This window comes from Candidatus Kryptonium sp. (genome assembly GCA_025060635.1).
Classification (GTDB): Bacteria; Bacteroidota; Ignavibacteria; order Kryptoniales; family Kryptoniaceae; genus Kryptonium.
On the sequence record JANXBN010000001.1, the window covers coordinates 115,344 to 576,716 of the forward strand.

At 36.9% G+C, this 461,373-nt stretch carries 423 protein-coding genes, 6 tRNA genes, 1 pseudogene and 1 riboswitch (2 of these 431 running past the window's edge); of the genes and pseudogenes, 293 read left to right on the forward strand and 137 right to left on the reverse strand.

Features of this window, described 5'->3' with window-relative positions; genetic code table 11:
* The 8 genes from NZ923_00580 to NZ923_00615 form a co-directional block, all read right to left on the reverse strand.
* On the reverse strand, positions 1–737 hold the 5' portion of the coding sequence (locus NZ923_00580; GenBank protein MCS7228513.1) for a hypothetical protein. Its footprint begins 415 nt before the window's first position; the window shows 737 of its 1,152 coding nt (coding positions 1–737); the start codon lies at positions 735–737; its stop codon lies off the left edge, out of view.
* Positions 718–1,404 (reverse strand): ABC transporter ATP-binding protein, encoded by a 687-nt coding sequence (locus NZ923_00585; protein MCS7228514.1) that lies wholly within the window; start codon positions 1,402–1,404, stop codon positions 718–720. The genes NZ923_00580 and NZ923_00585 overlap by 20 nt, the downstream gene beginning before the upstream one ends.
* 6 nt (positions 1,405–1,410) lie before the next feature.
* Positions 1,411–2,619: an ABC transporter permease gene (locus NZ923_00590; GenBank protein MCS7228515.1), complete on the reverse strand. Its 1,209-nt coding sequence runs from the start codon at positions 2,617–2,619 to the stop codon at positions 1,411–1,413.
* On the reverse strand, positions 2,616–3,842 hold the full coding sequence (locus NZ923_00595; protein MCS7228516.1) for an ABC transporter permease: 1,227 nt from the start codon (positions 3,840–3,842) through the stop codon (positions 2,616–2,618). Before NZ923_00595 ends, NZ923_00590 begins: the two co-directional genes overlap by 4 nt.
* 3 nt (positions 3,843–3,845) lie before the next feature.
* Positions 3,846–4,592, reverse strand: coding sequence for an outer membrane lipoprotein-sorting protein (locus NZ923_00600; protein ID MCS7228517.1), 747 nt, complete (start codon positions 4,590–4,592; stop codon positions 3,846–3,848).
* Positions 4,593–4,660: 68 nt separating this feature from the next.
* Positions 4,661–4,930 carry a hypothetical protein gene (locus tag NZ923_00605; protein ID MCS7228518.1) on the reverse strand — a complete coding sequence of 90 codons (270 nt, stop codon included), beginning with the start codon at positions 4,928–4,930 and terminating at the stop codon, positions 4,661–4,663.
* 19 nt (positions 4,931–4,949) lie between these two features.
* Positions 4,950–5,666 carry a DUF4013 domain-containing protein gene (locus NZ923_00610; protein MCS7228519.1) on the reverse strand — a complete coding sequence of 239 codons (717 nt, stop codon included), beginning with the start codon at positions 5,664–5,666 and terminating at the stop codon, positions 4,950–4,952.
* Positions 5,656–7,191, reverse strand: a complete 1,536-nt coding sequence (locus tag NZ923_00615; protein MCS7228520.1) for a 5'-nucleotidase C-terminal domain-containing protein — start codon at positions 7,189–7,191, stop codon at positions 5,656–5,658. Before NZ923_00615 ends, NZ923_00610 begins: the two co-directional genes overlap by 11 nt.
* 184 nt (positions 7,192–7,375) lie before the next feature.
* On the opposite strand from NZ923_00615, the gene NZ923_00620 reads away from it, so the two are divergent.
* Complete coding sequence (locus NZ923_00620; protein MCS7228521.1) at positions 7,376–7,975, forward strand: DJ-1/PfpI family protein; 600 nt, start codon at positions 7,376–7,378, stop codon at positions 7,973–7,975.
* 82 nt (positions 7,976–8,057) lie between these two features.
* A tRNA-Pro gene (locus tag NZ923_00625) sits at positions 8,058–8,131 on the forward strand.
* 6 nt (positions 8,132–8,137) lie between these two features.
* On the opposite strand, the gene NZ923_00630 is transcribed toward NZ923_00625, so the two are convergent.
* Entirely contained in the window at positions 8,138–11,563 is a 3,426-nt protein-coding gene (locus NZ923_00630) for a hypothetical protein (GenBank protein ID MCS7228522.1), read from the reverse strand.
* 181 nt (positions 11,564–11,744) lie between these two features.
* Between NZ923_00630 and rfbB the strand changes: the two genes are divergently transcribed.
* Genes rfbB through mnmA form a run of 5 tightly spaced genes read left to right on the forward strand, consistent with a single transcriptional unit; the run spans position 11,745 to position 17,154 of the window.
* The gene (rfbB, locus tag NZ923_00635) at positions 11,745–12,767 is read left to right on the forward strand and encodes a dTDP-glucose 4,6-dehydratase (protein ID MCS7228523.1); all 1,023 of its coding nucleotides are present in this window, start codon (positions 11,745–11,747) and stop codon (positions 12,765–12,767) included.
* Between the two features lie 33 nt (positions 12,768–12,800).
* Complete coding sequence (locus NZ923_00640; GenBank protein MCS7228524.1) at positions 12,801–13,394, forward strand: hypothetical protein; 594 nt, start codon at positions 12,801–12,803, stop codon at positions 13,392–13,394.
* A gap of 12 nt (positions 13,395–13,406) precedes the next feature.
* Positions 13,407–15,077: an SLBB domain-containing protein gene (locus tag NZ923_00645; GenBank protein ID MCS7228525.1), complete on the forward strand. Its 1,671-nt coding sequence runs from the start codon at positions 13,407–13,409 to the stop codon at positions 15,075–15,077.
* Positions 15,078–15,091: 14 nt separating this feature from the next.
* Positions 15,092–16,012 carry a DMT family transporter gene (locus tag NZ923_00650; GenBank protein ID MCS7228526.1) on the forward strand — a complete coding sequence of 307 codons (921 nt, stop codon included), beginning with the start codon at positions 15,092–15,094 and terminating at the stop codon, positions 16,010–16,012.
* Between the two features lie 35 nt (positions 16,013–16,047).
* Positions 16,048–17,154 (forward strand): tRNA 2-thiouridine(34) synthase MnmA, encoded by a 1,107-nt coding sequence (mnmA, locus tag NZ923_00655; protein ID MCS7228527.1) that lies wholly within the window; start codon positions 16,048–16,050, stop codon positions 17,152–17,154.
* On the opposite strand, the gene lptB is transcribed toward mnmA, so the two are convergent.
* Positions 17,151–17,942: an LPS export ABC transporter ATP-binding protein gene (gene lptB / locus NZ923_00660; protein MCS7228528.1), complete on the reverse strand. Its 792-nt coding sequence runs from the start codon at positions 17,940–17,942 to the stop codon at positions 17,151–17,153. The genes mnmA and lptB overlap by 4 nt on opposite strands.
* Positions 17,911–19,215, reverse strand: coding sequence for a hypothetical protein (locus tag NZ923_00665; protein ID MCS7228529.1), 1,305 nt, complete (start codon positions 19,213–19,215; stop codon positions 17,911–17,913). Before NZ923_00665 ends, lptB begins: the two co-directional genes overlap by 32 nt.
* Before the next feature lie 168 nt (positions 19,216–19,383).
* On the opposite strand from NZ923_00665, the gene NZ923_00670 reads away from it, so the two are divergent.
* Positions 19,384–20,487: a DUF4346 domain-containing protein gene (locus NZ923_00670; protein MCS7228530.1), complete on the forward strand. Its 1,104-nt coding sequence runs from the start codon at positions 19,384–19,386 to the stop codon at positions 20,485–20,487.
* On the opposite strand, the gene NZ923_00675 is transcribed toward NZ923_00670, so the two are convergent.
* Entirely contained in the window at positions 20,488–21,531 is a 1,044-nt protein-coding gene (locus tag NZ923_00675; GenBank protein ID MCS7228531.1) for a glycosyltransferase family 9 protein, read from the reverse strand.
* Between the two features lie 152 nt (positions 21,532–21,683).
* Between NZ923_00675 and NZ923_00680 the strand changes: the two genes are divergently transcribed.
* The 7 genes from NZ923_00680 to miaA all read left to right on the forward strand — a co-directional run bounded on the left by NZ923_00680 (position 21,684) and on the right by miaA (position 30,442).
* Positions 21,684–24,944, forward strand: coding sequence for a PDZ domain-containing protein (locus NZ923_00680; protein MCS7228532.1), 3,261 nt, complete (start codon positions 21,684–21,686; stop codon positions 24,942–24,944).
* Between the two features lie 108 nt (positions 24,945–25,052).
* On the forward strand, positions 25,053–26,126 hold the full coding sequence (rtcA, locus tag NZ923_00685) for an RNA 3'-terminal phosphate cyclase (protein ID MCS7228533.1): 1,074 nt from the start codon (positions 25,053–25,055) through the stop codon (positions 26,124–26,126).
* A complete protein-coding gene (folP, locus tag NZ923_00690) occupies positions 26,116–27,327 on the forward strand; it encodes a dihydropteroate synthase (GenBank protein MCS7228534.1) in 1,212 nt (403 codons plus the stop codon). Before rtcA ends, folP begins: the two co-directional genes overlap by 11 nt.
* A gap of 26 nt (positions 27,328–27,353) precedes the next feature.
* Positions 27,354–28,142 carry a diadenylate cyclase CdaA gene (gene cdaA / locus NZ923_00695; protein MCS7228535.1) on the forward strand — a complete coding sequence of 263 codons (789 nt, stop codon included), beginning with the start codon at positions 27,354–27,356 and terminating at the stop codon, positions 28,140–28,142.
* Positions 28,135–28,833, forward strand: coding sequence for a glycosyltransferase family 2 protein (locus tag NZ923_00700; protein MCS7228536.1), 699 nt, complete (start codon positions 28,135–28,137; stop codon positions 28,831–28,833). The genes cdaA and NZ923_00700 overlap by 8 nt, the downstream gene beginning before the upstream one ends.
* On the forward strand, positions 28,830–29,510 hold the full coding sequence (locus NZ923_00705) for a protein-L-isoaspartate(D-aspartate) O-methyltransferase (protein ID MCS7228537.1): 681 nt from the start codon (positions 28,830–28,832) through the stop codon (positions 29,508–29,510). The genes NZ923_00700 and NZ923_00705 overlap by 4 nt, the downstream gene beginning before the upstream one ends.
* A complete protein-coding gene (gene miaA, locus NZ923_00710; GenBank protein ID MCS7228538.1) occupies positions 29,507–30,442 on the forward strand; it encodes a tRNA (adenosine(37)-N6)-dimethylallyltransferase MiaA in 936 nt (311 codons plus the stop codon). The genes NZ923_00705 and miaA overlap by 4 nt, the downstream gene beginning before the upstream one ends.
* 23 nt (positions 30,443–30,465) lie before the next feature.
* Here the strand turns inward: miaA and NZ923_00715 are convergent, their stop codons facing one another.
* From NZ923_00715 to NZ923_00760, 10 genes are all read right to left on the reverse strand, one after another.
* Entirely contained in the window at positions 30,466–32,583 is a 2,118-nt protein-coding gene (locus NZ923_00715) for a prolyl oligopeptidase family serine peptidase (protein MCS7228539.1), read from the reverse strand.
* Between the two features lie 45 nt (positions 32,584–32,628).
* On the reverse strand, positions 32,629–34,053 hold the full coding sequence (rlmD, locus tag NZ923_00720) for a 23S rRNA (uracil(1939)-C(5))-methyltransferase RlmD (GenBank protein MCS7228540.1): 1,425 nt from the start codon (positions 34,051–34,053) through the stop codon (positions 32,629–32,631).
* A 161-nt stretch (positions 34,054–34,214) separates the two neighbouring features.
* On the reverse strand, positions 34,215–35,231 hold the full coding sequence (locus NZ923_00725) for an RluA family pseudouridine synthase (GenBank protein ID MCS7228541.1): 1,017 nt from the start codon (positions 35,229–35,231) through the stop codon (positions 34,215–34,217).
* On the reverse strand, positions 35,221–35,814 hold the full coding sequence (lspA, locus tag NZ923_00730; protein ID MCS7228542.1) for a signal peptidase II: 594 nt from the start codon (positions 35,812–35,814) through the stop codon (positions 35,221–35,223). Before lspA ends, NZ923_00725 begins: the two co-directional genes overlap by 11 nt.
* Positions 35,815–35,822: 8 nt before the next feature.
* Positions 35,823–36,446 (reverse strand): TraR/DksA family transcriptional regulator, encoded by a 624-nt coding sequence (locus tag NZ923_00735; protein ID MCS7228543.1) that lies wholly within the window; start codon positions 36,444–36,446, stop codon positions 35,823–35,825.
* Between the two features lie 23 nt (positions 36,447–36,469).
* On the reverse strand, positions 36,470–39,613 hold the full coding sequence (ileS, locus tag NZ923_00740; protein MCS7228544.1) for an isoleucine--tRNA ligase: 3,144 nt from the start codon (positions 39,611–39,613) through the stop codon (positions 36,470–36,472).
* Between the two features lie 101 nt (positions 39,614–39,714).
* Positions 39,715–39,957: a DUF2905 domain-containing protein gene (locus NZ923_00745; protein MCS7228545.1), complete on the reverse strand. Its 243-nt coding sequence runs from the start codon at positions 39,955–39,957 to the stop codon at positions 39,715–39,717.
* A gap of 8 nt (positions 39,958–39,965) precedes the next feature.
* Positions 39,966–40,793: a purine-nucleoside phosphorylase gene (locus NZ923_00750; protein ID MCS7228546.1), complete on the reverse strand. Its 828-nt coding sequence runs from the start codon at positions 40,791–40,793 to the stop codon at positions 39,966–39,968.
* A 21-nt stretch (positions 40,794–40,814) separates the two neighbouring features.
* Complete coding sequence (locus tag NZ923_00755) at positions 40,815–41,336, reverse strand: DivIVA domain-containing protein (GenBank protein ID MCS7228547.1); 522 nt, start codon at positions 41,334–41,336, stop codon at positions 40,815–40,817.
* Between the two features lie 11 nt (positions 41,337–41,347).
* Entirely contained in the window at positions 41,348–42,037 is a 690-nt protein-coding gene (locus NZ923_00760) for a YggS family pyridoxal phosphate-dependent enzyme (protein MCS7228548.1), read from the reverse strand.
* Positions 42,038–42,292: 255 nt separating this feature from the next.
* On the opposite strand from NZ923_00760, the gene NZ923_00765 reads away from it, so the two are divergent.
* The 12 genes from NZ923_00765 (at position 42,293) to mutL (ending at position 54,068) form a co-directional block, all read left to right on the forward strand.
* Positions 42,293–42,658: a hypothetical protein gene (locus tag NZ923_00765; GenBank protein MCS7228549.1), complete on the forward strand. Its 366-nt coding sequence runs from the start codon at positions 42,293–42,295 to the stop codon at positions 42,656–42,658.
* Positions 42,659–42,669: 11 nt separating this feature from the next.
* On the forward strand, positions 42,670–43,230 hold the full coding sequence (locus NZ923_00770; GenBank protein ID MCS7228550.1) for a hypothetical protein: 561 nt from the start codon (positions 42,670–42,672) through the stop codon (positions 43,228–43,230).
* A gap of 66 nt (positions 43,231–43,296) precedes the next feature.
* Positions 43,297–44,580 carry an exodeoxyribonuclease VII large subunit gene (gene xseA / locus NZ923_00775; GenBank protein MCS7228551.1) on the forward strand — a complete coding sequence of 428 codons (1,284 nt, stop codon included), beginning with the start codon at positions 43,297–43,299 and terminating at the stop codon, positions 44,578–44,580.
* Positions 44,564–44,830, forward strand: coding sequence for an exodeoxyribonuclease VII small subunit (locus NZ923_00780; protein ID MCS7228552.1), 267 nt, complete (start codon positions 44,564–44,566; stop codon positions 44,828–44,830). Before xseA ends, NZ923_00780 begins: the two co-directional genes overlap by 17 nt.
* Positions 44,831–44,838: 8 nt before the next feature.
* Positions 44,839–46,800: a 1-deoxy-D-xylulose-5-phosphate synthase gene (gene dxs / locus NZ923_00785; protein ID MCS7228553.1), complete on the forward strand. Its 1,962-nt coding sequence runs from the start codon at positions 44,839–44,841 to the stop codon at positions 46,798–46,800.
* Entirely contained in the window at positions 46,787–47,791 is a 1,005-nt protein-coding gene (locus NZ923_00790; GenBank protein MCS7228554.1) for a Gfo/Idh/MocA family oxidoreductase, read from the forward strand. Before dxs ends, NZ923_00790 begins: the two co-directional genes overlap by 14 nt.
* A 14-nt stretch (positions 47,792–47,805) precedes the next feature.
* Positions 47,806–48,429: a dTMP kinase gene (gene tmk, locus NZ923_00795; protein MCS7228555.1), complete on the forward strand. Its 624-nt coding sequence runs from the start codon at positions 47,806–47,808 to the stop codon at positions 48,427–48,429.
* Positions 48,426–50,081: a S41 family peptidase gene (locus NZ923_00800; protein ID MCS7228556.1), complete on the forward strand. Its 1,656-nt coding sequence runs from the start codon at positions 48,426–48,428 to the stop codon at positions 50,079–50,081. Before tmk ends, NZ923_00800 begins: the two co-directional genes overlap by 4 nt.
* Entirely contained in the window at positions 50,078–50,899 is an 822-nt protein-coding gene (locus NZ923_00805; GenBank protein MCS7228557.1) for a sulfite exporter TauE/SafE family protein, read from the forward strand. Before NZ923_00800 ends, NZ923_00805 begins: the two co-directional genes overlap by 4 nt.
* 13 nt (positions 50,900–50,912) lie before the next feature.
* Complete coding sequence (locus NZ923_00810) at positions 50,913–51,929, forward strand: dipeptide epimerase (protein MCS7228558.1); 1,017 nt, start codon at positions 50,913–50,915, stop codon at positions 51,927–51,929.
* Between the two features lie 4 nt (positions 51,930–51,933).
* The gene (locus tag NZ923_00815; protein ID MCS7228559.1) at positions 51,934–52,152 is read left to right on the forward strand and encodes a hypothetical protein; all 219 of its coding nucleotides are present in this window, start codon (positions 51,934–51,936) and stop codon (positions 52,150–52,152) included.
* Between the two features lie 86 nt (positions 52,153–52,238).
* Positions 52,239–54,068, forward strand: a complete 1,830-nt coding sequence (gene mutL / locus NZ923_00820; protein ID MCS7228560.1) for a DNA mismatch repair endonuclease MutL — start codon at positions 52,239–52,241, stop codon at positions 54,066–54,068.
* 1 nt (position 54,069) lies between these two features.
* Here mutL and NZ923_00825 read toward each other — a convergent pair whose 3' ends face one another.
* The 14 genes from NZ923_00825 to dnaN form a co-directional block, all read right to left on the reverse strand.
* A complete protein-coding gene (locus NZ923_00825) occupies positions 54,070–54,876 on the reverse strand; it encodes a class I SAM-dependent methyltransferase (GenBank protein MCS7228561.1) in 807 nt (268 codons plus the stop codon).
* Between the two features lies 1 nt (position 54,877).
* Positions 54,878–56,050, reverse strand: coding sequence for a HAMP domain-containing histidine kinase (locus NZ923_00830; protein ID MCS7228562.1), 1,173 nt, complete (start codon positions 56,048–56,050; stop codon positions 54,878–54,880).
* Positions 56,051–56,061: 11 nt separating this feature from the next.
* A complete protein-coding gene (locus tag NZ923_00835) occupies positions 56,062–57,351 on the reverse strand; it encodes an adenylosuccinate synthase (protein ID MCS7228563.1) in 1,290 nt (429 codons plus the stop codon).
* Positions 57,351–57,719: an STAS domain-containing protein gene (locus NZ923_00840; GenBank protein MCS7228564.1), complete on the reverse strand. Its 369-nt coding sequence runs from the start codon at positions 57,717–57,719 to the stop codon at positions 57,351–57,353. Before NZ923_00840 ends, NZ923_00835 begins: the two co-directional genes overlap by 1 nt.
* Before the next feature lie 14 nt (positions 57,720–57,733).
* A complete protein-coding gene (locus tag NZ923_00845) occupies positions 57,734–58,426 on the reverse strand; it encodes a hypothetical protein (protein ID MCS7228565.1) in 693 nt (230 codons plus the stop codon).
* A gap of 8 nt (positions 58,427–58,434) precedes the next feature.
* Entirely contained in the window at positions 58,435–58,605 is a 171-nt protein-coding gene (locus NZ923_00850; GenBank protein ID MCS7228566.1) for a hypothetical protein, read from the reverse strand.
* Complete coding sequence (locus NZ923_00855; protein ID MCS7228567.1) at positions 58,602–59,369, reverse strand: DNA methyltransferase; 768 nt, start codon at positions 59,367–59,369, stop codon at positions 58,602–58,604. Before NZ923_00855 ends, NZ923_00850 begins: the two co-directional genes overlap by 4 nt.
* Positions 59,370–59,549: 180 nt before the next feature.
* On the reverse strand, positions 59,550–60,503 hold the full coding sequence (gene secF, locus NZ923_00860; protein ID MCS7228568.1) for a protein translocase subunit SecF: 954 nt from the start codon (positions 60,501–60,503) through the stop codon (positions 59,550–59,552).
* 28 nt (positions 60,504–60,531) lie between these two features.
* Entirely contained in the window at positions 60,532–62,415 is a 1,884-nt protein-coding gene (secD, locus tag NZ923_00865) for a protein translocase subunit SecD (GenBank protein MCS7228569.1), read from the reverse strand.
* Between the two features lie 61 nt (positions 62,416–62,476).
* Positions 62,477–64,909, reverse strand: coding sequence for a DNA gyrase subunit A (gene gyrA / locus NZ923_00870; protein MCS7228570.1), 2,433 nt, complete (start codon positions 64,907–64,909; stop codon positions 62,477–62,479).
* Positions 64,910–64,987: 78 nt separating this feature from the next.
* Positions 64,988–67,054, reverse strand: coding sequence for a DNA topoisomerase (ATP-hydrolyzing) subunit B (gyrB, locus tag NZ923_00875; protein ID MCS7228571.1), 2,067 nt, complete (start codon positions 67,052–67,054; stop codon positions 64,988–64,990).
* Between the two features lie 10 nt (positions 67,055–67,064).
* Positions 67,065–67,385, reverse strand: coding sequence for a DUF721 domain-containing protein (locus tag NZ923_00880; protein MCS7228572.1), 321 nt, complete (start codon positions 67,383–67,385; stop codon positions 67,065–67,067).
* Positions 67,378–68,508: a DNA replication/repair protein RecF gene (locus NZ923_00885; protein MCS7228573.1), complete on the reverse strand. Its 1,131-nt coding sequence runs from the start codon at positions 68,506–68,508 to the stop codon at positions 67,378–67,380. Before NZ923_00885 ends, NZ923_00880 begins: the two co-directional genes overlap by 8 nt.
* Positions 68,509–68,511: 3 nt before the next feature.
* Positions 68,512–69,657: a DNA polymerase III subunit beta gene (dnaN, locus tag NZ923_00890; GenBank protein ID MCS7228574.1), complete on the reverse strand. Its 1,146-nt coding sequence runs from the start codon at positions 69,655–69,657 to the stop codon at positions 68,512–68,514.
* 311 nt (positions 69,658–69,968) lie between these two features.
* On the opposite strand from dnaN, the gene NZ923_00895 reads away from it, so the two are divergent.
* Positions 69,969–70,802, forward strand: a complete 834-nt coding sequence (locus NZ923_00895) for a transglycosylase SLT domain-containing protein (GenBank protein MCS7228575.1) — start codon at positions 69,969–69,971, stop codon at positions 70,800–70,802.
* A 539-nt stretch (positions 70,803–71,341) separates the two neighbouring features.
* Here the strand turns inward: NZ923_00895 and NZ923_00900 are convergent.
* The 8 genes from NZ923_00900 to NZ923_00935 all read right to left on the reverse strand — a co-directional run bounded on the left by NZ923_00900 (position 71,342) and on the right by NZ923_00935 (position 76,979).
* Positions 71,342–71,758 carry an archease gene (locus NZ923_00900; protein MCS7228576.1) on the reverse strand — a complete coding sequence of 139 codons (417 nt, stop codon included), beginning with the start codon at positions 71,756–71,758 and terminating at the stop codon, positions 71,342–71,344.
* Between the two features lie 18 nt (positions 71,759–71,776).
* Positions 71,777–73,255 carry a DUF92 domain-containing protein gene (locus NZ923_00905; GenBank protein ID MCS7228577.1) on the reverse strand — a complete coding sequence of 493 codons (1,479 nt, stop codon included), beginning with the start codon at positions 73,253–73,255 and terminating at the stop codon, positions 71,777–71,779.
* 27 nt (positions 73,256–73,282) lie between these two features.
* Positions 73,283–74,038: an energy transducer TonB gene (locus NZ923_00910; GenBank protein MCS7228578.1), complete on the reverse strand. Its 756-nt coding sequence runs from the start codon at positions 74,036–74,038 to the stop codon at positions 73,283–73,285.
* Complete coding sequence (locus NZ923_00915; protein MCS7228579.1) at positions 74,035–74,433, reverse strand: biopolymer transporter ExbD; 399 nt, start codon at positions 74,431–74,433, stop codon at positions 74,035–74,037. The genes NZ923_00910 and NZ923_00915 overlap by 4 nt, the downstream gene beginning before the upstream one ends.
* Complete coding sequence (locus NZ923_00920; GenBank protein MCS7228580.1) at positions 74,430–75,071, reverse strand: MotA/TolQ/ExbB proton channel family protein; 642 nt, start codon at positions 75,069–75,071, stop codon at positions 74,430–74,432. Before NZ923_00920 ends, NZ923_00915 begins: the two co-directional genes overlap by 4 nt.
* Positions 75,072–75,088: 17 nt before the next feature.
* Positions 75,089–76,285, reverse strand: coding sequence for a hypothetical protein (locus NZ923_00925; GenBank protein MCS7228581.1), 1,197 nt, complete (start codon positions 76,283–76,285; stop codon positions 75,089–75,091).
* Between the two features lie 13 nt (positions 76,286–76,298).
* A complete protein-coding gene (bcp, locus tag NZ923_00930; GenBank protein MCS7228582.1) occupies positions 76,299–76,841 on the reverse strand; it encodes a thioredoxin-dependent thiol peroxidase in 543 nt (180 codons plus the stop codon).
* Between the two features lie 48 nt (positions 76,842–76,889).
* A tRNA-Ser gene (locus tag NZ923_00935) sits at positions 76,890–76,979 on the reverse strand.
* 244 nt (positions 76,980–77,223) lie between these two features.
* Between NZ923_00935 and NZ923_00940 the strand changes: the two genes are divergently transcribed.
* From NZ923_00940 to NZ923_00995, 12 genes are all read left to right on the forward strand, one after another.
* On the forward strand, positions 77,224–77,607 hold the full coding sequence (locus NZ923_00940; GenBank protein ID MCS7228583.1) for a response regulator: 384 nt from the start codon (positions 77,224–77,226) through the stop codon (positions 77,605–77,607).
* Positions 77,608–77,609: 2 nt separating this feature from the next.
* A complete protein-coding gene (locus NZ923_00945; protein ID MCS7228584.1) occupies positions 77,610–78,131 on the forward strand; it encodes a hypothetical protein in 522 nt (173 codons plus the stop codon).
* Positions 78,118–79,989: a methyl-accepting chemotaxis protein gene (locus NZ923_00950; GenBank protein MCS7228585.1), complete on the forward strand. Its 1,872-nt coding sequence runs from the start codon at positions 78,118–78,120 to the stop codon at positions 79,987–79,989. Before NZ923_00945 ends, NZ923_00950 begins: the two co-directional genes overlap by 14 nt.
* A gap of 86 nt (positions 79,990–80,075) precedes the next feature.
* Entirely contained in the window at positions 80,076–80,597 is a 522-nt protein-coding gene (locus NZ923_00955; GenBank protein MCS7228586.1) for a chemotaxis protein CheW, read from the forward strand.
* Positions 80,575–81,897 carry a FapA family protein gene (locus tag NZ923_00960; GenBank protein ID MCS7228587.1) on the forward strand — a complete coding sequence of 441 codons (1,323 nt, stop codon included), beginning with the start codon at positions 80,575–80,577 and terminating at the stop codon, positions 81,895–81,897. Before NZ923_00955 ends, NZ923_00960 begins: the two co-directional genes overlap by 23 nt.
* A complete protein-coding gene (locus NZ923_00965; protein ID MCS7228588.1) occupies positions 81,894–83,177 on the forward strand; it encodes a HEAT repeat domain-containing protein in 1,284 nt (427 codons plus the stop codon). Before NZ923_00960 ends, NZ923_00965 begins: the two co-directional genes overlap by 4 nt.
* A gap of 30 nt (positions 83,178–83,207) precedes the next feature.
* A complete protein-coding gene (locus tag NZ923_00970; GenBank protein MCS7228589.1) occupies positions 83,208–84,074 on the forward strand; it encodes a protein-glutamate O-methyltransferase CheR in 867 nt (288 codons plus the stop codon).
* Between the two features lie 9 nt (positions 84,075–84,083).
* Positions 84,084–84,452 carry a response regulator gene (locus NZ923_00975; protein ID MCS7228590.1) on the forward strand — a complete coding sequence of 123 codons (369 nt, stop codon included), beginning with the start codon at positions 84,084–84,086 and terminating at the stop codon, positions 84,450–84,452.
* A gap of 16 nt (positions 84,453–84,468) precedes the next feature.
* Positions 84,469–84,852, forward strand: coding sequence for a chemotaxis response regulator CheY (locus NZ923_00980; GenBank protein ID MCS7228591.1), 384 nt, complete (start codon positions 84,469–84,471; stop codon positions 84,850–84,852).
* Positions 84,853–84,867: 15 nt separating this feature from the next.
* Entirely contained in the window at positions 84,868–85,656 is a 789-nt protein-coding gene (locus NZ923_00985; GenBank protein ID MCS7228592.1) for a protein phosphatase CheZ, read from the forward strand.
* A 14-nt stretch (positions 85,657–85,670) separates the two neighbouring features.
* Complete coding sequence (locus NZ923_00990; protein MCS7228593.1) at positions 85,671–87,389, forward strand: chemotaxis protein CheA; 1,719 nt, start codon at positions 85,671–85,673, stop codon at positions 87,387–87,389.
* A gap of 42 nt (positions 87,390–87,431) precedes the next feature.
* On the forward strand, positions 87,432–88,496 hold the full coding sequence (locus tag NZ923_00995) for a chemotaxis response regulator protein-glutamate methylesterase (protein MCS7228594.1): 1,065 nt from the start codon (positions 87,432–87,434) through the stop codon (positions 88,494–88,496).
* Between the two features lie 54 nt (positions 88,497–88,550).
* Here NZ923_00995 and NZ923_01000 read toward each other — a convergent pair whose 3' ends face one another.
* From NZ923_01000 to NZ923_01025, 6 genes are read right to left on the reverse strand one after another with little or no spacing between them, the layout of a single operon-like run.
* Entirely contained in the window at positions 88,551–89,150 is a 600-nt protein-coding gene (locus tag NZ923_01000) for a class I SAM-dependent methyltransferase (protein ID MCS7228595.1), read from the reverse strand.
* A complete protein-coding gene (locus tag NZ923_01005; GenBank protein MCS7228596.1) occupies positions 89,141–90,118 on the reverse strand; it encodes an NAD-dependent epimerase/dehydratase family protein in 978 nt (325 codons plus the stop codon). The genes NZ923_01000 and NZ923_01005 overlap by 10 nt, the downstream gene beginning before the upstream one ends.
* 15 nt (positions 90,119–90,133) lie before the next feature.
* Positions 90,134–90,913, reverse strand: a complete 780-nt coding sequence (locus NZ923_01010; protein MCS7228597.1) for a DUF3108 domain-containing protein — start codon at positions 90,911–90,913, stop codon at positions 90,134–90,136.
* A 1-nt stretch (position 90,914) separates the two neighbouring features.
* Entirely contained in the window at positions 90,915–93,899 is a 2,985-nt protein-coding gene (locus NZ923_01015) for a M1 family metallopeptidase (protein ID MCS7228598.1), read from the reverse strand.
* Between the two features lie 41 nt (positions 93,900–93,940).
* Positions 93,941–94,978 carry an aldo/keto reductase gene (locus NZ923_01020; protein MCS7228599.1) on the reverse strand — a complete coding sequence of 346 codons (1,038 nt, stop codon included), beginning with the start codon at positions 94,976–94,978 and terminating at the stop codon, positions 93,941–93,943.
* Positions 94,926–95,246 (reverse strand): cupin domain-containing protein, encoded by a 321-nt coding sequence (locus NZ923_01025; GenBank protein MCS7228600.1) that lies wholly within the window; start codon positions 95,244–95,246, stop codon positions 94,926–94,928. Before NZ923_01025 ends, NZ923_01020 begins: the two co-directional genes overlap by 53 nt.
* 103 nt (positions 95,247–95,349) lie before the next feature.
* Between NZ923_01025 and NZ923_01030 the strand changes: the two genes are divergently transcribed.
* Positions 95,350–96,750, forward strand: coding sequence for a UbiA family prenyltransferase (locus tag NZ923_01030; GenBank protein ID MCS7228601.1), 1,401 nt, complete (start codon positions 95,350–95,352; stop codon positions 96,748–96,750).
* A 28-nt stretch (positions 96,751–96,778) separates the two neighbouring features.
* Entirely contained in the window at positions 96,779–97,312 is a 534-nt protein-coding gene (locus NZ923_01035; GenBank protein MCS7228602.1) for a CDP-alcohol phosphatidyltransferase family protein, read from the forward strand.
* On the opposite strand, the gene NZ923_01040 is transcribed toward NZ923_01035, so the two are convergent.
* The 3 genes from NZ923_01040 to NZ923_01050 are packed head-to-tail and all read right to left on the reverse strand — an operon-like array spanning position 97,305 to position 99,992.
* Positions 97,305–97,916, reverse strand: a complete 612-nt coding sequence (locus NZ923_01040; protein MCS7228603.1) for a lactate utilization protein — start codon at positions 97,914–97,916, stop codon at positions 97,305–97,307. The two genes, NZ923_01035 and NZ923_01040, sit on opposite strands and share 8 nt — an antisense overlap.
* Positions 97,892–99,277 carry a LutB/LldF family L-lactate oxidation iron-sulfur protein gene (locus NZ923_01045; protein ID MCS7228604.1) on the reverse strand — a complete coding sequence of 462 codons (1,386 nt, stop codon included), beginning with the start codon at positions 99,275–99,277 and terminating at the stop codon, positions 97,892–97,894. Before NZ923_01045 ends, NZ923_01040 begins: the two co-directional genes overlap by 25 nt.
* 10 nt (positions 99,278–99,287) lie before the next feature.
* On the reverse strand, positions 99,288–99,992 hold the full coding sequence (locus tag NZ923_01050) for a (Fe-S)-binding protein (protein MCS7228605.1): 705 nt from the start codon (positions 99,990–99,992) through the stop codon (positions 99,288–99,290).
* A 233-nt stretch (positions 99,993–100,225) separates the two neighbouring features.
* Here NZ923_01050 and NZ923_01055 point away from each other — a divergent pair, with 233 nt between their 5' ends.
* From NZ923_01055 to NZ923_01110, 12 genes are all read left to right on the forward strand, one after another.
* Positions 100,226–100,525, forward strand: a complete 300-nt coding sequence (locus tag NZ923_01055; protein MCS7228606.1) for a metalloregulator ArsR/SmtB family transcription factor — start codon at positions 100,226–100,228, stop codon at positions 100,523–100,525.
* Positions 100,526–100,831: 306 nt separating this feature from the next.
* Entirely contained in the window at positions 100,832–101,506 is a 675-nt protein-coding gene (locus NZ923_01060; GenBank protein ID MCS7228607.1) for a thioredoxin family protein, read from the forward strand.
* 9 nt (positions 101,507–101,515) lie between these two features.
* Positions 101,516–102,877: a CoA-disulfide reductase gene (locus tag NZ923_01065; protein MCS7228608.1), complete on the forward strand. Its 1,362-nt coding sequence runs from the start codon at positions 101,516–101,518 to the stop codon at positions 102,875–102,877.
* 6 nt (positions 102,878–102,883) lie between these two features.
* Positions 102,884–103,132, forward strand: a complete 249-nt coding sequence (locus NZ923_01070; protein ID MCS7228609.1) for a glutathione S-transferase N-terminal domain-containing protein — start codon at positions 102,884–102,886, stop codon at positions 103,130–103,132.
* 29 nt (positions 103,133–103,161) lie between these two features.
* Positions 103,162–103,437 carry a co-chaperone GroES gene (locus NZ923_01075; GenBank protein ID MCS7228610.1) on the forward strand — a complete coding sequence of 92 codons (276 nt, stop codon included), beginning with the start codon at positions 103,162–103,164 and terminating at the stop codon, positions 103,435–103,437.
* A gap of 83 nt (positions 103,438–103,520) precedes the next feature.
* Entirely contained in the window at positions 103,521–103,886 is a 366-nt protein-coding gene (locus NZ923_01080; GenBank protein MCS7228611.1) for a NifB/NifX family molybdenum-iron cluster-binding protein, read from the forward strand.
* Positions 103,887–103,913: 27 nt separating this feature from the next.
* Positions 103,914–105,116, forward strand: coding sequence for an NAD(P)/FAD-dependent oxidoreductase (locus NZ923_01085; GenBank protein MCS7228612.1), 1,203 nt, complete (start codon positions 103,914–103,916; stop codon positions 105,114–105,116).
* 124 nt (positions 105,117–105,240) lie between these two features.
* On the forward strand, positions 105,241–105,489 hold the full coding sequence (locus tag NZ923_01090; GenBank protein ID MCS7228613.1) for a hypothetical protein: 249 nt from the start codon (positions 105,241–105,243) through the stop codon (positions 105,487–105,489).
* 15 nt (positions 105,490–105,504) lie between these two features.
* Positions 105,505–105,714: a DUF2892 domain-containing protein gene (locus NZ923_01095; GenBank protein ID MCS7228614.1), complete on the forward strand. Its 210-nt coding sequence runs from the start codon at positions 105,505–105,507 to the stop codon at positions 105,712–105,714.
* A 58-nt stretch (positions 105,715–105,772) separates the two neighbouring features.
* Positions 105,773–106,165 (forward strand): thioredoxin family protein, encoded by a 393-nt coding sequence (locus tag NZ923_01100; protein MCS7228615.1) that lies wholly within the window; start codon positions 105,773–105,775, stop codon positions 106,163–106,165.
* A complete protein-coding gene (locus tag NZ923_01105) occupies positions 106,162–106,545 on the forward strand; it encodes a DUF302 domain-containing protein (GenBank protein MCS7228616.1) in 384 nt (127 codons plus the stop codon). Before NZ923_01100 ends, NZ923_01105 begins: the two co-directional genes overlap by 4 nt.
* The gene (locus tag NZ923_01110; GenBank protein ID MCS7228617.1) at positions 106,538–107,122 is read left to right on the forward strand and encodes a TlpA family protein disulfide reductase; all 585 of its coding nucleotides are present in this window, start codon (positions 106,538–106,540) and stop codon (positions 107,120–107,122) included. The genes NZ923_01105 and NZ923_01110 overlap by 8 nt, the downstream gene beginning before the upstream one ends.
* Before the next feature lie 151 nt (positions 107,123–107,273).
* Here NZ923_01110 and NZ923_01115 read toward each other — a convergent pair whose 3' ends face one another.
* Positions 107,274–107,480: a hypothetical protein gene (locus NZ923_01115; GenBank protein MCS7228618.1), complete on the reverse strand. Its 207-nt coding sequence runs from the start codon at positions 107,478–107,480 to the stop codon at positions 107,274–107,276.
* Positions 107,481–107,518: 38 nt separating this feature from the next.
* Here NZ923_01115 and NZ923_01120 point away from each other — a divergent pair, with 38 nt between their 5' ends.
* From NZ923_01120 to NZ923_01150, 7 genes are read left to right on the forward strand one after another with little or no spacing between them, the layout of a single operon-like run.
* A complete protein-coding gene (locus tag NZ923_01120) occupies positions 107,519–107,965 on the forward strand; it encodes an OsmC family protein (GenBank protein ID MCS7228619.1) in 447 nt (148 codons plus the stop codon).
* A complete protein-coding gene (locus NZ923_01125) occupies positions 107,958–108,530 on the forward strand; it encodes a DUF3365 domain-containing protein (GenBank protein MCS7228620.1) in 573 nt (190 codons plus the stop codon). The genes NZ923_01120 and NZ923_01125 overlap by 8 nt, the downstream gene beginning before the upstream one ends.
* 4 nt (positions 108,531–108,534) lie before the next feature.
* Positions 108,535–109,101 (forward strand): class I SAM-dependent methyltransferase, encoded by a 567-nt coding sequence (locus NZ923_01130; GenBank protein ID MCS7228621.1) that lies wholly within the window; start codon positions 108,535–108,537, stop codon positions 109,099–109,101.
* Positions 109,098–109,505, forward strand: coding sequence for a rhodanese-like domain-containing protein (locus NZ923_01135; protein MCS7228622.1), 408 nt, complete (start codon positions 109,098–109,100; stop codon positions 109,503–109,505). Before NZ923_01130 ends, NZ923_01135 begins: the two co-directional genes overlap by 4 nt.
* Positions 109,502–109,732, forward strand: a complete 231-nt coding sequence (locus tag NZ923_01140; GenBank protein ID MCS7228623.1) for a DUF1858 domain-containing protein — start codon at positions 109,502–109,504, stop codon at positions 109,730–109,732. The genes NZ923_01135 and NZ923_01140 overlap by 4 nt, the downstream gene beginning before the upstream one ends.
* Positions 109,729–109,920: a DUF6132 family protein gene (locus NZ923_01145; protein ID MCS7228624.1), complete on the forward strand. Its 192-nt coding sequence runs from the start codon at positions 109,729–109,731 to the stop codon at positions 109,918–109,920. The genes NZ923_01140 and NZ923_01145 overlap by 4 nt, the downstream gene beginning before the upstream one ends.
* Positions 109,921–109,924: 4 nt before the next feature.
* A complete protein-coding gene (locus NZ923_01150; protein ID MCS7228625.1) occupies positions 109,925–110,188 on the forward strand; it encodes a Ykof family thiamine-binding protein in 264 nt (87 codons plus the stop codon).
* A gap of 79 nt (positions 110,189–110,267) precedes the next feature.
* Here NZ923_01150 and NZ923_01155 read toward each other — a convergent pair whose 3' ends face one another.
* The 8 genes from NZ923_01155 to NZ923_01190 all read right to left on the reverse strand — a co-directional run bounded on the left by NZ923_01155 (position 110,268) and on the right by NZ923_01190 (position 119,302).
* The gene (locus tag NZ923_01155; protein ID MCS7228626.1) at positions 110,268–111,179 is read right to left on the reverse strand and encodes a YncE family protein; all 912 of its coding nucleotides are present in this window, start codon (positions 111,177–111,179) and stop codon (positions 110,268–110,270) included.
* Between the two features lie 639 nt (positions 111,180–111,818).
* Positions 111,819–112,505: a Crp/Fnr family transcriptional regulator gene (locus NZ923_01160; GenBank protein ID MCS7228627.1), complete on the reverse strand. Its 687-nt coding sequence runs from the start codon at positions 112,503–112,505 to the stop codon at positions 111,819–111,821.
* A 6-nt stretch (positions 112,506–112,511) separates the two neighbouring features.
* Positions 112,512–114,800, reverse strand: coding sequence for a glycoside hydrolase family 15 protein (locus NZ923_01165; protein MCS7228628.1), 2,289 nt, complete (start codon positions 114,798–114,800; stop codon positions 112,512–112,514).
* A gap of 20 nt (positions 114,801–114,820) precedes the next feature.
* The gene (locus tag NZ923_01170) at positions 114,821–116,518 is read right to left on the reverse strand and encodes an alpha/beta hydrolase-fold protein (protein MCS7228629.1); all 1,698 of its coding nucleotides are present in this window, start codon (positions 116,516–116,518) and stop codon (positions 114,821–114,823) included.
* Positions 116,515–117,336: a purine-nucleoside phosphorylase gene (locus NZ923_01175; protein ID MCS7228630.1), complete on the reverse strand. Its 822-nt coding sequence runs from the start codon at positions 117,334–117,336 to the stop codon at positions 116,515–116,517. Before NZ923_01175 ends, NZ923_01170 begins: the two co-directional genes overlap by 4 nt.
* On the reverse strand, positions 117,329–118,273 hold the full coding sequence (locus NZ923_01180) for a flippase-like domain-containing protein (GenBank protein ID MCS7228631.1): 945 nt from the start codon (positions 118,271–118,273) through the stop codon (positions 117,329–117,331). The genes NZ923_01175 and NZ923_01180 overlap by 8 nt, the downstream gene beginning before the upstream one ends.
* The gene (locus NZ923_01185; GenBank protein ID MCS7228632.1) at positions 118,266–118,853 is read right to left on the reverse strand and encodes a Maf family protein; all 588 of its coding nucleotides are present in this window, start codon (positions 118,851–118,853) and stop codon (positions 118,266–118,268) included. Before NZ923_01185 ends, NZ923_01180 begins: the two co-directional genes overlap by 8 nt.
* A 95-nt stretch (positions 118,854–118,948) precedes the next feature.
* Complete coding sequence (locus tag NZ923_01190) at positions 118,949–119,302, reverse strand: hypothetical protein (GenBank protein MCS7228633.1); 354 nt, start codon at positions 119,300–119,302, stop codon at positions 118,949–118,951.
* 223 nt (positions 119,303–119,525) lie between these two features.
* Between NZ923_01190 and NZ923_01195 the strand changes: the two genes are divergently transcribed.
* Both NZ923_01195 and NZ923_01200 read left to right on the forward strand, forming a co-directional pair.
* Complete coding sequence (locus NZ923_01195; GenBank protein ID MCS7228634.1) at positions 119,526–119,783, forward strand: hypothetical protein; 258 nt, start codon at positions 119,526–119,528, stop codon at positions 119,781–119,783.
* 28 nt (positions 119,784–119,811) lie between these two features.
* A complete protein-coding gene (locus tag NZ923_01200) occupies positions 119,812–120,597 on the forward strand; it encodes an SDR family oxidoreductase (GenBank protein ID MCS7228635.1) in 786 nt (261 codons plus the stop codon).
* 31 nt (positions 120,598–120,628) lie between these two features.
* Here NZ923_01200 and NZ923_01205 read toward each other — a convergent pair whose 3' ends face one another.
* The 5 genes from NZ923_01205 to NZ923_01225 are packed head-to-tail and all read right to left on the reverse strand — an operon-like array spanning position 120,629 to position 127,037.
* The gene (locus NZ923_01205; protein ID MCS7228636.1) at positions 120,629–120,922 is read right to left on the reverse strand and encodes a hypothetical protein; all 294 of its coding nucleotides are present in this window, start codon (positions 120,920–120,922) and stop codon (positions 120,629–120,631) included.
* The gene (locus NZ923_01210) at positions 120,919–124,017 is read right to left on the reverse strand and encodes an efflux RND transporter permease subunit (protein MCS7228637.1); all 3,099 of its coding nucleotides are present in this window, start codon (positions 124,015–124,017) and stop codon (positions 120,919–120,921) included. The genes NZ923_01205 and NZ923_01210 overlap by 4 nt, the downstream gene beginning before the upstream one ends.
* Positions 124,018–124,037: 20 nt before the next feature.
* Complete coding sequence (locus tag NZ923_01215; protein MCS7228638.1) at positions 124,038–125,078, reverse strand: efflux RND transporter periplasmic adaptor subunit; 1,041 nt, start codon at positions 125,076–125,078, stop codon at positions 124,038–124,040.
* Complete coding sequence (locus tag NZ923_01220) at positions 125,075–126,361, reverse strand: TolC family protein (GenBank protein ID MCS7228639.1); 1,287 nt, start codon at positions 126,359–126,361, stop codon at positions 125,075–125,077. Before NZ923_01220 ends, NZ923_01215 begins: the two co-directional genes overlap by 4 nt.
* Before the next feature lie 55 nt (positions 126,362–126,416).
* On the reverse strand, positions 126,417–127,037 hold the full coding sequence (locus NZ923_01225; protein ID MCS7228640.1) for a TetR/AcrR family transcriptional regulator: 621 nt from the start codon (positions 127,035–127,037) through the stop codon (positions 126,417–126,419).
* A gap of 210 nt (positions 127,038–127,247) precedes the next feature.
* Between NZ923_01225 and mnmE the strand changes: the two genes are divergently transcribed.
* Genes mnmE through mfd form a run of 5 tightly spaced genes read left to right on the forward strand, consistent with a single transcriptional unit; the run spans position 127,248 to position 135,571 of the window.
* On the forward strand, positions 127,248–128,642 hold the full coding sequence (gene mnmE, locus NZ923_01230) for a tRNA uridine-5-carboxymethylaminomethyl(34) synthesis GTPase MnmE (GenBank protein MCS7228641.1): 1,395 nt from the start codon (positions 127,248–127,250) through the stop codon (positions 128,640–128,642).
* Between the two features lie 50 nt (positions 128,643–128,692).
* Positions 128,693–130,582: a tRNA uridine-5-carboxymethylaminomethyl(34) synthesis enzyme MnmG gene (mnmG, locus tag NZ923_01235; GenBank protein MCS7228642.1), complete on the forward strand. Its 1,890-nt coding sequence runs from the start codon at positions 128,693–128,695 to the stop codon at positions 130,580–130,582.
* Between the two features lie 27 nt (positions 130,583–130,609).
* Positions 130,610–131,362 (forward strand): 16S rRNA (guanine(527)-N(7))-methyltransferase RsmG, encoded by a 753-nt coding sequence (gene rsmG, locus NZ923_01240; protein MCS7228643.1) that lies wholly within the window; start codon positions 130,610–130,612, stop codon positions 131,360–131,362.
* A gap of 1 nt (position 131,363) precedes the next feature.
* Positions 131,364–132,305 (forward strand): N-acetylmuramic acid 6-phosphate etherase, encoded by a 942-nt coding sequence (gene murQ / locus NZ923_01245; protein ID MCS7228644.1) that lies wholly within the window; start codon positions 131,364–131,366, stop codon positions 132,303–132,305.
* A gap of 5 nt (positions 132,306–132,310) precedes the next feature.
* Positions 132,311–135,571 carry a transcription-repair coupling factor gene (mfd, locus tag NZ923_01250; protein MCS7228645.1) on the forward strand — a complete coding sequence of 1,087 codons (3,261 nt, stop codon included), beginning with the start codon at positions 132,311–132,313 and terminating at the stop codon, positions 135,569–135,571.
* Here mfd and lexA read toward each other — a convergent pair.
* Complete coding sequence (gene lexA / locus NZ923_01255; GenBank protein MCS7228646.1) at positions 135,521–136,150, reverse strand: transcriptional repressor LexA; 630 nt, start codon at positions 136,148–136,150, stop codon at positions 135,521–135,523. The two genes, mfd and lexA, sit on opposite strands and share 51 nt — an antisense overlap.
* A 224-nt stretch (positions 136,151–136,374) precedes the next feature.
* Between lexA and mraZ the strand changes: the two genes are divergently transcribed.
* The 23 genes from mraZ (at position 136,375) to hemN (ending at position 159,882) form a co-directional block, all read left to right on the forward strand.
* Complete coding sequence (gene mraZ, locus NZ923_01260) at positions 136,375–136,821, forward strand: division/cell wall cluster transcriptional repressor MraZ (protein ID MCS7228647.1); 447 nt, start codon at positions 136,375–136,377, stop codon at positions 136,819–136,821.
* Positions 136,818–137,744 carry a 16S rRNA (cytosine(1402)-N(4))-methyltransferase RsmH gene (rsmH, locus tag NZ923_01265; GenBank protein ID MCS7228648.1) on the forward strand — a complete coding sequence of 309 codons (927 nt, stop codon included), beginning with the start codon at positions 136,818–136,820 and terminating at the stop codon, positions 137,742–137,744. The genes mraZ and rsmH overlap by 4 nt, the downstream gene beginning before the upstream one ends.
* A 6-nt stretch (positions 137,745–137,750) precedes the next feature.
* Positions 137,751–138,038: an FtsL-like putative cell division protein gene (locus NZ923_01270; GenBank protein MCS7228649.1), complete on the forward strand. Its 288-nt coding sequence runs from the start codon at positions 137,751–137,753 to the stop codon at positions 138,036–138,038.
* 92 nt (positions 138,039–138,130) lie between these two features.
* Positions 138,131–140,059, forward strand: a complete 1,929-nt coding sequence (locus NZ923_01275) for a transpeptidase family protein (protein ID MCS7228650.1) — start codon at positions 138,131–138,133, stop codon at positions 140,057–140,059.
* A gap of 17 nt (positions 140,060–140,076) precedes the next feature.
* The gene (locus NZ923_01280) at positions 140,077–141,573 is read left to right on the forward strand and encodes a UDP-N-acetylmuramoyl-L-alanyl-D-glutamate--2,6-diaminopimelate ligase (GenBank protein ID MCS7228651.1); all 1,497 of its coding nucleotides are present in this window, start codon (positions 140,077–140,079) and stop codon (positions 141,571–141,573) included.
* Positions 141,570–142,970 carry a UDP-N-acetylmuramoyl-tripeptide--D-alanyl-D-alanine ligase gene (locus NZ923_01285; GenBank protein MCS7228652.1) on the forward strand — a complete coding sequence of 467 codons (1,401 nt, stop codon included), beginning with the start codon at positions 141,570–141,572 and terminating at the stop codon, positions 142,968–142,970. The genes NZ923_01280 and NZ923_01285 overlap by 4 nt, the downstream gene beginning before the upstream one ends.
* Entirely contained in the window at positions 142,970–144,085 is a 1,116-nt protein-coding gene (gene mraY, locus NZ923_01290; protein ID MCS7228653.1) for a phospho-N-acetylmuramoyl-pentapeptide-transferase, read from the forward strand. The genes NZ923_01285 and mraY overlap by 1 nt, the downstream gene beginning before the upstream one ends.
* A gap of 15 nt (positions 144,086–144,100) precedes the next feature.
* On the forward strand, positions 144,101–145,459 hold the full coding sequence (gene murD, locus NZ923_01295) for a UDP-N-acetylmuramoyl-L-alanine--D-glutamate ligase (GenBank protein MCS7228654.1): 1,359 nt from the start codon (positions 144,101–144,103) through the stop codon (positions 145,457–145,459).
* On the forward strand, positions 145,459–146,550 hold the full coding sequence (locus NZ923_01300; protein MCS7228655.1) for a putative lipid II flippase FtsW: 1,092 nt from the start codon (positions 145,459–145,461) through the stop codon (positions 146,548–146,550). The genes murD and NZ923_01300 overlap by 1 nt, the downstream gene beginning before the upstream one ends.
* 1 nt (position 146,551) lies before the next feature.
* The gene (gene murG, locus NZ923_01305; protein MCS7228656.1) at positions 146,552–147,649 is read left to right on the forward strand and encodes an undecaprenyldiphospho-muramoylpentapeptide beta-N-acetylglucosaminyltransferase; all 1,098 of its coding nucleotides are present in this window, start codon (positions 146,552–146,554) and stop codon (positions 147,647–147,649) included.
* Positions 147,642–149,039, forward strand: coding sequence for a UDP-N-acetylmuramate--L-alanine ligase (gene murC / locus NZ923_01310; protein ID MCS7228657.1), 1,398 nt, complete (start codon positions 147,642–147,644; stop codon positions 149,037–149,039). The genes murG and murC overlap by 8 nt, the downstream gene beginning before the upstream one ends.
* Entirely contained in the window at positions 149,026–149,943 is a 918-nt protein-coding gene (gene murB / locus NZ923_01315) for a UDP-N-acetylmuramate dehydrogenase (GenBank protein ID MCS7228658.1), read from the forward strand. Before murC ends, murB begins: the two co-directional genes overlap by 14 nt.
* Complete coding sequence (locus NZ923_01320) at positions 149,940–150,662, forward strand: FtsQ-type POTRA domain-containing protein (GenBank protein ID MCS7228659.1); 723 nt, start codon at positions 149,940–149,942, stop codon at positions 150,660–150,662. Before murB ends, NZ923_01320 begins: the two co-directional genes overlap by 4 nt.
* Positions 150,663–150,679: 17 nt before the next feature.
* Entirely contained in the window at positions 150,680–151,909 is a 1,230-nt protein-coding gene (gene ftsA, locus NZ923_01325; GenBank protein ID MCS7228660.1) for a cell division protein FtsA, read from the forward strand.
* Positions 151,910–151,932: 23 nt separating this feature from the next.
* Positions 151,933–153,117 (forward strand): cell division protein FtsZ, encoded by a 1,185-nt coding sequence (ftsZ, locus tag NZ923_01330; GenBank protein ID MCS7228661.1) that lies wholly within the window; start codon positions 151,933–151,935, stop codon positions 153,115–153,117.
* A 3-nt stretch (positions 153,118–153,120) separates the two neighbouring features.
* Positions 153,121–153,399, forward strand: a complete 279-nt coding sequence (locus NZ923_01335) for a 4a-hydroxytetrahydrobiopterin dehydratase (protein MCS7228662.1) — start codon at positions 153,121–153,123, stop codon at positions 153,397–153,399.
* A 40-nt stretch (positions 153,400–153,439) separates the two neighbouring features.
* A tRNA-Leu gene (locus NZ923_01340) sits at positions 153,440–153,521 on the forward strand.
* A 91-nt stretch (positions 153,522–153,612) separates the two neighbouring features.
* On the forward strand, positions 153,613–154,437 hold the full coding sequence (locus NZ923_01345; GenBank protein ID MCS7228663.1) for a cytochrome c biogenesis protein: 825 nt from the start codon (positions 153,613–153,615) through the stop codon (positions 154,435–154,437).
* 20 nt (positions 154,438–154,457) lie between these two features.
* Entirely contained in the window at positions 154,458–155,717 is a 1,260-nt protein-coding gene (gene hemA, locus NZ923_01350; protein MCS7228664.1) for a glutamyl-tRNA reductase, read from the forward strand.
* A 15-nt stretch (positions 155,718–155,732) separates the two neighbouring features.
* Positions 155,733–156,665 (forward strand): hydroxymethylbilane synthase, encoded by a 933-nt coding sequence (hemC, locus tag NZ923_01355; GenBank protein ID MCS7228665.1) that lies wholly within the window; start codon positions 155,733–155,735, stop codon positions 156,663–156,665.
* 3 nt (positions 156,666–156,668) lie between these two features.
* Complete coding sequence (locus NZ923_01360; GenBank protein MCS7228666.1) at positions 156,669–157,430, forward strand: uroporphyrinogen-III synthase; 762 nt, start codon at positions 156,669–156,671, stop codon at positions 157,428–157,430.
* A 2-nt stretch (positions 157,431–157,432) separates the two neighbouring features.
* Positions 157,433–158,500, forward strand: a complete 1,068-nt coding sequence (hemE, locus tag NZ923_01365; GenBank protein ID MCS7228667.1) for a uroporphyrinogen decarboxylase — start codon at positions 157,433–157,435, stop codon at positions 158,498–158,500.
* Positions 158,497–159,882, forward strand: coding sequence for an oxygen-independent coproporphyrinogen III oxidase (hemN, locus tag NZ923_01370; protein ID MCS7228668.1), 1,386 nt, complete (start codon positions 158,497–158,499; stop codon positions 159,880–159,882). Before hemE ends, hemN begins: the two co-directional genes overlap by 4 nt.
* A gap of 2 nt (positions 159,883–159,884) precedes the next feature.
* On the opposite strand, the gene NZ923_01375 is transcribed toward hemN, so the two are convergent.
* Together NZ923_01375 and NZ923_01380 are read right to left on the reverse strand one after the other, a co-directional pair.
* Entirely contained in the window at positions 159,885–160,400 is a 516-nt protein-coding gene (locus tag NZ923_01375; protein ID MCS7228669.1) for an HNH endonuclease, read from the reverse strand.
* Between the two features lie 81 nt (positions 160,401–160,481).
* Positions 160,482–161,486, reverse strand: a complete 1,005-nt coding sequence (locus NZ923_01380) for an NlpC/P60 family protein (protein MCS7228670.1) — start codon at positions 161,484–161,486, stop codon at positions 160,482–160,484.
* 178 nt (positions 161,487–161,664) lie between these two features.
* Here NZ923_01380 and NZ923_01385 point away from each other — a divergent pair.
* Positions 161,665–161,736 (forward strand) — tRNA-Lys (locus tag NZ923_01385).
* 2 nt (positions 161,737–161,738) lie between these two features.
* On the opposite strand, the gene NZ923_01390 is transcribed toward NZ923_01385, so the two are convergent.
* The 15 genes from NZ923_01390 to NZ923_01460 form a co-directional block, all read right to left on the reverse strand.
* A complete protein-coding gene (locus tag NZ923_01390; protein ID MCS7228671.1) occupies positions 161,739–162,725 on the reverse strand; it encodes an aminotransferase class IV in 987 nt (328 codons plus the stop codon).
* Positions 162,722–163,921, reverse strand: coding sequence for an aspartate aminotransferase family protein (locus NZ923_01395; GenBank protein ID MCS7228672.1), 1,200 nt, complete (start codon positions 163,919–163,921; stop codon positions 162,722–162,724). The genes NZ923_01390 and NZ923_01395 overlap by 4 nt, the downstream gene beginning before the upstream one ends.
* Positions 163,921–164,556, reverse strand: coding sequence for a dephospho-CoA kinase (gene coaE, locus NZ923_01400; protein MCS7228673.1), 636 nt, complete (start codon positions 164,554–164,556; stop codon positions 163,921–163,923). The genes NZ923_01395 and coaE overlap by 1 nt, the downstream gene beginning before the upstream one ends.
* Positions 164,557–164,660: 104 nt before the next feature.
* Positions 164,661–166,211: a ribonuclease Y gene (rny, locus tag NZ923_01405; GenBank protein MCS7228674.1), complete on the reverse strand. Its 1,551-nt coding sequence runs from the start codon at positions 166,209–166,211 to the stop codon at positions 164,661–164,663.
* A 282-nt stretch (positions 166,212–166,493) separates the two neighbouring features.
* A complete protein-coding gene (locus tag NZ923_01410; GenBank protein MCS7228675.1) occupies positions 166,494–166,787 on the reverse strand; it encodes a cell division protein ZapA in 294 nt (97 codons plus the stop codon).
* Positions 166,788–166,847: 60 nt separating this feature from the next.
* Positions 166,848–167,120 carry a cell division protein ZapB gene (zapB, locus tag NZ923_01415; GenBank protein ID MCS7228676.1) on the reverse strand — a complete coding sequence of 91 codons (273 nt, stop codon included), beginning with the start codon at positions 167,118–167,120 and terminating at the stop codon, positions 166,848–166,850.
* 9 nt (positions 167,121–167,129) lie between these two features.
* Entirely contained in the window at positions 167,130–169,562 is a 2,433-nt protein-coding gene (gene pheT / locus NZ923_01420) for a phenylalanine--tRNA ligase subunit beta (GenBank protein ID MCS7228677.1), read from the reverse strand.
* Positions 169,563–169,591: 29 nt separating this feature from the next.
* Positions 169,592–170,602, reverse strand: coding sequence for a phenylalanine--tRNA ligase subunit alpha (pheS, locus tag NZ923_01425; GenBank protein MCS7228678.1), 1,011 nt, complete (start codon positions 170,600–170,602; stop codon positions 169,592–169,594).
* A gap of 98 nt (positions 170,603–170,700) precedes the next feature.
* Positions 170,701–171,045, reverse strand: a complete 345-nt coding sequence (gene rplT / locus NZ923_01430) for a 50S ribosomal protein L20 (GenBank protein MCS7228679.1) — start codon at positions 171,043–171,045, stop codon at positions 170,701–170,703.
* A gap of 34 nt (positions 171,046–171,079) precedes the next feature.
* Positions 171,080–171,274 carry a 50S ribosomal protein L35 gene (gene rpmI, locus NZ923_01435; GenBank protein MCS7228680.1) on the reverse strand — a complete coding sequence of 65 codons (195 nt, stop codon included), beginning with the start codon at positions 171,272–171,274 and terminating at the stop codon, positions 171,080–171,082.
* Positions 171,231–171,827, reverse strand: a complete 597-nt coding sequence (gene infC, locus NZ923_01440) for a translation initiation factor IF-3 (GenBank protein MCS7228681.1) — start codon at positions 171,825–171,827, stop codon at positions 171,231–171,233. Before infC ends, rpmI begins: the two co-directional genes overlap by 44 nt.
* Before the next feature lie 49 nt (positions 171,828–171,876).
* Positions 171,877–172,224, reverse strand: a complete 348-nt coding sequence (locus NZ923_01445) for a hypothetical protein (protein ID MCS7228682.1) — start codon at positions 172,222–172,224, stop codon at positions 171,877–171,879.
* 1 nt (position 172,225) lies between these two features.
* Positions 172,226–174,145: a threonine--tRNA ligase gene (thrS, locus tag NZ923_01450; GenBank protein ID MCS7228683.1), complete on the reverse strand. Its 1,920-nt coding sequence runs from the start codon at positions 174,143–174,145 to the stop codon at positions 172,226–172,228.
* Between the two features lie 81 nt (positions 174,146–174,226).
* Complete coding sequence (gene eno / locus NZ923_01455) at positions 174,227–175,522, reverse strand: phosphopyruvate hydratase (GenBank protein ID MCS7228684.1); 1,296 nt, start codon at positions 175,520–175,522, stop codon at positions 174,227–174,229.
* Between the two features lie 194 nt (positions 175,523–175,716).
* Positions 175,717–178,497, reverse strand: coding sequence for a carboxypeptidase regulatory-like domain-containing protein (locus tag NZ923_01460; protein ID MCS7228685.1), 2,781 nt, complete (start codon positions 178,495–178,497; stop codon positions 175,717–175,719).
* 217 nt (positions 178,498–178,714) lie between these two features.
* Here NZ923_01460 and thiI point away from each other — a divergent pair, with 217 nt between their 5' ends.
* From thiI to NZ923_01500, 8 genes are all read left to right on the forward strand, one after another.
* Positions 178,715–179,947 (forward strand): tRNA 4-thiouridine(8) synthase ThiI, encoded by a 1,233-nt coding sequence (gene thiI / locus NZ923_01465; GenBank protein MCS7228686.1) that lies wholly within the window; start codon positions 178,715–178,717, stop codon positions 179,945–179,947.
* 3 nt (positions 179,948–179,950) lie between these two features.
* On the forward strand, positions 179,951–181,027 hold the full coding sequence (locus NZ923_01470; GenBank protein ID MCS7228687.1) for a peptidoglycan DD-metalloendopeptidase family protein: 1,077 nt from the start codon (positions 179,951–179,953) through the stop codon (positions 181,025–181,027).
* 17 nt (positions 181,028–181,044) lie between these two features.
* Positions 181,045–181,926 (forward strand): NAD(P)-dependent oxidoreductase, encoded by an 882-nt coding sequence (locus NZ923_01475; protein MCS7228688.1) that lies wholly within the window; start codon positions 181,045–181,047, stop codon positions 181,924–181,926.
* 13 nt (positions 181,927–181,939) lie between these two features.
* Positions 181,940–182,974 carry a glycosyl hydrolase family 18 protein gene (locus NZ923_01480; protein MCS7228689.1) on the forward strand — a complete coding sequence of 345 codons (1,035 nt, stop codon included), beginning with the start codon at positions 181,940–181,942 and terminating at the stop codon, positions 182,972–182,974.
* A gap of 176 nt (positions 182,975–183,150) precedes the next feature.
* Positions 183,151–185,163, forward strand: coding sequence for a S9 family peptidase (locus NZ923_01485; GenBank protein ID MCS7228690.1), 2,013 nt, complete (start codon positions 183,151–183,153; stop codon positions 185,161–185,163).
* Positions 185,164–185,196: 33 nt separating this feature from the next.
* Complete coding sequence (locus NZ923_01490) at positions 185,197–186,522, forward strand: insulinase family protein (GenBank protein ID MCS7228691.1); 1,326 nt, start codon at positions 185,197–185,199, stop codon at positions 186,520–186,522.
* A 23-nt stretch (positions 186,523–186,545) separates the two neighbouring features.
* On the forward strand, positions 186,546–188,012 hold the full coding sequence (locus NZ923_01495) for an insulinase family protein (GenBank protein ID MCS7228692.1): 1,467 nt from the start codon (positions 186,546–186,548) through the stop codon (positions 188,010–188,012).
* A gap of 36 nt (positions 188,013–188,048) precedes the next feature.
* Positions 188,049–189,107 (forward strand): radical SAM protein, encoded by a 1,059-nt coding sequence (locus tag NZ923_01500; protein MCS7228693.1) that lies wholly within the window; start codon positions 188,049–188,051, stop codon positions 189,105–189,107.
* A 4-nt stretch (positions 189,108–189,111) separates the two neighbouring features.
* Here the strand turns inward: NZ923_01500 and NZ923_01505 are convergent.
* Positions 189,112–189,186 (reverse strand) — tRNA-Arg (locus NZ923_01505).
* A gap of 145 nt (positions 189,187–189,331) precedes the next feature.
* Between NZ923_01505 and NZ923_01510 the strand changes: the two genes are divergently transcribed.
* From NZ923_01510 to NZ923_01595, 18 genes are all read left to right on the forward strand, one after another.
* Entirely contained in the window at positions 189,332–190,369 is a 1,038-nt protein-coding gene (locus NZ923_01510; protein ID MCS7228694.1) for a hypothetical protein, read from the forward strand.
* Between the two features lie 36 nt (positions 190,370–190,405).
* On the forward strand, positions 190,406–193,042 hold the full coding sequence (gene mutS, locus NZ923_01515; GenBank protein MCS7228695.1) for a DNA mismatch repair protein MutS: 2,637 nt from the start codon (positions 190,406–190,408) through the stop codon (positions 193,040–193,042).
* A 127-nt stretch (positions 193,043–193,169) separates the two neighbouring features.
* The gene (locus NZ923_01520; GenBank protein MCS7228696.1) at positions 193,170–193,952 is read left to right on the forward strand and encodes an IclR family transcriptional regulator; all 783 of its coding nucleotides are present in this window, start codon (positions 193,170–193,172) and stop codon (positions 193,950–193,952) included.
* Complete coding sequence (locus tag NZ923_01525; GenBank protein MCS7228697.1) at positions 193,952–195,454, forward strand: aldehyde dehydrogenase; 1,503 nt, start codon at positions 193,952–193,954, stop codon at positions 195,452–195,454. The genes NZ923_01520 and NZ923_01525 overlap by 1 nt, the downstream gene beginning before the upstream one ends.
* Before the next feature lie 71 nt (positions 195,455–195,525).
* The gene (locus NZ923_01530) at positions 195,526–196,305 is read left to right on the forward strand and encodes a fumarylacetoacetate hydrolase family protein (GenBank protein MCS7228698.1); all 780 of its coding nucleotides are present in this window, start codon (positions 195,526–195,528) and stop codon (positions 196,303–196,305) included.
* Positions 196,306–196,316: 11 nt separating this feature from the next.
* Positions 196,317–196,577: a hypothetical protein gene (locus NZ923_01535; protein ID MCS7228699.1), complete on the forward strand. Its 261-nt coding sequence runs from the start codon at positions 196,317–196,319 to the stop codon at positions 196,575–196,577.
* 8 nt (positions 196,578–196,585) lie between these two features.
* A complete protein-coding gene (locus tag NZ923_01540) occupies positions 196,586–197,551 on the forward strand; it encodes an acetaldehyde dehydrogenase (acetylating) (GenBank protein MCS7228700.1) in 966 nt (321 codons plus the stop codon).
* Between the two features lie 20 nt (positions 197,552–197,571).
* Positions 197,572–198,606: a 4-hydroxy-2-oxovalerate aldolase gene (gene dmpG, locus NZ923_01545; protein ID MCS7228701.1), complete on the forward strand. Its 1,035-nt coding sequence runs from the start codon at positions 197,572–197,574 to the stop codon at positions 198,604–198,606.
* 25 nt (positions 198,607–198,631) lie between these two features.
* On the forward strand, positions 198,632–199,438 hold the full coding sequence (locus tag NZ923_01550) for a 4-oxalocrotonate decarboxylase (protein MCS7228702.1): 807 nt from the start codon (positions 198,632–198,634) through the stop codon (positions 199,436–199,438).
* A gap of 19 nt (positions 199,439–199,457) precedes the next feature.
* On the forward strand, positions 199,458–199,697 hold the full coding sequence (locus NZ923_01555) for a 4-oxalocrotonate tautomerase family protein (protein MCS7228703.1): 240 nt from the start codon (positions 199,458–199,460) through the stop codon (positions 199,695–199,697).
* A gap of 15 nt (positions 199,698–199,712) precedes the next feature.
* A complete protein-coding gene (locus tag NZ923_01560; protein ID MCS7228704.1) occupies positions 199,713–200,741 on the forward strand; it encodes a hypothetical protein in 1,029 nt (342 codons plus the stop codon).
* Positions 200,742–200,756: 15 nt separating this feature from the next.
* Complete coding sequence (locus NZ923_01565) at positions 200,757–201,059, forward strand: MmoB/DmpM family protein (protein MCS7228705.1); 303 nt, start codon at positions 200,757–200,759, stop codon at positions 201,057–201,059.
* A gap of 33 nt (positions 201,060–201,092) precedes the next feature.
* The gene (locus NZ923_01570; protein ID MCS7228706.1) at positions 201,093–202,631 is read left to right on the forward strand and encodes a YHS domain-containing protein; all 1,539 of its coding nucleotides are present in this window, start codon (positions 201,093–201,095) and stop codon (positions 202,629–202,631) included.
* Between the two features lie 64 nt (positions 202,632–202,695).
* On the forward strand, positions 202,696–203,019 hold the full coding sequence (locus NZ923_01575) for a phenol hydroxylase subunit P4 (GenBank protein MCS7228707.1): 324 nt from the start codon (positions 202,696–202,698) through the stop codon (positions 203,017–203,019).
* A 3-nt stretch (positions 203,020–203,022) separates the two neighbouring features.
* Positions 203,023–204,090 carry a 2Fe-2S iron-sulfur cluster-binding protein gene (locus tag NZ923_01580; protein MCS7228708.1) on the forward strand — a complete coding sequence of 356 codons (1,068 nt, stop codon included), beginning with the start codon at positions 203,023–203,025 and terminating at the stop codon, positions 204,088–204,090.
* Positions 204,068–204,937 carry an alpha/beta fold hydrolase gene (locus tag NZ923_01585; GenBank protein MCS7228709.1) on the forward strand — a complete coding sequence of 290 codons (870 nt, stop codon included), beginning with the start codon at positions 204,068–204,070 and terminating at the stop codon, positions 204,935–204,937. The genes NZ923_01580 and NZ923_01585 overlap by 23 nt, the downstream gene beginning before the upstream one ends.
* A 51-nt stretch (positions 204,938–204,988) precedes the next feature.
* A complete protein-coding gene (locus NZ923_01590; protein MCS7228710.1) occupies positions 204,989–205,339 on the forward strand; it encodes a 2Fe-2S iron-sulfur cluster-binding protein in 351 nt (116 codons plus the stop codon).
* A gap of 23 nt (positions 205,340–205,362) precedes the next feature.
* Positions 205,363–206,286 carry a catechol 2,3-dioxygenase gene (locus NZ923_01595; GenBank protein ID MCS7228711.1) on the forward strand — a complete coding sequence of 308 codons (924 nt, stop codon included), beginning with the start codon at positions 205,363–205,365 and terminating at the stop codon, positions 206,284–206,286.
* A 68-nt stretch (positions 206,287–206,354) separates the two neighbouring features.
* On the opposite strand, the gene NZ923_01600 is transcribed toward NZ923_01595, so the two are convergent.
* Complete coding sequence (locus NZ923_01600; protein ID MCS7228712.1) at positions 206,355–208,358, reverse strand: T9SS type A sorting domain-containing protein; 2,004 nt, start codon at positions 208,356–208,358, stop codon at positions 206,355–206,357.
* A 292-nt stretch (positions 208,359–208,650) separates the two neighbouring features.
* Between NZ923_01600 and NZ923_01605 the strand changes: the two genes are divergently transcribed.
* The 7 genes from NZ923_01605 to NZ923_01635 all read left to right on the forward strand — a co-directional run bounded on the left by NZ923_01605 (position 208,651) and on the right by NZ923_01635 (position 215,030).
* The gene (locus tag NZ923_01605; protein MCS7228713.1) at positions 208,651–209,691 is read left to right on the forward strand and encodes a bifunctional oligoribonuclease/PAP phosphatase NrnA; all 1,041 of its coding nucleotides are present in this window, start codon (positions 208,651–208,653) and stop codon (positions 209,689–209,691) included.
* Entirely contained in the window at positions 209,688–211,205 is a 1,518-nt protein-coding gene (locus NZ923_01610) for a leucyl aminopeptidase (protein ID MCS7228714.1), read from the forward strand. Before NZ923_01605 ends, NZ923_01610 begins: the two co-directional genes overlap by 4 nt.
* Positions 211,206–211,329: 124 nt before the next feature.
* A complete protein-coding gene (locus tag NZ923_01615) occupies positions 211,330–212,265 on the forward strand; it encodes a cysteine synthase family protein (protein MCS7228715.1) in 936 nt (311 codons plus the stop codon).
* A complete protein-coding gene (locus NZ923_01620; GenBank protein MCS7228716.1) occupies positions 212,246–212,674 on the forward strand; it encodes a M67 family metallopeptidase in 429 nt (142 codons plus the stop codon). The genes NZ923_01615 and NZ923_01620 overlap by 20 nt, the downstream gene beginning before the upstream one ends.
* An 8-nt stretch (positions 212,675–212,682) precedes the next feature.
* Positions 212,683–212,961 carry a MoaD/ThiS family protein gene (locus NZ923_01625; protein ID MCS7228717.1) on the forward strand — a complete coding sequence of 93 codons (279 nt, stop codon included), beginning with the start codon at positions 212,683–212,685 and terminating at the stop codon, positions 212,959–212,961.
* A gap of 46 nt (positions 212,962–213,007) precedes the next feature.
* Positions 213,008–214,195: a molybdopterin-synthase adenylyltransferase MoeB gene (gene moeB / locus NZ923_01630; GenBank protein MCS7228718.1), complete on the forward strand. Its 1,188-nt coding sequence runs from the start codon at positions 213,008–213,010 to the stop codon at positions 214,193–214,195.
* 64 nt (positions 214,196–214,259) lie between these two features.
* Entirely contained in the window at positions 214,260–215,030 is a 771-nt protein-coding gene (locus NZ923_01635) for a tetratricopeptide repeat protein (protein ID MCS7228719.1), read from the forward strand.
* A 114-nt stretch (positions 215,031–215,144) separates the two neighbouring features.
* Here NZ923_01635 and NZ923_01640 read toward each other — a convergent pair whose 3' ends face one another.
* The gene (locus NZ923_01640) at positions 215,145–215,918 is read right to left on the reverse strand and encodes a c-type cytochrome (GenBank protein ID MCS7228720.1); all 774 of its coding nucleotides are present in this window, start codon (positions 215,916–215,918) and stop codon (positions 215,145–215,147) included.
* Between the two features lie 109 nt (positions 215,919–216,027).
* Between NZ923_01640 and NZ923_01645 the strand changes: the two genes are divergently transcribed.
* The 9 genes from NZ923_01645 to NZ923_01685 all read left to right on the forward strand — a co-directional run bounded on the left by NZ923_01645 (position 216,028) and on the right by NZ923_01685 (position 227,212).
* Complete coding sequence (locus NZ923_01645; protein ID MCS7228721.1) at positions 216,028–218,397, forward strand: hypothetical protein; 2,370 nt, start codon at positions 216,028–216,030, stop codon at positions 218,395–218,397.
* 88 nt (positions 218,398–218,485) lie between these two features.
* Positions 218,486–219,352 carry a Cof-type HAD-IIB family hydrolase gene (locus NZ923_01650; GenBank protein MCS7228722.1) on the forward strand — a complete coding sequence of 289 codons (867 nt, stop codon included), beginning with the start codon at positions 218,486–218,488 and terminating at the stop codon, positions 219,350–219,352.
* Between the two features lie 3 nt (positions 219,353–219,355).
* Entirely contained in the window at positions 219,356–221,680 is a 2,325-nt protein-coding gene (locus tag NZ923_01655; GenBank protein MCS7228723.1) for an HDIG domain-containing protein, read from the forward strand.
* A 28-nt stretch (positions 221,681–221,708) separates the two neighbouring features.
* Positions 221,709–222,620, forward strand: a complete 912-nt coding sequence (gene xerD / locus NZ923_01660) for a site-specific tyrosine recombinase XerD (protein ID MCS7228724.1) — start codon at positions 221,709–221,711, stop codon at positions 222,618–222,620.
* A gap of 26 nt (positions 222,621–222,646) precedes the next feature.
* Entirely contained in the window at positions 222,647–224,032 is a 1,386-nt protein-coding gene (locus NZ923_01665; GenBank protein ID MCS7228725.1) for a M20/M25/M40 family metallo-hydrolase, read from the forward strand.
* 134 nt (positions 224,033–224,166) lie between these two features.
* Positions 224,167–224,574, forward strand: coding sequence for an adenosylmethionine decarboxylase (gene speD, locus NZ923_01670; protein ID MCS7228726.1), 408 nt, complete (start codon positions 224,167–224,169; stop codon positions 224,572–224,574).
* 13 nt (positions 224,575–224,587) lie between these two features.
* On the forward strand, positions 224,588–225,439 hold the full coding sequence (gene speE, locus NZ923_01675) for a polyamine aminopropyltransferase (protein ID MCS7228727.1): 852 nt from the start codon (positions 224,588–224,590) through the stop codon (positions 225,437–225,439).
* A 14-nt stretch (positions 225,440–225,453) separates the two neighbouring features.
* Positions 225,454–225,780 (forward strand): hypothetical protein, encoded by a 327-nt coding sequence (locus tag NZ923_01680; protein ID MCS7228728.1) that lies wholly within the window; start codon positions 225,454–225,456, stop codon positions 225,778–225,780.
* On the forward strand, positions 225,758–227,212 hold the full coding sequence (locus tag NZ923_01685; GenBank protein MCS7228729.1) for a DUF2851 family protein: 1,455 nt from the start codon (positions 225,758–225,760) through the stop codon (positions 227,210–227,212). Before NZ923_01680 ends, NZ923_01685 begins: the two co-directional genes overlap by 23 nt.
* A 2-nt stretch (positions 227,213–227,214) precedes the next feature.
* On the opposite strand, the gene NZ923_01690 is transcribed toward NZ923_01685, so the two are convergent.
* From NZ923_01690 to NZ923_01700, 3 genes are read right to left on the reverse strand one after another with little or no spacing between them, the layout of a single operon-like run.
* Positions 227,215–227,976 (reverse strand): ABC transporter ATP-binding protein, encoded by a 762-nt coding sequence (locus NZ923_01690; protein ID MCS7228730.1) that lies wholly within the window; start codon positions 227,974–227,976, stop codon positions 227,215–227,217.
* Positions 227,973–228,947 (reverse strand): hypothetical protein, encoded by a 975-nt coding sequence (locus NZ923_01695; protein MCS7228731.1) that lies wholly within the window; start codon positions 228,945–228,947, stop codon positions 227,973–227,975. The genes NZ923_01690 and NZ923_01695 overlap by 4 nt, the downstream gene beginning before the upstream one ends.
* On the reverse strand, positions 228,948–230,138 hold the full coding sequence (locus tag NZ923_01700; protein ID MCS7228732.1) for a metallophosphoesterase: 1,191 nt from the start codon (positions 230,136–230,138) through the stop codon (positions 228,948–228,950).
* A gap of 208 nt (positions 230,139–230,346) precedes the next feature.
* On the opposite strand from NZ923_01700, the gene NZ923_01705 reads away from it, so the two are divergent.
* The 13 genes from NZ923_01705 to NZ923_01765 all read left to right on the forward strand — a co-directional run bounded on the left by NZ923_01705 (position 230,347) and on the right by NZ923_01765 (position 242,529).
* The gene (locus NZ923_01705; protein ID MCS7228733.1) at positions 230,347–231,213 is read left to right on the forward strand and encodes a 3'(2'),5'-bisphosphate nucleotidase CysQ; all 867 of its coding nucleotides are present in this window, start codon (positions 230,347–230,349) and stop codon (positions 231,211–231,213) included.
* A gap of 41 nt (positions 231,214–231,254) precedes the next feature.
* Positions 231,255–232,319, forward strand: coding sequence for an MBL fold metallo-hydrolase (locus NZ923_01710; protein MCS7228734.1), 1,065 nt, complete (start codon positions 231,255–231,257; stop codon positions 232,317–232,319).
* A 63-nt stretch (positions 232,320–232,382) separates the two neighbouring features.
* Positions 232,383–232,486, forward strand: a riboswitch (TPP riboswitch).
* A 142-nt stretch (positions 232,487–232,628) separates the two neighbouring features.
* Entirely contained in the window at positions 232,629–235,145 is a 2,517-nt protein-coding gene (locus NZ923_01715; protein ID MCS7228735.1) for a TonB-dependent receptor, read from the forward strand.
* Between the two features lie 90 nt (positions 235,146–235,235).
* On the forward strand, positions 235,236–235,874 hold the full coding sequence (locus NZ923_01720; GenBank protein ID MCS7228736.1) for a thiamine diphosphokinase: 639 nt from the start codon (positions 235,236–235,238) through the stop codon (positions 235,872–235,874).
* Positions 235,874–237,286 carry a sodium:solute symporter family protein gene (locus tag NZ923_01725; protein MCS7228737.1) on the forward strand — a complete coding sequence of 471 codons (1,413 nt, stop codon included), beginning with the start codon at positions 235,874–235,876 and terminating at the stop codon, positions 237,284–237,286. The genes NZ923_01720 and NZ923_01725 overlap by 1 nt, the downstream gene beginning before the upstream one ends.
* A gap of 57 nt (positions 237,287–237,343) precedes the next feature.
* Positions 237,344–237,817: a 50S ribosomal protein L13 gene (rplM, locus tag NZ923_01730; GenBank protein MCS7228738.1), complete on the forward strand. Its 474-nt coding sequence runs from the start codon at positions 237,344–237,346 to the stop codon at positions 237,815–237,817.
* 24 nt (positions 237,818–237,841) lie between these two features.
* A complete protein-coding gene (rpsI, locus tag NZ923_01735; protein MCS7228739.1) occupies positions 237,842–238,234 on the forward strand; it encodes a 30S ribosomal protein S9 in 393 nt (130 codons plus the stop codon).
* A gap of 232 nt (positions 238,235–238,466) precedes the next feature.
* On the forward strand, positions 238,467–239,189 hold the full coding sequence (gene rpsB / locus NZ923_01740) for a 30S ribosomal protein S2 (protein ID MCS7228740.1): 723 nt from the start codon (positions 238,467–238,469) through the stop codon (positions 239,187–239,189).
* Positions 239,190–239,213: 24 nt separating this feature from the next.
* On the forward strand, positions 239,214–239,819 hold the full coding sequence (gene tsf / locus NZ923_01745) for a translation elongation factor Ts (protein ID MCS7228741.1): 606 nt from the start codon (positions 239,214–239,216) through the stop codon (positions 239,817–239,819).
* Between the two features lie 68 nt (positions 239,820–239,887).
* Entirely contained in the window at positions 239,888–240,628 is a 741-nt protein-coding gene (gene pyrH / locus NZ923_01750) for a UMP kinase (protein MCS7228742.1), read from the forward strand.
* A gap of 22 nt (positions 240,629–240,650) precedes the next feature.
* Positions 240,651–241,223, forward strand: coding sequence for a ribosome recycling factor (frr, locus tag NZ923_01755; protein ID MCS7228743.1), 573 nt, complete (start codon positions 240,651–240,653; stop codon positions 241,221–241,223).
* Between the two features lie 8 nt (positions 241,224–241,231).
* Positions 241,232–241,810: a 5-formyltetrahydrofolate cyclo-ligase gene (locus tag NZ923_01760; GenBank protein MCS7228744.1), complete on the forward strand. Its 579-nt coding sequence runs from the start codon at positions 241,232–241,234 to the stop codon at positions 241,808–241,810.
* 56 nt (positions 241,811–241,866) lie between these two features.
* Positions 241,867–242,529: a PspC domain-containing protein gene (locus NZ923_01765; GenBank protein MCS7228745.1), complete on the forward strand. Its 663-nt coding sequence runs from the start codon at positions 241,867–241,869 to the stop codon at positions 242,527–242,529.
* Here NZ923_01765 and NZ923_01770 read toward each other — a convergent pair.
* From NZ923_01770 to pyrF, 4 genes are all read right to left on the reverse strand, one after another.
* On the reverse strand, positions 242,526–243,950 hold the full coding sequence (locus tag NZ923_01770) for an aldehyde dehydrogenase family protein (protein MCS7228746.1): 1,425 nt from the start codon (positions 243,948–243,950) through the stop codon (positions 242,526–242,528). The two genes, NZ923_01765 and NZ923_01770, sit on opposite strands and share 4 nt — an antisense overlap.
* Positions 243,951–243,964: 14 nt before the next feature.
* A complete protein-coding gene (locus tag NZ923_01775; protein MCS7228747.1) occupies positions 243,965–245,668 on the reverse strand; it encodes a proline--tRNA ligase in 1,704 nt (567 codons plus the stop codon).
* Between the two features lie 129 nt (positions 245,669–245,797).
* Positions 245,798–245,929 (reverse strand): hypothetical protein, encoded by a 132-nt coding sequence (locus NZ923_01780; protein ID MCS7228748.1) that lies wholly within the window; start codon positions 245,927–245,929, stop codon positions 245,798–245,800.
* Complete coding sequence (pyrF, locus tag NZ923_01785; protein MCS7228749.1) at positions 245,926–246,759, reverse strand: orotidine-5'-phosphate decarboxylase; 834 nt, start codon at positions 246,757–246,759, stop codon at positions 245,926–245,928. Before pyrF ends, NZ923_01780 begins: the two co-directional genes overlap by 4 nt.
* Positions 246,760–247,236: 477 nt before the next feature.
* Between pyrF and NZ923_01790 the strand changes: the two genes are divergently transcribed.
* From NZ923_01790 to NZ923_01840, 11 genes are all read left to right on the forward strand, one after another.
* Complete coding sequence (locus tag NZ923_01790) at positions 247,237–247,701, forward strand: Lrp/AsnC family transcriptional regulator (GenBank protein MCS7228750.1); 465 nt, start codon at positions 247,237–247,239, stop codon at positions 247,699–247,701.
* A 38-nt stretch (positions 247,702–247,739) separates the two neighbouring features.
* Positions 247,740–249,161: a type I glutamate--ammonia ligase gene (gene glnA, locus NZ923_01795; GenBank protein MCS7228751.1), complete on the forward strand. Its 1,422-nt coding sequence runs from the start codon at positions 247,740–247,742 to the stop codon at positions 249,159–249,161.
* Positions 249,162–249,212: 51 nt separating this feature from the next.
* The gene (locus NZ923_01800) at positions 249,213–250,424 is read left to right on the forward strand and encodes a hypothetical protein (GenBank protein MCS7228752.1); all 1,212 of its coding nucleotides are present in this window, start codon (positions 249,213–249,215) and stop codon (positions 250,422–250,424) included.
* A 123-nt stretch (positions 250,425–250,547) separates the two neighbouring features.
* Entirely contained in the window at positions 250,548–251,132 is a 585-nt protein-coding gene (locus NZ923_01805; protein MCS7228753.1) for a hypothetical protein, read from the forward strand.
* Between the two features lie 295 nt (positions 251,133–251,427).
* Positions 251,428–254,001: an Ig-like domain-containing protein gene (locus tag NZ923_01810; protein MCS7228754.1), complete on the forward strand. Its 2,574-nt coding sequence runs from the start codon at positions 251,428–251,430 to the stop codon at positions 253,999–254,001.
* 139 nt (positions 254,002–254,140) lie between these two features.
* Positions 254,141–255,292 carry a 1-deoxy-D-xylulose-5-phosphate reductoisomerase gene (locus NZ923_01815; GenBank protein MCS7228755.1) on the forward strand — a complete coding sequence of 384 codons (1,152 nt, stop codon included), beginning with the start codon at positions 254,141–254,143 and terminating at the stop codon, positions 255,290–255,292.
* Position 255,293: 1 nt separating this feature from the next.
* The gene (rseP, locus tag NZ923_01820) at positions 255,294–256,613 is read left to right on the forward strand and encodes an RIP metalloprotease RseP (GenBank protein ID MCS7228756.1); all 1,320 of its coding nucleotides are present in this window, start codon (positions 255,294–255,296) and stop codon (positions 256,611–256,613) included.
* A gap of 81 nt (positions 256,614–256,694) precedes the next feature.
* Positions 256,695–257,771, forward strand: a complete 1,077-nt coding sequence (locus NZ923_01825) for a hypothetical protein (protein ID MCS7228757.1) — start codon at positions 256,695–256,697, stop codon at positions 257,769–257,771.
* Positions 257,772–257,796: 25 nt separating this feature from the next.
* Complete coding sequence (locus NZ923_01830) at positions 257,797–258,480, forward strand: FecR family protein (GenBank protein MCS7228758.1); 684 nt, start codon at positions 257,797–257,799, stop codon at positions 258,478–258,480.
* A gap of 4 nt (positions 258,481–258,484) precedes the next feature.
* Positions 258,485–260,869 carry a hypothetical protein gene (locus tag NZ923_01835; GenBank protein ID MCS7228759.1) on the forward strand — a complete coding sequence of 795 codons (2,385 nt, stop codon included), beginning with the start codon at positions 258,485–258,487 and terminating at the stop codon, positions 260,867–260,869.
* A gap of 3 nt (positions 260,870–260,872) precedes the next feature.
* Positions 260,873–262,876 carry an adenylate/guanylate cyclase domain-containing protein gene (locus NZ923_01840; protein ID MCS7228760.1) on the forward strand — a complete coding sequence of 668 codons (2,004 nt, stop codon included), beginning with the start codon at positions 260,873–260,875 and terminating at the stop codon, positions 262,874–262,876.
* Here NZ923_01840 and NZ923_01845 read toward each other — a convergent pair.
* The 5 genes from NZ923_01845 to NZ923_01865 all read right to left on the reverse strand — a co-directional run bounded on the left by NZ923_01845 (position 262,866) and on the right by NZ923_01865 (position 268,879).
* On the reverse strand, positions 262,866–263,648 hold the full coding sequence (locus NZ923_01845; protein MCS7228761.1) for a type III pantothenate kinase: 783 nt from the start codon (positions 263,646–263,648) through the stop codon (positions 262,866–262,868). The genes NZ923_01840 and NZ923_01845 overlap by 11 nt on opposite strands.
* Complete coding sequence (locus NZ923_01850; GenBank protein ID MCS7228762.1) at positions 263,632–264,078, reverse strand: arsenate reductase ArsC; 447 nt, start codon at positions 264,076–264,078, stop codon at positions 263,632–263,634. The genes NZ923_01845 and NZ923_01850 overlap by 17 nt, the downstream gene beginning before the upstream one ends.
* 62 nt (positions 264,079–264,140) lie before the next feature.
* Positions 264,141–264,476 carry a thioredoxin TrxA gene (trxA, locus tag NZ923_01855; GenBank protein MCS7228763.1) on the reverse strand — a complete coding sequence of 112 codons (336 nt, stop codon included), beginning with the start codon at positions 264,474–264,476 and terminating at the stop codon, positions 264,141–264,143.
* A 16-nt stretch (positions 264,477–264,492) separates the two neighbouring features.
* A complete protein-coding gene (gene dnaE / locus NZ923_01860; GenBank protein MCS7228764.1) occupies positions 264,493–268,011 on the reverse strand; it encodes a DNA polymerase III subunit alpha in 3,519 nt (1,172 codons plus the stop codon).
* Between the two features lie 232 nt (positions 268,012–268,243).
* Positions 268,244–268,879, reverse strand: a complete 636-nt coding sequence (locus tag NZ923_01865) for a sterol desaturase family protein (protein ID MCS7228765.1) — start codon at positions 268,877–268,879, stop codon at positions 268,244–268,246.
* Positions 268,880–269,018: 139 nt separating this feature from the next.
* Between NZ923_01865 and NZ923_01870 the strand changes: the two genes are divergently transcribed.
* The 10 genes from NZ923_01870 to NZ923_01915 all read left to right on the forward strand — a co-directional run bounded on the left by NZ923_01870 (position 269,019) and on the right by NZ923_01915 (position 287,125).
* Positions 269,019–270,935, forward strand: a complete 1,917-nt coding sequence (locus NZ923_01870; GenBank protein MCS7228766.1) for a tetratricopeptide repeat protein — start codon at positions 269,019–269,021, stop codon at positions 270,933–270,935.
* A gap of 6 nt (positions 270,936–270,941) precedes the next feature.
* The gene (gene surE, locus NZ923_01875; protein MCS7228767.1) at positions 270,942–271,733 is read left to right on the forward strand and encodes a 5'/3'-nucleotidase SurE; all 792 of its coding nucleotides are present in this window, start codon (positions 270,942–270,944) and stop codon (positions 271,731–271,733) included.
* Positions 271,734–271,779: 46 nt separating this feature from the next.
* Positions 271,780–272,973 carry an alanine--glyoxylate aminotransferase family protein gene (locus NZ923_01880; GenBank protein MCS7228768.1) on the forward strand — a complete coding sequence of 398 codons (1,194 nt, stop codon included), beginning with the start codon at positions 271,780–271,782 and terminating at the stop codon, positions 272,971–272,973.
* Between the two features lie 25 nt (positions 272,974–272,998).
* Positions 272,999–274,582, forward strand: coding sequence for a phosphoglycerate dehydrogenase (gene serA / locus NZ923_01885; protein ID MCS7228769.1), 1,584 nt, complete (start codon positions 272,999–273,001; stop codon positions 274,580–274,582).
* Between the two features lie 410 nt (positions 274,583–274,992).
* On the forward strand, positions 274,993–275,499 hold the full coding sequence (locus NZ923_01890) for a hypothetical protein (GenBank protein ID MCS7228770.1): 507 nt from the start codon (positions 274,993–274,995) through the stop codon (positions 275,497–275,499).
* Between the two features lie 31 nt (positions 275,500–275,530).
* Complete coding sequence (locus NZ923_01895; protein MCS7228771.1) at positions 275,531–278,500, forward strand: TonB-dependent receptor; 2,970 nt, start codon at positions 275,531–275,533, stop codon at positions 278,498–278,500.
* A gap of 70 nt (positions 278,501–278,570) precedes the next feature.
* Positions 278,571–281,948, forward strand: a complete 3,378-nt coding sequence (locus tag NZ923_01900) for a hypothetical protein (GenBank protein ID MCS7228772.1) — start codon at positions 278,571–278,573, stop codon at positions 281,946–281,948.
* Between the two features lie 73 nt (positions 281,949–282,021).
* Positions 282,022–283,080: a PorV/PorQ family protein gene (locus NZ923_01905; protein ID MCS7228773.1), complete on the forward strand. Its 1,059-nt coding sequence runs from the start codon at positions 282,022–282,024 to the stop codon at positions 283,078–283,080.
* Between the two features lie 345 nt (positions 283,081–283,425).
* Positions 283,426–285,093: an FG-GAP-like repeat-containing protein gene (locus tag NZ923_01910; GenBank protein ID MCS7228774.1), complete on the forward strand. Its 1,668-nt coding sequence runs from the start codon at positions 283,426–283,428 to the stop codon at positions 285,091–285,093.
* A gap of 148 nt (positions 285,094–285,241) precedes the next feature.
* Positions 285,242–287,125, forward strand: a complete 1,884-nt coding sequence (locus tag NZ923_01915) for an FG-GAP-like repeat-containing protein (GenBank protein ID MCS7228775.1) — start codon at positions 285,242–285,244, stop codon at positions 287,123–287,125.
* 61 nt (positions 287,126–287,186) lie between these two features.
* Here the strand turns inward: NZ923_01915 and NZ923_01920 are convergent, their stop codons facing one another.
* From NZ923_01920 to NZ923_01930, 3 genes are all read right to left on the reverse strand, one after another.
* Complete coding sequence (locus NZ923_01920) at positions 287,187–290,423, reverse strand: glycosyl hydrolase-related protein (GenBank protein MCS7228776.1); 3,237 nt, start codon at positions 290,421–290,423, stop codon at positions 287,187–287,189.
* 117 nt (positions 290,424–290,540) lie between these two features.
* The gene (locus NZ923_01925; protein MCS7228777.1) at positions 290,541–294,059 is read right to left on the reverse strand and encodes a PAS domain S-box protein; all 3,519 of its coding nucleotides are present in this window, start codon (positions 294,057–294,059) and stop codon (positions 290,541–290,543) included.
* An 80-nt stretch (positions 294,060–294,139) separates the two neighbouring features.
* Positions 294,140–295,057 carry a class A beta-lactamase-related serine hydrolase gene (locus tag NZ923_01930; protein ID MCS7228778.1) on the reverse strand — a complete coding sequence of 306 codons (918 nt, stop codon included), beginning with the start codon at positions 295,055–295,057 and terminating at the stop codon, positions 294,140–294,142.
* A gap of 104 nt (positions 295,058–295,161) precedes the next feature.
* Here NZ923_01930 and NZ923_01935 point away from each other — a divergent pair, with 104 nt between their 5' ends.
* The 6 genes from NZ923_01935 to bshC all read left to right on the forward strand — a co-directional run bounded on the left by NZ923_01935 (position 295,162) and on the right by bshC (position 301,609).
* Entirely contained in the window at positions 295,162–295,695 is a 534-nt protein-coding gene (locus NZ923_01935; protein ID MCS7228779.1) for a peroxiredoxin, read from the forward strand.
* A 91-nt stretch (positions 295,696–295,786) separates the two neighbouring features.
* Positions 295,787–297,469, forward strand: a complete 1,683-nt coding sequence (locus NZ923_01940) for a methylmalonyl-CoA mutase family protein (GenBank protein ID MCS7228780.1) — start codon at positions 295,787–295,789, stop codon at positions 297,467–297,469.
* An 18-nt stretch (positions 297,470–297,487) separates the two neighbouring features.
* Positions 297,488–297,616, forward strand: a complete 129-nt coding sequence (locus NZ923_01945; protein ID MCS7228781.1) for a hypothetical protein — start codon at positions 297,488–297,490, stop codon at positions 297,614–297,616.
* 30 nt (positions 297,617–297,646) lie between these two features.
* Positions 297,647–298,567, forward strand: a complete 921-nt coding sequence (locus NZ923_01950) for a decaprenyl-phosphate phosphoribosyltransferase (GenBank protein ID MCS7228782.1) — start codon at positions 297,647–297,649, stop codon at positions 298,565–298,567.
* A 21-nt stretch (positions 298,568–298,588) separates the two neighbouring features.
* Positions 298,589–299,950 carry a DUF1446 domain-containing protein gene (locus tag NZ923_01955; protein MCS7228783.1) on the forward strand — a complete coding sequence of 454 codons (1,362 nt, stop codon included), beginning with the start codon at positions 298,589–298,591 and terminating at the stop codon, positions 299,948–299,950.
* A gap of 18 nt (positions 299,951–299,968) precedes the next feature.
* On the forward strand, positions 299,969–301,609 hold the full coding sequence (gene bshC / locus NZ923_01960; protein ID MCS7228784.1) for a bacillithiol biosynthesis cysteine-adding enzyme BshC: 1,641 nt from the start codon (positions 299,969–299,971) through the stop codon (positions 301,607–301,609).
* Between the two features lie 3 nt (positions 301,610–301,612).
* On the opposite strand, the gene NZ923_01965 is transcribed toward bshC, so the two are convergent.
* Positions 301,613–302,038, reverse strand: a complete 426-nt coding sequence (locus tag NZ923_01965) for a tetratricopeptide repeat protein (protein ID MCS7228785.1) — start codon at positions 302,036–302,038, stop codon at positions 301,613–301,615.
* A gap of 308 nt (positions 302,039–302,346) precedes the next feature.
* Between NZ923_01965 and NZ923_01970 the strand changes: the two genes are divergently transcribed.
* A complete protein-coding gene (locus tag NZ923_01970; GenBank protein MCS7228786.1) occupies positions 302,347–302,919 on the forward strand; it encodes a phosphatase PAP2 family protein in 573 nt (190 codons plus the stop codon).
* Here the strand turns inward: NZ923_01970 and ribD are convergent.
* Both ribD and NZ923_01980 read right to left on the reverse strand, forming a co-directional pair.
* Positions 302,916–304,028: a bifunctional diaminohydroxyphosphoribosylaminopyrimidine deaminase/5-amino-6-(5-phosphoribosylamino)uracil reductase RibD gene (gene ribD / locus NZ923_01975; protein MCS7228787.1), complete on the reverse strand. Its 1,113-nt coding sequence runs from the start codon at positions 304,026–304,028 to the stop codon at positions 302,916–302,918. The genes NZ923_01970 and ribD overlap by 4 nt on opposite strands.
* A gap of 3 nt (positions 304,029–304,031) precedes the next feature.
* On the reverse strand, positions 304,032–304,412 hold the full coding sequence (locus NZ923_01980; GenBank protein MCS7228788.1) for a hypothetical protein: 381 nt from the start codon (positions 304,410–304,412) through the stop codon (positions 304,032–304,034).
* A 200-nt stretch (positions 304,413–304,612) separates the two neighbouring features.
* On the opposite strand from NZ923_01980, the gene NZ923_01985 reads away from it, so the two are divergent.
* The 9 genes from NZ923_01985 to tadA all read left to right on the forward strand — a co-directional run bounded on the left by NZ923_01985 (position 304,613) and on the right by tadA (position 311,797).
* Positions 304,613–305,065 (forward strand): hypothetical protein, encoded by a 453-nt coding sequence (locus NZ923_01985; GenBank protein MCS7228789.1) that lies wholly within the window; start codon positions 304,613–304,615, stop codon positions 305,063–305,065.
* A gap of 148 nt (positions 305,066–305,213) precedes the next feature.
* A complete protein-coding gene (locus NZ923_01990) occupies positions 305,214–306,338 on the forward strand; it encodes a 4Fe-4S dicluster domain-containing protein (protein MCS7228790.1) in 1,125 nt (374 codons plus the stop codon).
* A gap of 21 nt (positions 306,339–306,359) precedes the next feature.
* Positions 306,360–306,824 (forward strand): cyclic nucleotide-binding domain-containing protein, encoded by a 465-nt coding sequence (locus NZ923_01995; protein ID MCS7228791.1) that lies wholly within the window; start codon positions 306,360–306,362, stop codon positions 306,822–306,824.
* A 31-nt stretch (positions 306,825–306,855) separates the two neighbouring features.
* On the forward strand, positions 306,856–307,671 hold the full coding sequence (locus NZ923_02000) for an FAD/NAD(P)-binding protein (protein ID MCS7228792.1): 816 nt from the start codon (positions 306,856–306,858) through the stop codon (positions 307,669–307,671).
* A gap of 2 nt (positions 307,672–307,673) precedes the next feature.
* Positions 307,674–308,450 carry an oxidoreductase gene (locus tag NZ923_02005; protein MCS7228793.1) on the forward strand — a complete coding sequence of 259 codons (777 nt, stop codon included), beginning with the start codon at positions 307,674–307,676 and terminating at the stop codon, positions 308,448–308,450.
* Positions 308,440–309,729, forward strand: a complete 1,290-nt coding sequence (locus NZ923_02010) for a Ni/Fe hydrogenase subunit alpha (GenBank protein MCS7228794.1) — start codon at positions 308,440–308,442, stop codon at positions 309,727–309,729. Before NZ923_02005 ends, NZ923_02010 begins: the two co-directional genes overlap by 11 nt.
* Entirely contained in the window at positions 309,716–310,186 is a 471-nt protein-coding gene (locus tag NZ923_02015) for a hydrogenase maturation protease (GenBank protein MCS7228795.1), read from the forward strand. The genes NZ923_02010 and NZ923_02015 overlap by 14 nt, the downstream gene beginning before the upstream one ends.
* Before the next feature lie 70 nt (positions 310,187–310,256).
* Positions 310,257–311,327, forward strand: coding sequence for a dehypoxanthine futalosine cyclase (gene mqnC, locus NZ923_02020; GenBank protein MCS7228796.1), 1,071 nt, complete (start codon positions 310,257–310,259; stop codon positions 311,325–311,327).
* A complete protein-coding gene (gene tadA, locus NZ923_02025) occupies positions 311,327–311,797 on the forward strand; it encodes a tRNA adenosine(34) deaminase TadA (GenBank protein ID MCS7228797.1) in 471 nt (156 codons plus the stop codon). Before mqnC ends, tadA begins: the two co-directional genes overlap by 1 nt.
* A 15-nt stretch (positions 311,798–311,812) precedes the next feature.
* On the opposite strand, the gene NZ923_02030 is transcribed toward tadA, so the two are convergent.
* Positions 311,813–313,249, reverse strand: coding sequence for a T9SS type A sorting domain-containing protein (locus NZ923_02030; GenBank protein MCS7228798.1), 1,437 nt, complete (start codon positions 313,247–313,249; stop codon positions 311,813–311,815).
* Positions 313,250–313,462: 213 nt separating this feature from the next.
* Between NZ923_02030 and NZ923_02035 the strand changes: the two genes are divergently transcribed.
* From NZ923_02035 to NZ923_02150, 24 genes and pseudogenes are all read left to right on the forward strand, one after another.
* Positions 313,463–315,040 (forward strand): mucoidy inhibitor MuiA family protein, encoded by a 1,578-nt coding sequence (locus NZ923_02035; protein ID MCS7228799.1) that lies wholly within the window; start codon positions 313,463–313,465, stop codon positions 315,038–315,040.
* Positions 315,041–315,069: 29 nt separating this feature from the next.
* On the forward strand, positions 315,070–317,091 hold the full coding sequence (locus tag NZ923_02040) for an oligopeptide transporter, OPT family (protein MCS7228800.1): 2,022 nt from the start codon (positions 315,070–315,072) through the stop codon (positions 317,089–317,091).
* 118 nt (positions 317,092–317,209) lie between these two features.
* Complete coding sequence (ndhC, locus tag NZ923_02045; protein ID MCS7228801.1) at positions 317,210–317,566, forward strand: NADH-quinone oxidoreductase subunit A; 357 nt, start codon at positions 317,210–317,212, stop codon at positions 317,564–317,566.
* Complete coding sequence (locus NZ923_02050; protein MCS7228802.1) at positions 317,557–318,054, forward strand: NADH-quinone oxidoreductase subunit B; 498 nt, start codon at positions 317,557–317,559, stop codon at positions 318,052–318,054. Before ndhC ends, NZ923_02050 begins: the two co-directional genes overlap by 10 nt.
* Positions 318,055–318,074: 20 nt before the next feature.
* Positions 318,075–318,581 carry an NADH-quinone oxidoreductase subunit C gene (locus tag NZ923_02055; GenBank protein MCS7228803.1) on the forward strand — a complete coding sequence of 169 codons (507 nt, stop codon included), beginning with the start codon at positions 318,075–318,077 and terminating at the stop codon, positions 318,579–318,581.
* A gap of 72 nt (positions 318,582–318,653) precedes the next feature.
* Positions 318,654–319,826: pseudogene (gene nuoD / locus NZ923_02060) on the forward strand (NADH dehydrogenase (quinone) subunit D).
* Between the two features lie 25 nt (positions 319,827–319,851).
* Entirely contained in the window at positions 319,852–320,328 is a 477-nt protein-coding gene (gene nuoE, locus NZ923_02065) for an NADH-quinone oxidoreductase subunit NuoE (protein ID MCS7228804.1), read from the forward strand.
* Positions 320,325–321,593, forward strand: a complete 1,269-nt coding sequence (nuoF, locus tag NZ923_02070) for an NADH-quinone oxidoreductase subunit NuoF (GenBank protein ID MCS7228805.1) — start codon at positions 320,325–320,327, stop codon at positions 321,591–321,593. The genes nuoE and nuoF overlap by 4 nt, the downstream gene beginning before the upstream one ends.
* A 60-nt stretch (positions 321,594–321,653) precedes the next feature.
* On the forward strand, positions 321,654–322,184 hold the full coding sequence (locus tag NZ923_02075) for a hypothetical protein (GenBank protein ID MCS7228806.1): 531 nt from the start codon (positions 321,654–321,656) through the stop codon (positions 322,182–322,184).
* A gap of 33 nt (positions 322,185–322,217) precedes the next feature.
* Positions 322,218–322,682, forward strand: coding sequence for a hypothetical protein (locus tag NZ923_02080; protein MCS7228807.1), 465 nt, complete (start codon positions 322,218–322,220; stop codon positions 322,680–322,682).
* Between the two features lie 18 nt (positions 322,683–322,700).
* A complete protein-coding gene (gene pheA, locus NZ923_02085) occupies positions 322,701–323,531 on the forward strand; it encodes a prephenate dehydratase (protein MCS7228808.1) in 831 nt (276 codons plus the stop codon).
* Positions 323,528–324,406 carry an ABC transporter permease gene (locus NZ923_02090; GenBank protein MCS7228809.1) on the forward strand — a complete coding sequence of 293 codons (879 nt, stop codon included), beginning with the start codon at positions 323,528–323,530 and terminating at the stop codon, positions 324,404–324,406. Before pheA ends, NZ923_02090 begins: the two co-directional genes overlap by 4 nt.
* Before the next feature lie 22 nt (positions 324,407–324,428).
* Positions 324,429–324,773 carry a histidine triad nucleotide-binding protein gene (locus tag NZ923_02095; GenBank protein MCS7228810.1) on the forward strand — a complete coding sequence of 115 codons (345 nt, stop codon included), beginning with the start codon at positions 324,429–324,431 and terminating at the stop codon, positions 324,771–324,773.
* A 20-nt stretch (positions 324,774–324,793) separates the two neighbouring features.
* Complete coding sequence (locus NZ923_02100; protein ID MCS7228811.1) at positions 324,794–325,222, forward strand: hypothetical protein; 429 nt, start codon at positions 324,794–324,796, stop codon at positions 325,220–325,222.
* 10 nt (positions 325,223–325,232) lie between these two features.
* Entirely contained in the window at positions 325,233–325,940 is a 708-nt protein-coding gene (gene trmB / locus NZ923_02105) for a tRNA (guanosine(46)-N7)-methyltransferase TrmB (protein MCS7228812.1), read from the forward strand.
* 195 nt (positions 325,941–326,135) lie between these two features.
* A complete protein-coding gene (locus tag NZ923_02110; GenBank protein ID MCS7228813.1) occupies positions 326,136–327,797 on the forward strand; it encodes a discoidin domain-containing protein in 1,662 nt (553 codons plus the stop codon).
* A gap of 22 nt (positions 327,798–327,819) precedes the next feature.
* Positions 327,820–328,740, forward strand: a complete 921-nt coding sequence (locus tag NZ923_02115; GenBank protein MCS7228814.1) for a hypothetical protein — start codon at positions 327,820–327,822, stop codon at positions 328,738–328,740.
* 21 nt (positions 328,741–328,761) lie between these two features.
* Positions 328,762–331,722 (forward strand): hypothetical protein, encoded by a 2,961-nt coding sequence (locus NZ923_02120; GenBank protein ID MCS7228815.1) that lies wholly within the window; start codon positions 328,762–328,764, stop codon positions 331,720–331,722.
* A gap of 18 nt (positions 331,723–331,740) precedes the next feature.
* Positions 331,741–334,896 carry a tetratricopeptide repeat protein gene (locus tag NZ923_02125; GenBank protein MCS7228816.1) on the forward strand — a complete coding sequence of 1,052 codons (3,156 nt, stop codon included), beginning with the start codon at positions 331,741–331,743 and terminating at the stop codon, positions 334,894–334,896.
* Between the two features lie 23 nt (positions 334,897–334,919).
* On the forward strand, positions 334,920–335,786 hold the full coding sequence (locus NZ923_02130; protein ID MCS7228817.1) for a MotA/TolQ/ExbB proton channel family protein: 867 nt from the start codon (positions 334,920–334,922) through the stop codon (positions 335,784–335,786).
* Positions 335,787–335,798: 12 nt separating this feature from the next.
* Positions 335,799–336,221 carry a biopolymer transporter ExbD gene (locus NZ923_02135; GenBank protein MCS7228818.1) on the forward strand — a complete coding sequence of 141 codons (423 nt, stop codon included), beginning with the start codon at positions 335,799–335,801 and terminating at the stop codon, positions 336,219–336,221.
* A gap of 7 nt (positions 336,222–336,228) precedes the next feature.
* Complete coding sequence (locus tag NZ923_02140) at positions 336,229–337,485, forward strand: DUF4159 domain-containing protein (GenBank protein ID MCS7228819.1); 1,257 nt, start codon at positions 336,229–336,231, stop codon at positions 337,483–337,485.
* Positions 337,486–337,531: 46 nt separating this feature from the next.
* Entirely contained in the window at positions 337,532–338,374 is an 843-nt protein-coding gene (locus tag NZ923_02145; protein MCS7228820.1) for a hypothetical protein, read from the forward strand.
* A gap of 41 nt (positions 338,375–338,415) precedes the next feature.
* Positions 338,416–339,864 carry a DUF4159 domain-containing protein gene (locus NZ923_02150; protein ID MCS7228821.1) on the forward strand — a complete coding sequence of 483 codons (1,449 nt, stop codon included), beginning with the start codon at positions 338,416–338,418 and terminating at the stop codon, positions 339,862–339,864.
* Between the two features lie 6 nt (positions 339,865–339,870).
* On the opposite strand, the gene NZ923_02155 is transcribed toward NZ923_02150, so the two are convergent.
* The 3 genes from NZ923_02155 to NZ923_02165 form a co-directional block, all read right to left on the reverse strand.
* The gene (locus tag NZ923_02155) at positions 339,871–342,048 is read right to left on the reverse strand and encodes a S9 family peptidase (GenBank protein MCS7228822.1); all 2,178 of its coding nucleotides are present in this window, start codon (positions 342,046–342,048) and stop codon (positions 339,871–339,873) included.
* 63 nt (positions 342,049–342,111) lie between these two features.
* The gene (locus tag NZ923_02160; GenBank protein ID MCS7228823.1) at positions 342,112–342,750 is read right to left on the reverse strand and encodes a MarR family transcriptional regulator; all 639 of its coding nucleotides are present in this window, start codon (positions 342,748–342,750) and stop codon (positions 342,112–342,114) included.
* Positions 342,751–342,813: 63 nt separating this feature from the next.
* Complete coding sequence (locus NZ923_02165; protein ID MCS7228824.1) at positions 342,814–343,305, reverse strand: cytochrome P460 family protein; 492 nt, start codon at positions 343,303–343,305, stop codon at positions 342,814–342,816.
* A gap of 169 nt (positions 343,306–343,474) precedes the next feature.
* On the opposite strand from NZ923_02165, the gene NZ923_02170 reads away from it, so the two are divergent.
* Positions 343,475–344,992 carry an AbgT family transporter gene (locus NZ923_02170; protein ID MCS7228825.1) on the forward strand — a complete coding sequence of 506 codons (1,518 nt, stop codon included), beginning with the start codon at positions 343,475–343,477 and terminating at the stop codon, positions 344,990–344,992.
* 188 nt (positions 344,993–345,180) lie between these two features.
* On the opposite strand, the gene NZ923_02175 is transcribed toward NZ923_02170, so the two are convergent.
* The 5 genes from NZ923_02175 to NZ923_02195 are packed head-to-tail and all read right to left on the reverse strand — an operon-like array spanning position 345,181 to position 351,663.
* A complete protein-coding gene (locus tag NZ923_02175) occupies positions 345,181–345,723 on the reverse strand; it encodes a hypothetical protein (protein MCS7228826.1) in 543 nt (180 codons plus the stop codon).
* A gap of 27 nt (positions 345,724–345,750) precedes the next feature.
* On the reverse strand, positions 345,751–346,914 hold the full coding sequence (locus tag NZ923_02180; GenBank protein ID MCS7228827.1) for a hypothetical protein: 1,164 nt from the start codon (positions 346,912–346,914) through the stop codon (positions 345,751–345,753).
* A gap of 16 nt (positions 346,915–346,930) precedes the next feature.
* Positions 346,931–347,665, reverse strand: coding sequence for a PEGA domain-containing protein (locus NZ923_02185; protein MCS7228828.1), 735 nt, complete (start codon positions 347,663–347,665; stop codon positions 346,931–346,933).
* On the reverse strand, positions 347,662–348,798 hold the full coding sequence (locus NZ923_02190) for a PQQ-binding-like beta-propeller repeat protein (GenBank protein ID MCS7228829.1): 1,137 nt from the start codon (positions 348,796–348,798) through the stop codon (positions 347,662–347,664). Before NZ923_02190 ends, NZ923_02185 begins: the two co-directional genes overlap by 4 nt.
* Positions 348,799–348,816: 18 nt before the next feature.
* Complete coding sequence (locus NZ923_02195; GenBank protein ID MCS7228830.1) at positions 348,817–351,663, reverse strand: BamA/TamA family outer membrane protein; 2,847 nt, start codon at positions 351,661–351,663, stop codon at positions 348,817–348,819.
* A 146-nt stretch (positions 351,664–351,809) separates the two neighbouring features.
* On the opposite strand from NZ923_02195, the gene ald reads away from it, so the two are divergent.
* The 15 genes from ald (at position 351,810) to polA (ending at position 375,924) form a co-directional block, all read left to right on the forward strand.
* On the forward strand, positions 351,810–352,937 hold the full coding sequence (ald, locus tag NZ923_02200) for an alanine dehydrogenase (GenBank protein MCS7228831.1): 1,128 nt from the start codon (positions 351,810–351,812) through the stop codon (positions 352,935–352,937).
* Entirely contained in the window at positions 352,934–354,229 is a 1,296-nt protein-coding gene (locus NZ923_02205; protein MCS7228832.1) for a 4-hydroxybutyrate CoA-transferase, read from the forward strand. The genes ald and NZ923_02205 overlap by 4 nt, the downstream gene beginning before the upstream one ends.
* Positions 354,230–354,262: 33 nt before the next feature.
* Positions 354,263–355,579 (forward strand): serine hydroxymethyltransferase, encoded by a 1,317-nt coding sequence (locus NZ923_02210; GenBank protein ID MCS7228833.1) that lies wholly within the window; start codon positions 354,263–354,265, stop codon positions 355,577–355,579.
* 9 nt (positions 355,580–355,588) lie between these two features.
* Positions 355,589–357,070 (forward strand): polysaccharide deacetylase family protein, encoded by a 1,482-nt coding sequence (locus tag NZ923_02215; protein ID MCS7228834.1) that lies wholly within the window; start codon positions 355,589–355,591, stop codon positions 357,068–357,070.
* A gap of 9 nt (positions 357,071–357,079) precedes the next feature.
* Complete coding sequence (locus tag NZ923_02220; protein ID MCS7228835.1) at positions 357,080–357,940, forward strand: EamA family transporter; 861 nt, start codon at positions 357,080–357,082, stop codon at positions 357,938–357,940.
* A gap of 15 nt (positions 357,941–357,955) precedes the next feature.
* Complete coding sequence (locus tag NZ923_02225) at positions 357,956–358,855, forward strand: DUF58 domain-containing protein (protein MCS7228836.1); 900 nt, start codon at positions 357,956–357,958, stop codon at positions 358,853–358,855.
* A gap of 161 nt (positions 358,856–359,016) precedes the next feature.
* Positions 359,017–361,713, forward strand: a complete 2,697-nt coding sequence (locus tag NZ923_02230) for a TonB-dependent receptor (GenBank protein MCS7228837.1) — start codon at positions 359,017–359,019, stop codon at positions 361,711–361,713.
* Positions 361,714–361,745: 32 nt separating this feature from the next.
* Positions 361,746–365,342 carry a hypothetical protein gene (locus NZ923_02235; GenBank protein ID MCS7228838.1) on the forward strand — a complete coding sequence of 1,199 codons (3,597 nt, stop codon included), beginning with the start codon at positions 361,746–361,748 and terminating at the stop codon, positions 365,340–365,342.
* Positions 365,343–365,363: 21 nt separating this feature from the next.
* Positions 365,364–366,389 (forward strand): PorV/PorQ family protein, encoded by a 1,026-nt coding sequence (locus NZ923_02240; protein MCS7228839.1) that lies wholly within the window; start codon positions 365,364–365,366, stop codon positions 366,387–366,389.
* Between the two features lie 18 nt (positions 366,390–366,407).
* A complete protein-coding gene (locus NZ923_02245; GenBank protein MCS7228840.1) occupies positions 366,408–367,349 on the forward strand; it encodes a hypothetical protein in 942 nt (313 codons plus the stop codon).
* 1 nt (position 367,350) lies between these two features.
* The gene (locus tag NZ923_02250; protein MCS7228841.1) at positions 367,351–370,242 is read left to right on the forward strand and encodes a serine hydrolase; all 2,892 of its coding nucleotides are present in this window, start codon (positions 367,351–367,353) and stop codon (positions 370,240–370,242) included.
* A 25-nt stretch (positions 370,243–370,267) separates the two neighbouring features.
* Entirely contained in the window at positions 370,268–372,025 is a 1,758-nt protein-coding gene (locus tag NZ923_02255) for a Na+:solute symporter (GenBank protein ID MCS7228842.1), read from the forward strand.
* Between the two features lie 281 nt (positions 372,026–372,306).
* Positions 372,307–372,747 carry a hypothetical protein gene (locus NZ923_02260; GenBank protein MCS7228843.1) on the forward strand — a complete coding sequence of 147 codons (441 nt, stop codon included), beginning with the start codon at positions 372,307–372,309 and terminating at the stop codon, positions 372,745–372,747.
* A gap of 24 nt (positions 372,748–372,771) precedes the next feature.
* Entirely contained in the window at positions 372,772–373,113 is a 342-nt protein-coding gene (locus NZ923_02265; protein MCS7228844.1) for a hypothetical protein, read from the forward strand.
* Between the two features lie 18 nt (positions 373,114–373,131).
* Positions 373,132–375,924: a DNA polymerase I gene (gene polA / locus NZ923_02270; GenBank protein ID MCS7228845.1), complete on the forward strand. Its 2,793-nt coding sequence runs from the start codon at positions 373,132–373,134 to the stop codon at positions 375,922–375,924.
* A gap of 1 nt (position 375,925) precedes the next feature.
* Here polA and NZ923_02275 read toward each other — a convergent pair whose 3' ends face one another.
* From NZ923_02275 to cmk, 8 genes are all read right to left on the reverse strand, one after another.
* Positions 375,926–377,140, reverse strand: coding sequence for an acetate kinase (locus NZ923_02275; protein ID MCS7228846.1), 1,215 nt, complete (start codon positions 377,138–377,140; stop codon positions 375,926–375,928).
* A 30-nt stretch (positions 377,141–377,170) separates the two neighbouring features.
* Positions 377,171–377,548, reverse strand: a complete 378-nt coding sequence (locus NZ923_02280) for a GtrA family protein (protein MCS7228847.1) — start codon at positions 377,546–377,548, stop codon at positions 377,171–377,173.
* Positions 377,539–378,723, reverse strand: a complete 1,185-nt coding sequence (locus NZ923_02285) for a DUF2029 domain-containing protein (GenBank protein ID MCS7228848.1) — start codon at positions 378,721–378,723, stop codon at positions 377,539–377,541. The genes NZ923_02280 and NZ923_02285 overlap by 10 nt, the downstream gene beginning before the upstream one ends.
* A complete protein-coding gene (locus NZ923_02290) occupies positions 378,720–379,661 on the reverse strand; it encodes a 3-hydroxyacyl-CoA dehydrogenase NAD-binding domain-containing protein (GenBank protein MCS7228849.1) in 942 nt (313 codons plus the stop codon). The genes NZ923_02285 and NZ923_02290 overlap by 4 nt, the downstream gene beginning before the upstream one ends.
* Before the next feature lie 120 nt (positions 379,662–379,781).
* Positions 379,782–382,205: a putative LPS assembly protein LptD gene (locus tag NZ923_02295; protein MCS7228850.1), complete on the reverse strand. Its 2,424-nt coding sequence runs from the start codon at positions 382,203–382,205 to the stop codon at positions 379,782–379,784.
* Positions 382,206–382,306: 101 nt separating this feature from the next.
* Positions 382,307–384,283: a 30S ribosomal protein S1 gene (gene rpsA, locus NZ923_02300; GenBank protein ID MCS7228851.1), complete on the reverse strand. Its 1,977-nt coding sequence runs from the start codon at positions 384,281–384,283 to the stop codon at positions 382,307–382,309.
* A gap of 71 nt (positions 384,284–384,354) precedes the next feature.
* Positions 384,355–385,263: a 4-hydroxy-3-methylbut-2-enyl diphosphate reductase gene (locus NZ923_02305; GenBank protein ID MCS7228852.1), complete on the reverse strand. Its 909-nt coding sequence runs from the start codon at positions 385,261–385,263 to the stop codon at positions 384,355–384,357.
* Entirely contained in the window at positions 385,244–385,954 is a 711-nt protein-coding gene (cmk, locus tag NZ923_02310) for a (d)CMP kinase (protein ID MCS7228853.1), read from the reverse strand. Before cmk ends, NZ923_02305 begins: the two co-directional genes overlap by 20 nt.
* Before the next feature lie 256 nt (positions 385,955–386,210).
* Between cmk and NZ923_02315 the strand changes: the two genes are divergently transcribed.
* The 44 genes from NZ923_02315 (at position 386,211) to NZ923_02530 (ending at position 415,271) form a co-directional block, all read left to right on the forward strand.
* A tRNA-Lys gene (locus NZ923_02315) sits at positions 386,211–386,284 on the forward strand.
* An 85-nt stretch (positions 386,285–386,369) separates the two neighbouring features.
* Complete coding sequence (rpsL, locus tag NZ923_02320) at positions 386,370–386,756, forward strand: 30S ribosomal protein S12 (protein MCS7228854.1); 387 nt, start codon at positions 386,370–386,372, stop codon at positions 386,754–386,756.
* Between the two features lie 12 nt (positions 386,757–386,768).
* Positions 386,769–387,236, forward strand: coding sequence for a 30S ribosomal protein S7 (gene rpsG, locus NZ923_02325; GenBank protein MCS7228855.1), 468 nt, complete (start codon positions 386,769–386,771; stop codon positions 387,234–387,236).
* Positions 387,237–387,275: 39 nt separating this feature from the next.
* Complete coding sequence (gene fusA, locus NZ923_02330) at positions 387,276–389,378, forward strand: elongation factor G (GenBank protein MCS7228856.1); 2,103 nt, start codon at positions 387,276–387,278, stop codon at positions 389,376–389,378.
* 28 nt (positions 389,379–389,406) lie between these two features.
* A complete protein-coding gene (gene tuf / locus NZ923_02335; GenBank protein ID MCS7228857.1) occupies positions 389,407–390,618 on the forward strand; it encodes an elongation factor Tu in 1,212 nt (403 codons plus the stop codon).
* A gap of 17 nt (positions 390,619–390,635) precedes the next feature.
* The gene (rpsJ, locus tag NZ923_02340) at positions 390,636–390,947 is read left to right on the forward strand and encodes a 30S ribosomal protein S10 (protein MCS7228858.1); all 312 of its coding nucleotides are present in this window, start codon (positions 390,636–390,638) and stop codon (positions 390,945–390,947) included.
* Positions 390,948–390,969: 22 nt separating this feature from the next.
* Positions 390,970–391,596 (forward strand): 50S ribosomal protein L3, encoded by a 627-nt coding sequence (gene rplC, locus NZ923_02345; protein MCS7228859.1) that lies wholly within the window; start codon positions 390,970–390,972, stop codon positions 391,594–391,596.
* A 77-nt stretch (positions 391,597–391,673) separates the two neighbouring features.
* Positions 391,674–392,303, forward strand: coding sequence for a 50S ribosomal protein L4 (gene rplD, locus NZ923_02350; protein ID MCS7228860.1), 630 nt, complete (start codon positions 391,674–391,676; stop codon positions 392,301–392,303).
* A 23-nt stretch (positions 392,304–392,326) separates the two neighbouring features.
* On the forward strand, positions 392,327–392,617 hold the full coding sequence (rplW, locus tag NZ923_02355) for a 50S ribosomal protein L23 (protein MCS7228861.1): 291 nt from the start codon (positions 392,327–392,329) through the stop codon (positions 392,615–392,617).
* 23 nt (positions 392,618–392,640) lie between these two features.
* Positions 392,641–393,474 (forward strand): 50S ribosomal protein L2, encoded by an 834-nt coding sequence (gene rplB / locus NZ923_02360; protein ID MCS7228862.1) that lies wholly within the window; start codon positions 392,641–392,643, stop codon positions 393,472–393,474.
* A 15-nt stretch (positions 393,475–393,489) separates the two neighbouring features.
* Complete coding sequence (rpsS, locus tag NZ923_02365; protein ID MCS7228863.1) at positions 393,490–393,780, forward strand: 30S ribosomal protein S19; 291 nt, start codon at positions 393,490–393,492, stop codon at positions 393,778–393,780.
* Between the two features lie 19 nt (positions 393,781–393,799).
* Positions 393,800–394,174 (forward strand): 50S ribosomal protein L22, encoded by a 375-nt coding sequence (gene rplV / locus NZ923_02370; protein MCS7228864.1) that lies wholly within the window; start codon positions 393,800–393,802, stop codon positions 394,172–394,174.
* Positions 394,175–394,189: 15 nt separating this feature from the next.
* Positions 394,190–394,834 (forward strand): 30S ribosomal protein S3, encoded by a 645-nt coding sequence (gene rpsC / locus NZ923_02375; GenBank protein MCS7228865.1) that lies wholly within the window; start codon positions 394,190–394,192, stop codon positions 394,832–394,834.
* A 24-nt stretch (positions 394,835–394,858) separates the two neighbouring features.
* The gene (gene rplP, locus NZ923_02380; GenBank protein MCS7228866.1) at positions 394,859–395,278 is read left to right on the forward strand and encodes a 50S ribosomal protein L16; all 420 of its coding nucleotides are present in this window, start codon (positions 394,859–394,861) and stop codon (positions 395,276–395,278) included.
* Between the two features lie 29 nt (positions 395,279–395,307).
* On the forward strand, positions 395,308–395,529 hold the full coding sequence (rpmC, locus tag NZ923_02385) for a 50S ribosomal protein L29 (protein MCS7228867.1): 222 nt from the start codon (positions 395,308–395,310) through the stop codon (positions 395,527–395,529).
* A complete protein-coding gene (rpsQ, locus tag NZ923_02390) occupies positions 395,529–395,858 on the forward strand; it encodes a 30S ribosomal protein S17 (GenBank protein MCS7228868.1) in 330 nt (109 codons plus the stop codon). Before rpmC ends, rpsQ begins: the two co-directional genes overlap by 1 nt.
* Before the next feature lie 15 nt (positions 395,859–395,873).
* Complete coding sequence (gene rplN, locus NZ923_02395; protein MCS7228869.1) at positions 395,874–396,242, forward strand: 50S ribosomal protein L14; 369 nt, start codon at positions 395,874–395,876, stop codon at positions 396,240–396,242.
* Positions 396,243–396,260: 18 nt separating this feature from the next.
* Complete coding sequence (gene rplX / locus NZ923_02400; GenBank protein MCS7228870.1) at positions 396,261–396,581, forward strand: 50S ribosomal protein L24; 321 nt, start codon at positions 396,261–396,263, stop codon at positions 396,579–396,581.
* A 22-nt stretch (positions 396,582–396,603) separates the two neighbouring features.
* Positions 396,604–397,245, forward strand: coding sequence for a 50S ribosomal protein L5 (gene rplE / locus NZ923_02405; protein MCS7228871.1), 642 nt, complete (start codon positions 396,604–396,606; stop codon positions 397,243–397,245).
* 23 nt (positions 397,246–397,268) lie between these two features.
* A complete protein-coding gene (locus tag NZ923_02410) occupies positions 397,269–397,454 on the forward strand; it encodes a type Z 30S ribosomal protein S14 (GenBank protein MCS7228872.1) in 186 nt (61 codons plus the stop codon).
* 29 nt (positions 397,455–397,483) lie between these two features.
* Complete coding sequence (gene rpsH, locus NZ923_02415; protein ID MCS7228873.1) at positions 397,484–397,879, forward strand: 30S ribosomal protein S8; 396 nt, start codon at positions 397,484–397,486, stop codon at positions 397,877–397,879.
* Positions 397,880–397,946: 67 nt separating this feature from the next.
* Positions 397,947–398,486, forward strand: coding sequence for a 50S ribosomal protein L6 (gene rplF / locus NZ923_02420; protein MCS7228874.1), 540 nt, complete (start codon positions 397,947–397,949; stop codon positions 398,484–398,486).
* Between the two features lie 73 nt (positions 398,487–398,559).
* The gene (gene rplR, locus NZ923_02425; protein MCS7228875.1) at positions 398,560–398,937 is read left to right on the forward strand and encodes a 50S ribosomal protein L18; all 378 of its coding nucleotides are present in this window, start codon (positions 398,560–398,562) and stop codon (positions 398,935–398,937) included.
* A gap of 28 nt (positions 398,938–398,965) precedes the next feature.
* Positions 398,966–399,499, forward strand: coding sequence for a 30S ribosomal protein S5 (gene rpsE / locus NZ923_02430; GenBank protein MCS7228876.1), 534 nt, complete (start codon positions 398,966–398,968; stop codon positions 399,497–399,499).
* 14 nt (positions 399,500–399,513) lie between these two features.
* Positions 399,514–399,717 carry a 50S ribosomal protein L30 gene (gene rpmD, locus NZ923_02435; protein MCS7228877.1) on the forward strand — a complete coding sequence of 68 codons (204 nt, stop codon included), beginning with the start codon at positions 399,514–399,516 and terminating at the stop codon, positions 399,715–399,717.
* Entirely contained in the window at positions 399,710–400,174 is a 465-nt protein-coding gene (rplO, locus tag NZ923_02440; protein ID MCS7228878.1) for a 50S ribosomal protein L15, read from the forward strand. Before rpmD ends, rplO begins: the two co-directional genes overlap by 8 nt.
* Positions 400,171–401,517, forward strand: a complete 1,347-nt coding sequence (gene secY, locus NZ923_02445; protein ID MCS7228879.1) for a preprotein translocase subunit SecY — start codon at positions 400,171–400,173, stop codon at positions 401,515–401,517. The genes rplO and secY overlap by 4 nt, the downstream gene beginning before the upstream one ends.
* A gap of 4 nt (positions 401,518–401,521) precedes the next feature.
* Positions 401,522–402,280: a type I methionyl aminopeptidase gene (gene map, locus NZ923_02450; protein MCS7228880.1), complete on the forward strand. Its 759-nt coding sequence runs from the start codon at positions 401,522–401,524 to the stop codon at positions 402,278–402,280.
* Entirely contained in the window at positions 402,281–402,499 is a 219-nt protein-coding gene (gene infA / locus NZ923_02455) for a translation initiation factor IF-1 (GenBank protein MCS7228881.1), read from the forward strand.
* 16 nt (positions 402,500–402,515) lie between these two features.
* A complete protein-coding gene (gene rpmJ / locus NZ923_02460) occupies positions 402,516–402,632 on the forward strand; it encodes a 50S ribosomal protein L36 (GenBank protein ID MCS7228882.1) in 117 nt (38 codons plus the stop codon).
* Positions 402,633–402,638: 6 nt separating this feature from the next.
* Complete coding sequence (gene rpsM, locus NZ923_02465) at positions 402,639–403,022, forward strand: 30S ribosomal protein S13 (protein ID MCS7228883.1); 384 nt, start codon at positions 402,639–402,641, stop codon at positions 403,020–403,022.
* A gap of 23 nt (positions 403,023–403,045) precedes the next feature.
* Positions 403,046–403,429, forward strand: a complete 384-nt coding sequence (gene rpsK, locus NZ923_02470) for a 30S ribosomal protein S11 (GenBank protein MCS7228884.1) — start codon at positions 403,046–403,048, stop codon at positions 403,427–403,429.
* Between the two features lie 23 nt (positions 403,430–403,452).
* Positions 403,453–404,082 (forward strand): 30S ribosomal protein S4, encoded by a 630-nt coding sequence (gene rpsD, locus NZ923_02475; protein MCS7228885.1) that lies wholly within the window; start codon positions 403,453–403,455, stop codon positions 404,080–404,082.
* A gap of 22 nt (positions 404,083–404,104) precedes the next feature.
* Positions 404,105–405,118: a DNA-directed RNA polymerase subunit alpha gene (locus tag NZ923_02480; protein MCS7228886.1), complete on the forward strand. Its 1,014-nt coding sequence runs from the start codon at positions 404,105–404,107 to the stop codon at positions 405,116–405,118.
* 21 nt (positions 405,119–405,139) lie between these two features.
* A complete protein-coding gene (gene rplQ / locus NZ923_02485) occupies positions 405,140–405,586 on the forward strand; it encodes a 50S ribosomal protein L17 (GenBank protein MCS7228887.1) in 447 nt (148 codons plus the stop codon).
* A 61-nt stretch (positions 405,587–405,647) separates the two neighbouring features.
* A complete protein-coding gene (gene yihA, locus NZ923_02490) occupies positions 405,648–406,289 on the forward strand; it encodes a ribosome biogenesis GTP-binding protein YihA/YsxC (protein MCS7228888.1) in 642 nt (213 codons plus the stop codon).
* A 157-nt stretch (positions 406,290–406,446) separates the two neighbouring features.
* Positions 406,447–409,437, forward strand: coding sequence for a tetratricopeptide repeat protein (locus tag NZ923_02495; protein MCS7228889.1), 2,991 nt, complete (start codon positions 406,447–406,449; stop codon positions 409,435–409,437).
* 2 nt (positions 409,438–409,439) lie between these two features.
* The gene (locus tag NZ923_02500; GenBank protein ID MCS7228890.1) at positions 409,440–409,856 is read left to right on the forward strand and encodes a c-type cytochrome; all 417 of its coding nucleotides are present in this window, start codon (positions 409,440–409,442) and stop codon (positions 409,854–409,856) included.
* A gap of 12 nt (positions 409,857–409,868) precedes the next feature.
* Positions 409,869–411,536: a TonB-dependent receptor gene (locus NZ923_02505; protein ID MCS7228891.1), complete on the forward strand. Its 1,668-nt coding sequence runs from the start codon at positions 409,869–409,871 to the stop codon at positions 411,534–411,536.
* Between the two features lie 17 nt (positions 411,537–411,553).
* Entirely contained in the window at positions 411,554–411,832 is a 279-nt protein-coding gene (locus NZ923_02510) for an HU family DNA-binding protein (GenBank protein MCS7228892.1), read from the forward strand.
* A 6-nt stretch (positions 411,833–411,838) separates the two neighbouring features.
* A complete protein-coding gene (locus NZ923_02515; protein MCS7228893.1) occupies positions 411,839–413,137 on the forward strand; it encodes an SPOR domain-containing protein in 1,299 nt (432 codons plus the stop codon).
* Between the two features lie 20 nt (positions 413,138–413,157).
* Positions 413,158–414,723 (forward strand): Na+:solute symporter, encoded by a 1,566-nt coding sequence (locus NZ923_02520; GenBank protein MCS7228894.1) that lies wholly within the window; start codon positions 413,158–413,160, stop codon positions 414,721–414,723.
* Between the two features lie 19 nt (positions 414,724–414,742).
* Positions 414,743–415,033 (forward strand): hypothetical protein, encoded by a 291-nt coding sequence (locus tag NZ923_02525; GenBank protein ID MCS7228895.1) that lies wholly within the window; start codon positions 414,743–414,745, stop codon positions 415,031–415,033.
* 109 nt (positions 415,034–415,142) lie between these two features.
* On the forward strand, positions 415,143–415,271 hold the full coding sequence (locus NZ923_02530) for a hypothetical protein (protein MCS7228896.1): 129 nt from the start codon (positions 415,143–415,145) through the stop codon (positions 415,269–415,271).
* Between the two features lie 36 nt (positions 415,272–415,307).
* Here the strand turns inward: NZ923_02530 and NZ923_02535 are convergent, their stop codons facing one another.
* The 3 genes from NZ923_02535 to rsmI all read right to left on the reverse strand — a co-directional run bounded on the left by NZ923_02535 (position 415,308) and on the right by rsmI (position 418,119).
* Positions 415,308–416,630 (reverse strand): inositol-3-phosphate synthase, encoded by a 1,323-nt coding sequence (locus NZ923_02535; GenBank protein MCS7228897.1) that lies wholly within the window; start codon positions 416,628–416,630, stop codon positions 415,308–415,310.
* Positions 416,627–417,355 carry a CDP-alcohol phosphatidyltransferase family protein gene (locus NZ923_02540; GenBank protein MCS7228898.1) on the reverse strand — a complete coding sequence of 243 codons (729 nt, stop codon included), beginning with the start codon at positions 417,353–417,355 and terminating at the stop codon, positions 416,627–416,629. The genes NZ923_02535 and NZ923_02540 overlap by 4 nt, the downstream gene beginning before the upstream one ends.
* Positions 417,356–417,447: 92 nt before the next feature.
* Positions 417,448–418,119: a 16S rRNA (cytidine(1402)-2'-O)-methyltransferase gene (gene rsmI, locus NZ923_02545; GenBank protein MCS7228899.1), complete on the reverse strand. Its 672-nt coding sequence runs from the start codon at positions 418,117–418,119 to the stop codon at positions 417,448–417,450.
* 222 nt (positions 418,120–418,341) lie between these two features.
* Between rsmI and uvrB the strand changes: the two genes are divergently transcribed.
* The 14 genes from uvrB (at position 418,342) to NZ923_02615 (ending at position 438,455) form a co-directional block, all read left to right on the forward strand.
* Entirely contained in the window at positions 418,342–420,372 is a 2,031-nt protein-coding gene (gene uvrB, locus NZ923_02550; GenBank protein ID MCS7228900.1) for an excinuclease ABC subunit UvrB, read from the forward strand.
* A gap of 8 nt (positions 420,373–420,380) precedes the next feature.
* The gene (locus NZ923_02555; protein ID MCS7228901.1) at positions 420,381–420,845 is read left to right on the forward strand and encodes a hypothetical protein; all 465 of its coding nucleotides are present in this window, start codon (positions 420,381–420,383) and stop codon (positions 420,843–420,845) included.
* 11 nt (positions 420,846–420,856) lie between these two features.
* On the forward strand, positions 420,857–421,765 hold the full coding sequence (locus NZ923_02560) for a phosphoribosylaminoimidazolesuccinocarboxamide synthase (protein ID MCS7228902.1): 909 nt from the start codon (positions 420,857–420,859) through the stop codon (positions 421,763–421,765).
* A gap of 1 nt (position 421,766) precedes the next feature.
* Positions 421,767–423,740: a cation:proton antiporter gene (locus NZ923_02565; GenBank protein MCS7228903.1), complete on the forward strand. Its 1,974-nt coding sequence runs from the start codon at positions 421,767–421,769 to the stop codon at positions 423,738–423,740.
* Positions 423,741–423,748: 8 nt separating this feature from the next.
* Positions 423,749–424,210 (forward strand): DUF2085 domain-containing protein, encoded by a 462-nt coding sequence (locus tag NZ923_02570; GenBank protein ID MCS7228904.1) that lies wholly within the window; start codon positions 423,749–423,751, stop codon positions 424,208–424,210.
* Between the two features lie 161 nt (positions 424,211–424,371).
* The gene (gene glcD, locus NZ923_02575; GenBank protein MCS7228905.1) at positions 424,372–425,820 is read left to right on the forward strand and encodes a glycolate oxidase subunit GlcD; all 1,449 of its coding nucleotides are present in this window, start codon (positions 424,372–424,374) and stop codon (positions 425,818–425,820) included.
* 18 nt (positions 425,821–425,838) lie between these two features.
* On the forward strand, positions 425,839–427,170 hold the full coding sequence (locus NZ923_02580; GenBank protein MCS7228906.1) for a (Fe-S)-binding protein: 1,332 nt from the start codon (positions 425,839–425,841) through the stop codon (positions 427,168–427,170).
* 28 nt (positions 427,171–427,198) lie between these two features.
* On the forward strand, positions 427,199–427,879 hold the full coding sequence (locus tag NZ923_02585) for a rhomboid family intramembrane serine protease (GenBank protein ID MCS7228907.1): 681 nt from the start codon (positions 427,199–427,201) through the stop codon (positions 427,877–427,879).
* A 30-nt stretch (positions 427,880–427,909) separates the two neighbouring features.
* Positions 427,910–429,049: a hypothetical protein gene (locus NZ923_02590; GenBank protein ID MCS7228908.1), complete on the forward strand. Its 1,140-nt coding sequence runs from the start codon at positions 427,910–427,912 to the stop codon at positions 429,047–429,049.
* Between the two features lie 20 nt (positions 429,050–429,069).
* Positions 429,070–431,040, forward strand: coding sequence for an HAD-IA family hydrolase (locus NZ923_02595; protein MCS7228909.1), 1,971 nt, complete (start codon positions 429,070–429,072; stop codon positions 431,038–431,040).
* A 6-nt stretch (positions 431,041–431,046) separates the two neighbouring features.
* Positions 431,047–432,078, forward strand: a complete 1,032-nt coding sequence (locus NZ923_02600; GenBank protein ID MCS7228910.1) for a Gfo/Idh/MocA family oxidoreductase — start codon at positions 431,047–431,049, stop codon at positions 432,076–432,078.
* A gap of 38 nt (positions 432,079–432,116) precedes the next feature.
* Positions 432,117–433,604, forward strand: coding sequence for a CCA tRNA nucleotidyltransferase (locus tag NZ923_02605; protein MCS7228911.1), 1,488 nt, complete (start codon positions 432,117–432,119; stop codon positions 433,602–433,604).
* Positions 433,579–436,044 (forward strand): carbohydrate binding family 9 domain-containing protein, encoded by a 2,466-nt coding sequence (locus NZ923_02610; GenBank protein ID MCS7228912.1) that lies wholly within the window; start codon positions 433,579–433,581, stop codon positions 436,042–436,044. Before NZ923_02605 ends, NZ923_02610 begins: the two co-directional genes overlap by 26 nt.
* A 17-nt stretch (positions 436,045–436,061) precedes the next feature.
* On the forward strand, positions 436,062–438,455 hold the full coding sequence (locus tag NZ923_02615) for a S9 family peptidase (protein MCS7228913.1): 2,394 nt from the start codon (positions 436,062–436,064) through the stop codon (positions 438,453–438,455).
* Positions 438,456–438,497: 42 nt separating this feature from the next.
* Here the strand turns inward: NZ923_02615 and NZ923_02620 are convergent, their stop codons facing one another.
* The 5 genes from NZ923_02620 to NZ923_02640 are packed head-to-tail and all read right to left on the reverse strand — an operon-like array spanning position 438,498 to position 444,265.
* A complete protein-coding gene (locus NZ923_02620) occupies positions 438,498–439,832 on the reverse strand; it encodes a hypothetical protein (protein ID MCS7228914.1) in 1,335 nt (444 codons plus the stop codon).
* A 9-nt stretch (positions 439,833–439,841) separates the two neighbouring features.
* The gene (locus tag NZ923_02625) at positions 439,842–440,642 is read right to left on the reverse strand and encodes a DUF3108 domain-containing protein (GenBank protein ID MCS7228915.1); all 801 of its coding nucleotides are present in this window, start codon (positions 440,640–440,642) and stop codon (positions 439,842–439,844) included.
* A gap of 1 nt (position 440,643) precedes the next feature.
* Complete coding sequence (locus NZ923_02630; GenBank protein MCS7228916.1) at positions 440,644–441,375, reverse strand: outer membrane lipoprotein-sorting protein; 732 nt, start codon at positions 441,373–441,375, stop codon at positions 440,644–440,646.
* 21 nt (positions 441,376–441,396) lie between these two features.
* On the reverse strand, positions 441,397–443,673 hold the full coding sequence (locus tag NZ923_02635) for an MMPL family transporter (GenBank protein ID MCS7228917.1): 2,277 nt from the start codon (positions 443,671–443,673) through the stop codon (positions 441,397–441,399).
* A gap of 13 nt (positions 443,674–443,686) precedes the next feature.
* Entirely contained in the window at positions 443,687–444,265 is a 579-nt protein-coding gene (locus tag NZ923_02640; GenBank protein MCS7228918.1) for a TetR/AcrR family transcriptional regulator, read from the reverse strand.
* A 272-nt stretch (positions 444,266–444,537) separates the two neighbouring features.
* Between NZ923_02640 and nadA the strand changes: the two genes are divergently transcribed.
* From nadA to NZ923_02655, 3 genes are all read left to right on the forward strand, one after another.
* Entirely contained in the window at positions 444,538–445,482 is a 945-nt protein-coding gene (nadA, locus tag NZ923_02645) for a quinolinate synthase NadA (GenBank protein ID MCS7228919.1), read from the forward strand.
* 18 nt (positions 445,483–445,500) lie between these two features.
* A complete protein-coding gene (locus tag NZ923_02650; GenBank protein ID MCS7228920.1) occupies positions 445,501–446,286 on the forward strand; it encodes a hypothetical protein in 786 nt (261 codons plus the stop codon).
* 81 nt (positions 446,287–446,367) lie between these two features.
* Positions 446,368–446,952, forward strand: a complete 585-nt coding sequence (locus NZ923_02655) for a copper ion binding protein (protein MCS7228921.1) — start codon at positions 446,368–446,370, stop codon at positions 446,950–446,952.
* Between the two features lie 36 nt (positions 446,953–446,988).
* Here NZ923_02655 and NZ923_02660 read toward each other — a convergent pair whose 3' ends face one another.
* Positions 446,989–448,356: a GWxTD domain-containing protein gene (locus NZ923_02660; GenBank protein MCS7228922.1), complete on the reverse strand. Its 1,368-nt coding sequence runs from the start codon at positions 448,354–448,356 to the stop codon at positions 446,989–446,991.
* A gap of 142 nt (positions 448,357–448,498) precedes the next feature.
* Here NZ923_02660 and NZ923_02665 point away from each other — a divergent pair, with 142 nt between their 5' ends.
* From NZ923_02665 to NZ923_02700, 8 genes are all read left to right on the forward strand, one after another.
* The gene (locus tag NZ923_02665; protein ID MCS7228923.1) at positions 448,499–449,284 is read left to right on the forward strand and encodes a 16S rRNA (uracil(1498)-N(3))-methyltransferase; all 786 of its coding nucleotides are present in this window, start codon (positions 448,499–448,501) and stop codon (positions 449,282–449,284) included.
* Entirely contained in the window at positions 449,281–450,069 is a 789-nt protein-coding gene (locus NZ923_02670; GenBank protein ID MCS7228924.1) for a dipeptide/oligopeptide/nickel ABC transporter ATP-binding protein, read from the forward strand. The genes NZ923_02665 and NZ923_02670 overlap by 4 nt, the downstream gene beginning before the upstream one ends.
* Before the next feature lies 1 nt (position 450,070).
* Positions 450,071–451,642 (forward strand): aldehyde dehydrogenase family protein, encoded by a 1,572-nt coding sequence (locus NZ923_02675; protein MCS7228925.1) that lies wholly within the window; start codon positions 450,071–450,073, stop codon positions 451,640–451,642.
* A gap of 133 nt (positions 451,643–451,775) precedes the next feature.
* The gene (locus NZ923_02680; protein ID MCS7228926.1) at positions 451,776–452,651 is read left to right on the forward strand and encodes a cobalamin-binding protein; all 876 of its coding nucleotides are present in this window, start codon (positions 451,776–451,778) and stop codon (positions 452,649–452,651) included.
* A gap of 13 nt (positions 452,652–452,664) precedes the next feature.
* Positions 452,665–453,324 carry a deoxynucleoside kinase gene (locus NZ923_02685; protein MCS7228927.1) on the forward strand — a complete coding sequence of 220 codons (660 nt, stop codon included), beginning with the start codon at positions 452,665–452,667 and terminating at the stop codon, positions 453,322–453,324.
* Positions 453,325–453,927, forward strand: a complete 603-nt coding sequence (locus NZ923_02690) for a 3'-5' exonuclease (protein MCS7228928.1) — start codon at positions 453,325–453,327, stop codon at positions 453,925–453,927.
* Positions 453,924–454,547 (forward strand): GNAT family N-acetyltransferase, encoded by a 624-nt coding sequence (locus NZ923_02695; GenBank protein ID MCS7228929.1) that lies wholly within the window; start codon positions 453,924–453,926, stop codon positions 454,545–454,547. The genes NZ923_02690 and NZ923_02695 overlap by 4 nt, the downstream gene beginning before the upstream one ends.
* Positions 454,544–456,973 (forward strand): hypothetical protein, encoded by a 2,430-nt coding sequence (locus NZ923_02700; protein MCS7228930.1) that lies wholly within the window; start codon positions 454,544–454,546, stop codon positions 456,971–456,973. Before NZ923_02695 ends, NZ923_02700 begins: the two co-directional genes overlap by 4 nt.
* Here the strand turns inward: NZ923_02700 and NZ923_02705 are convergent.
* The 5 genes from NZ923_02705 to NZ923_02725 all read right to left on the reverse strand — a co-directional run.
* Positions 456,902–457,567 carry a hypothetical protein gene (locus NZ923_02705; GenBank protein ID MCS7228931.1) on the reverse strand — a complete coding sequence of 222 codons (666 nt, stop codon included), beginning with the start codon at positions 457,565–457,567 and terminating at the stop codon, positions 456,902–456,904. The genes NZ923_02700 and NZ923_02705 overlap by 72 nt on opposite strands.
* Positions 457,545–459,203: an acyl-CoA carboxylase subunit beta gene (locus tag NZ923_02710; GenBank protein MCS7228932.1), complete on the reverse strand. Its 1,659-nt coding sequence runs from the start codon at positions 459,201–459,203 to the stop codon at positions 457,545–457,547. Before NZ923_02710 ends, NZ923_02705 begins: the two co-directional genes overlap by 23 nt.
* A 10-nt stretch (positions 459,204–459,213) precedes the next feature.
* Entirely contained in the window at positions 459,214–459,666 is a 453-nt protein-coding gene (gene rpiB / locus NZ923_02715) for a ribose 5-phosphate isomerase B (GenBank protein MCS7228933.1), read from the reverse strand.
* 261 nt (positions 459,667–459,927) lie between these two features.
* Positions 459,928–461,103, reverse strand: coding sequence for an ADP-forming succinate--CoA ligase subunit beta (gene sucC / locus NZ923_02720; GenBank protein MCS7228934.1), 1,176 nt, complete (start codon positions 461,101–461,103; stop codon positions 459,928–459,930).
* A 21-nt stretch (positions 461,104–461,124) separates the two neighbouring features.
* On the reverse strand, positions 461,125–461,373 hold the final stretch of the coding sequence (locus NZ923_02725) for a hypothetical protein (protein ID MCS7228935.1). 462 nt of this gene lie beyond the right edge of the window; only the last 249 of its 711 coding nucleotides appear in the window; the start codon falls outside the window, past its right edge; its stop codon occupies positions 461,125–461,127.

A 461,373-nucleotide genomic window follows, 5' to 3' on the forward strand; every position in this document is an offset into this window, starting at 1 on the left:
ATTCCTTCCCCTCTTATCCCAGCGTCAAGAAAATTTCCAGCGAAATCAAATCCTATTACCGCACGCTTGTCAAAGTATCCAGACATTATGGAAAAATCAAACGGTTTTAAATTTGATCTTAGGCGAAAACCAAGATTATTGTTTTTAAAACAATTTGTCGGATTAAAAACGAAGTGGAAATCAGTGAAATCTCCAAGATATATTTTCATAGTAATTGCATCTGCCCCATCTTTTTCAATTTTGCTAAAATCCGCTGGATTTATTGGATTAAAAAGATCCGTGGGATTCCATATCCTGCCCGTGCCCCATGAAATTCTTTGTCTTCCGATTATCAAATTTCCAAATTCAAAGTCTTTTCTGTAGTAAAATCTATCAATAAAATGGTATGCCTTAATGTTTTGCTTGCTGATTAATCTCCATCTTAATTTGTAAAGATGTCTTCTTGAATCTATTTCGGTCGGATTAAAAAATAAACTTGCGGAGTGGTAAAGCATTGAAATCTCATATTCAAGGTAAAGGTTGTTTTCAGAGCCAAATTTAAACTCGGGACGAAGACGAACTCGTCCAAGAAGTAGGTATAAATTTTTGTTTATGTTAAATAAACTCGCGAACTCGTCTTTGATGGTTTGATGTATTAAAAAATTCAAAACATAGCCAGAAAATTTGAACTCTTGTGAAAAACACAATTCAAGGGAGAAGATAAACAACAGGATAATTTTACCATAACTTTTTGTCATCTTCTATCATTCCATCTCTTAGTCTAATTAATCTGCCTGCCCTTTGGATTACTTGTGGATCGTGAGAACAAATCACAAATGTTATTTTTCGTTCTGAATTCATCTTTTGCATTATGTCAATTAACATTCCTCCAGTTTTAGAGTCAAGATGAGCGGTTGGTTCATCTGCCAAAACTAATGTCGGATTTGTTACGATGGCTCTTGCAACTGCAACTCTTTGCTGTTGCCCTCCGCTTATTTCGTTCGGTCTTTTGTCCGCAAGCTCTGAAATTCCAAGTTTAGTTAAAATTTCCATAACTAATTCTTTTCTTCTTTTCTCTTCTACCTTAAGTAAGGCAAGCGGGAGTTCCACGTTCTCAAACACGGTTAAGACAGGTATTAAATTATATGCTTGAAAGATGAAACCGATTTTCTTTAACCTTAAATCAGCAAGTTCATCTCTTTTGATTGTCGTTATATCTCTCCCCTCAAAATAAACTTTCCCGTTTGTTGGCTTGTCAAGTCCACCAATTAAGTTTAAAAGTGTAGTTTTACCAGAACCAGATGGACCAGCGACGACGATGAATTCACCTGAGTAAATCTCAAGATTGATATTTTTAAGTGCTATAACTTCAACTTTTCCATCTGTGTAAATTTTCGTCAAATTTTCTGTTGTAATTATCTTCATATTTCTTCAGATGTGTTTTAATGCTTCAATTGGCTCAAATTTCGTTGATTTAAAAGCTGGGTAAATTGCTCCTAAAATTGATATCAAAGGCATCGTAATCAACAATAGCAGAAGTGTAAACCAGGTCAAAACTGGATATATGATTCTTCCGCTCCCAAACCAAACTAAGCTTTCAGCGAAGATTCCAAGATCAATGCCATATTTTGAAAGTGGAATATAAACAGCAAAGCCGATTATAATTCCGATCACAGTCCCAAGAACACCGATCGTGAAAGATTCAAGCACTATCAGCGCAAAGATGTTTTTATTTTTCATTCCTATTGCTTTCAAAACCCCAAATTCTCGCATTCTTTCAAACACAGACATAAGCATTATATTTATAATCCCAAATACAACGGCTACACCGAAAATAAGATAGTAAATCCATATCAACTGATTATACATATCAATGATCAGACCTATAAACGGAACCACATCGGCATAAGTTAAAGCTTCATATGCTTCTCCAATCTTTTTTGAAACTTTCTCCTTCACTTCATTGACATATTTTTGATCTTTTAAAATGAGAGCAAATTCAATGACTTTATCAATTTTCAGCATTCTTTGAGCATCTGCAATCGTGATATAAATGTGAGTTTTATCAAATTCCGAATGTGGGGATTCAAAAATTCCAACAACTCTGAAAACCTCCGATGCAACATTTCCATCAATATCAGATGCCATTAAAACTAATTTATCACCTATCTCTGTGTTAAGTTTCTGTGCGAGTTTTTTACTTATTAAAATTTCCCCGTTTTTTTCTATGTATTTCCCTTCAACGATCAAATTAGATATTATCGTGATTGATTTCTCTTTGTCTGGTTGAATTCCAACTATGATGATTCCAGAAGAATTATATGCGCTATTTATCAATCCATAACTTATTACTCGCTTGCTGTATGATTTTACTTCATCAATTTCTTTAATTGCTTTTTCAACAGTTAATTCATCGGATATGTAGTTTTTCACAGTTTTGTCATCTTTATAGCCATTTTTATGTATCTGAATATGAGAGATGTGAAGGTTTATTTGATTATCAAGCATCTGTTTTAGCATTCCAATTGAAAGGGTATCTATGATCATAAGCACAACAACACTTACAATTATTGAGATCAAAACGACGAGCGTTCTTCGTTTATTTCTCCATATATTTCTCCAAGCAAGTTTCAAGATCATGTAAATCTTATCCCTTTTAGTGGTTCAAGTTTATAAACTCTATAAAGCGGGATTATTCCAGAAATGAGCGAGACAATCAGTATTGATATAGCGGTGTTTATAAATATCCTCGGTTTAAGGGAGGAAACAAGCTTTGGTTCAAAACCGAACTCCTCGTAGATTGATGCAAACTCCCCTCCGAAAACAATTGGATTTTTAATAAAGTAGTAATTCACAAGACCGCCCAGGAAACATCCGAGTGTGATCCCAATTATCGTCATGATGACAATTTCAAGAAAGACAATTAAAACGAGTTTGTTGTTCTTGAAACCTATTGCGAGCGATATTCCAAATTCATTAAATCTTTCAACGACGGACATAGAGACAGTATTTAAAATTCCAAATGCTACGACTATAATTAGAAATGCGAGAAATAAAATCCCAGATGCGTTATCAAAATCAATTGATTGTTTCAGCTCAACCATGATCTCATCCCAGGACATTACGACAAGACCTTTATTGTGCAATTTTTCAGAGAGTTTATCTTTTACTTCTTTTATTTTTTCAAGTTCTGGCAATAAAATCGGTATCACGCTAACTCTGTTTTCAGCAGATAGAAATTCTTGCGCGGTTTTTAAATTCATAAAAATCACCAGATTGTCAAGCTCGGTATAACCAAGTTTTACAGTCCCGACAACTTTAAATTTCATACTCCATAAAGCTCCATCAAAACCTTGGGCAAGTATAACGATGGTATCCCCGAGATTAATTTTCAGATTTTCAAATAGTTTAGCACCGATGACAATTTCATCATATGATTGATTGTTAAGAAATTTCCCCTGTTTAACTTTGGTGTGAAAACTTGAAAACTTTGATTCGTTCTCAGGAACGATGCCATAAATTATTGCACCATATGAATTCTCGCCCGAGCTTATCAAAACATCAGCATATAATCTTGTGGTGTATGCACTAATTTCAGGGATAGAGTTAAGTATATCTTTTATGTCATCTGTATATAAAAATGTTTTTCTTAGCGATGGATCATCCTTATACCCCTCTCGTTGAATTTGGACAAAGCCAGAGTAGTCACCAGCGATTGTTTTTATAAAGTAGTCATAGCTTCCAAGTTGTATTCCTCTCATAATAATCGTAAGCGTAGTAGCGAAAACGATTGCAAGTATGGTGATAACTGTTCTTCGCTTGTTTCTCCATATATTTCTCCAGGCAAGTTTTAGAAAGAGCATATCTCATCTTCTCTTTTCAAGTTCTCTGAACGAAAAAATCCTGTTATCTATTTTTATGTCAAATTTTATGTCTATTAAGACGAACTCTGTTTTTCTTCCTTTTTCAATGTTGTTATACATTACCCATTTTGCTGGAAGCTTTCTTCCGTGAAATTCTTTTACATCATAGAATTCCATATACCTAACAAGTTTCCCTTTTTCATCATAATATTCAATCCTTGCAGGCAGATAATCTGATTTCCTTACCCAGTAAAAAATCATTCCCCAGACGACGGGGGCTTGTGGTTTTGGAACAAGTTCTATTTTCCAGCATCTTTCAGAGTTTACGATATCATCAGGTGAAATTATTTTCATTTCATAATCTTTTTCAAGGTTTGATTCACGAACGAGGTCGTCGTATGTAAAATCAGAACCATTCCAAGATTGTAACATCATGGAGGGAGGAATCTTAATCAAACTTTCGGTATTACGAAGATATAACCAAATTTCCTTTCCAATTTTCAAAGTTTTATTTCCTTCCTCTTTCTTCGGATATTTTATCTCTATCAAAGCTTTTTCATTTCCGACCCACCAAGCTTCCATCTTCAAAGCCCTTTTGAACTCGGGGGTTATTATCGTCATTTCAACTATTCCGTATGAGGTTTTACCTTTTATTTGGTCCTCTGATTTTTTTATTATTTCTTGTGGGGTTTGGCAAATGATTGGGAAGGCGAAAAAAGCAAGAAATGTTAAGAGTATGAACAAACGCATTTTTACCATCAAAAGAGATTAATTTTGAAAATTAAGCAAAAGCATTTCTAAAACTTTTGACGAAGATTTCATTTCGTCGTTTCAGATTTCGTCTTTTCAATGTTGATAATTTTTCTGATATCTATTTTCATCTCCTCGGATATTTTCAAGAGCGAATCAATTTCATCTTCAAAAAGTTCTCTTAAAAGTTCAACGATCGCCTCTTTCTCTTCATCGCTTCTGCAAGTTGTCCAGATGCAACGACCCTTGAAATCTATTTCAATTCTTATATATTGATCGTTTAGCTTTTGAGTTCGCAGCTCAATGAAGCCAAATTTTCTCTTCTGAATTTTTTCCATTTTGAATTATAATTTGTTTTTAAGTTGTTAAAATTATTCTTGTCTCTGGCTTTGATGCTTTTTTAAAAAGTTCACCGTAAAGGTAATACTGAACTATGCTTGCCCAAAAACTGGTTAATAGTATCCCAACGAAGCAAAGTGCTAATCCAAGAGATGCGATAATCTGAAGGAAAATTGTAAGAAGAAAAACTATAAGAGCATCGCCAATGTTGTCTCTAAACATTGAAAAAATTTCGGATATCGCAAACGCATCATTTATTGATTCATTTTCTACAAATTTGCCGATGATAAACGGGAGAATTAGTGCGAAAAGAATTATGTAAACAAGCGACGACAAAAGAAACAAAAGCGAAATCCCAGAAAATTCTCCCTGGATAAATAAGTTTGATAAAAGCATTGGAAGAAAGGCGGTTATTTCTCTACCTTTGAAATCTTCAAATTCAAATTCAGTAAATGGAACAGAAATCACGAGGAGAACGAAAAGAGGAATTAGATAGATTATAATTATCACGACGAGCTTAAAGCCGCTTGCAAGTTTTCGTCCGATCTCATCCCATTCAGGAAGAAGTTGCTCTTCCCCTTTTATCGTTCGCCTTGTTACCTCAACAAGATAACCATAGTAAATTAAAATTGGAATTATCAAGAACGAGAAAAGTAGCATCAGCCCGCCGACGATTATTTTCCCAAGCCAATTTTTTTCTTGAAATACAAATTTGAAACCTCTTTCAATATTCATTTTTTGTTTCCTCTTTTTGTTTTGCTAAATCTATGATCCTTCCTTCAACTTCTGATTTTATTATCTTTTGTTTTTTGACTGCTTCAATGAAGATATCTCTATCAACTGCGCCAAGATTTTTTATCTCAACACTATTTTGGGGAATTCCGAATAAATCATAAAGATGCTCAGCTACCCAATTGTTCGTTGCTATGGAGTATTTCTTATTTTCGTCAAGAGGTTTACCATTGACTTCAATTGAAACGATTCTTTCACCGATATTTTTTCTGGAGTCAAAAACTACTTTTATTCCTGAAACTTGCATAAGTTCTACCTTGCCAGATGCTTGCCATTCCATCATTTTTTTCAATGTTCTACCGTCAACTTCAAAGACAACAATTGTATTGCCGAATGGATTTATTTCCCAGATGTCACGAACTTTTATATCTCCCTTTGGTAGATCTTTTCTCAAGCCCCCAGAATTTTGAAAAGCAATGTCCGTCTTTGCAAATTCACGCATAACATCTGCTTCCCAGTTTCCGAGATTGCTTTCGCCATAGAAGTTTCTCTTCCAATCAACTTCAAGTTTTCCGATCACTTGGCCAAGCTCTTTATCAACCATTTTTTCAAGTTCTTCAACTTTCTTTTGAGCGATCTTGTCTGGTTTTATAGTTCCATCAATTACGCGAATTAGCTTGCCCTTGTAGGAATAGACAGAATCGCCATTGATATCAATTAAAAGCTCAAGGTAACCAAGATATTCGCCCCTTGCTCCTGCTTGGCAGATTATAACTCCATTTACAATTTTAGGTTCTCGCAAGACAGTGTGGCTGTGTCCTCCGATTATTACTTTTATTTCTGGAAATTTCGTGGCGAGAATTGAATCACCTTGAACACCGATGTGTGTTAATGCAATTATTAAATCAACTTTTTCTTTGTTTTTTAAATCATTTATATGTTGCCTTACAACTTTTTCAAGATCAAGAAGTTCAAGATCTTTTAGATTTTCGCGCAATGAGAGCTTGAAGAGATCGGGAGTAATTAGACCTATTACCCCTATCTTTGCTTTGCCAAGTTTTTTAACGATATACGGTTCAACGAAGTGTTTTCCTTTTCTTTTGTCCCAAAGATTTGCAGCGAGAACCTTAAATTTTGCGATTTTCAATGCTTCTTCAAGTGCATCTCTTCCGTAATCAAACTCATGATTGCCAAGTGTCATTGCGTCAGGTTTTATAATGTTCATCAATTCAATTTGTGATCTTCCTTTTGTAATTGAAGAAATTGGTGTCCCTAAGAAATCATCACCAGCGTTTAAAACGAGGACATTTTTTTCTTCACTTCTAAATTTGTTTATAAAACCCAAAAGGTTTGCGGTCCCTCCGACATAGCAAACTGTATCACCGCAAGTTGATCGCATTGGGATATTTTGAGAATGAAAATCGTTCCAGTGTAAGATTAAAACTTTTTCTAAATTTTGGGAAAATAGAATTTGGGAAAATGTAAATACGAGAAGGAAAATTAGGGCTTGGATTGATAAACGTTTCATAGCATCGTGAGTTTTTTGTGTTAATATACAAAATTTAGCCTTTGCAGTCAATGAACAAGAGGTGTTAAAAATTGTCTACGATGAAAACTTGTATAGTATTAGTTAAGATGCAGTTAAACTTGACATTTATATTCAACTTTTTTAAATTGCTCTTGCGAAATTCAAATAAATAGGGAGGTCAACCATGGCAGGGAAGAAAATTTTGATGTTAGTTGGTGACTTCGTAGAAGATTACGAAGTCATGGTGCCATTTCAGGCACTTCAAATGGTTGGTCATACTGTTCATGCTGTTTGCCCGGGGAAAAGAGCAGGTGAGAAGGTAAGAACAGCAGTTCATGATTTTGAAGGAGATCAAACATATAGCGAAAAACCCGGGCATAACTTTACACTAAATGCGACATTTGATAACATTAAGCCTGAAGATTATGATGCTCTTGTTATCCCAGGTGGAAGGGCACCGGAATATATCAGAATGAATGAAAAGGTGCTTGAGATAGTGCGTCATTTTGCAAATGCCAATAAACCAATTGCAGCAGTTTGTCATGGTGCACAGGTTTTAACAGCAGCTGGCGTTGTTAAAGGAAGGAAAATCAATGCTTATCCAGCGGTTGGTCCAGAGGTAAAAGCTGCTGGCGGTGAATATGTTGAGCTTCCGTGGGATAAGGCAATCGTCGATGGGAACATTGTAACTGCTCCAGCATGGCCAGCCCATCCAGAATGGCTTGCGAAGTTTTTGGAGCTTCTCGGGACGAAGATAGTTCATGAAGAAAAAGTCGCTGTGTGAAAATTTAACCTCCCCACTTGCGTGGGGAGGTTTTTTAAATTTGTAAGTTTATTTTGAATTCTTTAATTTTTTAAACGAATAGCGGGGCGTAGCGCAGATGGTTAGCGCGCTTGGTTCGGGACCAAGAGGTCCCCGGTTCGAGTCCGGGCGCCCCGACTTCGCTTAAAAATATACTCTCACTTCTGCCTGCGCAATATGAATTGTTCCAGTTGAAAGAAAACGACCAGTGTAATTCCCATTTATTTGAATATAATCACCAACACTGTAATAGAAACTTAATCTCAAGAACACGCTTCTGCCCAAGTAATTCCCTTCAACAAGTTCATAAGGAAGGTTCCCGTTCACGCCATTTATCAAAACCTCATTTCGCTCAATTTCAAAATCTATTCTTCCCCTGCTCATCAAAAGCCAACTTACTTTAACTCCCTCGCGATTCAAATTTGCAATTCTATCTTTGACGGATCTATCTCTATTTTGAGCGATCCCCGTCTTGAAACTTAATTCAATGTAACTGAAAGGTTTGTAAAAAATCTCAAGGTTCAAAGATTTGCCGTGTATATCAAAAATATCGCTTTCTTTAAATCCACCGGTTGAAGTTCTCTTTTTAATTAGACCTTCTACTTGAAATCCAAGTTCTGTTTCTGGATACCATCGTATTCTGATTGAGTTTTCCGAGCCAGAAACTTTTCTTGTAGAAATGTTATAGCTAAACATTGAGCCAGTGCTTAAAAATCTATATCTTAAGGAAAATTTTCTGCTGTTTTCAAATAAATGAAGATCTTGCCTGAATGTGAGCGTTCCGCTTATCGTTTTATTCTCACGCTGGAAGTATCTCAATTTAAGAAGATAAATTTTTTCTTGTGATTCCGTGCTGTTTTCTGAAATTTGGAAATATGTATCGCTTGAGAAGGGGGATAAAAATTTTGTTAATCTCTCTGGATAAAATTTCAAATTAAAACTTGCCTCAACATTTGCAGTTGGTATAAGTTGATCTCCAGGCAATGTGAGCATGATATAATCACCATCAAACTTAGTTTGCTCAAACTCGCTTGCATCTTGTATCCCATTGCCGTTTAAATCCCCAAGGTATCTATAGTTTCCCGCTCCTTTTTGAACTTTTATAAAAACTGGTTCAAGGCGTGAAATCATCCTCGTCATTGCACGATAGATTAAATTTATTCTCACCGCTCTTTTTAAAATCTCAGCTCTGCTTTGAGTTCTTATCAAAACATTGTTAGTAGATTTAATAGAATCAATAAGATAGTTTTTCCTGTTTAGCGTTAGATCTCCGCTAAACTCAAATCGCTCGGCATTAATGTTTATTTTATAATTTTGATTTCTCATCACACTTAGGCGAGTGTAAGCTCCATTTCTCACGATGTCATCAAATCTTATTTCATAAGAGAACGAACTTTTAATTTTTTTGAAGTTTATTTCAACCCCCGGGATCAATCTCAAAAATCTAAAACTTCCAATGTTTTGTAAGTTGTCATTTATCAAATTCTCTCTCAATTCAGTTTCATAGTTTACGAATGGAGTTAAGATCCAAACTTTATACTTTCCAAGACCTTTGCTTCTTATCCATTTTGATTTTGAAGTATCAAATTTTGAGAACAAAATTTCGGTGATGCTTTCAATTTCAGGCAAGATGTTTTCATTAGATCTAAAGCTAATCACACCTCTATCGGTTTTGAATTTGTTTTCGTTTTTGAGAAATCCGTATCCAAGTCCAAGTGAGCTCTTTTCGGAAATTTCAATTTGAAGATTTGATTCAAAAATTGACTCGTCAAGTTGAGAAGTTTTATCTGTGATGTTCCATTTGCGGTTGAATTCAACGACATCAAATCTATCAAGAGCGGTGAAATTTTTATTTTTGTATCTTTGATAAAGGTTTAACTCAATTTTTCTCAATCCTTTTTCAAAAATTTTACCGCTTGAATAACCGAGACCGTATTTTAACGCAACTCCCTTGTTATCGCGATCATCTATTGTGGAGAACTGATTTTTATCAAAACTGCTCATTGCTGACTCAACGAAAAATTTTAAGTTTTGTGTTTCATATTTTGTCCTTATGTCAAGAATTTGTGAGGATTGTGGCATTGGAAGAAAAATTAAAGGTAGGTAATCTCCTTTGCCCTTGCCAACGAATTCGTATTTACCAATCCCGCGACGCACATAATCTCCTTTTCCAATCCCAACATATGAAAAACTTATTGAATAAAAAGCGTTTTTATCTCCTGGGGCGTAGACAAAAAATTCATATCTTTGAGAATCAATTATTGTATCTTTCTTGACATATTGTCCTTTCCCAATTCCCTTTGCTGAATCAAAGCCGACATAGATTATTCCGCTTTTTGTTGCTTTTAATCGGTCATCGCCACTGGTACGCAAGATTTCAATATCAGATTGTGAAAGAATAACATCAATTGGTGCTCTTTTGTTATCGGAATCGTAGAAGTAAGAGATTGATAAATTCAACTTATCTTGAAAAAAAAGGTTATCGGAGACAAGAGCCAGAAAGTTTCTCGTGAATTTTCTGTCAGTGTATTGAAAATCAACTGTTATTCTTGAAGCGGAGGTTATCAGGCGGTTTGGTGTAAATGTGATTTCGGCGGTTGAATAATCAATGATGTAATCGTTGCTTTCTCCTCTTAACATCAATTCTCCATCAATGTAAACTCTTTCTGTCCCGGCAATTACAATTATGTCTCTTTCACCATTTTGTCCAACCAATCTATACGGACCTTGAACCCCGTCAATCCCATTGAAATAATTTGTTGCAAATTTCCCTCTTGATGATGCAACTGCAAATGTGTTTTTGGTTTTTAGAAAGTCAAGTTGATAGTTTGCTTGAAATTTTCCGCCTTGTAATCTTCTTCTCACATTTGAAAATTCTGGATCTTCTGAAAAGTATAATCTTTGTTCATCGCTTAGTTGATAGCCTATATCGTAATCTCCGAATGTAGCGAAAAGATTTTTAGTTTTCACCTGAATGAAAATTTTATCAATTTCCTGTAATGTCTGTGTATTTCCCTCTGGTTGAATTGGAATATTTTCATCTGTAAGTGAAGCAATTATTTCAACATCTTTTGTCAAATTTCCAGATAGTTGAAGATTAAATCCTGATTGAAGCGTAAGGTCCCGATTGCTTCCGAATGTGAAACCACGAACTATGCTTCCATTTCTTTGTATGTTTCCCGAAAAAGAAGGTATTTCTTTATGCTTTTCAATTCTAAGAGTTTTTTCCTCTTGGTGGTTTGATTCTAAAAATTCAATTCCTCTATATTTGAAAAATAAAGTGTCAATTGGGATTGTTTTGTAGATCGCCTTAAGTTTGAACTTCGGGGAATCAATTTTTGAGATGATTGAGTTTTTTAGGTGAACTTTGCCGATTTGGTAATAAATCTGGTAATGTATTCCTTGGAGAAGAGCAAGCGTATCAATGATTAAAATCTCGGTGCGAGGGACGATAAAACGGTGAGGTAGGTGAACTATTGAATCTCCTTTTGAAATTTCAATTTCAACTTTTTGAACCTGTGCAAAGCATAGAGCTGGCAGTAAGGCTAAAACATAAATTATGCGTTGCATAATAAAGGCATTTTCGGGATTGATTGATTTTTTTAGCGTATTTTCATAGATTTAATTTAGCTTTTGATGAATTTTTACTTGCCCCCACCTTGATCCTCTCCCATAAAATGGGAGAGGTAAATTCTGGTGAGGGGATTTTGTAATTCTGAATCAATTTCAAATTAAAAAGGGAATTTTTCAAATGCAAAGTGTTTTAATAACCGGAGGTGCGGGATTTATCGGGAGCAATTTCGTAAGGTATATGATTCATAATCATCCTGAGGTTAAAGTCGTAAACCTTGATAAACTTACCTATGCAGGTAATCTTGAAAATTTAAAAGATGTTGAGGGAAATCCAAATTATCACTTCATAAAAGGTGATATTTGCAATCAAGAGCTTGTTGAGTATGTCGTTAGGGAATTTGAAATTGATATAATTGTAAATTTTGCTGCTGAGTCGCATGTTGATAGAAGCATACTTGGACCTGAAATTTTTATAAGGACTAATGTCTTTGGGACACAGGTTTTACTTGAAGTAGCAAAAAAGTTTGAGATAGAGAAGTTCATTCAAATTTCAACTGATGAAGTATATGGTTCGCTTGGTCCTGTCGGAAAATTCACAGAAGATATGCCACTTTTACCTAATTCACCTTATGCAGCAAGCAAAGCAAGCGCAGATCTTTTATGTAGAGCTTACTTTAAGACATTTGGGGTTCCTGTTGTGATAACGAGATGTTCAAATAATTTCGGACCATATCAATTTCCAGAGAAACTTATTCCTTTGATGATAATAAATGCATTGAATGATAAACCTTTGCCTGTTTATGGAGATGGTAAAAATGTGCGCGATTGGATTTATGTAATTGATCATTGTCGTGCGATAGATTTTACAATTCAAAAGGGGAAACCAGGCGAAATATACAATATAGGCGCAAGCAATGAGTGGCAGAACATTGATATTGTTAAATTAATTTTGAAAAAACTTGGAAAGCCAGAAACGCTTATAAAGTTCGTAAAGGATAGACCAGGACACGACAGAAGATATGCAATGGATTGGTCAAAGATCAAAAATGAACTTGGTTGGGAGCCGATATATTCGTTTGAAGAAGCAATTGATGAGACCATAAACTGGTATATTCAAAACGAAAACTGGTGGAAGAGGATAATTTCAGGTGAATATCAAAACTACTATCAAATTTGGTATGGTGAAAGGTTGAAAAGTTAAAGTCGTAATAAAAAATCTCGCGATCGCTTGGATTTGAAGAACAAAATAGTTAAAAAGAAAGCAAAAGTCGGAGTTATTGGGCTTGGCTATGTGGGTCTTCGTATTTTAGTTGATCCATATTATCTTGCGTGGTTTGCTAGAGCGTATGATTTTCATACGAACTTTATTGAGCTCGCAGCGGAGACAAATGAAGCAATGCCATTTTATGTAGTGAATTTAATCCTTCGTGAAATAAGCAAAATTCCGAAAAAATTGGAAGATGTAAAAATACTTTTTCTTGGCGTCGCTTTTAAGAAAAATGTTGATGACACACGACTTTCGCCAGCTCTTAAAATTATGGAGATACTTATTAGAGAAGGGGTAAGAAACATTTTTTACAATGATCCCTTCATTCCTGAAGTTTCATTAAATGGAGCAAAATTTAAATCTATTGAATTAACGGATGAAAATTTGCGAAGTTTTGATCTCGTTGTGATAACAACAGATCACAGCGCTTATGATTTTGATTTTATTGCTCGGAATTCAAGAATTATAATTGACACTAAAAATGCAACGGGGAAAGTAAAGAATAGCGTTGCTAAAATCGTCAAACTTGGTGGTGGAAATTATAATCAAAAACAAATTTAAATATTTATAATTATGCGAGCGATTTTGGTTTTTTTAATGTCTATGTGCTTTTTAAGTTTGAGCTTTGCTCAACTTCCCGAGGTTAAACCTGAAACGAAGGGGCTTGGGTTAAAGTTTGATGAATTTTTCAAACAAGCACAGACATTTCAATATCCATTGCTTGATCCAACGATCTTTTCACTGGATAAGCCAGTGGATCCTGAAGTTTACATTGTTGGGCCTGGCGATGTTTTAAGTGTAAATATATGGACATCGCCACCGCTTAGTTTTACGGTTCAAGTGACCCTTGAAGGAACTGTCATAATTCCAACGGTCGGTGAAGCAAAGGTTTCTGGATTGACGCTTTCGGAGGCGAAAAGGATTATGATTCAAAAGATAAAGGCAAAATATATCGCAAGCGAGATAACAATTACACTTATAGCACCTCGCTCATTTAATGTAACCGTGAGTGGTTATGTTTTAAATGAGGGTAAATATAAAGTTCGTTCAATTGATAGAGTTTCAACTGCGGTCATGCTTGCTCTCTCGCCGACCGATTCTTTTCAAATTCAAGCGATGCGGGAAATTATTAATAAAGTTAGTTTCAGAAAGATTTTATTGAAAAGAAATGGGGAATCGTTAAACATTGACCTTAGGAAATATCTGGCAACCGGTGATGATAGATATAATCCTTATCTTCTTGAGGGAGATTGGATTATGGTTCAAAGACAAGATCAATCTTCATTTGTTGCGGTATATGGTGCAGTAAATAAGCCAGGTGTCTACGAGTTTGTTCAAGGAGATAAACTTACAGACATTATACGGATAGCAGGTGGAATTATTGAAAGTGCTGAGCTTGACAATGTTGAAATCGTTCGCCTTGATGAGGAAGGAAAATTAAAAGAAAAAATAAAAGTAAATTTAGGGAAAATTTTAAACGGCGAGGAGCCTGATTTAGTTCTTGAGAACAACGATAAAATTTTTATTCCTGGAAAAAGAACATTGAAACAAAATTATGTGGTCACAGTATCAGGTGAGGTTAAATATCCTGGCACTTATCCGATCTCGCGCAATGGAACAATGTTAAGTGACATACTTGATAGAGTTGGTCTGCTTGATTTTTCTGACAAAGAAAATGCTTATGTAATAAGAGGAATGACTCAGTTTGATCCACAGAGGGAGTTCATTTTGGAATATCTGCTTCTTAAAAACTTTGCGTTTTCACGAGAGGATTCTTTGAACTTCAATCAAGAAATACAAATTCTGCGTTCAGCAAAATTTATCGCCGTTGATATTGGTAAAGTAATTGCTGGCATAGAAGATGTTGAATTACAAGATGGTGATTTTATTTACATACCGAGAAAGCAGATACCGATGATCTATGTCTTTGGACAGGTGAATAGTCCTGGTTTTGTTCTTTATGAATCTGGCAAGGATTATAGACATTATATCTCTAAAGCTGGGGGATTTGCCCAACTTGCACGCAGAGGTGATGTTAAAATCATAAAAAGAAAAACTTATGTTTGGTATGATCCCGAAGACACAAAAATTGAACCTGGCGATTTCATATTTGTTCCAAAGAAGGTTGTCAGAGAACCGATTTATTATTGGAATATATTTAAAGATGTAATTTTAACCGTTGGTTCGGTTGCCACAACGGTTGCCACGATAATTTTAATTTATAACCAAACAAAAGCGAAATAACCTACTGAAAATAGATGAAGCAGCAATATAAAGCCGAACTCTTGCTTTTATTTATAACTTTCATCTGGGGTGGAACTTTTAGCATCGTTAAGACAGCGCTTGAAAGCGTCTCGCCATTGATTTTTCTCGGTATAAGATTTGGAATTTCTATGGTGTTGTATCTTTTATTTTTTCCAGGTTCTTTGAAACATTTGAATTACACTTCTTTAAAGCATGGCTTGATCATTGCTTTCTTTTTATTCGCTGGATTTGCATTTCAAACGGTCGGATTAAAATATACAACTGCTTCAAAATCTGGTTTTATAACAGGTATGCTTGTGATCTTCACTCCCATCGCTCAAGTAATAATTGAGCGAAAAACACCGAAATTAGGTAATTTAGTTGGAATTGTTCTTGTAACTATAGGTCTTTTGTTTCTTACTTCAAAGGAAAGCTCAATTGAAAATTTTATCTTTTCTCTCGGTCGCGATTTTACAATTGGTGATTTTCTTACGCTCCTTTGTGCAGTTATGTTTGCTCTTTACATCGTTTATCTTGATATATATTCAAGATTGCATCCGACTTCAATTCTTGTTCTTATTCAACTTGCGACGACATCTATCGCTTCATTTTTAATTGCACCTTTTTTTGAGGATATAAAATTAAATTTTACATTTCAACTATTTTTTGCTCTTGTATACACTTCGCTTCTTGCGACAATACTTGCGACTTATATTCAAACTGAATATCAAAAATTTACAACTCCAACGCGTGCTGCTGTAATTTTTACGATGGAACCAGTTTTTGCTGGAGCCATTGCTTGGGTATTTTTAAACGAACATCTTTCTTCTTTCGCTTTGTTGGGTTCTGCGTTGATGCTTGGAGGGCTTCTAATTTCGGAACTATCGGATCTTATTTTTAAAAATTCATCTGGAAATCTTTTCCGCAAAAAGTGAGTTTTAATTTGAAAAAGTAAAAATTTGCTCAGAGGATGAGAAGACCTGAGGACATAACTGTTGTCGTTGCGATGAGCGGTGGAGTTGATTCGTCTGTTGCAGCTGCGGTTCTGAAAGAACAGGGTTACAATTTAATTGGAATAACCATAAAAACATACAATTACGAGGATATAGGAATACAAAACGAACATAGCTGCTGTTCGCTTGAAGGGATAAATGATGCAAGAACTGTTGCGACGAAGCTTGGATTCCCGCACTATGTGGTTGATCTTACTAAGGAGTTCCATCGCGAGGTGATAGATTATTTCATAAAAGATTATCTTGATGGAAGAACTCCAAATCCTTGTGTTATTTGTAATAGAAAAATAAAGTGGGAAGCACTTATTAAAAAGGCGATGTCGCTTGGGGCTGATTACATCGCAACAGGTCACTATGCACGAGTTAAATTTGATGAAGTAAGGAAAAGATATATCTTGATGCGCGGGGTAGATTCATCAAAGGATCAATCGTATGCTCTATGGGGATTAAGTCAGGAAAGTTTAAGTAGGACGATTTTTCCACTTGGTGAATTTACTAAACAGGAAGTTAGAGAACTTGCAAAGAAATACGGTTTGAAGATCGCAAATAAACCTGAAAGCTTTGAGATTTGTTTTGTTCCAGAGAATGATTATACGAAATTTCTTGAGAAGAATGTCAAAGGTCTTGCCGAAAAAGTTAAAGGTGGAGATATAGTTATGGATGGGAAAGTTATTGGGAAGCATCGTGGTTATCCATTTTATACAATCGGTCAAAGGAAAGGGCTTGGAATTGCGCTTGGATATCCTGTGTATGTAATCGGAATTGATCCGGAGAAAAATGTCGTAGAAGTTGGAAAGGAGGAGAAACTTTATCATAATGCACTAATAGCCGGAAGTGTTAATTTAATTTCAGTTGAAAGAATTGAAAACGGAATGAGGGTCACCGCCAAGATAAGATATTCTGATGAGGGAGATAGCGCAATTCTTGAAAATTGTTCGGATGGGAAGGTACTTGTAAAGTTTGAGAAGCCAAAGCGTGCAATCACACCAGGACAGTCGGTTGTGTTCTACGATGGTGATATTGTCATCGGCGGTGGTATAATTGAAAAAGCATTTGATGTTTAATATCTGTCAAGTTTAAATTTTTCACCAAGATATAACTTCCTTGCCTCTGGATCGTTGGCGAGAAATTCGGCTGTTCCTTCTTTTAAAATTTGTCCTTCAAACAAAAGATATGCTCTGTCTGTAATTGAAAGTGTCTCGTGGACATTATGATCAGTTATTAAAACTCCGATGTTTCTATTTTTCAAATTTGCGACGATATTCATTAAGTCCTCAACAGCAATCGGATCAATTCCAGCGAACGGTTCATCAAGAAGTATAAATTTGGGGTCTGTTGCAAGCGCGCGAGCGATTTCAGTTCTTCTTCTTTCTCCACCGCTTAACATATATCCTTTGCTTTTTCTAATGTGAGCTATACCGAAATCCTCAAGAAGTTTTTCAAGTTTTTCTTTCCTTTGTTCCGGTGTTAAATTCATAACTTGTAAAACAGCCATGATGTTTTCCTCAACCGTTAACTTCCTAAATATGCTTGCCTCTTGCGGTAAGTAACTTATACCTAATCTTGCTCTTTTATACATCGGTAATTTGGTTATCTCAATATCGTCAAGGAAAACCTTTCCAGCATTTGGTTTGATCATTCCAACGATCATGTAAAATGTCGTTGTCTTGCCAGCTCCATTTGGTCCAAGAAGCCCAACAACCTCACCTTGCCTTACTTCTATGCTGACATTTCGGACGACATATCTTTTCTTATATCTTTTGTAAAGTGACTCCGCTCGCAAGATGCTATTATTTGAGGTTTTTGAAATTTCGTCTTTTTTATTTGAGCCAAACAATTTCAAGCTTAGCATTTTTCTCTGGTTTTCTTTTCATATAGTTGAAACCTTCAAGATTAAAATTTGATTCCTTTCCAGCAACAAGTTCCTCTGGATAGTAAACGCCTTCAATCCCACCGACAATCTTTATCCGGTGCATTTTACCATCCTTGAATTTAATCCACACGCTATCTCCACTTACGAAATTGACACCATTTGGCTTTCGTTCGTTTGCTTCATTCGTTTCAAAAATATAATATAAACTCATCGCATTTTTTTCAACATAGAGCTCGTCAATTTCACCATCTCGGAATTTAATTCTCATCGTTTTTCCTTTTAATTGATTGAATCTTTCTGGATAAGCTGAGTCAGCTGGATCAATTGCGAATGCTGAACCGTAGATTAAAACTTCATCAAGTTTTCTGTCTTTTAACATAACAACTATTGAATCGCCAGAGATTTGACTGTTTTCATACCAAATAATTGGATTTCGCCACAAAATTATCAAATCCTTTTTATCGTAATAAAAAACATCCCCGCAAACCGCCGATAGATTCCCGCGAACTATCATAACGCTATCGGTTGCGGAAAACATACTTACATTCGTATCTCTAAATGCTTCCATAAACTTGCCAACAACTATCAAAGTATCAATTTCTCCATCGGAAGATGTGTCAATTTGGACAAGTTTCGGATTCGTTTTTATGACGCTGTATTTTGCACTATCGTAATTTTCAAAATAACCACCATATATCGTTATGTTGTTTTCAAGATTTTTGATTACGACATTTCCAATTGCGATTGATTTTTTATCTGTTCTGTAGTGGAAAAGTTCATCAGCTGTTATGATTGTTGTGGAATCTATGAGTTTGACATTTGATTTGAAAATTGCAAGTTTCTTCTGGACATCATAATTGCCGTATTTAGCTTCAAGCATTGTCCTTCCATCTGTTAATTTCACATTGCCTTCGCAAATTGCGATCTTTTTATCCCCAAGATAAATCCCTTGATCCGCTTGGAGTTGGAGTGTGTCTTGTCTTACTCGGAGGTTTCCGTATGCCTCAACTCTGTTTTCGTCAACATATTGAATTGCTCTATCGCACCAAACATAGATGTTTTCATGTTTGAGTTGAACATTACCGATCAATTCTCTAACGGTTTTTGAGTCATATCGTCTGCCAATTAAGCTATCGGCGTGGATTAGCTGGATAAGTTTTTGCTGTGAAAAGATTTGGGTCGCTATCGTTAGATTTATAAAAATTATCGCCGTATTTTTTAGAATTTTCAAAAACATCGCGGAAATAAACATTGATTGCCTTATAAATTTGATCAAAAATTTCACAAATCGCAAAATTAAATTGCTTGCGAATAAAAGATATCAAAGTAGAACTCTAAATAAAAAACTTCCGTGCAGGAACTTGAGATTTTGATTGATGTTATAAGCTATCAGAGATTCAAAAATTTGTTTGAAGTAAATATGGCGGAGAAAAAGTCAATAGATAAAATTGAATCGGAACTGCAAAAGGGGGTAAACCTTGCTAAATGCAGAAAATGTGGATGTATGAAGGAAACGCTTGAGTTGTTGTCAAATTCCCCTCAAATCGCAGGTTATGCCGATTTATTTAAGTGCGTTGAAAATTGGCTTTCTGAAATGCAAGATATAGAATATCAGTGCCTTGGGTGCAAGTATTGTTATCCAGCGATAGCTATGAATATCTTTTATGAAACTTTTCCTGAAACGATATTACGCTCACCTGATCACATTGTTAATGTTCAAAATCAAACTTGGCCACCGATTCCTGGGGAATATTTTGCTTTTTGTGAAGGTCAAAATTGTCCCGTTGCAGTTTCAACGCTTTCTAATGCTGAACTTGCGGAAAAGATTGCCAGGATAAAACCATATGGACTTTGCATTGTTGGTAAAACGGAGACGGAAAATATAGGGATGGAGAAAGTCATCAAGAATATAATAACTAATACAACCATTCGGTTTCTTCTCTTGGTAGGTAAAGATTCGGCAGGACATTTTAGCGGGGAAACATTTATTGCGCTATGGAAAAATGGCGTTGATGAAAATATGAAAATAATAGGCTCTCCTGGAAAACATCCAGTATTAAGGAATGTAACTAAACACGAAGTTGAATCTTTTCGTAAACAAATCAAAATTGTAAATATGATCGGATGTGAGGATGAAAATAAAATTGTTGGGGAAATTGAGAAACTTTCCCGAGAAGTTAAAACTTGCGCTTGTAAATTTGGTTCTTGGAAAATAAATCGTGAAGAAATTTCCGCTGTTGAAGTTATCCAAGCTGAGGAACCTGAAAAAATTGAGATGGATAAAGCAGGATACTTCGTTATTATACCACAACTACACAGAAATATCATAGTGGTTGAGCACTACTCCTATAACAATGAACTTTTGCATGTAATTGAGGGAAAAGACGCAAGAAGTATTTATTGGACTATAATCAAAAATGGTTGGGTTACTCAACTTTCACATTCCGCATACCTTGGCAAGGAGCTTGCAAGAGCTGAACTTTCGCTTAAACTTGGTTTCAAATATATCCAAGATAAAGCTTGATCAGGAACTAATTTTGTTTGCTTTTTTATTCTTTTCAATAAGTTTGAGAAATGCCTCGTAAACTGTTTCAACGCTCAAATCCCTCATGCAAACATTTCCAATTGGACATTTTGTTAAGTTACAAGCGATGCATTCAAGGGATTCTTTTCTTATCCATAGATGTTTTTCGCCATATGGACCTTGTGCGTAAGGATTTGTTGGTCCGTAAATTCCAAGCGTTGGGGTTCCAACAGCAGTTGAAATATGCATTGGACCTGAATCATTGCTTATTGTAAATGAGCACCTTTTTAAAATTGAAGCAAGCTGTTTCAAGCTTGTTTTTGGTGGGATTATGGGTTTTAAATTCATCATTGAATCTATTTTTTTAGCGTCTTCAAGTTCTTCAGCGTTGCCCCATAAAATCAAGATTTTCGCATTTAAATTTTTAGCTATCATATCACCGAGTTTTGCGAATTTTTCAAGCCCCCATCTTTTTGTTTCCCATGTCCCGCTTGGATTTATAGCAACGACCATTTCATTATTCAAATTATTTTCTTCCCAGAAATTTTTCGCAAAATTTTCAGATTCTTCGGAAAGTGGCATGTAAATTTTCTTATCAATGATCTCAAGACCTATAGATCTCAAGGCGTCAAGGTTGAACTCAACATTATGATGTACTTCTTTTCGTGGTTTAAGTTTGATATTATATGCATAGCCTCTGCCGCGAAATGCATAGCCGACTCGGTATTTCGCTCTAGTTATAAATGTCAGCAGGGCCGATCTCGGATTGCAGAAAAGGTCTATTACAAGGTCGTATTTTCTATTACTTAATTCCCAAAACTTTTTTAAGTCGTTTTTATGTCGTTCAAAGATTATAAGCTCGTCAACGAATGGATTACCTTCAATAATTTCTCTTGATGGGGGTTCGGTTAAAAAGTCAATTTTTGCGTTCGGGAAATTGTGTCTCAGGTTTTTTAGGACAACTGTTGATAAGAGAACATCGCCAATTGCGCGAAGTTTTATGACGAGAATTTTGTTAATTTTTTCCTTTTGAATTTGGAACAATTTTTATTTTTGCAAATTTGTTTTGAAATTTCAATTGTAAAAATCTTGCTTTGGCATAGTATTTTAAAAAAAGCGAGAAACTAATCCAAAGGAAGTTGCGTCAAAAAATTTTGAACAATTAATCTCACATCAAAAACAAAAATAACGAAGCCATGCTCAAGCGCGCACTTTTGTCAGTCCTTCTCATTTTATTCTTCACAACAGCAATTTTAGCTCAAGAAGAGGGTCGTCTCTTCAGATTTCCAGCAATTTATGATTCACAAATCGTTTTTAGCTATGCTGGGGACCTTTACATCGTATCTGCAAATGGCGGGATAGCCAGAAAGCTTACAAGCCATAAGGGTTATGAGATGTTTCCAAGATTTTCACCTGATGGGAAGTATATTGCATTTACAGCGCAATATGACGGAAACACGGAAGTTTATGTTATGCCGGCGGAAGGTGGGGTGCCAAGAAGATTAACCTATACCGCAACGCTTGAGCGTGACGATGTTTCAGACAGGATGGGTCCAAATAACATCGTTATGTGCTGGACGCCCGATGGTAAGTATATCGTTTTCCGTTCAAGGATGAAAAACTGGAATGCTTTTCATGGAAAACTTTACAAAGTTTCGCTTGATGGTGATATACCTGAAGAATTACCGTTGCCAAGAGGTGGTTTCTGTTCATTTTCACCAGATGGCAAAAAACTTGCCTACAATCGCATATTCCGTGAATTCCGCACTTGGAAAAGATACCGAGGTGGGATGGCTGATGATATTTGGATTTATGATTTTGAGACAAAGAAAATAGAGAACATAACCAACAATCCTGCGCAAGATATCATTCCGATGTGGTACGGTGATAAAATTTATTTTCTTTCGGAAAGAGATGGGAGAATGAATCTTTATGTTTACGATTTAAAAACGAAGCAAACGAGAAAGCTTACGAACTTTAAGGACTATGATATCAAATTCCCATCCATCGGTAAAAACGCTATCGTTTTTGAATATGCCGGATACATTTACAAGTTTGATTTGAAAACGGAGAAAATTGAAAAAGTGCCGATCATCATAGCTGACGATATGGCGAATGGTCGTGGTGGAATAGTTAAAGTTGCAGAATTTATAAATGATTATGATATCTCGCCTGATGGGAAGAGGGCTTTATTTGTTGCGCGAGGAGATATTTTCACCGTTCCAGCGAAGGAAGGACAAACGAGAAACTTAACAAATACATCTGGAGTTCATGAGCGCGACGCTGTATGGTCGCCCGATGGAAAATACATTGCTTATATTTCTGACGCGTCTGGAGAGGATGAAATTTATATAATCCCACAGGATGGAAGCGGGAAACCAATTCAGTTAACTTCCGGAAGCGATACATATAAATATCGCATCGTTTGGTCGCCAGATGGTAAGAAAATAATGTGGTCTGATAGAAAATTGAGGTTAAGATATGTTGATGTTCAAACAAAGAGAATAAAAGATGTCGCCAAGGCAACCGCCGGAGAGATAAGACAATATTCATGGTCTCCGGACGGCAAATGGATTGCATATGTAAAACCAGAAGAGGAAGGTCTTTCAAAGATTTATTTGTATTCGGTTGAAAAAGATGAATCGTATGAGGTTACCGATGGTTGGTATTCTTCATATAATCCTGTTTTCAGCTCTGATGGAAAGTATCTGATTTTTGTCTCCGATAGAGATTTCAATCCAATTTACGGTAGGACGGAGTTTAATCATGTTTATCAAGATATGGCACGAATTTATCTTATAACTCTTTCAAAAGCTGTTGAAAATCCATTTAAACCAACAAGCGATGAGGTTAAAGTAGCCGATGAAGCAAAGCCATCTGGTGGAGAGCAGCCGAAAAGAGAAACAGCACAAGAGAAGAAACCTGTTAATGTCGTTGTTGATCTTGATGGTATAAAAGATAGGATAATCGCTTTGCCAATTACACCTTCAAACTACACAAGGGTTGATTATGTTTCTGATAAAATTTATTACCTCAGAAGAGGGCTGAAAGATGAAAAAACATTGCTTTTTATGTATGATCTAAACGAGAAGAAAGAGACAGAAATAGGGCAGTTTGATAATTTCATAATTTCGTTTGATGGCAAGAAAATGCTTGTTGCTCGTGAGAGAACATATGCAATTATTGATCTTCCAAAGTCAAGGGTTGATCTGAAAGATAGACTTGATCTCTCAGGGCTTGAGGTAAATCTTGATAGGCGTGCTGAATGGACACAAATTTTCAATGAATGTTGGAGACAAATGCGTGACTTTTTCTATGATCCAAATCTTCATGGCGTTGATTGGGAAGGAGTTAAGAAGAAATATGAAGTTCTTTTACCATATGTTAATCATCGCGCTGATTTAACTTACATAATTGGTGAAATGATAGGTGAGCTTAACGCAGGGCATACTTATGTTGGCGGTGGTGATTTACCGAAGATTGAAAAAACACAGGTTGGTTTGCTTGGAGCTGAACTTGAAAGGGATAAGAAATCGGGATATTATAGGATAAAGAAAATTTTGAAAGGTCAAAATTGGGATAAAAGTCTTCGCTCTCCATTGACAGAAGTTGGAGTGAATGTAAAAGAAGGTTATTATATCCTTGCCGTAAATGGAAAATCCGTTAAGGAAATGAAAAACATCTATGAATCTCTCGTCAACACTGTTGGGAAGCAGGTTAAGCTTCGTGTTAACTCACAACCAAAGGAAGAAGGAAGCTGGGAAATTACAGTTGTCCCAACTGGTGATGAGACGCGACTTTATTATTATAATTGGGTTCAAAGCAACATTGAAAAGGTTGATAAGGCAACAAATGGCAGAGTTGGTTATATTCACATTCCAGACATGGGCGTGATGGGACTTAATGAGTTCGTGAAACATTTCTATCCACAGCTTAGAAAGAAAGCTTTGATAATTGATGTCAGGGGCAATGGCGGAGGTAATGTCTCGCCGATGATAATTGAAAGGTTGAGAAGGGAAATTGCAATGGTGAGTGTTTCAAGATATATGAGTCCAACACCGAATCCGAGAGATATGCACTACGGACCGAAAATCTGCATAATTGACGAATATTCTGCTTCGGATGGAGATATATTCCCATACAGATTTAAAAAATATGGTCTTGGAAAACTTGTTGGGAAGAGAACTTGGGGTGGTGTTATAGGGATAAGAGGAACATTGCCATTAGTTGATGGTGGATATTTGAATAAGCCAGAATTTGCGGTTTACGGTGCTGAAGGCGAAGGTTGGATAATTGAGGGATATGGGGTTGATCCAGATGTTTATGTTGATAACGATCCAGCGAAAGAATATGAAGGTATAGATGAACAGTTGAACAAAGCGATTGAGTTAATACTTGAAGAGTTAAAGACAAAAGAGAAAAAACTCCCACCAGTTCCACCATACCCGAAGAAGTAAAGCAAGAAGGGGCGAGCAAATCTCGCCCCTTTTTTGTTTCAAATTTCGTAAAGAGCATTTTTTTGTTTATCTTTAATTAAGAACGAAAAAATTTTCCCATGCCCTAAAATGGAGGAAGCGAAAGTTAGGACAAGCCAGCAAATAATTCAGATTGATGGTTCATATGGCGAGGGAGGTGGACAAGTGTTAAGAACATCACTTGCTCTTTCTGTTCTTTTTTTGAAGCCATTTGAAATAGTAAATATCAGAGCAAATAGACCAAACCCTGGAATACAGGCACAGCATCTTAAAGCAATTGAAGCATCAGCAGTTATATCTGATGCGATCGTTGAAGGAGCTCAACTAAAATCAAGCTGGATAAGGTTTATCCCGAATAAAATTAAAAGTGGAAACTTCAGATTTGATATTGGCACAGCTGGGGCAACATCGCTTGTTTTACAAACGCTTTATCTTCCTCTTTCATTTGCAAATGGAACATCAAGTTTAACAATCACTGGCGGAACCCATGTTTTATGGAGTCCGACTTTTGATTACATTAAAAATTGCTGGATTTATTTTATGGAAGTTCTCGGTTTTAAAATCAAAGTTGAGTTAAAAAGGGCTGGTTTTTATCCTCATGGTGGAGGAGAAATAAGAGCATTGATAAATCCTATTGCTGAAATCAAACCATTAAATCTCATTGACAGGGGTAAATTACTCAAAATTCAAATCTATTCCGCACACACTAACCTATCGGACGAAGTTGCGAAAAGACAGGCGAAAGCGGCAGAGAAAATTTTAAAAAGTTATGGCGAAGTAGAAACGATAATTGACGAACTCGTGTCTTATTCAAAAAACACTACAATTGCGATAACAGGAATTTTTGAAAATTCAGTTTGCTGTTATACGAACCTTGGTGAGAAAGGTAAAAGGGCAGAGATAGTTGCTGAAGAGGCGTGTGAAAATTTTTTAAAATTTATCAATTCAGATTCAACTATTGATGAACATATGGCTGATCAAATTTTGCTTCCGCTTTCAATAGCAAATGGTGTTTCTGAGTTCACAACCCCGAAGATCACAGAACATCTCAAAACGAACATGGAAATAATCAAGAAGTTCGTTGATGTTGATTTCAAAATCAGCGAATATAAAAATTCATACAAAATTGAAGTAAAACCAAGCAAATTTAGCCGTGAAAGTTAGGGTTCTTAAGATGAATAGCGTTGATGAAGTGCTTGAGGAGATCTCAAGATTTGGTGAAGTTGAGTCTTTTCTTTCTTCTGAACCTAAACCTGAAAAATTTGTTTGTGTAAACCTGAAGATTGAAGAAATTGATGAGGAAATTTCATCTCTCATCTCGCGCGAGGTGGCAAGATATCTTAACAGCGATGTCCTTGTTTCAAAACCTGATGAAAGCGGGAAAAGGAATTTGCTTGTTTCAATAAAACTTGAAAATCTTGAATATTTGAAGAACATCCTTGAAAACTTTTCCAGTGAAGGGCGGTTGCTTGCGGAGAAATTAACAAAAGCACTTAATTGTTTCTACTCTGATTTCGCTGTTTACAAATTTGGCGATAAAGAGTTTGATTTTTCAAAAAGAACTTACATAATGGGAGTTTTAAATGTCACGCCAGATTCGTTTTCGGATGGAGGAAAGTATTTCACGGTTGATTCAGCCTTAGCACACGCAATGAAAATGATTGAAGATGGCGCTGATATAATTGATATTGGTGGAGAATCCACGCGTCCTGGTTCAGAACCAGTCTCAGTTGAAGAAGAATTAAGAAGAGTTATACCTGTAATCAAGGAAATAGTCAAAAGAAGCGATATTCCAATTTCAATAGATACTTACAAAGCCGAGGTCGCAAGGCAAGCACTTGATAATGGAGCTGTGATCGTAAACGATATAAGCGGTTTAAAATTTGATGAAAAAATGGCTGAAGTCGTCTCAAGTTATAAAGCAAGCGTTATAGTTATGCACATAAAAGGGACACCGAAAACAATGCAACAAAATCCATATTATGACGATGTTATTTCGGAAATTTACGATTATCTAAATGAAAGTGTTAAGATAGCAAAAAGCGCAGGGATTGAACAAATAATTGTTGATCCAGGAATTGGCTTTGGGAAAAGATTAGTTGATAACCTTGAGATAATAAGACGGCTTAGGGAATTTAAATCACTTGGTTATCCAGTTTTGATTGGTGTTTCAAGAAAATCCTTCATCGGACACATTCTTAATCTGCCAGTTGATGAACGGCTTGAGGGAACCGCTGGAGCTGTTGCAATTTCAGTGTGGAATGGGGCAAACATTGTAAGAGTACATGATGTCAAAGAAATGGCAAGAGTTGTGAAAATTGTTGATGCGATAAAGCAAGTTATAATCAAACAAGGTCAGATTTGATGCTGGAAATTTTAAAAATAGGGTTTTTGCGTATCACATTTGTTGATGTGATTGATATTTTGATTGTGAGTTTGATAATTCGTCAACTTTACATTTGGATGAGAGGGACGATCGCTGCGCAGATTTTCCTTGGCTTGTTGTTTCTTGTTTTGCTATCATTCGTTTCTGAACTTGTAAATTTGAAACTACTTAATTGGTTATTGAAGTTCGTCAGCGATGTCTGGGTCCTTGCTTTTATAATTCTTTTTCAACCTGAATTGCGTCGTCTTCTTATGCTTGTTGGGAATAATCCCTTGTTTCGTCTTATCTTTAAGCCGAGCGTTACCGCCGTGATTGATGAGATAATTGAAGCAGTCAGCGAGATGTCACAAAAACAAATCGGCGCGTTGATCGTAATACCGAGGCAGGCTGGTATAAGGTCAATAGTTGAAACTGGTGTAACGATTCAAGCTAAAGTTACGAAAGAACTCCTTTTATCAATTTTTTCTCCTAAATCTCCGCTTCACGATGGCGCAGTTGTTATATCTGGTGATAGAATTGAAGCAGCAGCATGCACGCTTCCGTTAAGTGCTCAATCCAGAATTGGCAATTTTCTTCTTGGAACAAGACATAGAGCAGCTCTTGGTTTGAGCGAAATTTCAGATGCGATCGTCATAGTCGTAAGTGAGGAAACCGGGACTATTTCAATTGCAGAAGCTGGGAAATTAACTCGTGGATTATCCCCAGAAGGATTAAGGAAGCGACTTCTTATGGAACTTCAAGAAGAAACCAAATCTCCAAAAGAAATTTTTGAAGAGGTTTCACAAAGTGAATAATGTTTGTGCTGTAATACCTGCATATAACGCTGAAAAAAGTGTTGGAGTTTTGATTGAGAAGCTGAAAGAACATATTCCACTTGAGAATATAGTCGTTGTTGACGATGGCTCAACCGATGCGACTTATGAAGCTGCGGTGGATTCTGGAGTTAATGTTTTAAAACTTGATAAAAATTACGGCAAAGGGAGAGCATTAAAAGTTGGATTTGAATTTGCGAAAATCAATAATTATAACGCTGTTTTAACGCTTGACGCTGATCTTCAACATGATCCTGGCGAGATCCCGAAATTTTTTGATAAGTTTAAAGAAGGTTTTGATATGGTAGTTGGAAACAGGATGAAAAATTTGAAACCGATGCCTATTGAAAGGATTTTTTCAAACAAGACGACATCTTTTTTGATATCTTTGAGAACTAAGCAAAGAATTCCCGATAGCCAATGTGGATTTAGATTAATTGATATGAAGGTGATTCAAGAGATCAATGCGAAAAGCGATGGTTTTGAATTTGAGAGTGAATTTTTGATAAAGGCTTTGCTCGCTGGGTTTAAAGTTGGATTCGTTGATATTAAGACAATTTACAATAGCGAGAGAAGTTATATAAAACATCTTGACGACACATTTAGGTTTGTTGCGATTTATTTGAGAAGTTTTTGGGGAAAAGATTTTATTAACTTAAAAAACAAAAGGTGAAAGTTTTCAAATTGGGAAGGTTTGAAGATGAAAGAAAGGCGATGGTTGAATTATTGCGTAAGAGAGGGATAAGAGATGAAAATGTCTTACGCGCAATGGAAAAAGTGCCACGGCATCTTTTTGTCCCTGAAGCTTTTATTCATTATGCTTATGAAGATTCAGCTCTTCCGATAGGATGTTCCCAAACGATTTCACAGCCCTATACAGTTGCTATAATGACTGAGGCGCTTGAGGTTAAACCTGGTGATAAGATTTTAGAAGTTGGGACTGGCTCCGGCTATCAAGCTGCCATCCTTGCTGAAATGGGAGCACAAGTTTTTACAATTGAAAGATTTGAAGAGCTTTTAAAAAATGCTCTTGACACTCTTTCAAAACTTGGCTATAATGTCATCGGCATCGTGGGTGATGGCTCTATCGGTTGGAGCGAATTTGCTCCCTATGATGGAATAATCGTCACAGCAGCTGCGCCGAAGATCCCTAAGTCACTTGTTAAGCAATTAAAGATCAATGGGCGTCTCGTTATACCGATTGGTGATCTTGAAGTTCAGGAACTTTACATCGTAAAGAAAATTGATGAGCATAAACTTGATATAAAGAAGAAATTTGGTTTTAAGTTTGTTCCCTTGATTGGTAAGGAGGGATGGGCTGAAGAAAAGTTTAAAAATAACGGCAGATGAAGGAAAAGAAAGTTCTCGCAATTGTCGGTCCAACTGCCTCGGGGAAGACGAAGTTATCGCTTATCGTTGCGGATAAAATAAATGGCGAAATAATCTCCGCAGATTCTCGGCAGGTTTACAAATATATGGACATCGGAACCGCTAAACCTACAAAAGAAGAAAGGGAAAGGATAAAGCATTATTTCATAGATGAGTTAACTCCCGATCAAGAATTTAACGCTGGGATATTTGGGGAAAGGGGAAGGGAAATAATTGAAGATATTTTTTCAAGAGGGAAAATTCCAATTATCGTTGGTGGCTCTGGGTTGTATGTTAAATCTTTAATTGATGGATTTTTTCAAGGACCGAGCGCAAATTGGGAACTTCGTGAAATACTTTACAATAAAGCAAAGGAGCTCGGGAGTGAAGCACTCTACGAAGAACTTAAAAAAGTTGATCCAGAATCCGCTCAAAAAATTCATCCAAACAATCTGAAAAGGATTGTAAGAGCACTTGAAGTTTATTATTTAACTGGCAAGCCAATCTCTCAACTTCAAAAAGAAGAAAAACCTGAAATAAATTTCAAAACAATTCAAGTTGGGCTTAATTGGAACAGAAAAAAATTATATCAGCAAATTGAAAAAAGAGTTGACGAGATGATAAAACAAGGATTGATAGACGAGGTCAAAAATCTAAGAGCACTTGGATACGATAGAAACTTGAACTCGCTTCAGACAGTCGGATATAAGGAAGTTTTTGATTACCTTGATGGCTTGATAAGCTATGATCAGATGATATATTTGATAAAGCGAAATTCAAGACGATACGCGAAACGACAACTTACATGGTTCAAACAAGATAAAAGAATAATCTGGATCAATGTTGATGAAAACACCGATTTTGATAAGCTCGCCGATCAAGTTATAGAAATCTTCAGAAAATCATCCGAATAAACAAGTTCTGCGATCTTACCTTTTCAATAATTTATCCCGAGGACTTTAAACAGAAACGCATAAATGTCAGTTTGTTCTTCTATAACTTTCGTCGTTGGCTTTCCTGCACCATGACCTGCTTTTGTTTCAACTCTTAAGAGTATCGGTGTATCACCGCCATTTGCAGATTGCAATGTCGCTGTGAACTTATATGCGTGCGATGGGACAACTCTATCGTCGTGATCGGCTGTTGTAATTAAAGTTGGTGGATAAATGGTTCCTTTTTTAACATTATGGAGAGGTGAATAAGCATAGAGAAATCTAAAATGCTCTGGGTTTGCCTCAGCGTTTCCATATTCAGGTATCCAGTATCTTCCAACGGTGAACTTGTGATATCTTAACATATCAATTACAGGGACTTCGCATACGACAGCGCCGTAAAGATCGGGACGCTGAACCATACACGCAGCAACAAGTAATCCGCCGTTGCTTCTGCCATTTATTACGAGTTTCTTGGAATTAGTATATCCGTTTTTTATCAACCATTCACCAGCTGAGATGAAGTCATTGAAAACATTTTGTTTCTTATCCAACATTCCTGCCTGGTGCCATTCCTCACCATATTCGCTTCCACCTCTTAAATTTGCAACTGCATAAACTCCACCAATTTCAAGCCATAACAATCTAACTGCAGAAAACGAGGGCATGATGCTTATATTGAAACCACCATAACCATAAAGTAGGGCTGGATTATTTCCATCAAGTTTTAAACCTCGCTTATGAACTATATACATCGGTACACGAGTGCCATCTTTTGATTCATAGAAAATTTGCTTTACTTCATAATCGTTCGGGTTGAAACCAGTTAATTTCGTCTCAAAGAATAGCTCAAGTTTTCCAGTTCTGAAATCGTATCTGTAAACATTCAAAGGATACAAAAACGAAGTAAATCCAAAGAACATCTCTTTATCCTTTTGTCTGCCCGAAAGCCCTGAAACGGTTCCACTTCCAGGGAGTTTAATTTCTTTAATGAATTTACCATCAAGTGAGTAAATCTCAATTCTATGTTTCACATCTTCGTTGTAAACCACGACAAAGTGATTGTTGATAATCCTTGCATCTGAGATAACTGCTTTTTTATGTTCTGGAATTACATCCTTCCAGTTCCTTCTATCTGGTTTTTTCACATCAATTGCGATGATTTTATATCTTGGTGCGTTCAAGTCGGTAACGAAGTAGAAAATGCTACCATTATTTCCGATGAAATCGTAGCTTGCGTCGGCTTCGTCAAGTAAACGAACGAAATCCCCTGTGCTATTGAGCTCGCGGTAGTAAATTCTATTTTTGGGGCTTGTTCCGTGAGTGACAGTTAAGATCAGATATTTGCCATCTTCAGTTATACTTGGATAAAAGTTAAGTTCTTTAGCATCGGGTCTTTCATAGACAAGTTTATCTTCAGATTGAGGAGTTCCAAGTTTATGGAAATAAACTCTATTGTAATTGTTTTCATCTTCTTTGGGGACTGTGCCTGGCTCTGGAAAACGGTTATAATAAAATCCAGAGTTGTCTGGAAGCCAAGCGATGCTTGAGAATTTGCACCACTTTAAAACCTCGTCAAAATCTTTTCCAGTTGCGATATCTCTTATCCTGATCTCTTGCCAATCACTTCCGCTCACAGAGATCCCATATGCAAGAAATCTTCCATCTCTGCTATATGAAAGGTTCATTAATGCGATTGTTCCATCTTCGCTAAATTTGTTCGGATCAATTACAAGTTTATCTTTTCCTTTTAGGCCCTCTCGCATATATAGAACCGACTGGTTTTGAAGCCCATCGTTCTTGAAAAAGAAATATCTATTCTCCACTTTTGTTGGAACTGAAAACCTTGGATAATTCATCAGCTCCGTCAATCTCTTCTTTATTTTATCGTAGAAAGCAACGGAGCGAATATATTCAAATGTAAGTTTGTTTTGAGCATCAACCCATCGCTTAACTTCATCCGAATTAAAATCCTCAAGCCAGCGATATGGATCGGCAACTTTAACGCCGTGATAATTTTCAACAACATCAACGGTTTTCGTTTGAGGATAATTTAATTTTTGCGAAAGGGAGATTGAGATACTTAAAAGAATTGACAAAATCAAAATGAAATTTTTCCTCATGGCGCGTGAGCGATTTTATTTTAATTTTAGAGTGAGATTCATTTGCTAACGAACCAATTTCAACACTGCTATATTTTCAATGTGATAGGTATGTGGAAACATATCAATTGGTTGAACGAGCTCAATTTCATAGTTCGGATTATATTCAATCAACATCTTTATATCTCTTGCCTGTGTCGTCGGATTGCAACTTACATAAATAATTTTTTGCGGTTGAATTCTCGCAACCGCTTTCACTACATCTGGGTGCATACCTGACCTCGGTGGATCAATTATGATTACATTTGGTTTCCCAATTTCTTTTATCCAGTCTTTATCTTTGTAAAGTTTCCTTCTCAAGTCTCCAGCGATGAATTTGCAATTTTCAACGCCATTTATTTGTGCATTTCGCCAGGCGTCTTCAACTGCGCTTTCAACTATCTCAAGTCCAACGACGCTTTTTACATAAGACGAGATAAAAATAGAAATCGTTCCAGTTCCAGAATAGAAATCATAAACCACATCATCTGGATTGAATTCTGCAAATTCAACTATTTTTCTATATAGTTTTTCCGCTTGTCTTGTGTTCGTCTGGAAGAAAGAATTTGAGGATATTTGGAAGGTGAAATCGCCAAGTTTTTCAAATATGGTTCCATTGCCGTGATAAACTTTTTCGTATTCCCCAACCGCAACTTGTGCTTTTCTGGTGTTGATGTTGTTAATAACGGTCGTTATGTTCGGAAACTTTGAAAGAAGAGCGTCTGTAAAATCGCGCATCGTTTGAAAATTATCTTCAAATGTGACGAGATTAACCATCACATCTCCCGTATTCTTTCCTTCTCTTATTACGAGAAAGCGCAAGTAGCCCTCATTTTTTTCTGTTGAATAAATTTCAACCTTTCTTGATTTGAAATAATTTCTCGTGAAGTTCAAAATTTCGTTGCTTAATTCCGATTGAAGAAAACATTCGTCAATATCAAGCACTTTGTCATATCTATCAGGAAGGTGAAATCCGAGAGCAAAATTTGAATCAATCTCGTTTAGATTGTTTAACTCTTCATCAAGTAGCCATCGCTCTTTTGAGAATGAAAACTCAATTTTATTTCTGTAAAAGTAGATTTCATCAGATGGGAGAGTTCGCAGAACTATTTTGTCTATTCCTTTGAAACCACCAATCCTTTCAAAGCTTTCAATTACATGGTCTCGCTTGAATTCAATTTGTGCATTGTAATCAAGATTTTGCCATTTACAACCTCCACATATGCCGAAAAATTTACATCTTGGTTTAACTCGTAGATTTGAACTTTGAATTATTTCAATAGGTTCGGCTTCCGCGTATGACTTTTTTATTTTCGTAATTTTAACTCTGACGACATCGCCAGGGACGACATTTTTTACAAACAAAACAAATCCGTTTACTCTTGCGATGCTTTTACCTTCAAAAACGGTTTTTTCAATCTTTACCTCAATTTCACTTCCTACTTGAAACATTGCTCTTTGCTTGTGTTTTTTACTTACAACTGGCTTAATGTCTTACTTTTTTAAGCTGATTTTCTAAAAATTAAGAGTGGCAAGGTAAAAAATCAATTAGCGTTGAAACATAGGTTTTTTCGCTTCGCGCCAGGTTAAATCGGGAAGGGAAACGGAATGGATCATTGATGTTCTTTTTTCAAAATTTCAAGAAGTTTTTTCATATCTTCGGGCAGTTCCGAATCAAATTTCATAAATTCATTTCTTGCTGGATGGATGAAGCCGAGCGTTTTTGCGTGCAAAGCTTGTCTTTGCATGATTTTTAAAAGTTCATCCACAAATAATTTCTTTTTCCTATCAATTCCACCCCAAGCGATTCTTCTTCCTCCATATGTCGGATCTCCGAAAACTGGATGTCCTATGTGTGCAAGATGAACTCTTATTTGATGAGTTCGCCCCGTTTTGAGTTTTAATTTAACCAACGAAAGGAAATCAAATTTTTCAAGCACTTCATATTCGGTTATCGCTGGTTTACCGCCTTTTACAACTGTAAATTTTGTCCTGTCGCTTTTGCTTCTTCCAAGTTCTGCTTCAATGGTTCCCCTGTTTGAGCTGAAATGTCCCCAGACGATAGCCCAGTATTCTCTTTCAACTGTTTTGTGAAAAAATTGCCTTGCAAGATGTCTGTGAGTTTCATCATCTTTTGCGACCACAAGAAGTCCACTTGTATCTTTATCAAGCCGATGGACGATCCCAGGACGAACTTCGTCACCGGAAACATTCACTTTTGAAAGGTTGGAACAATGATACAAAAGGGCGTTTACAAGCGTCCCTGTGTAATTACCATGTCCGGGATGTGTGACCATTCCAGCGGGTTTATTTACAACAAGAAGATATTCATCCTCGTAAACTATATCAAGTGGGATTGGTTCTGCTACAAGTTCAGGTCTTGGTTCTTTGGGGATCTTTACGATTATCTTTTCCCCTGGAGAGATTTTATGACTTGGTTTAACTTTTTGACCGTTTACAAGGACAAGCCCCGATTCAATCAATTTTTCAATTTTACTTCTGCTTGCGTTTTCAATTTGGTTTGCGAGAAATTTGTCTATTCTTTCTCTTTTTTCAACATTGGGCACAACAATTTGAATTTCCTTCAAAATTTTTACCTTTCCCAAAATTTCAATTACTTCATCCTTCATTGGTGGTATTTTTCAGGGTATCTGGGTTTGTTTCTTCAACTGGTTCTTTGGCAGGTTTTTCGTGATGGCTGAAAAGTAAAATCAAGACCCCGATCGTAACAGATGCATCAGCGATGTTGAAAATCGGCCATCTATCAATGTGATATCCGAAAAGATTTATATCAAAAAAATCAATATCAATAAAATCAATCACTCTGCCGTGAAAAAGTTTTTCATAGTTGAAAATAACGCCGTGAAAAATTCTATCGGTCAAATTTCCGATCGCTCCACCGATTATCATCCCAAGCGAAAGGCGAAGCATCAAACTTTCATTTCTTACTTTGTAAAGGTAAATAAAAACAACGATCACAGCAACGAGGGCAAGAAGTGTAACATATAACTTATTTCCTAAATTTATGCCGAAAGCTATTCCTGGGTTTTCTGTATATGTTATTCTTAGGAAGTCGCCGATGATTTGTTTTGATTCACCTATTCTCATTCCCTTAACTTTAATGCCAAGGGATGGGATTTCAAAGCCCCGTATGAGTAATTTAGTCAATTGATCGCATATGACTATAAAAAGTGATAGAAAGAGTATCTTCACGGGTTTTTTCAGAATTTTTTCTTTTGTGCAAGCTTGCAGGTAATGCAAAGCTGAGTATGTGGCACTGCTTCAAGTCGTCGCTTGTCAATTAACTTTCCACAGCTTATGCAAACGCCATATGTCCCACGCTCTATTCTCATAAGTGCAGCATCAATATAGTTTAACATCTTTTCTTCCCTTGCTATAAAAAACATCGTTTTCTCTCTTTCTTCAGTTTCAGTTCCATATTCCATATGAATTGAATACGGCGTTCCAATTGGTTTATCGTTTTGTGTCGTTGATTCAATCAAAGATTGCTTGTGATATTCAAGCATTTCAAGGATTTCCTCGCGCTTTTTTAAAAGAATTTGCTTGAAATGTTCAAGATCTTCTTTTGAATAAGCGACTTTCGGAATTTGAGATTCCTTCTTCGGGGTTTGTTGTTCGCTTTGCGTTTGCTCTGGGGAAGTTTGAGCGATCGTATCTTGAGTTAATTCAATTACTTCACTTTTAACTTTCGGGGTTTTCTTTTTTGTCGTTTTTTTAGCGGTAATTCTCTTTGTCTTTTTGATCCTTGATTTGGCGGTTGATCTTTTTACCGCTTTTTTCGCGGTGGTTTTCTTCTTTGTTGATTTAACTTTTTTCTTCGCCATGTTAAACCTCGTTAAATTTTAAATTAATTAAGTCGCACTCTCTCAATTGAAATTTCACACGGCTCATCATTTACCTCCCAAGATTTCACATATTCAGCTTCTCTAAAGTTATCAGAAAGTTCAATCGCAAGGGTTTCACTTTTGATGTAATCACTCAAGGCAAAAACAGCTTTTCTCAATTTCTCCGATTCGGTTTTGAAGAAGATACGAATTCTATCCGTAACCTCAAAATTGGCTTCTTTTCTCATGTTTTGAACTCTATTTATGAACTCACGGGCGAAGCCTTCGTTTATCAGATCCTCGGTGAGTTCCGTATCAAGCGCCACAGTTATCACTCCGTCTGATTCAACGACCCAACCTTTTATATTTTCACTGTAAATTTCAACATCCTCTCTGGTAATCTCAATTTTTTCGTTATCAACTATGATTTCAATCTTCCCGTTTTCTTCAAGTTCTTTTATTTGTTTTCTTTGAAGCTCCTTGATGAATTGTGAAATTTTTTGTGCTTTCTTCCCAAATTTCGGACCTATTGATTTGAAGTTTGGCTTTGCTTTTTTCTCTACGATTTCCGAATCGTCATCAACATATTCAATCGCCTTTACATTGATTTCATCCAGGATGACATCTTTCATTATTTCAATTTTCTCTTTCTCGTTCTCGTCTGATATAGGTATAATTATTTTTCTCAACGGTTGACGAACTTTTAGATTTGTTTTGGCACGAAGCGATCTAACTATGTAAACAATTCGCTGGGCAAGCTCCATTCTCTTTTCAAGTTCTGGATCTATTTCGTTTTCATTTGGTTCAGGTATATAGGCAAGATGCACGGATTCGTAAGGTTCTTTCCTTGTGACGCTGTTGAGATTTCTATAAATTTCATCAGCAAGAAATGGTGCAAATGGAGCCATTAGTTTTGCTATCGTGATAAGGCATTCGTAAAGTGTTTGAAAGGCTGATATCTTATCTTTCTCAACGCCACTTTTCCAGAACCTTCTCCTGCTTCTGCGAACATACCAGTTGGAAAGTTGATCTATAGTAAAGTCGGAAATCAAACGAGCTGCTTTAGTTAAATCATAATCATCCATTGCTTCAATATAGTTTTTAATCAGCGAGTTTAAAGCCGAAATTATCCATCTGTCAATTTCAGGTCTTTCCTTAACAGGAATCCTTTCTTCTGAATATGTGAAGTTATCTATGTTCGCATAAAGCGTGAAGAAGGAATAGGTGTTAATAAGTGTGCTGAAGAATTTGCGTTGTATCTCAACTATGTCTTCTTCGTTAAAGAGTTTCGGCTTCCAAGGTGGGCTCACGGACATGAGGTACCACCTGACGGAATCAGCTCCGTATTTCTCAACGACTTCAAATGGATCAACGACATTTCCGCGTGATTTTGACATTTTTTGTCCTTCTTTATCAAGTATAAGTTCATTCACAACAACATGTTTATATGCTGGGGAATCAAACAGGAAGCTTGAAATTGCATGTAGAGAGTAAAACCAACCTCGTGTTTGGTCAATTCCTTCTGCGATGAAATCAGCTGGGAAATTTTCCTTGAAAAGTTCAACATTTTCAAATGGATAATGGAACTGCGCAAATGGCATTGCTCCTGAATCAAACCATACATCAATTACCTCAGGTGTCCTTCTCATTATTCCGTTGCACTTTTTGCATTCAAATGTTATCTGATCAACAAAAGGTTTATGAAGGTCAAGTGGTTCAGGCACATTCTTGCCTTCTTTCATTATTTCCTCAATGCTTCCAACAGATCTCATTTCACCGCAGTTTTCACAAATCCAAATGTTAAGTGGAGCACCCCAGAATCTATCTCTTGATAAAGCCCAATCTTTATTTTCCTCAAGCCAATTCCCGAATCTACCAGAGCCAACCTCTGGTGGATGCCATTGAATTTGTTTATTTAGCTCAATCATCTTATCAACATAGCGAGTGGTGCTTATGTACCAGGACTCACGAGCATAATAAAGTAGCGGTGTTTTACATCTCCAACAATGTGGATAGCTATGAACGATCGTTTCTTTTTTGTATAACAAGCCACGCGATTTTAGATTTTGAATGATTTCAGGATCAGCATCTTTGACAAATTTCCCTTTGAAGTCTGTAATCTCATCTGTAAACTCGCCACTTTTGTTAACAGGTTGAAGCGTTGGTAAATCATATTCGCGTCCGACTTGATAATCTTCCTCACCGAAGGCAGGTGCAATATGAACTATTCCCGTTCCATCCTCGGTGCTGACGAAATCTGCTGTCACGACATAAAAAGCTTTCTTATCAACAGGTATATAGTCAAAAAGTCGCTCGTATTCTTTGCCTTTTAATTGATGACCTTTATATTCAGCAAGAATTTCATAATCACCATCAATCACAACTAATCTATCTCTTGCGAGAATTAAATTTTCTCCTTTGTGTGAAATTTTAACATAAGTTACCTCGGGATGAACTGCAAGAGCAACATTTGAAATTAAAGTCCAAGGCGTCGTGGTCCAAACAAGAAAATATGTATTTTCTTCGCCTTTTGCTTTTATCTTAACATAAATTGATGGATCTTTGACATCCTCATAACCTTGAGCTACTTCGTGGGAAGAAAGTGGAGTTTCACATCTTGGGCAATATGGTTGGATTTTGTAGCCTTTATAGATGTAGCCTTTATCAAAGAACTGCTTTAATGCCCACCAAATTGATTCAATATATTCATTTGTAAAAGTTATGTAGGCATTTTCAAGGTCAATCCAATAGCCTATCCTTTCGGTCATTTCTTCCCAATCGTTGAGATATTCAAAGACCGACTTTTTGCATTCTTCATTGAACTTTTCAATTCCGTATTCAATTATTTCGTCTTTGTGTTTTATTCCAAGTTTTTTCTCAATTTCAATTTCAACAGGAAGTCCGTGAGTATCCCATCCTGCTTTGCGATAAACTTTGAAACCTCGCATCGTTTTATATCTACACACAAGATCTTTAATGGTTCGGCTCATTACATGGTGAATACCTGGGCGACCATTTGCAGTCGGAGGTCCTTCATAAAAAGTAAAACTTGGTTTCCCCTCCCGTGTTAAAATGCTTTTCTCAAAAATTTTGTTCTCCTTCCAAAATTTCAAAATTTCACGCTCAAGATCTGAATACTTGATTTTGTCCGTTAATTCCTTATACATCTTCGCATGCAATTTATTTTTAAAGTGTTATGCAAAAATTTTTTTATTGTTCTTTAGCGAACCTTAAACGCTTTCGTTTATTCTCTTCTTAGGTTTTTAGCTCAATGCTTCCTAAATATAAACGATAGAATCCATATTATCAGTGTCAAAATTATGCTAAGCAAAATGCTTGTCGTGATAGGGAAGTAGAAAGTGAAGTTTCTCTTTTGTATTAAGATATCGCCGGGTAATTTACCAATGAATGGAATTTTACCACCGATTTTATCTGCGATTAAAAGTATAGCACCGAAGATAAAAATCAATGCTCCTATGAGTAGTAAAACTTTCCCAAGCGATTGAAGCATAGCTGTCTTTAAAGGTTAATTTTTTCAACCAAACGCTTCATAAGTAAAGTTAATTTAGGTTCCGCTTCTGATGCAACTCTTATAACATCTTCAAGGCTTAATGGTTGAAGCGCATCTGGGAAGCACTCGTCAGTTATAACAGAAATCCCAAATACCTTCATTCCCATATGGTTTGCGACGATGTTCTCTGGGACTGTTGACATTCCAACTGCATCAGCTCCGATCAATCTCAAAAACCGGTACTCTGCTCTCGTTTCAAGGCTTGGACCTGTCATTGCAACATAAACACCTTTTTGAACCCTTATTTTTTCTTCAAGCGCTACTTGCTCCGCAAGTTCAATTAATTCTTTATTATACGGCTCGGACATATCAGGAAATCTTGGTCCAAGCTCATCGTCATTTGGTCCTATAAGAGGGTTATCCCCAAGTAGGTTGATATGATCTGTAATTATCATAAGATCGCCTTTTCTGAAGAGTGGGTTCAAACCACCAGCTGCGTTTGAAATTAAAAGATACTTAACACCCAAGAATTTCATCACCCGCACAGGGAAGGTAATTTGTTTCATCGTATATCCTTCATAGTAGTGAAATCTACCTTGCATTGCTACGACATCTTTTCCGCTTAGATTACCAAAAATTAATCTGCCGTGATGAGATTCAACTGTTGAAATTGGGAAGTGAGGTATATCGCTATAGTCAATTATTGTTTCAGCTTTGATTTCCTTTGCAAGTCCACCAAGCCCTGTTCCGAGAATTATACCAATTTTAGGTTCAAGCTTTGTTTTAGTTCTTATGAAATTTAATGCTTCCATTATTTGCTGTTTCAGCTCGCTCATATTTGGGATTCCACTTTTGTTTTATTGTTCCAAGTTTTTAATTATGTCGTCAAGTTTAATTTTTTCTTCTATTTTTTCCTGGGTCTCGGTTTTCGTGGGTGCTTCAAGAAGATTCAGTTTTTCCATCTCGGACATAAGAAAGTTTTTCAGTTCCTTTAAAATTCGTTCTTTTTCAATTTTCAAAGTTTGGATTTCGTTTTCAATTTTTATGCTTTCAATTTTTGCCTTGTCAATAATTTCCTTTGCTTTAAGTTCAGCTTCTTTTATTAAAAGCTCGGCTTGTTTTCTTGCGTTTTCAAGTGTTTTGGTTGCTGTTTCTTGGGCTTGTGTTACCGCAAGGTGTAAATTTTTTTCAATTTGTTTGTAAGTTGAAACCTCGGTTTCAAGCATCGCAATTTTTTCTTTGAGTTCTTTGTTCTCGTGAAGCAGATTTTCATACTCTGTAGCAAGCATTTCAAGGTAAACTCTCACTTCTTCAATATTATAACCTCTAAAAGATTTTTTAAACTGTTGCTTTTTTATAGCAAGCGGTGTGAATTTCATTTTATCACCTTTTAATTTCTTGGTCCGAATATCGCTGTCCCAATTCTTACGATCGTCGCTCCCTCTTCTACGGCGATCCAGTAGTCATTGCTCATTCCCATTGACAAATGTTTCATTTCAACATTTTTGAGATCAAGTTTTTTTATCTCGTCGCTTAGTTGTCTTAACAACTTAAACATTGGGCGAACATCTTCTGGGTTCGGCAGATATGCAGCAACAGTCATAAGTCCCTTTATCCTTACAAATTCACAACTTTCGGAAATCTGTTTGACAAGCTCGGTGGTTTCCTCTGGCTTTACTCCATATTTTGTTTTTTCTCCAGATGTGTTAACCTCAATCAATACATCAACAATGCGATTTATCCTTTTCGCTCTTTTTTCAATTTCAAGAGCAAGTTTCAAACTGTCAACAGAATGTATCAAATGAACGAAATCAACTATGTATTTAACCTTGTTTGTCTGTAGATGCCCAACGAAGTGCCACCTTACATTTTGAATATCTATGTAACTCTTTTTTTCAAGAAGCTCTTGAACCCTATTTTCGCCTATATCGTTGATCCCAGCGTTTATCGCTTCTTTTATTTTGTCAACAGGAACGGTTTTTGTAACTGCTACGATGGTAATTTCTTCTGGGTTTCTGCCTACCTTTTGACAGACCTCCCGAATTTTTTGCCTTATTTTATAAATGTTTTCGGCGATCATTTAGTTCAGAAAAATAAAAGTGTGCTTTTGGATTTTAAATATAAGTCATAACCTATAAAAAATCAAATTGAGCGTCGCTTAACAAAGAATGCTGTTATGAGGAACTTTTTGAGTGAAATTTTGCTTAAATCTTTCAGATTAAATAAATTTCCAAAAAAAGGGGATTCAAAATCCGAGAGGCGCATAGAGTTTTTTTCATTTTTCAATAAACAATGAAAAACTTTCCTAAAGGAAACAAAAGGAGGTAAATTAGCCATGTTCAAATCCGATTTATTTAACAGGGTTACAATTGGCGAAGCAAAGCAGTATGAAAATATGGTGGTTTATCCTTTGTTTTCGGTTGAGGATGGAAAGAACGAGTATTTAACTCTTGACGAAGCATTGAAGCAAAGTTTAATTAAAATAACCGAAGTCGGTGAAGAGGGGACTGTCAATAAGTTGAAAGTAGAAAATCTTGCCGACCTACCTATTTTAATACTTGAGGGGGAAGAGCTCATAGGAGCAAAGCAGAACAGAACTATTAATACGACTATTCTAATCAAAGAAAAAACAACGACTTTCATCCCCGTTAGCTGTGTTGAACAAGGGCGATGGAACTACAAAACAAGCATGATTTTATAACTCCCACATATATGCGAGCAAAGAAGGTTGCCTCCGTTACTAAATCAGTTAAAATGAAAAAAGAATTCGATTCAGATCAACACCTTGTCTGGTCGGCAGTTTCAGAACTGCTAATATCGTTCAATGTTGAAAGTTATAGTAAAGCAGTTGATGATGTTTATGCGGTAATGGAAGACAAACGATACGATTACCTACACATCTTTAAATATGAAGATGGACAAAATGGGATAATCGTGTTCATCAATGATAGAGTTTCTGGGGTTGAATATATCTCGTTAAAGCGTGCTTATAAAATTTATCACAGTGGATTTATTGCAAGCTACGCTCTTAATTCAATTTTTGAGGCGAAACGGGAGAAGAATGAAAATGGTTATAGAACAATAGATGAATTTATCTCTGAATTTGACAAATATCAATGGGAGATAACTAAATCCGTTGGGCTTGGTGATGATATAAGGTTTATGAACGACAATTATGTAGCAGCTGGTTTGATCTATCAAGGCGAGTTAATTCAAATGTCCATTTTAAATAATAATGAAGGAGGAGATAAAGGGTTGGAGCACACTTTTTGACATAATAGATGACTTCCTTGTGTAGTTGCATTTCTGTCCAGATTCAATTTTTTTAAGTTTTCTTTTTTGTTTAAATTTTCAAAAAACAAAATCACCTTCTTTGAAAGTCACGGGCAAATGTATAACTTCTATCCTTTGATCGCAAAAGAGAAAATTCTGACGGTTTCCGAATTAACTTATAAAATAAAGGAATTTGTTGAGCCAAATTTTCAAGATATATGGCTTCAGGGTGAGATATCAAATTATAAAGTGCACAGCCCTTCCGGACATGTTTATTTCACGCTTAAGGATCAAAATGCCTCAATAAATGCAGCGATGTGGAAAAGATATGCTGATAATTATTTAAGAGATCGTGATTACAAAGACGGGGATAAAGTTTTGGTTCACGGTAAAATTGAGATCTATGAACCACGTGGTGAATATAAGATCATAGTTGATTTTATTGAGCCTCTTGGAATTGGTGAACTTCAGATAAAATTTGAGATGTTGAAGCAGAAACTTGCAGCTGAAGGATTGTTTGATAAACGATATAAGAAGCCAATTCCGGAATATCCAAATAAGATAGGAATTGTCACAAGCCCAACGGGCGCAGCGATAAGAGATATAATAAACATAATCTCGCGCCGTTTCCCAGCGGTTGAATTAATTCTTTATCCCGTCAAAGTTCAAGGTGAAGGTGCAGCGGAGGAGATAGCACAAGCGATAAGGGACTTTAATTCTTATGGTGAAGTTGAAGTGATAATAGTTGGAAGAGGTGGTGGTTCAATTGAAGATCTTTGGGCTTTTAATGAAGAAATCGTTGCAAGAGCTATCTTTGAATCAAAAATCCCAATAATAAGCGCAGTTGGTCACGAAATTGATTATAGCATAAGTGACTTCGTTGCGGATTTAAGAGCTCCAACGCCGTCGGCAGCAGCTGAATTAGTCGTAAAAAATCGTGATGATGTTATTGAAAATGTTCAAAATATTTGGTATAATATCCATCAACTTGTGATTGATAAAATAAAAAATGCGAAAAAGGAGGTTGAACATCTCGTTAAAAGTTATGCTTTTAACCGACCGCTTGACTGGTTGAGACAATATACGATGAGAATTGACGAATTAACGCGAGCCCTTGATATTGCGATGTCCCATAGATTTGAAATTATAAAACAAGATTTCAATCAATGGTTGAAAAGATTTGAATCGGTAAATCCTGAACTTGCTTTGAAGCGGGGTTATGCGATTGTCTATAAAAACGGAAAGATCGTTCACAGCAAAAATGAACTCAAGATAAACGACGAGTTTAATATAAAATTATCAGATGGAACAATAAAAGGAGTGATGAAAGGTTATGGCGAAGAAAAATGAAATAACAGAAACTTCCATTGAAAATTTAACATTTGAGCAAGCGCTAAGGGAACTTCAAGATATAGTAGATAAACTTGAAACCGGACAAGTGACGCTTGAAGAGGCAATTGAGATGTATGAGCGTGGGATCAGACTTTCAAAATACTGCATTAGTAAATTAACACAAGCGGAAATCAGGATAAAAAAGATAATCAAAGATGAATCTCAAGGATTTACACTTATTGATTTTGATTTAAATAACAAAATTTAGAGGTCAAAATGGAGTTGCAAGATCTTTCCGCAAACTATAAAATTTTACCAAAGATAAATTCCCCTAATGATTTAAAGCAGCTTAGCATTCGTGAGCTTGAGATCCTTGCAAGCGAGATAAGGGAATTTATAATTGACACGATTTCAAAAGTTGGGGGACATCTTGGTGCAAGTTTAGGTGTTGTTGAGCTGACGCTTGCCGTTCATTATGTATTTGATACTCCCAAAGATAAAATAATTTGGGACACGGGACATCAGGGTTATGTTCATAAAATAATTACTGGGCGAAGAGATGTTTTTCATACGATAAGACAGTTTAAAGGTATAAGTGGATTTTTAAAGCGAAGCGAAAGTATCTATGATGTTTTTGGAGCTGGACATGCTTCAACTTCAATTTCAGCAGCTCTTGGAATAGCAACGGCGCGAGATTTTGATAAAGCCAACTATAAGGTCATCGCAATAATCGGAGATGGTGCGATGACGGCTGGGCTTGCTTATGAAGCAATGAACAATGCAGGAATGATGAAGAAAAACTTGATCGTAATCTTAAATGATAACAATATGTCCATTTCACCTAATGTTTGGGCTGTGTCAAAATACTTTACCGATTTGATAGCAAGTGCACAATATAATAAACTTAAATCATTCATTTGGGATCTAACAGGACAACTTGATGGAATAGGCGATAGAATTAGAAAGCTTGCTGCGAAAATTGAAGGTGGCGTTAAGGCAGTTATAACACCAGGGATGCTTTTTGAGGCTCTTGGATTTAGATATTTCGGTCCGGTGAATGGACATAACATTGCTAAGTTAGTGAAGATTTTAAATGAGATAAAAAATCTAAACGGTCCGATACTTCTTCATGTCATAACCCAAAAGGGCAAAGGTTATAAACCAGCTGAAGAAGATGAACAAAAGTATCATGGCGTGACCCCATTTGATAAAATCACGGGCAAGATGTACAAAAGCGATAAACCAGAACCCCCAAGCTATACAAAGATCTTTGGTCAAACCGTTGTTGAACTTGCCAAAATGAATAGTAAGATCGTTGGTATTACAGCGGCGATGCCTGAAGGAACGGGGCTTAACATTTTAGCTAAGGAGATTCCTGAAAGATTTTTTGATGTTGGAATAGCGGAGCAACATGCTGTGACATTTGCAGCTGGGCTTGCAACAGAGGGATATATCCCAATTTGTGCAATTTATTCAACATTTTTACAAAGAGCTTTTGATCAAATTGTCCACGATGTAGCGCTTCAGCATCTTCATGTGATTTTTGCAATTGACAGAGCTGGACTCGTTGGAGCGGATGGTCCGACTCATCACGGAGCTTTTGATTTGAGCTATTTGCGACTTATTCCCGGAATAGTGATAATGGCACCAAAAGATGAGAGCGAATTGAGAGATATGTTATATACTGCAACAATTTATAACAAAGGACCTGTAGCTATAAGATATCCAAGAGGCAGTGGTGTTGGCGTCCCAATTAAAAATAATTTTGATCTGATTGAAATTGGAAAAGCTGAAGTTTTGAAAGAAGGCAATGACATCGCAATACTTGCAATTGGAAATATGGTATATCCAAGTTTGAAATCCGCCGAGATACTTAAAAGATACGGAATAGATGCAATGGTGGTAAATATGAGGTTCGTCAAACCGCTTGATGAGGAACTTCTTGATATAATCTTTGATAAATTTGATAAGGTCGTAACCGTTGAAGAAAACACAATCCGTGGCGGGTTTGGAAGCGCAGTTCTTGAGTATGCAGCTTCAAAGGGGATTACAAATGTTAAATTCTTAATCCATGGGATACCAGATGAATTTATTGAGCACGGAACGCAAAAAGAACTTTGGCATATGCTCAAACTTGATCCCGAGGGGATAGCTGAAAAAATTCTTGAAAAATTTGAGTTTGATAAATTTCAAACTTCACAAAAAACAGAATTAATTGAAAAACATGGAAAAAGTTAAGCTTGGAATAATTGGGCTTGGTGGAATAGCTCAAGCAGTCCATCTTCCGATACTTTCTAAACTTGAAAATGCACAAATCATTGCTCTTTGTGATACCGACAAAGCTAAAGCGAGGATGCTCGCTGAAAAATATAATGTCCCATACTTTTATACGGATTACGAGAAAATGCTGAAGGAAGTTGATGAAATTGAAGCGGTTGAGATCTTAACACCTACCAACCTACACGCTGAGATGACGAAGTCTTGTGTTTCAGCTGGCAAAGATGTATTTGTAGAAAGACCACTTGCAAGAACATACAAGGAAACTGAGGAAGTTGTGAAAACCATTCAAGAAAGTAATCGCAAAGTCATGGTCGGGATGAATTTAAGATTTAGACCTGATGCCATGCTCATGAAAGGTTTCATTGAGAAAGGAGAACTTGGTTCAGTTTTCTATGTCAAAGCGGGATGGTTCAAGAAACCAAACGATAAAAAATGGGTTTTAAGTAAAGATAAATCCGGTGGTGGAGTTATACTTGACCTTGGAATCAGTATACTTGACCTTGCGTTATGGATGGCTGGATATCCAGAAGTTAAAAGCGTTAGTTCGGTTTGTTATAGACATCAAACTAAATCAGTTGAAGATAGCGCCATAGTCCTTCTTAAGTTCAAAAACGAAGCAACGCTTTTCATTGATGTAAGTTGGACTTACGAGTTTGAAAAGCCGATTTTTTATTTGCATATATTTGGGACAGAGGGAACTGGAGAATTGAATCCATTTAGAATCTATAAAGATATACAGGGCAAGCTTGTCAATCTTGCTCCTGAAAAGATGGACAAGCCAGAGGCGCTTTACTGGAAATCATATGAAAACGAAATCAAACATTTCCTTGGCGCTGTGCGAGATCTTCATCCGCTTGTTTCAAGTGCGAAAGATGCTCTTTATAGAATGAAAGTCGTTGACTCAATATACAAATCAGCCGAGCGAGGCAAGGAAGTTATTTTCAAGTAAAGTTTTAAATAAAAATGTTCATAACCTTTGAAGGGGTTGATCTTTGCGGAAAAACAACGCAGGCTGAAATTTTAATAGAAAGATTGAAAAACCTCGGATTAGATGTTGTTTTTGTCCGTGAGCCAGGGGGAACGAGAATTTCCGAACATATACGCAAAATTTTGCTTGACTCTGAAAACAAAGAAATGGATGCAATTACGGAACTATTTCTATTTTCAGCAAGCCGTGCACAACTTGTAAAAGAAGTTATAATTCCATCGCTAAATTCAGGCAAAGTCGTCGTGTGCGACAGATTTTATGACTCAACTCTCGCTTATCAAGGCTATGGTAGGGGAATTGAAATAGAAAAGATTAAAACAATAAACGAACTGGCATCAGCCGGATTGACTCCTGACATTACATTTTTAATTGATATCCCAGTTGATGAAATTTACAAAAGGAAAAAGGCAAAATACAGTGAATTTGATAGAATGGAAAATTCAGGGATTGAGTTTTACAATAGAGTCAGATATGGATATCTTGAAATTTCAAAATCAAGTGATAGATTTGTCGTCATAGACGGAACAAGAGGAATTGAAGAAATAAGCGAGCGAATTTGGGAAATCGTTTTTGAAAAATTAAAAACGAAGGTAAAATGAAACGCAAAATTTTCTTTTTCGGCTTTGGGCTTTTAGCCATTGCTCTGATTGTGCAATTTGAATTCTATCAAGTCAGGAAGGATGATATATTTTTCAAGATAGATAAAAGCATTGACATCTTTGGAAAGATTTATAGAGAAGTGATCCTAAACTATGTTGACGAAGTTGATCCCGAAAAATTTATGAGGGCGGGTATAAAGGGAATGTTAAGTGAACTTGATCCATACACTGTTTTCATAGACGAGAAACACAGAGAAGATGTTGATGCCCTAACGACAGGAAAATATGGAGGTATCGGAATAACAGTATCAAAGTTTGACGATCAGATTGTCGTTGTTAAAGTTTCAAAGGGTCATCCTGCCGATAAAGCTGGGATAAAAGTTGGTGATGTTATTGTTGAAATTGATAGCATAAATCTGAAAAACAAGCCTCTTGAGGAGGTTAGAACATACTTAGTTGGCAAACCTGGGACGCCGATAAAACTTAAGGTTTTAAGAGAAGGAGTTAAAGGTCCGCTCGTTTTTGAGATGACAAGAACTGATATTGAAGTTAAAAGCGTTGTATATTCTGATTTCGTTGAAGATGGAATCGCATATATAAAACTTGATCGTTTTTCAAGAAATGCAGGTGAAGAGTTAAGACGAGCAATAAAGAATTTGCAAGCGAAAGGTGAAATAAAAGGTTTGATATTGGACCTCCGCGATAATCCTGGGGGACTGCTTGACGCTGCGGTTGATGTAGTTGAAAAGTTTGTGCCAGAGGGGAGTTTAATCGTCTCAACTCGTGGGCGAAAACCAGATGCTTTGAGGAATTATTATTCTACTGAAAAACCAATGCTTCCAGATGTTCCGCTGTGTGTTATCGTAAATAGCTCAAGCGCAAGCGCAAGCGAAATAGTTGCTGGGGCCGTCCAAGATTTGGATCGTGGGGTAATTATCGGCACAAGGACATTTGGAAAAGGTCTCGTTCAAACGATTAGTTATCTCTCTTATAATACTTTTCTCAAGATAACAACTGCGAAGTATTACACTCCAAGCGGTCGCAGTATTCAAGAGATTGATTATTTTCACAAGCCTGGGGGCGTTTTCGTTTCAAAACCAGATTCGGAGCAAAAAATTTTCAAAACCAAAAACGGTCGGATTGTTTACGCTCAGGGTGGAATAATGCCCGATACAGTTGTCCCTGAGTTGAGACGAAGCGATTTCGTTGAAGCGCTCGTTCAAAAAAGATTATTTTTCAAGTTTGCAAATTATTTCTCCGCTGAACATGAGACATTGCCAGAAAATTTTGAAGTAAACGAGCAAATTCTTGAAAGATTTAAAAAATTCATTGAGCAAAATAACTTTACATTCAGAGATAGCTTTGAGATAAATCTTGAGAAAGCGGTTGAATACGCAAAAAGGCAAAGATATAAAAATGGCTATCTTGAAGCGATTGAGACAGCATTAACCAAAATGAAAAGAAACAGAATTGATTTCTTTAATCTTTATCGCGATGAAATCGCAAGAGAACTTATGCGTGAGATACTTTCAAGGTATAAGTATGAAGACGAGCTCATAGCGTGGGCTCTCCCAAACGATGTTCAAGTTAGAACAGCAATTTCAATTTTAAAAGAGAAAAAAACTTATAATTCTATTTTGAGCTTGAAATGATCTTATGGAAAGTCTTATTGCTTTTCATATCTGGTCTTTTCGCTGGTTTCCTTGCTGGCTTTTTCGGGATTGGTGGTGGCGTGATCCTTGTCTTAATTTTGATGTATTATTATTCTGGGACGGGGATTTCACCAGATCTAATTCCTAAAATTGCAGTTGCAACAAGTTTGTTCACGATAATTTTCACATCAATTTCAAGTACAGTAAAACAATATGAGAATAAAAACATTGAATGGAATCTGACATTTACAATGGGATTTGCTTCTGTCGTCTCCGCTTTGGTTGGGAGTAAAATTGCTACCATCGTTTCAGGAGATTTTATTAGAACTTTCATCATTGCAGTTATAATTTTAGCTGGGATCAGAATGCTTATTGATAGAAACTCGGGGGTTGATGTTGACGATTTGACAAATTACAAAAGCAATGTAAGTGCGATTTCATCTATTTTTTGGGGTTTGATTACTGGTATAATTTCCATATTCGCAGGTGTTGGAGGTGGGATCTTGCTCGTCCCAGTGATGAATAGTATTATGAAAATTCCTATAAAAAGAGCAATTGGGACATCAAGCTCAATTATAGTTTTAACCTCAATCTTCGGGACGCTTGGTTATGTGATCAATGGCTTCGGTAAACCTGAACTTGAAAATCTTGGAACACTTGGCTTTGTTGACTACACAGCAGGAATTCCAATCTTGATTGGTTCAATTTTAACAAGTCGCCTTGGAGCTCAAGCATCTTATAAAACGAGATCAAAACTTCTTAAAAAACTTTTCGCAGCCCTTTTAATCACGGTTGCAATTTTAACATTTTTCAAATAAAAGATTGGGAAAAATGTTTCTTAGATACCGCACATTTGAACTTAAGCTTAAACATCCTTTCAAAATCACACGAGGTGTGAGAACATCAAATTGGGTTGTGCTTATTGAAATTGAGCACGATGGAGTAATCGGCTATGGCGAAGCGTCCCCATCTCAAAGATATGGAGAAAACATTGAAACGGTGCAGAAATTTTTAAGTAAAATTGATCTTTCACAATTTGACGATCCATTTAACATTGAGGAAATTCTAAACTATGTTGATTCTATTGAACCTGGAAACACAGCTGCTAAAGCCGGAATTGATATAGCACTTCACGATCTCGTTGGAAAACTTCTTAATGTTCCAATTTACAAACTTTTTGGACTTAACAAAGAAAAGACGCCGATAACATCATTTACAATTGGAATTGATGAACCACAAGTGATTGAGCAAAAGGTCAAAGAAGCGGAAGAATATCCGATTTTAAAAGTTAAACTTGGACTTGAGAACGATGAGGAGATAATTAAAACGATCCGAAAGATCACCGATAAGCCAATTCGTGTTGATGCAAACGAAGGATGGAAAACCAAGGAGATCGCATTTGAGAAAATTAAATGGCTTCAAGATGAAGGCGTTGAATTTGTTGAGCAACCGATGCCTGCCGACGACCTTGACTCCGTTGCATGGCTTAGAGATAAAGTTGATATCCCAATAATCGCTGACGAGAACTGTGTTCGGCTTTATGATGTTCCAGCTTTAGGAAAGGCATATGATGGAATTAATATCAAACTTATGAAATGCACAGGGATAAGAGAAGCAGTGAAAATGATAAACACAGCAAGAGCGATGGGAATGAAAGTGATGATCGGATGTATGATTGAGTCATCCGTTGGAATAACCGCTGGAGCTCAAATCTCGCCTCTTGTTGATTTCGCAGATCTTGACGGAAATCTTTTAATAACAAATGATCCATTTGAAGGAGTTAAAGTTCAGAATGGAAAATTAATTCTCCCGGATGAGCCGGGACTTGGTGTAAAGAAATTAATTTAAAGCTATGTTTTTCAAAAGACCTCAACATTTGCGTTTTGAGTATATCCCAAGGTACTACAAACCCGAGAAGGATGAGGAGCTTAAAAGAAAAGAGCGATTGAAGAGAAGTTTAAAATTTCAGAGAGTGGGGATTTCTGAAAGAAAGCGAAGGTCATTAATTTGGTGGTTGATAGTTGCTGGTATTGTTTTTTATCTTTATCTTGTCTTATCGGGCGCGTTGTGAAATGCTGAATTTGATTTTGGAGTTAATGACAGCAGTCTTATTTTTAATTTTGAGCGAAAAAAGCAGAAATAATTTTGCTTTTTAAAATGGGAAGGATAAAAATTTTACCAGACGAAATAGCAAGCAAAATTGCAGCGGGCGAGGTTATACAAAGACCGGAATCTGTGGTCAAAGAATTGATTGAAAATTCAATTGATGCAGGAGCGAAAAATATAACTGTAATTTTGAAGGAAGCGGGGAAGACACTTATTCAAGTGATAGACGATGGCTGTGGTATGAGCGAAGATGATGCAGTTCTTGCATTTGAAAGACATGCAACAAGCAAGATTGAAACATACGAGGACCTTGAAAACATACGGACGCTTGGCTTCAGGGGCGAGGCGCTCGCTTCAATCGCAGCCGTTGCTAAGGTTGAAATGAAAACAAGAACTCAAGAAGATGAACTTGCAACGCTTGTTAAAATAGAAGGTGGGAAGCTAATTGAGGTTTCAAAAACGACGCATCCAGTTGGGACATCAATCCTGGTCAAAAATCTTTTCTATAACACACCTGCGAGAAGAAATTTTTTGAAAAGCAATCACACAGAATTTAGACATGCATATGAAGCTTTTGTAAGATTTGCAATCGCCTATCCAGAAATATCATTTGAATTCATCAGCGATGACGAGGTTATATCAAAATTTGAAGCAACGGATCTTGAAACGAGAATTAAACAAATCTTTGGAGATGATTTTTACGAAAACCTTATCCCCGTAAATGAGAAAACCGAATTCATAAGCATACACGGATTTATAAGCAAACCCGAATTTTCAAAGAAGACGAAATCAGATCAGTTCATTTTTCTTAACCGAAGATACATAATAAATCGCTCAATAAATCACGCAGTTTATGGTGCCTACGAACATTTACTTGAAAAAGGAAACTTTCCATCGTTTATTTTGATGATTTCAATTAACCCGAGGCATGTTGATGTAAATGTTCATCCGTCAAAGCTTGAGGTTAAATTTGATGATGAACAGGGAATTTACAATTTTGTTCGTGCAGTCGTAAAACATTCTCTTTCAAAGTTCAACTTAATTCCAGAGGTTGAGTTTGAGCCATCAGGTGGAATTAAACTTCGCACATCCACAGAAATTGAGGAAATAAAACAAAGATTGATAAATCTGACTGAACCAATAAAAGAAAAAATTCAAAAAGAACAGCAGTATTCGCTTGAATTTTTAACTTCTTCTTTTCCAGAAGCTGAAACAGAGCTTAAAGCAAAGGTTGGACTTGAAAGAGTTGAAAGGATGTCGCAAGAAATCCAATTCACAATTCCTCAAGCTGATGAGGGAAGTGATAGTGAAGGAACTTCATTTATGCAAATTCACGGTAGATATATAATTGCTCAAATTAAAAGTGGGATTATGATAATTGATCAACATGTTGCGCACGAAAGGATCCTTTATGAAAAAGCGCTTGATAGGTTAAATTCGGGCTCTCCTTTCACACAGCAGCTTTTGTTTCCGCAAACTATTGAACTTGCACCGTCAGATATAGCAATCGTGAAAGAAATTAAAGAACACCTTGAAAGTTTAGGTTTTGATTTGCGAATCTTTGGGAAGAATACGATTGTCCTTTATGGAGTCCCGCCAGAGGTAAAGCAAGGGGCAGAGCGAAAGATTTTGCAAGAGATAATTGAACTTTACAAAGAAAATTCAAATACTGAACCGAATTTAAGTGTTCGTGAAAACCTTGCAAAATCTTTTGCCTGTAAAACAGCAATAAAAGCTGGGGATAGATTAACACCTGAAGAAATTCAGGTTTTAATTGATCAACTTTTCCTTACCCAAAACCCCTATGTATGCCCCCACGGAAGACCAATAATAATCAAAATTTCAATTGAGGAACTTGATAAAAGATTCGGAAGAGCTTAGCTTACTTCCGTGCTGTGACTATTAATCCCGTCCCACTTTTATTTTCAATTTTGGTATCAAGCCACATCATAAAAATACCGGGAACTAAAATAACAAGGTAATATAGTGGTAAGAAAAGAGCGAAAGCAAAACTTTTCCCAAGCAAAAGAACAGGAAATTTTATCATCAACCTCCACGACAGATTTCCCCATTTACCATAGCTGTATTTCACGGAGATGTTTTTAAATCCTATTTTTTCAAGTTTATCTTTGATTTCATCCGCTCCGTAACCACTTCTTACATGCTCTTCAATAAAGCTTTCATCTTCTTCGGAGTGAACTTCTGATCCACCGAGGTTTGATGGGGTACTTATTATCAGTAATCCATCTTTTTTCATTGCTTTATAAAAATTTCTAAAAACCTCCTCATCGTTTTCAATGTGTTCCATGACATCAATTGCAAGTATTAAGTCAAATTTTTCAGCGAAATTTAATTTGGTAAGATCAGCGATTTCAAATTTTAAATTTTCTATCTTTTCCGATCTTGCAAATTTTTCACATTCTCTGATTCTTCTTTCGTTCAGATCAACGCCGAGGACCTCTGAATTTTTAAATTTTTTGGCTATGAAATACGAATACTGTCCGAAGCCACAGCCAGCGTCAAGGACATTGCATTTTTCATTTTTTGAACGGAAAAATTTTTCCAGTTCGTTTTTCACATACCATGCGCGCAGAAGAAAGAGGTTCAAGCCAGCGTAAAGAATTTTTCGCAAAATACCTCGCTCGGAGATTATCTCGTCAATTTTTGATTTTATCTTTTCGTATTTCATTTCACTTTTTTAAAACTATTCTGAAAGTTGAACCTTTCCCGAGTTTGCTTTCTTTCAGAAATAATTTTCCGCCGTGATAAACTTCAATTATTCTTTTTGATAAGCTCAATCCAAGCCCCCAACCTCGCTTCTTCGTTGTGTAACCAGGTCTGAAAATATCCTTGCGATATTTCATATTTATTCCTCGTCCCGTGTCGGATACATCAATTATAACGGATTTTTTCCTCTCCTGAATTTTAAACTCTATCTTTCCTTCGCTGTTTTCAATTGCATCAAGCGAATTTTTTATCAAATTTTCAATGACCCATTCAAACAGCTCACGATTTATAAAAGCTTTTGCTTCAAGATCTCCCTTGACTGAAATCGCTATCTTTTTACCGGTGTGTGGAATTCTTTTCTCAAAATATCTAACGACGGAACTTATAACATCTGAGATTTTTTCTTCAACAAATTCAGGTTTTGAACCAATTTTTGAAAATCTTTGTGCTGTTTTGTTAAGTTTGTTGAGATCGTTTTCAATTTCATGAATTACATCGCTCACATCTTCGCCGTTATCAACTTTTGTCCTTAAAATTTCAAGCCATCCATATAAACTTGAAAGCGGTGTTCCAAGTTGGTGTGCGGTTTCTCGGGCAAGCCCAACCCAAATGTTGCTCTGTTCAGTTTTTTTGATGTAACTAAAACTCAAATATCCAATTAAAATGAAAATCCCCGCAGCGACAAGAATTATATATGGCAAAATTTTAAGCTGTTCTACAAGTTTTGAATTTCCGTAGAAAACATAGTTCAGGATCAATGTGTCGCCGTAAACTATCTTTATAGGTTCAAAAGTTTTCTCCATCTTTGCAATTTCACTTCGCAAAATCCTTTCCTTCTGTTTTGATGGCAAGTTCGGATCAATGTCAATGTTTCTGTAGTAAAGAGGATTTCTGTCTCTATCGGTCACGATCACAGGGAAATCAATGGTCAAAATTATCTGGTTAAATATAAATGTGAATTCAGAAGTCCCTGGGGCTGTAGCTATATATTCAATTGATTTTGCGTAGAGGTTTGCAATTTGCCTCTCCCTTTGTTCAAGATTTTTGACTATGATATTTGTATAGTAAAGAATCCCGAGGGCAATTGCGACCGCAAGAAGGACAAGAAATCTTTTTATGTTTACGGTTTTCAGCATGTTTGGGATGTTTACTTTAAAATTGTTTGATATCTATCTGCTCCAACCGATATGATTGAAATTTCTACCCCAGTTAGTTTTTCTATTGCTTCAATATAATCTCTTGCTTCAGACGGAAGTTCTAAATATGTTTTGACATTTGAAGTTTTTGTTTTCCATCCTTTAAAGGTTTCGTAAATAGGTTTAACTTTTGAGAGAGTTTCGGAGTCGGTTGGGAAGTTTTTAAGTTTTTTGCCGTTTAATTCATAGGCGACGCAGATTTTTATTTCGTCAAGTTCATCAAGGACATCAAGTTTAGTCAAGGCGAGTTTTTCAATCCCGTTTATCATAATTGTGTAGTTCAAGCTCACAATATCAAGCCAACCGCATCTTCTGGGCCTTCCTGTTGTTGCTCCGTATTCATGTCCTTTCTCTCTTATGTAGTTTCCAATTTCGCTTTTTAATTCCGTTGGAAACGGACCTTCTCCGACTCTTGTTGTATATGCTTTAATAACACCGATCACTCCGTTTATTTTTGTTGGTGGGATACCTGAACCTGTTGATGCTCCGCCTGCAGTTGGGTTTGAAGATGTCACATAAGGATAGGTTCCGTGGTCAATGTCAAGCAAAGCGCCTTGTGCACCTTCAAGCAGAATTTTCCTTCCTTCTTTTATTGCTTTATTTAGATATACAGCGGTGTCGGTGACATATTCATCAATTTTTTTATCAAACTCAATATATTCGTCAATTATTTTTTCAACATCAAACTTCGTTTCGCCGTAAATTTTTTCTATGATTTCGTTTTTTGATTCAATGTTTTTGCGAAGTTTTTTGCGAAGCGTTTCCCTGTCAAGCAGATCAACTACTTTAATTCCAACTCTTGCATATTTATCAACATAAGCTGGACCGATTCCTTTCCCAGTCGTTCCGATTTTTCCATCCCCTTGCTCATAAAGTTTATCAAGAAGTTTGTGATATGGCATTATAAGATGAGCGTTGTGGCTTATCAAAAGTCGTCCGGATATGTCAACACCTGCGGATTTTACCATTTCAATTTCTTCCATCAAAGCAATTGGGTCAAGCACTACACCATTTCCAATTACACAAACGACATTTGGGTGAAAAATTCCAGATGGCAAAAGATGTAAGACATAAGTTTTACCGCTAAATGAAACTGTATGTCCTGCGTTAGCGCCTCCTTGATATCTAACCACGATGTCAGCGTTTTCGCTCAAAAGATCAACGATTTTTCCCTTTCCTTCATCGCCCCATTGAGCGCCGAGGATGACCCACACAGCGCCATCAGGAATTTTTATCAACATTACACTTTGATTTTCTTTTTCTTTGACTTCTTTTTATAACTTTCAATCGCTTCTTCAATTGAATTGTAAGTTTCAAAAACTTTTATAAGACGTGTTATCGTTAAAAGTGATTCAACTTTTTCGTTTAGATTTGCAATTTTAAGATCACCACCACTATTTCGCATCGTCGTCAAACCGCTTATCAATGTCCCAAGTCCTGCGCTGTTAATCATCTTAACATTCTTAAGATCAACTACTATTTTATTTCTGCCTTCATCAAGAAACTTGCGCAGAAGGTCTCTAAATTTTTGAGAGTCAGGTCCTCCCATTAAGTTCCCTTTGATCTCAACAACTACGACATCATCAATTTTTTTCGCTTTCAATCGCATAGAGTTTTTCATGCTTAATTTTCATAATCCACTCTATTAAAACTAATACTCTTTCCACAATTGACGATGAATTCAAAGTATAATATCGGTTTTGAAATTCCTTTATCGTTATAGCCTTTAAAAGCACTGACAATTTTATCCCATTTTTGAGGATTGTATTTGTGAGAAGGCGCAACAATTACAGGTTGGATGTTCCAAGAATATGCTCCATCTAAATGTCTTCCAGAGCTTTGTGAAGCCCAATTTGCATAGTATTCTATCTGATCAACTATGTCGGGTTTAATAGGTTCATCTTTTAGTTCAATTATTCTGTATTCTCTTTTTTCGTTATCCTGACAAGTGGTTAATATATCTATCTTTTGCATTCCAACACCGCAAAAAACTTCATTGCCAAACCAAATTATGTTATGACCAACTATTGGATTTAAATTGGGATCAAGCCCAATGTTTTCTGTAAAATACAGTTCAAGATAAATTTCGTAAGATTTTTTCTCTCGTTGTAGATCACATATATTTGGTAGAACATTATCATTGAAAACCCTATGATCAGGGTAAGGTTCGGAATTTGGTTTTAATAATATCCTTCTTTTAATTGGGTCCCAATCAAAACCTCCACTATAACCAGCATTGGCAATTGGTTTGCCTGAATTATAGCGCAAATGAATTGGGAAAGTGGCGTCGTTTACTATGAAAACATGTGTTTTCATTAAATTGATTATTTTTTCTTCTTGAATATGAAGATGTATTCGTGTTTAAATACATAAAATCCACCAACGAGCGCTCTATATCTCCAAAGTTCCTTTTGGTTTCTCTTGCCTCTTGTTTCTTCAAAGTTTTTAACAATTACGCTTTTTAAAGAGTAATCTCTTTTTAACACCTCACTCATGCAATAAAAGCCCAAGGTATCCACTCACCTTTAAAATACTTATCGCCAATCACTAAGGCAAGAAAGCGTTCTTTTTCTAAATATGGACTTATATTATCAAGCACTTCTCCAAACATTTTTAAAAATTCGTCAATGCTTTTTGCGTTTGAAAGGTCCCTTTTATCGTTTGAAAACTTGATAATATCGTGATATGGTGGATGTAAAATCATCAATTGAAAATAATTGATGCCATATTTTTCTAAAATGGATCTAATATTTATCGTCCTGCTGTCATCAATGATTATATCGCTGATCACATTGTAAGGGTTCTCTTCTTTTTTAATTAGTTCGTTGGCTTTTTTAGCTACATCAGGATTTAATTCTATTCCAACCCCATTTCTACCCAACCTTCTGCATTCAATTAAAGTTGTTCCGCTTCCCACAAAGGCATCCAAAACCCAATCGCCTTTCTTGGTATATCTTAACATTAACTGTCTTGGAATTTGAGGTATGAAATTCCCCCAATACCATCCAAGATGTGCACCAGAGGTGTCTCTTTTATCAAAAATCCAAAGGCTATCCGTAATAATTTCATCATACTCTTTCCATCTTGAAAGATTTATATCATTAATTTTGTTCGTTTTGATTTCATTAGTTCCTTTTATCAACCTTTCTAAATAATACTTCGCCCGTTCAAGTGTTTGTGCCTCTAAAATTTGATCTAATTCTGAAAGTAGAACATCCTTGCGTAAGGAAATAGTATCGCCATCGCTGTCAATATTCAACAAATCAAAACGGTCCTTTTGAAAATTCATAAACAATAATTTTAAAACCGAAATTTTTCGTTTCAGAAAATTCAAATTACTAACATTGCAAAGTTCGCTTAAAACCTCAACAAATTTCTCCTTATTCAGCGCTATTATCTGTTCAGAATTATTCATTTCATAGGTTCATTGTTGCAAATTTTACTTTGCTGGAATAGGTTGTTTCTTCAGGAGTTTTTCCTTTTCTGCTTTCCTTTGCCTTGCAAGCGTGAAATCAACTACAATTGAACTTGCGACATAGATTGATGAATAAGTTCCAGTTATCATACCAATTATTAACGCAAACGCAAAGCCACGCGTAACCTCACTTCCAACGACAAGCAAAACAATAAGAACCATTATCGTCGTTCCGCTCGTTATGATGGTTCTGCTCAAGGTTTCATTAATGCTTTTGTTCACAAGAGCAATGAAATCCATTGCTTTGTGTAGTTTTAAATTCTCCCTGATTCTATCAAAAACAACGACTGTATCATTTACCGATAAACCGACAAGCGTAAGCAAAGCAGCAAGCAATGTTTGGTTCATTTCTATATTTAAATATGGCACGGCACTAAAGATTGAACAAAATCCGAGTGTAACTAAAACATCGTGGAAAAGAGCAACTACAGCGCCAAGCCCATAAATCGGCTTAAATCTTAATCCAATGTAGACAAGCATTACGATCAGTGATAAAATGACCGTATACAATGCTTTTTTTCTCAACTCAGCTCCAATTCTTGGTCCAACTTTTTCTTCGTTTAAAATCTCAACCTTGTTATCTTTGAACTTAGATATCAAAGTGGATGAGATCATCTCGCTTATTTTGGTTCCTTCAGCTTGTTCGGATGTCCTTATCAAGATTTCGTTGCGACTTCCATATGTTTTTATCTCACTTTTAGCAAGTCCAATCTGAGCCATTGCGTTTCTTACTTCTCCAATTGAAACAGGTTTTTCAAATCTCACAATTACTTCGGTTCCACCGAGGAAGTCAATGCCAAGTGGAATTCCACGAAAAATAAGTGAAATTAAACCAGCAAGTATAACAATTGCTGAAATAGCATACCAAAATTTTCTTTTCTCTATAAACTTTATATTTGTTTTGCCGATAAATCTCATCTTCAATCCCTCGGAAATTGTTTTTAAATTATCCGAATTTTATAACTGCTTGATACTTTTCTGCTAAAATGTCGTATAGAACTTTGGTTATGAAAATTGCGCTGAAAAGATTAGCTAAAATTCCAATCATTATCGTAAGTGCAAAACCTTGAATGGGTCCAGCACCAAAATTATACAGAATCAGTCCCGTTAGAAAAGTTGTTATGTTGGAGTCAAAAATTGCACTAAATGCTTTGGAATAACCTTCGTCTATAGCGGATCTGAGTGTTCTGCCAACGCTAAGCTCTTCACGAATTCTTTCATATATTAAAACATTCGCGTCAACGGCAACGCCTATAGTAAGTATAATTCCTGCGATGCCGGGCAAAGTAAGAGTGGCGTTAAAACCAGCAAGAACTGCAAGTATAAAACCAATGTTCAAAATCAACGCTAAATTAGCAACTATTCCAGATGTAGAATAGTAAACTATCATGAACAATGTTATCAAGGCAAAAGCCAAAAGCGCAGCGTTTAAACCTTTTTGGATAGAATCCTCACCAAGTGATGGCCCGACAGTTCTTTCTTCAATTATTTCAAGTGGCGCTGGTAATGCACCAGCTTTTAAAACAATCTCAAGAAGTCGTGCTTCTTCAGGTGAATCAAGTCCTTCAATTTGCGAGCTTCCACCGATTATTTTAGTCCTCACAACTGGCCAGGAGTAAGCAGTTCCATCAAGAATTATAGCAATATGTCTATTTATGTTTGCGCCTGTTATTCTTGCCCATTCGCGTGCACCTTCGCTGTTCATTCTCATTATAACGATCGGAAGGTTATTTTCAGGATCAATTGTCGCTCTTGCCTCAGTTATTACTTTTCCAGTAATTTCTGGATCCTTCTTGACAGCAAGAAGATTATAATACTGATTCCCATCTTGAGCCGTAAAAGGCTTCGCAGACCAAACGAATTCAAAATCTGGTGGGATTAAATTTTTCACATCTGGGCGCGATAAAATATATTCAACAATTCTTCTATCTCTTGCGTTAACAAAGCCAATACCAGTTTGTTCGTCAACCCTGACATATGCGAAGAATGGATGTTCTTTTTTAAACTTTTCAAATTCATCTAACCCTGCTGTCGCTGTATCAACGCCGAGCTCAGATGCAATAGTTTTTATAGTATCTTTCTTGGTTGTGTCCGATTTCAGGGCAACTTGAGAGGTATCGGTGGTATCAGAAATTCCTTTTCCAGCCAAGTAGTTGTCAATGGATTGCATTACTTTTATTGTGACATCAACAGGTTTTAGAAGTTTGAACTCAAGAACTGCGGTGCTTTGCAAAAGTTGTCTAACTTCTTCCCGATTTTTTACGCCTGGCAATTCAACGATAATGCGATTTGCACCTTGCTTATGAATTGATGGTTCAGCGACGCCATACTTATCAACTCTGTTTCGGATAACTTCAAGAGCTCTATCAACAGCGTCCTCAGCTTGCTTTTCAAGTTCAGAAATTATCTCAGCATCGCTCTGACGAATATCACCATAATATCTACTTAACCTTATCCCTTTCTCCTGAAATTTCCTCAAAAGAATTGATGTAGCTGGTTCTTCCGAAACCAACGCTTCTTTTTTAACTTCAGCAAGTATTTGTCTAAATGTTTCGTCTTTGTTCTTTGCGAGGTTGTCAAGCATTTTAACCACATCTACTTCAAGCGCAACATACATTCCGCCCTGAAGATCAAGCCCAAGCTTTATCCTTTTTTGTTTAACTTTTTGAATATCATCAATGTTTTGCTGGACAAATTTCAAACTATCTTCCCCTTTCAATTCACTTAATTTCTTTTGATACTGAATGTCCTTGTAGGTTGGATACAGATACCACAAAGCACCGGCGATTGATATTATGATCAAAATAATTTTCCATCTGTTCTTTTTCACTTTGACATCACCTTTTTTATTTTCTTTTGCAAGATAAAGTTAATTTACGGAGATTTAAAAATCAATCTTCTTCCTCGGTGATAACGCTTGCAACTGATGCGATTGAGTCACCGTGGTTTAATTTTATAAGTTTAACTCCTTGAGCCTGCCTGCCCATAACTCTTATGTCTTTGACATGATGCCTTATCAGATAACCCTTTGCTGTCACAATCATTATATCATCGTTGTCAAGGACTTCTTTTATTGCGATCATGTCTCCTGTTTTTTCATTAACCTTAACTGTGATGATTCCTTTCCCGCCTCTATGAGTAACCCTATAATCATTTAGATCACTTCGTTTTCCAAATCCATTTTCAGTGACGACGAGGATCGTCGTCCCTTGTCTTTTAACTGCTATCATTCCAATGACTTCGTCATCTTTTTCAAGTTTGATTCCTCTAACCCCTGTCGCTTGCCTTCCCATCGGTCTTATGTCTTTTTCATTAAATCTAATAGCCATTCCCTTTCTCGTCCCAATTATTAAATCTTGAGTTCCATCTGTTAAGCGAGCGTCAACGAGGCGATCGCCGCGATTTAAATTTATAGCAATTATTCCAGTTTTTCTTGGATTTGAAAATTCCGTGAGTGAAACTTTTTTAACAAATCCCATCTTTGTGACCATCGTGACGAACAAGTTTTCGTTGAATTCTTTAACAGCGACGAAAGCAGTTATCTTTTCATCTGGTTCTTTGTTGATAAGGTGTGAAATTGATCTACCTTTTGAAGCCCTGCTACCTTCGGGAATCTCGTGAACTTTTAACCAATAAGCTTTACCCTTATCAGTGAAGAAAATAATATAGTGATGCGTTGATGCAACAAACATATGTTCAACAAAGTCATCCTCGCGAGTTGCGGTCGCTGTAATTCCTTTACCTCCGCGATTTTGTCTTCTGTATCCACTTACCGGATAACGCTTTATGAATCCATTGTGTGTTATCGTTATGACAACATCTTCTTCTGCTATTAGATCTTCAACACTGAAATCCTCTTCATCTTCAACGATTTGTGTTCTTCTTTCATCGCCATATTTTTCCCTGAGCTTGAGCAGTTCTTCCTTTATTAATTCTTTCTGCAGTTCCTTGCTTCTCAAGATGCTCTTCAATTTCTCAATTAACTTTATCGTCTCTTTATATTCCGCTTCAATCTTGCTTCTTTCAAGTCCTGTTAATCTTTGCAATCTCATATCAAGAATTGCTTTTGCCTGGACTTCTGTAAGTTTAAATCTCTTCATCAAACCTATCTTTGCTGCTTCAGGATCTTTTGATTTTTTTATCAGATCAACAATTTCATCAATGTTGTCAAGTGCGATTTTATATCCCTCAAGTATATGAGCTCTTTTCTCAGCATCTTCAAGTTCAAATTTAGTTCTTCTTACAATCACATCAAGTCGGAAGTTGATAAACTCCATCATCATCTCTTTCAAGTTCAAGATCTTAGGCACGCCGTTCACGAGCGCAAGCATTATGACTCCAAAAGTTGACTGAAGATTTGTATGTTTATAAAGGTTATTTAAAACAACCTCTGGTTGAGCATCACGTTTAAGTTCAATTACTATCCTCATTCCATCTTTATCTGATTCATCTCGTATGTCGGATATATCTTCAATCTTCTTGTTCTGAACGAGTTCCGCAATTTTCTCAATTAGTGAGGATTTGTTGACTTGATATGGAATTTCTGTTATTACAATTCTTGAGCGACCTTTATAATTTTCTATGTTTGCCTTTGCCCGAACGATTATCCTTCCTCTACCTGTTGTGTAGGCTTCTTTGATTCCAGAAAGCCCGACGATTATTCCACCTGTTGGGAAGTCAGGACCTTTTACATATTTTATCAACTTTTCAACGGGCAAATCTGGATTTTTTAAAAGTGCAATTAATCCATCAACAATTTCATTTAAGTTGTGCGGTGGGATATTTGTTGCCATTCCTACAGCGATGCCACTTGAACCGTTGACGAGCAAATTCGGAAGGATCGTTGGCAAAACTTCCGGTTCTTTTAGCGTTTCATCAAAGTTGGGACGAAAATTGACAGTGTTCTTTTCAATGTCTTGAAGCATCTCTTCAGCAATCGCAGATAACCTTGCTTCGGTGTAACGCATCGCAGCAGGCGAATCACCATCAATTGAGCCGAAGTTACCTTGCCCATCAACAAGTGGATATCTCATTGTGAAGTCCTGAGCAAGACGAACGAGAGTATCGTAAACCGCAGCATCACCATGAGGATGATATTTACCAAGCGTTTCTCCAACTATCCTTGCGCATTTTTTGTAAGGTCTATTATGTAAAAGTCCAAGTTCATACATAGTGTAAAGAACTCTTCTTTGCACAGGTTTTAAACCATCGCGAACATCAGGCAAAGCTCTTGAGACAATTACAGACATCGCATAGTCAAGGTAAGAATACTTTATTTCCTCTTCAATCTCCACAGGTTGAATTTTCTCTTGAACTGTTGCCATTTACTTTCTTTTCAAAATTTGTTTTTGTTGCATTAGCAAAATTTTTCAAAAACAAAGTTAAATTTTCTCTCAAGCATTTCAAATATCAAGATTTCTTACAAATTTTGCGTTCTTTTCAATAAACTCTTTTCTCGGCTCAACATCGCTTCCCATAAGTATGGAGAAAATCCTATCAGCCTCAGCTGCGTTTTCAATTGTAACCTGAAGCAATGTTCTTTTATCTGGATTCATTGTTGTTTCCCACAATTGCTCTGGATTCATTTCACCAAGACCTTTAAAGCGCGTGATCGTTATCTCGCCAGGTTCTTTTTCTTGTTTCAATCGTTCTATTATTTCATCTCTTTCTTCATCGCTGTATGCGTAAAATTCAAGCTTACCTTTTTTGATTTTATAAAGCGGTGGTTGAGCTATATAAACCCTTCCAGCTTCAATTAATTCACGCATATATCTGTAAAAGAAAGTCAGAAGAAGAGTTCTTATATGACTTCCGTCCACATCAGCATCGCACATCAAAATTATTTTTCCATATCTTACTTTATCTGGGTCAAAATCATCTTCTCCGATCCCCGTGCCAAGTGCTTGAACTATCGCTCTTATCTCTTGATTTTCAAGGATTTTGTGAAGTCGTGCTTTCTCAACATTTAAAATTTTACCTTTTATCGGTAAAATTGCTTGAAATTGTCTATCTCTTGCTTGCTTTGCGCTTCCTCCTGCGGAATCACCCTCAACGATAAAGATTTCCGTAAGCTCCGGATCATTTATTGAACAATCCGCAAGTTTTCCAGGGAGCCCTCCAGAATCAAGTGCGTTTTTTCTTCTGACGAGTTCCCTTGCTTTGCGAGCAGCTTCCCTTGCTTCAGCTGCGCGAATGCATTTATCAAGAATTTTTTTCGCAGTTGATGGATTTCTTTCAAGATAATCTGCTAATCCATCTGCAACTATTGATTCAACAATGCTTTTAACTTCGCTATTTCCAAGTTTCGTCTTTGTTTGTCCTTCAAACTGTGGTTCTGGTACCTTAACGCTTATTATGGCAGTAAGACCTTCCCTGAAATCATCACCAGTGAGTTCAATTTTTGATTTTAAAAGGTTGTTTTTCTGAGCGTAAGCGTTAAGTGTTCTCGTTAAAGCGGATTTAAAACCACTAACATGCGTTCCACCTTCAATCGTATTTATGTCGTTAACATATGAAAGAATAGTGTCAGTGTATTCCTCCGTGTATTGAATGCCGACATCAACATATACTCCCTCTTTTTCACCTGTTATGTAGATAACATCTGAGTGTAGCGGTTTCTTCGTTGAATTAACATATTTCACAAATTCAACAATTCCACCAGTGTAATGATAAACTTCCTTTTGCCCCGTTCTTTTATCTTCAAGCGTTATCGTTACATCCGGATTTAAAAATGCAAGTTCCCTCATTCTTTCGGAAAGTCGTTCAAAGTCAAATTTTATGTTCTTAAAGATCAATTTATCAGGAAGGAAAGTAACTTTTGTGCCTCTTTTATCTGTAGTGCCAATTACCTCAACTGGTGTCACTGGAACGCCACGCTCATATTTTTGTCTATAAATTTTCCCATCCCTATAAACTTCGGCGATTAACCATTCCGAAAGAGCGTTCACAACTGAAACACCGACGCCGTGCAATCCACCTGAAACTTTATAAACTCTTTTATCAAATTTCCCACCAGCATGTAAAACAGTCATTACTACTTCAAGAGCAGATTTTTTCTCTTCTGGATGAATATCAACTGGGATTCCACGCCCATCGTCAAGAACGCTTACTGAGCCATCTTTGTTTATTGTAACCTCAATGTTTTTACAATATCCAGCAAGTGCTTCATCAATACTATTGTCAACAACTTCATAAACGAGGTGATGTAATCCTCTAACTCCAACATCACCGATATACATCGCTGGTCTTTTCCTTACTGCTTCAAGACCTTTTAAAACATGAATTGCCTCTGCTGTATATTCGCTACCGTCGCCATTTGAAGGTTGAGTCTTTGGAATTTCTATTTCTTTCTTGCTTAGTTCTTTTTTCATTTCCTTTTCAGTCTTATCCTTTTTTCTTTCAACTTTAGCTTCCGTTGATTTTGAATTTTTTGTTTTCTTTGATTTTTTCACTGCCTTAGTTTTCGTCATTTTCAAAACATCATTTTGTTTTTAAGAAATCGTTCCCAGAGTCAATAAATACGATCTCACGAACTGCATTAAATTTAAGTGAATCGTTTAGCTTGTTGATTATCTCGCGCCTTAACATAAAAAGATGATGTTTCCAAACTGGATTTATAACCTTGACATACAGAACGCCATTTTCAATCTTTTCTGGCTTTGAGACATTTGCGATATACGGACCAACAACCTCATTCCATTTTTCAATAGCCATCCCTTCCTTAACGGGACGCTCAACGCCCATGTTTTTTAAGAATTCATCCAACGCTTTTCCAAATAAAACTGGTCCTCTTTTACGCATCAAACACTCTTCCTGAATTGACGATAAATTTTTTTACTTTGAATCTCTTTTCAACTTCAACAGGCATATTCAAATCTGTTGCGGTTATGAAAACCTGTCCTATATTTCCAACAATTGAAAGCAGTTTCTGTGTTCTCTCAACATCAAGTTCAGCGAAGACATCATCAAGCAAGAGGATCGGCGTTTCGGATTTCTTTTCCTTCAAATAAAAAAATTTCGCTATCGTTAGTGCAACGAGAAATGTTTTCATTTGTCCCTGTGATGCATAGCGCCTAAGTTCACGCCCGTTAATTTTAAAAACATATTCATCTCTGTGTGGTCCGATTAATGTAATCCCTCGTTTTATTTCCTCGGCTCTCAACTTGATTATTTCTGCCTTAAATTTTTCCTTGATAGTTTCAAAATTATCTTGTGTGTTTAGTTGAACCTGAGTAGCGTATTCAATTTCTGGATTTTCAACTTCACCAAAATTTGAATAAGCGTTTTTGAAAAATCCAATAAAATCGTTTATAAATCGCATCCTTTTGAAGGTTAATTTTGCTGAATAATTCAGAAATTCTTCATCCCATACATTTAGAAGTTCAATCCCTTGCTCAAATTTTATCTCGTTTTTTGCTATAGCACTTAAAATCTTATTTCTTTGCTTAAGAACTTTTCGGTAGTCAATGATTTCATCAGCATAAGTGGAGCTTAATTGAGCAATCAAGAGATTAAAAAACTTTCTTCTATCCTCAGGGGAACCATAGATAACTTCTTTAGTTCGGGGGGCGAGAATGACAATTGGAAGTTTATTCACAACTATTGAAAATTTATCTACGGTTTCTTTATTCAAGTAAACCTTTTTGCCAATTCCACTTTCAAAGTTTACCTTAACGATCACTTCATGTCCATTGTCAAGCTCAAACTTTCCAAAAACTTCAAAGAACCTGGCGTTGAAGTTCAAAACATAAGAATCCGAATTTGAGTTAAAGCTTTTCGTTAAACAAAGATAAGAAATTGCCTCAAGTATGCTTGTCTTTCCTTGGGCATTGCCACCGATGAACAGATTCAAATTGTCAGAGAACTCAATTTGAGTATGAATGTGATTTCTAAAGTTTCTTATCTCTATTGATTTTAAAATCATCTTTCAAGCGTTTAATCTCATTGGCATTACAAGCATTAGAATTTCTCTGTCTTCCATCGTTTCATATGGTTGAACAATTGCAGCTCTTGTTGGGCTTCCAAATTTAAATATAACCTTGTCGGAATCAAGATGTCCGAGAATATCGGTTATAAACTTTGCATTGAAACCGATTTCCATCGGATCCCCATTGTATGTGCAATTCAACACCTCTTTAGCCGAGCCACCAAAATCAATATCTTCAGCTGAAACCTCTACATAACCTTTGGGATCAAGTGTGAACTTTATTTGATTTGTAGTTGTGTTTGCGAAAATGGAAACTCGCTTCACAGTTGAAAGAAACAAATCTCGCTCTACGATAAGCTCTTTATTGTTTTCATACGGGATGACGCTTTCATAGTTAGGATACTTTTCATCAATCAATCTTGAGATAATAGTTATATTTTCGGTTGAAAATTGAATATGTTTTTCATTTATGGAAATTTCACATATGTCTTCGTCTTCAATTGATTTTGCTATAATTTGAAGCGTTTTTGCAGGGACTATGACTCCCGAGGAATCGGATTTACCTTTTAAATTTGCCACTCCTTTGCGTGACATTTTAACAAGACGATATCCATCCGTCGCAACCGCAATAAATTCATTTTCTCTAAACTGAAACAAAACTCCCATCGTAGCAGGGCGAAGTTCTTCCTTTGAGGTCGCAAAGACAGTGTTTTCAATTATTTCTTTTAAAACTTCCCCAGAGATCGTAACTCCAAACCCCGCTGTGCTATCAATTGACTCTGGAATTGCTGGGAATGAATCTGATGGTTCAGCGCTCATCTTGTATTCCCCGCCCTTATTCGTCGTGATAAGAATTCTATCTGAATCAAGGGATTCAAATTTTAAAAGTAAACCTTCAGGTAGTGCTTTAATTACACTTGTTAACTTATCTTCTGGAATTGCTATTGCTCCATCTTCCTCTCCATCTACAGGGTTAATTGCCATTCGCACTGAGATTTCAAGATCGGTTGCGGTTAAATAAAGCGTATTACCCTTTAATTCAAACAATATGTCCTGAAGTATTGGCAAGGTTGTCTTTGAGGGAACGACGGCACCTACCCTTGATAGTGCTTCCTTTAACCTATCACTTGAGATTAAAAAGCGCATTTTCCACCTCCAATTTTCGTAATTTTCAATTTCAACTGAACTAATTTACCAAAATATACGATAAAATTCAAGTGAAGGCGAACCTGTAGATGAATTTTTTACAGCAGAAATCAATTGAAAATCAATAAAATTTTGCCTAAAGTTGTTTAGCATTAAAACTATTCCATCGCTGGGTTGGCTACATCACAGATTTTAAGCGATTTATTTTGCATTTTATAATCGCAAGGGTTAAATTAATATGCCCCGCTTATAAGTCCCAAAGTTTTTAACCCTTGCTTGTTTTTAATTTTAAAAACAAAGTTGGATTTTTTATGTTGAAATTTTTTATTTCAAATAAAGGACGGAAACGGACTAACAGAACACGGCGATTCAATAGGAAAGCTCTTGCCGAGGCAGGGCATAAAGTTATTGTTTTTCTTTTTAGTATAACATTTGCGATAAGTTGTAGTGGTATACATCCTCATTTTAAGTCCTCCGTTCAAGCCTCAAACCAAGGTGTCCAGATGCAGGTAAGTGAGCCTTCGTCTGAGGAACAAAGTTCCGACCCGTCGTTAAGTTCCAACAATTCTATAATACCAGAAAATTTAAACGAATACCTTCCTTTGATAAAAAAGTATTCAAAAGTATACGGTTTTGATTGGAAATTAATCATTGCCGTGATTCAACAGGAGTCAAACTTTAGACATGATGCAGTGAGCCCCAAAGGTGCTTATGGACTTCTTCAAATAATGCCTGAAACAGGCGAAGAACTTGTTTTAAATGTTTCTCATATTTATGACTATAAAACTCCCGAACAAAATATAGTTGCCGGAATACATTACCTTTGGACCCAGTTTAATAGATTTCATTCAAAAGGATTGGACTCAACCGAATGCTTAAAGCTTGCCCTCGCCGCTTATAATGCAGGACCTGGCCGTGTTCTTGATGCTCAACAACTTGCAATTTATTTTGGGGAAGATCCTAATAAGTGGGAAACAATAAAAAATATGCTACCGCTTCTTTCAAGTGAATACTATACCCTTCACAAATACATCTGGGCAAGTGGGCGACCAAGGAGTGGATATTTCAACAACTATCAAGAAACAGTAAACTATGTTGATAAAATAATGGAAAAATACACCAAGTATAAAAAACTGCTAAAATAAATCCCGGGCCAGGATCAATTTAACTAAGGGCGAGTAAAGTTAATTTTACTCGCCCTTGATTTTAAAACAATGTATTTAAACTAAAACAGAACCGTTTCAAAAAATATCTACCACTGCAATACTCTAAAATCATTTCCCGTATCAGGTTCTGCTAAAGTGCGAATCTTTAAAAAATCATTTACTTTAAACACCCCTCTTATAACTCCAGCGGTCTTTCTTTTTATGTCCAGGATTTCTCTGGGGCTCTTTATACTTCTCTACAAAATATATCGCTAAAATTTTTGAGCGTCATTGATGGTTTTCAGGTAAAGGTTCAGAAAAGAGGCGTCAATTAAACTGATGCTCATATGTCTTAAGAAGATAGGGACGGAAAATCTCTCATCGTTGCTAAATCTTCGTTCGGTTGTTTTGTTCCTTTTATATTGCCACCTATATTGAGGGAAGGAATAGGTAGAAAAGAAAAGTATTAGCAGGATTATAGTTTAAATTTCTCGTGGCAACCCACCACTTAATTTCTTAAACTTTTAGTTGATCATACTTTAAATATCAAGCACGAATTCGGCACGCCAAATTCCATTTTCATGCCTTACGCTAAATCTGTATAGTGTCACAGCTTTGACATCAATTCTAAGATTGTGTTTCTCGCGATTGATCGTTTCACCCCGAAGCTTTGCGTAGATATTTGAATCTTTAATCTTTACATCAAACTTTGAAAAGAGCAATGAATAGGCATCTTTGAAATAAATTATCTCCCCCAAAAAGTCAAACAAAAGCATCTCAATTGAATCCGAATTCAAAGAAACTTCTTTTTCAATTAACGGCTCAACTGTTTGCGTGTCAACCATGACTTCACTTACCGCAAGTCCTGAATCTTCAAAAAGTTTTTCTACTGTATTAGCCCATACTTCAACTGCGACATCAGCGATAGCTATATCTTCGTTGAATCTGAATGGCATTAGGGATGAGATTTTTGTTTAGATTATCATCAACACAAGTCCGGTCAGGGATCCAGAGGTTGTGCACACAAAATTAACGAAATCGTTATTGATCCATTTTTTACCACGAATTAAATCAGTAACCCCATCACAATGAAAATTTTTTTCCGTCGTCTTTGAGCAAACATTACACTTATACTGTGCTTGAATCGTTGCCCCAAGAAAACTATCAACGAAACTTCCCACCAACCCGGAGAGAACAACGATCAAAAATTTAAGCAAACCCCATTCAATCCAAAAAGAAGCACTTAAAAATATCAAGATAGAACCAACCACTCCACCAATTGTCCCTTTAAGCGAAACTCCACCAGATGTGCCCGGTTCAACAGGTTTTAAAGTTGTAATTAAGCGTGGTTTTGAAAAAAGCAGTGTCCCTATCTCAGTTGCCCATGTGTCAAATGTTGCTGCGGAGATAGAAGCAAGATATGCGTAATAAAAAATTTCATTTGGATAAAAATGGTAAATTATTGCGATAATCCCAGCAACACCGCCGTTTGCGAAAACTTGGAAAATATCACGCGTGCTTGTCTTTTCAAAAATTAGATCAAACTTCTTTTTTCTCTCTTTTCCAATTTTTGAGATCAAACTTGATAAAATAAAAAATGTAAGAATTGGCACAGTCCATTTCCATCCGCCAACACCGAAAATTATTACGGCAAGCAAGAAAGTTGCAACAGAACCATTTAAACTTAAAAATTTCAATTTATACGAGATAAACGAAATTAAAAACGCCAAAGCAAAAGCAAGCGTAAATTGATCTAATTTTTCTGCGATCACGAGCGTATGAAGCATAAAAGCTGAAGCAAACGGAATGAAAAGATTATCAAACCCATACGACCCAAGCCCTTCAACTACGCTGACAAATAGAGCTGTTAAAATTGAAATTAAAATTATCTTCTCAACCGAAAGATTTAGAAATTCACCCCACCACAATTTTAAGTTGTTAGTTAAAGTTAAAAAAATTAACACAATCAAAAGCGAAGTAACAAACATTGCAAATGAACCTTGAACCGATTTCCTATCGCCCGTGAGATTGTAAAATTTTGGATTTTTCACACTTTCTCCAACGATAGCAGCAAAGGCATCTCCAAGTGCAAGAATTAACATTGAAATTGAAATTATCGCAGGATGATTTTTCCAAAAAGCAAGAACAAGAAGCAAAAAAGCGAGAGGATAGTAAACTGTTCCATAGGTCTGCCTTTCAACAGAATCCATACCTTTGAAAACCTTCAACTTCAAACTTAAAAAATTAACAACAATGAAAAACAGGGCGATCGCAATAACTGGGATTGAACTTTGAAAAATTAAAGGAGTTGGGAAAACTACAAGCCCAACTGATATATGCACAACTTTTCTTGTAACCTCTGGATCAAATTTGAGAATTTTTCTCAAAATCTCTGAAACACCGATGACACCAAAAATTACAAAAACAAGTAAAATTGCATTTATCCACTCCAATTTACCCCTCCATTTTTGTGGGAAGTTTCATTCAACCCTGAAATTAAATGTTATGATGCCACTTTGTTTGACTTTTTCGTCTATTGAATTAAACTTCCAAGTTTGAAGTGCTTCAAATGCGGAGCGTTCAAATTCTGGATTTGCTTTTTCAAGCGGAAAGATCCTCTCAATAGTTCCATCTGGAAGAACGACAACTTTAAATCTTACTATAGCTGATTCTTTTACTCCTTGTGGAAATCTCGGTAATTCACCACCAACCTTGACTCGGTTGATTTTTCCTTCCCATTCAATTTGATATGAAAGTTTTTGAGAAAGCCCCGTTCCGAAATCTCTTTTTATTTCACCAATCCCTGTTTTTCCCGTTTTAGAAACGCCGATCTCTGGTTTTATCTCTTTGCCCAAGCTTGCATCAGTTCCAATTTTGCCAACCCCAAAGCCGATCCCCTCAATTTCACCTTTTCTTTCTATAACATCAATCTTTTCTGCGAATTTATGCGGTAAAATTTCTTCTTCAGTTAAAACAAATCTTGTTGGTAAGTTTATTTTTGGAAGATTTATAGTTCTCATAGCCATTGCCGATCTGCCCAAACCTTGAGCTCCTCCGCCCCGATTCACTGGTTGAATTTGTTCTTCAACCGGCGGAACGAAAACCACCTCTGTAAATTTAACTGTTTCTTCAACATTAACAGTGATTTTGTAAATCAACATCAAGATGAAAATAACAAAACAAACTATCGCTGTGTAAATCGTTGCCTTTATTTGAGTTTCTCTTTCCATATTCATTTTACTTGTGTTGCAACGACAAATCTTGTTAAGCCGGATGATTTCGCAATATCCATTACATCAATTACTTCCTGAATTGGGACATTCTTATCGGCACGAAGGACGACGAGTTTATCTGTTTTTTCACCCGCAATCTCTTTTAGCTTTAAAGATAGATTTTCCTTTAAAACTTTTTCAGCAAAAACATAGATCTCATTTCCCGCTGTCAATGTGATTATTATGTGTCTATCGCTAATTTGCTCGCGCGTTTCAGAAACAGGCAATTGAATTCTTATTCCAGATTGAGTTATGAAAGAAGATGTTAAAAGAAAAAAGATCAACAACTGCAAAATTATATCCGTAAGAGATGCAAAAGTGAAAATTGTAAGTGGCTTATTTCTCGTTTCAAATTTCATTTCTCCGACTTAACCTGATTTTTGAATTCTTCTGAACTCAGGATGTCTATAAATTCAGTTGTTGCAATTTCAATTTCATGGACAAGGCGATTAATTTTCGTGACAAAGTAATTATAAAATCCATAAGCTGGGATGCCAACTATCAAGCCGTAAGCTGTGGTAAGTAGCGCTTCCCATATTCCACCAGCAAGATCAGAAGGAGAGACGATACCGCCAAGCGCTTGGATTGTCATAAAGGCATTTATCATTCCTGCAACTGTCCCAAGGAATCCAAGCAAAGGCGCAACCCCAGCTATTGTCGCAAGTATGCTTAATCTTTTCTCAAGGTTAAAAACCTCCGTTCTTCCAGCCATCTCTATCGCTTCCCGAACTTTCGCATCCCCAAAGCCGTACTTTAACAGACCCTGTTTAAATATCCTTGAAATTGGAGTGTTATGAGTGTTGCAGTAATCTATTATCTCTGGTATGTTTCCAGATTTGATGAGTCCTTTGATACTTATTATGAACTCTTTTACATTTGCCTTTGCTTTTTTGATTGTTAGAAACTTTTCAATGATGACATAGATCATAAGAATGAGCGTGATTGAGATTAGGTGCATTACTAATCCACCTTTAATGTAAAGGTCAAGTATTCTCATCCCTCACACCTTTTTGTTTAAAATCTTCCTTCGTTATTTAAAGTTTTTTCAATTTCTGTGTCAGAGATAATTTTAATTTCTTCGTCTGTCTTTTCAAAATTTTTCAAGTGAACAATTTCATATCTTTCAATCTCGTCAAAAATCTCATTTTTCGGAGAGTTCACTCTGTCAAGCTTGACACAGTGCAATCTTCCGATTTCATTACAAAGATAACAATGTTTTTTCCCTTTTTCAACGATGAGTTGACTTACGACTCTGAAATAATCTTTGAAGTTCCTTTCTCCAGCGACAAAATCAATTAAATTTATATCACGCTTGCTTGCAACTATATACGAAAATTTAAGCGACTTTCTATAGTTTCCTGAGACAAGGTCAATTTGTTGTATGAATTCTGGGCGTTTCCATTCTATTTCGGTATGACACCAATCTTTTTCTGTTTCAAGGGCAGGGCAATTTGAATTTCTTAAACAAGGCGAGTATATATAGAAACCTTGTTTTATCATTCTATTCCTAAAGTCAAGAAGGTCACGGGATGTTATCATAAGAGCTGGTTCAATTAAAATCACAAAGCCGTCATCTTTTATTCCAGCGTTGATGAGGCGCAGTAGTTTGCTTCTCTTTTCATATGCCACTTCGTTTAAAGTGTTGGCGACCGTTATTAAGTCAAATCTTTTTTCAAACATCTCAAAGGCGTGCTCAATATCAAAAATTGCTGGCTCAATTTGTATTTTTATTGTTTGATGGTAATGAGTTTTAAGTTCGTTTATAAAGACATCAAAAATTTCTTGAAACTTTCGGATGTTTTGTTCAACTTTATCAAGCGCAACGAACTTAACTTCGGCATTTTTAAAATATCTGATGTTTTCATGCATCCAGATTATTATCCCCATTACAACGGTGCCGAGCCCTGTGCCTATATCAAGTATCTCTAATTTCTTCTTGCCTTTGAAAAATCCAGAGTGGGAAATTTCGTTAAGTGGGACATGGACTTTCAGTAGATTTGTGGTTGTAAAGTAAACGAGATAACCTTTTTGGACTTCTGGATTGCTTAGATAGTCGTAAAAGACGAATTCCTTGCGAAGGTTTTTTCTGGTGAAATACTCTGACATTGCAGAGACGATCTCACCAATCCCCTTCAGCTGGCGAGGGGAATTTAGATTAACATTTGAAACTTTTGCGAGAAAATTTTCATAAAATTTTGGTATTTCAAGCACGGCTCATTGAGATTTACACTGTGACTTTTTGCGATAATTCATCAAGTTTCTTTAGAACTTCTTCGGTGTGTCCATCAACCTTAACTTTTCTAAATATATGTGCAATTTTCCCCTGTTCATCAATTATGAAAGTTGTCCTTTCAATACCCATAAACTTTTTGCCGTAAAGGCTTTTCTCTTTCCAGACACCATATTTTTCAAGAACTTTGTGTTTTTCGTCGCTCAAAAGCGGAAAATTAAGGTTATATTTTTCTTTGAATTTTTTATGTGAGTCCACGCTATCGGCGCTAACGCCTATAACAACAGCTCCTCTTTCAAGTATCAGATTTATATTGTCTCTGAATGAACAAGCTTCTTTTGTGCATCCTGGTGTATCATCTTTCGGATAAAAATACAGAACAACTTTTTTACCGCGAAAATCTTTTAATGAGATTTTTTCTCCTGTATCAGAGGGAAGTGTAAAATCTGGAGCTTTTTGCCCAATTTTTAGTTCGTTTGTTTTTGTAGTAGATCTATTTTTAGTTTTTGTTGTCTTAGTTTTTTTAGATTTTGCCATGTTGCCCTCCAATTTGTTGTTTATTTAACTTGGATATAAAAAATTTTGCGGAGAGGGAGGGATTCGAACCCTCGGTACCGCTTTTGGCGGTACAACCGCTTAGCAGGCGGCTCCCTTCGGCCTCTCGGGCACCTCTCCGGTTTTTGCTAATATACTAAATAAATTTTTTGAAATCAAACCTACAAAAATCCTACAAAAAATTTCTCGCCTTCTGACTTGAAAAATTTGATGTCTATTTTTATTCAAAACCTCGCTCAAATGTTTAATATTAGCCATTCAATAAAATTCCGCTTTGTGAAATTTCAAGTGATAGTTTAGATCTTGAACATGGCATAGATTTTGATTATAAGTTTGATGCGAAAGAATAGAGAATTTAGGATAAATGCAAAAAGTTATTTTATTGGTTGACGATGATGAACTTGTGAGGATAACCCTGAAAGAATTCTTGACATTGCTGGGATTGGTGGTGCTTGAGGCCAGCAATGGATCGGAAGGGATTGAAAAGGCAATCAATAATGAATTTCATATTCTAATTGCCGATTACAGAATGCCAGATATGACAGGAATTGAAATGATTAGAGAAATTTATAAGTTCAAAAGTGATTTCAAGGTAATTGTTCTCACAGGTTTTACGAACGAGATTGGAGATGATGTTATCAAGGAGCTAAATATTTTGGCAGTTTTGCAAAAACCAGCTGAGCTCGGTGCGCTTGAAAGGTTAGTAACTCAACTTTTATCAAATCCAAAAAATAAAAAGGGGAGGTAAAAGTGAAGTGGGCAATTCCTATCCTGGTATTTGTGTATTCACTTGCTTTTTCCCAGAAAGCAACTCCGCTTCAATATCTCTATACGATGAAACTATTTAAACCAGATATTCAAAAAGTTGGTTTAATATGCCAGTTAAATAAACATCAAGGGCTCGTTGAAAGACTCCAGCGCTCTGCTTATTCAGTAGGAGTCAAGATTGTTATAGCAGATGTGAAGGAGCTAAAGGATGTATCTCAGCAGTTTGGAGATTTGATAAAAAATGGTGTGGATTTCATTTGGATACTTGACGATGACGATCTATCAGCTCATCCTGTTGCGAGAGAATTTATACTTAAGAATGCACTTTTAAATAAAGTCCCCGTTGTGGTTCCAAATCCAGAATTTGTCAAAGAAGGTGGACTTTTTTCACTTGAAGTTATAGGGGAAGAAGTAAAAATTCACTTCAATAACAGAGTTGCAAACGCTCTTAAGATAATTGTTCCAGAAAACTATAAGGAGAGGGTGCAATATGTGGTTAATTGAAAAATTAAGTAATCTAAAGTGGCGATATAAAACATTCATCGGAATTGAAATAATACTTGTTGGTACAGCTCTTGTTGTTTCGTTAATCTATACGATGATACTTGGAAGGGCACTTGAGAAGCAATTTTTGAAAAGAGATGAAACGATCGTGAAAAATTTTTCAAACTCAGCAATTTATGGAATTTTGCTTCAAGATGTCAATCAGTTAAATCAATTGATTGATAGCTTCTATCAAGATGATTTTATAAAATATATCGCTGTGTATGATGTCAATGGGAAACTGCTTGCCGAGAAAAATCTTGACTTTTTAAACAGTGGGGAAAAAGGATTAAGAAACTTTAAAGAGGATATAAACTATTCCGAGCTTTCAACGGAGTCGGAAACTATCCTTGATGCCCAAGCAAAAGTTAGGCGTGGTAGTGATTTGGTTGGATATGTTAGATTTGGATTCTCAAAAGACGAAATTGCAGAGACATTATCAAAAGCTCACATGGTAAATTTAGGGTTCGTTTTATTTGCTGTTTTGTTAGGTTTGGTCTTTGGGTATTTTGTGGTTGCTATGTTTGTAAATCCGATTGATAAAATTCGCAGGGCAGCTGAGATTGTAGCACAAGGAAATGTTAATATTGAGGTTGATGATAAATGTATAAAAAGGAATGATGAGATCGGTATTTTAGCCAGATCTTTTAACAAAATGGTTGAAAACATTAGAAATTCTATTGATCAGTTAGCGATGGAACGCGAGATAGCTGAAAGAGCCCGAGCGGAAGCGGAAGAAGCAAGAAGAAAAACACAGGAACAACAGAGATATCTTGAGGTGCAACTTCAGAAAGTTCTTGATGTGGTTAGTGCTGTCTCAAATGGTGATTTAACAAAAGAAGCGAAAGCAGAAAGAGACGACGAGGTTGGAAATCTTATTAAAGGGATAAATAAGATGATTTTTGAGTTGCGATCTTTAATAAGGGAAATAATTGATTCAACAAGCACAGTTGCAAATTCAATATCTCAGATAAGTAGTTCAACTGAGGAAATGTCAATCGCGGTTCAGGATCAGGCGAAACAGATTGCGGAAATCGTTTCAGCAGTTGAACAGATGTCAAGAACAATAGTTGAAAATGCTCATCAGGCTGAAAAAGTGGCGGAGCTTGCTCGTGAAAGCAGTTCGTTTGCAGCTGATGGAAGCAAAGCTGTTATGGAAACAATTGAACAAATGCATCGTCTTGCTGAAGTTGTGAGAAATTCTGCTCAAAGTGTTCAAATACTTGGAAAGAGTAGTAATCAGATAGGGGAAATAATTGATGTAATTGAAGATATAGCGGATCAGACAAATCTTCTTGCTCTTAATGCGGCAATTGAGGCAGCTCGTGCGGGTGAACAAGGACGCGGTTTTGCTGTTGTCGCTGATGAGGTCAGAAAACTAGCTGAAAGGACAATGAAAGCTACAAAAGAGATAAGCGGAATGATTAAGCAAATACAGAATGATACTAATGAAGTCGTGAAAATTATGGAATCAGGTTTAAAGGTTGCTGAGACAGGGATACATCTTGCAGATAACGCAAACCTTGCTCTCAAGCAAATAGTTCAAAAGGCAAGTGATGTTGCGAATTTAATTGGAGAGATCTCACGAGCGAATACAGAACAATCAAAGGTGAGCGAAGATATAAGTAAAAATGTTGAATCAATAAGCTCAATTGCTGAACAGACATCCGCAGGTATTCATCAAATTGCAAAAGCGGTTGAAGATCTAAGCAAACTTACGGAAAGTTTAAAGCAGATGGTTATGCGTTTTAATATCGGTGTGGAAGTAGAAAGAGAAAGTTATAGGAGTTACGCTCAGCTTAAAGGTAATGGTATTTGAAAGCAAGCTTGATTAAAGAATTTAACTCACCCCTTCTCTCTGAAATGAGAAGGGGTGGGCAAATTTAAAAAAAATAAGGTTTAAAAATGAACTTACAACGAGATATCGTAAATATGGAAAATCCCAAAGAGATACTTCAGGTTGTAAGCTTCAAAATTGGGAACGAAGAATTTGGTGTAGATATCCTCAAGGTTCGGGAGATAAATCGCCTCGTTCAAATAACACGACTTCCAAACACGCCGAATTTTATTGAAGGAGTTATGAACTTGCGAGGCAAAGTTATCCCAGTTATAAATTTGAGAAAAAGGCTTGGGCTTGGTGAAAAGAATTACGATAAAGACATAAGGATAATTGTCGTGGAGTTAAACGACAAAACAGTTGGGTTTATTGTTGATAGCGTAAGTGAGGTTTTAAGACTTTCAAAAAGCATAATTGAACCACCACCAGAACTTATCTCTGGAATTGACACCGAATATATAACCGGGATCGCTAAACTTGAAGATAAACTTTTACTTCTTCTTGATCTTGAAAAAATCTTAACAGCTGATGAAAAGGAAACTTTAAAAGAAGTTTACGCACAAGCAAATGAAAGTCAAAATTACACCTGATAAGCTAAGAGCTCATCTTATTGTTGAATCAACCGATGAGTTGAAAAACATACAAGTTGATGATCTCGTAAGATTTATTAATTCAAAAGGTGTGATTTATGGGATTAAAATTAACGAGATTCAAAATCTAGTTGAGAATCCGCAAGAAGGTGAATTTTTAATTGCGGAGGGGAATCCACCAATTGATGGAGAGGATGGATATATATCTTTTGAATTTGATGTAAGCAAGAGAACCCTTGTTAGAAACGTCAAAGCGGGCGAGAAAATAGCTACAATTTATCCACCAACCTCTGGAGTTGATGGGATTGGGGTAAACGGAGAGGTTTTGAAAGCAAAATCTGGGAAATCGCCAAATGTCTTTTTGGGTCAAAATGTTGCTTTTTCAGATTCAGATAAATCGGTTATAGTTGCAACATCGGATGGGAATCTTGTAATCAATGAGGATGAAACAATTGAAGTTACACCAGTTATTAAAATTAACGGAAACATTGATGTAAGTTTTGGTGAAGTTAATTTTGTTGGGACAATTATAGTTAGTGGGGATATAAAGTCCGGGTCTAAAGTCAAGGTCGGTAAAAATCTTGAAGTTTATGGAAACATTGAAGATGCAGAGGTTGAAGTGAAAGGAAATGCGCTAATAGGTGGTGGATTTATTGGCTATGGGAAAGGACGACTTTATGTGCATGGAGATGCATCATTGCGATATATAACAAATCAAAGTCTCATCGTAGATGGGAATTTGACAATAAAAAGAGAAGCTGTTAACGCTAATATCGTATGCGGTGGGAAAATCATCGCAAAGGATGCCGTAATAATTGGGGGAACAATAATGTGTAAAGGTGAGGTAGAAGCCAAAAGCATAGGTGGAACTGAATATTCAAGGACAGTCATAATCATCGGACGAAGAGATAAACAAATTGAAAAATTAAAAAGGGTTACAGCAGAGATAAAACGGCTTGAATCATATCTTGAGGGAATAAAATCGGAAATATATGCACTTGCAAGATTGAAAATTGATTGGGGAGAATTGCCCGAAGATCAAGAAAAACAACTACAAAATCTAATAAAATGGCGCGATGAGATACCTAAACGACTTTATCAACTTAATGCGATGAGAAATAATTTGCTTGATGAGATGAAAAAATCCGGCAAGGCGAAATTGATAGTTCATGGGACGATATATAAAAACACTTGCATTGAAATAAACGGTGCAAGAGAGGAGATACTTTTTGATATGAAAAGTTCTATCTTTGAAGAGGATATGGGGATAATTGTAAGAACTAAATTTCAAGAAGTATGAGCAAAGCTTATGAAACAATTACTGCGGGTTTAAATTCATTTGATCCTGACGAAAGGAGGCTATCGGTTGAAGCAAGTGTTAAGTTTGGTGATAGGGAAGAAATAGTTGATAAATTGCTTGAACTTTTAAACGACGAAGATAAGGGAGTCCGCGACGCTGTTGCCAATTCAATTGTCTCAATTGCAAATGAGTTTGAAACTTCAAAGAAGAGAATCATAAGTCAAATTTGCAAACTGATCCTCCGCAAAGATGTTGGCTTTAGAAATTTCTTGGTTGAGATTATTTTGAGAATTGGAAAGGACGCCATCCCAGATATTAAGCAACTTGCAAACCATGAGGATAAAGATGTCAGAAAAATTGCTATTGATATTATTGGATTTATAGGAGATGAAGACTCCGTTGATTTTTTAATGGAAAAATTAGGTGATCCTGACCCAAATGTTATAACATCAGCGATTGAAGCAATTGGTAACATCGGAGATGACAGGGCAATTGAAGTTTTGCTTGATTCTTTCTCAAAGTTTGAATTCGCACAGATTCAAATTATTGAGTCGCTTGGGAAAATTGGTGAGAAATCCAAGAATAAAAAACTTATATGCGATTTTTTGATTGAGATATTTAGAAAGTCCGAAGAACCTATTTTAAAAAGTGCTATTGTGGAAGCTCTTGGCAAAGCTGGAGACGAAAGCTATGCCGATTTTTTGATGGGGTTAGTGCATGATAAGAATATAGCTATTCAAAAAATGGCTGTAATTTCACTTATTGAAGTTTGCGCAAGGGCAAATTGCAAATTCAACGCAAACAAGTATTTTTTCAAATCATTTTTCAAGCGAGCTGTTGAGATCTTTTTTGAAACGGATGATCTCAAATTTAAAACTAATTTTTTGGACTTTATTTCAAAATGGATTGAATTTAACGAGGTTAAAGGTTTAATAATTGCGCTTGCTGATCAAAATGAGCCGATATTTGAAAAAGTAGCTGAGATCATCAGTGTCAACGCAAAAGAGCTTATCAAATTTTCACTTGAAAATGAGGTTAAACCTGAAAACTTTATTAGTTTAGTTGAGTCTGCATTTTTAAATGCGAATAAAATCTTTGAAGATGTTGAATTCAAAAGGGCAGTGGTAGATAAATTATCGGAATTGTTTGAAATAGTTGATATGGATATGAAAGTTGTAATCTTAAATCTCCTTTCATCGCTTGATGCAGTTGAATATGACAAGAATTTTCAAAAGGTTCAAGATGACCCAGTTTTTAAGCTGTATTTCGGAATGGCATAAAGATTCAAATTAAAAACTTCAATTTCCGAGATGTTGTTGACACAAAAAAATACGGAGAGTTTAAAATTAAGCGACGAAGAGTTTTTTGAGTTAAGAGATTTCATCTCACGATTAGCAGGGATATTTTTCCCTAATAGTAAAAAGTATTTCATTGAATCACGAGTTCGTCCAAGACTTGAATCTCTTGGATTTAAAAGTTTTGCGGATTATACGAGATATTTAAAATTTTCCTCGTCCAGGGCAAATGAAATTGAAGTTTTGTTTAGATTGATAACGATAAATGAAACCTATTTTTTCCGAGACGAGCTGCAATTTAAGGTTATTGAGGAGAAAATTTTGCCAGAGATTATAGAGACAAAGCCACAAAATGGTTTCAAAAATTTGCGCATATGGAGCGCGGGATGTTCAACGGGAGAAGAGGCATATACGATCGCAATGATTTTTCTTGAGAAGATCAAGCCCAAATATCCAAACATCAGAGTTGAAATAGTTGGCACGGATATCAACAGCGCTGTTCTTGAAGTTGCAAAAAGGGGAATTTACAAGCAGTATTCAATCAGATTGGTTCCTGAAAATTACTTAAGAAAATACTTTAGATCTCAAAACAAGGATGAGTTCCAGTTAGTTGATGATGTCAAAAAGATGGTTCGCTTTGAACAACTCAATTTGATGGATAGGTTTCAGATGGTTATGATGAGAAATTTTGACCTTGTCTTGTTGAGAAATGTTTTAATTTATTTTGATGAAAATTCAAGGCGTGAGGTTATTTCAATGGTTTATGATTCTATGAACAGAGGGGCTTATCTCGTTGTTGGATGTTCGGAGACATTAAGAAACTTAACGAAGGCATTTAAATTAGTTTACTTTGATAAAATGATCGCTTACAAAAAAGAATAAGGTGAGGCCATGCCGAAGATAATACTTGTGGTTGATGATTCGCCAACAATAAGGAAATTTGTCTCGCTTGCACTTGAAAACATAGGTTATAAGGTTTTAACTGCATCTGATGGGATGGAAGTTTTTGAGATCTTGGCAAAAGTTGAAACGATTGATCTTATAATTACGGATATAAACATGCCCAACCTTGATGGATTTGAATTGATAAAATCTTTGCGCTCGGATGAAAGATTTAAAGATGTGCCGATAATAATATTGTCATCGCTCTCGGATGGCGAAAGTATTGATACAGGATTGAAACTTGGCGCAAATTCTTATTTAATTAAACCATTCAATGTTAAAAGAGTTCAATACGAGGTTTCAAAATATCTAAACTAATGGAGGTGAAGTTTCTATGGAGGACGGAAAAATAAAATTCCTCGTCGTTGATGATTCACCAACAATGCGAAGGATCGTCATAAATGCTTTAAAGAATATCGGATATACTGATATCGTTGAGGCTGAAGATGGCAAAGATGCGCTTGCAAAACTTTACGCTGAAAAAATTGATTTCATAATAACTGACTGGAACATGCCAAACATGACTGGGCTTGAGCTTACGAAGGCAGTTCGTTCAAATCCAGATTTTGCTAACATTCCAATTTTGATGGTCACGACTCGCGGGATGAAAGAGGATGTCCTTGAGGCGCTTCAAGCAAGAGTAAATAACTACATAGTTAAACCCTTTACACCGCAAGTTTTGAAGGAAAAAATTGAGCAAATTTTGAAAACACTTTAAGAAGGAGGTAAACCTATGGGTTTAAAAAGTTCAAATGTTGCAAAACAAGTTGATGTTATTTTAAGAGAGATAGAAGAGCTAAAAGCAATTTTTATCCTTGGACAAAGGGTGATACCATTTCTTGAAGAATTATTTAATTTTGTTAAAGAGGTTGGGCCAATGCTTGAGGAGATAAACAAATCGCTTGAGGAAAGTTCAAGTAAAATTCCAAGGGCTTCAAGTCAGTTAAACACCGTTACGAAAACAACTGAAATGGCAACTACTGAGATACTTGATGCACTTGATGAAATGAGCTTAAAATTTGGTGAGATGAAGGGACTAATAACCTCAATGAGGAACTATTACGAAAAACAAAGAAGACTTGCACGAAAGATCGGAAAACATATCAAAAATGGAGAATTTAGCAAAGTTAACGAGCTATGGGGGAAATATTATGAGACATTGAAAAATTGTGACGGCTTTGATGATGTAATTGAAAAGCTAGTAGAGGTTAAGCAAAGCGCAGACAACATAATGATCGCCCTTCAATTTCAAGATATAACTGCACAACAGATTTCAGCTATAAACCATTTAATCGGCTCTGTGCAAGAGAAACTGACACATCTGCTTGAACAACTTGAGAATGCTGATTTGAAAAGTTCTGGATCAAAAAATTCAGAATCCCAAAGCGAGGCGTTTAATCCAATGGCAGAATATGATAGATCCGAGATCAAACAAAAGATTGTTGATGAAATTATAGTTGAAAACAATAAAGTTACTTCACAGGAAGAAATTGACAAACTTTTCAGTGGAGAAATAAAATAAGAGAGGTTTAAACCATGTCAATACCTGCGATCTTTGATGATGAGATGAAGGAAATAGTTGAAAGCTTCATCATTGAAACAAAAGAACTTCTTGATAAACTTGACAACGATCTTCTTCAAATTGAGAAAAGACCGAATGATGTGGAGCTTTTAAATTCAATTTTTAGGTATGTTCACACTATTAAGGGGACTTCTTCGTTTATAGGTTTTGAGCAAATGAGCGAACTTGCGCATAAATTTGAGGATGTGCTAAATAAACTTCGCAAGGGCGAAATCAAACTTCGTTCAGATATAGTAGATGTGATGTTTAAATCGCATGATTTACTTAAAATTTTGCTCTCAAAGCTTGAAAATCGGGACTTTACGCCAATTGATATCAAAGATATCATCTCAAAGCTTGAAAGGATAAGCCGCGGTGAAATTTTAAGTGATGATGAAGCAGACTTTTTAAACGATCATGAAAAAGTTGAAAACAACGACAGACTTGAAAACCTTGGTGACGAAGAAACAATTCAAAAAGTTGAAGCGAAAGTTATTGATAAAACGATAAGAATTAATGTTGAACGACTTGATGAATTAATAAATCTTGTAGGTGAGCTCGTTCTTGGAAGAAATAGACTAACTCAAATAATTTCTGGGGTAATTGAAAAATTTGAGGGGGAACCAGTAGCAAGAGAGTTAATTGACACGGTTTCACAGGTGGAATACCTTGTATCGGAACTTCAGACAGTTGTAATGCGTGCAAGAATGTTGCCAATTGCAAAAGTCTTCAGCAAGTTTCCAAGAATGGTCAGGGACCTTGCTAAGGAAATGAATAAAGAAGTTGATCTTTTGATATATGGAGAGGATACGGAGGTTGATAAGTCCGTGATTGAGTATATCCACGATCCTCTTGTTCACATCATAAGAAACGCAATTGACCATGGAATTGAACCAAAGGAGGAACGAATAAAAGTAGGTAAACCTGAAAGAGGGAAAATAATTTTAAAAGCGGAACACGAAGGAAACTACATCGTTATAACGGTTGAAGATGATGGACGAGGAATTGACCCAAACAAAATTAGAAAAAAAGCAATTGAAAAAAATTTAATAACTGAACAAGAAGCGAACTCAATAAGTGATAAAGATATTTTGAACTTTATCTTCATACCTGGCTTTAGCACCGCCAGTAAAGTCACAAATGTATCTGGGCGTGGCGTTGGACTTGATGTGGTTAAGGCAAATATCACGAAGCTAAATGGAATTATTGATGTGCAGTCAACCCCCGGCATAGGCACTAAATTCATACTTAAACTTCCTCTAACGCTTGCAATAATTCAGGGATTAATTGTTAAGGTATGTGACGAAATTTTCATAGTCCCGCTTTCATCTGTGATTGAGGTTGTTAGAATTGAACCTGAACAAATTCATTCAGTTAACGGAAAAGAAATAATACGATTACGGGATTCAATTTTGCCACTTGTGAGATTGGAAAAAATTTTCAATTTGGGATCAAGTTGTTATAAAAATGGAAATCTATATGTCGTCGTTGTTGGGTTAGCTGAAAAAAAACTTGGGCTTGTTGTTGATGCTTTGATAGGACAAAAAGAGGTTGTGATAAAGTCGCTTGGTTCATATTTAAAAAATGTAAAAGGCATCGCAGGCGCTACGATCCTTGGGGATGGATCGGTGAAACTTATTATTGATATCGCTCAAATTTTCAAAATGTTAACGGAGAAATTTTTAATTTTGTAGTTTGAAGGTTCCAAAAACATTGAAAAAATTTTGCGAATAAATATGATTTCGAATGATGAAATAAAGGTTCTTGTTGTTGACGATTCCGCTTTCATGAGACAATTGCTTTCAATGATGCTGGAGTCGGACCCGCAAATAAAGGTTGTTGCAACCGCAAGAGATGGGGCAGAGGGAATTGAAAAGATAAAAACTTTAAAACCTGATCTCGTCACTCTTGATGTTGAGATGCCACGAATGGATGGATTATCTGCATTAAAAATTATAATGAGAGAATGCCCAGTTCCTGTTTTGATAGTTAGCTCTTTGACGACTGAAGGTGCCGAGATAACACTTGAAGCACTTAAACTTGGTGCTATTGATTTCATACCGAAACAGCTTTCATATGTTTCATCTGATATAGCAAGGATAAAATCTGAACTGATTCAAAAAGTAAAATCAATCGTGAAAAGTAAGTATATTCGTCGTAAAATCTATGGGTTCAAGGTTGAGCAACAAAAAGAGCTTGTTTTTAAATCCGTTAAAAGAAACTTTGAAGTTGTCGCAATCGGTGTTTCAACAGGTGGACCGATTGCGCTTCAAGAGGTTTTGTCAAAGATTCCAGAAAATTTCCCCGTTGGAATTGTCATAGCTCAACATATGCCACCGAACTTCACGAAACTGCTTGCCGAGAGATTGAACTCAATAAGCAAAATTGAGGTCAAAGAAGCACAAACAGGTGATGTGGTCCAACCAAAACTTGCATTGATAGCACAGGGTGGGAAAAATTTAATCTTTGAAAAATCTTCATATGGAAAGATCGTTAAAATCACAGATAAACCTGATACACTTTATAAACCTTCTGTTGATGTTATGATGGAATCAGCTTCTGAGGTTTTTGGTGATAAAGTCCTTGGAGTGATAATGACGGGAATGGGAAAAGATGGAGTTGAAGGACTGAAAAAAGTTAAGCAAAAAGGTGGGTATATAATTGCACAAAACGAAGATACTTGCGTAGTTTATGGTATGCCAAGAGCTGTCGTTGATGCTGGCATCGCTGATAGTGTGCTCCCACTTGATAAAATCGGCGAGGCAATCGCTGAAATTATTAAAGGTACAAACAATTTTTAGGTTTGCTTATACATATCTCATCCCGAAAGTAAATGCGCAAAATTTCCGAAAAATTTAAACTTTGGCTCGTTTAACACCAACTATTAACTTTACAATTCCATCATATATATCTTCAACTTTTTCAATTGAAAAACCAGATTTAACTGCCAACTCAACAGTTTGACGATTTATGTTCTCGCCGAAGATTGAAGTTATTTTATTTCCAATGTCAAAAACTTTTGAGATTATTTTTCCATTTGGTCTCACATGTTCAAGCAAGATCAATTTCCCTCCAGATTTTAAAACTCTTAAGATCTCATTAAAACCTCCTTCGGGATCTTTAACTTCGCAAAATACAAAAGTTGCGAAAACAACATCAAATGTTTCACTTTTAAATGGTAATGTTTCAACTTCTGAACAAACGAAATAAACCTTCTTTTCGTGCTTTTCCGCCCTCTTGATTGCCTTTTTTATCATTCCGAATTTTGGTTCAATACAGACAATTTCTTTCCCATCTGGATAAACAGGTATGTTTAACCCAGTTCCAGCCCCAATCTCAAGAATTTTATCTCCGCTGACGAGGTTTAAAATTTTTCTTCTCAATCTTTGCAAACCAAGTTTTTCAACTGGGGACATCAAAAGATCGTAAACAAATGGAAAAATTTTTAAAGCCATTTATTTTCAAAATACCATTTTATTGTCCTTTGCATTCCTTCTTCAAGTGAAACCTTGGGATTGTAGCCGAGTTCTCTTTTAGCTTTTTCAATTGAGCAAGCCCAATTTTTTTGTCTTAGGTCTTTTATTTTTTCAATGTTCAAAGGAGACGCCTTGTCTTGTAGCTTGTAGATCATTTCAGACAAAAATGATACAAAATATAGAATCGGCTCTGGAATTTTCACACGCAAAACTTTTTTGCCGATTGCTTTTAAAACAGCGTTTTCAATCTCTCTCCAAGTGTAAATTTCTTCGCTTGAAATAAAATAAATCTCACCTGTTGCCCTTTCACTCTCACCTGCAAGAATGAAACCATCCACGAGATCAGAAACATAAACCAAACTTAAAATTTGCTCATCGGGCAAAACCGCAGGCAAAAACCCAAACTTAACATATTTAAAAAATTCAAATGTGTATGTATCACGAGGACCGTAAACGGAAGGAGGGCGAATTATGGTAATAGGTAATTTTTCTTTATATGAAAGAGCAACCTTCTCCGCTTCCGCCTTGCTTTTACCATATGAAGTTATAGGTTTGTAATCTCTAGTTTCATCAACAGGGATAGAATCCTCACCTGGACCAACCGCCGCTAAACTGCTTGCTAATATAAATTTTTTCAAACCTTTATTTTCAAGACATGCTTCCAACAAGTTTTTCGTCGTTTCAACATTGCCGCGGTAATAGTCATGATAGTTCCTACCTTTTGTGACGCCAGCAATATGATAAATATAGTCAACATCTTTGACCGCTTTTTTCAAAAAATCAAAATCAAACAAACTGCCCTTTAAAATTTCAACATCTTTTTCGGCAAGCCATCTTAAATTGCTTGTGTCTCTGACGATACATTTAACTTCATAACCACGCTTTAAAAGTTCGTCAACAAGATGGCTTCCTATGAAACCTGTCCCACCCGTGACAAGTGCTTTCATTTTTGAATTTCCCCTTTACTTTTTGTCAGCGATTTGTGGAGGTTGCCAATTTTTTCGTTCCCATCTAACGAGCTCAATTCTCACATTTCCGACGGATGTTTTAAAATATCCCTTTATAGGAATTCTTGCTGAATCATCTGAATAATACGCAATAAAATCGCCAGTCACGCCTGCTATTTCCTCTGCGACAAACGGAATAAAACCACTTACTTTCTTTGTGATAACTGTTGAATTTAAAAACTTAATACTTGCGTTCTCCTTCGGGAAACTTACATTAACATCTTTGACATTAAATTGAATCAAAATTGGAATTGTAAGATTTTCACCCGATCCGAGAAGCATTCTCGTCAAATAAAATGAAGTAATCCCGTTGTAATAGCTTCTCTCCTCCTTTTCAGATACCTCAATAACTTCGCCAGTTTGGACATCTTTTTGCGTGGCAATTATCTTGTTGTTTTTCCTCTCAAAAATCGTCACGATTTTTCTTCCTTTTTTGGTCTCATAGATCAAAAATTTCGCATCAAGAAGTGAGTCAATTCTAAATTCGCTTTCAAAACCATAGTGAATGTTTATAAAGAAAAGCCAGGGATTTGAATCCATCTGAAATCGTGCTTTTATGCGATTTCCATTTGTTTCCGTCCATACTTTTATGCTTCCAAGATTTATGAAGCCCCAATACCCGTGATATTCAAGATATTCGTTTTCAAATTTAAAATCGTTTTTGGGGATCGCCTTCGCAACGAAGTAAAAAATTATCAAAAGTGCTATCGGCAGAATTAGAAAAATTCGTCTCATTTTATCTTTCAACTTTTATTTCAAGAGCCCATCTAAATTTTGGTGCTTCACCAGTGCGTCCAACTGGGAAAACCACACTTATGTTCAATCGGTTGAATGAATTAATTAAATTTTCTGCAACCGATGGAATAAATATAAGTGGTCGGAGATTGATTTCAAAGCCATAGTCATACGCTAATGAACCGATCTTTTCTATTTCCTCAAATCTTGGTATTTGTGAAATTAACGATGTTTCTTTTGCCCATTTAAAAATCGCAATATCGTAAAAGATTGATAAATGAAAAGTTTGAGATTTTAAAAACACCAAGTCAAAATTAACAGCGCTGCCTCTTGTGATCCAAATATCAAATATATCAAAATAACCGCGCAAGTTTAAGCCACCTTTCAAAAATAAGTTTGTTCTTCTTGAAAATTTCTCATCAATAAGATAAATCATTCTAAACGACTGGTTGAAAAATTGCTCATGCGGGCTTGCGGTGAAATAAAATTTTTCCTGTTCCGGTGGTTGTCCATATGAGTTTACGAAAAAGAAACGAAGCGAATGCTCAAGCGTTTGTAAGATCGTCCTTTGTTTTAGCTCAACTGAAATGTTGGTGAAATTTTTAGCGCTATTTGCTGTCGTTGTTTTAAAGAATAAATTTCCAAGTAAAAATGTCCTGCTAATTTGTGTGTTCGCTGAAAGTTTGAAACCAACTGAGTTAAAATTTCCGCTTTCCCATTTTAAATTAAAAAATGGCAACTTCTCCTCAACAAGTGAAGCATGTTCAAAGAAAATAGACAGATTATAAAACGGTGGAATTGTAAGATACAAAGGTCTTATGCTCTTGAAGATTTCAAAGTAAAATTTTTTTACCCCGTGGATTTTTAAAAATTCAATTCCAAATCCACTCAACCTTCCAAGCACAGGCAAGGTGTTGTTGGTATAACTTAACATGTAATCAAAATTTTTCGTCTTTGTGTTGAACCATAAACCGAGTTTCGTTTCGTAATAATCAAAAAGATAAGCACCATTTGCGAAAAATCCCGGTCTTATCCCATCTCTCTGGGCAAACCAAATTGAAGGTCTTACGCTGAACCAATACTTTTCAAGCGGTGGATTCAAATGTGTCTGCTCAAAGAATTTAAATTGAATTTTATTTAAAATTCCTGTTCTATTGTTCAACCTGTTTATATCTCTTAACCTCAACCTGCTGTCAATTTCAACCATCTTCACTTTTTTATCAAAGGAAATCTCAAGCTCATAGCTCGGATTAACCCAAAACCAAGGCGGAAGTACAATTGCGTCAGGTTCTTGTTTTGCTTTGAGCTGAATGTCAAGTGGTATTATCACTTTTTGGTAGGTTCCATCTTCAAAGTAAATGTAAAGGTCAACGGGCATGACTATTTGCCCACGATTGCGAAGTTTAACTTTGATTTTGTATTTTTTCAAACCATTTTCGGTTGTCCATTTTCCGGAGAAATTTTCAATTGAATAATCACATTTTCTTGTCGTTTTAAGCCATTGATCAAAAAACCAGTCAAGTTTCATCCCGCTTACTTTTTCAGCTGTCCTTTCAAAATCTTTTGTAGTTGGATGCTTAAAAACCCACTCTTTAAAAAACTCTTTCATTATTTTATCAAAAACGCTATCGCCAACGACATATTCAAGCATTTCAAAAACTGAAGCGCCTTTCCCATAAACAGCGTTCGTGTATGTAATTGGTTCACGGAAGAAATCAGAATGTAGAAGGACAGGTTCTTCATATCCGAGATTGGAAAACCTTATATAGTTTCTATATCCTCCGTAAATGTCTAAATTCGGTCTTAACATTTTATCAATTCCAACGAAATCGCTCCATTTTTCACCGAGAAAATTTTTAAAAATTCTTGGTGTCACGAAACTTGCCCCGCCTTCGTCTATCCAAGCTTCTTTTGTTTCATTATTTCCAATTAATCCATAAAACCAGATATGTCCAATTTCGTGAGCGAGAATTCCAATCATACTTGTTCTCCCGCGCCTTCCAGTAATCATAATAAGCGTTGGATATTCCATACCTCCATCTCCGGCTTGTGCAACTGTGAAAGTTTTGTATGGATATTTGTAAAACCATTCGCTGTAAAGTTTTATTATCTCTTTCGTAAATTTCCCCGTCTCACGCCAGAGCATATATACATCAGGTTGATAAAGCAAGTGAATTATAATAGTATCGTTTTCAAGTTGAAGCCAAGTTATTTCGTGAATGTAATCTCTATCAGCGACCCAAGCAAAATCGTGGACTTTTTCAGCTTTGAAGTGCCAAGTTTTAAATTTTGATCCCGAATTCTTTTTCCATTGGCTTGGGAAGATCACTGTATCAACTGCGCCGAGTTCATATCCACACATAACCTCGTTTGGATTTTGAATTACCCCAGTTGCTCCGACGAGATAATCTGCCGGAAGAGTTATTTTCACATCAAAACTTCCCCATACTCCGTAAAATTCACGCTCAATGTATTGATTCACATGCCAACCTTCAAAATCATATTCACAGATTTTAGGATACCATTGAGCCATGCTATAGTCAACTCCCTCGCGATTATCTCTACCATTTCTTCTTGTTTGTTTTGGTATTTGCGATTCAAACTCCATTTCAAGTTTAACAGAACTTCCGGGGACGAGAGGTTTTTTAAGCTTTGCTTTTAAAACCGTATCAAAAATTTCAAATTCAATTTCTTCATCGTTTGCTTTAAGGGATTTAACATTTGTCCAGCCGTATTCCTCTGGCTTCAATGTTCTAATTCTTTCACCAAGCCCATTTCTTATAACATCACCGCGAACTTGCATAGAGCTTCCTGGCTTGAAAGCGTTTAAATATAAATGGTAAAAAATTTCATATAAAGTGTCGGGAGAATTGTTGTGATAAACTGCTACCTGTTTTCCGATGAGTTTATGAGTTTTCGTGTCAAGAAAAACATCCATGACATAATCAACGCGTTGCTGAAAATATCCAACTCTCTGAGAAAACAAAAAGCTCGGGAGAAGTAGAAAAATAAATAAGAAGCGAAAAATTATTCCCATGTGAAGGCTTCTCTTATCTTTTGGATTTCCTCGTCGGTGAGTTTAAAAGTCGCAGCTTTTGCGTTTTCCTCAACTTGTTCTGGATTTCTTGCGCCAACGATCGCAGTTGTTATACCAGTTTGTGAAAATGTCCAATTTATTACAAGTTGGGCGACAGTAACATTTCGTTCTTTTGCTATCGGTTTTATCTTTTCAAGAGCATCAAGGACTTTCTTTCTGTTTTCTGGCAGAAACCAAAATTGTCTCTTTCGTAGATCTCCGCTCTTAAATTCTGTCTCCATTGTTATTTTACCTGTTAAAAGTCCTTGCTCAAGCGGGCTGTAAGCAAGGATTGAAATTTTATTTTCAACGCAAAGCGGAACAAGTTCCTTTTCAATAGAGCGATCTAACAAGCTGTATTTTACTTGATTGCTTTCAACTCTCATATATTTTAGGGTTTCCTTCATTAGGTTAGCATCAAAGTTGCTGACTCCAAACGCTCTTATTTTCCCTTGCTCTTGAAGGCGCGTTAGAGCTTCAAGTGATTCATCAATTGGGGTTGTTTTATCGGGCCAGTGAATTTGGTAAATGTCAATGAAGTCGGTATTAAGTCGTCTCAAACTTCTTTCACATTCTTCAATTATTGAATTTTTTCGTGCATTTTTGTAAACATAATATCTTTTCCCGTTGAAGTATGTATCAAAGAAAAACTCACCTTCGTCGGTATCCCATCTTAAACCACATTTTGTTGCTATAATAACTTCGTTTCGTTTTCCTTTGATCGCTTTCCCGACAATTTCTTCACCTAATCCGAATCCGTAGACTGGCGCAGTGTCAATACAATTCATTCCAACTTCAATTGCTTTTTGGATCGCTTTTACAGAGAGCTCTTCGTCAGTTCCACCCCAGTACCAACCGCCGATTGCCCAACCTCCGAAAGTTATGACAGGGATTTTAATTTCTGTTTGTCCGAATTGTCTGTATTCCATTTTTTTATCACGCTTTTGTTTTTGATATGTTATATCCGTAAAGCCAATAGGCGATTTCATTACTTTTGTTTCTAACTGAATGAACTGCACCACGAGGAATGAACCACTCATCACCTGGATTTAGCTCTGTCACTTCACCATCGCATTCAATTTCAATTGAGACATTTAATGGCGTGACAAGTTCATCTGTGTCATGCACGAAGTTTTCCCATCTTTGTCCAGGCGGATCAATCCACACATCGCTTGTGAAACCTCGTTCATTCCATTCTTTTTCTATTTCTTCTTTTTCTTTCCCAAGCCATTTGCCTCTTTCAATAAATAATGGCATAAGCTTGGTGAAATTTTGTTTTTGTTAAAAATTTAAAGGTTATGACGATACAAAAGCAACTTTACCGCGTGTTGATTTATTTTTAAGACATGGTTAAATTTAAATGAGTTTCCACCCAAGGTTTACAAACAAACTTGAGACCGTCATGCAAAGTGAATATAGGAAATATCTTGAGACGGCAAAGAAGGTATTTCAGGAGAACAAAACTTTAACTCTCGTAAGCCAGGGGAAGGATGGTAAAGTTTGGGCTGGGAAAGTTTATTTCGCCGAGGAAGATGGATATATTTATGTCGCTCTTGAGAAGGGGAAAAACTATAAAAACATCATTGAAAATCCTCGCGTGTTTTTCGTCATTGAGCGCGGTGTCCCGGATAAATTTATTCAGGGCGAAGGCATTGCTGAAATGCTTGGGGACATAACGGAGCGATCGGAGAGAAGCATAATTTTCAGAAAAGCTATTGAACTTGTTGTTTACGCAAAGAAAATCCCAGGTGTTACGCTATTTAGAATAAGACCAACCAAACTTTACATCTCTGATTTTACTGAGGAATGGAAACCGAGAGCGGAAATTGAGTTCACAGACGAGGTGATGAAACTTTTCCAAACAGAATTGAAAACAAAATTTAATTTTTTCAAAGTTGCGTTTAAAGCTTTAAGACCATTTGCTTTCCCTGCAACAATTGCTCCAGTTTTACTTGGAACTTTCATAAGCCCGCATGTTTCAATTCCGCTGTTTATTCTTGTTTTCATAGGTCTTATACTTGCTCACTCCGCTGTGAATGTTTTAAGTGATTACTTTGACTATGTTAGAGGAGTAGATACATGGCGCGTGCTTGGCTCAAGCAGGGTGCTTGTTGATGGGTTGATGAAACCGAAACATCATCTTTTGCTTGGGGTTGTTTTGCTTATTTTATCACTTGCGATTGGTTTTTATTTTGTATTTGCCGTTGACTATAGAGTTTTATATTTCATAATCCCAGGTTTGATCCTTGGAATTTTTTACACTGCTCCACCACTTGGATTTAAATACAGAGCGCTTGGGGATTTGGCAGTTTTCCTTGCTTTCGGACCTATCATGACGCTTGGTGTTTATTTTATCCAAGCTCGGGAAATCTCGTGGCTTCCTGTTATCCTTTCAATCCCAATTGGTTTATTAACAACTGCAATTTTACACGGAAATAATTTTAGGGACATAAAAGAAGACATTGAAGCTGGATATAAAACTCTTGCGGGCATCATTGGGGCTAAAGCATCAAGTTATTATTACACTGTGCTCGTTTTGCTTGCATATTTATTGACAGTTTATTTTGTTTTCAAAAACTTTTTGCCAACCGCTGCTGTTATTTCATTCATAAGCTTGCCGATTGCCATAAAAAATATAAAAGTATCTTTCAATCAGGCGCTTGTGAATTTCACTTTTCTTGATCTGTTAACAGCCAAGCTTCAGCTTTATTTCTCGTCTTTGTTGATAATTGGGATAATTTTGGAGAGATTTTTGATTTAATTTTAAAAATCAAATTACAGCTTCCGCAATGAAGTCCGTGTTAAGTTTAAAACTTGCAGCGGACATCTTGACAACTTTGAGATTTTTTATCGGGCTCTACATAATCAGATTTTCTAGTTTTGAAGTGAAAGATGGAGTGATATCGGCTTCGCTTTTTTTGTGGGTTGCTTGGGTGACAGATCTTCTTGATGGTTCAATCGCACGACTTGAACCGAGAAAAATTCAAACTTGGATTGGTAGGCATGATTTAACTGCCGATGTCACCGTTGCATTTGGAAGTTGGTTGTTTTTAACGCTTTCAGGTTTAATTAGTCCGTTTATTGGCTTTGGCTATATTTTGTTGAGTGCGTTTTTGTTGTTGTATTTCAAATCTGAACATCTTGCGTGGGGGTTACAAGCACCGCCATATGGTATGATGATTTTAACAGCTTTGAAATATGCACCAGAATATGGCGCGTTGCTTATCGTCTGGATTATAATTGTTGTGATCGTAACTTGGCCAAGGTTTCCGAAGTACACATTGCCCGAATTTTTAAGAGGAATGAGAGCATTGTTCAAGTGAGAATTATGTAAACTTTTTGAGGTCCGTGGACTCCACGAACGAGCACCTTTTCAATATCTGCTGTCCGACTCGGTCCAGTGATAAGGAAAATTGAATCAAAATTTCCATCAATTCGTTTAACAAGCTCCTCAAATGTTGAGATTATCTGAGTTTTATTTGCGATAACAATATGTATCCTTGGCAGTAAGACGGCGGATTTAAATTTATTTTCTCTGTGAATAAATACTATAGTTCCCGTCTCCGCAATTAGAAAGTCGCACCCTGTAATTGAAGCATCAACATCAGCAAGCTGTTTTTCTGAGTGTGGTTGGGTTATTATTTGGCTAACTTGTAAATCTTTGATCTTCTCATCTATGCTTTTTTCAAAGTTTTCGGCGAAAATTTTTTGGATATTTTCCGATGAAATTATTTCCGAAAGCTTTTTATAGATTTCCTTGGGCTTTGCTTCTATGAGATTTCCGCCAACCCTTTCAAATTCAAATTTAAATCTTTCCACGCTCTCACTTGAAGCAGGGGTTTGATCTGTTTCAATTTCGGGCAACGGTGTTTTGTTAATTTGATAAGTTTTTAAAGTTTGTATTATTTGCTTTCTTGCCTCCTCCATATTTCTCTAAATGATTTTGGTGCTATTTCAGGGAAAGTTCTCCATTTAGACCAATTTTTTAACTCTGGTTTTATTCCAATTTTGCGAATGTATCTTAAAATCTTCGCTCCAAATTCATAAAGTTTATGATTTTTCATCCCAATGAGCCAAAGTTTGAAGATTAATTTCTCAATCCAAGGTGAGAAATCTTGTTCAACTGCTTTGTGTCTAAGCCAAAGCAGAAGGTGATGAATTTCTATCTTAACTGGACAAATTTCGTGACATTTTCCACATAAAGATGAAGCGAAAGGCAAAATTAAAGCTTCATCAAACGCAAATTGAACAGGAGTTAACACAGAACCGATTGGACCTGGATATATTGAGCCATAGGCATGACCTCCAACTCTTTGATAAATCGGACAAGCAAGCATGCAGGCGCCACATTTTATGCAGTAAAGTGCTTGTTTTAATTTTTCCGACCTCAACAAATTAGTTCTGCCATTGTCAACCAAAATGACATAAATTTCTTCAGGGGAATCAGGTTTCTTGTTTCTCGGTGCATTTATAATTGAAACATAACTTGTGAACCTTTGGGCGGTTGCACTTCTGCCAAGGATTTTGAAAAAGATCGTCAAATCAACAAGCCGTGGGATCACCTTTTCAATTCCAGCGATGACAATGTGAACCTTTGGAAGCGTCGTGCTTAAGCCAGCGTTTCCCTCGTTTTCTACTATGACAATTGAGCCGGTTTCAGCAACGAGGAAATTTGCGCCAGATATACCAAGGTCAGCATTTAAAAATTTTTCTCTTAAAAATCTTCTTGCTATTTTCGTTAGGTTTTCAGGTTCATTTGTAAAATCAACACCGAGTTTCTCCGCAAACAATTTCCCAATTTCATCTCTTGATTTATGCATTGCTGGAGCTGTAATATGAGAGGGCATTTCATTCGCAAGTTGAACTATGAATTCGCCAAGATCGGTTTCAACGGTTTCAATTCCTTTTTCCTCAAGAAATTCCCTTAATCCAATTTCTTCAGTCACCATTGATTTGGATTTAACACATAACTTTGCGTTGATCCTTCTTGCTATATCAATTACATAACTTCTTGCCTCAGCTGCATCTTTAGCCCATAGAATTTTTATTCCATTTTCAGTTGCTTTTTTCTCAAAGTTTTCAAGATAATATGCAAGATTCTCAATTGTGTGTTTTCTTATGTTGTGCGCTTTTTCTCGCAGTTCCTCCCAATTCGTAAGTTCCGATACGACCTCAATTCTCTTTGAAAGCGTATGAGTGATCGCGCGATTTAAATTTTTCCTTAAAGTTTGATTGGTAAGAGCCCACAACACATTTTCCTTGAATTTTGTCAAATCATGGTTCCGCATATGATTTAAGCTAAAAGTTTGCTAAAATTTGTGCTATGTGAATTGTTTTAATGTTAATTTTATTTTTCCTTGCGTAGCCGTCAATGTGCATTAGGCAACTTTGATCTGTTGATGTTATAAATTCAGCTCCGGAGTTCAAAGCATAATTTAGTTTATACTTTGCCATATCAATTGATATCTCTGGGAACTTGATTGAAAAAGTGCCACCGAAACCGCAACAATCTTCAGAATTTTCCATCTCAATTAATTTTAATTTTTTAACATTCCTTAAAAGAATTCTTGGCTCTTCTTTGATCCCGAGTTCCCTCAGCGCATGGCATGAGTCGTGGTATGTAACTTTATGATCAAATTCAGCACCAGTTGAGTCAATTTTCATAATTTTTACGAGAAACTCGGTCAATTCAAAAGTTTTTTGCGCAATGTTTTTAAGTTCATCTTCGTTTAAAAGCTCTGGATAAAAAATCTTAATCATACTCGTGCATGATCCGGATGGGGAAACGATATAGTCAAAGTTTGAAAAAATTTTGACAAATTTTATGGCAAGCGACTTTGCTTCCTTCCAATATCCTGTGTTGAAAGCCGGTTGCCCACAGCAGGTTTGTTCAAGTGGATAATCAAATTTTATTCCAAATTTTTTCAAAATTTTTACAGTTGCAACTCCAACTTCGGGGTAGAATTGGTCAATATAACACGGGATAAAAAGTGCAACCTTCATTGAGAAAATCTATTTTCTTTTTCGCCTAAAAATAATAACATCGGAACTGATAAACAAGTTGATCGGGTTTCTGACAACTTTTCCAAAGCGCTGGGAGATTGATGTTTTAAACTTATTGCAAAACCGAGGTTTTTAAGCAAGATTCAATCCTCCGATGTCAAATTGTCACTTGACAAAGACCGAAAATTTTGTTATATTTATATTGCAATATAAAGATATTTGAATGTATTTATATGAATCTGAAAAAGATAAAAGATGCTGATTTCACAGAGGAAGCCGAGATATTAAAAATTCTCGGGCATCCGACGAGGTTGAAAATCGTATGTGGACTGATTGAGCAAGGGTTGTGTGTGAGTGATATTGGCGATTGCCTCGGAGAGCCACAGCCGAAGATCTCTCAACATCTTGCTTTACTTAGAGCGAAGGGAATTGTTAAAGCGGAGAGAGAGGGAGTAAACATAAGATACAAGGTTGTGCATCCTCTCGTGCTGAAAATCGCTAAAATCTTGGAGCGGGAAAAATTAAATGATTAAAAGCAATGTCCGTTCAAAAAGTAAATGAATTCTCTAAAGTTGCTGAAATGTTGAGAGTTATTGGACATCCAGTCCGACTGAAAATAATTAGTGAGTTAATTGAATCGGAGAAAACTGTGTCTGAATTGTGGCATTTGATTGGTCAGTCCCAATCTTTAGTTTCTCAGCACTTGGCTGTTTTAAGGCACAGCGGGATAATAAAAAGTGTTCGCAGAGGGAACACCGTCTACTATTCAGTGATAAATCCAACCGTCATTAAAATTTTAAAACTAATTCAAAAACAAACTAACTAAGGAGGAACAAGTTATGTTTCTTGATGCAGACGATAGGGAAGAATTAAAAAGAAGATTTGAGGAAAATTTAGTTAACAAAGTTCGTTTGATCCATTTCACACGGGAACTTGATTGCCAGTATTGCAGGGAAACGAAACAATTACTAACTGAACTTGCCGAGCTTTCGGATAAAATTCAACTTGAGATTTATAACTTCTATACCGATACAGACAAAGTTGAACAATTCAAAATAGATAAAGTTCCTGCGACAGTTATCGCAAGCGAGGACAAGGATTATGGAATTAGATATTTCGGAATCCCATCTGGTTATGAATTTGCTTCGCTTTTATCAGATATTGAAATGGTATCAAGAGGGGTTTCAGGTTTAAGTCAGAGAAGCATTGAAAAGATAAAAGAGATTGATGTTCCAGTTCATATTCAGGTCTTCGTGACGCCTACTTGTCCATATTGCCCAAGCGCTGTTCATCTTGCGCACCAACTTGCCATGGAAAATGATCTTATTACTGCAGATATGATTGAAGCAATAGAATTCCCAGATCTTGCTGAAAAATATATGGTTATGGGAGTTCCGAAGGTAGTTATGAATGATATCTATTATTTTGAAGGGGCTTTGCCAGAGAGGCATTATGTTGACAAGGTTCTTGAAGCGGCAAGAAAAACGAAAGAATCTATAAAACAACAAAATTAAGCACTTAAAATGAAAGAGCGACTTGTTGTAATCGGTGGTGTTGCTGCAGGTATGAGTGCAGCAAGCAGGGCGAGGAGATTAAGACCTGATGTTGAGATAACTGTTTTTGAAAAGAGCGGTTTTGTTTCCTATGGCTCTTGTGGTTTGCCATATTTTGTTTCAGATGTAATTAAATCGCATGAAAACTTAGTTGTATATGACGCAAAGTTTTTCAAGGAGAAAAGAAACATTAATGTTTTTCTCCATCATGAAGTTTTGAAGATCTTTCCAGCTAAAAGAACGATTCTCGTAAGAAATCTTGAAAACGGACAAGAATTTGAAGTTGGTTATGATAAACTTGTGATCGCAACGGGAGCTCGGGCAGTTAAACCAAACATAAGTGGAGTTGAATTAAAGGGTATTTTCACAATTAGATTTCTTGAGGATGGAATTGCGATAAAAAACTTTATAAAAGAAAATTCGCCGAAAAAAGCTTTAATCGTTGGAGCTGGTTATATCGGAATGGAAATGGCTGAAGCACTTGGCTCGCTTGGAATGGATGTCACAATTGTTGAACAGATGCCGAATATACTTGGGAATATGGATGATGAGATAAATGAAATCGTTGAACAAGAACTTATGAAGAATGGTGTGAAGCTTTTAAAATCTGTTTCTGTGAAAGAGTTTGTTGGAGAAAACGGATATGTTAAAAACGCTGTTTTGAGCGATGGTCAAATTGTTGGATCTGATCTTGTCGTAATCGGTGCTGGAATAAGACCAAATTCTGAAATAGCCAAGGAAGCTGGGATAGAGCTTGGAAGAACCGGAGCAATTGCAGTGAATCAAAGAATGGAAACGAACATACCTGGAATTTATTCAGCTGGTGATTGTGCTGAAGCATTTCATCTTGTTTTAAATCGCCCAGTTTATATACCGCTTGGAACAACGGCAAATAAACAAGGTAAAGTCGCAGGTGAAAACGCAGTTGGTGGAAACGCAATTTTCAAAGGTATTGTAGGGACTGCTGTTTTTAAGGTTTTTGATCTTGAGGTAGCAAGAACTGGATTATCTGAAAAACAAGCAAAAGCTGAGGGATTTGATTATGTTTCAACTGTAATTGAGCATGGTTCAAGGGCACACTATTATCCAGGTGGTAGCAAGATAAGGGTTAAGCTAATTGCAGATAGGAAAACTGGACATTTGCTTGGTGCTGAAATGGTTGGAAGAGATGGGGTCGCTAAAAGAATAGATGTCCTCGCAACTGCTCTTCATGCAAAGCTTACTATTGAGGAAATTGGCTATCTTGACTTAAGCTATGCACCGCCATTTGCTCCGGTATGGGATCCGATTTTGATCGCCGCAAATGACCTTGAAAAGAAAATAAAAAGTTAAAAGGATATGGAGCAGAAACAACCTAAGGTTATCATTTTCACGACACCAACTTGTCCTTGGTGCAGAGCAGCAAAACAGTATTTTATGCAGAAAAAGATAAAATTTACAGAAGTTGATGTCACCAAAGATCAACGAGCTGCAAGAGACTTAATTCGCCTTACCGGTCAAACTGGTGTCCCGGTTATTTTGATAAATAATCGTCCTGTCGTTGGATTTGATCGAGCTAAAATTGATCAATTGCTTGGTTTGAAATAAATAAAAACAAAATTTCTTAGGAGTGAAAAATGAGAATCAAACCGCTTGATGATAGGGTCCTTGTTGAACCGCTTGAAGAGGTAGAATCAAAAACCAAATCTGGAATCATCATTCCAGATACTGCAAAAGAAAAGCCGAGAATCGGGATTGTGGTTGCCGTTGGAACTGATGAGGATTTACGATCAAAGGTGAAAGAAGGTGATAAAATTTTATTCGCAAAGTATGGCGGTGAAGAGATTGAAATGGATGGTAAAGAATACAGAATAATCTCAAGGAGCGACATTTTAGCGGTGATTGAAGATTAAACTCTTTTTGATCCCGGGGCACTTTGCCCTTGGGATTTTTCATTAAATCTGAATCTTTTTTGAAAAGAGAGATTTTAGAGATCATGAAAATAGCGATTCCAACAGATGATGGCGAACATATTTCTGATGCATTTGGACACGCACATTATTTTTTGATAACTGATGAAACAGAAAAAGAAATAGAATTGCGACATAATCCTAAAGCTCACGAAGGACATCATCACAGACATTCGCATAACACCAAGGAAAAACAAGCAAGGATCAATGCTATATCTGAATCTTTAAAAGATGTTGAGGTGATAATAACTTCCCATATAGGTAAGCCGATGATGGAGAAGATGCTTGCTGATGGAAAAGTTATTTACATTTCGCCGAAAGGACTAAAAATTTCACAGGTTCTGAATTTATATCTCAACGGAAGTTTGAAAAGAATTTCAACTTTAACTTAAACACAACAATAAAAGAGGATCGCAACTGTGACGAAAATACTTATACTTGGTGGTTCTTTCGCAGGATTAACGGCAGCGTTTGATTTGAAGCGAAAGCTCAAAGATCAAGCTCAAATAACCGTAATTTCAAAGTCAAAAGATTTCGTCTTCATACCTTCTTTAATTTGGTTGCCTTTTGGTTGGAGAAAACCTGATGATATTTCGTTTGAAATTAAACCCGTGCTTGAAAAGAAAGGAATTAATTTTGTCCACGCTGAAGCGACAAAAATAATTCCAGAGAAAAATCAAGTTGAAACAACTGCTGGAACATATGATTATGATTTTCTCTTGATAGCAACTGGACCCGATCTTAAATTTGAAGAAGTTGAAGGACTTGGACCACATGGTGGACATACGACATCAGTTTGTACGATTGATCACGCACTTCATGCTGGAAAGAAATGGGAAGAGTTAGTTAAAGAACCTGGTCCAATTGTGATTGGAGCAACACAGAAGGCAAGTTGCTTTGGTGCTGCGTATGAATATGTTTTCAATATTGAATATGCAGCGAGAAAAGCTGGCATAAGAGATAAAGTAGATATTACATTCGTTACCGCTGAACCATTTCTTGCAAACTTTGGAATTGGTGGAGTCGGTAGCTCGCAGAAGATGACCGAATTCTTTTTCAAGAAGCTTAAAATTCGTGGAATTACAAATGTCGCAATTGAAAAGATAACTGAGGACAAAATATATCTCTCAAATGGTGAGGTATTACCGTATAAATACGCAATGATAATCCCGCCGTTCCTTGGTGTGAAAGCGATCCGTGATTCAGGAATTGGAAATGAATCTGGATTTATACCTGTTGACGATACATATAAACATGTGGACTATGATAACATCTATGCAGCTGGTGTAGCGGTTGCAGTTAAATATCCAGAGCCAACCCCAATCCCGATCGGAGTTCCAAAAACTGGTTATATGTCTGAAGTTATGGCACGAGTTGCAGTTGATAACATTGTTTCGCGGGTTCTTGGTACTGGTCATATGAGGAAACTTCCATTTGCCGATATAGCACCGCTTTGTGTAATGGACGCAGGAAATATGGGTGTTCTTTTCGTTGCAAGTAGGGTTTTTAAGCCAAGGAAATATCATATTCTTTTCCCAGGTCCATGGTCGCATTGGATTAAGGTATGGTTTGAGAAATATTATCTTTGGAAGATGAAAAATGGATATTCCCAATTGCCATAAAGCCCATTGAATTTCAAGAAAAATTTATGTATCTTTGATAGCGTTGTTTTCGTGAAACATTTGCAAATTTTGCATTGTTTTTAAAATTGAATGGTTTTGTAAAACTTAAAGATGGAGGTAAGAATTGATCACGACACCTGTAAATAAGCAAAAGGCAAAGGTAATTGGAATGATTATAACCGATTGCCCGAATTGCAAGAATCAGATTTTTCTTGAAAAGCAAAGTGTAAAACTTTGCCCGTATTGTGAAGCAGAAGTTCACTTAGATATTGAAAACATTGATGTTCGTGTCTGGGCAATTGTCCCTGAAAGACCATCGCGCAGAAGAAGGAGAAGAAGTAAAACAGAAGACATTGATCTTTTAACAAACTAATTTTGAGAGGTCATCATGAAGGTAAACGAAGCAACATGGGATAGGATTTTGAGAGTAATCATAGGACTGTTTCTCCTTTCGTTTCTGTTTTGGATGGAGGGAAGTTCAAAATACTGGGGACTAATCGGGCTTGTTCCACTTATAACAGGACTTATTGGTTATTGTCCAGCTTACTCACTTTTTAAAATCTCTACTCGTAGGGAAACCCAAAGCTCGGGGAGTTAAATTTTTAAGCCCCGATTTCAATCGGGGCTTTTTTGTAAAATTAAAACGGTCTTAAATAATGATTGTGGTTTATATTCTTGCTGGTGTAATTTTATTTTTTGTTTTGGTGAATTTAAGCATCGTTTTACGAGCGAAGTTGAAAAAAGGTAAATATGTTCCGGAAATTGGCGGTGAAATTGGCAAGGCAATTAAAAATGGCCAAAGAGTAATACTTTATTTTTACAGTCCTACTTGTTCTGCTTGTAAAGTGCAAACCCCTATAATTGATAAACTCATTAACTCCGCAAGTAGCAAGACAAAAATTTTTAAAATTGATGTAAGCAAGGATGTAAATGTCGCTTTGAAACTTGGTGTTATGGGAACTCCTTCAACTGTTGTAATTGAAAATTCAAAGATCAAAGAATTTTTTGTGGGTGTTAAATCTGAAAACATATTAAGGAGGTTCCTATGAAATACGGGATCTCAAAAGTTGTAAATCTTTCTTATGAAGAAGCAGTTAACAAAGTCACTGAAGAACTCAAAAAAGAAGGCTTCGGTGTTCTAACAACAATTGATGTTAAAGAGACATTGAAGAAAAAACTTGATGTTGATTTTGACAAATATATTATCCTTGGTGCTTGTAATCCTCCATACGCATATAAAGCTTTGCAAGCTGAATATGACCTTGGTTTAATACTTCCATGCAATGTTGTGGTTTATGAAAGAGATGGAAAGGTGACTGTATCTGCATTTGATCCGATGGTGATGGCACAAATGATTGATAATCCAAAACTAAAAGAAATTGCACAAGAAGTTCGTGAAAAACTTGAGAGAGTTATTGAAAATGTTTAAAAATAAAAGCGTGAAACCGAAAATGAAGAAGAATATAATTGGAATTCTGATTTTAATCTTGGCAGTTGGTTATCTTGGCTATACTTTTATAAAATCATCAAATTCTGATGATAGTTATTCAACGATCACACCTGCCTTTGCTAATGTGCCTTCAAATGATAGACCAGCTCCTAACTTTGAACTGCCCGATGTAAATGGAAAGAAAGTAAGATTATCCGATTTCAAAGGAAAAATTATAATTCTTGACTTCTGGGCTACATGGTGTCCGCCGTGTAGAGCTGAGATACCTGGATTTATTGAACTTTATAACAAGTATAAAGACAAGGGAGTTGTGGTAATTGGAATTTCTCTTGACGAAGGTGGTGTTAAGGATGTTGTGCCATTTATGAAAGAGTTTGGAATTAATTACCCGATTCTAATTGGCAATTTCAAAGTCACACAAGATTATGGCGGAATTCGTGGAATACCAACAACATTTGTAATAGATAGAAAAGGCAATATAAGAGCGAAGTATGTTGGTTATCGTCCAAAGGAAGTTTTTGAAAGAGATATAATAATGCTTTTAAATGAAAAGTGAAGTAACCAAATCGGTTCGTTTAACTTTTCATGAAGTTAAAGAGGAAGTAAAGAATTGCCCAAGGTGTGGCAGTGAGATGCTTTTTATCAGGAGATGTTGTGGAGATAATGAAGTTTGGCGATGTGAAAAATGTGAATATGTTGAGAAAGAGTTAAGTCAAAATATATGGTATTATTATATCTGGGCAAAATAAACTTTGGGAATTAACAATGATTGCTGGGATAATTGGTGCGTTAATTGGTGGAGTTTTGGGATTTTTTATAGGTAGGTATTTTTCAAAGATCGGCGGTATGTGTCCGCTCTTATGTAATCCAAAGATAAGCACAATATACTTTGCGTTACTTGGTTTTTTGCTCACATATAACAAATTTTAAAAACAAGCAAAGGAGATAAACAATGGCAAAAGTTGAAGTCAAATTCGTTGACGGCATGACTTTTATTGGGAAAGGGGAATCAAATCATTGGGTTGTTATGGATAGTGCTGAAAGTGTTGGTGGGACCAATGCGGGAACGAGACCTATGGAACTTGTTTTAATTGCGCTTGGTGGCTGTAGTGGTATGGATGTCGTTAGCATCTTGAAGAAAAAAAGAGTTAAGTTTGATAAATTTGAAATGAAAATAAGTGGAGAAAGAGCAGAGGAGCATCCAAAGGTTTATACGAAAGTTGATGTTGAGTATATAATCTATGGGAGAGGAATAAATCCTAAGGATGTTGAACATGCGATTGAACTTTCGCAGACAAAGTATTGTTCCGTTTCCGCAATACTTAAAAAATCTGGTGCTCAAGTAAATTATACTTATAAAATAATTCAACCAGAAACGGAGGTGGTTAAAAATGAATAAAATGCTGTTGTTCATAATTTTGTTATTTTCCTTTCTTTTCCAAACTGACGAAAAAACTCAAAAAGCAATTGAACTCGCAAGAAAGATTTCAAATGAGCTTGTTGACTCAGTCAGGACAGTTTTGTTTAATGAGCTTGGCAAAGGTGGCTATGTTGGTGCGATAAAAGCATGTTCAAATCTTGCACAAGAAATAATAAAAGCTCATCAAGAAAAGTATGGAGTGTATGTAAGACGAGTAAGCGATAAATATAGAACCAAGCTTGACAAGCCAGACGATTACGAAGCCAAGATTTTGAAGAATCTTGAAGAACTTAACCAAAGAAATGAACTACCCCAGGAATATTATGAAGTTGTCACTGAAAAAGGCAAGAAGTATTTGAGATATTTCAAACCTTTGATCGTCCAGCCGATGTGTTTGAATTGTCATGGGACGGATGAATTTATCAAAAAGGAAATAAAAGATTTTTTGAAGGAAAAATATCCAGAAGATAAGGCAACAGGTTATAAAGCAGGGGATTTCAGAGGTGCGGTGAGCGTTAAAATTAAATTAAGCGAGTCAAAGTAAATCTATGCATAAGTTCAACCCAGAAAATGCGCACCGACTTCTTGATGATGAGAGACGAAAAATTCTTCCACCTGAGGAAATTTTAATTTCAAGCGGACTAAAAGAGGGCATGACCATAGTTGATGTTGGTTGCGGAAGTGGTTATTTCACAATTCCAGCTTCAAAAATAGTGGGCAAAAATGGCAAAGTTTATGCAATTGATGTTCAAGAAGAAATGATAAAGAAATTAAGGCAAAATAATTTACCAGATAATGTAACTTCAATTCTTGCTGAAAATGATTATGAATTTCCGATAGATGATGAAATAAGCGATTTCACATTTCTTGGATTTGTTGCTCATGAAAACGAGGACATTGAAAGGTTTTTAAGTGAAGTTAGAAGGATAACGAAAACCGGAGGAAAGATTGTTATTCTTGAATGGAAGAAACAACATGAGGAGAACGGTCCGCCTTATGAGGAAAGGATCTCTCAAGATGTTCTTTTGGCCTTGCTGGAGAAACTTAACCTTTCAATCGTTGAACATAGCGAAATAAATCAATCGCACTACAAGATAATTTCTGTTAAGAAATGAAAAATTTCTCCAAATTTTTGATCTTAATTTTATTTGCGGTTTATTTTTCAAGTTGTGCTGTAAAGTTAGTCCAACAAAAACCAAGCATTTATACTGATATTACTCCAATTGAAGCCCAGAGAAAGATAGAGCAAAACAAAAAGGTCTTGATTCTTGATGTTCGCACGAAGGAGGAATTTTCGGAGTGGCATCTTAAAAATGCCGTAAACATCCCTGTTCAGGAGCTTGAGGGAAGATTGGATGAGTTGGAAAAATATAAAGATTTTGAAATTATCGTTTATTGTAAGGGTGGCGTTAGAAGTAAAATGGCTGGTGAAATTTTAGTTAAAAATGGATTTAAATATGTTTACAATCTTTCTGGTGGTATCAATGAATGGAAAAAACAATTTGAGGCAAAGCAATGAAGAAGATTACAAAAGATATAACGATTGAAGATCTTGTTACCGAATTTCCTGAATCTGTTGGTTTCCTGATGAAAAAAGGTATTAAATGTATCGTCTGTGGTGAGCCAATTTGGGGAACATTGGAGCAGGCGATAAAAGACAAAGGGAAAGAGAACGAGATGGAACAAATAATTGATGAGTTAAATGAAGTGCTCGGTTTAAAAGAAAAGGAGGAACAGCAAAAGTGAATAAAATAAAGTTTATACTTCCATTGGTAGGTGCAATTGCTGGTTATGCTTATTACTATTTTATCGGCTGTAGGGTTGAAACCTGTCCCATTACAAGCGATCCATATCTTTCAACGCTCTATGGAGCCATTACTGGGCTCGGGGTTTATTGGACATTCTTTTCTGAAAAAAAGAAACAGGACAGTTAACAAAATGGCAGTTGCACTTCAAGTTAGTTTATATCCATTAAGGCAAATGGACATAATAGAACCAATTAACAATGTAATTGATATTTTTAAATCATATGGACTTGAAACGCATGTCGGTTCAATGAGCACGCTCGTTTACGGTGAAGATGAGTTGGTTTTTAAAGCACTACAAGATGCATATAAAAAAGCTTCTGAATTTGGTGAATTTGTTATGGTCGCAACATTTTCAAACGCGTGTCCATTGCCTTTGAGATTTGATATAAGATGAAGTAATCAACGAAGAATTAGCCTTTTTTTATTTTACCAGAGTTGTTACTTTATCTTATTTTGTAAGAGCGAACTTATCTTTACCATAGTCCAATTCCATCGGGTTCCTTGCCGGTTCCGATGGTTTTCACAACTTTTCCAGCTTTAATGTCAATTACGCTTACGATATCAGCGTTAGAATTTGCTACATAAATTATGTTATCGCGTCCGATTGCTATACCGATGGGAACGGGGCTATCTCCGAAGGCTGATCCGAACAATCTTCCTGTTTTTTCTACATCTGATTTCTCCGCTGTCTTTATTCGCTTTAAAATTTCCTTGCTTTTGGCATCAACAATTGTGATTTCACCACTTCTTGCGGATGATATAACTGCGTATTTCCCATCTTTTGAAAACTTAACACGAATTGGGAAACCCTCAACTTTAAATTTTAGTTTAACCTCGAGAGTTTTCGCATCAATCACAGCGACGCTATCTTCAGCTCGGTTCGTGACCCATATTTCGGCTCCATCTGGAGAGACATCAATTCCTTCGCTACCTCTTCCGGTTGATATGTTCTTGACAAGTTTCATTTCTTTTAAATCAATTACGCTCATGGAGCCAGAGCCAATGTTTGCAACGAAACATCTGGATTTGTCAGCGGAAAGAGCAAGCATGTGTGAAACCTCTTGCTCTGTCTTGACAGAAGCAACGATCTTTTCATTTTTAACATCAACTATGATTATTGATTTATTTGTTTCTGCCGTGATTATAACCTTTTCATTATCAATCCATTCAATTCCATGTGGTCTGCGAAAGTCGCCAAGATTTATAGTTTTTTCAACTGTTAATTTCTCAAGATTGTAAAGCGTGAGCGAATTCCCTGGTTTTTCTCTTGTTCCGTAATTTGTTATGACAGCATATTTTCTATTTGGTGAAATTGCAACCTCGTGCGGTCCTTCTCCCGTTTGAAATTGAGTTATCAACTTATCTGTCTTCAGATCAAAAATCATTGCAGTGTTGTCAAACTTGTTAAGGACAATTAAATTTTGCGATAGGGAAAAAGAAATATGGAAAATTAAGACAAAAATTGATTTTTTAAACATAGTCGGCTTTGATTTGTTTTTAACTTATTGCGATTGTTAGACTTTTATGGGCTTATACAAAATTAATTGAGAGTCGTGAAAACAAAAAATTTAGCTTTGGCTTTAACCCTGTTTTATTTCGTTTTGGTTGGTTGTTCAGGTGATAAGTTAATTTAATGTCCGAATTCGGGTGTAATCGCAAGACAGGGGTCAATTGGTCTTTTATCTTCACATCTTGCTTTGAAACTTCCATTAAAAGAAGAGCGAGATTAGTTTTGGGTTTCAGAAAAACATATTTTGATACTATCACCAGTTTATTTTTAAGCAGACTTTCCCAATAAGTTTTTATAATGCTTTTGTAAAGTTCGTTGTTATACCTAATGGCGTCAGTTATTATGAATAGTTTTTTTATCTAAACCGTGATTTTCACGATGTATTTGAATAGCTCTTTGTAAACCTATAATAGAGGTGCTTTAAGCGCTGGGCTTGAAAATCTATATGACGCGTTTGCTTCTATGATGGTTGATTCAATAGCTATCAATGTCCTGAGAGATTAGGTCTAAAAATTCATTTAGAATTTGCAAGATTTTTTAATTTTTCCAAGTTTAAAACAGTGATTTTTCTTCCCTTAACTTCAATCAACCCATCATCCTGCAATTTTCTTAACGCTCTTGAAAGTGTCTCAATGACTGTTCCAAGATATGAAGCAAGCATTGATCTTGAAATGTTAAGCGTTATTTCAATTTTTTCTCTATTTGTGCGTTGTTTTTCGTACTCCTCCAGCAAATAAGTTGCCAGTCGCTGTGGGACATCTTTTGAAGTTAGCGTCTCAATCTGTTGTGTTAATTCTCTTAATCTCTTTGCGAAACCTTGGAGAATTTTAAGTGAAATTTTGGGATTCTTTACGAATAGTTGTAAAAACTTTTCTTTTGGTATAAATAGCAATGTTGACTCTTCAAGTGCTTCGCAGTTTGAATCGTATGTCTTTCCATCAAAAAGTGGAATTTCAGCGACGAGATTAAACGGCTCAACTATTTGCAAGGTTATATCTCTGCCGTCAGGAGTTAGCTTAAAGATTCGTACGACACCTTTCAGAAGTATATAAAAACCAAGGTAAGGATCTCCTTCGGAGAAAATGATTTCTTTTTTTGAAAATTTCTTCAACTGGGATATCTGAGTAAACTTGCGAAGCTCGTCAGTTGATAATTCAGAGAAGAGAGGAATTTGTTTTATTGTGTCATGATCTGGATTCATTTAAATTCACCGTTTGATTTCAAGGAGTGCAAGTATATACGCACCTGCACCGAAACCAACCATCGGATATTGACCTTGATAATCAGAATTCCATTCATCGTAAAGCTCAGCGATAAGGTTATAGTTTAAATTTGACTGGGAAGTTATCCAATCAATAAGTTGTTCTGCTTCTTTTTTGAACCCTGATTTATGCATTGCTGCTGCGACCCTTAAATCAATGAAAATCCATTCTTGCCTATCGTACCAATCGCCATTGTTAACTCTGAAGAATCCAAATCTATTTTTAATTTTGAGATTCTTTATTATCGCTTCTATTGTTTTCTTTGCAATTTCGCTGTTTGACGGGATCAGGTCAAAGTTTATTGCTTCAACCACGCTTGCGTCAAAGTATTCAAAATCAGATTCATCTTTCGCTTCAATCGTTCCTTTTATAACTCCGTTTTTATCAACGAAATTTTTTAGAAAAGATTTAAGAATTGAATCAGCAAAAGAATTGTAAAATTTTTCAGCGGTCTTATCTTTCAAAAATCCCGCGAGCTCTGCGATTGATCTTAAACCTTTAATTCCTGCAATAGTGGTATATGCATAGTGTTTTCCAGGAAGATGTCTTTCCCAAGGACCTGATTCAGCACGAATAACTCCGTATTTATCAATTGAAGCAATTAAAACATCTGCGATTTTTGTTGTCAAAGTATCCCAATACATAACTGCAAAGTCAAGATCGCCTGATTTTTCAACATAATTCTTGAAAGTCCAAAGGAAAAGTCCAAATCCGTCAAGTTCTATATTCGGTCCATCTTCGTTATGGTCTGACTCTTCAATTCCAGCTCCATAGTATTTGCAAACGGTTATCTTGTAATCTTTTTTAACTCCGTAATCTTTTCCGTCCTTGTGTATATAGTTTTTGTAAAATCCAGCTTTTGCTTTAAGCATGAATTCAAGAGCTGATTTCGCTTCTTCAAGATATCCAAGTTCAATCAGGGCGTTTATTGCATAAACTCCGTCGCGAACCCAAGTATATGTCCATTCCCCAGGTGGAAGTGAGGCGAGAATTTGTCCATACGGACTTCCTTCTTCCCGACATTGTGCCATTTTTATTACAGCAAGCGATTGTCTGAACAGTTCGTTTTCTTTCTTCGTCAATTTTAACTTAAACTTCGCCTTTGATATAAAACTTTCCCAAAATTTTATTTCATCTTCAACTATATTATCGTTGTCGGCAAGTTTTGAAAATTTTTCTATTTCTTCGCTCGTTCTTGAAGGATCAAAAGTTATAAATACTCTCTTCTCAATTTCTCCACCCGTCCCATCGCTTCGTTTCACTGTTTTTGTCTTAACGATTTTTTTAATTGGTGAAGTTTGGAGATCAAATACATTGCTTAAATCATCTTCTGATTTTATTTCTCCTTGAATTGTATTTGCTCTGAAATAAATTTTACTTTGCTTGTATTTTTTATTGATTTTGCAGATTGCGACCATTACAGGTGCATCAATTTGAAATGGGGCAAAGTAATAAGTTTGAATTCCAAGTTTTTTGTAGTTCGCAAAAATTATGTTCGTTCCGTTTATATAACCAATTTCATCTTCAGAGATCTTTGATAAATCATATTTTTTCCCATTAAGTTCAACGATGAAGTTTGCATCATTTATCAAATTTCTCGTGAAGTTGTTGGGGGATATGACTTTGTAGATATGTTCATACATTGATGCAATTTGATGTCGTTCAACATTATAAACTATCGCTGTGAATCCGTTGCTTGAAACAAGTGCTTTTGCGGAACGATGTGGTTTTGTGTTTTCTTTCAATTTGATGTCAAAATCTTTTTTCAAAATCAAGCCAATTGGACCTTTGAAAATTCCACCATCAAATCCGAAATCGCAAACTCTTACCGCAAGGACATTTCCCTTCGTTTTCAGTAAACCTTTTGGTATTGGATATGCTCGTAAGGTGGTCCATTCAGTTCTTCGCTCGGGCGGAAATTTTCCTGTCTCACCAATTTTTACACCGTTTAGATATGTTTCATCTGCGTCGTCTATGCTTCCAAGCAAAAAAATTAAATCTTCTTTTAAAAGATTTGATGGGACATCAAAGTGTAATCTATACCAAACAAAACCATCGTAGTTTGCGAAACCTTGGCTTTCAAAAGTTGCTGGAACTTTTATCTTAGCCCATTGTGAATCATCAAAATCTGGAGCGATCCATTTTAGATCATCACCTGTTTTAAAAAGCCATTCACCAGCAAGGTTTAGCTTTAGCTTGAAATCTTGAGCCGAAAGAATTGAAACGAAAAGCACCGAAAAAATTAAGAATTTTTTCACTGTGTTTTTAATCTTTCTTTAATTTTCACATATTTGCTTTTGTAGAAGTTATTTGAGTGAAAGATTAAATTTTCGGTGAAGTGAGAAAACCAAAAATCGCGGTTGTGCTCGCCAGGATAGATTTTGAACTCGTGTCTTGCTCCTTTGCTTTTCAATATCTCGTGCATTTTCAAATTTCCATCTTTAAGCCAATCCTTATCCCCAACATAGAAAAATATGTATAAACTATCAAAATGTTGCTTTGTTAATTCCTGTGCGATTGATGTTGGTTGAATTGAGCGCCAGTAAATTGAATCGCCAGCGTGAATGTAAGTTCTATTTTTCACCCTTTCAAATGGGACATCAAGAGCTCCCATCATACTGCCAATAGATATGAACTTATCAAAGTATTTCAAGCCAATCCGCATTGCTCCACCTCCACCCATTGAGACACCATCAATTGCTCGTGTTTCACGATATGGTATCGTGCGAAAAGTGGCATCAACATAATTTATTAGGTCCTCAACTATATATTGTTCATACATTCTTTTCTTATCCTTTGAATTCACATAAAATGATGTGTCAGCGTCGGGCATGATTATTATCATTTCAACTATTTTACCGATGTTGATCAAACTATCAACGATTAAATTGATGTTATCGTATTTCCAGGACTCATCGCTTCCGCCGTATCCGTGCAATAAATATAAAACAGGATAACGCTTGCCAAGGTCAATATCATAACTTGGTGGAAGATAAACATAAAGATTTCTTTCCTCTTGGAGCCATCGTGAATAGAACTTTGTTCTGAAAAATCTGCTTCTGTTCCCAATTTCAATCAAAGCTCCATTTTCAATCTTGAAATATCTCACCTGTTCATCGCTGAATTTAACAAGTCCAAGTGTATCTTTGATCAAACGAACATAATCCGCAACGAGGATGCTGTCATTTTCAGGTGAATGATAAACTTTGAAATCAACATAACCAATTGAGTATCTGTTTTCAGTTAGAAAATTGCTGATTTGTCCCATTTCCCTTTTCCAAATCGTATAAACTTTTTCGTCTTCTCTAAAAGTTGGGCTTATGAAGGCAAGATATGAAGCGAATTTTCCAGTTGTCAGGAGCGTGTCCATGATTTTAACTGTTAAGAAGACAGCGTTGTATTCATCTGGTTTTGCCATTTTTTTATTTTCACCTCTCATTCGCCAAAGTTCATCTCTTGAGACGATCAAGATCGGTCCTTCATAGATTCCGCCACCAAATCCAAGGTCTTCAACTCGTATGGCTATTACATTGTCCTCATCATACTTTATCAAGTCATTTGGGATAAAGTAAAATCTTTCCTGTGTCCAGCCTCTTGTAATACCTATTAGTTCACCATTGAAATAAACTTTGTCATTGTCATCAATTTTGCCAAGATAAAGATAAATTTTTTTGTCTTTAAACGATGAAGGTATTTTGACATGTTTTCTATACCATGCGACGCCGTCAAAGTTGTAGCCTTGTTTTTCCCACTGCGAAGGGACTTGAATCTCAACCCAACCGAATTCGTCTATTTTCACATCGCTCCATTCTTTATTATCACCAATTCTGAAAAGCCACTTTCCAGATAATTCAATCCGCTCGGTGCTATGTTTATTGTTTACCTTTTGGTTTGTATTTCCTCCGCAACCCCAAACAAACAAAAAGATTAATGCAGTTAGAAGAATTCTCATGTTTTCAACTCGCTCTCTTTTATTTTTTTGATTGTTTCTTTGATTAAAAGTGAAAATTCATTTTTAACTTTTTGTGCTACTTCTGTAACTTCCTCGTGCGAAAGTTTCGTTGGGCTTATTCCAGCTGCGTAGTTTGTTATGCATGAAATTCCGAGAACCCTCATTCCAAGATAATTTGCTGTTATAACTTCTGGAACAGTTGACATCCCAACCGCATCAGCTCCGATCTTTTTTAGCATTTCAACTTCTGCCGGTGTTTCATAGTTTGGACCGCGAACACTACAGTAAACTCCCTCACGCACGGGCAAGGAAAGATCAATCCCGGTTTTTATTGCTATCTTGCGCAGATTTTCATCGTAAGCTGGTTTGTTAAATCTTGTATCAGCTCGGAAGATTTTTAGTGGATTGAGGAACATAAAATTTATATGATCGGCGATAACCATCAGATCACCAGGTTTAAAATTTTTATTTAACCCACCCGCTGCATTTGTCACAATTAAAATTCTCGTCCCAAGCTCATATGCCACAAGAACAGGATAAATGACATTTTCAATTTTTCCAGATTCGTAAAAATGAATTCTTCCTTGAAATCCGAGGACATTCACATCTTTAAGTTTACCAAAGACCAAATTTCCAGCGTGTCCTTCAACTGTTGAAATTGGATAATTTGGGATATCAACGGTTTTAATTTTTATCTTGTCCTCAAACTCTTCTGCAAGATCCCCAAGCCCTGAACCAAGGATTATTGCTATTTCTGGTTTGAAGTCATTTGTTTTTATCCTGATGGAGTTCACGCTTTCTTTTACTTTTTCAAACATTTTCAATCTTTCCAATTTTTTTCTGGAGTAAGTATAAAGCGATTAATCCGAGCAAGACAGCAAACCAAAGCGTTGCAAATCTAATTATTATCGTAATTGCAACAGCAATCTCTTTCGGAACTTGGTTTAGGACTAAAAGAGCCGTCATGCTTCCTTCCGTTGGTCCAAGTCCGCCCGGCAACATTGAGATAGCACCAGCAATTGTGGAGAAAGAATAAATAAAAGTTGCGAGATCAAGTGAAACATCTATTGAATACGCATAAATCACGAGGTAAAAACCTACGCATTCAAAAAACCATGATAGAATTGAGATCAAAATCATTGGAACTAAAATTCTAAAATCGGATAATTCAATTGCATTGTTATAAGCAGTGTTAACTTTAGCTGTAAATCTATCGCCGAAAACTTTTCTTGTCTTCTCAATTAAGAAATGGACGATTTCTTTTTTACTAAATATGAAAATCCCAGTGATTACCGCAAATCCAACGCTAACAACAATTTCTCTGCCATAGTTGAAATAGAGAGAACCATAAAGAGCAAGAATTACAAAAGCTATGAAATCGTTTATTCTTTCAAACACGACAATTGGGGCGGAGCGTGAAAGCGGGACATTATCCGTGATTTTTAAAAGATATGATTTTAAAGCTTCTCCGAATTTTCCAGGGGTTATTGACATCGTGAGACCGCTTAAGAAGATGAGAAAATTTTTAGAGGTTGAAATTTTTATACCGAGCTTCTTTAGATAAAATTCCCAGCGAAAAAAGCGCACGAGATAATTTAATAGCGAAAGAATTAAAGCGGGAATTATAAAAAACCATTTAAAATTTTTGAAGCTCACGATGAGCTTATTTAGGTCAGCGTAAATCGTTAGGAGAGCAAGGATTAAAATACTGATTAAAATTGCTGTGAGAATTTTCTTGTGAAGATTTTTAATCATCTGATAAAAACTTTTTCATTGCAAGGTAAAATTTTGTAAGCGGGAATCCGACGACATTGTAGAAACATCCATTTATTTTTTCAACAAACACAGCGCCGTAATCATCTTGAATTCCATAAGCACCTGCTTTATCAAGAGGTGAACCAGTTGCGACATATTCTTCAATTTCTTCTTCATCTATTTCCCTAAATTTAACATCCGTGACTTCAAAATCTGAATAAATTTTATTCGTTTTTGTGTCAAGAATTGTGAAGCCGGTATAAACTTTATGGGTTTTACCAGACAATTTTCTTAACATATTTTTAGCATCTTCCGAATCCTTGGGTTTATTGATAATTTCACCGTCAAGAACCACTATCGTATCAGCTGAAATGATCAAGGCGTCGTTGTAATTTTTTGCCACTTCAATTGCTTTTTTCCTTGAAAGGGTAAGGACATATGCTTCAGGTGGTAGTGAATGAATTGAGTTTTCATCAACTCCACTTGGGTGCACGATGAAGTTTAAACCGATTTGTTTCAAGAGGATTTGTCTCCTGGGCGACGCTGAAGCAAGAACGACGAGTTTATTTATTTTTAGCATGTTTTCAGGTATAGTTTATTAATAAAAAATCCCGACACGAGGTCGGGATTAAAATTAAAAAATGAAAATGTTAAATTCAATTCAAGGAATTGGGATTATCTAAACATCGCTTTTATGCTTCCCCAAGTTCTTTTGACACTTGATACTCTGTGAAGGACAGTTATAGGTCCAACATAGAATGAACCATTATTTCTTACAACTTGCAATCTGTAAGCGTAGATGTTGCCCGTTTGCTTAAACGCCGACGCATCAACATATTCATAAACTGAATTATTTCCTTTAGGATTTATCTCAGCAAGCTTTGTAAATTCATTTATCTGGTTTACGCTTCTTTCGAGTATGAACTTTTGAACCCCTGTTTCATCAGATGTTTTCCATCTAACTATGATGTTATCGTTCTGGCTTTGTGCAGTGAAGTATTCAACCACCGAGTTAGCTAATGCAAACACGAATGCAAAAATTAATAATAGAAAAAGTGCGATTTTCATAAATCACTTTTAATTTGTTTTTCAAATCAAAGTTAATAACATTTTTGCACAAAATCAAGTGATGTTAAGCACATTTGGGAGTGTTCGCAAATAAAATCGCAAGAGAATGTCTCTACATTATGCTTTTCGTTAAATTTGAAATTTTCATAATAAAATCGTAAAATTTGCAAAAAAAGGAAGTTTTATGACCACAAAAGCTCCATCTCCGATTAAGGAATTTCCCGCCGATAGCCCGGAGAAAATCGCATACTCAAGCGTTGAAAACATACCTGCCGAAGAACCAAATGATATAAATCGCCTTGGATACCATGTTTGGCTTTATTTAACGGGGAAAGTTGAATCGCTGGAAATGGCGGTAAAGATGGCAAGGGCAAGATTACATATATCAGAAGAAGAGGCGATAAAAATTATAAAGGAGCGGTTAAAAGAAAAGGGATTTTAAAATATTTTAAATTAAACTGGAGAAAGAAATGAAAAAGTGGGCTCTAATTCTTGGTTCATCAAGCGGTTTCGGAGCTGCCACTGCGATTGAACTTTCAAAAAATGGATACAACATCTTTGGAGTTCACCTTGATAGGGCTACTACTATGCCAAATGTTGAAAGAGTAATAAATCAAATAAAAGAAAACGGAGTTGAGGTTGAATTTTTTAATGTCAATGCTGCTGATCATGAAAAAAGGAGAGAAGTTATTGATGCAATTGAGAAAAAATTTGCAGGGGAGCCATCAATCATAAAAGTTGTTCTTCATTCGCTCGCCTTTGGAACATTGAGACCATATATTTCAGAAAATCCAGATGAACAAATTACGCCTAAACAAATGGAAATGACGCTTGATGTAATGGCGAACAGTTTGGTTTACTGGGTTCAAGATTTATTTCATCGCAAGTTGATCGGGAAAGGCACGAGAATTTTTGCCATGACAAGTGAAGGTTCAACAAGGGTTTGGGCATATTATGGACCTGTATCCGCAGCAAAAGCTGCGCTTGAATCCCACATAAGGCAACTTGCTTATGAACTTGCGAAATATGGTATAACAGTTAATGGAATAAGAGCCGGGGTCACAGATACGCCTGCCTTGAGGAAAATTCCAGGAAACGAGAAAATGATAGAATACACTCTTAAAAGAAATCCGTCCGGTAGATTAACAACACCTGAAGATGTCGCAAAGGCGATTGTCCATTTAAGTCATGAAGATATGCATTGGGTTACGGGAAATATCATCGGTGTTGATGGTGGAGAGTTTATCGCTGGATAGTTTAATTAGGCGGGCACAAAGCCCGCCTTTTTTATATCATCTGTTCAACATTCAAAACAAAAGCATGCAATCCTTCATCTTCAAATCTATTGTTCAAAAATTTCACTTCGTTTAAAAGGCTGTCCAACTTTTCATCCGGGATGACAGTTAATATAATTGTGTTGATTTCTGGCCATACATGTGTTCCGAAATGAGGTACTCCTTTATCTGAACCTCTTCCGTAAACATTATTTATCTGCGTGAAACCGCGAATGTTTAGTTTATCAAGAATTTCTACAATTTCTCCTTCAATCGCTTGATTAAAAATAAGCATTACAAGTTTCATTTGACATTTATCCTTTTTTGTTCAAAGATTGAATATATAGTTGGAACGAGCACAAGTGTGATCAATGTTGAAAATGAAAGACCGCCAAGTACTGTTATCCCAAGAGCACGCCATAATTCAGAGCCTTCTCCTTTAAAAACTGCAAGCGGCAAGGTTCCAAGAATTGTCGTAAGCGTTGTCATTAAGACAGGGCGCAATCGTGTTTTACCAGCTGTTATTATAGCATCGTAAAGTTTATATCCACGGGCTCTTAAAAGATTTGTATAGTCAACGAGAACAATGGCATTGTTAACAACTATTCCAACAAGAATTATCAAACCCATAAAAGCTGTAAGACCAAACGGAACTCCAAAAACAAGCAAACCTAAAACAACACCAGTGAACGCAAATGGAACTGCAAACATTATTACAAAAGGATGAAGTAGTGATTCAAATTGAGCAGCCATTATAATGTATGTTAATATCACACCGAGAATCAGAACTTGGAAAAGATCTCGGAAAGATTTTGCTTGTTCTTCAACTTGACCCGCAAATCTTATCTCAACACCTGGTGGTATATCAATTTTTGAAATTCGCTCTTGCAAATCTCTTGTGACATCACCCAATGCTCTACCCTCAACATTTGCTCCAACTGTTATAATTCGCTGTCTGTCTCTGTGTTGAATTTCAATTGGAGAATAAGCCTCATAAATTCTTGCGACATCCTTTATCTTAATCACATTTCCGGAAATAGTGCGAACTGGAATTTCACTAATATACGAAATGCTATTTCTCAAGTCAGCGCCTGGCTGAATCGTTATATCGTATTCATCTCCGAGTTCTTTGTAAGTGGTTGCTTTAAGTCCATAGATGCTTGATCTAATTGTGCTTGCGATGATTGTTGTGTTAAGTCCGAGGGCGGAAGCTTTTTGTTTATCAATTTCAATCCTTATCTCTGGTGAGAGTCCACTTCTTCCGACCAGGACATCTTTTGCACCGGGGATTTTTTCAAGTTCTTCTCTAATTTTTTCCGCAACTTGTGCTGTTAAGTTTAAATCAAAACCTACGACTTCAACCGTTAGAGGTTTTCCGCCACCGAAAAGCACCGCTTGAAAATCGGAGCCACGAGAGATTTCAAGTTTCTCAATTCCTGGGATTAGCTCCGCTTTTTTTCTAAGTTTTTCAGCAATTTCTTCAATAGAAACACCTCTTTCCTTTAATGGAACTAACCTTGCACCAACCGTTACGACATTGTTTCCTTCAACTTGTCCAGTTATCGTTGCGAAACCTTGCTCTGTTGTTCCAGCTCTCATGAAAATATATCGTCGCCACTTTTCAGGTATCTCTTCAAGCATAATCTTTTGCAATTGTTCCCCGACCTTTATCGTTTCATCAATTCGTGTTCCAATAGGTAATTGAGCAATTATTTGAATTTGCCCAGTATCGCTTGCTGGGAAAAAGTCAAAACCAACGAATCTAAATAACACAAATGAACCGAGAAACACAAACAAAGCAACGGACACAACTAAAATTTTATGCTTTAGAACCCAAGTTATGGTCTTTTCGTAAAAGTTTTCTATTGCCTGAAACCATCTTTCGCTTTTATCAAAGAGATTGGAAAGCAATTTGCTCTTTATTCTTTCTTGTTTCTTGAGCCATTTTGAGGAAAGCGTTGGCGTTAAAGTCAGCGAAGCGATTAATGAAGTTAAAACCATCACGGTCACGAGGATTCCAAGCTCTCTAAACAAAAATCCGGCAACTCCAGTTAAAAACGCAAGCGGTAGAAATACAGCCACATTTGTAAGTGATGATGCTGAAATTGCAAGCCCAATTTCATTTGCAGCTATGACAGAAGCTACTTTTGGGTTTTCGCCACGCTCAATATGTCGTGTTATGTTTTCAAGAACAACTATAGCGTTGTCAACAACAATTCCTATAGCGATTGCAAGGGATGCAAGTGAGATTAAATTTATTGTTCCGCCAATTAGATATAAAGTGATGAAAGCAACTACAAGTGAGAAGGGGATCGTTAAAATTACTATCAAACTTGCCCTTATCTTTCTTAGAAACAGAATGACGACAAGTATAACAAATATCGCACCATAAGAAACTGCATTGAGCAGGTTATTGATTGAATTTTTGATGAACTCAGAAGAGTCAAAAGCTATGTTAAGTTTTACATCTCTCGGTAGAGTTTTTTCAATTTCGGAAAGTGCTTTTTTAACTGCATCAACTACCTCAATTGTGTTCGCGGTTGCTTGCTTTTGAATGAAAAGTAAAACTCCTGGTTCATTATTTATTTTGACATATACGGTTTGCTCTTTTATCGTATCAATGACATCTGCAACATCTCTTAAATAAACGAGAGCACCTTGGTAATTACCAATCACAGCTGATTTGATTTCATCTATTGATTTAAATTCACCAGGAACTCGGACGCTGTATTCCTTCATTCCAACTTTAATTACACCTGCTGGCAAGGAAAAGTTTTCTGCGTTAAGTATTTGTGCTATCTGCGGAATTGTTAAGTTATAAGCCTCAAGTTTCTTCGGATCAACTTTAACTAAAATTTCGCGCTGAGGTCCACCAACCGAAAATACTGAGCCAACTCCGGGAACTTGTCTTAATGGTTGAGCTATCTTGTCTTCTATGATTTTGTTGATCCCAGGATAGCTTTCGTTTGAGTTTATGCCGATTAACATGATCGGAAAAGTTGATGTGCTGAACTTAAAAATTGATGGTTCCTGAGCATCGTCAGGTAATCTTCTCTTTACCCTATCTATTGCGTCCCTTACATCATTTGTTGCTTCTGCGATGTTGGTTCCCCATCTGAAGTTTATAGTTATGATTGAAATGTTATCTTTTGAGCTTGATGTGACTTTTGTGACATTGTTTATCGTGCTAACTTCATCCTCAATGAGTTTCGTTACCTTTTGCTCTACATCTTCTGCTGAAGCGCCTGGATAAATCGTGACGACGCTTACCGCTGGTGGTTCAAGCTTTGGAAGCAGATCTATAGCAAGACGCGAAAGGGCGAAAGCCCCTAAAACTGCAAGGGCTATGTAAAACATTATAGTGCTAACGGGTCTATTTACAGATAATTTTGGTAAGCTCATCTTTTGAACCTCCTGAATTTTTATTCAAATATTTTTAATTTTGTCCCATCTGAAAGTTTGGTTTGCCCAGATATCACAACTAATTCATTTTCGGAAACACCACTTAACACTTCAACTTCGCCATTAAACTTTTTCCCAATTGTTATATTCCTTCTTACGGCAACATCTTTGTTAGCAACGAAGACATAGTTCACATTTGAACCAGGTAGAGGAACAACTGCGGATTCTGGGATAATGATCCCTTGACCGCGACCAACTTTTATTCTAACTCTTGCGAACATACCAGGTCTCAATAGAAGTTGAGAGTTTGGGACTTCAATTTCAGCGGTAAATGTCCTTGTGATTGCACTTACAGCGGGATTCTTCTGAACAACTTTCCCGATAAAAATTCTGTCTGGATATGCATCAATCACAACTTCAGCGGATTGATTTAGTTTTATCAGCGGAAAATCTTTTTCAGCGATGTTTAATTTAATTTTCACGAGATCCATTCGCATAAGCGTAATTATACCTGGACTTCCACCTCCAGTTGGCACAAGCGTGAAAACTTCGCCTTCGTTCATTAGCTTTTCTGTCACTATTCCATCAAATGGCGCGCGGATTTGCGTGTTTGAAAGCATAAGTTCATATGAAGCCTTCGCAGCTTCATAATTTGCCTTTGCTCTTTCAAGTTGTTGTTCTGGGATTGAACCAGCTTCAAAAAGCGATTTCATTCTTTTATAATCAGATTCGGCAAGTTCAAACTGTATTTTTGCTTGTGTTAGCTGTTGGGTGTTCATTTGAACAAGAATTTGTCCCTCTCTCACGAAATCACCTTCCTTTACATAAATCTTTTCAATCGTTCCAGACATTTGTGCCCCAACTCTGGCTTTTTGATAAGGTTCAACTGTTCCAGCATATTCAAGCACAATATCATAATCTCGTTTTATCGCCTTTGCGACCTTAACAGGGACTGCTTCATCAATAGGATCATTTGTCTTTTGGTTTTCATTTTTTGAAGCGCAACCATGTATGATTGTTAACATTGTTATTAAAAAAGTGCCTAATAGAATTTTCTTCATCTCTCCTCCAAATAGTTTGTTTTACCTGTTAATCTCTCAAGATCGCTCAGAGCAGTTAGATAATCGTAGATCGCCTGCTGGTAATTCAATCGCGCTTGCGCAAGATTTACCTCTGCATTGCTTACTTCAAGTTGTGTTCCAGCACCACTTTCAAATCTTTTTCTTGCTATTCTATAACCGAGTTCAGCAAGCTCAACAGCTTTCCTTTGAGCTTCAATTCTTTTTTTAGATTGCTCAATTTTGTATATGGTATTTTTCAATTCGTTTTCAAGTGCTTGTTTAGTGAAAATTAATCTTTCCATTGATTGCTGTAGCGATGTTTTTGCTTGTCCAATTCTGGCCTGAGTTCCGAAACCTCTGAAAATAGGAATTTGAATTTGCAATCCAACAAATGTCGTTCTTATCCATCTATACCGATTAAAGTTGAAATCATTTGCTTGCGCTTGGTATTGAAAATTCCCTATGAAGAAAAGCGAGGGAAGATGTCCAGATAATTCAAGTGAGACAATATCCTTTGAAAGATCAACTTGGTATTCTACTTGTTTTAGTTCAGGATTGTGTTCAAGTAGGTCTTTAAACAATTGAGTGTAATCAATATCCTCAAAATTGTCAGCCTTCAATTCACCCATCACATCTATGTCTTCTTTGACATCAATTCCGATCACAAGTTTGAGAGCATTTTTCGCAAGCTCAAGATTATTTTCCGATTGAATGAGCAGTGGTTGTAAGTTTTGATATTGAACTTGTGCGTTAATGTAATCATATTCAGAAGCAACACCTTGACGATACATTTTTTCAACATTTTTCAAATTGTCTTCAGCAAGTTCAATTCTCATTTGAGTTATTTTAAGGGCTTCTTTTGCAAGTAAGACAGCGTAGAAAGCTTTTTTGACATCACTTATCGTTTTAAGATACGCGCTTTTGTAAGTTTGCTCGGCAATCATTCGTCCTTTGTTTGCCGTTTTTATACTTGCGTAAACAGCCCATGAAAAAATGGGCATTTGAAGATTGAGCGAACCAATGTAGGAATTATCAAATCCTATCTCAATTACTCCACCGGTTAGTCTTCCAAATGGTGAATCGGGTGGAAGAAACAACACTGGCTTTTTCAAATATCTTGAATAACTTCCAGAAGCACTAATTTGCGGGATCAAAGCAGATCGCGCTTCTACAAGTTTCTCATCTGACTTGACAAGCTCAAGTCGTGCAATTTTCACTTGGTTGTTATTTTCAAGTGCGATTTTTATCGCATCATCAATAGTTAATATCTTTGATTGCGCCAACAAAAAAGCGGGGAAAATAAGTAAAAATATCAGTCGCTTCATGTTTTTGTCTTATTTATTTTTTTGAGATTCCGTCAAAAATTATTGTAAGAATCGTATCAACCATTTCCTCGGGTTTCATATCAATTCCGTTTTCGGTTAGACAGCCGTAAATTATGTCTCTTAACATTCCGTTAAAAGCTATTATGACGATGTTTGGGTTTATGTTTTTCAATTTCCCAGTTTTTATATCTGCCTTGATGATATCAGTAAGCGTTTTTGAGATTTGATGAAGTCGTTCCATGACATAATTTTTCGTCGTTTCCTTTTCTTCAGCTTCCATCTGCATGATTGCCTGCATCATCACAAGGAAGGAATATCGGTTTTCAATTAAAAAGAAATGAACAAGTTTTAAAGCATATGTTCTTAATTTCTCTTTAGCATCACCTTTGTGAGCTCGTGCTTCATCTGCAAACGATTGAACCTTGTCAAATAGGCTTTTCAAGATCTCATCAAAAAGTTGTTTCTTGCTTGAAAAGTAGAAATAGATAGCACCTTTGCTAAACTGTGCGTGTTCTGCTATTTCCTCAATCGTCGTGTCCTTGTATCCCTTTTTGCCGAACAAGTAGAGCGCTGACTCAATTATTTCCTGTTTGTGTCGTTCTCTTATTATTTCACGCCTTTTTGACTTTGACATTTTAAGATTTTTTAAGTTTTAACTGACTAAATATAATACATTTTGACCGAAAAGTCAAATTTTGACTAACTATGTTTAAATTTGACTCATTAGTTTAACAAAGCGAGGCTGCGATATACTTTGGCGCTGGCAAATCTTGTCTCTTTTTGATTTTAAAGGACTAATTTTTTAAATTGAAATAAACCAATCAAACTTTTTACTCCAGGAGAAATGAAATATCTTGAGGATACAATCGCTGCGATTTCAACAGCGATTGGGGAAGCAGGAATTTCTGTTATAAGGATAAGTGGAAAGGACGCGATAAAGATTGCAGATAAAGTTTTCAGAGGTAAGAGAAAACTTGAGGAAGTTAAATCTCACACTGCACATTATGGAAGCTTGGTTGACTTAAGTGGGAAAGTAGTTGACTATGTGGTTGCAACTGTTTTTAGGGCGCCTCACTCATATACTGGTGAGGATGTCGTTGAGATAAGTTGTCATGGTGGGATCTTTGTTACGAGGAAAGTCCTTGAAGCAATTCTTGAAGCTGGAGCGCGCCTCGCTCAACCGGGCGAGTTCACAAAGAGAGCTTTTTTGAATGGTAAAATTGATTTATCTCAAGCAGAGGCGATAGCTGATTTGATTCGGTCGGCGACAGATCTTGCTTATCAGAGTTCACTTTCTCAACTTGAGGGTTCGCTTTCACGAAAGATAAAAAAGATGCGTGAGGAATTGATAAATCTATGTTCGCTTGTTGAGCTTGAACTTGATTTTGCAGATGAGGATCTTGAATTCGTTGACAAACCAGAACTTGCCAGCAAGATCAGAAGCGCTATATCTGAAATTGAAGAATTGATAGAGACTTTCAAATATGGTAAAATTTATCGTGAGGGAATAAAGGTCGTCATCGCAGGGAAACCAAATGCTGGAAAATCAAGTTTACTAAATGCGCTGTTAAATGAAAACAGGGCGATCGTCAGCGATATACCAGGAACGACGAGAGACATAATTGAGGAAAGTTTAAACATAGATGGCGTTCTTTTCAGAGTTATAGATACAGCAGGTTTAAGGGAAACATACGATGTAATTGAACAAGAAGGAGTTAGAAGAGCGGAAGAACAGTTGAAAAAATCGGATATGATCTTGCTTGTAATAGATTCAACTGATGAGATCAATGAAAGTGATATGCGACTTTATCACAGGGTTTTAAATCTTGCAGCAAATGAAGCGAGAAAATGCATAGTTGTATTTAACAAAGTTGATCTTTTAAATGGCAAAGGACTTCAGACGGAAAAAATGTTTGAAGATTTTCCTGTTGTTCATATATCCGCTTTAACAGGACATGGACTTGATAAGCTTAAAAAAATTATGGTTGAGCAATCTTTCCTTGGGACGAACAGGACAGATGCAAGCGTTGTTGTTACCAATGTAAGACATCGTGATGCTCTTGTAAAGGCGAAGCAAAGTTTGCTTTACGCTCTCAAATCGCTTGAAGAAGGAATGAGTGGAGATCTTGTTGCGGTGGATTTAAGATCCGCTTTAAATCACCTTGGTGAGATAATTGGAGAAGTCACAACAGATGACATTTTAAACAACATTTTCTCAAAGTTTTGTATCGGTAAATAAAAAAGTGTTTCACGTGAAACATTTTGAAAACAAATTTTTCAAAAGAAGCGATGATAATAAATCCAACCATAGATGAAATTTACGATGTCATAGTCGTCGGTGGCGGTCATGCTGGAATAGAAGCAGCTCTTGCTTCCGCAAGAATGGGAATGAAAACACTCCTGATGACCATGGATATAACTGCTATAGGGCGAATGTCCTGCAATCCAGCAGTTGGCGGAACCGCTAAGGGACATTTAGTAAGGGAAATTGACGCTCTCGGCGGAGAAATAGGTAAGATCGCAGATGCAACAGCAATTCAGTATAGAGTTTTAAATAAGTCCAAAGGTCCTGCGGTATGGTCATTAAGGACTCAGAACGATCGCGAAATGTATTCAATAGAAGCAAGAAAGAGGGTAGAAGCACAAGAAGGACTTGATATAATGCAAGATGTCGTGACGGATATCTTTGTAGAAAATGGCAAAGTTGTCGGAGTTAGAACAGGACTTGATATTAAAATCGCTTGCAAGGCTTTGATAATTGCAGCAGGTACATTTTTAAATGGTAAGATGTATACTGGACTTATTAGTAGAGTTGGAGGAAGATTTGGAGAACCTGCAGCGACCGGGCTCACCGAATCTTTAGAGAAACTTGGATTCGTAAGTGGAAGGTTGAAAACAGGAACTCCACCAAGGATAGATGCAAGAACAGTTGATTATTCAAAAGTTCAAGTTGAACCTGGTGATCCTGATGCTGAACCATTTTCGTTTCAAACGAAGGAAATCATTAAAGACCAAATCCCTTGTTATTTAACTTATACGAACGAAGAAACTCATAAAATTCTTGAAAAAGGTTTTGTTCGTTCTCCACTTTTCACAGGGCTTATAAAAGGTAGAGGTCCGAGATACTGCCCATCAATTGAAGACAAAGTTTATCGCTTTAGAGATAAAGAAAGACATCAAATTTTCCTTGAGCCAGAGGGAAGAGATACGCATGTTATGTATGTCAATGGTTTCTCAACAAGTTTGCCTGTTGAAATTCAACTTGAAGGTTTAAAATCAATACCTGGGCTTGAAAATGTAAAAATGCTTCGCCCTGGATATGCCGTTGAATATGACTTCTTCCCACCTCATCAATTGAAATTGACGCTTGAAACAAAACTTGTTGAGGGACTTTACTTTGCTGGACAAATAAACGGGACTTCCGGCTACGAAGAAGCAGCTGCGCAGGGGATAATCGCTGGAATAAACGCAGCTCTTAAAATCAAAGGTGAAGGTGAGTTTATCCTCAAGCGTAGCGAAGCTTACATCGGAGTTTTAATTGATGACTTGATAAATAAAGGGACAGATGAGCCTTATAGAATGTTTACATCAAGAGCTGAATACAGATTGATGTTGAGACAAGATAATGCGGATAGACGGTTGATGAAATATGGTTATAAGTTTGGTCTTATCCCGTCAGATGTTTATCAAAGATTGCTTGAAAAAGAGGAAATGATCAAAGAAGCGCTTTACTTTATCAAGAACAGAAGCGTCAAACCATCTGAAGTCAATTCCTATCTTGAGAGGATAGGTTCAAAACAGCTTGAACAAAATGAAAAGCTTGAGCAAATAATAAAAAGACCTGAAGTGAATATATCTGAACTTTTTGAGCTTGAGGCATTTAAATCCGACACCATCTTGCAAAAAGTTTTGAGAAGGAAAGATGTTTTGCGACAAGTTGAAATTGAAATAAAATACGAAGGATACATTCAAAGACAGCTTGAGGAAATAGAGAAATTTGAAAAATACGAATCAATGGAGATTCCAGAGGATTTTGATTATACAAAGGTAAAATCGCTTTCGGCGGAAGGGAGAGAAAAATTAATGAAGGTAAGGCCAAGGTCTATAGGTCAAGCCTCGCGAATTTCAGGTGTTTCGCCAGCTGACATTTCAGTGTTGATGGTCTATTTGAAAGGTTAAAAGTGTTTCACGTGAAACATTTTTGGTTTGAGATTTAAGTTAAAAACCGTTGCACCGATGGAATTTGATGAATTCATAAGTATTTGCAAATTGAATGGATTGGAAATTGGCGCAGTTGAATCTGAACTCTTAAAGGAATATGTCTCTTTGTTAAGATATTGGAACGAGAAAGTAAATTTAATCTCAAGGAAAGAAAGCGACATCTGGGGGAGGCATATACTCCATTGCATTTCACCTCTGTTTAAATTTGAAATTAAGGAAGGTTCTACGATACTTGATTTAGGAACAGGTGGCGGATTGCCAGGCATACCATGGGCAATTTTAAAGAGGAACTCAAACTTCGTCCTATTAGATGGGACAAGAAAAAAAATTGAAGCAGTAAGTGATATTGTAAAGAATCTCGGGCTTAAAAATGTAAAAACAATTTGGGGAAGAGCAGAAGAAATTTCTAAACTAAACGAGTTCAAGGGTAAATTTGACTACGTCCTATGTAGAGCTGTTGCTGAGTTAAAGAAACTCGTAAGGTGGTCTATAGAATTTTTAAAATTTGAAAATTTCCCAGAAAAAATCTTGGAAAAAATAGAGTCAAAGCGTTATCTTCACACAGGTTATTTGCTCGCTTTTAAAGGAGGAGATGTTGAAAAAGAAATTAACGATGCTATGAAAACATCGCTCGTTTGTAATGTTGAAGTTTTTGACTTGGACTTTAACGGAGCTGAAAAAGTAGGTTTTGAAGATAAAAAAATTGTCTTGTTAAGATTAAGAACAAAAAAGGTATAAAATGGCAAAATCCGGCAAAGAGCTATTTGATGAACTTTTAAATTTAACAACCGAGCAAAGAAATCCTGCAAGCATGGAAATTGATTCAAAGTCAACTATTGAGATTTTAAAAATCATCAACGACGAAGATAAAAAAGTTCCCTATGCCGTTGAGAAAGAGATACCTTATATCGCACAAGCAGTTGAACTTGTCGTCCAAGCATTTAAACAAGGCGGAAGATTAATTTATGTTGGCGCTGGAACAAGTGGACGGCTCGGAATTTTGGACGCAGCCGAGTGTCCACCGACATTCGGTACAGATCCTGAAATGGTTCAAGGTATAATTGCTGGAGGTCCGGAAGCTGTTTTCAGAGCTCAGGAAGGAGCAGAGGATAGAGAAGAAGATGGAGCAAGGGACATAGAAGCAAAAAATGTTAACGAGAAAGATGTCGTCTGTGGAATAGCAGCAAGCCGAAGAACCCCATATGTCGTTGGAGCGGTTAGAAGAGCAAAAGAACTCGGTGCAAAAACAATTTTCATAACAACAAATCCACGAAATCAATTTAACTATCCATTTGTTGATGTAGCCATATGTCCTGAAGTTGGGCCAGAGGTAATTATGGGCTCAACGCGAATGAAATCAGGAACAGCACAAAAATTGATTTTAAATATGATCTCTACAACTGCTATGATCCGTCTCGGAAAGGTTTATGAAAATTTGATGGTTGATCTTCAAATGACAAGTGAGAAGTTAAAAGAAAGAGCGAAAAGAGTTGTCATGATTGTTACGGGTGTTGATTATGAAACAGCGGAGAGATACTTAAAAGAAGCTGGTGGACATGCAAAAACCGCCATAGTTATGATAAAAACTGGCTGTTCAGCACAAGAAGCCCGAGAGAGATTGAGAAAAGCGGATGGATTTGTAAGAGCTGCAATTGAAGGAAAAACTTTGATAAAAATTTAGCAGCGATGGACTTAATAGAGAGAATTTTCAAAATAGATAAGTTTGAAAAATTAGATAGATTTTTGAGCGAAAGCGAGGATAATCAAATAAATTTGAAAAATGTCGCCGGTTCTTTTTTCAGTTTCGTTGTGGCACACCTATATCGTGTTTTAAATGAAAAGGTTATCGTCCTTGTTCAAGATGAAGAATTTGGGCGCAAGATCGCGGACGATTTGAATTTTATTATCGGTGATGACAAAGTTTTTGAATTCATCCCAGATGAAGATATGCTTGCTGATGATATTGATGTTTTGAAAGTGAAATTTGCTTATGAATATGCTCGTGGAGAGAAAATTATCATTCTTTCTGTAAAACAAGTTGATGAGGAAGTTCCTATAAGTAAAGATTTTAACACTTTTTCCTTGCCAATTTCAGTTGGGGAGAAAATAAATTACGAGCATTTTGTTTCCTTTCTCGCTAAAAGTGGCTTTGAGAAAAAGAAATATGTTGAGTCAAGAGGAGATTACAGCACAAGGGGAAGCATAATTGATGTTTTCGGGTTTATAGGCGAATATCCTATAAGAGTTGAATTTTTAGACGATGAAATCGCATCAATAAGGGAATTTGATATTTTCACTCAAAGATCTCTGCGCAATCTGAATCGTACGATCATAGTTCCGAAAATTAGGAACGCAAATGTTGAGATGATTAAGGTTTCAAAATTATTAGATGGTTCTATTTGCGTTGTTGAAGATAAAAATCTTGTGGTTCAAGCAATTGATGAAAACATATTTGACGAGATCAGATGTAGAAAACTTATCAATATCTTACGACTTGAAGCTGGGGATTTAAGCGAAAATGTTATTGATTTTTCCTCAAAGGCACAGCCATTTTTCAACAGCAGTATGACCCTTTTTTCAGATGAAGTTTCAAGGTTGCTTAAAAATGGTTTTGAGGTTTATCTCCTTTGTGATGGAAAAGATCAGATGGAAAGAATGAGAGATCTTGTTGAGGAGACAATGGGATTTGATGAAGCGATGAAGGTTCGTTTTATGGAAAAATCGTTAAATTTGGGCTTTATTCTCACAAAAGATAGAATTGCTGTTTTCACAGAGCATGAGATTTTTAACAGGATAAAAGCGAGAAATTTCCTGAAATACCGAAAATTTAAGGGGATAACGCTTCACGAGCTTGATATGTTAAAGATTGGCGATTTCGTCGTTCATGTTGATTATGGAATCGGTAAATTTGCAGGGCTCCAAAAGATTAAGATAAACGGGGTTGAGCAGGAAGCAGTCCGACTTGAGTATGCCGATGATGGAGTTCTGTATGTGAATTTAAATTACATCAACAGGATAAAAAAGTATCGTGGTGAGGAAGGTGTTGTTCCAAAGCTAAATAAACTCGGCTCAGCGGAGTGGGAAAGGCTCAAAGAAAGAACAAAAGATAGCATAAAAAAAGTCGCAAGGGATCTGATATGGCTTTATGCAAAGAGAAGTTATGTGAAAGGTTTTAAATTCTCCCCCGATAATTACTTACAGAAAGAGATGGAAGCATCTTTTATTTACGAAGATACTCCTGACCAACGAAGGGCAACAATTGAAGTTAAGCAAGACATGGAAAGCGAGAAACCGATGGATAGATTAATTTGTGGAGATGTTGGATTTGGGAAAACTGAAGTTGCTATTAGAGCTTCCTTTAAAGCTGTTCTTGACAAAAAGCAAGTTGCGGTTTTGGTCCCCACGACAATTCTTGCACATCAACATTATAAGACATTTACAGAAAGATTAAAAAACTATCCAGTGAGGATAGAGGTCATTTCAAGATTGATCCCAAAAGCAAAACAAGTGAAAATAGTTGAAGAACTTTCAAGAGGTGAAATTGATATTATTATCGGGACACATAGGTTGCTTTCAAATGATATCAGGTTTAAGGATCTTGGCTTATTGATTATTGATGAAGAACATAGATTTGGGGTTGAAGCGAAGGAAAAATTAAGGAAGATGAAGGTTAATGTTGACACTTTAACTTTAAGTGCTACTCCGATTCCGAGGACACTGTATTTTTCACTTATGGGTGCAAGAGATATGTCAATAATTAATACACCACCTCCAAATCGGCTTCCGATAATTACAAAAATAATAACTTTGGATTCACCAAAATTTAGAGATATCGTGAAGAATGCAATTTACTATGAGGTAAGCAGAGGAGGACAAGTTTATTTCGTGGTTGATAAAATTGCTGAGATTGAGGATATTGCAAAATTTTTGAAGGAAATCGTCCCAGAGTTAAAGTTTGATGTTGTTCACGGGAAAATGAAACCATCCGCAATTGAAAGGGTGATGTTGAAATTTCTTGAGCAGAAGTTTGACATCTTGATTTCAACTAAAATAATTGAAGCGGGGATAGATATTCCAAATGTAAATACGATTTTCATTTACAATGCTCATACATTCGGTCTTGCAGAAATTTATCAACTTCGCGGAAGGGTCGGACGCTCAAATAGACAAGCGTATGCTTATCTTTTGATACCACCTGTTGAAACGATCGGGACAAACGCAATTAGAAGATTATCTGCGATTGAAGAATTCACAGAACTTGGTTCTGGATTAAATCTCGCTCTGAAAGATATGGAAATTCGCGGAATTGGGAATCTTTTTGGAAAGGAACAAACGGGATTTATAAACTCTGTTGGCTTTGACCTCTATTGTAAAATCCTTGAGGAAGCGGTGGAGGAATTGAAAGCACAGGAGTTTAAAGATATTTTCAAGAATGAGAAAAAGTTAAAGAAGAAATTTGATGCGATTGTTTCCGTTGATTTGAGCATTTTCATCCCGGATTATTACATTGATTCTGACTCTGAGCGTTTCAATTATTATCAGAAACTATACGATGCTGAAAGCCTTGAAGAGATTGAGGCGATAAGAGATGAACTTGAAGATAGATTTGGAAAGCCACCTGAAGAAGTTGAAAATTTAATTCTTGTTGCGAAAGTAAAGCATTTGAGCGAGAAAAACTACATTCAGCGAGTTGAAATAGGGAGGGATTATGTTGTTGTAAGTTTGCGAAATGAGGTGATGGAATCGGAAGTTTTTAGAGACATTGTTGATGTTTTTTCAAGAGGTGCAAGTGTAAAGTTTGAAAAGAGTGGCAAGGATATGAAGTTGTTGTTAAGATTTAAGTATTCAATTTCAGCAAGGCAAAATCTCGTGAAGTTCTACGGTTTGCTTGAAGAGTTATTCTTTCAATTTTCTAATAATGAAAGAAACCTCGCCGCCAATCCATAAGTTTTTGTCCCCTTCATTGAATTTCAAAGTTTCGTAACCCCTGCTTGACGGAAGTAGGTAAATTTCACCGTTATCGTTTTTATAGCGACGGATTAGCCCTTCGCTACCAACCACGGCGAACACAATTGAATTGTTTTTTATGTTTTGATTTTGTGTTACGATAGCGATGTCCCCCTTGAAGATTCCATCTTTTTGCATTCCATCATCTGGGACCTCAAGAGCAAATTGTGGGGAAAAACTAAACAATTTTGGATCAAGTTTGATAGTCCCACTCAAGTTGGCAAACATCGCTAAAGGATTTTGAGCATCAAATGTTGAAATTAAAGGTATTTCTTTAAACTCGTTATGTGATTCGTTAAGTTTAAAGTCGTTGATGTTTATGTTTCTTGACTTAAGATTCGTTCGCTGTATGTATCCTTTTTTTTCAAGCGACTTTAGGATTGAGTAGACGGCATTTGTTGATTTGAAGTTAAATTTTTTACAGATTTCTCGTATCGTTGGTGGTTTTTGGTTTTCAAGCGTGTATTTTTTGATGAACTCAAGAATTAGATTTTGCTTTTCGGTTAGCGTTTTCTTCATTTTCAACCTCTCTGACCTTCGGTTTTTACTTGCCTCAATATACTGAACATTTGTTCAAAAATCAAGTGAGATATTAAATTTCTTTCAGGAAGATTTTTTGTAAATACGAAATAACGCTTTTGGCGAGGCAAAATGCCATAGGGGCTTGACTGAATGATATAAAAACTTATATTTAAAGTGCTGTGGTAAATTGTGGTAAATTGTGGTAAAAAATTAAATTTTCTATGTCGTCATTCAAAGGAAGTTACATATACGCAGTGGACGAGAAAGGACGCGTGAGTATCCCTGCAAGAATGCGGAAATATCTTTCGCCAGAAGCAAACGAGACATTTGTAATAACGAGAGGTACTGAAACTTGTCTTTTTCTCTTTCCGCTTGATGAATGGGAAAAACTTGAGAAAAGGTTAAAAGAATTAAATACATTTAATCCGCAACATCGTCTTCTGATAAGAATTCTTTTAATGTGGGCTGTTGAGGTTACGCTTGATAATCAATCAAGAATAATGATTCCTAAAAATCTTCTTGAGTTCGCAAAAATTGACAAAGAAGCACTTATCATAGGAGCACTTGATAGAATTGAGATATGGAACCCGGAAGTTTTTAATGAGTATGTAAACACTCAACCTGAAAGTTACGAAAGCATTGCAGAAAAAGTTTTGGGATTAAAATGACGGAAAAGTTTTTCCACATACCTGTTATGCTTGATGAAGTTATGAAATTTTTGATAACTCGTGACGATGGGATCTATGTTGATGGAACCATTGGAGGCGGAGGACATGCCGAAGAAATTTTAAAAAGAACGAAAGCGAAGGTAATTGGCTTTGATATTGATCCGAAAGCGATAGAGTTTGCAAGTGAAAGGTTAAAAATCTTTAAAGACAGAGTTGTGATCCTTAACAAAAATTATGCGGACATTAAAGATAGTTTGAGAGAACTCGGAATAGAGAAAATAACAGGCTTTTTGCTTGATCTTGGCGTTTCATCTTTTCAACTTGACTATGGAGGAGGTTTCAGCTTCAGATATGAAGACAAGCTTGATATGAGGATGGATAGATCTTCAGACTTGACAGCGGAATATATTTTAAACAATTATTCTGAACTGGAAATTGCTGACATAATTTTCAAATTTGGGGAGGAACCAAAAGCTAGAGCAATTGCGAAGGAGATTGTAAGATACAGAAGGAAAAAAAAGATAGAAACCACGAGTGAGCTTGTGAAGATAATTGATAAAGTTGCGAGCAAAAAATACAGATTGAAAGTTCTCGCAAGGGTTTTTCAGGCTTTGAGAATTGCGGTGAACAAAGAGCTTGATAACTTAAAAATTGCGCTTGAGTCAGTTATAGATGTTCTTGAGAGAGGCGGAAGGATTGTTGTTATCTCGTATCATTCGCTTGAGGATAGAATTGTGAAAACATTTTTTAAAGAAAACGAGAAAAAGTGTGTTTGTTCATCTGGCGCTTCAGAATGTATCTGTGGAAAAGTTCAAGTTATAAAAATTTTAACGAAGAAGCCGATCGTGCCAAGCGAAAATGAAATAAGCTTAAATCCGAGGGCAAGAAGTGCAAAATTAAGAGCCGGAGAAAAATCAATTTAAATTCAGATGAGCAAGGAGAAGGATAAAATAAGTGGAGCAAAAATTTTGTTGTTTCTCCTGATCAGTGGTGCAATCATAGTTGCGTATATATGGAATTCTTACATTGTTGATAAACGAACCGATGAAATTATCAAACTTGAACGAAAGATTGAGCAGTTAAATGTAGAAAAGTTGATTCTTGAAGCAAGATATGAAAAACTTGTCTCGGTTAATTATGTTGTTCCATATGCGAAGCAGAAACTTGGGCTTACTTTTCCAAGAGAAAATCCGAAAGAAATTATAGTAAGAAAGTGATTGGTGAGTTCAAAAATAGCACCTTGAAGGACTTGGAGGTAATTTTCAGAAGGCGATTGGATTTTTTGTTTTATCTTTTTGTGATTTTTGTCGTGCTTGTTGTTTTGCGACTTGTTAAGGTTCAAATCTTTGATCATAATTATTATGCTTCTATTTCAAATGTTCAGTATTTTACCAAGATAACCTTGCCAGCGAAGCGCGGGTTGATATTTGATAGAGAGGGACGGATTCTTGTGACGAATCACATAATATCTGATATAGCTGCAGATCCATTTTATCTAAAGAAGATCGGTGCTGATGTAGATAAAATTGCGGAAAACCTCGTGAAAATTTTCGGGGGAGAGAAAAGATATTACATTGAGAAGTTGAAAGAAAGCAAAAAGAGGTTTGTTTGGCTTGTTAGAAATGCAACGAGCGAGGAAATCGCAAAGTTTGATGAATTTATCAATGCATTAAAAACGCGTCGCGAGAGGGAAATTTATCGTGGGCTAATTAAAATAGAAAAGTTCAAAAGATATTATCCGTATGACAAACTTGCAAGCCATGTGCTCGGTGTGGTAAATACTGATGGTAAGGCATTGATGGGAATTGAACTTGAATTTGATGAGATTTTAAAAGGTAAGGATGGATATATGAAATTGACAAGAAATGCACTCGGAGATATCAAAGCAGCTGGTGGAGTTGAGAAAGTTGAACCAATTGATGGATATAGTTTAGAGTTAACTATTGATGTAGGCGTTCAAACAATAATTGAGGAAGAACTTGAGAGGGCAGTAAAAGAATTTGAAGCCAAGAGCGGTGTCGTAATAGTTGTTGATCCGTGGACGGGTGATATACTTGGATTGGCAAATTATCCAAATTTTGATGCAAATAACTATTGGCTTTTTGATTCAGAAAGTTTCAAAAACAGAGCTATTGTTGACGCTTTTGAGCCAGGTTCAACATTTAAAATTGTCCCATCTTCACTTTTACTTGAAAAGGATCCTACAAAGTTATATTCAAAAGTTGATGCGGAAGGTGGGGAAAGCGTGATAAGAGGAGTTAAGGTCGTTGACTTTAAACCGAATAAAGTTTTGAGTTTTGAGGAAGTTTTGAAGTATTCAAGCAATATAGGGATAGCCAAGTTGGGACTTGAGCTTGATAAAGTTGAATTTTACAGACATATAAAGAACTTTGGCTTCGGAACTTACACTGGAATTTTGCTTCCAGCTGAGGAGCGAGGTGAGGTTAAAGTTCCTGATCAATGGTCCCCAGCAACGAAAATTTACCTGTCTTTTGGATATGAGCTGAGAGCAACGCCACTTCAAATTACAATGGCTTACGCAAGCATCGCAAACGGTGGAATTTTAATTCAACCAAGATTAGTGCGAAAGGTACTTGACTCGGAGGGTAAAATTGTTAAGAGTTTTCCAGTGATCAAAGTCAGGAGGGTCATTTCGGAAAGGACAACAGAGATTTTAAAGAACATCCTTGAAAAGGTTGTAAATGAGGGCACAGGAATCCAAGCGAGGGTTGATGGTTTAAGAGTTGCTGGAAAAACAGGAACAGCGCAGATATACGAATTCGGTTTTTATTCAAAGACGCATTATCGTGCGTCATTTGTTGGATTTTTCCCCGTTGATAAGCCAAAATATGTTTGTTTTGTTATGCTTGAATCTCCAAAGAAAAATTATGCTGGTGGCGTTGTCGCAGCACCTGTTTTCAAAAGAATTGCCGAACAATTATCAAAGATTTCGCTAATTAGTGTTGAATCGGAAGAGAAAAGTTATGTTTTGAACAAAACTCAGGGAAGCCCTTATAAAGAGAGAAAAGATGATGATGTGAAAAAAACTATGGACAATAGATTGATGCCTAATTTAAAAAATTTAAGCGTTCGCTCGGCGCTTGAAAAGGTCTCGGCCTTGGATATGAAAGTCAATATCGTTGGTTCTGGAATTGTCGTGGATCAAGTTCCAAAACCGGGGACGAAGATAAAGCCCGGGACTGAGTGTACTCTCTATTGTCGTGATGATTTAAAATAAACAAGTTAAAAGAACAAATGAGGCTAGCTGAAATTTTAAAATATCTTAAGATCAAAAAATTTACAGGTGATGACGCGGTAGAAATAAGAGGAATTGCTTATGATTCGCGTCGTGTTCAAGAGGGAGACCTTTTCGTTGCGATAAAAGGTTTGAATGTTGATGGACACAGGTTTGTTCCAGAGGCGGTGTTAGCTGGAGCTATTGCGGTCGTCCTTGAAGATGACATTTTAGAAGATGGGTATTTCATTGAAAGAGGCGTTGCAAAAATTTTAGTTGCTGATTCAAGGAAGGCGCTTGCTATTATTTCATCAGCGTTTTACGGTTTTCCGTCAAAAAAGTTGAAACTTGTCGGTGTGACGGGGACAAATGGAAAAACTACGACGACGCATCTTGTTAAATCGGTTCTTGAATCCGCTGGTTTAAAAACTGGGTTGATCGGGACAATAAATTATGTAATCGGAGATGAGGTCATACCAGCTGGGCAAACGACCCCTGAGGCACTTGAACTTAATTTGTTTTTAAGCAAGATGGTTGAAAAGGGTATCTCAGCCTGTTCAATGGAGGTTTCATCACATGCTTTGGCGCTTGACAGAGTTTATGGGCTTGATTTTGATGTCGGAGTTTTTACAAACTTAACACAAGATCATCTTGATTTCCATCAGACATTTGAGGCATATTTCCAGGCAAAGAAAATTTTATTTGATTCCTTAAAACAATCTGCTTATGCAATTTTTAACATTGACGATCCAAACGGAGAGAGAATTGTTTCGGATACTAAAGCGACGAAGTTATCTTACGGAAAAAGCGAAAGAGCCGATGTTAGAGTTATAGACATTAATATGAACTTTGATGGGACGAAAATAGTAGTTCAAACACCAACGAAAGATGCGTTGGAGATACACTCAAAGCTAATTGGTGAATTTAATGTTTATAATATCCTTTCCGCAGTTGCGGTCGGCTATGCCCTCGGAATTAAATATGAAGATATTAAGAATGGAATTGAAAATCTTGAAAATGTGAAAGGGAGATTTGAAAAGATAATTTCGCCAGATGGATACACTGTGATAATTGACTACGCTCATACGCCAGATGCACTTGAAAAGTGTATTGATACAATTTTAAGGTTAAGAAAACAAGTTGGTGGAGGTAAATTGATAACTGTTTTTGGATGTGGCGGTGACAGGGATAAAGGCAAAAGACCGATAATGGGAAGGATTTCAACTGAGAAAAGCGATATAACTGTAATAACTTCAGACAATCCGAGGTTTGAGGATCCAGAGAAAATTATTTCGGACATTCTTGAAGGAGTTAAGAAAGATTCAGTTTATTACATTTTTGTTGATCGTAAGGAGGCAATTGAAAGAGCGCTTGAGATGGCTGAAAAGGGCGATATTGTTTTAATTGCTGGAAAAGGACATGAAGAGTATCAAATCGTAAGAGATGTTAAGATTCCTTTCAGCGATAGTCAAGTTGTTTTTGAGTTCTTTCAAACAAAAAGAAAGGAACAAGTTTGAACCTAACGATTAAGCACATAGCCGAAATGGGTTTTATTTCTGCGCTGAACCTTGAGAGGATCGGGAAAAAGAAAATCTCGGGAGTTTCAACTGATTCAAGAAAGATAAAAAAGGGTGAGATATTTTTCGCGTTGAAGGGGGAAAATTTTGATGGTCATGACTTTGTCTTATCAGCGTTCAAGAAAGGAGCAATCGCATGCGTTGTAAATTTTGATTGGTTTGAAAAAAATAAAGAAAAATTCAAAGGGAAAATTTTAATCGCTGTTGAAGATACTTTGAAGGCGCTTGGGAAACTGGCGAATTCTTATAGGAATGATTTTGACATTCCGATAATTGCTGTTGCTGGAAGCAACGGCAAGACCACCACGAAAGAGATGATAGCGTTGGTGCTTGGACAAAAATATAAAGTTTTGAAATCTGAAGGAAATTTAAACAATCAAATTGGTGTTCCTCTGACATTGTTTAACCTTAGAAAGACGCATCAAATTGCGGTAATAGAATTTGGGACGAATCATTTCGGCGAAATTAGGTATTTATGCGAGGTTGCAAAACCAAACTATGGTTTGATAACTAACATAGGTCGTGAACATATTGAGTTTTTAGGGGATGTTGAAGGTGTTGCAAGGGAAGAGGGGACACTTTTTGATTTTCTTTATGAGAGAAACGGTTTCGTTTTCGTTAATCTTGACGATGAGTATTTGAAAAAAATGGGCGAAAGATTTGATAAGAAGCTCACATTTGGATTTTCAAAAGATGCAGATGTTAGAGGTGAAATAGTTTCTGTTGACGATCTCGCAAGGTTCAAGTTTAAAGTTAAGTTTAACGGAAAGGAGCAAAGTTTAAAGTTGAAAGTCCCAGGTGAACATCTTGTTATAAACGCTATTTCTGCGTTTGCTGTCGGATTAAAATTCGGTGTTCCTCCTTCGCTTATTAAGAGGGCTTTGCAATCATATGAACCGTTTTCAAAAAGGATGGAGATCGTGAAAGTAAAGGGAATAACGATAATAAATGATACATATAATGCGAATCCTGATTCCATGACAGCGTCGCTTAAAACATTGACTCAGATAAAATGTTCTGGCAAAAGAATTGCCGTGCTTGGCGATATGCTTGAGCTTGGCTCGTATACAGAAGAAGCGCATAGAGAAATTGGGAGAAAGGTTGCTGATTTTGGCATTGATTATTTGTTTACCTATGGTTCAGCGACTCATTACACATATGAGATCGCTTCAGGTTTGATAAAACACGCTATGCATTTTGACGATAAGGATTTGCTCGTGTATCAACTTTTTGAAATCGTAGAAAGAGGAGATGTAATTCTTGTTAAAGGATCAAGAGGTATGAAGATGGAGGAAGTCGTGGAAAAATTTATAAATAAAGTTAAGGGTTCAAAGTAATGCTGTATTACCTTTTTGACTGGATAAACAAGATGTATGCACCCCCAGGTTTTGACGCTTTCAAGTTCATCACTTTTAGAAGTGGTCTTGCTGTGTTAACTTCTTTAATTATTTGTTTCTGGTTTGGACCTAAGATAATACGCTTTTTGAAAGAGAAACAGATAGGAGAAACGATCCGTGAAGATGGGCCTGAAAGACACAAGGCTAAGGCAGGAACACCGACGATGGGTGGTTTAATAATTCATCTTGGAATTCTCGTCCCAGTTTTGTTGTGGGGCGATTTAAAAAATATGTATGTTTGGTTGATAATTCTCGTCACAGTGTGGCTTGGAATTGTTGGATTTATTGATGATTATTTGAAGGTTGTTAAAAAATATCCAAAGGGTTTGATCGCAAGATATAAGTTGATAGGACAGATAAGCATTGGTTTGATCGTTGGGATTGTGCTTTACAATTCTCCAGAATTTGATGGGATAGAAACCATAACGACATTGCCTTTTATAAAAAATTTAAACTGGGACTATATCTATTGGTGGGTTTATATTCCAGTGATCGTTTTTATAATAACTGCGACATCAAATGCTGTGAATTTAACCGATGGTCTTGATGGTCTTGCAATTGGGACGGTTGGAATTGCTGCTTTAACTCTTACAGTTATGGCTTATGTTTCTGGGCATATTGAGTTTAGTAGGTATTTGAGTATAGTTTATCTTCGTGGTTCGGGAGAACTTGCTGTATTTCTTTCAGCTCTTGTTGGTGCCTCGCTTGGTTTTTTGTGGTTCAATGCTTATCCTGCGCAAGTTTTCATGGGAGACACTGGATCGCTTGCACTTGGAGGGATAATTGGTGCTGTTTCGGTTATGATAAAAAAAGAACTTTTGCTTCCGGTTTTCGGTGGAATTTTCGTAATTGAGACATTGAGCGTTATAATACAGCGTCTTTATTTCAAGTACACCAAGAAAAAATATGGTGAAGGAAGAAGGGTTTTTAAGATGGCTCCGATTCATCATCACTTTGAACTTCTCGGATGGGCTGAGCCGAAAATAGTAATAAGGTTTTACATCGTTGCGATAATTTTTTCAATTTTAAGTTTAGTCACATTTAAAATCAGGTGAAAAATTATGAACTTAATGTCTCAAAATATCACTGGCAAAAAAGTTAGCGTAATTGGAGGAGCTAGGAGCGGTATCGCAGTGGCAAAACTTTTGAGAAAACTTGGTGCGAATGTTTTTATAAGCGATGTTAAAAAACCTGAAGAAATAAAATATGTCAAAATTGCACCTTCTGAGCTTGATTCGCTTGGTATAGAATATGAATTCGGTGAGCACTCCGAAAGGGTTTATAATTGTGATTTTATGGTGATAAGTCCTGGGGTTCCATCAAACGCACCAGTTATTAAAAAGGCAATTGAGCTTGGTATAAAAGTTTGGAGTGAGATTGAAGTTGCTTCGTGGTTTTGCAAAGCTCCAATAGTTGCTGTTACAGGGACGAATGGAAAGACGACAACGACGAGTTTAATAGGACATATTTTCAAGACAGCTGGCTTTAAAACGATCGTTGCAGGAAACATTGGGGCTCCGTTTTCTGATTTTGTCCTTGATGCAGATGAGAATAGCATTGTCGTCCTTGAGGTCAGCAGTTTCCAACTTGATCACATTGAAAGTTTCAAACCGAAAGTATCTGTTTTATTGAACATAACTCCGGACCATCTTGATAGGTATGATTCATTTGGAGATTATGTCCTTTCAAAATTTAGAATTTTCAAAAATCTAAAGGAGGATGATTTTGCGGTTTACAATTATGACGATGAGATAGTTCAACCTTACGCCGAGAGCTTAAATGTTATCAAGTTGCCTTTCAGCGTTGTTGAGCGTTTATCGTGTGGAGCGTTCATTGAAGACGAATACATCGTTTTGAGCTACAAAAACAAAAAAGAGAAAATTTTAAAAATGAAAGATTTAAAATTAAGGGGGATTCATAATGTTTATAACTCGCTCGCTGCTGCGCTTGCAGCTCGGGCTATGGAAGTGAGGAATGAAATAATAAGGGAGAGTTTGCAAAGCTTTGAGGGAGTTGAGCATCGGCTTGAGTTTGTAAGGGAGATAAATGGTGTCAAATTTATTAATGATTCCAAAGCAACGAATGTGAACTCATTATGGTACGCGCTTGAAAGTTTTGATGAGCCGATAATTCTAATCGCTGGTGGAAGGGATAAGGGAAATGATTATTCAAAAGTTTATGATCTCGTGAAGAAAAAAGTAAAACTCATAATTGCAATAGGTGAGTCAAAGGAGAAAATTTACAACGAGTTTAAAAATTTGACGGAGGTTGTCAAAGTTGATTCAATGGAGGAAGCGGTCAGAAAATCTTATGAGGAAGCAAAGCCTGGCGATGTTGTTTTGCTTTCCCCAGCGTGCGCAAGCTTTGATATGTTTAGAGATTACGAACATAGAGGTGAAGTTTTCAAAAAACTTGTAAATGAATTGTGATGAAAGCAACGGAGCAACATATTGACAGAGTTTTGTTTTTATCCGTTATAATTTTAATGTTTGTTGGTCTCGTTGTTGTTTTTTCTTCAACTCTTTACATAGCAAGCTCAAAGTATAACTCGGTTAGCTATTTCCTTGAGAAGCATTTTATTCGGGTCTTGCTTGGACTTGCGGTGATGATTTTTTTTGCAGTGTTCGTTGATTATAGAAAGTTAAAAGAATATGCTCTTTATATTTTCATTCTAACCTTGGTCTTTCTGATTTTGGTTTTGATTTTCGGGAAAGGGACCGCAAAGAGATGGCTTCTAATTGGTCCGATCAGTTTCCAAGTTTCGGAATTTGCAAAAATTGGGATGCTAATTTATTTGGCTTATTTAATTGAGAAACATCGTGAGAGAATTGATGATTTCAGATTTGGTTTCTTGCCTTTGTTTTCTGTCGTTGTGCTTGTATCTGCTCTCGTTTTATTGCAAAAGAGTTTTACTATGGCGTTTCTGATTTTTTCAACTGGAATTGTTTTAATTTTTATTGCTGGAGTTAAAATGAAACATCTCGCCTTGGGGTTATCTGCAAGTTTGCCTGTGGTCGGCATTATGCTTATAGCTGAGCCGTATAGGTTACAGAGGTTATTTGCTTATCTTAATTTCGGTGATAGGTTAAATAGTGTCAATTATCAAGCATTTCAAGCGTTAATTGGGCTTGGGACTGGCGGATTGTTTGGTGTTGGTCCGGGTCATAGCCGACAGCGTGAGTTTTATTTGCCACTTGCTTATGATGACTATATATTTTCAATTTTTGGAGAAGAATATGGATTTATCGGCTCTCTGATTTTGATATTTATCTTCATCGTGGTTTTCTATCGTGGTGTTAGAATTTCAAAGTATGCTATTGATGATTTCGGCAAGTTTCTTTCGGCTGGGATTACATTTTTAGTCTTTCTGACGGCGCTTGTTCACATTGGCGTCGTTTCAGGACTTTTGCCATCAACGGGAATTCCACTTCCATTTGTAAGTTATGGTGGTAGCGCTATGATTGCTAATTCTGCAGGTGTTGGAATACTTTTAAACATTTCAAAGCAAATTAAACATTGAGATGATAAAAGTGTTATTTGCAGGTGGCGGAACAGGAGGACATATTTTCCCAGGAATAGCAATTGCTGATGCGTTGAGAAAAATTGAACCTAACTGTGATATTGTTTTCATCGGAACGAAAGGAAAAATTGAGTCAAGGGTTGTGCCAAAAGCTGGATATAAGTTCAAATCAATTTGGATTTCTGGTTTCAGGCGCTCATTTGACTTGAAGAATTTGCTTTTTCCGTTGAAATTGGTTGTGAGTTTGGTTCAATCTTTTTTGATTATAAAAAAATTTAAACCTGATGTTGTGGTTGGGACTGGAGGATATGTAAGTGGACCGCCTGTGTTTATTGCGTCTCTGCTTGGTATTCCGACGCTAATTCAGGAGCAAAATAGTTTTCCTGGTATCACGACTCGGCTACTTTCAAGAATGGTTGACGAGGTTCATATTAGTTTTGATATAACGCGAAAATACTTGAAGAGAAAAGACAATGTTTTTCTTTCAGGAAATCCTGTCCGAAGCAGTTTGAAAATCTATTCAAAAATTGAAGCATTAAAATTTTTTGGGTTTAATGAGAACAAGAAAACAATTTTTGTCTTCGGTGGAAGCACTGGAGCAAGATCAATAAATGAAGCGATGCTTGGGATAATTGATGAGCTTGTTGGTAGAAATATACAAGTAATATGGCAGACGGGAGAGTTTGACTTTGAAAAGGTTAAGGATAAGTGCAAACATAAAACTGAGGTAAGAATTTTCAAATTCATAGACGAGATTAACTATGCTTATTCAGCGTGTGATCTTGCAATATGCAGAGCTGGTGCGACAACTATTTCGGAAATTACATATTTTGGAGTGCCTTCAATTCTCGTTCCGTACCCATTTGCGACGGTGAATCATCAGTATGAAAATGCGAAATTCTTGGCTGAAAATGAAGCATGCGAAATCTTGCTTGATTCTGAATTGAAATCAAAATTGAAGGAGAAAATTTTTAAATTGATTTATGATGATGAGAAACTTCGCTTGATGAGAGAAAAATTGAAATCCCTTGCAAATCCTGAAGCAGGAGAGATAATTGCGAAGTCAATTTTAAAATTAGCAAAAAAAGGAAATGTTTAGCACGGTCAGAAAAATACATTTCGTTGGAATTGGTGGAATTGGGATGAGCGGAATCGCAGAAATTTTAATTGATCAAGGTTTTAAGGTCACAGGTTCAGATAAGCAACTGTCAGAAATAACAGAGCGGCTTGAAAATCTTGGAGCGAAAATTTATCAAGGTCATGCGCCAGAGCATGTTGAGCCAGATGTTGATGTCGTTGTTTACTCTTCCGCTGTTAGAATGGATAATCCGGAAATTCAAGAAGCTTTGAGGCGAAAAATCCCTGTGATCAGAAGAGCGGAGATGCTCGCTGAGCTTATGAGATTAAAATATGGAATTGGTATAGCGGGAACGCATGGCAAGACAACAACTACATCAATGGTTGGACTTATTTTAATTGAGGGTGGATTGGATCCAACTGTTATTGTTGGTGGAGTTTTACGAGATCTTGGAGGGACAAACGCACGGCTTGGGCACGGAAACTTTATCGTTGTTGAAGCTGATGAGTTTGATAGATCTTTCCTTCAACTTACACCAACGATTGCGGTCATAACGACACTTGAACCTGAACATCTTGATTGTTATGGAAGCGTTGAGGAATTGAAGACAGCTTTTGTTGATTTTGCAAACAAGGTCCCATTCTATGGCTTCGTTGTTCTTTGTCTTGATGAACCTATGATTCAAGACATAATTCCGAGAATAAATAAAAAGATCATAACTTATGGATTAAGTGCTCAAGCTGATGTTCAAGCAGCTGAACCTGAATTTAAAGAAAGGAAGTCGTCCTACACTCTGATTTATAAAGGCAAGAACTACGGAAGGATAAATTTACAAGTCCCGGGAATTCACAATATCAAAAACTCGCTTGCGAGCATAACGGTTGGGATGGAGCTTGGAATTGAATTTGAAAAAATAAAGAGCGCAGTTGAAAAATTTAAAGGTGTGTATAGGCGATTTGAAATAAGAGCGGAGGTTAATGGTATTATGGTTGTAGATGATTACGCACATCATCCAACGGAGATAAAAGCTGTCCTTCAGGCGGCGAAAGACGGTTGGAAAAGAAGAGTCATTGCGGTGTTTCAACCGCATCTTTACACAAGGACCAAAGATTTTTATCAAGAGTTTGGACGCTCCTTTTTTAACGCTGATGTGTGTGTTATAACCGATGTCTATCCAGCAAGGGAAGAACCAATTGAAGGAGTAAGCGGTGAGTTAATCGCAAATTCCGCGAGAAGCTTTGGACACAAAGAAGTGCATTATGTTCAAGACAAAAAACAAATTCCAGATTATGTTCTAAGCCTTGCGAGAACTGGTGATATGATCATATTTATGGGTGCGGGCGATATAACGAAGATATGTGGAGATTTTATCAAAAAACTCAACGAAAATTTTAAAAATGATCAATCTTGAGGAAATAAGAGAAATAGTCAAAGGTAAAATTTTGATCAATGAGCCACTTGCGAAGTATTCAACATTTAAGATCGGTGGACCAGCTGATCTATACATTGAACCGAAGGATGTAAACGAACTTTTGAATTTGATACGATATTTAAAGGAGAGAGAAATTGATTTTATAATCCTTGGCAACGGTAGCAATGTTTTGATAAGTGATGAGGGATTTAGAGGTGCTGTGATAAATCTTGAATCTGGTTTGAATTTTATCAGATTTGAAAATGACTATGTCGTTGCTGGGGCTGGGGTTAAACTTGCCAAGTTTGTTGACTTCTGTATTGAAAATGGACTCCGCGGAGTTGAAATGTTAGCAGGGATTCCCGGGACGCTTGGCGGTGCAATAATTATGAACGCTGGTGCATATTCAGGTGAGATCTCTGATTATCTCGTTGATGTTGATGTGATAAGAGATTTAAATTTAATTCGGCTTAAAAAAGAGGAGTGTGGTTTCGGGTATAGAACTTCAAATTTGTCAAAAGATGTCGTTGTTCAGGCGAGATTTAAGTTCCCACAAGGTGATATTGAAGAAATGAAAAAAATAAGGCGCGAGATATTGATAAAGAGAAATCAAACTCAACCTGTTAATTTCCCAAATGTTGGTAGCATCTTTAAAAATCCGCCCGGAAATTATGCTGGCAAATTAATTGAAGAAGCGGGATTAAAAGGAGTTCAAATCGGAGACGCTCAAATTTCCGAGAAGCACGCTAATTTCATCATCAACAAAGGGAATGCAACCGCAAGCGATGTCCTTGAATTGATAAAGCTTGCACAAAGAAAAGTTTATGAAAAGTTTGGGATAAAACTTGAACTTGAAGTTAAGTTGATCGGATTTAAAGAAGAAGAAATTGAAAGTGTGGTATGAATCTAATTGAAAGAGAAATAAAAGGTTGGATGTTTGTCCCATTTACTGGCATCATGCTTATGTTAATTTTTGGAGCGATGAATTGGTATGAAAACAGAGTTATAAATAAGATAGTTGTCAAAGGAAACAACGCAATACAAGAAGAAGAGATACTTAGACTTGCGAGTGTTAAAATAGGTTCTAAACTTTCAAGTTTGAATTTATCTGAGATAAGAAGCAAGATTGAATCTCATGATTTTGTAAAACAAGCAGAGATTTATGTAAATTTGCCCGATGTTCTTTTTATAGAGGTTTTTGAGCGAAAACCTATAGCGATGATGACATATGGCAATGAAATTTACTATGTTGATTCAGAAGGTAAGGTTATTCCTTTTGATGTTGTCAAGAAGATATTTCCAGTTCCACTTTTAAGTGATGTCGGTTATAAGCCTATCAACATTAAATTGGACAGCGCTGATCAACTTAGAAAGCAGATTGAAATTATTAAAGTTGCTATGGAGGAAAAAGTTTATGATTTGATCTCGGAAGTAAAGATTAAGAACAATGAATTTGTTCTCTTGACCTCTGATGGAGCTGTTTTTGTTTTTCTCGGTGATGGTGATTTTAAAGAGAAGTTCGTTTTATTGAAGGAATTTTGGAATCAGGTAGTATCTAAACGCGGGTATCCCGTTTACATTGATTTGAGGTATGAAGGGAAAATATATGCGAAATTCAATTAAAAATTTCAGAATAGAATATGTCGCAAATAATAGTTGGACTTGACATAGGAACAAGCAAAGTTTGCGCACTTGTTGCCTCGGTTGAGGAAAAAGGAAATATCAATATCCTCGGACTTGCAAAGGTTCCTTCGGATGGTCTTGTCCAAGGAGGTATTGTCAATATAGAGAAAACTACGGATGCGATACGCAATGTTATAAACATGGTTGAAAAGCAATCAGGAGTAACTATAAGAAAAGTTGTCGTTGGTATTGTTGGTAATGAAATAAAAGATATCCCAAGCAAAAGTTTAATCACAACCAGACCACCAAATCATGAGATTACACAAAAGGATGTATTACGCTTAATAGAGGATTCAAAGAAGGTAGCTAATTTATCAAATGCTGTAATTTTACACACATTGCCTCAGGAGTTCAAGGTTGATGGCATTGGAGGTATAAAAGATCCTGTTGGAATGGTTGGCATAAGGGTTGAAGCAGATGTTCATGTTTTAACTGCTCCAGAGCCATTGGTTGGAAATTTCAAAAAAACCGTTAATAGAGCTGGGCTTGAGGTTAGCGAGTTTGTTTTTCAACCGTTAGCTTCGGCTCGTGCTGTTCTTGATCCAGAGGAAAAAGAAATAGGCGTTGCCTTGATTGATATAGGTGCTGGAACAACAGATGTTGCTATTTTTGACAACGGGATACTTAAGTATACAGGGAGTTTATCGTTGGCTGGAGAGCAAATAACGAGAGATATCAGAAAAGCGTTTAGAATTCAAAGAGAACTTGCCGAAAAATTGAAAATTACAGAAGGATATGCCTTTATGGACGCTATTACAGAAGATAAAAAGATCATGGTGCATGGAATTGGTGGAAGGGAACCTTTTGAAATCACGAGAACTATGCTTTGTCAGGTGATCCAACCAAGAATTGAAGAAATTTTTGAAATTCTTTACGACGAGCACTTGAAAAAACAAGGTTTCACACGAAATTTGCCTGCGGGAATTGTGTTGACCGGTGGAACTGCTCTTTTGAAAGGGATAACTGAGTTAGCAAGCGAAATTTTTGAAATGCCAGCTCGCGTCGGCATTCCAAGTGGATTTTCTGGTGGACTTGTTAACGAAGTTCAAAGTCCAATTTATGCAACCGTTGCTGGATTGGTTTTACATAAAGCCGATGAAATTAGGCAAGGAAAGGATATAAGTGAAAATGTATTTAGTGAAGCGATGAGAAAACTGAAGGATTTTTTTAAATCAACCTTTGGCTAAAAAATTAATTTTAGGAGGGTGTCGTGATAACCTTAGCTGAAAGTTCAGAACAATCATCAAATACTGGAGCTAAGATAAAAGTCGTTGGAGTTGGTGGTTGCGGTTGTAATGCAATTAATAGTTTGATTAAAAAAGGAATTAGCAATGTTGAACTGATTGGTATTAACACTGATTTACAATCCTTAAATGAGTGTAAAGCACATATTAAAATTCAGGCAGGGAGGAATATAACGAAAGGACTTGGTGCTGGCGCAAGACCAGAAACTGGGCAAAAAGCAGTGGAGGAGGTAAGAGATGAAATTGAAAGAATTTTGCAGGGAAGTGATCTCGTTTTTGTTACTGCTGGAATGGGAAAAGGTACAGGAACAGGTGGAGCTCCAGTCGTCGCCAGTATAGCTAAAAGTATGAACGCTCTCGTGATTGGAATAGTTTACACTCCATTTAATTATGAGGGTAGCATAAGAATGAAAATAGCTGAGGAGGGTTTGAGAAACCTTAGAGAAGCAGTTGATACTCTTATTGTCATAAGTAATCAAAAGTTGCTCACACTTGTGGGAAATTCTGAAATACCTTCAGCAATTGAGTACGGAAATGAAGTTCTTAACAATGCTGTTCGTGGTATAACAGATATAATAACTAAACATGGGATAATTAATGTTGATTTTAACGATGTCAGAACAATTATGCGAGATATGGGAGATGCGCTTCTAGGGACGGGAATTGCAAGAGGTGAACATAGGGCGACAGAAGCAACACAAAAGGCAATTTCAAATCCGCTTGTTGAAGGTTTTTCAATAGTTGGAGCTAAAGGTGTCTTAATTAACATCGTTGGAAATAAGGTTACACTTGAGGAGGTTGATGAAGCGATCAAAGTAATAAGAGATAAAACTGGTGATGAAGTAAACCTCATCTATGGTGTCGTTCTTGATAATTCAATGAGCGATGAACTCATGGTTACTGTTATAGCAACTGGGCTTAGTGTTCCAACTTATCCTACGAAGAAAACTCCACCTTCTACTTCCAAAAAAATATTACCAGTATATGACAGAGTGGAGAGTGCTTCATCACAGGAAGAAAACTTAAATGTTCCTACTTATATTCGCAGGGGAATTACATTGAATACGGGCACTAGTAGAGCGGTAGGAAGTGTCAAGGACGAAAGCAAGGAAGATGACAATCCAACTTTTTTAAAACAAGTTATGGATTAAGAGATGAAACTTGAAAGGCACGAAATAGAAGATAAGTTACAAAGTTTGAGCGGTTGGTTTTACGATGAAATGGGTGACGCAATCGTTAAGGAATTTAAATTTAAGAATTTTCGCGATGCTATGGCATTTGTATTAAGAGTTGCCTTTGAAGCTGAGGAATTTGATCATCATCCAGATATTTTCATTTTTTATAATCGGGTTAAACTTGTGCTCAGAACTCACAGCGAGGATGGCGTAACCGAAAAAGATTTTAAGGTTGCGGAGCGAATTGACAAAATTTGATTTTGATTTTGGAAAATTTTATATTTGCAATTGGATTAATGCCGAGGTGGCGGAATTGGTAGACGCGCACGTTTGAGGGGCGTGTGGGGCAACCCGTGCGGGTTCGAGTCCCGCCCTCGGCACTAACTCCAACCGAAAGGTTCATATCTTATTTGTTTTACTTTCAAAAACAGGTTATATTTACCACTGAAAATTAAATTTATACTGTTGAAGATGCTTCTGGTTTTGAAAATTTTTAAAATTGTTTTACCGATTTTATATATAACGACATGCTGGCTTTACGGCAGGGCATTTTTCAAAGACGATGTAAAAGCACGAAAGCTGAAAACGAAATTTCTAATCTTCACACTCGTCCTTCACTTTATTTATCTTCTCGTCAGAACTGCCGAACTTAGACATCCTCCTGTTACATCTGTTTTTGAACTTTTATGTGTTCTTGGATTTTCACTTGCGCTTGCTTATATCGTAATTGAAGCATTAACCAAGATTAAAAACACAGGTTTCTTTGCGATTCTGATCTCTTCAATTCTTGTCATTATAGCAGGGCTTTTCTCAAGGGACATTTATGGGTTTGAACATGATGTTTTAAAAAATGAATTCCTCGCCTTACATGTAACCTCAGCGCTCGTCGGATATTCAGCTTTCGCCCTATCAGCAATCTATGGGCTTCTTTACATAATGCTTTACAATAAGCTCAGAAGTAAAACATTTGACATCGTTTATAAAAACCTTCCAAATCTTGAAACAATTGAAGCGATGCTTCACAAATCCGCAACGATCGGTTTTATCGCTTTGACATTTGTCATAATAATTGGCTTTATCTGGTTGCCGAAGGCATTTCAAAACTTTTCTTATACAGACGCTAAACTTGTTGGGACTTTCTTAATATGGCTTGTTTATGGATCCGCTTTAATTATGAGGAAATCTATATTTTTAACAGGGAAGAAGGTGGCAATTATGTCAATAATTGGTTTCTTGCTCACATTCATAGTAATGGCTTTTACAACTGCGATGTCTGGGTTTCATAGATTTTTTTGAGAATAAAGTTTTGAATAAATATGGATTTATTGCTTGTTGGATTAAACCATAAAACCGCTGGCGTTGAAGTAAGGGAAAAACTTTATTATACACTTGAAGAAACCAAAGAAATTCTTCCAGAAATTGTTCATCTTTTTCTAAAAGAAGGAGTGCTGTTATCAACTTGCAACCGAACGGAACTTTATGGGGTTTTAAAAAGCGATGAAGTTAAACCAGAGCAGATTGTAAATTTTCTCATTTCTAAAAAGGAAGCATATCAGATTGTTGATTACTCTCACTTTTACATAATGCGCTCATACGATGCAGTAAGACATCTACTTGAGGTTGCCTCTGGAATTGATTCAATGCTTATAGGCGATGTCCAAATTCTCGGGCAGGTAAAGGATGCGTATGAGGTTGCTGTGAAGTGTGGAGTTGTTGGAACACTTCTACACCAAGTTTTTCATACCGCTTTTAGAGCTGGAAAGAGGGCAAAGTCGGAAACATCAATAAGTGAAGGCGCTGTTTCAATAAGCTATGCAGCGGTTGAACTCGCTGAAAAAATTTTCGCAGATCTTTCAAAAAAGAAAGGAATGCTCATCGGAGCGGGAGAAACAGCTGAACTTACAGCAAAGCATCTTTCCTCTCATGGTATGAGCGAACTTTACATCGCAAACAGGACAATAGAAAGGGCTCAAAAACTCGCAGAACAATTTAATGGAAAAGTTATAACACTTGAAGAAATAACAGATAAACTTTCCGAAGTTGATATCGTCGTTAGCTCCGTAGCTGTGAGTGATTATATCCTTACATTTTCTCAAGTGAAAAATGCGATGTCAAAAAGAGGTAATAGACCAATTCTTATCATAGATATCGGCGTCCCAAGAAATGTAGAACCATCAGTTAAGGAAATTGAAAATGTTTTTCTTGAAGACATTGATTCACTTGAATCAATTGCAAAGGCAAATTATGAGAGAAGGTTGAGCGAAATACCAAAGGTTCAACGCATAATTGATGAGGAACTTAAGAATTTTATCAAATGGTACGAATCTTATCAAGTCGCTCCGACAATAAAATTGTTGCGTGAGAGATTTGAAGAGATAAGACAGATTGAAATTGAAAAGTATAGAAACAAATTTTCTCCAGAGGACTTTCAAAAGGTTGACGCTTTGACAAGGTCATTGGTAAATAAATTACTTCACACTCCAACTGTGAGCATACGGGAATCGTCCAACGGGAAACCTGAATCTGAGAGGATAAAATTTATACAATTTGTCAGGGAATTATTTGGACTGGAATAAAAATAAACTCTTGTGATAATGCAAAAAATAATTATTGGAACGCGTGGTAGCAAACTAGCTTTGTGGCAGACGGAATTCGTTAAAGAAAAACTTTCAAAGGTTGTTCCAGATATTGAATTTGAAATCAAAATCATAAAAACGACGGGAGATAAAATTCTTAACTCCCCACTTTCAAAAATTGGCGATAAAGGAATTTTCACAAGGGAAATTGAAATTGAACTTTTGGATGGCAAAATTGACATGGCGGTTCATAGCTTAAAAGATCTTCCGACGAAGTTGCCCGATGGATTGACTATCGGTGCTGTAACGGAGCGAGAAGATGTAAGGGATGTTTTGATCTCACGAAATGATTTAAAACTTGCTGATCTACCTCTAAATTCTGTGATAGCTACAGGTAGTTTAAGGCGAAGGGCTCAACTTCTCAATATAAGACCTGATTTTAAATTTGTTGAAATTCGCGGAAACATTGACACAAGGTTCAGAAAGTTTGATGAGTCAAACTGGGACGGGATGATACTTGCTTATGCTGGTGTCAAAAGAATGAATTATACAAGTAGAGTTTCTGAAGTAATTTCAACGGATATCATCTTACCTGCGGTTGGTCAAGGCGCAATTGCGATTGAAGTCAGGGAGAAAGACGAAAAAATCCTTGATCTTGTAAGAAAAGTAAACCATCTTGAAACCGAACTCGCAACGAGAGCAGAACGAGCACTTTTGAGATATCTTGAAGGTGGATGTCAAATTCCAATTGGGGCATTCGCTTATGTTTCAAATGGGAAAATTAAACTTTCCGCAATGGTAAGCAATCTTGATGGCACATTCCTTGTACGTGATTCGGTTGAGGGTGATGTAAATGATCAAGTTGAAAACCTTGGATTTGAACTTGCCGAAAAACTTCTTCAACAAGGTGCATCAAAAATTCTTGATGAAATAAGGAAGATAACTTAAAAAATGAAAGTTTTGATAACACGAGATAAATCACAAGCAATTGAGTTTGCAAACTATCTTGAATCTTTCGGCCTCGTTCCTATTTTCTTTCCGACAATTGAGATAGTTGAGCCTGATTCTTGGGAAGAAGTTGACGAGCGAATTAAGCGAATTGATGATTATACCGATATAATTTTCACTAGCTCAAATGGAGTTAGATTTTTCTTTGAAAGGTTTGTCAGGTTTTATCCGATTGAGAAACTTAAAACGAAAAGATTTCACGCTGTTGGAGTGAGGACGAAAAACGAGATTGAGAAGTATGGTTTTAGAGTTGAAGCTTTACCAGAAAAATCTGATAAAGAGAGTTTGTTCGCAAAAATTTTAGCATCCGACGAAGCTAAATTTCTATTCCCCCGAGGTAATCTTTCGGATGAGATGTTTATAAAACTTTTGAAGGAAAGCGGTTTCAAAGTTGACGATGTTGTTGTCTATAAAACTATAAAACCTGACATAGACGAAAAAAGTAGGAATGAAATTAAGTCAATGATTGAAAGTGGAGAGATAAAGTTTATAACTTTTTTCAGCCCGTCAAGCGTAAGGAATTTTTTTGAGATCTTAGGAGATCTAAAATTGAATGGTCAAAAGATCGCTGTTATAGGTGAAACTACCCTTAAAGAATGTGAAAAGTTTGGTTTAAGTGTTGATATAAATCCGATGGAGATCAATCCCAAACCAAGTGCGAAGTTTCTTGCTGAGTTAATTAACATAGAAAAAACAAAATTCTGAAATTGGACTTGCGGAACGATATATTTTTGAAAGCTTGTAGAGGCGATAAAGCGGAGCGAACTCCGATCTGGATAATGCGCCAAGCTGGAAGATATTTGCCCGATTATAGGAAGATAAGAGCACAATACGATTTCCTCACAATGATAAAAACTCCGGAACTTGCGTCGGAGGTAACAATCCAACCGATTGAAATAATTGGTGTTGATGCTGGAATAATTTTTTCTGATATACTTGTCCTTCCGGAAGCTATGGGTTTAAATCTTTACATTGAAGAAAACAGGGGACCACGATTTGAAAAAAATATCAAAAGCGAGGCGGATATTGAGAATCTTATCATTCCAGATCCGACTGAAAAGTTAAAATATGTTCTTGAAGCGATAAGGTTAACGAAACGAAACATTGATGTTCCGCTTATTGGTTTTGCCGGTTCGCCGTGGACTTTGTTTGCCTACATGGTTGAAAGTGAGCCTGGAAAGGATTTTAAAAATGCAAAATTGTTTATCTATACCGAGCCCAAACTTGCTCATAAACTCCTTGAAAAAATTTCCGTTGCTGTTTCTGATTTTCTAATATCACAAATTGAATATGGTGCTGACGCAGTCCAGATATTTGACACTTGGGGTGGTATCCTAAACCATGATGATTTCGTAGAGTTTTCTTTGAATTACATTTCATATGTGATTGAAAAAGTTAAGGCGCAATTCCCCCATATCCCGTTGATTTTATTTTCAAAAGGTGTGTGGCAGTGGATTGATGAAATTATTAACTTAGGTTGTGATGTTATAAGTATTGACTGGACATTTGATATTAAAAAGGCCAGGGAGAAATCATATGATAAGGTTTCCATACAAGGAAACCTTGATCCAGTTGTTCTTCTCACGAAGCCAGAAGTGATTGTTCGTGAGACTATAAAGATACTTGAAAAGTATGGTAGTGGCGACCGACATATCTTTAACCTCGGTCATGGAATTTTACCTGAAACACCCGTTGAAAATGTTAAACTTCTTGTTGAAACAGTAAAGACGGAAAGCAGAAAATATCATAAACAAAATGATCGTTGGAAATTATGAAATTTACAGGTGTTGATATACAGCTTTTGAAAAAATACGATCGCCCTGGGCCAAGATATACAAGTTATCCTCCAGCCCCGGCCTTTTCAAAAGATTTCGGTCCTGATGATTATAGAAACGCAATAGTTGAAAATAATCTTCAAAATTCAAAATCTGATCTATCACTTTATTTCCACATTCCTTTCTGTGATACGCTGTGTTATTTTTGCGGATGCAATATGCTTGTGACACATAGGCGCGAGACCATAAGAAAATATCTTGACTATCTTAAAAAGGAAATTGATATGGTGTGGCGCTTAATCTCTCCAGAAAGAAAAGTAACACAATTGCACTGGGGTGGTGGAACTCCTTCTTACCTTGATCCTGATGAAATAAGAGAATTAGGAAACTTTATCAACGAGAGATTTAGATATGTTGATGAGCCTGAGGTAGGGGTTGAGATTGATCCACGAGGTTTAACATATGAACATATGAAGGCATTCCAAGAGGTTGGATTTAATAGAATAAGCATGGGGGTTCAAGATTTTGATCCTAAAGTTCAAAAAGCCGTTAATAGGATTCAGCCTGAAACGATAACAAGGCAAGCTATTGATTGGGCGCGCGAATTGGGCTTCAGAAGTATAAACATAGATTTAATTTATGGTTTGCCGTTTCAAACAGTTGAGTCATTTGAGAAAACAATTGACAAGATAATTGAGCTCTCGCCTGAAAGGCTTGCCGTTTTCAACTTTGCTTATGTCCCATGGCTTAAACCTCATCAGCGTGTGATAAAAAAAGAGGATCTACCAACTCCGGAAGTTAAATTGCAAATCTTGAAAATGACGATTGAAAAATTAACAGAAGCTGGATATGTTTATATCGGGATGGATCATTTTGCGAAGCCAGATGACGAGCTTGCAATTGCACAAAGAGAGAAGACTCTATATAGAAATTTCCAAGGTTATTCGACCCGCGCTGGGGCTGATTTGTATGCTTTTGGAATGTCAGCAATAAGTCAATTTCAAAACATCTATGCCCAAAATTATAAAGAATTGAAAGATTACTACGCAAGGATTGACGAAGAAAAATTTCCAACGGTGGTTGGATATAAGATGAGCCAAGATGATATCATAAGAAAGCATGTGATAATGCGCTTGATGTGTGATATGGAACTAACTAAAAGTGAAGTTGAAAGGAAATTTGGGATAAACTTTGATGAATACTTTGCGGATTCGCTTCCGAAACTTCAAGAATTTATTGATGATGGACTCGTTGAATTAACAGATGATAAAATAATTGTCACTTTGATGGGACGACTTGTGATAAGGAATATAGCTATGTGCTTTGACGCATATCTTGAAAAAATGATGAAAGAAAAACCGATATTTTCACGAACTGTTTAAATTCACAAAAATAGATAAGGTTTCCAACTCTCGTCAATTTCACCAACGAAATTCTTAAGGAAAAAAATTGGATTAGGTTTTCTGGGTTTCCTTAGTAATTTCATTCCAGCTTCTTCTGGGGTTCTATCACCTTTTTTATTGTTACATTGCACGCAGGCGCACACAAGATTCTCCCAAGTATCTTCGCCACCTTTTGATTTCGGTATCACATGATCAACAGTTAAAGGAACTCCTGTGCGACCGCAGTACTGACATCTGTGATTATCCCTTTTCAAAATGTTCTTTCTCGTTAAAATTACCCTGCGATATGGCATATGAATATAATACGATAACCTTACGACTGTCGGAAATGGAATTGAATAAGAAACAGACCTTATGTATTGTCCCTCTCTTGCTGCTACAAGTTCAGCTTTGCCAAGATAAAGAAGATTTATTGCTTTCTTAACGGGACAGATGCTCATTGGCTCGTAGTTTTGATTCAAGACGAGGACTTTTCGGTGTAACGGATTTGAAACCATTTCTTTTTCTTCGTACAGCCGAAATTTGAATTGGACTTCTTCTCTGAATTTAATTCACCTCCTTGAGGAGTTTTAAGGTTTCTATTTAAAATTTAAAACTCTTCTTGCCCCTACAAAAGTTCTCGCAAGTCGTTCGCTGAAAATTTGGTTTTTTTTATCTAAACTATTAATTCTAACAAAGCCAGACGCATGAATTACTTCCTTGTCTTTTCCAGTGTAAATTCCAACATGAGTGATCCTTTCTCCATCGGAGCTGAAAAACAAAAGATCGCCTTTTTTAAATTTCTTGAAATTTTTGCCAACATATTTCCCGACCCTCCATTGCATATCGGAATCCCTCGGCAGTTGCAATCCGTTTATTCTAAAAACAGTTTGAACAAAACCAGAGCAATCAAATCCCTTTGGAGTTTTACCGCCCCACAAATAAGATACACCGAGAAATTTCTTCGCCGTTTGAATTATGTTGTTTATGTTTAAGTTTTCCGAAGGTTTAAACTTTCTTGCTTCGTTTTTTCTGATAAATCCGAATGTTCCATCGGGAAGTTCAACTTTGAACCATCCGTTTTGAAAACCAATATAATTTAGAACAGAACAAATAACGATATCTCTTACTGCAAGCGAGTTTTTTTCTGGTTTTGAGTAAACAAATCCTGAATTTGAAATAAACTCAAGTTTTGGTTTTTTGATATATTCCGAGAAATTAAGCTCGTCCATCAGAACGACCTGCGGTTTATAGATCCAGCCAATGTATCCATCAAAATGCAGTTTTGCTCTAACCCAATCATCTTTTATTTCAAGCACATCAAAAGTTTCGCCAAGTATGATTTGAGTTGTTTGCTCGCTCCGCATTGATGGCTCTTTAAAAACTGAAGCAGTTCCAACATTGCAAACTCCGTATCTCAAGGTTATATCTTCAGCGGGCAGGAGTTTTATTGGGATGTCGGTTGGATAAAGCTTGAGAATTTTTTTCATAACTTCCTCATCGGATATCTTGATCAAACCTTCAGATAGCTCAAATACACATAATCTCGTATCTATCCCGAGTTTCTTGCGAATTTCTTCAATTTTTAGGCTCGGTTCTTCCATCTTGAGAAATTGGATTTCGTATTTTGATTAAAATATAATGCGGAAAGAAGTAATAATCAAGTTGTTATGCGGCGAAAAATCCACAAATGAATACTTTTCTATAAAGGGCTTTTTTACTTGGCTTGAAGTGGAGTAAATTTGCTTACGAGTTTAAAATTTTGTATATTTGTAGTGCTTTGGGCCCGTAGCTCAGTGGTAGAGCATCTGCCTTTTAAGCAGGAGGTCGGAGGTTCGATCCCTCCCGGGCTCACTTTAATCATAATCAACAGGGGTTAAAACTTCGTCATTTTCATTCATATCTTTTTTAAACATTTCTGACAACTTTTTATAGATTTCGCCAGGCTTTCCATTTCCTATGGTGATCCCATCGTATTTTACTATTGGTGCGACAACAAGAGTAGTGCTGAAAAACATCATTTCACTGCTGTTATATGCCTCACTTATCGGAATATCAGTTGATACAACATCTTTCAAAATCCCTTCCTCCTTAAGCAAGTTTGCAAAGTAAATTGCTCGTTTAAGCATTGTCCCATGTAAAACCTTTTCAAGTCGGGGGTATTTGAAAATTTTATCGTGGGTTACAATTGCGACATTTTTATTTGAGCCTTCGGTAAGATAACCTTCGGAATCAATTCCAATTGCGGTGTCAGCTCCAACATTGTGAGCGAAAAATTCCATCATAACATTTGATAGATAGTTACAACTTTTGACCTGTGGAGTAAAAGGTTGCTTTAACCTGAACGGACTCGTGACAACATTTAAACCTTCTTCGTAATATCTTTTTGGATAATTCGGGAATGAAGTTATGATCAGATAAAAATGCCCCCTTGGCGATTCATCTGGGTAGACGCTGAAACCACCAGTTCCTCTTGAAATCCAAAACCTTGCTATGCAGTATCTCTTTCCTGTTATGGCAATAGTTTCAAGAATTATTTCTTTCATTTCTTGTTTTGTCAGAGGTATTTTTATGCCGATTGAGGTTGCTGAGCGAATAATTCTATCCAGATGTTCGTCAAGTAGATAAACTTTTCCGTTAACAACAAGCGAGTTATCAAAAACTCCATCTCCGCGATGTACCATGTGATCGTCAAAGGGGATGGTCATAAGATTTGGATTTGTCACAACAGCGTCCCAAACTGTTGAATACATTGCGAAGTATTTTTCTTTCAAAGGTGTTTCTTGTTTAACCCAGTTGAGGTAATCTTGCTCGTTCCAAATTTTTAATTTCTTTTTTTTCATTTTGCCCTCCCTGAACTTTGTTGTTTAATCTCGCTCAAGAGCTCATCAAATTTGTCAACAAACAAATCAACATGTTCTTTTTGTATGATAAGCGGTGGCAATAACCTGATGACATTATTGCTTGTGCAATTTACGATCACGCCTTTTTCTATTAGACGATTGACGATATCAAAACATTCAATGTTAAGTTCAACCCCGAGCATTAACCCAATTCCGCGGACATCTTTCACTATTTCTTGGTGTTTTGATTTGAGTTCGGAAAGCTTTTCAAGTAGATATTTACCAATGTTTTTAACATTATCAATGATTCCATTTTGAATTTCTTTTATAACAGCACAGCCAGCTGAACAAGCAACGGGATTTCCTCCAAATGTTGAGCCGTGCACACCAGTTGTAAACACATCAGCGACTTTTTCATTTCCGAGCACAGCTCCGAGCGGTAATCCACCGCCGAGAGGTTTTGCAAGTGCTACAACATCGGGTTTTACACCGTAATGTTCAAAGGCAAAAAGTTTGCCAGTTCTCCATAAGCCACTTTGAATTTCGTCAGCTATTACAAGAAAGTTGAATTTTTCACGCAGTTCAAAAATTCTTTCTACAAATTTTTCATTTGCTGGGACAATTCCACCTTCGCCTTGAATGAATTCAATAAAAACTCCAGCTGTTTTGTGATTTATTTTGTTTTCCATATCTTCAACATCGTTGTATTTTGCAACGAAAATTTGAGGTAGAAATGGCTCATAGCCATCGCGATATTTCACTTTGTCCATCAAGGAAAGAGCTCCCATCGTTCTGCCATGGAATGAATTTGAAAACGCAACGATTTCGTTTTTGTCAAATTTTTTGCCCCACTTTCTTGTAAGTTTAATTGCGGTCTCAATTGCTTCTGCACCGCTGTTGGTAAAGAAAACTTTGCGGTAACCTGAAATTTGTATAAGCAAGCTCGCAAGTTCAATCTGTGGATCTTGTATGAAAAGATTTGAAAGGTGAAGATACTTTTCAATTTGCTGGGAAATTGCTTTTTTAACTTTCTCATTGCCGTAGCCAAGTGCATTAACCCCGATTCCAGCGATCATGTCAATGTATTTTTTTCCTTCCGAATCAACGAGATAGACTCCATCGCCATATTTTATGTGAACCCCAAGTCGTTTATAGGTTTGAAAGAACAAGTTTTTTTCAATCTCAAAAATTTGCATCAGTTTTCCCCTGTTAATTTTGACAATTTTTGAAGGAGTGAGTAAAGAAATTTCACTTTTTCTTTTAGCGTTTGAATGTCGTCGTTGTTTTGTATCACTATGTCCGCAAGCTTTCTCTTCTTGGTCGGATTCATTTGTGCTTTCATTCTTTTTAAAACTTCTTCTCTTGAACAACCATCTCGTTCCATTATTCTTTTAATTTTAACTTCCTCGTCGGCGTCAACGACGATAACATAATCAAGCTCGCTGTCAAAGCCAGATTCAAATATAAGTGCAGCTTCAACGATGACAAAGCTATGTGTTTTTTCTTTTGAAATTTTTTTAAATTCAGCGATGATTTTTTTTATCACTGCTGGATGGACGATGGACTCAAGTTGTTTCTTCTTTTCCTCGTTGGAAAAAATTATTTCAGCGATGAATTTTCGGTTAAGTTTTCCCCCGATGTAAGCTTCCTCACCGAACATTTTTCTAATTTTGCTCTTGAGATTTTCATCTTCTTCCATAAGCTTTTTGGCAAGGTCATCTGCATAAATAACTTTCGCCCCAAGTTCTTCAAAGAACTTGCAAACTGTTGTTTTCCCAGAGCCGATTCCTCCAGTGACGCCTACGGTTAAGATCCCGTGTTTGAAATGCAATTTTTCAGTTTTTTTCTAAAAATTAAAAATTCTTCAAAAAATAAAAAAGTGGGAGCTTGATTAGCCCCCACTTCTGTTGGTGAGAATTTCAGGATTGAAATTTCTTACTTTGCATATGCAACTGCACGAACTTCTCTTATGACCGTGACCTTGATTTGTCCAGGATATTCCATTTCTTCTTGAATTTTTGCAGCGATATCTCGTGAAAGTTGATCGGCGAGGTTATCATCTACTTTGTCTGGTTCAACTATAACTCTTACCTCGCGACCAGCTTGGATTGCGTAGGTTTTCGCAACGCCTTCAAATGATTTGGCAATTTCTTCAAGCTTTTGTAATCTTCTCACATAACCTTCAACTGATTCTCTTCTTGCTCCGGGTCTTGCTCCACTTATTGCATCCGCTGCTTGAACGATTGCTGCGATCGGGGTTTCCATTGGTATATCTTCGTGATGCGAGCCGACAGCATTTACAACAACAGGATGTTCACCGTATCTACTCAAAATTTCATAGCCTATCAATGCGTGAGGCCCTTCTTGTTTATCAACTACTTTGCCTATATCGTGGAATAGCCCAGCTCGCTTGGCAAGATGTGGATCAAGCCCAAGTTCAGAAGCCATTATAGCTGCAAGGTATGCGACCTCTATGCTGTGTTGCAAAACATTTTGACCATAGCTAGAACGATACTTCATCTTTCCGACAAGCCGGACAATCTCACGATGGACATTATGAATTCCAAGTTCAAGTAATGTGTTCTCACCAACTCTATACATTTCTTCTTCAAGCTCCTGCTTAACTTTTTCAACAACTTCTTCTATCCTTGCTGGATGAATTCGTCCATCAGCGAGTAACCTCTCAAGCGCAATTTTTGCAACTTCTCTTCTAAATGGGTCAAATCCAGAGATTATTACTGCTTCTGGGGTATCGTCAACTATTATATCGCATCCAGTAAGCTGTTCAAAAGCGCGGATGTTTCTTCCTTCTCGTCCTATTATTCTTCCTTTTAATTCGTCATTTGGTATATGTAAAACAGTTACGGTCGTTTCAACTGAGTGATCGGCTGCTGTTCTTTGAATTGCTTGGACTATTATTTTTTGAGCTTCTTTTTTGGCTTCTTCTTTGGCTTGCTCACGAATTTCGCGGATCATTTTAGCAGCTTCGGCTTTGGCTTCTGAAACCATCTTGTCAATAAGCATTTTCTTTGCTTCTTCGCTGGTCAAACCAGCGATTTTTTCAAGTTGAAGCTTTTGTTCTTCAATAAGTTGTTCAACTTCCTTCTGTTTTAACTCAATTAATTTTTTCTGTTCATCAAGTTGCTGTTGAATCTTGTTCAGCTCGCGTTCTCTTTTATTTAGCTCCTCGGATCTTTCGTTTAGTTTCTCTTCTTTTGATAAAAGTTGTTTCTCATAGGATTGAAGCTTTTGCTTGATTTGGTTTACTTCCGCTTCAAATTCTTGTTTTTTCTTGAACCATTCATCCCTTACTTCAAGAAGTTTCTCTTTTTTTATGTTATTTGCTTCGCGTTCGGCATCTTCAATTATTTTTTGGGCTCGCGCTTCTGCTGTTCCGATCTTTTTTTCTTCAATTTTTGAATGGAAGAACCAGCCAAGTAGAAATGCAAACAGAACAGCAACAGAAATAACTATGTATACAACCATATTCCCTGATCCTCCAATTTATTTTTCAATTAACTTTAAAAAATTAAAAACCGCGCTTGCCAGCCCAGCAAGCTTAATAAGTGAGAACCGGTGCCTGCCTGGATACTTCTTACTTCCACCGTCCGTTTTTTAAGTTCTGGCTAAACCAGAACAACGGAATCCCATCCCTGAAAGTGAGAACAGGGATGAGATTGTGGCCTGTAATCCGCATCCAAGAGCCAGGCTACCCTTGAACTTTGACGCTGGTTCTCCCTTAAGCTCAAACTGAGCTGACAGCGCGGTCTATAAACTTAATATCTTATCTACCCTTGATGACAAACTAAGTAACATGTTCTCTATCTCGCTTTCAACATAACCTCTATTCATCCGCTCGCGAAATAGCTCTTCGGCGATATTTAACGCAGTCAAAATTGCAATGGTCAAAACAGATTGCTCGGGCAGCTTGTTATGCAGTTCGTTCATCATCTTGTCTACGTATTCAGCGACTTTATAAGCAATTTCTTCGTCTTCAACTTTTAAGGTATATTCAGTATTAAAAATTTTTACCTTAACTATCTTTGGTTGTGATAAGTCCAAGTTTTCTCCTTAAAAGTTTTTCGTTTTCTGTTCTTCCAGGAAAACCAGCGTCAAAATTTTTCAAAGATACTGATTTAATCTTTCAAGCAAAATGGCTATTCTATTTTTCAATTCTTCTCTCTCTTTGGAATCAAACAAAACCACACCGTTCTTGCGCATTGCTTCATTCTCTTGCCTCAGGGCTTCGTTCTCCGCTTCAAGCGAAGATATTTTCCGTTTCAAATTTTCGTTTTCTTCTTTCAAATTTTTAACATATTCAAAAACTTTATCAAATTTGCCTTGAAGATCCTCTATAATTTTTGCGAAACTTGAGTTAGTGTTTTTACCATCCATCTCTAAATTTCAGTAAGTTCTGAGTTGAGCACCAAATTTTTGACTTATATAATTTACGACTTTATTGATTAATTCGTTAACTTCTTCATCTGTCAAAGTTTTTTCCCTTGATAAAATTTCAAGTGAAAAAGCGACGCTTTTCTTGCCTTCGCCAATTTTCTCGCCTCTGTATATATCAAATAGACGAATTGACCTCAATGTCTCGCCGATTTTTTCTTTTATCGCTTTTTCTATTTCTCCAACAGGGACTTCTTCATCAACCACGAACGCAAGGTCTCTGTAAACGCTTGGGAATCTCGGTAACTCTGAATATCGTCTTTCTTCAATCTTTGAATGTTTGCAAAGCAGATCAAAATCAACTTCAGCAATATATATGTCTGATTCTATATCAAATTTTTCCAAGATCTCGTCGCTTACTTTTATTAATCTTCCTGCGTATTTTCCTGCAATTTCAACGCCTATTTCAAGGTCCGCAAGTCCACTATTATTAGAATAATAAATAAACTGATAATTTTCAAGAAAAATGCTTCTAAACAAGCGTTCAACTTCACCCTTTAAGTCGTAGATGTCAAAATTTCTCTCTTTTATATCGTGGGAGATCGGCTCGGCTAAACCAGTGATTAAAATTAAAAGTCGCTCTTCTTCAACATAGTTATCAACATACCTTGGTTTTTCATCTTCATCAAAAGCAATTCTATAAACTTTTCCTATCTCAAAGAACTTTAAATTTTTTATTCCGTAGCCGAAGTTGTGTTTAACGACATCAAGGGCGCTTGGGATTAGGCTTGTCCTTAAAGTTGACATTTCCTTGCTCAATGGATTCAAAACTTTAACGAAGTTTTTCCCGAAGAGCGCAGTTTTATTTTCGTCAAGCATGCTGTTTGTAACGACTTCTTTAAAACCAGCTCCGATCAGTCTTTCGCGCACAATCTCGTGGAAATCAACTTTGATTTTCTTATCTGAAAAATGAATAACTGATTGCATTTTATCGGGAATTTTATCGTATCCATAAACTCTTGCGACTTCTTCAATAAGGTCAATCTCTCGCTCAATATCCGGTCTGAAAGTTGGAATTTTAACGGTTAATCTTTCTTCGTCTTGATTTAAGATTTCAAATTCAAGCCCCTCAAGAATTTTTGCGACCTCGTTTTTATGAACATCAACCCCAAGGACGGAATTTAATCGTGCAAATCTTAATGTAACGATTTTTGTTTCAATTTTAACAGGGTAAACATCAATTATACCTTGTAAAACTTCGCCACCTGCGATCTCAGCCATAAGTTGAGCAGCGCGATTTACCGCCCATATAACAGCCTCTGGATCTGCACCTCGTTCAAATCTATAAGAGGCATCTGTTGATAACCCGAGATATTTTGATGTTCTTCTTATACTTATAGGATTGAAATAAGCACTTTCTATCAAGACATTTTTGGTCTCGCTTGTGATTTCGGTATTTGCTCCACCCATCACTCCTGCAATAGCAACTGGCTTTTCGGCGTCACATATCATTAGTGTATCTTTTCTCAATGTTCTTGCTTTACCATCAAGAGTTATGAAAGTTTCGCCTTCATTAGCACATTTCACGATGATTTTATGGCCTGCGAGCTTATCGTAATCAAAAGCGTGAAGTGGATGTCCAATCTCGTAGAGAACGAAATTTGTTATATCAACGATGTTATTTATCGGTCGTAAACCAACGGATTGAAGATAGTTCTGAAGCCATTTTGGGGATGGCTCTACTTTAACATTAAAAACAACTCTCGCTGCGTATCTTGGGCAGTTTACTGAGTCAATAATTTCAACGGAAGCGAAATCTGTAATTTTTCTATTTGACTCAATAATTTTGATTTCTGGCTTTTTAAGTTTCAGTCCGAAAGCGACTGCGAGTTCTCGGGCAATCCCAATATGGCTTAGGCAATCTGGACGATTTGGAGTTATGCTGATATCATAAACCACATCGTCAAGTCCGAAATACTCCGCAAGTGGTTGTCCAACCTTTGCATTTGGATCAAGGACCATTATGCCTTCTTTATCATCGCCAAGTCCGAGCTCATATTCTGAGCATATCATTCCAAATGATTCAACACCACGAATTTTAGCTCTCGTTAGAACGAATGGTTTGCCTTCGGGATCATGCTGATTTCTTGGAATAATTGCTCCGACGAGGGCAACTGGAACTTTCTGCCCTGTTGCAACATTCGGAGCTCCACAAATAATTTGAAGTGTGTCGTTTCCAACATTGACTTTACAAACTGTTAATTTATCTGCGTTTGGATGTTTGTTTACCTCAAGAACTTCTCCGACATAAAAACCTTTAAACTTTTCCCCGAGATATTCAACGCTTTCAACTTCAAGTCCGAGCATTGTAAGTTTTTCTTTAACTTCCTCTGGATTTGCTTCAAGTTCAATGTAGTTTTTCAACCATTTGTGTGAGATTTTCACTTCTTCAGGTTCTTTTTTTATTTTTGTGACTAAAATTGTTCAAGGAATCTGAAATCGTTTTCATAGAACAATCTTATATCATCAATTCCATACTTTAGCATTGCTATTCTTTCAACTCCCATTCCGAAAGCATAGCCAGTGTATTTTTCGGGGTCGTATCCGACAAAGTTAAATACATTCGGATCAACCATTCCACAACCAAGTATTTCAAGCCATCCTCCGTATTTGCAAACTCTGCAGCCTTTACCACCGCATATGAAGCAGCTGACATCAACTTCTGCACTTGGTTCAGTAAATGGGAAGAAACTTGGTCTAAACCTTAATTTAACATCGCTTCCAAACATTTGCTTGGCAAAGGAAAGCAAAGTGCCTTTTAACTCTGCAAATGAAACTCCAACATCAACATATAGTCCTTCAACTTGATGAAAAAGGCAATAGCTTCTTGCACTTATTGCTTCGTTTCTATAAACTCTGCCAGGTGCGATTATTCTCACCGGCGGTTGCTTTGATTCCATTACTCTTATTTGAACAGGAGATGTGTGAGTTCGCAAAATGATATTTTCCTTGATAAAAAATGTATCTTGCATGTCTCTTGCGGGATGCTCCGGAGGTATGTTAAGCGCTTCAAAATTGTGATAATCATCTTCTATCTCGGGACCTGAAGCAACCTCAAAGCCCATTGATATGAAAATTTTCTTGATTTCTTCAAGCGTTTGGGTAAGTGGATGTTTCCGGCCGGTATATTGAAATCTACCAGGGATTGTTAAGTCAATTAATTCTTTAGCTTTTTTCTTGCCTTTTTCAATTTCCCGCTTTTTCTCATTGAACTTTGTTTGGGCGAGTTCTTTAAATTCGTTTAGAAGTTTTCCGATGGAGGGTTTTTCTTCAGGTGGTATCTCTTTAAGTTTGTCAAATAATGTTTGGATGATTCCCCTTCGCCCGAGGTATTTAACTCTGAATTCTTCAAGTTGTTTTTCGTCGCCTATCGTTTCAATCTCTTTTAAGAATTTCGCTTTGGCTTCCTCAATTTGATTAATCATTTTTTTCAGGAAACTTTGTTCAAACTTTTTAAAATAAAAAACTCCCATCATCGGGGTTGAAGATTTGTTGCAAGGACCCGAACGATGGGAGTGAAATTTTAACTAAAAGCGAACTTTACAACTTCAGCGAAGGCATCAGGATTGTTTACAGCAAGATCAGCTAACATTTTGCGGTTGATTTCAACCTGTTTTTGCTTTAGAGCGGAGATAAGTTTTGAATAGGTTGTGCCGTTTAATCTTGCAGCTGCGTTTATTCTTGCTATCCAAAGCCGTCTAAATTCTCGTTTTTTAGTTCTTCTGTCGCGATATGAGTATTGAAGCGCTTTAGCGACATGGTCTTTTGCTTGTCTGAGGGTGTTGCCACGCATCCCCCAGAATCCCTTCGCTCTCTCAAGTATTTTCTTTCTTCTTCTCCTTGATGCTGGCTTATTCGTCGCTCTCATCTGTTCCAGTCATAAATTTAGTTTTTAAAAAAAATCAAGCAAGGATTAATTGTTTTATTCTTTTTTCTTCGTATGGATGAACAAGAGTTGGTTTACGAAGCTGTCTTTTTCTTTTTCTTGATTTGCCTGTTGCAAGATGGCTTCTGCCTGCTTTTTGCCTTTTTATCTTGCCAGTTGCAGTGAGTTTAAATCTTTTCATTGCTGCTCGTTTGCTCTTCACCTTTGGCATCGCTTGGTTGTCCTCCAGATTGTTTATTTTTTTCTTCCTGTTCTTTTAACATTTGGATTTTCTTTCTATCAGGTGCAAATATAACACTCATAGAACTTCCTTCAAGTCGTATATCTTGCTCGACCCGCGCAACATCAGAAAGAAATTCAATCAGCCTTTTCAAAATTCTCTCTCCGAATTCGGTGTGTAAAATTTCTCTGCCTTTGAAGATAACTTGCGCTTTAACTTTGTGTCCATCAAGTATAAATTCTTTTGCGTGGCGCGCCTTGAACTGAAAATCGTGTTCACCTGTATTTGGATGAAATCTTAGCTCCTTTAAAACCGACGCGGACTTCTGCTTCTTCTGAAGTTTTTCCTCTTTTTGTTTCTCATACTTGTATTTGCCATAATCCATTAACCTACAAACTGGCGGATTGGCCTGTGGAGCAACTTCAACAAGGTCATAACCTCTTTCCTCAGCGAGCTTTAATGCATCGCGCGTGTTCATTATGCCGAGTGATTGTCCGTTTTCATCAATTACTCTAACTCTTGGAACCTTAATTTGCTCATTAATGCGTAATTCTCTTTCTATGATGACTTCCCTTTTTTATTTTTAAAGATTTTTAGTGTTTTGCTTTTTTCCTTCTTATTTCTTGCCGTGTTCTTTCTCCGTTTGTAACGATTAAATTTGCGATATATTTAATCGTCTCCTCGTGCGATTTTCTAAATTCGTTTATTTTTTCTGCCATCATTCGCATTGTTTCTGCATGTTCTCGTCTGAAATCATCAAGTCGCTCCATCATAATTCGCATTGTTTCCGCATGTTCTCTTCTAAATTCGGTGATTAATTCACTTATATTTTTCGCTTCCGCTTTCAGAGTTTTATTGTTTATAATTGCATACAGCGTCAGGAAAACACCAAGTATCGTGGCTATTATTCCACCAAATGTCAATGCCTCAAGGAAATTCATGTTATTCCACAGCTTTGCTTTCTATCTCAAATTTAATCCGTGATATAAAACTTTCCAAATCAAATGCACCAAGATCGCCTTTACCATGCCTTCTTACTGAAACAGTTTGATTTACTTTTTCTCTTTCACCGATCACAAGCATATATGGGATCTTTTTCGTCTCGGCTTCTCTTATTTTGTAGTTTATTTTTTCATTTCTCAAATCAATTTCAGCACGGATCTTTGCATTTTTAAGCTTTTCAAAAACTTCCTTTGCGTAATCATTTTGGGCATCTGTTATAGGTAAGACAACAGCTTGCACAGGAGCAAGCCAAACGGGGAAATTTCCTGCGAAATGTTCCGTTAAAATTCCGACAAATCTCTCAAATGAACCAAATATGGCTCTGTGAATCGCAACTGGGCGTTTAGGTTGTCCATCAACATCAATATAAGTTAAATCAAACCTCTCGGGCAACATGACAAAGTCAAGTTGAATTGTAGCAACTTGCCAATCTCTTCCAAGAGCATCTTTTATCTGGACATCTATCTTTGGGCCGTAAAATGCTCCTTCCTTCTCTTTCAATCCGTATTTTATTCCGTTTTGTTCAAGCGCTGTTTTTAACGCCTGTTCAGCTTGCTCCCACAAGCTTGGATCGCCCATTGCGTTGTCTGGTTTGGTTGAAAGATAATAGGCAGGTTCAAATTTGAAAATGCCATAGACATAGTTTATAAAATCAATTAGCTCGTTGATTTCGTTTAAAATTTGATCAGGTCTGCAATAGATATGTGCGTCATCCATTGTTATCTGTCTTACACGAAACATCCCACCAAGTGCGCCGGAGATTTCATTCCTGTGCAATCTTCCTATCTCTGCAAGTCGCAAAGGCAAATCTCTGTAACTTCTTGTTTTCATTTTATAAACATATGTGCTTTCGGGACAATTCATAGGTTTGAGCGAATAAATTTCATCTTCAACCTCCAGAACGAACATATTCTCTTTGTAATGCTCCCAATGCCCTGATCTTTCCCAAAGATCTTTCTTCACAAGGATAGGCGTTGATATCTCCTCATAACCTCTTTTATCAAGTTCTTCACGAATGAATTTTTCAAGTTCACGAAAGATTATCATTCCTTTTGGAAGCCAGAAAGGCGCACCTGGAGCGATGTCATGGAATACAAAAAGCTCAAGTTCCTTGCCAAGCCGTCGGTGATCTCTTTTTTTCGCCTCCTCAAGCCGTTTTAAATGTTCATCAAGGAGTTCTTTCTTTGGATATGCAACTCCATATACTCTTTGCAACATCTTGTTTCTTGAATCACCACGCCAATAAGCTCCAGCAACACTTAATAGTTTAACATATTTTATCTTACCTGTTGATGGAAGATGTGGACCGCGACATAGATCCGTAAAACTTCCTTCACTGTAAAAAGTTATTGTATCGTTATCATCAATTTGTTCTATAATTTCAACTTTGTATGGATCACCTTTCTTCTTGAAAAACTCAAGAGCTTCTTCTTTTGTGACAACTTTTCTAATGTAGGGTTGATCTTTCTGCGCGAGTTCTTTCATTTTCTCTTCAATTCTAACAAGGTCATCTGGGGTCAGGGGTCTATCAACATCAACATCGTAATAGAATCCATCTTCAATTGGCGGTCCTACTCCAAACTTTGCTCCAGGAAAGAGTTCCTCTATCGCATGAGCCATAAGATGAGCAGAACTGTGCCAGAATACCTCTCTTCCTTCAGGGTCATCAAATGTGAGAATTTGAAGTTCGCAATCGGATTCCAACGGTTTAGTAAGATCTATAACAACACCGTTAACTTTTGCTGCAACTGCTTCTTTTGCAAGTCGTTTGCTTAAATTTTCAGCTATTTGAAGAGGCGTTGTTCCTTTATCAACTTCAATAAAAGTACCATCAGGCAATTTAACTTTTATCTTCTCCATATGAAGCAGGGATCTTTAGATTTTTCCTCAAAATTTTTGTAAAAATAATAAAAAATCAGAGGAAAACCAAACCGCTATTTTTCAACCTTGTTTTGCAACTTTAAAAGCTTTCAAACCTGCAAAAACTGCATCTTCACCGAGTTCTTCTTCAATCCTTAATAGTTGATTATATTTAGCAATTCTATCTGTCCTTGAGGTGGAACCTGTTTTTATTTGTCCCACATTTGTTGCAACAACGAGATCAGCAATTGTTGTATCTTCTGTTTCGCCAGATCTATGGCTTACGATAGCTGTATATCCATTTTTCTTCGCAAGCTCAATGCAGTCAAGTGTTTCGGTTAGTGTTCCGATTTGATTTAGCTTTATCAAAATTGAGTTTGCGATTCCTTTTTCAATACCTTTTGAAAATATCTCAATATTTGTTACGAAAATATCATCACCAACGAGTTGAATTTTGTCTCCAAGTGCTTCGGTTAGCATTTTCCAACCTTCCCAATCATGCTCGGACATTCCATCTTCAATGGAAATTATTGGATATTGTTTTACAATGCCTTCATAAAATTTTACCATTTCTTCGGATGTTTTCTCGCTTCTGTCTGATTTAAAGAAAACATATTTGCCATTTTGATAAAATTCACTTGCTGCGCTATCAAGTGCGAGATAAACATCAGAGCCAGCTTTGTAACCTGCTTTTTCTATTGCTTCAAGTATGATTTCTATAGCTTCAACATTTGATTTTAAATCTGGCGCAAATCCACCTTCATCACCAACTGCGGTATTATAGCCTTTTGATTTTAAAACTGATTTAAGCGAGTGAAAGATTTCCGCCCCCATTCTTAAAGCTTCTGAAAATGATGGAGCATTTACAGGGACGACCATAAATTCTTGAATATCAACATTATTGTCAGCATGTCTACCGCCGTTTAAAATATTCATCAAGGGGACAGGTAAAACTTTCGCATTTACACCGCCGATATACCTGTAGAGAGGAATTCCAAGGTGATTTGCAGCTGCTTTTGCAACTGCAAGCGAAACGCCGAGGATTGCATTTGCCCCCAGACGCGATTTATTCGGAGTCCCATCAAGTTGAATTAAAAATCTGTCAATTCCAACTTGATCAAGCGCATCCCATCCCTCAAGTTCTTCTGAAATTATATTGTTAACATTTTCAACTGCTTTTAAAACTCCTTTACCGAGATATCTTTTTGAATCTCCATCTCTCAACTCAAGTGCCTCATTTTCACCTGTAGAAGCGCCGCTTGGTACAGCTGCGCGTCCCATTGCACCTGATTCAAGGTGGACATCAACTTCAATTGTCGGATTTCCTCTTGAATCAAGGATCTCTCGTGCTTGAATATCAACTATTGTAGTGGACATGGTGCTTTTATTTTTTGTTTTTAATTTGAGTTAATTATATCAACAAAATTGCGAAAAATCAATTTTATTTTTGGAAAATGCTCAAGTTAAGGGATGTTTCGGGGTTTCGGTAGGGGGTACAAGATGATATATTAAAACTAATAAAGCAAAAATCGGGCTCCACAATAAATTTTAGTGGAGCCCGAGCTGAAGGTTTATTCGTAGAAAAATCTTATCCCAACTTGCAGATATCTCGGGGCATATGAACTATTTGGCAAACCGAAGTTTGCAAGTGGATTACCTCTTGCATCATACATTCTGTTGAAGTAACCAGCTGCATTAAACCAGTTAAACACATTGAATGCATCGAACATAATTTCAAACCTTGTATTCCTTAAAGTCACTGACTTGCTCAATCTAATGTCAACTTGTTTATACCAATTTCTTATTTTTCGCCAGTCAAGTGTTTTAATCCGTGTATCATTTGGCCAATCATCATCAAAGAAATTGTTATCATTTAAATCCATTCCAACAATTACATTATATGGTCTTGGCGATGCAAAAATACCTATACCGCTGAATTGAACTCCGAAGGGCAAATTAATTATCCAGTTTAGGACAAATCTATGCCTCTCGTCGGCGCTACTTCTTTGTTTTCTGTAGCTTGATGCAAATGGATAAGCTGGTGGAGTTACTCCATCAAAATCTGAATAGGCCCATGAGAGAGTGTAAGATAATTGAACACTTATTGAAGCAGTTTTATAAAGAAGGTTAGTTAAAAATCCGTGATAAAATGCTCGTCCATAACTACCCCAGAGATATATGTCGCTATACTTATCAGAAATTGCTCTTTTCCTTTGACTTGGTATATAGTAATTTGCATTTGTTTGCACATATAGAGCAGTTGCGCGATTGTTAATATAATCAATTGTTATCCCGAGATTTGAAGTAAGTTGATGTCCAATCCCCAGTGAAAATTGGTACACTGCTGGTGTTAGCATTCGCCTGTGAAGTAGATATACAGTTGGTCTTATTGTCCCTTGTCCTCCTAGAATTCTTTGGCGTAACACATTAGGATCGGTAGTTCCTGGATTTATGAAAGTATAGATTCCCCATTTTGAATATAATTGTTCAAAATATGCAATAAAGTTGGGTAACCTATCGAAGAAAATTCCATAGCCACCCCGCAGAATCGTTTTGCCAGTGCCAAATACATCCCAAGTAAAACTTATTCTTGGAGCAAAGTTATCAAGATCATTTTCTCTATTTCCTCTATTAAAATATTCTTCCGGTATCTTGCTCGTTAATTCTGTGCTATCAGCCCATCTTACTTTAAATTTGTTGTTCATAGTATTAATGTCTGCATCCCATCTAACCCCAAAGCTAAGTGTTAATTGCGGTATAGGTGTCCATCTATCTTGAATAAATGCACCAATTGTCCAACCATCGAGGGATCCTTCCGCATCTTTTGTAGTATATGGATCAGTGAAACCAATTCCTATTGTTGCAGTTCTTGGAAGTGTACTGGTATCGGTATCAAAGACAAATTGACCATAGTAAAAGTATGGAAACCAAGGAGATGATGTGGTTCTTGTAATTTCAAAACCAGCTTTAAAAACATGTTCCCCATAAAAATCTGTAAGGTTATACGTGAATTTATTTACTAACCTGTAATGATCCTCAGCGAGGCGAATTGGGAATGTTCCACGTCCTAAAGATATGCTCGGATAGATATACGCAGGACCTGTTTTTATTAATGGTTCATCGTGTCTCCACCTCAAATAGTGGAGCGATAGTTCATTCATAGCATTTGAAGAAATTATCCAGGTATCTCTGAATAAAAAAGAGTTAATGTGATATCTTCCATATATACCAGCGGTATATGCAAATGTTCCCCCAAAGAAAAATTTGCTATCCATATATCTTGTAGCCCATATAAGGTCAAAAGTGTGCGCAGTCGTTGGTTGATATGTTAACCTTACCACACCCGTGTGATTAGCAGTTGGTGAATCAAATGTTCCTCTATATTGGTCCCAAATTCCTGGGGCATATGCTGGTCTACCTGGGACAACATCAATGTAATTTTTTTCATTATTTAATTCATACGAACCAAAGAAAAATAGCTTGTCAGGCACTATGGGTCCAGATATTGAAAGCCCAACTTGCTGACGATTATAGTTTGGCTTTACTGATTGAAATGGACCGCGAGCATTTAAATTTTTATGCCTATAATTTGCAAATACCATTCCTCTAAATTCATTAGTTCCTCTTTGGGTGACAGCTGAAATCACATAAGCTGTTCCTCTAGTATACTCAGGATCAAAGGCATTTAAAACAACTCTAAACTCTCTTACAGCCTCTTGCGGAAGAGGTGACCCTGTTTGTGGAATTCCAACTATGTTACCGTTAAAATAGCTTTTCCACTCAACTCCATCAACATATAATTGTATAAATCTTAACGGTGGTAATGAACCTGCTTCGGGTAGTGCCCTACCACCAATAGGTGAATAGTATTTTATTCCCGGAACTAAAGCAGCAAGATTCATGATATTTCTTGTATCTAATGGTAAATTAACTATCTGTTCTCTTCTTACTGGCATTGACACATCAGTTCTTTTTAATTCTATAGGCGATGAAACAGCAACTACCTCAACTGCTCCTAACTCAATTGCTTCGGGTACTAGTGTAAAATTAATAGTCTCCACTTGACCCATTAAAATTTCAATTATCTTCGTGGTTTTTCTATAACCAACATACATTGCCGTGATTTCGTATTTCCCTGGTTGCAAACCAAGGATGCGATAAGTTCCTGACTTTGCAGTGATCGTTCCCCTTACCAAACCTGTTTCTAAATTCTTCGCCACTATTTGAGCATCTGATAATGGTTTGCCTTCATTATCAACTACCCTCCCCTCAATACTACCGGTAGTTATCTGCCCTATTGCGAGGTAATTTACCCCAATAATTGTTAATAAAATCAGTATAAATCGTTTCATGGCAGGCTACCTGTTTTATTTTTTACTTTCAATTTAATAGCCTTTGTTTTATCTGTCAAGTAGAAAGTGAGCAAAATCGCTCAAGCGAAAAATTTGTTTGTTTTTGTTGAGCTGGAATGGAGTTTTAAAATTATCTAAGTAGGGTGAAGTTTGATCAATTTGATTTTGATTTTAATTTAAAATAATTTACCTGCGATAAAACCAAGAACGAGAGCCTATGAGCTCAGCGGTTGTCATATGTCATTACCACGAGGTTGCACTGAAGCAAAGAAACAGGGAAATTTTTGAGAAGAAGCTTAGAACAAACATCGCCTTTATGCTCTCTGACCTCATTAAGCAAAACATGGTGAAACGTGGGTATGGAAGATTGAAAGTTGTTTTACCATTTGGATTTGAAGATGCGGGAAAAATTGAAATTGTAAAGTCAAGATTGAACAATGTTTTCGGATTGACAAACTTTGGAATCGGTATCGTATCAGCTCTTGATGTGGAGAAGATTTGTGAGGCGAGTTTAAAAGTTTTAAAGAATAAAAATTTTAAAACCTTCAGCGTAAAAACGAAAAGACAAAATAAAAAATTTCCACTGAACTCGGTTGAGGTAAATCGCAAAGTTGGAGCTTTTATACTTGAAAGATTTAAAAACAACGGCAAAGAGATCTATGTTGATTTGGAAAATCCGGATATCACAGTGCATATTGAAATAGTTGACAGAGAAGCTTATGTTTATGCAGATAGATTTAAAGGTCCGGGTGGATTACCTGTTGGCTCAAGTGGTAAAGTTGTCGCTTTATTATCAGCGGGTTTTGATTCGCCGATCGCTTCATACCTAATGATGAAACGCGGGGCAAAAGTTATTTTCGTCCATTACCATAGTTATCCTTATACTTCTTACGATTCAATTGAGCAAGTAAAACAAATTGTTAAGATTTTAAGCAAATTTCAGTTCCATTCAAAACTTTACATCGTTCCAATAGCTGAAGCACAGAGGATAATTGTTTTAAACGCGCCTGTTGAGTTGAGAACTATTCTTTACAGACGCTTGATGATAAAAATTGCCGAAAATATAGCGGAAAAAGAAGGCGCTGAAGCTCTTGTCACGGGTGAAAGCTTAGGTCAGGTCGCTTCTCAAACATTAAGGAATATAAGAGTTATAAATCAAATTGCAACTCTGCCTGTACTCAGACCATTAATCGGGATTGATAAAGAGGAAATAATCCAAAAAGCAAGAGAAATAGGAACTTACGAGATCTCAAGCCAACCTTACGATGATTGTTGTAGCTTTTTGACAGGGAGACATCCAGAAACTTGGGCAAATCTAAATGACATTTTTGAAGTTGAAAAAAAATTTAATTGGGATGAACTCGTTAAAATGTCGCTTGAAAACGCCGAGATTGAAAATATTTACGCGGATTTCCTCAACAAAAACATACTTGAAAAAATTGAGGATTGAAAAATGTTAAAACTTTTGATCCTTTTTCTGCTATTCGTTCAACTTCTTAATTCTCAATCGTTTAGATTAAGACGCCCGGTCCCAGATCATATCCAGATCAATGGCTCTTACCTATACGGTGAACCAAACATCCGTGATCCTCAAAACAGAGCTCACACTGGTGTTGATATTCTTGTAAGATATGATACCGTCTATTCAGCATGTGATGGGGTGATCTATTTCGTTGCATATAATCCATACGATACCATTGGAGGTTATGAACCAAATGGAGCCGGAAATTATATTTTTATCAAAGGAAGATGGGAGGGAAGAGATTTATATTTACTTTATGGACATTTGTCAAGACCTTTAAAAAATCAAGGGGATAGTGTTAAAGCAGGGGAACCAGTTGCTATTTCAGGAAATACAGGTTACTCAACCGGGCCGCATCTTCATTTTGAAATTCGTCTTGGAACTCCAAGGTATGACGCTTACCGAACAAGAAGAAATCCCGAATTGTGGTTTGCGATGAATGGAACGGGAGCAATTTATGGCAAAATTCCAAATGCTCCTAACTCAACGCGTGTTAACATAAGCCCAGATCCAAAGCCAAGACCACCATATACAACTTTCAGTTATGCTTTGACTTATAACTTCAACGACCCATATATTGGAAGTGATGATATTTATCAGGAAAATTATGCAATTGGGGAAGTGAAACCTGGAACTTACACGATTACAGCTCTTAACGGACTTTACACAAGGACTGTGACAGTAAGAGCTGGACAAGTTGTTAGCGCAGATCCTCCAACTGATGTTGCAGATGATCTTAAGCCAGGAAAATTTGAACTTTATCAAAATTATCCAAATCCATTTAATTCAAGCACGGTGATAAGATACTATCTTCCTGAAACAAGGCGCGTCGTTTTGAAAGTTTATGACTTACTTGGGCGAGAGGTTAAAACGCTCGTAGATGAAGAAAAAGGGCCAGGGCTTCACTATGCGGTTTTTGATGCTTATGGTCTTGCAAGTGGAGTTTATGTTTATACGATCTTTGCTGGTGATTTTGTAGCGTCAAAGTTTATGGTATTTGTCAAATAAAAATTGGGAGAACAAAAATGGAAAAAGTAGGATTCATTGGGCTTGGAATAATGGGTGAAATGATGGCGAAGCGACTTTTAAACAATGGCTTTGAATTGGTTGTTTATAACAGAACGAAGGATAAAATCTCAAATCTTGGTTCCTCAAGAGTTATCCCAGCTGAAACACCTGGTGAAGTTGCAAAAAATTGCGAAGTCGTTATATCAATGCTTGCTGATTCAAAAGCTGTTGAAAGCGTTGTATATGATAAAGACGGAATTTTAAACAGCGTCAGAAGTGGTTTCATCCACATTGATATGAGCACAATTTCTCCTGCAACGACACGCAAGCTTTACAATGATTATAGAGCTTTCAACGCATATTTCATCCATGCACCTGTGCTCGGTGGGAAAGCTCAAGCGGAAAGCGGAAATCTTTTGATCTTTGCCGGCGGTGATAAGTTGGCAATAGAAAAATGTAAAGGAATTTTCAATGTTCTTGGGAAAAGAATCTGGGAGTTTGGCTCTGTTGAGGAATCAGCAAGGTTAAAACTTGCTATGAATTCAATGATTGCAACAATGATTATGGCGTTGGTGCAAGCGTTCATCGTCGCTGAGAAAGCTGGAATTCCAAAAGAAACTGTCCTTGAGGTTCTTGAAAATTCCGCGTTAAATTCCCAGATGTATCAAGTCAAGGGAAAGTCAATAATTGATGGAAACTTTCAACCTAGCTTTTATGTCAAACATCTTTTGAAGGATATAAATTTAGTTCTTGAAACAGCGCAAGAGTTGAAAGTCCCACTTCCAGTTGTTTCTGCGATTCGTGAGATTTACATTGCGGCTCTTTCCAAAGGATATGAAGATCTTGATTACTCCGCGATTTATAAAGTTATTTCAGAGATGGCTGGTTTAAAAACTTAAACTTATTTCTTTGATGAAGAATGCAATTTTAACACTTTTAATTTTGCTTTTCTCATCTTGTGCAACATTAAGACCACCTTTTGAGCCTCAACCGAAAATAGTGATAGCTTGGGTTGTAAAATTTGACACTACAAGTTTTCTCTCGCTTCAGCGAAACTCTGCTTTGATCTCCATTGCTTCGCCGACATGGTTTAGTATTGATAGCGCAGGAAACATAATCGCTGATGTTGATTCAAATCTTTTAAACTTTGCACTTCAAAATGATATACCACTTATGCCACTTGTCGTAAATCAAAGGTTTCGTGTTGATGTTGCGGAAGCTTTGCTTTCCGAACCAGAAACAAGGGAAAGGGTAGCTGATTCAATTTTAAAAATTGTTCTTAATGGCAATTTCATTGGAATAAATCTTGATTTTGAAGGACCATTTGTGAATGTGCGTGACGGATATACCAAGTTCGTTGAGCTCGTTTGTGCGAAGCTTCATAATTACGGTAGAATAGTAAGCGTTGATGTTGTTTCAAAGACAGAAGAAAAGTTCATTGGTTGGGCTGGTGTTTATGATTACGCTGAACTTGGCGAAGTTGTAGATTATTTTGTTATAATGGGATATGATTATAGGGGACGACTTGATCCGCCAGGGCCAATTGCGCCAAAGTGGTGGGTTGAAGAAACGATAAAATTTGCAATCTCACAGGGAATAAAACCACAAAAGATCGTGCTTGGAGTACCATTTTATGGAAGATGGTGGAAAGGGAATGAACAAGGGCGTGGAATTTATTATCCCGAACTTGTAAGAGTGATTGAGAAATACAATCTGAAGAAAAAATGGGACAGGAAAGCTGAATCGCCATACTTTAAGTTCAAAGATGAAAATGGGGTTGAAAATGTGATTTATTTTGAGGACGAAAAAAGTTTATCTAAAAAAATAGATCTTGTGCTAAAATACAATCTTGCTGGGATCGCCATATGGCGACTTGACGGTGAACCAGCTGAGTTTTGGAAAGTTATTGAATCAAAACTTAAACCTAAAGGATTTTTGGCAAACTAAAAGGAAAAATGTTTGATCGCTTTTTAGCGATCACAAAAAGAAAGCAATTTTATAACTACAGACAAAATAATTTTTGACAAAAACAGCAAGAAATGCTTCTGTGAAGCCATAATCTTGAATTCGTTCTTTGCACTAATTGGCAATTAAAATTTTCAAAAACAATGGAGGTTAAAACAATGCGAAGAGGTATATTTGCAATCCAGATCGTTTTAATTTTGGTTGTTTTCGGTTTTATCTTTTCGCAAGATAGATGGACTCCAGATGTTATGATAAAGTTCAAACGCGTTGGTGAAACTGCTATCTCTCCGGATGGAAAGCTTGTCGCTTACACTGTTTCGGTCCCGTTGATGGAAGGGGAAAAGTCGGAATATCTTACTCATATTTGGGTCGTTTCATCGGATGGTAAGATGAATTATCAATTTACATTTGGTGAAAAATCTTGCACAAATCCATCTTTTTCTCCGGATGGGAAATATCTTGCTTTTATCTCGGCGCGGGGAAAAGATGGTAAAAATCAGATATGGGTTTTAAGATTAACAGGTGGAGAAGCTGAACAAATAACTAATTCAAAGTCGGGAGTTATATCTTACAGATGGGCACCTGATTCAAGATCTATTGCTTTCACAAGTGCTGATCCTGAAACGGAAGAAGAAATTAAAGCGAAAAAGGAAAAACTTGATGCGATAGTTGTTGATAAAAATTATAAATATGCGCATCTTTACATCGTCAAACTTGAAAAGGACAAAAAAGGTGAATATCCTGTTAAGCGTTTAACTTCGGGGGAGTTCCACATAACTTCGTTTGATTGGTCACCGGATGGAAAATTTATCGTTTTCTCGCATCAGATAAATCCAAGCCCAGATGTCTGGACAACTTCCGATATTTCAATTATTCCAGCCGATAGCGGTGAAGTAAAGGCATTGATAAAATGGAAAGGTTCTGATGCAAATCCGAGATTTTCACCTGATGGCAAGTGGATTGCTTTTGAATCCGACGGTGGAATGATAAAGTGGGCTGGGTTAAGACATGTTTATGTTTTTTCTCTATCTGGTGGGGAAGCTAAAAAATTAGCTCCAACACCTGATGAAAATTGTAGAATAATTTCATGGTCAAAAGATGGGAAAGAAATCTATGTCAGCGAAGCCTATAGGACAACTATGCGTGTTTATGCTTTACCTATTGATGGTGGAAAGCCAAGGGCTTTAACTCCAGATAATGGTAATTATACAAATGTTTCATTTAGTTTAGATGGTTCAACGATGGCGTTTGTTTATCAAAATTCTGAAACTGCGCCTGATGTTTATATAACAAGTTTGAAGAAATTTGAACCGAGAAGGTTGACAGATGTCAACTCTGATTTCCCCAGACTTCCGATGGGTAAAACGGAAATTTTGACTTGGAAATCAAAAGATGGAAAGTATGAAATTGAAGGACTTGTCACTTATCCAGTAAATTATGAAAAGGGAAGAAGGTATCCTCTTGTCCTTCTCATCCACGGTGGTCCAGCTAGTGTTTTCACACAGAACTACACAGCGGCAAGTGCCATTTATCCAATTCAAGCTTTCGCACAAGAAGGCTATGTTATACTAAGACCTAATCCAAGGGGTAGCACTGGATACGGCAAGGAATTTAGATTTGCAAATTATAATGACTGGGGATTTGGTGATTATGATGATTTAATGGCTGGGGTTGATAAGTTAATTGATATGGGAGTTGTTCATCCAGAAAGCTTATGTGTTGCTGGATGGAGTTATGGTGGTTATATGACATCTTTCATAGTAACGAAAACAAAAAGATTTAAAGCAGCAAGCGTTGGTGCTGGTGTGACAAATTTGGTAAGCTTCACAGGAACGGCTGATATTCCGAGCTTTTTGCCGGATTACTTCTCTGGTGAGTTTTGGGATCGCCTTGATGTTTATATCAGACATTCGGCTATCTTTAATGTTAAAGGCGTAACAACTCCGACTCAAATAATTCATGGTGAGGCGGATGTAAGAGTCCCTGTATCGCAAGGTAAAGAGTTTTACAATGCTTTAAAGCGTCAGGGTTGTCCAACGGAAATGATAATCTATCCGCGAACTCCGCATGGTGTTCAAGAGCCGAAATTTATTGTTGACATTGGCAAAAGGATAATCGCTTGGTTTAACCGACATATCGGTCGTGATTCAAAATTAACAGAAGTGAAATAAGACATTAACTTTAAAACAAAACCTAACTCAAAAATGAAAAAAATAACACTAATTCTGATGCTTTTGCTTTCAAATCTTTTGTTTTCGCAAGGTAAGATCTTCCCGTTCAAAATCAACAAGGTCGTGCTTGAAAATGGTTTAACCGTCTTATCCGTTCCATTTGATTCACCTGGGATAATAGCTTATTATACCGTCGTAAGAGCAGGGTCAAGAAATGAAGTTGAACCTGGGAAAACCGGATTTGCACATTTCTTTGAACATATGATGTTTCGTGGGACTGAGAAGTATCCAGAACAGGTTTACAACGATATTTTAAAACGGCTCGGGGCGGATTTTAATGCATTTACCAGTGCTGATTGGACTGCATATCATATTGTGGCAAGTAGCGATGCTCTTGAGACAATAATTGATATTGAATCAGATCGTTTTATGAATTTAAAGTATACCGAAGAACAATTTAAAACCGAGGCAGGTGCAATTCTTGGTGAGTACAACAAAAGCGCGTCAAGCCCGTTTCTTGCGCTTTATGAAAAACTTCAAGATCTTGCCTTCACAACTCATACTTACAAACATACAACGATAGGATTTTTAAAAGATATACTTGATATGCCAAATCAGTATGATTATAGCTTGCAATTTTTTGATCGCTATTATCGTCCTGAAAATTGTGCAATTGTTGTGGTTGGAGATTTTGATCAGAAAAAATTGATTGATCTTATAAAGAAATATTACGGCAAATGGAAGAGAGGAAACTTTAAACCAGAGATCCCTGTTGAACCACCGCAGACAGAGGAAAAGGTGGGGCACATCGCTTGGAAAGGTAAAACATTGCCTTACCTTATGATCGGTTATCGTATACCAGAGTTCTCAACTAAAAATGTTGATCGCGCAGCTATTGATTTCGTTTCCGAACTTCTCTTCTCAAGGACAGCACCACTTTATCAAAAGCTCGTAATTGAAAAACAGTGGGTTGATTTTATTCAAGGTGATGCACCAGATAGAAGGGATCCGTTTTTGTTTATTATCATGACGAGAATTAAAAGAGAAGATTTGATTGACTCAGTAAAGAGCGAAATTTTCAAAGCGATTGAAGAGCTGAAAGTAAAACCTGTTTCAAAAGAGCGACTTGAACAGGTTAAGTCGTATATGAGATATTCCTTTGCGATGTCTTTGGATAATCCAAACAGCGTCGCTTACATAGTTGGAAATTATTTTCAATTAACCGGGGATCCTGAATCAGTAAACGAGCTCTATTCACTTTATGAAAAGGTCACACCGCAGGACATAATGAGGGCAGTCCAAAAATACTTTACCAAGGAAAATAGAACAATCGTAACATTAACGGAGGAGAAAAAATGAGAACACAAAAATTAATTTTCCTAATGATGATAACCTCAATTCTCGCATTTGCAAGAAATTCGGAAATAAGAGTTAAAGAACTTTACAGTCCGAATTATCCGATCGTGACATTTAGGGTTATGATTGAAACCGGATCTATGAATGATCCAAAGGGTAAAGAGGGGCTGAATGCGTTGACGATTTTAATGCTTGCGCAGGGTGGAACAAAAGAATTGACATATAAAGAGATCCAAGAGAGACTTTATCCCTTGGCAGCAAGGATCAATTATCAATTTGATAAAGAAGTCAGCGTCATAATTGGCGAGGTTCATAGAGATCATGTTGATAAGTTTTACAAAATTTTTTCGGATTTGATTTTGAATCCAAGATTTGATGAACAAGATTTCAAAAGGAACAAAGATTTACTTTTGAATTACATTCGTGCGACGATAAGAAGCGGAAATGACGAGGAGTTGGGGAAGCAGGCGCTCGTGTGGTTTATATATGAAAATCATCCGTATCATTCGCCAGAATTTGGAACCGTGCAAGGACTGAGTAATATCACGCTTGAAGATGTTAAGAATTTTTACAAAAAGTATTTCACACAGGGCAATATAGTTTTTGGAATTGCCGGTAGTTATCCCAAAAGCTTGGTAGGAAAGATAAAGAAAGATTTCGCTAAGCTTCCAAAAGGCAAACCTGAATCTGTTCAACTTCCAGAACCAGAGAAAGTTAATGGGCTTGAATTTTTATTAATTGAAAAAGAGACAAGATCAACAGCAATTTCGTTCGGTTTTCCAATCGCGATCAATCGTTCACATAAAGATTTCTATGCTTTGATGGTTGCTAATTCATATTTTGGTGAACATAGAACTTTCAATGGTATTTTAATGCAAAAGATAAGAGGTCAGCGTGGGTTAAATTATGGAAATTACTCATATATTGAACATTTTGTTCAGGATGGCGGTTCAACTTTCCCTGTGCCGAACATACCGAGGCGACAGCAGTATTTCAGCGTCTGGATAAGACCAGTTGAGAATAAAAACAGACACTTTGTCTTAAGACAAGCAATAAGAGAGCTTGAAATTCTTGTGAAAAATGGGTTAAGCAAGGAAGATTTTGAATCAACAAGGGAATTTTTGCTTAATTACTCAAAGCTCTGGGTTCAAACTCTTAACCGACGCCTCGGGTATATGATGGACTCTGATTGGTATGGGATTGAATATTTTATTGACAAAGTTCAGAAAGAGCTACGAAATTTAACTGTTGAAGATGTTAATAATGCGATAAAGAAATATCTTAACTTTGAAAACATAAAGATAGTCGCCGTTACGAAAGATGCGCAATCTTATATGCAGGATTTGATTTCAAATAAGCCAAGCCCGATAACCTATGTAAGCCCTGTTTCGCAGTCAATTCTTGACGAAGATAAGATAATTCAAGAATATAAACTTAATGCGAGAGCGGAAAACTTCAAGATAATTCCTGTTGATGAAGTTTTTGAAAAATAAATTTTCTGGGCGGGTTTTATCCCGCCCGTCAGAGAAATGAACCTTTGCGGTGTCTGTAGAGGAAGAAAACTTGTTGCGAAAGCAATTGGCGCTTGTGTTGATTGCATCCGTCAAAATAAAAAAGGCGTGATAGATAAAATTCTTGAATTTCATAGGATCACGAGGGAAGAATTTGAACTTCCGAGTAGTGTGCCTAATTCAAAAGAAGGGATAAAGTGTAAAATTTGCGCCAATGAGTGTGTTATACCAGAAGGGGAAAGGGGATATTGTGGTTTAAGAGCAAATTTTAATGGAAAAATTTCACATCTTGCAGGTACATCCGAAAGTGGACTGCTTGATTGGTATTTTGATCCTTTGCCGACTAATTGCGTTGCTGAATGGGTTTGTGAAGGTTCAAACCAAGTTGGTAAGAAAAATCTTGCAGTGTTTTATCGTAGTTGCAGTTTTAATTGTCTGTTTTGTCAAAATTGGCACTTTAGAGAAACGAACATAAAAAGGGCGAGGAAAATTTCATCTGAAGAGCTTGCAAGTATAGTTGATGAGAAAACTTTTTGCGTCTGTTATTTCGGTGGTGATCCATCAACGCAAATAGTTCACGCGATCCAAACCTCAAAAATAATCCTCAGGAAAAGAAAAGATGTAAGGATTTGCTGGGAAACGAACGGAAATATGAATAGAAAATTTCTGGAGATGGCCGTTAAACTTTCCCTTGAATCTGGAGGATGTATAAAATTTGATTTGAAAGCATATGATGAAAATCTTAACATCGCTTTATGTGCTGTGAGCAATCGTAAGGTATTTGAAAATTTTGAGTTTGCTTGTCGTTTTATAGATCAGCGTCCCGAACCACCGCTTGTTGTCGCAAGCACGCTCATAGTACCTGGTTATATAAACGCTGATGAAGTTTACAAGATAGCGAGGTTCATAAGTCAAATTGATGAAAACATTCCTTATTCACTTCTTGCCTTTTATCCGCAGTTTTATCTCTATGACCTTCCGATAACATCAAAAGAGTTGATGAGAGAATGTGTTGAATCTGCGATATCCGCAGGTTTAAAGAGAGTTCATGTGGGGAATATACATTTGTTAAATTAAAAAGTGCCCCTGGCAGGATTCGAACCTGCGACACGCGGTTTAGGAAACCGCTGCTCTATCCATGCTGAGCTACAGGGGCAGGTAGGATCGTTATAAAATTAAAAAAGTTGCAGTAAAAAATCAATACTTGAAAGTTCAGTAAGCGAAAGTTTTTTTTAAGCGGAAAAATCTTTAATTTTTAGTAAGCGCTTTAAAGTGATCAAATCAAAAAATTTTTAATTTCAATGCCACAGGCGAGGAAGAAGGGTTTGGAAATAACACCAGAGTTAATTTCGTTGATAACGAGGTTAATTGATGAAAAGATGCAGGCAATATATGTAGGGCGTAGTGAGTTTGCCGAGTTAAAAGAATTAGTTGGACAAACGAGCCAAAATCTTTCTTATCTTTCCGAGATCCAGCGGAGATCTCAAGAGGAATTTGTGTCATTTAGGAAAACAACAGAAGAAAACTTTAATCGGGTTTGGGAAAGTATAAATCAGTTGGTTGAAGCGCAAAGAAGAACAGAGGAGAGTTTGGATTCTTTCAAGCGTGAGACGGCGGAGAATTTCAAGCGAGTTTGGGAAAGTATAAACCAACTTTCGGAAGCACAGAGAAGAACGGAGGAGAGTTTGGAATTTTTCAAGCGTGAGACGTCGGAGAATTTCAAGCGAGTTTGGGAAAGCATAAACCAACTTTCAGAAGCGCAGAGAAGAACAGAAGAAAGATTAAATCAACTAGCTGAAGCACAGAGAAGAACGGAGGAAAGATTGAATCAGCTTGCAATTAAAGTAGAACAATTAGCTGAGGCGCAAAGGAAAACGGAAGAGAGGTTAATCTGGCTAATAAACGAACACGAAAGGACACGAGAAATCCTCGCTGGAATTTCAGATACCGTCGGCTATGGGCTTGAAGATAAAGTTATGCTCTTTGCGAAAAAATTTGCAAAGTATGAGTATGGAGTTGAAGCTGAAATAGTTGACCGAAGGAATGTGGTTTATCCCGATGGAAGGTATGATGAGGTGAACATCTATATTGAAGGGAAGAAAAATGGAGAAAAAGTTTACATAATAGGTGAATGTAAGTCAAGGCCGAGCAAAAGAGAGATAGAAAAACTTGCAAAGAAGATGGAAAGGTTGAGAAGTTATTTAAATGCCGATGTTTACGCCTTTGTCGTTGGTTATTATTTTTCGCCTGAAGTTGAAACATATTTGCGTGAAGAATATCCCAACATAAGAGCGTTCAAGAGCTTTGAATTTGAGATGAAGTATGGTGAAAAAGTTTAATGTTCCAGGGATTGTCAAAATAAATTTTTTGCTACTATGTCAACGCCATTGATGAGACAGTATAGAAAGATAAAAGCGCAATATCCTGATGCGATAGTTTTGTTTAGAATGGGGGATTTTTACGAAACATTTGAAGAAGATGCAAAGATAACCGCAAAGGTCCTCGGCATAGCTTTAACGAGAAGGGCAAACGGAGCTGCAGCTGATGTCCCGCTTGCTGGTTTCCCTCATCATGCGCTTGACACATATCTTCCGAAGCTTGTTAAAGCTGGATATAAAGTCGCAATTTGCGAGCAACTTGAAGACCCAAAGTTTGCCAAAGGGATCGTAAAAAGAGATGTGATTGAAATCGTAACCCCAGGAGTTGCGGTTATTGATAAACTTCTTGATAATAGGGCGAACAATTTCGTTTGTGCTTTGTCTTTCAAAGATAGAAAAGTTGGGGTCGCTTTCGCTGATGTCTCAACTGGGGAATTTTATACGAGCGAGATTTATCTTGAAGAACTTCCAAATTTGCTTGATACGATAACTCCAAGTGAAATTATTTACAGTAAATCTTCAAAAAGTTTGTTGGAACAAACTCTTGAAAAAGTTCAAACAAAGCCAGCGCTAACAAGGCTGGAAGATTGGATTTTTAAGTATGATTATGCATTTGAGGTTTTGACAAATCATTTTCAAACTCAATCCTTGAAAGGTTTTGGCATTGAAGAGCTTGAACTTGGAATTATTTCCGCTGGCGCAGTTTTGCATTATCTTCAAGAGACACAAAGGACGAGGTTAACTCACATAAGGAAAATTTCACGATATGACAACAGCGATTATATGGTTCTTGATCCCGCAACGAAGCGAAATCTTGAAATAGCCACTTCATATTCAGGTGAAACAACATATGGGACTCTTTTTTCAATCATTGATAAAACTCAAACCCCGATGGGGGCACGACTTTTAAAAAAATGGGTTTTGAGACCTTTAAAGAAACTTGAACCAATTCAAAAACGACTTGAAGCTGTTAAGGAACTTTACGAAAATCAAAAGTTAAGAAAAGAACTTTATGAAATTCTCGGCGAGATCGGTGATATTGAAAGATTGATTTCAAGGATCGCAATCCGTGCGCATCTTCCGGGGACAACAGGGAGAGCGAACCCAAGAGATATGATAAATCTAAAAGAATCCCTCAAAAAAATTCCAAAGATAAAGTCCCTTCTTGTTGATGCGAAATCCGAGACGCTCCAGAAAATTTCAAAACTTCTAAATCCGTTGGAAAATGCGGTCTCTTTAATAGAAAGCGCAATCGTTGATGATCCACCTGCAACTGTTTCAGATGGCGGAGTTATAAGAGATGGATATAATCCTGAACTTGACGAACTTCGCTATATTACTCGTTCAAGCAAAGAATTAATAGCAAATTTACAGCAAAAGGAAAGAGAGAGAACGGGGATCCCGAGTTTGAAGATTGATTATAATTCTGTTTTCGGATATTACATTGAGGTCACGAAACCACATCTTGACAAAGTTCCGCCAGATTACATTCGCAAGCAGACGCTTGTAAATGCAGAGAGATTTATAACACCCGAATTAAAAGAGTATGAAGAAAAAATTCTCACTGCGGAAGAAAAGATCTCGGCTCTTGAAGCAGAGCTTTTTAATCAGTTAAGAGAGAAAATTTCCGAACATACCGAAGCGATACAGAAAAATGCACAACTTCTTGCGATGCTTGATTGCTTCGTCTCGCTTGCGGAGGTTGCCGTTGAAAACAACTATACTTGTCCAATAGTTGATGAAAGCGATGTTATAGAGATAAAAGACGGAAGACATCCGGTTGTAGAAAAAATTTTACCTGCTGGTGAGAGATTCGTTCCAAACAGCGTTTATCTTGATAATTCTGAAAATCAAATTTTGATAATCACAGGGCCGAATATGTCTGGTAAGAGCGTATTTTTGCGTCAGGTGGGTTTAATTGTTTTGCTTGCTCAAATCGGAAGTTTCGTCCCGGCAAGTTATGCGAGGATTGGAATTGTTGATAGAATTTTCACAAGGGTTGGGGCATCTGATAACATCGCTGGTGGTGAGAGCACCTTTTTAGTTGAAATGCATGAGATGGCAAACATTTTGAACAACGCAACACCGAAAAGTTTAATTTTACTTGATGAAGTTGGACGAGGTACAAGTACATTTGATGGTATTTCAATCGCATGGGCTATAACCGAGTATTTGCACGAGAATCCAAAGGTCAGAGCTAAAACCATTTTCGCAACGCATTATCACGAGCTGAATGAACTTGCGGAGATATTTCCGCGCATAAAGAACTTCAAAGCGGATGTGAGAGAAGTCGGAGATAAAATCATATTCCTTCACAAGATAGTTCCTGGATACGCAGACCACAGCTATGGCATTGAAGTTGCAAAAATGGCTGGGCTTCCGAAGGAGGTAACGGAAAGAGCAAAGGAAATTTTGATGAATTTAGAGCAAAAAGAGTTAACACCGCATGAGAAATCAAAGAAGAAAATTTCAAAAGAAGCACTGCGAGAAAAATTCCAAATAAGTTTGTTTGAACTAAACGACAGCAAATTAAGGGATGAAATCTTGAACCTTGACATAGACAACATGACCCCGATTCAAGCATTAATGAAACTTCATGAGTTGAGGGGGAAGATAAAGAGCGGGGAATTGTAAGCCTTCTAAATTTTGTTTCAATATTCAACATTGCGTTTCACATATTGAGACAGTGAAAACTTTAACTCTTGACAAAGTAGCCATCGTTTCTTAACTTGCCTTCAGAAAAATTTAATAACCTTATTTTATGAAAGGAACACCGAACAATAATTCAATTGAAAGGGCGTTTGCAATTTTATCCGTCTTTGCACAGAATGGGAAATTTGAGCTCGGTGTGGGGGAGATAAGCAAAATTTTAAAAATGCATAAAAGCACAGTCCATAGATTCCTTCGCTCAATGGAGAAACTTGGGGTCGTTGAGAAAAGCGAAGAAACAGGGAAATATCGGTTGGGCTTAAAACTTTATGAGCTCGGAAACAGCGTATCCTTAAAAAAGATCATGGTTGACAGGGCAAGGATTTATCTTGAAGATCTTCATTGGTATCTAAATGAAACCGTTCATTTCGCAACGCTTAAAAATGGCGAGGTTGTGTATCTTGACAAGATAATAGCCGATAGAAACTTTGTTATAATCTCGGAGGTGGGCAGGCGTCTTCCCGCACATTGCACTGGGCTTGGCAAAGCAATGCTTGCGTTTTTGCCAGAGGATAAAGCTAAAAGAATCATAAGGGAGAAGGGACTTAAAAGGTTTACCAAAAACACGATAACAGATAAGAAAAAATTTTTTGAGGAATTAAAAAGAATAAGAGAGCGTGGCTATGCGATAGATAATGAGGAAATTGAAGATGGCTTGAGATGTATTGCTGCGCCTGTTTTCAATGGGGAAGGAGTGGTGATAGCAGCTGTGAGCGTTTCTGGACCATCAAGCCGAATTAATGAGTCCGTTTACGATGAATATTCAAAATGCGTGATGAAGACAGCAAAACTAATTTCAGAGGAACTTAAAAACATAGATTTGAGGTTGATTTAATGTCTGAAGTAAATGAATTAACACAGAAAAAAACATCCATCCGCAATGGGGTCATTGAGTTGAAAAATTTCATCGGTGGGAAATTTGTTGATTCTGTCAGTGGGAAAAGATTTGAAAGTAAGTATCCTGCGACAAATGAGGTGATAGCCACTGTTCCAGAAAGTGGCAAGGAAGATGTTGAAATGGCTGTTAAATCTGCGCTTGAAGCTTTCAAGGTCTGGGGGAAGATGCCAGTTAAGGAAAGAAGCAAATACTTGATGAGGATTTCCGAAATTATTATGTCAAGAATTGATGAACTTTCATATCTTGAATCAATAGATGTCGGAAAGCCGATAAAGCTTTCAAAGGGGATGGAGATACCGCGAGCATCTTATAATTTTTCGTTCTTCGCTGAGTTTGCGAAATATGTTCATACCGAATTTTATGAAACGGACGATCGCGGAGCTATAAACTATGTCTTGAGGCGACCGGTTGGAGTTGCTGGACTTATAACACCTTGGAATCTCCCGCTTTTATTGACGACTTGGAAAGTTGCTCCGTGTCTTGCAGCAGGAAATACATGCATAATAAAACCTTCCGAACTTACTCCGATAACTGCTACAAAATTGGCTGAAATAGCAGCTGAAGCTGGTCTTCCTGATGGAGTTTTAAATGTCGTCCACGGTTTCGGACCAAATTCAGCTGGTGAATTCATTGTTGCACATCCCGATGTGAAGTTGATCTCACTTACTGGGGAAACAACGACTGGGCAGGCGATAATGCGAATCGCTTCACAACATCTTAAAAAGCTTTCATTTGAACTCGGTGGTAAAAATCCAAATATCATCTTCGCTGACGCTGATATTGAACAAGCACTTGATGTGACAATTCAGTCAAGCTTTTCAAATCAAGGTGAGGTTTGTTTGTGTGGTTCAAGAATTTATGTTGAAAGAAAAATCTATGATGAATTTGTTGAAAAACTCGTTGAACGCGCAAAGAAAATAAAAGTTGGCGATCCACTTGACTTTGAAACAGAGATGGGGGCATTGATAAGTGAGGAACACCTTCAGAAAGTGCGCACCTACCTTGAGATAGCTGTAGCAGAGGGTGGAAAAATTTTAACAGGTGGAAAAACTCCAGAGCACCTTCCAGATAAATTCAAAACAGGAAATTGGCTTGAACCTACCGTCATAGTGGGGTTAAATGATAATTGTAGGGTTATCAAAGAAGAAATTTTCGGTCCAGTTGTGACCGTTTCGCCATTTGATACCGAAGAAGAAGTTATCCAAAGGGCAAACAACACTCACTATGGATTAAGCGCAACCATATGGACAAGAGACCTAACAAGAGCACATCGCGTTGCCGGACAAATTGAAGCAGGTGTTATTTGGATCAACACTTGGTTTTTAAGGGATTTAAGAACACCGTTTGGCGGAATGAAGATGAGTGGAATTGGAAGAGAGGGTGGGATTTACAGCTTTGAGTTTTATACGGAGCTGAAAAATGTGTGCATAAAGTTGTGAATTGTGTCTTTTGGAGTTTCTTAAGAGATAAAATTTTCTCCCTTGGCTTTCTAAAATAATTTTTCAGCGTCATGCAGGATTATATTAAAAAATTTGCGGAAGAGCTGTATTTTGCTGAATTAAATTTAACGCCGATTGAACCGCTGACATCAAAAAACGGGGCTATAACAATTGAGGAAGCATACAAAATCCAGCGCGTAAATGTTGAGAGAAAACTAAAAAACGGTTTTAGAATCAAAGGAAAGAAAATTGGGATCACAAGTTTTGCGGTTCAAAAGATGTTAAATGTAAATCAACCTGACTTCGGTTATCTTTTTGATACGATGTATATTGAAGATGGAGGCGTTGTCAAACTTAACAGCTTAATTCAGCCAAGGGTTGAGGGTGAGATTGCGTTTGTGATTGGGAAAGATTTAATAGGTCCAGGGATTACAGAGGTAGATGTTTTAAGGGCGACTGAATTCGTTGTTCCTTCAATTGAAATAGTTGATAGCAGGATTAAAGATTGGAAAATAAAGATTCAGGATACGATCGCTGATAATGCTTCGTCTGCTTTGTTTGTTCTCGGGGGAAAGAAAACGATGATTGATAATCTTGATTTAAGATGTTTAGGTATGATACTTGAACAAAATGGCGATGTAGTTGTTTCAGGTGCTGGAGCAGCATCGCTTGGCAATCCTGTGAAGGCGGTTGCTTGGCTTGCGAACAAACTCGCTGAATTTGGAGAATATCTAAAATCTGGTGAAATCATCCTTTCTGGTTCGCTTGGTCAACTCGTGGTTCCAAAAAAAGGTGATTTCTTCAAAGTTACAATCCAAAAACTTGGAAGCGTAAGCGTAAAATTTGAATAAGGGTTGGTAAAATGTATGCAAGATTTACAAGGTTTCTTGATAAATTTGTTGAATTTCGGTTATCTCATTACTCTGATTGGCTTGAGTCGGGCGAGCTTGTGATGCCATATGCGATATTTGAAGATTTCAGGGTTAGAAATAAAATCGTTCTTGTTGCAGATACCGAGGAAGATAGGAAAAAGATAAGCGAGTATCTTCAGCATCTTGTGAGATTAAATATAAAATCGCCCGATGAGATTGACTTAGATGAATATTTCCCAACAAAATTTTGAAATTTGAAATGTCAACTAACTCGGTAAATGGAAAGGTTAAATGCGCAATCGTCGGAAGCGGAAACATAGGGACGGATCTTTTGATAAAAATTTTACGCTATTCAAAAAATCTTGAGCCAGTTATGATGGTCGGTATAGATCCGAATTCCGATGGACTTGCGCGTGCGAAACGACTCGGGATTGAGACAACTTACGAGGGGATTGATGGTTTTCTAAAAAGGAAAGATATCGTTGATCAAGTTGAGATTGTATTTGAAGCAACAAGTGCAAAGGCACATCTTCAAAACGCACCGATTTACAAAGAGCTTGGCAAAATAGCAATTGACTTGACGCCAGCTGCAATAGGTCCTTATGTTGTCCCACCGGTAAATCTTGGAGAGCATCTTGATAAGTTAAATGTTAATTTGATAACTTGTGGTGGGCAAGCAACGATACCTATGGTCTATGCTGTCTCAAGAGTTGTAAAGGTTCATTACGCTGAAATAGTTTCATCTGTTGCGAGCAAGAGCGCTGGACCCGGGACGAGACAAAACATAGATGAGTTTACACAAACGACAGCTAAAGGTCTTGAAGTTATCGGCGGAGCAAAAAAGGGTAAAGCGATAATTATCTTAAATCCAGCTGAACCACCAATTATAATGCGAAACACAGTTTACACATTAACAGATGAGTGCGATCCTGACGAGGTTTCTGAATCAATTTACCAAATGGTGGACGAGGTTAAGAAATATGTCCCAGGATATAATCTAAAAAGCGAACCAATTTTTGATCCACTGGATAAGTATCCTTTGAAGATACCTGGATATGGTGAGTTCAATCGTGGATACAAAGTTACAATTTTGCTTGAAATTGAAGGAGCGGGACATTATTTGCCAAAATATGCTGGAAATCTTGATATAATGACATCTGCAGCGCTTAGGGTTGGAGAACTTTTTGCGGAAAAAATTTTAAAAGAAAGAGCAAGCGTTCAATAAAAAATTCTGGAGATTTAAAAATGGAGGATAAAAAAATCATTATAAACGATGTGACGCTTCGTGATGGGATGCACGCAATGTCCCATCAATATGAAATTGAAGATATGGTTGAGATAGCAAAGTCACTTGATTCGGCTGGGGTTGATATAATTGAAGTATCACATGGAGACGGTCTTGCCGGAAATGCAATAAATTATGGGTTTTCAAAATATCCAGAAATGGAATATATCTCTGCAGTTGCTGAAGTTTTAAAAAATGCGAAGCTTGATGTTTTGCTCTTGCCTGGAATTGGAACTATAGCGGATTTGGAAGTCGCAATTGATCTTGGCGTGAAGGTAGTAAGAATTGCAACGCATTGCACCGAAGCAGATATAGCAATTCAACATATTGAGTATTCAAAGAAAAGGGGGCTTGAGGTTGTTGGATTTTTAATGATGTCACATATGATTGAGCCAAATGAACTTGTTAAGCAAGCGAAAATAATGGAAAGCGCTGGTGCTGATTGTGTCTATGTGGTTGATTCAGCTGGAGCGATGCTTCCACAGGATGTCGCAGATAGAATTAAAGCATTCAAAGATAAATTAAACTGTCAAGCTGGATTTCACGCCCATCATAATCTTTCGCTTGGAGTTGCAAATTCTCTTTCTGCGGTTCAAAGCGGTGCAGATAGAATTGACGCTTCGCTATGTGGACTTGGCGCAGGTGCTGGAAATGCACCGCTTGAGGTTTTGATCGCTGTATTTAATAAAGCCGGTATAAAAACCAACTGCGATCTTTACAAACTTATGGACGCAGCTGAAAACATCGTTAGACCAATGATGAAAAGAAAAAATGTTGATGTTGTAATTGACAGGGATAGCTTATCGCTTGGATATGCGGGAGTTTATTCATCATTTTTGCTTCATGCTAAAAGAGCAGGGCAAAGATTTGGCGTTGATACGAGAGATATTTTGATTGAGCTCGGAAGAAGAAAAATGGTCGGTGGTCAGGAAGATATGATAATTGATGTTGCAGTTGAACTCGCAAGAAAACTTGGGAAAGAGATTGAGGTTTGAGATTAAAAATAAATTTTGAAAAAATGTGCCGGTAAAAGCACAGAAAAATAAAAATGGCAAGTTAAAGCAACTTGCGAAGTATCTTCATCAATGTGAAGTTGAACGAAAGGAGACGGAACAAATCGTAAAAATGCATCCCGAAATTACAATTGACGATGCTTATTTGATACAAAAAGAACTTGTTAAAGTTAAACTTTCGCTGGGAAATAAAATCATTGGCTATAAGCTTGCTTTCACGACGAGAGCAAAGCAAAAGTCAATGGGAATTTCAAGCGTCGGCTTTGGATATTTGTTTGATTATATGAAAATAGATGACGGCGGTGAGGTTAACTTGAATGAGTTAATTCATCCCAAAGCAGAAGCGGAAATAGCTTTTATAATTGGAGATGACCTTTATGGGGATGTTTCACCTTATGAAGTAATAGAAGCAACGAAGTTCGTCGCGCCAGCAATTGAGTTCGTTGATTCAAGATATAAAGATTTTAAGTTTGAGCTAACTGATGTCATCGCTGATAATTTTTCTGCCTCAAGATTTGTAATTGGTTCAGATGTCAAGAAACCTACCGAGGTTGATTTAAGATTGTCAGGTGTAATTTTTGAACGAAATGGGATGCCGGAGAAAACAGGGGCTTTGGGAGCTGTGCTCGGAAATCCTGCCATCGCCGTGTCCCAACTTGTTAAGTTTCTTTCAAAGCGTGGCGAGAAAGTAAAATCAGGGAGCATAATTTTAACAGGAAGCATCACTGAAGCAATTGATGTGAAAAATGGGGACTTTATAAAAGTCACGATATGCGGTGTTGGCGAGGTTTCAACTTTCGTGGTTCAGAAATAAAAATCAAAGGTAAAGTTTTATGCCGATAGTGATAATTAACATGCTTGAAGGAAGAAGTAGTGAAATGAAAAGAGACCTTATAAAAAAAGTAACCGACGCTGTTGTTGAATCGCTTGGTGTGAATCCCGAGAGTGTTCGCGTAATAATAAACGAGGTCCCAAAGGAAAACTTTGCGGTTGCAGGTCTTCCGATTGAAGAATATAGACAAAAGAAGCAAGATGGAATCTCAAAGATGAACAAAAAGGCAAATAAAAAATAAAACGGAGGTGCTATCATGTCAACTCAATATGAAATCAAGCAAAAGGTAATTGAACCAAAGCGTTTGGCGTTTGATTATCTTCTGAAACGATACGGAAACAGACCAGCATCAAGGTATGAAGAAGCAACCGTTGATATTCAACAGAGGGAAAATTTCCACTACAAACCAACCTGGCGTGAGGGAGTTGAAATTTTTGATAAGAACTATTCTGAACTGAAACTTGCGGATTATTATTCATTTCTTGATCCGAGGCAGTACTATTATTACACTTACAACGCAACGAGAGCGAAAAATTATGAGGCAGTTGATAAGTATTTTGAATTTTGCGAAGAGCGCGGGTTGTTTGAAAAAGTTGACGAAAATTGGCTTAAGGTTTACAATCGCTATTTCATACCGTTGAGACATCTTGAATATGCAGGTTGGATTTTGCTTGTTGGGGTTGCCAGGTTTGGATATGGTACATCAATAACTCAGTGTGCGGAATTTAACGCTTGCGATAAGTATGCAAATGCGCAACTTATAACGAGAATAGCGTTTGAACTTCCAGAGCCGGATGGAGATATTTTTGAAAATGCGAAGAAGACATGGCTTGAGGACGGAATTTTCCAACCGTTGCGTGAATATGTTGAAAAATTATTAACGGTTCAAGATTGGGGTGAAGTTTTAATTGGACAAAACCTCGCTCTTGATGTTTTTATTAATCCTCTCGTCCATATTGAGCTTGATAATCTTGCTGTTGAAAATGGGGTTACGACTTTCTCATTTTTCAGCAAGTATTTCTACGACATGTATAAAGACAACATGCGATGGACTGAAAAGCTTTTTGAAGTCCTTGTTTCTGATCCAACCTATGGAGAGAATAACAAAAAATTCATTGAGTCAAAGCTAAATCATTACGCTGGTCAAATTTCAAAAGCGGTTGACGAATTCGCTGATGTTTTTAAGATGCCAAAGAAGAAAGGTGATTTCAAGAAGGCGAAAGAAAATGTTTTAAATCACGCTCGTGAAGTTTACGGAAAACTTGGTTTGAATATTAAAATTTAAAAACGGAGGTGCGAAATGGCGGTCGTAGAAACAAGAAGGGAAAGATTTGTCGCTATTGATCTTCAAAAAACCGAGGAAGGTTATAATGTTTTGCAAGCGATTTTGAAAGATAATCCCGGGACAAGGATTGATGAATTTCCCGGCTATTACAAAGTGAAGCACCCGGAAAAGCTTTTAATTAATCGTGAGACGGTAGAAAGTTTCATGGGTCGTCCGTGGGATACGCAGGAGTTCAATCTCGTGATAATTTCTTATGCGGGGAACTTCGCAGAGTGGGATGACGATAAGATTTTGATTCAATGGGATACACATATGTAAAACAAAAGTTTAAAACAAACGGAGGTGCAAGCTATGGCGAAAAAGAAATTAACATTGGCTCAAAAATATCATATCTATACTCGTGGGCTTGATTGGGAGCCAACTTATGTAAGTAAAAAAGATATTTATCCTTACGCTGAATACGAAGGCATAAAAATTAAGGATTGGAATAAATGGGAGGATCCGTTCAGGATGACAATTGAGGCGTATTGGAAATACCAAGCGGAAAAGGACAGACGATTTTATGCAATTCTTGACGGATTTATTCAAAATCAAGGGCACTTAACACTTTCCGATGCGAGATATTTGAATTCAATTAAGCTTTTTATTCAAGGTGTCACACCGCTTGAATACATGGCTCATCGTGGATTTGCTTTCGTTGCGAGGCATCTTCCAGGCGCTGGTCCGAGAACGGCAGCATTTTTCCAATCAATGGATGAACTTAGACATACTCAAATTGAAGTTCACGCTGGAAGTAACTTTAACAAATACTATGATGGTTTTCACTCAATGACGCATATGCATGATAGAGTTTGGTATTTGAGCGTTCCGAAATCTTATTTTGATGACGCAGTGACGGCTGGACCGTTTGAGTTCGTAACCGCTATTTCGTTTTCATTTGAATATGCATTGACAAACCTTCTTTTCGTGCCGTTTATGTCAGGCGCTGCTTATAATGGTGATACTCCAACTATGACATTCGGTTTCAGTGCACAGTCAGATGAATCAAGGCATATGACGCTTGGGCTTCAAGTTGTTAAGTTTCTTCTTGAGCAACACGAAGATAATGTCCCGATAATTCAACAATGGATTGATAAATGGTGGTGGCGTGGCTACAGATTAACTTCGCTTGTCGGTGCGATGATGGATTATATGCTTCCCAAAAGAGTTATGTCGTGGAAGGAATCGTTTGAGCTTTATGTTGAAGATCAAATAATTGAAGGTCTGTTCCGAGATTTGGAAAGATATGGAATTAGACCGCCTTTGCATATGGAGCAATCAATAAAAGAGAAGGAATTCCTTTCGCATGATGTTTACTGGATTTTGTTCTCGTTTACATTTGCAGCTGCTTTTCACTCTTGGATTCCAACTGAGGCAGAAATGGAGTGGCTTGCGGAGAAATATCCAAGGACATTTAATCAGTATTATCGCTGGAGATACGAAAAAGCGAAGGAAGCAAAAACTCCTCTCCCTGGAGATAGATTTTATTACATCGGATTACCTCAGCTTTGTCAGGTGTGTCAGATACCTATGGGCTTCACAGATCCAGATGATCCAAATAATTTTGTTCAAAGATATACAGAATATGAAGGCGAGATTTATCATTTCTGCTCTGATGGTTGCAAATGGATATTTGAACGGGAACCTGAAAAATTCGTCCAAGCGTGGTTACCAGTCCACGAAATTTACAAAGGAAATTGCTTCGCCGAGCCACCAAAAGGACCTGATGATGTTGTCCCACAGGTCTTGAGATGGTATAACATTCAAACTGATAACTTTGATTATTTCGTCTCTGAAGATTACAAGAATTGGAAGGAGTGGCATAAAGATATGGCAACGGTCCTGATTTAAATTTAAACTGGGGCGGTTTTTCCCGCCCCATATCTTGAAAATAAAAAACAAATGGAGGTTTAAAATGGCTGTTAAAGCTCTTTATAATTACAAGTTTCCTGCTCGTGATAGAGCAGAGGTTTTCGGCGATGACATAATCGTTTACGCATATTGGCTTGATAATCCATTTTTCTGCTCTGCTTCTGCATGGAGAGTTCCGAAAAATATGAAATGGAAAGATTTCGTCGGGCAAATTTTCGGGCAACTTTACGGACTTGATCCTGATTTTAAGAAAGTTAAAGAATGGAAGTGGTATCATTTTGATAGCGAGTTTAAGCCCGATGATGAAAAAACACTTTCGGAGCTTGGTTTAAGACATAAATCAATAGTCAAATTTAAGCCGGCTTAAGTTATGAAATACAAAGTCAAAATTGAACCGCTCGGTGTTGAAGTAACCTGCGATGAAAATCAAACTATACTTGACGCATGTCTGAGAAATGGAGTATGGATTCCGCATGCTTGTACTCACGGGACTTGCGGGACATGCAAATCAAGAATCGTTGAAGGTGAGTTTGATTTCGGACTTGCTTCAAATTTCGCATTGATGGATTTTGAAAGGGAGGAAGGATATGCTTTGATTTGCACCGCAAAACCCAAAAGCGATCTTATAATAGAAGCGGATGTTGAAATTGAAGAGGGAATTGAATTTTATCCTGTAAAAGATTTTACAGGCAAAGTTGTTAAAATTTATGACTGCGCGCGCGATACACGAAAACTCATAATTGAAATTATCAACGACAAAATCTTCTATCTCGCTGGACAATACATTCAACTTGATATCCCGGGGACAGGTCAAAATCGTGCATATTCAATTGCTTCAAGACCAGTTGCTGATGGCAACTCAATGATTGAACTTCAAATAAAGAAAGTCCCCGGTGGTATCGGCTCTAAATATGTTTTTGAAGAATTGAAAGAAGGTGATACAGTTAAATTTGCAGGTCCATTTGGAAGATTTGTGTTAAGAAAAAAATTTGAAAACCCGATACTTTTCCTCGCTGGTGGGACAGGGCTTGCGCCAATAAAAGCTATGATCCTTGACGCAATTGAAAGTGGATTGAAACAAGAAATGTATCTTTTCCACGGTGTCAGATCAACGCGTGATCTTTATGATCAAGACATCTTTTGGGAAATTGAAAGGCAAAACAAGAATTTTCATTACATACCCGCTTTATCCGAGAAGTTGGAGGAAGACGAATGGGATGGTGAGCTTGGATTCGTCCATGAGGTTCTTGAGAGAAAATTTCAAAAATTTGCGGGCTTTAAGGCATACATTTCCGGACCGCCACCGATGGTTGATGCGTGCGTGAAAACATTGATGCGCGGAAGATTGTTCGCAGAAGATATTTATGTTGAAAAATTTTTCAACGAAAAAGATAGAATAACAGGAGGTTCAAAAGTTGGCATTGTATCAAGAATATAAAAATGATCGTTCGCCTCAAATGATTGAACTTGATAAGCTTGAAGCAGGATATTTTGAAAATATAGGTGGAATTAAAACTCATTTTCACAGGATGGGCTCTGGAGTTCCGATAGTCTTTCTTCACGGTTCAGGTCCTGGTGTTTCTGCGTGGGCGAATTGGAGATTGACACTTCCATTTTTTATTGAAAGCGGTTTTGAAGTTTTTGCTCCTGATATAGTTGGATTTGGTTATACAGAAAGACCGGAAAATTTTGAGTATACGCATAAAAGCAGAGTTAAACATATTGTTGATTTTATAAAACACTTTGACCTTTGGGAGGTTAATATCGTTGGAAATTCCATGGGGGGAGCCCTTGCCCTTGCGGTCGCTCTTGAAATTCCAGAAAGAATAAGAAAACTTGTCATAATGGGGAGCATCGGGGTAAAATTCCCGATAACGGAAGGACTTTTGACAGTATGGAGTTATAAACCAAGCTTGGAAAATATGAAAAAAGTTATCGCAGCTTTATCAAGCTCTTCTGACCTCGTTGGAGATGATCTAATCAAAATGAGGTATGAAGCGTCAATTCAACCTGGATTTCAAGAGACATATGAAAAAATGTTTTATCCTCCGTATCAAAAACACATTGATGAAATGGATGTTGAAGATAAATTGGGCGAAATAAAAGCACCTGTGCTTGTGATCCACGGGAAACTTGATAAAGTTATACCTTATCAGGTAAGTATAAGAATTTTTGAGAAATTGCCGAACGCTGAACTTCACATATTTGGTGATTGCGGACATTGGACTCAAATTGAAAAGAAAGATGAATTTAACAAACTCGTTAAGGATTTTCTCTTGAGGTGAAAATCGCCCGAAAAAGTGCTCAATGGTTGAAAACTTAATCTGTTAAGTTATATGCAAAATGGAAAATTTAAAATACATCTTTTGCCGAACAACATAACATTTCTTTGTCGTGAAAATGAAACAATTCTTGATGCTGCATTAAGAGCTGGGATTGAGCTACCGCACGGTTGCACGAAAGGTGGGTGCGGGGTTTGCAAAATTAAAGTTAAAGGTAAAGTTGAATTTGGCAGGGTTTCAAAAGTTATGCTGACAGATGAAGAGAAAGAAAATGGTTTTTGTCTTTCTTGTAGGGCTATACCACTTGAAGATATTCAAATTAGTTTAGTTGATGGTTCGCCCGCGAGAGTGGTAAGATATGATGAGTTTTATTCTTTTCTTTTCAAAACGAGAACAAATCTTTAAAAATTAAAAAACGGAGGTGCCCTATGCCGTTTAGAATTTCACGCCTCGGCTATGTTGAAGTCAGGGTCCTTGACCTTGACGATGCCCTTGATTTCTATACAAATGTCCTGGGGCTTCAACTTGTTGAAAGAGCTGGTAAAAAAGCATATTTGAAAACTTGGGATGAACAGCTTGCTTACTCGGTTATATTGACTGAATCTGACTCGGCAGGGATGGTAAGAGCAGCGTGGAGAACTGTTGATCCTGAAGATGTTGATTATTTTGAAAGGAAGTTAAGACAATATGAAGTTCAATATCAAGTTATCCCTGAAGATTACAAGCGAGGAAAGGCGATAAGCTTTAAAACGCCTTCTGGCCATACTTTTGAAATCTTTTACGAGATTGAGATACCTGGAAATATGCTTCCGAAAGAAAGCCCAGACCCGTGGCCAAGAGATTTGAAATTTGATGCAATTAATCCACCGAAAATTGATCATACATTGATAACAGCTCCAGATCCGACGAAGATGATAAGATTTTGTGAAGAAGTTCTTGAGTTCAGAGCAACAGAATATGTTGTAAATAGTGAAGGACAACCAATTGCTGCATGGTTGTATCAAGCAAGACAACAACCTCATGACCTTGCGATTGTGCCAGGAAGAGAGGCTGGAATGCATCATTTCGCATTTCATATATCAAGTGCGCAAGACATCTTTCGTGCAGCAGATATAATGGTTATGAATGATGTTAAAATTGATTGGGGTCCAGGTCGTCATGGGATTACGAGAGGAAGCGGAATTTATTTCTTTGATCCATTCGGAAACAGAATTGAAACATTCGGAGGATACACCGCATATCTTTTTGACCCCGGAGCGAAACCAATTACTTGGACAGAAGAGACGATGGGCAAAGGTGTGTTTTACTACGAGAGAAAACTTGTTGAAACATTTTTGACAGTTTACACATAAAAAATTAAGCCCACCCCCGCTTTTTTCATCCACTCTTAAAATTGTGCGGAGGTGGGCTTTTTGTTTTATCACTTCATCAAAACCATCTTCTTAACATCTGAAAATTCATTCGTCGTCAACTTGTAGAAATAAACTCCACTTGGCATATCCCTGAACTCAACCACAACGCTGTAACGCCCAGGTTCTAATTTTCTATTTATCAATTCCGCAACTTTTTCACCTTTTAAATTGAATATCTCAAGTTTAGCGTTCGTCTCCTTTGGTATGTCAAATTCTATCGTTGTTGTCGGATTGAATGGGTTCGGATAATTTTGATGCAAGGCAAATGAAGATGGGACTTCAACATTAACTTCAACAACTCTGTCAAGTAATTCTTCGCCATTTGCGTTTACTGCGCCGAGTTTATAGTAGTATTTCCTGCCTTTGACGACATTTTTATCTTCCCACTCGTAGATAGCACCGAAGGCATTTGAGCCCTTTGCTTTTAAGTTGTCGTTGCTTACATATGATGCAACAAGGTTAAACGCATCCAAGCTTTCACCTTTGTAAATGTTAAATCCTTTGAATCCATTTGCCTCTGTTGCTGTTTCAATAAAAAGTTTGACAGCATTTCCAGATACTTTTGCAAAGAATTGTTTGATGGTAACTGGCAAAGGATTATCAGCAGTAGAGGAAATTACGAAATCAGAAAATGATGTAACCCCCGAAACGGTTATAGTGTTGTTAGCCAAATCCCTTGATGTCACTGGTAATTCTATCCATTGAGTTCCATCCCATTGGAATACACGAAGTGAGGTTTCATCGGTTATACCTTGGCGTGCAAGGTCTGCGTCAGAGTAGGAAAATGTTATGTTTGCGGAAAAACTTGTGATACCTGCTGTTTTTTCAATTCTGAACCATCTTCTCAAAACCTTATTATCTCCAAGTGGTCCGCCTGGTTGTTGAGAAACACTATCAATTGCGGAAACAGTCACATCACCGGAGCCAGAAAGTGATGTAAAGTTTATTGTGACAGGCAGATAATCGTTTTCTTGCCCGACTTCCCATTTCTTTGAACCTGTTGATGAAACAGGATACACAAGATTTCCTTCAACAAACTTTCCTGCACCAGCTCCTGTGACAGATCCAGTAACTTTGATTGTCCTTGAAGCAGTTGTAATTAACTTTCCATTGGTAAAGATTAGGTTTTCAACTGTAGTGGATGAATTTAAAGTAACCCCTTGAGCGTTGTTAATTTTGAGATTTGAAACATTTGAAGTTAATTCACCACCAGTCGTTTGAGATGTAGATGCAGCATATTCAAGCGTTGAACCGGGTTCATATGTTAGATTACCATTTATGGTATGACCTTCTGCTCTTTTACTTATAAGAACACCACCACTTTTTACTACTATATTGTTAGCAGATATCTCAGAACCACTGATTTCAAGAGTGCCTTCAATTTGTACCAAATTGCATTTTGCTCCAGCTGTTCCAGTTCTTCTTATATTCCCACCGACGATTAATTTAGCTCCACTATTTATAAAAAGTTTCCCAGTTTCTGAAGTTCCGCTATCAGGTCTTACATCACCAGTTATTTGCAGTGTACCACTTGAGATAATCAAAGTTCCAGCTTTTATGTTTGTTGAAGCAGAGGTTCCAACAGCGTTTGGGTTAAGAGCTATTTCAAGTGTCCACCCTTGAGGATTTGCTGCCCAAGATTGTAGAAATAGCATTCTTGAATCTCCTTCAAACCTAACTTTACCAGTTCCTTCAGTTTGAATTAATGTCGATGAAGGCGATGCATCACCACTTAAACTGCCATATATAGTTAAAGTGACATTATTGTTAATCTTTAATCGCGTTCCTGAACCAGCACCTAAAAGTCTTATTGCCTTAGCCATTGCATTTACATTAACCGTAATTGTATGTCCACTTTGTATCACAACGGAATCAGCACTACTTGGGATTCCTGAGGGATTCCAAGCTGTAGGATCATTCCAGTTTCCAGTTTTAGTAGATATTCTCGTAGTTTGTCCCCACACATTTGAAACAATTATGAGTAATGCAAGAAGTAAAAGCACTTTCTTCATATTTGCCTCCACAGTTTTGTTTTGGTTAAAGCTGGTTTTAAGCAAAGTTTTTTAACAAAGTTCTAAAATTCGCTACGCAACTTAATATATCCAAACATAAAGTAAAAACTTTGACTATCAAAACAACATATGTTCGGCAATAAAATAAATGGTGTGTATTAAGTTCGTGTTAAAATTTCGTTAACAAAAAGCAACGAATACCCTTCCCCTAACCTGCAAAAAGCATAATTTGCTTGTTTTGATTTTTTAATATAAATTTTGTAATCGTTTTAAAACCAAAAACAGGAAAACCATGGCGCATTTAAATATAAATCAACTTCAGTTTGAGCAAGTCAAGGAGGTCATAAATAGATCGCAAAATTTCGTCATCACAACGCATGTCAATCCCGATGGAGATGGGCTCGGATGTGAAACGGCGTTTCTGCATTTCCTTGAAAAACTTGGAAAATCAGCAACGGTTATAAATGTCAGCGAAACACCAGATAACTACAAATTCCTTGATCCAGAGAATAAATTCGTCGTCTTTAACGAACAAAATTATGAACATGTTGAAAAAATTTTAAACGCAGATGTGATATTGATTTGCGATATGAATCAGTCGCATAGATTAAAAGCGATGGAAAAATATGTCCTTCAAAGCAGAGCTGTTAAAATTATAATTGATCATCACCTTGAGACGCAAAATTTCGCTGATTATTATCTAATTGACATCAACTCTCCCGCAAGCGGTGAAATCGCATATAAACTTATAAAATTGTTTGATGAGGTTAAGATTGACAAAACAATTGCAGTTGGGCTTTACACTGCGATTATGACGGATACCGGTTCCTTTAGATTTCCGAGAACCGATTCAGATACACATCGCATTGTCGCTGAATTGATTGATGTTGGGGTAGATCCAACCGAAATTTATGATAAAGTTTATGAGCAAAGTTCCCTCGGGCGAATGAAACTTCTTGGCAAGTGTCTCTCCGAAATGCAAACAATGTATGATGGACAGCTTGGTTATATAGTTGTAACTCAAGAGATGTTGAAAAATTATAGTGTCAAGGAGTGGGAAACAGATGGATTTGTTCAGACAATTTTAAGTATCACAGGAATTAAAGTAGCGATTTTTTTGCTTGAGCTTAAAGATGGGGTGAAGTTGAGCTTTAGGTCAAAAGGTGATATACCAATAAATGAACTTGCAAAGGAATTCGGAGGAAATGGACATAAGAACGCTGCTGGCGCTCGGCTTTACAATGTTTCCATTGAAGATATTTTAAAACAAGTTATTGAAAAGGCCGAAAAATATATTTATTTTGCTGAAAAACAAATTGAGGTGATAAAATGAAGTTGACATATTCAAAGGGGAAATTAAACACGGTAAAGGCGGACTCTTTAATTGTCTTGACATTTTCAGATAAAGATCTTTTGGCAAAAACCGTGAACAAACTTGATAAATATCTAAATGGACAGCTTAATGCTTTGGTTTCTGCTGGTGATTTCAAAGGGAAGGAGAAAGAGGTTGTGGTTCTTTATCCGACAAATTCCGATATGAAATCAAAGAGAGTGATCATCGTTGGACTTGGCGAAAGAGAAAAGATAACGCTTGAGAAAATTCGTCGTTCCTGCGCAGTTGCTTCAAAGAAAGCACAAAGTTTGAAATCTGAAACAATAGCGATAGAATTTCCAGATTATTCATTGCTTAAAGATAAAATCAACGAGGATCTCTCTTACATTGCGCAATCCGTGGCGGAAGGTTCAGTTTTGGCACTTTATAAATTTGATAAATATCTGACCAACGAGGAACAAAAAAGCCATAAAGTTAAAGAGGTAATTGTGTTTTCTGAAGAGGATTCAAAAGATATTAGGGAAGGTATAAGAGTTGCGGATATAGTTTGTAGTGCTGTTTATTTGGCTCGTGATCTTGCAAATGCCCCTGCAAATGAGATATATCCAGAAACTCTTGCTCAAGCTGCGATAAATTCTGGAAAAAAATATGGTTATAAAGTAAAGGTTCTTGGAAAGCCTGAGATTGAAAAGCTTGGCATGGGTGGATTGCTTGCTGTAAATTCTGGAAGCGCAAGACCACCGAGATTTATAATCATGGAATACAAAGGAAATCCGAGAAGCAAAGAGACATATGTAATTGCTGGCAAAGGAATAACATTTGATAGCGGTGGATTATCTATCAAACCAGCTCAGGGAATGGAAGAGATGAAAATGGATATGTCAGGTGCAGCTGCAGTCATTGCAACGATGGAGGCAGTTGCGAGGTTAAAATTACCTGTTAATCTCGTCGGTCTTGTTCCAGCAACTGAAAATATGCCCGGTGGTTCTGCTTATAGACCTGGGGACATAATAAGAACATACAGCGGGAAGACAATTGAGGTTATTAACACAGACGCTGAAGGTAGAATTATACTTGCAGATGCTCTCGGCTACGCTCAAAGATATAAACCAGCTGCTATAATTGACCTTGCAACTTTAACAGGCGCTTGCGTTGTCGCTCTTGGTTATTTTGCAACCGGCATGTTTGGAAACGATGAGAAACTTATGGAAGAGATTAAAAAAGCTGGAGAAAAGACATATGAACGCGTATGGCAAATGCCAACTTGGGATGAATACGATCAACTTATAAAAAGTGATGTAGCAGATGTCAAAAACTCCGGTGGAAGATGGGCAGGAGCAATAACCGCAGCAAAGTTTTTGCAAAAGTTTGTCGGGAATTATCCTTGGGTGCATCTTGATATTGCAGGGACCGCGATGCTTGATAAAGAATACGATTATCAACCCAAAGGTGGTTCTGGAGTAGGTGTTAGATTGCTCGTTGAATTTTTCAGGAACAAATCAAAGAAGAAATAAGGTTTTCTATTATAGAATTCGCCAACGAAAAAGAGAAAAATCAAAAATCAAGGAAGTTTTACTTGAGTGAGCTCAGATTGCAATTGTAGACATAACAAAGAAAACCCTCGCTTTTTATACATAGATGCAAAATTCAATTTTATCAAAAATCGGGAATACTCCGCTAATAAAGATAGACAAAATAAACCCATACTCAAAAAATATCTCAATCTACGCAAAAGCGGAGTGGTTCAATCCTGGGGGTTCGGTTAAAGACCGTCCAGCGCTTTACATGATAATGGATGGAATAAAGCGTGGACTTTTGACCAAAGATAAAATTATAATTGATGCAACAAGTGGGAATACGGGAATTGCTTATGCTATGATAGGCGCTGTTCTCGGTTATAGAGTTAAACTTGCCCTACCTTCTAACGCAAGTTTGGAAAGAAAGAAAATTCTCAAAGCTTACGGAGCTGAGCTAATTTTCACAGATCCACTTGAGGGGACTGATGGAGCACAGAAAGTTGTTAAGGAAATCGTAGAGAGAGAACCTGAACTTTATTTTTATCCAGACCAATATAACAACGATGCAAATTGGCGTTCTCACTATGAGACGACGGCAGTTGAAATTATAAATCAAACGAATGGAAAAATAACTCATTTCGTTGCTGGACTTGGGACTACTGGGACTTTCGTCGGCACCGCTAAAAGATTGAAGGAATTTAATTCAAAAATAAAAACGATCGCTGTCCAACCTGATTCGCCTCTTCACGGCATTGAAGGGTTAAAGCATTTACCAACCGCAATTGTGCCTGGAATTTTTGAACCTGAACTTGTTGATGAATTAATTGAGGTTTCAACTGAAGAAGCATATGAAATGGTAAAATTGCTTGCGAAGGTTGAAGGTTTGTTTGTTGGAGTTTCCTCTGGAGCTGTAATGGCAGCGTGTTTGAAACTTGCGCAAAAAATTGAGGAGGGTCTCATCGTCACGGTTTTCCCCGATTCGGGATTCAAATATCTAAGCGAAAAATTTTGGGAAGAAACAAATTTTGTAAATACCGATGATAGAAATATCAGATGAAATAATTACGGAGATAAGATCGCACGCTGAAGAAACATATCCAGAAGAGTGTTGCGGTGTTCTGATTGGAAAGTTTGATGTTTTTCAAAAAGTTGTGTTTGAAATTTTAAGAATTGAAAACTCCAAAGAAACCGAGAGAAACAGGCGATATCTGATAAAACCGCAGGACTATCTTAAAGCTGAAAAGTACGCTAAAGAAAAAGGATACGATATAATTGGATTCTATCATTCACACCCCAACCACCCAGCGAAGCCATCTGAATATGATAGGGAGCATGCGTTTCCATTCCTATCTTACATTATTGTTTCAGTTGAAAATGGGAGATCTAAAGAAGTTAACAGTTGGGTTCTAAGGGAAGACAGAAGCGAGTTTGATCCTGAGGAAATTGAAATTAAAAATAAAATTTGAGCGTTGAAATGTCAGTGAAAGTTATGATCCCAACCCCGTTAAGACCATACACTGATAATAAAGATACAATTGAAGTTGATGGGCAAACTGTTAGAGAACTATTGGAAAACTTGGCAAATAGATATCCGCAATTGAAGCGGCATCTTTTTTCTGAGAATGGGAATTTGCGAAATTTTATAAACATTTACATCAATGACGAAGATATAAGGTATCTTGAGGGTGATAATACAAAGTTAAAAGAAGGAGACATTGTTAGCATAGTTCCAGCGATTGCAGGCGGAAGCTAATTAATAATTTCCTTTGTGAAGAATTCAAAAAAAGAGGAAATATGCTATGTTCGGGCAAATTTTAAATCCAAGATCTATGAATTTAACAGATGATGTAGAATTAACACGAGAAGAATTTTTGAGATATGGTCGCCATCTTATAATGCCTGAGGTTGGGTTGGATGGCCAAAAGAGATTAAAATCTTCAAGTGTTTTAATAGTTGGTGCAGGTGGACTTGGTTCTCCGCTCGCATTCTATCTTACTGCAGCTGGCGTTGGTAGAATTGGGATAGTTGATTTTGATGTCGTTGACCTATCAAATCTTCAAAGACAGATAATTCACACGACGAAGGATGTGGGGAGATCAAAACTTGAATCAGCTAAGGAAAAACTTGAGGCGTTGAATCCAAATGTTGAGATTGAAACATATAATATGCGACTTACAAGCGAGAACGCATTTGAGATAATTGAGAATTACGATATAATTATAGATGGGACGGATAACTTTCCAACTCGTTATCTTGTGAACGATGCTTGTGTTATTTTGAAAAAACCGAATGTTTATGGAAGTATATTTAGATTTGAAGGTCAAGCGTCGGTTTTTTATTCTGTTATGGGCCCATGTTATCGTTGTCTTTATCAGGAGCCACCTCCTCCAGGATTAGTCCCAAGTTGTGCTGAAGGTGGTGTTCTTGGAGTTTTGCCAGGGATTATAGGGACAATTCAAGCACTTGAAGCGATAAAGTTAATTCTTGGCGTTGGAGAACCGTTGATTGGAAAACTACTTTTGTTTGATGCGCTGAAGATGAAATTTAGAGAGTTGAAACTTAGGAAGAATCCGCAATGCCCAATTTGTGGTGAAAATCCAACGATAAAAGAACTGATTGATTATGAAGCGTTCTGCGGAATCACACCTGAGCAAGCTTTGCGTGAGGCAGGGCTTGAGATAACACCTGAAGAATTGAGATCAAAACTTGAAAATGGTGAGGATATAATTTTGATAGATGTTCGTGAACCACATGAGTATGAAATTAATAGAATATACGGAAGCAAGTTGATCCCTCTTTCAAAGTTACCTGAAAAAGTTAATGAACTTGATCAAACTCGTGAGATTGTGCTTTATTGCAAGATGGGTGGAAGAAGCGCAAGAGCTGTGCAGTTTTTAAGAGAGCTTGGTTTTACCAGGGTTAAAAATCTAGCTGGTGGGATTGACGCTTGGATTGAAAAAATTGAACCGAACATGCCGAAGTATTGACTTTTAACAAAAAATGTTTTATAATTACAAAAAGAATCAATGAAAATCTAAGGAGGTTGATAATATGAGAAGGATTTTTCCCGTCGCAATGTTTCTAATTATGGGTATTTCATTTATTCTAGCTCAGGGTGGGAATTCAGTAAAGCCCGAAGTTGAAGCGGCAAGATTATTTAACGAGGGCAATTCACTTTTAAGGAGTGGGAACTATAGGGCAGCAATTGAAAAGTATGAAGAAGCTTTAAAGTATCAGCAAGATCCAAGGTTTTATTATAACAAGGGGCTTGCGCTTAAAGCCTTGAGACAAAATGAGGAAGCAATCAAGGCGTTTAAGGAAGCAATAAATCTTAAGAGCGACTTCGCCCCAGCTTATAACGCAATCGCTGGAATTTATTTAGTTCAGGGTGATTACGACAATGCTATTGATAACTATAACAAAGCGTTACAATATGACAAGAAGCTTGACGCAGCGATGAAAGGCATGGTTGAAGCGTTGCTTGGTAAGTCAAATATGCTAATTCAGGCGGGTAAATTTCAAGATGCAGTAAATCTTTTAACACAAGCAACGACATACAGACAAGATTATCCTAAGGTTTATGTTATGCTTGCGCTTGTTTACAATAAGCTCTCACAGCATGACAAGGCGATAGAATCGGCTATGAAAGCAATTAGCATAAATCCGAAAGCTACGAACGCAGACGCTTATTTTGAGCTTGGGATAGCATATAAGAAACTTGGGCAAGTGGAGGAAGCTCGCAAGGCATTTCTTGAAGCGAAAAAAGATCCGCGTCTTGCGAGAAATGCTCAATATGAGCTTGATCTCTTGAAGGAACAGTGAAATTTTTACTTTTGAAAAGTTTTTAAGTTGTGCCCGACCTCAATGGTCGGGCTTTTTTATTGAAAATGAAGTGGGGTGAAAAATTAAATCCTGATGTTAACTTTTGATAAAATTTTACTTCTCTTGTAATCTCACAATGTAAGCAATTAAATCAGCTATTTCTTGATCGCTTAATTTGTCTGGCGTGAAAAATGGCATTGGGGTTTCGCTTGAAGCCGAAGAACCTGCGCGAATCATTTCAATTATTTTCTCAGCGGTTATCTTTTGTGTAAACAATATAGGCGGACCTATATTGATTTCTTCCAAGTGGCATTGCTCACACGCTTTTTCGTAAATTATAGCTCCATTTTCAGGATTTCCAGAAAGATTTAAAATTTTATCTTTGATTCTGTTGATTTTCTCTTTTCTTGTTGTCTCGTCATCCCAGGGCAAAACCAGAGGTTGAGATGTTAATTTTTCAACTTCAATTTCCCCAGAGATAAATTCAAAGTAAGCTAACAATGCCTGTGAATCTTCGGGGGACAAAGCTTTAAGAGGATTTACCGCCCCTTCTTTTTTCTGATATAGAACAATGCATAATCCGGCGCCACCAGCTGTTATTTTTAGAGTTTCTCCTCGGAATTTACCATACCAGGTGATTTTTCTCCTGTGAGCTCCTATCAAGTTATGCCCTGGTCTTATTTTATCATCAGGATAAGTCACATCATCAAAATCTGCATGGCAATTTGCGCAGGCAAGACCTGTTGTCCCATAGTTTGAATCGTAGAAGATCTCCCGTCCTCGTTTTACATCCTCTGGTAGTTTGATGTTTTTTGTCTGATCTCTTGAGCACGAGGAAAGTGAAACAAACATCAAAATAGCCATCAAAGTTTGAAGCAAATTCCGCATAGTTGAAGTGAAGATATTTTATTTGTCTTTCTTAAAATAGTGCGAAATTAAAATTTTAAAAAATTTTGTGTAATTTATCAGCGACGCGCAAAACAAATTCACACAAGTGATGAGAGCAATTTTAATAATTCTCTCAATTTTCATTTCCGCTGATTTCCTTTGCGCACAAAATATAACGAGGGAGAGGGGGAGGACGGATAAATTTAAAGATATCCTTGCGGTAAGGTGGCTTGATCCGAGATTTGGAGAGTTTCCTGACGCATCACTCGTTGATTTTAGTTTTCTTTTAGATTCACCCGCTGGAAAATATGGATTTGTAAGGGTTGGAGAAGATGGGCATTTTTATTTTGAGAAAACAGGCAAGCGTGCAAGGTTTTGGGGAGTGACAATAGCAGGAAGCCATGTTGATATACCGAAAGAAAAAATTGAAACTGTAGTGGAGGTGCTTGCGCGCGCTGGATGCAACATAATTAGATTACACGAACTTGACAACCGAGGCGGTGAAAAATTTGGCATCGTGAGAAGAAATGTAATTGACGAAGCTCATCCAAACGAAAATAATTCAAGAAATCTTGACAAGGAATATCTTGACAAAATTGATTATTGGATTTATCAAGCACAAAAACGCGGAATTTATATCTATCTTGTCCTTCGTGCATATAGAACTTTCAAGGTCGGCGATGGAATTTACGGAGCTGAAAAAATGGAACGAAAAGGTTCACCATATGGGCTTTTTGATGAAAAAATGATTGAACTACAAAAAGAATTTATTGACAATTTTCTTTTTAAGCATGTGAATCCATACACAGGTAAACCGAACGGTTTAAATCCGGCGGTTGCAATGATTGAACTTATAAACGAAGATAGTTTTTTCTTCCAGTATGATAAACTTGATCAAATGATTGAGCCATATAAATCAAAATTTTTGAAGATGTGGGTTCAGTTTCTTCAAAAGAAATATGGAAACACCGATAACTTGAGAAAAGCATGGACCACGAAAGATGGTTTCTCCGTTCTTTCAGACGATGAGTCAATTGAAATGGGGAAAGTTGATTTCCCAAAGTTTAAAATTAAGAAATTCACAGATCTTAATGAAGATAAATCTTCACGGCTTGAACATCCGCTGAGACAAAAGGATGGAGTTGAGTTTTTGATGTCGCTTCAGATGAAGTTGTTTAAAAGTTTTAAAGAGTTCATTCGTTCAAAAGGTTGCCCAATACCTTTGACAGCAACTGTTAACAGCGAGTTTATAAATGATACCTACACGGTCGCAGCTGAACTTGATTTCATAGGACAAAATATGTATATGGATCATCCATCCTTTGAAGTTGGAAAGGAATGGGTTGGATTTCCAGTTTTCAAAAATGAGAACTATTTAAAAAGAAATGATAGGTGGAGTTTTCCTGTTTATTCAAGTTTTTACGCGTGGGAAGGGAAACCAATTGTAATTCGCGAATGGGCCTTATGTTATCCAAATGAATATAGAGCTTCAAGTTTAATTCATATCGCTGTTTATTCGCTGCTTCAGGATTATGATGCCGTTATTTACTTTGCCTTCTATACTTGGGGTGATGTTAACATTTGTTCGCCATTTGGATTGCAGTCCGACCCAACAAGATGGGGATTGTTTGGGTATGCCGCGAAAATTTTTATTAACGGTGAAATAAAACCATTTCAGAAAAAATTGAATGTATGTTTTTATCCAGAGGATTTGAAAATATGGGCTGATTGGTGGAGCAAAGTTTATAAGCTTTCTAAAAATTTCAAATTGAGAAACAAAGTTGTTGAGAAATATAACCTTGCGAACTCGGATGAGATTAATATCTTCGCAAGAGATGTTTTTAAAAATGGATCTATTTATAAGTTCATTGATTCGCTCGTTAATCTAGCAAACGGCGAGGTTAAAATTGACTCTGTGAATGGAACTTTGCTTGTTGATTCAAAGTATTTTAAATCGCTCGCAGGAGAAATTGACACATCAAAAGTTTATGAATTGGGCAAGTTTAAGATTAAAACAAGTTCCCCTGTTTCAGCAATTGTTTTTGCAAGTTTGGACAATTTTGCATTAGATAGTTCAAACAAAATCGCAGTTAAAGTTGTAACCGTGGCTAAAAATAGAGGGCAGGTTTTTGAAAAAGTAGAGGATAGAAAATTTATTTTAAGAAATCAGGGCAGTGCACCTGTTCAAACACACGGTGAAAAATCTGATTCAGGAGTTGAGATATGGATCAGCGATAAAAGAATTTTGAAATGCTTTATGAGAAATGGTAGTTTTGAAGTTTTGATTGACAACAAAACAAAACGAGTTTTCATATTTTGCGATACACCGAATATAAAATTCAAAATACACAATCACTTTTTCAGGGTCGGTAAAATTACGAGGTTTTTCCAGGAAATTGGTGGCGAAGATCGTGGAAAGATAGGTGAAAATGGGGAATTTGTTTATCCGGGGTATTCAAAATATGTGATGATTTATTAACAGAAATTTTAAGCACCTTTGTGCGTCGTATTTTTTCTTTCCCCCTTTTTTGTTAAATTTTAAAAAAATTAAACCTTTTCAAGAGAAGGTGACGAAAGGCGATCTTGCTGAACTTAAAAAAAGGTTAAAGAAGGTAAAACTAATCGCATGTGACATTGACGGGACTTTGCTTAGCTCAGAAAATCAAATCGGCGACGGGACAAAGCAGCTCGTAAAAGAATTAAAGAATTTCGGAGTTAAATTTACTCTCATCACTGGTCGCGTTCATTCCGCTTCGGTTAAATATGCAAAGATGCTTGGTGTTGATGATCCAATAGTTTCTCTAAACGGCGCTCTTGTGAAATTTCCGGAGGGCGAGACAATAAAAGCTTTCTATCTTCCCGAAAAGAAAGTCATTAAAGCGCTTGAACTTGCCGAAAGATATTTTGTTAATATACTTTTTTATTCAGAAGATAAAGTCATTTACACGGCTGAAAACACGATTTTCCCATCATATATAGGTAATCTTGAGGCAGAGGCGATAGAGGTTGATTCTTATTATGAACATACTGATAAGGTCTTGCGTGTCGTGCTTAGTTCCGATAGAAAACATATGCTTTATAAAATTGCACATAAGATTGAACCTATTTTCTTTTCAAATATATCAACATCAATTTATCCATCGCTCAAGTACGATAAGCTTACCTATCTTGAGGTTAAACGAAGGGGAATTTCAAAGGCGACCGGCTTAAAACATCTCTGTAAATACTATGGAATAAAAATGAAAGAAGTAGCTGGGATTGGTGACTTTTACAACGATCTTGAATTTTTGAAGAAAGTCGGGATTGCTGTTGCTATGAAAAACGCTATTGCGGAGCTTAAATTCAATGCTGACTATGTGACGACTAAGACGAACGATGAAGATGGTGTAGGTGAATTTCTTGAAATTTTGCTTGATGCAAAAAAATCAAGTTAAAGTATGGATCTAAAAAATTTAACATCTCTTTTCTCAAAGGATTTGCTTTTGAAGGTTGCAATGTTTCTTTCTATTCCGTTTTTGCTCGTAATTTTGTTTAGAAGTCCATATGCGTTTGAATATAAATACGAGGTCGGTAGCGTCTGGCTTTATGATGATGTCGTTGCTCCATTTGCTTTTCCGATTTACAAAGATGAAAAACAATATCAAGAGGAACTTGCAAAGGTCTATAGCGAGGTTTATTTCATTTTTGATGTTGATACACAAGTTCATAAAACTCAGATGAACGAGTTCAGGAAGTTTTTGACAGATTTGAGATCGTATTTGGATTTGAAGCAAAATTATCAGATTAAGTTGAACCGCGGTGTAAGCCCAAACCTTCTCAAAAGCGATTCAGTTGAAATTGACAATTTAAAAAAACTTCTAATTCAGAGGCTCAGCGAGGAGGATCTTGATAAAATTGAATTAATGTATAAAATCGGTTATTTTGATTTTGCTAAGTTAAAAGTCGTTGGTGAAACATATCTTTCTTCAGTTTATCAGCCGATAGGGGTTATTTCAATACCGAGAACGGATCTAAAGAGAAATGAGATAGTTTTAAGAAAAGGCAAATTTGAAGAGGTTTACAAGCAGGGAAGGTTCTACGACCTAAATGAGTGTTATGATCTTGCTAAAAGCTTGACACAGAAAAATTTCTCAGAGCTTGCTGAAATTGACTCATCTTATTTTGATCTAATTGCTCAAGTTCTTTATTCATTTGTGAAGCCGAACTTGTTATTTAATGAGAAAGAGACAAATAGTTTGATAGAACGAGAGAAGAGCAAAGTTTTGAGGACGGCTGGCATTGTCCGTGAAAATGAGAAGATAATCTCAAGACATGAGATAATAACTCCGGAGAAGTATTTGAAACTTGAATCTTTGAAAATAGCGCAAAGAGAGCGTGGCATTGGAACTGGGCGGATTCTCAAAGACCTTGGGCGTTTCATCTTAACTGCAAGCATATTGGCCGTCTTTTGGATATATCTTTACATGTATAGGAAGAAAATCTATTTTGATAACAAACTGCTTTCACTTATAACTGCTTTATTTATTTTTGAAATTTTGCTTGCTTTTTTAATTACAAAGTTAAAAGCGGGGCACGAGGCAAATTACTTAATTCTTATACCGGCGTTTTCAATGTTGATGACAATAGTTTTTGATTCAAGGGTTGCCTTCTGGGCAACTGTTGTAATTTCACTTATGATTGGCTCTGTGATAGGTTATGACTATGGGGTTATATCGGCTTCATTTGTTGCAGGGACTGTTGCTATTTACTCTGTGAGAAGCATTGGAAATAGGATGCAGATTTTTAAAAGTTTTATTTTCATTTTTATTGCTTATGCTTTCGTTTTAATTGGATTTTCGTTTCAAAAATATGAATCCGCTGAGGTTATTTTCACAAAACTTGGTTTTGTGGCTGCCAATGCTTTGCTTTCACCAATTTTGACATACGGTTTGCTAATTTTTCTTGAGAGAATTTTTGGGATCATGACAGAAATTACCTTGCTTGAGCTTTCTGATTTCAATCATCCACTTTTGCGTGAGCTTTCGGCGCGAGCACCAGGGACATTTCATCACAGCATTGCAGTTGCAACGCTTGCCGAAGCTGCAGCTAAAGCCATTGGGGCTAATCCAGTGCTTGCCAGGGTTGGTGCTTATTACCATGATGTCGGTAAAATTTTAAATCCGGAATTCTTCGTTGAAAATCAAATGGAATCTGAAAAACTCCATAGCTCAATAACTCCAGAGCAAAGTGTTAAGATAATTATCTCGCATGTTGAAGAAGGACAGAAGATAGCCAAGAGATATAAGCTCCCATTGGAGATAATTAAATTTATTCCCATGCATCATGGAACAACGCTTGTAGCTTACTTTTATGGTAAGGCGCTAAAGCGAAAGGAACTGAAAGAAGTTGAAATTGAAGAAAGCGATTTTAGATATAAAGGACCGAAACCTGATTCAAAGGAAACCGGTATCGTTATGCTCGCTGACTCGGTTGAAGCTGCTGTAAGATCGCTTGATGAGAAAACACCTGAAAATATAGAGAAAACCGTTGAAGCGATATTTGAAAGCCGAATTGAAGATGGTCAGCTTGATGAATCAAATCTGACATTAAAAGACATAGAGGAAATAAAGAAAACATTCATTCAGATGTTGAATAATCTTTATCATCCAAGAGTTAAATATCCCGGACAGGAAAAAATCACGGCTGATGAGTCAGTTGATAAAAAAGAACTCAAATTAAGGCCAAGAAAGAGAACGAGAAAGCTAAAAAATGGCACAAGTTAGCAAAAAGTTTGCGTTTGAGGAATCTCTGATGAGAATTAAAAATGAAGAATGGCGACGGTTTCTTAGCCATTTTCTTAAGTCAATTGAAATAGAGAAGGGATATTCTAAAAACACAGTTGAATCGTATTCAATTGATCTCGTGCGCTATGTTTGCTTTTTAGAAGACAATGGCATTAAGCACCCAGATTTCGTTGACGAGGAATTGGTGCGAAAATATATTAGGGAGATCGGGTTGATTGGATTAAGTCCATCAAGCATTTCAAGAAATGTGGCATCAATAAAATCATTTCACAAGTTTTTACTGCTTGAATCCTATTCAAAAAATTATCCAGTTGAAAACATTGAACATCCTAAAATAAAGAAGAAACCACCGGAAGTTTTAAGTATTGACGAGGTCTTTACACTACTTGAACAGCCAGACACTTCAACTCCGATGGGCATAAGGGATAGAGCATTGCTTGAAGTTATGTATGCAACTGGAGTGAGAGTGTCGGAGTTGATAAATCTTAAACAGATTGATCTCTTTCTTGATATGGAATTTATCAGGGTTCTTGGTAAAGGTTCAAAAGAAAGATTGATCCCCATCGGCAAGGTTGCGATCAAGTGGGTAAGGGAATATCAGTTGAAAGTTAGACCAAAACTTGCTAAAATTAGTAGTGGAGATATTCTTTTTTTAAGTAGATTAGGAAAAAAATTAACAAGAATGAGCGTGTGGAAGATTGTTAAAAAATATGCTTTGATGGCTGGAATAAGGAAAGAGATCCATCCTCACACTCTAAGACATTCGTTTGCCACGCATCTTCTTGAAGGTGGTTCGGATTTGAGATCTGTTCAGGAAATGTTGGGACATGCAAGTATAACTACAACTCAAATTTACACTCATATAAGCAACGAAACATTAAGGGAGATATACTATCTTTATCATCCAAGGTCAAACTAAATTTTAAAACAAAAAGGAGAACCAACATGGCAAGACAACTTCCAAACTGGGAAAACATAGCCGAAAAGCTTAACAGCTATGTTGAGGATGTGAGAAATGAGTATGAACAAATGCTTGGTGAAATAGTTGAGATACCTACTGTTAGTATGGATCCATCGTATAAGAATGAAATTGAACGGGGTGCTGATCTTGCGGTTGAATTTTTGAAAAAATTTGGTTTTGAAGCGAAAAAATGCAAAACCCCGGGAAATCCAGTCGTCTTCGGTTCATATGTGACAGATCCTAAGAATCCAACCGTTGCAATTTACAATCATCTTGATGTCCAACCAGCAGGTGGTCCAGAGTGGATTCGTGAACCGTTTAAGTTTACAAAAGAAAATGGTAAGTACTACGGTCGTGGGACAACGGATGACAAGGGACCGGCAATGGCAGCCTTATTCGCAGCTCGCTTCGCCGTTGAAAATGGAATCCCGATAAATATCAAGTTCATTTGGGAATTTGAAGAAGAACATGGAAGCCCGAACTTTGAATATTTCATTAAAAATTATAAATCGGATCTTAAGACGGACTCAATACTTGTTTCAGATACGATGTGGATTGCATCTGATAAGCCAGCCATACCTTATGGATTGAGAGGATTACAAGGTGCTCGGCTTGTGCTTGAGACAGGAACCAAAGATGTTCATTCTGGAACAACCGGTGGTTGGGCGAGAAATCCGATTGGTGAAATTTGTCAGCTTATCTCGCAACTTTATGATGCGAAAACTGGAAAGGTGAAAATACCTGGATTCTATAAGGATGTGAAAAAGTTAAGTGAGAAGGAGTTGAAAAACTTCCTCGCCTCCGGATTTGATGTTAAGAAAAGAATTGAGGTTTTCGGATTTAAGAGCGTTAGGACGAAAGATAAAGCTGAAATTTTAAGAAGAATTTGGGCTGAACCAACTTTTGAGGTTCATGGGATCGTTGGAGGTTACACTGGTCCTGGGATAAAGACAATTGTTCCACCAAGAGCTGAAGCTAAGATAAGCATGCGACTTGTCCCCAACCAAACTCCTGATAAAGCTTTCAAATTGCTCAAAGATTATGTTAAAAAGCTTAACCCCGATGTTCAAGTTATCCGTGAAAATGCACTTGAACCATATCTTGGCGAGTTTGAAGGACCTTATGCAAATGCAGCGGTGAAAGCAGTTGAATATGCTTTCGGTGTTAAGCCAGCTTTCATAAGGGAAGGTGGATCAATAGGCGCAGTCGTTACAATGCAGAAACTTTTGAAAGTTCCGATCGTGATGATTGGTCTCAGTTTGCCAGAGCATGGTTATCACGAGCCGAATGAAAACTTTGACTGGAGACAAGCATCAGGAGGTATGAAGACATTTGTGAGATACTTTTATGAGATATCGCAAATAGAGTGAAAAGTTAAAAATAAAGGGGCTTTCATTTGAAAGCCCCTTTTCTGTTTAATTATTTGAAAGTTAACAAAAAATTTATTATTAATTAACTGTGTTTTTAAAATTTGTTAAACTCTAAAAAACAGGAGGAGGTGAAATTGAAAGCGTTAGGGAAGCATCTTTTGATTGAGCTTTTCAATTGTGACCGAAAACTTCTAAACGATGTTAATTTTGTTGAGAAAGTTCTCACGAAGTCAGCAGAGCTTGCCGGCGCAACAATCGTGAAAACATTTTTTCATACTTTTAATCCCCACGGCGTAAGCGGGGTCGTCGTGATAGCTGAATCGCATCTTACAATTCACACCTGGCCAGAGTATGGATACGCTGCCGTTGATGTCTTTACATGTGGGGATGATGTTGATCCGTATGTAAGCTATCAATATCTGAGAGAAAAATTTAAAGCGAAAAGCGCTTACCTTATGGAGGTAAAGCGCGGAATCTCGGAGAATATCACCAATGCGATTACAAAGAAAATAACTACAGGGGTTCTTGCAGGAGAAAAGTGAAGTAAATACCGATATCCCAAATAGTAAGAAGGACTTTTGGTTTACTGAATACGGACCGACGAACACCGCTATTTCTTTAAGGGTGAAATACAAACTTTTTGAAAAAGAGACACCTTATCAAAAGATAGAGATTTTTGATTCTTATGATTATGGCCGAGTTATGGCTCTAGATGGCTTTATAATGATCACGGAAAAAGATGAGTTTATCTATCATGAGATGATTAGCCATGTGCCTTTGTTTACGCATCCAAAGCCAAGTCATGTGCTTGTAATTGGCGGTGGAGATGGTGGAGCTGTAAGAGAAATTTTAAAACATGAAATAGTTGAAAAGGTTGAACTCGTTGAAATAGATGAAGAGGTTGTAAGAGCCTCAAAAATTTATTTCCCGCAGATTGCTTCGTATCTTGATGATGAAAGAGTTGAAATAAAAATCCAAGATGGAATTGAGTTCGTAAAGTCAAGAAGGGGAATTTATGATGTTATTTTAATAGATTCCCCCGATCCAATTGGTCCAGCTGTTGGACTTTTTGAAGAAGAGTTTTATAAAAACGCATGTGCGTCTTTAAATGATTCTGGAATCCTTGTTGCTCAATCTGAATCACCTTTCATCTTTCCTGACTTGATTAAACGTGTTTATTCAATTTTTAAAAATTATTTCCCTATCGTTTATTTTTATCTTGCGAATGTGCCAACTTATGCGAGCGGAGTTATAAGCTTCATCTTTGGTTCAAAAAGATTTGATCCCTTGCGCGATTTTAATCCGGAAAGGGTTAAAAACTTCGGTGCACCGTTGAAATATTACAATGAAAAAATTCATATAGCTTCATTCGCCCTACCTAACTTTTTCACTGATTTGCTCAAATAGAAAAAATTTTGAAAATGCGCGCTTTCAAAGGGGTATATATTTTTGTTTTGCTTTCAGTTTTTTTTATCTCGTGTCATACTGAAAGAGAAAAAGACAAAAACAAGAAGTTTGTTCGGGTATATGCTGAAATTTTGTTTCTAACGGAAAAATTTAAAAACGATTCTCTTCAACTTAGAATGAAAATTGACTCTGTTTTAACAGCAAATAAGATGACGCTTCAAATGTTTGATTCAATTGCGAACGCATATAGCAAAGAACCTCAAAGATGGGTTCAATTCTTTGAAGAAGTAAAAAAATATCTTGAAGAAAAAAGTTTAAATGTCAAGCCAGAGAAACATTGATGAAATATATCTTCATTCAGTTTGGCTTTCGCACGCTGGCAAAATGAACTATAAGACGAAAAATGATGATGTCATTGAAGTTCTTGAGCCAGGAGAAATCAACACAAGCGATGGAGCTGACTTCGTAAATGCGAAGGTTAGAATTAATGGTAAAATCTATAGAGGCGATGTTGAGATTCATATAAAAGCATCCGATTGGAAAAGACATAAACACCATCTTGATGATAGATATAACACCGTTGTCCTTCATGTAGTTTTGTATAACGATCTAAACGATGAGTTTGTGCAGACAATTTCGGGCAGAAAGATTTTGATAGCTGAAATTGAGCAAAAAAATGAAATCTTGAAGATAAATGCAAAAAGAGGTGATAGGATTAAATGCTATGAAATCAACAAGATAGTTTCAACAGAAGAAAAAATTAAATGGATAAAAAAGCTCGGGCTTGCGCGCTTATTTTTCAAAGCCAGGAGCATAAGTGAAAGATTAGCTGAAATCATTGATGAAAATTTCTTTTTGATCTCCGAATCACCAAAGGATTATTTCTCAACACATCAAGGTTATTCGCTTTATCAATTGTCTCATCGTTTTGTATGGGATCAGCTTTTGTATGAAAAAGTTATGGAAGGTCTTGGCTATTCAAGAAACAAATTACCTTTTCAAAATCTCGCGAGAAATTTAACTCTTAAATTTATCTCTGAACATTCGTTTGCACATTCTTATGAAAAGCAGATACTCAAAATTCAAGCGTTTTTGTTCGGGGCTTCCGGGTTAATTGATTATTTCATCAAGAGGAAAACCGATCATGAAACAAAACTTTTTCTTGAGGAGATGCAAAGGGAGTGGATGAGTGTTAGGAAATTTTACTATAGGGAGATCCTGCATCATTCGGCATGGAAATTTTCAGGTGTAAGACCGGCAAACTCACCTATCTATAAACTTGCTGGTGCCTCTTTTTTGATATGGCGCTTCATACATGAAGATTTTTACGCAAAGATAAATGAAATAATACTTTCAAACTTGAGCTTAAATGCGAAAGTTCAACATCTTGTTAATTTATTTCGTGTTAAGTCCGAAGGTTATTGGGGAAATCGGTATAGCTTCGGTCGTGGTAGCAACATTAAAACTGGCTACATTATCGGGAGTTTAAAATCTAAAGAGATAGTCGTGAACGCTATTTTGCCGATAATGCTTACTTTTTCAAGGATCTTCAGAAATAGTGAGATTGAGAAAAAAGTAATTGAGATTTACAAAAACTTTCCTAATCTTTCGGGGAATTGGATAATTACAAAACTTGACGAAGAACTTTTCGGAGGCAGATTTAATTTGGCAGGGTCGGGATTAACTCACCAAGGTGGAATTCAACTTTACAAATTTTATTGCTCTAATTCACTTTGCGATGCATGTGCTATAGGGAATAAAATTTTTCTTTGAAGTTATTTTATCCTGCTAATGAAACTTTGGACTTTCTTTTCAAGCTCCTCATTTCCGATCAACTTCGTAAATGCTTCGTTTAAATCGGATACATTGGTTATTTTCAATATCTCTTCTACTGTTCCAGTGACGATGATCTTGCCACGATTGATTATTATAAGTTTATCACAGATCTTCTCAATTACATCAAGCAGATGGGATGAATAAAAAATTGTTCTGCCAATTTCAGCAAGTTTTTTTATGATCTCCTTGAAAACTTGAATTGCGTTTGCGTCAAGACCATTTAATGGTTCATCAAGAAAAAGGATTTTAGGGTCGTGCATAAGTGCGGAGATCAATACAACTTTCTGTTTCATCCCTTTTGAAAAACTTAACATCGGTTCGTTTTTGTATTCATGTATTTCAAAAATTTCCATGAGTTCGTTTATTTTCTTATCAATGCTTGTCTTATTCATTTGGTAAATTCGCCCAACGAATGTAAGGAACTCAACAGGTGTCAAAGTTTCAAATAAACCGCCTGATTCTGGAACATAACCAATTATTTTCTTTATAGCTGTTGGATTCTCAACTACATTAATTCCATCTATATATGCTATGCCTCCGGATGGTTTGAGCATCCCGATCAGAATTTTTATAGTTGTCGTTTTTCCGGCACCATTTGGTCCGATGTATCCACATATTTCGCCTCTTTTAACGCTAAAGCTTATGTTATCTAAAACCGCCCTGTTATCAAAGTATTTGATTATGTTTATTACTTCAATCATCGTAAAAGCACCGTAAAACTTCTCGTTTCACTGATTGAATTTATGATATTCTCTCCTTTTGTAAAAGTTGCTACTTTCCAAAAGTATGTCCTCCCGCTTCGTAAAATAGGACCGGTATAAGGAACTAAAATCGTATCAATGGAATTCTCTTGATAAACTACTTTCTTCCATATCTCATTTCCGAACCTTGAAGTGGATACAAATATGATACAACCAGATGCGTTTTCTACTTTCCTCCAGCTGAAAATTATATCATAGCTCGTTATCGCATTGTTTTCTGGTTTAATAAGTTCAGGTTGTTTTAGAATGATATCATTCTCTTCAAAGCTTGGTCTGCTCTCAAGGCCACCTTTGTCTGTTGCGACAATTTTATAGTAATATCTTTGATTTACGGACAGGTTTAGGGTATCGCGATAAAAATTTTTACTTGAGATTCCAACAAGGTTTGAATCGTGAATTGTAAAGTTAGGTATTACAGATCTAAAAATTTTGTAATGTTTTATGTCGCCGTCGGGATTTTTAAGCCAGCTTAAATTAACATATATTCCATCTGGATCATTATGCGCTTCAACCGTTAAGCCATATGGTTGAACTGGAGGATAGAGATTGCGTGGTTTTGCGCTTACAATTATACTTGGTTCGCTTTCGTTTCCAGAATAATCAACAGCGGTAATGTAGTAGTAATATGTTGTGTCATAGTCAAGATCTTTATCGGAGAATATGTTTTCATAAGTTTTTGAGATGAATGAAAAATTTACATTGTTGGTTGAGCGATAGATTTTGTAAAAGGCAAGATCCGATTCTTTATTGTTTTGCCATACGAGGATCACCATTCCGTCCCCAGCGAAATAGACATATATCCCTTGGGGTGGCGATGGCGGGGTTGTATCGGGTTCTGTTATTTGTTGAATTTCTCTTGTGCATCCGATAATTGTAAATATGATGGATAAACAGAGTAAAAGAGCGCGCATTTAATTTTGTGAAGATAATTTTATTAAAGTTACCTCTGCTGGAGCGTTAAATCTTATTGGTGCGAGTGTAAAGCCGAGCCCTTTGTTAACATTTACCAGCATTGAGTTGACATAGTAATAACCTGAAGCGTATTCGGTTTCAATTTTTGATGGTATCAGTTTATAACCAAAAAAAGAAAAAACAACTTGACCACCATGGGTGTGTCCAGCAAGAAAAATTTTATAACCATTTTCATGTGCAAATTTAACAAGGCTTTCTGACGGTTGATGTGTTATTAAGATTTTAAGATCAGCTTTATTTTGGGAAGCAAGATTTAAAAGTTCATCATTGTTTGGGCGTTTGCTGTAGATATTTGTTACGAGGGTCAAACCAATCGTTGTGCTGTCAATTTTTATGATTGTGTTTTCGTTGTCATATAATTTTAATCCATACTTTTTCATTTCACTTGAAATAAAATTAATCCCGGCCCAATAGTCATGATCCCCGATGCAGGAATAAAGCCCAAATTTTGATTTTATTTTTGAAAGCATTTCAACTCCGATAGGTATATATGTGGTTCCGTAAGTGACAATATCACCTGTGAAAACGACGATGTCTGGCTCAAGTGAATTTACAAGTTTTATATACTTTTCCATCTTCTCTCTTTGAGTTTTGGCATCAGCTTGGATGTCGCTTATGTGAACTATCTTCAGTCCGTTTAAAGAGGGTGGGATCTGTAATTTTAAATTTATCGTGGTGAGCTCTATTGAATTAGTGTCTTTGTAAATTTTTATTCCCGAATATAAAGCTGTGGTAATTGTAAGCAAAATAATCAATCGTGGATAGATGAAATTTATCTTCATCTGAATTACTGACGCAACTAATGGGGAAATGATAAGTTTTAGAATGTCAATTACGAGTATTGGTAAAATAGTTTGAATTGCGAAGACGAGCCCGAACCAAAATGGATAGACAAAGAAAACATCAAGAATTTTATTTCCAAATCTAAAAGCAGAAATTATGCTTTGAAAACCTCCTATATATCCAACCAAACCGATCAGCGGGTAGGAGAGAAGATAAAGCGGAATAATTATAGCAAAAAACTTAACAATTTTATGGTTCACATTAGCAACTTGTTTAACGGCGTTTGATACCTTAATTGAAAGAAATAAATAAATTAAAAGCAGAAGTCCAGACAAAAGCAATGTCATTCGCAAAATCCAGGGCAAATTTTTGTCTTTAAGTTATGTTTTTGATTTTCTTGTTAAAAATTTTAAAAATTTACCCAAATAAAAGCAAATTGACACCTCGCGGGGAGGCTTCATTCTCTCAAGCAATCAAAGTTTTGGGGACAGTTCAGGGATAAATTTTTGTTTTTAACTTCGTTTGAAATAATTTTTCAAAAAGCTTTGAAGTGTAATGAATCTTCTGAAGGAACTTGAGGTAGCGATCAATGCTTCTCTTGAAGCTGGAAAAATTTTAATGCGCTATTTCAGTGAGAAAAATTATAATGTCAGATACAAAAGCAAATCAGGTCGCGGAAGTCCCGTCACAAGTGCTGATGTTGAATCAAATGAAATTTTGAAAGATAGAATTCTTTCCATTTTCCCAAATGATGGGTGGCTTTCGGAGGAAACGGTAGATGATATGGCAAGATTGGAAAAGCAAAGGGTTTGGATCGTTGATCCGCTTGATGGAACAAATGATTTTTTGAAAGGTATCCCTGAATTTGCGGTTTCAATTGCGCTTGTGGAGATGAACGAACCTATGCTTGGTGTGGTTTACAATCCAGCAACTAAAGAACTTTATTTTGGTATTAAGGGAAAAGGTTCATATCTATTGCGGGATTACACAGAAGAGAGGTTAGCATTTGATTCCTTGGATGTGTATAAAAATTCTTTGATACAAGTGAAGAGTTCAATTGAATCATTTGATAGAGTTTCAATTATCGTTAGCAGGAGGGAAATTGAGCAAGTTGATTTTATAAAAGATCTCATTGAAACATTTGGTGTTGCAAAGTTTATTGAAAGCATCGCGTACAAAATAGTGAATGTTGCAGGTGGTTGGGCGGATGCTGTCGTGAGTGTTTTTAACAAGAGCGAGTGGGATCTCGCAGGAGCTCATCTAATTGCAGAGGAAGCTGGTTTGAAAGTGACAGATTCATATGGAGAGAAAATTTTTTATAACCAGAGAAATGTCAAAAGAAATGGCGTTATAGTTGCAAGCGAGGAGTTACATGATAAAATTTTAAATTTCATCAGGGGAACAGAGAAGGGCAGAAGTTAATTTTAAATTTTAAAGTTGAAACAAAGATGGAGTTAGATTAAATGTTGAAGCTTCTGCTTCTTTTGGGCGTTATCTTTATACTTTCATTTCGTAGCATGGCATATGATGGAAGAGATACTTTAAAAGCTAAATACGGAAGCATAAATATAAATGGGAAATTTTACAATCTTGATCCAAACTTCAAGCGTGGGAAATTTTCCGTAGTTTTTCCATTTATTGCGAAAAGAATCTTTGAGGCTATATTTGGAGGTGGGAACGAGAGGAAAAGCTGTGATTTTCAGATTGTTAAATTTGATAATAAAATTTACGAACGAAGGAATCCCGAAAATAAAATAACTTGGGTTGGTCATTCAACATTTCTCGTTCAAATGGATGGTGTTAATTTCATTACGGATCCGGTTTTCAGCGATAAAGTTGGTCCGTTTAATAATAAAGTTGGTTCAAGAAGATATGTCCCGCCAGCTTTTGAAATTGAACGACTTCCCAAAATTGATTTTGTCATAATTTCTCATAATCATTATGACCATCTTGATATCTTTAGTTTGAAGAGGATTGTTGAGTTAAATCCCGATGTTAAAATTTTTGTGCCGTTGAAAGTAAAGAAGTTGCTTGATAGTGAAGGGATAGGGAAAAATGCTGTTGAGCTTGATTGGTGGGACGAGTTTGAGTTTAAAGGTTTAAAGATCATATTCACTCCGACACAACATTTTTCAGGTAGATGGATAGACGATTCAAATGAAACATTGTGGGGTGGATATGTCGTGATTGGAAGAAAAAGGTTTTATTTTGGTGGTGATTCTGGTTATTTCTTTGGTTTTAAATTAATTGGTGAAGTATTCGGTCCTTTTGATTTAGTTTGCCTTCCGATTGGATCTTATGAACCCGCTGAGATGATGAGACCAGTGCATATGAATCCAGAGGAGGCAGTTAAAGCTTATCTTGATTTGAAGGGAAAAATCTTTTGTCCAATGCATTGGGGAACTTTTGACTTGTCCGATGAGAGATGTGATGAGCCACCGAATAGGTTAATGAATTATGTTAAGAAGTTGAAACTTGATGAGGGTAATTTCAAGGTTTTCAAACACGGTGAGACGCTGAAATGGTAAATTTGCTTTTTATTTTTCTCTTTGTTAAATTTTAGGCGCAAGATTTCGTTCTTTAACGGTTTTGTCGACCCGTGGGGGTGCTTCCCGAAAATTTCGGGAGGCTGAGAGTATACCCCTTGAACCTGATCTGGGTAATGCCAGCGTAGGGAAACGGGTCATAGATTGAGAAATTAAACTAAAGCCGTTTTTCCCTATGCTGATTTTGTGGAAAAACGGCTTTTTTATTGTTTACATCTACTTTTTACCCACCTCTCAGCTAATTCCCACCCCCACGGAATTTGAAATCCAAAACAAAAAATCAAAAAAGCCATGAAGAAACTACTAACTTTCTTCTTTCTATTTCAAATCTTCGCGTTTTCCTTGCTCGCCCAAAGCAAAATAAAAGGTTATGTTTTTGATAATGAAACGGGCAAACCGCTTCCCAACGCAAATGTTTATTTGGAAAATTTACCTTTCGGCTCAGCAACTGATCAAAATGGTTATTTTGAAATAACTAATGTTCCAGCTGGAAGGATAAACATAGTTGCGAGTTATGTTGGTTATGAAAAACAAAGGAGAATAATTGATTTAGCACCTGAAACAGAGATAAGTTTGACTTTTTATCTCAAGCCTACCGTGCTTCCATCTCAAACTGTTGTCGTCACTGCCTTGATAGCAACGGAGCGGGAATCTCCAGTTGTTTTTTCAAATCTTGAAAAACAAAAGATAAAAGATTTTTACACGACGCAGGATGTGCCGATTTTACTTTCAGAGCTTCCATCTGTTTTATCTTATTCTTGGTCAGGAAATGGAATAGGATATAATTACTTAAATCTTCGTGGATTTGATCAGAGGCGAATTTCTGTTCTTGTAAATGGCATACCTCAAAATGATCCAGAGGACCATGGTGTATATTGGCTTGATATGCCAGATTTGCTTGCAAGCGCTGGAAGTGTGCAAGTTCAGCGCGGAGCTGGAAGCGCATTTTACGGTCCTCCAGCGATTGGTGGATCTGTTAATATCATAACTTCAAACTTTTCACTTGAGCCCAAAATTTCATTTTTCACAGGTTATGGAAGTTATAACACTAAAAAGCATTCAATTGCTATAAATTCTGGTTTGATTCAGAACAGGTACTCACTTTACAGTCGCCTTTCTTATATTGCGACCGATGGGTATAGGGAAAAATCATGGGCAAGATTTCCTGCGTACTTTTTCAGCGCGACAAGATATGACGAGAACATGACAACACAAATAAATCTTTATGGCGGACCGTTTGAAGATCACCTCGTTTATCGTGGTATTCCAAAGGCATGGGTTAAGGACAAGAACAAAAGAAGAGCAAACTTAAATTATATGGATGTCACCACAAGGGACGATGAAATTGAGAACTTCAGCCAGCCACACTATGAACTTTTGCATGAGTTAAGGTTGAACGATAGATTAATTATTAACAATACTTTGTTTTATATCCGAGGTGTTGGATTTTGGGATATGGACGCTTCTTGGGCTGATACAATTTATTTCCGTCTCTCAAGCCCATATGCTCTTAAATATGGTTTTTCAGTACCTTCAAAAAACCCAGGCGAAGCAATAGCGAGATATTTTATTGATTTGAATCAATGGGGATGGCTGCCGAGATTAACACTTAAACATGGGAATGGTGAATTAACAGTTGGTGCTGAATTCAGGATTCATAGAGGATTACATTGGGGCAAGATCGTCTGGGCACAAAATCTACCTGAGAAATTGCCAAGTGATTATAAATTTTATCAATATAACGGAGCAAAAGATATAGTTTCGTTTTATGTCCACGAGTTTTACAGAATTAAGCCAGAATTGAGGATAATGGCGAGTTTGCAGTTCGTTTACAACAGATACAAACTTTATGACGAAAAAGAGTTTTATGACTATGTTTCAAGAAAATGGGTAAGCAATGATTTCAGTGTTCCATTTTACTTCTTAAATCCAAAGATCGGCATAAGTTATGATTTGACGAGAAACATAAACATATTTGGAAGCTTCTCAATCACAAGTAGAGAGCCAAGCAGAAGAGACCTATATGATGCAAGCGATGGATATTGGTATCCATGGGGAAAGAAACCAAACTTTGAAGTGAAGCCCGATGGAAGTTATGATTTCTCAAAGCCGCTTGTTAAACCAGAACGACTCTTTGATGTTGAGTTTGGCGGAGGATATTTCACAGAGAATTATAAATTTACAGCAAACTTTTACTACATGGATTTCAAAGATGAACTCGTGAAAAGTGGACAATTAAATATATTTGGTGATCCCATTGTTGGAAACGCGGAAAGAACAAGACATGTTGGAGTTGAGTTGACAGCTGAATTGAAAGATTTATTAATTGAAGGGTTAGAGATAAATGGGAATGCAACGATAAGCAGAAACAGAATAATTAAACACGGTGTTTATGTTTGGAAAAATCCATATACTGGGGAATCATATTCAACTCCACAAAGAATTTCGCTTGATGGGAAGAGAATCGCTGGATTCCCAGATTATATTGGTTCCCTTAGGTTATCTTATAGAAAAGAAGGATTGTTGGTTTCAATTCTTGGAAAATATGTTGGTGATTTTTACACAGACAATTTCAATCTCATCCCATCAAACAATGTTGGAAAAATTGACAGAAAGGTTGATGCCTACACTGTGTTTGATCTGACGGTTGGATATAAGTTTGATAAAGTTTTAGGCTTTAAAAATGTTGAGTTAAAACTGCAAGTAAATAATCTTTTCAATGCGCTTTACGCCGCTTCTGGCGTTGGAGATGAATTTTATCCAGCTGCTGAGCGAAATTATTTTGTAAGTATTGGTTTTGAGTTATAAATTAATTTAGTTTTATTTGCCCACCCTTCTTTTAAAGGGAGGGTGGGCAAGCTTATGTGAGTATAAAAAATAGACGGGTAAATTTAACTTTTGAAAGCAATTCTTATATGCAACGGTGATGCACCATCTCGTGATTTTTTAATGAAGATACTGGAGAATTACGATTCCATAGCTTGTGCGGATGGTGGTGCGAATCTAGCTTATAAATTTAAAATTCAACCCGATTTCATAATTGGTGATCTTGACTCAATTGAGGAAAGAGTAAAAAATTTTTTTCAGGGAAAGGGAAGCGAGATCATACTGGATACAGATCAAGATAGCACAGACATTGAAAAATCTGTTAAGTTTTTAATTAATCGTGGGTATACAAGTATTGACATAGTTTCTGCGCTCGGGGATAGAATTGATCATAACCTCGGAAATTTAAGCGTCCTTGTAAATTACCACAGAAAAGCAAAATTGAGAATAATTTGGGAAGATGGAGAGGTATTCTTCGCAACGGATAAATTTTCGTTTGAAGTAAACAAAGGTGATGTAATTTCGCTTATCCCGCTTGGTAGGAAAGCGCTCATTTCAAAAACGATAGGTTTGAAATTTAAGTTAAAGAACGAAAGTTTGGTTTTCAGCGGTAGAGGTGTAAGTAATGTTGCAGTGGCAAATAGAGTTTCAATTTATGTTAAGCGAGGAGGTGTTTTCGTTATAAGAAAAATAATTAGACAAAAGCTATGATGGTCAGCTTTGCTATAGAGGATATAGTGATTATCATATCATATTTTATCGGCGTTCTCTATATTGGTTTCAAGGCAAAAGGCGAAAATGAAAACGCAGTGGAAGAATATCTACTTGCCGGACGAAGTTTAACTTTGCCGATGTTTGTTGCTACGCTTGTTTCAACATGGTATGGTGGAATACTTGGTGTTGGTGAATTCACATATAAGCATGGTTTGTCTGTATGGCTTGTTTTAGGGTTGCCATACTATATCTTTGGAGCTATATTTGCTTTTGTGCTTGCTGGGCGAGTTCGTCGCTCAAAACTTTTCACAATACCAGATCGGCTTGCACAAGTATATGATAAAAAGACATCGTTCTTTGGAACAATTTTAACTCTTATCTTAGTTACACCTGCACCTTATTTTTTGATGTTGGGCGTTCTTTTTCAAATTATTTTCGGATTGGATTTGAAATTAAGCATAATTATAAGCACTCTTCTTTCGGTAAGTTACCTCTTTGTTGGTGGATTTAAATCTGATGTTTACACAGATATTTTTGAGTTTTTTCTGATGTTTGTTGGTTTTGGTTTGATACTTCCTTTCGCCTTCACAAAATACGGTGGTATTGATTTTATCGTTTCAAATGTTCCGAAAGAAACTTTAACTTTAACCGGCGGCAATTCAATTCAATATATAATTGCTTGGTTTTTGATAGCAGTATGGACGCTTGTTGATCCTGGATTTTATCAAAGATGTTATGCTGCAAAAGACGAGAAGACGGCGAAATACGGAATTCTCGTTTCCATTTTATTTTGGATGGTTTTTGATTTCATGACTATTACTGCAGGACTTTATTCAAAAGCGATATTGCCAAATCTTGATCAACCAGTTATGGCTTATCCACTGCTTGCTGAAGTTGTTCTGCCGAAGATAGCTAAAGGTTTGTTCTATGTTGGGCTCCTTGCAACGATAATGTCAACTTTAAACACGCTGGTTTTTATTTCAGCGGTCACAATTGGGAATGATATAATTTGGAAATTAAAGGGAAATCATGGCGAAGTAAACAAGATAAATTTCTATACCAGAATAGGACTTGTTATTACATCTGTGTCATCAATTTTGCTTGCGATTTACTTTCCTTCCGTTGTAGACCTGTGGTATATCATTGGAACTTTAACCATACCAGGTCTTTTAATTCCAGTGATCACGAGCTATTTTGAGAACTTAACCCCGACTCCGAAGCATGCTTTTTTAATAATGGTCTCTGGATTTATTTTTTCTTTCGTTTCATTTGTAATGGGGCAAATTTTTAAAACTCCTCTTGGGGAACCAAACTATCCATTTGGGCTTGAGCCAATGTTTCCTGGATTGATCGTTTCAATTTTGATCTACATTATTGGAAGGTTGTTTAGGGGGAAATTTGTTTTTTAAACCTGAAAATGTTATTTTTGTAAGCAAAAATTGAAAATTTAAAGGTAGGTCTCCGAAATGGCTCGTTTTGATGTGATCACAAACAGGACTTTTTCGCCGAAAAAAGAAGAAGTCATCAGTCAGAGAAAGTGGTATTTGATCAATGCGGAGGGACAAACCCTTGGCAGGTTGGCAAGCAACATTGCTAGGATTTTAAGAGGCAAGCATAAACCAATTTTTTCTCCTCATGTAGATTGTGGTGATTTTGTTGTTGTAATTAATGCTGAAAAAATTAAAGTCACAGGAAAGAAAGAGGAAAAGAAGTTTTATTTTAGCCATTCCGGTTATCCAGGTGGAGAGAAATTTGAAAGTTTGAAGGATCTTCTGAAAAGAAAACCTGAATGGGTGCTCTGGCACGCAGTTAAGCTTATGCTTCCCAAAAATCGTTTAGCAAGAAAAATGATAAGAAAACTCAAAATTTATGCTGGACCAGAACATCCTCACCAAGCCCAAAAGCCAGAGCCAATTCCTGAAGAATTGCTATTAAAGTAAAACAAAAATTAGGAATCAGAGAATATGCCTGCAGTCTCATATGATGCTGTTGGTAGAAGGAAAACATCAGTTGCGAGAGTTCGTTTGCTCCCTGGAACAGGAAAAATAATTGTAAATAAGAGAGATTTTGAAAATTACTTCCCGATTGAATCGCATAGGGTTGATATAATTCAACCGTTGGTTGTGACCAATACCTTAGGACAATTTGATGTTATTGCAAATGTTAAAGGTGGTGGTTTAACAGGTCAAGCTGGTGCAATTCGGCTTGGTATAGCAAGAGCTCTTTTGAAAGTTGATGAGACATATAGAAAAATCTTGCGTCAATATGGTCTTTTGACGAGGGATCCGAGAATGGTTGAGCGTAAGAAATACGGTCAGCCAAAGGCAAGAAAAAGATTCCAATTCTCAAAGAGATAAAATGTGGTTATTTGTGGATCTTGTGTTGATTATTTCAAGATCAAGAGAAACATTTTGAGCTGAACTTGGTTGCGATTTTGATTGACAAATAATTAACAATTACACATACTCTCCGAGTCCCAGGTAAAATGGGATAATCTTTGCGGGGGTGTTCAGGAAACTATTTCCTGAATCCCGCAAAGATGTGAGGAGAGTAGAGGTTAAAACCAAAAACTAAAATGGAGGAAATTTTATGCCAAGAGTTGAACTACAGCAGTTGCTTGAAGCGGGAGTGCATTTTGGACATTTGACCCGCCGTTGGAACCCCAAGATGAAGCCATTCATCTTCATGGAGAAGAATGGAATTCATATCATTGATCTGAAGAAAACTCAAGAATATCTTGATGTCGCATGTGAAGAGATCAAAAAAATCGTTTTACAAGGTAAGCAAGTTTTATTCGTTGGCACTAAGAAACAAGCGAGAGAAATTATCAGAACCGAAGCTGAAAGAGCTGGGATGCCTTATGTTATTGAAAGATGGCTTGGTGGGACATTGACGAACTTCGTTACGATACGAAAAAGTGTAAAGAAGCTTCAGAACATTGAGAAAATGGAAGCGGACGGAACGATTGATGAATTAACGAAAAAGGAAAGATTGAAAATCTTGCGTGAAAAGGAAAAGTATCAGAAGATTCTCGGTGGTATAAGAGATATGGTGACATTGCCCGGTGCCGTTTACATTGTTGATATTAAAAAAGAACATATTGCGGTTTCCGAGGCGAGAAAATTAAATATCCCTGTTTTCGCAATGCTTGATACAAATTGCGATCCTGATTTGGTTGACTATCCTATTCCAGCGAATGATGATGCCATAAAGTCAATTCAACTCATCACCAAAATTTTCACCGACGCGATCATTGAAGCGAAAGCAATTATAGAATCAGAAAAATCTCTTGTTGAAACCGAACGAAAGTAAAAACAAAAATTTGAAGGTCCAAAAATGGAAATAACTCTTGAACAAATAAAAGCATTGCGTGAGAAAACAGGCGCAGGCGTAATGGATTGTAAAAAAGCACTTATGGAAACAAATGGAGATATTGAGAAGGCGATAGAATATCTAAGGAAGAGAGGAGCTTCTGTTCTTGAGAAACATGCAAATAGGGAAACTAAGCAAGGTCTCATTGAAGCATATATACACGCAGGGGGTAGAGTCGGCGCAATCGTTGAAATCAATTGTGAAACGGATTTCGTTGCAAGAACTGAGGAATTTAAGCAATTAGCCAAGGATATAGCGATGCAAGTGACCGCTATGAACCCAAAGGTTGTAAGCCGAGAACAACTTCCCGAGGAAATTGTTAAAAAGGAATTTGAGATCTACAAGGAACAAGCTCTTGCGGAAGGAAAGCCTGAAGATGTCGCTGAAAAAATTGCGCAAGGAAAGCTTGAAAAATTTTTTGAAGAGGTATGCTTGCTGGATCAACCTTTCATAAAAGACCAAGGCAAGACGATAAGAGATTTGATCCATGAAGCGGCTGCTAAATTTGGCGAAAACATTGTCATAAGGCGTTTCGTGAGATATTATCTCGGCGAAAGCCTTGAAAAGTAAAAAAAGGTCTCAGGTCTCTCTGAGACCTTTTTTGTTTATTTAGAACAAAACAAAAACTTCAATTCAACATGGCTCAGCCAGTTTATAAAAGAATTCTTCTCAAGGTCAGTGGGGAAGCATTAATGGGAGATCGTGGTTATGGAATTGATCCTGTTGTTTTGAATAGATTCGCTGATGAAATAAAGGAAGTTCATGAGCTTGGAGTTCAAATTGGAATAGTAATTGGTGGTGGAAACATTTACAGAGGTGTTGATGCTGTAGCTGAGGGAATTGATAAGGTTGTCGGAGATCAGATGGGTATGCTTGCAACTGTTATAAATGCCCTCGCTTTGCAAAGCGTCTTGGAAAGAAAGGGTATAATGACACGACTTCAAACTGCAATTGCTATGGAACAAATTGCTGAACCATTCATAAGAAGAAGAGCCATAAGACATCTTGAAAAGGGAAGAGTTGTTATATTTGCAGCCGGCACAGGAAATCCTTACTTTACAACCGACACAGCTGCTGCTTTAAGAGCAATTGAAATAAAAGCAGATGTTATTTTAAAAGGAACTCGCGTTGATGGAATTTATGATTCAGATCCAGAACAAAATCCTACAGCGGTAAAATTTGATCAAATTTCTTACCTTGATATTTTAAAACTGGACTTGAAAGTTATGGATCTGACAGCAATCACGCTTTGCCGTGAAAATAGCCTACCAATTATAGTTTTCAATCTGAATATCCCAGGAAATCTCAAACGTATAGTTCTTGGTGAAAATATCGGGACGAAAGTTATCCATACTATTGAAGTTTCCACCACGAGATAAAAACAAAAAATGGCTTTGAACCATGACAGCCCCATCAACGATACCCGAGGTACTTAAAGATGCTGAAGAAAGAATGAAGAAGTCGGTTGAGGTAATAAGACAAGAGCTTGCAAGAGTAAGGACAGGCAAAGCAACAACTGCACTACTTGATGGGATCAAAGTTGATTATTATGGTCAGCATTTGCCCATTAACAAAGTTGCAAGTGTGAGTGTGAGCGATCCGCATACTTTAACTGTTACTCCGTGGGACAAATCGCTAATTCCAACGATTGAAAAAGCAATACTTGCTTCAGACCTTGGCTTAAATCCAACAAATGATGGAAATGTTATTAGAATACCAATACCTCCACTTACAGAGGAGAGAAGAAAAGAAATTGTCAAGCTCGTTAAGAAATTCTGTGAAGATGGGAAAGTAGCGATAAGAAATATACGAAGAGACGCGAACGAGCATCTGCGAAAGATTGAAAAGGAACAGCACATCTCCGAGGATGAGAGGAAGCGAGCTGAAGATCAAGTTCAAAAGTTGACAGATAAATATATCAAAGAAATTGATCTTCTCTTTGAGCAAAAGGAGAAGGAGATAATGAGCTTTTAAATTTATTTATGTCCCTCTCTAAAAAGACAATTAGAGAACAAGTCCTCGCGATTCGCAATTCGCTTGATCCGAATGAGGCGAGGAAAAAGAGCAATACAATTTTTCAAAACTTAAAAAACTTATCGGCTTTCAACTCCGCTAAAACAATTCATATTTATGTCTCGTCAAAGAAGAACGAAGTTGACACAATTGAAATTATAAATTATCTTCTTTCGCAAAGCAAAAGGGTTATAGTTCCGGTAGTTGATAAAGAGAACAAAATTTTGCGACATTCGGAGTTAAAAAGTTTATCAGAACTTGAAAGATCAACATTTGGAATACTTGAGCCGAGAGAATTAAGAGAAGTTGATATAAAAGAAATTGACCTTGTTATTGCTCCAGCAATTGCTGTTGATAGGAAAGGAAATCGCATAGGTTTCGGCGGTGGATATTACGATAAGTTTTTAAGTCATGTTGAGTGTCCAAAGGTCGTTCTCGTTTACAGTTTTCAAGTTGTTGATCAAATAGAGCCAACGCCAAATGATGTGCCTGTTGATTTTGTAATTACTGAGAACGAGGTTATAGACTGTGGGAAGATGAAACAATGAGGCATAATTAGCGTAGTCAAATATAGAAACTGAAAATAAAAATTAGGTTTTTTCAAATGAGGCGACTTTACAAATCAAGGCGTGATTGGATTATAGATGGGGTTTGCGGTGGAATCGGCGAATATCTTGGCGTTGATCCTGTCATCATTAGGATAATTTTTATTTTGCTTTTCTTCATGGGTGGTGTGGGATTATTACTTTATATCGCAGCTATGTTGATAATCCCGGTTAATCCTGAACATAAAGAATTAAAAGTTGAAGAGAAAAAGGGCGCGCAAACCCGTGGGAAAGGTTTTATTTTCATACTTGGCTTGGCTCTTATAATAGTTGGAGTTGGATTGCTTCTTGAAAATTTGGGGTTGCCATTTTGGCACTTTCTTAAAGTCGGAGCAAGTTACGCTTTCCCAATTTTGCTTATTGCAATTGGATTGTTTCTGATAATAACCTACTTACAGAGAGAACAAAGCAGTCAATCTATTGATAGTAGTGAGGTAAAATCCCAAGGTGAAAAGGAAGGCAACGAATCAGTGAAACGACTTTACAAATCCAGAAAAAATCGTATGATATTTGGCGTCTGCGGAGGGCTTGGCGAATATCTCAATACTGATCCAACAGTTGTAAGAATTCTTTGGGTTATACTTGCAATTTCATCGCTCGGTATTGCTATACTGCTCTATTTGATAATGGCTATAATTGTGCCTGAAGAACCGACATCTTAAGTAAAGTTAAGCACCATAAGTTTAAGTTCGGTCATTTCCTCAATAGCATATCTTAACCCTTCGCGTCCGAAGCCGCTGTCTTTTACACCACCATAGGGCATATGGTCAATTCTATATGTTGGATAATCGTTTATTATTACACCGCCAACCTCAATTTTTTCATACGCATAAAAAATTTTCTTGATATCGTTTGTGAAAACACCCGCTTGAAGGCCATATCTTGAGTTGTTCACTTTTTCAATTGCTTCTTCAAATGTATCATATTTCTCAAGCGTCACAACTGGGGCAAAAACTTCTTGACAACTTACCTTCATATCTGGCTTTACATCAATCAGGATCGTTGGCTCGTAAAATGTTCCGTTTCTTTTTCCACCTGTTAAGATTTTAGCTCCGCTTTGCACCGCTTCGTTGACCCATGCTTCTGTTTTTATCGCTGCGCTTTCGTCTACAAGCGGACCAACTATCGTATCAGGTTCAAATGGATTTCCAACTTTTAAAGATTTAGTTTCTTCAACAAATCTTTTCTCAAACTCGTTGTAAATGTCTTTGTTAACATAAATTCTTTGAACTGCGATGCAAGATTGACCAGCTTGACCAAAAGAACCTAAGGCAATTCTCTTAACAGCAAAATCAAGGTTGGCATCAGGTTCAACTACGACAGCAGCATTTCCACCAAGCTCAAGTGTGACTCTTTTCTTTCCAGCTATATTCTTTAGTTTCCATCCAATATCGGCGCTTCCTGTAAATGTTACCATCTTTATTCTCTCATCCCTTACAAGAAGTTCAATTTCATCGGATTTACACGGAACTAAATTAAAACCACCGACTGGATAACCTGATTTTTCTATTATCTCTGCCAACATCACGCTTACGATCGGGGCTTGAGATGATGGTTTTAAAATTATTGGATTCCCGGAGGCGATCGCTGGTGCAACTTTATGCGCGACGAGATTTAGAGGGAAATTAAAGGGAGTTATGGCAAGTATAACACCAATTGGAAATCTTTTTACGAAGCCTAATCTTTTTTCGGAATGTGAAGCAAGATCAAGCGGAATTATCTCTCCATTGATCCTTTTGGCTTCCTCGCTTGCAATTTTAAATGTGAAAATCGCCCTATCAACCTCAACCCTTGAAAATAAAATCGGCTTCCCCATTTCTTTTGTTATCATCGTGGCAAATTCCTCACGACGCTTTGATATCTCATTTGAAATGAATTCAAGTATCTCGGCTCTTTTGTATGAAGGCAATGTTTTTGTTTTTTCAAATGCGCTTTGTGCGGATATTACTGCGTCTTCAAGATCATCAGGTGAAGCAAGATAAACTTCACCAACTGGTTCGTTGTTGAATGGGTTGGTAATTTGAATTTTCCTTGGAGATGTTCTCCATTCCCCATTGATGAAGAATTTGTATTCTGGGACCATGTTTTAAAAAAATGTTAATTTTTTATCTCAAGTAGTTCCTTTATTTTCGGCACGACATCGTCAAGGTTTACAAGTATTCTTTCGCCCGTTTTTCTAATCTTTATTTCAACTTGATCGTTTTTAAGATTCCTCTCGCTTACAATTAATTGCAAGGGCATTCCAAGTAAGTCGGCATCTTTAAACTTAAACCCAGGGCTTACATCCATTCTATCGTCGTAAATAACCTCAATTTTTTCTTCATTTAATTGTTCGTAAAGTTTATCGGCAGTTTGAATTACTTGGGGATTTTCTGTATTGACAGAAATTAGATGGACTTGGAACGGGGCAATTGCTTTATCCCAGATTATGCCGTTTTCATCATGGTTTTGTTCAATATGGCAAGCGATAATTCGTTCAACTCCTATTCCGTAACTTCCCATAATTATCGGTTTCTCTTGACCGTTTTCATCAAGAAAAGTCGCTTTCATTGCTTCTGAATATTTCGTCCCGAGTTTAAATATGTGCCCGATTTCAATTGCGTTTACGATTCTTAAAGGACTACCACAGTTTACACAGGGTTCGCCTTCCTCAACTTTTCTCAAGTCAAAATATCCATCAACTTTTACATCTCTTTCCATATCAATGTTTGCTATGTGATAATCATCCTTATTTGCTCCGCTTATTAGATTATTTGCCCCCTTTAATCTGTTGTCGGCGATAATTTTGAAGTTTTTCAATCCAATTGGGCCAATTGATCCAGCGTTTGCACCTGTTAGGTTTTTAAGTTCTTCTGGTTCAATTGGAGCTATTTCGCCACCGCCAAGTGCTTTTAAGAGTTTTGCTTCAACGAGTTGATCGTTTCCAAGCATTAAAATTAAGACAGGTTGTCCGTTGTGTTTATAGACAAGAGATTTAGCGAGAATATCTGTTGAAACATTTAAAAACTCCGCAAGTTCGTCTATTGTTCTAACATTTGGTGTGTAGATTTCCTCAAGTGGTTTACTTTCAGGAAATCTTTTTGCAGGCGGAACATTTGATTGTGCTATTTCTGTGTTCGCAGCGTAACCGCATCTATCACATAGAACAACGGTATCTTCTCCATATGGTGATTCAACCATAAATTCTTCCGATGCTGAACCACCCATCGCTCCGGTTGATGCACCAACGATGAAAAATTTTAAACCACATCTTGTGTAAATTTTTATATACGCTTGTTTATGGAGCTCATAAGATTTATCAAGTCCTTCCCAAGATGCATCAAGGCTATACGAATCTTTCATTATAAATTGCCTTCCGCGTATGACACCACTTCTTGGTCTGGGTTCGTTTCTAAATTTCGTTTGAATTTGATACCATATTTGAGGTAAGTCCTTGTATGATTTTATGTGATGTTTTGCGATGTGGCAGATAACTTCCTCGTGGGTTGGGGCTAAAACCAAGGCTCTATTTTTAAGTTGGAAGATCACATCTCCAAAATCCCTTAATCGTCCCGTTTCTTCCCATAGCTCTATTGGATTTAGAGCTGGTAGGTGAAATTCTTGGCCTCCGATGGCGTTCATCTCTTCACGAATTATTTGCATGACTTTCTGTGCAACTCTCCATCCGAGCGGAAGAAATGAGTAAATTCCAGCTGAGAGTGGACGAACAAGTCCAGCTCTTATCATAAGCTTATGGCTTGGCATAACTGCATCTGAAGGTTCTTCCTTCAAAGTTGGGACAAATCCATAGGATAATTTCATTCTCCAAGTTTATGCTTTGTTTTGGATTTGTTGAGATTTCTCGTCAAGCTCTAAAATTTTTATTGCGCCGATATCATAAATTTTTTCAAATTTTACTGAATTGTCCAGAAAAAATCAAACGATGAAAAATTATCCAACCTTTGTTTGCAAATACCAAACAAGATACAAAAGCGCGAGCGTGAAAATGATGTAAAGAATATATACGAGGTTAGAGAAAAATTCTTTAAAGAGGTTAAAGATCTCGGCAAACATCTCTTTCATAAGTTCTCCCGTATTTTGTTTATTTTATCTTTTAGTTCAATTGCCTTTTCTCTTGCTCTCTGGGCAAAATCCTTTGAACTTGAGGCATAAATAATCGTACGACCAACATTTATCAGTGCGATTTTATCTTTGTTGATTCCATGTTTAAGTGCCAGCTCAAGATCTCCACCTTGCTCACCGATCCCAGGAATTAGAAATAATTTTTCATCGGATAGCTCACGAACAAGATTTATATCTTCACCTCTCGTTGCTCCAACTACGAATCCGAGGTTTTCAAAGTTTGAATTTATAAATTTTTCAGCAATTTTTTGAAAAAGAAACTTGCCTTCGCATTTTAAATATTGAAAATCAAAAGCCCCTTGATTTGAGCTTAAGACAACAACAAAGGTAAATTTATCTTTAAATTTCACGAACGGTTCTATCGCTTCAACTCCAAAATATGGATTAACAGTGATCGCATCGGCGCCAAGTTCAGTAAATAGGCTTTTGGCATACATCTCACAACTTGATCTTATATCTCCACGCTTTGCGTCAAGAATAAAGGGTATGTCTTTGGGAATTAAATCAATTGTTGATTTCAAGATCTCAAATCCACGAGTTCCAAGTGCTTCGTAGAAAGCGGTGTTAATTTTGTAAGCGCAAACGACATCGTAAGTTGATTCAATTATGCGACGGTTAAATTCAAGAACAGAATCAATTGATTTCGCTAAACCTTCTGGAAGTTTCTCAATGTCGGTGTCAATTCCGATACAAAGAAGGGAATTGTTTTCTGAAGATGTCTTTTTAAGCTTTGCAATGAAGCTCATTTCAGGACGAGACCTTATCCTCAATCTTTTGAAGTTGTCTTAAAATATCTCCATTTAATGATTTAAACTCTTTCGTGAGATTGCTAATATATTTCATAAATCACATTATCAATTCTTTTTTCGTCATCAATTTGTCAGTTTGTTTCGTCAATTTTAATTCTCGCGTCTATTTATTTTTACAATCTGAATGGTTTGTATTTGAAAGCCGAGGCTGAGGACTTGCTCATCCACCGCTAAATTTGGCAATATCCTGCGTTAAAACTCCGATCACTGGCAGTATTACATATCTTCCCCAGCGCCGTAGCCAAATTACTGAACTTTTTTAGTTTTTCGGAAATTTAAAACAATTTTCAAACAATTTCAACTTTATAATTCTTGCGGGGTATTTGGGATTCTCTGCGGGTTTTGATTCAGAGGTCTTGACAATCTTGTTTTTATTTGTTATATTTATGCCGTATTTTTCTTTAAAAATTTAGGAAAAACAAAAAGTTTGCCTAAATTATGTTTCAAATTGATGAGGTTGACCTTAAAATTTTAGATATACTTCAGAAAAATGGGCGAGTTAAGCGTAATGACCTTGCACAAATGGTTGGGCTTTCTGTTCCATCGGTGAGTGAGCGAATGAAAAAGCTTGAAGAAGCAGGTATCATAAAAGGTTATACTACATTGCTTGATTCAAAGAAACTCGGAAAAGATATTACTGCTTTTGTTTTCGTTTATATTGATTCATCAAAAAACTATCCCTTGTTTATTGAACGAGTTATGGAGGTTGACGAGATACTTGAGTGTCATTCAATCACAGGTGAAGGTTCGCATCTTTTGAAAGTTAAAACTGAAAATACATCAACGCTTGAAAAACTTCTTGCGCGAATTCAATCATGGCCAGGGGTTACGGGGACGAAGACCAGCATCGTTTTATCAACGATTAAAGAAACAACAAGAATAAAAATTTTTGAGCAAGATTAAAGTTTCAGAAAATTAAAAAACAAACTTGGGAGTAATTTATGAGGAGTGAAGCGATTCAAAATGTATTTGAAATGATCAAAAAGCATGGGGTTAAAATGGTTGACTTAAAGTTTATGGATTTTCCCGGACAGTGGCAACATTTTAGCGTCCCAGTTCACGAGTTAACAGAGGAATCATTTGAAGAAGGATTTGGCTTTGATGGTTCAAGTATTCGCGGATGGAAAAGCATAAACGAAAGTGATATGCTTGTTATCCCTGATCCAACGACGGCTTTTATTGATCCTTTTATAGAAGTTCCAACGATAAGTTTAATTTGTGATGTTTATGATCCTATCACCAGAGAGAAATATGAGCGTTGTCCGCGATATATTGCGCAAAAGGCGGAAGCATATTTGAAAGCAACTGGAATCGCCGACACAGTTTATTTCGGTCCTGAGGCTGAATTTTTTATCTTTGACGATGTTCGCTTTGATCAAAATGCCCATGAAGGGTATTATTTTATAGATTCAATTGAAGGACAATGGAACTCAGGTCGTGATGAAAAACCAAATCTTGCTTATAAACCAAGATATAAGGAAGGATATTTCCCCGTTCCACCAACCGACTCGCTAAACGATATAAGAAACGAAATGGTGTTAATTATGGAGCAATGTGGTCTTGAGGTTGAAGCTCAACATCATGAGGTTGCAACTGGGGGACAATGTGAAATTGATTTTCGTTTTGCTCCGCTTGTAAAGTGCGCTGATAACCTTTTGATTTTCAAATATATTGTTAAAAATGTTGCACGAAGACATGGCAAGACGGCGACATTTATGCCAAAGCCACTTTTTGGTGATAATGGTTCAGGTATGCACTGTCATCAAAGTTTATGGAAGAATGGACAACCTTTATTTTATGGAAATGGATATGCAAATTTAAGCGAGATCGCACTTTATTATATTGGTGGGATTCTTAAACACGCTCCAGCGTTATGTGCTTTTACGAATCCGACAACGAACTCATACAAACGCCTCGTCCCTGGATTTGAAGCACCTGTGAACCTTGCTTACTCTCAGCGAAATAGAAGCGCAGCGATTCGTATCCCTGTTTATTCATCAAGTCCGAAAGCAAAAAGAATAGAGGTGAGATTTCCTGATGGTTCTTGCAATCCATATCTTGCTTTTTCAGCAATGCTTATGGCTGGGATTGACGGAATAATAAACAAAATTGATCCGGGGGAACCGCTTGATAAAGATATCTACGCTCTCCCGCCCGAGGAATTGAAAAATATTCCTTCAACTCCAGGTTCGCTTGAAGAGGCGTTAAGAGCTCTTGAAAAGGACCACGATTTTCTATTAAGAGGAGATGTCTTTACCGAGGATGTGATAGAGGCATGGATAAAATATAAATGGGAAAAGGAAGTAAATCAAATGCGTATGCGTCCACATCCGTATGAATTTATGTTGTATTTTGATGTGTGAGTTTGATTTTTTATTATTAAGATGAAAAATGTTGCCACTTGAAAAAGTGAAGTGAAAGATAAGACAATGAAATTGGAAAATTTACCTTCGGGGTTGATTTTACTTTCCCTTTTTCTCTTGTTCGTTAGCTGCTCAAAAAATGGTCGTTTAAGATCGGGTGATGATGCCCTCTCTATAGATAAAAAAGATGGCTTAGAAAAAACAAACTTTGATTCATTAAGTAAAAATGGTTTGGGTGTTTACCTTTTCAAAGGTAAAACTAGCAATGAGTTAACAAATGTTGAACCATTGAGATTGCCTTATAATTGGAAAAGAGTGGGACCGTTATATCAAATAACTTTTGATCATTACGAGCCAGTCCCTGGAAAAATCATTGGTATTTGGACGCCGAACACAAACATACCATGGTCGGAGTTATATTCAAAGTATGGTTTTAGAGGTATAAACATTTCGGCTAGACAGTATGAGATGGCAAGGCAAAGCGGATTTGAACCTAAGTACATGAGAATTGCCATATCACCTAACCAAGACAGCCCTGATTATTATGAATATGTAGTTTCTAATTTTTATGCTGGGCAATACTATACCGATGAACCTTTAAACCATAACTGCATCGGAAATTGGTATCATCCAGAATGGAGCAATTATGGCGTATTAATGTCGCAAATAAGAAATTTTATCCATAGTAAATATGCTGATTCATCAAAATTTGTGATAAGTGGATATAAAAAATGCGATCACTTTCTTGAAGCTGTTTTCACATACGATGGAGTGGATAATGTCACCTTTTCTTCTTACAAAAAATGGCTACCCATATTGATAAGTAATGAATGTTGGTATCCAGCCAGTAAAGATCAAAGGGACTCATGGACGGATTGGAAAAATTCTTTTGGTGAAAAATTTTCTAGTGTCTGGATAAGCGCTTTTCCAGATTGGAATAAAGTAAGGAAAAACGATCTTATAAGTGATGATGATATTGGTGAATATAACACTTTGCTTGGACATGCTGCTAATCTCGGGTTGAAAGAAGTTTGGTTGTGGTGCAGTCAAGATGGTTATAATTTAACATACATAACAGAATTCTGTGAAGCGGCTTGGAGGCAAGGTTGGTTAAGAAAGTTCGTAAAGGTAACGGAATATTGGATCTGGTATAGGTGTATAGAAGACATATCAACGCTTTGCGATCCGGACAACCCAGATGTTTGGGTGATTGATCACTACGAATATGGAATGACCTGGATTCAAGAGGTTTTTCCGAATTAGTAAAAATTAACTTATTAGGAAGAATTGAAAATGAAAAAGAATTTTTTCATTTTTCTTACGATTCTTCTCGCACCTTTGCAAACCTTGTATTGTCAAGAACAGAAAAAAACTTCTTATTTAGATGTGGGGTTCAAAGTGAATTTACCGTATGTTTTTATGAATTATGCTATATATGAAGCAGATGTATATGGTAGACCGGATGTGGGACATCGTTGTAAATCCCACCATTTCGGTGTTGATCTTTTCGGCTTGCATTTAACTCTTAATTACAACTTCTCAAGAGATTTAAGTCTTGAAGGCAGAGCTGGGCTTGCTCTTAGAGATGCCCCAATTGAGTTGAACTTTGAGACGGGATTTAATCTAAATTATGGACTTGTGCTCAAAAAGTTTATAGGTGGTAGGAATTTTTACGGAGCCATTTCGTTTGAAAGTGGTGATTATATTCCAAGTGTAAATCCTAATTTTTATTGGGACCGAATACTTCTTCAGCCGAGCAAGAACTTAATAGGTATAGGTTTTGGAGTAAGAATTTGGAGAAACCTATTCTATGAAATTTTGTTCCATCGGACTTTGGGTAATATGACAATTTTTGAAGAGCGTGAAAATCAATTGTATGGAACACCGCCATATGAAAGCAGAAATACGAAATTGCTTTTCTTTGTTCGCACGAGCTTAGGATATTCGTTTGAGGTTTTGAAAAGGCAGTGAAGTTTGGGAAAGATTTTTGAAAATAATTTTTTAGATATTTTTTCGCTTGCTGATGCAGTAAAGAATTTAGTGGCAAAAGCGAGAATAGTTGATGAATGGTATTATTTATAGATTGAAGCAGGCTAAAAGGGGTCAAGAGCGGGATTCGTAGTTTTTGTTGGTGAAATTAAGATTGAAATATGGTTTTCGGGGAAATTTTAGGGGGTGGCTCAAAATTTGCATAAAATTATTGTGTGATGTCCCTTCTTTTGTTATCTTAATTTTTAGGAAACGAAAAGAAAAGCGATTTAAAGCTATGAAGAGGTTAATCATAATTTTTTTGACCCTGTTTTCAATTAGTGGTGTTTTTGGAAACGATCTTAAAAGATACTTCAAACTTGCTGGGGAAGAGTTTGATGTTCCAGCTGAACTTCTTGAGGCGATTGCATTTGTTAATACGAGGTGGACACATATTGAACCTGAAAAGTTCGCTCCATCTTGCGATGGAAGACCTCCTGTTTATGGCATAATGGGCTTGAGAAATGATGATTGGTTTGGATATAGTTTAACCGAAGGCGCAAAGTTGATAAATGTCCCTATTGATCTCGTTAAAAAGGATGTGTATCAAAACATAAGAGCGGGTGCTGCTTTACTTTCAAAGTTTTCAAAAGATAAAGGATTGAGGAAAGGAATTTCAAAGCTTGAGGATTATAAAGATATCGTCGCAAAGTTTAGTGGGATTCCGCAGCCTGAGATAGCGCAGATTTTTGCTTATGATGTATACAAAGTTTTGTCAACTGGGTTTGAAGGTTTTGGCATCACGATTGAAAAGAGGGAAATTGATATGTCAATTTTTCCACAGGATTTGTTTGAGAAGGCGGGATTAAAGATTGTGAAACCTGATGAAATAAGTTCAGAAGATTATCCTCCAGCGGTTTGGGATCCGAGCCCAAATTATACTGCAAATAGACCTTACACGACAAGAATTGTGATTCATGTTACTCAAGGAAGCTTTGCGGGCGCTGTATCGTGGTTGAAAAATCCAGCTTCAAGTGCGAGTGCACATTATGTAATTCGTAGCTCTGATGGATATATAGTTCAACTTGTTAGGGAAAGAGATATGGCTTGGCATGCAAGGTGTTGGAATCGTTTCACACTTGGGATTGAGCACGAAGGTTGGATTGAAAATCCAAGCGTGTGGTTTACTCCAGTAATGTATCTTGAATCTGCGAAGCTTGTTAGAAATATGGTCAATAGGTGGGCGATCCCAGTAGATAGCAATCATATAATTGGTCATAATTTCTGGCAACAACCGCAATGGCCGATCGTTCGTCAACAGTGGGATTTTGCTACTTATGATCCTGTGTCAACTTATCCAACATCTTGCAATAATCACACGGATCCAGGTCCAGGTTGGAATTGGAGCTACTATTTTAGTTTAATACGAGGTGATCAAACACCACCTAAGGTTGTTTCTGTTTCACCTTCTTATGGGACGCGCAATTTCAAGGCGTATAAATCTGTGTTTGTTAATTTTTCGGTTCCAATGGACAAAGCCTCTGTAGAAGCAAATATCATTATAAATCCGAGAGATACTGTGACATTCGCATGGAGTTCGGATCAAAAGACACTTGAAATAAAACCTAATAAATTTTGGGAGTTCTCAACGACATACATAATAAAAATTGATACCGGGGCAAAAAGTATTTTCGGGCTTAAAATTGACGCAGATGGCGATGGTGTGCCGGGAGATCCTTATTACATAGAGTTTACAACAACTGCTCCTGATGTGCAAGCACCAGTCGTTGAGAAAGGTTATCCAACCGGAGGAGATAATGTTAGCATTTATGCGGAGATGAAATTTATTTTCAATGAACCGCTTGAAAGCGCAAGCTTGTCAGGTAGAGTAAGGTTGGTAGATGAGAACGAGCAAGTTATTTCAATTACATCTGGAAGACATGTAGTCAAAGACGATAAGAGCATTGTAACTTTCAGACCAGCGAGTTTGCTTTCAAGGGATAAGATCTATAGAGTTAAATTCTTGGCTGGTTTAAGAGATTTGTTTGGAAACGCCACAACATCTGATTATGTCTTTACATTTAGAACAGAGCAAGGTACCTTTCAGCGCGGGAGCGTTATTGATTCGTTTGAAGTAATTGGTCCTTGGTGGAAACCAAGTCAAAGTGGAAGCACAGTAGGAGTTGATACGAGCGCAACAAATTTTGTTATTACGACAGAAAAGAAGATAAGTGGCTCAAATTCGGGAAAATTAACATATAAATTTACAGGTGAAAGTGGAGGTGTTGTTAGGGTCTTTAACTCGTCAAAACCAGGAATAACTGATGCAGGTGGAGAAATTGGAATGTGGATATATGGTGACCTGAGCGAAAATCAACTTGAGTTTTGGTTCTATAATCCCAATAATTACATTGTTAACCTTGGACCGATAAACTGGTATGGTTGGCGATTCGTCTCGTATCCTATTTCTTTGATTCCAGGCACGAGCAAACAATTTCATAGTGTAGTTATAAGACAAGTTCAAGGTGCTGATAAAGAGGGAGAAATCTTTATTGATGATTTACAAGTTGGTGGTAGAATTACTTTCGCTGGGTTTGATGAAGTCCCGCTTAAGTTCTCACTTGAGCAGAATTATCCCAATCCGTTTAACTCAGGAACTTTGATAAAATTTAGTTTGCCAGAGCGAGTTCAAGTTAAACTTCATGTGTATGATATTCTTGGGAGGTTTGTTGCTTCTGTTGCGGAAGGGGAGTTTGATGCTGGCGTGCACACTGTAAAGTTTGAGGCGAATGATTTGCCCTCGGGTATTTATCTTTACAAAATTCAGGCCGGTAAATTTATGGCTATAAGGAAGATGGTTTTAGTTAAATAAAATTTTTCGGCTCTAAAAATTCTACATAATAGATTTTTAAAACCGTCAGCAAGGCGGTTCGGGGGTAATTTGTTTTATTTTATGCAGTTTCATAAATTCTTTTAGTTATTATTAAATTTGAAAAAATTTCCTTGCGAGGATGAAGAATATAGCAATCCTTGGGTCAACTGGCTCCATAGGAAAAAATGCCATTGAAGTCGTTCAAAGGTTTCCAGATAGATTTAGAGTCACATATCTTGCCGTTAATAGAAATATAGATCTTCTTTTTGAGCAGGTGAAATCTTTAAAGCCGAAAGGGATAGTAATTTTTGATAAGCAAAAGGCTGAGGAATTTTCAAATTTTGTCAATGGTGAAATTGAAGTTCTCTCTGGCGAAGAAGGATTGCTTGAGATTGTAAGTAGGGATGATGTTGATATTGTTCTAAATTCGCTTGTTGGATTTTCTGGATTGAAACCAACTATAAAAGCAATTGAAAGTAAGAAAAGGATCGCTCTTGCGAACAAAGAAACGCTTGTCGTCGCTGGCGAGATAATCACGAAATTGATAAAGGAAAATAATGTTGAACTTATCCCCGTTGATAGTGAGCATAATGCTATTTTCCAATGTCTTGTTGGAGAAGATGTTTCGGATATTAATAAAATAATTTTGACTGCTTCCGGAGGACCATTTCTTTATAAGGATAAATTTGAACTTGAAAATGTAACAGTTGAAGAAGCACTTAAACATCCAAATTGGAAAATGGGAAATAAAATAACTATTGACTCCGCAACTTTGATGAATAAGGGGCTTGAGGTGATTGAAGCGCATTGGCTTTTTGGTTTGCCAGTTGACAGGATAAAAGTTGTGATTCATCCGCAATCAATAATTCATTCAATGGTTGAATTTGTTGATGGCTCTATAAAAGCGCAGCTTGGAGTGCCAGATATGAAAATCCCAATTCAATATGCTTTAACTTATCCAGAAAGAACTTATGCGGATTATGAAAGAGTTGATTTTGTAAAACTTGGACACATGACATTTCTTGAACCTGACTTTGATAAATTTGAATGTTTGAAGATTGCTTATGAAGTTGCGCGCCTTGGTGGAACTTATCCGACGGTTTTAAATGCTGCAAATGAAATAGCAGTTGAAGCTTTTCTTAACAAAAAAATAAAGTTCACAAAGATACCTGAGATAATAAAAAAAGCAATTGACGCGCATAAGCCAAAGTTTAACCCGGAACTTGAAGACATTTTCCAGGTGGATTTTGAAACAAGGAAATTTGTAAAAAATTTGGAGGTGCTAAATTAATATGGAGGTCATAAAAACTATATTCTATTTTGCCATAACAATAGGAGTGCTTGTCCTTGTTCATGAATTTGGTCATTTCATAGCTGCGAAGCTTTCAAAAATGCGAGTGGAGGTTTTCTCAATCGGATTTGGAGCAAGATTAATCGGGAAGAAAATTGGTGAGACAGATTATAGAATTTCCGCTTTTCCTCTTGGTGGCTATGTGAAAATATCAGGAATGGTAGATGAAAGCTTGGATACTGGATTTGTAGGTTCAAAACCTGAACCGTATGAATTTAGAAGTAAACCTTTTTATCAAAAATTCTTTGTGATTACCGCTGGCGTTATAATGAACATGCTTCTTGCGATTTTTCTTTTCTGGCTTATTTTTATGGTTGAAGGGAAGAAATTTAGAGATGTAAATGAGGTTGGTTATGTCATTCCAAATTCACCTGCTTTTGAATTTGGGTTTAAAGAGGGAGATAAAATTCTAAAGTTGAATGGAAAAGAAATAAACTATTGGGATGATATAATAAGGATTGCTTTTGTTGATGATTTAACGAAAGATCTATCATTTGAGGTTCAACGCAATGGTGAGAAAATAGTTATATCTATTCCGCGAGAAAAAATTCCTGAGTTTTCGTCGGAGGAAGTTCTCGGGATTTTACCAAAGTATGTTGAAACAGCAGTGATGGCAGTTGAGGCAGGTCGCCCAGCTGAGAAGGTTGGAATTCAACCTAAGGATGTGATAATTTCAGCAAACGGTGAGAAAATCTATAGCCCAGCTCAACTTACATCAATAATAAGAGCAAGCGCTGGAAAGGAATTAACATTGGTGATAAAGCGAGATAACAAAACCTTTGAGCAAAAAATTACGCCTGACCCGGATGGCAGAATCGGAATACAGATCGGTGCTTTTTACAACGGTCCAGTGAAGAAGGAAAGTTACAACCCGCTTGAAGCTTTATTGATCGGTTTAAGAGAAACATATAGAATTTCAGCTTTAACCATAAATGGCATAAAGCAGCTCATAACTGGTGAGATTCCTGTTCAAAAGGGAATTGCCGGACCGATAAGAATCGCAAAGTTTGCAACTCAAAGTGCTGATATAGGTTTTACTGCCTTCCTCGGATTTATGGCGATTTTAAGCATAAGCTTGGCATTCCTAAATATATTTCCATTTCCAGGTCTTGACGGAGGGCATCTTATGATTTTATTGATTGAAGGGGTCATAAGGCGTGAACTTTCTTATAAGGTTAAAATAGCAATTCAACAAGTGGGTATCGCTATTTTGATAATTTTGATGATATTTGTGCTTTACAATGATATTGTGCATTTTTAACCTGTGACTTTGCTCACTGAATAGAAAAAATGTGCGTATTTAAATTTAGAGTGAACAGAAAATAAATTTTGAGGTTTTATCATGATGAATAAACTTTTTCTTTTTATCTTTGCTCTCACAACTTTTGCATTTGGGCAGGTTAGAATACAAGTTTCGGCTCCTGCTTCACTTGATCAAGTTAACATTGCTGACCTTGATATTAGCCGATTAAGTGATCTACCACTTTTATTTACTGTGACAATTACAAATTCTGGCGCGCCTACAAATTTGAAACTACGCTTTCAAGTTTTTGCGAAAGTCGGCAATGAACCAGAAGATATTTTAGTTGACGCATGGAGTTTGCCGTTTACCGTTGATAGAGGGGTGTTAAGTTTTACGAATCAAGATCTTGCATCAGGGCGAACCAATATAAGAAGTGATCGCGGGAGAACTCAAATTTACGAGGATAAAATAAGAAGGATAAAAGATCTTGCTCAATCAACTGGGAGATTGCCAGCAGGAAAGTATAGATTCTTAATTCAAATTTTGAATGAATCTGAATTAGCAATTTTGGATTCATGGGAAAAAATTTATGAAGTGATGAATCCATCAAGAATTGATCTTGTTTCTCCTGGAGCTCAGTCCGAAGTTAGAACACAATTTCCAATTTTCAAATGGTTCGCACCATATTTGAGAGAGTTTGAAATTTTAGTTTATGAAAAACTGCCAAATCAAACGACGCCCGAAGAGGTTGTTTCCGGAGATAGAAATTTGAGATGGAGATATACAACAACGGAAACGCAAGTCCAATATCCACGAGAAGCTCTTCCGCTTGAGGATGGTAAGACATATTTCTGGTATGTAAAATCATATGTTCAGGGAAGTCGCGGTAGGGAAGAGGTTAGAAGTGAAATATGGAGTTTTGATGTAAGATTTGGCACAACAACACCGACGAGAATAACATTTAATCTCACCTCTGAACAACAGCGAACGCTTGAGAATCTTATCAGGATTTTAAATCAAAGTGGGGATTCTGAAATTGCATCTTTGCTAAGCAGAATCGTTTCGGACCTCGTAGTTTTGATTGATGGTAGACCAGCTACACCATCGGAAGTTGAAGAGATTATCAGATTTTTAAGGGACAGAAGCAGATATGAAATAATAATTGAAGAACAATAACGAAAAACAAAGGTTGAATGGAAAAATGGGGAAAGATATTTTAAAAATCGGTTTAATTTTGGGTTTTGCTGCTTTATTTTTTGGCTTTGTAAATTATGTTCCGACTATAGCGGTCGTTCAGCTTGTTAAGAATAAAGCATATCACAAACCACCTCAAATACAGGACTGGAAGGTTGCGCAAAAAGGAACCAGTCTTATATCTGGAGCGATGGTTAAAACAGAACAGAAATCTTTCCTTCTTGTTAAGTTTCTTGATGGAAGTTTTTTAAGGGTTGGGGAAAATACGGTGCTTGAAATTATAGCTGAGAATCCAAAGGGAAACTATTCACGAAAGGTCAACATTGAAAACGGTGGGGTTGATTTCAAGGTAACAAAAATTAAGGGTAAATTTGAATTCACAACTCCTCTGTCGGTTGCGACAATAAGAGGTACTGAAGGTGTTCTTTTCTCAAGCTTTGAAGCTGATACTTTGATGGTAAGAGAGGGAGCAGTTTATTTGTTTAATAGATTTTCAAATTTAAGTGAAACTGTTGAAGAGGGAGAAATTGGGATATCAACAAGAGCGGGGGAAATTGTAGTGAGAGAGATGACCGAAGGCGAAAGAGAAAGGTCTGAAGAAATAAGAAGATCTGTTGAAAAAAGAGAAATTGAGATAAGAGGTAAAACGGGGGAAGGAAGAGAGATCAGGATTAAAATAAAAGAAAAATAATCCCATGTCAAAAATTCTCGCTTTTTTTTGTTTATCTTTCCTTTTCACATTTATTTCCCCCGCTCAAACTAAATATATCTTGAGCGTTGTCCCAACTCAAAGAGGTGTTAGTGGTGAGGAACTAAAGCTAAGAATTGAATTTACAAATGTGGCACAGATAATGGAAGCAAAATTGTTCTACAGAGCATCTGGAGAAAGTAGATTTAATCAAATTGAAATACCATTGTCTCGGGAAAATATTATTGTCGTGACAATCCCAGGTAAAAATGTTAAATCTCCATCACTTGAGCTTTTCCTTGAGATTATGGACAAAAATCGGGAAGTTAGTTATTTCCCAGGTAGAAGCCCAGAAGAGTTTATGCAGATACCGATCTCAGCACCTGAAGAATCTGAAGCAATTATTATCTTGAGTCCAGATAAAGGAACAAGCGTCCGTTTAGAAGAACTAATCATCTCTGCTTCACTTATAGGGGTTGAGAATTTTGATCCTGAAAAAACTCAGATCTTGTTTAACAATGTTGATGTGACAAACTTATCGGTAATTTCCCCGGAGCTTGTCACTTTCATACCTGATAATGTTAATTTTCAGGTGAAACCAGGCGTTCAAAGAGCTACTATAATTTTAAGAGATAGAGCGAATAAGGTTGTCGCGCGGACATCTTGGGAATTTACGGTCATCTCACCAGTTGAAGTTGAGCGGAGGGAACGAGCAATTAATTACGGAGCGAATTTAGAAATTGAAGTAAGACAAGAGTCGGTTAAAAATCGTGGATATTTTTATATAAGGGGAAGGGGAAATTTTAACAGCAGTTATAGGTTTTTAAGTCTTAATACAAATTTATATCTCACAACTGAAGAACGAAGCAACATCCAACCACAGCATAGATTTTGGGTTGAGGGCAATTTATCTGATTGGGTTAGATTAGGCTTTGGGGATGTTTATCCAAATTTCTCAACGCTCGTGTTAAGTGGGTATAGGGTTAGGGGGTTTTATGGTAAACTTGATTTAAGATACTTCCAAATTGAGGTCGTAAGCGGTGAGGTGATGAGAAAAGTTGAAGGTTCGTTGTTGAGAGAAATACCGATTGACAGTTTAAGAGGAACATTACCACAAAATAGCATTTATGATAGCACAACTAGGAAGGTTCGTATTTATAATTATGGCACATATAGTAGGAATCTTTTCGCTATAAAGCCAGCTTTAAAATTTGGGCGGAATTTTGAACTTGGTTTTTCATATCTTGTTTCTGAAGATGATAAAACATCAATAAAGTTTGGAGGAAATCCACAACGAAATATCGTGCTCGGCTCAAACCTATTGCTTTCGCTTGATAATCAAAGAGCAGAAATAAGAGCACAAGGTGCTTTGAGCATAAGAAATGAGAATTTGAAGGCGAAAAGTTGGACTAATCAAGATATTGATTCACTTTTCAAAGATACGCCCGACTTAAGGGACAATCTTAAAAAATATCGCCCATTGATTGAAAAATTTGTTCCCATAAATCAGTATGTGGTTCCCATAAATCCACTTGGGCTTTCTTCCCTTGCTTATGAACTCGGCTTGAATTTAAATTATTTCGGAAACCTTTTTAAGTTTGATTACATCTTTCACGGAAATGAGTATTTATCTTTTGGTCAACCATATTTAAGGCAAGATATACAAGGGTTTAGAATTTTTGATAGATTGAGATTGTTAAAGAATCAGGTGTTTCTGACATTGAGATTTGAAAATTTAAGAGACAATACAAGAAACCAGCGCGATTATACTACAAAATTTGTCACATGGGAAGTTTCCGCAATGTATTCCCCGCTTATGAATTTTCCGAATTTGGCTTTAACATATTCACAATCAACGAGCGATAATGGTTTGCCTTTTAATGATACGCTTAGAGCGATGAATGTCAAAATAAACAAGCTGAGTTTTGATGTAAGTTATAACTTTGAATATATCTTCAGAAACAGAGTTAATTTCGCTTTTTCTGTATCTGGTTCTGATGATAAAACGATCTTGAACTCGGATTTTAGTAATGTAAATTTTGTTCTTTCGCTGTATTCGGACATTCGTGAAAACCTGCGAGGTAATTTCATTTTTAGTTTCAATAATTCAAAGTTCAAGAAAGCAGTTTTTGGTTCAGGGAATAGATTTATCGGAAATCGTGATGAGAGATTCAATTATGTTTCGTTTGGCGGTGGAGCTGATTATAGAATCGGAAAGGCGCGTGTTTGGGGTAACCTTGCACCAAGTTTTGGGGATCTGAAGCGACTTTACATTTATTTTGGTGGATCTTATGAATTTGCTCAAAATCAGAGTTTAAATTTAAACTGCAACCTGTTGTTTTATAACTATCTTGATGTGGTTGCGTATTTAACTTACAAAATATCTTTTTGAGAAATGGATAAAAGAGCCCGATATGATATTTTAAAAATTTCTCTGTTAGTTGCTTTTTTAAGCGCTGTAATTTCGTTTTTCACTGCTGAATACATTCCCGTTTTGAAAGGGGTTGAATTAAAAACTATAGATTTACGATTTAATTACAGGGGTGTTGTTCCAAATTTTGCTGATTTATCTGATGTCGTTATTGTTTCAATTGATGAATCATCTCTTGATAGAGCTCCGGATAAATGGCCGTGGCCGAGGAATTATTATGCGAGATTATTAAGAAATCTTAAAAGAGCTGGTGCCAAAATTGTGGCTTTTGATATAAACTTTGACTCTCCCGATAGAGATCCTCAAAGTGATAGGGAATTCAGAAAAGCAATTGAAGAATTTGGAAATGTTGTTCTCGCGGGGCGCGAAACAAGAGGCGTGGTTATGAAAGGCAAAATTGTAGAAACAAAAAATTTATTAAGAAACATTTTCATCGGAACGCCAGGATCTCAGCCTGGAATAGTTGAGATTTTGCGCGATCACGATGGTGTCTGTAGAAGATATCTACCTGTTTTTTCGGTTGGGGATACGATTTTTCCGAGCTTTGGAACTGCGGTTTTGCTTTTATACTACGGATTAACAATTGATTCAATTTATGATTTACCGCCTAAAAATCCTTTTGAAAATGGAACTTTTAAATTCGGAAGTTTAGAGATCCCGAAATTTGATGATAAAACTTGGCTTATAAATTTTGCTGGACCTGCGGGAAGTTTCAAATATATAAGTTTTATTGATGTCCTTGACGATAAGGAATTCAAGACAAAAGATGAACTGGAGTATGGAGATATAAACACATTTGATAATCCTGATTATGGGCTTTTGTATGATAATGTTTTCAAAGATAAAATTGTAATCGTTGGAAGCGCAGTTCCAGAGTTTAAGGGTGAACTTAGTGATCTTTTACCGAGTCCGTTTGTAAAGGACGAAAGCAATCTAATGTATGGAGTTGAAATCCACGCAAATGCAATTTCAACCGTTCTTGAGCAAAAGTTTATTGCGAAAACTTCGGGGTTTGTTTCATTTTTGATAATTTTCATCTTTTCTCTTTTAAGTTTTGTTTTATCTATTGCGGTTAGACATTTGAAAGTTCGTTTTGAAATCATTGCAGAAATTTTTGGAATTTTAAGCTTATTTCTTCTTTTTGCGATATGGGCTTATGTCACTGTACTTGCTTTTAAAGTTAACCTAATTCTTCCAGCTATTTCCCCTGTTCTTGGGGCTTCTGTTGCGTATATTGGTTCGGTTGTTTATCAGTATTTAACTGAACGGAAACAGAAGAAAATTATAAAAACTATATTCAGCTATTATGTCCATCCATCGGTTGTGAATCAGCTTATTTCAAATCCTGAGGTTGTTCGTTTGGGTGGTGAAAAGAGAGAGATGACGGTTTTATTCACCGATCTATGGAATTTTACGACGATAAGCGAAGCATATCCACCTGAATTTATTTTCAACTTTTTGAATGAGTATTTTGAGGTAATGACAAAGGTAATTTTTAGATACGGTGGAACTCTTGATAAATATATTGGGGATGCAATTGTTGCTTTCTGGGGCGCACCGATCTATTACGAAGATCATGCGTTGAGGGCGTGTCTTTGTGCTTTAAAGATGCAATTTGAGCTTGAAAAATTGAGAGTTAAATGGGAAAAGGAAGGGAAACCTTTACTCTATATGAGAATTGGAATTAACACAGGAGAAATGATTGTTGGAAATATCGGTGGTTATGGTAGGTTTAATTACACAGTTATAGGGGATAGTGTAAACCTTGGGGCACGACTTGAGGCGATAAATAAAGAATTTGGGACGAACATAATTATAAGTGAATATACTTACGAGAAAGTTAAGGATTACTTTAATGTCAGGGAAATTGGCGAGATAACCTTAAAGGGAAAGACGAAGTCAGTGAAAATTTATGAACTTCTTGATGTTTTAATTTCAGAGAAGAAACTTATCAAGATTATGGACTGAAAACTTTGTTTTTCACTCTGTTGTAAATTATATAAATTCCGTCAAGGACTAGTGAAGGTTCGTAGAAATCAATTACATTTGTTTTCTCTATTATCGCTTTTGCAAGTCCACCAGTTGCGATAACTTTTGCGTGCTGACCTATGATGTTTTTAATTCTTTTTATCATCCCTTCCATTGCGTCAACAGCGCCGTACATTATTCCAGATTGCATGCTTGAAACTGTGTTTGTTCCTATGACGCTTTTGGGGAAGTGAAGTTCAATTTTAGGTAATTTTGCAGCTCTTCGGTGGAGTTCTGCTGCGCTTGTTTCAATTCCAGGTGCTATTACTCCACCGAGATATTCTCCATTTTCTGAAACAACATCGTAAGTTGTCGCTGTTCCGAAATCAACGATGATCACAGGACCACCATATTTTGTATATCCTGCCACCGCATTACATAACCTGTCTGCTCCAACTGCACTTGGATCATCATATAAAATTTTTATTCCAAGATCTAAATCAGATGAAACGATCACTGGATCTGTCTTGAAATGTTTTTGGCTCATCCAAACGAAGACATCAGTAAGATTTGGGACAACGGATGAGATCCCAACGCCGGTTATCTCTTCTATGTTCACATTTGCGTCGTTGCAGAAAAACTTAACTAAAAGCCAAGTTTCGTCCTCAGTCCTTGTTATCAAACTTGAAACTCTCCAATCGTGGAGCAATTCCCCGTCCTTGTAGATTCCAAAAACGGTATGCGTGTTTCCTATGTCAATTGCCAGAAGCATTTTCAAGTTGAGATTTTGTTTCAATTTCTTTTATGAAAGCAATTATATGCTCTTTAATTTCATCTCTAACTTTTCTAAAAACTTTCATTCTTTCTTCCCTTGTTCCCCTTGCCTCGGCGGGATCTTCAAAACTCCAGTGGATTTTTCTAACTTGCCCGGGAAAATTTGGACATACTTCCTTAGCTCTATCGCAAACAGTTATCACATAATCAAAGTTTTGATCAATAAATTCATTTACGCTTTTTGATCTATGGTTTGAGATATCTATTCCAATTTCTTTCATTGCTTCAATTGCAAGTGGATGGACAAATGATGGATTAGTTCCAGCGGAGAAAACCTCAAATTTGTTGTCGCCAAAATGTCTCAATAAACCTTCTGCCATTTGGCTTCTGCAGGAGTTTCCAGTGCAGAGAAATAGAACTTTTATCATTTTTCTCGCTCTTTTTAGTTAATTAAAAAATAAAAGGGAGACGCTTCGGTCTCCCTATTATTTTATACTGGCATAAGATATTTTTCAAGTCGTGCGAGGAGATTTTTCTTTGGCATTGCTCCAACTATTTGCTCAATTACGCGACCGTTTTGGAACAGTAAGAGCGTTGGAATGCTCATTATTCCATATTTCATTGCTGTTTTTGGATTATAGTCAACATTTAGTTTCCCGACCTTTAATCTGTCAGCATATTCATTTGCTATTTCCTCAACTATTGGAGCGATCATTCTGCAAGGGGCACACCATTCAGCCCAGAAATCAACGAGAACGAGTTTGTCAGATTTAAGGACTTCATCTTCAAAGTTTTGATCATTGAGTTCAATAATTTTTTTCGCCATTTCATCACCTTTTAGTTTATTTTGGAATTAGTTTAACACTTTTTTCCCCGAACAATTCTCTTAAACCATTTATTAAATCAGCAGATGGATTGATGAAAGCATGGGGTATTTCAAATCTTTGAGTTATTGTTCCTTCATCCATAACATCAATTTCTATCAAGCAATTTCCCTCATCGCAATTTTTAATAAGTTCCGTGAGTTTTTCAACCTTTTCAGGCGGTTCATTTTTATCTACGAAAGTGATGATTTTGTAAGTGAAGTTTTCCCTTACTTCTTCAAGTGGATAGACCTCTTTAACTGTGATCCTTAGAGAATTGCCTTGTTTTTTCGCTTCACCAACGATTAGAACGAGACCTTCAATATAAAGATATCTTGAGTAATTTTTATAAACTTCGCTGAAAGCAACGCACTCAGCTTTACCAGTGAAATCTTCAAGCTCAAAAATTAACATTTGATTCTTGTTTTTATCAAGTTTGGTTTCCATATCCGTTATGACTCCGCAGGCGCGAACGATCTGTCCATCTGTGACAGAGTCAACATTGCCAAGTTTTACTGTTGAAAATGTTTCAACTTCATCAAGATATCTCATCAATGGATGCCCTGAGACATAAAATCCTAAAACATTTTTTTCATAGGAAAGTTTTTCCATTTCACTCCATGGGTTCACATCTGGAAGTGGAGGATAATTCTCTACATTTGCTTCACTGCTGAAAAAGCCAAATAAATCGGATTGTCCATTTTTCATACCTACTTTGACTTTTTCCCCGTAATTCATCGCTATCTCAATAGATTTTAAAAGTTGCGCCCTATGGCCACAATTAAGCGAGTCAAAAGCTCCTGCTTGAATTAAGCTTTCAATTGCTCTTTTATTAACAACTCTTAGATCAACTCTTGCGCAGAAGTCAAACAAATTTTTAAATTTTCCACCTTCGTTTCTAACTCGGATTATCTCATTTACGGCGTTTTCACCGACATTTTTAATTGCACCAAGCCCAAATCTAATCGTTTTTTGATCTATAACTGTAAAATCAAGGTTGCTTTCGTTGACATCTGGAGGCAACACTTTAATTCCCATTCTTCTACAATCATCAATAAATTGAACTATTTTGTCAGTGTTGTTCAACTCGCTTGACATTGTCGCAGCCATGAATTCTGCAGGATAGTGAGCTTTTAGGTATGCTGTTTGATACGCAAGATAGGCATAGGCAACGGCGTGGCTTTTGTTGAAACCATAAGATGCGAATTTTTCAAGCATATCAAAAATTTCTTCGGCAGTTTTTCTATCTATTCCATTTTTAACTGCTCCTTCAATGAACTCGTCTCTTTGCTTTGCCATAAGTTCTTTGTCCTTTTTGCCCATCGCTCTTCTCATAAGGTCTGCCTTTGCAAGCGAAAATCCGGCAATTTGATTTGCAATTTGCATCACTTGCTCCTGATAAACAACGATTCCGAAAGTTTCTTTCAAAATTGGTTCAAGTTTTGGATGAAGGTATTCAACAGGTTTTCTTCCGTGTTTTCGCTCAATGTAATCGTCAATCATGTCCATTGGACCAGGTCTGTAAAGAGCATTCATCGCAGCTAGGTCTTGGATGTTTGTAGGTTTTAATCTTCTTAGATATTCCTGCATCCCGAAACTTTCAAATTGGAAAACCCCAACCGTTTTGCCTTCGCCGAGAAGTTGATATGTTTTCTTATCGTCAAGTGGTATCTCGTCTATATTAATCTCAATCCCATAGTTTTGCTTTATAAGTTTTAAGGTGTTAACTATAACCGTTAATGTCCTTAGGCCAAGCATGTCAACTTTCAAAAGTCCAGCTTTTTCAAGGTAATCTTTGTCGTATTGAGTCATTAATTCAGTTTGCGGGGTTTGATAAAGCGGGACATAGTCGCTTATATCTCCTGGTGCGATCACAATTCCAGCGGCATGGGTTGATGGATGACGGTTTAAACCTTCAAGAATAAGTGCATATTTGACAAGTTCTTTTAATTTCGGGTCAGTTGTATTTTTAAGCCATTCAAGCTCTGGTTGCTCAAGTGCTTCACTTAATGGTAAGGGTTTGCCTTGATGAACTGGGATATTTTTTGTAATTGAGTCAACTGTTTGAAGTGAAATTCCCAAAACTCTTGCTACGTCTCTTATTACAGCACGAGATGAAAGGGTTCCAAATGTGACTATCTGTGCGACGGATTTTTCCCCGTATTTTTTCTTAACATATTCAATTACAAGTTCCCTTTTGTCATCGGCAAAGTCAACATCAATATCTGGCATTGAAACTCGCTCTGGGTTTAAGAACCTTTCAAAAAGTAAGCCATATTTCAATGGATCAATGTTTGTAATTCCAAGTGCATAAGAAACTATTGAACCTGCAGCAGAACCGCGACCTGGACCAACAGCGACGCCCATTTTTCGCGCCTGACTTATGAAGTCGTGAACTATAAGAAAGTATGTTGAAAAGCCCATTCTCTTTATTACATCAAGTTCGTATCTAAACCTGTCTTCAATTTCTTTTGTTATCGTTTTATATCTTTTTTGTAGCCCTTCTAAGGCGAGTTTTTCAAGGTATTCGTCGGGGGTTTTAACTTCCGCATCTTCGGGGATCGGAAAATGGGGAAGATAATTTTTGCCAAGTTCAATTTCAAGATTACATTTATCTGCTATCTCAAGCGTTGTTTCAATCGCTTCCGGGAAATCTTTGAAGGCTTGATACATTTCTTCAGCGCTTTTAAAATAAACCTGGTCTGTTCCATATTTAAGTTGGTAAATATCTTTTACCGAGTTCTTATCTTGAATTGATATAAAGATGTTGTGAGGTAGCGCGTGTTCTTGCTTAATGTAGTGACAATCGTTCGTTGCAACAAGCTTTATTCCGAGCTCTTTTGAAAGGCGTGGCATTCCTTGTAAAACGGGTTGTTCTTTATCTATAAAATGATTTTGAATTTCAAGATAAAAATCATCGCCGAAAAGTTCTTTAAATTTCATTGCCATCTTCTTCGCGCCCTCATAGTCCCCATCAACGAGATGAGCTGAAACAACACCACCTATGCATGCTGATAGAGCTATGAGACCATCTTTATATTTCTCAAGAACTTCAAGATCAATTCTTGGTTTATAGTAAAATCCCTCTGTATGCCCGATTGTTATAAGTTTGATTAGGTTTTTCCATCCAATTTCATTTTTCGCAAGTAAAACGAGATGTTTGTAATGTGTTTTCTTATTTCTTACAGCGAGATCGGATTCTTCTTCTTTGCTTCCTTTCGTTTTATCAAATCTTGAACCTTCAGTAACGATGTAAACTTCGCTTCCAATGATTGGTTTAATTCCAGCTTCTTTTGCTTTGATGTAAAATTCAAGTGCTCCGAATAGAACTCCATGATCAGTTAATGCAACTGCTTGCATTTTATTTTGAACCGCTGTTTCAATTATTCCATCAATCGTGCTTATAGCGTCAAGAATACTATAGTGGGAATGATTGTGAAGATGCACGAAATCAGCCATCGTCGCTATTAATCCTTTTGTTTGACACCGCTGAAGCAAAGACACAAGAATATAAAGAAGCTGAATTTCAAATTCAAGAACGAGTGCGGAAGGATTTTTTCATATCTAAATTTATTTTACGAAAGCAAGGAAGCAATTTAAAATTTCGCTTTCATTAAACTGTGTGATCTTTAGGTTCTGCAATGTCAGATTAAGTTTTTGACAATCGCGTCAAAATTAAAATTTTATTTTGTCAGAGCATGGTATCAAATTTTATCGGATGTTTTTGTTGTTAGATCGTTGTTCCGAAAATATAATCCCAAAGTGGAGATGAAACACCAAACGCTTTATCAGGCGCTTTGTAGTGGTGTTGGAGATGATGTTTCCAAAGGTAGCGGATTTTATTTTTAGGTGGCTTGAAATGATGAATTGCGTAATGTGTCATATCGTAAATTATATAGCCTACAACAAAACCAGGGAAGAAGGCAAATGCGTAAATTCCAAACAAAAATTTAAAAAAGTACCAAAACATAATGGCAAGAATTAAACTTACAACAGGAGGCATGACAAGTCGCTTAGGATCGTTTGGATATTGATGGTGAACACCATGAATCATGAACTGAATTTTGAAACCGAGATTTGACTTGGGCTCAAAGTGAAAGACAAATCTATGTAAAAGATATTCGGCAAGTGTCCAAGAAAAGATCCCGCTCGTAAAAAGCCCTGCAACGGTGATGGAGTGAAAGTTTAATTTACTTAACGAGTAAAAAATAAAGTATGAAGCCACGGGAAGATATATGATAACCGGCGTTAGCGGATGAGTTTTGGTCAGTGCTTCCAAAAATTTGTTCCTGAACATTACTGCAGAACCTTTGCGAGGGTAAAGATAATCGGGAATTCTGGTGTATGCTCTGACATATTCAGCCATTTTTTCCCCTTGATTTGTTTTTTAAGAATTTAAACTGAACAATTAACAAAAGCAAGTTTAAGAGGTTCAACTATCAAAGTTGATTTTAACTACGAGTTTTTCTAATTTTCAAAAGGACAAAAACTAAAAGAACATCAAAATGAGGCTTTCAACAATCATAACCATATCTTTACTTATACTTGTTTCTGAAATTTTTTCGCAGAGCGTAACATTGAAAGTTCGTGAAAAGACGATCTTTAGAGGCGAGAGATTTTTAACTGTCAAGTTTTCGGTTGAGGGGGCGAAGGAAAATTTCACAGATATTGATGTCGCAAAGGGAGCATATTATTATTTTGTTTGTCTTCCAGAAGGGGATTGGGCGATTGACGAAGAGTTCGCGAAGGAATTTACATCAAAGGTTTTAATCCAGCAAGATGGAAATGTTTATTATCCGGAAATTTATGATATTGTGGCGGTCGGTGGGAAGACAGGTTTAATAATAGCTTTTGAGAAAAAGTTTAAAATTGAAAAGCCATTTAAAATCAATTATCCAATTTCCGAGAAGGTCGTTAGCACAGGAGAGATGAGCATCCCTGAAAATTTATGGGAAGGTTATTCAAGGTTATTTAAATCTTATCAAGACGGAGTTAAGTTTTATAACAGTGGTGAATATCAAAGATCGGCGGATGTTCTATTTGGGGTCGTTTCTGATGAGATGTCAAAGAAATTTTCTTTTTACAAAGATGCAAGAGAGAAATGTATAAAATCGCTTGACAATATTCTCATTGGACTTGTTGATAGGTTCAATTCCGTTGTTTCAGCAACTATGGAGCCAGAGGATAAACTTAGAATGTATGATAGTTTAAAAGTTCAATTCCAAAATTATGTTAACTCTGTTTTGACTCCAAAGTTAAATGTCCTCGCTGATACATCGGTTTTCGCGATGCTTTCTCGGGCTAATGGATATTTTGAAAAGCTTGAAAACGAGGTTCGCGCTGAAAAGTATCGTCTTGATGTTAAGAGCGTCTCTTGGCTTAATACCGAAAGCGGGTTGAATTTTAAATATCGCCTTGTCATTGATGCTCTTGCTTACGCATTTACATCTGAATCTTTTTGGAACAATCCTGATACTACAAAATTTGAGTTCGTTTTGCCAGATACAGTTGTAGCTAATTTGAGGGTTTTCGGGGTTGAAAGAGATTATAGCATATTTCAGCGCGTTTGCATCTCAAATTTGAAAAACAAGGGGACTCTCTTTGATGAGAAATTTCTCGCTAATCTTCTAAACAATTCACCTTATCTTCCGCAACCATATTATGAAATTTATCTCGCAATTGATAATTATATCAAGAAGGACTATTCCGCAAGCAGGGATTACATAATTAGAGCGTTAAAAAAGTTAACGGAATTTGAACTTATACGAAGGCTTGAAATTTTGAAGGGGATGATTTTTGTAAAACAACAAAATTTATCGGTTGAGGCGGTTGAGCTTTACCGTGAGGGATTGAGAAGATTATCCGTTGGAGATAAAGTTGGAGGGCTTGATGCAATAAGAAGAGCGGTCTTGCTTGAGCCGAGATTTCCGTTAGCAAATTATACAATTGGGGAGATTTATTTCAAAGATAACGATTTTTATCCAGCGATAATTTACTTTACAAAAGCAATTTCGCTTGATTCAAGTTTCGTGTTTGCTTATGAGCGACTTTTTGATATTTATAAAATTCAGGGCAATTGGATTGAGGCAAGATCTATGCTTGAGTCGGCTCTTTCAAGTGGGAATGATTTCTGGATTATAAGAATTCTTTTAGGGCAAGTTTATAATGAACTCAAACTTTACGATAAAGCGATTGAATCGTTTACAAAGGCGATAAGTTATAATCCGTTAAATTATGAGCAATATGTTTATCTCGGTGTGGTTTATTCAAACGCCAGGAGATTTGAAGATGCTGAGAGGATTTTGAGAAAGGCAGCCGAAATAAATCCAGATAGAAAAGAGGCTTATGAAGAGTTGAAGAAGGTTGAGGAACTAAAAAAACTTGAAAAACAAACTGAAAAAAACAAAGAAAAGAGAAGATAAACAACGATGCACATACTTGTCTCAAATGATGATGGTATAAATGCAGAGGGAATTTACGCTCTTGTTTTGGAATTAAGGAAAATTGCAGATGTAACTGTCGTCGCCCCCGAAAAGCAAATGAGCGCTGTCGGGCATGCGATAACAGTTCAATATCCTTTGAGAGTTAATCCGTTTTATAAAAATGGTGAATTCTTTGGCTACGCTGTTGATGGAACGCCTGCGGATGCAGTTAAAATCGCTGTCAAGGCGTTGCTGAAAGATAAAAAAATTGATCTCTTAATTTCAGGGATAAATCATGGAACTAACACATCAATTAACATAATTTATTCAGGCACTGTTTCAGCTGCTACCGAGGGAATGATACTTGGAATTCCATCTATTGCAATTTCACTTGCGACCTATGCTCCGAATCCTGATTTTTCATTTGCAGCGAAATTCGCTGTTAAACTTGCTAAGTTTGTTTATAAAAATGGCTTGCCTCGTGGGACGCTTTTAAATGTCAATGTCCCGCCAGTTCCTGAAAGCGAAATAAAAGGAGTAATTGTCACTCGTCAAGGTAATGCTTTCTGGGATGATTGGTTTGAACTTCGCAAAGATCCAAACGGTAGAGATTATTATTGGCTCACGGGGAGATTCATAAACAATGAGCAGGACGATTTAAGCGCTGATCATACCGCGGTGCAGAATAATTATATCTCAATCACACCGATTCAATTTGATCTGACAAACTACAAGATGATTGATGAGTTAAAAAAATTAGGGCTTGAAAATCTTTTGAAAATTCTTGACAAAGATTAAAAAAAGTTTTACCTTTCTTTCAAAAAAAGCGAAATAAAAATAGAAGATGAAAAAACGACTTTTCACTCCCGGTCCCACACCCGTACCTGAAAGTGTTGCATTGGCGATGGCACAGCCAATAATTCATCACCGTAATCCTGAGTTTATTGAAATTTTCTCACGCGTGAATGAGAACTTAAAATATCTTTTTCAGACAAAACAAGATGTTTATACCTTGACAAGCAGTGGCACAGGTGCAATGGAAGCAGCTGTTGCAAATTTATTGTCTTTTGGGGATAAGGCAATTTTTGTAAATGGTGGGAAATTTGGTGAAAGATGGGGCGAAATATGCCGTGCGTATGGCGTTGATGCAATTGAAGTTAAAATTGAGTGGGGAAGAGCTGTAACTCCAGATGAAATTAAAAATGAATTGAAAAAACATCCAGATGTGAAAGCTGTCTTTGTAACTCATAGTGAAACTTCAACTGGGGTTTTTACAGATGTAAAAGAGCTTGCGAAAATAATTCATAATAACTCTGATGCTGTTATCGTGGTTGATGGGATCACATCGGTTGGAGCTCATGAACTTTATATGGATGAATGGGAGCTTGATGTTGTGATAACGGGTTCACAAAAAGGGTTGATGATACCGCCAGGTCTTTCGTTTATAGCGTTGAGCGACAGAGCTTGGAATCTGGTTGAAAGATCAAATCTTCCGAAGTATTATTTCAGTTTAAAAAAGGCAAGAAAAGCTCTTCAGAACGGCGATACACCTTGGACGCCAGCAATTGCTCTTGTAGTTGCGCTTGATGTTGCTTTAAAAATGATAAAGGAGGAAGGGCTTGAGAACATATGGAGAAGGCATGAAAAGTTGTCAAAAGCTGTAAGGGAAGGGTGCAAAGCAATCGGCTTGAAACTTTTCGGTGAGCCACCATCGCATGCCGTGACAGCGGTATATTTTCCAGATGGAATTGACAAAAAAGAGTTTCAAAAAATTCTAAAATACAAATATGGTATAACTGTTGCAGGGGGACAGGAACACTTGAAGGATAAAATTTTCAGAATTTCGCATCTTGGTTATTATGATGAAATTGATATCGTCGGGGTTATTTCTGCGCTTGAGATGTCGCTGATTGAAGCAGGATTTGAGGAATTTAATCCTGGTGATGGTGTAAGAGCTGTTCAATCTGTTTTTGCTGATTTTGAAAAAAGCAAGTTGGCACAAGATAATAATAACGAATTCTTAAGTTGTTGCCATTGAAAACAAATTTTCATTTATTTAGAGAATGAAAGTTTTAATCACTGATCCAATTGAGGAGAGTTGTGTTAACATCTTGAGAAACGAGGGTTTTGAAGTTGATTTGAAGCCGGGAATTTCAAAGGATGAACTTAAAAGTATAATCAATGACTATGTTGCTTTAATAGTTAGGAGCGGAACGAAGGTGACGGCAGACATAATAAACGAAGCAAGAAAACTGAAAATAATAGGACGAGCGGGTGCTGGTGTTGACAACATTGATGTTGACGCAGCAACGAGGCGCGGTATAATTGTAATGAACACTCCCGGCGGAAATACGATATCAACCGCGGAACATACGATGAGTTTAATCCTTGCACTTGCAAGGAACATACCTCAGGCTTGTAATGATTTAAAGGCGGGAAATTGGAACAGGAAGAAGTTCATGGGTGTGGAGCTTTATGGAAAGACGATAGGGATAATCGGGCTTGGCAGGATAGGACGTGAAGTTGCGATAAGATGTAAAGCTTTTGGCATGAATGTTATTGGTTATGATCCCGTCCTTTCATCTGAAATTGCGATGAAGCTTGGGATTGAACTTGTTTCCGATCTTAATGAAATTTACAGAAGAAGTGATTTTATAACTGTTCATGTCCCTTTGAATGATGAAACTCGTGGAATGATTGGAAAGAATGAACTTGCCAAGTGTAAGCGTGGCGTGAGGATCATAAATTGTGCTCGTGGCGGTATAATTGACGAAATGGCTTTGCTTGAAGCGATTGAATCTGGTCATGTCGCAGGAGCTGCGCTTGATGTTTTTTCTGAAGAACCTCCACCGAAAGATCATCCGTTGATTAAACATCCGAAGGTCATAGTGACTCCGCATCTCGGCGCAGCTACAGAGGAGGCGCAAGAGAAAGTCGCAATTCAGATAGCACATCAAATTGCTGATGCTTTGAAGGAACGCGCAATCGTCGGCGCTGTCAATGCTGAAATTTTACAACTTGCTATGAACGAAGAAATAAAGCCGTATCTATTACTGGCTGAGAAGATTGGTTCGTTTCAAGCTCAAATTTTGAAAGGAAAGCTGCTCGGTGTTTCAGGAATTTTTGTCGGCGAGATGTTGAAAAATTCTTCACAAATTTTAATATCTGCTTTCTTGAAGGGACTGTTAAATTATCTTATGAGCGAACCTGTTAATTACATAAATGCTCCTGTGATCGCAAACGAGATGGGTCTTAGCGTAAGTGAGAGAACAAGTGAGGACAAGGGAAATTACACACATCTTTTAAAATTTGAGGTTAGAACCGACAAAGAGAAAAGAACGGTTGCTGGTACTGTCTTTGGGAACAAGGATATAAGAATTGTCGGCGTTGACGATTTTCATTTTGAGTTCAAACCTGAAGGGATATTGCTCGTTTATTCAAACATTGACAGACCGGGGATGCTTGCTTCTGTAAGTTCAATTCTCGCGCGTTCAAATATTAACATAGCTGGCCTTTCTCTCGGTAGATATGGGGTTGGGAAGAACGCTTTAACAGTTATGAGCGTTGATAATGAAATTTCCCAAGATGTGTTGCGGGAGATTTCATCAGTAGATGGGATTTTTGATGTTAGGGTAGTTAAGCTATAATTTGGCACAATTTTTGAAAACTGTTAAGTTTAATATGCTTACGAAAATCTTGACAAAGTTGATTTTGGGTATTATATTTATTAGTGATGTTGAATTTAAACGAAAACAAAATTTGGAGGTTTGAGAGTTTGAATTGCTACTTCTTATCGTTGTTTGTCCTCGCCAAAAAAGAAAGCAAACCAAAAAACTAAACGGAGGTTAATGATATGCACTACAAATTTTTGGCTTTCCTTTTGATTTTTTCCTTCGTGATCGTTGTTTTCAATTCGTGCGTAGATACGAGTGTTCAGAATATAACTACCATTGATTATAAGAGCCAAGTTCAATTTGTAAATTTAGCAATAGGTGTTGGAGGAATATCTATCAAAGTTGATGGAGAATCATTTGGTACGGTAGCTTTTAGTGAGCAGATGCCAAGTTATAGAGAAGTTCCTTCAGGTGCAAAAAAAGTAGTGGTTGATTATGAAAACCCGAGAATTCCAAACGATACCTTTTCAATCGTATTTGATACTGAAAGAAAAATGAGAGTGTTTATTATTGGTGACACAACGACAAGAACATTTGTAAAAGCTGATGAGAGGTATATATGGCAAACAAAGGATAGTAAAGAAGGCTCTCATCTTTTCCCAGCCGATACTTTCCAAGTTAGGGTTTTCCATGGGGTAAGAGGCGGTAGAAGTGTGGACAGTGTAAGGGTCAGAGTTGGTACAAGAGATACGACGATCGCATTTCCTCTCGCCTATAGTAGGGTAAGTTCATATATTAAATTTAGAGTTGTAGGTGTGCCTTATACATTTATTGCGCGTTCAGGAAGAGATAGTTTAACATCAGTTGTTATAAATCCTGAAGCTAAAAGGAGATATACTGTGATTCTGTATGATTCGCCAATGAAAAGCAAAGCATTAATTGACGATTAAAAAATTAAAAATTTAAGGAGGTATAAAAATTATGTTGCGTAAAATTTTTCTCATTTTTATACTAGCAATCCTCTGTTACTCAATTGGTTTTGCTCAATATGGTAAAATTGCTGGTAGAGTTGTTGACAGGGAGACAAAGGAACCGTTGATTGGTGCAAATGTTATAATTGTTGGAACAACTCTTGGTGCTGCAACTGATATGGAAGGGCGTTATGTGATTTTAAATGTCCCACCTGGTGTTTACGATGTTCGTGCTTCGTATGTCGGTTATCAAGATGAAACGAAACGGGGTATCAGAGTTATAGCTGGATTAACAGCGGAGGTTAATTTTGAGTTACCATCAACAGCTATAGTTGCTGAACCAGTTGTAGTTATTGCTGAAAGACCGTTGATTGAAAAAAGCGCAACGAACGCAATAAGAGTAATTAAATCTGAAGATTTTGAAAAGTTGCCTGTTAGAGGTCTTGGAGCTTACATAGCACTCCAGCCTGGTGTTGTGTTTCAGGATGGTAGATTCCATATTAGAGGTGGTAGAGCAGATGAAACTGGATTTATACTTGAAGGTGCAAATGTCAGGAATGTTGTGAGCAGAGATGGTGGGCAGTTAGTTTCGGTGATTCCTGATGCACTTGAGGAAGTTTTGATTCAAGCTGGTGGTTATAATGCAGAGTTTGGAGGGGCAAATGCAGGTTTGGTTCAGCAAAACTTTAAAACTGGAACTGAGAAGTTTAAGGGATCAGTCAGAATAGAGACCGACAATTTTGGCAATTATCCGGGTAAGAAGTTCCTTGGAACCTATTCATATGGGTATTCAGATTATGTACTAAGTGTTAGTGGTCCTGTGTTTACAAATAGAATTCGCGCTTTCTTGGTTGGTGAAAACTTCTTTATAAGGGACTACAGACCGGCATTTTGGTATGGTTCGCCAGAGAGATGGTCTGATGGAGCTCCAGTTGATACTGTTTATGATACAGGACGTCGGTTGGGTGATCCTAGGGAATTTCAGATATTAAAGTGGACCCCAGGTAATATAATAGGGCGATTCCAAAATCGTTATACCTTCAATGGGACATTATTGTTTGATTTGAAACCACTCTATATTAGAACTGCTGGGTCATTTACATGGCAGAGAACAAGATTAAGAGGACAACATCTCATTGGTTTGTTTAATTTAGAGAGATTGCCTTTATTTGATGAGAATAACTTATTCTTGAATGTAAAGGCAACATATTTCTTTACAGCAAAGAGCTTCATAGAAGTTAATTTAAATTACCTTGAGAGAAGATTCAAGCAATATGATAGGCACTTTAAAGACAACCTTTTTGCATATATGGATAGTGCAAGGGCAGCAGAGTATGGTTGGAGATTTAGAAGATATACAATTGCACCAGCACAATATGATTTCTATGGTTTCCCATTTGACAGGCCTGGGACGCCAGCTACTGGATATGCCAAGGGGAAACAAGGTTATTATGGTGGATCTGTTGCTTTGACATCACAGGTTGGAAGGCATGAATTTAAATTGGGTGGATCATTTGAAAGATGGACAGTAAGGAACTATAGTATATCGCTTGGTAGAATTGCAGCGGTTTATTCGTTTATTAGGTCTAGCCCAGAATATGCAAGAAATGTTGATTCGCTTATTAAAGTCATACGAAGAAACTTCGTGAATAACTTTGGTTATGATGAATTGGGAAGAGAAATTAACTCGGGTGTTAACCGACCTAAACATCCATTCTTTGCCTCTGCTTATATCCAAGATAAGATAGAGTTTGATGATATAATCATAAATGCTGGAATAAGATTTGATCACATTGATATGGATTCATGGAAGTATGTTGATCCAACCCGTCCAGTAAGAGATGAAAATAACTATGTAATCCCTGATACAAGTATCACGAAAGGTAGGAAATTTACCTATGCTTTACCACGACTTGGCTTCTCATTCCCAGTAACAGATAGAACTGTGTTTCATCTCCAGTATGGTAAATTTGTTCAGGCACCAGGGCTTGATGTAGCTTATAGGGGCATGGGTATAGCAGTTCAACAACTTATAGGTGGATTTTATTTCTCAGATCCGATAGCATTTGATTTGGAACCAACTAGAACAACTCAATATGAAATTGGTTTCACACAGCAATTCACGGATTATGCAGCGTTTGATATAACTGCTTTCTACAAAGATATCCGTGGTCAGGTACAATATGGATTCGTTAGAACCGCTGCTGGTTGGGATCCATCTTCGTATCCTGTTTATGTAAATCAGGACTTTGCTACGACAAAAGGAATAGAGTTTAGATTGACGCTTAGAAGAGTTGCTCGTGTTCAAGCTCAAGTGAACTACACATTATCAGATTCAAGAGGAACCAATGCTTTCCCGAATAGCGCTGGTGGCGCTTTGAATGTCACAGGTGTTGCACCTACGATTATAATTCCGCTTACATATGATCAGAGACACAGAGGTTCAGTTATTTTAGATTACAGATTTGGTAAAGGTGATGGTGGTCCTATACTTGAAAGGTTAGGTATCAATGTTCTATTTACATTTAACAGTGGACACAGATTCACCAGAGCTAAAGTTCCAGGATTGGGTCAGCAAGATGCTTGGACTGGTGGAATTTTGAATGACAGTGATTCAAGGCAGAGAGTTCCAGTTGAGCCTATTAATACTTCAACAACTCCATGGAATTTCAATGTGGATTTGAGAATTGATAAGACTGTAACAATTTTCAATGTTGATTTCAACTTCTATGCTTATGTTCAGAACCTGTTTAATACAAGAAATGTGATAAATGTCTATTATGCAACCGGAAATGCTTATGATGATGGATTTTTAACAACTGAGGATGGACAAAGAGTTGTTAATACGATAGGTCAAAGGTTTGCTGATCTGTATCGTGTGATTAACTTGCAGAATAGACAGCATAACATAATACTTAACGGTTTTGATTTATTTGGTTCACCACGCCAGATTCGTGTTGGTGTTCTTGTTGAGTTCTAAAAATTTCAGGGGGCTTTCTCGCCCCCTGTCGTTATGAATTTATAAACAAAATTTAAGGAGGAATGAAACTATGAAATTATTTGGATTACTTGTAGCGTTAATTCTAATCTTAAATCCTATGTTTGCAAGAGATACGGATGGAAAGCGTGATATCAAAGATTTCATGAAAGTAGGACAGTTAAATCCTGCACAGACGGTTGTTAACATTAACAACATCACGACATGGGTAAGAGGTGATGGGTTCCATGATTGGGTTGTAGAAGGTTCATTTAACGGTACGTTTCCAAAGGGAACCGCTGGATTTATATTTTCTGAAGCAGTGGTCGTTGGTGGAAAAGTTGATGATGGACAAACACCTGTGGTAAGAGTAAATGGTTCTGTTTATTCTTCAGGTTTTAGAAGTGGAATTATAAGGCCAGATAGAACGAGAGGACCTGAATTGCGTCCATATAGAGTTAGACCTGATTGGGCAACAGCTGATTTGACGGAAGACGCTGCCGATTTCTTCCAAAAGCCAGCATCTCAAGTAACACAAGCAGAAATTGATCAGATAAGAGAACAATATAGAATTGATTGGCAGGAATGGCCTGCAAGTTTGGGAGCGCCATTTGATGACAGAAATAGAAACGGCATTTATGAGCCAAACATTGATATTCCAGGTGTTCCTGGAGCAAGTATGACCTTGTGGATTGTTTATAATGATCTTGATGCTGGTAGAACCTCATCAACTTATGGTTCACCACCAATTGGTCTTGAGATTCAAGAAACATATTGGGCATATGCATTTGCAAATCCACTTGGAAATGTTATTTTCAAGAGAGCAAGAATAATTTATAAAGGAACTCCTACGACAAAAGCTGGAGCGGTAATTGACTCAATGTATATCGTTCAGTGGTCAGATCCAGACCTTGGTCAGTATACGGATGACTTTGTAGGTTGTGATACCGTGCTAAACTTAGGTTATGTATATAACTCAAGTTCAGTGGATGCTATTTACTTTAACAGATATGGACTTGCTCCACCAGCGGGTGGATATGACTTCTTGCAAGGTGCTGTTATCAGAACCGGAAATCCGAATGACTCAGCAATAGTTGATTTCAAGTGGCGCAGAGGATATAAGTATATATCTCCAAAGCCGATGTCAGTTTTCACATTCTTTGCCGCAGGAAGCCCGAGAAGTGACCCGACAAGAGGTGGTGCATATACCGGAACATTACAATGGTATAACCTCATGGCTGGATTTGAACCAAGACCTGAATATCCAGCAAGAATACCAATAAGAGATCATCTTGGTAATGTGACTAAATATGAACTTGCTGGAGATCCAGTAACTGGGACAGGCGATATAGATGGACGTCCAACACCTCAAAATCCGAACAGATTCCCACCAGGAGATCGTAGGATGGTGATGTCAACGGGTCCATTTACGATGGCTCTTGGTGATACCCAAGAAATTGTTATCGCTTTGGTTGGTGGGCTTGGAGCTGATTATAAGTCAAGTATAACTATTTTGAAGTATAACGATATTTTTGCACAATATGCTTATGATAACTTGTTTGAGTTGCCATCTCCACCACCAGCTCCAAAGGTTACCGCTGTTCCGCTTGATGGGCGCATTATCTTGAACTGGGGTGATGATATTGAAGCTATAAGAAACACTGAAGAAGTCGTAAGAAAGGGCTTCAGATTTGAGGGTTACAATGTTTATCAATTCCCATCCGAAACTGCAAGATTAGAGGATGCTGTAAAGATAGCAACTTATGATGTGGTTAACGATATTACTGTTATCGTAGATAGAGCTATAGACGAAAAAACAGGAGTTATAGTAACAAAACCAGTCCAAGCCGGGCGAAATACCGGTATAAAGAGATATATTGTAATTGATAGAGATTATGTTAGGAATACGAGGTTAGCAAATGGAACAACATATTACTTTGCAGTTACTGCTTATTCATATACTGATGATCCGAATGCACCATTTAGAGCTTTGGAATCCAAGCCAGTAATCATAGCAGTTACTCCACAATCACCAAAACCTGGTGTTACCTTAGGTGCGTTTGCTGGAGATACTTTGAAAGTGACATATCGTTCAAGAATTCCGGGGCGAGTGAGCGATGGAAAAGTTTATCCGATCGTTGTAGACCCGATGGCTTTAACAGGTAATACTTATAGGGTTACATTTGATACTGTTGGTGGTAAAGTTGTATGGAATTTGATTGATGTAACTGCGAATAGAGTTAAATTAAGTCGTCAGACAAATCAAAGCGGTGATGATTCATATTACATTGTTGATGGAATAATGGTCAAAGTTCTTGACGCGCCACCGAGGATGAAAACTGACGATGAAGGTGGTTGGAGAGTCGTAAGTGGAACGCGAAAGATCACTTGGGAACGAGGTGATGGTTTACATTTTGAAAACTTCGGTGGAGCTATAGGTTATGCTAATCCTGGAACAATATTTGGAACATATCGTAATCCAATTACTCCTGATCGTTTAAAAAACATTAGAATTGTTTTTGCTCCAACTGATGTAAATGGAAACTTTGATCCAAATCATCCAAATGCTTCTTTCGCATATAGATATTTGAGAAGAGCAACTGCTGCGATACCACCTGCTGCTAATGTTCCACCACCATTTGTAGTAGATGGCACAAAGTTTATTAATAGAACTGCAGGTTATCCATATCAGGATTTCGTAAAGGTACCCTTAACTGTGTATGATATTGAATCTACTCCGCCTAGGAAGCTTGCGATTGGCTTTTTAGAGAATAATGCAAATCCAGCTCCAGATGGAAAAGTTTATGGACTTGTAGATGGTAGATATTGGCCTGCTCCACATGATGTTCTTGCAAGCGTAGGGCGAGATAATGTTGAAATATATGGACCTCGTGAATGGTTATTCATATTTGATACTACATATACTGAAACTCCAGTTGCTGCTCTTATGCGGGATATTTTGAACGTACCGCTACCGACTATGTATACAGCAACTTGGAATCGCAGAGGAAATGTTGCATTTTCAGCGGACGATGTAATTGAATTCTACACTAATCATATAAACTTTGTGACTGATGAATTTACATTTACTGCACCTAAACCACAAGAAAGCGTTGAGCAAGCAAAGCTTGATGTTGAAAAGATAAATGCATTCCCGAACCCATACTATGGATTTAATAGTCGTGAGAGAGTCAGAGAAGAAAAGTTCATAACATTTAGCCACTTGCCGAGGAAAGCAACAATAAGAATATTTACGCTCTCAGGTGTGCTTGTGAGGACGATAGTCAAAGATGATGATACCCAGTTTGCAAGATGGAACCTCAGGAACGATAACAATCTCCCTGTTGCAAGTGGTGTCTATGTCGTGCATATTGATATGCCAGATCTTGGAAAATCTAAAGTATTGAAGGTTGCTATAATACAAGAGCAACAAATCTTGAGAGTATACTAAAAATTAATTATCCCCCCAGCTTTTTGCTGGGGGGAGTAAAATTAAAAATAAAAATTATTTGGAGGTCAAAGACATGAGAACTGTGAAAAGAGTTTTTTACGGATTATTTCTAATAATGTTAGTTTTTGGGTTAGCTTATAGTGGAAATCAGAATAAAGCAGGGACAACGGCAGCGCCTCATCTGCTCATTCCTATCGGTGCGAAATATCTTGGGTATGGAGGTTCTGCGGTAGCAATCGCTTCAGGGCTTGAATCTATATATTGGAACCCTGCTGGTGTTGATCTTGTGAAAAATTCTGCCAACGCTATATTTTCATACAGAAGCTGGCTTGCTGATATGAGTGTTAGCTATTTTGCGGTGAGTGGTAAGTTCGGTTTTGGTAGCGTCGGACTTGCATTAAAAGTTCTTGATGTTGGCGATATACCAGTTACCACAGAATTGGATCCAGATGGAACTGGCGCTGTCTTTAGCCCGACATATTTTGTTGGGACATTGACATATTCAAAAAGGTTAACGGATAGAATTTCCGTCGGAGCTAACCTCAACATTGCTCACGAAAGCTGGGCTCAAGTTAGTGCTACTGGATTTGCTTTTGACGCGGGAGTACAATATCATGGATTGTTCAAAATACCAGGATTATCTTTGGGAGTTGTAATTAAAAATATCGGATTCCCGGTAAGATACGACGGATCAGCATTGTGGGTTGAAGCAGAAGTCCCTGGAACTGAGCGCGGTGTTACTTGGTATAAAGTTCAAGCTGCTGAATTTGAGATGCCATCTGTAATAGAGCTTGGAGTTGCTTATCAGTTCAATGTTGGTGAAAATAATAACTTCCGAGTTGTAGGTGCATTTCAAAACAATAACTTTGCATATGATGAATATAGAGTAGGTCTTGAGTATTCCTTCAGAGATGTTTTATCTTTAAGAGCAGGTTACTTGTTATCACCTGAATCTGGAAAGTGGATTCCATCGCCTGATGTAGCTACACCGAATATATTCCAGAATTTCTCTTTTGGTGCTGGTGTTAACTTAGGAAATGTTGCTGGGCTTGCGTTAGAAGCTGATTATGCTTTTGTTCCTGTGAAATTCTTCGGCAATAATCATGTGATTTCAGTAAGCATTGGATTTTAATTTGAATTTGATGCTTAAACCATAAAAGCGGCGGAGAAATTCCCGCCGCTTTTTTCTTTTTAATTTCATCCTGCAGAAAGATTAAGGGGTAATTTTAAGATTTTTTGATGATAAATTAGGAATTTTTAGCATCTTGTAATTCAGTTTGCTTTTTTCTTGACTTTGGGAAATTTGTTTGCTAATTTTACTAAGACTATATCCCACACTCTTTAAAACGATCTAAATTAAGCACCTTTAATTCCGAAAAACATTAAACTTCTTTTTTGCCCTATTGAGATGAGAGCACATAGTATAAATGTTCCTATTTCAACATCCAAAAATAAAATAAAATGGAGGTTAAAGGTTATGAGAAAAATTTATCTTTTTCTCACGCTTATGATTGTCTTATATTTTGTTTCGTTTTCTCAAGCGCAGTATCCGCTTTTTTACTTGAAAGATGGTTTTCGTGTTTCTTATGTAGCTAACTATTCAACTATTCCAAAGATTGATGGTTGTGATGATGTAATTGCTGGTCTTGATTTGAATAAGAATGGAAAATTAGAAATCCTTGCTATTAATGATCCAACTGTTTCAAGCCCAGCATCAGGAGATACGACGAAATGGGTTTTTTTATTTGAGAACGATGGAAATGATAATTACAAACTTCTGTGGAGCACCGCCCTACCTTTAACTTCAAGAACGACAGGATACAGCTTTCCTGGTGTAAATGTCACTGATGTTGATGGAGATGGAAATTTTGAAATAACAATAGTTAATCCATCTAATGCTGATGTATCTGCTGGAATTTTAAATCCTGATAAAATATTTTTCTACGAATATGACCCACGAACGAGGACATTTCCGACGGAACCAACATTCGCTTGGAATCTTGATTATCCAGCCGATGGAAATGCTGGATTTAGGTTAACATATCTTTTCCCTGGAGATTTTGATCGTGATGGAAGACAAGAAATAGCTTTAATTGATAGAACCTCACGAATTCATATGTGGATAATCTCACTTGAGACACCTGAACTTGATCCATTTTCAACTTTTAAGGTTGAGTTCCGAGATAGCTCTCTTACCGCAACCTGGGCATTTGACATTACCACAACTGATTTTGACAGAGATGGTAAACAAGAAATCTGGTTTGGAACATGGACTAACTTTACTTGGGTTATAGTTGAAGCCGAAGGGCCAGATAATTATGTGATAAAGAAGGTAATCTCTAATTCGCACATTGGCTCTGGAACAGTTGTTGGAACTCTGAGAAATCTTAAGTTTATGGATATGGACGGAGATCGTTATCCTGAAGGTTTTGCGTTTGCTACTAATGGACAGCTTGTTTATATTGAAAACAGAAAACCAGCGGATGTAAGTGAGATTGACTCAACATATTTTCACAAGGTAGGTGGTTGGGATTATACTCGTGGGGCTGATTGGGGTGATCTTGATGGAGATGGAAATCTTGATGTCGTGGTTGCTGGCAATTATAGAAATGTTTACCATGTTGAATATAAAGGTTCAGGTGCATTCAAGGATTCAACGAGCTGGGAATGGAGCGAACTTCTCAGAGACACGCTTGGGACACCGAGGTATTATTATGTAAGTTTCCCACCGCGCGATATGGATGGAGATGGTAGAAGAGAGTTTGTAATTGGTTCTTTGCAAAGACCTGATTCAACACGAGCATTTTTCATTGTTTTTGAGCGTGATGTTATAGTAAAAGCTCAATCTCAGGATGAGATTTTAACAGGTTATTATTTAGCTCAAAATTATCCAAATCCGTTTAATCCAGTAACATGGATTGAATTTGCTTTGCCGAAAGATGAGTTCGTGACTTTAAAGATATACACAATTGACGGACGGTTGGTTAGAACTTTAGTTGAAAATAAATATTATCCAGCAGGAAAGCATTTGTTAAGTTGGGATGGAAGGGATGATAATAATCTTGAAGTCGCAAGTGGAGTTTACATTTATAAAATTAGTGCTGGAAAATTTGAAACCTCAAGGAAGATGATACTTTTGAGGTAAACTTAGAAGTTGAGGGTGGGTTTTATGCCCACCCTTTTTAATTTTTGTTCACGCTTTTAGAAATCCAACCTTTTTATTGACATTGAATTCTTAAATTTTTATTTTTTAATGTGTGAAAATTCAAACAAAACAAAGGAATATATTTAAAATGAAAAGAGCAACTGCTTTAATCGTTTTATTATTACTTTCTTTTTCTGTTGAGTTTCTCTTAACACAGACGAGATTTAATTTAAAAGCTACATATTCTCCTCCTGTTGGTGATACGACAAAGTGGTATGCTGCGGGAGGTCCTATGCATGTTCGCTCAGTAAAGGCTGGATTTGATACTGATAGAGATGGGAAAATTGAGGTAGTAGCAACAGATTATTATTATTCAAGGGTTCACTTATTTGAGCATGTTGGCAGAGATACTCTTGAACTTGTGTGGTCATCTCCAGCAATAGGGCCAGCGAGAGTTGGTCGCAATTCAACCCCAAGAGATGTGGTTATTACTGATTTGGATGGCGATGGGCTTTTAGAAATTACTTTTGCAGTTGGTAATGTTGATGCTACTGATAGACCCGTAAGAGGTATATATGTATATGAGTGGAGAGGAACCGTTGGTGTTAATAGTTATGGTGATCCGGCGAAGACAGAATTTTTCGGCGCGTCTCTTTATTATGCTCCGCCAGATTCATTCGTTAGGTTCACAGTGCAATCGCTCGGAGTTGACGATGTTGATGGAGATAATAAACAAGAGTTGATAGTTGTAAAAGATGATGCAAACAACACAAGAGAAGATGTATATATAATTTACTCGCTTGAAGGTACGGCAGTAGAAGATCCATTTTCCACACTGAAAACGGAGTTTTTCATTAGCCCAAGAGCTGGATATGGAAGCGGTAGCCCATGGGCATTTGCTATCGCTGATCTTGATGGGGACAGGAAAAAGGAGATTGTGTTTAATCCATATAACTTTCAAAATGTTTTCATAGTGAAAGCAGTTGGACCAGATAGGTATGTTATAGCGGACACAACTTCACCGAAAAGGTTCTATCATGCTTCACCTGGTGCAGATGGGGTAAGCCTTCTTGGCGCTGCTGTTATTGATATTGATAGAGATGGTAATGACGAAGTTTTTCTTGTTAGATTTCCTGGAGATCAACTACATATAGTCAATTACAATCCTGGAGATAATGTTCTTGAAGTTGATTCAACGAAGGTTGTAAAGTTATTCCAACATGTATCTGCTGGGAGAACGGTGTTCTCTGTCTTCGCAGGCAATCAAGATGGGGACAACAGACCGAACTTATATATTGCTGGAATATCTGGATACGATGTAATTGAGGTTACATATAATGGTGGTAATATATTGGATTCAAGTAGTTATTCAATTAGAGTTTTGTATTCCGGAGATTCTCTTGATGTCATAACTCCGACGGCGAATATCAGAGATACATTATTTGTGATTGATTCACTTGGATTTAGATATAGGCGTGCCTTCAGGAATGAAGATTTCTTCGTTGCTCGTTTAGCAGTTGGAGCAAATGTTGACCTTGATAGAAATATGAAGCGTGAAATTGTCCTCGGCTATCAAAGCATTCCTGATAGCGTAACTATGAAACATATTCGCTACGATGCAACTTCTGGTAGATTTTTAACTGATACAACCTACAGGGCTCCAAATACATTTAATAGAAGGATAATAAGAGTTCTTGAATCTGATGTGCCAACTGGCATCAGGGTTAGAGATGTGGTTGTTGTAACTCCAGATGATTACGAACTTTATCAGAATTATCCAAATCCATTTAATCCATACACAAATATATCGTTTTATTTGCCCATTGATAAAAAGATAAGCTTGATAATATATGATGTCACAGGTCGCGAGGTAATTAGGTTAATTGACGAGCAGGAGTTTCCGAAAGGGAAACATAATGTTGTTTGGGATGGAAAGGACCAAAATGGTAAACCAGTTGCAAGTGGAACTTATTTCTACAAACTTAAATTTGGAAACTTTGAAAAGACAAGGAAAATGATGCTTGTTAAATAGCTATTTAGAAAGTTGATCTTAACAATTCAAGGGGCGTGAGAATATCACGCCCCTTTTTTGTTTATCTGTAAATTTTTAATGTTACGATGGAATGAGGCTTAACTTTTAAAGTAATTTTTTCTTTTGAAAATTTTAGTTCGGATTTGTCTTCCTCAATGAAATTTGAAATGAAAACCTTTGAAGGGACAAATGGAAGAACAATTTCTCCTTCTGTGTCCTTCCCTTGAGATTCATAGAACTGAAGCGTCCAAGCGTTTGCATCCTCAGATTTTTTTAAAACTGTCAAAATCAAATTTTCAGGCGCTAACTTAACAAATGAATAGTTTAAAACAGGCAAACTGCCGGAATGTTTGTCTGTGAGAATCGGAATTAGTGGATTATTGAAGTCATATGCAATGTTTGTTGTTTTTGCTTCTTTCCATGTCCCTTTGTGTGGATATAGAGCATATTCAATTGTATGAAAACCTCTATCGGCGGTTGGATCTGGCCAGTTAGGTGAACGTAAAAGTGAGAGTCGCATAACTGAACCTTTACAGTCATAGCCATATTTTGAACCGTTGATCAAACTAACACCGTAATTTTTTTCTGATATATCAGCCCATCTCAAGGCAGGAACCTCAACTTTTGCACTATCCCAAGAGTTTCTCATTTGTGTTGACCTTTGAATGTATCCATATGGGATTTCATATGTGGCGACTGTATCTTTCACCGAAAGCGGAAAAGCAACTTTAAACATTATATTTTTCTCCCACCAATCAACATCTACTCTAAAATCAATTCGTTCAATCTTATCATAGAGAATTACATATTGTGTAAAGAAGCTTGTGGGGAATGTTTCAGTTGGTGGATATGATCTTGTATCGGGTTTTCGGAAATCTCTATTAATTTTTAAAACAGAACGAACAGGTCCAGATTCAACAACCTCACAACCTCTAAAAGCTGAATGAAATTCAATGCCTGTCAATCCCACATTCCAAGCATCCCAAGCCGACGGTTTATCCTCAAGAAGTTGAAGTTTATTGCCAGGAGCAGTCAAAATTTGTTTGTCATATCTTTTATCAAAAATCCCACTTATCCAGCCGTTCGTTGTGTCAATTTCAACTTTGAAAAACCTGTTTTCAATCGTTGATTTTGTAATTTTAAGTTCGGTTTCAAATTTTGTAGGCTTTTGCTTTTTGAGTATATAGGTTTTGTAACCTATCGGTGGCACATTTTCAGCGATGAAGATAATTTTTCGTCTGCCTTCTTCAATTATGTTTTGAGATGCGATCTCTTTGCCAGACATATCAAAGATTGTGTATTCATTTTCATCAAAAGGTTTCATCTCAAGTTTAACGATATCAGTTCTCTCCCACGAGCTTGGGTTGAAGATTATTATCGGTTCTCCATCTTTGATTTCATTTGTGTTTATATTTTGAGCAACTTTTTCAAGCGAGCTTCTAATCTGGAAGTTAGTAAAGTTTTCAACCTCTTCGTAATCTTTTTTCGCATCAAAATAAACTTCCCTTATGCTTGAACCTGGAAGTATATCATGGAATTGGTTGAAGATAAACTTAAGCCAGTATTTTTCAAATAATTGGTTGTCATAGTTGAAATCAAAAAGCGTCGCAATGGCTGAAAATTTCTCAGCGTTTGAAAGAGCAGTTTCAAGTTTTCGGTTGTATTTTTTTACATCTGAATGTGTTGTGTATGTTCCTTGATGATATTCAAGATAAAGCTCATCTCTCCATACAGGTAAGTTTTTGAGGTCTTTTATTTGCAGTGTTTTAAAGTAATCAGAGACAGTGGAAAATTTTATCTCAGGGAAAATGTAAAGTTTTTTAAGTTCTTCAATTCTCTTTAACATCTCCTCCGTTGGACCACCTCCGTGGTCTCCAACGCCGAAAAGAATCAACAGTTCTCTAAATCCAGTGTTTGCTTCAAATTGCCTAAGCCAGTCAATAAGACGAAACGGATTTTCAATTGTGTTGACATAGCTAAATGGAAAATATGTTAGGACTCTTGAACCATCTGGGCTTTCCCACCAGAATAATCTATATGGGAAGACATTTCTCTCGTTCCAGTTAAGTTTCTGTGTTACGAATGCGGTTATATCAGCTTTTGCAAAGAAAGTTGGAAGCGTCCAAGTATAGCCAAAAGAATCGGGAATCCAACCAATCTCTGGTTTTACGCCAAGAACTTTTTGAAAATATCGTTGTGAATATAATAAATTGTGCATCCAGGATTCGCCCCCAGGAAGGTTGCAATCTGGCTCAATCCAGGTTCCACCGACAACTTCCCACTTACCAAGCTTTATTTGATTTTTTATTTCAGAAAAAAGATCAGGGTAAAGAGTTCGCATCCATTCATAATAAACAGCGGAACTTTGGGTATAAGTCAGGTGAGGATATTTCCGCATAAGATTTATAACAGAGTTGAAGGTATTTTTGCAAACTTCAATTGTTTCTTTCACTCTCCAAAGCCATGCAGCATCAATGTGAGCGTTTGAGACGAAAATAAGCGTGAACCTTTTTGAAAACTCGCGGATAGGTGTGAGTTTCTTTTTTATTTTTTCAACCGAAAAAGCAAATTTCTCAAAATCTCCTTTTGAAAGCGAAGATAGATCAATTTCGGCAGAACTACTTTGTAATAAGTTATTTAGTTTAATTCTTTCCTCCCTTTTAATAGTTGATTTGTCAATTTTGGGATCGTGTCTTGTCATATCGTTTGTTTGATATGTGTCAAAGCTTAGGAGTTTTTGGGCAACTTTCAAACTTAAAGATAAATTTTTAATTTCGTTTACAATCTCTTTAACGCTTTCAATTTCAAATTCAGCTCTTAAAAGTCGTAGTGGTCCGCCCGTGTTAACTGCTTTAATTGCGAATGTGATCTCTTGCCCGGGTTTAATTTCACTTGTTAAGTCAAATTCACCATCCCATGGTATATATCCAACATATTTCTCATTAACCCAGAGATAGCCATAATCATCAACTGAAACCTTGAAAACTATTTTTCCACTTATTGCTTTACCGAGAAATTTTTCGGGGATCTTGAACTTTGACCTTATCCAACATGAATCAATATAAACCCTCTGCCCAAGTTTTAAGGTGTCCCATTTTGAGTCATCGTATTCTACCTTCGTTGGTTCATTTGTTTTCAAAGTAGAAAGACATTTTATGTCTGGACTTACCTTCCAAGTACGTATTGAGATCGTGCTCAAGGAATCAAGAATTGAAGTTACGCTGTCAACCTTTGATTTCGTTTGAGAAATTATTGAGGTGGAAAGGATGATGAAAAGGATGGTTAATTTTTTGAGCATTTTTAACCGTGCCCTTTGTTGTTTTAGATTTTGCTTCTTTTAAAGATCAAAGCAAATTTTTTATTGTTTTCATCGGTATAAAAAGCAAGGCGACAGAGCAATCTCTTCCGAAGCAATTTATTTTCTATCAAGGACTTCTCTTACTTTTAAAGCTATAATTTCGTAAGAATATGGTTTCTGGATGATGTCAAAACCCTCAAGGCTTAAGTTTAAGCCGTTTATGCTATATCCAGTTGTGAATATCACCTTTATGTTTGATTTTATCTTAACCATTTCCCTCATTGCATCATAACCGTTCAAAATTGGCATAACTATGTCAAGGATGACAAGTTCAATTTCATTTGATTTCTCTTTAAATATCTCAACCGCTTCAAGACCGTTGCTTGCCGAATAAACTTTATAGCCGAGATTTTGAAGTATATCTGTTATTGTTATTCTCAATCTTTCTTCGTCTTCAGCAACAAGTATCGTTTCAGTACCACCTTTGATTTCAATCTTTTGCTCTTCTTTTTCAACTTCTTTTTCTTCTTCATAAACTGCTGGGAGATACACCTTGAATGTCGTTCCTTGTCCGACTTCACTGTAAACATTTACGAATCCACCATGTTGTTTTACGATGCCATAAACTATTGAAAGACCGAGCCCCGTGCCGTGTGGCTTGGTTGTGAAAAATGGTTCAAAAATTTTAGGTAATATATCCTTCTCTATACCAACTCCGTCATCTGTGACAGAAAGAACAACATAATCGCCTGGTTTTGCCTCAAGATGAAAATCGGAGTGTTCTTGATCTATATATCTTGTGTAGGTTTCAATTATTATTTTTCCTGCCCCCAGAATTGCTTCCTGTGCATTAATTATTAAATTTAAAAGAACTTGATTGATCAGAGTGGGATCTGCTTTTATGTTAGGAAGTTTTGGTGCAAGTATTAGCTCGATCTTTACATTTTCACGAAGAGCTTTTAACATCACTTTAGTGAAATCGTTTATTAAGCTATTTAAATCAATTATTTTCATAACAGCGGGTTGCTCACGGCTGAAAATGAGAAGTTTTCTTGTGAATTCGCCAGTTTTCCTTATTGTTTGTTCAATTTCATTAAGTTTTTCTTTTGCTTTTTCTATATCTTGCGTTAAAAGTCGTCGGGCAAGTTGTGCGTTTCCAAGTATAACCGTCAAAGCGTTGTTGATATCATGTGCAACTCCGGCTGTTAATCGTCCAAGAGACTCCATCTTTTGTGATTGAAGAAGTTGCTGTTCAAGTGCTTTAACTTTTGTCACATCTCTCAATATACCTTGATAAGCAATTACATTTCCTTTTTCATCATATATTGGGATTGAAGTATCGTAAACAATTAGCTTTCTACCATCTTTTGTCTTTAGATGTAGTTCATAATCTTTTATGAAACCTTGGCTTTCTACAGCTTCAAGAGTTTTCTTTCTATCTTCGGGATTTTCATAAAGTTCCGTTGCTATGTCAACTTTTAGAATTTCTTCTTTTGAGGAATATCCGAAGAGTTCAACAAAAGCAGGATTTACATCTACAAGCTTTCCTTCGGGGGTACTTATATAAATTGGATCTTTTGAGTCCTCAAAGAGTTTCCTGTATCTTTGTTCGGATTCACGAAGTGCTTTTTCATTTTCGCTTCTTTGAATTGCAAGTCCGAGTATGTCTGTGAATGTTTTTATTGCATCTACTTCCGCTCCTTCCCATTCTCTCTCGTTTTGGCAATCGTTCAAGCTTATAAATCCCCACCATTTATCACCAACGAAAATCGGCGAAACGAGTATTGATCTAACCCCAAGAAAACTTAAAAACAATTGTTCTCTAAATGGGAAATTCCTAATTAAACCACATATTGTGTCTTTTCTCCCGAGGATATCAATCCATCTGTCAAAACCAGTTAGTCTGTAAGAGATATTTTGTAGCTGTTCACTCTCTACATGTTTCTCCGTGGGCTTAGCGTACCAACTTGAAATTAAATTTGTCAAAAGTTCACCGTTTTTATCTTGGTTCTGAAAAATGTAAACGGAGCTTACCCCCATTGCTTTCCCAATCTCTTCAATAAGTGAAGATATTTCGGTTCTCCAATCAATTGCTTTGAGCAATATTCCGGCAGAATAATTTATTGTTTTCAAAACTTTCTCTCTTTGCAGAAGTTTTTTCTCAATTTCTTTTAGTGAAGTTATGTCAATTATTATTCCTAAAGTTTTGTGTGCTTCTCCAGTATCATCACGAATTATGTATGCGTAATCAAGACAATGGATTATGCTTCCATCTTTTTTTCTAATTCTGTATTCGGTTTCAAATGTTGAAAGGTTAGTTTCTAATGCTTTGCTAACCTTTGATATTACAATATCAATGTCATCAGGGTGAATAAAAGCCTTCCAGCTAAATTTTTCTTTTTCAAAATCCTCTTTCTTTAGTCCGAAGATTGCCTCAACATCACCTTCCCAAGTTGTTATATCGTTTTTAAGATCCCATTCATAGACAACTTCTTTCATCGCAAGGATTATTTTTTCAAATTTGTCGTGCCATTTAGTTAGCTCAATTTCAATTAATTTTTTGCCGATCGCAAAGGAAAGCTGATAAGAGGTTGCAAGGATTATATTTATTTCTTCCTGGGTAAATTCGTGAGGCTCCTCATAATAAATCATGAACTTACCGATAAGTTTTCCTCTGAAAACAAGGGGTATAAAACCAAGTGCTTTAATTCCTTCATTTAAAATTGTCTTCTTCAAATCGTCAGGGATAGTTTTATCTTTTTCAACATCATTTATCAAAATCGGTTGTGGATTTGGGTCACTAGGTTTCCAAGGCGAATGCCCTTCAACAGCCTTTCTATAATTTTCTGAAAGCCCAGCCCATGCTTTAAATCTCATCACTCCATCTGGATCAATAAGCAAGATTGATGCTTTATTTATATTCAAGATTTTTAGAATCCCGTTCAATGCTTGTTGATAAACTTCTTCTATTGATTCAGAGCGGATGGCTATATTTGCGAGATTGTAAAGTGTTTCTGTGGCGCTAAGCTGTTTCGCAAGCTTTTGCTCTGTTTTCGTTCGCTTTCGGACTTCCTCCATTAACCTTGCTGATGGTATATTTGTCAATATTGCAAAAATAAAAAAGATAACTATATAGGAAGCCATCAAGGTAAATCTTTCAACATCAGAGATTTGGAGAGTGAAAATTGTGGGATGATAAATGCCGTATTTTTCAAGTAATGTAAGAACTATAACAGATATTGAACTTAATGCCGAAAGAACAACTGTTCTTGTTGGACCTCCGAAAAGCCCATTAAAAACTATTACAATAAGATAAAGAAAACCTATGTAGATAAACGAAGTCCCACCTACATAGTAAACAACGATGCTTATAACGATTATATCAACTATGTTGGTTACAAACAAAACCCTATCGGCGCTTTTTAAGATTCTTTGCCAAAAACGATACGGTTGATTTATAAGCGATTCAAATAACGCAGAAGCTATGAAGACATGAATTGGTAGTGAAAGATTAAAAATGAAATTTAAAGTTATAAAAGTGATAGCGAGAGCAATTGATGCAATTAATCTTGCCTTAATTGAGTAACTGCGGACAAAATCAATAAAATTCTGATTTGATTGGTTAGATTGTTGCATTTTAAGTTTGATTTTAATTTTAAAATTTTATCGCCCTTGAGCCTAATTTGGCTTATATCTACAATTAAAGACAATTGACATCATTTGCAATTCCCTTTTGTAAAGTAGTCAAAAATAATTCTTGAAATTTCCGCGATAGCGAGGTGACCTTTGCTATCAACAGCATACGAGACCTCAGAAAGCTCATCACAGAAAATAGCAACCGCATAGGTTACACATTTTGCATACACAAGACCGATATCAGCTCTCATCTTGTCAATTGCGCCAGTTTTATGTGCAACCACAACATTTTCGGGCAGGTATCTTTTCATCATCTCGTCGTCCTGAGTGTTTTTCATAATGTTAATTATTTCTGCTGAAACTTCCGGATTTATAACTTTTCCATTAGCGAGAAGTTCTAAAAGTTTAATCATATCGTTTGGTGTCGTATAACCCACGCCGAACCTGATTGCTTCCGGGGTTCTCTTTTTTGTTTTGAAGGACATCAGCTTGTTTAAAATTTTTGTATTGTTGAGTCCAAGTTCTCTCATTCTATTATTTACTGCGTCAAGTTTTGCATCGTGTTCATCGGCAAAGCTGTCAAGCACAAGATTCGTTGCAGTATTGTCGCTTAAAATGATCATCAGGACGGCAGCATCAATTAATTTAAGTTTTGCTTCATTGTAAAAATATTGAAGAACACCGGAACCACCATATTTGAGAGAATCTGTAAGTAAGACGAGAGTATCTTTTTTAAGTTTTCCTTCCTCAAACTTGTAAAAAAGTTCAACAAGCACCGGAACTTTTATTACGCTCGCTGTGGGGAAAAGTGAATCTGCATTGATTTGTATTGTTTCGCCAGTTATAAAATTTTTTGCAGAAACTCCAAGTCGCCCTACGCCATATTTCTTCGCTGTTTGATTGATTTTTGAAACCAATTCGTCAGTCGTGATGGTTAACCGTGAGGAGGTGCAAGATACGAAGATAAAGGCAAGTAGAAATGTAAAAATTCTATTCATTTTCAGAGAAAGTGTTTTTTTGAAAAATTAATTTTTTTGCCAAAATTAATCAAGTAGACCTTGAATTAGCGGTTCTAAAACTAAAACAAATAACGGAGTAAATCATGCGCAGTCTTGTTTATACCTTTGCGATCTCAATTTTTATTTTGATAAATGCCTATTCTCAATCTCTGAAGGTTGGGGATAAAGCCCCAGATTTTAAACTGCCTTATGCGACAAAAGATACGATCGTTTTCAGTGGGATCAGCTTATCAGAATTGATAGGTAAGCGAAATATCGTTTTGGCATTTTATCCAGCAGATTGGAGCGGTGGATGCACAACCGAGATGTGCACATTTAGAGATAACTTCGTTGAACTTTCAAAACTTGATGCGGAAATTTTAGGGATAAGCGGTGATTATGTGTTTTCTCATCATGAGTGGGCAAAGCATTTGAACTTGCAGTTTAAGCTTTTAAGTGATCATAAGCATGAAGTCGCAAGGCTTTATGATTCTTACGATGAAAATTCAGGTTACAACAAGCGAACGATTTTCGTTATTGACAAAAAGGGTAGAATAGCGTACATAAATTGGCGGTATAATGTGAGGGATCCAAAACATTTTGAAGAATTGCGTAAAGTGCTCGCAAACCTGCCTTAATGTATGTGGGATTAAATTGATACTTTTGACAAAAGAATTGAAATTGTTTAAATTTAAAAAAGTTGCATTCAAACTAAGGGAGGAAATAACTATGAACAACACGGACAAAATCCGTGAAGCGAAAAATAAATGGCTTGAAAAAGCAGAGAATTCTGAATTGAAAAGAACCGGGATAAAGTTTACAACTTTGAGCGATATGGAAGTTAAAATGCTTTATACTCCTGATGATCTTGAAGGATTTGACTATATGGAGAAGCTTGGTTTCCCTGGTGAGTATCCCTATACTCGTGGGATCCATTACAACATGTATCGTGGGAGATTGTGGACGATGAGACAATTTGCGGGATTCGGGACGCCCGAAGATACAAATCAAAGATTTAAATTTTTGTTAAAGCATGGTCAAACTGGTTTAAGCGTTGCTTTTGATCTTCCAACTCTTATGGGAATAGATGCGGATGATCCAATGTCCGAAGGTGAGGTTGGTGTTTGTGGTGTATCTGTTAGTTCGCTTGCCGATATGGAGATCGTTTTCAAAGATATTCCGCTTGATCAAGTTTCTACTTCAATGACTATAAACGCTCCAGCTGCGATGATATGGGGAATGTATCTTGTTGTTGCTGAAAAGCAAGGTGTTAAGTTTAATCAACTTCGTGGAACAATTCAAAACGACATTCTCAAGGAATATATCGCACAAAAAGAATGGATATATCCTCCAGAGCCATCAATTAGATTAATCGTTGATACTATAAAATTTGCCAAAGATTATGTCCCGCAGTGGAATCCAATTTCAATAAGTGGTTATCATATTCGCGAGGCTGGGGCAACAGCTGTTCAGGAGCTCGCTTTCACACTTGCAGATGGCATGGCCTATGTAGAGGCGTGTATAAACGCAGGAATGGATGTTGATGAGTTTGCACCGCGATTGTCGTTTTTCTTTAATTCACATCTTGATTTCTTTGAGGAGATTGCTAAATTCAGGGCAGCTCGTAGGATCTGGGCAAGATATATGCGTGAAAAATATGGGGCGAAAAATCCAAGATCGTGGATGTTGAGATTTCATACTCAAACAGCGGGTTGTTCTTTGACCGCTCAACAACCTGAAAACAACATCGTAAGAACCGCATTTGAAGCTCTCGCTGCCGTCCTTGGTGGAACACAAAGCTTACATACAAATTCAATGGATGAAACATATGCTCTGCCGACGGAAAAAGCAGCGAAAATTGCTCTGAGGACACAACAAATAATCGCTTACGAAATCGGCGTTACAAATGTGATTGATCCATTGGGCGGAAGTTATTACATTGAGTCATTGACAGATAAAATTGAAGAAGAAGCTGAAAAGTATTTCAGAAAAATTGAAGCATATTCTTCAAGTGGTTCAATGCTTGAAGGTGTGATAAAGGCAATTGAAGATGGTTTCTTCCAGCGTGAAATTGCACAATCAGCTTATAGATATCAACAAGAACTTGATAAGAAAGAGCGAATAATCGTTGGAGTAAATGAATTTATAGATGACGAACCAGTTGAAATTCCACTTTTGAAAATTCCGCCAGAGGTCGCAGAAATACAGAAGAAGCGATTGGCTGAGATCAAAGCAAGTAGAAATCAAAGGGAAGTTGAAAAAGCTCTCGCTGAACTTAAAAAAGCAGCAGAGGAAAATCAACCACTTATGCCTAAAATTCTTGATTGCGTAAGAGCTTATTGCACGCTTGGAGAGATGACATCAACTTTGAAAGAGGTTTGGGGAGTTTACCAAGAGCCACTTGTATTTTGAAAAATCTAAATTTTATCTATGGCAACTGTTGAGGACAATGTTTACGGATTAGAAAAGCATTTGATGAATTTCGGTGAAGAAATAGTGGTAGGGATGAGAAATGACAAGAAAGAGTGGAACTATTACGGAAAGAATGGAGGTCATTAATTCCGAAGGTTTTAAACTAAAAGAGTGAGAATGGGCTTGTTTTTTGATTACATTAAACTTGCGAGACCGAAACAGTGGATAAAAAACTTTTTCGTTTTTGCTCCGCTCATTTTTTCACATCATCTGTTGAATTTTGAGAAGGTTAAAATTTCAATCTTTGCTTTTTTAGCTTTCTCTTTCATTGCGTCTTCTGTTTATGTTATAAATGACATTGTTGATCGCGAGTCGGACAAACTACATCCAGTTAAAAAGAATAGGCCTATTGCATCCGGGCGAGTTGGAATTTTGCAGGGATTCTTATTTTCAATTTTTCTTTTCTTTGTAGGTCTTGCTCTTCTTTTTGAACTTCCTTTTAAAGCTGGGTTTTTGATCATTTTGTATTTCGTGATGATGCTTCTTTACTCATTAAAGCTTAAGCAAGTTGTCCTCGTTGATGTTTTTGTTATAGCGATTGGATTTATGTTGAGAGTTCTCGTTGGGGCTTATGCAATTGAGGTTGTAGTTTCAAAGTGGCTTTTCATAACTACGCTTTTTCTTTCCCTTTTTCTTGCGATTTCAAAAAGGAGAATGGAAATTTATTTTTCAATTCAAAATCCAAATTCTGGCTTGAGCGAGCAAAGGAAAGTTCTTGATGAATATAACATCAAGTTTGCTGATCAAATGCTTGTGATAACTGCAGGTGGTGCTGTTATTTCTTATGCACTTTACACAATTTCGGAAAGAACGGTTTTGCTCTTCGGAACAGAAGCTTTGATATATACGACTATTTTCGTCCTTTATGGAATTTTCCGATATATGTATCTTATCTACCAGAAGAAAAGCGGTGAAAATCCCACAGATGTGATTCTCGGTGATTGGGGAATAATTGCAAATATTTTCCTTTGGTTTATCGTTTGTGTCGTTATAATTTATCGCAAGCAAATTTTTAAATTCATCGGGCTAACATTTTAAAAAATTAACATCTGATCCGAGATGAAGGAAAAAATAAGAATTGCTTCAGGTCAAGGTTTTTGGGGCGATTGGCTTGAAGCTCCAATTCATCAAGTCACAAAGGGACCAATTGATTATCTTGTAATGGATTACCTTGCGGAGGTTACAATGTCAATTTTACAAAAACAAAAGAAAAAGGATCCGAATCTCGGTTATGCCCGAGATCTTGTAAATTTAGTAGAAAGAATTTTGCCGATAATAATTGAGAAAAATATCAAAATTGTAACAAACGGCGGTGGTGTTAATCCGATCGCATGTAGGGATGCGATTTTCAAAGTCGCACAAAAGCTCGGGATAAAGGGCTTAAAAATAGGTGTTGTCATTGGAGATGATATACTTGATAAAATTGACGAATTCATAAAAATGGGCATTGATTTTAAAAACATAGACACAGGTGAGCCAATTGAGAAGATCCGCGACAGGATAACAAGTGCAAATGTCTATTTTGGCGCTTTTCCAGTTGCAGAAGCATTAAGACAAGGAGCACAGATCGTTGTAACAGGTAGAGTTACGGACACAGGGATTACACTTGCACCGATGATTTATGAATTTGGATGGAGCGAAACTGATTATGACAAGCTTGCTGCTGGAATTGTTGCAGGGCATATTCTTGAATGTGGTGCTCAAGCAACTGGGGGAAATTTCTCTTATGATTGGCGTTCCGTCCCAGATATGGCTCATATCGGTTTTCCTATAGCTGAAGCTTATCCAAACGGCGAAATTATCATAACAAAGCATGAAAACACGGGTGGACTTGTAACTATTCAAACGGTGACAGAGCAACTTGTATATGAAATAGGAGATCCAACAAATTACATAACTCCGGAAGTGATTGCAGATTTTACGACAATAAAACTTGAACAAGTTGGAAAGGATAGGGTCAGAGTTTATGATGTTAAAGGCAAACCACCAACGCAGTTTTATAAAGTTTCAATGTCTTATTTTGATGGATATATGGCTGTGGGAACTTTAACATATTCTTGGCCAGATGCGCTTGAAAAAGCAAAGAAGGCAGATGAAATAATAAGGACAAGATTGAGGGATCTTGGGCTTGAATTTGACGAAATACATACTGAATTTTTAGGATATAACTCATGTCATGGTCCCCTTGCTCATAAAATTGATGAACCAAACGAAGTTGTTTTAAGGATTGCGGTACGCGGTAAAAGTTTTGAAGCGGTTGATAGATTTGGCCGTGAAGTTCCTGCCTTAATTTTAACTGGTCCCCCGGGTGTGACTGGATTCGGTGGGGGTCGTCCACATCCGAGCGAGGTTATAGCATATTGGCCAACTTTAATTCCCAAGGAGCTCGTAAAACCAGAAGTGATAGTTGAAGAAATTTGAAACAAAAAATAAAACATAATGCGCTCAATAAGTTTCCGCCACCTTTTTCCAAATTACGGCGGTGTAACCAATCTTTTCATTGACTATGTTTACAACTTCAAGAAAGTTCAAAAGTTTTACAATCACGATTTCACCGACCTTAATGGTTTGAATCTATTATTTGAGTTGGTTTTAAAGAATTACCGAAATCGCAAATCTGTTTTTGAAATTTTAAAAAGACAAAATCTATCTTACGAAAATCATCAGGCGCAGGATAAACTTGAGCTTTTCTCCAAAGATAACACGCTTGCGGTAGTTACAGGTCAACAAGTTGGCTTCTTATCCGGTCCGCTTTATACGATCTATAAAATCATAACGACGATAAAACTTGCCGATTTTTTATCTGACAAATTTCCAGATTTTAATTTTGTCCCGATTTTTTATCTTGAAAGCGAGGATCACGATTTTTTTGAAGCAAACCATGCAAAAATTTTTAACACAAATAACCAACTTGTTAGAATTGAGTTTGAGCCAGAGGATACAAAAAAAGAAAATTATGGTCCTGTTGGTGAAATTAAATTTAACGAGAGACTTGATATCGCTTTGAAAAGGCTTGAGGATGAACTTCAAGATACCGAATTTAAAAGCGATGTAATGAAATTTGTTCGTTCTACATATAAAAATGGTTTTAATTTTGCTGAGTCATTTGTGAGGTTTGTTGCTGGGCTTTTAAAGGATCGCGGGTTGATTTTTTTAAATCCAAACGACGCAGAGATTAAAAAACTTCTCGCACCAATTTTTGAAGCTGAAATTGATGAATATCCCAAACTTTCAAATTTGATTATTGATGTAAGCGCAGAACTTGAAAAAAGATATCACGCTCAGATAAAACCTCGCCCAGTGAACCTATTCTTGTTTTATAGAGGTGGTAGATATCCGATTGAACCGGCAGATGAAGAAGGAATGTTTAGGTTAAAAGGAGTTAGATTTAAATTTAGCAAAGGCGAGTTGAAACATATACTTGATGTAAATCCACAGGCGTTGAGCCCTAATGTCGTATTAAGGCCTATATGTCAAGACACACTTCTACCGACGGTTTTTTATGTTGCTGGTCCATCTGAAATTGCGTATTTTGCACAGCTTAAACCTGCTTATGCTTATTTTGGGATTCCAATGCCTGTTATTTTTCCAAGGGTCAGTGCAACTATAATTGAGCCGAAGGTAAGTAGAATTATTGAAAAATATAACATTGATTTAAGGGAAGTTTTCACTGATTTTGCAAGTGTTGCAAAAAAAATCTTGATAGCGAGTTCTGAATTTGATATTGAGGGATTTTTCAGCAAGGCGCGCTCAAAGATTCAAACAGTTATCGGTGAGATAAGAGATTTCGTTTCAAATATAGATTCATCACTTGCAGGAGCGGTTGATAACTCCGCAGAAAAAATTTTGTATCACATAAACAACATTTATGAAAAAACCTTGATCGCAAATCAAAAGCGCAATGAGATTATCGCAAGGCAAATTGAAAAGTTAAAAGTTAATCTTCTTCCGGAGGACGAATTGCAGGAAAGGGTTTTAAATATAACTTATTTCCTCAACAAGTATAGTTTTGAGTTGATGGACAGATTATTTGACGAGTTTGAGCTATTTGATTTCAATCATCAGTTGATCTTCGTGTGAAGTTTATTTTGCTATGATGTTTTCGGGTTCTTTGCCGAGATTTTCAAGTTCAAATTTTGCTGATGTAGAAAGTTCGGAGTTTGGATATTTTTCAAGGAATGTTTGATAGTATTCTTTGGCTTTGGTGTAATCTTTAATCTCGTTTGCATAGATGAAACCAAGCAAGAAGAGAGCGTTCATAGCTTCTTTAGAATCGGGATAGTTCTGAATTATCTGCTCAAGAAATTTTACTGCTTCTTTTGGCAATTGAAGCTCGCTGTAATGAATTTGGGCAAGTTTAAAGAGAATCTCTGGCGCTTTTGCACTTTTTGGATAGGTTTGAACAAAATGATTGTAAATTTCAATTGCGGTCTTCAGATTTCTACTTTGATATTCTTGTTCAGCTTTTTGAAGCAAAGTTAGGTCTTCTTTCTTAGCGCAACCGCTCAAAAACAACAGAGAAATTAAAATCAAGTTCTTATACCGCATCTTCGGATTTTTCTTTTTTGAAAAAATTTAAACCAGGCCAAGGTAAAAATCAAGTTCAAAGTTGATTTCAAAAACAAAATTTAGATGTTCAAATGAAGTTTAGCGAGATGAAATTAAGCAAGTTTTCACTATTTGTTTTTTTGATCCTTTGCTCCATGAACATTTCTTTATCGCAGGATTTGTTGGGCATATTAAGTTCAGATATTAAAACCTTTGCGAAAAATTCCGTCGGTTATTTCGCTTCTCCATTAAATTTCAAAAACAGGGATATGCTACGCTTGTCGTTTGTTGGTGCAGGAACGATAATGCTTTTCGGTTTTGATCACTTAAATAAAGATTTTCAAAAAATTGATAACGAAATTTTTAAAAAAGCAATGAAGATTGACAGTTACTATGGAACATTGTGGATGTGGGGCTTGATAAGCGGGTCGCTTTATTCTTCGGGACTTTTATTTAAAAACGAAGATGTCAGGGAGACTGGACTTATGGTTTTTGAGGCTGGTGCTTTATCTGGGACTGTGACGACATTTTTGAAAGTTGCTTTTGGCAGGGAAAGGCCTTATGTAAGTGGAGAGAAATTTAGGTTTCATCCATTTAGTTTTGGAGGAAATAAATTTTATTCCTTGCCTTCGGGACATGCGACATTAAGCTTTGCTATTTCAACTGTTTTGGCGTCAAGATTTGAGGATAGATTTGTAAAGTTTTTAATTTATACTCCTGCGGTTTTAACTGCGTTGGCCAGAGTTTACAACAATCAGCATTGGTTTTCGGATATTTTTCTGGGCTCTGCTATTGGATATTTTAGCGGGGTTTACATCATAAATTCACATAGGAAAAACTAAAGATAACCTGTTATCACAACATCATCACCAAAGCTTTGAATTGAAATTTCTCGTAATGTGATGATATCGCGAATTGATTTTATTCCCACATCACCTATACTTGCGATCCCTTTGCCGAGAATTTTAGGAGCGATGAAGATATAAACTTTGTCCGCAAGTTTTTGTTTTATAAATTCTGTGAAGACTTTTCCACCACCTTCAACTAAAACCGAAATGATTCCTTTTTCAGCGAGCTTTTCAAGGACATCTTTAAGTTCAAGTTTCTTTCTTCTTGATTTCGTCGGGATGACCTCTATCCCAAGCGAATTAAGTTTTTCAATTTTTTCTTTTTTTGACTTGAATGAGTCAGTTGATGTAAAAACTATTGTTTTGTTTGTGAATTTATCCGAAAAGACATTTAGCTCAAGTGGTAAGCTCAGAGCGGAGTCAAGTATAACTCTATATGGATTTCTGCCTTCAACGAGACGAACGGTGAGGTTCGGATTGTCAAGTTTTGCGGTGCGACTTCCAATCAAAACGGCATCATATTCACTACGCAATTGATGGACAAAGTGGAGCGATTGTTCACATGTTATCCATTTTGAATTTCCTTCTGCGTCAGCGATTTTTGCATCAATTGTTTGGGCAATTTTAAGCGCAACGAATGGAATTTTTTGGGTTATATATTTGAAAAAAGCCTCATTCAATTTTCTTGATTCATTCTCAAGCACGCCAACTTTTACTTCAATTCCAGCTTGCTTAAGTTTCTCAACTCCTTTGCCATTTACAAGTGGATTGGGGTCAAGTGTTCCAATTACGACTTTTTTAATTTTGGATTCAATGATCAAATCCACGCAAGGCGGTGTTTTACCATAATGAACGCATGGTTCAAGATTGACATACATAGTTGCTCCTTCAACGCTTTCAGTAGCGTTTTTTATCGCATTTACCTCTGCATGTTCTTCTCCGTATTTTGCGTGAAAACCTTCACCAATTATTTTATTATCTTTCACGATAACACAGCCGACCATAGGATTAGGACTTACATAACCTTTACCTTTAAGTGCAAGTTGAATACACCTTGCGAGGTAAAATTCATCCTTTTTTTCAATTTCAAGATTGGCAGGCATTTTTTATTTGACAACCTTAATTGTTTTAGAGATCGTTCTCTCTTTTCCGACAACAGAAATTTTAAGTGTATCGGTGGTGGTTTTACACAGGAGAGCAACAGATGTGGAACATGGAGCGATAACGGCTACACAGAGAAGATCTTTTTTTCTTCTTGCTATCGGAGTTATTCTATATTCGTTCTTTAGTTCTTCAACTTCAATTTTATAAAACTGCCAACACGGATCTGGAAAATATCCGTAGATTTCGGTCGTAAAAGTATCATTGATTTTGACCGTATCCGTGATTTTTCCTGTTTTATCTTTGATTATGATTTCTGAGATGAACACTTTATCGTAGATATACTCATCATTTAGGTTTATGGTGATGCCACATCCAATTGCCATGATTAATGTCACCGCGAGTATGTTTGGGAGTTTCATATTTTAAGTTTAACTTCTTTTGTTGATGCCTAAAATAAATTTGGAAATAAAATTTAAAAATCAAAATAGGCGTGCTCAAAAATGTCGTTCGTATTGGGGAACTTGACAATTAGATTGAAGTTTTACTATATTAGGAATAGAAAAACAAAAACTTGGAGAGAGAAATGAGGCGTATAATTATTTTAGTTCTGATTGCAAGCGTTTTGGCAATTGGCTTCGCATCTGCGCAATTCAAAGAGCAAATTGAATCAAAGCCCGATGTTTATCAGTCAATCGTTCAAGGTGGGCAAAGAAGTTATCTGGGGTTTTTCAATCCATCAAATTTATTTATGAGGCATACTTTCTCAGTTTCCTATTTTAGTATCGGTGGAAAAGGCGTAATGGTAAATTCGTATACGAATTCAATTTTTTATAGATTTTCTGACAATTTGAATTTGCAAGCCGATATAAGCTTTGTTAATTCGCCATTTGGTTCGTTTGGGAGAGGGTTTAGAAATAACATCAGTGGAATTTACATAAATCGGATTGAATTGAACTATCGCCCGCTCAACAATATGTTTATAAATATCCAATATCGGCGGGTTCCTTTCTTTTATGATCCATACTATCACTGGTGATCAAAATGTGAAAAGTTTAGACAATGATGTCGTTGCTTTTCACATTTGTTAAGTTTTGTTTATATAGTTGAATTGATTTTCAATTAGTGTTGATGTGGCATAATTTTTGCCTTTTATACTCCCGAAGTTCAATAAAAATAGATTGAAAATGAACAAGATAAAATTCTACCGTTTAGCACCTGAGGATCTAAACAAGATCTTTGACTACTTTAAAGTCAGGGGTTATAATGTCATTGGTCCTACCGTCAGGGATAATGCGATTATTTACGATGAAATTCAAAGTGTTAATGATTTACCGGTTGGCTTAACAGATGAACAGAAACCAGGATATTATAGGTTGAAAAAACGAAATGACCGTGCTTTATTTGGTTATGTTGTTGGCCCTCAATCGTGGAAGAAATTCCTCTTTCCACCGATTTTAACATTGTGGGAAGCAAAAAAGAGCAATGGAAAATTTGAAATCTTTGAGCCAGACCTTGCTGAGCGAAAGTTTGTGTTCGTTGGGGTAAGGGCATGTGAGATTTCCGCTATTTTAATTCACGATAAAGTTTTTGGTGGTGGTCAATATACCGATCCAAATTATTTAAAGATTCGTAAGAATATTTTCACGATCGCTGTAAATTGTAGTGAACCTGGCGAAAATTGTTTTTGCTCCTCGGTAGGGACAGGACCAAGAGCTTTGACGGGATATGATCTTGTTTTGACTGAGGTTATTTCAAATGGTAAGCATTATCTTATCGCAAAGGCTGGTACTGAATCAGGTGAAGAATTATTGGAATCTCTAAAGTTTAACGAAGCAACAGATGAAGAAGTGAAAGAGTCAGAAAAGCTAATGAGCGATGCGCTTGGTAAATTCAAGAAGGAGGTTGAGCTTGATGGCATTGTTGAATTATTGCAATTAAATTATGAAAATCCAATTTGGGAGAAGATCTCTGAAAAATGTTTATCATGTGCAAACTGCACAATGGTTTGTCCAACTTGTTTCTGCAATACGATTGAAGATGTTACGGATTTATCTGGAGAAAACGCCAAAAGAATCAGGCGCTGGGACTCGTGTTTCACTCTTGAGTTTTCGTATATACATGGTGGAAGCATAAGGTATTCAACAATGTCAAGATATAGACAATGGATGACACATAAACTTTCCACTTGGAAAAATCAATTTGGTATGATCGGATGCGTTGGTTGCGGAAGGTGTATAACATGGTGTCCGGTTGGAATTGATATAGTTGAGAATGTTAAAATTTTTAAAAAGGACGCAATTAAACTTTAAAATTTAAAAACTGGTATAGCTATGTCCGTTGAAACATTAGAAAGAATACTCAGCGAGCATCCATTTCTTAAAGATCTCAAAGAGGAATATCTTGATCTAATAGTTGGGTGTGCAAGAAATGTTTTCTATAAACCTGGTGAATTTATATTTCGTGAAGGCGAGGAGGCACACGAGTTTTATATTATACGAGATGGGCGAGTATCCCTTGAGATCTCGGTGCCGGGTAAAAATCCCGTCGTGATTCAAACTCTTGAAGATGGCGAAGTTCTCGGTTGGTCTTGGATCGTTCCACCTTATTATTGGCATTTTGATGCAAGAGTTGTAGAACCTACAAGAGTAATAGCTCTTGATGGTAGATGTCTTAGAAATAAATGCGAGGAAGATCATAATTTAGGTTATGAACTTTTAAAAAGATTTCTTACAATAGTTGAACAACGACTTCAAGCAACAAGAATACAATTATTAGATCTATATGGTGCAAGTTGAAAGCGAAATAATTACCAGGGATGTAAACCCGATGCTTCCTCATCTATTTGTGATACGCTCGAGGAAGCTTGAAACAAGCGATACTTTTACTCTTGAGCTTGAACCTATTGAATCTGGTCTTGAGTTTAGTTTTTTGCCCGGTCAATATAATATGATTTATGTGTTTGGTGTTGGTGAGGTTCCAATATCTATAAGTAGTGATCCAAGAAGGAAAAATCGCATAAGCCACACTACGAGAATGGTTGGAACGGTGACGAAAGCGATGGGGATGTTGAAAAAAGGTGATGTTTTAGGTATACGGGGTCCTTTCGGAACAAGCTGGCCAGTTGATAGGTGTGAAAATTGTGATATCGTTATAGTTGCTGGTGGAATCGGATTAGCACCGTTAAGACCTGCGATTTATTACATCTTGGCGAACAGGGAAAGATATAACCGTGTCATATTGCTTTATGGGGCAAGGACCCCTGAAGATATTCTTTACAAACAAGAAATTGAAAAGTGGAAATCGCGCTTTGATTTTGAAGTTTATGTCACAGTTGACAGAGGAACGAGCGGTTGGAAAGGGAATGTTGGAGTTGTTACAACGCTTATCCCGCGAGCTCCGTTTGAATCAAGAAATTCCGTTGCTTTTGTATGCGGACCAGAAGTAATGATGCGTTTTACAGCGATTGAACTCGTCAAGAGAGGAGTTAAAGAAGATAATATCTTCATTTCAATGGAGAGAAATATGAAGTGTGGAATCGGACTATGTGGACATTGTCAGTTTGGTCCTGTGTTTGTATGCAAAGATGGACCTGTGTTTAGTTATAATCAGGTTAAAGATTTGCTATTTAAACGGGAGATTTAACAATGAGAACGAAAAAACCGAAACTCGCCGTTTGGAAATTCGCTTCCTGTGATGGTTGTCAGCTAAGTTTGCTTGATTGCGAAGATGAACTTCTTGAAGTTGTTGGAGCAGTTGAGATAGCATATTTCCTTGAAGCATCAAAAGCTACAATTGCAGGTCCATACGATATATCTCTTGTTGAAGGTTCAATCACAACACCACATGATGCTGAAAGAATTCATAAGATAAGAAAGGTTTCAAAATATCTTATCACGATTGGTGCTTGCGCAACAGCTGGCGGAATTCAAGCATTGAGAAATTTTAAAGATGTCAAGGAATTTATATCGGTTGTCTATGCTAATCCTTCGTATATTGAGACCTTGAACAAATCAACACCGATCGCTGACCATGTCTTCGTTGATTTTGAATTGAGAGGTTGTCCTATAAACAAGTACCAATTGATAGAAGTAATAAGTGCTTTTCTTAACAATCGTAAGCCCAACATTCCTACATACAGTGTTTGCATGGAATGCAAGAGAAAGGGTAATGTCTGTGTCATGGTTTCGTCTGGAATACCTTGCCTTGGCCCTGTTGTGCAAGCTGGATGTGGTGCAATTTGTCCTTCTTATAACAGAGGTTGTTATGGGTGTTTTGGACCGAAGGAAACTCCGAATGTCTTTGCATTGACTGAGCATTTTATCGGGCTTGGTTTAAAATCTACAGATATTGTTAGAATTTTAAGAAACTTTAACTCTTACGCAGAACCATTCAGAAAAGGGAGTGAGGCATATGAAAGATAAATTAATAAAAGTTGATTATTTAGCACGGGTTGAGGGAGAAGGAGCACTTTATATAAAAGTTAAAAGTGGATATGTCGTTGATGTAAAGCTTAAAATTTTTGAGCCACCGAGGTTTTTTGAGGCGTTTTTGAGAGGTAGAAATTTTATGGAGGTTCCGGATATAACCGCAAGGATTTGCGGTATTTGTCCTATCGCTTATCAAATGAGCTCTGTTCATGCAATTGAAAATGCTTTTGATGTTAAGGTTGATGGGATTCTTCGCGAATTGAGAAGGTTAATTTATTGTGGCGAGTGGATAGAAAGCCATGCTTTGCACATTTTTATGCTTCACCTACCTGATTTTCTTGGATACGATGATGTAATTCAAATGGCAAAAGATTATCCAGAGATCGTTCAAAAAGCATTACGCTTAAAGAAAATAGGAAATGAAATAGTAAGAATCATTGGTGGGAGAGAAGTTCATCCTGTTAATGTTAGAGTTGGTGGATTTTATAGAGCACCCTCTAAGAAAGAAATTAAACAGATTGAAGATGATCTGAAGTGGGCGAGGGATTTCTCAATTGAAGCTGTTAAGTTTTTGGCGGGTCTTGAATTTCCAGAATTTGAACAAGATTATGAATTTGTCGCTCTCCGCCATCCGAATGAATATCCTTTCAATGAGGGAAGGATAGTATCAAATAAGGGAATTGATATCGCAGTCAGTGAATATGATAATCATTTCGTTGAAGAGCATGTGCCACATTCAAATGCTTTGCATTCAAGGATCGTAAATAGAGGTGCTTATTTTGTTGGACCACTTGCAAGGTTTAATTTGAATTTTGATAAATTATCCGACATAGCAAAGAAAGTTTCACTTGAGGTTGGATTTAAACCTTTCTGCAGAAATCCATTTAAGAGTATACTTGCACGGGCGGTTGAAACTGTTTACGCTTGCGATGAGGCACTTAGGATAATTTCAATTTATGAAGAACCCTCCAAACCTTATGTTGATTTTACCATCAAGCCTGGCGTCGGTTATGGTTGCACCGAGGCACCAAGAGGAATTCTTTATCATAGATATAAGATTGATGAGAAAGGACTGATACTTGATGCTAAAATTGTCCCGCCAACTTCTCAAAATCTTAAAATGATAGAAAGCGATCTGTGGAAGTTTAGCGCAACTTATTTGAATCTCCCCGAAGATGAATTAACTTGGAAATGCGAGCAAGCAATTAGAAACTATGATCCATGTATTTCTTGCGCAACTCATTTTTTGAAAGTTCATATTGAACGAGAATAGATTGAAATTTTTGATAGTTGGAGTTGGAAATGTTTTTCGCGGTGATGATTCAGTTGGAATTTTGATAGCAAGATTTTTGAGAAGATATTGTTTTGCTGATAATGTTAAGATCATTGGTTTGGATTTGTCTTTTGATGAGCTGATTGAAATCTGGGGTAACTTTGAAGTTGTAATTTTGATAGATGCGATTGACTTAGATGAAAAACCTGGGACAATATATCGTTTTGAGCCAACGAGTGAAGCGCTTCCTGCCGAAGTGAGATTTTTTTCAACTCATACACTTGGTCTTGCTGAATACATTGAGATTGGTAAAGCGATAAAAGCCCTGCCTATGAAACTTATCATATATGGAATCGTGGGGGAAAATTTTGGAATAGGTGCGCCAATTTCGGACGAAGTTAAATCTTCGTGTAGGAAAGTAATACAGAAAATTGTGGAGGAATTGGGAACAAGGTGAATTTTTATTTTATGGGGTGAATTCTTAAATTTCTCAAAAATTTTTAAAACAAATCCGGCATATCTTTGGTATGGACAAAAATTTATTGGACATATATAAAAAGGTTGAAAATGGGGAAAGATTAACATTTGAGGATGGGGTGAAACTTTTCAAATCGGATGATCTTATTACAATTGGAATTATGGCTGATATGGTGCGGTGGCGTTTGCATCCGGAGCCTGTGGTGACATATATAATTGATAGGAACATAAACTACACAAACATTTGTACAACTGAGTGCACATTTTGTGCTTTCTACGCAAAGGTGGGAGATACTGTTAAGGGTTACACGCTTGATTATGAAGCCATTGCTAAAAAAATTGAAGAAACGATCCAGCTTGGCGGGACAAGAATTTTGTTGCAAGGTGGCTTAAATCCGGAACTTGGTATTGAATTTTATGAGGATCTTTTCAGGTGGATAAAGCAAAATTATCCGCAAATATGGCTTCACGCTCTTTCACCAGAGGAGATTTTACATATTGCTGAGGTTTCAAAGTTAAAAGTTCGCGATGTTTTAAAAAGATTAATTGATTCAGGTTTACAGTCAATTCCTGGTGGTGGTGCAGAGATTCTCGTTGATAGAGTAAGGGAAAAAATTTCTCCCAAAAAATGTACCGCCGATGAATGGCTTGGGGTGATGTATGAGGCGCATCAATTTGGATTAAAAACAACTGCTACAATGATGTTTGGCCATATTGAAACATATGAAGATAGGGTTCAACATATGTTGTTAATCCGTGAACTTCAAGATATAACAGGCGGATTTACCTCATTTATACCATGGACATTTCAGCCTAAGAATACGAAGCTTGCCGAAAATATGGATAATTTGAAGGAAAGGTCCACTGGTTTTGATTACCTTAAAACACTTGCTATTTCAAGATTAATGCTTGACAATATTCCAACGATTCAAGTTTCTTGGGTTACACAAGGTTTAAAGATGGCGCAAATTGGTTTAAAGTTTGGAGCTGATGATTTTGGAAGTTTACTTATTGAAGAAAATGTTGTAAGTGCAGCTGGAACGAGACATTTCGTTACGCTTGAGCAAATGTTAAAAGCAATAAGGGATGCTGGTTTTGAACCAAGGAAGAGGTTAAATTGATGCGTGAGCATGAGTATTGGATGGAATATGCTTTGAAGGAAGCTCAAAAAGCATTTGAACTCGGTGAAGTCCCAGTTGGAGCTGTTGTCGTTTATAAAGGGCAAATAATTGCTAAAGGTTATAATCAAGTTGAATCATTAAGGGATGCGACTGCACATGCTGAAATGATAGCTTTGTCAGCTGCATATAATTATTTTCAGTCGTGGCGACTCAATGGATGCACGCTTTATGTGACACTTGAGCCATGCCCTATGTGTGCAGGAGCGATCGTTCTTTCGCGAATTGACAAGGTTGTATTTGGAGCATATGATTTTAAAGCTGGCGCTTGTGGTAGTGTTTATAATATAACTGGTGATGGGAATTTAAATCACAAAGTTGAAGTAATTGGTGGGATAATGGCTGATGAATCTCAAAGCTTACTGAGAGTATTTTTCCAGGAATTAAGAAAAAACGAATTGGGGCGGTTTTAAACCGCCCCGTAAATTTCATTTGACGAACATTAGCTTCTTGCTCTCCACATAATTGCCAGCTCTCAGGGTATAAATATATGACCCAGTGGCAAATTCCCTTGCATCAAAAACTACTTTATAAGTTCCAGCGTCAAGTGTTTCATTAACAAGCGTTGCGATCTCTTGACCGAGGATCGTGTAAATTTTGAGAGTTACATGTTCTCTTGATGGAATTGAAAATTCAATTATTGTGGTTGGATTGAATGGGTTCGGATAGTTTTGTTTTAATTCGTATCCGCTTGGTGTTTGATCATTTAATTTTTCAACTTTTACTGGTATAACTGGCAATGTTCCTTGGTAAACCCATTTATCAACTGTCCATCCATAGTAAGATTGTGTGTAAAGATTTTTCTTTTCATCAAATTTGACATCATAAACGGAAGTATAGCCTGAAGCATTTCCTGGAGTTGTCCCGTTTGTTCTGAGATTATATCCACCTGTCATAATAAAGTTCCATTTTGCGATATCAATTGTGTCAATTGGTTCGCCAGTTGTTCCGTTAAGTATGTAAATTCTTCCATATGAATAACCCATTGAAAATGGTGAAGGTCTCCAAACAGCACAGGCGACGAATAGTAAATTGTTTTCATCAAGATATTCAAGCCCGATTGGACTCGCTTTCCATCGTGAAACTGCCCCTGTGTCTCCTTCACCGAGTTGAAAATTAAATCTCGGATCAATTTGATATCCTGTACGAATTGAACCGGTATATTTAACGACCCTTCTTTTCGTTGTATCTGAATATGAAACGAAAAGCCAGGTTCCATCCCGATTTACTTCAATTCCTTTGTAAACACCATCTGGCAAATTTACTGTCTGAAGCGGTGTTGCAGTGTGTGTTTCCCAAGCGCTTTTGTTGCTTTGAATTGATGGGAAAATTTTTATATCATCAGTTTTTCCATAACTACTATCATTGATCACAAAAACATTTCCATACCTATCAAGATCAAGAGCAAAAATTGTGTTATCTCCAGTTTCAAGGCGATATGGGGTTGAGACGATAGTATCACCAGTGAATTTGAAAACAAGGATATTTCGGTTTGGATCGTTGTTTGCAACATAAATTAGGCTATCGTGTGGTGTTGCGATAATAAACCAAGCATTTCGCATTAAAACTTCATCAAACACATCATCCGGATTTCTCCACGGCAGGAAAAAGTTGCCTATACCAGCTGTGCCAAAACCATAATAATACAATCTCCCTCTAGCTGAGTCGGCATTTACATAAGGGACGAGGAAACTTCGTGCATTGTAAGTTGTAACACAAGCTATGAAGGTGTTTTCTTTAATAATTCCAACGCTTGGCGTATTATGCCCTGTTCCATTGGTTTCGTCGTCATAGGTTGCATAAACGCAATACCATCTTGAAGTCCATTGCGGAGGTTGTTGAGAAAGTAGCGAAGATAGTGACAAGATTACCCCCAAAATTAAAGTTATAGCCCTGTACATGTTATGCCTCCAAATATGTTTTAATGCCGTCAGAATAATATGAAAGTTAATCTAAAATATCAAGAGAAATCCTGCGAATTTAATAGCCTTTTTAAAATTGCTTTTTTCACGGGGCTTGAAAATTTATTGGCTTGTTTTTATATTTTGATAGTTATATAACCAAGAATAAGCGAAAGAATGACAAATTTAATCGTTTTGCTTTTCTTTGTTTTTAAAGCCCTTGGTTCTAACGAGCCCATCGTAAAATCAGAAATCACCTCTGTTGTTGTTTACCAAGGTAATGCTCTAATCACAAGAAGTGCCGTTGTTAGTGTCAATCGTGGGGAAAATCAGATAAAAATTGGTGTTTTTACTCCAAATCTCATAAATCAGTCCGTTCAACTTGAAATTTTGAAGGGTGATGGAGTAAGAGTTGGGGATGTTAAGGTCGTTGAGACATATCTTAAAAAACCAGAAGCTCAAAGAGAAAGTGAATTGAAAGCGAAGATAGATAGTTTAAATAATTTAATAAGTTTGAAGCAAGGAGAACTTGAAGTTGTTCTTGGGAAAATTGAGTTTTTGAAAAAGTTAACTCCAAACTTGCAAGCTCAAAAGATCACGATGAGTGAAATTGAAAGTTATTTTAAGTTTTACGGCAGGGCATTAAATGAAAATGTAAAAGACAAGTTAAAAGTTGAACAAGAAATTGACAAACTAAAAGCGGAAAAGAAGAAGTATGAAGATGAGTTAAACAAAGTTTTGTCAGTTAAAGAAAAAGGCAAAATTGTTGAAGTAAGTTTGATATCAGATTTAAATAAAGAGATTGAAATTGGGATTTCGTATCTTGTATCTGGAGTGAATTGGTTTCCCGGATATGAAGTGAGGGCAAATTCAAAAACAAGAAAAGTTGAATTTAACTTCTTCGCATTTGTAAAGCAGTTAACTGGTGAGGATTGGATGGAAGTGCCAGCTGAGATTTCAACGGCTCAAGTTCAAATATGGGGAACACCACCTGAAATTTCACCATGGTTCGTTGATATCTATAAACCTACTCCAGTGCCTTTTATGAAACAGAGAGTTCCTATGATTCAGAAAGAAGAAAATATCGCAGGAGCTCAGGAAATTGAACCGGAATTTATAACACCTGAGGTTGAAACTGGTATAACATCTGTTAATTTTAAGCTGCAAAAAATCAGCATTCCATCTGATGATCAACAACATAAAATTTTTCTTGCGTCGTTTTTGCAGGCATCACCTTTTGCTTATTATGCTGTTCCGAAATTATCACGATATGCATATCTTAAAACAAGTTTAAAAAATGATTTTAGCTTTCCAATTTTACCTGGCGAAGCTAGAATTTTTGTTGATGGTAAGTATGTTTCAAGTTCTTCAATCAAGAGAATTTTATCCGGCGAGACATTTGATTTGTCTCTTGGTGTTGATGAAAGTGTAAAATTGAACAGAAACTTGAAAAAGAAGTTTACGGAGTATACTGGGGTTCTTGGCAGGAGCAAGAAGATTTCTTATGAATACGAGATTGAAATTGAAAACGGGAAAACAAGTGATATAGATATTGAGGTCAAGGATAATTTCCCTGTTTCAAGAAATGAGAAAATCAAGGTCGTGCTTGAATCGCCGACGGATAGAGAAGCGGAAATAAGTAGCGATGGAATTATAAAGTGGAAAATTAAATTGAAACCACAGGAGAAGAAATCTTTAAATGTTAAGTTCTATGTTGAGCATCCAATGGATATTGAGGTAATCGGGCTGGAATAAATTAAATCACAAACAAAAAAGAGGGAACAATGGCAGAAGTCAAAAGTGGATTAAAGTACAAACCACTTGTCCCGCCTGAACAAACGATGAAGGAATTTACGGTTCGTGCGCTTATTCTTGGTTTGATTATGTCAGTTGTCCTTGGAGCTGCGAACGCATATCTTGGTTTAAAGGCAGGTATGACGATTGCTGCTACATATCCTGCTGCGGTTATTAGTATGGCATTTTTGAGGTTGTTTAGGGGGACGATTTTAGAAGAAAATTTTGCTAGAACGGTTGGTTCAATCGGTGAAGCAGTTGCTGCAGGTGCGATTTTCACAATACCTGCTTTTTTGATTGCAGGTGTGTGGACAAACTTTGACGAGCCTCAAAGATATTGGGAATCTGCTTTTATCATGTTTATTGGAGGTGTTATCGGAATATTGTTTGTAGCTTTGTTGAGGAGGGTTTTAGTTGAAGATCCTGAATTACCGTTTCCTGAATCGGTTGCTGCATCTGAAATCCATAAGGCAGGACAAGCAGGTGGAGGTGAAGCTAGATATCTTTTTGGTGCGATGGTAATCGGTGCAGTTATTCAAACACTTGGCAAGTTTAATTTCTTTGCGACAAGTTGGGAGAAATTCACAATGTTTGTAAAGACGGGAGTTAAATTATTAAGCGGAAGAGGGCAAGAAATAACAAGTATTTCAGCTGGTGGAGGTACTCTTTTAACAGCTCCTGCTGTGAGCCCGGCTTACATTGGTGTTGGATTTATCATTGGACCACGGCTTGCTTCATTAAACTTTAGCGGTGGCTTGCTCGCTTGGGGACTTTTCGTTCCTCTGCTTATGTATTTCTTAGGGCCACAGCTTGAACCACTTGTGATGCAAGAAACACAGCCAACTTCTTGGACAGAGCTTGCTTATGCCATATGGAAATTTATAGTTCGTCCGATTGCTATTGGTGGAATGCTTTTGAGCGCAATTTATACGCTTTATAGAATGAGAACAAGTCTTGCTGCTGGATTGAGGCGTTCAATTTCAGATTTAAGGAAAGCAACCGCCGGCGAAGCGACATCGGTTAGTAGGGTTGATCAAGATCTGAGTTTGAAATGGGTTCTTGGACTTTTGTTGGTTTTCTCAGTGTTAACATTTGCACTTTATTATTACTTTAGTGGGTTGTTTAATGCTTCTATTACAGCAACTATTGTCATGATAATTGCAGGGTTTTTCTTTGCAGCGGTTTCGGGATATCTTGTTGGAATAATTGGCGCAAGCAATAATCCTGTAAGTGGTCTTACGCTTTCAACTTTAATAGTCGCTGCGCTTTTGATGGTTGTCCTTGGTGTTAAGGGATTGCCTGGAGTTGCAGCGGTTTTAGGTGTTGCAGCTGTTATATGTGTTGCAGCTGCTGTTGCTGGTGAAATGTTCCAAGATTTGAAAGTCGGGCATATTCTCGGTGGAACACCTTGGAAAATGCAAGTTGGAGATATAATAGGTGTTTTTGTTGCTGCGTTTGTTTTATATTTCCCATTGCTTATACTTCATCAAGGTGATATAAAAGCTGGTGGAACCGGATTTGGAGGAAAGGCGCTTCCAGCTCCACAGGCAAGTTTAATGGCGATGCTCTCAAAGGGAATCGTTGGTGGTGAAATGGCTTGGCCTTTGATAATTGTCGGAATCCTTATGGCATTTGGACTCATACTTTTGCAGGTTAGAAGTCCAATGCTTGTTTTCGTTGGAATGTATTTACCATTTGAAACGACATCGGCAATTTTTGTCGGTGGATTGATAAGAGGAATAGCAGATTTAATTGCTAAAAAGCGTGGTTTTACAGAAGAGCAAATGTTGAAACTTGAAAACAATGGAACACTTCTTGCTTCAGGTTTGATTGCAGGTGAAGCTCTTATGGGCTTGGTATTTGCAGGACTTGCTTTCTATGAAATAAAGATAACACCCATTACACCGACACCTTCCTATCTTGTTAGTTTGATCGTGATCGCTTTGATAGCTTTGCTTTTGATTACTACACCAATAAGATATGCATTGCGAACGCAGGAGAAGAAATCTTAAATAGTGAAACCTAAAAATTGAGTTAGAGGCGCGTCTCTAAGGACGCGCCTTTTTGATTTTTAGTGGGGCTTTTTTAAATTTATAGCAAATTTTTGTTAAACAAAACGCACATAAAATTATGTTAAGTGAATACTTACCGATCTTCATACTGATGCTCTTCGCATTAGCATTTGCCTCCTTTATGGTTTTATCAAATCGCCTTCTCGGTCCCAAAAGACCCAACCCTGAAAAGCTTTCAACCTACGAAAGCGGTATGGAACCAATACGAAGCGCAAGGGACAGATTTTCTGTTAAGTTTTATCTTATTGCGATGCTTTTTATAATTTTTGATATTGAAATCGTTTTCCTCTATCCATGGGCTGTAACTTTTAACAAGCTTGGTGTGTTAGGTTATATAGAGATGTTCCTTTTCATCCTCGTTCTTTTAATTGGATACATTTACATAATAAAGAAAGGAGCATTACGATGGGAATAAATACTTTTAAATTGGAAGAGCAGGGATTTTTCACGACGAAGTTAAGCGAATTCATCAGGTGGGCTCAAAGGAACTCACTTTGGCCAATGCCTCTTGGGATTTCCTGCTGTGCCATTGAAATGATGGCTTTCGCTGCACCAAAATTTGATGTCGCAAGATTCGGCTCTGAATTTTTAAGATTTTCACCGCGTCAATCCGATCTTCTTATTGTTGCTGGAACAGTAACATACAAGATGGCTCGCGTTGTGAGAAAAATTTATGATCAAATGCCTGATCCGAAATGGGTTATAGCAATGGGTGTCTGCACCTCAACTGGCGGAATGTATAGATCATATGCGGTCGTTCAAGGGATTGATCAATTTTTGCCAGTTGATGTTTATGTTTCTGGTTGCCCACCAAGACCAGAGAATTTGATCAATGGGTTGCTCAAAATCCAAGAACTTATAAAAAATGGAATCCCACCTAAAAGAGACCCAATATACATCTAAACAAAAATCCGAAGCACATGATGAAAGATAAAATACTTGAAAAGTTAAGCAACCTTTTTAAGGAAGACATAGTTGAATTCTTGGAATTTCGTGGTGAACTTACCATTGTTGTCAAAAGGGAAAAAATTGTTGAAGTTTGCAAGTTTTTAAAGGAAGATCCCGACCTTTCTTTTGATTATCTTGTGGATATTTGCGGTGTTGATTATTATCGTGAAAAAAACAGATTCGCTGTGGTTTACAATTTGTGGTCGCTAAAAAATAAGTTCAGACTGAGATTAAAAGTTTATGTTGATGAGCCGGATCTTGTTGTCCCGTCGGTTACTTCTGTATGGTCAGCTGCGAATTGGCATGAGCGCGAGACATTTGATATGTTTGGTATTAAGTTTTCGGGGCATCCAGATTTGAGAAGAATTTATATGCCTGAAGATTTTGAGTATTATCCATTGAGAAAAGATTTTCCATTGCAGGGAATTCCAGGATCAATCCCCTTGCCTGGGCGAGAAAAAGTAAAAATTCAACAAGGTTGAAAAATGGAAGAGAAAATAGAAAAAATAGTAGAATCACTTGGAAAAAAGAACATACAAGCAGAGTATAGGGAAGATCCGCTTGGGACGGAAATGATTTTAAATGTAGGTCCACAACATCCAGCTACACACGGGGTTTTGCGTCTCGTCCTTAAACTTGATGGTGAATATATAGTTGATGCTGTGCCTGAACTTGGTTATCTTCATCGTGGCAAGGAAAAAATAGCTGAAAACATGACTTTTCTTGAGTTTTTGCCTCATACCGATAGGATGGATTATCTTGCCCCTCTTTCAAACAACACTGCTTACATGCTCGCTGTTGAAAAGTTGTTTGGAGTTGAAGCGCCGAAAAGAGCTCAGTATATCAGGGTAATTGTAAGTGAGCTTTCAAGGATCGCTTCGCATCTCGTGTGGCTCGGGACTTTCGCAATGGATGTTGGGGCATTGACTGTGTTTATGTGGTGTTTTAGAGAAAGAGAAAAAATTTTAAGCATATTTGATCTTGTGACAGGAGTAAGATTTACGACAAGTTATACAAGAATAGGTGGCGTTGCTCAAGACATAACGGATGAAGCAATCCACGCAATAAAAGAATTCATTGATAATTTCCCGAAAGAGCTCGCTCAGATGGAGAAACTTCTGAATAAAAATAGAATTTTTATTGAAAGAACCGACGGAATTGGAGTGATAACGAAGGAGCAAGCGATTGACATAGGTTTAACTGGACCTAATTTAAGAGCAGTTGGTGTCCCAAGAGATTTGAGAAAAGACGAACCTTATCTTGTTTATAACGAGCTTGATTTTGATATACCTGTTTATGAAGAAGGTGATTGTCTTGCTCGCTATTATGTTCGCCTTGATGAGATGAAGGAAAGCGTTAAAATTGTAAGACAATGTATTGAAAAATTACCTTCTGGACCTGTGAAAGCGGATGAGCCAAAGGCAACTCATCCGAAGAAGGAGAAAATATATACAAAGATGGAAGAATTAATCCATGATTTCATATTAACCAACTTTGGTGGAACTCCACCTGTTGGCGAAGTTTATCACGCTGTTGAAAATCCTAAGGGAGAACTTGGGTTTTATATTGTAAGCGATGGAACAGGTTATCCGTGGAGATTAAAAGTAAGATCCCCATCTTTCGCAAATATACAAGCTTTGCCTTTGATGTTAAAAGGATATATGATTGCAGATCTCGTTGCGATAATTGGTAGTATTGATCCTGTAATGGGCGAGGCAGATAAATAAAACAAAAATAAATTTTTTTCTGCAAATGTTCACTGAAGAAAACTTGAAAAAAGTTGAAGAGATTAAAAAAAGATATCCAACACCACAAGCAGCACTTTTACCTGTTTTGTGGATCGCACAAGAACAATATGGCTGGATTTCCGAAGATGTAATGCGATATGTTGCTGAACTACTTGGCATTCCATATAGTCATGTCTATGGGGTTGTCACATTTTATACAATGTATAACAAAAAACCAGTTGGAAAATATCATATTCAGGTTTGCACTAATGTGAGCTGTATGTTGAATGGTGCTTATGAAAACCTTGAGTATCTTCAAAAGAAACTTAAAATTAAAGTTGGGCAAACCACACCTGATATGAAGTTTACACTTTCGGAAGTTGAATGTCTTGGTTCGTGTGGAACTGCGCCAGTTGTGCAAATAAATGATGATTATTACGAGAACATTGACAGGGAAAAACTTGAGAATTTAATTGAAGAACTAAGTAGGGATGAAAAATGACGGAACAAATAAAATTGATTTTAAAAGACATACCTGAACTTCACAAGATAAAAGTTTATGAAGCAAATGGCGGATATTTAGCGCTGAAAAAGGCTCTTGGGATGAAACCTGATGAAGTCATTGAAGAAGTTAAAAAATCTGGATTAAGAGGCAGAGGCGGCGCTGCTTTCCCAACGGGATTGAAATGGAGCTTTATGCCAAAGGATTCAAGACCAAAGTACTTAATTGTTAATGCTGATGAAGGTGAACCCGGAACATTCAAGGATAGAGCAATAATTGAAAGAAATCCACATCAGTTAATTGAAGGTGCTTTAATAGCTGCATATGCAATCGGTGCTCAGACAATTTATGTTTATATTCGTGGTGAATATGTTAAGTGGATGAAAATTCTTCAAACTGCAATTGATGAAGCATATTCTCAAGGTTATATTGGGAAAAACATACTCGGTTCTGAATTTAGTGTTGATATGTATATTCATCGTGGTGCTGGTGCTTACATATGTGGTGAAGAATCCGCATTGATGGAATCAATAGAGGGTAAGCGCGGTTATCCAAGAGTTAAACCACCTTTTCCTGCTCAATATGGTTTATGGGGTTATCCAACGACGATAAATAATGTTGAAACACTTGCAAATGTTCCTGTGATAATTCAAAATGGTGGTGAGTGGTATGCACGAATTGGGGCTCCGAAGCATCCTGGGACAATTCTCTTTGGAGTAAGCGGACATGTGAATAAACCAGGAATTTATGAACTTCCGACGGGTGTCCTTTTGACAGATTTAATTTATAAATACGCAGGTGGTGTAAGAAATAACAAGAAGATAAAAGCAGTAATTCCAGGTGGTTCTTCAACTCCTCCTTTAAGAGGTGACCAAATTGAAGGAGTGACAATGGATTTTGATGGGTTAAAAAACGCAGGATCAATGATTGGAACAGGTGCTGTTATCGTCATGGACGAAGATACCGACATGGTCAAAGTTTTATGGAGGATTGCAAAGTTCTATTGGCATGAGTCCTGTGGTCAATGCACGCCTTGCAGAGAAGGTACAGGATGGATGTTTAAAATTCTTGATAGAATTATAAAAGGCAATGGGAGACCAGAAGATCTTGATTTGCTTATAAGCGTCGCAGATAATATAGAAGGGAATACAATTTGTGCACTCGGAGATGCCGCAGCATGGCCTATAAAATTCGGTGTCCAAAGATTTCGTGAAGATTTTGAGAAATATATAAAGTTTAAATCAACCGTGATGGTTGAAAAATAGTTTATGGGAAATCCAAAGAAATTATTCTTTCTTGTTTGCTTTGTTCTTGCTTCGTGTCAGATGTTTAAAACGAGGCAACCTGAATTGCCGACGGAAGTAGCTCAAGCAAATTGGAAACAACCAGTAACTCCAGAGATAACACTTGAAAACTTAAGAAACGCCATTTCCGATAGAAACACCGAAAATTATATTCGTTGTTTTGTTGATTCAAACTTTTCAGAAAAGAAATTTGTTTTCATCCCAACTCAGGAAGCATTGATACAATATCCTGAGATTTTCAAGAACTGGAATTTAAATAACGAGAGAAGCTATTTCAATAATATAAAAGCAAATGTCCCCCAAGGTGCGGTCTCTGATCTTATTTTATCTGGAAACTTTCAAAGTTATGGGGCTGATTCAGCTGTTTATTATGCAAGCTACATAGTAAGTTTTCAACATATCGTGAGAGATATCCCAAAAAGCGCAAGAGGAAATCTTCAGTTTTATCTTGTATCCGATAAAAATGGAAATTGGGTGATTTACAAATGGATTGATATAAAAATTCAGAACGAGTTTAGTTGGAGCGAATTAAAAGCAAAATTTAGTTATTGAATGCGGGTTTTTTATTTTACACTTTCAATCTTAATGCTCTCTTGCATTAATCCATTTGCCCCTGGGCTTGATAGAAGCCCAGAAGAGATGGCTTTACTTGGTGATCAAAGAACAATTGAGGGTGTTTTTCAAAACTTTAAATATGCTTATACTTTTAAAGATACCTCTGTTTACAGCAGATTACTTGATGAAAATTTTGTTTTTGTTTATCGCGATTATGACAAAGGTCAGGATATCTCTTGGGGGAAAGTTGATGAGGTGAGAGCAACCTATGGTCTTTTCAGAAATACTCAAAATCTTGATCTTATCTGGAACAACATAATAATTGACTCTGGGGATTCTGTTTACAGAAATGTTGTGCGGGGTTTTAACCTCACAATTACATTTAATCCAGCTGACATAATAAGGATAGACGGAAGAGCGAACTTCGTTTTGCGTCGCGGTAATCCATCCGAACCGTGGTTGATTGCTTTTTGGCGTGATGAGTCAAATTATTAATAAATTTTGGATTTAAAGTTGAAGATAAAAGTTGGATTCCAAGGAGAAAGAGGAGCCTTTAGTGAGCAAGCTGGATATGAGTTTTTTGGAGGCAAGATGATATCAGTTCCGTTTCATTCTTTTGAAGATGTATTCAAAAGTGTTAAGAGAGGCGATGTTGATTTTGGGGTTATACCAATTGAAAATTCGCTCTATGGAAGCATACATCAAAATTATGATTTGCTTCAAAGGTATAATGTTTATATAGTTGGAGAAGTAAAATTGAGGATAAAACATTATCTTCTCGCAAACCACGGTGTTAAATTAAAAGATATAAAGAAAATTTATTCGCATCCACAAGCGATTTCACAATGTGAAAATTTTTTAAAGAAATTGCGTAAAGTTGAAATAATCCCAACATATGACACCGCTGGTTCGGCGAGGTTCGTAAAAGAGAACAAAATACTTGACGGTGCAGCTATAGCTGGAAGGCGAGCTGGAAAATACTATGGTTTAAAAGTTTTGAAGGCGGGAATAGAAAACCATGAGAAAAACTTTACACGATTTCTTATTTTATCCAGAGAAAAAATGATCGCTCAAAGAAATCCAAAAACATCTATTGTTTTCACTACGAAAAATGTCCCTGGGGCGCTTTTTTCTGCTCTTGGTGTTTTCGCCCGCAGACATATAAATCTCTTGAAAATTGAATCAAGGCCAATAGTTGGGCAACCATGGAGATATATGTTTTATCTTGATTTTGAGGGAAGCATTTTGGATGAAATTTGTATTGATGCGATAAGGGAATTGAAAAAGATAGCACAGTATTACAAGTTCCTTGGAACTTATGAAAAAGGGAGGGAAGTCGGATGAGGTTTAAATATGCCCTCAAAGAGGCGATATCTGGATTTAAAAAGTCAAAACTATCATCCTTTGCGTCAGTTTTCGCATTGTTTGTTTCACTTTTAGCAATTGGAATGTTCGTGGTCACAGGATATAACATAAATCGGCTGATCAAAACGATAAAGAGTAAGATTGAGATTGAAGTTTTTATAAAGGATGGGCACACGCATAGTCAGATAGACTCGTTGAGAAAAATTATTATGTCATTTGATGAAGTTGAAGAAGTTATATATGTTTCAAAGGAAGAAGCTGCGAAGATATTTGAAAGGGAATTTGGCGAGAGCATTTTCAATGTCCTTGATTTCAATCCGCTCCCAGCGTCATTTAAAATAAGATTGAAGGAAAATTTCAGAACTACACAAGGAGTTGAAAGTGTTGTTAGAAAGTTAAGGAAAATCCCTAATTTTGAAGATATCAAATATAGAAAGTTGCTACTTGGAATAATGGAGAGAAGGTTTCATATTCTTACATACATATTTTTCGGCACTGGGATTTTGTTAAGTTTAATATCGGTTCTTTTAATAATAAACACCATAAGATTGACGATTTACGCAAAAAGAAAGCTAATAAAGATAATGCAGCTTGTCGGAGCAACGCGTGGATTCATAATGTTGCCCTTTTTGATCCAAGGATTCTTACAAGGGTTGCTTGCTGGAATTTTTTCAGCTGGTATAATTTATGTGGGAATTAAAATTATCGTTCCGCAGCTTCCAGACGATGTAATAAGCAGTATAAATGTTCCAGATTTATTTTTTCCCGTTTTGATTTTAATTGGTTGTATACTTGGTTTCGCTGGTAGTTGGTTATCTGCAAGTAAATACATAACATATAGGTTGCTTCCGTAAAATAAAATGGTTGAATTGAAAAATGAGAGACTGTATATTTTGTGAAATCATTGCAGGGAGAATGCCTGCTGATTTCGTTTATGAGGACGAGGAGATAGTCGCTTTTAAAGACATCAATCCACAAGCACCGATTCACATTCTCGTCGTTCCGAGAAAGCATTTTTCAACGCTTCTTGATCTTAAACCTGAAGACGCGTTGCTTGCCGGACGATTGATTATTGTTGCGAATGAAGTTGCTAAAAAATTTAACATTCACAATCGTGGATTTAGGCTTGTTTTTAATTGTAATCGCGAGGCGGGACAAAGCATTTATCATGTCCATTTGCATCTTTTAGGTGGAAGAGTAATGATGTGGCCTCCAGGATGAACAATAAAAAATGGTAATCTATGGTGCTACATCCGATCTTTGTTCACTTTCCTATCGGTCTTTTTACAACTGCGTTTATTTTTGAGATCGTTGAATTCATTACAAAAGATAAATTTAAAAATTCATCCTTGCTTGTGTTATCGCTCTCTGTTTTATTTTCCATTATAGCAGCTCAAACAGGAAACATTGAAGCGAAAGAATTGTCATTATCTGGAGATCTCGGAAAAGTACTTACACTTCATCAGGAAAATGCTAACTTGTTTTTATTTATCTCCACATTGGTTTTCATGCTGAAGCTTTACATCTCTTTGAGATCTAAAAGTTCATCTTTTTATGTCTTCATGCTTCTGATTGTGTTTTATTTAATTGGGCTATTATTTGTTAGCAGAACTGCTTATTACGGTGCAAAACTCGTTTTTGAATACGGCGTTGGGATAAAACAAAGTTGATTTTTGACTGATGAAATCTTTTATTATAAACTGGAAAGAGTTAAACTATCCCATAAATTTGGATGAACTTTTTTGCAGAAATTCAGAACTTGAACTTGAAATTGGTTTCGGTAATGGCATTTTTTTGCTTCAAATTGCTTCTGATAATCCGAACAAGAATTTTATTGGAATTGAATTAGTTAATTTCTTCGCTAAGAAAGCGGATAAAAAGCTTAAAAACGCAGGGGTTGAAAATGTACGCCTGTTTGTTGGCGATGCGAAGTTATTGCTTTTAATTTTATTTAAGGATAAAGTCTTTGATCATATATATTTCAATTTTCCCGATCCTTGGTTCAAAAAAAGACATAAAAAAAGAAGATTGCTTAAGTTGAATTTTAATCGTTTGCTTGCGAAGCGACTCAAAGACGGTGGATTTGTTTCAGTTGCAACTGATCATCCTGAATTTAGGGATTTTGTGATTGAATCAATGATAGATTCAGGCGTTTTTATAAGTGAATATCCAGAGGGTTATACACTTGAAAGCCCCGAACATTATTCAACTAAATACGAGCAAAAATGGCGAAGTCAGGGGAAGGAAATTTACTATATGAAATTCAGGAAAACTCATCACCCAGTTGTTTTTGATGTGAATGAATATCTTACGGAGGAGAATTTGTGGTATTTGATTTATTCAAAGGGTTTAAATGGAATTGTAAAAAGATTGTTTAGCGAAAGCTGATTAAATTTAAGGCAAATTTAGAACGAAAGTTTGTTTAAATTTGCGACGGCGGGGGGAAGAAGAAAGCATCGCTGTTGATAAACGGGGAAAATTTGTTTTTTAGAATTTAAGCGAGTGCTTAAAATTTTCCTTGACTTAATGAATGAAAATTTGGTAAATTAAATACTTGGATAGCAAAAATATCACCTGTTAATTATGCATCGTTTAATTTTCACTTTAATTTTCTTAAGTGTTGTAATTGCGGATTTTAGTAGTGCGCAAAGCCTGCCTGATACCATTATTATTTCAAATTTTTCCACCTATATTGACAACACATTAAGCCAAGGGGTTGATGCTTCTGGTTCGTCAGGTTACCTAATTTTGAAAACGAGCGAGCAAGAAAATCTCGCAAGAAGAAGGAGAGCGACGGTGACTTATTATGGAACTGGCGAGCCTAAAACCGCCACGGGGGATAGGGATACTGTAACTGGAAATCCTATGAGGGCAATTGACGGTGATACTAGAACATTTTTCCAGATAAGACCTGGAGGAGATGGAAGTTATATCTTAATTGATCTACTTGCCTTGAGAAGAATTAACAAAGTGATTATTGTAACCTTTGGCTTAAATCAAGCGTTGAGACCAAGAGCTTATACAATTTATGTGGGGACGGATTCGCTTCAGCTTACCAGAGTTGTTCAGAGAACAGATAATCAAGATGTAAGGACTCTTGATGTCTTTGATCCAGTTATTGCAAGATTTGTTAAAATAACTTTTGATGTCGTTGATAGACTTAGCTCAACTGTGATATCCGAAATAGAAGTTTATGGGGTTGGATATCTGTCCTCTGGTGAATATTATTCTAGGGTTATTGATGTAGGACAACCTGTTAATTGGGGATGGGCTGAATGGAATGCTGAACTGCCTGAGGGGACAGGAATAACTTTTCAATTTAGAACAGGTCCAACAGCGAGTATTAATGATAGTTGGAGCCCGTGGTCAAAAGAAATTTCTAAATCTGAAATAATTAGGGTAACTGAACCACGGCGTTATATTCAGTTCAAAGTAAATTTATCAACAACGACGACCGAAACACCTGTATTGAAAAGGCTTTTAATTTTTTATAATAAAAGACTCGTCGCCAGAAATATAATTCTTGAAATTCAACCTACTGTTGTACCGATCTTGAGAAGGACAGAGATAACCTGTAATTTTGATGTTGAGGCGGATACTGCTTCACTTGGTATTGATACTTTAGTTGTGTTCACTCCATCTCCAGCAAATGTTGAATCTGTAACTTTAAATGGGAATCCTGTTGCATATTCAGTTGTGTCAACTCCTGAATATGTGAAGATAGCTTTTCAACAATCAATTAGGTCAAGCGCCAGAATATCTGTCAGGCTAAGTTTAACTCTTTATCTTGATATAAATGAATTTCCAGCGGTTGCAATAAGTAGGGCAACGGCATCAAATCCTCAATTCGTTGATACAAGGAGAAGAGGTAATCTAAACAGTTGGACTGTTCTAACAACCGATGTTCCTGAGAGATTGATAGTTGATTTACAAGTTAATCCAAATCCATTTTCTCCAAATGGCGACGGCATAAATGACAAAGTTCAAATTAGTTTCTTTCTTGCAAATCTTTCTGTAGAAAGAAATTTGAAAGTTCAAATTTTTGATCTCACGGGTAGGCTTGTAAGGACGATTTTTGATGGTCCAAGCAAAGCATTTGCTTATATTTCTTCAAATTCATTTTCGTGGGATGGAAGAGATGAAAACGGAAAACTTGTAAGACCTGGTGTTTATTTGTTGAGAGTTGCGATAAACGCTGACAGCGGTCCTGAGTCAATTTTTAGAACTATAACCGTTGTTTATTGAAAAATAACTTCGCTTTTTCGTGATGAAAAAAATCATTTTTTTTACGGTATTTGTCATTTTGCATCTTAACTTTGCTTGCTCAGGTGCTTTCAAGGATCTTGGGAATGGGGCTCGGGCTGTGGCTTTGGGTTTAACTTATGTTGCTATAGCTGATAATCCATACGCTATGTTTTATAATCCCTCTGGAATTGGACAGATAAAAAGGTTAAGTTTTGCTTCAAGTTATTCGCGGCTTTATCCATTTGTTCAGGGTGAAAATTTATATTATTTAACATTCTCTGGTGTTTTGCCTGTTTTTTCATTGTTTGATTTTGGGGTTGGAGTTTCTTACTTCAAAACTGGCATGTGGAACGAGAATCAATTTGTTTTTTCAATTGCGAGAGAATTTAAGTATATCAAAGGTTTATCTTTGGGCGGAAATTTAAAAATTTTAAGGTGGTCTGCAGTTGCCCCAATTGGCGAGTCCGGATATTCATATTTTGGATTCACATTTGACGCTGGAGCGATTTTCGTATGGCGCGATTTTATAAATGGTTCTGATTTTAGATTTGGATTAACTGCGCGAAATATAACACAGCCAAGTATTGCGGTTAACAAATCAAGAGATGCGAAACTACCACTTGAAATTGCTGGTGGTGTTGTTTATGTTTCAAGAACTTATAATTATCAAATTGGTTTGGGCGCTTTAAGATCAGGTGATGAGTTAAAAGTTGATGTCGGATTTGAGATTCAAGCTATTTCGGCGGAGTTTTTAAGAAGTAATTTTGAATTTGTTATCAGGGCTTCTGGTGGAACAATCATAAATGGTGGTAAGCAATCAAGTTTAAATCCAGGATTTGGAATAAGATACTGGAAATTTAGGATTGACTATGTATATGTTCATCAGTTTGAAATATCCGATGCAGGCGGTAGCCATAAATTTAGCATTGAATTTAATCTATAAAAAATTTTTGATTCACTTGCCATGAAAAAATTTCTTATGTTGGCACTTTTAGCCATCGGTTTTGAAACAACATTTGCGCAATTTATCGCAAGAGACAAGGAAAGCTATCTTAATTATTCAGGGCGAAATTACGAAAATTACAGCATCTCGTTTTTAAGAAAAAGGTTCTATGATAACTTTGGGAATTTTTTGATAGATGGGAGTTTAATTTTTGAGTTGCTTGAGAATCAAAGACAATTTACGGGGCAGGAGCTTGGTGGATTTAGTAGCTTGACAAAATCAAGGTTTTATTATCAATACTTCCAGAATCTTGTGATCGCCAGCGATAATTATAGTGATTTTCAAACCAGGTTAATGATCGGTGATGCGATAAGAACAAAGTTTACATCTCTCACATTTGATAAAGCGAGGTTTAATGGCGTGCGATGGGATGGAGCTACAACAAAGCACAGAGGAACATTCATAGTTTCAAGGACAAGTGATCCAGTAAGATTCAGATTTGATACACCTCTTTTAATAGATGGTATTCAAAGGGTGCGAAATTGGGCTCAATATCTATTCGGTGGACATTTTGAAACAGACATTGGAGATGTTCTAACAATTGGTGCAACTTATGTAAATCAACATACAAGAAGAATGGATGTTAACGCTCGCGATGTCCCTTTTAAAGGTGTCCCGCCAAATGGTGTGCCGAGAATAATTTTCGTCAGGATAAGCGACGATTCTCCGAGAGATGGTTCAGGTCCGATAATTTACTCTGATCCAGTTGTAAAAATTAATGGCAGAGTTGTTTCAACTAAAAATATAAATGGTAAAGTTCCAACTGCCCAGGAAACAGTTTTAGGAGCTCCATTACAATACTACGTTTTTAGGAACTTCAGCATTGATAGAACACTTTGGGTTGCTGGAGCTGATACATTAAGCTACACTGCGTATACTCCAATTCAAGGTGGACCTGGTTATAAATTCAGATCAATGTTATCAGCACTGCCTGTTTATCCAGAGCGAATACCAAGCGATGGAAATATAACTTTTGCTTATATAATTCCACCTGGAGTTGAATCGGTTGAATTTGAGCTTATCGTTGCAAATGATTTTAAAATTGAAGCAGCTCATGATTTTGTTAATCGTCTTGATGATTGGGAGGAAACCGGTGGAGCGAGGTTTATTCCTCATTATGACTCAGTTGCAGTTGGAACACCGACATTTTTCCGTTTGATAAAAAGAGCTGATGGAAATGTAAAAGATGCTTCAAATCGTCAAATAGTAAGATTCAATTACGCTCTTACAACTGGAATGAGCGTGTATAGTTTAAACTTCAAATTTAACTGGAGAGGCTTTAACATAGAAGGTGAATTTGCTCAAAGTTTGGAATGGTCAAAGTATCCAGTTGGTCGCGGTCCTTGGTTTACACAAAAGGGAAATGCTTTTTATATAAAAGCATCAAAAAAAGTTGGACGATTGACATTCGGATTTGAACGATATAGAATTGAACCAACATATACAACTGCTCTCAACATTTATTCACTTGAAAATAGTTATTACATGATGTGGACCGGCTCTGGCTACGCTTATCTTGCGCCTGATGTTTATGGAGTGACTGCTTATGATGTTTCAAGTGGTATATCATTTATCCCTGGTGGTGCTTATTTTTCGCTTGTTGATGATAACGATGACAGAGACAGATGGGAAGATGGATTTTATTTCTACAATGCAACGCCAAATCCAACTTTTGAAAACAGCGATGTTTTGAACCCAACGCCCGATCCGTTTTTGCTTGGTTATAGGCAAAACGCAAATGAATTAATTGGTTTAACAAGTATAATAAGAAGACCTGATGCTGGTATATTCCCTGGCAAGGATAGAAATAACGACGGGATACCTGATGATGATCAAAACGCAAATGGAATTCCAGATTACCAAGAGGATTTTCTTACATATTACAGCGATCCACCAATTTTTGATTATGGCGATGATTGGAACAATAATGGTGTGATTGATGAGCAAGAAAATGATATTTATCCAGATTATCCTTATGAGCCAGACATAAATGGATATCATGCTTTTACAAAGATAAATCTTGCAAGAGGTTGGACAGCTCAAATTGGTCTCATAAATGAGAGAGCGATTGCAAGAGGTGGAGCAAATCAAGTTTCTTATATAAAGACATTTTATACGACTTCAAACCCGCGTTTAGGTTCCCTTCTTTTATATTATGTCGCAAAAAGAGTAAGGGATGAAGTTCCAAACCCAGTTTATCAATACAAGGGCGTCATAACTATAACAAGCCCTTTCCCAGTTTTCACGGAAGACCAATTAAGATATAGAAATAGTTTTGTGCATAACCTTTATCTTGAAACAAGATACACTCAAATCCCAAACCTTAATATTGAAAATAGAATTCGTTTTGAGCTTAATTTCCAACGCCCGCTTGGAGATCCTACGAGAGCTTTGCTACCAGAAGCAAAATACACGGGTGATCAACTTGACGGAAGAATTACGCTTTGGGGCCTCGTCCATAAAATTGATTACACCCTTAAATTCTTTAATGGTCGTCTTGAAATAAAACCGCAATTTAAAATCAGGACCGTTAAAGAAACAAAGCTTGGTTATGTTGACATCGGTGGAAATTTAAGAAAAATAACAAACATAATTCAGCACACGCAAGAGACGATCCCGATTTTTAGAATAGGATATAAATTGACGGATAGATCCGTTTTTAACTTCGGAGTTCAAGGTTTGAGCATCGTTGGTTTTCCTGAATTGTTTTCTTACAGGATAAGAAACTTAAAGGACGATTCTGGAAGCGAGAATAGAGGAACGATAGCATTTTCGCTTACGAATCAGAGCTCTTATAAAGGTTACTCAATAGTTGTTGACTTTGGGTATAAATTCACAAAACGAAAGTTCATAAAACCAGGTGAACAAAAATATAGCAGAGATGAGTCAGCGATATTTTTCACAGTTATCGCTGGGTTTTAATTATGGAGGTGAAGCAATATGTGGAAAATTATCATCATAGTCACATTAACTGCGTCAATAATTTCTAACTTCGTTCCGACGCCGCTTGAACTTCAGAAAGCTTTTACATCCGGACAAAACTTTTATGCAAGCGGGGACTTTAAAAAGGCAATAAAGCAATACGATATAATTATAAATACCGAAAGCAAACTTCTAAATGAGGACAGTGTAAGAGTTGCGCTTTTTCACGGAGATTTAGTGGTAAGCGTGAAAACAGCAGCTTATTATCAAAAAGGCAACGCTTTGAGAAAATTAAAGCGAAATGCGGAAGCAATTGAAAGTTTCAGAGTTGTTGCGGAACAAAGAAAAGATTCGCCTTGGCTCTCGGCTCTTGCGCAATATCAAATTGCCGATATTTATTACGATGAGAGTAAATTTGAAGAAGCGATAGCTGAGTCAAAAAAATTGATTGTGAATTTCCCCAAAGATGAGCGCGTTCCCAAAGCATATTACACTATTGGATGGGCGTTTAAGGAATTGAAAATGCTTGATAGTTCAATTTCCTACTTCAAATCGCTCGTTGAAAAATTCCCGCGCTCGGAGCTTGTCCCCCACTCAATGTATCAACTTGGACAAAACTATTATGATAAGGCAGATTATAACACAGCAATTGCTTGGTTCAGAGATATCGTTGAAAAATTCAAACCTGAGAGATTCAAAAAGGAGGAATTTGAAAAAATTGAATTAAAAGCTGTAAGAGAGAGAAAAATTTTTGAGGCTGTAACTGGGCGTGAAGGTGAAGAGACACCTCTTGAGATCGTTGCAAAAGCAAGCTTGAGAATTGCGGATTGCTACAAAATGATGGATAACTTTGATGAGGCAATAAAATCATATAGAAATGTAATAGCAACATATACACTCCTTCCAAGTTTGATTGAGACGGCTTACATAAAAATGGCTGAATACACTTTGCAAAAGAAGGGGCTTGAATCTGGAATTGCAGTTTACAAGGAGGCGATAGATAGAAGTTTTGAGAATAAGCAGTTGCAAGCAAAAATGCAGTATTTGATTGCGAAAACATATCAAGATTCCCTTCTTTATGACAGGGCAGCGAATGAGTATGATTTTTATATAAAAGCGTATAGCGAAGTTGCGTTTTTAATTGATTTTCCAGTTGAGGATGCAACATATTCTAAAGTCATATGTCTTTACAACGCAAAGAAATATAAAGAAACAATTGCTGAATGTGATTCGTTTTTGATCAAGTTTCCCGGCTCTGATTATACTCCAGATATGCTTTTCTTCAAGGGGATTTCTCACCTTGCGATTGGAGATTATGCTTCGGCTGAAAGTTCATTTGTTAAAGTGAAAACAGAATATAGAAATTCACCACAATACACGCCTGCTTGTATTCAGCTTGGTCGGACATATTATGAGTGGAAACGATATGACGACGCTTTAAATGAACTCAACAGATTGCTTGCAGAAAACCCGACAGATCTTAACAAAGATGAAGTTTACTACTACATTCTTTTGACTTATTTTGACACCCAGAAATACGATAGTTTGCTGAACATCTTTGCTCTTATCAAACCTGGCTCAAGCTTTTATTTGCCTGCTTTCATCAAAGTGTCAAAGTCATTCAGTTTACAAAACAAGTTTGCTGAGGGTGAAAAATTTATAAAAGATATTTTAAAAACAGCCGAAACTTTAAAGGATAGCATTTACTTCATTCCAGAGGTTCGTTTCTCGCTTGCTGATATTTACATTGGGCAGGGGAAGTATAAAGAAGCTATTGATGAACTAACGCTTGTCATAGATGATCCAAAAGCAAATGATATATTGAAACTTCAATCAATTTATGCTCGTGGTTCTCTTTATTACCAGATTGAACAATATAAAGAAGCGGTGATTGATTTTGAGAAATGTGTCTCGGATAAAAAATTCAGGGAAAATTTACCTCAACTTGTTTCACAAGTCAACGAAAAATTAGCGATTTCTTATGTCAAAATTGGGCAAATTGCGAAGGGCGTAAATCTCGTCTCAAAGTTGATCAATGAAGTGCCAGAGCCATCGGAAAAGATAAGATATACTGCTGTGCTTGCTGAAGCATATTTTGAAGCGAAAGATTACAAAAACGCTGTAAAATTTGCAAGTGATGTTTTTCAAAATGATGTTTCAGATGAAATTGTTTTCACAAAAGCAACATATGTGCTTGCTAACTCACACAGGGAACTTGGGGAATTTAACAAGGTTTTAAGTGTCCTGTCAAAAGCGGGTGAAAAATTTCCAAATTCAAAGTTCGTCCAAGAGGTTTTCTTCTCTACAGGAGCGGTTTATTACGATAAAGGCGAATATGAAAACGCAATTGAAATTTTTGATAGGTATCTGAAACTTTTCCCTAACTCTGAAAATTACAAGAGCGCCTTGTTCTTTTTATCATATTCGTATTTCCGACTTGGATACTGGGATAAATCTGTGACATATTTCAGAAGGTTTGTAAGGGAATTTCCAAAAGATGAGTTTGCGCCTGAAGCTTACTTTAATATCGGTGAATCTTATTACAACATGGCAAAGTATGAAGATGCTATTCGTGAATACAGGAATGTTTATAGGCTTTATCCTAACGATGAGCTTGCGCCTGTTGCTCTTTATAGCGAAGGTTGGTGTTATTACGAGCTCCAAAAACCAGAGCAAATGATTGAAACCTTTAAGCAACTTGTCAAGCGTTATCCAAAAAGTGAACACTCACCAATTGCTCTCTTTACAATTGGAGATTACTATTATAATTCAAAAAATTATGCTAAAGCTCAGCAAGCGTATGAGGAATTTGTCTCAATGTATCCCGACCATGAAAAGGTTAACGAAGCGAAACAGCTTATAAAAGATCTGAAGCTGATAAATGTTTACGCTGAATATCAAGAAGCGATGAAGTACTTTGACAATAAGGATTATCGTCGCGCTATTGAGGAACTTACGAAGATATGGCAAAAATATCCTGATTCAGACATCGTTGTTGGTTGTCGTGTGAATATAGCTGCTGCATACGAACAGCTTGGTGATTGGCGAAAAGCTGCGAAGATGTATGAGGAGATAATTCGGGATTATGAAAATTCAACAGATGACAATGCTCGTGCAGCTGTCCTTTTTGCAAGGGAACATCTTGAATGGTTGAGAAGTAATTTCAATTTTTGAAAAATAAATCTTGGTGACTGTTTATGTTGCTTTTAATTCAGCAAAAATCGTGGTGGTCTTGGCTTTGGGATAATTGGCTTGTTGATATCATCATCAAGGGTGGACCTTACATAATGGTTCCTCTTTTTATCTTTTCGGTAATTTCAATGGGGATAATAATAGAGAGAATTTATCGGTATGTTCGCATTCCAAAGGACAAAAAAATAGCGCAGATGCTTGAGGAAGTTGAGAAGATTTTAAAGGAAAACAAAAAGATTGAGCCAGTTGTTAGATATTTTGAGGAGCAAAGAAACGCTCTTTCTTTTGTGTTTCTTTCAATCTTGAAAAGGTATGAGTTCCTTCTTCAAGAAAATCGGCAAATAAATGATATGCGTCAAGAATTGATGGAAACAGCGGTGGGTTCAACATCAGATTATCTTGAAGAGTTTTTGCCTATAGTTGCAACGATTGCTAATGTTGCGACATTGCTTGGACTCTTTGGGACAATAATTGGTATGATCATGTCGTTTGATGAACTTGCAAAAGGTGGTAGAGGTGATCCAGCGGTCGTTGCACAAGGTATCTCAGTTGCTCTTATAACCACCGCTGCGGGATTAACAGTTGCGATTCCATCTATACTTGGATATAGCTTTTTGAGAAGGCGAGCAGAGAAAATAACGAAACACCTTGAACCGTTTGAAAATCATTTTGTCAATACGCTTTTGCGTGAGCACGGGAGAATTGAAGCTTACAAAGTTATAGTTGCAAGCATTTTTAGAATAAGAAATGGAAACTTGAGCGAAGAAGAGAAGGAGTATTTGAGGCGCAAACGAATTGAGCTTGATATTTCAGACGAAGAAGCCAAGATTATAGAAAACGAAGTGATCAAAAATTTGGAACAGAAAAAATAATTACGCCTGAAAATGAAGAAGAAAAATAAAAATGGCGACTATTCAGTTGACATTAACCTAACTCCAATGATTGATTGTGTTTTTCAGTTGTTGATATTTTTTATGGTGACAACTGTCTTTGCAGTTCAAAGTGGTTTAAAGGTTGATCTACCAACAGCAGCTTCGTCCGATGCTCCACCAGAAAAGGATTTGACAATTGTCATTTCATCAAATGGCGAAATGGACCTGAACGGAAGGCGAGTTACATTTGATAACTTGCAGGAAGAGATGTTAAAAGATAAGGAGATATTTGGGAGCAAGGTTTTGATAATTAAGGCGGATAAAAAAACACTGCATGGAATAGTTGTAAAAGTTATGGATATTGCAAAATTATGCGGGATTGATCAACTCGCCATAGCTACTGAGAAGGAAGAAGAGGAAATTCAAGTTAGATAGTTCGGAAATGGAGAACAGAAATTATAAAATACCAGGGATTGAATTAAGCGATAGGATAGCGCAGTTTATCTACGAGAACAGAAAAGGGCTATTGAAGTTTTTGTTAATTGCGTTTTTGATTCATAGCATTCCTGTGATTTTAAATGTTAGATTGCCGGAGAAGAAAGAGATAAAGCGACCACCAACAACTGTAAAGTTTATCCAAAGACCACCGCGTTTGACGAAGAGCATTGAGTTCAGAAAAATGCCCACTATCGTTGAGCGAGTTCTTCAAAGGTTTGTGTCACCTCAAAAGCCTCGGATGTCGGCTCGTTCAATGACAACCGCGGCAGTTCATGGAGGAACATCGCTTGCTTCGCTTGCAAGACCTGGCGAGTATATTGAGAGAACTTATTCGCCACCTGCGATGTTAGCAGGACCGAGCTTAAATTACGACATAACTGACACACGACATGCTGGAAAAACGATAAAAAGTTTACAGGAAGAATTGATAAGTTATACAAACTTTATGGATAGGTTTGAAGGTTGGCTTGAGCGTGGGCGAAGCAAAGAAGATTGGAGAGGTTTTTTGAATGTTTATCAAGTTGAATACAGAAGCAGTAAATCTGCTCCGAATGGGGAACCTATGTGGAATTATAGACCAGCAGCGTTGCAAAATCTCCAAAGATATGCTATGGAAGTTTTGCCAAATCTTCAGCTCAATCTTATGGGTTCAATTCGCCTTGATTCAAAAAATATACTTGATGTCCCAATTCTTATAATGATGGGCTATGATGGTGAGGTGATATATACAAAAAATGAAGTGGAAAACCTTGCCAAATATCTTCGTTCAGGTGGATTTCTATTTATTGACGATGGGCTTGCCTCTGCGTATGGTCCATTCACAAGATCAGTAAAACAACTTATCAAAGATGCGCTCGGTTATGACGCCGTTTGGGAAAGAATTCCGAACAATCATCCAATTTATCATATTTGGAAAGATTTTGATGGTCCTCCTGCCGGCGATGACCTTGCAAGAGTTGATACAAGAAGACCAGCGCGCGAGGTTTATAATTACCTTGAAGGAATTTGGCTTGGAGGGCGTCTTGCGGTTGTGTTGTCAAATCGTGGATATACGCAAGCTTGGGGTGATTGGCCATATGCAACTCCACCCCTTGATAACGCAAGACAATTACAAATGGGATTAAATATACTTATATTTGCGATGAATCAACCTGGAGGAATCGTTGCGAAAAATAAACAAAAAGTCGTGATGCAACAGTGAAACTAACACACAAAAATTTAATTTTATTTAATGGAGGCGATTTAAAATGAAATTTAATTTTTTACTTTTACTTTTTGCTTTGACATTTTGGGGTTGTGCTTATTTTTTGAGCGAAAATTATGAAGAGCAGAATAAACCAATCGTTGAAAATGTCCTCGCTGTTTCCGATACGCTTGCAACGGTTGTTAAAGATAGCGTTAAGGTAAGCGTAAAACTTTTGACACCAGAAGAAATCAGGAAAATAAGCTCGGGGAAAAGATACGATAAAAAAGATTTTGAGAAAATTTTGAAAGATGAGTATATAAACTACGCACAAGATGACAACGCAGAAGTTCTTTCAGCTTATAATGAATACATCCACCTACAGGAGCAAGGAAATTACTATGATGTCTTTGGAAATCCGATATCACCTCAAGGCGTCCCAAGTCCATTTGAAGATGACTTTGGAAAAATTCCATACCTCGTTTTTGATGTCACAATTGAAAATTTACGCTCAGACAAAATAGAAATAAAACCATCCGCAAGCGTCTTGCTTGATGATAAGAGAAATCAATTTAGGGCTCTTGAAGTTGATGATATAATTCAGACGGAACCGATACCATATCAAATGAGATATATAAATCCATACACGATCTATGATCCGTTTCTTGCTGGTTATTTATTGAATATGCAAAGAAGAGTTGAACTTAATAAAAAGTTTTTGAGAGATATTTTGCTCCGTGATGAGAAAATTTATCCCGGTGTTATTAGAAAGGGATTGATAGTTTTCAAAAAGCCTGTTGAAAAAGTTAAATGGCTTCTTCTCGTCATCCCAGAGGTCGCAATTTATGAGAACAATGAGAAAGTGAAATCCATTGACTTTAGATTTGAATTTGTAAATGAAAAATAAATTTTTGCTGAAAAATGAAAAAGATCTTGTTGGCTATTTTGATGTCATTCATTTTGAGTGGTTGTGATAGCGTCTATCGTTTTCTTTTGTTGCCACCTCAAAAAGTTGAGTATGAAATTCTTCCAGATGTAGAAATGATTAAAACGATCAAAGATACGAGCTATTATATTGGAAAGGATTCAATGACGATTGTTTTTGACAAGGGCACTTTCAAAGTTGAAATTAAATATATGAGCGATTATCAGCTGAATAACTTTGAGTTTCCGGAGGAATCAAAAGGTGGAATTTATTCAACAAATCCTTATACATATGGAGATTGGGTTGATCCTGAGCTTGGCTATACTCCAAATCGTTTCACCGTTTTTAAAGTTTCAATTTACAACTACACTGCGCCGAAAATAAATTTTGATCCAGAAAATGCTATTTTATTAAGCGATCGTGGGGATAGATTTATTGCATACGGGCTTGACGCCAAGACTAGCAAGTTTCATAGCATAGAGGAGTATTACAGGGCAAGGAAGGGTTCCTCCGGTATTGATGAAGAAGTTTTTGAGGCAAGAATGGGAATAGCAAGAAGAACAATGCTAACTTACGGGCGACCGCTTTATAAAGGTGATAGTAGGGAGGGATTAATTGTTTTTGATCCATTATCGGAAGGTGTGGAGAGAATAAAAGTCGTGTTGAAAAATTTCATAATCGGTTATGATGAAAACAATGTTCCAAGCGATTTTATTGATATAAATTTCTATTTCAAGCGAGTTCCAATAATTCGTAGGACAGAGGAGGCAGGTAAGTTGGTTGCGATCGGTGGTGAAAGCGTTGACATAAAAACGATTAAAGATAGGGAAATAAAAATTTTCCAGGTAAAATACGGAGGGGATGGTGAAGAGATAGTTGAATCTGGTTTAAAAAATCTCATTGAATTTCTAAATAAAAAAGAAGGTTTAAATATCACTCTTGAAAGCGGGCGAGCGGAATCTCCGAGTGTTTCTAAATCCGACCTTGTTGTGATCAGTGGCGGTGTGGTGAAACCACAGTTTTCTCCATTGGCAATTGATAATTTCGTTGCGTGTATAAGAAACGGCGGAATTATTTTAATAGATGACTTGAGCCACTCAAGATCAAGTCAGTTCAATCTTGGAGCCAGAGATTTGCTTGATAAAATAAGAGCAAGATTTGAAAGAAGTTATATTGAAAAAGTTTTTCTCTCCCATCCCATATATTCAATCTGGGCTAAAGTAAAAGAATTACCGCTCGGAGCAGACGATATAGTTGAAACAAAGGAATTTGAGAAAGAAGAAAAATATACATACCTTGAGGGACTTTTCTGGCAGAAAAAATTGATAGTTGTCTTCTCAAACAAAGGTTATATGCGGATACTTAGCAAATTTGATAATCCATCCATTGATAATACATCTCAACTTCAACTTTTCTCCAATATACTGCTCTACGCGGTTTCAACTAAACAGTTGGCTATGAAATCAGAATGAAATCGCTTATAGATTTTCAAGTATAAAGTTTGTTATCAGTGTGAATAGATGATACCTTGTTTCCCTCCCAGCTATGCTGTGGTCTTTGTTCGGGTAAAACATCGTGCTGAATTGCTTTCCTGCTTTTTGAAGCCTATCAACAAGTTGGATTGTATTCTGCCAGTGGACATTATCATCAGTTGTGCCGTGAATTACGAGATATTTCCCCTTCAAACCATCAACATATTTTAGCACAGAGCTTTGCTCATATCCCTCTGGATTGAGTTCAGGAGTTTGCATGTATCTTTCAGTGTAAATGGTATCGTATAATCTCCATGTCGTAACAGGTGCAACAGCAACGGCAAGCTTGAAAATATCTCCGAATTTAAAAAGTGTTAAACTTGACATATATCCGCCGTAGCTCCAACCCCATATCCCGATTCTTGAGCTATCAACAAATTTGTATCTTCTGATAAGATAAAGCGCAGCTTCTGCTTGATCTTTTGATTCGTAATAGCCAAGATTTTTATAAATAACATCTCTAAATGCTTTTCCTCTTGCACCTGTTCCGCGACCATCAACGCTAAAGATTATATATCCATTTTGCGCGAGATATTGATACCAAGCATAGTTCCCAAGGTAAGCGTTTCTTACGGTTTGACTTCCAGGTCCTCCATAGACATAGAAAAGAACAGGATATTTTTTGGTTGAATCAAAATTTGCTGGTTTTATCATCCATGCATTAAGTTTCACCCCATCGCTTGTCTCAACAACTTCAAATGTGACTTCGCCTTTATCATAGCCTGCAAGAATGTCATCTGGGTTATCAACGAGAGTTCTTACAAATTTACCAGTGCTTTCATAAAGTTTCCATTTCGGTGGCTTTGTGATCGTAGAGTGGTTGTCAATATAAAATTTTCCCGATGGTGAAAAGTCAATGTTATGCCAACCCGATTCAAGAGTTAGACGCTTTTTGTTCGTGCCTTTGAAATCAATCACATATAAATGTCTTTCCAGAGGCGAAACTTCTGTTGAGGTATAGTAAATTTTCTTATTTTTCTCATCAACGAAGCAGAGTTGTTCAATTTCAAATTCACCTTTTGTGATCTGATTTACGAGTTTCCCATCAATTCTGTAAAGGTATAGGTGGAGCCAACCATCCCTTTCACTTGACCAGATGAAGTGTTGTCCATCTTTTAGAAATGTTAAATGGTCGTGAACATCAACCCAAGTGTTTGATTCTTCCGTTAAAATTAATTTTTGTTCACCAGTTTTAATGTTGTATGATATGAGCTCAAGCCTGTTTTGTAATCTGTTAAGTTTTTGGTAGAAAAAGACATCAGGGTTGGTCGTCCAATTGATTCTTGCGATGTAGATATCTTCGTTTCCAAAATCAATGTATTTTGTCTCGCCCGTTTGAATGTTGACAATTCCAATTTTGACGATTGAATTTGGATAACCAGCATATGGATAGCGTTGATCTATAACTTTAAGATATGTTGGTTCATAATCAATGAGTTTAAAGACAGGAACATTTGATTGATCAAGTCGCCAGAAGGCGATATGTTTCCCATCAGGTGACCACTCATAACCATCAATTATGCTAAACTCTTCTTCGTAAACCCAATCAAAGAGCCCATTTAAAATTGTCTCTGAACCATCAAAGGTAAGCTGCTTGAAATTACCGGTTGAAATTTCATAAATGAAAATGTTGTTGTTTCTTACAAAGCTTATGAACCTGCTATCTGGCGAGAATTTTATAATTGCTTGTTGCTCATCTGTGTTGGTTATTTGCTTCAATGTTTTTGTTTGAAGATCGTAAAGATAAAAATTCCCCCCGGTTTTTAATCTTCTCGCTGGCAAACTTCCTGTAAAAAGAATATACTTTTTGTTTGGCGAGAAAAAGTAAGCGCTCACATTTTTTGAAAAGTTTTCAACTTGTCTATCAAGTTCCGCATAAGTTACAACTTTTTCTTCCCTTCCTGATTTCAGGTCGTATCTATAAATTGCGGTTGATTTTGAAACGGTATCGTATTTTAGCGTCGTATAAGCGTCTTCATCTGAAAGCCATTGTTTTGAAAGGAAATTGGTTCTAAATTTCGTGGTTTTAAAGATGTCTTCAAGTGTTAACTTTTTTTGGGCGAGTGAGGGAAGGATGAAGATAAGAATTAAAATCGCGATGAATGAAAGTTTGGTTCTTTTCATTTCAAAAGCGATGATTTTGTTTTTCAAAATTTTATATAATGTTACTTCAAAATTTTAAAAAGTTCAAGTGTGGTCGTTTTTCCCCAATGTGATTGGTTCGTAATCGTCACAGTCAAGACGAAGTTCAGATATAGATAAAGTTTTGGCGAGGAAATTGCAGTAGTAAGTGGGATTGGAGTGTGGGCTTGAGTCTTTTTTAAGATAAACGCATGAGAAACACATTCGTTGAAGCGTTATAACCCCAGCATCATAAAGTGACTCTATGAATTTCAAGATAAACTCAAGTATTGTCTCTTTTTCCCTTTGATTTAATTTCTTCAAATTGTTTCTCAGAACATCAGTCCAAGTTGAAAGCTGGCTTGCGACCTTTTTACCTTTTGGGGTTAGTTTGATTATTGAGCTCCTTTTATCGCCTATGTCTTTATCTTTTTTAATTAAATTCTTTTTCTCAAGCGATGAGATTGCGTCGCTTACTGTTGCTTTAGTGAGATTAAATTCTTCGGATATAGATGTTATGTTCCTTCTTGATGGCTTGTTGTAAAGTAGATAAATTAAAAATTGAATTTGGATTGGGCTCAAATTTTCTTTCTTTGCCATATCCCATAACAAAACTCTGAAAACTCTTGATATTCTTTCAAGCCCGGCGACGATTTTCGCATCAATGTTTTTATTTTGTTCTGTCGGATCAAAAACAGATGACATATTTTAAAGATGTTAATTTTCCGAAGCGGGTCTAAAAAGCCCCGCCAAGTTTTTCATTTTAATTTACTTTCTATACTGACTAAAAACAAAATCGGACGATTCCTGAGATGCGTGGCAAGAGAAACAATCCTGCTCAGCGTTTTTCACCACTCTTTCTCTTGTATCGCCCTTGAAAGCTTCAAAGCCCCATCCACCAGTTGATTTGAACTTTCTTGAGTTTTTATACATTACCCCAACAACCTTCCTTGAGCCCTCAACATAAGTGTTGTTTTCAAACTTTGCTTCAAGCAGATCAAAGACGATAATTGAACCATCTGGGAATTTTCCAGTTTTATAACCACGAATTGCTTTATCATTAGCGTATATATGATGAATTCCACCAAATGCTTCATAAAGCGGATGCCCTGGCAAAATAATCATTGACTTCACATGAACCCAATTCCGATATCCCTCCGGATATGGAACACTTGAACTTGATTGAGCAGTAAGATTGATAAATAAAAATGAAATCACGCTTAAAACGATGCCCAAAATCAAAATCGCTTTTCTAATCATGGCTCCACCATAATTTTGTTTTTAAAATAGTTAGGATTCCTAACAAATATAATGATTTGATGTTTAAAAGTCAAGCTTAGCTCAAGGAATTTGAGCTTTTGATTTGGATCTATGGATTTGGTTTTTATGACGATTTTTGTAATTTTTTAACAAAAACACCTCAAAAAAAGTGAAAAGCAAAGGACTCTTTGAAAGATTTCTGAGATTTATTGAAAAGGTGGGAAACAAACTGCCTCATCCTGCAACTCTTTTTGCCATATTTTCCTTATTTGTAATTTTGATATCTTATCTCGCAAGTGTTCTGAATTTATCGGTTATTCATCCAGGGACAGGTAAGGAGATAAAGCCTGTGAACTTGTTATCAGTAGAGGGATTGCACAAAATTATTCTTAATCTGGTTAATAATTTCACCTCGTTTGCTCCACTTGGGACTGTCTTAGTGGCTTTGTTGGGTATTTCAATTGCTGAACATAGTGGTTTAATAGGGACTTTGCTTCGTCTTGTAGTTGTTAAATCACCGAAAAAGCTTCTAACGCCTGTTATCGTTTTCCTCGGCGTTCTGTCAAACGCAGCTAGCGAAATAGGTTATGTTCTTTTAGTTCCATTGGCTGGCACTATTTTTCTTGCAGCGGGAAGACATCCAATTGCTGGTCTTGCAGCTGCATTTGCTGGTGTCTCGGGAGGTTATAGTGCCAATATCTTTCTTGGGACTATTGATCCTTTGCTTGCTGGCTTAACACAAGAAGCGGCGCGCATAATTGATAAAACATATGAGGTTAATCCAACAGCAAATTATTACTTTATGGCTGTTTCAACTTTTTTCATCACTATCGCAGGAACGATAGTGACAGAAAAAATAATTGTTCCAAGGTTGGGAGATTATGAAAATAGTTCTGAAGTAGAAGAAATTAAGCCACTTACAAAGGATGAAAAAAGAGGTTTAATTTATGCAACAATTTCTGTTATTATACTTATTGCGATTATCTTGATAGGTCTACTGCCTGAAAATGGATTTCTTCGTGATCAACAATCTGGTGAGTTTCTAAGATCTCCATTTTTAAGGGGAATAGTTTCTTTTATTTTCCTAGCTGGTTTAGTTACGGGCATTGCGTATGGCATCGGAGCAAAAACGATAAGGTCGGATTCAGATGTTATCAAAGGAATGAGCAAAGCAATGGAAACATTAAGTTCATACATAGTTCTTGTATTCTTTGCTTCACAATTTGTTGCTTTCTTCAACTGGACAAATTTGGGTTTAATAATCGCAGTGGAAGGGGCTAACTTTCTAAAGGCGTCGGGTCTTGGTTCAATACCTTTATTTATTTCCTTTATTGCAGTTTCTGCATTTATAAATCTTTTCATGGGGAGTGCTTCAGCAAAATGGGCAATTATGGCTCCGGTTTTCGTCCCGATGTTTATGCTACTTGGTTATACTCCAGAAATAGTTCAAGCAGCTTACAGGGTAGGGGATAGCGTGACAAATATAATTTCACCAATGATGTCTTATTTCGCTTTGATAATTGCCTTTATGAATAAATATGACAAAAAAGCTGGCATAGGGACGCTAATAGCAACTATGCTTCCTTATACAATTGTGTTCTTCATCGTTTGGACTTCACTTTTTGTAGTATGGTTTTTGCTTGAAATACCAGTTGGACCAGGAGCAAGAATTTATTTGAGCGAGTGATTTATTCAAATACAGATTTTTGTTTGCTTATTTTCGTCGTAGAACTGTTTAAATGTGAAAATTTCATTTGCCATGATTAAATAGTGAAAACATTTCAAACTATAACAATGCGACAATTTTAAATTTCTGAAAAAGTAAATCCACAATTTTACTAAAATTGTCTCGCTGTATGTTCTTTGTGATGTCCTTCAACGAAATGTATAACCAATGGAGATTCCACCCCAGATTAATCTTTCAAGAATATCATCCTTTTCTTCTTCGTGAATTAGAAAAGATAGGAGAGGTGTCCAAGCAATGCGGAAAAAGAGTCCACCTTTTTTAGGTTGAAATCTATAACCTATGTTTGCGGTTGGCAAAATAATGGATTCATCGTTATCAAAACCTCCACGAGCGATGATAAATCCTCCACCGATTTCTAAATGATGCGAAGATTCAGGAAATGTTAAGTAATTTATCGTTGCTGGAAATGAAAACGCTAAAAGCGCAGTTCCAATTCCTATCCTTGCAGTTAAATTTGGTTTAAATCTGTAATCGTAATTAGCTGATAAATATAAACCCTGACCAAGTATTTCAAGATAAACGGACGATTTGGCGTGTTCATCTTCCTCGGAGGTTTTTTCCGATTTATGAGGCAATATGTCTGTATAATCTTGCGAAAAAGCGCCATTAGGGAAAATAGATACGACGATAAGCAAAAATAGGAAGATAGCATAATAAATGTTTTTGCGCATGGCTTTATCCCCTTTTGTTTCATGGTTTCATTTAACACGCCTTGTGTAGCCGATGGAGATCCCACCTAATAATACAACTGGTGATTTTTTACCTGGACCGAAAAGATATTGATTTAATCCGTTATCCCCTTTTGAATAAACATCATAAATTGGTGTAAAGTTAATTCTGAAAAAAATTCCACCTTCTTTTCGTTGAAATCTATATCCTATGTTTGCAGTTGGTAGAGGATAGATAAAGAAAAAGGTAACTCCAGCACCAAATTCAAAATGATGTGAACCTTCAGGTCCGGTTAGGAAATTAATTGTAGCTGGAATTGAGGGAAGAATAAAAAATGGAGCTGGTAACAGACCAACACCGATTCTATAGCTTAAATTTTGACGAAATCTGTAATCGTAATTGGCAGAAATCGTAAGACCTTGACCTAATATCTCAATGAAATAGCTACGCTTTGCGTATTTTTCTTGGTTCGCAAATTTAGTCGTCTCTTCTTTGTCATCGCGGGTGTAAATTGATAAATAATTTATACTATTAGCATCATTTTTTTCGGGATATTCCAGCAGTTTTTTTAAGATCGTTTCAATTTTGTCAAGTTTATCTGGCGTGTCGTAGCGTGAGATGTAATTTTGATCTTTATTTTTAAATTTGAATTTAAAGTGAATTTCGTCTTTCCTTCTTTCAACCTTTGGATTTTGAATTTCGGCATATGAGTAAGTTTCTTTTAGCTGGCTTTTTAAACCGACTTGATTTAGAGCGTTGATTAAATTTTCAACGGTCGGTTTTTCAGAAGCTAAATTAATTGCTTTTTTAACTTCTTCGCTCATTTTTTCCTCAGGTGATCCCAAAACTCCTTTTAAAATTTCAACAAGGGTCATTTCTATTATTCCAAAAAATATGGCTTCATTTAAATTTTTATCATCTTCAATTTTAAACCCAGAAGCGCTGACCGAATATCCAGGTTGATTTGAAATTTGGTTTGTTTCTAAATTAACAATGTGTGTATCTGTAAAAAGAAGAATATGTCTTATATAACCTCCGCCAAGCGTTTTCCAGCCGAAGTGATATTTCCAGCAGTCAAGGAGAAATTTGACATTTTCTTTCATAACATTTTGAGAGAAACTTTGGCTATAGAAAATAAGCGAAAAGACAAGCAAAGTTAAAATTATCCCTTTCATTGTCTTGATCCTGTGCATTTTTTTGACTCATTTTTTAATCTTTCAACAATATATAAACTGCGATTGCAGTGGTCAGTTCAAAAATTATGAGTGTAAGTCCAGCGATTTTATCGTAAGTTCTTACAGCGTTTAACTTACTAATATCGCCGGTTTTTAAATACTCATCATATAGTTTATCAGCTTTTGATTTAAAATATACCGAAATAACTCCACTTGCTACGCTTGCTCCAGCTATTGGAATTACGGTTTTCAATTTATCCTTTGGCTCGGTTCTAAGTTCGGTTTCTATTCCATTTTGTGGCGTGAGATTAACCTCAATTTTTTGTGTTTTACCATCTACAAAAACTTCGGCATCTTTATAACCTTTCTTTGTAATTTTTAAAGTTTTGCCGAGTAGATTTTTAAGTTTTAAAATTGCTGGCGTCGTTCCAATGACTGAATCTCCAAGGAAAATGTCCGCTGAAAAGGGATTTGAGCTGATCTTGATGAATTTTTCAAATGTCAATGAAAGATTTAAAGTATCGTTTTCTTTGATTTCAATTTTTTGAGTTATATCCTGCTCAAGCCAATCGGATAATTCCGGATTCTTAATTTTAAGTGTATATGTGCCAACTTTGATTTTTAAATTCACAATTGGGGTTCGTCCAACGAGTTCAGAGTCAATATAAACAAAAGCCCCGTTTGGTTCAGTATTTATATTTACAAAGCCATACTTCTCTTGTGATAAAACGAGTTGAATTGTGAAGAAAAGAAAGATTAAAATTTTCATTCTTGATTCATTTGTTTTGTTTTAAAGGCATAGATGAACCTGTCCTCGGAGACAACGAATAAGTAATTTTTCCAGACGACGGGCGTTGATTTTATCCTCCCGCCTGTTTCATAATTCCAGAGCAGTTTTCCATTTTTAATGTCAACTGCGTAGATATTTTTATCAAGTGAACCGAAGAAAACGACATCGTCTGAAACGAGCGGTGATGAATTTATCACACTTTTTGCTTTGAAGTTCCAGAGCATATTTCCAGTTTTCTTGTTCAATGCGTAAAGTTTTCCTGAAGCTGTCCCGAAAAATATCATTGAGTCCTTGATCGCAGAGCCACTGTAAATTTTTGAATTAGTTTGAAATTTCCATTCAACATCGCCTTTTTTTGAATTCAAAGCGTAAAATGAACCGTTCAATGTTCCAAAAAAGATTTTTCCTTCTGAGACAGAAATAGGTGCGAATACGGAAGATTTAGAATCAAATTTCCAAAGCAATTTTCCAGTTTCAAGATCAAGGCAATAAACATTTCCATCATCGCAAGCAAAGAATACATTTTTTCCATCTGAAGCAGGAGTTGAACGGATCGGTTTTTGAACTTTATATTCCCACAATTTTTCAAGTATGTCATGCTTTATTCGGTAGTTTATCACGGAACCATCAATTGTAGCAATGATTATGTTGTCATTAACAAGCAGAGGGGATGATTCAATACCGCCAATTTTTTCACGCCATATAGTTTTGCCGAGATTTATGTCAATTAATTCAAGCGTATTTTTTCCATGTGCACTTGGAAGTATTAATCTATTTTTATAAATCACTGGTGTTGCCGATATTGAAGATTCGGATTCAATGGAGCCGATTTTTTTGCCGGTTTCAATATCAATTACCTGAACTTCTCCAGCAAGCGTTGCGACGAATAAAATTCCATCAGCAATCACAATGGGGCTATATGAAAATCCAGCGCCTGCGTTATATTTCCAAGCAAGTTGGAACGGAGGTGCAATGTTAAAGTAAGAAACATTCAAATTCTGCGGTGAATTGCCATACTGAATCCAATCAAATTCCCTCGTCACTATACTTTTCTCAAGTTTAAAAGATGCACACGAAGCAAAGATTAATAGTAGAAAAGAGATTTTTCTCATGCCATGGTGTTGATTTTTTTAAAAGTCCCATCCGAAGAAGAACTGGTGGAAAAATGATTTTTGAATTCTTGAAAGATTATTTTCAATTCTTTTCCCGACATCATATCTTAACACGAGAACTCCACCGATGTTAAATCTTATCCCAAATCCAAAGCTTCCGAGTGTTTCTGTATATTTGTTATCCCAAGCGTTTCCAGTGTCAAAGAATAAAGCGCCTCGTATTGAGCCGATGAAAATTCCACCAAACGGAAACTTTATATCAAATTTATCAATGAATGGAAATCTTAACTCTTGGCTTACAAGCCAAAGTTTTTTACCTCTTATTGACCATCTTTCGTAACCTCTTAAGTCCCAGCTTCCTCCCATGAACCATCTTCTTGCTTCTTTGCCTTCGTTATAAAAAAGTGTCAATCTAACAGCGTATGCAGATCGCGTTGATAATCTGAAATAATGTCTGTAGTCAAAGATTAAAGTATAATAGTTAACATTTGAAAATTGGATATCTGTCGTGTAGGCGAGCGTGATGTTAAATCTTTTCCCGTCAATTGGACCTGTTGAAGACCAGAGCGAATTATCAAAAACATAAGAAAGCGAGTTTGAGAGAAGCATTGCTTTCCTTTCACCGAATCCAAAAATTATCGCTTTATCCGAACGGTTTAGCATAATACTTGCTTCAATTCTTCTGAAGACGGAAATCGGATAGCTAAGCGCAAAGTATCCGCCATACGCTTTCTCGTAATAAAAGAGATCTGGATCTGTAAGATCGTACCTTCTTCCAGCGAAGTGAAAGATTCCATAAGCAAAATTGGTTCTCTTGCTGAGGGAAACTCGTGATATCGCTATGTTAAAACTTTTCAAAATCTCATCTCTCGTTTGGGCGGTGTTGTAGACAAGAAAGTAATATCTCTCGTTTCCCAAAAGATCACTTATGGCAATTGCAGCACCTCCGACGGTTCCAAATATCGGATCAGTTGATATTTGGCTTTGGGCTATGTCAAGATCATATTTACCGCGATATGTGGCTACATTTACTTTTTGAATCCCGTGAATTCGTGGCGTGTCCCAGTGGGTTTTGTCAATTTCATTGAGATCTATTTTCAAGGTTAAACTCGGTTTTTCAATTTTTTCTTTGACATAGTCAATCATTCTTATTTGAAATTTCAAATTTTCAAGAGCGACAAAAATTATTCTTCCATCATCTGTCCAAACCGGATCAAATGCAGAAGTGGTCAGGTTTGTAATTTGCTTTATTTCAAGTGATTCATATCCATCGGATATTAAGGAGCCATCAGCTTCAGCTACAAATTTTTTCTGTGATAGATCAATTATCCAAATGTTTTGGGTTCCATCAATATCTGCAACGAACGCGAGGAATTTACCATCTGGAGACCAAGAGGGCGAGGCACAGGAGAAATTGCCATAGACGAGATATTCAATTTTATCATTTTTAACATCATATGTAAAGATGTTATATTTTCCGTCAATCCCGAAGTTTGTTCTATCCGAGATGAAAGCAATTTTATCCCCGTTTGGCGCCCATGCGACTTCGCGGTCATCATAAAAATCGTTTGTTAATTTCTTTAAATCTTTCGTTTGGATGTTGAAGATGTAGATATCGCTGTATCCAGATTTATCAATTGCCGTCAGAGCCAGATTGTTTCCATCGGGTGAAAAAGAAAGTGAGGTTATCATCACGAGGGAATTAAATTGGAATGTATTGACAATTTTTCCGTCCTTTAGATCATAGATATGTATTGCGTCGTGGTCGCCTGCTTTTGTTATAAAAGCAAGTTTATCTTTTTTGATGTCAATTTTGGTTCTAAAAAGATGAAAAGCTTCAAGATTATCTGAGCGTTCTCCTTCTATGACTACTTTGGGTTTGGCGTTTGCTTTGAGTTCAACTTTATAAATGTTCGTATATCCTGTTATATTTCCAACAAAGAAAATTTCTTTTTTATCGCCGTCTTTGTGAAAAACTGGTTTCATGTTAAATCCTTCAACTATGATCGGTTTAGATACGGCACTTGGTGGGTCATTGTATTTAAGCAATGGGTAATACTTTTTCTTCAGGTGATATAGCCATTCCTCATCAAATTGTTTGTAGTTTTTTCCGATCGTTAGTTCAAAAACTTTTTCGAAGGAGCTTGCTTTCCAAAAGTTTTCAAGTAGTAGCAAAATTTTTTCTTCACCATATTTTTCAGCGATGTATTCAAGGATGTTTTGACCTTCTTTATACATCAGAAAGGTTCCGTAGATTCTATCCATTTCAGATAAAGGGACGATGTAGTCGTTTAGGACAGCATCTCTTAAAAGCATCTCGGCTTGATTGTCCCATTTTGTAGACCAAAATTCGGCGAGTCCTTCAGTAAACCATAGAGGTGGCATTCTGTCAGAGGGTTGTCTTCGGTCTTTAAGAACGCGTTGGATTTTGTGAAGTGTGAAGACATGAACAAGCTCGTGCTTTATCACATGTTTAAATTGGTAGATTGAGCCGTCAAATGGTATGACAACTCTTCCCTTTATGAATTCAAAAAATCCACCAACTCCTTCTGGAATTAGCCCTGGGGTGGTGTTTGTTTGCTGGAAGTATAAGTGTGAGCTGTAAAAGACAAGCGGGATCTTGTTTAAAATGTTTATATTGAATTTTTCTTGAAGTTCTGCGTATGCTTCTTCCGCAAAGTATGCACCTCTTTCAGCGAGGTCTTTCATCTCAGGATGATAATAAATATCAAAATGTTCGGTTTTGAGCACATCCCATTGAAACTCCGTATATTGAACCTTGTTTCGCCCAAAATAATACCATTGTGCAAGGCAGGAGGAGTAAAGGAAGAGAGAAATAAGAATTAAATTTATCGTTTTTTTCATGGCTTTCGGACGAAGTTTATTTGGAACCTACTTCAAATTTAAAAACGCTTTGGGACTTAGTCAAGTTCAGATGTGTTAATATGTTTTTGCGGAAAGTTTTTAGTATATTTGTAAAGAAAAAATCAAAAACATTACTGTAAGTAGCCATGAACATTGGAATTCCGAAGGAAAGTAGCGACGCCCAAAAAATTTTGGAAAGAAGGGTAGCCCTTACACCAGCAGGGGTAAAAGCACTCGTTGAGCGTGGCCATGAGGTTTATGTTGAATCTTCGGCAGGAGAATATAGTGGCTTTAGTGATGCGGAGTATGAGAAAATGGGGGCGAAGATTGTTTTTTCCCGAGAGGAAGTTTATAAGAGAGCACAAATGGTCGTGAAAGTTGCACGACCGACGGAAGAAGATTATGATTTTCTATGTGATGGGCATCTTTTGTTTGGATTTTTACATCTTGCTGTGGCACCTAAGAAGTTTATTGAAATTTTGCTTGAGAGAAAAGTAACAGCAATAGGATATGAAATAATTGAGCTACCAGATGGACGATTGCCTATACTTCAAGCAATGAGCGAGATAGCGGGACAAATGGCAATAGTTGTCGCTGCAAGATATCTTCAAAATGAAGATGGGGGTCGTGGAATAATACTTGGTGGAATTCCCGGAGTTCCACCAGCAACTGTCGTTATACTTGGTGCAGGCGTCGTTGGACAGAATGCGATAAGAGCAGCTCTTGGTCTTGGTGCGCATGTGATGGTTCTTGACAAAGATATTGATAAATTGAGGGAAGTTGAGAAGTTGTTTGGTAAAAGAGTTGAAACAGCTATTGCAAATGTTTATAACATTGAGAAAGCAGTTCAATTTGCTGATGTTCTCATAGGGGCTGTTTTAATTCATGGTGCTTTAACGCCAAAGCTTGTCACTGAAGAAATGGTTAAAAAAATGAAGCCTGGTTCAGTTATAATTGATGTTTCAATTGATCAAGGAGGTTGTGTTGAAACCAGCAGACCAACAACTATTGCAAATCCTGTTTTCGTAAAGTATGGTGTTATTCATTATTGTGTTCCAAACATGGCTTCAAATGTCGCAAGAACGGCAACGCATGCTTTGACGAATGTGAGTTTGCCATATATACTTGAGATCGCTGAAAAAGGTATTCCGCAGACATTGAAGGAAAATCCATTGTTCGGTCGGGGAATTTATACTTATGCTGGCTATTGCACGAATAAAAATATTGCAGACATTTTTAATCTTGAATATAAAAAAATAGAAGAACTGATATGAGCTGGACAAAGCACTTTAAAGAAAGAACCGTAACAGCAGAAGAAGCAGTAAAAGTCATAAAATCTGGGGACAAAGTCTGGGTTCATCCCGGATGTGCTACTCCTGAGCCTTTAATAAAGGCTCTCGTTGCAAGGAAAGATGAACTTGAAAATGTTGAAATTTCGCATATTTTAACATTTGGCGAAGCACCTTATGTGAATCCGGAGATGCAAGGGCATTTTAGGCATCGTGCATTTTTCACAGGTGCAAATGTAAGGGAAGCGGTAAATGATGGAAGAGCTGAATTTGTTCCGATTTTCCTTTCAGAAATTCCAAAGTTATTTTATAGCGGTGAATATAAAATTGATGTTGCCTTGATAACTGTATCGCCGCCTGATGAATATGGTTTCTGTAGTTTCGGCGTTGGTGTTGAATGCACGAAAGCTGCAGCTGAAACCGCAAGGGTTGTAATTGCTGAGGTGAATTCAAATATGCCAAGGACGCTTGGGAACAGCTTCATTCATGTGAGTAAAATTCACTATTTCGTTGAATCAAACAGACCATTGTTTGAGCTCCCAAAGGAAGAGATAACTGACCTTCACAGAAAAATAGCAGGCTATATTGCCGAGTTAATAGAAAATGGTTCAACTTTGCAGATGGGGATTGGTGGAATACCTGATGCGGTTTTGCTTTTTATGAAGGATAAAAAAGATCTCGGAATTCATACCGAAATGTTTAGCGATGGATTGTTGCCACTTATAGAATCTGGCGTTGTAAATAATGAGAAAAAAACTTTACATAGAGGCAAGGTGGTAGCAAGCTTCGTGCTCGGGACGAGGAAACTTTTTGATTTCATTGACAATAATCCGCTCTTTGAGTTTCATCCAACTGATTATGTTAATGATCCATTTATTATAAGCCAAAACGAAAAGATGGTTGCGATAAATTCCGCGCTTCAAGTTGATTTAACAGGTCAAGTTTGTTCAGATTCTATTGGACATAAAATATACAGTGGCATAGGTGGACAGGTTGACTTTATTCGTGGAGCAGCTCGCTCAAAAGGCGGGAAACCAATAATAGCTTTGCCTTCAACGGCGAAAAATGGAACTATTTCAAGGATAGTTCCTACCTTAACGGAGGGCGCTGGCGTTGTTACATCTCGCGGTGATGTTCATTATGTCGTCACAGAATATGGAGTTGCTTATTTGCACGGCAAAAGCATAAGGGAAAGAGCTAAAGCGTTAATTGAGATCGCTCATCCTGATTTTAGGGATTGGTTAAAGTTTGAGGCAAAGAAGAGATGCTATTTATAAGAAATTTCAAAACAAAATCTAAACTAAAGGGTCATGTATTCACTAAAGGAACAAGACCCAGAAATTTATGAAGTAATTGCCAGCGAAGTTGAGAGACAAAACTATACGCTGGAGCTTATAGCAAGTGAAAACTTCGTCTCAAGAGCTGTCCTTGAGGCGATGGGCTCAGTTATGACAAATAAATATGCGGAAGGTTATCCAGGAAAAAGATATTATGGTGGGTGTGAATTTGTTGATATTGCGGAAAATTTAGCTCGCGATAGAGCTAAAAAACTTTTCAATTGCGAATATGCTAATGTTCAACCGCATTCTGGAAGTCAAGCGAATATGGCTGCGTATTTTACTTTTCTTCAGCCGGGAGATACGATTATGGGTTTGAACCTTGCTCACGGTGGACACCTGACACACGGAGCGCCGGTTAATTTTTCAGGTAAACTTTATCGCGCTGTTTTCTATGGTGTCTCAAAGGAAACCGGTATGATAGATATGAATGAGATTGAAGATATTGCAAAGCGCGAGAAGCCGAAAATGATAATAGTTGGCGCAAGCGCATATCCGAGAGATTACGATTATAAAGCTTTTAGAGAAATTGCCGATAAAGTTGGAGCTTATCTTATGGCAGATATTGCTCATCCAGCGGGTTTGATAGCATCTGGATTGTTAAATAATCCGCTTCCTTATTGCGATATAGTTACATCAACAACACATAAAACCTTAAGAGGACCACGCGGTGGTTTAATCCTGATGCATAAAGACAAAGAGAATCCATTTGGTATTAAGACTCCCAAAGGCGATAGACTTCGTATGATGTCGGAAATTATTGATGGCGTTGTCATGCCGGGTATCCAAGGGGGACCGCTTATGCATGTGATCGCAGCGAAAGCGGTTGCTTTTGGTGAAGCGTTAAAGCCAGAGTTCAAGGAGTATTCAGCACAAGTTATAAAAAACGCAAAAGCATTGGCAAGTAAATTAATTCAACTCGGATATAATGTCGTCTCTGGTGGGACTGATAATCATCTTATTTTAGTTGATCTACGAAATAAGGGTATCACTGGAAAAGATGCTGAAAATGCCCTTGAAAGAGCTGGGATAACCGTTAATAAAAATATGGTTCCATTTGATGATAAAAGTCCACTTGTGACAAGCGGAATTCGTCTTGGGACACCTGCGCTGACAACGCGAGGAATGAGAGAACAGGAAATGGAATATATAGCCGAACTTATTGACAAGGTCATATCAAACGTCGGAAATGAAGGAATTTACAAAGAAGTCAAAGAACAAGTAAGGGAATTGTGTGAAAGGTTTCCACTTTACGAATTTGTTTCTTTAAGTGGTGTAAGCCTTAAGTGAGGCAATCTTATGGAGTTGAAAGTTTTGATTGATGATAAAAGCCCATCGCACAGAAAACGAATAGAGTACATACTGAAAAATTTTTCGCTTGTTTATAAGGTTAATTTAAGTTTCGTCAATTCCATTGAAGAGGTTTCGGAGGATGATTTGGTCATTCTTTACGGCGAGGATTTTAGCTCAAAGGGGAGATCTATTTTAATAAGAAGAAGTGAGCAAGCAATTGAACTTTTTGAAAAGGGAAAAGCGTATGATGAGGTTTATGCCACGACAAGTGTTCATTTTGTTAACTTAACTCCCCCAATGATTCCAGAAGAGTTTGAAAGTTTTACGCTTCCCGTGTTTTTTAAAACAGGTGAGCCGGTTTTTGAAATTGAAAATGAAAATTTTGTCAGAATAAATTTTGATATTTTTTCCTGTGCGTTTTATTTTCTCGCCTCGTGGGATGAAAGAGTGAAAAAGGAAAGAGATAACTTTAGAAGATTTCCAGACGCTGAAAATTTACTTGTCAAGCTTGGGCTTGCGAATTTCCCTGTTGTTAATTTCTATTTTTACATTCTGAAATTTTTAATTGAAAGAGCTGGCTTTAAGGTTGAAGAGAGAACTTGGCACGGTAGAAAATTTGCCATCTGCTTAACGCACGATATTGATGTTTTGAAAAAGTGGTCCGCATATGGAGTTTACAACGAGATAATTAACAAGTTTATAATGAGCAATGAAGACATACAGAAAAGGAGAGAAAGGTTTGCGAAATTTATTTACTTTTTTGCGAAAGGGATTGATCCATATCGTGACGGGATGAAGAAAATTTACGAGTTTGAAGATAAATTGGGGATTAAATCAACATTCTTCTTCAAATCCGGAGGAAATTCAAAATATGATGCAAGATATAGGTGGGACGAGTTTTTAATTGATTTTGTGAAAAAATTGAGGAACGCCGATTTTGAAATTGGATTTCATCCAAGTTTTGAAACTTTTGATAAAATTGAAATGATGCGCACGGAGAAAGAGAATCTTGAAACTCTAATAAACTTTGATGTCAAGGGAGTTAGGCAACATTATTTGAGATATGATTTTAAAATCACGCCATTTCTTCATGATGAACTCGGTTTCAAATATGATTCAACGCTTGGGTTTAGCTCTCGGCATGGTTTCAGATGTGGTTATTCTTTCCCGTATAAAATTTACAATGTTGAAAAAGATGTAGAGTTTGGAGTTTGGGAAATCCCAATTGTTTTTATGGATTCAGTTTATCAATATGGCAGGAGATTAAAAAGTCCGGAAGAAATTTTTTCGGAGATTATAAATCTTGTGCAAGCTGTCAAAAGCTTTGGCGGTGTTATGGCTGTTCTATTTCACAACACAGTTTATGATGAATTTGATTTTAAAGGGTGGGATCGTATTTATGAGGATTTTTTGAAGTATGCTGTTAATTCGGGTGCGTTCGTTGGTAGTTGCAGTGAAATTTTAGACATATTTGAAAGAGAGCGGTAAATGTAGAATATGGTTTACTTTTGGCTTATCATACAGACGATGATAGCGAGTTTAACTCATATAATTGCGAAGGCAGTTGTAAGGGAGATACCACCGCTTTCGCTTACTCTTTTTAGAGCTGTAATTGCGGGGATTGGATTTTGGTTTATGATTTGTTTTTCAAGATATAGGAAAATAAAAGTTGAGCCATCGGATAGATTAAAGTTTTTCATACTTGGGCTTCTTTCAGTGCCGTTGAATCAATTTGCTTTTATTTTGGGTATTAAATATACGACGCCAGCGAATGCTTCCTTGATTTATGCGATGACACCAATTTTTGCGCTTATTTTTTCATCATTGCTTTTAAGAGAGAAGATAAATTTTTACAAAGTTTTTGGTGTTGTGTTAAGTTTCATTGGGATTGGTGTTGTTTTTGCTGAGCACGGTTTGAGTTTAAACATTGAGTATTTGAAGGGGAATGTGATCATAATGTTTGGTGCGATGTTTTGGGCTCTTTATTCAATTCTCGGAAAGCCGATGATAGCCAAGTATGGTCCTCTTTATGTGACGGGAGTTGCTATGATAGTTGGGAGTTTAACTTACCTTCCAATTGGAGTATATGATCTCATCAATCTTGATTTTTCGGCCATATCCTTTGGTTCTTATCTTGGTGTTATTTATCTTGGAGTTGGAACATCAATTTTAGGTTATTTTTTATGGTACTATGCGATTGGAAAAATTGAAGCGAGCAAGGTTGTTATCTTTACAAATGGACAACCGATAATGACAGCAATACTTGGGATGATAATTTTTGGTAATCCAATAACTTTGCCTTTTTTAATTGGTGGAACGCTTGTTGTTGCTGGAGTTTTCATTGTGCAACTTGGATAATTTATAGGTTTAATCATGCGGGAAAATGTAAGAAAATATCTTGATCCGAGGGTCGTCTCTAAGTTATCAAACCTTGAGTTAATTGCGCGTCTTGTCGTTGAGGGTTTTATCGTTGGTCTTCATAAGAGCCCATACCATGGTTTCAGCGTTGAATTTTCTGAACATAGACAGTATTCGCCTGGCGATGAGACAAGATATATTGATTGGAAGGTATACGGTAGAACAGACAGGTATTTTATTAAGCGGTTTGAGGAAGAAACTAATTTGAGATCTTACATTATTCTTGATGCAAGTAGGTCAATGGCTTATTCTTCGGAGGGCAACATAAGCAAGTTTGAATATGCTTGTTATCTTGCTGGGGCTTTATCTTATCTTATGATGTTGCAAAGAGATGCTGTTGGGCTTGTTGTTTATGATGAGGGTATTAGAAAATTTCTACCGCCTCGCTCAGTTAGAAGTTATCTTGATGTTATACTTGGGGAACTTGAGAAGACAGAACCGGGGAATAGGACGAACACTGCAAAGTCGCTTCATATGGTCGCCGAAAGGATAAAAAGAAGGGGGCTTATCATTGTGTTAAGTGATTTGCTTGATGATCAAAACGAGGTTATAAGCGCATTCAAACATTTTAAACACAAGAAAAATGAAATCATAGTTTTTCAAATCCTTGATCCAATGGAGAGAAATTTTGAGTTCAGTGCCGATGCGATTTTCAAAGATATGGAAACGATGGAAAAAGTGATGACACAATCGTTGTATATTCAGCGAGATTATAAGAGTGTGATGAACGAATTTATAAATAGATACAGAGTTGAGTGTCTTGCAAATGGTATTGATTATGAGCTTATGGATACATCAACTTCATTTGATGTTGCTTTATTCAGATATTTGAGCAAGAGGCAGGGGTTGATGTGAAATTTTGATTCGCCGAAATTTCGGTTAAATTTTTATTGACAAATTATATGGGTTTTTTGTATTTTTACTACGAAGCAAGGTTATTGCTTTAATCTTAAGTTCACTTAAATTCCGAGAAGTTATCAACGCAGGTTTAAGAAAATTTAAGGAGGTCATAAGAGATGAGGAGGCACTTAACAATTTTTCTTTCTTTGCTTTTCGTTGCTGGTTTAATTTATGGGGGAACGAAGGGGAAAATCGCTGGAAGGATAGTTGATGCTGAAACAAAGGAACCTTTGCCAGGCGTTAATGTGGTCATTGAAGGCACAACGCTTGGGGCAGCAACAGATGTAAATGGATACTATGTTATAACAAACATACCACCAGGAACATACACCGTCGTTGTTTCGGCAGTTGGATATAGAAAGATAACTGTGAAAAATGTTAAAGTTTCAGCTGATCTTACAACGACTTTAAATTTTGAATTAGAGCCTGAGGCGATTGGGCTTCCCCCTGTTGTTGTTGAGGCAGAGCGTCCACTTGTTAGAGCTGATTTGACATCTTCACAAGCGGTGGTAGATGCTGAGCAAATCAGAGAATTACCAGTTGAAAATTTTCAACGCGTTCTCACCTTGCAAGCTGGGGTTGTGGTAGGTGCTGGAGGTGATATTCATATAAGAGGTGGTAGATCCAGCGAAATAGCATATACGATAGATGGTGTCTCAATTAACGATCCATTTTTCAATACGCTTGGAATGCAGATAGCGCGGAACGCAATTCAAGAGATGACAGTTGTAAGTGGAACATTTAATGCGGAGTATGGTAACGCTATGAGTGGAGTTGTTAACATAGTGACAAAAGAAGGTGGATCAAAATATACTGGTGAGTTGCTTGTTTATTCAGGTGATTTTGTTAGTAGGAGGAAAAATATATTTTTCAACATTGATAAAATTGAACCATTAAATAATTCGGTGGTTGAATTCAGCATCGGTGGACCAGTTCCTTTGTTGGGCAAATTTGTTTCGTTCTTTTCATCTTTGAGATGGGAAAATAACAAGGGATGGCTTTATGGCGTCAGGGAACATCAACCAAGTGATCAACCTAACTTTAATGATGCAAATAACTGGATTGTCCCGATGACTGGGGATAGCGCTATAGTGCCAATGAACCCGAGCAGAAATTTGAATACAACTACAAAGTTGACATTCAAAATCTCGCCAACCATTAAGGTTAACATTGATGGACTTTATGACAAAAGTTGGTATAAAACATACAATCACCTTTTCAAGTATAACCCAGATGGAACCTACCAATATCATGACGAAAACTACAAAGTTGGCTTTACATTGTCGCATGCGTTAAGCAACAGAACATTTTACGAACTGAGAGTTTCATATAATTATCAAAAGTTCCGTCAGTATCTTTATGAGGATCCACTTGATCCGAGGTATCAACCTATAGAAAGGTTAGCAAGACCGACGAGCTTTACATTTTATTTCGGTGGGACGCAAAACGATCATGTTTATAGAGATTCACGAACATTTTTAGCTAAATTTGATATAACAAGCCAGGTTTCGGATAAACATGAAATAAAAACGGGTTTTGAAGTACGGCTTCATAAGCTTGACTATGTTTATTTCACGGTTTTGAGAGATACTATCAAGTATTTGCAGCCGACCATTCCTGAGATCAATTCACCGTATCATAACAGGTATACACGCAAGCCGGTAATTTTCTCGGTTTATGTTCAGGACAAGATGGAGTACAAAGATATGATTGTTAATTTGGGTTTGAGATACGATTACTTTGATCCAAAGGCAAATTACGCCAGATCTATTTGGTATCCAGATCCAAATGATCCAACAATTCCGCCTATAATTTTGCGTGATACTTTGGTAGGTAGAGCAAGCCCGAAGCATCAAATAAGCCCGCGCCTTGGCGTATCTTATCCGATTACTGATAGAGGGATCTTGCACTTTTCATATGGTTGGTTTTTGCAAATGCCTCCGTTTACATATCTTTACACAAATCCTGAATTTGAATCAGCTCTTTTCGTAGGAACGCCGACATTTGGAAATGCAAACTTAAAACCTGAAAAAACTGTCGCTTATGAATTTGGATTACAGCAACAGCTTACAGATAATCTTGCTATTAACATCACTGGATTTTACAAAGATGTTCGTGATCTTCTCGCTTTGCAAAGAACAAGGATAAGTCAGGAAAAAGTTTATAACCTTTATGTTAACAAGGATTATGGGAACATAAAAGGATTTACATTCTCGTTAGTTAAGAGAAGATTGAAAGGAGAACTACTCGCAGCAACACTTGATTATACATATCAAATTGCGGAAGGAAACGATCCAAATCCAGATGCTTTCTTCATTGATTTGAAATCTGGTAGAGAACCGGAAAAGATTTTCGTTTATCTTGATTGGGATCAAACTCACACATTGAATGGGACTATAAGTTTAGGCATTCAGGACAACTGGAACTTAAGCTTCATTGGACAATACGGCTCTGGGCTTCCATATACACCTTTTGTTACGAACAATCGTCTTGAATTAAGAAGAAATAGCGAGCGCAAACCTCCGAGAATACAAGTTGATATGATGTTTGAGAAATTATTTAGATGGTTTGGGTTGAGATGGAGCTTCTTTGTCAAAGTTTATAATTTATTTGATAATCTCAACGAGCGTTATGTTTATGATGACACTGGCACTGCACAATACACACTTGCCAAGCAAAGAGGTGAAGGTATCGTTGTTGATCAATGGGTTGGTAAAATTCCAGGCGTTCATTCTTCGGATGAGTACTACACCAGACCACATTATTATTATCCACCAAGAGAGGTTAGAGTTGGATTTTCAATTGGATTTTAAAAATCAAAAACAAATTTTCTGCAACTAAGATGATGAAGCAGATATCCAAAATGCTTCTTGTGATTTTGAGTTTGTTTTCATTTGCATTTTCTCAAAATGTTTTATCTGACAGGGAAAAGGCTCTGCAGATATTGCGAGGCTTAACATCAAAGGAAAGGGAAGCAGAAAGAAAGGTAGAATATAAAGCTGTAAAAGATTACATACAATCGGGCTATAATGTTTCAAAATTCAATAAACCAAGTCCGAGTCAGGCAGTTTCTGAACTACCGCCTTACATAGCAAGAGATCCCAAGCTTGCGGAGAAATATAAAAAGATAAAATCTCTATCGCCTTCAGAGGTTGAGAAATTTTATCGTGAGCTTGATAAGAACATTCGCAAAGTAGCTGGCGAAGCGGACAGGAAAAAGCTCGTGATGAATGGGAACAAAATCACGGTGACTGTTTACAATTATGGTTCTCTTTCTGCTCCCGGTGACAGGATAACGGATGTTGTTTGGAATAGATTGGGATATGCATATGAATTTGGTCCTCTCGTTGGTGCATCGGTAGTTGATGCGAATGGTAGAAGAGTCCATATTATAACAGATGGTTTGCTTGATGGTGGTGACCGCTCACCAGATGGTAGGAAACGCTGGGGTTGGCAACCTCTTCCGGGTTATGCAGATCCAAACCAGGATAAGATAGCTCACAACCCAGATAAAGATTTGAATGGGGATGGCAAGCCGGATTCATGGCCAGCGAGTTGGTATGATCCAGTTTTAGGTAAGTATGTTTGGCCCGGTTATCTTTCAAGAGATGCAACACAAGCAGATCTTGAGGTCTTTTATGTTATGGACGATAGAGATAATGAAGAATTTGCATATTATCCATTTATCAACGATTCATCAAGAAGAGGATTAGGAGTTCAAGCTCAAGTTCGGCTTTTGCAATGGAGCAATCCTCTTGCGGAGGATGCTATTTTCATTGTTTACACAATTACAAATGTAAGTGATAAAGATCTTGACAGTGTTGTGTTTGGAATGTGGGGTGATCCGCATGTTGGTGGCGCGACTGATTATAGTGATGATGATTCTTACTTCATACCTCCTTACAATGTTCCAAATTATCCACCAGTTGATAATATCCCAGTTTACGCAAGGAGTATGGTGTATTCTTGGGATCATGATGGCAAAGGAATGTTCGGCTTAAAGCCGGGTTATTTCGGTTATAAGTTCCTTGAATCACCCGGTAACCCATACGATAGAATAGATAATGATGGAGATGGAATGGTGGATGAAAGTCAACAAGATGGCATAGATAATGATAGAGATTGGAATCCTCAAGTTGATGATTTAGGAGTGGATGGGGTTCCCGGAACTGGAGACGAGGGTGAGGGGGATGGAATACCAACGAGAGGTAAAATACTTCCAGACGGCAGTTTAGATCCGCTAAGCCCTGGTGAACCAAATTTTGAATTTACAGATCTTGACGAATCTGATATGATTGGTTTGACGAGTTTCAATGCTTTTATATGGTCAACTGATTATGTAAGTAATGATGAAAGCATCTGGAATCGTTTGAAACCCGGAAACTTTTCTGAGATAATTCAGACAGCTGATAATGTTTTTCTATATGGTTCGGGCTATATTCAATTACCTAAAGGGCAAACAAGACGCTTTTCTGTAGCGTTGCTTTTGGGTGAGGATTTAAACGATTTATTGCTGAATGCAGAAACAGTGCAAAGAATATATAATGCAAACTATAGATTTTTCCGACCGCCAGAAAGACCCAAAGTTCGTGCAGTAGCTGGCGATAGAAAAGTCACATTATATTGGGACACTCGCGCGGAGCGTAGTTTTGATCCTTTGTTTGGTAGAAATCCTTTAGATGAAAAAGATCCTGGTTACGATTTTGAAGGTTATGTTATTTATAGGTCAACTGATCCACAGTTTAAAGATGTTGAGTTAGTGACCGATGGCAGAGGAGCTAAGTATTTGAGAGTTCCATTGAAAGATGCATTTGGGAAAGATGCAAGATTTGACAAGATCAACGGTTGGCGTGGTTATAGCGTTGTTCCATATCCTGGGCGAGGAGTTCATTACTATCTGGGTGATGATGTTGGATTGGTGCATAGCTATGTAGATAGTGTGGGTGTTATGAATGGTGTTAAATATTATTATGCTGTGGTTTCATATGATAGAGGAGATAGTTTAGGTATACCGCCAAGTGAGTGTACAATGAAAATAATTGTTGACCCCATAAGTGGTGAGGAAGAGTTAGACGATAATGTTGTTAGTGTCATACCAGGCGATAGGGCTATCGGTTATGTGGGGCCAGAAGTGAGCAAAGTTGTTGATGGAGTTAAGTTTAAACAGATAAGAGGAAGGGGAACAGGAAAAATACAGGTGGAGGTATTGAATGATTTGGAAGTGAGAGATATGGGATATAGTATATGGTTTGAGGGTGCTGGGGATAGCTTAAGATGGAATGTTATGCCTGACGAGGAAAAGGTAGAAAAGTTTGATTTTAGAGATACAGTTTGGAAGAAGCTTTCAGGTTTGCCTTTAAGAGGCAGTGTTAAGGTAGGAAGTTTTGCCGAAGGTGCGGATTATATAGTTGATTACGAGCGTGGATTAGTAAGGGCAACTAGAACTGGTAATTTGTTAGGAAGAAGCGAAGTTGAGGTTAGATATAGGTATTATTCAGTTCGTAGAAGTAGGGAATTAAGTGGTGGGGATGGAAGTGAAGTGTTTGATGGAATGAGAATAAGAGTATGGAATGAGAGTTTAGGTTTGGACTTGGCAAAGAGCGGTTGGAGTGGTGGTAGCATTGGTAAAATTAAATACAGAATAAGCACAGCTACACTTGGCTTGGGTAGAAGGATGTATCCAGCAGATTTTAGGATAAAGTTTGGTAAGTTAGACACTTTGTCAAATGGTAGCTTAGTCAGTCCTGTTGATACCAGTATAAATGGCGTTAGATTACCGTTCTATGTTGAAAATGTAACTGAGGGTTGGAGAGTTAAAGTGTATGTCCGTGAGGTGGTGAGAAATAATAGATGGGATTTGGGCGAAGATGTGATATTCTTAGAGCGTGGGACAACAAATAGAACTACATGGCAAGTAATCTTTGAGAGAGTTAGAGATAGCGTTGGAAGCACTGTGGTTGAATATATCTATCCGAGAATTGGCGTAGATTTACGCGAAGGCGATGAGTTTTGGGTTAGAACTAAAAGAAGTTTCAATACTTTAGAAGGTGGAGTTGTTGATGTGGATAGTTTTAGGTTGGAGGTCAGAGGGCATAGATATGATAAGGAATTAGCGCGGAGCTTACTGGATAGAATAAAAGTGGTTCCAAATCCATATGTCGGTATAAATGAGCTTGAGCCGGTTAGCAAGCTGCCAGGTCAAGTGAGAGGTGAGAGAAGGATATACTTTGATGGGTTACCAAAGGAATGTGTGATAAGGATATATACATTGAGCGGGGAATTAGTTAAAGAGATACATCATAATGGCGGGGTTGATAATGGTCGTGTGTATTGGAACTTGTTAAACCGAGATGGATTAGGAGTAAGTTATGGAGTTTACATAGCTCATATTGAGGCTCCCGGTATAGGCGAAAAGTTAATTAAATTTGCCATAATTAAGTAAACAAAGTTTCGGAGAAACGCTATGAAAAGAAGAATTTTAAAAGTTTGTGTTGTGTTTATACTTGGGTTTTCAATTTCCATGGCACAAATCGGAAGCAGTTTGACGAAGACAGGAACAACATCCGCTCAATTCTTAAAAATTGGAATAGGTGCAAGAGCTATTGGAATGGGTGGAGCTTTTAATTCAATTGCTGATGATATAAGTTCAATATATTGGAATCCAGCTGGTTTAAGTAGGATAACTGGTAGAGGTGAGGCAACTTTCAACTATGTTGATTGGCTTATGGATATAAAATATAGTTTTGCAGCTTTTGCGTTAAACTTGGGAAATCTCGGGACGATCGGGATGCAAATTTCCTCGCTTACAATGGGGGAAATGGAAGTTAGAACTGTTGAAATGCCTGATGGTACTGGTGAAAGGTTCAAGGCAGGTGGATTGATGATGGGTATTTCATATGCGAGACAATTAACTGATAGGTTCGCGATTGGTTTTAACGCGAAATATGTTAGAGAGTATATCTGGCACGAAGCTGCACAAGGTTTCGCTCTTGACTTTGGGACTTTGTATATAACTCCATTTTTAAATGGGATGAGAATTGGCGCCAGCATGTCAAACTATGGAACGAAGATGCAACTTACAGGTCGTGATTTGATAATAATCTATACAGTTGGTGGTGGAACAGGAAATAATATAAACGCATATATTCAAACTGATAAGTTTGAAATGCCACTGATATTTAGAGTAGGGCTTTCAAATGATTTTATAAAAACTGAATCTCAAAGATTGACGACCGCAATAGACGCTATCCATCCGAATGACAACACGGAGTATCTAAACTTGGGTGTAGAGTATTCATTTAAAGAAATCTTCTTCTTAAGAGGTGGATATAAGTCGTTGTTTGAAAAGGGAGGCGAACAAAGATATACATTTGGAGCTGGAATAAGGTATTCATTAGCAAAAGGTGTGGCGTTCGTCGTTGATTATGCATACTTAGATTTTGGGAGGTTGAAAAATGTTCAATATATAACTTTATCCGTCAAATTTTAAAATCACTTAGGAATTGGCGTGACGAAATATCTAATAGGTGTAGATGGAGGAGGAACGAAAACGCATGGAGTTATTGCTGAATTTGATGGTCAAGTTATTGCTGAAGCTCTTGGCGGATCCTCTAACTTTCAAATGCTTGGTGTAGAACCTGTGTCTAAACTTCTGATTGGTTTAATTTATGAATTGATAAATAAAGCCGGATGTGAGGTTGACGATGTCAAGTTGGTAGTTCTTGGACTAACCGGTGCAGGGAGGCAAAAAGATAGAGATAGAATTTTTAATGGCTTAATTGAATACGCAAGTAAGGAAAACTTAAAACTACCAAAATTAATAATAGAAACCGACGCAAGGATTGCTCTTGAAGGTGCTTTTGCAGGTGGACCGGGAATAATTTTAATTGCTGGGACAGGTTCAGTAATGTTTGCAAAAGATATTGAAGGGAAGATCCATAGAATTGGGGGTTGGGGTAGATTCATTGGTGACGAGGGAAGCGCGTTTGTAATAGGACGTGAGGCGCTTAGAGCTGTCGCGAAATATGTTGATGGCAGGGGTGAAAAAACAATTTTAAAAGATCTAATCTTTGAAGAGTTTGACTTAACAGATTTGATGCAAATAGTAAGCGAAATTTATTCTGGAAAGTTTGATATTGGCAAAGTTGCGCCAATTGTTATGAAAGCCGTGGAACTTGGGGATGAGATCGCAAGAAAAATTCTTGACAACGCTTGTGAAGAACTTTTCCTGCACATCAAGGCAATGTTGAATAAAGCAAAATTTGGCAAGAAAGTAAATCTTGCATTTATAGGTGGGGTGCTTCAGAGCGATAATTATGTTTCAAAAAGGTTGAAAAACATGATACTCTCCGAACTTCCACAAATTAATCTAATTGAACCGATTCATTCTCCAGCTTATGGGGCTGTTATCTATGGCAGAAATTTAATTGAAAATAAAATCGCAAGTTAAGATGAAAAGACTTATTCTCTTTTTGAGCTCGTTTATATTGTTCATAGCACTCATTATCACGATTCAAAATGGATTCAGTAAGTTTTGGGGTCAAGCTATGCAAAGCCAACAGCAAAAAAGACCGCAAGAGCGAGTTAAATTGAGTGAGCTCAAGAAGGACCAGTGGGTTAATTATTGGATGAAGAAATTAACTCTTGAAGAAAAAGTTGCCCAAATGATAATGCCAGATGCTCGTGGGATCTTCCTTGCGAAAGATAATAAAGAGTTTAAACGGCTTGTCCATTATGTAAAAGATAGAAAAGTTGGCGGATTGATCTTCTTTCGTGGCGATGTGTATGAAACAGCCGATATGATAAACTATTTTCAAAAGATTGCTGAAGTTCCTCTTTTAATTTCTGCAGATTTTGAATGGGGCGCTGCTATGCGTCTTGATAATACAACGCATTTCCCGCCTGCTATGGGAATTGCTGCGACCGGGAAACCAGAATATGCTTACGAGGCAGGAAGAATAACAGCAATTGAAGGGCGAGCGATCGGAATACATCAAAATTATGCTCCAACAGTAGATGTAAATAATAATTACAAAAATCCAGTGATAAACATTCGCTCCTTTGGTGAAACTCCAGAGATCGTTTCAAAATTTGCAGTTGAATTTATCCGTGGACTTCAAGAAAATGGAATGATAGCAACAGCGAAACATTTCCCAGGTCATGGTGATACAGATATTGATTCACATCTTGATCTTCCAGTTATCAATCATCCTAAACCAAGATTGGATTCAATTGAGCTACCGCCTTTCAAAGATGCTATAAAGTCCGGTGTTAAGTCAATTATGATTGCCCATATATCTTTCCCTCAAATAGATACTGCAAAAAATCTGCCATCAACATTGTCCTATAACATAGTTACGGGACTTTTGAAAAATGAACTTGGCTTTAAAGGTTTAATTGTTACTGATGCTATGACGATGCGCGGTGTGACAAAACTTTATTCAAATGCCCTTGCTTCTGTTTTAGCTGTGAAAGCTGGTAATGATATAATTTTAACTCCGCCAGATGTTGATGAAGCAATTGATGCAATCGTTAAAGCAGTCAAGAGAGGTGAAATAAGCGAAGAAAGAATAAATGAATCGGTTAGGAAGATCCTTGAGTTCAAGTATGATCTCGGCTTGCATAAAAATAGGTTTGTTGATATGAATAAAATTCGTGATGTCGTCGCAACAGAGGAACATCTCCGCAAAGCTAAAGAGATCGCGCGAGCTTCAATAAGTGTCGTGAAAAACGACGGGATTTTACCACTGATGCAGTTTGATAAGAACAAGATCTTGCTAATAACTATGGTTGATTCAAATGAACCCAATACTGGAAATTCATTTATTTCGGAGTTCTCAAAAAGATATGCGAACGTTTCTTTTGAAAGAGTTGATTTAAGAAGCACCAACGAAGAATTGAATGCGATACTTTCAAAGGTTAATAATTTTGACATCATCATAGTTTCAGCATATGTTCGTGTCCGAGCTTATCAAGCTTCAATTTCACTTCCGGAAAAACAAGCAAGATTCTTAAAGCAGGTTCTTGATTCTGGTAAACCTGTTATCTTAATTTCTTTTGGCAATCCTTATATTGCCATTGATTATCCTGGCGTGAAAGCGTATATATGTTCATATTCAGATGCTCAACCTGTTGTTGAGGCGACTGCGGAGGTTTTGTTTGGAGAGATCTCTCCACAAGGCAAACTACCGATCAGCATCCCAGGTTTCGCATCACTTGGAACTGGGTTGACCTATCCAAAAACAACGCTTCGTTATGGTTATCCCGATGAAGCTGGTCTTGATGCAAATAAACTTGCCAAACTTGACACGATAATGGAAAAGGCAATTAAAGATTCAGTAACGCCCGGAGCTGTTCTTCTCGTGGCGAGGAATGGAGTTGTAGCTTATCATAAAGCATTCGGGACATATAGCTATGATCCTTATTCAAGAAAGGTCAACCAAAACTCAATCTATGACATGGCTTCAATTACGAAAGTCGCTGCAACAACAATTGCGATTATGAAACTTTATGAGGAAGGGAAAATCAATCTTGACGATCCTGTTGCGAAATATATCCCTAAATTTGCTCAAAATGGAAAAGAAAAAGTCACTATAAGAAATTTACTTCTTCACAACAGCGGATTACCATCATGGAAGCCGTTTTACAAAATTTGTAAAACACAAGATGAAATTCTTGATTCAATTTACGCGCATCCGCTTGTTTATAAGACGGGCGATTCAACTGTTTACAGCGATCCTGGTTTTATAACGCTCGGAAAAATCGTTGAAGTTGTAACTGGTATGTCTCTTAATGAGTATGTAAAGAGAACATTTTATATCCCGCTCGGATTGAGGTCAACGACATTTTTACCTCCGAAGGATTGGCTTGAGAACATAGCTCCGACTGAATATGATAGCACGCTTGGTAAGTTTGTCCATGGCGTCGTGCACGATGAAAATGCCCGAGCTCTTGGTGGAGTTTCGGGGCATGCTGGTTTGTTTTCAAACGCAAGGGATATTGCAGTATTAATGCAAATGATTTTAAATGGCGGAGAATATGGTGGCAAGAGATTTTTCAAAAAGGAAACTGTTGAACTTTTCACAAAGAGACAACCAAACAATCGCGGTCTTGGCTGGGATAATGCTTTATCACCATATGGTAAAAGTGCGCTTGATGGAGCTTTCGGAGAAAACGCCTTTGGGCATACTGGATTTACAGGTACTTCAGTTTATGTTTATCCAGAGAAAAATTTAATCGCAGTTCTTTTGACAAACCGTGTTCATCCAACGAGGGCAAACAATAAACATATTCAGCTCAGAAAAGTTGTTCATAAGGCGATAGCGGAAGCAATCGTGAATTAAAATTTAAAATTAAAAAAGGTTTGAGATGCAATTAATTGATTGGATCATTGTCGCCTTATATTTTGTCATAAGCATCATCGTTGGAGTTTATTATTCAAAAAGAGCAGGCAAAAGCATAAGTGAATTTTTTCTATCGGGGAGAAATCTTCCGTGGTGGCTTGCGGGGACTTCAATGGTTGCAACTACATTCGCTGCTGACACTCCGCTTGCTGTGACCGAGCTTGTTGCGAAAAATGGAATAGCCGGAAATTGGCTATGGTGGAATTTTCTTTTCGGTTCAATGTTGACCGTTTTCTTTTTCGCAAGATTATGGAGAAGAGCTGGGGTTTTGACAGATGTTGAATTCGTTGAATTAAGATATTCAGGAAAACCAGCTTCATTTCTCCGTGGCTTCAAAGCGCTTTATCTCGGCTTATTTATAAATACTGTGATAATCGGTTGGGTTAATGTCGCGATGGTTTCAATACTTACTGGTTTTTTTGGTGTTCCGGAGGAATTGGTGAGATATTATGTTTTTGGAGCTATGTTGATAGTTGCAATATATTCAGCTCTTTCGGGATTATGGGGTGTCGCTGTCACCGATGCGATTCAATTTGTCATCGCTATGGCTGGAACTATAGTTTTGGCAATTGTTGTGGTGAATTTACCTGAAATAAACGGAGTTGTGGGTTTAAGGGAAAAACTTCCAGATTGGATTTTCAAATTTACTCCTGTTATAGGGGTGGAAAAAGAAATTGCCTATAGTGGTGTCCTTGCTTTGACGGTTTCATCTTTCATAGCATATATTTTCGTTCAATGGTGGGCTTCGTGGTATCCTGGGGCTGAACCTGGTGGAGGTGGATATGTTGCTCAAAGAATGATGTCAGCAAAAGATGAAAAACATTCTTTGCTTGCAACGCTTTGGTTCACAATTGCTCACTATTGTATAAGACCTTGGCCTTGGATAATTGTCGGGCTTGCAACGCTTGTTTTGTATCCGGAACTTGCTCCGGATGATAAAAAACTTGGCTACATTTATGCAATGAGAGATTATCTTCCTACTGGATTGAAGGGGCTTTTAATAGCTGCATTTTTCGCTGCATATATGTCAACAATAGCAACGCATTTGAATTGGGGAACATCGTATGTTATTAACGACTTTTACAAAAGATTTATTAAAAAAGACGCGGGTGAAAAACATTATGTCTTAGTTGCGAGAATTACAACTTTGCTTGTTATGATTGCTTCTGTTCTTATCACTTTGATAATTAAAACTATTTCGGGGGCTTGGCAGTTTATAATTGAAGCAAGCGCTGGGCTCGGTCTCGTCTTGATCTTGAGATGGTATTGGTGGCGTGTCAATGCGTGGAGCGAGATAGTCGCTATGATTGCGCCATTTTTCGGATATGCGTATATAAAGTTCTTTACAGAAATAACTTTCCCTGAAACCTTATTCTATATCGTTGGGTTTACAACCGCCAGCTGGCTTATTGCAACCTTTTTAACTAAACCAGTTGATAGAGAACACCTTTTAAACTTCTATCGCCGTGTTCGTCCAGGTGGAATAGGATGGAGAAAAATCGCAAAGGAAGTTTCAGAGGTTAAACCAGATTCTGGTTATGTCTATCTTTTCATTGATTGGTTAAGTGGTGTTGTGCTTGTCTATATGGCGCTTTTCGGAATTGGAAAGATAGTATTGGGTGAATATCTAATCGGAATAATCTATTTGATCATTGGTCTTTTAGCAGGGTTGATTATTTATTTTGACCTATCAAGGCGTGGCTGGGAAAAGGCAATTGAATAAGTGAAAAGTGCAAATTTGATTTCTTAACCCTTGCATATGAGATATATGATTTTTGTGTGATCAATTGAAGTTCTGTTTCAGAAAAAATCAAGCGCTTATCAAATTTTGAATGCGAAGATATTTTGATTTACTTTTCATTCTCTTTTTCCAAAAAATTTTGCACCAAGCTAATACGAAAATCCCAACTGATTTGGGCTGACATCTTTGTTCTGATTTAATTTAAATTTGAAAAATTACCACGCTTTTGATAATTTTCTAAAAAAACAAGTAAAGGAGTCTTTATGAAGAAATCTTTTGCGCTGGTCTTGCTCATTTTGCTACCTATTGTTTCCTATTCTCAAAACAAACTTGGTCTTGGCGTTTACATTGGCGCTCCTACCGGAATAACTGGAAAATATCTTTTATCAAAAGTCAATAGCGCTGATCTTTTATTTGCGTGGCGATTTGATGACGCTTTCTTTGTGCAAGGACATTATAATTTTAACCTTTCAGAGCTTGAGAGATATAAGGAGGGTGTTTTCAACTTTTATGCAGGACCTGGTCTTTTTTTCAAGGCAGCTTCAAAGAAGGACGATGCTTTTGGGATAAGTGGGAATTTAGGCATTAATTATTTCCTGAAACAAAAATTTGAGTTTTTCTTTGAACTTTCCCCAAAAGTTGGGCTTTTCCCGGGAACGGGATTTGATTTAACAGGCGGAATAGGAATAAGATTTTATTTCTGAAAAATTAAAAGCAATTTTGAGTTAATGAAAAAAATAAAACTACTTCAAATAGCACACGCAAGGTCTGGAGATAAAGGGAATTCAGCTAACATTGGACTTATCGCACGAAAGCCTGAGTATTATAAAATTCTTGTTGAAAAAGTTACGCCAGAAGTTGTTAAAAAGCATTTTGAAGGTATTTGCTTGGGAAAAGTTGAAAGATGGGAATTACCGAACCTTTATGCCTTAAATTTCCTCTTGCACGATGCACTCGCTGGTGGTGGAACCGTCTCGTTGCGAAATGACGCCCAAGGAAAAACACTTGCCGCTGCACTCCTACGGCTTGAAATAGAAGTTCCAGATGATTTTGAAGTAGATTCAGTTTAAAAAATAACTTTTAAATAGATGTCAAAAAAGGAAAAACTTTTTCTCCTTGATGGAACCGCCCTTGCTTATAGAGCATATTATGCCTTCATCGGAAGACCACTTGTGACATCAGGTGGAATGAATGTAAGCGCGATCTACGGGTTTTCTAATTCTCTTATAAAAATTCTTGACGAAGAAAAACCTGATTATATCGCTGTCGTTTTTGATTCTGGCCAGCCAACATTTAGACACGAACTACATCCTGAATACAAAGCCACGCGTGAGAAAATGCCAGAAGATATGGCTATTCAACTTCAGAAGTTAAAGGAAGTAATAAAAGCATTCAATATCCCAATTTTAGAAATTCCAGGTTATGAAGCAGATGATGTTATGGGGACGCTTGCTAAAATCGCTGAATCAAAAGGGATAGAAACATATCTCGTCACCGGCGATAAAGATTTCCTTCAGCTTGTCTCACCTATGATAAAAATTTATAGACCGACAAAAGGGCTTGCGGACATTGAAATCGTTGATGTTGAAAAAGTTAAACAAGAATGGGGCGTTACGCCTGAACAAATTGTTGATGTTCTCGGACTTATGGGAGATAAAGTTGATAATGTTCCTGGAGTTCCAGGAATTGGTGAAAAAACCGCAATTCAACTTGTAAAAGAGTTCGGTTCAATTGAGAATCTCGTGAAAAATGTTGACAGGATCCCAACTCAAAAAATAAAAGAGAATCTCAAAAATTCTATAGATAAAGCGTTGCTTTCAAAAACTCTCGTCACGATAAAAACAGATGTCCCGCTTGACATAGATATTTATTCGCTTAAAGCTAAAGAACCGAACAAGGATAAACTTGCGGAGCTTTTCTATGAGCTTGAATTCAAAAGTTTGATCAAAAAACTTGGCCTAACCTCAGCGGTGAGGGAAGTTGAGGAAGAAAAAATTGAAGAAGAGAAAAAGCCTGTAAAGTATGATTCAATAAAAACAAGACCACACCGATATCATATCATTAAAAGCGTGGACGAATTAAAAGAACTCGCTGAAAAATTAAAGTTGGCCGATTTAATTTCATTTGATACTGAGTCAACGGGTATAAATCCGCTTGATGCTGACTTAATTGGGATGTCATTTGCGATTAAGCCTGGCGAAGCTTTTTATGTCCCTGTTTCAGTTGAAATCTCATCTCCTGGTTCCTTGTTTGAGTTGGAAAGAAAAAAGAAGACATTCGGAATAGAACTTGAGACTGTTTTAGAATTTGTGAAACCAATCCTTGAAAATCCAGCGATAAAGAAGTGTGGACAAAATTTAAAATATGACATCCTTTTGATGTCAAAGTATGGAGTTTGGATAAACGGAGTGAGTTTTGATACGATGGTTGCCGGATATATCTTAAATCCAGAAAGTTCTCATACGCTTGAAGTTCTTGCGAAAGAGTATCTTAAATATCAAGTGATTCCAATTTCTCAATTGATTGGAGAAGGTAGACATCAGAAAAAGATGAGCGAAGTTTCGGTTGAGAAAGTCGCAGAGTATGCTTGCGAGGATGCAGATATAACTTTACAGCTTATGTTTAAACTTAAAAGCGAGCTTGAAAAAAGGGAACAACTGAAACTGTGCGAAGAGGTTGAATTCCCACTTGTTGAGGTTTTGGCTCATATGGAATCTTCTGGTGTGAAACTGGATGCTGAACTTTTAAGAGAAATGAGCAAGGAACTTGATAGAATGCTTGATAACTTAACTCGCGATATTTACAATCTTGCTGGAACAGAGTTCAATATAAATTCTCCTCAACAACTTGCAGATGTTCTTTTTAGAAAGCTCAAACTTCCACCTATTAAAACAACTAAAACGGGCTATTCAACAGATGTTGAAGTTTTGGAAGAGCTTGCAAAAGAACATCCAATAGCTGAAAAACTTCTTGAATACAGGCAAATTCAAAAGCTAAAGTCAACTTATGTTGACGCTCTTCCGAAGCTCATCAATCCGAAAACTGGTAAAGTTCATACCTCGTTCAATCAAACTGGAACCGCAACTGGGAGATTATCAAGTAGTGATCCAAACCTTCAAAATATACCAATCAGAACCGAGATAGGACGAGAGATAAGAAAGGCTTTCATCCCTTCTGAACCTGATTGGTTTATATTATCCGCTGATTATTCACAAATTGAACTTCGCATAATGGCTCACTTATCTGGCGATGAGAATTTAATATCTGCTTTCAGAAAAGGATTGGATATTCATTCTTCAACCGCTGCAAGTGTTTTCGGTGTTAGGCCAGAAGATGTAAACTATGAAATGAGAAGAAAGGCGAAGGAAGTTAACTTTGGGATAATGTATGGTATAAGTCCGTATGGTTTATCACAACGACTTGGGATTCCACAATCAGAAGCGAAGAAAATAATAGAAACATACTTTCAGCGATTTCCAAAAGTAAAAGAATATATTGACAAAACAATTGAGGACGCAAGGCAGAAAGGTTATGTTTCAACATTGCTTGGCAGAAGAAGATATGTTCCGGATATAAATAGTAGAAATAGGACGGTTCGTGAGTTTGCAGAACGAACGGCAATAAATATGAGAATTCAGGGAACAGCTGCTGATTTGATAAAACTTGCGATGGTGCGAATTTACAACGAAATGAAACAGCGCAGATTTAAGTCAAGAATGATATTACAAGTCCACGACGAGCTTGTTTTTGATGTTTCACCAGATGAAGTTGAACAGATGAAAGAACTTGTGCTTGATAAAATGCAAAACGCGCTTCAACTTGATGTTCCTTTAGTTGTTGAACTTGGAGTTGGGAAAAACTGGTTTGAAGCGCATGAGTAAATTACTTAACCACTATCCTACTCTCGCTTACTATTTCTGCAGTGTCAAGGGCGATCACGAGCTCTTCGTTTGTTGGTATCACGAGGACTTTTACTTTTGAATCATCAGTTGATATGATTTTTTCCTTTTCTGGTGAATTATTCTTTTCATCATCAATTTTGATCCCGAGAAATTCAAGACCTTCACAAACGCTCTTTCTCACATCAGGGCTATTTTCGCCAATTCCAGCTGTGAAAACAAGCACATCTACTCCACCCATTGCTGCGGAATAAGCACCGATATATTTCTTAACACGATAACAAAAGACATCAAACGCAAGCTTTGCCCTTGGATTTCCGTTCTTCATTTCGTTTATTATTTCCCGCATATCGCTACTTACACCTGAAATCCCGAGAAGCCCACTATGCTTGTTTAAAAGCGCATTTATTTCCGACATTGTTAAACCTTCCTTGCTCATTATGTAAAGAACAACTGCTGGATCTAAATCCCCTGCTCGTGTTCCCATGAGCAAACCTTCAAGAGGTGTAAAGCCCATTGTTGTATCAATTGAAATTCCATATTTGATAGCGGACATGCTACATCCGTTTCCAAGATGTGCGGTTATAATTTTTAAATTTTCAAGTGGTATCTCAATTATTTCACTTGCTCTTTTTGATACATATCTATGTGAAGTCCCGTGAAAACCATACCTTCTGATTTTATATTTTTTATAAAGTTCATAAGGCAAGCCATAAATGAAAGCGTGTTCGGGCATTTTTTGGTGAAAAGCAGTATCAAATACCGCGACTTGCGGCGTATCTGGTAAAAGTCGCTTACAAGCTAAAATTCCACGAAGGTTGTGTGGATTGTGTAGCGGAGCAAGTTCAATGTTTTCTTTTATTTTTTCAATAACTTCGTCAGTTATGAGAACTGAGCCAGAGAAAGTTTCACCACCATGGACAACACGATGTCCAATTGCTTCTATCTCTGATTTATCTTTTATTACACCGTGATTTTTGCTTAACAGAACCGCAATCACATATTCAATCGCAATGTTATGGTCAAGTATCTCAGCGCTTATTTTTACAGTATCTCCATCTGCCCTGATATGAGTTAAAACTGCATCATCCATTCCTATCCTTTCAACTTGTCCTTTGGCAAGGACCTCGTAAGTTGATGTTTCAATAAATTGGTATTTGATAGAAGAACTTCCGGAATTCAAAACAAGAACTTTCATCTTTTCGGTTTTTAAATTTAGTTTTGAAATTTATCTAAAGGTGAATTTGTAGTTTGCGAAAAAGTTCCATAGCGTCACGACAACGATCGCGAAACCTTTTGAAATGTAGAAGTTTAACTTCGCTCTCCCGTGAAGAAGATAGACAATGAGATTATTTAATAGCAATCCGACTATTGAAATTATAAAAAACTTTCCATATTGAAGAAGTATTTCAGGATCTTTGCTTTGGAATGTCCATATTCTGTTGAGTATATAATTATTCGTTGCAGCAAGCGTAAAACCTATGCTGTTGGCGATGTATTTTTGAATTTTTAGCTTTTCTTTCGCTATGAAAGTAGTGCCAAAATCAACGATAACGCCCGTAAATCCAACGATGCTGAACTTAATAAATTTCAAAATTAAGTCCATCGCAATTCCTTCTTTAATTCAAATTTATCAAATATAAGTTCATATGTCAGTTTCATCCAAATAAATATGCATGGCACAGCTTTTAAAACATACGGGATGACGAGTGAATCTCTCAGAAATTTGGGAAACAGATCAGTTGGCGAAAGCGAAGTGAAAATAAAAGCAAGAATAAGAAGAATGAAGTTTTCCATCTTTTTCTTTTGTGAAAAATACCAGATACCAACTCCAGAAATTGCAATTACATATGTTGGAGATTCTGCTTTGTGATTAAATATCACCACCCAAATTAAAATGGACGCCAAATAAAGAAATCTAAAGCCGAAATTTTCAAAATTTTTCCATTTGAGAAGTGGTAAAAGTAAGAAAATCGCACCAAAAAGAGTGATCAAAAATTTAGGTGGCTCAAAATTAAACCATGTTTTTAACCATCCTGCAACGGATAATCCAATTGAGGCAGAGTAATCCCACTTTAACAAATTTAGCCAGCTTGTGTAAAGAAATTTTAATTGATCAAACGATATGACGATAAGCGGAGCTATTGCAAAAAGCACCATCCAGAAAGCTGAATAAAGAATTGCTTTCAATCTGTTGGGATAGAGCAATATCAAGATGAAACCGATAATTCCAAATATCTTGATGTATGCTGATATGGTTAATAATAGCGTAGCAAGCAAAGGTTTGTTCTTTTCAAATAATACGAAGGATAAAATGAAAAGTCCAGCCATTAAGCCATTGCTTTGTTCGTTTTGAATTGAGGTCAGAAGTTCAATTGCAGTGAACCATAGAATCAATGCTTTAATTTTGTCATCTATTTTCAGCTCCTTGATTGCAAAAAACAAGATCAAAGAGTTAACAAGATTCCATAAAAGTAAACCTATCAAGTTCGGCAAGTATGCAAATGGAAACATCATCAGCGCAAATGTAGGGCTATATTTGAAGTAATCCCAATGTTCATCGGGATATTCAATGTAGAGATCCTTGTTTTGAATCAAATGAAAGTACGAATACTTGAATGTTAGAAAATTATTGTAGTGCGTGTATTGTCTTCCAGCGAATTCTTGCGGTCCAATTAAATAAGAATGTATTCCCGCTGACACAGCGAGAAGAAAGTAAACGATAAATAAATTTCGCAGGTTTAGGGCAAGAGTGCGGAATTTATCAAAAAATTTGCTCAATTTATCTTCCTCCCAAATTCATCATATTTGAAAAATCCTTCACCTGTTTTTTTCCCAAGTTTCCCTTCACGAACGAGTTTTCTTAAAAGAGGGCAAGGTCTATATTTTTCACCGAGCTCTTTGTATAGTGTTTCCATCCAAGTCAAAACTTCATCAAGCCCCATCGTATCTGCCATTTCAAGAGGTCCCATTTGGAAGTTATAACCAAGTTTCATTGCCGTATCAATTCCATCGGCTGTTGCAATACCTTCCATCAAGACATGCATTGCCTCGTTTAGCATCGGAAGGATGACGCGCGTTGTAACAAAACCTGGATACTCATAAACTTCAACTACTGTTTTGCCAATTTGCTCTGCGAATGCTTTAACTTTTTTAAAAGTTTCATCGGATGTTTTAAGAGCACGAACGAGCTCAACAAGTGGAATTTTAGGAACGGGATTTAGGAAGTGCATCCCTATGATTTTATCTGGTCGTTTTGTGGCTTCAGAAATTTTAGTCAATGAAAGTGTTGATGTGTTTGATACGAAAATTGTATGAGGTGGGCAAATTTCGTCAAGTTTTTTAAAAATTGCTTTTTTGAGTTCAAAATCTTCATCAACTGCTTCAATTACAAGTTCACACTCTTTAACATCTTCAATATTTGTAGTCCATTCAATTCTGGATAAAATTGACTTTTTCTCGCTTTTTGTCATCGCCCATCTTTGAATCTCATAATCAAGCGTTTCCTCAAGTTTTTCCATCGCGTTGTTTAGAGAGCTATCATCTTTTTCAACAGCTATCACATCAAATCCAGCCTGTGCTATCGCTTGCACTATACCTCGCCCCATTACGCCAATTCCTATAACTGCAACATTTTTTATCCTTTGCGAATCTCCTAAACTTGGTTTAAATTCGCCGATTATTTCAGTTCCCAGAATATCTTTTGGCTCTTGTTTCATGTTTTTATCTGATTTTTATTTTCAGCGAATTTTTATAAAAGTTAATCAGAATTTAAAAGTTAGGCAAGAAAGCAAATTGTAAAATTTCCAAATCTTCAAGTTTCAACGCTTGATGTGGATTTATCTTCCAATGTTTGATTTTCTCTTAACGATTTTCAAATCTTGAAGTTGTGGGGCTTTAACCCTTATCTCAAGGTCAAATCCTCTTGCGTAACCGATCGGTCTCCATTCAAAGTTCGCTTCCCAACAATGTAGGTCTCTATAAATGCTTATGCTTGGAACTATGATTTCTTTGCGTATTGGATCGTAGCTTCCGCTTCCCATAACTCTCCAATTTTTTGTGATATCAAATCCGAACGAAAATCTCAAATTTGCTGATTTTACTGTCTGCGTTGGATTTGCTCTGCTTAGCGAAAAATCAAATCCAAAGGATACATTCCATCCGAATTCAAAACTTGGTTTGAAAGCATCATAGCCTCTGAAAAGTTCACTTCCAGTTTCTTCAATTCCTCGCATTCTATTTGTTTCTTCTTTTTTCCTTCCTGAGAAAGCAAAGGAGAAAGAGAGTGTGAAGTTTGTCATTCGTGCGATCTTTCCTTCGCGAATCAATGGTTCGGTGCTGTTGAATTTGTAAAAATCAAAAACGGAACTTGAAAAAATGTCAACTCCAGCGATCGTGGTTCGCGCGGTGATAAACAATGGTGAGAGTTTTTTATTCGGAGCGACGAAATTATATGAGAACGACAAATTTAAGTTCAAAAGTTGGTATTTTTTCGGTTGCCCAGCTGAATCTAACGAGGTTGTTTTCATTTCAAATATGTTTCCTATGCCAACATTTAATGACTGCGATTTACCTATCGGTGCGCCACCGAAAAGGGAGTTTTCAAAGTAGTCGTATTTTACAACATTGCCAGCTGAATCAACATAAGACCCATAGTTTTTCCAAAACGGACTTGAGAAATCAGGTTGATAAATAAGCGAAAAACTTGGCATCAGTGTGTGTCTAAATCCAGAGATTCCAAGAACTTCTGGTTGCCAAATGCCATAAACTTTTGTTGAAACGGAGATTCCAAAGTTAAAATATCTTGATTGGTAAAATCCTCTTTGAATTCGTGATTCAACTTTTTTTGTTTCTGGGTTATAAAATTTTATCGTTCGTCTATCATACCAGTTTTCGTTGTAAGTGAAAAACGGAGTTATGTTAAAGTATCTCACCGTTGGTGTGAAATTGATCCTTAAATTATGCGATATGCCATATCTAAACTGTCTCGTTCTTGCAGTGCTTCTTTGATTGACAAACCTTGATGAATATCCGAAGCTTAACTTCTCGTACCATTTTCCAGTTGCAAAAGCTGAACCATATGGAGTTCCACCGAATAAAAATACTTGTGGGAGTGAAAGGGAAATCTCAGGCAGTATCTCGTCAACGGTTCCGGTGTTAAGGTTTTGCACTCTTGAGGCGTTTATTGAGATTGATCCGTTTATTTCTTCAAGAGTTTTTGAATAGCTTACATTTGAAGTCAGCGTTTGTTGAAGCACATCTCTAACTGTCGTTCCAGTCGCACGAAAATAGTTGTTTGTTGAGATGTTTATGTTTGCGCTTATTCTTGAAGTTGGATCAATGGTTTGATTGTGTATTAAGTTAAGTCGCCATTCCTTGCTTGATGTCTTGTCTGGATCGCTTTCTTCGCCGCTGTAGAAATTAGCAAAAGCGAAACCTAATGCACCGTTAAATTTATATCTCAAAACATATCTAAAATCGCTTGAAACTTGCCATCCACCTCGTGTATACCAATCAAAAGTTGTTGTGAAATCAGTGTAATCACTCATTGCCCAGTAATAGCCGAACCTTTTGAAATAAAAACCTGCGTTATAGGTTTGCCCCCAAATTGGAGGTATAAATCCTGATCTTCTTCCTGATTTGCTTGGGAAGACTCCAAATGGCAGAGCAAAGACAGGGACATCGGCGATATACAAAACCACGGGGCGAGCTATAACCTTGTCATTTAAAATTATCTTCATTTCATGCCCTTCAATGCAATAGTGTGGTTCTTCTGCGTCGCAGGTTGTATATCTTCCCTTATAGACGAAAAGAACATCTTTTTCAACTTTTTTTATTTTATCTCCGTAATAAAATGCGTTTTCCATTTGGGTTGTCGCTTGCGTTATTCTCCCTTTCTGGGTTTTGAAATTATAAGCTAACCTGAATCCATGATATTCCTCAGGTCCATCGTTTAAGATTGGAAGCCCTTTGAAATTATTTCCAGTTGAATCGGGTATGCCGAAGGCCTCAAGCAATGCGCTATCAAGATTCATGCTCACAACAGCTGATCTTAACCTCATCGTTTTGTATTTTATATCTGCCCCCCCGAAAAGAAACATTTCTCTATTTTCAACATTGTAGATTGCCGAATCTGTTGCGGTGTAAACGACAATGGTATCTATATCGCTTTTTCTAACTTTTGCCGTATCGTTTTGGTCTTGCGCGGTTAGAAGTGTAGATAAAATTATAAGTGCGATTATTTCAAATTTTAACCTCTTCACACTTCGTTATGTCAGGTTTAATTGAGATTAAATTAAATAAAAAAGCCGTCCGCGTTCCTTCGGAAAGGACGGGACGGCTGCAAGCTGGAGGTTGATTAAGTTTAGTTTTGTTTTTGTTGAGCGCCCTGAGACCTCTGCCCAGGGACACTTTCTTTACCATAATTTGATTCAATGAAAACACGTTCCTCACCTTCGGCTTCAACTCCAACTGAAGTGACAGGCGCTTTGAGTTGTGCTTCATCTGATGGAATCGGATGTTTATCAAGAAATTCCTTGACAAGTCGCTCTGACTTATCTTTGAAGTATTCCGAAACCGAAAGAATTATCTTTTGTCTTTCCTTGTCAAATTCAATTACTTTCAAAGGTAAGGTTTCACCTTCTTTAAACACTGCGTGAATGTTCTTTATCTGTGCTTGTCCAGGCATCAGGTGTGAAATCGGGACAAACGCATCTACTCCATCGGGGAGTTCAACTATCACACCTCTTTCAATAATTCTCACTATTTTACCTTGTGTCTCTGTTCCGACTTTATAAATCTGTTCAAATTTATCCCATGGATTTGGATAAATTTGCTTATGACCGAGCGTTACTCTTCTTTGTTCTTTGTCTATTCCAAGTATTATAACTTCTATTTCCTGATCCTTCTTAACAACTTCGGCGGGATGACGAATCTTTTTGGTCCAAGATAGATCTGAGATATGGATTAAACCGTCAATTCCGGGTTCTAGCTCAACGAATACACCGAAATTCGTAATGTTTCTAACTATACCTTTGCGTTTTGAACCGACGGGATACTTTTCCTCAACTTTTTCCCATGGGTCTGGTTCAAGTCGTTTCATGCTAAGCGAGAGTTTTCTGCCTTCTTTATCAAGATGCAAAATCACAGCATCTACTATTTGACCCATTGTTACAAACTGTGAGGGGTGCTTTATATGTTGCGTCCAGCTCATTTCTGAAATGTGAATTAGTCCTTCAATGCCTTTTTCAATTTCAATAAATGCGCCGTAATCTGTTATAGCAACGACCTTTCCAGTAACTTTCTGACCAACCTTATATTTTTGGTCAATGTTTTCCCAAGGATGTGGTTGAAGTTGCTTAATTCCAAGAGAAACGCGTTTTACCTTTTCGCCTGTTGGAAGTGTCACTTCATCAACTCGCGTCACGACCATTTCAAGCTCTTGGTCAAGCTGTACAACCTCTGAAGGATGATTTACTCTTCCCCATGATAGGTCTGTTATATGAATTAATCCATCAATTCCATCCATATCAACGAACACACCGAAATCAACGATCGCTTTGACAGTTCCTCTGACTCTATCGCCAACTTTGACGGTTTCAAAGAATTTACGCTTGCGTTCTTCAAGCTCTTTCTCAACGAGAGCTTTTCTACTTACGACGACATTTTCAGCAGCTTGATTAATTTTAACAACTTTACACTCAATTTCTTTTCCAACCCAGGCGTCGTAATCTCTTATTGGCTTTATATCAACCTGTGAACCTGGCAAGAAAGCAAGCAATCCATCAATATCAACAACAAACCCTCCTTTGATTCGTTTTATAATCAATCCTTTTAAAATCTCATCTTTCGCAAATGCTTCATTTACTCTTTTCCAAACCTTTAGGAAGTGAGCTCGCTTGTGGGAAACAACTATTTGTCCTTCTTTATCTTCTACTTTTTCAATGCTGACCTCAACTTTGTCTCCAACCTTTAAAGATTCAGGATTTCTGAACTCATTTAATGGAACAATTCCGGGGGATTTAAATCCGATATCAATTACAACTTCGCCTCTTTCTCGGTCAATCTCAATTACTTCTCCCTCAAGAATATCTCCTTCTACGACTTTGCTTAACGATTGCTCATATAACTTTAAGAGTTTCTTCTGTTCTTCCTCGTCGTAACCGCCCTCGTTGTAAATCTTGATCTTATCACCTTTTCTTTTCTTTAAATATGACGCTACAGTTTCGTGTTCATCGCCCATCAAGTGTTGCACTGTGCCTTCCTGTTTTGACTGTTGATTTAAATTTTCAAGAATTTCTGCCATTAACTCTCTACCTCCTATAATTTTGATTTTTTTCACCTGTGCGGAAGTTAACGCCAAAAGCCATCAAAAACTCGTTAACTCCACACAGGTAGGTTTAACAATTCTTTTCATGATGGCTTTTGAAAACTCATATTTTGCCCGTTGCACAATCTCTCAATTTCTTTTTTAACTTCCTCCATTAGCCATTGTGGGGTTGAGGTTGCCCCTGTGACACCAACGACCTCACAATCTTTAAACCATTCAAGATTCAGTTCCTTAGGCATCTCTATGAAGTAAGTTCGCGGGTTTTCAGATTTACAGATTTCAAAGAGAACTTTTCCATTTGAGCTATTTTTACCAGCGACAAAGATCACGACATCAACACTTCTTGCAAACTCTTTTAATTTATCATCTCTGTTTGAAACTTGTCTGCATATCGTATCTTTTGCGACAAATTCAACCGCTTCGTCTTCTGGTTTTACCACGATTAATTCTTCAACTCTTTTCTCTATTTCTTCCTTTATCTTGTAAAATAAATCTTTTGACATCGTCGTCTGCGAGAACAAAACGACTTTACCTTTTAAAGGAATTTTCTCAATTTCTTCAAGCGATTTTATAACGATTGCATCTCCATTGCACTGTCCAACTAAACCGATAACTTCCGGATGCTCTTTTTTGCCAAAAATTACAATCCGATATCCCTCTAAATAGAATTTTCTTATCCTGGTTTGAAGTTTGGTCACGACTGGACATGTTGCATCAACGATTTCAATTCCATATTTTTGAGCCATTTCATATGTTGACGGTGGTTCTCCGTGTGCACGGATTAACACTTTTGCATCTTTCACATTTGCAAGTTCATCGTGGTTTATCGGTATGAGTCCTTTTTGTTTTAATCTTTCAACTTCAACAGGGTTGTGAATTATTTCGCCAAGCGAATAAAGCTTGCCAGAGGCGTTGAGTTCTTTCTCAGCTATTTCAATAGCTCTTACAACGCCCCAGCAAAATCCAGCGTTTTTATCTATGATAACTTGCATTGCTCTCCTCGTTTGAATTTTGGTTTATTAGTTCATATGCCTTTTTTAAAACAAAATCAACTTGCTCATCAATTGTTAAGTTCGTCGTATCTATCTCAATTGCATCATCTGCTTTTTTCAATGGACCGACCTCACGGCTTGAGTCAAATTTATCTCTTTCTTCAATTTCGTATATCAATTTTTCAAGATCTATTTTAAAACCTTGTGCTTCCAATTCTTTTTGTCTTCTTCTCGCTCTTTCTTTTATATCCGCTGTCATAAAAATTTTTAAATGAGCATTTGGGAAAACCACAGTGCCGATATCTCGCCCGTCCATTACAACTCCGCCGTCTTTCCCAAGTTCTTGCTGTTTTTTAACCATCGCTTCTCTGACTTTTGGATGAGCGCTAACAATACTAACAAATGATGTAACTTCTGGAGTTCTTATTTTTTCGGTTACATCGTTTCCATCAAGCATGACTTTCAAGTTTCCGTTTTCGTAAAGAAGTTCAATTCTCGTGTTTTCAGCAAGTTGCGCAACTGATTTTTCATCGTTCGGGTCAATTCCAGAGTTAATAACTTTGAGAGTGAGAGCCCGATACATTGCACCTGTGTCAATGTAAATATATCCGAGTTTTTGAGCAACAAGCCGAGCAGTTGTGCTTTTGCCCGAGCCTGCAGGACCGTCAATAGCTATTATAATCCTTTTCATTCCCTTGTGAATTCCAAGAGCGTTGTCTTTCATAGCGTTTAAATATAAGAAATAAGGCAAAAATAAACAAACTCTTTCATGCAGGTGTCGCAAAATTATCCAGTCCTCGGAACGACTAAATTTTTGCACTTTGAGAGATGGGGGCTTTTGAAATTAATTTTGAGACCTGAGCCTTTCACGAAAGGTATGAATTTGTAAAAATTTGATTTTATCTTAAAAATTTTTTATATTTGAAACTGCCTCATTAAGAGGTAGTGCACCACTAGCTCAACATGGTAGAGCAGCGGACTCTTAATCCGTTGGTTCGGGGTTCGAGTCCCCGGTGGTGCACGAGTATTTTGCTTTCCAAAGTTTGTTAAAATGAAATTTTTTTATTATCTTTTGCTCTCGTAAAAATAAAATGAGGTAAAAAGTTTTGCCGACAATCAATCAATTAATTCGGTACGGCCGAGAAAAAGTTAAATGGAAAAGCAAATCCCCGGCTTTGCAGGGTTGTCCGCAAAAGAGAGGAGTTTGTGTCAGGGTTTACACGACAACCCCTAAGAAACCGAATTCAGCGTTAAGGAAGGTTGCTAAAGTAAGGCTTACAAATGGAGTTGAGGTCATCGCCTATATTCCTGGTGAAGGACATAACCTTCAAGAGCACTCTATTGTTTTGGTTCGTGGTGGAAGAGTTAAGGATTTACCAGGAGTAAGATATCATATAATTCGTGGTGCACTTGATACTGCCGGGGTTGAAGGCAGAAAGCAGGGTCGTTCAAAATACGGAGCAAAAAGGCCGAAAGAACAACAACAAAAATGATATAAGAGTTTTATGAGAAGAAGAAGAGCTGAACCAAGGCAAATAGCGCCAGATCCAAAATATAATGATATCCTTGTAGCGAAGTTAATCAATAAGGTTATGAAGGATGGTAAGAAGAATATAGCAAGGAAGATTGTTTATAATGCTTTTGAAATAATAAGACAGAGAACGGGACAGGAACCGCTTGAGGTTTTTAGGAAAGCTGTTGAAAATGTAAAACCAATCCTTGAGGTAAGACCACGAAGAGTTGGTGGAGCAACTTATCAGGTTCCAATAGAGGTGAGACCTGAAAGAAGTATTTCATTAGCATTAAGATGGATTGTTCAATACGCACGTGAGAGAAAAGGGAAGCCGATGATGGTTAGGCTTGCTGAGGAATTGATGGCTGCTGCGAGAAATGAAGGAATGGCCGTGAAAAAGCGTGAAGATACGCATAAAATGGCTGAAGCAAATAAAGCTTTTGCTCACTTTAGATGGTAATTTTAAAAATAAAATTTCTGAGGTGTTAAGATTAGAGATATGCCAAGGGAGTATCCGTTAGAGAAGACGAGAAATATCGGAATAATGGCCCATATAGATGCTGGAAAGACAACAACGACCGAGCGAATTTTGTATTATACAGGTAAGATTCACAGGATGGGCGAAGTTCATGAAGGTTCTGCGACAATGGACTTTTTGCCTCAAGAAAGAGAGCGTGGTATAACGATTACGAGCGCTGCAACTACTTGCTTTTGGAGAGGACATAGAATTAATATCATAGATACGCCTGGACATGTTGATTTCACGGTTGAGGTGGAAAGATCTTTGCGTGTTCTTGATGGAGCAATTGCGTTGTTCTGTGCGGTTGGTGGTGTTGAACCGCAATCAGAAACAGTGTGGAGGCAAGCTAATAAGTATCGTGTTCCAAGAATTGCTTTCATTAATAAAATGGATAGAGTCGGTGCTGATTTCTTTAATGTCGTTAATATGATTCGTGAGCGTCTTGGTGCAAATCCGGTTCCAATCCAATTGCCTATGGGTCAAGGTGAATTGTTTACTGGGATAATAGATCTTGTTAAGATGAAATCGGTGGTTTATAAGGAAGAAACGCTTGGCGCAACTTGGGAGGAATTTGATATACCAAGGGAATTGATGGACATGGCTGTTGAATATAGAACTAAAATGCTTGAAGCGGTTTCTGAGTTTGATGATACCTTGCTTGTCAAGTATCTTGATGGTGAGGAGATAAGCGAGGAAGAAATTAAATCCGCCATAAGAAAGGCAACCCTTGAATTTAAGATGGTGCCTGTTCTTTGTGGTTCTGCTTTTAAGAACAAGGGAATTCAGCGTTTGCTTGATGCTGTTGTTGATTATTTACCTTCACCGCTTGATATAAATCATGGTGAAGTGATTGGTCATCATCCGTTCAAGGATGATAGAGTTGTTAGGCTTGTTTCTGATGATGAGAAATTTACAGCGCTTGCATTTAAGATAATGACTGATCCTTATGTTGGTAAATTAACATTTATAAGGGTTTATTCTGGGACATTGAAAGCAGGCTCGTATGTTTATAACTCAACTCAAGGTAAAAAGGAAAGAGTTGGGAGAATTTTAAGAATGCATGCGAATCATCGTGAAGATGTTGAAGAAGCCTATGCGGGTGATATAGTTGCAGTTGTTGGTCTAAAGTTTACAAAGACGGGAGATACGCTTTGTTCCGAAGATGATCCGATTTTGCTTGAAAAAATGGATTTCCCAGAGCCAGTTATATCGGTTGCGATTGAGCCAAAGACAAAAGCAGATCAAGATAAACTTGGCGAAGCACTTGCAAAACTTATGGATGAAGATCCGACCTTCAGAGTGACAGTTGATGAGGAAACCGGGCAAACTTTAATAAGTGGGATGGGTGAATTACATTTGGAGATTATCGTTGATAGATTAAAGCGTGAGTTTAGAGTTGAGGCGAATATCGGTAAACCTCAAGTTGCATATAAAGAGACGATAAGAAAGAAAGCAAGAGCGGAAGGGAAATTCATTCGTCAGACAGGTGGACGTGGACAATATGGACATGTTTGGATAGAAATTGAACCTAATCGTGGTAAGGGTTATGAGTTTATAGATGCAATCGTTGGTGGTGTCGTGCCAAAGGAATATATTCCAGCTGTTGATCAAGGAATAAGAGAAGCGATGCAGAATGGGATAATTGCTGGTTATCCAGTTGTTGATGTCAAGGTGACGCTTTTTGATGGTTCTTATCATGAGGTTGATTCATCTGATCTTGCTTTCAAAATAGCTGCTTCAATTGCGTTTAAAGAAGCGACGAAACAAGCTGATCCTGTTCTCCTTGAGCCAATTATGGAAGTTGAGGTTGTTACTCCTGAAGAATATCTTGGTGATGTAATAGGTGATTTGAATTCAAGGCGCGGTAGAATTGAGGGTATAAACATGCGAAAAGATGGGCAAGTTATAAAAGCTCTTGTTCCACTTGCCGAAATGTTCGGTTATGCGACAAGGCTTAGATCAATTACTCAAGGACGAGCGATTTATACAATGCAGTTCCATCATTACGAGGAAGTTCCACAGCAAATTGCTGATATGATAATTGAAAAAGTTCGTGGAAAACCTAAAGAAACACTTGTTTAAAAATTAAAAAATTAAGGAGAATTAGGTTATGGCGAAAGAAAAATTCGTAAGAGACAAACCCCATGTCAATGTTGGAACAATTGGTCATATTGACCACGGAAAAACAACATTGACAGCTGCTATAACTTATGCGCTTGCAAAGAAGGGTCTTGCACAGCCAAGACCATTTGAGTCAATTGACAATGCTCCTGAGGAGAGAGCCCGTGGTATTACGATCGCAGTTTCACATGTTGAGTATTCAACTGAAAAAAGACATTATGCACATGTTGATTGCCCAGGACACGCAGACTACATAAAGAACATGATTACTGGTGCAGCGCAGATGGACGGTGCAATTCTTGTTGTTGCAGCAAATGACGGAGTTATGCCACAGACAAGAGAGCATGTCCTTTTGGCAAGGCAGGTTAATGTTCCATACATTGTTGTGTTCATGAATAAAGTTGATATGGTTGATGATCCAGAACTTCTTGATCTTGTTGAGCTTGAAGTTAGAGATCTTTTGAAGAAATATGAATTCCCTGGCGATGAAGTTCCAGTTATTAGAGGTAGTGCTTTGAAGGCGCTTGAAGCTGGAATGAAACCGGAAACAACACCTGATCATCCAGATTTACAGCCAATTTATCAACTGCTTGATGCGATTGATACCTATATTCCAATACCACAGCGCGATATTGACAAACCATTCCTTATGCCTGTTGAAGATGTTTTCTCAATCACTGGGCGTGGAACTGTAGGAACCGGTCGTGTTGAGAGAGGTAGAGTGAAACTTGGAGATGAAGTTGAGATAGTCGGACTTGGTCAGCATAAGAAGACAGTTGTTACAGGTATTGAAATGTTCCGCAAGGAACTTGATGAAGCAATTGCAGGTGATAATGTTGGATTACTTCTTCGTGGTGTTGAAAAGGATGAGCTTGAGCGTGGTATGGTTATAGCAGCACCTGGAACAATAACTCCGCATACTAAGTTTGAAGCTGAGGTTTATATTCTCTCCAAAGAGGAAGGTGGACGCCATACTCCGTTTTACAAGGGTTATAGACCTCAATTCTACTTTAGAACAACCGATGTCACTGGAACTATAGTTGGTTTACCAGAAGGTCAAGAGATGGTTATGCCGGGTGATAATGTTAGATTGACGATTGAGCTGATCGCACCTGTCGCTATGGAGGAAGGATTGAGGTTCGCTATTCGTGAAGGTGGTAAAACAGTTGGCGCAGGAGTAGTTACCAAGATACTTGAATAAAAACAGGTCTATCTAAAATGGCTCAACAAAGAAGAATCAGGATCAAATTAAAGTCATACGATCATCGCTTAATTGATAAGTCAGCTGATAGAATTGTAAGAGCAGTGAAACAAACGGGCGCTGTTGTCTCGGGGCCTATACCCCTGCCGACAAAGCGCTCGGTTTTTACTGTTTTAAGATCACCGCATGTTGATAAAAAATCCCGCGAGCAGTTTGAGATAAGAACTCATAAGAGATTGATTGATATCTTGAATTGGAACGCGAAAACTATGGATGTTTTGACGAAAATTGATCTACCAGCAGGAGTAGAAGTAGAGATCAAGACATAAAAATTTAAATCAGATTTTGAATATGACTGGATTGATAGGAAAAAAACTTGGAATGACCACAATTTTTGGTGAAAATGGTGTTGCTATACCGTGCACCGTCCTTGAAGTTGGACCTTGCTATGTTGTTCAAGTGAAAACCAAAGAGCAAGATGGTTACGAAGCGCTACAGCTTGGTTTTGGAATAAAAAAGGAGAAGAGAACGCCTAAGCCATTGCAAGGACATTTCAAGAAGGCAAATGTTCCTAATCTAAGAGTGTTAAAGGAGTTTAAAGGCTTTGACATAAGTAAATATAAACCAGGTGATCAGATAAGAGTTGAAGATGTTTTTGCTGTCGGTGATCTTGTTAAAGTAACAGGAAGATCAAAAGGTAAAGGTTTTCAAGGAGTTGTGAAAAGGCACGGATTTGGCGGTGGTCCCAAGACGCACGGGCAAAGTGACAGGCATAGGGCACCTGGTTCAGTTGGTTCAAGCTCATTCCCATCTCATACATTTAAAGGTCAACGAATGGCTGGGCATATGGGTGATGAACAAGTTACAGTGAGAAATCTTGAAGTCGTAGAAGTAATTCCCGATGCAAACTTGCTCGTTGTAAAAGGTTCTGTGCCTGGAGCAAAAAATAGCTATGTTAAGATAACTAAGGTGTCTTGAATTTGATGTTTTTGAAATCAATGTGAGCGAGTTGAAAGGCTTATAAATTAAACTCAAAAAATTAACTGGAAGTCAAGATGAAGCTTGAGGTTTATAAAATTGACGGAACGAAGTCGGGTGAGTATGTTGAATTAAAGCCCGAAATTTTTGAGATCAAGCCGAATGATCACGCAATTTATCTTGCTGTTAAAGCTTATCTTGCAAATCAAAGGCAAGGAACTCATAAAACCAAGACGCGTGGAGAAGTAAGAGGTGGTGGTAGAAAACCTTGGCCACAAAAGCATACTGGAAGAGCGAGAGCAGGTTCTATAAGATCGCCGCTTTGGGTTGGTGGTGGAACTGTCTTCGGTCCAGTGCCGAGAGATTATAGTCTTGATTTACCTAAAAAGGTTAAACAGCTTGCAAGGAAATCCGCTTTATCTTACAAGCTCAAAGATGAGCAAATAATTGTTGTTGAGGATTTTACATTTGAACAACCTAAAACGAAAAAAATGGTAGAAATCCTAAAAGCGTTCAATCTTCTGAACAAAAAAGTTTTGCTTTTGACAGCAAATACGGACTTGAATGTTTACAAATCTGGAAGAAATATCCCAGGGCTTAACATTTTAGAGGCATATAAAGCGTCAACATATGATATCTTGAATAACCAAATGATCTTGATCCAAAAAAGCGCAGTTGAAGTTTTGCAAAATACTTTTACTGAATGAAAAATTAAGGTTTACCAAAAAAGATGCCAAGTATTTTAATTAGACCAATAGTTACGGAGAAATCAACGATCTTGCGAGATAAGAATCAGTATGTTTTTGAGGTCGCTATGAAAGCAAACAAGATTGAGATAAAGAAAGAGATTGAAACAAGATTTAATGTTAAGGTGAAAAAAGTTAGGACGATGATTGTCAAAGGCAAAAGGAAGTTTATGTTAACAAGGCGTGGTAGATTTGAAGGAAAGCGGCGTGATTGGAAAAAAGCTATTGTCGTCCTTGAACCTGGTTATAAGATTGATATTTTTGAGAACATTTAAAAATTTTTTGAGGGAGTGATAAAATGCCTGTAAAGACATATAAACCTATAACGCCCGGAAGAAGGTTTTACACTGTTTCAGATTTTTCAGACATAACGAAGACAGAGCCCGAGAAATCGCTCGTTGTCCCGTTAAAAAAGCACGCTGGCAGAAATAATCAAGGGCGAATCACTGTAAGGCACCGTGGTGGCGGTCATAAAAGAATGTATAGAATTATTGATTTTAAACGTGATAAAATTGGTATTCCTGCAAAGGTTGCTGCAATAGAATACGATCCCAACAGAAGTGCAAGGATAGCGCTTTTGCATTATGTTGATGGTGAGAAAAGATATATTATTGCTCCAGATGGACTGAAAGTTGGTGATATGGTTATGTCAGGTCCGGATGCTGAAATAAAAGTTGGAAACGCGTTGCCATTGAGAAATATACCTGTTGGTGAGTTTGTTCACAATATTGAACTTCGTCCTGGAAAGGGAGGTCAAATTGCAAGAAGTGCAGGTGCATATGCACAGGTTATGGCCAAAGAAGGAAACTTTGCTCTTTTGCGTCTTCCGTCAGGTGAGTTGAGAAAGATTCACTTGAGCTGCTATGCAACAATTGGAATAGTGAGCAATCTTGATCACGAAAACATTACGATCGGTAAAGCCGGAAGAGCACGATGGTTGGGAAGAAGACCTTATGTTCGTGGCGTTGCGATGAACCCAGTGGATCATCCACATGGTGGTGGTGAAGGTAAGGCTCCGCAAGGTAATCCTCATCCTGTTTCGCCGTGGGGCTGGCATACGAAAGGTAAGAAGACGCGAAAGAAAAACAAAGCATCAGATAAATACATAGTCGCAAGAAGAAAGAAAAAATAAAAACTTAAATCTGATATGGCTCGTTCGCTTAAAAAAGGTCCGTATGTGGATCCGAAGTTATTAAAGAAAGTTCAAGAAATGTTGAAAACAGGACAGAAAAAAGTTATAAAGACCTGGGCTCGTGATTGCACTATAATTCCTGATTTCGTTGGCTTTACATTTGCGGTTCACAATGGAAAGCAGTTTATCCCGATTTATATAACTGAAAATATGGTTGGTCATAAACTTGGTGAGTTTGCTCCGACGAGAACCTTTAGAGGTCATCCTGGAACGAAAGCTGAAAAAGCAAGTAAAATGAAAAAGTAAATAAAGTTTGGATACTGAAATGGAAGCTAAAGCAATTGCAAGGTATATACCATCCTCGCCGAGGAAGATGAGAGTCGTGATTGATTTAATAAGAGGAAAATCAGTTGATGAAGCACTTAACATTTTACATTATACTCCGAAGCGAGCAGCAAAAATCGCTGAGAAAGTTTTAAGGTCAGCAGTTGCTAACTTTATGAACAAAGAAACGGAAAGAAGAATTGATATATCGGAACTTTATGTCAAAGAAGCATATGTTGATCCGGGACCGATGTTAAAGCGAGTCCTGCCTGCCCCATTTGGCAGGGCTTATATCATAAGGAGAAGAAGCAATCATTTAACTATTGTAGTTGCTGAAAAATCAGAAAAAGAAAAAAATAAATCAAAAACAAAGTAGCACGGTGGAGGCGTCTTGGGACAGAAAACAAATCCAATAGGTTTTAGGCTCGGAATAATAAAAGATTGGGACGCGCACTGGTATGATGATAAAAACTTCGCAGAGAAGCTGCGTGAGGATTTGATGATCCGTGATTATATCCGAAGCCGTCTTAAAAGAAGCGGTGTTTCAAGAATAATGATTGATAGAAAAACGAAACAGATTGAAATCAAAATTTATACTTCTCGTCCCGGAGTAGTCATCGGAAAAGGTGGCAAAGATATTGAATTGTTGCAAGAGGAATTGAAGAGATTGACAGGTAAAGATGTCAGAATTGAGGTTATTGAAATTAAGCGTCCCGAGCTTGATGCTTATCTTGTAGCAGAATCAATAGCAACACAGATTGAAAACAGGGTTTCTTACAGAAGGGCAATGAAAGCAGCTGTAACATCTGCAATGAGGATGGGAGCTCAAGGAATTAAAGTTATGTGCTCGGGAAGATTGGCAGGAGCTGAAATAGCAAGAAGTGAATGGTATCTTGAAGGTAGGGTTCCGCTTCATACAATAAGAGCGGATATTGATTTCGCTATAGCAGAAGCTCTGACAATTTACGGAAAAATAGGTGTTAAAGTTTGGATCTTTAAAGGTGAAGTTTTAGGAAGGAAACCACAACTTCGTTAAAAAATAATCTTGAGGTTTTGAGCTATGTTAATGCCAAGTAGAACGAAATACAGAAAACAACAGCGCGGTCGTTTGAAAGGTAAATCGTATCGTGCATCTACGCTTGCATTTGGAGATTATGGTTTAAAAGCACTTGAGCCAGCGTGGATAACAAACAAGCAAATAGAAGCAGCACGTGTTGCAATTTCAAGGACTTTGAAAAGAGGTGGAAAAATTTGGATAAGGATTTTCCCTGATAAGCCATATACAAAGAAACCAGCTGAGACACGAATGGGTAAAGGAAAAGGTAATGTGGAAGGTTGGGTCGCTGTTGTTAAACCTGGTAGGATAATGTTTGAGGTTGGTGGTGTGAGCCGAGATGTTGCCGAAGAAGCTCTAAAGCTTGCAGCGGACAAATTACCTATAAAGACGAAATTCGTTGCAAGAGTTGAAGCAGGTGGCTAAAATTTTTTAAATAAAAATCTTTGTTGGAAATGAAACCTAATGAAATAAGACAGCTTTCGGACGAGGAAATAAAGCAAAGAATAAGAGAGCTTGAAGAGGAACTTCTCAATTTGAGGTTTCAAAAAGCTTTAGGTCAGCTTGAGAAACCACACAGGTTTAAAATGATTCGCAAGGACATAGCGAGGATGAAAACAATTTTAAGAGAAAGAGAACTTCAAAGAGAAAAAATAAAAGAAGGTAAAGTTGCCTGATGAGTGAGGAAAGAATCCAGGAGCAAGAAAAAGTTCAACAAAGCCAAGAAGGAGAACAAATTCAATCTGAAAAACCTAAACGACCTCAAAGGAAGGTTAGGATCGGAAGAGTTGTTAGCAACAAGATGAATAAAACTATTGTAGTTGCTATTGAGCGAAAGGTTATGCATCCAATTTACAAGAAAGTTTATGTGAGAACCACCAAAGTTATGGCTCATGATGAAAATAATGAGTGTAATATCGGCGATATTGTAAAAATCATGGAAACAAGACCGTTAAGCAGGCATAAAAGGTGGCGTCTTGTTGAAATAATAGAAAGAGCAAAATAAATACCACAAAGTGCCATGATAAGAAGAGAAACTGATCTTGTAGTTGCGGATAATTCAGGTGCTAAAAAAGTTCGTTGTATAGGTATCATAGGGCAACATCAAAGGTTAACAGCAACTGTTGGAGATATCATTGTCGTCTCAATAAAGAGCGCAATCCCAGGCGCACCTGTTAAAAAGGGTGAGGTTTCGCGCGCTGTTGTCGTCAGAACCAAGAAAGAGATAAGACGTAAAGATGGATCATATGTAAGATTTGATGAGAACGCTGTCGTCTTGCTTGATAAATATGGTGAGCCAAGAGGGACGAGAATTTTCGGACCTGTTGCTAGGGAATTGCGTGAAAAACAGTTTATGAAAATAATATCACTTGCACCAGAGGTAATTTAAATTAAACACTGATGAAGAATGAACATTAAGAAAAACGACACAGTTCTGGTAATCGCCGGAAATTATAAAGGCAAAATAGGAAAAGTTCTTAAAGTTCTTCGTGAGAAAGAAAGAGTTCTCGTTGAAGGAGTTAACATTGTTAAGAAACATGTTCGCAAATCCCCAAAGTATCCGCAAGGTGGAATAATTGAAATGGAAGCACCGATCCATGTTTCAAATGTCATGCTCGTTTGTCCAAAGTGTGGCAAAGCAACTCGTGTCGGGCATACGACTCTCGTCTCAGCTGATGGAAAAAGAAGCAAGATGAGAGTTTGCAAAAAATGTGGTGAAATGTTCTAATTAAAAAATCAGGTAAGCTAAAATGGCAAAGGAAAAAAAGCAGAAAAAACAGCAAGAAATCCAAGAGATTGAAGAAACGCACGAGAAAGTAGTTCCGAGATTGAAAAAACTTTATCAGGAAGTTATAATCCCGGAGATGATGAAAAAGTTTGGCTATAAAAATGTAATGCAAGTGCCACGACTTGTTAAGATCGTCGTAAATATGGGCGTTGGGCAAGCAACGCAAGAGCCTAAACTCCTTGAAATGGCTATGAAAGAACTTGCAAAAATTACCGGTCAGCAACCTGTTATAAGGCGAGCGAAAAAATCAATTTCAAACTTCAAGTTAAGAGCTGGGATGGCGATCGGATGCAAAGTTACATTAAGAAGAGAACGAATGTATGAGTTCCTTGATAGATTGATAAATGCAGCGATCCCAAGAATTAGGGACTTCAGAGGTCTGTCTGATAAATCGTTTGATGGGCGAGGGAATTATACGCTTGGAATCAAAGAGCACATAATTTTCCCTGAAATAAATGTTGATGAGGTTGAAAGAATTTTTGGTATGGATATCACCATAGTAACAACTGCGAAAACCGATGAAGAAGCTTATGAGCTGTTGAGATTATTTGGAATGCCGTTTAGAAAGCGCGAAGTCGTTGTAGAAGAAAAAGCAGTAGCGTAAAAACAAATTTTAGGAATTAAAACTTGGCACGAAAAGCATCAATCCAAAAAGCTCTAAGAGAGCCAAAGTACAAAGTTAGAAAGAGAAATCGTTGTTCAATATGTGGTAGACCAAGAGGATATTATAGAAAGTTTGGAATTTGTAGAATTTGCTTCAGAAAACTTGCGCTTGAAGGTAAAATCCCTGGTGTAAGAAAGGCAAGCTGGTAAAAATTAAATTTAGAGGAAAAGAATAAACTATGATGACCGATCCAATTGCAGATTTCTTAACAAGAATAAGAAACGCAGTTAGGGCAAGACATAAAGTAGTTGAAGCGCCTTCTTCAAAACTTAAAAGAGCAATCGCTCAAATTTTGCTTGAACAGAAATTTATAAAAGGATATGAAGTTATTGAGGACGGGAAGCAAGGGATTTTGAGAATTTATCTCAAGTATACTGAAGATGGTGAACCTGCTATTACGAACCTTGTTCGCGTTAGCAAACCTGGACGCAGAATTTATGTCGGAGTTGATGAGATACCAAGAGTTTTAAATGGACTTGGAATTGCGATTTTGACTACACCGAAAGGAGTTATGACCGACCGTCGTGCGAGAAAGGAAAGAGTTGGTGGAGAAGTTATCTGCTATGTATGGTAAAAGATACTTCAACACAAGAGATGCCGTTTCTTAAATAAAATAACGAGAAAAAAATTTTTGAGAGGAAATGTCAAGAATTGGAAAAAAGCCAATACCTATTCCAAAAGGTGTAAAAGTTGAGAAATTAAACGGAGTTTTAAAAGTATCAGGTCCAAAGGGTGAACTTACCGCTCAAGTTCATCCGAGAATAGAAATTGAAGTAGCACAAGATCAAGTTCTCGTAAAGAGAAAAAGTGACTCAAGAACAGACAAAGCATTGCATGGATTGTGGAGGGCTTTGATTAACAATATGGTGATAGGAGTTTCTCAGGGTTATATGAAGAAGCTTGAGATCGTTGGGATTGGATATAGGGCTGAGTTAAAAGGCAAGGCGCTTGTCCTTTATCTTGGTTATTCTCATCCGATAATTTTTATTCCTCCAGATGGTATTAAAATAGAAGTTCCTCAGCCAACGAACATTATAGTAAGTGGTATTGATAAAGCTCTTGTCGGTCAGGTTGCTGCGAAGATTCGCTCTTTTAGACCACCTGAACCATACAAGGGCAAAGGCATTCGCTATGAAGGTGAAGTTATAAGAATGAAAGCTGGAAAAGCAGCAGGTAAATAATGGAACGAGGCGGGCTCAAAATTATGAGCGTAACCTCGTTCGGAATTCAAAATAAAATTGGTTAAATTTAATTATGATAAAGCGAGAATTTAGAAAGAAAAAATTACGAAGGGAAAAGATACGAAAGCGCGTAAGATCAAGGATTTTTGGAACACCTGAAAGACCAAGATTGTCGGTTTATAGAAGCTTGAAACATATTTACGCTCAGATAATTGATGACACCAAAGGTCATACGCTTGTGGCGATGTCAAGCTTATCAAAAGAGATAGCAGATCAAGTTAAAAACGCAAAAACAAAAACAGAAGTTAGTAAAATTGTTGGGCTCGCACTTGCAAAGAAAGCACTTGAGAAAGGGATAACGAAAGTTGTATTTGATAGAAACGGTTATAAATATCACGGGAGAGTAAAAGCCCTTGCAGAAGCAGCTCGCGAAGGAGGTTTAGTTTTCTAAAGTTAAAAACAAAATCTTTTATGGTAAATTGCCGAAGATAAAGAAAGTAAAACCCGCGGAAATTGAAGGTTTAAAAGAAAAACTTGTAATGATTAACCGAACTGCGAAAGTTGTTAAAGGTGGTAAAAGAATTCGTTTCAATGCTATCGTTGTAGTTGGAGATAAAAATGGTCATGTTGGAGTTGGGCTTGGCAAAGGTCGTGAAGTTACCGATGCGATACAAAAGGCAAGTGAAAACGCAAAGAAAAATATCGTTGAAGTTCCAATCGTAAACGGGACCGTGCCACATGAGGTTGTCGCTAAGTTTGGAGCCTCAAAGGTTTTAGTTAAGCCAGCTGCGCCTGGAACTGGTATAATTGCAGGTGGAGCAGTTAGAGCAGTGCTTGAGCTTGCAGGAGTCCAAAATGTCCTTACAAAATGCTTTGGTTCAACCAATCCACATAATACTGTTAAGGCAACTTTGAAAGCTTTAACAAGCATGATTGATGCCAAAACTATGGCGCGAAAGCGTGGAATGACATTGAAAGAATTATTTGAATCTGATTCACTTGTAAAAATTTAATTGTGAATTTGAAAATGGCAAAAAAACTTAAAATCACTCAGGTAAGAAGCATAATTGGAACGCCGGAGAAACAACGCAGGACGATAAAAGCACTTGGCTTGGGAAAGCCTCATAAAACTGTAATTCACTATGATTCACCAGTAATTCGTGGAATGATAAATAAAGTTAAACATCTCGTGGTTGTAGAGGAAATAGAAGATGGAGGTGAAAATGCCTAATATATTAAGCAATCTAAAGCCAGCTCCTGGTTCAAGAAAGAAGGAAAAAAGAATCGGAAGAGGACAGGGTTCAGGGCATGGTGGAACCTCAACGCGTGGTCATAAGGGTCAAAAATCAAGATCGGGTGAGAGCATAAGACCATGGTTTGAAGGTGGACAAATGCCTTTGATACGAAGAATCCCGAAACGCGGTTTCAGAAATCCATTTAAAGTTGAATATCAAATCGTGAATGTAGGGCGACTTCAAGAATTAATTGATAGAGGGAAAATTTCGCCTGATGCTAAAGTTACACCTGAACTTCTTTATAATGTAGGTGTCATCTCAAAGAAGACATTACCTGTAAAAATTTTAGGTGATGGAGAATTAAAAACTCCTATTGAAATCTCAGCTCACGCTTTTAGTGAATCAGCTTTACAAAAGATACAAGCAATTGGAGGTAAGGCAATAAAGCTATGAGCAAATTAGTTGAAAATATCCGAAACATTTTCAAGATTGAAGAACTCCGGGACAGGATTCTTTTCACGATTGCTTTACTTGCAGTTGTTAGAGTTGGGGCTCATATAACTTTGCCCGGAGTTGATGCTTCGCTTTTGGCTGAAGTCATAAGAAGCCAGGCACAGCAAGGTTCTTTGTTTGCGTTATACGATCTTTTTGCAGGTGGAGCTTTTGAAAACGCTGCTGTTTTCGCACTTGGTATAATGCCTTATATAAGTGCTGCAATTATTTTGCAGTTGCTTGGTGCCGTTATCCCTTATTTTAGAAAATTGCAACAGGAAGGTGAAGAGGGGCGAAGAAAACTTGAACAATATGCCAGACAAGGAACAGTTCTTGTTGCAGCGCTCCAAGCTTGGGGTGTGAGTATAAGATTAATGCATATGACAACTCCAGGTGGCTTGCCAATAGTCCCAGATGCTGTTAAGGGTATAGGTTTTGTTATAAGTACAATTTTTATCCTTACCGCAGGAACGATCTTTATAATGTGGCTTGGTGAACAAATCACAGAGCGTGGAATCGGAAATGGCATCTCACTTATAATTTTTGCTGGAATAATCGCAAGATTTCCACATGCTTTAATTGAGGAATTTCAAATGTTGCAAACTGGTGCAAGAAGCATAATTGAGGAAATTTTGATAATTGCTGGGATGGTTCTTGTCGTTGCGCTTGTTATACTTGTCACGACTGGAACAAGAAGGATCCCAGTTCAATATGCTAAAAGAGTTGTTGGAAGAAGGGTCTATGGTGGAGTTACACAGTATATACCGATAAGAGTGAACGCAGCAGGAGTTATGCCGATAATCTTCGCTCAATCTGTTATGTTTTTACCAAGCACGATAGTGACATTTTTCCCAGAAAGTGAGGCGCTTCAAGAGTTTGCAGCAAACTTTAGTTATACATCGTTTTGGTATAATTTTATTTATGCCATTTTGGTTATATTCTTTACATATCTTTACACGGCGATCGTTTTTAATCCGCAGGATATAGCTGATACGATGAGAAAGCAAGGTGGATTTATCCCAGGTATAAGACCAGGAAAAAACACGGCAGATTTCATTGATAATATCTTAACTAAGATAACTTTGCCAGGTTCAATATTCCTTGCTATAATTGCGATTTTACCAGGTTTTATGATAGGATTGGGTGTTTCGCCGACAATGGCTTCATTCTTTGGAGGAACTAGCTTGCTTATCGTCGTGGGCGTCGCGCTTGACACATTGCGACAGATAGAAACATATCTTTTGATGAGACATTATGATGGGTTTATGAAAACTGGCAGAATAAAAAGCAGAGTTGGCTATTAAAAAGGTGAGCATAAAGACTGAGAAGGAAATAGATTTGATGAGAGAGGCAGGAAGAATTGTATCAGATGTTTTAAAGATTCTCGGGAAATATATAAAGCCGGGAATTTCGGCTTATGAACTTGATAAAATAGCTGAAGATTTCATACTTTCGCAGGGTGCAAAACCTGCATTTAAGGGTTATGGATTCAACAAGAAAAATCTTTTTCCAGCGACAATTTGTGTTTCAATTGATAATGAGGTAGTGCATGGAATACCAACAAAAGATAAAATTTTAAGAGAAGGTCAAATCGTTTCAATTGATGTTGGTGTTGTTAAGAATGGATACTATGGGGACGCAGCAAAGACATTTGCTGTTGGCGAGGTGAACGGAGAAAAGAAAAAATTGATAGAGATAACTGAAAAAGCTCTTTACATAGGAATTGAACAAGCCGTTGATGGAAATAGACTCTTTGACATAGGATATGCGATTCAAAGTTATGTTGAGTCGCATGGTTTTTCAGTTGTCCGAGACCTCGTAGGGCACGGTATAGGAAAAAAACTACATGAAGAACCACCTGTTCCAAATTTTGGGCAAAAGGGCAAAGGTATTAAGCTTAGAGAAGGAATGACATTAGCAATTGAGCCTATGGTAAATGTCGGGACTTGGCAAGTTTATTTTGGAAGTGATGGTTGGACAGTTTACACTCTGGATGGATTGCCATCGGCTCATTTTGAACATACAATCGTTGTAAGAAAAGGAAAACCAGAAATTTTAACATTGTAAATGGCAAAACAAGAAGGTGTAAAAGTTGATGGTGTTGTGATTGAAGCGTTACCAAATGCGACTTTCAAGGTTAGATTGGATAACGGGCTTGAGGTCACTGCACATGTATCTGGAAAGATGCGAATGCATTTTATAAAAATTCTACCTGGCGATAAAGTTCAAGTTGAACTTTCACCTTACGATGTGACAAAAGGACGGATTATTTACAGATACAAATAAATTTAGAGAAGAAAAAATGAAAGTTCGCTCATCAGTAAAGAAAATTTGCGAGCATTGTAAAATCATCAAACGAAAGGGAGTCATAAGAGTCATTTGTAAGAAAAATCCAAAGCATAAACAAAGGCAAGGTTAAAAAGTTATGGCGAGAATAGCAGGAGTTGAGTTACCAAGAAATAAGAGGTCTTTTATCGCGCTAACTTATATCTATGGCATAGGAAGAAGCTCAGCTCTAAAGATACTTGAAAAAGCAGGCGTTGATCCAATGAAAAAAATTGGCGAATTAACAGATGAGGAAATTAGCAAGATAAGGGATATCATCAACGCTGAATATAAAGTTGAGGGTGCTTTAAGAGCTGAGATTCAAATGAACATCAAGCGTCTTATGGACATCGGATGTTATCGTGGTTTAAGACATCGCCGTGGTTTGCCAGTTCGCGGTCAAAGAACGAGGACGAATGCTAGAACCAGAAAAGGTAAGAGGAAAACTGTTCCTGGTAAGAAGAAAGCGACTGCCAAAAAGTAAAAATTAACTCTGGAGGATGAAAATTGGCTAAAGTAAAAAAGCAGAAAAAGAAAATTCAAGTAGATGCTCACGGTATAGCACACATTAAAGCAACTTTCAATAATACCATAGTCACAATAACAGATAGATATGGTAATGTTTTGGCGTGGTCATCTGGTGGAAGAATAGGATACAAGGGAACGAAAAAAGGAACACCTTTTGCAGCTCAACTTGCTGCTGAAGCAGCAGCAAAAGAAGCATATAACCTTGGCGTTAGAAGGGTTGATGTTCTTGTCAAAGGTCCTGGCTCCGGAAGAGAAGCAGCAATTCGTGCGCTTCAGACTGCAGGACTTGAGATATTGACAATTCGCGATGTGACGCCAATTCCGCACAATGGTTGTAGACCACCAAAAAGAAGAAGAGTTTAAAAATTAAAATTAAATTTTAAATCATGGGAAGATACACAGGTCCAGTTTGCAGGCTTTGCAGAAGAGAAAGGATGAAACTTTATCTTAAAGGTGAGAAATGCTATACTGAAAAATGTCCACTTGAGAAGAAAAACTATCCACCTGGTCAACACGGTCCACTAAGACGCGCAAGATTATCTGAATATGGAATACAATTAAGAGAAAAGCAAAAACTCCGTAGAATTTACGGAGTCCTCGAGCGTCAGTTTAGAAGATATTTTGAAATGGCAACAAGACAAAAAGGAAAAACAGGTGAAAACTTGATAAAGATACTTGAAAGACGATTGGACAATGTGGTATATCGCCTTGGATTCGCACCATCAAGGAAAGCAGCTAGACAACTTGTTAAGCATAGACATATCTTAGTAAATGGAAAAGTTGTTGACATACCCTCATATCTCGTTGAACCAGGTGATGAGATAAGAGTTAGAGACAAGAGCAAGGAACTTGAAATCATCCATAACTCATTAAAGCGCGTCACTGAAACAAGTCTTGTTCCTTGGCTTCAGCTGAATAAGGCAAGTTTAAGTGGTGTGTTTATGTATATACCAGAGCGATCTGAGATACCGCTAAATGTTAATGAACAGTTGATCGTTGAACTTTATTCAAAGTAAAAATTAAGTTATAGAGGTAAAAATGTTAAACATTTCCCTGACTTTTCCAGAAAGTGTAGTGATGGACGAGGCAACATATTCAAATACTTTCGGACGATTTATTATTCAACCTCTTGAGCGTGGCTATGGCGTTACGATCGGAAATGCGTTGAGAAGAGTTCTTCTTTCTTCAATTCCTGGTTATTCATTTATCGCAGTAAAAATAGAAGGAGTTCTTCACGAGTTCTCTACAATTCCGGGTGTTGTTGAAGATGTTGCTGATATCGTGCTTAATTTGAAGGGAGTTAGATTTAAACTAATTGACAAGTCAATTAAAAAAGTTAATGTATTAGTCAAGGGACCAATTGAACTCAAAGCTGGAGAAATACAGAAGCAAAATTCAGGAATAGAAATTCTAAATCCTGAACATCACATCGCAAGCGTTACAGGAAACACAGAATTTGAAATGGATTTGTGGATCGGTTATGGCAAAGGTTATGTTCCTTCTGAAGAGCTTGATTATCTTGAACCAGCTCCACCAGTAACTCGTCAACCAGGTGTGATATTTCTTGACGCAATTTTCACGCCAGTTAAAAATGTAAGATATTTCATTGAAAACATTCGTTTAAAGCAAAAAGGTGATTATGAAAAATTGACACTTGAAGTAGAAACGGATGGTTCAATAACCCCAGATGACGCGCTTGTTCTCGCTGCGAAGATCTTGAAAGAACACTTTGAAATTGTAATTGAACTTCACCCGCAGGTTGAACCAGAGACGCTTAAACCTGGTGATGAAGGTAAAGTTGTTAATGAAAAAGATCGCATCAGAAAAATTTTGAAAACCCCAATTGAGGAGCTTTTCCTCAGCATGAGAGCATTTAACATTTTGAAGGCAAATGGATTAAATACAATTGGTGATATCGTAAGGTATCAAGAAAACCAGCTTTTGAACTTTAAGAACTTCGGTAGAACTTCACTTAACGAGATAAAGAAGATCATTGAAGGATATGGTTTACATTTCGGTTTTGATGTGGATAGATACTTAAGGGAAAGTTAAAAAAATTTTTTGGAGGTTTAAATGAGGCATTTGAAAAAGGGCAGGAAACTTAAAAGAACACATAGCCATAGGAAAGCAACTCTTTCAGCACTTGCAACCGCGCTGTTTCTACATAAAAGAATAGTGACAACCGTCGCTAAAGCGAAAGAAGCAAGAAGATTTGCGGAGAAATTAATAACGAAAGCAAAGCGCGGAGACATACACTCAAGGCGACTTGTGGCAAGGTTTATAAGAAATAGACAAGCGTTAAAAGAATTATTTAACGAGATAGCTCCCAGAGTGATGGATAGACCCGGTGGTTATACTCGTGTCGTGCGACTTGGTTTTAGACGAGGTGATTCAGCCGAACTTGCGGTGCTTGAACTTGTTGATTACAACATCGGAACGGGAATGGTTAAACCAAAGAAGGAGAAAAAAACAGAAACCCAACCTGCTAAGGAACAGGTCGCAGAGCAAACAGCAACTTAATTATCAAGCGGAGTTTTTAACAAACTCCGCTGATCTTTAAAAATACAGGTTCTAAGAAACTATGAAGATAACATCCGCAAGATTCGTTGCAAGCTTGACCGATGTAAAGCAGCTTCCAACCGATGGACTTCCTGAAATTGCGCTCGTCGGAAGATCAAATGTCGGAAAGTCATCCCTGATTAATAAACTTTGTGGAAAACGAAATCTCGCTTTCATAAGCTCAACCCCGGGGAAAACTCAAACTCTAAATTATTTCTTGATAAATGAATCTTTCTACATAGTTGATCTCCCCGGCTATGGCTACGCTCGCGTCCCTGAACATGTCAAAGCAGGTTGGAGTAAACTTATAGAAAATTATTTAAGTAATAGATCCCAGATCAAATTAGTCCTTCACATCGTTGATGCTCGCCACGAGCCAACGGAGCTTGATAAGATGATGGCAGGATGGCTTGATTATTTCAAGATCCCTTATGTTATCGTGATAACTAAAATTGACAAAATTGCAAGAAGCAAAATCTCAAGACAGGTTGATATGATACGAAACGCTTTCGGGAAGTTAAAGTATTGTCAAGATTTTGTCACTTTCTCAGCAATAACTGGTGTCGGAAAAAATGAACTGCTTTCAATAATTGAAAAGTATATCTCAACACCAGGGAAACAACGCACGCAGAAAAAGCAACTTCAAGTTGCACAAACTAAATAAGTTCCTTAATCTTGGGGCTTGAACTTTTAATGCTGATTTTTTCAAATCAATCTAAGGTAACCCTTCCATCAGCACTTCCTCCGATGTTTTTCTTGTTTCACAAAAATTTGGTGTTTATATTTAAATAAGTTTGTGTAAACACAAAAAACATCTCAAAATGTTTAAAAGGTTTGTGATATTTTTCGCTACATCCTTAACATTTGCGTTTGCGCAGGTAAGTTTACAGGAGATGCGCGATTTCAAGTTTGCTTATTCACTTTTTGAAGATGGGATGTATCAGCTTGCTTTTTCGGAGTTTCAAAAGTTTATAAAAAATTATCCAGAGAGCAAGTTTGTTGAAGAAGCGCGATTTTTCAGCGCAGAGTCAATGTTCAAACTCGGCGAATATGATTCCGCCCTTAAAATTTATTTCTCCCTCTTATCCGATATCCCCAACACGAGGTTTAAAGACAAAGCAAATTATAGAATTGCAGAGATATATTTTAGAAGAAAAAACTACGCTCCAGCAATTGAAAATTTCAAAAAAGCAATAGAAACATCGTCTGATAAGCTGCTAATTTCTCAATCAGCATATTATCTTGGCGAAATATATTTTGAACAAAACGACTTTAGGAATGCGTTAAGATATTACACTCTCTCATACGAAGTTGACACGACGGGCGAGGTCGCACCATATGCAATTTTCTCGGTTGGATTTATTCTTCAAAGACAAGAAAAGTTTCAAGAAGCAATTGAAAAATATGAAACCTTGATTGAAAAGTTTGGTGAAAAAAGCGGGAAATACGATAAAATTCTTAACGATGCGAGATTGAACCTTGTTGAATGTTATTATAAATTGAGAAATTACAGAAAAGCAATTAAAAGCGCTCTTGAGCTTGCAAAGAAAAGCGAAGACGAGAGAATTATTTTTCTTCTTGGTGAAAGTTATTATGCACTTGGCTTATACGATTCCGCAAGGTTTTACTATGAAAGCTATTTAAAGAAATTCCCCTCTGGCGAGTTTAAGCGACACGCTGTTTACTCAATCGGATGGGTTTACTACAAACAAGGAAAACATAGAGAAGCAATTCAAATTTTTGATTCGCTTTCAAGAGGAAACGATGCGATAGCAAATCTTTCCCTTTTTTATCTTGGGGAAGTTAAAAAAGCCTCGGGCGATACTTCTGAAGCAATCTCGGTGTTTAAAAACTTCATTCAAAGAGACAAAGATTATTCTCCATTGAACGCTCGGGCAAATTATGAACTTGGATTAATTTATTTTTCTCAAGGGAAGTATGATAGCGCAATTGTTTATCTTGAAAAAATTCGCCTTGATGATACGAGTGATGTTAAGATGAAAGCGTTTGAGCTTCTGGCTCAATCTTACATAAGGCGAGGGAATTATTCAAAGGGAGCGTCTGTTTTGCGGATGGTAAGAAATGAATTTAAACTTTCCCCTGAAAGTGAATCTATAAACATTTATAGCGAGGGCGTCGCGTTGATGCAGGCAGGAGAGTTTAGAGAGGCGATCGGAGTTTTTGAGGAATTCTTGTCAAAATTTCCAAACGATATAAACGCAGAGTGGGCGATTTTATATCTCGGTGAGATATATTACAAACTTGGTGATTATAAAAATGCGAGAAAATACTACAATGAAATTTTAAAACGCTTTCCAAGAAGTGCCAACGCTGAGCAGGCGCTTTATTCAATTGCGTGGTCATATTTTAAAGAGGGGAATTATTCAGAATCCGCGAAACAATTTGAGAAATTTTTAAATACATATTCAACTGGAAAAAGAGCTTTGGACGCACGACTTCGGCTTGGGGACTGTTATTTCATGATGAAAAACTACAAACAAGCGGAGTCAGTTTATCTTTCTTTCGTTCGCCTATTCGGGAATCAAGAGGGAGCAGATTATGCCTATTTTCAACTTTCGCAAGTTTATCTTCGTCAGCGTCAGTTGATGCGTTCGCTTGAAATGTTAAATCTACTGCTTAATAGATTCCCAAATTCAACGCTTGCGCCGTCTGCAAAATATCAGATCGGATGGATTTATTTTCAGGATAAAAATTATACTCCAGCGATAAATTCATTTCGTGAGGTTGTTGATAAATATCCAAATAGCGATCTTGCGCCTCGGGCTCTTTATGGAATTGGCGATGCTTACTACAACATGGGAAAATATGACCTCGCAATAAAAGCATATCTTGAGGTAATTGAGAAATATCCTGAATCAAAATATGCTGGCGATGCCATCTCAGGGATCCAGTATTCTCTTTCGGCTCAAGGTAAAAATCCAAATCTTGTTGATGAGTTAATTTCAAAGAGTAAAAATCCCGATTTTCTTGAGATTGCTTCATTGAAGAAGGCTGAGTTTCAGATCTCGCAAGGAAATTACGCTGAAGGTATAAACCTTTACAAAAAATTCATAGCAAATTATCCACAAAGTAAATTTTTGCCAAAGGCTTATTACGAGATCGGCAGGACTTATGAGATAATGGGCAGAAATTTTGAGGCGGTTGAGGTTTACAAAAATCTCATTGCGATGTATCCGTTGAGTGAATTTTCTCAAAATGCGCTTGTTCGTCTCGGTTGGATAAAATTTAACTCTGGGGAATTTGCAGAAGCAATTGAACATCTTGGAAAAGTTGAAACTAAAGCAAAATTTTATGATGAGGTTGTTTATTTAATGGGATTAAATTATCTCTCTCTTGGTGATACCTCAAGCGCTATGAGAAAATTCAATGATGTGATAAATCAATTTCCAAATTCTGACTTTTCCGACAGAGCAAGGGTTAAAATTGGTGAGATTTTGTTAAGTTATGATAAATCTAATGAAGCAATTGAAATTTTGAAGCCGGTTGTTTTAAATAGAGCGACCGATGAGGTTTCAGCACAAGCACAATATCTTTATGCTGAATCGTTTTTTAAACTCGGGAACTTTGATGAAGCATTGCTTCAATTCTTAAGGGTAAGATATCTTTACGGAGAATATGTTAAGTTTTTACCGATGACATATTATCGCATCGCGCAATGTTATGAAATCAAAGGGGACTATGGGAAAGCAACACAATTTTTAAACGATATCTTGAAAATGAACATAAACGCTGAAATGAAAACCAGGGTTCTTGAAAAACTTGAACAATTAAAAACAAAAATAACGGGATAAAGATGAGGAAAACATTGTTATTTTACATAGCATTACCATTCGCTATAATCGTCGGATTGAGCGTCGCGGTTAATTTAACAATTGATGGGACGAAATTTAACGGACAAGATGCATTCGCGCAGGGGCAGAGAAGATTCGGACGAAATCTCCAAGTTCTCACCGATGTCCAATCAAAAGAACAGTTGCAAAAGATGATGGAGGGAATTTCCGACGCGCTCGGCGTCAAATGCAATTATTGCCATGATGTTAACAATTATGCAAGCGATGTCAAAGAGACCAAGAAAAAAGCAAGAACTATGCTTAGGATGGTAATGACGATAAATCGTGACTTCATCAACTGGGAAGGGGCAACAGTTGTTGATTGTTATACATGTCATCGCGGTCAAACGAAGCCACAAGTTAAGGGAGCATCAAAATAAAATTTTTATGACATGAAAAGATTTGTTTTCATATTTTTCGCTTTAATCTCAATAAACCTTTTTGCCCAGGAGACAAAGCCAGAGGAAAGAAGATTTAGGATTGATACGACCGCACTTGGCAGGACAAAAACAGAATTTGTGCTTCCAGAATTTATTATAACGGGACGGGAGACAATTGAAGTTGAAACCGGACAGAAAATTGATGTTGATGAGGTCATTTTACCTTCCGTAAATTTGAATTTCTACAAAATCAAAAACGATGAAAAAGTAAGTGCTGATGTTTCAACTCGGACAGAGGGAAGTAGATATGTGGAACTTTTTGGAAGAAATCCGATCGCACGGTTCAAGGCAGGTGTCGGAAGATATCTGACGACATATTTTGATGGAATGATTCAAGGTAATGTTTTCAAAAATTTCTATGTGAATTCAAATTTTTATCATCGCGCAAGCCAAGGATTTATTGAAAACGCTGATTTTGTGAAAAATCAATTTTCTGTCGGGTTTGGATACTACCTTCCACAAATCCGCGATAAAATTTTCAATTGGTTGAGTTCTGCTAAAATCTTGGGTGGAGTTCATTATTCAACATATAGCTTTGGATTTTATGGATCTCCCGTCCCGTCGCTTCATAGAAATATGAACAATCTAAACCTGACACTTTCACTTGAAGCACCGCATCGGAGATCTTTTGATTATGGTTTGAAACTTAAATACTCAATTTTCACCGTACTTGATACGATTGAGAACTACGAGAGTTCAAAGTTCGGAGGCAGAGAAAAAAGATTTGATTTTAGTTTTAACTTCAGACACGATATTGATTTTTTGAGAGTTAAATTTAATGCCGATTACACATCTTCACCTGAGAAATTTTTAAAACTTGGTTTATTTGCCGGAAATTTGCTTGAATTTTTTGAGGTGGGTAGAAATTATTCGCTTGATTTCGGGGTTAACTTGTTTTCGTTCCAGAATTATGATATGGCAAGAAAGTTAAGAATATATCCGAATGTTTTATTTAAATATCTTGCGAGCAGGGAAACACAAATTTATACCTTTTTCGCTCCAGAAGTTTTAAATTTGAGCATTTCTGATTATTTCGGGACGAATAGATTTTTAACGAAAAACTTGAAAACTTTTCGCCCTGATGGTTATTTAAATTTAGGTTTTGGCGTGAAATATGGAATAGGGGATTTTGGGCTTGATGTTGGTTTAAACTTTCGGGCGTTTAAAAATTTCCCAATTTATGTAGAATATAGGAAAGGTTTTTATTCGGTAGAGTTTGAAAACGTTCAGTTTATTGAGTTAAAGGGTTCAGGCTATTTAAATTACCGTCGCCATGAGTTTATTTTTAATGCCGTTTTGAATTCTTCTTACAACTCAAGAAGTAAAAAGCCGGTTCCATATTACCCAAACTTTTCGGCAAATCTCGGCTACAGGTATAAATTTAGATTTGGACTTGCAATTAATCTGGAAATTAGTTTAATTAGTAGTAGAGTATATAACTTTGAAGGAGATGAGTTGAAGGGATTTGGCTTGGTCAATCTGGGCGTGGAATATGAGGTTTTCAGGAATTTCAGGGTTTTTCTAAATTTTGATAACTTATTATCACAGAGATTCTACTTTTGGCAAAGCTATCTTGAGCCAGATATGATCTTCATTGGCGGGATTGAGTATAGATTTTAAATAAGCGAGGTTTTAGAATGAATAAAACAGAATTTGTAAAGTTATTGGCTAAGGATCTAAAGTGGAGCATGGCTAAAACCGAAAAGGTCTTGGATACCTTTTTTAATTTGGTTTCCGAGATTTTAATAAAAGAGAAGAAGCTAAATTTGTTTAAATTTGGGGTTTTCACAGTAAAGCACAGGGCAAGTAGAAAGGGTCGGAATCCGAAGACAGGCGAAGAGTTGATTTTGCCACCGAAAGAATATCCACATTTCAAAGCAAGCAGATCAGTCATCAATTCAATTAACAGCAGGTAATTGAAAATGGGAAAAAATGAGTTTTTAAATTTGCTCTCTAAACGTGCGGGGATTTCATATGATGAGGCTAAGATGTTTTATGATAAATTTGTTCAAAGGTTCATTAAAGTATTGAAAACTACTCAAAGCCTTAAGATTTCCAGCTTTGGTGAGTTTAAAGGGAAAGTTAAGAAAAGCAGGAAAGTTATTGATCCTTCAACTGGATTTGAAAAAGTTATCCCATCAAAAACAGTCGTTAATTTTTCTCCAGCGAAAATCTTCGTTGAAAAGGTCAATATAAAATATAAAAATTTGAAACCAGTTGTTGTCAAAGCACGACCAGTTGTCGTTGAGGAGAGTGATTCAAATGAGTTCAACATCACTTTTTTTGAACTTGGCGGGAAACGAGAACCTGTTAAGTTAGATGCCATCCCAGTAGAATTTGAACCTGTTGCTAAAGAAGTTAAAGTACCCGAACAGCGAAATGGTGAAGATTATCTTGTTTTACCGGATAAACTTTCAGAGGTTGAGAAGTTTGAGGAGATTGAGATTGATGTTCCGGTTTTTGATTTTTTTGAAAAGAAGATGGAGAGCGAGAGTGGTTATGAGATCGCTAAGGAAGAAGTAAAAATTAACTTTGGGGAGGTAGCAATGCCTGAATTTAATTTGTCTGAAGAGCCGAGACAGCCGCAAGAAAAAAAGGATGCGAAGAAATTATTTGACGATACACAACAAAGGGAGATACCAACTATGGCATTTGAATATGAAGAAACAAATCAGAAGCGAACTGGTTTTTGGATCTTTATTTTGGTGGTGTTTTTAATTTTCCTTGGTGGAGTTGTTTTGTTATTGAATCAATATGGTTATATACATCTTTGGGGTGAAGGTAAAAAAGTAAGTAAAGTTGAATTTCCTCAGACGGGGGATGTCGTTGTAACTACACCTCCAGAGGTTAAAACAAAGTCGGAAGCAGAAACACCTTTAGTTGAAGGAGGGAAAAAAGAGCCGGTTATTGCACCGCCAAGGGTTGAAAAGCCAGCTGCTTCAAAGTTAGCTCCGAAAACAGCAAAAAGTTATGTTATTCAAGTTGCTTCGTTTCAGGATAAGAAATTGGCTGATGCGTTCGCAAGCGATTTAAAAGAGAAAGGTTATAATGCTTTTGTGGAAAGAGCTTTTGTTGAGTGGAAAGGTGGAAATTGGTATCGTGTTAGGGTTGGATTTTTTGATTCGTTTGAACAAGCAAATGAGGTGGCAAAGAAATTAAAAAAGGATGCGAAGGTTGAAAGAATTTGGGTAAGCGAGGCAACAAGGAGCGTAACAAAGTAAAAAAATAATCTGGAGGACGAATGGTTAAATTTGTTTTTCTGGATTATCTTTGGCTTGTTCTTTATCTTATTTTGATGACTGGAGCGGGGCTTTTGTTTTATAATCTTGGAAAAAGATCGGAAGCGGATTTCTTTCTTGCTGGCAGATCTCTTCCATGGTGGCTTCCTGCTATGAGTGTTTATGCGACTCATACGGCAACGGACACACCAATGTGGATTAGCGGTGTTGTTTATAAACATGGTCTGCGCGGGTTATGGTATACTTTTTTCTCCGCATGGTGTGCAATTGCAGCTTTCGTTTCCGCAAGAATTTTTAGAAGATCGGTTGCCTATTCGCAAGCTGAATGGCAAAGTTTAAGATATTCTGGGCTTGGTGCTGAACTTTTGCGTGGATGGATGGCTGGATGGGGTGCATTTCTTAACATGTTTATACTTGGATGGGTTGGAATGGCTATGGGAAAACTATGTAATTATCTATTTGGGTGGGAAAACTGGATCGGGCTTGTTCTTTTTTCGTCTATAACTGCAATTTATGTTCTATCGGCTGGATATTGGGGTGTTGTAATGGCAGATTTTCAACAGGGGATAATTGCTCTTTTCATTATTATCATTGCTTCGTTATGGGGAATTCGTGAAGCTGGAGGTCCAGATGGAATTGTTCAAAAATTATATGAACTTGGTGAATCGTGGCGACTTAATCCATTTCATTTTACAGGCTTTTTCTCGGGTGATTTTCCAGTTGCCTGGTTTATAACAATGATGATTATTGCTGTCCTTGGTGGATTTGGAATGGGCACAAGCATTGATTGGTATGCCGAGGCACAAAGAATTCAATCTTCAAAAACTGTTCGTGACGCTTCATATAGTATTTGGTGGGGAACTGCTTTGACATTAACAAGAAATGCTGTTTGGGCAGTTGCTATAATTGCTTTTTTTGTTATGCATCCATATCTAACCGATACGAAAGAATATGAAATGGCATGGTTTAGGATTGCTTTTGAACATCTCCCGGCTGGAATGGCTGGATTTTTATTTGCAGGTGTGGTTGCGATTCATATCTCAACTATTTCAACGCATTTAAATCTCGGTTCGGTTTACCTTACTCGTGATATTTATCATCACTATGTTAGACCAGATGCAAGTCAAAAAGAACTCGTTTGGGCTGGGAGAATTGCTACTTTTATTCTTTTGATTGGTTCTTTCATCTATGGCTCAATGATGGAGGAGATAACGAAGTGGTTGATTTTTGCTTTGTGGATAATGGGCGCTGGAATGTGGCTTCCGAACATTTTACAAGTCGTATGGTGGAGATTTAACTCTTGGGGTTATCTTTCAGCTTGGATCGCAAATCTTGGGTTTTCTTGGCTTGTTGTGTGGATTTTGCCAGCGTTCGGTATATTGCCAGAATTACCAGATTACCTTCAATTCTGGATCCTTATGATTCTAACTGCACTTGTTTACATTCCTGTAACTCTCCTAACGAAACCAGAAGATATGGAACATCTTGTTAAGTATTATGTCATGACAAAGCCAATTGGCTGGTGGAAGCCAGTTGAGATAGAAGCGAAAAAGAGAGGATTGATATAAAACAAAGAATCTTTCAAGAATGAGCTTTATAAGAAGAAAATGGACGCCAGAGGAAGCGGATAAATGGACAGTTGAAGATATAATTGCAATCATTATTTCACCATTTGCGTATGCTTTTTTAATGATCGGTGTCGCTTTGAGTTTATTCTTATTTTTTTGGGGATTTGTGATTCTTTTGATTGGAGTGGTTTTAACTGTGATAATGCATTTGGTTATTGATCCAAAGTTGAGAGCAATTTCAAGTGAATATGAGAAAAAGCAGAGGGAATATATAGAAAACCTTGAAAAAATAGTCAGCTGGAGGGAGTGATGGAGAAAGGTTTAACCGTAGTTCTTGGAATGACAATTGCTTATTTTGTTTCATTTCTTGGTTTAATTCTCGCATATATCTCGTATAAAAAGAGAAAGGGATCAAAGAAATGAACACCGACACGATTATATGGGGATTGATTGTCCCGTTTTTTATATTTGCGTTTTCTTTTGCGATAACTTATTTGCTTTATAGAAAATTTTCAAGGGAATTGAAGTCAGATGGGAGTGGTGAATAAAGTGGGAGGCGTTGCATATGCAACGCCTCTGAAGTTTTAATCGTAATATTCAAGCCCAAGGTGCGTGATGAGTTCTTCGCCCATCAGGTGGCGCAAACGATTTTTGAGTTTCATTAATTGTATAAATAAATCATGTTCAGGATAAATTGTCGGGGCGTGCATTGGGCTCTTGAAGTAGAAAGAAAGCCACTCTTGGATCCCATACATCCCGCTTCTCTGTGCGAGATCAAGGAAGAGAGCGAGGTCAAGGACGATTGGAGCTGCAAGAATTGAATCACGGCATAGGAAGTTTATTTTTATTTGCATCGGATAGCCAAGCCAACCAAATATATCAATGTTATCCCAAGCTTCTTTCTCATCACCGCGTGGAGGATAGAAATTAATTCTTACTTTGTGATAATAGTTTCCGTAAAGATCTGGATAAAGTTCGGGTTGTAAGATATATTCAAGGACTCCGAGTTTGCTTACTTCTTTTGTTTTGAAAGATTCTGGATCATCAAGGACTTCGCCATCTCTGTTTCCAAGTATGTTTACGGAGAACCAGCCTGTAAGTCCAAGCATTCTTGCCTTGAGCATTGGAGCAATGACTGTTTTGACAAGCGTTTGTCCAGTTTTGAAATCCTTACCTGCGATAGGAACTTTCATTTCCTTCGCGAATTGAATTAAAGCGGGTATATCAACTGATAAATTAGGAGCGCCATTTGCATAAGGGACACCTTCGGCAATTGCAGCATAAGCGTAAATCATGCTTGGAGCTATTGCGTCGTCGTTTTTCTTCATAGCTTCTTCAAATTTTTCAAGCGTTTGGTGTACTTCGCTTGGCTCCATGTAAATTTCCGTGCTTCCACACCATATCATTACAAGACGATCGCAGTTGTTTTTCTCTTTGAAGTTTCTTATATCTTCTCTTAACATTTGCGCAAGTTCAAACTTATCCTTTGCTTTTTTTACATTAGGACCATCAAGCTTCTTGACATATTTTCTATCAAAGACGGCTTTCATAGGCTTGATTTGTTCAAGTTCATCTTTTACAAGATCAAGATGTTCTTTTCTTAAAACTCCGGCTTTTAAAGCAGATTCATAAGCGCTATCTTCAAATATATCCCAACCTCCGAATACAAGATCGTTTAAATCAGCAAGTGGGACGAATTCTTTGATCTTTGGAAATCTTCTCTCAGTTCTTTTCCCAAGTCGTATCGTTCCCATTTGGGTTAGTGAGCCGATTGGTAATGCTAAACCTTTTCTGACAAGAAATGTGCCTGCAATAAATGTCGTCGCAACCGCTCCAAGTCCGGGCAAAAGCACGCCAAGTTTCCCAGTCGGCTCTTTTATTTCTACGCCCGATTTCGTTTTTATCATTTTCCCACCTCCTTGTTTTGTGTGATAAGTTCGTTTTGCTGTTCAGCTAAATCTATCTCTTTTGATTTTTTCCAAACATAGTAAAGTCGTTGCAATGCGGTCACATTTGTAAAAATAGCCATTATGTAAATTGCAATTGAAAGTGGCATGGGTGGATATGCAGGAAAGCTTAAATCAAATTTCTCAAATGCGAAATCAAAGAATTTTATGAAATAGTCATGTAGAAAATAAAAAACGGAGCCAAATCCAAGTAGGACAACTCTTTCTGCCCTTCTCATAAGTCCAACATCGCATTCAAAACCAAGTCCTTCCGCTCTTGCCCTTATATAACTTACCATCATTGAACCACCTATTGCAAAGACAGCTGCAACAGAAGTTATATAAAAACTATATTTTATCAAATAAACACCTATTCCAAAGAAAATGACAACCTCGGTATATCTATCAAGAGTTGAATCGTAAAGAGCCCCGAACTTCGTCACTCGGTTGGTCATTCTTGCGATTTTACCATCAAGCGTATCAAGTATGCCACTTAAAAGTGTTAAGATCCCAGCAATTATGAACTTGCCAACTGCGAAGAAATAACCAGCGAGAATGCCAACGAAGAAAGAAACCGTCGTTAGGAAGTTCGGATTTATGTTTAGATGTAGAGCAAATCTGAGGAGTTTTTCTATGGAGTTTAGATAGAGTTTCTCAACTTTTTTCGGAATTAGGTTTGATGACACAATTTTTTTCAATTAGTTTTTTTCAGCGATATAAAGATAAAAAGTTAAACGATGTTTTGCAAATAACTTGTGGATGTGGGAAGGCGGGATTTTTATCTTTTTCCTGAAATCACTATCACGAACTCGCCTCTGATTTTGTCAGGTGTTAACTTTTTTAAAACCTCAGAAATTTTACCTCTGAAAATTTCCTCGTGGATTTTCGTTAATTCTTTCGCCACCGCTACTTCTCTGTCGCCGAAAATTTCAAGTATTTCGTTAAGAGTTCGTAAAATTCGGTGAGGCGATTCATAGAGAATTAAAGTTCTTTCTTCTTGTGAAAGTTGTTGAAGTTTTGTTTTACGCCCTTTCTTGTGTGGTAGGAATCCAACGAAGACAAACTCATCCATAGGCAAACCACTCGCAACGAGCGCGCTTACAAAAGCAGTCGGACCAGGTATTGGAATTACAGGTATGTTTTCCTCAATCGCTTTTTTAATAATGACATATCCAGGGTCAGATATACCTGGAGTTCCGGAATCTGAAACAAGGGCGATATCTTTGCCCGATTTAAGATTTGAAATTAATTCCTCAGCTCTTTGTTTCTCGTTGTAACTGTAATAGCTCAAAAGTTTTTTCTTGATCCCGAATTTTTCAAGAAGGATCGTCGTTCTTCTTGTGTCCTCACACGCAATTAAATCAACACTTTTTAAAACCTCAATTGCGCGAAAAGTTATATCGTCAAGGTTGCCGATCGGTGTTGACACTACATAGAGTTTGCCTGTCATAACGATGTGCTAAATTGTTTTTTAAAAGATAAAAATAAAGTTGGCAACCTGCAAAAAGTTTTTTTGTTTAAGTATTTTTCATTAAATTTTCAAAAAACCGAGCCGACCTATTAATCTAAGGTGGAAAGTGTTCATCTGATATTTACTTTTGCCGTAGGTAGCTATTGAAAGTTTTAACTTCAAAATTTACGGGAAAAAAATCAATCTTCATCAACAAGATCTATGGAGAGATTCAAACTCGTTTCAAAATATAAACCAACTGGGGATCAGCCCAAGGCGATAAGAGAACTTACAGAAGGAATTTTGCGCGGAGAGAAGTATCAAACACTTCTTGGAGTCACAGGAAGTGGAAAGACTTTCACGCTTGCCCATGTGATCGCAAATGTTAATAAACCAACTCTTGTGATATCGCACAATAAGACACTGGCAGCGCAACTTTACGGTGAGTTTAAGTCTTTCTTTCCCGAAAATGTAGTTGAATTCTTCATAAGTTATTACGACTATTATCAGCCAGAGGCATACATTCCTGAAACTGACACTTACATTGAGAAAGATGCTGCTGTAAATGATGAAATTGATAGACTTCGCTTGAAAGCAACAAGCGCCTTGCTTTCTGGAAGAAGAGATGTAATAATTGTTGCTTCTGTGAGTTGTATTTATAACATCGGTTCACCTGATGAGTATGTTAGACAAATTGTCAGCTTAAGAGAAGGTGATAAAATTGATAGAAATTCGCTGTTGTATAAACTTTTGGATATTCACTATGCAAGAAATGATATTGAATTTACGCGAGGGACTTTCAGAGTTAGGGGAGATATGGTTGAGATTTTGCCAGCATATGAGAATGAAAAGGGAATACGAATTGAATTTTTTGATGATGTCATTGAGAAAATTTACTATTTTGATAAATCAACGGGCAAAGTGATTGAGAGAGTTAGTGAAGTTGAGATTTATCCTGCGAAACACTTCATCATTGATAGACCGACACTTGAAAGAGCAATCAAGAGCATAGAAGAAGAGCTTGAACAGAGATTAGCAGAGCTTAGAGCCCAAGGGAAATTTCTTGAGGCACAACGGCTTGAAAGCAGGACAAGATTTGATATTGAAATGATGAGAGAAATTGGATATTGCAAAGGGATAGAAAACTATTCAAGACATTTAACTGGAAGAAGACCGGGCGAAAGACCATATACCTTGATTGATTATTTCCCCAAAGATTATCTTTTGATAATTGATGAGTCCCATGTCACGATACCACAGCTTCGCGGGATGTACAATGGAGATAAATCACGAAAGGAAACTTTGGTTGAGCATGGTTTCAGGTTGCCGTCCGCACTTGACAATAGACCGTTGAAGTTTGAAGAGTTTGAATCACTTATAAACCAAGTTATATTTGTGAGCGCGACGCCGGGAGATTATGAGCTTGAAAAATGTAAAGGTGTTGTCGTTGAGCAGATAATAAGACCAACTGGGCTACTTGACCCAGAAGTTGTCGTGAAGCCAACGAAAAATCAAATTGATGATTTAATTCATGAAATAAGAGAAAGGGTGAAGAGGAAAGAAAGAGTTCTTGTCACAACTTTAACCAAGCAAATGGCCGAAGACCTTGCGGAGTTTTTACAAGGTATAGGGATAAAGGTAAAATACATTCATTCAGACATTGATGCTCTTGAAAGGGTTGAGATTTTAAGAGATCTACGGCTTGGTGATTTTGATGTCCTTGTTGGTGTTAACCTTTTGCGCGAAGGTCTTGATTTGCCGGAAGTTTCACTCGTTGCGATTCTTGATGCTGATAAGGAAGGTTTCCTTCGCTCCGAAAGATCTCTTATTCAGATCGCAGGTAGAACCGCAAGAAATGTAAATGGCAAAGTCATACTCTATGCCGACAGGATCACTAAGTCAATGCAGAAAATGATAGACGAGACAAATAGGAGAAGGAAAATTCAAATGGAATATAACGAAAAACACGGAATTAAACCGCAAACAGTTTATAAAACAGTTCAGGATATACTTGCGACAACTATAGTGGCAGATGTTAAACCAAAGTATGAAGTAAAACCAAGAACAAGCATTTCAATTGTGACTGATATTCAGTTTAAATTTATGACCGTAGAACAGCAGGAAGAATTAATAGAACAGCTAGTTCAAGAGATGGTAAGCGCAGCGAAGGACCTTGAATTTGAAAGAGCAGCAGAAATAAGAGATGAAATTCAAAGATTAAGGGCTTTGATGAAAAACCAAAATAAATCTTGAGGTTAAGCATGAGAAAATTAATCTTTGTGTTATTAATTTTTCTTGTTGCTTGCTCAGAAAAACCACGGATGATTCCGCAGTCGCTTGGTAGGTTGAAACTTGAAAAATATATGCTCGGGAAGAACGCAAAGGAAATGATAAATCAGCTTCATATAAGCGGCGATGTAGCAAGCGATGAAAACGAAGTCGGTTTTTATTCATCCGATACTCTAAAAGCAACGCTTTATGTTTCCAAATTTAAGAATCCTGAAACAACTCAACAGAAGCTCTCTCAAATGCTTATGAAAATAGCTCACGGTGAAACGCCTTTTGTGCTTCACAATCAGGCAAATATATCAGGTAAGTCAATTTATATAATCCTCGGTATGGGACAATCTCACTATCTTTATGCTGATAAAGATAAATTAATATGGCTTTCTGCCGATTTTCCTGTATCTATTGAGGCATTGCATTCACTTCTAAAACAAAAATAGGGGAAAGTTATATGTATAAACCGCTTTCACAAACCAACATACCTGAAGCAAAATTATTTAAGCGTGGTAAAGTCCGCGATATTTATGAGGTTGACGGCAAGTTCTTAATCGTTGCAACAGACAGGATCTCAGCTTTTGATGTCGTTTTACCGAATCCGATACCATATAAAGGTTATGTTTTAAATCAAATTTCTATCTTCTGGTTTGATTTTCTAAAAGATGTCGTGAAAAATCATTTTTTAACTTCAGATGTTGAAGAATTTCCAGAGGTTTTCAAGAAAAACTATGAGCAAGTCGCTTATCGTTCAATGCTTGTTAAAAAAGCAAAACCGCTTCCTGTTGAGTGCATAGTTAGAGGTTACATTTCTGGCTCCGCTTGGAAGGATTATAAAAGAAGTGGCGAGGTTTGTGGGATCAAACTTCCGCAAGGACTGAGGGAATCAGATAAACTTGAAGAACCGCTATTTACACCTTCAACCAAGGCGGAAACCGGACACGATGAGAATATCACTTTTGAAAAAGTTGTTGACCTTATCGGAAAAGAGCTTGCTGAAAAAGTTCGTGATTTGAGCTTAGAAATTTACATTAAAGCGGAGAAATATGCTCGTGAAAGAGGTATTATTATAGCAGATACAAAATTTGAATTCGGGCTTGATGAAAATGGCGAAGTGCTTTTGATAGATGAAGTTTTGACGCCAGATTCATCTCGCTTTTGGCCACTTTCGGATTATGAGCCAGGAAAATCGCAACCGTCGTTTGATAAACAGTATGTGCGAGATTATCTTGAATCAATAAATTGGGATAAACAACCACCAGCGCCAGAACTTCCGACTGAAGTTATTGAGAAAACAAGCGAAAAATATCTTGAAGCGTATAGGTTGCTGACCGGCGAGGATTTGCTCAAGAGAATAAAGATTTGAAATGGGAACGGAGGAATTCTTAAAGACATTTGTTGTGATTTTTGGGCTTTCGGTTTTAATAGTTTACTTTCTTCACAGGATCAGAGTGCCTTCTATCATAGGATTTTTAATTTCAGGTATAATAGCTGGACCATATGGGATTAGGCTTGTTAAAGATGTGAATATGGTTGAAATTTTCGCTGAGATAGGGGTTGTATTGCTTTTATTTGTCCTTGGCATAGAGCTTTCACCTGCGAAACTGTTTGAGATGCGAAGATTTGTTTTCCTTGCTGGTGGTCTGCAGCTTTTGTTTACATCTTTTCTTGTTGTGGTGCTGTCTTCGCTTTTTCTGCCTTTGAAAGTTGCGGTTTTTGCGGGCGTGGTCGTCGCTTTAAGTAGTACGGCGATAATTCTGAAATATCTTGTTGATAAGGGCGAGGTTGATACTCCGCATGGTAAAGTGATCATTGGAATTTTAATTTTTCAAGATTTGATAGCGGTTCTTGCAACTGGATTTGTTCCTTTCCTTTCTGGCGAGAATTTCAAGATAAATGAATTTTTATTAAAAATCGCCTTATCTGTCTTGATTGTTTTTGTGGTTCTTTGGGCTTCGCGAAAGCTTGTGCCAGTTTTACTTTTTCAAATTGTAAAGTCAAGAATAAGAGATCTGTTTATAGTTTCGGTGTTGTTTCTGTGTTTCAGTGTCGCTTTGATTATATCCGAGATCGGGTTTTCGCTTGCTTTCGGAGCTTTTCTTGCTGGACTTTTGATTTCTGAATCTGAATATGCACATCAGGTAACAGCGGACATAATTCCATTCAGAGAAAGCTTTATGGCTATATTTTTTATATCCATTGGAATGCTTTTCAATGCCGATTTTATAGGCAAAAATCTTTTTAATGTGGTCATAATTTCTGCGTTGGTGATGTTGATAAAATTAATCGGCACATTTGCAAGCGTAGCATTAGCAGGTGGTGGTTCAAGGGTTTCGTTGATTTCTGCTTTCGCGCTGTCCCAAATTAGTGAATTTTCGTTCGTTTTAATTTTGCTTGGTAAAGCAGGCAAGGTGATCAGTGAAGATATGTATAATTTGTTCATATCTGTCTCAATAATCACGATGATTCTTTCACCTATTTTGCTTGTCTATGCTCCGAGGATTTCGCAGTTTATGGAAAAGCATATCAAGCTCCGAGGAAAGTTGTTTGAGGATGTCGGAAAGGTAGATAAATTTGAAGATCATGTTATAATCGTTGGATTTGGTTTGAACGGCAGAAATGTCGCAAAGGCGTTGAGAGCAATTGGAGTTCCATATGTGATTTTAGAACTTAACATCGTTACTGTTAAAAAAATGCGCGAACAAGGTGAGCGAATTTATCACGGCGATGCGACAAGCGTTGATGTATTAAGAAAAGTTGGGATTGATAAAGCAAGATTAATAGTTGTGGTGATCTCAGATCCAGTCTCTGCAAGAAAAATTGTCTCGCTTGCTCGCTTTGAAAATCCAAATATATATATAATCGTTAGAACGAGATATGTTACGGAAATTGAAGAGTTAAAAAAGCTCGGAGCGAATGAGGTTATACCTGAGGAATTTGAGACATCAATAGAGATAATATCAAGGGTCTTGAACTATTTCAACCTGCCGATGAACTTGGTAAAGGAATACGCAAGTCAGTTAAGAAAAGATACCTATAAAGCGTTAAGAGGGCTTGAGGTTAAGATTGATAAACTAGTTAACAGCTCTGAACTTTTGAGGCAGATTGACATTACGACTTTTATCGTCGGACCGAACTCAAGAGCGAAGGGTAGATCTATTTCAGAGCTGAATTTGAAAAACCAAACTGGTGTATTAATAATTGCGGTTCAACGCGGCGATGAAATTATTACGAATCCATCCTCCGATTTTGTTTTTGAAGTTGGAGACATAATGTTTGTAATCGGAAATTGGAATGAAATTGAAAGAGCAATTGAGTTTCTTGAGGGTGAACAAATTTGATTTTGAAGATGTCAAAAGCGGAAAGAAAAATTTATGTCGTTGTTCTTTTTATTGTTGTCTTGTTCAATTTTTTGGTCGTGAGCCCGGTAATTTTTGAAAATGTCGGACTCGGTGGATTTTCAGGGCTTGCCTATCGTTTTTTCAGTCCTATATGTCATCAGAATGAATTTGGAAGTTTTCATATAAATGGGATCAAGCTCGCTGCTTGCTCAAGGTGTAGCTTAATTTATCTTGGTGCATTAGTTGGAGTTTTAATTTTCCCGTTCTTAAAGCGAAAGGATCTTTTGGAAAGAAGTAATTTTTTGCTTGTCCTTGCTTTGATGCCATCTGCGATTGAATTTTCGCTTGAAAAATTCCTTGATGTTAATTTCGGGAGTGTCAAAGTTTTGGTCTCGCTTTGGCTTGGAGGAGTTGCTGGAGCGGTGTTAACATCACAATTTGTTGATATGTTTTCAAGCCGAAAATCGTAGGATGGATGTTTTAAGAAAGCATTCAATGAATATAACTCGGGGGGATAGTCTTAAACGAGTTTTTGGCGCTAAAAATTGGACAATTTTTGAATGGATTTTTTATCGTTTGACATTTGCACTTATCTTAATTATCTTTAAGTTAGAAAAAACTTTCAACGCATATGGACGCAAAAGTAATTCGTCGGCTTGAGGAGATCGTCGGAAAAGAAAAAGTTCTAACTTCAATAGAAAATAGAATAGCTTACTCATACGACGCAACGCCTGCACTTGCAGGTTTGCCGGACGCGATCGTGATTCCAGAAACTCCAGAGCATGTTTCTCAGATTTTGAAACTTGCGAACGAAGAAAAATTCATCGTTGTGCCGCGGGGTTCTGGCACTGGTTTAAGCGGTGGCTCTGTCCCTTCGTCAAATTCAATTGTCTTGTTGATGAATAGATGGAGAAAAATTCTTGAAATTGATAAGGAGAATTTAACTGCGCTTGTTGAACCAGGAGTGATAACTGCGCAACTTCACCAAGAGGTTGAAAAATATGGCTTATTTTATCCGCCTGATCCTGGGAGTATGACTATTTCCACAATTGGTGGAAATGTTGCTGAAAACGCTGGTGGATTGAGAGGTTTAAAATACGGTGTTACGAAAAATTATGTTCTTGGGCTTGAGGTCGTTCTCCCAACAGGTGAGATAATAAATATCGGCGGGAAAAATGTTAAAGATGTCGCTGGTTATAATTTGAAAGATGTTTTGATTGGATCAGAGGGAACGCTTGGGGTTTTCACAAAGATTTTGTTGAAGCTTATACCGAAACCGCAATCTTCAAGGACATTGCTTGCATTTTTTAATTCAATAAAAGAAGCTGGAAAAACCGTTGCAGATATAATTGCAAGTCATATCACACCAGCAACTCTTGAGTTTCTTGATAACACGACAATAAGATGTGTTGAGGATTATGCTCGTCTTGGTTTGCCGACGAATGCTGGTGCCTTGCTGTTAATTGAGGTTGATGGTCATCCAGCTCAAGTTGAGGAAGAATCAGAGAAGATAGAGAAGATCTGTGTTAAGAACGGAGCAACTGATTATAAAATAGCAAAATCTGAAAATGAAGCTTTGAAGCTTAAAACCGCAAGGCGATCCGCTTTTGCTGCGCTTGCCCGTGTTAAACCTACAACGATACTTGAAGACGCAACTGTTCCAAGAAGCTTCGTTCCAGAGATGGTTGAGAAAATTCAAGAAATAGCAAATAAACATCAAATCATCATTGGAAATTTCGGTCATGCTGGCGATGGAAATCTACATCCGACAGCGCTAACCGATGAAAGGGATAAAGAAGAAATGAAGAAAGTTGAAATGGCGTTTGAAGAAATTTTTGATTACGCGATCAAACTTGGTGGAACTATCACAGGTGAGCATGGCGTTGGGCTTGCGAAGAAGAAATTTCTTGAAAAACAATTTGCCGAGCCAGCGATTGAGTTTATGAGGAACATTAAACGAGTTCTTGATCCAAATGGAATATTAAATACAGGTAAAATTTTTGAACTCAAACCACGATGTGAGGGACGCCTTCCGTCATCAAGGGAACAGATTGAAAAATATGCCAATTTATGGACTTAACAAAAAGATGGTATTTAAATGAAAGATTTAAAAATTCCATCGGATCTCATTGTTCAATGTATGCACTGTGGGATGTGTTTGCCTGTTTGTCCGACTTACAATTTGAACTTTCTTGAGAAATCTTCACCAAGAGGAAGAATACGACTTATCAAAGAAGTAGAGGACGGAGCTTTGCCAATTACCGACGATTTTATAGACGAGATGTATTTTTGTCTTGATTGCCAAGCTTGTCAAACAGTTTGTCCAGCAGGCGTTAAGTATGGCAAACTTGTTGAAAGCGCGAGAATAAAAATTTTTGAACTTGGGTTTGATAGGCAAGCGTTGGTTAAAAAGATGATTTTCAGAATCGTGTTTGCTTCAAAATTCGTTTTCAAGATGATCGCGCGATTTGTGAAACTTTATCAAAAAAGTATAAGCAAGTTCATTCGCAAGATTAAAATTGACCGAGTGCTACCTGAAAAACTAATTCGCGTTGAAGAACTTGCGCCGAAAATATCTGATAAGTTTTCAGATGAGATTTTGCCAGAGATCTTGAAGCCGAACGGAGAAGCAAAATATAAAGTTGGATTTCTAACAGGTTGCTTTATGAATGTTATGTATTCAGAAATTAACATTGATTCCGTTGAAGTTTTGCTTGAAAATATGTGTGAGGTCTACATCCCGAGGAACCAAGCTTGTTGTGGTTCTGTGATGGCTCATTACGGAGATATTAAGATAGCGAAGGAACTTGCGAAGAAAAATATAATTGAATTTTCAAAATATAAACTTGATGCTATCGTTGTGAATTCAGCTGGGTGTGGGGCTTTTATGAAAGAGTATGGCGAACTTTTCAAAGATGAGAAAGATGAATCTTTGCGTGAAAAAGCCGAAAACATAAGTGAAATAACGAAAGATATAAACGAGTTTTTATATGAAATTGGCTTCAAAAAGCCAAATGCTGAACTTGATTTGAAAGTTACATATCACGATGCCTGTCATCTTGCACATACACAAAAGATAACTTCACAACCGAGGGAAATAATAAAATCAATTCCCGGAGTTAAATTTGTTGAACTAAACGAATCAACCTGGTGCTGTGGTAGCGCTGGGATTTATAACATACTCAGATACGAGGACTCTATGAAAATACTTGATAGGAAGATAAAAAACATACTTGAAACCAACGCTGAAATTGTTTTGACCGCAAACCCAGGTTGCCACGCTCAAATTGAATATGGACTTAAAAAAGCTGGAGTTAATATGAAAGTTATGCATCCTATCTCGCTTTTGAACATTGCTTATAAGATGATGAAAAATTTGGACAAAGATTTAGTGGAAAGTTATAATGAGATTTTGAGGAATCGGGATTAAAAAACAAAACTTAATGGAGGAAAACGAATTGATCCCGCTAAAAGATACTATACCATCACGAAGTTATCCTATAGTCACTTTGACTTTAATAACTGTGAATGTCTTGGTTTTCTTGTTTGAGCTTTCGCTTGGGGAAAGCTTGTCGGAGTTTTTTGATATCTTCGGTGTCGTGCCAGCAACATATTTTGAACTAAGGGAATCTGGCGCTCCTTTTCTGCTGATTTATTATCCGTTTTTTACATCAATGTTTTTGCACGGTGGATGGATGCATTTAATCGGAAATATGATTTATTTGTGGGTTTTCGGCGATAATGTTGAAGATAGGATGGGACATTTTAGGTATCTTTTGTTTTATGTTCTTTGTGGAGTTGCAGCGGGGTTGGCGCATGTTTATACCAATCCGCATTCTGAAATTCCGGCGGTTGGAGCAAGTGGCGCAATATCTGGTGTACTCGGTGCTTATTTTGTTCTATTTCCTCATTCAAGGGTTATAACTTTAATTCCGATTTTCTTTTTCTTTGATTTAGTTGAAATTTCTGCATTTGTTTTTCTCGGTTTGTGGTTTTTGATTCAGTTTTTTAGTGGCGTTGCCTCACTTGGTGCTGCAACTTACGCAACATCTGGCGGAGTTGCATGGTGGGCTCATATCGGGGGATTTGTCGCCGGGTTTTTGCTATCGTTTGTATTTGCAAGAAGAGGTCGTTATTAAAAAATCCAAAAATTTAAAAAGGAGGCAACAATGATCATCAAGTCGGAAAAACAGCTCAAGGAGCTGAAAAATTATCAACCGAAATCTTGTCTTGTTTCTTCCTTGTATCTCAACACAGACGGAAGCAAGTTTTCTAAAAAAGAAATTGAAGTTATCTTCAAAGACCTCGTAAAGGAAAAAAAGATTGAAGTAACGGAAGATGTCCTTAATGATATAAAAAAGATGGAACAATATATTTCCCAAAACCTTGACATAGTTAAAACGAAAGGTATCGTTATCTTCTCTTGCAGTAAGGAAGATTTCTGGCAGGTTTATGAGTTGAGCGTTTCTCCGCCGAATTTGTTCGTTATTGATAAAACTCCATACATTCGCCCATTGCTTGTGATAACCTCAAAACTCCGCAAAATTTGCACAACTATATTTGACCACCGAAAAGCTAAAATTTATGAAATCTTTGGAAACGAAATAATTTTAAAAGAAGAAATCTACGATGAAACTCCGAAAAGAATAAAAGTTGCCGGTTATCACGGCTTTGACGAATCAAGAGTCACAGAATATCAGGAAAACAAAATCATTGAACATTTCAAGAAAATTGGCGATAGATTGCTTGAAATTTACCAGAACGAAAAATTTGAATCCCTTTTCATAGGTGCAAAGCAACAAGATGTAAATTTATTTGTTGAGCAACTCCATCCTTATTTGAAGAAAATTTACGGCGGTTCATTTAATCTTCCCATAGATGCAAAAGAAAGCGATGTGTTGAGAAAAACACTTGAACTTGAAATGAAACTTGAAATTGAAAGAGAGAAAAATATAATTGATCAAATCAAAACACATGCTCACTCTAAAACATCGGGAATGGCTGTCATCGGAATTAAAGATACAATAAGAGCATTGAACGAATCAAATGTAAATAAACTTGTCTTCAACCTTAACTTTTCTTATTCGGGGAAGTATTGTCCATCGTGCAATTATCTTGCGCTTAAGGAAGATAAATGTCCTAACTGCGGAGTGAATTTCGTGCGCGTTCCGAATATCATTTTCAAGGTCATTGATGTTGCCGTTGAAAAAAATGCCGAAATTTATCCGATTTTTTACTCTGATGATTTAAATCAAGAGGGAATTGGAGCGATCTTAAGACACAAAGGCATAATGAAAACAACGATTTAAAAATAAGGAGAAAAATCGCTTTGAGGATAAAATGTGTAATTTTTGATCTTGATGGGACGATTGCGCAGACGAATGAATTGATCTTTGAAACATTTAATTATATTGCTCAGAAATACACAGGCAGAAAATTTTCCAACGAAGAAATACCATCGCTCTTTTTCGGTCCACCAGAGGAGGCGGGAATAAGAAAATTGCTTCAACTTTTCTCAAACGATGAGAAAATTATTCAAAATCTTGATTTTTACACTAAATCGGCTGTAAATGAGTTTTACTCATACTACGAGAGAAACCATCATAAGGCAAAGGTTTACACTGGAATATTTGATCTACTTTCGTTTTTGAAAGAAAAAGGGATTAAACTTGCTATCTTCACAGGAAAAGGCAGAGTAACAACTTCAATTACTTTAAAAAATCTTGGACTTGAAAAATTTTTTGATATCGTTATAACAGGTGATGATGTGGTTCAACATAAACCATCTGGTGAAGGGATCGGGAAAATTCTTGACGCTTTTGATCTAAAGCCAGATGAAGCAATACTTGTCGGTGATGCAGTAAGCGATGTAAAAGCAGGAAAAGAAGTCGGGGTTAAAATTATATCTGCGCTTTGGGATTCATACGGGAAAGATAAAGTTCTTGATTTGAAGCCGGACTTCATCGTTTATTCAATTGACGAGCTTAAAAATTTGCTTTATGAATTAATCTCAAATACCGAAGGAAAGAAAAGCAGAATGAGCTCTTTGCTACTTTCCTTTTTACTGCTCTTTAATTTTTTATTTCCACAAAGTGATCTTGAAATCAAAGGTTTGCGTGTTTACAGCTATGAAAGCGAGCTTTATCCGCCGATCATAATTAGATATGATACACTTTGGAACGGAGAGCCGAACACAGCGAATGATTACATTGTGATTGAGTTTGATGTCAAAAGCGCAACTTTGCCGAACCTCGGGATTCGTTTTTATCATTGTGATAGAAATTGGAGAAGGACGGAAAATATATTTGTTCAAAGTTTTTTCCACAGCAAAACTCTTTATCTAAACTATACGACCGCCGACAAGGGAATAAGAGGTTATAATTTTCATTTCAAAAATATCTTTCCAGATCCCGATGGAATCGTGCGATTTCCTTATTCCGGAAACTATATTTTTGAGATTTACAATGTTAAAGCAGATACGATTATTTATGCTATCGGAAGATTCGTAGTCGTTGATAAACTAACGGAGGTAAAAGCAATCTTGAACAAAGCTTTGCTTGGTGAGAAAGCTGATTTTAGAAATTATGTCAATCAAATTGATATTGAAGTTGAGGTGCCTGATTCGTTGAATTGGTATTATATCACGACCGTGGATGTTTATGAAAATTGGAAAATCTTTTATCCATACCGGATTGATTTCGGGGAACGGAAAAGATACACTTATGTAAGTGGCTTTCCAGCGCAAACGAGAATTTTTAAAATATGGAACATCTATCCACTTAACGAATACAGACAAATTGATTTGAGAAATGAAAAAATTTATCCGAATGCTTTGCCCGTAATACCGATTGGTGGAGTTGACAGAGTACGGAAATTTTTGCAGGGCGAACCAGATATGGACGGAGCTTGCAGAATTGTGCCCGAGGGAATGTATTCAGAATATCTTGATGTGCTCTTCCGACTTGAAATTGATCGTGAAACGATCCAAAAAATTAAAGGTGATATCTATATCGTTGGTGCTTTCAATAATTGGAAACCTGAAAAAGACGATGTTTTGAAATATGATCCAACGAGAAATTATTTCTTCGTTAGGAAATGGCTAAAGCGTGGAATCTACGATTACCAGTATGTTGTTGGATATTATGATTATAGCAGAAATGAGGTTGTTGTGATTGATTGGATTGAACTTGAAGGGAATAGCTGGCAAACAAGCAATTCTTATTATATTGTCGTCTATTACAGAGATCCACAATTTGGTGGTTTTGACAGAATAATTGGATTTACAAAAATTAAAGGGTAGAAATTTATGGAGAAAGTTGCCATCGGAGTTATTGGGGTCGGTTACCTCGGCAGCATTCACGCAAAAATTCTTACAAAAATTCCAACTGCAAATTTCGTCGGCGTCTACGACATAAACGAGCAAAGAGCAAAACAGATTGCTAAAGATAACAATGTTAAAATGTTCTCAACACTTGATGAACTGCTTGATGAAGTTAAAGCAGTTGTTATAGCCACACCCACAACAACTCACCGAGAAATTGCTATTCATTGTTTGAAGCGTGGGATTCACACATTTATTGAAAAGCCGATAACAGATGATATTGATGGAGCTGATGAAATCATAAGAATTGCTCGTGAGAAAAATTTAAAAGTTCAAGTTGGACATGTAGAGCGATTTAATCCCGCTTTGCTTTCTCTATCAAATTATAAGATTAGACCTGTCTTCATTGAGACGCATCGCCTTGCGCAGTTTAAGCCCAGAGGAATAGATGTCGCAGTGATACTTGATTTGATGATTCACGACATTGATATAATTTTAAATCTCGTAAAAAGTGAAATTGATGAGATAAGAGCAAGCGGTGTCGCAGTGATTTCTGATTCAATTGATATTGCAAACGCAAGGATACAATTTAAGAACGGATGCGTCGCAAATGTCACGGCAAGTAGGATTTCAAGAAAGAACGAAAGAAAGATGCGAATCTTTCAAAAAGACGCCTACATATCAATTGATTTTTTACAGGGAATAACCGAGATATTTCGCCTCGTGGACAATGGGGAAAATAAAGATAACGCTGAAGATATAAAACCGACAGTTCTACTTGGTAGAATTGAAGAGAGCACGAAAAAACGAAAAATTATTTATGAACAGCCAGAGATAAAAAACATCAATCCAATTGAAGAAGAACTTATCGCATTTATTGATTCAATAATTCACGATAAACCGACACCAGTTGGAGCTGAAGAGGGAAAACTTTCGCTTGAAGTTGCGTTTAAAATTATTGAGGAAATTGAAAGACAGCAAAAAATCGTTAAGGAAAAGATGTCGCTTGATTTTTGAACATATGAATTGAAAACAAAATTCCGATGCATTAAAAAATGAAAACATTCAATGAGATAGTTGAAATAAACGACGAAATAGTGAGGATAGTCGGGAAAATCGCTGACGAAAATAATTACGAAGCATATGTAGTTGGTGGTTATGTGCGTGACCTTTTGCTTGGCAAAGAAGTTAAAGATGTTGACTTTCTTGTGATAGGTCAAGGAATAAAGTTTGCAAGAATTGTCGCTAAGTATTTTAAGAAAAGAATTACAGTTTACGAACAATTTAGAACCGCGATGATTTCGCTTGAGGACCGAAAGATTGAATTTGTTGGAGCGAGGAAGGAGAGCTATAGAAGGGATTCGCGAAAGCCAGTAGTTGAAGATGGAACGCTTGAAGACGATCTCGCAAGAAGGGATTTCACAATTAACGCAATTGCAATTTCAATAAATGAAAAAACATTTGGAAAAGTCATAGATCCGTTTGATGGTAGAAAAGATTTAATAGATGGAATAATAAGAACACCGCTTGATCCTGAAAAAACATTTGACGATGACCCGTTGCGAATGATGAGAGCTATAAGGTTCGCTTGTCAACTTGAGTTTAAAATTGAAGAAAGGACACTTGAGGCGATAAAGAAGATGAGGGAACGCATAAGTATAGTTTCACAGGAAAGGATCACGGATGAATTTTTAAAAATAATGCAATCGCCGAAGCCATCCATAGGTTTGAAACTACTGCAAGAAACGGGTATTATGCATATCATTTTGCCAGAGGTAGCAGAGCTTGAAGGAACGGAGCAAAGGACAAACAACGAGGACGATAACACTGCTAAATATCATCACAAAGATGTCTTTCAGCATACTTGCCAAGTCGTTGATAATCTTGCAAAGGTGACGGATAATGTTTGGCTTAGGCTTGCTGGTTTATTTCACGATATAGCAAAGCCTAAAACGAAAGCATTTAAAGAAGGTGTTGGATGGACATTTTATGGACATGATGTACTTGGCGCTAAGATGGTTCGCTCAATTTTCCGAAGAATGAAACTTCCGATTGATAAATCAAAATATGTTGAAAAACTTGTGCGCCTCCATCTTCGTCCAATGTTTTTGGTTGATGAAAGTGTAACCGATTCAGCAATACGAAGGCTGATCGTTCAAGCAGGTGAGGATTTGGATGATTTGATAAAGCTTTGTAGAGCAGATATAACGACCAGAAACCCAAAACTTGTTGCTGAATATTCAAGAAATTACGACATAGTCGTTCAAAAAATTAAAGAAGTTGAAGAGAAAGATAGATTACGAGCGTTTAAATCACCAGTAGATGGAAATGAAATAATGCAGGCGCTTGGCTTGAATCCTGGGCCCCTTGTTGGTCGTCTAAAAAAAGCGATAGAAGAAGCCATACTTGAAGGCTTGATCCCAAATGAACATGATGCAGCGTTTGATTACCTTATGAAAATAAAAGATAAAATCATTGCCGAATATGAAAGCGAAAAAAATAAAAATAGGAAGCAAAGTGAGCAAGAAACGCATATTGATTGATCTCGTTTTAATTTTTTTTGTTTTAGCCCTAAGTGATATTTCTATGGGACATAACTCTCAAAATAAAACGGCTGTAGCTGTAAAAGTTGAAGGCGGAATAAAAATTGATGGCGTGCTTTCAGAAGCAGCGTGGGGAAAAGCAATCTCTGTTTCTGACTTTATTCAACTTGATCCATATGAAGGTGAAAGCCCAACCGAAAGAACAGAAGTTAAAATCTTGTATGATGATAGAGCGATCTATTTTGGCTTCATCCTTTATGATTCTGAACCTTCCAAGATAACCGCACGATTGACGAGAAGAGATAGGGAGATTGAATCAGATAAAATCAACATAATACTTGACACATTCCACGATCACAAAACCGCTTATTTCTTTTCTGTTAATTCAGCTGGTGTGAAGGTAGATGGCATTATCACAGGCGATGGATCAAGGTTTGACAATGAATGGGATGGGATATGGGAAGCAGAAGTACAAATAAACGAAAATGGCTGGATATGCGAGGTTGAAATTCCATTTGCGACTTTGAGATTTGCTGCTGATAGAGAATGGGGAATCAATTTTGAAAGATACATAAGCAGGAAAAAGGAACTTGTTCAATGGGCTTTGATATCCAAGAGGGAAACTGGTAGAGTCTCAAGGATTGGGCATCTTGTTGGGCTAAATCAAATTGGCTCACCCAAAGGCATAGAAATTTATCCATACGCTGCTTCAAAACTTGTCTTTTCCCCTGAATCTGAATTAAACTCTAAAACGAGAGATTTTAGGCTTGATGTTGGACTTGATTTAAGATATAAAATTACAAATGATTTTGTTTTGAACGCGACTTTTAATCCCGATTTTAGCCAAGTTGAAGCTGATCAAGTCGTTTTAAACCTCACAACTTATGAGACATTTTACCCTGAGAAAAGACAATTTTTCACCGATGGCTCTCAATTCTTTAGCTTTGGTGCACCTGGTGGCAGAGGTGGCGGTAGAAGATTTGCAGGTATGCAGATTTTCTACTCGCGAAGAATAGGTAAAAGGCCATCCGGATATCCAAATGTCCCAGAAGGTGGAAGAATTGTTTATTACCCTGAAAGAACAAAGATCCTCAGTGCTATAAAATTAACAGGAAAGTCGCAGAATGGAATTTCGCTTGGATTCATAAACGCTTTGACAAGCCCAGAAAAAGCAATAGTAAGCGACTCGCTTGGGCGTGAATTCAAGGTCCGAGTTGAACCACTTGCAAATTACGCTGTTTTGCGCCTTCAGAAGGATATATTGAGAAACTCCATGATCGGAATGATATTAACAAATGTTTCAAGGGATGGAACGATCCCAGCTTTAACTGGTGGCTTTGATTGGGGATTGAGATTTTTGAATAACACATATGCCTTTGAGGGCTTCCTTGCATTTTCAAAAACATCAAGAAATCAAGGAAAACCAGCAACTTCCGGTAGAATTTCAATTGCAAAAATTGCCGGAGAAAATTTCCTTTATTCAACAAACTATGATTATACCGCGAAAGGATTTTACATAAACGATGTCGGATTTTTCACAAGGGATAATGATCATGGAGGTTCAACAGAGTTAAGATTTAAGCAAGATATCAAACCTTTCTGGATAATAAGAAGATACTATGCGGGCATTAGGTATAATTATAGATGGAATTTTGACCGAGCAATGATCATGCGTGGGATCGGATTTGACCAAACTATAGAGTTTCTGAACTATTGGGGATTTTCAATTTTTGGCTTTTATAGCCCTTGGAAAGTTTATGATGATAGGGAAACAAGGGGAAATGGACTTTATCTTGGCCGAGAAAGATATGTCGTTAATTTTTCTGTGCGCAGTGATTCAAGAAAGAACATAGTTGTTGATTTTGAATATGGATTTGGAGAATGGGGATTCTTAGATAAAGAAGATGTGAGAAGATGGCAGGATAGATACGAAGTAAGTGTCACGCTAAGACCAGCGGATTGGATAGATTTTCAAATAGAAAACCAATTGAGATTTGTCAGGAACGAAGAGGCGTGGGTTGAAAATATAAGCGTTGCCGGCAAAAGGTTAAGTATCTTCGCCGACAGATCAACCGATGAATTTGATCTTACTTTGAGAGGAACCGTTACATTTACACGGGACTTAACATTTCAAATTTATGCTCAAACATTTATTGCGAAAGGACACTATAAGAACTTTAAAGTTTTACAAACACCAGAAATCCTTGTTCCATACAACTATACCAAAAACCCAGATTTCAACACACAATCTTTTAATTTGAATTTCATACTCCGTTGGGAATATAAAGCAGGAAGCGTTCTTTATTTCGTCATCACTCAATCACGAAATGGCAGGGATGGAGATTATTTCAGAAGCCTTCATAGAGATATTATGCAAACTTTCAAAACGCCCGCTGTCAGCGGAGTTTATCTTAAGTTAACTCACGGGCTAATAATCTAAAAAATGGAGGTGAAATAATGAAAAAAGCTATTTTTATCGTGGTTTCGGTTTTAATATCATTTTCTGCACTTTCAGGTCAGTCGGTAAAGAAAAAGTTTACAATTAAAGATATGCTTTCAATCAATGTCGCTTCACAGATTGATGTATCATCTGATGGTAGAAATGTTGTTTTCGTTCTTTCAAAAGCTGACTTTGAGGAAAGTGTGTATAGAACGGATCTTTACCTTGTTTCAACTGATGGAGGTGAAGTGAAACAGTTAACATTTTCAAAAGAGGATGAGCGAAACCCAAAGTTCTCGCCAGATGGCAAGTTCATCGCCTTTATTTCCAATCGCAAGACGAATCCCGAAGCAAAAGAGGTGAAAAACCAAATTTGGCTTCTTCCCGTTGATGGTGGCGAAGCTTTTAAATTAACCGATGCCCCCGAAGGTGTCATCTCATTTCACTGGATGCCAGATGGTAAATCCATACTTTACCTAACGCAAGAAACCTTGCCAAAACCAGAAAAGGAAAAGAAGGAGCGAGATAAAAAGCTAAAGTTTGATCCAATCGTCGTTGATAAAGAAAAATATCGCAAGGAGTTTTATATTGTTGATGTCAAAACAAAAAAAGAAAGAAAAATTTTCACCGGTGATTATGGGATAGATCAGTTTGATATCTCGCCAGATGGGAAATTAGTCGTTTACACCACAAATTACACCGGCGATATTGATGATGGTAAAAAATTTGATTTGTGGATTTTGGAGATTGAGACTGGAAAGGCGAAACAGCTAACCAAAAGACCAGGAGGCGAGAGACAACCGAAGTGGTCACCAGATGGAAAATATATTGCGTTCGTTGCTGATATTGACCCGAAATTTACATATTCACAAGAGGAACTTTTCATCGTTGATCCTCAAACAGGCGAGATAAAAATTCTAACGGAAAACTTTGACATCGGAGTTATCAGTTATGAGTTTTCAAGATCGGAGCCGAATGTGATCTATGCGAGAACTGCTAATGGCGTTTATACTCATGTTTACAAGGTTTCATTGGATGGTAAAGTAAAAGAATTTTTCGGTGGAGAGAGAGTTTTTAGTGATATCGCTGTGTCTGATAAATCTATTGTATTTCTCGTTGAAGGTAAAACGAGCGCTCCTGATGTGTATGTCTTTAAGAATGGTGATTTGAAGAAATTAACAAATCTTAATCCGCAGCTTGAAGGGTTTACTTTCGGTGAGCAAACTGTGATAAGATGGAAAAGTTTTGACGGTTGGGTGATAGAGGGAATTCTTGTTAAACCAGTTAATTTTGAACCAGGCAAAAGATATCCAATGCTTGTCGCTGTCCACGGCGGACCTTACAGTAGGATCCAAGATATGCTTCGTCAGTATTATAATTTACAAGTTTGGGCAAATGAAGGATATCTTGTTTTCGCACCGAACTTTAGGGGAAGCTCGGGATATAGCAATAAGTTTGGGATTTCAAATTTCAAAGATCTCGGCGGTGGCGATTTCAAAGATATAATGACTGGGATTGATTACATAGTAAAGGAACTAAAGATAGCTGACGAGAATAAAATTGGAATATTTGGTGGAAGCTATGGCGGTTATATGACAAACTGGGCTATAACTCAAACCGATAGATTTAAAGCAGCAGTTTCAATGTTCGGGATCTTTAACTTGATCACTGACTATAGCAATTCATATTTGCCAAGCTGGGAGCCAGATTATCTTGGTGATTATTATTGGAATAACCTCAAAATTTATCTTGAGCGCTCACCGTTTTATTATGTTAAGAACATAAAAACTCCCGTCTTGATAATGCATGGTGATGAAGACCAAAATACTTTCATAAGTAACTCAAAAGAGATGTATCAAGCTTTAAAACATCTTGGTAGAACAGTTGAATTCGTGCGCTATCCAAGAGAGGAGCATGGTTTTAGGGAACCAAACCATAGAATAGACGAGTTTTATCGTTGCCTTGAGTGGTTTAACAAATATCTTCTTGGGATTGAGCCCGAAAGAAAGCCACTTGTCCGCATTGATGAGTGGGTTAAAGCGGAAGGTTGGGAGATAAAAGTCGTGAGAGCAAGTAAAAATGTTAATTATTCCGGTTTTGATACAGCAAAAAAATTTATTGAAGTTGATGTTCTTTTCAAGGCAAGCGAAAACGCAAAACCATTTGAAATAGCTATCGGAAATGATTTCATAATCTATGACTTAAATGGAAATGTCGTAAAATCATCTGGTGTCCCAGTTGAAGTAAGCGGAGTTAAAGGATTATTGCAAGGGGATATAAAGACAGTTGTTGACACTAAGGGTGAAAACCGTTATTATCCGCTCAAAGTCGCGTTTGATGCTACTAATTTGAAAGGATCGTTGAGATTTAAAATCTCAAGGTTTTCACAATTTGAATTTTTAATTGATTAAAAAAATATCAGGCACGCCGCAAAGGCGTGCCATTTGATTGATTTAAAAACTATATTTAACTCTGATATAAATCTCATCTCTATCTCTTAACCTACCGAAAGTCGTGCTACCTTTGCCATCAATTATCCTTCCACCGATCGCAAGTTCTAAATTGTCAATTGGATTATATGTTATCTGTGGATTGTAAATCAAAGAGTAATTATTTCTGATATCTTTGGCGCGTTTAAACTCAACCCCACCGCTTAGGAAATTAATTTTAAGTTTGTCGTCCATGAATTTTCTTTCAAAATTAAAGACAAGATAGTTCTTCAAGTTTCCACGACCTCTCTCGTGCAGAAATCCATGAAGATATTGAACATTGGCATAGATCCCATTTTCAAATGTATAATCAAAGCCGAGAACGAATCGCGTGTAATTTTTCTTCTCAAGAATTTTTCTGGATAAGTATAAATTTGTCGGTTGTATCACGATCACTGTTTCAAAATTAACTTCCTCTGGATAAAATATCCCTGCCTCTCCCCAAACACCAACTCCTCTTATATCACCTGCGAAATCAATTCCTACAACTCTCATTCTCGGGAAGAAAAGATAAACAGAATCTGGAACTAATCTGCCAACTGGTAATATGGCTTTAAATGGCATTGGAATATCATCTCTTCCATATACATAGCTCATTGAAAGATCAAAGCCGAAAATATCCCTCTTTGATATCTTCAAGCCAAACTTTGAAGCTTCTTTAAGTGAATTTTCGGGGTTTACAACTATGACTCTTTCCGATAAATTTTCAAATTCGTGGGATGAGTTCGGGAAAAATTCAGAAGCAAATACCTTTATCCAATCACCTTTTGGCAAAACAGAAGGGGTAAAGGTTGGAATGAAAACACCAGTTATTGTGAAATCACCAAGGTAGTAAGAAAGTTTAATTGCGTTTGAACCAAGATGCCTGCCATAATCCCAAATATCTTCAAGGTCGTCTGGGTTCAAATTATCTGTTGGATTTAGCTTATCTGCCGTTCCCCAAGCTATTCTTTGCCTTCCGATTTTTAGATCAAGATTATCAATTACGAAATCTTTCAGGTCAACATATGCTTCGCGAATTTCAATGCTAACTGGTTCAACATAATTTTTATCAGAGAGTTCAAATAGTTTCTTTACATTGCTTGAGCCAAAATTTCTAATCCAGATTTCTGAATAAAATTTTGATTTTTCAAATTCAACTTGTCCCATGAGAGCGAGACGATATTCTTCCCACGATATTGTTCTGTCTTTTAATTTAAATCTGTCGTCCGCTTGAATATAACCACCGATTTGTAGATTTTGTGAACTTAAGAGCGTCGTAAAAGCAAGCAGCAGGAAGAGAATTTCAATCTTTTTCATATTTATTTTTTAGTTTGTTTTTAAAGGTGGACTCCAACTATCTTTTTCCCATTTTGAAAGTTCAAGTCGGACTACGCCGAGAAAAGTATTAAATGTTGCTTTAATTGGAACCCTTGCCCAATCATCGGAGAACCAACCGTTGAACTCACCTGATATACCCGCAAGTTCTTTGCTTACAAACGATGCGTAGCCATTTATCTCAATTGTTTGTATCTCAGAATTTAATGAAGAGATCTTTACATTTTCTCTTTTCTCAGGGAAATTAAACTTAACTTTCTCAATTCTTACAATAAATGGAGGGCGTTCAAGCTTTTCTTCAGTTGCAAACAAAAGTGGAAGATAGACCGCGACTCCAGTTCCACATAGCTTTCTCGCCACGAAAAACGCAGTTATCCCGTGGTAGTATATATCTGGATAATAAATTGATTTTTGACCTATGAAAATGCCATTTTTGATATCAAATTGCTTTGCAATTATATCGTTTCCTTGTCTCAAGAAAATTGTCTTTAACGGGATGGCATCTTTGACTTCATAAACATTCAAGTAACTATTTAGTGGATTCTCCTTGTGAAACTTGCTTTCAAAAGTATAGTTCACATTTACAAAGAAGATGTATGGGTTTGACTCAACATGGATTTTTGAATAAATACTATCACCTTCAACTCTCGTCCATACTCTTATCTTGCCAAGGTTTAAAAATTTCCAATACACATCATACTCAAGATATTCCGAGCTGAATCTAAAGTCATCTGCTGTTAAATTATTGAAAAAGCAAAAGGCTGAAAAGATTAGAGAAAAGACAAATTTCATTTTATCGTTCAAGATTTCTTACTGTGAAAATGTCATCGCTTAGGTTTGTGTCAAACTTGACATCCTCAAGAACTAGCTTTGTCGTATGATTTTTTTTGATGTCTTTCATCTCGGTTTCAAGAGCAACCCAATAGTTTCCTATTTTTTGAATCTTTCTCCTTGTTAAAATTTTATGGAGGTTCCCGGCCTTATCGTAATATTCTATTTTTTCGGGATAGAAATTATCAACCCTGGCATACAGGATCAACTTTGAATAATCGCTTGTCCTACCTTTCCGTGGTGTTAATTTTAAAACATAATATGAATCGTCTTTTCTTAAAAGTTCTGGCTCCCATTTTTCCGAATAAGTCAACGCTTCCATATCTTCATATGTGAAATCAGTCCCTGCGAAATTTTGATTTTTGATGTGAGATGCAATTCTTCGGCTCTTTTTAAATGCGGGGAGATAAACATAGTTCACATCGTCAGGTAGGGACAAAAAACCGATACCTCTTATGTCGGCTGGCTCTGTGAATTTAACAAGTCGTTTGTTTGTCCCCTTCTGATACATTAAAGCTTCACGATAAGTTTCTCTTCCGTTTTTGTCTATCAATGTGACTTTTGATTTATAAAATTGATCTTTTGCCGAATAAGATACCTCGTCAACTTTTTTCAGAATTTCAACAGCAGTGAGTTGAGCAAATGATGTATTTAGAAATAAAAGTAGAGCAATGGGAAGAAACAGATAACGCATTTTTGATCTTTCCTTTTGTTTTTATTTTATTTCAACTTGCTTTTGAATCTCAACTTGTTTAAGAAGTTTTCTTAGGAATTTTGGCTTGAAGGTTAAAATTATCGCCGGAAGTAAAACAAGCGTTGCGCCACCCGATAAAAACATTGTAAGCAAAATCATTATACCAAATCTTTGCAACGGTATCACATTTGCGAATACAAGGACCAAAAATCCAAGTGCGACTGATAGAACATTTATAAGAATTGCTATACCAGTCGTTCCAAGGACCTTGCTTATTGCTTCTTCAAAAGCATAACTTTCTTTAAGCTCAACTTTTAATCTGTTCATAAAATGAATTGAGTAGTCAATCCCCATGCCGAGCGAAACTCCTGCGATTAAAACTGTCGCGATATCCAACGGAATTCCAGAATATCCCATAAATCCGTAGGCTACGACTATAGTTAATGAAATTGGGACAATTCCGAGAAGTCCACCGAGAACTGTTTTAAGTTGAAATATCATTATCAAAAAGACAAATCCGAGGGCGAAGATTAAACTTTGTATCTGACTTTTGATTATGGCGTCGTCTAAGTGTTTATAAATTAGAGGCATGCCAGTTTGTTCAAACTTGACATCTATTCCTTTAGATGAAATTGAAGCGAAATAATTATCAATTCTTTGGACAAGTTCTGATATTTTCGTTGAACTTGCATAGGTCACCATCGCTTGAATAATTGCTTCATCTTTCTCTGGTGAGACAAGTTGGCTGAAAATTTCTTCGCCTTCAATTAGAAACATTAGGTTTATTATCTTTTCCCTCGTTTCTGGGATTTTTTTACCTTCGCCCATTGCATTGTTCATTTCCTCAATTATGCTCGCTATTGATTGTGGATTATGAACATCTTCAAGTGATCGGAGGAAGTTTTCAACATTTTTAATTTCATTTAAAACCTCTGGATTTTGAATATCACCTTTAATTAGTATATAAAGTGGCAGTGAACCACCGAAATTTTTCTTTAACATTTCCTCTGTTGCCCTGACATTTGTCTCTGGTTTAAAATATTCAATTATACTTACCTCTCTGTTTATTTTAAAAATCCCAACTATCCCAGCAACGACGATCAACACAGTGAAAATGAGAACTAAATACTTAAACTTTGATATTAATTTTGTAAGTTTCACTACAAGCTTTCTGTCCTGTTGTGAATCTGAGACTTTGTTGATCATTCTTTCATGTTTTAAAAATGATAAAATTGATGGGATCAGTGTAAGTGATATGATGAGGGCAAACAAGACGCCGACACTTGTAAAAATTCCAAATTCTTTTATCATGGTCAAATAAGAGCCAGAAACAAAGGACAGGAAGCCAGCAATGGTCGTAACTCCTGCAAGAATAACTGGAAGAGCGATCTCGCTTAAAGCAATTTTTGCCCTTTCTTTTGGATTGGTTATCCTTATATCCTCTCTGAATTTATTTACGATGTGAATTCCGTAGGCACTTCCGACCGCTGTTAAAATTACAGGTATTGAATCAGAGATTATCGTTAATGGTATGTTCAAAAGAGACATCAATCCAAGTGTCCATATTATGCTTAAGGCAACGCAAAGAATCGGCAGGATGACGCCTCTTAAATTTTTGAAGCTGAAGAGCAAAATTAGAATCATCACCACACCAACGAGTGGTGTTAATATCTTCAGATCGTCAATTATAAGTTGATTCATATCAATCATCTGAAAGGGTAATCCACCATAATAAACTTTCCCTGTTATCTTTTCTGATTCAACAACTTTTTTTATTTCCTTTGCAACTTGTGCCTTGTCCACACCTTCTCTTAGTTTACACAATATCAATGTCACTTTAGCATCTCTTGATACGATGTTTTTATAAAGATCTTTTGAAAGGACATATCTTTTTAGCTCGTTCAGCTTTTGTTGATCGTCTGGTATTTCATTAATTAGTCGCCCAATTTCAATTCCCTCTTCTGTCCCTTTTATGTCAATTACATTTGTTAAACTTGTAACATATGAAACGCCGTCAACATACTTTAGCTTCTCGGTTAAGTTATAAATTTCGGTTAAAGTTTTGTGGTTAAAGATATCTTCGTTTTCAATTGCAACTATCGCAGTTAAATTCCCACCATATTTATTTCCGATATTTCTTGCCAGCTTGACTGCGTAATCGGTTTCAGGAAGATATGATGCGAAGTCGGAGTTAATTTTTAAGTTCTTCATTGAGTAAGCAAAAATTAGCGTCAAAACAATGATGATGAAAATAAGTATCTTACGATTGTTTATGATGAAGTTGCTAAATTTTTGCATTTTTCTGACTCATTTACTTTTTAATTATTCCGTAAAATAAGATGTCAAGCAAATTGTCAATGTCCTTTTCCGTCCATCGCGTATTCCCTTGAAAGACCCATGATTCAAAACCCTTCAAGGTAATTAAAATTGCAAGCGTTGTCATTTCAATATCTTTTACCTCAAATATACCTTTCGCAATTCCTTCTTTTAAGATTTCGCATATTGCGTTTGTTTCTTCTTCGTCATACTTTTTTCTGAATTTTTCAATGAATTTATAGTTTTCCAGGTATTCATCTTTCAATGCGCTGTAAAAATTTGCCAAGTGTTTAAGCGCTTTCATTCGGGTTATAATGTATGAGCGAAGCTTGCCTTGTGGGGTGTTTTCCTGACTTATCGCTTTTTCAATTTTTTCGCGTAGGACTTGCGCTTCCTGTTCAATAACGGCTTGAAAAACTTCTTCTTTACTCTGAAAATAGTAATAAAGTGAGCTTTTTGCTTTTTTCACAGCTTTTGCGATTTCTTCCATCGTTGTTTTCTTGAAGCCAAACCTCGCGAAGATTTCTCGTGCTATTTCAACTATCTCATCTTTCGTTTTCTCAATATCAATCATTTGAATTTTCGACCATTTTGTTTTTTTGGTCGAAAATAATATAGTCGGAAAAATTTAAAAAGTCAAGCTTCGGGTTTGTATGGTTTTGAGCTAGCTCACAAATTGAAATTTGAAGGGAAAAGGAATGTTTGAAGGAATGGAGCAAGGAGAAACAAGCATTAAAATTTGCGTGATGTCTTTTGCTTCTTCGGAACAAATTAAAAAATAAATTTGCAAATTGTCTTTTTTTAGTTTAAATTCACGCAAAGACAAATAAATTTTTAGGGAACAAAATGGAGCCGGAAGTGGAAATGTTGATAGATATTGAAGCGGAAATCTTGAGGTTGAAGAAGGAGCTGAACGCTGTGATTTTAGCCCATTATTATCAGGAGTCGGAGATTCAAGATTTAGCTGATTTTGTTGGGGATAGTTTGGAGCTTTCTAAACGGGCGAGGGAAACCGATGCGGATGTTATTGTTTTTGCTGGTGTTTATTTTATGGCCGAAACAGCCAAAATTTTAAATCCAGAGAAAAAAGTTTTAATCCCTGATACTGAGGCGGGATGTTCGCTTGCGGATAATTGTCCCGCTTCACTTTTTAAAGCCTGGCGTGAGGCGCATCCTGATCATATCGCAGTTACATATATTAATTCATCAGCTGAGGTCAAAGCATTAAGTGATATTATTGTAACTTCAAGTAATGCTGAAAAGATCATTAGGCAAATTCCTGAAGATAAACCGATACTTTTCGCTCCAGATAGAAATCTCGGACGCTATCTTATGAAAAAGACTGGCAGAAAAATGGAGCTTTGGCCCGGAACATGCATAGTTCATGAAACTTTTAGTGAAAAGAAGATACTTGAATTGAAGATCCAGTATCCTGAGGCAAAGGTTATCGCTCATCCTGAATGCGAGGACCCAGTGCTTGAAAAAGCTGATTTCATCGGATCAACAAGTGCATTGTTAAGATATGTTCAATCAAGTTCGGATAAGATTTTCATCGTCGCAACGGAACCAGGGATAATTCATCAAATGAAAAAGTCATGCCCAGATAAAATTTTCATCTCCGCTCCGTCTGATTCTGGTTGCGCGTGCAATGAATGTCCATATATGAAGAAGAACACGCTTGAGAAACTTTACCTTTGTATGAAAAAACAACAACCAGAAGTGACATTACCAAAAGACATAATTGAAAAAGCACTTATTCCCCTTGAAAGAATGTTTGAGATGACTAAATAAATTTCAAACAAGGGGGAAATGAAACCATATCCACAGAAAACTTTGCGAAACCTGATTAATCTTTTAAAGTACCATCTAAATATCAACTTTGAAGTACCAATTCCCAAAATAATCCTTGCTAAATCCGCACTTGAATATGCAAGTTTGTATCAGTTTGGTCATCCTGATAGAAAGCATTGGCTTAAAACAGCAAGTAATGTGAAAGAGATCAATTCGGAAGCAAGCTCATTTTACAACAATGCAGACAAATCAATTGTCATAAGGGATTACATACTTGTTGATGGGGAAGAGCATTTAATCCCTGAATATATCCCGATCCCTATAGATTTAATACTTCACGAACTTATCCATCACATACAGTATTTAACTGGAGGCACTGGAAGTTGGGCATTGTTTTATGAAGGATGGACTGAAATTATGATAAATCTTATCACAGGGGATTATCTTGATAAAACATATAGAAGAGAAACCGCGATCTCGTTTTCACTTGCTGTTGCTTTTTCTGGAAGTGAAATAAATGCGATAAATACCATTCGCCGATATCATACTCACACGAAGAAAAATTTTTACATATTGAGTTTGCTTCGCAAAAGCAAACTTCTTGCCGGCACGGGACTTAAACCGAAGAAATTTCTTGATATACTTGACGAGTCGCTTGATGTTTCCCAATTTGGATTTATTCAAGATAGAGTAAAGATATATAGTTTTTCATCATATCGCAATGTGATTGAGAAATTGCGAAAAACTTTGCTTGTGAATCATGTTGAGGTTTTCCCGAGACGAAACGAGATTTATAGTTTCTGACTATGTATCTTGAAAACTATATCTCTGAAAATTTTGTTTCCAATTTTAAAGCCCAATTTATAAACAAAACAAGGTGCTATTATGAAAAGGACAATCTATATTTTGCTTTTGGGATTTTTGTCTATCGGTCTTGTTTTTTCACAAGATAAAACAGCTGTTGTGAAATTTAAAGTCAGCGGAGTAACTTGCGACCATTGCGTGGATGAAGTGAAAGAGGCTTTAGTGAATGTTAAAGGGGTTAAATCGGTTGAATTTGAGGAAACGAATTTAAATAAGGGTTATGGTATCGTTAAGGTTAGCTATAATCCAAATCAGGTTAGCATAGACAAGTTGGCAGAAGCTGTGAATGAGACAGGATTTGAAACAGATTTAAAACAAGAAAAGAAACAACCAGCGAAAGTTGAAGGAGCAGTGGCGAAAATAAATGTCAAAGGAATTGAATGTGGTGGATGTGCTAAATCTGTTGAAAATTCGCTTAAAAAAGTTGATGGAGTAAGAGCTGTTGAATTTGAGAAAAAAGATTACAAGAAAAAATTTGGAGTGGTCAAAGTTGTTTATGATCCCCAAAAAGTCAAGGTAAGTGACCTTGAAGACGCAATTGTGAAAGTTGGCTTCACCGCAAATGATAAGAAACCAGAAAAAACTCACAAAGAAATGGAACATTAATTCACACAAGGGCACCACTACGGTGCCCCTTTAAGTTTAATTTGGAGCGATATGAATTCGCCAGTTATCGTCCCTTATTTCATTTCGTTTTGTTGAGTGGACAAGAATATAATCTGAAAATCCGGATTTATCAACAAATACAAAGTGAACTCCTCCTTCAATGCTGTGATAATACCAGATTTCGTAGGGTTTGCTGTCAACCTCGTTAGGATGTCTTTCATATTCATCGGGTGGTCCATACATAATGTAAACTCTTCCTCTGTCTGTCCTCCAACCTTCCTTGTTTCCTACTGTAAAATGTTGATTGGCATATTCAACTCTCTTGAAATATTCAATTTTCATCTCGTTAATCGGTGTATCTTTATTTGGATCTCTTTTTTTCCAGAATTCAGCAAGAAACTTTCGCTTCGCTTCTTCACCTTTTAATTGCTTATATCTATTTACCTCTTCGGGCGTTGCGATATATCTTGCTATTGCGAATTCTTTGTCAAGTTCAGCTTCTGTCATACCTGCGTATTCTGACGCAAGATCATAGCCACCTGCAATTCGTAGGGTATCTGGCAAAGCTATATTCGGATTAAAAACATAAAATCTTTTAACAGAGCTAACACCTTTGTTTTCCGCTGTATCCATTGCAATTAAGACAAATCGGTATGTGCCAGATGGAAGATTTGAAAGGTTAACGGTTCCTGCTTCAACTACAGCGTTTGCAGGTGTTTTCATTCTTAATTTTTTGCCACTTTTAACCATATTTCCGAATGAATCATATATTCTCCATTCAATGGTATATCTATCAATTGTCACGGCGTTAATGTTATAAATTTCAGCGTAATAGTAAAGAACAGGTAAACCAAGACCATAAAGTAGGCTTGGATTTGGTATAACTTCAAATGTGTTTTTGTAGAAGATGCTTTCCTTGTTGTTTGATTGATAAATGTTGGAACAAAGTTGAACATCGCTTAACCATAACTTATTGTCTGGAACTGGATTTATTAAAGCAGGTATTATCAGGCTGTCAAATCTTGAGAGATCAACGATGTCGCGGGCAGTGACAATGAATTGGTATTTGCCTGGCTCAAGAAGAAAAGCAGTAGCACCAATTAAACTTTTGCTCGGATCAATTTCGCTTGTGTCTTTAAGTTCAACAGGAACTTTCCAAGCTCTACCTTGGATTATGCTGTCTTTGGCGACATCTTTAATTAGCACATGAATCACGAGCCCGCCTTTAAAACCGGATTCATCTTTTGTAAATTTGAGTTGGCTGTGGTGAAAAGAGTAGTAAATTTCAACATAACTTCGGGATGCATCATATTTGAAAGAGGCATAATCAGCATTTATCCGAAGCTGATTCTGCCCCATAAGTTGGGCAGGGATCAGAAATAGTAATAATAAAACCTTGAGCATGGCTTATTAAAATTTTGTGTTTTTTATCCAAAATTATTTTAGCCAAATTTAAGTAAATTATCAAATTTTGCGACGCTCCCAAATGTTGATTGAAAGGCTTAAATGAGTTAATTTTACGCAGAAAAGAGATTTATATTCACAGATGGAAAGTTTTTATATTGATCCGAGAAATGTAAGAAATAACATTGCAAGAATTGAAGGCGAAGAATTCCATCATCTTGTTCGTGTTTCAAGGAAGAGAATAGGTGAGTTAATTTATCTGCTTGATGGAAGTGGTAAAATTTACACCGCTAAAATCATAGGCATAACGCGCGATAGGGCTGAATGTGAGATAATCGGTGAGGAGTTTATGAAAGGCGAGCTGGACGCTGATATAGCAATTGCACAGGCATTTTTGAAAAGTCCTGAACGATTTGAATTTGCAATTGAAAAATTAACTGAACTCGGAGTGAAGCGTATAATTCCAACTGTAACAGAGCGAGTTGTCCCTGTTAAGGATCCTAAGGATATTTCCCCTAACAAAATTGACAGGTGGAAAAAGATAATCGTTTCAGCTTGTAAACAATCAAATCGTGCTTTATTACCGGAATTATGTGAACCTGTTGATTTTAAAAAGTTTGTTCATGAATTCAAAGAATATGAAAGAAAAATAATTTTGCACGAAAGCGATGTATGTAAGAGAGTTTTGCTTTGGAATTATCTTGAAGATTTAAGAAATGTGAAATCTATTTTAGTTGCCACTGGTCCAGAGGGAGGTTTCACAGACGAGGAAATTAAAATTGCGCTTGAATTTGGTTTTGATGTTGTTTCGCTTGGTGAGAGAAGATTGCGATCGGAAACCGCGAGCGTTGTCAGCGTGGGGGTTCTTGTTCAATTTTTCTTATCGTTGAAAACAAATAACCGCAAAATAAGCGCATCGGGAAAATGAACAAACAAGAAAAGGTAAAAGCAAAAGGTTTAAGAAAGTATTTTAAGGTTGGTTCAAAGATAGTAAAAGCAGTTGATGGAATTGATATTTTAATCAGCGAAGCTGAGATATGGGCTCTTGTTGGCGAATCTGGTAGCGGAAAATCAACTCTTGGGAAGTTAATTTTGAAATTAATAGATCCAGACGAGGGCAAGATTTTTTTTAATGGGATTGATATAACGGAATTTAATAAAGAGCAAATGAGACCGTTGCGAAGGAAAATGCAAATGGTTTTTCAGGATCCGTTTACGACTTTCAATCCGATTTATAAAGTTGGAAATCAAATTTTTGAAGCAGTCAAGTTTCACAAAGTTGTTGATCCTTCAAGCGTTGAAGATTATGTTGTTCAATTAATGAGAATAGTCGCGCTTAATCCTGATATTTTAAAAAAATATCCATCACAATTGAGCGGGGGACAGCTCCAGCGTTGTGCGATAGTTAGAGCAATTGCTTTACAGCCGGAGTTTTTGGTCTGTGATGAGATCGTCTCCGCTCTTGATGTATCAATACAGGTTCAAATAATTGAACTTTTGAAAATTTTAAAAGATGAATTTAATCTTACGATTTTGTTTATAACTCATGATATCGGGGTTGCAAGAAGAGTAGCTGATAAGGCTTTTGTGATGAAAGCAGGAAAAATCGTTGAGTCAGGTATAATTGAAAAGATTTTTTACGAGCCAGACAATGAATATACCAAAAGATTGTTAAGTTCAGTTTTAAGTATAAAAACTCAAAAGAAATTGTAAAATGAAATTATCCTCGGTTAACCCAGCAACGCTTGAAGTTATAGCTGAAATTGAAACAACTCCAATTGAAGAAGTTTACAGGATTTCAAGAATTGCACAAGAAGCATTTAAAAAGTGGGCAAGCACAAGAATTGATGAAAGATTAACTCTTTTGAAAAACGCAAGGGAAATTATTTATAAAAATCGCGATGAAATTGCAAAGCTTATAACGCTTGAAAACGGCAAACCGATAGTTGAATCGTATTCTATGGAAATTTTTCCGACGCTTGATCTTTTTGATTATTACATCAAGAACGCTAAAAGAATTTTAAAACCAAGAAAGGTTCGCTCACAAATTCCGTTGTTTTGGGTAAAAAGAAATTACATTCATTTTGAACCACTTGGGGTTGTTGCAGTGATTTCGCCATGGAATTATCCCTTGCTTCTTCCAATTGCACCGATTATATCAGCTCTTGTTGCGGGCAATTGTGTTATATTTAAACCTTCGGAGTATACAAGCTTAATTGGTTTAAAAATTTATGAAGTTTTTAAGGAAGCTGGTTTTCCTGAAGGTGTCTTTAACATTGTTATTGGTTATGGGGATGTTGGCGAAGCTCTTGTTAATTCTGAAGTTGATAAAATTTCGTTCACAGGTAGCACGAAAACGGGACGAATCATAATGCAAAACGCTTCCAAAAAGCCTATTCCTGTGTCGCTTGAACTTGGTGGTAAAGATCCGATGATAGTTTTTGATGATGTGGATATTGATCTCGTTTCAAGTGCAGCTGTATGGGGTGCGTTTGCGAATGCGGGGCAAACTTGTGTTTCTGTTGAGGTTTGTTATGTTCATGAGAAAATTTTTGATGTCTTCATTGAAAAAGTTGTTGAGAAAACAAGAAAATTAAAAGTTGGCAATGGACTTGATCCAGATGTTGAGATCGGACCAATTAACAACGAGAAACAGTTTAGAATAATTGAAAACCAAGTTCAAGATGCTGTTTTAAAAGGTGCAAGGATTTTAACAGGTGGAAAAAGAATTACTCCGAAAGACAAAAATGGAAATGAATTAAAAGGTTATTTCTTTGAACCAACTGTTATAATTGATGTGGATAATTCAATGCTTTTGATGAAGGAGGAGACATTTGGACCGATTTTGCCAGTTGTAAAATTCAGTGATGAAGAAGAGGTTATCTGTATGGTGAATTCAAGTGAATATGGGCTTTCCGCAAGTGTGTGGACAAAGGATAGAAAAAGAGCAAAGAGGATTGTTGAAAAGATAAGATCTGGCTCTGTTCTTGTTAATGAGTGCGTAGTTCACTACGGCGATGCGAAAGCGCCATGCGGTGGTGTTAAGTCAAGTGGGTTTGGAAGAGTGCATTCTGAATTTGGGATCTATGATATGGTCAATGTGAAGTTTGAAAGTTACGATTTTATTTCTCCCTATCGTTTGTGGTGGTTCGGTTATGATGTTAAGATTTTAAACACAATTAAAAAATCTATTGATTTTTTATACTCGCCATCGCTCGTTCAAAAGATAAAATCAGCACCATTTCTACTTTTAAACTTGTTTAGGGACGAGCAAAGCAAAGTGTAGATTTTTGAAGTAAACAAATAATAGAGAGATGGTTGCTTCATTCCCCGAAGGGAAGTTTTAAGCGATCCAACTTTAATTTGGCTTATTTGAATAATTTTGATATTTTTTCAAACAAAAACCGACCCCGTTGAAAATGAAGAAGTGCTTGATAGGTATACTTCTGTTTTACTTGATATTTATTTTTGAAGTTCTATCTCAAGTAGAGGTTTCTGATGATCTGGGAAGAAAATTAAGGTTTGATGAACCACCAAGCCGGATCGTATCCCTCGCTCCAAGCATTACAGAAACTCTTTATTTTCTCTCGCTCGGGGATAAAGTTGTTGGCGTCACAAGATATTGTAATTTCCCACCAGAAGCTCAAAAGAAAACAATAATCGGAGGTGTGATAGACCCAAATTATGAAATTATAGCTTCGCTTAAACCTGACTTGATAATAATGACGGTTGAGGGCAATACTCGTGAAAGCTTTAACAAATTATCTGAACTCGGGTTTAAAATTTTTGTGACTAATCCGAGAAATTTTAACGGGATTTTCAAAACGATACTTGATTTTGGAAAGATATTTGGAATTGAATCAAAAGCAAAGCATCTCGTTGATAGTTTAAGAGCAGAACTTGATAAAGTAAGAAAGCTTAACATCGTTGAAAAGAAGCCTAAAATTTTTGTGGTTCTCTCACTGAATCCGTTGATGACGGCTGGGAAAAATACATTCATAAATGAAATAATTGAAAGAGCAGGCGGGTTAAACATCGCTGGAACTTTGAAGCAAAATTATCCGATACTCAATCGTGAGGAAATTTTGAAAGTTAATCCCGATATAATAATTTTAACTGAATCAAATGTAGAAAGAGACGAACTTTTAAGGCAATTTCCAGAGTGGAAACATATAAATGCGATAAGAGAAAACAAAGTTTTTAAAGTTGATCCCGACATTTTATTTCGTCCATCGCCAAGAGTTATTCTCGCTACAAAGATAATTGCTCAGATGATAAACAAATCTTCAAAATAAAAGTGAAATCTGAATGAAAAAAGAAAAGGTATTTGTTGCTGTTGCTGGAAATATCGGATCTGGAAAGTCATCGCTCACAAAACTTTTGAGCGAACACTTTGGATGGAAAGCTTATTATGAATCAGTTGATGATAATCCGTATCTTGATGATTTTTACAAAGATATGAAGCGTTGGTCTTTTAATTTGCAGATCTATTTTCTGTCTAAGAGATTCAAAGATCATATGGAGATTGTGAATTCGCCTTATTCAATAATTCAGGACAGATCAATTTATGAGGATGCGGAGATATTTGCTAAGAATCTTTACGAGATGGGCAACATGGATGAGCGCGACTACAGAAATTATGTTGAACTATTCAAAATTATGACGAGTTTTCTTAAACCCCCAGACCTTATAATTTACCTTCGTGCAAATGTTGATACTCTTATTAAACAAATTAAACTTCGCGGGAGATCTTTTGAGCAAAACATCCCTCGTGAATATCTTGAGCGACTCAACAAACATTATGAAGATTGGGTAGCAAGATATAATTTAGGGAGAATGTTAATACTTGAAACAGACGATATTGATTTTGTGAATGACAAGACTGACTTTCAAAAGGTTATAGAAATCGTTAGAGAGGAGCTTAAAAATCTCGGTTTTGAAATTAAAAATAAAACATTGCAAGAGTAAATGAAATATCTCGTGATTGATGTTGAGTCAACAGGTCTTGAACCGGGTTATCATGAGATAATTCAACTTGGAGCCTGTTTGTTTGATGAAAATTGGAATCAGCTTGGGACTTTTTTGACGAATGTTTATCCACTTCATGAGGATAGATTTTCAATTACAGCGATGGGTGTTCATCAACTTTCGCTTCATGATCTTAAGGATGCGCCGATGATTTATGATGTGATCCCTAAATTTGAGGCGTGGATATTAAGGACACTTAAAAAACCTGATACCGCAAGGTCCGCTTTAAAAGATCTGGTGCTTTGTGGGCAAAGCGTGACTTTTGATATAAATTTTCTTCATTTCGCATATAGAGAAGCGAAGTTTGATTGGCCGTTTTCAAGCAAAGTTCTTGATCTGCATATTCTCGCTTTCTATTACTTTACAATTTTAAAAAATAACAACTTGCCAACCCCGAGATCATTAAGTTTAGATTCAATCGCTGAATATTTTGGTCTCAGGAGAAAATCTGAAGGTCACAACGCACTTGAAGATGCCCTTATAACAGCAAAATGTATCGCTATAATAATGAATGAATCAAAAAAATTTAAGATTCAACCTTGATAAGGGTTCATGACATAACTTTAAAAGGCGAGAAAACACTTCTTCGTCCTTTTACACAGGATGATCTTGAAATGGCATTTGAGTGGAATAACGATCCTCTTGTTCTTGAAGCTGAAGGAGAGCCAGAACATACTTGGGATGAAGTTGTTGAAGTTTATGAATATCTCTCAAATAATGGGTTTCTTTTCATAATTGAAGCAACCGACCTTGCGAAGCCAGAGCCAATTGGTGAAATTTGTCTTCTTTATGACGATGACTATGAACGACTTGGTGTTAAGGATAGAAATGAAATTATCTATTGTATACCGATACTTATTGGTAAACCGCAATACTGGGGCAAGGGATATGGGAAGGATGCGATAAAAACGATTTTAAAATTCGCTTTTGAAGTCATGAAAGCGGATAGAGTTTTTGCAACCGATATCTTCTCGTTCAGCGAAAGATCAATTCGGCTTTTTAACTCTCTTGGATTTGATGAGGTTAGGAGAGATAAAAATAGAATTTATTATAGGGGCAAATATTATGACGTAGTTGATTTCTGTATCACGAAGGAAAAGTATTTTCGCTTGAATAGAAGCGCGGTTGGTAATCAAAATTTTCCGGACAAAGAAGTCAGATGAAGATCGCTTTTTTATTTGAATCTGAACCTACCTCTGAACAAATTCAGGCATATAAATGGGTCAGGGCGAGAACTGGTTGTGCCTTTAAAGTTGAAGTTGAAAAAATTTTTGAAACGAACTTAAATGATTTTAATATAATTTGGTGGCACTACGACAAAAATTTTACACTTCCAGATTTTGCAAGGGACGAGAATTTTAAATCGGTTATAACTGATTTTCTAAATCATGGGGGTAATTTGCTTTTAACTTTGTCCGCGATGAAGCTCTTAAATGAAATCGAGATTGAACCGATAGAACCTGATTTTGAAAGTTTTGAACTTAAATCTGAAATTCCGATTGGATTTGTTTCTTTTTTCGGTCATCCTGTTTTTAGGAAATTAAAAAATGGTGTTGATGTATTTCTCGCAAAGCGAGTTGATAAATTCTTAACTATTGCTTATGTGAAGCGAGCGCCAGAAAAGTTAAGGATAGTTGCCGTTGAAAAATTAGGTAGAAAGATAAATTACGATAAGAAAATTTTGTTTGAATATGAAAACGGAGGCAGAGTAATAGCAATAGGTGGAAATGTTTATTTTTCTGCACTTGATAATCCGTTCTTTCACAATCTTGATCGGCTTGTTCTGAACTCGCTTCTTTATTTAAACAATCCAAAAAAGTTTCCCGAACCGAGAACATATTGGATTTTTAGTGGTAAAATTGAAAAAGTTGATCTCGCAATTGAACAAAAAGCGTTGAGAACTGCACATAAAAAAATAGGTGATAAGCACACTGGTCTTTCATTTGAAGATGGTCAAGATTTTCTTGTGCAAGGCGATAAAATTTATGCAAAGGTTTCAGGTATTGAAATAGAGCAAATATCAATCCCACCGTTTCAGTTGATTGACAGATTCAAAATTTATGTCAAAAGCGAAGAAAAATTCATATCGCCGGAAAGTGCACAAATTAGATTCAAACCAGAATCACTTTTGATGGAATTTGAAATTGATAATGTGAAATTTAAAGAGACGATATTTGCGCATCCGAAAAAGCCAGCTTTGATTTTAAATTTTCTCATAACCTCGGAAAGAGATTTTGAAATTTGTCTTGAGATTAAAATCTCGCCGAAAATTTTGAATCTATCAACTATACCACTTAAAGACTTTTTCTATGGATGCGAAGAAAAACTGAAATGTGTTTATGTGTTAAATGATAAACTTTTTGCTTTGTTTCTGGGTAGTCCAAAGAGGTTTGAGTTATTTGATTTCAGAGTTGAGGATGATTTAAGGGTTAAAATCTATTACCGAATTTCTTCTGGCGTTGAAAAAGCATTTAATTTTGCAATTGTTGGCGATGTGAAACATCCATCTTCAAATGAAGATATCGCAAAAAGCGCAAAAGAAATCTATAAATACGCACTCGTTTTTGCCCATAAGGTATTTAAAGAAAATTTAAAATCTGTAAAAGATGGATTCAGGAAGCGACTTTTAATTTTAACACCTGATGAGGAATTTAACAGAAATTTCAAGATTGCTTTATCTTGTTTCCCAAAGTTTGTGAAAAATGTTAAGGGTCTCGGCAATTTCCTTGTTGATGATTTGAACGATGAAATTGTGGATTATGGAAAAGTTTTGCAGATTCTTCCTTTGATGTTAAAAATTGGTGAATATGAAATTGTAAGAGACACGCTTGAATTTGGTGGAAGATGTATGAGTTTAAATGGGGAGATACCATCGGTGTTATCGCTATCGGGGACTTTTGAGTATGAAAGAGATTTGAGAACAGAATATATCAAAGTTTGTGCTGAATATCTCCGCTCTTCAAAAGATAAACTTTTTGCGAAGTTCACTTGGCAAAGGTTGAAAAAAATGATTGAGAACTGTAAAGTTGCCGATCTCGGGAAAGATGTGGTTGACTCACTTCTTTTATTTGCAAAAGTTTTGAAGGATGAAGCGTGGATTAAAAAATTGAGCGATCTGGAAGTAGAAGAAAAACATCATAGAAATTTTAATAAGGAAAGTTTTGAAGATGTTCTTGATGTTAACTCAGCAATTTCGCTCGGAATGTTCATTGGCAATGTTTTGAGGAGGTATTGTATTTTTGATGTTGATTCATTTGAGAAAAAAATTTATTTTTCACCGCTAATTACGGAAAGTTGGGAATTTTGGGAGATCAGAAACTTGAGAATACAAAATATGAGGTTGAATGTCTCGTTGAAAAGAGAAGGAAACTTCATGCGATTTTGGTTTAGAAAAAAGGATCTGCCCGAGGTCAAAATTATTTTTGAGCCAAGATTTGAAGAAAAAATTTGGATTGAAAAAGTTTTAATTGAGGATAAATTAGTTGAAAATTTAAAAGTTGACGAAAGCGGGGCTTGGTTAGAGTTTTCTTTTAGATTTGAGAAGGAAGTAAAAATTTTTTTCAAGAGAATCTCGCTTGAAAAATCTTGATGGAAGCATAAAAGGGTTTTTATGGAGAGAAAGCCCAAAATTTTGTCCCAATCTATTTGCGACTATGTCCCTCTCGTCTCTGGTGAGATTTAATCCAATTTTTTCACCTTCTTCAATAAGTAATCCTATTTTATCTGCGGTTCTTCTGCCAGCATTTTTGTAGGCAATATAAGCGGAAAAGAAGAAGTGTTGGAGCTTATCTTTATCGTCAATGGTATCGGAGAAAATTTTTGAGGGTAGATTTTTGATCCTTTTTTCGTAATTTTCTTCGCTTTCTGAAGTTAATAGTAGTGGAATTTTAATACCTACAAGCGGGATCTTAAAATTAATTTTTCTATGGCTTAGGGTTGCAAAACCACAAACAAGGAGGGCGCTTTCAATGTCGTAATCGCACAGGACGAGAGATTTTTTGTATATCAGGTCAATGGAGTAGACATCGCCAAGTTTTACTTTAAGATTTTTGAATTCTTCACTTCGTATGAAGTTGCGCAGTTTATGAACAATTGAAATTTTATTGTCAATGATGGGTTGAGAATTTGCGTATGAAATCAGGGTTAAAATGATTAGAAATTTAAGTCTGTATAACACCGACATTAAATTTTGGGATATATGGATTGTTATTTGCGATCTCAATTCCTCTGGATATAATTTTTCTTGTTTCAAGTGGGTCAATTATTCCGTCAACCCAAAGTCGTGCGGCTGCGAAAAGCGGTTCCATTTCTTTCTCGTATTTATCTTGAATTTCTTTGAGAAGTTTTTCTTGTTCTTCTTTTGTTATTACCTTTCCCTCCTTTTCCATTTGTGAGAGTTTAATGCTTAATAATGTTTCGCTTGCTTGTTTTCCGCCCATGACTGCGATTTGTGCGGTTGGCCATGCGAAAATAAATCTCGGGTCATAAGCTTTTCCGCACATTGCGTAGTTGCCAGCACCAAAGCTATTGCCAATTATGAATGTAAATTTTGGAACAGTGCTATTGGCGACAGCGTTTACCATCTTTGCTCCGTCTTTTATTATTCCGCCCCATTCGGCTTTTTTCCCGACCATGAAACCAGTGACATCTTGAAAGAAGACGAGAGGGATTTTCTTTTGATTGCAATTCATAATAAACCTTGCAGCTTTATCAGCGCTATCGGAGTAGATTACTCCGCCGACTTGCATTTCTCCAAGTTTAGTTTTAACTACGGATCTTTGATTTGCAACTATTCCGACAGACCAACCATCAATTCTCGCATATGCACAAATTATAGTTTTTCCATATCCTGCTTTATATTCGTCAATTTCACTATCGTCAACTATTCTCGCAAGGACTTCATACATATCATAGGGTCTTGAGATATCCTTTGGAATTATTCCGTAAATTTCTTCGGGATCATATTTGGGTGGTCTGGGTTCAACGCGGTTAAATCCAGCTTTTGGGGTTTCGCCGAGCTTTGAAATTATGCTTCTTATGGTTTCAAGCGCTTCTTCATCGTTTTTACATTTGTAATCCGTCACTCCGCTTATTTCACTATGAACGACTGCGCCACCAAGGGTTTCAATATCAATTTCTTCACCTATTGCAGCTTTTACGAGATGTGGTCCTGCAAGAAATACACTTCCAGTTCCCTCAACTATCAAGGCCTCATCACTCATTATAGGAAGATAAGCACCGCCAGCAACGCAAGGACCCATAATTGCAGCGATTTGAGGAATCCCCATTGAAGACATTATTGCATTATTTCTGAAGATCCTTCCGAAATGTTCTTTATCTGGGAAGATTTCGCTTTGAAGTGGTAAGAAGACGCCAGCGGAGTCAACAAGGTAAACTATCGGAATTCTATTTTCCATTGCGATTTCCTGTGCTCTGAGATTCTTCTTGCAAGTTATGGGGAACCAAGCTCCAGCTTTAACTGTCGCATCATTTGCGACAATTACAACATCTCGTCCGTGGATTTTTCCAATTCCGACGACGACACCGCCAGATGGTGCTCCTCCGTATTCTTCATACATTCCGTAACCAGCGAACAGACCGATCTCAATAAATTCTGAATTCGGATCAATTAATTTCTGAATTCTTTCCCTTGCTGTTAACTTTCCCCTTTTGTGGTGTTTTTCAATTGCTTCTTTACCACCACCAAGTTTTATCTGTTCAGCTTTTGCATTTAAAATTCTTAACAGATTTTTAAGATTGTCTTCGTTTTCGTAAAAATTCTGATCCTTTTTTATCTGGCTTCCGATTGCTTTTGGCATTTTATGATATTTACTTTTGCTTTAGATATTTTTTCTCAATTTCGGTGATTTTGTTCAATCTCTGGAGATGTCTTCCACCTCCGAAGTTGGTCTCAAGGAAAACCTTTATTATTTCCTTTGCAAGTTCGCTCCCGATCACTCTAGCGCCAAGTGTTAAGACATTTGCGTCGTTGTGTTCTCTACTTATCTTTGCAGTAAATTCATTATGACAACATGCTGCTCTTATTCCGGGAACTTTGTTAGCGACAATTGATGATGCAACACCGGTGCCATCAATCATTATCCCACGCCAAGCTTTTCCAGAGATAATAGAATACGCAACTGCATAGGCAAAATCAGGGTAATCAACCGATGATTCAGAATTTGTCCCAAGATCAAGGACTGAATAGCCAAGATCAGAAATAAATTTTTTTAGTTCCTCTTTGAGTTTAAAACCGGCGTGATCGCTGGCGATTGCAACTATCTTTTTACCATCTGCTTTTGGTTCTGGTTTTAATGGATAATCAAATTTTTGAGGAGTATCGCTTTTTTCAATAAATTTGATTCTCAATTGAAGTGCTTTATCTCTTGCGGATGGCGTAACAATTGTATTTTTGTCAATTTCAATTTCCGTTTTTCCTTGGTTGAAAAAATCAACTACTGTTTTTTCTGTTATAAGTTTTTTGGGCATTCACGGAGATGGTTTAATTTTTAAGAGGGGGAGGGAAGCTCCCCCGTCGTGGTATTAGTTTATTCCGAGTTCTTTGAGGACATTTACAACCTTTTCAGCTGCATCTTTAAAGCCATTTGCAACGATGAAATTTAGTCCTGATTCTTTAAGAATCCTTGCACCTTCTTCAGCATTCGTTCCTTCAAGTCGTATAACAACAGGGACATTTACTCCGACCTTTTTTGCAGCTTCAACTACTCCTTGCGCGACACGATCGCATCGGACGATCCCACCGAATATATTGATAAGTATTGCTTTTACATTTGGATCGGAAAGAATTATCCTGAAGCCTTGTTCAACCGTTTCAGTTTTTGCGCCACCACCGACATCAAGAAAGTTTGCTGGTTCACCACCAGCAAGTTTAATTAAATCCATAGTAGCCATCGCAAGTCCTGCGCCATTAACCATGCAACCAACATTCCCATTGAGACGGATGTAGTTAAGATTATATTTTGACGCTTCAACTTCAAGTGGATCTTCCTCGTCAATATCGCGCATTTCAAGTATTTCGGGATGTCTGAAGAGTGCGTTGTCATCAAAGTTCATCTTTGCGTCAAGAGCTAGAACTTGTCCATCGGTGGTTAAAACAAGTGGATTGATTTCAGCAAGGGACGCGTCGGTTTCTTCGTAAGCTTTATAAAGAGCGAGCAAAAACTTAACAGCGTTTTTAAATGCTTCTCCTTCAAGTCCAAGTCCAAATGCAAGTCGTCTTGCTTGATATGGCATTAGACCAATTTTGGGATCAATATATTCTTTCAAAATCTTCTCGGGGCTTTCGGCGGCAACTTGTTCAATTTCTACTCCTCCTTCGCTTGAAACCATCACAACATTTCTAAAAGTGCTTCTGTCAAGAGTTATTCCCACATACAACTCCTTTTGAATCTTTAATCCTTGTTCAACGAGGACTTTTTTGACAATTTTACCTTCTGGACCTGTTTGATATGTTACAAGTTTTGAACCAAGCATATTTTTCGCATGTTCATAAACTTCCTCGTAGCTTTTTGCAAGTTTTATTCCACCAGCTTTACCTCTTCCACCTGCGTGAATTTGAGCTTTTACGACCCATAGTTCGCCACCGATTTCTTTAGCTACCTCAACTGCTTCTTCAGGTGTAAAAGCAACGCGACCTTTTGGAACAGCGACACCAAATTTTTTCAAAATTTCTTTCGCCTGGTATTCATGTATTTTCATTTGCAATCCTTCGTTTATTTTTTAATTAATTCCAGCCCATTTCTTGACAATTTCTGCAACAATAGGATTCATAAGCGTTAAAACTATGATGACGAGAATTATCAGGAAGTTTAATTTTAAGTTCAACCTGTCTATTTCGGATTTGAGTTCTGTCTTTACTGTTTGCAGTTCAGCTCTAACGTTTTCAATTTTTGCATCAAGTTCAGCTCTTACGGTTTGCAGTTCGGCTCTAACGCTTTCAATTTTTGTATCAAGTTCAGCTCTCGTAGA

Coding starts and splice junctions, on each gene's coding strand:
- NZ923_00815 (MCS7228559.1), top strand. CDS start 51,934: ATGTTTTTCAAAAGACCTCAACATTTGCGTTTTGAGTATATCCCAAGG.
- NZ923_00790 (MCS7228554.1), top strand. CDS start 46,787: ATGGAAAAAGTTAAGCTTGGAATAATTGGGCTTGGTGGAATAGCTCAA.
- NZ923_02505 (MCS7228891.1), top strand. CDS start 409,869: ATGAAAAGATTTGTTTTCATATTTTTCGCTTTAATCTCAATAAACCTT.
- NZ923_01110 (MCS7228617.1), top strand. CDS start 106,538: ATGTTTAAAAATAAAAGCGTGAAACCGAAAATGAAGAAGAATATAATT.
- NZ923_00910 (MCS7228578.1), bottom strand. CDS start 74,038: ATGAATATGGAAAGAGAAACTCAAATAAAGGCAACGATTTACACAGCG.
- NZ923_02260 (MCS7228843.1), top strand. CDS start 372,307: ATGAAGAAATCTTTTGCGCTGGTCTTGCTCATTTTGCTACCTATTGTT.
- NZ923_02675 (MCS7228925.1), top strand. CDS start 450,071: ATGAAATTATCCTCGGTTAACCCAGCAACGCTTGAAGTTATAGCTGAA.
- NZ923_01470 (MCS7228687.1), top strand. CDS start 179,951: ATGTTAAAACTTTTGATCCTTTTTCTGCTATTCGTTCAACTTCTTAAT.
- NZ923_02195 (MCS7228830.1), bottom strand. CDS start 351,663: ATGAAAAAAACGATAAATTTAATTCTTATTTCTCTCTTCCTTTACTCC.
- NZ923_01100 (MCS7228615.1), top strand. CDS start 105,773: ATGATTGTGGTTTATATTCTTGCTGGTGTAATTTTATTTTTTGTTTTG.
- bcp (MCS7228582.1), bottom strand. CDS start 76,841: ATGGCAAAATCTAAAAAAACTAAGACAACAAAAACTAAAAATAGATCT.
- NZ923_00960 (MCS7228587.1), top strand. CDS start 80,575: ATGAAAGTCAAAATTACACCTGATAAGCTAAGAGCTCATCTTATTGTT.
- NZ923_00965 (MCS7228588.1), top strand. CDS start 81,894: ATGAGCAAAGCTTATGAAACAATTACTGCGGGTTTAAATTCATTTGAT.
- NZ923_02125 (MCS7228816.1), top strand. CDS start 331,741: ATGTGGAAAATTATCATCATAGTCACATTAACTGCGTCAATAATTTCT.
- fusA (MCS7228856.1), top strand. CDS start 387,276: ATGCCAAGGGAGTATCCGTTAGAGAAGACGAGAAATATCGGAATAATG.
- eno (MCS7228684.1), bottom strand. CDS start 175,522: ATGTCCACTACAATAGTTGATATTCAAGCACGAGAGATCCTTGATTCA.
- dxs (MCS7228553.1), top strand. CDS start 44,839: ATGGAGTTGCAAGATCTTTCCGCAAACTATAAAATTTTACCAAAGATA.
- NZ923_02650 (MCS7228920.1), top strand. CDS start 445,501: ATGAAACCATATCCACAGAAAACTTTGCGAAACCTGATTAATCTTTTA.
- NZ923_02620 (MCS7228914.1), bottom strand. CDS start 439,832: ATGAAAAAGATTGAAATTCTCTTCCTGCTGCTTGCTTTTACGACGCTC.
- NZ923_00975 (MCS7228590.1), top strand. CDS start 84,084: ATGCCGAAGATAATACTTGTGGTTGATGATTCGCCAACAATAAGGAAA.
- NZ923_02110 (MCS7228813.1), top strand. CDS start 326,136: ATGCATCGTTTAATTTTCACTTTAATTTTCTTAAGTGTTGTAATTGCG.
- moeB (MCS7228718.1), top strand. CDS start 213,008: ATGTTCGGGCAAATTTTAAATCCAAGATCTATGAATTTAACAGATGAT.
- NZ923_02660 (MCS7228922.1), bottom strand. CDS start 448,356: ATGCTCAAGGTTTTATTATTACTATTTCTGATCCCTGCCCAACTTATG.
- NZ923_00995 (MCS7228594.1), top strand. CDS start 87,432: ATGATTTCGAATGATGAAATAAAGGTTCTTGTTGTTGACGATTCCGCT.
- NZ923_01980 (MCS7228788.1), bottom strand. CDS start 304,412: ATGGCAATTGGATGTGGCATCACCATAAACCTAAATGATGAGTATATC.
- NZ923_01915 (MCS7228775.1), top strand. CDS start 285,242: ATGAAAAGAGCAACTGCTTTAATCGTTTTATTATTACTTTCTTTTTCT.
- NZ923_01825 (MCS7228757.1), top strand. CDS start 256,695: ATGATGAATAAACTTTTTCTTTTTATCTTTGCTCTCACAACTTTTGCA.
- rplP (MCS7228866.1), top strand. CDS start 394,859: ATGTTAATGCCAAGTAGAACGAAATACAGAAAACAACAGCGCGGTCGT.
- NZ923_01300 (MCS7228655.1), top strand. CDS start 145,459: ATGAAAGCAACGGAGCAACATATTGACAGAGTTTTGTTTTTATCCGTT.
- NZ923_00585 (MCS7228514.1), bottom strand. CDS start 1,404: ATGAAGATAATTACAACAGAAAATTTGACGAAAATTTACACAGATGGA.
- NZ923_02685 (MCS7228927.1), top strand. CDS start 452,665: ATGAAAAAAGAAAAGGTATTTGTTGCTGTTGCTGGAAATATCGGATCT.
- NZ923_01775 (MCS7228747.1), bottom strand. CDS start 245,668: ATGAAATTATCCTATGGATTTGTCCCAACTTTGAAGGAAGAACCTTCA.
- NZ923_00895 (MCS7228575.1), top strand. CDS start 69,969: ATGTTGAAATTTTTTATTTCAAATAAAGGACGGAAACGGACTAACAGA.
- NZ923_01345 (MCS7228663.1), top strand. CDS start 153,613: ATGCTTCTGGTTTTGAAAATTTTTAAAATTGTTTTACCGATTTTATAT.
- rplR (MCS7228875.1), top strand. CDS start 398,560: ATGATAAAGCGAGAATTTAGAAAGAAAAAATTACGAAGGGAAAAGATA.
- NZ923_01555 (MCS7228703.1), top strand. CDS start 199,458: ATGCCGATAGTGATAATTAACATGCTTGAAGGAAGAAGTAGTGAAATG.
- NZ923_01485 (MCS7228690.1), top strand. CDS start 183,151: ATGCGAAGAGGTATATTTGCAATCCAGATCGTTTTAATTTTGGTTGTT.
- NZ923_00760 (MCS7228548.1), bottom strand. CDS start 42,037: ATGATCGCCGAAAACATTTATAAAATAAGGCAAAAAATTCGGGAGGTC.
- NZ923_01175 (MCS7228630.1), bottom strand. CDS start 117,336: ATGTTTGAAAAAGTAAAAGAAAGCGTGAACTCCATCAGGATAAAAACA.
- NZ923_01200 (MCS7228635.1), top strand. CDS start 119,812: ATGAAAAAGTGGGCTCTAATTCTTGGTTCATCAAGCGGTTTCGGAGCT.
- NZ923_01680 (MCS7228728.1), top strand. CDS start 225,454: ATGCGCGCTTTCAAAGGGGTATATATTTTTGTTTTGCTTTCAGTTTTT.
- NZ923_01835 (MCS7228759.1), top strand. CDS start 258,485: ATGTCAAAAATTCTCGCTTTTTTTTGTTTATCTTTCCTTTTCACATTT.
- NZ923_01540 (MCS7228700.1), top strand. CDS start 196,586: ATGTCAACTAACTCGGTAAATGGAAAGGTTAAATGCGCAATCGTCGGA.
- NZ923_00735 (MCS7228543.1), bottom strand. CDS start 36,446: ATGGCGAAGAAAAAAGTTAAATCAACAAAGAAGAAAACCACCGCGAAA.
- NZ923_01955 (MCS7228783.1), top strand. CDS start 298,589: ATGAAGGAAAAAATAAGAATTGCTTCAGGTCAAGGTTTTTGGGGCGAT.
- NZ923_01770 (MCS7228746.1), bottom strand. CDS start 243,950: ATGGTCCCAGAATACAAATTCTTCATCAATGGGGAATGGAGAACATCT.
- NZ923_02035 (MCS7228799.1), top strand. CDS start 313,463: ATGACAAATTTAATCGTTTTGCTTTTCTTTGTTTTTAAAGCCCTTGGT.
- NZ923_00770 (MCS7228550.1), top strand. CDS start 42,670: ATGCGAGCAAAGAAGGTTGCCTCCGTTACTAAATCAGTTAAAATGAAA.
- rpsS (MCS7228863.1), top strand. CDS start 393,490: ATGGCTCGTTCGCTTAAAAAAGGTCCGTATGTGGATCCGAAGTTATTA.
- NZ923_02050 (MCS7228802.1), top strand. CDS start 317,557: ATGGGAATAAATACTTTTAAATTGGAAGAGCAGGGATTTTTCACGACG.
- NZ923_02480 (MCS7228886.1), top strand. CDS start 404,105: ATGTTAAACATTTCCCTGACTTTTCCAGAAAGTGTAGTGATGGACGAG.
- NZ923_00845 (MCS7228565.1), bottom strand. CDS start 58,426: ATGAAAACACATGTTTTCATAGTAAACGACGCCACTTTCCCAATTCAT.
- NZ923_02080 (MCS7228807.1), top strand. CDS start 322,218: ATGCTCTCTTGCATTAATCCATTTGCCCCTGGGCTTGATAGAAGCCCA.
- NZ923_01645 (MCS7228721.1), top strand. CDS start 216,028: ATGAGAGCAATTTTAATAATTCTCTCAATTTTCATTTCCGCTGATTTC.
- ribD (MCS7228787.1), bottom strand. CDS start 304,028: ATGCCTGCCAATCTTGAAATTGAAAAAAAGGATGAATTTTACCTCGCA.
- NZ923_01950 (MCS7228782.1), top strand. CDS start 297,647: ATGGGCTTGTTTTTTGATTACATTAAACTTGCGAGACCGAAACAGTGG.
- infA (MCS7228881.1), top strand. CDS start 402,281: ATGGCAAAACAAGAAGGTGTAAAAGTTGATGGTGTTGTGATTGAAGCG.
- NZ923_02615 (MCS7228913.1), top strand. CDS start 436,062: ATGAAAAAAGCTATTTTTATCGTGGTTTCGGTTTTAATATCATTTTCT.
- NZ923_01850 (MCS7228762.1), bottom strand. CDS start 264,078: ATGATAAAAGTTCTATTTCTCTGCACTGGAAACTCCTGCAGAAGCCAA.
- nadA (MCS7228919.1), top strand. CDS start 444,538: ATGGAGCCGGAAGTGGAAATGTTGATAGATATTGAAGCGGAAATCTTG.
- NZ923_01375 (MCS7228669.1), bottom strand. CDS start 160,400: ATGGTTTCAAATCCGTTACACCGAAAAGTCCTCGTCTTGAATCAAAAC.
- NZ923_01910 (MCS7228774.1), top strand. CDS start 283,426: ATGAGAAAAATTTATCTTTTTCTCACGCTTATGATTGTCTTATATTTT.
- murG (MCS7228656.1), top strand. CDS start 146,552: ATGATAAAAGTGTTATTTGCAGGTGGCGGAACAGGAGGACATATTTTC.
- pheS (MCS7228678.1), bottom strand. CDS start 170,602: ATGATTAATCAAATTGAGGAAGCCAAAGCGAAATTCTTAAAAGAGATT.
- NZ923_01130 (MCS7228621.1), top strand. CDS start 108,535: ATGCATAAGTTCAACCCAGAAAATGCGCACCGACTTCTTGATGATGAG.
- NZ923_00680 (MCS7228532.1), top strand. CDS start 21,684: ATGCTCAAGCGCGCACTTTTGTCAGTCCTTCTCATTTTATTCTTCACA.
- NZ923_00715 (MCS7228539.1), bottom strand. CDS start 32,583: ATGAGGAAAAATTTCATTTTGATTTTGTCAATTCTTTTAAGTATCTCA.
- NZ923_00800 (MCS7228556.1), top strand. CDS start 48,426: ATGAAACGCAAAATTTTCTTTTTCGGCTTTGGGCTTTTAGCCATTGCT.
- mutS (MCS7228695.1), top strand. CDS start 190,406: ATGTCAACGCCATTGATGAGACAGTATAGAAAGATAAAAGCGCAATAT.
- secY (MCS7228879.1), top strand. CDS start 400,171: ATGAGCAAATTAGTTGAAAATATCCGAAACATTTTCAAGATTGAAGAA.
- NZ923_01925 (MCS7228777.1), bottom strand. CDS start 294,059: ATGCAACAATCTAACCAATCAAATCAGAATTTTATTGATTTTGTCCGC.
- NZ923_01270 (MCS7228649.1), top strand. CDS start 137,751: ATGAGCAAGGAGAAGGATAAAATAAGTGGAGCAAAAATTTTGTTGTTT.
- NZ923_01655 (MCS7228723.1), top strand. CDS start 219,356: ATGGATCTAAAAAATTTAACATCTCTTTTCTCAAAGGATTTGCTTTTG.
- rfbB (MCS7228523.1), top strand. CDS start 11,745: ATGCAAAGTGTTTTAATAACCGGAGGTGCGGGATTTATCGGGAGCAAT.
- secF (MCS7228568.1), bottom strand. CDS start 60,503: ATGAGATTTATCGGCAAAACAAATATAAAGTTTATAGAGAAAAGAAAA.
- NZ923_00670 (MCS7228530.1), top strand. CDS start 19,384: ATGGCGGAGAAAAAGTCAATAGATAAAATTGAATCGGAACTGCAAAAG.
- rpmC (MCS7228867.1), top strand. CDS start 395,308: ATGAAACCTAATGAAATAAGACAGCTTTCGGACGAGGAAATAAAGCAA.
- tmk (MCS7228555.1), top strand. CDS start 47,806: ATGTTCATAACCTTTGAAGGGGTTGATCTTTGCGGAAAAACAACGCAG.
- NZ923_01040 (MCS7228603.1), bottom strand. CDS start 97,916: ATGGAGGAGGCAAGAAAGCAAATAATACAAACTTTAAAAACTTATCAA.
- NZ923_00665 (MCS7228529.1), bottom strand. CDS start 19,215: ATGTTTATTTCCGCGATGTTTTTGAAAATTCTAAAAAATACGGCGATA.
- NZ923_02010 (MCS7228794.1), top strand. CDS start 308,440: ATGAAAGATAAATTAATAAAAGTTGATTATTTAGCACGGGTTGAGGGA.
- NZ923_01010 (MCS7228597.1), bottom strand. CDS start 90,913: ATGAGACGAATTTTTCTAATTCTGCCGATAGCACTTTTGATAATTTTT.
- rplD (MCS7228860.1), top strand. CDS start 391,674: ATGAAGCTTGAGGTTTATAAAATTGACGGAACGAAGTCGGGTGAGTAT.
- rpsI (MCS7228739.1), top strand. CDS start 237,842: ATGCCTGCAGTCTCATATGATGCTGTTGGTAGAAGGAAAACATCAGTT.
- NZ923_01140 (MCS7228623.1), top strand. CDS start 109,502: ATGAAGAAGATTACAAAAGATATAACGATTGAAGATCTTGTTACCGAA.
- NZ923_02665 (MCS7228923.1), top strand. CDS start 448,499: ATGGAAAGTTTTTATATTGATCCGAGAAATGTAAGAAATAACATTGCA.
- NZ923_02100 (MCS7228811.1), top strand. CDS start 324,794: ATGGTGCTACATCCGATCTTTGTTCACTTTCCTATCGGTCTTTTTACA.
- NZ923_02535 (MCS7228897.1), bottom strand. CDS start 416,630: ATGATAAAAACGAAATCGGGCGTAGAAATAAAAGAGCCGACTGGGAAA.
- NZ923_02165 (MCS7228824.1), bottom strand. CDS start 343,305: ATGATTAGAAAAGCGATTTTGATTTTGGGCATCGTTTTAAGCGTGATT.
- bshC (MCS7228784.1), top strand. CDS start 299,969: ATGCGCTCAATAAGTTTCCGCCACCTTTTTCCAAATTACGGCGGTGTA.
- NZ923_01335 (MCS7228662.1), top strand. CDS start 153,121: ATGAAACTTGAAAGGCACGAAATAGAAGATAAGTTACAAAGTTTGAGC.
- NZ923_02255 (MCS7228842.1), top strand. CDS start 370,268: ATGCAATTAATTGATTGGATCATTGTCGCCTTATATTTTGTCATAAGC.
- NZ923_02705 (MCS7228931.1), bottom strand. CDS start 457,567: ATGTCGGTGTTATACAGACTTAAATTTCTAATCATTTTAACCCTGATT.
- NZ923_02145 (MCS7228820.1), top strand. CDS start 337,532: ATGAAATTTAATTTTTTACTTTTACTTTTTGCTTTGACATTTTGGGGT.
- NZ923_00880 (MCS7228572.1), bottom strand. CDS start 67,385: ATGCGTAAAAGAGGACCAGTTTTATTTGGAAAAGCGTTGGATGAATTC.
- rpsJ (MCS7228858.1), top strand. CDS start 390,636: ATGGCTCAACAAAGAAGAATCAGGATCAAATTAAAGTCATACGATCAT.
- NZ923_02510 (MCS7228892.1), top strand. CDS start 411,554: ATGAATAAAACAGAATTTGTAAAGTTATTGGCTAAGGATCTAAAGTGG.
- NZ923_01520 (MCS7228696.1), top strand. CDS start 193,170: ATGAAAGGAACACCGAACAATAATTCAATTGAAAGGGCGTTTGCAATT.
- NZ923_01690 (MCS7228730.1), bottom strand. CDS start 227,976: ATGATTGAAGTAATAAACATAATCAAATACTTTGATAACAGGGCGGTT.
- surE (MCS7228767.1), top strand. CDS start 270,942: ATGCACATACTTGTCTCAAATGATGATGGTATAAATGCAGAGGGAATT.
- rplT (MCS7228679.1), bottom strand. CDS start 171,045: ATGAGAGCGACGAATAAGCCAGCATCAAGGAGAAGAAGAAAGAAAATA.
- NZ923_02565 (MCS7228903.1), top strand. CDS start 421,767: ATGGGAACGGAGGAATTCTTAAAGACATTTGTTGTGATTTTTGGGCTT.
- NZ923_02175 (MCS7228826.1), bottom strand. CDS start 345,723: ATGCGCAAAAACATTTATTATGCTATCTTCCTATTTTTGCTTATCGTC.
- NZ923_02495 (MCS7228889.1), top strand. CDS start 406,447: ATGTTTAAAAGGTTTGTGATATTTTTCGCTACATCCTTAACATTTGCG.
- NZ923_01025 (MCS7228600.1), bottom strand. CDS start 95,246: ATGCCATTATTTATTGAAAGAGGCAAATGGCTTGGGAAAGAAAAAGAA.
- rpsB (MCS7228740.1), top strand. CDS start 238,467: ATGCCAAGAGTTGAACTACAGCAGTTGCTTGAAGCGGGAGTGCATTTT.
- NZ923_02530 (MCS7228896.1), top strand. CDS start 415,143: ATGAACACCGACACGATTATATGGGGATTGATTGTCCCGTTTTTTATA.
- rpsM (MCS7228883.1), top strand. CDS start 402,639: ATGGCGAGAATAGCAGGAGTTGAGTTACCAAGAAATAAGAGGTCTTTT.
- NZ923_02280 (MCS7228847.1), bottom strand. CDS start 377,548: ATGGACTTAATTTTGAAATTTATTAAGTTCAGCATCGTTGGATTTACG.
- dmpG (MCS7228701.1), top strand. CDS start 197,572: ATGGAGGATAAAAAAATCATTATAAACGATGTGACGCTTCGTGATGGG.
- NZ923_01895 (MCS7228771.1), top strand. CDS start 275,531: ATGTTGCGTAAAATTTTTCTCATTTTTATACTAGCAATCCTCTGTTAC.
- NZ923_01605 (MCS7228713.1), top strand. CDS start 208,651: ATGGCGCATTTAAATATAAATCAACTTCAGTTTGAGCAAGTCAAGGAG.
- NZ923_01080 (MCS7228611.1), top strand. CDS start 103,521: ATGAAAATAGCGATTCCAACAGATGATGGCGAACATATTTCTGATGCA.
- NZ923_02185 (MCS7228828.1), bottom strand. CDS start 347,665: ATGAAAATTTTAATCTTTCTTTTCTTCACAATTCAACTCGTTTTATCA.
- ileS (MCS7228544.1), bottom strand. CDS start 39,613: ATGTATAAGGAATTAACGGACAAAATCAAGTATTCAGATCTTGAGCGT.
- mutL (MCS7228560.1), top strand. CDS start 52,239: ATGGGAAGGATAAAAATTTTACCAGACGAAATAGCAAGCAAAATTGCA.
- rplF (MCS7228874.1), top strand. CDS start 397,947: ATGTCAAGAATTGGAAAAAAGCCAATACCTATTCCAAAAGGTGTAAAA.
- rlmD (MCS7228540.1), bottom strand. CDS start 34,053: ATGTTTCAAGTAGGAAGTGAAATTGAGGTAAAGATTGAAAAAACCGTT.
- NZ923_00885 (MCS7228573.1), bottom strand. CDS start 68,508: ATGATTTTAAAATCAATAGAGATAAGAAACTTTAGAAATCACATTCAT.
- NZ923_02700 (MCS7228930.1), top strand. CDS start 454,544: ATGAAGATCGCTTTTTTATTTGAATCTGAACCTACCTCTGAACAAATT.
- NZ923_01705 (MCS7228733.1), top strand. CDS start 230,347: ATGAATCTTCTGAAGGAACTTGAGGTAGCGATCAATGCTTCTCTTGAA.
- NZ923_02220 (MCS7228835.1), top strand. CDS start 357,080: ATGGTTTACTTTTGGCTTATCATACAGACGATGATAGCGAGTTTAACT.
- NZ923_01780 (MCS7228748.1), bottom strand. CDS start 245,929: ATGAAAGAGATGTTTGCCGAGATCTTTAACCTCTTTAAAGAATTTTTC.
- NZ923_01640 (MCS7228720.1), bottom strand. CDS start 215,918: ATGCGGAATTTGCTTCAAACTTTGATGGCTATTTTGATGTTTGTTTCA.
- NZ923_02690 (MCS7228928.1), top strand. CDS start 453,325: ATGAAATATCTCGTGATTGATGTTGAGTCAACAGGTCTTGAACCGGGT.
- NZ923_01210 (MCS7228637.1), bottom strand. CDS start 124,017: ATGAGCTTACCAAAATTATCTGTAAATAGACCCGTTAGCACTATAATG.
- thrS (MCS7228683.1), bottom strand. CDS start 174,145: ATGGAGAAGATAAAAGTTAAATTGCCTGATGGTACTTTTATTGAAGTT.
- NZ923_02240 (MCS7228839.1), top strand. CDS start 365,364: ATGAAAAGAAGAATTTTAAAAGTTTGTGTTGTGTTTATACTTGGGTTT.
- NZ923_00610 (MCS7228519.1), bottom strand. CDS start 5,666: ATGAATATTGAAAGAGGTTTCAAATTTGTATTTCAAGAAAAAAATTGG.
- NZ923_02000 (MCS7228792.1), top strand. CDS start 306,856: ATGCTTCCTCATCTATTTGTGATACGCTCGAGGAAGCTTGAAACAAGC.
- zapB (MCS7228676.1), bottom strand. CDS start 167,120: ATGGATGGTAAAAACACTAACTCAAGTTTCGCAAAAATTATAGAGGAT.
- murD (MCS7228654.1), top strand. CDS start 144,101: ATGTCTCAAAATATCACTGGCAAAAAAGTTAGCGTAATTGGAGGAGCT.
- frr (MCS7228743.1), top strand. CDS start 240,651: ATGACAGCCCCATCAACGATACCCGAGGTACTTAAAGATGCTGAAGAA.
- gyrB (MCS7228571.1), bottom strand. CDS start 67,054: ATGACGAAAACTAAGGCAGTGAAAAAATCAAAGAAAACAAAAAATTCA.
- NZ923_01620 (MCS7228716.1), top strand. CDS start 212,246: ATGATAGAAATATCAGATGAAATAATTACGGAGATAAGATCGCACGCT.
- NZ923_02560 (MCS7228902.1), top strand. CDS start 420,857: ATGTATAAACCGCTTTCACAAACCAACATACCTGAAGCAAAATTATTT.
- NZ923_02625 (MCS7228915.1), bottom strand. CDS start 440,642: ATGAAATTTGTCTTTTCTCTAATCTTTTCAGCCTTTTGCTTTTTCAAT.
- NZ923_01700 (MCS7228732.1), bottom strand. CDS start 230,138: ATGACATTGCTTTTGTCTGGACTTCTGCTTTTAATTTATTTATTTCTT.
- NZ923_00765 (MCS7228549.1), top strand. CDS start 42,293: ATGTTCAAATCCGATTTATTTAACAGGGTTACAATTGGCGAAGCAAAG.
- NZ923_02570 (MCS7228904.1), top strand. CDS start 423,749: ATGTCAAAAGCGGAAAGAAAAATTTATGTCGTTGTTCTTTTTATTGTT.
- rplC (MCS7228859.1), top strand. CDS start 390,970: ATGACTGGATTGATAGGAAAAAAACTTGGAATGACCACAATTTTTGGT.
- NZ923_01170 (MCS7228629.1), bottom strand. CDS start 116,518: ATGAGAATTCTTCTAACTGCATTAATCTTTTTGTTTGTTTGGGGTTGC.
- NZ923_01570 (MCS7228706.1), top strand. CDS start 201,093: ATGGCGAAAAAGAAATTAACATTGGCTCAAAAATATCATATCTATACT.
- NZ923_00595 (MCS7228516.1), bottom strand. CDS start 3,842: ATGCTCTTTCTAAAACTTGCCTGGAGAAATATATGGAGAAACAAGCGA.
- NZ923_01475 (MCS7228688.1), top strand. CDS start 181,045: ATGGAAAAAGTAGGATTCATTGGGCTTGGAATAATGGGTGAAATGATG.
- NZ923_01065 (MCS7228608.1), top strand. CDS start 101,516: ATGAAAGAGCGACTTGTTGTAATCGGTGGTGTTGCTGCAGGTATGAGT.
- NZ923_01940 (MCS7228780.1), top strand. CDS start 295,787: ATGAACAACACGGACAAAATCCGTGAAGCGAAAAATAAATGGCTTGAA.
- glcD (MCS7228905.1), top strand. CDS start 424,372: ATGGACGCAAAAGTAATTCGTCGGCTTGAGGAGATCGTCGGAAAAGAA.
- NZ923_00750 (MCS7228546.1), bottom strand. CDS start 40,793: ATGAGCGAGCTGAAACAGCAAATAATGGAAGCATTAAATTTCATAAGA.
- NZ923_01500 (MCS7228693.1), top strand. CDS start 188,049: ATGAACCTTTGCGGTGTCTGTAGAGGAAGAAAACTTGTTGCGAAAGCA.
- rny (MCS7228674.1), bottom strand. CDS start 166,211: ATGGTTGTATACATAGTTATTTCTGTTGCTGTTCTGTTTGCATTTCTA.
- NZ923_02040 (MCS7228800.1), top strand. CDS start 315,070: ATGGCAGAAGTCAAAAGTGGATTAAAGTACAAACCACTTGTCCCGCCT.
- NZ923_00825 (MCS7228561.1), bottom strand. CDS start 54,876: ATGAAATACGAAAAGATAAAATCAAAAATTGACGAGATAATCTCCGAG.
- ald (MCS7228831.1), top strand. CDS start 351,810: ATGAACATTGGAATTCCGAAGGAAAGTAGCGACGCCCAAAAAATTTTG.
- NZ923_01045 (MCS7228604.1), bottom strand. CDS start 99,277: ATGCGGAACCATGATTTGACAAAATTCAAGGAAAATGTGTTGTGGGCT.
- NZ923_00985 (MCS7228592.1), top strand. CDS start 84,868: ATGGGTTTAAAAAGTTCAAATGTTGCAAAACAAGTTGATGTTATTTTA.
- NZ923_00805 (MCS7228557.1), top strand. CDS start 50,078: ATGATCTTATGGAAAGTCTTATTGCTTTTCATATCTGGTCTTTTCGCT.
- NZ923_01215 (MCS7228638.1), bottom strand. CDS start 125,078: ATGAAGAAAATTCTATTAGGCACTTTTTTAATAACAATGTTAACAATC.
- NZ923_01495 (MCS7228692.1), top strand. CDS start 186,546: ATGATGATAACCTCAATTCTCGCATTTGCAAGAAATTCGGAAATAAGA.
- NZ923_02180 (MCS7228827.1), bottom strand. CDS start 346,914: ATGCACAGGATCAAGACAATGAAAGGGATAATTTTAACTTTGCTTGTC.
- NZ923_01600 (MCS7228712.1), bottom strand. CDS start 208,358: ATGAAGAAAGTGCTTTTACTTCTTGCATTACTCATAATTGTTTCAAAT.
- NZ923_01765 (MCS7228745.1), top strand. CDS start 241,867: ATGAGGCGACTTTACAAATCAAGGCGTGATTGGATTATAGATGGGGTT.
- NZ923_02605 (MCS7228911.1), top strand. CDS start 432,117: ATGAAAACATTCAATGAGATAGTTGAAATAAACGACGAAATAGTGAGG.
- NZ923_00725 (MCS7228541.1), bottom strand. CDS start 35,231: ATGAAGGATGAAGTAATTGAAATTTTGGGAAAGGTAAAAATTTTGAAG.
- NZ923_01395 (MCS7228672.1), bottom strand. CDS start 163,921: ATGCAAATTTTTGAGATTGAAAAAAACTTGTTCTTTCAAACCTATAAA.
- NZ923_00755 (MCS7228547.1), bottom strand. CDS start 41,336: ATGAAATTCACACCGCTTGCTATAAAAAAGCAACAGTTTAAAAAATCT.
- tsf (MCS7228741.1), top strand. CDS start 239,214: ATGGAAATAACTCTTGAACAAATAAAAGCATTGCGTGAGAAAACAGGC.
- NZ923_01490 (MCS7228691.1), top strand. CDS start 185,197: ATGAAAAAAATAACACTAATTCTGATGCTTTTGCTTTCAAATCTTTTG.
- NZ923_02590 (MCS7228908.1), top strand. CDS start 427,910: ATGATCATCAAGTCGGAAAAACAGCTCAAGGAGCTGAAAAATTATCAA.
- NZ923_01360 (MCS7228666.1), top strand. CDS start 156,669: ATGAAAGTTTTGATAACACGAGATAAATCACAAGCAATTGAGTTTGCA.
- NZ923_00605 (MCS7228518.1), bottom strand. CDS start 4,930: ATGGAAAAAATTCAGAAGAGAAAATTTGGCTTCATTGAGCTGCGAACT.
- NZ923_01390 (MCS7228671.1), bottom strand. CDS start 162,725: ATGAAAAAAAAGAAATTAAAAATTTGGAACGAGCAAGATTACCTCAAC.
- NZ923_01320 (MCS7228659.1), top strand. CDS start 149,940: ATGAATCTAATTGAAAGAGAAATAAAAGGTTGGATGTTTGTCCCATTT.
- rplB (MCS7228862.1), top strand. CDS start 392,641: ATGCCTGTAAAGACATATAAACCTATAACGCCCGGAAGAAGGTTTTAC.
- NZ923_00955 (MCS7228586.1), top strand. CDS start 80,076: ATGAACTTACAACGAGATATCGTAAATATGGAAAATCCCAAAGAGATA.
- NZ923_01050 (MCS7228605.1), bottom strand. CDS start 99,992: ATGAAGGTTGCACTTTTTATCCCGTGTTATATTGACCAATTCTACCCC.
- NZ923_01035 (MCS7228602.1), top strand. CDS start 96,779: ATGAAGTCCGTGTTAAGTTTAAAACTTGCAGCGGACATCTTGACAACT.
- NZ923_02515 (MCS7228893.1), top strand. CDS start 411,839: ATGGGAAAAAATGAGTTTTTAAATTTGCTCTCTAAACGTGCGGGGATT.
- pyrH (MCS7228742.1), top strand. CDS start 239,888: ATGGCTCAGCCAGTTTATAAAAGAATTCTTCTCAAGGTCAGTGGGGAA.
- NZ923_02115 (MCS7228814.1), top strand. CDS start 327,820: ATGAAAAAAATCATTTTTTTTACGGTATTTGTCATTTTGCATCTTAAC.
- NZ923_01160 (MCS7228627.1), bottom strand. CDS start 112,505: ATGAATCCAGATCATGACACAATAAAACAAATTCCTCTCTTCTCTGAA.
- NZ923_00980 (MCS7228591.1), top strand. CDS start 84,469: ATGGAGGACGGAAAAATAAAATTCCTCGTCGTTGATGATTCACCAACA.
- lptB (MCS7228528.1), bottom strand. CDS start 17,942: ATGCTAAGCTTGAAATTGTTTGGCTCAAATAAAAAAGACGAAATTTCA.
- rpmJ (MCS7228882.1), top strand. CDS start 402,516: ATGAAAGTTCGCTCATCAGTAAAGAAAATTTGCGAGCATTGTAAAATC.
- mfd (MCS7228645.1), top strand. CDS start 132,311: ATGGACTTAATAGAGAGAATTTTCAAAATAGATAAGTTTGAAAAATTA.
- NZ923_02130 (MCS7228817.1), top strand. CDS start 334,920: ATGTTGCTTTTAATTCAGCAAAAATCGTGGTGGTCTTGGCTTTGGGAT.
- NZ923_01125 (MCS7228620.1), top strand. CDS start 107,958: ATGAATAAAATGCTGTTGTTCATAATTTTGTTATTTTCCTTTCTTTTC.
- NZ923_01695 (MCS7228731.1), bottom strand. CDS start 228,947: ATGCGCGCTCTTTTACTCTGTTTATCCATCATATTTACAATTATCGGA.
- NZ923_02275 (MCS7228846.1), bottom strand. CDS start 377,140: ATGAAAGTTCTTGTTTTGAATTCCGGAAGTTCTTCTATCAAATACCAA.
- NZ923_01615 (MCS7228715.1), top strand. CDS start 211,330: ATGCAAAATTCAATTTTATCAAAAATCGGGAATACTCCGCTAATAAAG.
- rplE (MCS7228871.1), top strand. CDS start 396,604: ATGGCAAAGGAAAAAAAGCAGAAAAAACAGCAAGAAATCCAAGAGATT.
- NZ923_01060 (MCS7228607.1), top strand. CDS start 100,832: ATGTTTCTTGATGCAGACGATAGGGAAGAATTAAAAAGAAGATTTGAG.
- NZ923_01725 (MCS7228737.1), top strand. CDS start 235,874: ATGGTCAGCTTTGCTATAGAGGATATAGTGATTATCATATCATATTTT.
- NZ923_01900 (MCS7228772.1), top strand. CDS start 278,571: ATGAAATTATTTGGATTACTTGTAGCGTTAATTCTAATCTTAAATCCT.
- NZ923_02250 (MCS7228841.1), top strand. CDS start 367,351: ATGAAAAGACTTATTCTCTTTTTGAGCTCGTTTATATTGTTCATAGCA.
- NZ923_01460 (MCS7228685.1), bottom strand. CDS start 178,497: ATGAAACGATTTATACTGATTTTATTAACAATTATTGGGGTAAATTAC.
- NZ923_00600 (MCS7228517.1), bottom strand. CDS start 4,592: ATGCGTTTGTTCATACTCTTAACATTTCTTGCTTTTTTCGCCTTCCCA.
- rpsG (MCS7228855.1), top strand. CDS start 386,769: ATGAGAAGAAGAAGAGCTGAACCAAGGCAAATAGCGCCAGATCCAAAA.
- NZ923_01480 (MCS7228689.1), top strand. CDS start 181,940: ATGAAGAATGCAATTTTAACACTTTTAATTTTGCTTTTCTCATCTTGT.
- NZ923_01000 (MCS7228595.1), bottom strand. CDS start 89,150: ATGGCTTTAAAAATTTTTCCATTTGTTTACGATCTTTTGATGTCCCCA.
- NZ923_01205 (MCS7228636.1), bottom strand. CDS start 120,922: ATGAAACTTGTAATGCTTATTTTTAATCAAGCGATTGAAGGAGAAATT.
- NZ923_01560 (MCS7228704.1), top strand. CDS start 199,713: ATGTCAACTCAATATGAAATCAAGCAAAAGGTAATTGAACCAAAGCGT.
- NZ923_01595 (MCS7228711.1), top strand. CDS start 205,363: ATGCCGTTTAGAATTTCACGCCTCGGCTATGTTGAAGTCAGGGTCCTT.
- NZ923_01625 (MCS7228717.1), top strand. CDS start 212,683: ATGTCAGTGAAAGTTATGATCCCAACCCCGTTAAGACCATACACTGAT.
- NZ923_01445 (MCS7228682.1), bottom strand. CDS start 172,224: ATGAATTTCCTTGAGGCATTGACATTTGGTGGAATAATAGCCACGATA.
- trxA (MCS7228763.1), bottom strand. CDS start 264,476: ATGGCGAAAAAAATTATTGAACTCAATGATCAAAACTTTGAAGATGAA.
- rplW (MCS7228861.1), top strand. CDS start 392,327: ATGCCAAGTATTTTAATTAGACCAATAGTTACGGAGAAATCAACGATC.
- NZ923_02500 (MCS7228890.1), top strand. CDS start 409,440: ATGAGGAAAACATTGTTATTTTACATAGCATTACCATTCGCTATAATC.
- NZ923_02140 (MCS7228819.1), top strand. CDS start 336,229: ATGGAGAACAGAAATTATAAAATACCAGGGATTGAATTAAGCGATAGG.
- rpmD (MCS7228877.1), top strand. CDS start 399,514: ATGGCAAAAAAACTTAAAATCACTCAGGTAAGAAGCATAATTGGAACG.
- NZ923_00590 (MCS7228515.1), bottom strand. CDS start 2,619: ATGATCTTGAAACTTGCTTGGAGAAATATATGGAGAAATAAACGAAGA.
- NZ923_00620 (MCS7228521.1), top strand. CDS start 7,376: ATGGCAGGGAAGAAAATTTTGATGTTAGTTGGTGACTTCGTAGAAGAT.
- NZ923_01055 (MCS7228606.1), top strand. CDS start 100,226: ATGAATCTGAAAAAGATAAAAGATGCTGATTTCACAGAGGAAGCCGAG.
- rpsQ (MCS7228868.1), top strand. CDS start 395,529: ATGAGTGAGGAAAGAATCCAGGAGCAAGAAAAAGTTCAACAAAGCCAA.
- NZ923_02055 (MCS7228803.1), top strand. CDS start 318,075: ATGAAAGATAAAATACTTGAAAAGTTAAGCAACCTTTTTAAGGAAGAC.
- NZ923_00645 (MCS7228525.1), top strand. CDS start 13,407: ATGCGAGCGATTTTGGTTTTTTTAATGTCTATGTGCTTTTTAAGTTTG.
- NZ923_01380 (MCS7228670.1), bottom strand. CDS start 161,486: ATGGAAGAACCGAGCCTAAAAATTGAAGAAATTCGCAAGAAACTCGGG.
- ftsA (MCS7228660.1), top strand. CDS start 150,680: ATGTCGCAAATAATAGTTGGACTTGACATAGGAACAAGCAAAGTTTGC.
- NZ923_01225 (MCS7228640.1), bottom strand. CDS start 127,037: ATGTCAAAGTCAAAAAGGCGTGAAATAATAAGAGAACGACACAAACAG.
- NZ923_00940 (MCS7228583.1), top strand. CDS start 77,224: ATGCAAAAAGTTATTTTATTGGTTGACGATGATGAACTTGTGAGGATA.
- yihA (MCS7228888.1), top strand. CDS start 405,648: ATGAAGATAACATCCGCAAGATTCGTTGCAAGCTTGACCGATGTAAAG.
- NZ923_02210 (MCS7228833.1), top strand. CDS start 354,263: ATGTATTCACTAAAGGAACAAGACCCAGAAATTTATGAAGTAATTGCC.
- NZ923_01020 (MCS7228599.1), bottom strand. CDS start 94,978: ATGAAATCGCCTATTGGCTTTACGGATATAACATATCAAAAACAAAAG.
- rplO (MCS7228878.1), top strand. CDS start 399,710: ATGCCTAATATATTAAGCAATCTAAAGCCAGCTCCTGGTTCAAGAAAG.
- xerD (MCS7228724.1), top strand. CDS start 221,709: ATGAGAATTAAAAATGAAGAATGGCGACGGTTTCTTAGCCATTTTCTT.
- NZ923_02525 (MCS7228895.1), top strand. CDS start 414,743: ATGAGCTTTATAAGAAGAAAATGGACGCCAGAGGAAGCGGATAAATGG.
- NZ923_01665 (MCS7228725.1), top strand. CDS start 222,647: ATGGCAAGACAACTTCCAAACTGGGAAAACATAGCCGAAAAGCTTAAC.
- NZ923_01150 (MCS7228625.1), top strand. CDS start 109,925: ATGGCAGTTGCACTTCAAGTTAGTTTATATCCATTAAGGCAAATGGAC.
- NZ923_02305 (MCS7228852.1), bottom strand. CDS start 385,263: ATGCAAGTTATCATAGATAAAAACGCTGGATTTTGCTGGGGCGTTGTA.
- sucC (MCS7228934.1), bottom strand. CDS start 461,103: ATGAAAATACATGAATACCAGGCGAAAGAAATTTTGAAAAAATTTGGT.
- NZ923_01610 (MCS7228714.1), top strand. CDS start 209,688: ATGAAGTTGACATATTCAAAGGGGAAATTAAACACGGTAAAGGCGGAC.
- NZ923_01930 (MCS7228778.1), bottom strand. CDS start 295,057: ATGAATAGAATTTTTACATTTCTACTTGCCTTTATCTTCGTATCTTGC.
- lexA (MCS7228646.1), bottom strand. CDS start 136,150: ATGAAGAAAACGCTAACCGAAAAGCAAAATCTAATTCTTGAGTTCATC.
- mnmA (MCS7228527.1), top strand. CDS start 16,048: ATGAGAAGACCTGAGGACATAACTGTTGTCGTTGCGATGAGCGGTGGA.
- NZ923_00835 (MCS7228563.1), bottom strand. CDS start 57,351: ATGTTGATAAAAATTCCTGATGGCGCTGTGTGGGTCATCCTCGGCGCT.
- NZ923_02555 (MCS7228901.1), top strand. CDS start 420,381: ATGAGAAAATTAATCTTTGTGTTATTAATTTTTCTTGTTGCTTGCTCA.
- NZ923_02655 (MCS7228921.1), top strand. CDS start 446,368: ATGAAAAGGACAATCTATATTTTGCTTTTGGGATTTTTGTCTATCGGT.
- NZ923_02640 (MCS7228918.1), bottom strand. CDS start 444,265: ATGATTGATATTGAGAAAACGAAAGATGAGATAGTTGAAATAGCACGA.
- NZ923_00745 (MCS7228545.1), bottom strand. CDS start 39,957: ATGCTTCAATCGCTTGGGAAAGTTTTACTACTCATAGGAGCATTGATT.
- NZ923_02155 (MCS7228822.1), bottom strand. CDS start 342,048: ATGAAAAGAACCAAACTTTCATTCATCGCGATTTTAATTCTTATCTTC.
- NZ923_01870 (MCS7228766.1), top strand. CDS start 269,019: ATGAGGCTTTCAACAATCATAACCATATCTTTACTTATACTTGTTTCT.
- NZ923_01865 (MCS7228765.1), bottom strand. CDS start 268,879: ATGGCTGAATATGTCAGAGCATACACCAGAATTCCCGATTATCTTTAC.
- NZ923_01990 (MCS7228790.1), top strand. CDS start 305,214: ATGAACAAGATAAAATTCTACCGTTTAGCACCTGAGGATCTAAACAAG.
- NZ923_00810 (MCS7228558.1), top strand. CDS start 50,913: ATGTTTCTTAGATACCGCACATTTGAACTTAAGCTTAAACATCCTTTC.
- gyrA (MCS7228570.1), bottom strand. CDS start 64,909: ATGGCAACAGTTCAAGAGAAAATTCAACCTGTGGAGATTGAAGAGGAA.
- nuoF (MCS7228805.1), top strand. CDS start 320,325: ATGACGGAACAAATAAAATTGATTTTAAAAGACATACCTGAACTTCAC.
- NZ923_01970 (MCS7228786.1), top strand. CDS start 302,347: ATGCTACGCTTGTCGTTTGTTGGTGCAGGAACGATAATGCTTTTCGGT.
- rplN (MCS7228869.1), top strand. CDS start 395,874: ATGATAAGAAGAGAAACTGATCTTGTAGTTGCGGATAATTCAGGTGCT.
- NZ923_01685 (MCS7228729.1), top strand. CDS start 225,758: ATGTCAAGCCAGAGAAACATTGATGAAATATATCTTCATTCAGTTTGG.
- NZ923_01525 (MCS7228697.1), top strand. CDS start 193,952: ATGTCTGAAGTAAATGAATTAACACAGAAAAAAACATCCATCCGCAAT.
- murQ (MCS7228644.1), top strand. CDS start 131,364: ATGGCAAAATCCGGCAAAGAGCTATTTGATGAACTTTTAAATTTAACA.
- rpsD (MCS7228885.1), top strand. CDS start 403,453: ATGGGAAGATACACAGGTCCAGTTTGCAGGCTTTGCAGAAGAGAAAGG.
- rpmI (MCS7228680.1), bottom strand. CDS start 171,274: ATGCCAAAGGTGAAGAGCAAACGAGCAGCAATGAAAAGATTTAAACTC.
- mnmE (MCS7228641.1), top strand. CDS start 127,248: ATGAAATATCTTGAGGATACAATCGCTGCGATTTCAACAGCGATTGGG.
- NZ923_01575 (MCS7228707.1), top strand. CDS start 202,696: ATGGCTGTTAAAGCTCTTTATAATTACAAGTTTCCTGCTCGTGATAGA.
- NZ923_02600 (MCS7228910.1), top strand. CDS start 431,047: ATGGAGAAAGTTGCCATCGGAGTTATTGGGGTCGGTTACCTCGGCAGC.
- rplX (MCS7228870.1), top strand. CDS start 396,261: ATGAACATTAAGAAAAACGACACAGTTCTGGTAATCGCCGGAAATTAT.
- NZ923_02215 (MCS7228834.1), top strand. CDS start 355,589: ATGGAGTTGAAAGTTTTGATTGATGATAAAAGCCCATCGCACAGAAAA.
- mraZ (MCS7228647.1), top strand. CDS start 136,375: ATGTCGTCATTCAAAGGAAGTTACATATACGCAGTGGACGAGAAAGGA.
- NZ923_02230 (MCS7228837.1), top strand. CDS start 359,017: ATGAGGAGGCACTTAACAATTTTTCTTTCTTTGCTTTTCGTTGCTGGT.
- NZ923_02075 (MCS7228806.1), top strand. CDS start 321,654: ATGTTTAAAACGAGGCAACCTGAATTGCCGACGGAAGTAGCTCAAGCA.
- NZ923_01710 (MCS7228734.1), top strand. CDS start 231,255: ATGTTGAAGCTTCTGCTTCTTTTGGGCGTTATCTTTATACTTTCATTT.
- NZ923_02265 (MCS7228844.1), top strand. CDS start 372,772: ATGAAAAAAATAAAACTACTTCAAATAGCACACGCAAGGTCTGGAGAT.
- cmk (MCS7228853.1), bottom strand. CDS start 385,954: ATGAAAAGGATTATAATAGCTATTGACGGTCCTGCAGGCTCGGGCAAA.
- NZ923_01070 (MCS7228609.1), top strand. CDS start 102,884: ATGGAGCAGAAACAACCTAAGGTTATCATTTTCACGACACCAACTTGT.
- NZ923_02090 (MCS7228809.1), top strand. CDS start 323,528: ATGAGGTTTAAATATGCCCTCAAAGAGGCGATATCTGGATTTAAAAAG.
- uvrB (MCS7228900.1), top strand. CDS start 418,342: ATGGAGAGATTCAAACTCGTTTCAAAATATAAACCAACTGGGGATCAG.
- NZ923_01945 (MCS7228781.1), top strand. CDS start 297,488: ATGGCAACTGTTGAGGACAATGTTTACGGATTAGAAAAGCATTTGATG.
- mqnC (MCS7228796.1), top strand. CDS start 310,257: ATGGACAAAAATTTATTGGACATATATAAAAAGGTTGAAAATGGGGAA.
- NZ923_01185 (MCS7228632.1), bottom strand. CDS start 118,853: ATGCTAAAAATAAATAAACTCGTCGTTCTTGCTTCAGCGTCGCCCAGG.
- NZ923_00850 (MCS7228566.1), bottom strand. CDS start 58,605: ATGAGTGAGGTGTTAAAAAGAGATTACTCTTTAAAAAGCGTAATTGTT.
- NZ923_01565 (MCS7228705.1), top strand. CDS start 200,757: ATGGCGGTCGTAGAAACAAGAAGGGAAAGATTTGTCGCTATTGATCTT.
- NZ923_01510 (MCS7228694.1), top strand. CDS start 189,332: ATGCCACAGGCGAGGAAGAAGGGTTTGGAAATAACACCAGAGTTAATT.
- NZ923_00630 (MCS7228522.1), bottom strand. CDS start 11,563: ATGCAACGCATAATTTATGTTTTAGCCTTACTGCCAGCTCTATGCTTT.
- NZ923_00990 (MCS7228593.1), top strand. CDS start 85,671: ATGTCAATACCTGCGATCTTTGATGATGAGATGAAGGAAATAGTTGAA.
- NZ923_00970 (MCS7228589.1), top strand. CDS start 83,208: ATGTTGTTGACACAAAAAAATACGGAGAGTTTAAAATTAAGCGACGAA.
- NZ923_02160 (MCS7228823.1), bottom strand. CDS start 342,750: ATGTCATCTGTTTTTGATCCGACAGAACAAAATAAAAACATTGATGCG.
- NZ923_02225 (MCS7228836.1), top strand. CDS start 357,956: ATGCGGGAAAATGTAAGAAAATATCTTGATCCGAGGGTCGTCTCTAAG.
- NZ923_02520 (MCS7228894.1), top strand. CDS start 413,158: ATGGTTAAATTTGTTTTTCTGGATTATCTTTGGCTTGTTCTTTATCTT.
- NZ923_01810 (MCS7228754.1), top strand. CDS start 251,428: ATGAAGAGGTTAATCATAATTTTTTTGACCCTGTTTTCAATTAGTGGT.
- NZ923_01030 (MCS7228601.1), top strand. CDS start 95,350: ATGAGTTTCCACCCAAGGTTTACAAACAAACTTGAGACCGTCATGCAA.
- NZ923_01535 (MCS7228699.1), top strand. CDS start 196,317: ATGTATGCAAGATTTACAAGGTTTCTTGATAAATTTGTTGAATTTCGG.
- NZ923_01280 (MCS7228651.1), top strand. CDS start 140,077: ATGAGGCTAGCTGAAATTTTAAAATATCTTAAGATCAAAAAATTTACA.
- NZ923_00830 (MCS7228562.1), bottom strand. CDS start 56,050: ATGCTGAAAACCGTAAACATAAAAAGATTTCTTGTCCTTCTTGCGGTC.
- NZ923_01120 (MCS7228619.1), top strand. CDS start 107,519: ATGGCAAAAGTTGAAGTCAAATTCGTTGACGGCATGACTTTTATTGGG.
- NZ923_01180 (MCS7228631.1), bottom strand. CDS start 118,273: ATGATTAAAAATCTTCACAAGAAAATTCTCACAGCAATTTTAATCAGT.
- NZ923_01935 (MCS7228779.1), top strand. CDS start 295,162: ATGCGCAGTCTTGTTTATACCTTTGCGATCTCAATTTTTATTTTGATA.
- NZ923_01075 (MCS7228610.1), top strand. CDS start 103,162: ATGAGAATCAAACCGCTTGATGATAGGGTCCTTGTTGAACCGCTTGAA.
- NZ923_01135 (MCS7228622.1), top strand. CDS start 109,098: ATGAAAAATTTCTCCAAATTTTTGATCTTAATTTTATTTGCGGTTTAT.
- NZ923_00920 (MCS7228580.1), bottom strand. CDS start 75,071: ATGAGAATACTTGACCTTTACATTAAAGGTGGATTAGTAATGCACCTA.
- NZ923_02290 (MCS7228849.1), bottom strand. CDS start 379,661: ATGAAACAAGAGCCAAAAGATATTCTGGGAACTGAAATAATCGGCGAA.
- NZ923_01095 (MCS7228614.1), top strand. CDS start 105,505: ATGAAGGTAAACGAAGCAACATGGGATAGGATTTTGAGAGTAATCATA.
- ndhC (MCS7228801.1), top strand. CDS start 317,210: ATGTTAAGTGAATACTTACCGATCTTCATACTGATGCTCTTCGCATTA.
- rsmH (MCS7228648.1), top strand. CDS start 136,818: ATGACGGAAAAGTTTTTCCACATACCTGTTATGCTTGATGAAGTTATG.
- hemN (MCS7228668.1), top strand. CDS start 158,497: ATGAAATTTACAGGTGTTGATATACAGCTTTTGAAAAAATACGATCGC.
- NZ923_02670 (MCS7228924.1), top strand. CDS start 449,281: ATGAACAAACAAGAAAAGGTAAAAGCAAAAGGTTTAAGAAAGTATTTT.
- rplV (MCS7228864.1), top strand. CDS start 393,800: ATGGAAGCTAAAGCAATTGCAAGGTATATACCATCCTCGCCGAGGAAG.
- rplM (MCS7228738.1), top strand. CDS start 237,344: ATGGCTCGTTTTGATGTGATCACAAACAGGACTTTTTCGCCGAAAAAA.
- glnA (MCS7228751.1), top strand. CDS start 247,740: ATGAGGAGTGAAGCGATTCAAAATGTATTTGAAATGATCAAAAAGCAT.
- nuoE (MCS7228804.1), top strand. CDS start 319,852: ATGTTCACTGAAGAAAACTTGAAAAAAGTTGAAGAGATTAAAAAAAGA.
- NZ923_00900 (MCS7228576.1), bottom strand. CDS start 71,758: ATGCCATTCAGATTCAACGAAGATATAGCTATCGCTGATGTCGCAGTT.
- NZ923_01105 (MCS7228616.1), top strand. CDS start 106,162: ATGAAATACGGGATCTCAAAAGTTGTAAATCTTTCTTATGAAGAAGCA.
- NZ923_02580 (MCS7228906.1), top strand. CDS start 425,839: ATGAAAGATTTAAAAATTCCATCGGATCTCATTGTTCAATGTATGCAC.
- NZ923_01880 (MCS7228768.1), top strand. CDS start 271,780: ATGAAAAAACGACTTTTCACTCCCGGTCCCACACCCGTACCTGAAAGT.
- NZ923_01890 (MCS7228770.1), top strand. CDS start 274,993: ATGCCAAGTTATAGAGAAGTTCCTTCAGGTGCAAAAAAAGTAGTGGTT.
- NZ923_02630 (MCS7228916.1), bottom strand. CDS start 441,375: ATGCGTTATCTGTTTCTTCCCATTGCTCTACTTTTATTTCTAAATACA.
- NZ923_01920 (MCS7228776.1), bottom strand. CDS start 290,423: ATGCTCAAAAAATTAACCATCCTTTTCATCATCCTTTCCACCTCAATA.
- NZ923_02120 (MCS7228815.1), top strand. CDS start 328,762: ATGAAAAAATTTCTTATGTTGGCACTTTTAGCCATCGGTTTTGAAACA.
- rtcA (MCS7228533.1), top strand. CDS start 25,053: ATGGAGGAAGCGAAAGTTAGGACAAGCCAGCAAATAATTCAGATTGAT.
- NZ923_01635 (MCS7228719.1), top strand. CDS start 214,260: ATGAGAAGGATTTTTCCCGTCGCAATGTTTCTAATTATGGGTATTTCA.
- NZ923_01580 (MCS7228708.1), top strand. CDS start 203,023: ATGAAATACAAAGTCAAAATTGAACCGCTCGGTGTTGAAGTAACCTGC.
- tadA (MCS7228797.1), top strand. CDS start 311,327: ATGCGTGAGCATGAGTATTGGATGGAATATGCTTTGAAGGAAGCTCAA.
- rsmI (MCS7228899.1), bottom strand. CDS start 418,119: ATGACAGGCAAACTCTATGTAGTGTCAACACCGATCGGCAACCTTGAC.
- NZ923_02635 (MCS7228917.1), bottom strand. CDS start 443,673: ATGCAAAAATTTAGCAACTTCATCATAAACAATCGTAAGATACTTATT.
- trmB (MCS7228812.1), top strand. CDS start 325,233: ATGAAATCTTTTATTATAAACTGGAAAGAGTTAAACTATCCCATAAAT.
- NZ923_02190 (MCS7228829.1), bottom strand. CDS start 348,798: ATGAGAAAAATCTCTTTTCTACTATTAATCTTTGCTTCGTGTGCATCT.
- NZ923_02135 (MCS7228818.1), top strand. CDS start 335,799: ATGAAGAAGAAAAATAAAAATGGCGACTATTCAGTTGACATTAACCTA.
- polA (MCS7228845.1), top strand. CDS start 373,132: ATGTCAAAAAAGGAAAAACTTTTTCTCCTTGATGGAACCGCCCTTGCT.
- NZ923_01005 (MCS7228596.1), bottom strand. CDS start 90,118: ATGAAAGCACTTGTCACGGGTGGGACAGGTTTCATAGGAAGCCATCTT.
- hemA (MCS7228664.1), top strand. CDS start 154,458: ATGGATTTATTGCTTGTTGGATTAAACCATAAAACCGCTGGCGTTGAA.
- mnmG (MCS7228642.1), top strand. CDS start 128,693: ATGATAATAAATCCAACCATAGATGAAATTTACGATGTCATAGTCGTC.
- murB (MCS7228658.1), top strand. CDS start 149,026: ATGATCAATCTTGAGGAAATAAGAGAAATAGTCAAAGGTAAAATTTTG.
- serA (MCS7228769.1), top strand. CDS start 272,999: ATGAAAGTTTTAATCACTGATCCAATTGAGGAGAGTTGTGTTAACATC.
- NZ923_00840 (MCS7228564.1), bottom strand. CDS start 57,719: ATGCGATTGAAAGCGAAAAAAATTGATGATGTCGTAGTTGTTGAGATC.
- NZ923_01840 (MCS7228760.1), top strand. CDS start 260,873: ATGGATAAAAGAGCCCGATATGATATTTTAAAAATTTCTCTGTTAGTT.
- NZ923_00650 (MCS7228526.1), top strand. CDS start 15,092: ATGAAGCAGCAATATAAAGCCGAACTCTTGCTTTTATTTATAACTTTC.
- NZ923_02005 (MCS7228793.1), top strand. CDS start 307,674: ATGAGAACGAAAAAACCGAAACTCGCCGTTTGGAAATTCGCTTCCTGT.
- NZ923_01195 (MCS7228634.1), top strand. CDS start 119,526: ATGACCACAAAAGCTCCATCTCCGATTAAGGAATTTCCCGCCGATAGC.
- NZ923_02235 (MCS7228838.1), top strand. CDS start 361,746: ATGAAGCAGATATCCAAAATGCTTCTTGTGATTTTGAGTTTGTTTTCA.
- NZ923_00780 (MCS7228552.1), top strand. CDS start 44,564: ATGGCGAAGAAAAATGAAATAACAGAAACTTCCATTGAAAATTTAACA.
- NZ923_01715 (MCS7228735.1), top strand. CDS start 232,629: ATGAAGAAACTACTAACTTTCTTCTTTCTATTTCAAATCTTCGCGTTT.
- NZ923_01590 (MCS7228710.1), top strand. CDS start 204,989: ATGCAAAATGGAAAATTTAAAATACATCTTTTGCCGAACAACATAACA.
- murC (MCS7228657.1), top strand. CDS start 147,642: ATGTTTAGCACGGTCAGAAAAATACATTTCGTTGGAATTGGTGGAATT.
- mraY (MCS7228653.1), top strand. CDS start 142,970: ATGCTGTATTACCTTTTTGACTGGATAAACAAGATGTATGCACCCCCA.
- NZ923_02095 (MCS7228810.1), top strand. CDS start 324,429: ATGAGAGACTGTATATTTTGTGAAATCATTGCAGGGAGAATGCCTGCT.
- NZ923_02150 (MCS7228821.1), top strand. CDS start 338,416: ATGTCATTCATTTTGAGTGGTTGTGATAGCGTCTATCGTTTTCTTTTG.
- NZ923_01985 (MCS7228789.1), top strand. CDS start 304,613: ATGAGGCGTATAATTATTTTAGTTCTGATTGCAAGCGTTTTGGCAATT.
- NZ923_01845 (MCS7228761.1), bottom strand. CDS start 263,648: ATGCTTCTGGCAATTGACATAGGAAACACGCATACCGTTTTTGGAATC.
- NZ923_01760 (MCS7228744.1), top strand. CDS start 241,232: ATGTCCCTCTCTAAAAAGACAATTAGAGAACAAGTCCTCGCGATTCGC.
- rseP (MCS7228756.1), top strand. CDS start 255,294: ATGGAGGTCATAAAAACTATATTCTATTTTGCCATAACAATAGGAGTG.
- dnaN (MCS7228574.1), bottom strand. CDS start 69,657: ATGCGCTTTTTAATCTCAAGTGATAGGTTAAAGGAAGCACTATCAAGG.
- NZ923_00950 (MCS7228585.1), top strand. CDS start 78,118: ATGTGGTTAATTGAAAAATTAAGTAATCTAAAGTGGCGATATAAAACA.
- rplQ (MCS7228887.1), top strand. CDS start 405,140: ATGAGGCATTTGAAAAAGGGCAGGAAACTTAAAAGAACACATAGCCAT.
- NZ923_02205 (MCS7228832.1), top strand. CDS start 352,934: ATGAGCTGGACAAAGCACTTTAAAGAAAGAACCGTAACAGCAGAAGAA.
- NZ923_02710 (MCS7228932.1), bottom strand. CDS start 459,203: ATGCCAAAAGCAATCGGAAGCCAGATAAAAAAGGATCAGAATTTTTAC.
- NZ923_00615 (MCS7228520.1), bottom strand. CDS start 7,191: ATGAAACGTTTATCAATCCAAGCCCTAATTTTCCTTCTCGTATTTACA.
- NZ923_01815 (MCS7228755.1), top strand. CDS start 254,141: ATGAAGAATATAGCAATCCTTGGGTCAACTGGCTCCATAGGAAAAAAT.
- NZ923_02680 (MCS7228926.1), top strand. CDS start 451,776: ATGAAGAAGTGCTTGATAGGTATACTTCTGTTTTACTTGATATTTATT.
- NZ923_00915 (MCS7228579.1), bottom strand. CDS start 74,433: ATGAAATTTGAAACGAGAAATAAGCCACTTACAATTTTCACTTTTGCA.
- NZ923_01155 (MCS7228626.1), bottom strand. CDS start 111,179: ATGATTTTTGATCTGAAGACAGATAAGTTGATAACTCAATTTCAAACG.
- NZ923_01995 (MCS7228791.1), top strand. CDS start 306,360: ATGTCCGTTGAAACATTAGAAAGAATACTCAGCGAGCATCCATTTCTT.
- rpsH (MCS7228873.1), top strand. CDS start 397,484: ATGATGACCGATCCAATTGCAGATTTCTTAACAAGAATAAGAAACGCA.
- NZ923_01530 (MCS7228698.1), top strand. CDS start 195,526: ATGCAGGATTATATTAAAAAATTTGCGGAAGAGCTGTATTTTGCTGAA.
- thiI (MCS7228686.1), top strand. CDS start 178,715: ATGAGCTCAGCGGTTGTCATATGTCATTACCACGAGGTTGCACTGAAG.
- NZ923_01790 (MCS7228750.1), top strand. CDS start 247,237: ATGTTTCAAATTGATGAGGTTGACCTTAAAATTTTAGATATACTTCAG.
- NZ923_01830 (MCS7228758.1), top strand. CDS start 257,797: ATGGGGAAAGATATTTTAAAAATCGGTTTAATTTTGGGTTTTGCTGCT.
- tuf (MCS7228857.1), top strand. CDS start 389,407: ATGGCGAAAGAAAAATTCGTAAGAGACAAACCCCATGTCAATGTTGGA.
- miaA (MCS7228538.1), top strand. CDS start 29,507: ATGAAGGAAAAGAAAGTTCTCGCAATTGTCGGTCCAACTGCCTCGGGG.
- NZ923_01905 (MCS7228773.1), top strand. CDS start 282,022: ATGAGAACTGTGAAAAGAGTTTTTTACGGATTATTTCTAATAATGTTA.